General features: G+C 70.5%; 331 protein-coding genes, 4 tRNA genes and 1 pseudogene. 107 read left to right on the forward strand and 229 right to left on the reverse strand.

All coding sequences use genetic code 11. From position 1 onward, the window contains the following. Window positions 1–253: 253 nt before the first annotated feature. The 14 genes from HJG52_RS15750 to HJG52_RS15815 all read right to left on the reverse strand — a co-directional run bounded on the left by HJG52_RS15750 (window position 254) and on the right by HJG52_RS15815 (window position 19960). Window positions 254–4141 (reverse strand): DNA-directed RNA polymerase subunit beta', encoded by a 3888-nt coding sequence (locus HJG52_RS15750; RefSeq protein WP_171244593.1) that lies wholly within the window; start codon window positions 4139–4141, stop codon window positions 254–256. Window positions 4142–4266: 125 nt separating this feature from the next. After that, entirely contained in the window at window positions 4267–7743 is a 3477-nt protein-coding gene (gene rpoB, locus HJG52_RS15755; protein WP_171244594.1) for a DNA-directed RNA polymerase subunit beta, read from the reverse strand. 422 nt (window positions 7744–8165) lie between these two features. Beyond that, window positions 8166–8744 (reverse strand): hypothetical protein, encoded by a 579-nt coding sequence (locus HJG52_RS15760; RefSeq protein ID WP_171244595.1) that lies wholly within the window; start codon window positions 8742–8744, stop codon window positions 8166–8168. A 175-nt stretch (window positions 8745–8919) separates the two neighbouring features. Beyond that, complete coding sequence (locus HJG52_RS15765; RefSeq protein WP_240978115.1) at window positions 8920–9504, reverse strand: hypothetical protein; 585 nt, start codon at window positions 9502–9504, stop codon at window positions 8920–8922. After that, complete coding sequence (locus HJG52_RS15770; protein WP_171244596.1) at window positions 9501–10787, reverse strand: MlaD family protein; 1287 nt, start codon at window positions 10785–10787, stop codon at window positions 9501–9503. The genes HJG52_RS15765 and HJG52_RS15770 overlap by 4 nt, the downstream gene beginning before the upstream one ends. Continuing rightward, complete coding sequence (locus HJG52_RS15775; protein WP_171244876.1) at window positions 10784–12052, reverse strand: MCE family protein; 1269 nt, start codon at window positions 12050–12052, stop codon at window positions 10784–10786. The genes HJG52_RS15770 and HJG52_RS15775 overlap by 4 nt, the downstream gene beginning before the upstream one ends. After that, window positions 12052–13341, reverse strand: a complete 1290-nt coding sequence (locus HJG52_RS15780) for an MCE family protein (protein ID WP_171244597.1) — start codon at window positions 13339–13341, stop codon at window positions 12052–12054. The genes HJG52_RS15775 and HJG52_RS15780 overlap by 1 nt, the downstream gene beginning before the upstream one ends. 11 nt (window positions 13342–13352) lie before the next feature. Next, entirely contained in the window at window positions 13353–14327 is a 975-nt protein-coding gene (locus tag HJG52_RS15785) for an MCE family protein (protein ID WP_171244598.1), read from the reverse strand. A 2-nt stretch (window positions 14328–14329) separates the two neighbouring features. Next, the gene (locus HJG52_RS15790) at window positions 14330–15373 is read right to left on the reverse strand and encodes an MCE family protein (RefSeq protein WP_171244599.1); all 1044 of its coding nucleotides are present in this window, start codon (window positions 15371–15373) and stop codon (window positions 14330–14332) included. Next, a complete protein-coding gene (locus tag HJG52_RS15795; protein WP_171244600.1) occupies window positions 15370–16686 on the reverse strand; it encodes an MCE family protein in 1317 nt (438 codons plus the stop codon). Before HJG52_RS15795 ends, HJG52_RS15790 begins: the two co-directional genes overlap by 4 nt. Window positions 16687–16689: 3 nt before the next feature. Further along, window positions 16690–17517: an MlaE family ABC transporter permease gene (locus tag HJG52_RS15800; protein ID WP_430413355.1), complete on the reverse strand. Its 828-nt coding sequence runs from the start codon at window positions 17515–17517 to the stop codon at window positions 16690–16692. A gap of 16 nt (window positions 17518–17533) precedes the next feature. Next, window positions 17534–18304 carry an MlaE family ABC transporter permease gene (locus tag HJG52_RS15805; protein ID WP_171244601.1) on the reverse strand — a complete coding sequence of 257 codons (771 nt, stop codon included), beginning with the start codon at window positions 18302–18304 and terminating at the stop codon, window positions 17534–17536. Continuing rightward, window positions 18304–19284, reverse strand: coding sequence for an ATP-binding cassette domain-containing protein (locus HJG52_RS15810; protein ID WP_171244602.1), 981 nt, complete (start codon window positions 19282–19284; stop codon window positions 18304–18306). Before HJG52_RS15810 ends, HJG52_RS15805 begins: the two co-directional genes overlap by 1 nt. Window positions 19285–19483: 199 nt before the next feature. Further along, entirely contained in the window at window positions 19484–19960 is a 477-nt protein-coding gene (locus tag HJG52_RS15815) for a GNAT family N-acetyltransferase (RefSeq protein ID WP_171244603.1), read from the reverse strand. 109 nt (window positions 19961–20069) lie between these two features. Here HJG52_RS15815 and HJG52_RS15820 point away from each other — a divergent pair, with 109 nt between their 5' ends. After that, window positions 20070–20492 (forward strand): hypothetical protein, encoded by a 423-nt coding sequence (locus HJG52_RS15820; RefSeq protein WP_171244604.1) that lies wholly within the window; start codon window positions 20070–20072, stop codon window positions 20490–20492. 113 nt (window positions 20493–20605) lie between these two features. Here HJG52_RS15820 and rplL read toward each other — a convergent pair whose 3' ends face one another. From rplL to HJG52_RS15835, 3 genes are all read right to left on the reverse strand, one after another. Further along, the gene (rplL, locus tag HJG52_RS15825; protein ID WP_171244605.1) at window positions 20606–20998 is read right to left on the reverse strand and encodes a 50S ribosomal protein L7/L12; all 393 of its coding nucleotides are present in this window, start codon (window positions 20996–20998) and stop codon (window positions 20606–20608) included. A 74-nt stretch (window positions 20999–21072) separates the two neighbouring features. Then, on the reverse strand, window positions 21073–21702 hold the full coding sequence (rplJ, locus tag HJG52_RS15830) for a 50S ribosomal protein L10 (protein WP_171244606.1): 630 nt from the start codon (window positions 21700–21702) through the stop codon (window positions 21073–21075). 264 nt (window positions 21703–21966) lie between these two features. Next, window positions 21967–22449, reverse strand: coding sequence for an anthrone oxygenase family protein (locus HJG52_RS15835; protein ID WP_171244607.1), 483 nt, complete (start codon window positions 22447–22449; stop codon window positions 21967–21969). 105 nt (window positions 22450–22554) lie between these two features. Between HJG52_RS15835 and HJG52_RS15840 the strand changes: the two genes are divergently transcribed. Further along, window positions 22555–23508 (forward strand): AraC family transcriptional regulator, encoded by a 954-nt coding sequence (locus tag HJG52_RS15840; RefSeq protein WP_171244608.1) that lies wholly within the window; start codon window positions 22555–22557, stop codon window positions 23506–23508. 22 nt (window positions 23509–23530) lie between these two features. On the opposite strand, the gene HJG52_RS15845 is transcribed toward HJG52_RS15840, so the two are convergent. The 7 genes from HJG52_RS15845 to HJG52_RS15875 all read right to left on the reverse strand — a co-directional run bounded on the left by HJG52_RS15845 (window position 23531) and on the right by HJG52_RS15875 (window position 28149). After that, entirely contained in the window at window positions 23531–24346 is an 816-nt protein-coding gene (locus tag HJG52_RS15845; RefSeq protein WP_171244609.1) for an SCO4651 family lipoprotein, read from the reverse strand. Window positions 24347–24536: 190 nt separating this feature from the next. Further along, on the reverse strand, window positions 24537–25262 hold the full coding sequence (gene rplA / locus HJG52_RS15850) for a 50S ribosomal protein L1 (RefSeq protein WP_171244610.1): 726 nt from the start codon (window positions 25260–25262) through the stop codon (window positions 24537–24539). A gap of 97 nt (window positions 25263–25359) precedes the next feature. Then, on the reverse strand, window positions 25360–25791 hold the full coding sequence (gene rplK, locus HJG52_RS15855) for a 50S ribosomal protein L11 (RefSeq protein WP_171244611.1): 432 nt from the start codon (window positions 25789–25791) through the stop codon (window positions 25360–25362). 96 nt (window positions 25792–25887) lie between these two features. Further along, complete coding sequence (nusG, locus tag HJG52_RS21735; RefSeq protein ID WP_346767783.1) at window positions 25888–26889, reverse strand: transcription termination/antitermination protein NusG; 1002 nt, start codon at window positions 26887–26889, stop codon at window positions 25888–25890. A gap of 62 nt (window positions 26890–26951) precedes the next feature. After that, on the reverse strand, window positions 26952–27221 hold the full coding sequence (gene secE / locus HJG52_RS21740) for a preprotein translocase subunit SecE (RefSeq protein ID WP_171244612.1): 270 nt from the start codon (window positions 27219–27221) through the stop codon (window positions 26952–26954). 61 nt (window positions 27222–27282) lie between these two features. Next, window positions 27283–27355: transfer RNA gene (locus HJG52_RS15870), tRNA-Trp, on the reverse strand. Window positions 27356–27534: 179 nt separating this feature from the next. Beyond that, complete coding sequence (locus HJG52_RS15875) at window positions 27535–28149, reverse strand: maleylpyruvate isomerase family mycothiol-dependent enzyme (protein WP_171244613.1); 615 nt, start codon at window positions 28147–28149, stop codon at window positions 27535–27537. A gap of 193 nt (window positions 28150–28342) precedes the next feature. Between HJG52_RS15875 and HJG52_RS15880 the strand changes: the two genes are divergently transcribed. The 3 genes from HJG52_RS15880 to HJG52_RS15890 all read left to right on the forward strand — a co-directional run bounded on the left by HJG52_RS15880 (window position 28343) and on the right by HJG52_RS15890 (window position 31344). Next, window positions 28343–29644, forward strand: a complete 1302-nt coding sequence (locus tag HJG52_RS15880; protein WP_346767784.1) for an aspartate aminotransferase type Ic — start codon at window positions 28343–28345, stop codon at window positions 29642–29644. A gap of 166 nt (window positions 29645–29810) precedes the next feature. Next, entirely contained in the window at window positions 29811–30260 is a 450-nt protein-coding gene (locus HJG52_RS15885) for a hypothetical protein (RefSeq protein WP_171244615.1), read from the forward strand. 49 nt (window positions 30261–30309) lie between these two features. Next, window positions 30310–31344 (forward strand): adenosine deaminase, encoded by a 1035-nt coding sequence (locus HJG52_RS15890; protein WP_171244616.1) that lies wholly within the window; start codon window positions 30310–30312, stop codon window positions 31342–31344. A gap of 44 nt (window positions 31345–31388) precedes the next feature. Here the strand turns inward: HJG52_RS15890 and HJG52_RS15895 are convergent, their stop codons facing one another. The 7 genes from HJG52_RS15895 to aroQ all read right to left on the reverse strand — a co-directional run bounded on the left by HJG52_RS15895 (window position 31389) and on the right by aroQ (window position 34479). Beyond that, a complete protein-coding gene (locus tag HJG52_RS15895; RefSeq protein WP_171244617.1) occupies window positions 31389–32474 on the reverse strand; it encodes a UDP-N-acetylmuramate dehydrogenase in 1086 nt (361 codons plus the stop codon). Then, the gene (locus tag HJG52_RS15900; RefSeq protein WP_171244618.1) at window positions 32474–32896 is read right to left on the reverse strand and encodes a MaoC family dehydratase; all 423 of its coding nucleotides are present in this window, start codon (window positions 32894–32896) and stop codon (window positions 32474–32476) included. Before HJG52_RS15900 ends, HJG52_RS15895 begins: the two co-directional genes overlap by 1 nt. A 2-nt stretch (window positions 32897–32898) precedes the next feature. Further along, on the reverse strand, window positions 32899–33345 hold the full coding sequence (locus HJG52_RS15905) for an FAS1-like dehydratase domain-containing protein (RefSeq protein WP_171244619.1): 447 nt from the start codon (window positions 33343–33345) through the stop codon (window positions 32899–32901). A 120-nt stretch (window positions 33346–33465) separates the two neighbouring features. After that, on the reverse strand, window positions 33466–33636 hold the full coding sequence (gene rpmG, locus HJG52_RS21375) for a 50S ribosomal protein L33 (protein ID WP_171244620.1): 171 nt from the start codon (window positions 33634–33636) through the stop codon (window positions 33466–33468). 134 nt (window positions 33637–33770) lie between these two features. Further along, window positions 33771–33844: transfer RNA gene (locus HJG52_RS15915), tRNA-Met, on the reverse strand. A 32-nt stretch (window positions 33845–33876) separates the two neighbouring features. Further along, window positions 33877–33949, reverse strand: a tRNA-Thr gene (locus tag HJG52_RS15920). An 80-nt stretch (window positions 33950–34029) separates the two neighbouring features. Next, window positions 34030–34479: a type II 3-dehydroquinate dehydratase gene (gene aroQ, locus HJG52_RS15925; protein WP_171244621.1), complete on the reverse strand. Its 450-nt coding sequence runs from the start codon at window positions 34477–34479 to the stop codon at window positions 34030–34032. 192 nt (window positions 34480–34671) lie between these two features. On the opposite strand from aroQ, the gene HJG52_RS15930 reads away from it, so the two are divergent. Beyond that, window positions 34672–36081: an MFS transporter gene (locus HJG52_RS15930; RefSeq protein ID WP_171244622.1), complete on the forward strand. Its 1410-nt coding sequence runs from the start codon at window positions 34672–34674 to the stop codon at window positions 36079–36081. Window positions 36082–36094: 13 nt separating this feature from the next. On the opposite strand, the gene HJG52_RS15935 is transcribed toward HJG52_RS15930, so the two are convergent. From HJG52_RS15935 to HJG52_RS15975, 9 genes are all read right to left on the reverse strand, one after another. After that, a complete protein-coding gene (locus HJG52_RS15935) occupies window positions 36095–36913 on the reverse strand; it encodes an SRPBCC family protein (protein WP_171244623.1) in 819 nt (272 codons plus the stop codon). A gap of 4 nt (window positions 36914–36917) precedes the next feature. Then, window positions 36918–37772 carry an FAD binding domain-containing protein gene (locus HJG52_RS15940; RefSeq protein WP_171244624.1) on the reverse strand — a complete coding sequence of 285 codons (855 nt, stop codon included), beginning with the start codon at window positions 37770–37772 and terminating at the stop codon, window positions 36918–36920. Then, a complete protein-coding gene (locus HJG52_RS15945; protein ID WP_171244625.1) occupies window positions 37769–40285 on the reverse strand; it encodes a xanthine dehydrogenase family protein molybdopterin-binding subunit in 2517 nt (838 codons plus the stop codon). The genes HJG52_RS15940 and HJG52_RS15945 overlap by 4 nt, the downstream gene beginning before the upstream one ends. After that, a complete protein-coding gene (locus HJG52_RS15950; RefSeq protein WP_171244626.1) occupies window positions 40282–40806 on the reverse strand; it encodes a (2Fe-2S)-binding protein in 525 nt (174 codons plus the stop codon). The genes HJG52_RS15945 and HJG52_RS15950 overlap by 4 nt, the downstream gene beginning before the upstream one ends. 67 nt (window positions 40807–40873) lie before the next feature. Then, entirely contained in the window at window positions 40874–42031 is a 1158-nt protein-coding gene (locus HJG52_RS15955; RefSeq protein ID WP_171244627.1) for an XdhC family protein, read from the reverse strand. After that, entirely contained in the window at window positions 42024–43157 is a 1134-nt protein-coding gene (locus HJG52_RS15960; protein ID WP_171244628.1) for a vWA domain-containing protein, read from the reverse strand. The genes HJG52_RS15955 and HJG52_RS15960 overlap by 8 nt, the downstream gene beginning before the upstream one ends. Further along, a complete protein-coding gene (locus HJG52_RS15965) occupies window positions 43154–44056 on the reverse strand; it encodes an AAA family ATPase (protein ID WP_171244629.1) in 903 nt (300 codons plus the stop codon). The genes HJG52_RS15960 and HJG52_RS15965 overlap by 4 nt, the downstream gene beginning before the upstream one ends. A gap of 49 nt (window positions 44057–44105) precedes the next feature. Further along, window positions 44106–44666, reverse strand: a complete 561-nt coding sequence (locus HJG52_RS15970; protein ID WP_171244630.1) for an NTP transferase domain-containing protein — start codon at window positions 44664–44666, stop codon at window positions 44106–44108. Between the two features lie 67 nt (window positions 44667–44733). Further along, window positions 44734–50238, reverse strand: a complete 5505-nt coding sequence (locus HJG52_RS15975; RefSeq protein WP_171244631.1) for an ATP-binding protein — start codon at window positions 50236–50238, stop codon at window positions 44734–44736. A gap of 149 nt (window positions 50239–50387) precedes the next feature. On the opposite strand from HJG52_RS15975, the gene HJG52_RS15980 reads away from it, so the two are divergent. From HJG52_RS15980 to HJG52_RS15990, 3 genes are read left to right on the forward strand one after another with little or no spacing between them, the layout of a single operon-like run. After that, entirely contained in the window at window positions 50388–51764 is a 1377-nt protein-coding gene (locus HJG52_RS15980) for an FAD-binding domain-containing protein (RefSeq protein WP_171244632.1), read from the forward strand. Then, complete coding sequence (locus tag HJG52_RS15985; RefSeq protein ID WP_171244633.1) at window positions 51761–52486, forward strand: CPBP family glutamic-type intramembrane protease; 726 nt, start codon at window positions 51761–51763, stop codon at window positions 52484–52486. The genes HJG52_RS15980 and HJG52_RS15985 overlap by 4 nt, the downstream gene beginning before the upstream one ends. A gap of 3 nt (window positions 52487–52489) precedes the next feature. Continuing rightward, window positions 52490–53884 carry a tryptophan-rich sensory protein gene (locus HJG52_RS15990; RefSeq protein ID WP_171244634.1) on the forward strand — a complete coding sequence of 465 codons (1395 nt, stop codon included), beginning with the start codon at window positions 52490–52492 and terminating at the stop codon, window positions 53882–53884. A gap of 16 nt (window positions 53885–53900) precedes the next feature. On the opposite strand, the gene HJG52_RS15995 is transcribed toward HJG52_RS15990, so the two are convergent. Both HJG52_RS15995 and HJG52_RS16000 read right to left on the reverse strand, forming a co-directional pair. Continuing rightward, window positions 53901–55175, reverse strand: coding sequence for an FAD-binding protein (locus HJG52_RS15995; protein ID WP_171244635.1), 1275 nt, complete (start codon window positions 55173–55175; stop codon window positions 53901–53903). A 31-nt stretch (window positions 55176–55206) separates the two neighbouring features. Next, window positions 55207–57360, reverse strand: coding sequence for a DUF7507 domain-containing protein (locus HJG52_RS16000; RefSeq protein ID WP_171244636.1), 2154 nt, complete (start codon window positions 57358–57360; stop codon window positions 55207–55209). 235 nt (window positions 57361–57595) lie between these two features. Between HJG52_RS16000 and HJG52_RS16005 the strand changes: the two genes are divergently transcribed. The 4 genes from HJG52_RS16005 to HJG52_RS16020 all read left to right on the forward strand — a co-directional run bounded on the left by HJG52_RS16005 (window position 57596) and on the right by HJG52_RS16020 (window position 61828). Next, window positions 57596–58030, forward strand: a complete 435-nt coding sequence (locus HJG52_RS16005) for a hypothetical protein (RefSeq protein WP_171244637.1) — start codon at window positions 57596–57598, stop codon at window positions 58028–58030. After that, window positions 58027–59553 (forward strand): sigma-70 family RNA polymerase sigma factor, encoded by a 1527-nt coding sequence (locus HJG52_RS16010; RefSeq protein WP_171244638.1) that lies wholly within the window; start codon window positions 58027–58029, stop codon window positions 59551–59553. Before HJG52_RS16005 ends, HJG52_RS16010 begins: the two co-directional genes overlap by 4 nt. A gap of 157 nt (window positions 59554–59710) precedes the next feature. Further along, on the forward strand, window positions 59711–61024 hold the full coding sequence (locus tag HJG52_RS16015; protein ID WP_171244639.1) for an Ig-like domain-containing protein: 1314 nt from the start codon (window positions 59711–59713) through the stop codon (window positions 61022–61024). Window positions 61025–61408: 384 nt separating this feature from the next. Continuing rightward, on the forward strand, window positions 61409–61828 hold the full coding sequence (locus HJG52_RS16020) for a hypothetical protein (protein ID WP_171244640.1): 420 nt from the start codon (window positions 61409–61411) through the stop codon (window positions 61826–61828). A 95-nt stretch (window positions 61829–61923) separates the two neighbouring features. Here the strand turns inward: HJG52_RS16020 and HJG52_RS16025 are convergent, their stop codons facing one another. The 3 genes from HJG52_RS16025 to HJG52_RS16035 form a co-directional block, all read right to left on the reverse strand. Then, a complete protein-coding gene (locus HJG52_RS16025; RefSeq protein ID WP_171244641.1) occupies window positions 61924–62715 on the reverse strand; it encodes a metalloregulator ArsR/SmtB family transcription factor in 792 nt (263 codons plus the stop codon). 21 nt (window positions 62716–62736) lie between these two features. Further along, the gene (locus tag HJG52_RS16030) at window positions 62737–63204 is read right to left on the reverse strand and encodes an SRPBCC family protein (protein WP_171244642.1); all 468 of its coding nucleotides are present in this window, start codon (window positions 63202–63204) and stop codon (window positions 62737–62739) included. Window positions 63205–63460: 256 nt separating this feature from the next. Further along, a tRNA-Tyr gene (locus HJG52_RS16035) sits at window positions 63461–63541 on the reverse strand. Between the two features lie 111 nt (window positions 63542–63652). Between HJG52_RS16035 and HJG52_RS16040 the strand changes: the two genes are divergently transcribed. Then, entirely contained in the window at window positions 63653–64153 is a 501-nt protein-coding gene (locus HJG52_RS16040) for a YajQ family cyclic di-GMP-binding protein (RefSeq protein WP_171244643.1), read from the forward strand. A gap of 89 nt (window positions 64154–64242) precedes the next feature. On the opposite strand, the gene katG is transcribed toward HJG52_RS16040, so the two are convergent. From katG to pepN, 3 genes are all read right to left on the reverse strand, one after another. After that, window positions 64243–66465, reverse strand: a complete 2223-nt coding sequence (gene katG / locus HJG52_RS16045; protein ID WP_171244879.1) for a catalase/peroxidase HPI — start codon at window positions 66463–66465, stop codon at window positions 64243–64245. Window positions 66466–66584: 119 nt separating this feature from the next. Beyond that, complete coding sequence (locus HJG52_RS16050) at window positions 66585–67019, reverse strand: Fur family transcriptional regulator (RefSeq protein WP_171244644.1); 435 nt, start codon at window positions 67017–67019, stop codon at window positions 66585–66587. Between the two features lie 136 nt (window positions 67020–67155). Then, a complete protein-coding gene (gene pepN, locus HJG52_RS16055; RefSeq protein WP_171244645.1) occupies window positions 67156–69630 on the reverse strand; it encodes an aminopeptidase N in 2475 nt (824 codons plus the stop codon). Between the two features lie 113 nt (window positions 69631–69743). On the opposite strand from pepN, the gene HJG52_RS16060 reads away from it, so the two are divergent. Next, on the forward strand, window positions 69744–70622 hold the full coding sequence (locus HJG52_RS16060) for an SGNH/GDSL hydrolase family protein (RefSeq protein ID WP_171244646.1): 879 nt from the start codon (window positions 69744–69746) through the stop codon (window positions 70620–70622). A 58-nt stretch (window positions 70623–70680) separates the two neighbouring features. Here the strand turns inward: HJG52_RS16060 and htpX are convergent, their stop codons facing one another. From htpX to HJG52_RS16100, 8 genes are all read right to left on the reverse strand, one after another. After that, window positions 70681–71571 (reverse strand): zinc metalloprotease HtpX, encoded by an 891-nt coding sequence (htpX, locus tag HJG52_RS16065; protein WP_171244647.1) that lies wholly within the window; start codon window positions 71569–71571, stop codon window positions 70681–70683. Window positions 71572–71632: 61 nt separating this feature from the next. After that, the gene (locus HJG52_RS16070) at window positions 71633–73144 is read right to left on the reverse strand and encodes a tripartite tricarboxylate transporter permease (RefSeq protein ID WP_171244648.1); all 1512 of its coding nucleotides are present in this window, start codon (window positions 73142–73144) and stop codon (window positions 71633–71635) included. Next, entirely contained in the window at window positions 73144–73671 is a 528-nt protein-coding gene (locus tag HJG52_RS16075) for a tripartite tricarboxylate transporter TctB family protein (protein WP_171244649.1), read from the reverse strand. Before HJG52_RS16075 ends, HJG52_RS16070 begins: the two co-directional genes overlap by 1 nt. Next, the gene (locus HJG52_RS20975; RefSeq protein ID WP_346767787.1) at window positions 73668–74297 is read right to left on the reverse strand and encodes a tripartite tricarboxylate transporter substrate-binding protein; all 630 of its coding nucleotides are present in this window, start codon (window positions 74295–74297) and stop codon (window positions 73668–73670) included. Before HJG52_RS20975 ends, HJG52_RS16075 begins: the two co-directional genes overlap by 4 nt. Window positions 74298–74643: 346 nt before the next feature. Next, entirely contained in the window at window positions 74644–75573 is a 930-nt protein-coding gene (locus tag HJG52_RS16085) for a triose-phosphate isomerase (RefSeq protein WP_171244650.1), read from the reverse strand. After that, a complete protein-coding gene (locus tag HJG52_RS16090) occupies window positions 75570–76073 on the reverse strand; it encodes a ribose-5-phosphate isomerase (RefSeq protein WP_171244651.1) in 504 nt (167 codons plus the stop codon). Before HJG52_RS16090 ends, HJG52_RS16085 begins: the two co-directional genes overlap by 4 nt. Next, the gene (locus HJG52_RS16095) at window positions 76070–77827 is read right to left on the reverse strand and encodes a dihydroxyacetone kinase family protein (RefSeq protein WP_171244652.1); all 1758 of its coding nucleotides are present in this window, start codon (window positions 77825–77827) and stop codon (window positions 76070–76072) included. Before HJG52_RS16095 ends, HJG52_RS16090 begins: the two co-directional genes overlap by 4 nt. Further along, a complete protein-coding gene (locus HJG52_RS16100; protein ID WP_171244653.1) occupies window positions 77824–78765 on the reverse strand; it encodes a TIM barrel protein in 942 nt (313 codons plus the stop codon). Before HJG52_RS16100 ends, HJG52_RS16095 begins: the two co-directional genes overlap by 4 nt. Window positions 78766–78873: 108 nt before the next feature. Between HJG52_RS16100 and HJG52_RS16105 the strand changes: the two genes are divergently transcribed. Both HJG52_RS16105 and HJG52_RS16110 read left to right on the forward strand, forming a co-directional pair. Beyond that, on the forward strand, window positions 78874–79626 hold the full coding sequence (locus HJG52_RS16105; protein ID WP_171244654.1) for a GntR family transcriptional regulator: 753 nt from the start codon (window positions 78874–78876) through the stop codon (window positions 79624–79626). A gap of 102 nt (window positions 79627–79728) precedes the next feature. After that, window positions 79729–80733 (forward strand): 4-hydroxythreonine-4-phosphate dehydrogenase PdxA, encoded by a 1005-nt coding sequence (locus HJG52_RS16110; protein ID WP_171244655.1) that lies wholly within the window; start codon window positions 79729–79731, stop codon window positions 80731–80733. Here the strand turns inward: HJG52_RS16110 and HJG52_RS16115 are convergent. The 13 genes from HJG52_RS16115 to HJG52_RS16175 all read right to left on the reverse strand — a co-directional run bounded on the left by HJG52_RS16115 (window position 80730) and on the right by HJG52_RS16175 (window position 91655). Next, the gene (locus tag HJG52_RS16115) at window positions 80730–82223 is read right to left on the reverse strand and encodes a proton-conducting transporter transmembrane domain-containing protein (protein ID WP_171244656.1); all 1494 of its coding nucleotides are present in this window, start codon (window positions 82221–82223) and stop codon (window positions 80730–80732) included. The genes HJG52_RS16110 and HJG52_RS16115 overlap by 4 nt on opposite strands. Further along, window positions 82220–83695, reverse strand: a complete 1476-nt coding sequence (locus HJG52_RS16120) for an NADH-quinone oxidoreductase subunit M (protein ID WP_171244657.1) — start codon at window positions 83693–83695, stop codon at window positions 82220–82222. Before HJG52_RS16120 ends, HJG52_RS16115 begins: the two co-directional genes overlap by 4 nt. Then, window positions 83689–85572 (reverse strand): proton-conducting transporter transmembrane domain-containing protein, encoded by a 1884-nt coding sequence (locus HJG52_RS16125; RefSeq protein ID WP_171244658.1) that lies wholly within the window; start codon window positions 85570–85572, stop codon window positions 83689–83691. The genes HJG52_RS16120 and HJG52_RS16125 overlap by 7 nt, the downstream gene beginning before the upstream one ends. Beyond that, window positions 85569–85916 carry an NADH-quinone oxidoreductase subunit NuoK gene (nuoK, locus tag HJG52_RS16130; RefSeq protein ID WP_171244659.1) on the reverse strand — a complete coding sequence of 116 codons (348 nt, stop codon included), beginning with the start codon at window positions 85914–85916 and terminating at the stop codon, window positions 85569–85571. Before nuoK (HJG52_RS16130) ends, HJG52_RS16125 begins: the two co-directional genes overlap by 4 nt. After that, window positions 85913–86434: an NADH-quinone oxidoreductase subunit J family protein gene (locus HJG52_RS16135; protein WP_171244660.1), complete on the reverse strand. Its 522-nt coding sequence runs from the start codon at window positions 86432–86434 to the stop codon at window positions 85913–85915. Before HJG52_RS16135 ends, nuoK (HJG52_RS16130) begins: the two co-directional genes overlap by 4 nt. Further along, window positions 86431–87054 (reverse strand): NuoI/complex I 23 kDa subunit family protein, encoded by a 624-nt coding sequence (locus tag HJG52_RS16140; protein WP_171244661.1) that lies wholly within the window; start codon window positions 87052–87054, stop codon window positions 86431–86433. The genes HJG52_RS16135 and HJG52_RS16140 overlap by 4 nt, the downstream gene beginning before the upstream one ends. Then, the gene (locus HJG52_RS16145; RefSeq protein ID WP_346767788.1) at window positions 87051–88025 is read right to left on the reverse strand and encodes a complex I subunit 1/NuoH family protein; all 975 of its coding nucleotides are present in this window, start codon (window positions 88023–88025) and stop codon (window positions 87051–87053) included. The genes HJG52_RS16140 and HJG52_RS16145 overlap by 4 nt, the downstream gene beginning before the upstream one ends. Next, on the reverse strand, window positions 88022–88567 hold the full coding sequence (locus HJG52_RS16150) for an NADH-quinone oxidoreductase subunit C (RefSeq protein WP_171244662.1): 546 nt from the start codon (window positions 88565–88567) through the stop codon (window positions 88022–88024). Before HJG52_RS16150 ends, HJG52_RS16145 begins: the two co-directional genes overlap by 4 nt. Beyond that, a complete protein-coding gene (locus tag HJG52_RS16155; RefSeq protein WP_171244663.1) occupies window positions 88564–89154 on the reverse strand; it encodes an NADH-quinone oxidoreductase subunit B in 591 nt (196 codons plus the stop codon). The genes HJG52_RS16150 and HJG52_RS16155 overlap by 4 nt, the downstream gene beginning before the upstream one ends. 1 nt (window position 89155) lies before the next feature. Next, entirely contained in the window at window positions 89156–89515 is a 360-nt protein-coding gene (locus tag HJG52_RS16160; RefSeq protein WP_346767789.1) for an NADH-quinone oxidoreductase subunit A, read from the reverse strand. Window positions 89516–89559: 44 nt separating this feature from the next. Beyond that, window positions 89560–90336 (reverse strand): hypothetical protein, encoded by a 777-nt coding sequence (locus HJG52_RS16165; protein WP_171244664.1) that lies wholly within the window; start codon window positions 90334–90336, stop codon window positions 89560–89562. Beyond that, complete coding sequence (locus tag HJG52_RS16170; RefSeq protein WP_171244665.1) at window positions 90336–90881, reverse strand: GNAT family N-acetyltransferase; 546 nt, start codon at window positions 90879–90881, stop codon at window positions 90336–90338. The genes HJG52_RS16165 and HJG52_RS16170 overlap by 1 nt, the downstream gene beginning before the upstream one ends. Before the next feature lie 96 nt (window positions 90882–90977). Continuing rightward, window positions 90978–91655 carry a hypothetical protein gene (locus tag HJG52_RS16175; RefSeq protein WP_171244666.1) on the reverse strand — a complete coding sequence of 226 codons (678 nt, stop codon included), beginning with the start codon at window positions 91653–91655 and terminating at the stop codon, window positions 90978–90980. 152 nt (window positions 91656–91807) lie between these two features. Between HJG52_RS16175 and HJG52_RS21380 the strand changes: the two genes are divergently transcribed. From HJG52_RS21380 to HJG52_RS16235, 12 genes are all read left to right on the forward strand, one after another. After that, on the forward strand, window positions 91808–92647 hold the full coding sequence (locus HJG52_RS21380) for a DUF222 domain-containing protein (protein WP_171244667.1): 840 nt from the start codon (window positions 91808–91810) through the stop codon (window positions 92645–92647). A gap of 134 nt (window positions 92648–92781) precedes the next feature. Continuing rightward, window positions 92782–93330, forward strand: coding sequence for a DUF222 domain-containing protein (locus tag HJG52_RS21745; RefSeq protein WP_171244592.1), 549 nt, complete (start codon window positions 92782–92784; stop codon window positions 93328–93330). Between the two features lie 170 nt (window positions 93331–93500). Then, window positions 93501–93749 carry an SCO4226 family nickel-binding protein gene (locus tag HJG52_RS16190; protein WP_171244668.1) on the forward strand — a complete coding sequence of 83 codons (249 nt, stop codon included), beginning with the start codon at window positions 93501–93503 and terminating at the stop codon, window positions 93747–93749. Between the two features lie 158 nt (window positions 93750–93907). Beyond that, complete coding sequence (locus tag HJG52_RS16195; RefSeq protein WP_171244669.1) at window positions 93908–95812, forward strand: 2-oxoacid:acceptor oxidoreductase subunit alpha; 1905 nt, start codon at window positions 93908–93910, stop codon at window positions 95810–95812. Beyond that, on the forward strand, window positions 95809–96906 hold the full coding sequence (locus tag HJG52_RS16200; protein WP_171244670.1) for a 2-oxoacid:ferredoxin oxidoreductase subunit beta: 1098 nt from the start codon (window positions 95809–95811) through the stop codon (window positions 96904–96906). Before HJG52_RS16195 ends, HJG52_RS16200 begins: the two co-directional genes overlap by 4 nt. Beyond that, window positions 96899–97948 carry an EamA family transporter RarD gene (rarD, locus tag HJG52_RS16205; protein WP_346767790.1) on the forward strand — a complete coding sequence of 350 codons (1050 nt, stop codon included), beginning with the start codon at window positions 96899–96901 and terminating at the stop codon, window positions 97946–97948. Before HJG52_RS16200 ends, rarD begins: the two co-directional genes overlap by 8 nt. 30 nt (window positions 97949–97978) lie before the next feature. After that, entirely contained in the window at window positions 97979–99034 is a 1056-nt protein-coding gene (locus HJG52_RS16210; protein ID WP_171244671.1) for an iron-siderophore ABC transporter substrate-binding protein, read from the forward strand. A gap of 71 nt (window positions 99035–99105) precedes the next feature. Further along, window positions 99106–100116, forward strand: coding sequence for a FecCD family ABC transporter permease (locus tag HJG52_RS16215; RefSeq protein WP_171244672.1), 1011 nt, complete (start codon window positions 99106–99108; stop codon window positions 100114–100116). After that, complete coding sequence (locus HJG52_RS16220) at window positions 100113–101174, forward strand: FecCD family ABC transporter permease (protein ID WP_346767791.1); 1062 nt, start codon at window positions 100113–100115, stop codon at window positions 101172–101174. Before HJG52_RS16215 ends, HJG52_RS16220 begins: the two co-directional genes overlap by 4 nt. Beyond that, on the forward strand, window positions 101171–102064 hold the full coding sequence (locus HJG52_RS16225) for an ABC transporter ATP-binding protein (RefSeq protein WP_171244673.1): 894 nt from the start codon (window positions 101171–101173) through the stop codon (window positions 102062–102064). Before HJG52_RS16220 ends, HJG52_RS16225 begins: the two co-directional genes overlap by 4 nt. Beyond that, window positions 102061–103077 carry a siderophore-interacting protein gene (locus tag HJG52_RS16230; protein WP_171244674.1) on the forward strand — a complete coding sequence of 339 codons (1017 nt, stop codon included), beginning with the start codon at window positions 102061–102063 and terminating at the stop codon, window positions 103075–103077. Before HJG52_RS16225 ends, HJG52_RS16230 begins: the two co-directional genes overlap by 4 nt. A 174-nt stretch (window positions 103078–103251) precedes the next feature. Continuing rightward, a complete protein-coding gene (locus tag HJG52_RS16235) occupies window positions 103252–105285 on the forward strand; it encodes a PhoX family protein (protein ID WP_171244675.1) in 2034 nt (677 codons plus the stop codon). A gap of 110 nt (window positions 105286–105395) precedes the next feature. Here the strand turns inward: HJG52_RS16235 and HJG52_RS16240 are convergent, their stop codons facing one another. The 17 genes from HJG52_RS16240 to HJG52_RS16320 all read right to left on the reverse strand — a co-directional run bounded on the left by HJG52_RS16240 (window position 105396) and on the right by HJG52_RS16320 (window position 125028). Then, window positions 105396–106400 carry a polyprenyl synthetase family protein gene (locus HJG52_RS16240; RefSeq protein ID WP_171244676.1) on the reverse strand — a complete coding sequence of 335 codons (1005 nt, stop codon included), beginning with the start codon at window positions 106398–106400 and terminating at the stop codon, window positions 105396–105398. Next, complete coding sequence (gene nuoN, locus HJG52_RS16245) at window positions 106397–107986, reverse strand: NADH-quinone oxidoreductase subunit NuoN (RefSeq protein ID WP_171244884.1); 1590 nt, start codon at window positions 107984–107986, stop codon at window positions 106397–106399. The genes HJG52_RS16240 and nuoN overlap by 4 nt, the downstream gene beginning before the upstream one ends. Further along, the gene (locus HJG52_RS16250) at window positions 107986–109515 is read right to left on the reverse strand and encodes an NADH-quinone oxidoreductase subunit M (protein WP_171244677.1); all 1530 of its coding nucleotides are present in this window, start codon (window positions 109513–109515) and stop codon (window positions 107986–107988) included. Before HJG52_RS16250 ends, nuoN begins: the two co-directional genes overlap by 1 nt. After that, window positions 109515–111455 carry an NADH-quinone oxidoreductase subunit L gene (gene nuoL, locus HJG52_RS16255; protein ID WP_206071034.1) on the reverse strand — a complete coding sequence of 647 codons (1941 nt, stop codon included), beginning with the start codon at window positions 111453–111455 and terminating at the stop codon, window positions 109515–109517. The genes HJG52_RS16250 and nuoL overlap by 1 nt, the downstream gene beginning before the upstream one ends. A 22-nt stretch (window positions 111456–111477) precedes the next feature. Beyond that, complete coding sequence (gene nuoK / locus HJG52_RS16260) at window positions 111478–111777, reverse strand: NADH-quinone oxidoreductase subunit NuoK (RefSeq protein ID WP_171244679.1); 300 nt, start codon at window positions 111775–111777, stop codon at window positions 111478–111480. Further along, window positions 111774–112544 carry an NADH-quinone oxidoreductase subunit J gene (locus tag HJG52_RS16265; protein ID WP_171244680.1) on the reverse strand — a complete coding sequence of 257 codons (771 nt, stop codon included), beginning with the start codon at window positions 112542–112544 and terminating at the stop codon, window positions 111774–111776. Before HJG52_RS16265 ends, nuoK (HJG52_RS16260) begins: the two co-directional genes overlap by 4 nt. A 76-nt stretch (window positions 112545–112620) precedes the next feature. Beyond that, window positions 112621–113319, reverse strand: a complete 699-nt coding sequence (gene nuoI, locus HJG52_RS16270; protein ID WP_171244681.1) for an NADH-quinone oxidoreductase subunit NuoI — start codon at window positions 113317–113319, stop codon at window positions 112621–112623. After that, the gene (gene nuoH / locus HJG52_RS16275) at window positions 113312–114730 is read right to left on the reverse strand and encodes an NADH-quinone oxidoreductase subunit NuoH (RefSeq protein WP_171244682.1); all 1419 of its coding nucleotides are present in this window, start codon (window positions 114728–114730) and stop codon (window positions 113312–113314) included. The genes nuoI and nuoH overlap by 8 nt, the downstream gene beginning before the upstream one ends. Then, entirely contained in the window at window positions 114727–117222 is a 2496-nt protein-coding gene (locus HJG52_RS16280; RefSeq protein ID WP_171244683.1) for an NADH-quinone oxidoreductase subunit G, read from the reverse strand. The genes nuoH and HJG52_RS16280 overlap by 4 nt, the downstream gene beginning before the upstream one ends. Continuing rightward, window positions 117219–118532: an NADH-quinone oxidoreductase subunit NuoF gene (gene nuoF / locus HJG52_RS16285; RefSeq protein ID WP_171244684.1), complete on the reverse strand. Its 1314-nt coding sequence runs from the start codon at window positions 118530–118532 to the stop codon at window positions 117219–117221. The genes HJG52_RS16280 and nuoF overlap by 4 nt, the downstream gene beginning before the upstream one ends. Further along, window positions 118529–119479 (reverse strand): NADH-quinone oxidoreductase subunit NuoE, encoded by a 951-nt coding sequence (gene nuoE / locus HJG52_RS16290; protein WP_240978148.1) that lies wholly within the window; start codon window positions 119477–119479, stop codon window positions 118529–118531. Before nuoE ends, nuoF begins: the two co-directional genes overlap by 4 nt. A gap of 20 nt (window positions 119480–119499) precedes the next feature. Then, window positions 119500–120852: an NADH-quinone oxidoreductase subunit D gene (locus HJG52_RS16295; RefSeq protein ID WP_171244686.1), complete on the reverse strand. Its 1353-nt coding sequence runs from the start codon at window positions 120850–120852 to the stop codon at window positions 119500–119502. After that, on the reverse strand, window positions 120852–121727 hold the full coding sequence (locus HJG52_RS16300; RefSeq protein WP_171244687.1) for an NADH-quinone oxidoreductase subunit C: 876 nt from the start codon (window positions 121725–121727) through the stop codon (window positions 120852–120854). The genes HJG52_RS16295 and HJG52_RS16300 overlap by 1 nt, the downstream gene beginning before the upstream one ends. Further along, complete coding sequence (locus HJG52_RS16305) at window positions 121727–122371, reverse strand: NuoB/complex I 20 kDa subunit family protein (protein WP_240978116.1); 645 nt, start codon at window positions 122369–122371, stop codon at window positions 121727–121729. Before HJG52_RS16305 ends, HJG52_RS16300 begins: the two co-directional genes overlap by 1 nt. A 13-nt stretch (window positions 122372–122384) precedes the next feature. Then, on the reverse strand, window positions 122385–122750 hold the full coding sequence (locus tag HJG52_RS16310; RefSeq protein WP_171244688.1) for an NADH-quinone oxidoreductase subunit A: 366 nt from the start codon (window positions 122748–122750) through the stop codon (window positions 122385–122387). A gap of 120 nt (window positions 122751–122870) precedes the next feature. Continuing rightward, entirely contained in the window at window positions 122871–124193 is a 1323-nt protein-coding gene (locus tag HJG52_RS16315; RefSeq protein WP_171244689.1) for a geranylgeranyl reductase family protein, read from the reverse strand. A gap of 130 nt (window positions 124194–124323) precedes the next feature. Then, window positions 124324–125028, reverse strand: coding sequence for a demethylmenaquinone methyltransferase (locus HJG52_RS16320; protein WP_171244690.1), 705 nt, complete (start codon window positions 125026–125028; stop codon window positions 124324–124326). Window positions 125029–125088: 60 nt separating this feature from the next. Here HJG52_RS16320 and HJG52_RS16325 point away from each other — a divergent pair, with 60 nt between their 5' ends. Next, window positions 125089–126387 (forward strand): isochorismate synthase, encoded by a 1299-nt coding sequence (locus HJG52_RS16325; RefSeq protein ID WP_171244691.1) that lies wholly within the window; start codon window positions 125089–125091, stop codon window positions 126385–126387. Between the two features lie 155 nt (window positions 126388–126542). Here the strand turns inward: HJG52_RS16325 and HJG52_RS16330 are convergent, their stop codons facing one another. From HJG52_RS16330 to HJG52_RS16340, 3 genes are read right to left on the reverse strand one after another with little or no spacing between them, the layout of a single operon-like run. After that, window positions 126543–126776, reverse strand: coding sequence for a hypothetical protein (locus HJG52_RS16330; RefSeq protein WP_171244692.1), 234 nt, complete (start codon window positions 126774–126776; stop codon window positions 126543–126545). A gap of 31 nt (window positions 126777–126807) precedes the next feature. Next, the gene (gene menD, locus HJG52_RS16335; RefSeq protein WP_346767792.1) at window positions 126808–128556 is read right to left on the reverse strand and encodes a 2-succinyl-5-enolpyruvyl-6-hydroxy-3-cyclohexene-1-carboxylic-acid synthase; all 1749 of its coding nucleotides are present in this window, start codon (window positions 128554–128556) and stop codon (window positions 126808–126810) included. A 27-nt stretch (window positions 128557–128583) separates the two neighbouring features. Next, window positions 128584–129879 carry a DUF1479 domain-containing protein gene (locus HJG52_RS16340; RefSeq protein ID WP_171244693.1) on the reverse strand — a complete coding sequence of 432 codons (1296 nt, stop codon included), beginning with the start codon at window positions 129877–129879 and terminating at the stop codon, window positions 128584–128586. An 88-nt stretch (window positions 129880–129967) separates the two neighbouring features. Between HJG52_RS16340 and HJG52_RS16345 the strand changes: the two genes are divergently transcribed. Then, complete coding sequence (locus tag HJG52_RS16345) at window positions 129968–131116, forward strand: ROK family protein (RefSeq protein WP_171244694.1); 1149 nt, start codon at window positions 129968–129970, stop codon at window positions 131114–131116. Window positions 131117–131161: 45 nt separating this feature from the next. On the opposite strand, the gene HJG52_RS16350 is transcribed toward HJG52_RS16345, so the two are convergent. The 8 genes from HJG52_RS16350 to HJG52_RS16385 form a co-directional block, all read right to left on the reverse strand. Continuing rightward, the gene (locus HJG52_RS16350; protein WP_171244695.1) at window positions 131162–132601 is read right to left on the reverse strand and encodes a PGAP1-like alpha/beta domain-containing protein; all 1440 of its coding nucleotides are present in this window, start codon (window positions 132599–132601) and stop codon (window positions 131162–131164) included. Next, window positions 132601–133002, reverse strand: coding sequence for a hypothetical protein (locus HJG52_RS16355; protein WP_171244696.1), 402 nt, complete (start codon window positions 133000–133002; stop codon window positions 132601–132603). The genes HJG52_RS16350 and HJG52_RS16355 overlap by 1 nt, the downstream gene beginning before the upstream one ends. Window positions 133003–133096: 94 nt before the next feature. Next, window positions 133097–134506, reverse strand: a complete 1410-nt coding sequence (locus HJG52_RS16360) for a M20/M25/M40 family metallo-hydrolase (protein WP_346767793.1) — start codon at window positions 134504–134506, stop codon at window positions 133097–133099. Next, on the reverse strand, window positions 134503–135225 hold the full coding sequence (locus tag HJG52_RS16365) for an esterase family protein (protein ID WP_171244697.1): 723 nt from the start codon (window positions 135223–135225) through the stop codon (window positions 134503–134505). Before HJG52_RS16365 ends, HJG52_RS16360 begins: the two co-directional genes overlap by 4 nt. Window positions 135226–135252: 27 nt before the next feature. Continuing rightward, entirely contained in the window at window positions 135253–136401 is a 1149-nt protein-coding gene (locus tag HJG52_RS16370) for an alpha/beta hydrolase-fold protein (RefSeq protein ID WP_171244698.1), read from the reverse strand. Then, complete coding sequence (locus HJG52_RS16375; protein ID WP_240978118.1) at window positions 136398–137366, reverse strand: type 1 glutamine amidotransferase family protein; 969 nt, start codon at window positions 137364–137366, stop codon at window positions 136398–136400. The genes HJG52_RS16370 and HJG52_RS16375 overlap by 4 nt, the downstream gene beginning before the upstream one ends. Before the next feature lie 15 nt (window positions 137367–137381). Beyond that, a complete protein-coding gene (locus tag HJG52_RS20985) occupies window positions 137382–138611 on the reverse strand; it encodes an ATP-grasp domain-containing protein (RefSeq protein WP_171244699.1) in 1230 nt (409 codons plus the stop codon). Window positions 138612–138706: 95 nt separating this feature from the next. Beyond that, window positions 138707–139702, reverse strand: a complete 996-nt coding sequence (locus tag HJG52_RS16385) for an o-succinylbenzoate synthase (protein WP_171244700.1) — start codon at window positions 139700–139702, stop codon at window positions 138707–138709. 69 nt (window positions 139703–139771) lie between these two features. Between HJG52_RS16385 and HJG52_RS16390 the strand changes: the two genes are divergently transcribed. Next, complete coding sequence (locus tag HJG52_RS16390; protein WP_171244701.1) at window positions 139772–140254, forward strand: glutathione peroxidase; 483 nt, start codon at window positions 139772–139774, stop codon at window positions 140252–140254. Between the two features lie 18 nt (window positions 140255–140272). On the opposite strand, the gene HJG52_RS16395 is transcribed toward HJG52_RS16390, so the two are convergent. Beyond that, a complete protein-coding gene (locus HJG52_RS16395) occupies window positions 140273–141160 on the reverse strand; it encodes a hypothetical protein (protein ID WP_171244702.1) in 888 nt (295 codons plus the stop codon). Window positions 141161–141320: 160 nt separating this feature from the next. Here HJG52_RS16395 and HJG52_RS16400 point away from each other — a divergent pair, with 160 nt between their 5' ends. The 7 genes from HJG52_RS16400 (at window position 141321) to HJG52_RS16425 (ending at window position 144924) form a co-directional block, all read left to right on the forward strand. Continuing rightward, window positions 141321–141563: a CopG family ribbon-helix-helix protein gene (locus tag HJG52_RS16400; RefSeq protein WP_171244703.1), complete on the forward strand. Its 243-nt coding sequence runs from the start codon at window positions 141321–141323 to the stop codon at window positions 141561–141563. Continuing rightward, window positions 141560–141988, forward strand: coding sequence for a TA system VapC family ribonuclease toxin (locus tag HJG52_RS16405; RefSeq protein WP_171244704.1), 429 nt, complete (start codon window positions 141560–141562; stop codon window positions 141986–141988). Before HJG52_RS16400 ends, HJG52_RS16405 begins: the two co-directional genes overlap by 4 nt. A 93-nt stretch (window positions 141989–142081) precedes the next feature. Continuing rightward, window positions 142082–143029, forward strand: coding sequence for a 1,4-dihydroxy-2-naphthoyl-CoA synthase (locus tag HJG52_RS16410; RefSeq protein WP_171244705.1), 948 nt, complete (start codon window positions 142082–142084; stop codon window positions 143027–143029). A gap of 20 nt (window positions 143030–143049) precedes the next feature. Further along, window positions 143050–143391: a hypothetical protein gene (locus HJG52_RS16415; RefSeq protein WP_171244706.1), complete on the forward strand. Its 342-nt coding sequence runs from the start codon at window positions 143050–143052 to the stop codon at window positions 143389–143391. Between the two features lie 164 nt (window positions 143392–143555). After that, window positions 143556–144098, forward strand: coding sequence for a type IV toxin-antitoxin system AbiEi family antitoxin domain-containing protein (locus HJG52_RS16420; RefSeq protein ID WP_171244707.1), 543 nt, complete (start codon window positions 143556–143558; stop codon window positions 144096–144098). Further along, entirely contained in the window at window positions 144095–144355 is a 261-nt protein-coding gene (locus HJG52_RS20435; RefSeq protein ID WP_206070986.1) for a nucleotidyl transferase AbiEii/AbiGii toxin family protein, read from the forward strand. Before HJG52_RS16420 ends, HJG52_RS20435 begins: the two co-directional genes overlap by 4 nt. Window positions 144356–144435: 80 nt before the next feature. After that, window positions 144436–144924 carry a nucleotidyl transferase AbiEii/AbiGii toxin family protein gene (locus HJG52_RS16425; RefSeq protein WP_206070988.1) on the forward strand — a complete coding sequence of 163 codons (489 nt, stop codon included), beginning with the start codon at window positions 144436–144438 and terminating at the stop codon, window positions 144922–144924. A gap of 89 nt (window positions 144925–145013) precedes the next feature. Here the strand turns inward: HJG52_RS16425 and HJG52_RS16430 are convergent, their stop codons facing one another. Next, a complete protein-coding gene (locus HJG52_RS16430) occupies window positions 145014–145484 on the reverse strand; it encodes a hemerythrin domain-containing protein (protein WP_171244708.1) in 471 nt (156 codons plus the stop codon). A gap of 152 nt (window positions 145485–145636) precedes the next feature. Here HJG52_RS16430 and menE point away from each other — a divergent pair, with 152 nt between their 5' ends. The 3 genes from menE to HJG52_RS16445 are packed head-to-tail and all read left to right on the forward strand — an operon-like array spanning window position 145637 to window position 148028. Beyond that, window positions 145637–146827 (forward strand): o-succinylbenzoate--CoA ligase, encoded by a 1191-nt coding sequence (gene menE, locus HJG52_RS16435; protein WP_171244709.1) that lies wholly within the window; start codon window positions 145637–145639, stop codon window positions 146825–146827. Next, window positions 146824–147099, forward strand: a complete 276-nt coding sequence (locus HJG52_RS16440; protein WP_171244710.1) for a PLDc N-terminal domain-containing protein — start codon at window positions 146824–146826, stop codon at window positions 147097–147099. The genes menE and HJG52_RS16440 overlap by 4 nt, the downstream gene beginning before the upstream one ends. A 44-nt stretch (window positions 147100–147143) precedes the next feature. Next, window positions 147144–148028 carry a 1,4-dihydroxy-2-naphthoate polyprenyltransferase gene (locus tag HJG52_RS16445; RefSeq protein WP_171244711.1) on the forward strand — a complete coding sequence of 295 codons (885 nt, stop codon included), beginning with the start codon at window positions 147144–147146 and terminating at the stop codon, window positions 148026–148028. A 6-nt stretch (window positions 148029–148034) separates the two neighbouring features. Here the strand turns inward: HJG52_RS16445 and HJG52_RS16450 are convergent, their stop codons facing one another. From HJG52_RS16450 to HJG52_RS16485, 8 genes are all read right to left on the reverse strand, one after another. Further along, a complete protein-coding gene (locus HJG52_RS16450) occupies window positions 148035–148331 on the reverse strand; it encodes a DUF4229 domain-containing protein (RefSeq protein ID WP_171244712.1) in 297 nt (98 codons plus the stop codon). 3 nt (window positions 148332–148334) lie between these two features. Beyond that, window positions 148335–149333, reverse strand: a complete 999-nt coding sequence (gene ccsB, locus HJG52_RS16455; protein WP_171244713.1) for a c-type cytochrome biogenesis protein CcsB — start codon at window positions 149331–149333, stop codon at window positions 148335–148337. Then, on the reverse strand, window positions 149330–151018 hold the full coding sequence (resB, locus tag HJG52_RS16460; protein ID WP_171244714.1) for a cytochrome c biogenesis protein ResB: 1689 nt from the start codon (window positions 151016–151018) through the stop codon (window positions 149330–149332). Before resB ends, ccsB begins: the two co-directional genes overlap by 4 nt. A gap of 1 nt (window position 151019) precedes the next feature. Further along, a complete protein-coding gene (locus tag HJG52_RS16465) occupies window positions 151020–151781 on the reverse strand; it encodes a cytochrome c biogenesis CcdA family protein (protein ID WP_171244715.1) in 762 nt (253 codons plus the stop codon). 13 nt (window positions 151782–151794) lie between these two features. After that, the gene (locus tag HJG52_RS16470; protein ID WP_171244716.1) at window positions 151795–152397 is read right to left on the reverse strand and encodes a TlpA family protein disulfide reductase; all 603 of its coding nucleotides are present in this window, start codon (window positions 152395–152397) and stop codon (window positions 151795–151797) included. Then, window positions 152394–153008, reverse strand: a complete 615-nt coding sequence (locus HJG52_RS16475; protein WP_171244888.1) for a histidine phosphatase family protein — start codon at window positions 153006–153008, stop codon at window positions 152394–152396. Before HJG52_RS16475 ends, HJG52_RS16470 begins: the two co-directional genes overlap by 4 nt. Window positions 153009–153043: 35 nt before the next feature. Then, window positions 153044–154384 (reverse strand): glutamate-1-semialdehyde 2,1-aminomutase, encoded by a 1341-nt coding sequence (hemL, locus tag HJG52_RS16480; RefSeq protein WP_171244717.1) that lies wholly within the window; start codon window positions 154382–154384, stop codon window positions 153044–153046. Window positions 154385–154485: 101 nt separating this feature from the next. After that, window positions 154486–155016 carry a MarR family winged helix-turn-helix transcriptional regulator gene (locus HJG52_RS16485; RefSeq protein ID WP_171244718.1) on the reverse strand — a complete coding sequence of 177 codons (531 nt, stop codon included), beginning with the start codon at window positions 155014–155016 and terminating at the stop codon, window positions 154486–154488. A gap of 118 nt (window positions 155017–155134) precedes the next feature. Here HJG52_RS16485 and HJG52_RS16490 point away from each other — a divergent pair, with 118 nt between their 5' ends. Next, on the forward strand, window positions 155135–155665 hold the full coding sequence (locus HJG52_RS16490; protein ID WP_171244719.1) for a YceI family protein: 531 nt from the start codon (window positions 155135–155137) through the stop codon (window positions 155663–155665). 93 nt (window positions 155666–155758) lie between these two features. On the opposite strand, the gene hemB is transcribed toward HJG52_RS16490, so the two are convergent. The 6 genes from hemB to HJG52_RS16520 form a co-directional block, all read right to left on the reverse strand. Continuing rightward, entirely contained in the window at window positions 155759–156739 is a 981-nt protein-coding gene (hemB, locus tag HJG52_RS16495) for a porphobilinogen synthase (protein WP_171244720.1), read from the reverse strand. A 25-nt stretch (window positions 156740–156764) separates the two neighbouring features. Beyond that, a complete protein-coding gene (locus HJG52_RS16500; RefSeq protein ID WP_171244721.1) occupies window positions 156765–158399 on the reverse strand; it encodes a uroporphyrinogen-III synthase in 1635 nt (544 codons plus the stop codon). After that, the gene (gene hemC, locus HJG52_RS16505; protein ID WP_171244722.1) at window positions 158396–159469 is read right to left on the reverse strand and encodes a hydroxymethylbilane synthase; all 1074 of its coding nucleotides are present in this window, start codon (window positions 159467–159469) and stop codon (window positions 158396–158398) included. The genes HJG52_RS16500 and hemC overlap by 4 nt, the downstream gene beginning before the upstream one ends. Further along, the gene (locus HJG52_RS16510) at window positions 159466–160776 is read right to left on the reverse strand and encodes a glutamyl-tRNA reductase (RefSeq protein WP_171244723.1); all 1311 of its coding nucleotides are present in this window, start codon (window positions 160774–160776) and stop codon (window positions 159466–159468) included. The genes hemC and HJG52_RS16510 overlap by 4 nt, the downstream gene beginning before the upstream one ends. After that, complete coding sequence (locus HJG52_RS16515; protein WP_171244724.1) at window positions 160773–161462, reverse strand: redox-sensing transcriptional repressor Rex; 690 nt, start codon at window positions 161460–161462, stop codon at window positions 160773–160775. The genes HJG52_RS16510 and HJG52_RS16515 overlap by 4 nt, the downstream gene beginning before the upstream one ends. 160 nt (window positions 161463–161622) lie before the next feature. Continuing rightward, the gene (locus HJG52_RS16520) at window positions 161623–161868 is read right to left on the reverse strand and encodes a glutaredoxin family protein (protein WP_171244725.1); all 246 of its coding nucleotides are present in this window, start codon (window positions 161866–161868) and stop codon (window positions 161623–161625) included. 154 nt (window positions 161869–162022) lie between these two features. Between HJG52_RS16520 and HJG52_RS16525 the strand changes: the two genes are divergently transcribed. From HJG52_RS16525 to HJG52_RS16535, 3 genes are all read left to right on the forward strand, one after another. After that, window positions 162023–163000: a zinc-binding dehydrogenase gene (locus HJG52_RS16525; RefSeq protein ID WP_171244726.1), complete on the forward strand. Its 978-nt coding sequence runs from the start codon at window positions 162023–162025 to the stop codon at window positions 162998–163000. 177 nt (window positions 163001–163177) lie between these two features. Continuing rightward, a complete protein-coding gene (locus HJG52_RS16530) occupies window positions 163178–163921 on the forward strand; it encodes a sigma-70 family RNA polymerase sigma factor (protein ID WP_346767796.1) in 744 nt (247 codons plus the stop codon). A 141-nt stretch (window positions 163922–164062) separates the two neighbouring features. After that, a complete protein-coding gene (locus HJG52_RS16535; protein WP_171244727.1) occupies window positions 164063–165286 on the forward strand; it encodes a DUF5667 domain-containing protein in 1224 nt (407 codons plus the stop codon). Here HJG52_RS16535 and HJG52_RS16540 read toward each other — a convergent pair whose 3' ends face one another. From HJG52_RS16540 to HJG52_RS16550, 3 genes are all read right to left on the reverse strand, one after another. Next, window positions 165287–166723, reverse strand: coding sequence for a lysophospholipid acyltransferase family protein (locus HJG52_RS16540; RefSeq protein ID WP_171244728.1), 1437 nt, complete (start codon window positions 166721–166723; stop codon window positions 165287–165289). It lies immediately after the preceding gene. Continuing rightward, window positions 166723–167772, reverse strand: a complete 1050-nt coding sequence (locus tag HJG52_RS16545) for an NAD-dependent epimerase/dehydratase family protein (protein WP_171244729.1) — start codon at window positions 167770–167772, stop codon at window positions 166723–166725. Before HJG52_RS16545 ends, HJG52_RS16540 begins: the two co-directional genes overlap by 1 nt. 137 nt (window positions 167773–167909) lie before the next feature. After that, window positions 167910–168008: a 30S ribosomal protein bS22 gene (locus tag HJG52_RS16550; RefSeq protein ID WP_003792170.1), complete on the reverse strand. Its 99-nt coding sequence runs from the start codon at window positions 168006–168008 to the stop codon at window positions 167910–167912. A 194-nt stretch (window positions 168009–168202) separates the two neighbouring features. Here HJG52_RS16550 and HJG52_RS16555 point away from each other — a divergent pair, with 194 nt between their 5' ends. Then, window positions 168203–171436 (forward strand): M36 family metallopeptidase, encoded by a 3234-nt coding sequence (locus tag HJG52_RS16555; RefSeq protein WP_171244730.1) that lies wholly within the window; start codon window positions 168203–168205, stop codon window positions 171434–171436. Between the two features lie 118 nt (window positions 171437–171554). On the opposite strand, the gene HJG52_RS16560 is transcribed toward HJG52_RS16555, so the two are convergent. Together HJG52_RS16560 and HJG52_RS16565 are read right to left on the reverse strand one after the other, a co-directional pair. Next, a complete protein-coding gene (locus HJG52_RS16560; protein ID WP_056915613.1) occupies window positions 171555–171755 on the reverse strand; it encodes a helix-turn-helix domain-containing protein in 201 nt (66 codons plus the stop codon). A gap of 338 nt (window positions 171756–172093) precedes the next feature. After that, entirely contained in the window at window positions 172094–173290 is a 1197-nt protein-coding gene (locus HJG52_RS16565) for an acetoin utilization protein AcuC (RefSeq protein WP_171244731.1), read from the reverse strand. Window positions 173291–173364: 74 nt separating this feature from the next. On the opposite strand from HJG52_RS16565, the gene HJG52_RS16570 reads away from it, so the two are divergent. Beyond that, window positions 173365–174030, forward strand: a complete 666-nt coding sequence (locus HJG52_RS16570) for a potassium channel family protein (protein ID WP_346767797.1) — start codon at window positions 173365–173367, stop codon at window positions 174028–174030. A 19-nt stretch (window positions 174031–174049) separates the two neighbouring features. On the opposite strand, the gene HJG52_RS16575 is transcribed toward HJG52_RS16570, so the two are convergent. From HJG52_RS16575 to HJG52_RS16615, 9 genes are all read right to left on the reverse strand, one after another. Next, window positions 174050–174598, reverse strand: coding sequence for a GNAT family N-acetyltransferase (locus tag HJG52_RS16575; RefSeq protein WP_171244733.1), 549 nt, complete (start codon window positions 174596–174598; stop codon window positions 174050–174052). A 179-nt stretch (window positions 174599–174777) separates the two neighbouring features. Beyond that, the gene (locus tag HJG52_RS16580) at window positions 174778–175299 is read right to left on the reverse strand and encodes a GNAT family N-acetyltransferase (RefSeq protein ID WP_206070993.1); all 522 of its coding nucleotides are present in this window, start codon (window positions 175297–175299) and stop codon (window positions 174778–174780) included. Then, the gene (proC, locus tag HJG52_RS16585; RefSeq protein ID WP_171244734.1) at window positions 175292–176098 is read right to left on the reverse strand and encodes a pyrroline-5-carboxylate reductase; all 807 of its coding nucleotides are present in this window, start codon (window positions 176096–176098) and stop codon (window positions 175292–175294) included. The genes HJG52_RS16580 and proC overlap by 8 nt, the downstream gene beginning before the upstream one ends. 37 nt (window positions 176099–176135) lie before the next feature. Further along, window positions 176136–177086, reverse strand: coding sequence for a proline dehydrogenase family protein (locus tag HJG52_RS16590; RefSeq protein ID WP_346767798.1), 951 nt, complete (start codon window positions 177084–177086; stop codon window positions 176136–176138). A gap of 207 nt (window positions 177087–177293) precedes the next feature. Then, window positions 177294–178028 (reverse strand): ABC transporter permease, encoded by a 735-nt coding sequence (locus HJG52_RS16595; RefSeq protein WP_171244735.1) that lies wholly within the window; start codon window positions 178026–178028, stop codon window positions 177294–177296. Then, window positions 178025–178750, reverse strand: a complete 726-nt coding sequence (locus tag HJG52_RS16600) for an ABC transporter ATP-binding protein (RefSeq protein ID WP_171244736.1) — start codon at window positions 178748–178750, stop codon at window positions 178025–178027. Before HJG52_RS16600 ends, HJG52_RS16595 begins: the two co-directional genes overlap by 4 nt. Before the next feature lie 125 nt (window positions 178751–178875). Continuing rightward, entirely contained in the window at window positions 178876–179469 is a 594-nt protein-coding gene (locus HJG52_RS16605) for a TetR/AcrR family transcriptional regulator (protein WP_171244737.1), read from the reverse strand. Beyond that, window positions 179466–180290, reverse strand: a complete 825-nt coding sequence (locus tag HJG52_RS16610) for a sugar phosphate isomerase/epimerase family protein (RefSeq protein ID WP_171244738.1) — start codon at window positions 180288–180290, stop codon at window positions 179466–179468. The genes HJG52_RS16605 and HJG52_RS16610 overlap by 4 nt, the downstream gene beginning before the upstream one ends. A gap of 72 nt (window positions 180291–180362) precedes the next feature. Further along, complete coding sequence (locus HJG52_RS16615) at window positions 180363–181289, reverse strand: Ppx/GppA phosphatase family protein (protein WP_171244739.1); 927 nt, start codon at window positions 181287–181289, stop codon at window positions 180363–180365. A gap of 125 nt (window positions 181290–181414) precedes the next feature. Between HJG52_RS16615 and HJG52_RS16620 the strand changes: the two genes are divergently transcribed. The 10 genes from HJG52_RS16620 (at window position 181415) to HJG52_RS16665 (ending at window position 190875) form a co-directional block, all read left to right on the forward strand. Further along, window positions 181415–181921, forward strand: a complete 507-nt coding sequence (locus tag HJG52_RS16620) for a hypothetical protein (protein ID WP_171244740.1) — start codon at window positions 181415–181417, stop codon at window positions 181919–181921. Between the two features lies 1 nt (window position 181922). Beyond that, on the forward strand, window positions 181923–182591 hold the full coding sequence (locus HJG52_RS16625) for a matrixin family metalloprotease (RefSeq protein ID WP_171244741.1): 669 nt from the start codon (window positions 181923–181925) through the stop codon (window positions 182589–182591). Between the two features lie 8 nt (window positions 182592–182599). Further along, window positions 182600–183613, forward strand: a complete 1014-nt coding sequence (locus HJG52_RS16630; protein WP_171244742.1) for a HEAT repeat domain-containing protein — start codon at window positions 182600–182602, stop codon at window positions 183611–183613. Between the two features lie 78 nt (window positions 183614–183691). Then, window positions 183692–184186, forward strand: a complete 495-nt coding sequence (locus tag HJG52_RS16635; RefSeq protein ID WP_171244743.1) for a hypothetical protein — start codon at window positions 183692–183694, stop codon at window positions 184184–184186. A gap of 44 nt (window positions 184187–184230) precedes the next feature. After that, window positions 184231–185067 carry a DUF3109 family protein gene (locus HJG52_RS16640; protein ID WP_171244744.1) on the forward strand — a complete coding sequence of 279 codons (837 nt, stop codon included), beginning with the start codon at window positions 184231–184233 and terminating at the stop codon, window positions 185065–185067. Continuing rightward, window positions 185064–185819 (forward strand): class I SAM-dependent methyltransferase, encoded by a 756-nt coding sequence (locus HJG52_RS16645; RefSeq protein WP_346767799.1) that lies wholly within the window; start codon window positions 185064–185066, stop codon window positions 185817–185819. The genes HJG52_RS16640 and HJG52_RS16645 overlap by 4 nt, the downstream gene beginning before the upstream one ends. Window positions 185820–185960: 141 nt before the next feature. Beyond that, entirely contained in the window at window positions 185961–187358 is a 1398-nt protein-coding gene (gene radA / locus HJG52_RS16650; protein WP_171244745.1) for a DNA repair protein RadA, read from the forward strand. A gap of 45 nt (window positions 187359–187403) precedes the next feature. After that, window positions 187404–188480 carry a DNA integrity scanning diadenylate cyclase DisA gene (gene disA, locus HJG52_RS16655; RefSeq protein ID WP_171244746.1) on the forward strand — a complete coding sequence of 359 codons (1077 nt, stop codon included), beginning with the start codon at window positions 187404–187406 and terminating at the stop codon, window positions 188478–188480. Next, window positions 188477–189376 (forward strand): A/G-specific adenine glycosylase, encoded by a 900-nt coding sequence (locus tag HJG52_RS16660; protein ID WP_171244747.1) that lies wholly within the window; start codon window positions 188477–188479, stop codon window positions 189374–189376. Before disA ends, HJG52_RS16660 begins: the two co-directional genes overlap by 4 nt. Then, a complete protein-coding gene (locus HJG52_RS16665; protein WP_171244748.1) occupies window positions 189376–190875 on the forward strand; it encodes an MFS transporter in 1500 nt (499 codons plus the stop codon). Before HJG52_RS16660 ends, HJG52_RS16665 begins: the two co-directional genes overlap by 1 nt. Window positions 190876–190926: 51 nt before the next feature. On the opposite strand, the gene HJG52_RS20990 is transcribed toward HJG52_RS16665, so the two are convergent. Together HJG52_RS20990 and HJG52_RS21750 are read right to left on the reverse strand one after the other, a co-directional pair. Continuing rightward, window positions 190927–191427: an amino-acid N-acetyltransferase gene (locus tag HJG52_RS20990; RefSeq protein WP_346767800.1), complete on the reverse strand. Its 501-nt coding sequence runs from the start codon at window positions 191425–191427 to the stop codon at window positions 190927–190929. Then, window positions 191420–192592 carry an LCP family protein gene (locus HJG52_RS21750; RefSeq protein WP_346767801.1) on the reverse strand — a complete coding sequence of 391 codons (1173 nt, stop codon included), beginning with the start codon at window positions 192590–192592 and terminating at the stop codon, window positions 191420–191422. Before HJG52_RS21750 ends, HJG52_RS20990 begins: the two co-directional genes overlap by 8 nt. A gap of 159 nt (window positions 192593–192751) precedes the next feature. On the opposite strand from HJG52_RS21750, the gene HJG52_RS16680 reads away from it, so the two are divergent. Next, window positions 192752–194671 carry an N-acetylmuramoyl-L-alanine amidase gene (locus HJG52_RS16680; RefSeq protein WP_171244751.1) on the forward strand — a complete coding sequence of 640 codons (1920 nt, stop codon included), beginning with the start codon at window positions 192752–192754 and terminating at the stop codon, window positions 194669–194671. A 107-nt stretch (window positions 194672–194778) separates the two neighbouring features. Here HJG52_RS16680 and HJG52_RS16685 read toward each other — a convergent pair whose 3' ends face one another. Further along, the gene (locus tag HJG52_RS16685; RefSeq protein WP_171244752.1) at window positions 194779–196173 is read right to left on the reverse strand and encodes an LVIVD repeat-containing protein; all 1395 of its coding nucleotides are present in this window, start codon (window positions 196171–196173) and stop codon (window positions 194779–194781) included. Between the two features lie 181 nt (window positions 196174–196354). Between HJG52_RS16685 and HJG52_RS21390 the strand changes: the two genes are divergently transcribed. Further along, window positions 196355–197059, forward strand: a complete 705-nt coding sequence (locus tag HJG52_RS21390) for a DUF305 domain-containing protein (RefSeq protein ID WP_171244753.1) — start codon at window positions 196355–196357, stop codon at window positions 197057–197059. 85 nt (window positions 197060–197144) lie between these two features. Here the strand turns inward: HJG52_RS21390 and HJG52_RS16695 are convergent, their stop codons facing one another. From HJG52_RS16695 to paaK, 3 genes are all read right to left on the reverse strand, one after another. Continuing rightward, on the reverse strand, window positions 197145–199667 hold the full coding sequence (locus HJG52_RS16695) for an ATP-dependent Clp protease ATP-binding subunit (RefSeq protein ID WP_171244754.1): 2523 nt from the start codon (window positions 199665–199667) through the stop codon (window positions 197145–197147). Window positions 199668–199932: 265 nt separating this feature from the next. Beyond that, the gene (locus HJG52_RS16700; RefSeq protein WP_171244755.1) at window positions 199933–200445 is read right to left on the reverse strand and encodes a hypothetical protein; all 513 of its coding nucleotides are present in this window, start codon (window positions 200443–200445) and stop codon (window positions 199933–199935) included. A gap of 42 nt (window positions 200446–200487) precedes the next feature. Then, window positions 200488–201768: a phenylacetate--CoA ligase PaaK gene (gene paaK / locus HJG52_RS16705; protein WP_206070995.1), complete on the reverse strand. Its 1281-nt coding sequence runs from the start codon at window positions 201766–201768 to the stop codon at window positions 200488–200490. A gap of 40 nt (window positions 201769–201808) precedes the next feature. Between paaK and HJG52_RS16710 the strand changes: the two genes are divergently transcribed. Further along, a complete protein-coding gene (locus HJG52_RS16710; RefSeq protein ID WP_171244757.1) occupies window positions 201809–202321 on the forward strand; it encodes an SET domain-containing protein in 513 nt (170 codons plus the stop codon). 15 nt (window positions 202322–202336) lie between these two features. On the opposite strand, the gene HJG52_RS16715 is transcribed toward HJG52_RS16710, so the two are convergent. Beyond that, window positions 202337–202891, reverse strand: coding sequence for a gamma carbonic anhydrase family protein (locus HJG52_RS16715; RefSeq protein ID WP_171244758.1), 555 nt, complete (start codon window positions 202889–202891; stop codon window positions 202337–202339). Between the two features lie 175 nt (window positions 202892–203066). Between HJG52_RS16715 and HJG52_RS16720 the strand changes: the two genes are divergently transcribed. From HJG52_RS16720 to HJG52_RS16740, 5 genes are read left to right on the forward strand one after another with little or no spacing between them, the layout of a single operon-like run. Beyond that, complete coding sequence (locus HJG52_RS16720; protein WP_346767802.1) at window positions 203067–203927, forward strand: S1C family serine protease; 861 nt, start codon at window positions 203067–203069, stop codon at window positions 203925–203927. A gap of 19 nt (window positions 203928–203946) precedes the next feature. Further along, a complete protein-coding gene (locus tag HJG52_RS16725) occupies window positions 203947–205023 on the forward strand; it encodes an AAA family ATPase (RefSeq protein WP_171244759.1) in 1077 nt (358 codons plus the stop codon). Between the two features lie 14 nt (window positions 205024–205037). Continuing rightward, complete coding sequence (locus tag HJG52_RS16730) at window positions 205038–205916, forward strand: DUF58 domain-containing protein (RefSeq protein WP_346767803.1); 879 nt, start codon at window positions 205038–205040, stop codon at window positions 205914–205916. Then, a complete protein-coding gene (locus HJG52_RS16735) occupies window positions 205913–206890 on the forward strand; it encodes a vWA domain-containing protein (RefSeq protein ID WP_171244761.1) in 978 nt (325 codons plus the stop codon). The genes HJG52_RS16730 and HJG52_RS16735 overlap by 4 nt, the downstream gene beginning before the upstream one ends. Before the next feature lies 1 nt (window position 206891). After that, window positions 206892–208022: a VWA domain-containing protein gene (locus HJG52_RS16740; protein ID WP_171244762.1), complete on the forward strand. Its 1131-nt coding sequence runs from the start codon at window positions 206892–206894 to the stop codon at window positions 208020–208022. Window positions 208023–208104: 82 nt separating this feature from the next. Here the strand turns inward: HJG52_RS16740 and HJG52_RS16745 are convergent, their stop codons facing one another. Together HJG52_RS16745 and HJG52_RS16750 are read right to left on the reverse strand one after the other, a co-directional pair. Next, on the reverse strand, window positions 208105–208782 hold the full coding sequence (locus tag HJG52_RS16745; RefSeq protein WP_171244763.1) for an SPFH domain-containing protein: 678 nt from the start codon (window positions 208780–208782) through the stop codon (window positions 208105–208107). A 362-nt stretch (window positions 208783–209144) separates the two neighbouring features. Continuing rightward, a complete protein-coding gene (locus HJG52_RS16750; RefSeq protein ID WP_171244764.1) occupies window positions 209145–209996 on the reverse strand; it encodes an Fpg/Nei family DNA glycosylase in 852 nt (283 codons plus the stop codon). Window positions 209997–210030: 34 nt separating this feature from the next. Between HJG52_RS16750 and HJG52_RS16755 the strand changes: the two genes are divergently transcribed. From HJG52_RS16755 to HJG52_RS16765, 3 genes are all read left to right on the forward strand, one after another. After that, the gene (locus tag HJG52_RS16755) at window positions 210031–210678 is read left to right on the forward strand and encodes a PadR family transcriptional regulator (RefSeq protein ID WP_171244765.1); all 648 of its coding nucleotides are present in this window, start codon (window positions 210031–210033) and stop codon (window positions 210676–210678) included. 252 nt (window positions 210679–210930) lie between these two features. Beyond that, window positions 210931–211932, forward strand: a complete 1002-nt coding sequence (locus HJG52_RS16760; protein WP_171244766.1) for an ATP-binding cassette domain-containing protein — start codon at window positions 210931–210933, stop codon at window positions 211930–211932. Between the two features lies 1 nt (window position 211933). Beyond that, window positions 211934–212689 (forward strand): ABC transporter permease, encoded by a 756-nt coding sequence (locus HJG52_RS16765; protein ID WP_171244767.1) that lies wholly within the window; start codon window positions 211934–211936, stop codon window positions 212687–212689. A gap of 63 nt (window positions 212690–212752) precedes the next feature. Here the strand turns inward: HJG52_RS16765 and HJG52_RS16770 are convergent, their stop codons facing one another. The 3 genes from HJG52_RS16770 to HJG52_RS16780 form a co-directional block, all read right to left on the reverse strand. Then, window positions 212753–213130, reverse strand: coding sequence for a DUF4440 domain-containing protein (locus HJG52_RS16770; protein ID WP_171244768.1), 378 nt, complete (start codon window positions 213128–213130; stop codon window positions 212753–212755). Window position 213131: 1 nt separating this feature from the next. Next, window positions 213132–214031 (reverse strand): non-homologous end joining protein Ku, encoded by a 900-nt coding sequence (ku, locus tag HJG52_RS16775; RefSeq protein ID WP_171244769.1) that lies wholly within the window; start codon window positions 214029–214031, stop codon window positions 213132–213134. A 72-nt stretch (window positions 214032–214103) separates the two neighbouring features. Then, window positions 214104–214658, reverse strand: coding sequence for a Uma2 family endonuclease (locus HJG52_RS16780; RefSeq protein ID WP_206070998.1), 555 nt, complete (start codon window positions 214656–214658; stop codon window positions 214104–214106). Window positions 214659–214767: 109 nt separating this feature from the next. Between HJG52_RS16780 and ligD (HJG52_RS16785) the strand changes: the two genes are divergently transcribed. Genes ligD (HJG52_RS16785) through HJG52_RS16795 form a run of 3 tightly spaced genes read left to right on the forward strand, consistent with a single transcriptional unit; the run spans window position 214768 to window position 217362 of the window. Further along, the gene (gene ligD, locus HJG52_RS16785) at window positions 214768–215712 is read left to right on the forward strand and encodes a non-homologous end-joining DNA ligase (protein ID WP_171244771.1); all 945 of its coding nucleotides are present in this window, start codon (window positions 214768–214770) and stop codon (window positions 215710–215712) included. Continuing rightward, a complete protein-coding gene (ligD, locus tag HJG52_RS16790; RefSeq protein ID WP_171244772.1) occupies window positions 215705–216583 on the forward strand; it encodes a non-homologous end-joining DNA ligase in 879 nt (292 codons plus the stop codon). The genes ligD (HJG52_RS16785) and ligD (HJG52_RS16790) overlap by 8 nt, the downstream gene beginning before the upstream one ends. A gap of 8 nt (window positions 216584–216591) precedes the next feature. Beyond that, the gene (locus tag HJG52_RS16795) at window positions 216592–217362 is read left to right on the forward strand and encodes a thioesterase family protein (protein ID WP_346767805.1); all 771 of its coding nucleotides are present in this window, start codon (window positions 216592–216594) and stop codon (window positions 217360–217362) included. A gap of 3 nt (window positions 217363–217365) precedes the next feature. On the opposite strand, the gene HJG52_RS16800 is transcribed toward HJG52_RS16795, so the two are convergent. From HJG52_RS16800 to lysS, 4 genes are all read right to left on the reverse strand, one after another. After that, a complete protein-coding gene (locus tag HJG52_RS16800) occupies window positions 217366–217929 on the reverse strand; it encodes a (2Fe-2S)-binding protein (protein WP_171244774.1) in 564 nt (187 codons plus the stop codon). Window positions 217930–218027: 98 nt separating this feature from the next. Next, window positions 218028–218351, reverse strand: coding sequence for a histone-like nucleoid-structuring protein Lsr2 (locus HJG52_RS16805; protein WP_171244775.1), 324 nt, complete (start codon window positions 218349–218351; stop codon window positions 218028–218030). 93 nt (window positions 218352–218444) lie between these two features. Next, window positions 218445–218645: a lysyl-tRNA synthetase gene (locus HJG52_RS16810; protein ID WP_171244776.1), complete on the reverse strand. Its 201-nt coding sequence runs from the start codon at window positions 218643–218645 to the stop codon at window positions 218445–218447. Continuing rightward, the gene (gene lysS, locus HJG52_RS16815; RefSeq protein ID WP_171244777.1) at window positions 218642–220171 is read right to left on the reverse strand and encodes a lysine--tRNA ligase; all 1530 of its coding nucleotides are present in this window, start codon (window positions 220169–220171) and stop codon (window positions 218642–218644) included. The genes HJG52_RS16810 and lysS overlap by 4 nt, the downstream gene beginning before the upstream one ends. Before the next feature lie 35 nt (window positions 220172–220206). Here lysS and HJG52_RS21005 point away from each other — a divergent pair, with 35 nt between their 5' ends. Both HJG52_RS21005 and HJG52_RS16820 read left to right on the forward strand, forming a co-directional pair. Beyond that, window positions 220207–220362, forward strand: a complete 156-nt coding sequence (locus HJG52_RS21005) for a hypothetical protein (protein WP_240978119.1) — start codon at window positions 220207–220209, stop codon at window positions 220360–220362. After that, on the forward strand, window positions 220334–220633 hold the full coding sequence (locus HJG52_RS16820; RefSeq protein WP_240978120.1) for an AAA family ATPase: 300 nt from the start codon (window positions 220334–220336) through the stop codon (window positions 220631–220633). Before HJG52_RS21005 ends, HJG52_RS16820 begins: the two co-directional genes overlap by 29 nt. A gap of 26 nt (window positions 220634–220659) precedes the next feature. On the opposite strand, the gene HJG52_RS16825 is transcribed toward HJG52_RS16820, so the two are convergent. From HJG52_RS16825 to HJG52_RS16860, 8 genes are read right to left on the reverse strand one after another with little or no spacing between them, the layout of a single operon-like run. Continuing rightward, the gene (locus tag HJG52_RS16825) at window positions 220660–221058 is read right to left on the reverse strand and encodes a type II toxin-antitoxin system VapC family toxin (protein WP_171244779.1); all 399 of its coding nucleotides are present in this window, start codon (window positions 221056–221058) and stop codon (window positions 220660–220662) included. Further along, window positions 221058–221294 (reverse strand): type II toxin-antitoxin system Phd/YefM family antitoxin, encoded by a 237-nt coding sequence (locus HJG52_RS16830; protein WP_171244780.1) that lies wholly within the window; start codon window positions 221292–221294, stop codon window positions 221058–221060. Before HJG52_RS16830 ends, HJG52_RS16825 begins: the two co-directional genes overlap by 1 nt. A 14-nt stretch (window positions 221295–221308) precedes the next feature. After that, window positions 221309–222217, reverse strand: a complete 909-nt coding sequence (gene nadC / locus HJG52_RS16835) for a carboxylating nicotinate-nucleotide diphosphorylase (protein ID WP_171244781.1) — start codon at window positions 222215–222217, stop codon at window positions 221309–221311. Continuing rightward, window positions 222214–223935: an L-aspartate oxidase gene (locus HJG52_RS16840; RefSeq protein WP_171244782.1), complete on the reverse strand. Its 1722-nt coding sequence runs from the start codon at window positions 223933–223935 to the stop codon at window positions 222214–222216. Before HJG52_RS16840 ends, nadC begins: the two co-directional genes overlap by 4 nt. Beyond that, window positions 223928–224353 carry an aspartate 1-decarboxylase gene (gene panD, locus HJG52_RS16845; protein ID WP_171244783.1) on the reverse strand — a complete coding sequence of 142 codons (426 nt, stop codon included), beginning with the start codon at window positions 224351–224353 and terminating at the stop codon, window positions 223928–223930. The genes HJG52_RS16840 and panD overlap by 8 nt, the downstream gene beginning before the upstream one ends. A 37-nt stretch (window positions 224354–224390) precedes the next feature. Next, window positions 224391–225287, reverse strand: a complete 897-nt coding sequence (gene panC, locus HJG52_RS16850) for a pantoate--beta-alanine ligase (protein WP_171244894.1) — start codon at window positions 225285–225287, stop codon at window positions 224391–224393. A 32-nt stretch (window positions 225288–225319) separates the two neighbouring features. After that, window positions 225320–226222, reverse strand: coding sequence for a DUF2520 domain-containing protein (locus HJG52_RS16855; RefSeq protein ID WP_171244784.1), 903 nt, complete (start codon window positions 226220–226222; stop codon window positions 225320–225322). A gap of 54 nt (window positions 226223–226276) precedes the next feature. After that, window positions 226277–227053, reverse strand: a complete 777-nt coding sequence (locus tag HJG52_RS16860) for a PDDEXK family nuclease (RefSeq protein ID WP_171244785.1) — start codon at window positions 227051–227053, stop codon at window positions 226277–226279. Between the two features lie 258 nt (window positions 227054–227311). Here HJG52_RS16860 and HJG52_RS16865 point away from each other — a divergent pair, with 258 nt between their 5' ends. Then, window positions 227312–228271, forward strand: coding sequence for an SAM-dependent methyltransferase (locus HJG52_RS16865; protein WP_346767806.1), 960 nt, complete (start codon window positions 227312–227314; stop codon window positions 228269–228271). Here the strand turns inward: HJG52_RS16865 and HJG52_RS16870 are convergent. Next, entirely contained in the window at window positions 228255–229457 is a 1203-nt protein-coding gene (locus HJG52_RS16870) for a cytochrome P450 (RefSeq protein ID WP_346767807.1), read from the reverse strand. The genes HJG52_RS16865 and HJG52_RS16870 overlap by 17 nt on opposite strands. Before the next feature lie 92 nt (window positions 229458–229549). Here HJG52_RS16870 and HJG52_RS16875 point away from each other — a divergent pair, with 92 nt between their 5' ends. Together HJG52_RS16875 and HJG52_RS16880 are read left to right on the forward strand one after the other, a co-directional pair. Beyond that, window positions 229550–230125, forward strand: a complete 576-nt coding sequence (locus HJG52_RS16875; RefSeq protein ID WP_171244786.1) for a hypothetical protein — start codon at window positions 229550–229552, stop codon at window positions 230123–230125. Window positions 230126–230146: 21 nt separating this feature from the next. Next, window positions 230147–231319, forward strand: coding sequence for an NADH-quinone oxidoreductase subunit D (locus HJG52_RS16880; RefSeq protein WP_171244787.1), 1173 nt, complete (start codon window positions 230147–230149; stop codon window positions 231317–231319). A 3-nt stretch (window positions 231320–231322) separates the two neighbouring features. Here HJG52_RS16880 and HJG52_RS16885 read toward each other — a convergent pair whose 3' ends face one another. From HJG52_RS16885 to dacB, 20 genes are all read right to left on the reverse strand, one after another. Beyond that, on the reverse strand, window positions 231323–231811 hold the full coding sequence (locus HJG52_RS16885; protein WP_171244788.1) for a DUF3180 family protein: 489 nt from the start codon (window positions 231809–231811) through the stop codon (window positions 231323–231325). Beyond that, complete coding sequence (gene folK, locus HJG52_RS16890) at window positions 231808–232695, reverse strand: 2-amino-4-hydroxy-6-hydroxymethyldihydropteridine diphosphokinase (protein ID WP_171244789.1); 888 nt, start codon at window positions 232693–232695, stop codon at window positions 231808–231810. The genes HJG52_RS16885 and folK overlap by 4 nt, the downstream gene beginning before the upstream one ends. A gap of 9 nt (window positions 232696–232704) precedes the next feature. Further along, a complete protein-coding gene (gene folP, locus HJG52_RS16895) occupies window positions 232705–233553 on the reverse strand; it encodes a dihydropteroate synthase (RefSeq protein WP_240978121.1) in 849 nt (282 codons plus the stop codon). Further along, the gene (locus HJG52_RS16900) at window positions 233553–235292 is read right to left on the reverse strand and encodes a phosphatidylglycerol lysyltransferase domain-containing protein (protein WP_171244790.1); all 1740 of its coding nucleotides are present in this window, start codon (window positions 235290–235292) and stop codon (window positions 233553–233555) included. The genes folP and HJG52_RS16900 overlap by 1 nt, the downstream gene beginning before the upstream one ends. 22 nt (window positions 235293–235314) lie before the next feature. Beyond that, window positions 235315–235923: a GTP cyclohydrolase I FolE gene (gene folE / locus HJG52_RS16905; protein ID WP_171244791.1), complete on the reverse strand. Its 609-nt coding sequence runs from the start codon at window positions 235921–235923 to the stop codon at window positions 235315–235317. Between the two features lie 78 nt (window positions 235924–236001). Continuing rightward, complete coding sequence (ftsH, locus tag HJG52_RS16910) at window positions 236002–238113, reverse strand: ATP-dependent zinc metalloprotease FtsH (protein ID WP_171244792.1); 2112 nt, start codon at window positions 238111–238113, stop codon at window positions 236002–236004. Window positions 238114–238231: 118 nt separating this feature from the next. After that, window positions 238232–238921: an FCD domain-containing protein gene (locus HJG52_RS16915; RefSeq protein WP_346767808.1), complete on the reverse strand. Its 690-nt coding sequence runs from the start codon at window positions 238919–238921 to the stop codon at window positions 238232–238234. A 1-nt stretch (window position 238922) separates the two neighbouring features. Then, complete coding sequence (gene ppsA, locus HJG52_RS16920) at window positions 238923–241322, reverse strand: phosphoenolpyruvate synthase (protein WP_277352174.1); 2400 nt, start codon at window positions 241320–241322, stop codon at window positions 238923–238925. 15 nt (window positions 241323–241337) lie between these two features. Next, window positions 241338–242174: a pyruvate, water dikinase regulatory protein gene (locus HJG52_RS16925; RefSeq protein ID WP_171244900.1), complete on the reverse strand. Its 837-nt coding sequence runs from the start codon at window positions 242172–242174 to the stop codon at window positions 241338–241340. Window positions 242175–242233: 59 nt separating this feature from the next. After that, window positions 242234–243154, reverse strand: a complete 921-nt coding sequence (locus tag HJG52_RS16930) for a VOC family protein (RefSeq protein WP_171244793.1) — start codon at window positions 243152–243154, stop codon at window positions 242234–242236. After that, entirely contained in the window at window positions 243151–244074 is a 924-nt protein-coding gene (locus tag HJG52_RS16935) for a fumarylacetoacetate hydrolase family protein (protein WP_171244794.1), read from the reverse strand. Before HJG52_RS16935 ends, HJG52_RS16930 begins: the two co-directional genes overlap by 4 nt. A gap of 41 nt (window positions 244075–244115) precedes the next feature. Further along, window positions 244116–245864 carry an FAD-dependent monooxygenase gene (locus HJG52_RS16940; protein WP_171244795.1) on the reverse strand — a complete coding sequence of 583 codons (1749 nt, stop codon included), beginning with the start codon at window positions 245862–245864 and terminating at the stop codon, window positions 244116–244118. Continuing rightward, entirely contained in the window at window positions 245861–246319 is a 459-nt protein-coding gene (locus tag HJG52_RS16945) for a nuclear transport factor 2 family protein (protein WP_240978122.1), read from the reverse strand. Before HJG52_RS16945 ends, HJG52_RS16940 begins: the two co-directional genes overlap by 4 nt. Window positions 246320–246328: 9 nt before the next feature. After that, window positions 246329–246844, reverse strand: a complete 516-nt coding sequence (locus tag HJG52_RS16950) for a DoxX family protein (protein WP_171244796.1) — start codon at window positions 246842–246844, stop codon at window positions 246329–246331. A 2-nt stretch (window positions 246845–246846) separates the two neighbouring features. Beyond that, window positions 246847–248592, reverse strand: a complete 1746-nt coding sequence (locus HJG52_RS16955) for an FAD-dependent oxidoreductase (RefSeq protein ID WP_171244797.1) — start codon at window positions 248590–248592, stop codon at window positions 246847–246849. A gap of 15 nt (window positions 248593–248607) precedes the next feature. After that, a complete protein-coding gene (locus HJG52_RS16960; RefSeq protein ID WP_171244798.1) occupies window positions 248608–249342 on the reverse strand; it encodes an SDR family NAD(P)-dependent oxidoreductase in 735 nt (244 codons plus the stop codon). 204 nt (window positions 249343–249546) lie between these two features. Continuing rightward, window positions 249547–250098 (reverse strand): hypoxanthine phosphoribosyltransferase, encoded by a 552-nt coding sequence (gene hpt, locus HJG52_RS16965; RefSeq protein WP_171244799.1) that lies wholly within the window; start codon window positions 250096–250098, stop codon window positions 249547–249549. A 41-nt stretch (window positions 250099–250139) separates the two neighbouring features. Continuing rightward, window positions 250140–251120: a tRNA lysidine(34) synthetase TilS gene (tilS, locus tag HJG52_RS16970; protein ID WP_171244800.1), complete on the reverse strand. Its 981-nt coding sequence runs from the start codon at window positions 251118–251120 to the stop codon at window positions 250140–250142. 2 nt (window positions 251121–251122) lie between these two features. After that, a complete protein-coding gene (locus HJG52_RS16975) occupies window positions 251123–252187 on the reverse strand; it encodes a zinc-dependent metalloprotease (RefSeq protein ID WP_171244801.1) in 1065 nt (354 codons plus the stop codon). A gap of 29 nt (window positions 252188–252216) precedes the next feature. Beyond that, on the reverse strand, window positions 252217–253653 hold the full coding sequence (dacB, locus tag HJG52_RS16980) for a D-alanyl-D-alanine carboxypeptidase/D-alanyl-D-alanine endopeptidase (RefSeq protein ID WP_171244802.1): 1437 nt from the start codon (window positions 253651–253653) through the stop codon (window positions 252217–252219). Window positions 253654–253743: 90 nt separating this feature from the next. Here dacB and HJG52_RS16985 point away from each other — a divergent pair, with 90 nt between their 5' ends. Continuing rightward, window positions 253744–254295 (forward strand): inorganic diphosphatase, encoded by a 552-nt coding sequence (locus HJG52_RS16985; RefSeq protein WP_171244803.1) that lies wholly within the window; start codon window positions 253744–253746, stop codon window positions 254293–254295. Window positions 254296–254406: 111 nt separating this feature from the next. On the opposite strand, the gene HJG52_RS16990 is transcribed toward HJG52_RS16985, so the two are convergent. The 3 genes from HJG52_RS16990 to HJG52_RS17000 form a co-directional block, all read right to left on the reverse strand. Then, window positions 254407–255813 carry a C40 family peptidase gene (locus HJG52_RS16990; RefSeq protein ID WP_171244804.1) on the reverse strand — a complete coding sequence of 469 codons (1407 nt, stop codon included), beginning with the start codon at window positions 255811–255813 and terminating at the stop codon, window positions 254407–254409. Between the two features lie 281 nt (window positions 255814–256094). Further along, the gene (locus tag HJG52_RS16995) at window positions 256095–257420 is read right to left on the reverse strand and encodes an MFS transporter (protein ID WP_171244805.1); all 1326 of its coding nucleotides are present in this window, start codon (window positions 257418–257420) and stop codon (window positions 256095–256097) included. Beyond that, the gene (locus HJG52_RS17000) at window positions 257417–257857 is read right to left on the reverse strand and encodes an SRPBCC family protein (protein WP_171244806.1); all 441 of its coding nucleotides are present in this window, start codon (window positions 257855–257857) and stop codon (window positions 257417–257419) included. The genes HJG52_RS16995 and HJG52_RS17000 overlap by 4 nt, the downstream gene beginning before the upstream one ends. A gap of 48 nt (window positions 257858–257905) precedes the next feature. Between HJG52_RS17000 and HJG52_RS17005 the strand changes: the two genes are divergently transcribed. After that, window positions 257906–258787 carry an alpha/beta fold hydrolase gene (locus HJG52_RS17005; protein WP_171244807.1) on the forward strand — a complete coding sequence of 294 codons (882 nt, stop codon included), beginning with the start codon at window positions 257906–257908 and terminating at the stop codon, window positions 258785–258787. 49 nt (window positions 258788–258836) lie between these two features. Here the strand turns inward: HJG52_RS17005 and HJG52_RS17010 are convergent, their stop codons facing one another. From HJG52_RS17010 to HJG52_RS17030, 6 genes are all read right to left on the reverse strand, one after another. Continuing rightward, entirely contained in the window at window positions 258837–259421 is a 585-nt protein-coding gene (locus HJG52_RS17010) for an ATP/GTP-binding protein (RefSeq protein ID WP_171244808.1), read from the reverse strand. Beyond that, entirely contained in the window at window positions 259402–259773 is a 372-nt protein-coding gene (locus HJG52_RS17015; protein ID WP_171244809.1) for a DUF742 domain-containing protein, read from the reverse strand. Before HJG52_RS17015 ends, HJG52_RS17010 begins: the two co-directional genes overlap by 20 nt. A 3-nt stretch (window positions 259774–259776) precedes the next feature. Then, complete coding sequence (locus HJG52_RS17020; protein WP_240978123.1) at window positions 259777–260196, reverse strand: roadblock/LC7 domain-containing protein; 420 nt, start codon at window positions 260194–260196, stop codon at window positions 259777–259779. Continuing rightward, window positions 260183–263815 carry an ATP-binding protein gene (locus tag HJG52_RS17025; RefSeq protein ID WP_171244810.1) on the reverse strand — a complete coding sequence of 1211 codons (3633 nt, stop codon included), beginning with the start codon at window positions 263813–263815 and terminating at the stop codon, window positions 260183–260185. The genes HJG52_RS17020 and HJG52_RS17025 overlap by 14 nt, the downstream gene beginning before the upstream one ends. A gap of 261 nt (window positions 263816–264076) precedes the next feature. Further along, window positions 264077–264211 carry a hypothetical protein gene (locus tag HJG52_RS21400; RefSeq protein ID WP_277352175.1) on the reverse strand — a complete coding sequence of 45 codons (135 nt, stop codon included), beginning with the start codon at window positions 264209–264211 and terminating at the stop codon, window positions 264077–264079. Window positions 264212–264306: 95 nt separating this feature from the next. Beyond that, window positions 264307–264870 carry a TetR/AcrR family transcriptional regulator gene (locus HJG52_RS17030; protein ID WP_171244811.1) on the reverse strand — a complete coding sequence of 188 codons (564 nt, stop codon included), beginning with the start codon at window positions 264868–264870 and terminating at the stop codon, window positions 264307–264309. An 85-nt stretch (window positions 264871–264955) separates the two neighbouring features. Here HJG52_RS17030 and HJG52_RS17035 point away from each other — a divergent pair, with 85 nt between their 5' ends. Then, entirely contained in the window at window positions 264956–265837 is an 882-nt protein-coding gene (locus HJG52_RS17035) for an SDR family oxidoreductase (RefSeq protein ID WP_171244812.1), read from the forward strand. Window positions 265838–266610: 773 nt separating this feature from the next. Continuing rightward, window positions 266611–266763, forward strand: a pseudogene (locus HJG52_RS21910) (helix-turn-helix domain-containing protein); the annotation flags it as partial. 369 nt (window positions 266764–267132) lie between these two features. Here the strand turns inward: HJG52_RS21910 and HJG52_RS21010 are convergent. From HJG52_RS21010 to HJG52_RS17110, 15 genes are all read right to left on the reverse strand, one after another. Beyond that, the gene (locus tag HJG52_RS21010) at window positions 267133–268338 is read right to left on the reverse strand and encodes a family 10 glycosylhydrolase (RefSeq protein WP_240978124.1); all 1206 of its coding nucleotides are present in this window, start codon (window positions 268336–268338) and stop codon (window positions 267133–267135) included. Then, window positions 268335–269954 (reverse strand): N-acyl-D-amino-acid deacylase family protein, encoded by a 1620-nt coding sequence (locus tag HJG52_RS17045; RefSeq protein WP_171244814.1) that lies wholly within the window; start codon window positions 269952–269954, stop codon window positions 268335–268337. The genes HJG52_RS21010 and HJG52_RS17045 overlap by 4 nt, the downstream gene beginning before the upstream one ends. Then, window positions 269947–270327: a Rid family hydrolase gene (locus tag HJG52_RS17050; RefSeq protein ID WP_171244815.1), complete on the reverse strand. Its 381-nt coding sequence runs from the start codon at window positions 270325–270327 to the stop codon at window positions 269947–269949. The genes HJG52_RS17045 and HJG52_RS17050 overlap by 8 nt, the downstream gene beginning before the upstream one ends. A 14-nt stretch (window positions 270328–270341) precedes the next feature. After that, entirely contained in the window at window positions 270342–271619 is a 1278-nt protein-coding gene (locus HJG52_RS21755) for a type III PLP-dependent enzyme domain-containing protein (RefSeq protein WP_171244816.1), read from the reverse strand. Then, the gene (locus tag HJG52_RS17060; RefSeq protein ID WP_171244817.1) at window positions 271616–272485 is read right to left on the reverse strand and encodes a fumarylacetoacetate hydrolase family protein; all 870 of its coding nucleotides are present in this window, start codon (window positions 272483–272485) and stop codon (window positions 271616–271618) included. Before HJG52_RS17060 ends, HJG52_RS21755 begins: the two co-directional genes overlap by 4 nt. Window positions 272486–272498: 13 nt before the next feature. Beyond that, window positions 272499–273485: an NAD(P)-dependent oxidoreductase gene (locus HJG52_RS17065; protein WP_206071000.1), complete on the reverse strand. Its 987-nt coding sequence runs from the start codon at window positions 273483–273485 to the stop codon at window positions 272499–272501. After that, window positions 273482–274420, reverse strand: a complete 939-nt coding sequence (locus HJG52_RS17070; protein WP_171244818.1) for a D-2-hydroxyacid dehydrogenase — start codon at window positions 274418–274420, stop codon at window positions 273482–273484. Before HJG52_RS17070 ends, HJG52_RS17065 begins: the two co-directional genes overlap by 4 nt. 13 nt (window positions 274421–274433) lie before the next feature. Continuing rightward, window positions 274434–275339: an ABC transporter permease gene (locus HJG52_RS17075; RefSeq protein WP_171244819.1), complete on the reverse strand. Its 906-nt coding sequence runs from the start codon at window positions 275337–275339 to the stop codon at window positions 274434–274436. Next, window positions 275336–276283, reverse strand: a complete 948-nt coding sequence (locus tag HJG52_RS17080; protein WP_171244820.1) for an ABC transporter permease — start codon at window positions 276281–276283, stop codon at window positions 275336–275338. The genes HJG52_RS17075 and HJG52_RS17080 overlap by 4 nt, the downstream gene beginning before the upstream one ends. Further along, complete coding sequence (locus HJG52_RS17085; protein WP_171244821.1) at window positions 276280–277290, reverse strand: ABC transporter ATP-binding protein; 1011 nt, start codon at window positions 277288–277290, stop codon at window positions 276280–276282. Before HJG52_RS17085 ends, HJG52_RS17080 begins: the two co-directional genes overlap by 4 nt. Beyond that, complete coding sequence (locus tag HJG52_RS17090) at window positions 277290–278336, reverse strand: ABC transporter ATP-binding protein (protein WP_346767812.1); 1047 nt, start codon at window positions 278334–278336, stop codon at window positions 277290–277292. Before HJG52_RS17090 ends, HJG52_RS17085 begins: the two co-directional genes overlap by 1 nt. Before the next feature lie 81 nt (window positions 278337–278417). Continuing rightward, entirely contained in the window at window positions 278418–279950 is a 1533-nt protein-coding gene (locus HJG52_RS17095; RefSeq protein ID WP_171244822.1) for an ABC transporter substrate-binding protein, read from the reverse strand. Between the two features lie 120 nt (window positions 279951–280070). Further along, window positions 280071–280844 carry an SDR family oxidoreductase gene (locus tag HJG52_RS17100; RefSeq protein ID WP_171244823.1) on the reverse strand — a complete coding sequence of 258 codons (774 nt, stop codon included), beginning with the start codon at window positions 280842–280844 and terminating at the stop codon, window positions 280071–280073. Further along, the gene (locus HJG52_RS17105) at window positions 280844–281746 is read right to left on the reverse strand and encodes a dihydrodipicolinate synthase family protein (protein ID WP_171244824.1); all 903 of its coding nucleotides are present in this window, start codon (window positions 281744–281746) and stop codon (window positions 280844–280846) included. Before HJG52_RS17105 ends, HJG52_RS17100 begins: the two co-directional genes overlap by 1 nt. A gap of 54 nt (window positions 281747–281800) precedes the next feature. Then, on the reverse strand, window positions 281801–282478 hold the full coding sequence (locus tag HJG52_RS17110) for a GntR family transcriptional regulator (protein WP_240978174.1): 678 nt from the start codon (window positions 282476–282478) through the stop codon (window positions 281801–281803). 140 nt (window positions 282479–282618) lie between these two features. On the opposite strand from HJG52_RS17110, the gene HJG52_RS17115 reads away from it, so the two are divergent. From HJG52_RS17115 to HJG52_RS17145, 7 genes are all read left to right on the forward strand, one after another. Beyond that, entirely contained in the window at window positions 282619–283530 is a 912-nt protein-coding gene (locus tag HJG52_RS17115; protein WP_171244826.1) for an NAD-dependent epimerase/dehydratase family protein, read from the forward strand. Further along, on the forward strand, window positions 283530–284306 hold the full coding sequence (locus tag HJG52_RS17120; protein ID WP_171244827.1) for an amidohydrolase family protein: 777 nt from the start codon (window positions 283530–283532) through the stop codon (window positions 284304–284306). Before HJG52_RS17115 ends, HJG52_RS17120 begins: the two co-directional genes overlap by 1 nt. Then, window positions 284303–285109 (forward strand): amidohydrolase family protein, encoded by an 807-nt coding sequence (locus HJG52_RS17125; protein WP_171244828.1) that lies wholly within the window; start codon window positions 284303–284305, stop codon window positions 285107–285109. Before HJG52_RS17120 ends, HJG52_RS17125 begins: the two co-directional genes overlap by 4 nt. Further along, a complete protein-coding gene (locus HJG52_RS17130; protein WP_171244829.1) occupies window positions 285106–286209 on the forward strand; it encodes a mandelate racemase/muconate lactonizing enzyme family protein in 1104 nt (367 codons plus the stop codon). Before HJG52_RS17125 ends, HJG52_RS17130 begins: the two co-directional genes overlap by 4 nt. Window positions 286210–286211: 2 nt before the next feature. Beyond that, entirely contained in the window at window positions 286212–286976 is a 765-nt protein-coding gene (locus tag HJG52_RS17135) for a creatininase family protein (protein ID WP_171244830.1), read from the forward strand. Between the two features lie 97 nt (window positions 286977–287073). Next, window positions 287074–287781, forward strand: coding sequence for an FCD domain-containing protein (locus HJG52_RS17140; protein ID WP_171244831.1), 708 nt, complete (start codon window positions 287074–287076; stop codon window positions 287779–287781). 124 nt (window positions 287782–287905) lie between these two features. Then, window positions 287906–289660 carry a hypothetical protein gene (locus tag HJG52_RS17145; RefSeq protein ID WP_171244832.1) on the forward strand — a complete coding sequence of 585 codons (1755 nt, stop codon included), beginning with the start codon at window positions 287906–287908 and terminating at the stop codon, window positions 289658–289660. A gap of 456 nt (window positions 289661–290116) precedes the next feature. Here HJG52_RS17145 and HJG52_RS17150 read toward each other — a convergent pair whose 3' ends face one another. The 7 genes from HJG52_RS17150 to HJG52_RS17180 form a co-directional block, all read right to left on the reverse strand. Then, complete coding sequence (locus HJG52_RS17150) at window positions 290117–291637, reverse strand: aldehyde dehydrogenase family protein (RefSeq protein WP_171244833.1); 1521 nt, start codon at window positions 291635–291637, stop codon at window positions 290117–290119. Between the two features lie 74 nt (window positions 291638–291711). Further along, the gene (locus tag HJG52_RS17155; RefSeq protein ID WP_171244834.1) at window positions 291712–292767 is read right to left on the reverse strand and encodes a sugar ABC transporter substrate-binding protein; all 1056 of its coding nucleotides are present in this window, start codon (window positions 292765–292767) and stop codon (window positions 291712–291714) included. 60 nt (window positions 292768–292827) lie between these two features. Further along, window positions 292828–293790, reverse strand: a complete 963-nt coding sequence (locus HJG52_RS17160; RefSeq protein ID WP_171244835.1) for an ABC transporter permease — start codon at window positions 293788–293790, stop codon at window positions 292828–292830. After that, the gene (locus HJG52_RS17165; protein WP_171244836.1) at window positions 293787–295295 is read right to left on the reverse strand and encodes a sugar ABC transporter ATP-binding protein; all 1509 of its coding nucleotides are present in this window, start codon (window positions 295293–295295) and stop codon (window positions 293787–293789) included. The genes HJG52_RS17160 and HJG52_RS17165 overlap by 4 nt, the downstream gene beginning before the upstream one ends. Further along, window positions 295292–296494 (reverse strand): iron-containing alcohol dehydrogenase, encoded by a 1203-nt coding sequence (locus tag HJG52_RS17170; RefSeq protein ID WP_171244837.1) that lies wholly within the window; start codon window positions 296492–296494, stop codon window positions 295292–295294. Before HJG52_RS17170 ends, HJG52_RS17165 begins: the two co-directional genes overlap by 4 nt. After that, window positions 296487–297677, reverse strand: coding sequence for an amidohydrolase (locus tag HJG52_RS17175; protein WP_171244838.1), 1191 nt, complete (start codon window positions 297675–297677; stop codon window positions 296487–296489). The genes HJG52_RS17170 and HJG52_RS17175 overlap by 8 nt, the downstream gene beginning before the upstream one ends. Before the next feature lie 117 nt (window positions 297678–297794). Beyond that, window positions 297795–299093 carry a hypothetical protein gene (locus HJG52_RS17180; protein WP_171244839.1) on the reverse strand — a complete coding sequence of 433 codons (1299 nt, stop codon included), beginning with the start codon at window positions 299091–299093 and terminating at the stop codon, window positions 297795–297797. Window positions 299094–300331: 1238 nt separating this feature from the next. Here HJG52_RS17180 and HJG52_RS17185 point away from each other — a divergent pair. The 7 genes from HJG52_RS17185 (at window position 300332) to recD (ending at window position 314156) form a co-directional block, all read left to right on the forward strand. After that, window positions 300332–302407, forward strand: coding sequence for an AAA family ATPase (locus HJG52_RS17185; RefSeq protein ID WP_171244840.1), 2076 nt, complete (start codon window positions 300332–300334; stop codon window positions 302405–302407). Next, window positions 302400–304121: a UvrD-helicase domain-containing protein gene (locus HJG52_RS17190; protein WP_171244841.1), complete on the forward strand. Its 1722-nt coding sequence runs from the start codon at window positions 302400–302402 to the stop codon at window positions 304119–304121. The genes HJG52_RS17185 and HJG52_RS17190 overlap by 8 nt, the downstream gene beginning before the upstream one ends. Window positions 304122–304858: 737 nt before the next feature. Beyond that, on the forward strand, window positions 304859–305125 hold the full coding sequence (locus tag HJG52_RS17195; protein ID WP_171244842.1) for a hypothetical protein: 267 nt from the start codon (window positions 304859–304861) through the stop codon (window positions 305123–305125). 553 nt (window positions 305126–305678) lie between these two features. After that, complete coding sequence (recC, locus tag HJG52_RS17200; RefSeq protein WP_171244843.1) at window positions 305679–309053, forward strand: exodeoxyribonuclease V subunit gamma; 3375 nt, start codon at window positions 305679–305681, stop codon at window positions 309051–309053. Continuing rightward, complete coding sequence (locus tag HJG52_RS21020; protein ID WP_240978126.1) at window positions 309050–311050, forward strand: UvrD-helicase domain-containing protein; 2001 nt, start codon at window positions 309050–309052, stop codon at window positions 311048–311050. The genes recC and HJG52_RS21020 overlap by 4 nt, the downstream gene beginning before the upstream one ends. Beyond that, window positions 311047–312384: a PD-(D/E)XK nuclease family protein gene (locus HJG52_RS21025; RefSeq protein WP_240978128.1), complete on the forward strand. Its 1338-nt coding sequence runs from the start codon at window positions 311047–311049 to the stop codon at window positions 312382–312384. The genes HJG52_RS21020 and HJG52_RS21025 overlap by 4 nt, the downstream gene beginning before the upstream one ends. Continuing rightward, window positions 312381–314156, forward strand: coding sequence for an exodeoxyribonuclease V subunit alpha (recD, locus tag HJG52_RS17210; RefSeq protein WP_171244844.1), 1776 nt, complete (start codon window positions 312381–312383; stop codon window positions 314154–314156). The genes HJG52_RS21025 and recD overlap by 4 nt, the downstream gene beginning before the upstream one ends. A 189-nt stretch (window positions 314157–314345) precedes the next feature. Here recD and HJG52_RS17215 read toward each other — a convergent pair whose 3' ends face one another. Beyond that, complete coding sequence (locus HJG52_RS17215; RefSeq protein ID WP_171244845.1) at window positions 314346–315794, reverse strand: hypothetical protein; 1449 nt, start codon at window positions 315792–315794, stop codon at window positions 314346–314348. Then, window positions 315791–316153: a hypothetical protein gene (locus HJG52_RS17220; RefSeq protein WP_171244846.1), complete on the reverse strand. Its 363-nt coding sequence runs from the start codon at window positions 316151–316153 to the stop codon at window positions 315791–315793. The genes HJG52_RS17215 and HJG52_RS17220 overlap by 4 nt, the downstream gene beginning before the upstream one ends. A gap of 539 nt (window positions 316154–316692) precedes the next feature. On the opposite strand from HJG52_RS17220, the gene HJG52_RS17225 reads away from it, so the two are divergent. Genes HJG52_RS17225 through HJG52_RS17240 form a run of 4 tightly spaced genes read left to right on the forward strand, consistent with a single transcriptional unit; the run spans window position 316693 to window position 324005 of the window. Then, a complete protein-coding gene (locus HJG52_RS17225; RefSeq protein WP_171244847.1) occupies window positions 316693–318693 on the forward strand; it encodes a type I restriction-modification system subunit M in 2001 nt (666 codons plus the stop codon). Continuing rightward, the gene (locus tag HJG52_RS17230; protein WP_171244848.1) at window positions 318690–319880 is read left to right on the forward strand and encodes a restriction endonuclease subunit S; all 1191 of its coding nucleotides are present in this window, start codon (window positions 318690–318692) and stop codon (window positions 319878–319880) included. The genes HJG52_RS17225 and HJG52_RS17230 overlap by 4 nt, the downstream gene beginning before the upstream one ends. Window positions 319881–319887: 7 nt before the next feature. Beyond that, window positions 319888–322905: a type I restriction endonuclease subunit R gene (locus HJG52_RS17235; RefSeq protein WP_171244849.1), complete on the forward strand. Its 3018-nt coding sequence runs from the start codon at window positions 319888–319890 to the stop codon at window positions 322903–322905. After that, window positions 322902–324005, forward strand: coding sequence for a restriction endonuclease (locus HJG52_RS17240; protein ID WP_240978129.1), 1104 nt, complete (start codon window positions 322902–322904; stop codon window positions 324003–324005). Before HJG52_RS17235 ends, HJG52_RS17240 begins: the two co-directional genes overlap by 4 nt. 24 nt (window positions 324006–324029) lie before the next feature. Here HJG52_RS17240 and HJG52_RS17245 read toward each other — a convergent pair whose 3' ends face one another. Continuing rightward, a complete protein-coding gene (locus HJG52_RS17245) occupies window positions 324030–324371 on the reverse strand; it encodes a hypothetical protein (protein WP_171244850.1) in 342 nt (113 codons plus the stop codon). Window positions 324372–324567: 196 nt separating this feature from the next. Between HJG52_RS17245 and mobF the strand changes: the two genes are divergently transcribed. Further along, on the forward strand, window positions 324568–330216 hold the full coding sequence (gene mobF / locus HJG52_RS17250) for a MobF family relaxase (RefSeq protein WP_171244851.1): 5649 nt from the start codon (window positions 324568–324570) through the stop codon (window positions 330214–330216). A gap of 38 nt (window positions 330217–330254) precedes the next feature. Here mobF and HJG52_RS17255 read toward each other — a convergent pair whose 3' ends face one another. From HJG52_RS17255 to HJG52_RS17290, 8 genes are all read right to left on the reverse strand, one after another. Next, the gene (locus HJG52_RS17255; RefSeq protein ID WP_171244852.1) at window positions 330255–331373 is read right to left on the reverse strand and encodes a LacI family DNA-binding transcriptional regulator; all 1119 of its coding nucleotides are present in this window, start codon (window positions 331371–331373) and stop codon (window positions 330255–330257) included. Beyond that, complete coding sequence (locus tag HJG52_RS17260) at window positions 331327–332706, reverse strand: alpha-amylase family glycosyl hydrolase (RefSeq protein ID WP_171244853.1); 1380 nt, start codon at window positions 332704–332706, stop codon at window positions 331327–331329. Before HJG52_RS17260 ends, HJG52_RS17255 begins: the two co-directional genes overlap by 47 nt. A 6-nt stretch (window positions 332707–332712) precedes the next feature. After that, window positions 332713–333540 (reverse strand): carbohydrate ABC transporter permease, encoded by an 828-nt coding sequence (locus tag HJG52_RS17265; protein WP_171244854.1) that lies wholly within the window; start codon window positions 333538–333540, stop codon window positions 332713–332715. Continuing rightward, the gene (locus HJG52_RS17270; protein ID WP_240978130.1) at window positions 333537–334385 is read right to left on the reverse strand and encodes a carbohydrate ABC transporter permease; all 849 of its coding nucleotides are present in this window, start codon (window positions 334383–334385) and stop codon (window positions 333537–333539) included. Before HJG52_RS17270 ends, HJG52_RS17265 begins: the two co-directional genes overlap by 4 nt. 133 nt (window positions 334386–334518) lie before the next feature. Beyond that, window positions 334519–335802, reverse strand: a complete 1284-nt coding sequence (locus HJG52_RS17275; RefSeq protein WP_171244856.1) for an ABC transporter substrate-binding protein — start codon at window positions 335800–335802, stop codon at window positions 334519–334521. A 159-nt stretch (window positions 335803–335961) separates the two neighbouring features. Next, window positions 335962–336618, reverse strand: a complete 657-nt coding sequence (locus HJG52_RS17280) for a hypothetical protein (RefSeq protein ID WP_171244857.1) — start codon at window positions 336616–336618, stop codon at window positions 335962–335964. Continuing rightward, complete coding sequence (locus HJG52_RS17285) at window positions 336609–338090, reverse strand: type IV secretory system conjugative DNA transfer family protein (protein ID WP_171244858.1); 1482 nt, start codon at window positions 338088–338090, stop codon at window positions 336609–336611. The genes HJG52_RS17280 and HJG52_RS17285 overlap by 10 nt, the downstream gene beginning before the upstream one ends. Then, the gene (locus HJG52_RS17290; protein WP_171244859.1) at window positions 338087–338500 is read right to left on the reverse strand and encodes a hypothetical protein; all 414 of its coding nucleotides are present in this window, start codon (window positions 338498–338500) and stop codon (window positions 338087–338089) included. The genes HJG52_RS17285 and HJG52_RS17290 overlap by 4 nt, the downstream gene beginning before the upstream one ends. A gap of 834 nt (window positions 338501–339334) precedes the next feature. Between HJG52_RS17290 and HJG52_RS17295 the strand changes: the two genes are divergently transcribed. The 3 genes from HJG52_RS17295 to istB all read left to right on the forward strand — a co-directional run bounded on the left by HJG52_RS17295 (window position 339335) and on the right by istB (window position 341968). Continuing rightward, a complete protein-coding gene (locus HJG52_RS17295) occupies window positions 339335–339511 on the forward strand; it encodes a hypothetical protein (RefSeq protein ID WP_346767813.1) in 177 nt (58 codons plus the stop codon). Between the two features lie 370 nt (window positions 339512–339881). Continuing rightward, on the forward strand, window positions 339882–341165 hold the full coding sequence (istA, locus tag HJG52_RS17300) for an IS21 family transposase (protein ID WP_171244860.1): 1284 nt from the start codon (window positions 339882–339884) through the stop codon (window positions 341163–341165). Then, the gene (istB, locus tag HJG52_RS17305) at window positions 341165–341968 is read left to right on the forward strand and encodes an IS21-like element helper ATPase IstB (RefSeq protein ID WP_171244861.1); all 804 of its coding nucleotides are present in this window, start codon (window positions 341165–341167) and stop codon (window positions 341966–341968) included. The genes istA and istB overlap by 1 nt, the downstream gene beginning before the upstream one ends. 461 nt (window positions 341969–342429) lie before the next feature. On the opposite strand, the gene HJG52_RS17310 is transcribed toward istB, so the two are convergent. Together HJG52_RS17310 and HJG52_RS17315 are read right to left on the reverse strand one after the other, a co-directional pair. After that, a complete protein-coding gene (locus HJG52_RS17310) occupies window positions 342430–343167 on the reverse strand; it encodes a patatin-like phospholipase family protein (protein WP_171244862.1) in 738 nt (245 codons plus the stop codon). After that, on the reverse strand, window positions 343164–343784 hold the full coding sequence (locus tag HJG52_RS17315) for a TetR family transcriptional regulator (protein ID WP_171244863.1): 621 nt from the start codon (window positions 343782–343784) through the stop codon (window positions 343164–343166). Before HJG52_RS17315 ends, HJG52_RS17310 begins: the two co-directional genes overlap by 4 nt. Before the next feature lie 139 nt (window positions 343785–343923). Between HJG52_RS17315 and HJG52_RS17320 the strand changes: the two genes are divergently transcribed. Beyond that, a complete protein-coding gene (locus tag HJG52_RS17320) occupies window positions 343924–344529 on the forward strand; it encodes a TetR family transcriptional regulator (protein WP_171244864.1) in 606 nt (201 codons plus the stop codon). Between the two features lie 33 nt (window positions 344530–344562). Beyond that, window positions 344563–346884 carry an MMPL family transporter gene (locus tag HJG52_RS17325; RefSeq protein ID WP_171244865.1) on the forward strand — a complete coding sequence of 774 codons (2322 nt, stop codon included), beginning with the start codon at window positions 344563–344565 and terminating at the stop codon, window positions 346882–346884. 176 nt (window positions 346885–347060) lie between these two features. Here the strand turns inward: HJG52_RS17325 and HJG52_RS17330 are convergent, their stop codons facing one another. After that, window positions 347061–347525 (reverse strand): luciferase domain-containing protein, encoded by a 465-nt coding sequence (locus HJG52_RS17330; RefSeq protein WP_171244866.1) that lies wholly within the window; start codon window positions 347523–347525, stop codon window positions 347061–347063. Then, the gene (locus tag HJG52_RS17335) at window positions 347522–347944 is read right to left on the reverse strand and encodes a DoxX family protein (RefSeq protein ID WP_171244906.1); all 423 of its coding nucleotides are present in this window, start codon (window positions 347942–347944) and stop codon (window positions 347522–347524) included. Before HJG52_RS17335 ends, HJG52_RS17330 begins: the two co-directional genes overlap by 4 nt. A 104-nt stretch (window positions 347945–348048) precedes the next feature. Here HJG52_RS17335 and HJG52_RS17340 point away from each other — a divergent pair, with 104 nt between their 5' ends. Beyond that, a complete protein-coding gene (locus tag HJG52_RS17340; RefSeq protein ID WP_171244867.1) occupies window positions 348049–348372 on the forward strand; it encodes a winged helix-turn-helix transcriptional regulator in 324 nt (107 codons plus the stop codon). A 645-nt stretch (window positions 348373–349017) separates the two neighbouring features. Here HJG52_RS17340 and HJG52_RS17345 read toward each other — a convergent pair. The 4 genes from HJG52_RS17345 to HJG52_RS17360 all read right to left on the reverse strand — a co-directional run bounded on the left by HJG52_RS17345 (window position 349018) and on the right by HJG52_RS17360 (window position 351909). Continuing rightward, window positions 349018–349482 carry a GbsR/MarR family transcriptional regulator gene (locus HJG52_RS17345; protein WP_346767814.1) on the reverse strand — a complete coding sequence of 155 codons (465 nt, stop codon included), beginning with the start codon at window positions 349480–349482 and terminating at the stop codon, window positions 349018–349020. 537 nt (window positions 349483–350019) lie between these two features. Beyond that, window positions 350020–350511, reverse strand: a complete 492-nt coding sequence (locus HJG52_RS17350; RefSeq protein ID WP_171244868.1) for a peroxiredoxin — start codon at window positions 350509–350511, stop codon at window positions 350020–350022. 320 nt (window positions 350512–350831) lie between these two features. Then, entirely contained in the window at window positions 350832–351332 is a 501-nt protein-coding gene (locus tag HJG52_RS17355) for a PaaI family thioesterase (RefSeq protein WP_171244869.1), read from the reverse strand. Beyond that, the gene (locus HJG52_RS17360; RefSeq protein WP_206071002.1) at window positions 351325–351909 is read right to left on the reverse strand and encodes a TetR family transcriptional regulator; all 585 of its coding nucleotides are present in this window, start codon (window positions 351907–351909) and stop codon (window positions 351325–351327) included. Before HJG52_RS17360 ends, HJG52_RS17355 begins: the two co-directional genes overlap by 8 nt. A 724-nt stretch (window positions 351910–352633) precedes the next feature. Between HJG52_RS17360 and HJG52_RS17365 the strand changes: the two genes are divergently transcribed. Next, window positions 352634–353356, forward strand: coding sequence for a 1-acylglycerol-3-phosphate O-acyltransferase (locus HJG52_RS17365; protein WP_171244870.1), 723 nt, complete (start codon window positions 352634–352636; stop codon window positions 353354–353356). 938 nt (window positions 353357–354294) lie between these two features. On the opposite strand, the gene HJG52_RS17370 is transcribed toward HJG52_RS17365, so the two are convergent. The 7 genes from HJG52_RS17370 to HJG52_RS17400 form a co-directional block, all read right to left on the reverse strand. Continuing rightward, window positions 354295–355428 (reverse strand): peptidoglycan DD-metalloendopeptidase family protein, encoded by a 1134-nt coding sequence (locus HJG52_RS17370; RefSeq protein ID WP_171244871.1) that lies wholly within the window; start codon window positions 355426–355428, stop codon window positions 354295–354297. Window positions 355429–355443: 15 nt separating this feature from the next. Beyond that, window positions 355444–356925, reverse strand: coding sequence for an ATP-binding protein (locus HJG52_RS17375; RefSeq protein WP_346767815.1), 1482 nt, complete (start codon window positions 356923–356925; stop codon window positions 355444–355446). A 41-nt stretch (window positions 356926–356966) separates the two neighbouring features. Next, a complete protein-coding gene (locus HJG52_RS17380; RefSeq protein WP_171244873.1) occupies window positions 356967–358487 on the reverse strand; it encodes an SCO6880 family protein in 1521 nt (506 codons plus the stop codon). 17 nt (window positions 358488–358504) lie between these two features. After that, window positions 358505–360025 (reverse strand): hypothetical protein, encoded by a 1521-nt coding sequence (locus HJG52_RS17385; RefSeq protein ID WP_346767816.1) that lies wholly within the window; start codon window positions 360023–360025, stop codon window positions 358505–358507. Between the two features lie 3 nt (window positions 360026–360028). After that, entirely contained in the window at window positions 360029–361036 is a 1008-nt protein-coding gene (locus HJG52_RS17390; protein WP_171244874.1) for a hypothetical protein, read from the reverse strand. Beyond that, the gene (locus HJG52_RS17395) at window positions 361036–361386 is read right to left on the reverse strand and encodes a hypothetical protein (protein ID WP_206071004.1); all 351 of its coding nucleotides are present in this window, start codon (window positions 361384–361386) and stop codon (window positions 361036–361038) included. The genes HJG52_RS17390 and HJG52_RS17395 overlap by 1 nt, the downstream gene beginning before the upstream one ends. Before the next feature lie 8 nt (window positions 361387–361394). After that, window positions 361395–362089: hypothetical protein (locus HJG52_RS17400; protein WP_206071006.1), on the reverse strand; the 695-nt coding region annotated here is incomplete at its 5' end.

A 362089-nucleotide genomic window follows, 5' to 3' on the forward strand; every position in this document is an offset into this window, starting at 1 on the left:
TCGACAACGCCCGGCGTGCCCGACTTGCCACCCGCCGAGAACACCGCCAGGATCACCCATGAGCACCGCCTCCTGGCTGGGTATTTCAACCGCCAACTGGTGCATTTACTCAGACGCACCTCGGCCCCGAAACCACCCCACCATGCCGACCCACCGGCACCAGTGCCCGGGGACCAACACGAAAGGGCGGGTATGCCGCGTGGTGACCACGCGGCATACCCGCCCTTGTCGTGCGGTGCCCTCAGGCGAGCACTCAGTCGATCCGGTCGAGACCCAGCTCGGCGTCGTCGAGGCGGATCGCCTCGCCGGAGCCGGGACCGAAGACCGGGTAGTCGTACTCGTAGTTGGGCATCGAGTACATCGCGGCCTTCGCCTCCTCGGTCGGCTCGACCTTGATGTTCCGGTAGCGCGGGAGACCCGTGCCGGCCGGGATGAGCTTTCCGAGGATGACGTTCTCCTTGAGGCCCAGCAGCGGGTCGCTCTTGGCGTTCATCGCGGCCTCGGTGAGGACGCGCGTCGTCTCCTGGAAGGAGGCGGCCGACAGCCACGACTCGGTGGCCAGCGACGCCTTGGTGATGCCCATCAGCTCGGGACGACCCGAGGCCGGACGACCGCCCTCGGCGACGACGCGACGGTTCTCCTCCTCGAACCGGCCACGCTCGGCCAGCTCGCCGGGGAGCAGCTCAGCGTCACCGGACTCGATGATGGTGATCCGGCGCAGCATCTGGCGGACGATGACCTCGATGTGCTTGTCGTGGATCGACACACCCTGCTGGCGGTAGACGTTCTGGACCTCGTCGACCAGGTGCATCTGCACGGCACGCGGGCCGAGGATGCGCAGCACCTGCTTCGGGTCGATCGAACCCTGCGTCAGCTGCTGGCCGACCTCGACGTGCTCGCCGTCCTGGACGATCAGGCGCGCGCGCTTGCTCACCGGGTAGGCGTGCTCCTCGGAGCCGTCGTCCGGGGTGAGCATGATGCGACGCGTCTTGTCGGTGTCCTCGATGGTCACCCGGCCAGCGGCCTCGGCGATCGGGGCCACACCCTTGGGGGTGCGGGCCTCGAACAGCTCGACCACACGCGGCAGACCCTGCGTGATGTCGTCACCGGCCACACCACCGGTGTGGAAGGTACGCATCGTCAGCTGGGTGCCGGGCTCACCGATCGACTGGGCCGCGATGATGCCGACGGCCTCGCCGATGTCGACGAGCTTGCCGGTGGCCAGCGAACGGCCGTAGCAGGCGGCGCAGGTGCCGACGCGGGACTCACAGGTGAGCACCGACCGGACCTTGACCTCCTCGACACCGGCCGCAACCAGCGCGTCGATGACCACGTCACCCAGGTCGATGCCGGCCTCGGCCAGCACCTGCCCGTCCTTGACCACGTCAGCGGCCAGGGTGCGGGCGTAGACCGAGGTCTCCACGTCGTCGTGCTCGACCAAGGCGCCGTCGGCGGTCTTCTGCGCAATCGGCATGGTCAGGCCACGCTCGGTGCCACAGTCGTCCTCACGGATGATGACGTCCTGCGACACGTCGACGAGACGACGCGTGAGGTAACCGGAGTCGGCGGTCCGCAGCGCGGTGTCGGCCAGACCCTTGCGGGAACCGTGCGTCGAGATGAAGAACTCGAGCACGGACAGGCCCTCGCGGAAGTTCGCGCGGATCGGGCGCGGGATGATGTCACCCTTCGGGTTCGACACCAGACCACGCATACCGGCGATCTGCCGCAGCTGCATCCAGTTACCACGCGCACCCGAGGACACCATCCGGAAGATGGTGTTGTTCCGCGGGAGGTTGGACTCCATCTCCTTGGCGACCTCGTTGGTGGCCTGGGTCCAGATCTCGATGAGCTCCTGACGACGCTCGTCGTCGGTGATCAGACCACGCTCGTACTGGGTCTGGACCTTGGTCGCCTTGGTCTCGTAGCCCTCGAGGATCTCGCCCTTGCGGGGAGGCGTGACGACGTCGGAGATGGCCACCGTGGTGCCCGAGCGGGTCGCCCAGTGGAAGCCGTAGTCCTTCAGCGCGTCCAGGCTCGCCGCGACCTGCACCTTGCTGTACCGCTCGGCCAGGTCGTTGACGATCGAGGACAGCCGCTTCTTGTCGACGACCGCGTTCACGAACGGGTAGTCGACCGGGAGCGTCTGGTTGAACAGCGCGCGACCCAGCGTGGTCTCCACGACCAGCGACGGGACGGTGCCGGCCTCGGAGAGCTCGACACCCTCGGGCAGCTCGGTGCCCGGCTCGGGAGCCAGGTCGGTCAGCCGGATCTTGACCTTGCTGCCGAGCTCGAGGTCGCCGGCGTCGAACGCCATCCGCGCCTCGTCGACCGTGGCGAACGCGCGACCGGAGCCCTTGCCGTTCTCCACCTCGGAGGTGAGGTGGTAGAGGCCGATGATCATGTCCTGGGTGGGCATGGTCACGGGACGGCCGTCGGCCGGCTTGAGGATGTTGTTCGAGGACAGCATCAGGATGCGGGCCTCGGCCTGGGCCTCAGCGGACAGCGGCACGTGCACGGCCATCTGGTCACCGTCGAAGTCCGCGTTGAACGCGGTGCAGACGAGCGGGTGGATCTGGATGGCCTTGCCCTCGACCAGCTGCGGCTCGAAGGCCTGGATGCCGAGGCGGTGCAGGGTGGGCGCACGGTTGAGCAGCACGGGGTGTTCGGTGATGACCTCTTCGAGGACATCCCAGACCACCGGACGGGCACGCTCGACCATCCGCTTGGCCGACTTGATGTTCTGCGCGTGGTCGAGGTCGACCAGACGCTTCATCACGAACGGCTTGAACAGCTCCAGCGCCATCTGCTTGGGCAGGCCGCACTGGTGCAGCTTGAGCTGCGGGCCGACGACGATGACCGAACGGCCGGAGTAGTCGACGCGCTTGCCGAGCAGGTTCTGGCGGAACCGGCCCTGCTTGCCCTTGAGCATGTCGGACAGCGACTTGAGCGGACGGTTGCCGGGGCCCGTGACCGGGCGACCACGACGGCCGTTGTCGAAGAGGCTGTCGACGGCCTCCTGCAGCATCCGCTTCTCGTTGTTGACGATGATCTCGGGGGCGCCGAGGTCGAGCAGTCGCTTGAGGCGGTTGTTGCGGTTGATGACGCGACGGTAGAGGTCGTTGAGGTCCGAGGTCGCGAACCGGCCACCGTCGAGCTGCACCATCGGGCGCAGGTCCGGCGGGATGACCGGGACGGCGTCGAGCACCATGCCGGACGGCTTGTTCGACGTCTGCTGGAACGCGGTGACGACCTTGAGCCGCTTGAGGGCACGGGTCTTCTTCTGGCCCTTGCCCGTGGCGATGATCTCGCGCAGCGCCTCGGCCTCGGCGTCGAGGTCGAAGGTCTCCAGACGCTTCTGGATCGCCGCCGCGCCCATGCCGCCCTCGAAGTAGAGGCCGAACCGGTCGCGCATCTCGCGGTAGAGGATCTCGTCGCCCTCGAGGTCCTGGACCTTGAGGTTCTTGAAGCGGTCCCAGACCTGCTCGAGCCGCTCGATCTGCTGGTCGGCGCGCTTGCGGATCTGGTTCATCTCGCGCTCGGCGGACTCGCGGACCTTGCGGCGCGCGTCGGCCTTGGCACCCTCGGCCTCGAGCTCGGCCAGGTCGGCCTCGAGCTTCTTGGCGCGGGTGTCGACGTCGGCGTCGCGCTTGTTCTCGAACTCCTTCTTCTCGACCTCGATCTGGGCCTCGAGCGAGGGCAGGTCCTTGTGGCGCTGCTCCTCGTCGACCGAGGTGATCATGTAGGCCGCGAAGTAGATGACCTTCTCGAGGTCCTTCGGGGCGAGGTCGAGCAGGTACCCGAGGCGCGACGGGACGCCCTTGAAGTACCAGATGTGGGTGACGGGTGCGGCCAGCTCGATGTGGCCCATCCGCTCGCGACGCACCTTGGCGCGCGTGACCTCGACGCCACAGCGCTCACAGATGATGCCCTTGAAGCGGACGCGCTTGTACTTGCCGCAGTTGCACTCCCAGTCCCGGGTGGGGCCGAAGATCTTCTCGCAGAAGAGTCCGTCCTTCTCGGGCTTGAGGGTGCGGTAGTTGATGGTCTCCGGCTTCTTCACCTCGCCGTGGCTCCAGGCGCGGATGTCCTCCGCGGTGGCCAGGCCGATGCGCAGCTCGTCGAAGAAGTTGACGTCGAGCACGTGGTTCCTTCTCTCCGTGTCTCTAGCTAAATCTGTGTCAATCGTGGGTCTGCAAGAGGTGCGGTATGCCGGGTGGCCGGCTCGCGGGTGACGTCACCACGCGTGGTGACCACCCGGCATACCGATCAGACCTCTTCGACCGAACTGGGCTCGCGCCGGGACAGGTCGATGCCGAGCTCCTCCGCTGCGCGGAAGACGTCCTCGTCCGACTCCTTCATCTCGATGGTGGTGCCGTCCGAGGACAGGACCTCCACGTTGAGGCAGAGGGACTGCATCTCCTTGATGAGCACCTTGAAGGACTCGGGGATGCCGGGCTCGGGGATGTTGTCGCCCTTGACGATGGCCTCGTAGACCTTCACGCGGCCGGTGACGTCGTCGGACTTGATGGTGAGCAGCTCCTGCAGCGCGTAGGCCGCGCCGTAGGCCTCGAGCGCCCACACCTCCATCTCACCGAAGCGCTGGCCACCGAACTGCGCCTTACCACCCAGCGGCTGCTGCGTGATCATCGAGTACGGGCCGGTGCTGCGGGCGTGGATCTTGTCGTCCACGAGGTGGTGCAGCTTGAGGATGTACATGTAGCCCACCGACACCGGGTCGGGGAACGGCTCGCCCGAGCGGCCGTCGAACAGCCGGGACTTGCCCGAGCCGTCGATGAGCCGGACGCCGTCGCGCGTCTCCGTGGTGGAGTCGAGCAGGCCGACGATCTCGTTCTCGCGCACACCGTCGAACACCGGGGAGGCGACGCGGGTGCCCGCGGGGGCCTCGCGTGCGTCCTCGGGGATGAGGCTCGCCCAGTCCGGGTTGCCCTCGATCTTCCAGCCGCGGCTGGCAGCCCAGCCGAGGTGCAGCTCGAGGATCTGCCCGACGTTCATACGACCGGGCACACCCAGCGGGTTGAGCACGACGTCGACGGGGGTGCCGTCCTCGAGGAACGGCATGTCCTCGACCGGGAGGATCTTGGAGATGACGCCCTTGTTGCCGTGCCGGCCGGCGAGCTTGTCACCGTCGGTGATCTTGCGCTTGTTGGCGACGTAGACGCGGACGAGCTGGTTGACGCCCGGGGGCAGGTCGTCGCCCTCGTCCTTGTCGAACACCTTCACGCCGATGACCGTGCCGGTCTCGCCGTGGGGCACCTTGAGCGAGGTGTCGCGCACCTCGCGCGCCTTCTCACCGAAAATGGCGCGCAGCAGACGCTCCTCCGGGGTCAGCTCGGTCTCACCCTTGGGCGTGACCTTGCCGACGAGCAGGTCGCCGTCGCGGACCTCGGCGCCGATGCGGATGATGCCGCGCTCGTCGAGGTCGGCCAGGACCTCCTCGGAGACGTTCGGGATGTCCCGGGTGATCTCCTCGGGGCCGAGCTTGGTGTCGCGGGCGTCGACCTCGTGCTCCTCGATGTGGATCGAGGAGAGGACGTCGTCCTGCACCAGGCGCTGGCTGAGGATGATGGCGTCCTCGTAGTTGTGGCCCTCCCACGGCATGAACGCCACGAGCAGGTTGCGCCCGAGAGCCATCTCGCCACCGTCGGTCGCGGGACCGTCGGCGATGACGCCGCCGGCCTCGACCCGGTCGCCCTCGTTGACGACGACGACCTGGTTGTAGGACGTGCCCTGGTTGGAGCGCGCGAACTTGGCGATCCGGTAGGTGCGGGTCGAGCCGTCGTCACCGGCGACGGTGACGAGGTCGGCCGACACCTCGGTGACGACACCCGCGGCCTCGGCCCGGACGACGTCGCCGGAGTCGAGCGCGGCGCGGTACTCCATGCCGGTGCCGACCAGCGGCGCCTCGGACTTGACCAGCGGCACCGCCTGGCGCTGCATGTTCGAGCCCATGAGCGCGCGGTTGGCGTCGTCGTGCTCGAGGAACGGGATCAGCGCGGTGGCTGCCGAGACCATCTGGCGGGCGGAGACGTCCATGTAGTCGACGTCCTCACCCGGGATGTACTCGACCTCGCCGCCCTTGGTGCGGACGAGGACGCGCTCCTCGGCGAAGGTGCCGTCGGGGTTGAGCATGGCGTTCGCCTGCGCGATGACGTGCCGGTCCTCCTCGTCGGCGGACAGGTAGTCGACCTGGTCGGTGACCTTGCCCTTGACGACCTTGCGGTACGGCGTCTCGATGAACCCGAACGCGTTGATCCGCCCGTACGACGCGAGCGAGCCGATGAGGCCGATGTTCGGGCCTTCCGGGGTCTCGATCGGGCACATGCGGCCGTAGTGCGACGGGTGGACGTCACGGACCTCCATGCCGGCGCGGTCACGGGACAGACCACCCGGGCCGAGGGCCGACAGACGCCGCTTGTGCGTCAGGCCCGCGAGCGGGTTGTTCTGGTCCATGAACTGCGACAGCTGCGAGGTGCCGAAGAACTCCTTGATCGACGCCACCACGGGGCGGATGTTGATCAGGGTCTGCGGCGTGATGGCCTCGACGTCCTGGGTCGTCATCCGCTCGCGGACGACGCGCTCCATGCGCGACAGACCGGTGCGGACCTGGTTCTGGATGAGCTCGCCGACGTTGCGCAGGCGACGGTTGCCGAAGTGGTCGATGTCGTCGACCTCGACCGGCACCTCCTCGCCGTTCTTGCCGGTGAGGGTGGCCTCGCCGGCGTGCAGCGCCACGAGGTACTTGATCGTCGCGACGATGTCGTCGAGGGACAGCACCGACTCGGACAGGGGACCGGGCACGCCCAGCTTGCGGTCGATCTTGTAGCGACCGACCTTGGCCAGGTCGTAGCGCTTGGTGTTGAAGTAGAGGTTGTCCAGGAGGGTCTGGGCAGCCTCACGGGTCGGCGGCTCGCCCGGGCGCAGCTTGCGGTAGATGTCGAGCAGCGCATCGTCCTGGCCGGCCGTGTGGTCCTTCTCCAGGGTGAGGCGCATCGACTCGTAGTCGCCGAACTCCTCGAGGATCTCGGCCTCGCTCATGCCCAGGGCCTTGAGCAGGACAGTCACCGACTGCTTGCGCTTGCGGTCGACGCGGACGCCGACCATGTCGCGCTTGTCGATCTCGAACTCGAGCCAGGCGCCACGGCTCGGGATGACCTTGGCCGTGTAGATGTCCTTGTCGGACGTCTTGTCGGGCGTGCGCTCGAAGTAGACGCCCGGGCTGCGGACGAGCTGGGACACCACGACACGCTCGGTGCCGTTGATGATGAAGGTGCCGCGCTCGGTCATGAGCGGGAAGTCGCCCATGAACACCGTCTGGCTCTTGATCTCACCAGTGGTGGTGTTCATGAACTCAGCCGTCACGAACAGCGGGGCGGAGTAGGTCTGGTCGCGCTCCTTGCACTCCTCGATGGAGTACTTGACCTCCTCGAAGCGGTGGTCACGGAACGACAGCGACATCGAGCCGCTGAAGTCCTCGATCGGGGAGATCTCCTCGAAGATCTCCTCCAGACCGGAGCGGTCAGGGACGTCCTCGCGGCCGTCCTTCTTCGCCTCCGCGACGCGGGCCTGCCAGCGCTCGTTGCCGAGCAGCCAGTCGAAGCTCTCCGTCTGGAGCGCGAGGAGGTCGGGGACCTCGAGGGGTTCGCGAATCTTCGCGAAGGACAGACGGCCGGAAGCCGTCCGTGCGGTGGACACAGTCTGAGTCGCGTTGCGCGAGGCAGCCAAGGAGGGGTCCTTCCACGGGCCTGTATTCGTCAATCGAGAGGGCGCCAGCCGCGATCACGGCCACGTGGGGCACCGGCCGGGATCCGTGCCGGAGGGCACGACTGAGGGCTGGTGACTTGCGGGGTCGACGAAAGAGGGCAGCGCAAAGGAAGAGCATACACGAAAAGGGCAGGGCCGTCCAACCGTGTCCAGTCCGCTCGATGAGCGACCGTCGACGGGGGTCTGCCTCGGGCCTTGCGGCGCCAGTGCGAATCGACGCCCACGAGGATGACGTGCCCCGGGGCCGACGTCAAGGGCGCCGCGCCGAACGGACGATGCAGGGGCGTCCCGGGTATGCCGCGGCGACGCCCCCGTGGGGACGTCGCCGCAGGTGAGGAGGGGTGCGGCCAGGGTCCGTGGCAGATCTCGACCAAGGACCTTGGCTAGAAGGCCTCGACCTTGCTGATCAGCCAGCGGTCGCCGACCTTGCGCATCGTGGCCATCACCCGGTTCTGGTCCACCACCGGGTTCTTGGTGTCGGCACCGACCCGGGCCTGGTTGACGAACGCGAGGACCTTGACCGTGGTCGGCGATGAGCTCATCACGCCGATGTCGGACACCTTGGCCTGCACGACGGTCTGGTTCTTGACCGCCAGCGGCTTGATGTCCTTGTCCATGGCCTGGGTGAACTCGCCCTTGAACGACCCCGTCAGCAGGCCCTGGACCTGTGCCTGCTGGGCGTCGATGGTCTTGTAGTTGTAGCTGAGGAGCTGCTCGATCGAGGTGCGGGCCTGGCTGGCGGCCGCGCGGTCGGACGCGTCCTGGGCTCCCGGGTCGCGCAGGCTGACGCCCAGCACCACCCCGAGCGCGGCCAGGCTGGCCACCAGCGCCACGAGGGGTGCGATCCACCGGCGCCGACCCGTGGCCGCCCGCTCGGACCCGGGCTGCCTGGGGGTCTTCGGCGCCTTGGGCTCCTTGGCCGGCTTCGCGGTCCTGGCCTGGCGCTTGGACTCCGGCGTCACCTCGGGAACCGGGGCCGGGGCGGCGGCGCGCGGCCGTCGCTCCCCCGCGATCCGACGCCGCTGCGCGACCTTGCTGTCCCGCGCCCGAGTCTCAGCCGAGCTCGACCGGCTCAGCTCAGCAACCGCTCCGGGCCTCCCCCGCTGCGCTCCTCCGTTTCCTGCGCGAACGCTTCGCTCAGCCGACGAACTCAAGGTTCTCCACCTTCCACTGCTCGCCGACCAGACGCAGGTCGAGCCGCATCCGGTAGGTCTTGGTCTCACCGTCGGGCACGGAGGTGTTCTTGGTCGGCGCGACCACGCCCACCAGCGCCACCGCCGAGTCACGGTCCCCGCTCACCAGCGCAGCCTCGGTGCGCTGCACCGTCGAGACCGACTTGTTGGCGACGAGCACCTTCTTCAGCTGGTCCACCGACGCGGAGTAGCTCTTGAGGAACTCCCCGGTGGCACCGGCCTTGACGCGGTTCGTGTCGGCGTCGACCTTCTCGTAGTCCACGGTGACGAAGTTGACGGCCAGCTGTTTGGCCGCCGCGAGCGCGGCCGAGTTGGCCTGCTCGGTCTGCCGCGCGGCATACCACTCACGGCCCCTCGTGGCAGCGAGCGCGACCGTCGCGACCAGGGCGAGGACCACCAGGGTCCAGAGCAGCTTGGGAGTGACGTGCAACCCGATCCGTCGGGGTGCCTTCGTCGTGCTGGACCCGGCCACGCTCTCGCGGCCGGAGTCCTTCACCGCCCTCCCGGCTTGGGTGGTGATCGTGCTCATCGAGCAGCCTCCTTCATGATCCACAACCACGAGGAGTCGCTGCTCTCACCTCCCGTGGGGGGCTGGGGCACCGACACCTGTGCGGTCGGTATGCCCAACGAGGCAGCCATGCCCGGGGATACGGGTTGGTCACCGAAAGCGAGCGGGACGGACGAGCCGGGTATGCCGGTGGGTCCGGGAGCGTTCTGCGCGCCGCGCACGCTCGAGGCCGACCCGCGGGGCAGCGCGCACCGCGCGGAGGTGTTGGCCTTGGTGTTCGACGTCTCCTGCGGCGTGCGCTTGGTCGTGCCCTCGTAGCCGCGCTCGCAGACCGGGCCGTCCTGGCTGAGGGCGAGGCCGAAGTTGGCGGAGTAGCGCCCGTCCTTGGCCGACTTGTCGACCACGGTGAAGCCACCGGCGACGACGTCGGGGTAGGTCACGAGCAGCTGGCGGATGCCGGCGACGTTCGAGGTCGTCACCTGGCCGACCGTGATGAGGTTGGCGATCAGGGTGGCGAGGTTGCCCTGGTTGTCGCGGATCAGCGACTCGAGCTCCTTGGACGCCACGGCGCCGCGGTCGAGGACGAGCCGCAGGTCCGGGTCGGACGTCTTGAGCGTGGCGGTGAGGCCCTCGAAGTTGGACGCGAACGTCTTGATCTGGCCCGACGTGTCGCGCTGGGTGTCCAGCACGATTCGGCCGTCGTCGAGCAGCTTGACCGTCTCCGGCAGCGCCTCGGTGGCCGACCTCGTCAGCTTGTCGCCGCTGTCGATGAGCCGCTGGAGGTCGGTGCCGCCACCCTCGAAGGCCTGACCGAGCTCGTCGACCACGACCCGCAGGTCCTTCTTGTCGACGGAGTTGACGGTCTGGTCGAGGTCGAGCAGCAAGGTGTCGACGCGCAGGGGAAAGGCCGTGTCCTTGCGTGGGATCACGTCGCCGTTGGCGAGGACCGGGCCGCCCTCGCGGCGCGGCTGGAAGTCGAGGTACTGCTCACCGACGGCGGAGCGGTTCTCCACGACGACCTTGGTGTCCTTGGGGATCTTCACGCCGCGCTGGATCTTGGCGTCGACGAGGACACCGTCCTTGGACAGGCGCAGGCCGTCGACCCGTCCGACGGTGACGCCGCGGTAGGACACCTCGGAACCGACGAAGATCCCGCCGGACTGCTCGAAGTTGGCCGACACGTGGTACTGCCCACCGACCAACCGGTCGTACAGGCCGACGTACTTGGCCGACAGCAGGCTCACGGTCACCAGCGTGATGAGGAGGAAGGCGAACAGCTGCACCTTGACGCCGCGGCGGATCATGCGCCACCTCCCGAGCACAAGACCGGGATCGAGCAGGACGGCGGTCGCGACGTCGACGGGCTCGGCTTCGGCGTCGGCTTGGGGGTCGGGGTGGTCGACTGCTTGGGCAGGACCTGGCCGAGCGGGTTGTCCGGGACCGTGATCGGTGGCACCACCCCACCACCGTTGCCGAGACCACCGATAATCCCACCCAGGTTGTCCAGCGGGTTCCCCGAACCGCCTCCTGCGCCGCCGGCCCCACCGCCAGCACCACCAGTGCCACTGGCGGCGAGGTTCTGCAGCAGCGTGGTGAGGTTGAGGTTCATCTCGGCGGACATGTTGGTGTAGTCGCCCTTCATCGCGCCCACGGCGGAGTCGGGGAACGGGTAGGTCAACAGCAGCTGCAACGACTTGGGCAGGTTGTCCCCCGCCTTGGTGAGCTCGGTGAGGATCGGCTCCAGCGCCTTGAGGTTGGCGGCCGTGTCAGCCTTGCTCTGCTGGATCACCTGGGTGCCGACTGCCCCGAGCCGGCTGAGCGCCTGGAGCATCTGCACCAGCTGCTGGCGCTGGTCGGCGAGGATCTTCAGCCCCTTCGGCAGCGCCTCGATGGCGGCGGCGATGTCGTCCTTCTGCGCCGCGAGCTTGGCCGACAGCTTGTCGATGTTGTCGATGGCCCGCACGATCTCGGCCTTCTGCTGGTCGAGGCCGCCGACGAAGGTGTTGAGCTGCTTGATGAGGTCGCGGATCTCGGTCTGGTTGCCGTTCATCGCGTTGTTGAGCTCGGTCTCGATGGTCTTGAGCTGCGCGACGCCACCGCCGTTGAGCAGCAACGACATCGCGGACAGCACCTCCTCGACCTCCGGGTTGCGGCCGGTGCGGTCGATCGGGATGTTGTCGCCCTCACCGAGCCGGCCCTGCGGCTTGGCGGTGGTGGGTGGCTCGAGCGCGACGTACTTCTCACCGAGCAGCGACGTCTGCTTGATCTCGGCAATCGCGTTGTCGGGCAGGTCGACCGACTTCGGCAGCCGCAATGTGACCCTGGCGGTCCACCCGTTCAGCTCGATCTTCTCGACCGAGCCGACCGTGGCGTCGTTGACCTTGACCGACGACTGGGGCACGAGGTCGAGGACGTCGGCGAACTCGGCCGTCACCCGGAAGATGTCACCGCGCTGGGCCGCCCCACCGGGCAACGGCAGGTCGAACGCGCCCTGGCACCCACTGAGCGTCAGCACGGCACCCACCGCGCCGGCCACGACGAGCCGGCGACCCGGCATACCAGTCAGCATCACTTGGCCACCTCCAGCAGGCCGCCCAGGGACGGGTCGGCACCACGCACCGTCACCGCCGCACCTTCGGCGGTGGACGCCGCCGTACCCTGTGGGGCCGCGCTGCGCTGGGTCGTGCCAGCGTCGGCCGACTGCTGCACGGTGTTCGGCTGGGGAACCGCCGACAACAGGTCGATCGGCAGCTTGAGGCCCAGCCCACCGAGCTGGTCGAGCAGGGCACCGACGGGCTTGAGCAGGTCGGTGATGCTCTTGCAGACGTTCGTCACGTTGGGCAGGTTGGAGCTCTGGACCAGGCTGCACAACAGGTTGCCCAGCTTGAGGTTCTCGGCGATGTTGGCGCGGGTGTCGAGGGTGCCGGTCTTGGGGTTGTAGGCGTTCTGGAGGTTGCTGACCGCCACCGGTGCGTTGGCCAGCGTCTCGGCGAGGGCGTCGCGCTGCTTGGCGACGGTGCCGGTGACCGAGGCGAGCTGGTCGATGTTCTTGGTGAGCCCCGCGCGGTTGTCCTGCACGAACGAGCTGACCTCGCTCAGCGCCACCGCGAGGTTCTTCAGGGCCGCCGCGAGGTCGTCGCGCTCCCCGTCGAGCTGCTCGGACACCGTCGCCAGGTCGGCGTTGAGCCGCCGCACCTGCGCGTCGTTGGTGGCCAGCATCGTGGTGAAGGTCTGGAGGTTCTTGACCGTGCCGAACAGGTCGTTGCGGCCGCCGGACAGGGTCTGCAGGGCGAGGGAGAGGTCCCGGGTCGTGTCGTGCAGCTGCTTGCCCTGGCCGTCGAGGTTGGCGGCACCGGTGGCGAGTGCGTCGGCGAACGCGCCGTTCTTGTTGGCGCCCTGTGGACCCAGCGCCACGAGCAGGTCGTCGAGGCTGGAGGAGATGCGGTCGAGCTCGACGGGCACGGCCGTGCGGTCCAGCCCGATCCTCGCCCCGTCCTTCATCACCGGCCCATGCTTGTATGCCGGGAGGAGCTGGACGTAGCGGTCGCTCACCAGCGAGGGCGCGACGATGGCGGCCTTGGCGTCCGCCGGCACCTTGTACTTGCGGTCGAACTCGAAGACGACCTTGACCTTGTCACCCATCGGCGTCACCTCGTCGACCTTGCCGACCTGGACGCCCAGGATGCGCACGTCCGACCCCGGGAAGAGGCCGACCGCGCGGGTGAACTCGCCGGTGACCCGCACGACGTCCTTGCGCGGCCAGAAGGCGTAGGCGCCGGCCGCGAGGGCGACGACGAGCAGGGCCGCCACGAGCTTGCCGATCAGGCCGAACTGGGGCAGCTGCGGGAGCCGCGGCATACGAGGCGCCATCACTTGCCTCCCGGGATGCTGACCGGGCTGGTCAGGTTGGCGATGTAGGTGTCGAACCACCGGCCGTTGCCGAGCACGTTGGAGAACAGGCGGGTGAACGGCGCCATCGCGGCGATCGTGTCGTTGAGGTCCTGCTCGTGCTTCTGGAGCACCGCGAGCACCTTGGTCAGCTGGTCGAGGGCGGGCTTGAGCTCGGCCCGGTTCTCCCGCACCAGGGCGGTCAGCTGCTGGGCCATCGCTGAGGTGTTGGTGAAGAGGGTGTGGATGGCGTCGCGCCGCGCGTTGAGCTCGACGAGGAGCAGGTCGGAGTTCTTGATGATCGACTCGATCGACTTGTTCCGCTGGGCGACGGTGCCGGAGACGCTGTTGGCCGACGCCAGCAGCCGCTTGAGCTCGGCGTCGCGCGAGGCGATGGTGTTGGAGAGCCGGCTCAGCCCGTCGAGGGCCGCCTTGACGTCGGGCGGGCTGTCCCGGAACTCGGTCGCGAGCGTGGTGAGCGACTTGGCCAGCTGGGTGGTGTCGATCTGCTCGGTCGTCTCGGTGAGGTCGGAGAAGGCGTTGACGATGTCGTAGGACGAGACGGTCCGGTCGATCGGGATCTCGCTGTCGGCCTTGAGCTGGCCGGGCCCGGCGGGCTCGAGGGCGAGGTACTTCTGGCCGAGCAGGGTCTTCATCCGGATCGAGGCACCGGTCTGCGTCCCGAAGGCCGCAGGCTCGGTCACCTTGAAGTCGACGACGACGTGGTCGCCGGCGAGGTCGACGTTCTTGACCTTGCCGACCTTCACTCCGGCGATCCGGACGTCGTCACCGTCGCGCAGGCCACCGGCCTCGCTGAATGCCGCGCGGTAGCTGTCGCCGCCACCGATGATCGGCAGGCTGCCGACGTTGAACGCCAGGACCAGCAGGATGGCGATGATCGTCAGACCGGCTGCCCCGATGGGGACGGGGTTGCGCTCGCGGAACGGGATGGCCATGGCTAGTTGCACCTCGCGTCCGAGGCAGCGGCGGGCTTGCCGATGTTCTGCTTGACCGCGGGCAGGCCCGCGACCGACGGGACGATGATCGTGCCGTCGAAGCTGCACATGTAGAAGTTGAACCAGGAGCCGTAGGACCCGGTCCGGGTGATCGTGTTGATCTTGCCCGGCGAGGTCGAGAGGAACTTCTCGAAGGTCGCGGTGTTGGACGGCTTGTTGAGGTTGGTCGACAGGGCCCTCAGCTGCTTGACGTCAGCCTGGATGGAGGGCCGGGTCACCTTGAGCAGGTCGGCGGTCTCTGCGGTGAGCGAGTTGATGTTCGTCAGCGACTCACCGATGGCCTTGCGGTCGGCGGCCAGCCCCGACATGAACCGCTGGAGCTGGTCGATGAGGTCCTTGAAGGCCGCGTCGTGCTGGTCGACGGTGGACAACACCGTGTTGAGGTTGGTGATGGTGCGACCGATGACGGCGTCGCGGTCAGCGAGGGTCGAGGTGACCGAGGCCGTCTTGGCCAGCAACGAGTTGATGTCACCGCCCTCGCCCTGCAGGACGCTGATGATGTTGGCCGACAGGTCGTTGACGTCCTTGGGCGACAGGGCCGCGAACAGCGGCTTGAACCCGTTGAACAGGACGGTGAGGTCGAGCGCCGACTGGGTGTGGTCGAGCCCCAGGGTCGCGCCGTCCTTCAGCGGGGCGGCGCCACCGACCTCTTGGGTGAGGGCGATGTAGCGCTCGCCGACGAGGTTGCGGTACTTGATCGTCGCCTTCGTGCCCTGGGTCAGCACGCTGGTCTTGAGCACGTTGAACTCGACCTCGGCGTTGACGCGGTTCTTGGCGATGCCGATCTTCTTGACCTCGCCGACGCGCACACCGGCGATGCGCACCTCCTGCCCCTGGGCGAGGCCGGTGACGTCCTTGAAGACCGCCTTGTAGGTGTACTTGTCGCCGAACTGGGTGTTGGCGATGGTCGCGGCGAGGGTGCCGGTCGCGAGCAGGGTGACGGCGACGAAGACGAGGAACTTGACCAGGCTCGATCGGGTGCTCACTTCTGGTTCACCACCGATCCGCGCAGCATGGGGCCGGCCAGCAGGGTCGTGATGGCCGAGGGGCGTGCGGTGCCGTCGGTGCTGAGGAGCGCAGCGACGACCTCCTGCTCTGCCACGGTGCCGGCCAGGCCGGCGTCAGGGTCGGGTATGTCGGCTCCCTGGGTTCCCGTGAACATGGCGGGCAGCGCGCTGCCGGCCGAGCTTCCGCTCGACGAGGTGCCGTCGTTGAAGTGAAGGCCCTGTCGCGGGTTCGCCTGTCCCCCACCGGGATTGGGCAGGCCGAGACAGCTCGGTCCGCGGTTCTCGCCCCAGCGTGGCTCCTCCCCCGGCTTGTAGGCCGGGCGCTGCGCCGACGAGATCTCGATGGTGATGTGGAAGGTGTTGTCCCGGAACGCGTCGTCGATGCGCGGCAGCCACTTGACCAGGGCCTCGCTGAAGCACGGGTACTGCGGGGCGTAGCGGGCGAACACCTCGGTGGTGGGGCGGGTGACCCGACCGACCTGGATGATGCGCTGCCCGTTGGCGTCGAGGAAGTCGGCCGTGGTGTTGGCGAAACCCGCCGTCGAAGCCAGGAACCCCGCCAGCGCGTCCTGCTTCTCCACGATCGTCGTGTTCGTGGTGATGAGGTTCTTCAACGCCGACACCAGCTGAGGTGCCGCGACGGCATAAGTGCTGGCCAGGTCGGCCAGACCGCTGATGTCGGCCTGCAACACCGGCAGCTTGGGGTTGAACGCCTTGAAGTACCTGTCCACCAGCACAAGGTTCTGCCCCAGCTGGGTGCCCCGTCCCTCCAGCGCGGTCGCGAGGGCGTTGAGGGTGGTCGACAGCTTCGCCGGGTCGACCGCACGCAGTAGCGGCAACAGGTCCTCGAAGACCTGCTCCAGCTCGATCGCGACCTTGGTCCGGTCCTGCGGGATCACGTCCCCCTCACGGATCGGGCGGCTGGTGTCACCGGCCTGCGGCGTGACGAGGTCGACGTACCGCTCACCGAACAACGTCTTAGGCAGCAGCCGCGCCGACACGTCGGCCGGGATGAGCCCCACCATCTCGGGCTTGAGGGCCAGCGTCAGGTCAGCACCCGCCCGCGTGGTGCGGATGGAACGCACCTCGCCGACGATGATGCCGCGCAGCTTGACGTCGGACGCCTCCTGCAGCTGCGACCCGATCCGGTCGGTCTTGAGACCCACCGTCACCACGGGCGTGAACCGCTTCTGGAACGCCGCGATCGAGAGCCCGACGAGGAGCACGAGCACCACGAGGAAGCCCACGCCGTAGGCGTGGTTCCTGGTGCGCACGAGGGTGCCGCCTGCCATCGACTACCCCGCGATCCGCACGGTGGTGGTGGCGCCCCAGACCGCCAGGGACAGGAAGAAGTCGACGATGTTGATGGCGACGATGGAGGTCCGGACCGCCTTGCCGACGGCCACGCCCACACCGGCGGGACCGCCGGATGCGTTGTAGCCGTAGTAGCAGTGGATCAAGATGATGACGACCGCGAAGACCATCACCTTGATGAACGAGTACAGGACGTCGATGGGCGGCAGGAACAGGTGGAAGTAGTGGTCGTAGGTGCCGGCCGACTGCCCGAAGTAGTGGACGACGATGAATCTCGTCGCGGCATACGAGGAGAGCAGTCCCAACACGTAAAGGGGCACCACCGCGATGAACCCGGCGATCATCCGGGTCGTGACGAGGAACGGCAGCGACGGGATGCCCATCACCTCGAGGGCGTCGACCTCCTCGGAGATGCGCATGGCGCCGAGCTGGGCGGTGAAGCCACAGCCGACGGTCGCTGCAAGCGCCAGGCCCGCGACGAGGGGGGCGATCTCACGTGTGTTGAGGTAGGCCGACACGAAGCCGGTGAAGGCGCCCGTGCCGAGCTGGTTGAGCGAGGAGTAGCCCTGGAGGCCGACCTGGCTGCCGGTGAAGAACGCGAGGAAGGCGATGACACCGACGGTGCCGCCGATGACCGACAGCGCCCCGGAGCCGAGCGAGACCTCGGCGAGGAGGCGCACCACCTCCTTCTTATAGCGGCGGATGGTGCGCGGGCTCCAGGCGAGCGAGCGCACGTAGAAGCGCATCTGCTCGCCGAGGCTGTCGAGCGCCTGGACCGGCTTGCCGGCGACGTCCATGACCTTGCTCACGGGTGGGTGCCTCCTCTCAGATCTTCTGCGGGACGACTTGGAAGTAGATGGCGCTGACGACGAAGTTGACGACGAACAGGAACATGAACGTGATGACCACGCTCTGGTTCACGGCGTCGCCGACACCCTTCGGGCCACCGCCGGCGGTGAGGCCCTTGTAGGACGCGACGACGGCGGCGATGAACCCGAAGATGACCGCCTTGATCTCGGAGGTCCACAGGTCGGCCAGCTGCGCCAGGGCGGTGAAGGACGCGATGTACGCACCCGGTGTGCCGCCCTGGATGATGACGTTGAAGAAGTAGCCACCCGCGACACCGACGACGGACACCAGGCCGTTGAGCAGCAACGAGACCACCATCGCGGCGAGCACGCGCGGCACGACGAGGCGCTGGATCGGGCTGATGCCGAGCACCTCCATCGCGTCGATCTCCTCGCGGATCTTGCGCGATCCGAGGTCGGCGCAGATGGCCGAGCCGCCGGCGCCAGCGATGAGCAGGGCGGTCACGATCGGCGACGCCTCACGGATGACGGCCAGCACCGAGGCGGCACCGGTGAACGACTGGGCACCGAGCTGGCGGGTCAGGGTGCCGAGCTGGAGCGCGATGACCGCACCGAACGGGATCGACACCAGCGCCGTCGGCACGATCGTGACCGAGGCGATGAACCAGCACTGCTGGATGAACTCCTTGGTCTGGAACGGCCGCCGCGGCAGCGCCCGCATCGTGTCGAGGACGAGGGCGAAGAGGGAACCGGTCTGGCGCAGGGCACCGGTGACGGGGCTGGCCATCAGACCTTCTCCCCCACCGACCTGGCACCGGGGACACCGGCGGTGTGTGACTCGAACGACCCCGGCGGTGGCGTCACGCCGTTGTCGGCGCACCACTGGCCCGGCGGCCGCTCGCCGCGACGCGGCACGCCACTGCTCGTCCCCAGCTGCAACGGGATCGGCGGCAGCGGCGGGAGCTCCTGTCCCGAGGCGGCCTCGGCGGCGAGCTCGTCGGCGTCCTTCTCCTCGGACATGCCGATCGGGCCGATGGTCTGGGCGTTGAGGAACTGCCGCACCACCGGCTCCTCGGAGCTGAGCAGCATCTCGCGCGGCCCGAACATCGCGAGGTGCTTGTGGTAGAGCAGGCCGATGTTGTCGGGCACGGTGCGGGTGGAGTTGATGTCGTGCGTGACGATGAGGAAGGTCGCGTCGATCTGCGCGTTGAGGTCGATGAAGAGCTGGTTGATGAAGCTCGTGCGAACCGGGTCCAGGCCGGAGTCGGGCTCGTCGATGAGCAGGATCTCGGGGTCGAGCACCAGGGCCCGGGCGAGGCCGGCGCGCTTGCGCATGCCGCCGGAGATCTCACCGGGCAGCTTGTCCTCGGCGCCCTGGAGGCCGACGAGCTCCATCTTCTCGAGCACGATGTTCCTGATCTCGGACTCGCCCTTCTTGGTGTGCTCGCGCAGCGGGAAGGCGACGTTGTCGTAGAGGTTCATCGAGCCGAAGAGGGCGCCGTCCTGGAACAGCACACCGAACAGCTTGCGCACCTCGTAGAGGTCGTGCTCGCGCAGCTGGGTGAGGTCCTGGCCCTCGATCCAGATCGAGCCGGCGTCGGGCTTGAGCAGGCCGACGAGGGTCTTGAGGAACACCGACTTGCCGGTGCCGGACGGGCCGAGCATGACCGAGATCTCGCCGGCGGGGAGGGTGAGGGTGACGTCGTTCCAGATCAGCTGCGACCCGAACTTCTTGGTCAGCCCCTCGACCTTGATCTCAACGCCCACTGCTCACCTCGTCGTGAAAATTGCATGCTGCCCGCGAGGGCCCCGGTTCGCAGTGGCTCAACGAGGAGGTGGCGAGGAAGTTACGGCCGGGTATGCCGCGTGCGTGGGTCCGCAGGCCGGGTCGCCCTCGCTCCCCGGCCGGCTTCGGGGATGCCAGGGGCGCGGCATACTGCGCCTCTGGCAGCCCTGGAGGTGAGGGCTAGCGCGGACGGTTGCGGCGCATCGCGGGTTCGGCGCAGTCGACGAAGCCCCGGGCCTCGTAGATCGGCCGGCCGAGGTCGGTCGCGAACAGGTCGACCCGCTGCACGTCGGTCTCGGTGTCGAACCAGTGCAGGACCGCGTCGGTGCAGGCGCTGGCGAGACCGCGCCCGCGGTGGGCCCGGTCGGTCGCGACGTTGAAGAGCAACCCGACCGACCCGGACACGATGAACGGGCTGGGTGTCAGCGGGGTGCGCTGCCCACACGCACTGGCGACGACCTGCCCGTCGACCTCGGCCACGACGGCGCGAAAGTCCGGGCTGGGCAGGTGGGTCCGGAACCACGCGGCGGCCGCCTCACGCCAGGGTGCGGCATCGATCTGTTCGGGGCTGGCGCCCATGACGGCGAACATGACGGCGCGCATCCGCACGAGGGCGTCGGCATCGGCAAGGGTTGCTGGCCGCAGCTGGGTGTCCATGCCGGTCAGTCTGCTCAGTGCGTGCGCGCGTGGCTCGGGGTTTTCGCGCTCCGGGATGCCAGGGGCGCGGCATACTGCGCCTCTGGCAGCCTCCAGCCATGCTGGGTGCATGACATCGGCGACCGAGCTGCGCTATCCGCTCAGGGACGCCCAGCCGCGGTGGCTGAAGCTCGCGTTCCCGATAGGGGTGGCCCTGGTCCTGGTCACAGGCCTGGTGCGGGTGCTGGCCGGTCAGCCACTGTCGGCTCAGGCACCCCGGCTCATCGTGCTCGGCGTCCTCGTCGGCTCTTGGCTGCTGCTGCGCCGGGCCGAGGTCGTGGTCGACCAGAAGGGAATCCGCGTCCCACTACGGGGCGCCCTCGGCTGGGATGACGTCGTCGGTGTGGAGCAGGCAGGACCGTGGAGCGATGTCGTACGCGTCCGGTGCAAGGACGGCACCAGCCGCCCGGTCGCGCTGCCGCCGGGATACACGGAACAGGTCGCCGAGATCGGCGGCAAACCCGTTCTGCCGCGGCCCGATCGCACGAGGTGAGCCGCTCTGGGATGTCAGGGGCGCGGCATACTGCGCCTCCGGCATCCCGGAAGAAACGCAAAGGCGGGGGCGGACCGAAGTCCGCACCCCGCCTTTGGCGGTGAAGAGTCAGCTCACTTGAGCTCGACGGTGGCGCCGGCGCCCTCGAGGGCCTCCTTGGCCTTGTCGGCAGCGGCCTTGTCGACCTTCTCCAGGACGGGCTTGGGGGCGCCGTCCACGAGGTCCTTGGCCTCCTTCAGGCCGAGGGAGGTCAGCGCGCGGACCTCCTTGATGACCTGGATCTTCTTGTCACCAGCAGCGGTGAGGATGACGTCGAACTCGTCCTTCTCCTCGGCCGCACCGGCGTCGCCGCCAGCACCGCCGGCAGCGGGCGCACCGGCGACGGCAACGGGGGCCGCGGCGGTGACGTTGAAGGTGTCCTCGAACTGCTTCACGAACTCGGAGAGCTCGATGAGGGTCATCTCCTTGAAGGCCTCAAGGAGCTCGTCGGTGGAGAGCTTCGCCATGATGGGCGTCCTTTCTTCTACTTACTTGTATGCCGTGAGTGGCGGTTTGGTTGATGAGCCGGGTCCCTGCGGACTCAGCTCTCGTCGCCACCCTCGGCGACGTCTGCAGCAGCCTCGGCCGGAGCCTCGGCAGCGGGGGCCTCGTCCGCGGCCTCGGCGGCGGGAGCAGCGGCGTCAGCCACCGGACCCTCGGCCTCGACCTTGGCACGCAGCGCGTCGACGACCCGAGCGGTCTGCGACAGCGGCGCGGCGAAGAGGTAGACAGCCTTGCTGAGCGACGCGTTCATGGCGCCGGCCAGCTTGGCCAGGAGCACCTCGCGGGACTCGAGGTCCGCAAGCTTGCTGATCTCCTCGGTGCTCAGGGGCTTGCCGTCCATGACGCCGCCCTTGATCACCAGGAGGGGGTTCGCCTTGGCGAAGTCACGCAGACCCTTGGCGGCCTCGACCGGGTCGCCATCGACGAACGCGATGGCGGACGGTCCGACGAGCTGGCCGTCGAACGCGGTCACACCGGCGTCCTTGGCAGCGAGCTCGGTCAGCGTGTTCTTCACGACGGCGAAGGTGGCGTTCCCGCGCAGCGAGTTGCGCAGCTCGGTGATCTGCTTCACCGAAAGACCGCGGTACTCGGTCAGCACGGCCGCGCCGGAGGTGCGGAACTTGTCCGACAGCTCGGCGATGGCGGCAGCCTTGTCAGCCTTGGCCATGGGGCCTCCCTTCCGTGGTGTGCGACCGCCGGGCAGCGAGCCCCCACATGAAGAAAGCCCCGGCGCAGGGCTCGGGGCACGGCACGCAGCACGCTGGCTGGTGCGGTAACTCGGCCTGCGCTGGCGCCCACCTCAGGTGGGACCTTCGGTCACCGTGCCGGGCACGGGACAACCAAGCGGTCTCTGGTCGCCTCCAAGGGTACGGGCCGGAGGGTGCCCCGACCAAATCGAGGGTATGCCGCCCGACTGGATCCGACGCCATGGTCAGCTGCGCAGGGCCGCGACGACTGCGGCCCCGAGTGAGAGTGCCGAGGTGAGGAAGCGCAGGACGTTGAGCCGCGCCCAGGGCGCCTCGAAGGCCACCCGGACTGCGTGCAGGTCGCGGATGGAGTCGACCTGACCGGCTCGGTCGAGGGCGTTGTTGAGCGGGATGTTGCCGCCCATGGTGATGACGATCGTCGCGATGGCGAGCACCGCCGCCCCCCACGCCCACGGCCGCGCCTGGGGTGCGGCGATGGCTGCGGCCACGACCGTCAGCAGGGGTGCGCCGAGAAACGTGAGGAGGAAGGCCGGGTTCACGATGGCGATGTTCATCTGCTGCATCGCGTGGACGAAGGTGCGGTCGTCGACGCGGGCGAGCCCGGGCATGACGCCGGTCGCCCAGGTGTAGTAAGTGCCGGCCTGCAGGCCGGTGGCCAGGGCGGCGATGACCAGGACGGGTGCGCGGAGGCTTTCGAGCTGAGGCATGTCGTGAAGTCTCGCCGCCCAGGGGAAGACGATCCATCGCTTCCCGACTTGGCGGCATACGAGATCGTCTCGACAGGCCGTCACCTTCGACCTAGCGTTTCGACCATGGACGGTCTCACGGCCCTGCTCGACGGGCCCCGCGCCCGCGGCGCCTTCGTGCTGCGCTGCCTGCTTGACCAGCCGTGGGCGATCCGGCTCGAGGACGGCGCTCCCCTGTCGGTCACCGCGGTGGTGCGGGGCCAGGCCTGGGTGCACGCCGACGGCGCCGACCCCGTGCGGCTGGATCCCGGCGACGTCGTCGTGCGGTGCGACCCGGAACCGTGGTCGATGGCCGAGCCCGCCGATGCCCCGACGTTGGCGGTGATCGAGCCGGGGCAACGGTGTGTCACCCCCGACGGCCGGTCGCTCGACCTTCCGCTGCGCCAGGGCATCCGCAGCTGGGGCACGGGGCCGACCGCGAGAACGGAGCTGCTCACCGGGGTCTACGAGGTGGAGGGCGCGGTCGGCGGGAGGCTGCTGCAGTCGCTGCCGCCGACGATGGTGGTGCGCCGCGGCGAGCTCGACACCCCAGTCGTCGAGCTGCTCGCGCGCGAAGCCGCCCGCGAGGCGCCGGGTCAGGAAGCAGTGCTCGACCGGATGCTCGACCTACTGACGATCACCACGGTGCGGGCGTGGTTCGCGCGTCCGGACGTCGTGGCGCCGGGGTGGTTCCGGGCCGCAGCGGACCCCGTGGTGGGGCGGGCCCTGGAGCTGGTGCATCACCAGCCCGAGCAGCCGTGGACGGTCGAGTCGCTCGCGCGCGAGGTCGGGCTGTCGAGGGCGGCGTTCGCTCGCCGGTTCACCGAGCAGGTCGGGGAGCCGCCGATGGCGTTCCTCACCCGGTGGCGGATCGACCTCGCCGCAGACCTGCTGCTCGACCCCTCGATGACGGTGGGGGCGGCGGCACGACAGGTGGGTTACGCGACACCGTTCGCCTTGAGCGCGGCGTTCAAGCGCGAGCGCGGCATCAGCCCACGCGACCACCGCCGGCAGTCGCTGCCGACGGTGGTCGCGGGCTGACCTGGGTGGGTAGTGGTGGTGATCAGCTCTTCGGCATCTGGAGCGAGCCGACCTGGCTGGCCGGCGGGGCCGCGATCTTCACCGGCTGACCCCACTTCGACATGGTGATGGCGACCTTCTGGCCCGCCACCTCGGTCTCGACCAGCGTCGGCAGCGAGTCCTTGTCGAGGGTGATCGCGTAGCTGAGGCCGTCAGGCAGGTTCTTCAGCGTCTCGGCGTCCATGCCCGGAAGCTTTCCCGACTGGGCGGACAGCTGCTCCTTGGTGAGCTTGATGTCGTAGGTCGTCCCCGACGCGTCGGCCTTGGTGACCGTGCCCTTGACGCCCTTCATCGCGGCGAACTGCTGGGCCGGGTTGGCGACCATCTGGTCCATCTGCTCGAACATCGGCTTCAGCTGCTGGCTCAGGGGATCCGTGCCGTTCGGGTCGGCCTTGACCCACTTCTTGCCGCCGGTCATCTGGGCGAACATGTCACCGCCCATGTAGAGCGCCTTGTCGACGAGCACCATGTCGAGCGACTGCCCACCCATGTCCATCGTCATCGACATCGACGGCGACGCACCGCCGTAGTCGACATCGGCCTCCATCTTGCCGGCGCTGCCGAGGCTCATCGCCATGTGCCCGGTCTTCTTGGCCTTGACCGCCTCGGTGCTCTTGGACATCGCCTCGGAGATGTCCACGGTGTCGCCGACCTTCGCGACCGGCGCCGCGCTCGAGCTCGACGAGCTCGAGCTCGAGGACGACGCGGCCTTCGAGCCGGAGTCGCCACCCGAGCTGCCGCAGGCGCTCAGCCCGAGCGCCACCGCCAGGGCGCCGGCCGCAATCGTGGTCTTCTTCATGTCTGGGTTCCCCTCATCGTGGTTCGACCCGTGCAGCTGCCCCGGGCCCGCAGCGGAGGGCGCGGCCGTCCGTGCGTGCCGCCACCCTACGCGGCGACCCTGGACGCGTTCCCAATCACGCGGCATACGCGGGTATGCCGCGAGCCCGCCACCCACGGGGGTGACGGGCTCGCGGTGTGGTCGGCGAGGCTCAGGCCTCCGCGCTGCCACCGTCCTCGGCCAGGAGGTTGCGGGTGCGCGAGGCGTCCAGCGGGACGCCCGGACCCATGGTGGTGCTCATCGTGGCCTTGGTGATGTAGCGGCCCTTGGAGGCCGACGGCTTGAGCCGCAGCACCTCCTCGAGAGCAGCCGCGTAGTTCTCCACGAGCGCCTTCTCGTCGAAGGACGCCTTGCCGATGATGAAGTGGAGGTTCGCGTGCTTGTCGATGCGGAACTCGATCTTGCCGCCCTTGATGTCCGACACGGCCTTGGCGGTGTCCATCGTGACGGTGCCGGTCTTCGGGTTCGGCATGAGACCGCGCGGGCCGAGCACCTTGCCCAGACGACCGACCTTGCCCATCATGTCCGGCGTCGCGACGACGGCGTCGAAGTCGAGCCAGCCGCCGGCGACCTTCTCGAGCAGCTCGTCCGAGCCGACGTAGTCGGCGCCGGCCTCACGAGCGGCCTCGGCCTTGTCACCGTTGGCGAACACCAGGACCTTGGCGGTCTTGCCGGTGCCGTGCGGCAGGTTGACCGTGCCGCGGACCATCTGGTCGGCCTTGCGCGGGTCGACACCGAGGCGCATGGCGACCTCGACGGTCTCGTCGTACTTGGCCTTCGCACCCTCCTTGGCGAGGCGGACGGCCTCCAGCGGGGCGTAGACCTTGGCGGGGTCGATCTTCTCTGCGGCGGCCTTGTAGGCCTTGCTGCGCTTCATTTCTTCTCCTTGAGTGGATGTGGAGTTGTGGTGCGGGCCAGCGCTGGCCCTCCCACGTCCTCGGTATGCCGCGTGGGCGGCATACCGAGCCAGCTCATCAGAGCTGAGTGTCGATGCCCATCGAGCGGGCGGTGCCGGCGATGATCTTCATCGCCTGGTCGACGTCGTTGGCGTTGAGGTCTTCCATCTTCTGCTCGGCGATGGCGCGGACCTGGTCGGCCGACAGCTTGGCGACCTTGGTCTTGTGCGGCTCGCCGGAGCCCTTCTGCACACCAGCGGCCTTCTTGATCAGCTCGGCAGCCGGCGGCGTCTTGGTGATGAAGGTGAAGGAACGGTCCTCGTAGACCGTGATCTCCACCGGGATGACGTTGCCGCGCTGGGACTCCGTCGCAGCGTTGTACGCCTTGACGAACTCCATGATGTTGACGCCGTGCTGACCGAGGGCGGGACCCACGGGCGGAGCCGGGGTGGCCGCACCGGCCTGGATCTGCAGCTTGATGAAGCCGGAGACCTTCTTCTTGGGAGGCATTGCTTTGTCCTTCTTGGGTTTTGGGCCGACGCCGTGGGCGATGACCCGGTTGCAGTCCCGGTATGCCGTGTGGTCACCCGGGGGCTGTCACTCGCCTCAGATCTTGGCGACCTGGTTGAACGACAGCTCGACCGGGGTCTCCCGGCCGAAGATCGAGACCAGCACCTTGAGCTTCTGGGTGTCGGCGTTGATCTCGGAGATCGTGGCGGGAAGGGTCTCGAACGGCCCCTCCATGACGGTGACGGACTCGCCGACCTCGAAGTCGACGACCGCGACCTCCTTGGGCTTGCCCGCGGCGCCGGTGCCGGTACCGGCGGCGGCACCGGTGGTGGCCTCCTCGGCGCCCAGGTCGGCGGGGGCCAGCATGGTGAAGACCTCGTCCAGGCTGAGCGGAACCGGCTGGTGGGCGTTGCCGACGAAGCCGGTCACGCCGGGCGTGTGGCGCACGGCGCCCCACGACTCGTCGGTGAGGTCCATGCGGACCAGCACGTATCCGGGCATCCGGACGCGGCGGACCAGCTTCTTCTGGCCGTTCTTGATCTCGGTGACCTCTTCCATCGGCACCTCGGCCTGGAAGATGAAGTCCTCCATGTTGAGGGACGTGGTGCGGTTCTCGAGGTTGGCCTTCACCCGGTTCTCGTAACCGGCGTAGGAGTGGACGACGTACCACTCGCCGAACTGGCTGGCGAGCATGTCCTTGAACTCCTGGACCGGGTCGCCCGCGGGGGCGTCGACGGCAGCCGCCTCGTCGGCGCCCTCGGCGTCGGTGCCATCGGCGGCCTGCTCGGCGTCGAGGTCCCGCTCGACCTCCGCCTCGGTCTCGATGTCGGCGACACCGTCGACCTGCTCGGCCTGCGCCTCGACCTCGGCGTCGTCGGCGTGGGCGGCCTCGACCTGGTCGTCGGTCGTGACCGGGGCGTCGTCCGTGGTCTCGGGGGCGACGCGCTCGCCGGCCTCGCCCTCCTCGAGCTCGGCCGTCTCACCGTCGACCGAGATGGCCTCGGTGGCGGGTTGCTGCTCGAGGTCCGGGTTCACCGTCTCGTCCGTGGACTGGGCGTCCGCGGACTCGGTGTTCTCGGTGGTCCACTGGTCGGACACGCTGAACCTACTTCCTTCTGGTGATCACCGGGCGTGGCCCGGGCGAGTGCGGCGCGGCGGGGTCAGCCGCCGAAGACCCACAGGACGAGCTTGGTGAAGCCGTAGTCGACGCTGGAGACCAGCGCCATCACGAACGACACGAAGACGATGACGACGATGGTGTACTGGATCAGCTCCTGCCGCGTCGGCCGCACGACCTTGCGCAGCTCGTCGAGGATCTGGCTGATGAACAGCGACACCGAGCGGAAGAACCGCGAGATCGGGTTGCCGCCCTTGCCGCGGTTGCGGTTGGTGCGGCCAGAGCCGCGGGTGTCCGCGCTCACGTCCGTCACGATCGTCTTCTCCCTGGAGGTATGCCGCGCCGCCGGGTCGACGTCACGGGTCCTGCTTGCGCAGGGCAGGAGGGACTCGAACCCCCAACCGCCGGTTTTGGAGACCGGTGCTCTACCAATTGAGCCACTGCCCTACGGAACTCGCCGGTGGGGCGACGGGTTCCGGGAGGTTGACCGGCCAGCACCACGAGCCCGGTTCAGGGCACGCCGGAAGTCTGGTCGAAGTCAACCGAGGAGCAAGCATACGTGAGGCCTCACCCCGGATGCGAATCACCGCCGAGACACCGGCCGGACGGCCGCAGCTCTCGTTCAGTCAGCCGAGTCGGGTGAGCCCGGGGCCAGTGAGATCGGCGAGGGCGACGTCGCGGCCCGAGGTGACGAGCAGGAGAGAGAGCGCCGGACCGCGCACCTGCGGCCCCTCACCGATGGCCAGGTCCGCGTCGGTCGCCACGAGCCGCACGCCGGCGATCCGCTGCTTGCCTCCGCCCACCTTGACCGACGTCCGCGCCTGGTAGCCCAGGGCGCGCACCACCGCTTCCGGTGCGTACTCGTGGCGCAGGCCGAGCGGTCGGCGGATGTCCTCGCCGTGGACCACCTCCTCGACAAGCCGACTGTCCAGCGGGGCGGGCGGCGTGTTCGTGGCGGCCACCACCGCATCCAGGCGCGTCAAGGTCTCGGCCGGGGTGGCGCCCTTCTCGGCCGCGACGCCGTTGGCGTTCTGCCGGTCGAAGTCGAAGCGCGCCCGTGCCATGTCGCGGATGATGCCGAGCCGCGTGACCTTGGCGTTGTTGACCAAGTGGGCCACCACGTCGTGGACCGACCACCCGGGGCAGAGCGACTGCATCTCCCACTGGTCGTCATCGAGGGTGGCGAGGTCGTCGACGAGAGCCTGACGTTCGGCGTGCACGAGCGTCCACACGGGTTTCATGGCTCTCAGCCAACCAGCCGCCACCGACGCCGCCGACCGAGGCACCCGCGAACTTTGGGCCACAGTTCGCCACTGCTGGGAACCTTCCCGGCACACGCGAACTTTGGGCCAAAGTTCGCCGGCGGGGCGCTCGGGTGACCGGCGTGCGGACGACGAGGTCGCGGCATACCGGGCCTCTGGGACGATGGGACCCGTGACCGAGCAGCAGACGCAGTCCCGCACCCCCCTCACCGACCTCTCCCCCGAGGCGCTGGCCGACTTCGCGCGCGAGCAGCGGGCGGCCTATGACGAGCTCGTGGCCAAGGGGCTGAAGCTCGACCTCACGCGCGGCAAGCCGGCCAGCAACCAGCTCGACCTGTCCAACGGGCTGCTCGCGCTGCCCGACGGTGTCACGGACGCGAGCGGCACCGACACGCGCAACTACGGTGGGCTGCAAGGGATTGCGGAGCTGCGCGAGATGTTCGCCGAGCTGCTGTGGGTCGAGCCCGAGCAGGTCATCGCGGGCGGCAACTCGAGCCTGACGATGATGAAGGACACCCTCGTCGACCTGTGGATCTGGGGCGGTGTCGACTCGCCGAGGCCGTGGTCGCAGGAGGAGTCGGTGAAGTTCATCTGCCCGGTGCCGGGGTACGACCGGCACTTCACGCTGCTCGCGGCGTTCGGGATCGAGATGGTGACCGTGCCGATGAACGACGACGGGCCGGACGCGGCAGCCGTGGCGAGGCTGGTCGCCGACGACCCGAGCATCAAGGGCATGTGGGTCGTGCCGACCTACGCCAACCCCAGCGGGGCGATCGCCTCGCACGAGGTGTCGGCGGCGTTGGCGTCGATGCCGACCGCGGCACCGGACTTCAAGATCTTCTGGGACAACGCCTACGCGTTCCACCACCTCACCGAGGACGAGGCCAAGAGCGCGGACATCCTCACGCTGGCGTCCGCCGCGGGGCACCCGCACCGACCGTTCATCTTCGCCTCGACGTCCAAGATCACCTTTGCGGGTGCCGGCGTCGGGTTCCTCGCCGCGTCGACCGAGAACGTGAAGTGGTGGCTGGGTCACCTCGGCAAGGGCTCGATCGGGCCGGACAAGGTCAACCAGCTGCGGCACGCACAGTTCTTCAAGACCGCCCAGGGCGTGCGCGACCACATGACCGGGCACCGCGACATCATCGCGCCCAAGTTCGCCGAGGTGCAGCGGGTCCTGCGCGAGCGGCTCGGCGGGCTCGGGGTGGCGACCTGGACCGACCCGACCGGCGGCTACTTCGTCAGCCTCGACGTCCTCGATGGCACCGCCGCGCGGGTGGTCGAGCTGGCCAAGGCGGCGGGGGTGGCGCTCACGCCCGCCGGCTCGTCGTTCCCCCACTGCGACGACCCGGACGACCGCAACATCCGGCTCGCCCCGACCTTCCCGCCCCTCGACCAGGTCACCGAGGCGATGGAGGCCGTGGCCACCTGCGTCCTCGTGGCCGCGGCCGAGAAGCTGGGCGCGAGCGCCTGAGGCGAGTGGGCGGCATACCTCTCCGCCTGTCCTGACCCCGCGCAAAACGGGGGTTGCGGACGTGAAACGGGGTGTTCTGATCCCCGTTTCACGCAAGCAACCCCCGTTTTGCGGCAAGCGCTGCGGGTGAGTTGCGGCGGTGCGTGCTGGGGCGTTGGGTGGTGCCATGAGCGACTTCGACCAGATGGCAGACCGGGGCAGCGCCGCCGCCGACCCCGACAGTGACGCGAACCTCGAGCTGACCGACGAGGAGCTCGGCGGGCTCGACTCCAGCGTCGACCGCGACAGCGAGGACCTCGACGAGGTAGCGGTCGACGCCGAGGAGGACCAGGCCGACGACTACCTCGACGACTCGAGCGAGAGCGAGGACGAGCCGTGGACGCCGCCGGAGTCGCAGCCGATCAACGCCGAGATCGCCTACGGCAGCCCGGACGACGACACCGAGGAGACCATCGACCAGCGGATCGAGCAGGAGGAGCCCGAGGCCGGGACCGCCTACGGCAAGCCCGAGTCCGGCGTGGACGAGCGTCGTGAGGAGTACGGCCTGGGCGACCCCGACGACGTCGACCTCGACGAGACCGCCGAGGAGTCGGCCATGCACGTCACCGACGAGTGACCGGCCGGTCCACCTGACCGGCGGGCGGTCGCCTGACAGACTGCCCCGCATGGTGCGGCCGGTCGAGGAACTCCCCAAGGCCCACCTCCACCTGCACTTCACCGGTTCGGCGCGCGTCGACACGGTGCGCGAGCTCGCCGACCAGCACGGGCTGCGGCTGCCCGACGCGCTGACCGGCGACTACCCGCCGCAGCTGAGCGCGCGCGACGAGCGCGGGTGGTTCCGGTTCCAGCGGCTCTACGACGCAGCCCGGGCCGCGGTGCGCGACGAGGACGACCTGCGGCGGATCGTGCGCGAGGCAGCCCTCGACGACGCGGCCGAGGGGTCGCGCTGGCTCGAGCTCCAGGTCGACCCCACGTCGTACGCGCCGCGCCTCGGCGGCATCACCCCGGCGCTCGAGATCGTCCTCGACGAGGCCCGGTCGGTGTCGGCCCGATCCGACGCGGCGCAGGTCGGCGTCATCGTCGCCGCGAGCCGGATCAGGCACCCGCTCGACGCGCGCACCTTGGCGCGGTTGGCTGCGAGGTATGCCGGGGACGGACCGGGTGCGGTCGTGGGCTTTGGCCTGAGCAACGACGAAAGACGTGGCGTGACAGAGGAATTCGCGCCCGCGTTCGAGATCGCCCGGCGGGCCGGGCTCGCGTTGGTGCCGCACGCCGGGGAGCTGCTGGGTCCGACGGCAGTGGAGACGACGGTCGAGTCGATCCACCCCGACCGCGTCGGCCACGGCGTGCGCTCGACCGAGGACCCGCGGGTGCTCGACCTCGTCGCCGACTCCGGCATTGCCCTCGAGGTGTGTCCCGGCAGCAACGTGTCGCTCGGGGTCTACGGCAGCCCCGAGGAGGTGCCGTTGCGCGCGATCGTCGACCGCGGCATACCCGTGGCTCTCGGCGCCGACGACCCGCTGCTGTTCGGGTCACGCCTGGCCGACCAGTACACGACCGCACGCGAGGAGCTGGGCTTCGACGACGAGGGGCTGGCCGCCCTCGCGCGCGGGTCGTTCGAGGCGTCGCGCGCCCCGGCCGAGGTCAAGGCAGCCGCGCTCAAGGACATCGACGCCTGGCTCGCCGCTCCCGCAGGTTGAGTGCCTGAGAACGACCCATGGGTAGGTCTCAGGCACTCAACTCGTCAGACAATCACTGGTTCGTTGACGAGGGTGACGCCGAACGCGTCGTGCACGCCGTCGCGGATGTGCCGCGCCAGGGCAAGCACGTCGTATGCCGTGGCGTCACCGCGGTTGGTGATGGCCAGCGTGTGCTTGGTCGAGAGAGCCGCTCCGCTGCCGGGGAGGGCGAAGCCCTTGCCGAAGCCGGCCTGGTCGATGAGCCACGCCGCCGAGGTCTTGACGTTGCCGTCGGGGTCCGCGAACCGCGGCGGCGTGGGTCCATCAGCGCCGAGCCGTTCGGCCGCACGCTGCTCGAGGGCGGCGAACCGGTCGGCCGACAGGATCGGGTTGGTGAAGAACGACCCGCACGACCAGGTGTCGTGGTCGTCGGCATCGAGCACCATGCCGCGCCGCCGCCGCTGCGCCAGCACGGCCTCGCGCGCGTCGGTCAACGGCACCCGGTCGCCCACGGCGACGTCGAGCTGACGCGCCAGGTCGGCATACCCGATCGGCGCGCTCTGCTCGCGCGGGATGAGCTGGAAGAGCACGTCGAGGACGACGTAGCGGCCGCTCGGCCCCCCGCGGAACCCCGCGCCCTTGAACAGCGAGTGGCGGTAGGTGAAGGCGCAGTCGAGGTTCGCGAAGGTGCGCACGGCGTGCTCGTGCCGGTCCCAGACGCGCACCGAGGCGATGGTCTGGGCAACCTCCTGGCCGTAGGCACCGACGTTCTGCACCGGCGTCGCGCCGGTGCCGCCGGGGATGCCGGACAGCGCCTCGATGCCCGACCAGCCCTCGGCGACGGCTCGCGCGACGAACTCGTCCCACGGCACGCCTGTGGCCACGCGCACCATGACGCCACCGCACGCGTCGGCCGACTCCACCGCCACCCCGTCGGTCGCGACCTGCAGCACCGTGCCCGGGAAGCCCTCGTCGGGGAGCACGACGTTGGAGCCACCGGTGAGGACGAGCAGCGGCTCGTCGGCGTCGTCCACCTCGCGCACGGTGTCGACGACCTCGTCGGTGGTCTGGGCGACCACGAGCCGCGCAGCCGGGCCGCCCACCCGCATCGTCGTCAACGGCGCGAGCGGGGCGTCGAAGGTCTCCTGCATCAGGCGAGCGCCACGACCGCCTGGCAGCGGCCGAGGACCTTGGTGTCGCCGGCCGTGACGCCGAGCTCGACGGTCGCGCGGCGGGTGTCCTCGTCGAGCGACTTCACCGTGCCGGTGACGACGATCTCGGTGCCCTCGCGCGGCACGACGACCATCGAGGTGAACCGGGTGCCGAACTCCACGATGCGCCCGCCGTCGCCGAGCCACTGCTCGAGCACCGACCCGGCGGCGCCCATGGTCCACATGCCGTGGGCGATGATGTCGGGCAGGCCGACCGTCTTGGCGAAGTCCTCGTCCTGGTGGATGGGGTTCTGGTCACCGGAGGCGTTCGCGTAGGCCACGAGCGTCTCGCGGCCCACCGGTACTGCCGTCGGGCCGAACGTCTCGCCGACGGAAACCTCGTCGAAGCTGCGGACCGCCATGCTCACTCCCCTCCCCGGATCACGATGGTCGACGTCGAGGTGGTGAGCGCCTCGCCGCCGTCGGTAGCGAGCTCGGCGCGGGTCGTCACCATCGTGTGGCCGCCGGCCTGGCGCACCGAGTCGACGGTGAGGGTGCCGAGCACCTGGTCGCCGGCGGTGATCGGTCGGTGGTGGACGAACTTCTGCTCGCCGTGGACCACCCGGCTGAAGTCGACCCCCGCCTCGGGGTCGGCGATGAACTGCCGGTCGACCTGCTGGGCCAGCGACACCGCGAAGGTCGGCGGCGCGATCACGTCGCGGTACCCCGCGGCCCGCGCCGCCTCGGCGTCGGTGTGCACCGGGTCGGTGCTGCTCACCGCGAGGGCGAACGCGGCGATCCCGGCCGCGTCCACGGCATACGGGCCACTGGGCGGGTAGGTGCGCCCCACGAACTCTGCGTTGACGGCCATGGCGCCCACCCTATTGCGCCCGCCCGCGCCCACGCGAAGCCGTCCGGACACGCGAAAGCCGCCCGTCGGTTCGCGTTGGACCGGGGGCGGCTGTCGTCTGGGTGCGCCGGAGCGCGAGGGTCAGCGGGTCTCGCGGTGGAGGGTGTGCCGGCCGTCGCGGGGGCAGAACTTCTTCATCTCCAGGCGGTCGGGGTTGTTCCGACGGTTCTTCTTGGTGATGTAGTTGCGCTCCTTGCACTCCACGCACGCCAAGGTGATCTTGGGGCGGACGTCTGCGCTCTTGCTAGCCACGGGGCAACCTGCTCTCGAAACTGACGGGTGGAACTGCTGAGACTGTGAGCCCGTGCTCGGGGTCGGAGCGACCCGCAGCACGCGGCGACACGTCAGGATACGCGACCGCAGGGAGATTCCTGAAATCGCTGTCGTAGCGGGAGCGGGGCTCGATCCCGCGACCTCACGATTATGAGTCGTGCGCTCTAACCAGCTGAGCTATCCCGCCGTGGGGAACGGCGCTCGGTGACGCCGACCCAGAGCCCCCTGTCGGAATCGAACCGACGACCTTTTCCTTACCATGGAAACGCTCTGCCGACTGAGCTAAGGGGGCCTGCCGCGACCGACGCGGCAGGGCCGCGCGGAAGTGCGACGGTGAGACTACAGGCTCACGTGGCCGGGAGTGAAATCGGCTCAGGGCTTGGGGTGGACGAGCTCGGAGATGCGCGCGATGGCGTATGCGTAGCCGCTCGGGCCGCACCCGACGATGACCCCGGTGGACACCGCCGACAGGTAGCTGTGGTGGCGGAACTCCTCGCGCGCGAACGTGTTCGACAGGTGCACCTCGAAGATCGGCGCCGACACCGCGGCGAGCGCGTCACGCAGTGCGACGGAGGTGTGCGAGTAGGCGCCGGCGTTGACGACGAACCCGGCCGCGTCGTGGCGACGCTCGTGGATCGCGTCGATGAGCTCGCCCTCGTGGTTGCTCTGCCGGAAGTCGACGGAGAGCCCGGCCAGGCTGGCGGCCTTGCGGCACAGCGCCTCCACGTCGGCGAGGGTGTCGTGGCCGTAGATCTCGGGCTCGCGCTCACCCAGCAGGTTGAGGTTGGGGCCGTTGAGGACGACGACGGTCGGCTCGCTCATGGGGATGCTCCTGTGCTGGCTGTATGCCGCGTGGCTGGGGTTGGTGGGGCAACGCTGCCATGCGGGTCGTTCCCCTCAGGGTAGGTCAGCGCAGGTCGGCATGACCGGATGAGCGCGGGGTCAGCCGTTCGGTGGGCGGCTGGATTCGGACCGGAGGGGCGGCGCCGTCCGCGGTCGAGCAGGATGGGCCCGGTGACCAGATCGACGGACCAGCCGGGGTTCACGGGTGCGCTCGGGCTCGTGTCGGCCAGCACGCTCGTCTCGATGGTCGCGTATGCCGCGCCGCTGGGGAACGCGGTCACCCTCACCCGTGCGTTCGCCGCGTCGACGGCGGGCACCACGTGGATCCTCAGCTCGATGAGCGTGGGGCTGGCCGTCGCGATGCTGGGCGCCGGGGTGCTGGCCGACGAGGTCGGGCGGCGGCGGATCTTCCGGGTGGGCGCGGCGGTGTTCGCGCTCGGCTCGGTCGCGTGCACCGCGGCCACGTTCGGCGGGCACGCGGCCGCGACAGCGGTCTTCGTCGGGGGCCGGGTCGTCGAGGGGCTCGGCGCCGCCGGGATGATCGCGACCGGGCTCGGCCTGGTCGCGTCGTTGGCGACCGACGACCACCACCGGACGGCTGCGTCGCGCTGGTGGGCCGTGGCGATGGGCGCCGGCATCGCGCTCGGGCCGGTGCTCGCGGGCCTCTTCGACGAGGTGGGAGCCTCGTGGTGGCCTGCGACCTACTGGCTCCTGGCCGCCGCGGGGGTGGTGGTGACGGTCGCGGGTGGACGGATGCTGCCCGAGGTGGCGGCGACCCAGCGACGGCGGCTCGACGTGCTCGGCCTGGTGCTGCTCACGGTGAGCCTGTGCCTGCTGCTCGTCGCCCTGGTAGAGACCCGGAGCGGGTCGACGACTGCGGCGTGGGCGACGGGCGCCGGTGGGCTGGTCTTGCTGGGCGCGCTGGTGGCCTCACAGCTGCGCCGCAGCACCACGCTCGTGGAGCGAGACCTGCTGCGCCGCAACGACTTTCACGCAGCCAATGTGGCCGCGCTCGTCTGTGGGCTCGGCGTGATCGCCATCATGTCGTTCTCCTGCACCTACCTGACCCGGGCCCTCGGGATCACGACCCTGCAGGCCGGGCTGCTCCTGGGCCTGTGGTCCGGGACGAGCGCGCTGGCCGCCCTCGCGGCGCGCTCGTTGCTGGCGCGGATTCCGGGCAACCGCCAGCTCGCGCTGGGCCTCGTGGGTGTGGGGGTCGGCATCGCGCTGCTGACCGGTGTCGCGCCGGGCTCGCCTGCGTGGCACGTGGTGCCGGGCATGCTGGTGGCCGGGGTCGCGTCCGGGGTACTCAACGCCGGGCTGGCGCGGCAGGCCGTGGCCTCCGTGCCGCCCGACCGCGCCGCGATGGGGACGGGCTCTAACAACACGATGCGCTACTTCGGCTCGTCGCTGGGCGTCACGCTCGTGAGCGTCATCGCGCTCGGCGCGGCCGACATCGGTGCCGGCTGGACCGTCGCGGCATGGGTCTGCGCCGCCGTGTCGGTGGCCGGCGCCGTCGGGGTGGTGCTGCTGGGCCGCACCACTCCTGGAGAGAGGCCGTCCGCGAGCGCCAACGGGTGACGGGCGGCCTGCCCTACCTCGACCGGATGAACCGGCGCACCACCGCGAAGGCCGTGACCGCGCCGAGGACGGCGGCCAGCGGCTTGGCGTAGCTGCGCAGCAGGACCGGCAGGACGGTGGCGCCCAGGTCGAGCGCGTCGTCCTGCGCCGGCGCGGACGTGGTGCGCGACGGGCTGGGTGCCGGCCTGGCCGCGGGCGAGGGAGTGGGGGTCGCGGGCGGGGTCGTCGAGGTGGCGTCACCCGACGAGCCCGTGGCCGCCGACGTGGTGGCGGCTGACGCTGCGGCCGCAGTCGCGGCAGCCGTCTTCGCGGCCGAGCCACTGGTGTCCGCGGCACCCGCGTCCGACCCGGTCAACGTGGTGGACTCGGCCGACGGCTCCTCGGCGCCTCCGCCGACCTTTCCCTCGATACAGGTGATGAACTGCTGGAGCAGCTTGTCCGACACGTCCTGCATGACGCCGCGGCCGAACTGCGCCGGCTTGCCGGTGATGGCGAGGTCGGTCGTCACGTCGGCCTTCGTCTGGTTGTCACCGGCGTCGGTGAGCTGGATCGTCACGGTGGCGCCGGCGGTGCCGTTGCCCCGCTTGTCCTTGCCCTTGGCCTCGATCACGGCCCGGTGCGCGGCGTCGTCGCGCTCGGTGAAGGCGCCGGTCCCGGCATACTGCAACGCAATCGGGCCGAGCTTGACCTTCACCGTCCCCGCGAAGCCGTCGTCGCTGACCTCGGTGACGGTCGCGCCCGGAAAGCAGCCACCGACCTTCTCGAGGTCCATGAACGTCGCCCACGTCTCCTCGACGGAGGCCGGGACGGTGAACGAGTGCTTCAGGTCCATGAGCTCACTTTCCGGCGGCCGCCAGGACCGCTCGTCGGGTCAGCACCGTGGCGAGGTGCTTGCGGTAGTCGCTGTCGCCGTTGAGGTCGGACGGCGGGTTGGTGCCGTCGGCCGCCGCCGCGCACGCCTCGCGCACGGCGTCGTCGGTGGCGGGCTTGCCGACGAGCGACTCCTCGACAGCGGTGGCGCGCAACGGGGTCGACCCCATGTTGGTCAGCGCGATGGCCGCCTCGGCGATGGTGTCGCCCTCGACCCGCACGGTCGCGGCGACTGCGACGATCGACCACTGGTGGGCGACCCGCACGAACTTCTCGTACCGGCTCCCCCAGCCCGCGTGCTTCGGGATGCGGATCGAGGTCAGCAGCTCGCCGTCGCCGACTGCGGTTTCGAAGAGGTCCTTGAAGAACTCCGCCGCCGGCACGGTCCGCTCGCTCGACGGCCCGGTCACGGTGAGCACCGCGTCGAGGGCAAGGATCGGCGCGCCCACGTCGCCGGCCGGGTCCGCGTGGACCAGCGCGCCACCGATGGTGCCGCGGTGCCGGATCTGCGGGTCGGCCACCTCGGTGACCGCGTCGTGCAGGACACCGGCGTTCTCGCGCACGAGGTCGGACGCCAGCACGTCGGCATACGTGGTCATGGCGCCGATGACGATGGAGTCACCGTCCTCGCGTATGCCGCGCAGCTCCTCGATGCGACCGAGGTCGATGATCTTCTCGGGAGCGTTGAGCCGCATGCGCAGGATTGGGAGCAGGCTCTGCCCACCGGCCAGCACCTTGGCGTCGTCCCCGGCTTCGGCGAGTGCGGCGAGCGCGTCGGCGACTGATGTGGGAGCGACGTAGTCGAACTGGGCGGGGATCACTGGCCCGCTCCTTCCGTCGGGGTGCCGGTACTGCTGGCGTCGGCCGGCGCCTGGTTGGGTGCGCCCTCGTCGAAGTGCGGCTGGGCGTCACTCGTCGTGGCGTCGGACTGGTTGGCGCCGGCCGTCTGGATGGCGCGCCAGACGCGCTCGGGCGTGGCCGGCATCTGGATGTCCGTCACGCCCATCGGGCGGAGCGCGTCGACGATCGCGTTGACCACGGCCGGGGTCGAGGCGATGGTGCCCGCCTCGCCAACTCCCTTGGTGCCCAACGTGTTCGTCGTAGACGGCGTGGACCGGTGGTGCACGTCGAAGCTGATCGTGTCGGCCGCCGTGGGGAGCGTGTAGTCGACGAACGAACCGGACACCAGGGTGCCCTGGTCGTCGTAGACGGCGTCTTCCCAGAGCGCCTGCGCGATGCCCTGGACGAGTCCGCCGTGGACCTGTCCCTCCACGATGAGGGGGTTGATGACGTTGCCGATGTCGTCGACCGCGGTGTACTTGCGCATCCGGATCTGCCCGGTCTCGGTGTCGACCTCGACGGCGCACAGGTGGGTGCCGTGCGGGTAGGAGAAGTTGACCGGGTCGTAGGTGGAGTCGGCGTCGATCGACGGCTCCATCCCGTCGGGCAGGTTGTGCGCGGCGAAGGTCGCGAGCGCGATCTCCTGGATCGTCAGGCCCTGGTCGGTGCCCTTGACGCCGAACCGCCCGCCGGAGAACTCGAGGTCGTCGGCGGAGACCTCCAACAGGTGTGCCGCAACGGGTTTCGCCTTCTCGATCACCTTGTCGGCGGCGCGCACGAGCGCCTCACCACCGACGACGAGGGACCGGGAGCCGTAGGTGTCGAGACCCTTGACCGCCACCTGGGTGTCGCCATGGAGGACCTCGACGTCCTCGAACGGCACGCCGAGACGGTCGGCGACGATCTGGCTGAATGCCGTCTCGTGGCCTTGGCCGTGGGCGCTGGCGCCGGTGACGACCTCGACCTTGCCGGTGGCGAGCATCCGGACGCTGGCGCTCTCCCAGCCGCCCGCGCCGTAGTCGAGCGAACCGAGGACGCGCGACGGCGCGAGCCCGCACATCTCGGTGAAGGTCGAGATGCCGATACCGAGCTGCACAGGGTCCTTGCGGTCGCGGCGTTCCTGCTGCTCGCGGCGCAGCTCGTCGTAGCCGAAGCTCTCCTTGGCCTCGGCCGTGGCGGCCTCGTAGTTGCCGGAGTCGTACTCGAGCCCGGCGACCGTGGTGAACGGGAACTCCTCGTGCTTGATCCAGTTCTTCTCACGCAGCTCGAACGGCTCCATGCCGAGCTCGGCCGCGAGCTCATCCATCATCCGCTCGATGCCGAACGTCGCCTCCGGGCGACCGGCGCCGCGGTAGGCGTCGGTCCAGGTCTTGTTGGTCAGGACCGTCTGGCAGGCGAAGTGGTAGGCCGGGATCTTGTAGATCGCGTTGAACATGAACGCACCCAGGACGGGCACACCACCGCCGACGACGGCGACATAGGCACCGAGGTCGGCGAGCAGCTCGACCTTGAATGCCGTGAGCTCGCCGTCCTTGGTCGCGGCGAGGGTGAGCTTCTGCCACTGGTCGCGGCCGTGGTGGGCGGACAGCAGTGACTCCGAGCGTGTCTCGGTGTACTTCACCGGCTTGCCCAGGCGGCGGGCGATGGCCCAGGCGAGCCACTCCTCCGGGGTCACCTGGAGCTTGCCACCGAAGCCACCACCGACGTCGGGGGCGATGACCCGGATCTTGGACTCGGGCACTCCGGTGGTGGCGGCGAGCGCGAAGCGCACGATGTGGGGCACCTGGGTGGCCGACCACATGACGTTCTGCTCGCCGGTCGGGTCCACCACGACCGAGCGTGGCTCCATGAACGCCGGGATCAGCCGCTGCTGGCGGAACTCGCGCTCGACGACGACACCGTCCGTGCGGGCCTTGCTGATCGCCTCCTCGACGTCGCCGCCGGTGCCGGCCTCCTTGGAGTCGAAGACCCACAGGGCCGACTTGTTGGTGCCGAGGTCGGGGTGCGCGATGGCCTTGTCCTGCGCGGCCTCCTTGAGGTCGAGGGCCGCCGGCAGCTCCTCGTAGTCGACGTCGACGAGCTCGGCGGCGTCCCGGGCCGCGGCTGCGCTGCGGGCGACCACGACGGCGACGATCTCGCCCGCGAAGGCGACCCGGTCGACCGGCATCGGGAGGTGCGTCGGGGTCTTCTGGTCCGGCGTGATGGGCCAGGCGTTGATGAGGACGCCCTGCGACTCACCGAGGTCCTTGCCGGTGAGGACCGCATGCACGCCGGGGGCGGCCTTCGCAGCCTCGGTGTCGATCGAGGTGATCTTCGCGTGGGCGAACGGGCTGCGCACCATCGCCAGGTGCAGCATGCCCGGCAGCTGGATGTTGTCGGTCCAGCGGGTGCGGCCGGTGATGAGGCGCTGGTCCTCCTTGCGCTTGCGCGCGGTGCCGATCTCGCCCTTGGCGTCGTCCTGCGCGGTCTCGGGGCGCTCGTCGACGGCGGTCATGACTGCGCACCTGCCTTCTCGCCGGCGTCGGCGGTCGCGGTGGCGCCGGCTGACGATCCGTTGCCCGAGCCCGCCGCCTGCTGCACGGCCCGCACGATGTTGTGGTAGCCGGTGCACCGGCACAGGTTGCCCTCGAGCCCGACGCGGATCTCGTCCTCGGTGGGGTTGGGGTTGTCGTTCAGCACGTCGATCGACTGCATGATCATGCCCGGGGTGCAGTAGCCGCACTGGAGGGCGTGGCAGTCGTGGAACGCCTGCTGCATCGGGTGCAGCTCGCCGTCGGTGGCGATGCCCTCGATCGTGGTGACCTCGTGCCCGTCGGCCTGGACGGCCAGCACGTTGCAGGACTTCACGCTGCGGCCGTCGAGGTGGACGGTGCAGGCCCCGCAGTTGCTCGTGTCGCAGCCGACGACGGTTCCGGTCTTGCCGAGCGTTTCTCGCAGGTAGTGGACGAGGAGCATCCGTGGCTCGACCTCGTCGGTGTAGTCGACGCCGTCGACCTTCACGTTGATGCGGGTCATTCCATCACCTCTCTGTGACGAACTGCTGCGCGGCAACAAACCCCGGTAGTCGGATCCTCTCCTGCCCTCAGCGACTCGGCAAGGGGGCGTGATGGTGGTGGATCGGGCCGTCGCGCTCGGTGAGGCGGTCGCCGCCACCGCCCCACTGGAGGGCGACGATCTCGGCGGCGATGCTCACCGCGGTCTCCTCCGGCGTACGCGCACCGAGGTCCAGTCCGATGGGGCTGGCGAGCCGCTCGAGCTCGGCCTCGGTGAGCCCTGCCTCCCGCAACCGCTGCATCCGGTCGTCGTGGGTGCGCCGTGAGCCCATGGCCCCGATGTATGCCGCCTGCGGAAGTCGCAGCGCGATCTCCAGCACCGGCACGTCGAACTTGGGGTCGTGGGTGAGGACGCAGATCACCGTGCGGGCATCGATTCGGCCGGCATCGCGCTCGGCCGCGAGGTAGCGGTGGGGCCACTCGACGACGACCTCGTCGGCCGACGGGAACCGGCTCCTGGTGGCGAACACGGGCCGGGCGTCGCAGAGGGTCACGTGGTAGCCGAGGAAGCTGCCCTGGTGGGCCACGGCCGCCGCGAAGTCGATCGCGCCGAAGACGATCATCCGTGGCTTGGGCGCGTAGGAGGACACGAAGACCCGCATCCCCTCGCCGCGGCGCTCGCCATCGGGGCCGTAGGTGAGTGTCTCGGTGCGCCCGTTTGCGAGCAGACCGCGCGTATCGTCGACGACGGCAGCGTCGGCCCGGCCGCTCCCGAGCGAACCTGAGGCCACACCGGCGCCGGACTCGTCGTCGGGGTGCACGACGAGCCGTCGACCGACCCACTGCGGGTCGGGGTGCTCGATCACCGTCGCGACCGCCACGGGACGTCCCGCCTCGATGTCGTCGGCGACGTCGCCCAACTCGGGGAACGTCTCGCGGTTCACCCGCTCGACGAACACGTCGAGGATTCCCCCACAGGTCAGCCCCACGGCATACGCGTCGTCGTCGCTCACGCCGTAGCGCTGAAGCTCTGGAACACCTTGCGCCACAACGCTTTCCGCGAGCTCGTAGACAGCACCCTCGACGCATCCGCCGGAGACCGACCCGACCGCCTCACCGCCCGGACCGACGAGCATCGCGGCACCGGCCTGGCGCGGCGCCGACTTCCAGGTGGCCACCACGGTGCCGACGCCGACCGTCGCGCCCGCGCGCCACCACCGCAACAGCTCGGGCATCACGTCACGCACGCGCCACCACCTCCACGACCTCCTCGAACGCCGCCATCGAGTGGCCGGCTACGAAGTCGTCGACGTGCGGCAGCGCCGCGACGATGCCCTGCTGCACCGGCTGGTAGCCGTCCTTGCCGCGGTGCGGGTTGACCCAGACGACGCGGTGGGCGACGGCTCTCAGCCGCCGCATCTGCTCGCCCAGCGCCTCCGGCTCGGACCTTTCCCAGCCGTCACTGAAGACCACGACGACGGCACCGCGGGCCATCCCCCGACGCCCCCACCGGTCGAGGAACGCGCCGACGCCGTGGGCCAGCCGGGTGCCACCGGACCAGTCCGGCACGGCCTCCCCGCAGGCGACGAGGGCCCGGTCGGGGTCGCGTTGGCGCAGGGCGCGGGTGACCTGGGTGAGCCGGGTGCCCATCGTGAACACCTCGACCGGCAGCCCGCTCGTCGCATAGGCGTGCGCGAGCCGCAGCAGCGCGTCCGCGTAGCCGCTCATCGAGCCGCTGACGTCGACGAGCAGGACCACCCGCCGGGCGCGGGATCCCCTGTGCCGCCACGCGATCGGGCCGGGCTCACCCATGCGGCGCAGCTGTTCGCGCAGGGTGCGGCGGGCGTCGACGAGACCACGGCGAGACGGGGTGTGCCGGTGCGCGGGCCTGCGTGGCGACCGCGGACGCAGACTCGCGAAGAGGGCGGCGAGCCTGGCGCGCTCGGCCGCGCTGAGGGCAGCGACGTCACGATGGCGCAGGACCTCCGCGTCGCTGGCCGACGCCCGCACGGGGTCGTCGTCCTCACCGTGTGAACGCTGCGCTCCCCCGCCCTCGTCGAGCGCCGCCTGCGTGACCGGGCGCGGCTCGTCTCGGCGCGGGCGGTCGACGGCGCGCTCCAGACCGAACCACGCGGCATACACCTGGTCGTAGCGCTCGAGGTCGGACGGTGAGCCGCACAGTGTCGACCGGCCGGCCCAGTAGGCACGGCGCTCGGACCCGGCACCGACAGCGGCGACGGCCTCGAGGTAGGTGCGTTCACGGTCGGCGGTGACTCCCACCCCGGCGGCGCGCAGAGCCCGGGCGAAGCCGAGGAAGACCTCGTCCGGGGCGTGCCGGGCGGGTCGGTCCGGGGCCATCGCCACGGCCGTCATCGCGCGAGGATCCGGTCGAGGGCGGCGCGGACGCGCTCGGCGTCCTCGCGGTACTTCACGGCGACACCGAGGGACGCGGCAGCGGTGTCGAGGTCGAGGTCGGACGCGCCGAGCTCGTGCAGGGCGCGGGCCCAGTCGAGGGTCTCGGCGACACCCGGCGGTTTGATGAGACCGCCGCCATTGCGCAGCTGCTGGACCGCCGAAACCACTTGTGCTGCAAGGGTTTCAGAGACCTCAGGCGCGCGGGTGCGCACGATCTGGAGCTCGCGCTCAAGGCTCGGGTGGTCGATCCAGTGGTAGAGGCAGCGGCGCTTGAGTGCGTCGTGCAGCTCGCGGGTGCGGTTCGACGTCAGGACGACGACGGGCGGCGTCGCCGCGGTGACCGTGCCGAGCTCGGGGATCGTGACCTGCCAGGTGGACAGCACCTCGAGCAGGAACGCCTCGAACTCGTCGTCGGCCCGGTCGATCTCGTCGACGAGCAGCACCGCCGGCGCCTCGCGCAGCGCCCGCAGGACCGGCCGCGACAGCAGGAACCGCTCGTCGAACAGCTCGTCCTCGACCGCGGAGACGTCGGCACCCGCACGGGCGTCGCCGGCGGCCAGCGCCTCCACGGCTCGCAGGTGCAGGATCTGGCGCGGGAAGTCCCAGTCGTACAGCGCCTGGGTGGCGTCGATGCCCTCGTAGCACTGCAACCGGATCAGCGGGAGGTCCAGCGCGGCGGCGACGGACTCGGCCAGGGCGGTCTTGCCGGTGCCCGGCTCGCCCTCGAGCAACAGGGGGCGCTGGAGCCGCAACCCGAGCCACCCGACCGTGGCCAGCGCGTCGTCGGCGAGGTAACCGGTCTCGCCCAGCGCGGCACGCAGCGCACCGGCATCGGCGAACGCCTCCCTTGGCTCCATCGGCCAAGCATCACAAACTGTGCGGCCCAGCGGTACCCCGGGGCTGACCTCAGAGGTCCTGCGGCCGGTCGACGTCGCGGCCGGTGGCGAGGTCGCCGCACTCGACGAGCAGCACGTCGTGGGACGCGAGGTAGCCCCTGGCGCCGGTGTCGCCGGAGAGGGTCTCGAGGAGGTCGGCGACGTGGTCGCGCCCGATCACGACGGGGTGACCGGGCACGCCGTCGTATGCCGCCCGCGCGAGGACCGTGGGTCCGTCCCCTGCCGCTTCCCGGACGCGTCGGACGACGTCCGCGCCCACGTCGGGGAGGTCGACGAGCAGGAGGCACACGGCATACGCGTCGAGGTCGGCCACGCCGTCGAGTCCGGCGCGCACGGACGAGCTCTGTCCCGCGGCCCAGTCGCCCGCCTCCACGATCCGGTCGGCAGCCGCCGCGAGGGGGCGCACCCGCTTAGCCTCGGCGCCGAGCACGACGACGACCGGGTGACAGCCACCGTGACGCAGGGCGGCGATGCCGCGCTCGACGAACGACACCCCGTCCGGTCCGGTCACCAGCGCCTTGGCCCGCCCCATGCGGCGGCCCGCACCCGCGGCGAGCAGCAGACCGATCACTGCGCCATTCAACCCGAGTCGTGTGGGTGACGGCGCTCGATGGCGCACCCTCACCCACACGACTCGGTCAGGTCAGGGCCTCGATGATCTTCGGCCGGATCTCGGCGGCCGAGATCACGGCGTCGACCGACCCCACCTCGACGGCGCGGTGGATGCTGTGCACCCGGTCGAACTCCGACGCGACCTCACCGAGCTTCTCCGCGCGGACGTTCTTGCGCACCTCGGCAAGCTCGGTCGTCAGCTCGGCGCGGCGCGCACCCTCGGCGGCGTTGACCGCAGCCTCGAGGTCGGCGACGCGTGGGTCGGCTGCGGTGCGGGCGTCAACGTCGCGCGCGAAGACCACGGCCGCGGCGGGCGCGCCGCCGATGACCGAGGCGAAGGAGCCCTCGACCGCCAGCACCGTCATGCGCGGGTTGAGCGCCTTGGAGAACACGACGAACGCGCCACCGTGGTAGCGGCTGACGACGCAGAACACGATCGGCCCGTCGAAGTTGACGATGGCCCGGCCGATCTCGGCGCCGTACTCGAGCTGGAGGTTGCGCATCGACTCCGGCGACCCGTCGAAGCCGGACAGGTTGGCCAGGACCACGACCGGGCGGTTGCCCGAGGCGGCGTTGATGGCGCGCGCGGTCTTCTTCGACGAGCGCGGGAACAGCGTCCCCGCGGTGTAGGTATCGGGGCCGTCGGTGGGCGGAAAACCGCGCCGCGCAACGGATTTCGACTCGATGCCGATGAGGCACACTGGCGTGCCACCCAGGTGCGCGTCGTAGACGACCGAGGTCTCGGCGTCGGCCATGCCCGCCCAGCGCTCGAGCGTCGGGTGGTCCTGGTCGGCGACCGCCGCCATCAGCGTGCGGATGTCGAACGCCTTCTTGCGGTCGGGGTTGGTCTCGAGCGAGAAGATGTCGCCGACCGTGGTGAAGCCCGAGTCGGGCAGGTCGTGCGGGTATGCCGTGATGTCGCGGTCGACGGGGTCACTCGTGGGTGCCCGGCGGGGGCCGGCCTCGCCGGGGTGGACGTAGGTGTGCTCGTAGTGCGACAGCAGGATCTGGCGGGCCGAGGCCAGGTCCGGGGCCCAGTACTGCGCCTGGCCGTTGGGGCCCATGACCCGGTCGTAGCCGCCGATGCCGTAGTTGTCCTCGGCGCTGACGCCACCGGAGAAGTCGAGCGACTGCTTGCCCGTCAGCACCATCGCACTGTCCGGCGTCATCACCAGGATTCCCTTGGTGTGCATGAGCATCGTCGCCTCGGCGTTCCAGTACGGCTGGGCGCCCACGTTGATGCCAGCGACGACGATGTTGATCTCGCCGCCGTCCTGGGTGAACTCGACGATGCGCTTGAGGGCGCGCGCCACCCAGTCCATGTTCTCGGTGCCGGAGTCCATCGAGATGCGGGCACCGGCCGACAGCGCGAACCACTCGACCGGCACCCCCATCTCCTGCGCGAGGTCGAGCGCGGCGATGATGCGCGAGCACTCGGCCTCAGACACCGCACCCAGCGCCTTGAGCGGGTCGCCGCACAGGAGCACACGCGTGACGCCCTCGGGGTACTGGTCGGTCGGGGTCGTGATGACACCGGCGATGATGCCGGCCTTGTTGAGTCCGTAGGGACGGTCGACCGGGACGAGCGCGCCCTTGTCGTCGAGGTCGTACTCGGTGGCCTTGCCGCCAGGCCCGGCGATGAGCGACACGAGCTCGTAGGGGTAGACCACACCGCGGCGCCGGGCCCGGACGACCTTCTGCGCGTAGTCGTCGAGCGGCTTCAGCCGCTCGGTGGGCGGCGCCTCCACGGAGGTCATGACACCCGAGCCGGGCTGGTAGTGGAACCGCGCGGCCAGTGGCGCGCTGGCGCCGTCGGGGGTCGCGATGCGGCCCTGGACGAGCACCTCCTCGACACCCGCACCCGCGGTGAGCGGGGCGATCTTGGCCTGCAGCGCGGTGAGCTGGTCGAGGTCGGCCTCCACCGGCGGCCAGATGTGCACCCACACGTGGTTCATGTCGAGGCGGACCCCGGCGGCGCCACGGGCGGACCGGGCGCGGCGGATCGCCTCGAGGCAGTTGGCGATCGCGCGCTCCGCGTGGGGCAGCGCCGTCACCTTGCCGTCCTCGTCGCGGACGACGGCGAGCTGGCGCACCTGGGCCAAGGCAACGAGGCGCTGGTCGGCCTCGTTGTCGGGGGCGACGCACAGGTAGAGCAGGACGTCCTCGGGCGCCTCGAGCCGGGTGACCTCGAAGTCACGCAGCCGCCACAGGTTGAGCCGGCGCCCCACCATCGGGTGCACGCCGCGGACGAGCTTGTCCTCCACCACGCCGTCGCCCTCGGGACGGAAGGTGAAGTAGCCGACGGGACGGCCGTCACCCGCGCTGACCGCGACGGCCACGCGACGCACGTCGTGCGCGAACGGCATACCCGCCACGATCTCGGCGAGCTGCGCGGACGCCTCGTCGGGCGACTCGGGCTCCTGCGGCCACGACAGGTAGAGGTCGACGACGGCCTGCTGCTCGGCCGAGCGCTCGGCCAGCTGCGCCGTGACGCCGCGGACCAGCGCGCTGTCCGGCGTCAGCTCGTCGACCCGCCCGATCGTGGTGACGAGGTGGGTGGGCCGGTCGTCGAGGACGTAGTCGGCGACGGCATAGGGCCGCCCGTCGACCTCGACCTCACGCGGTCCGCTGAGGTCGAACTCGCGGTAGTGGCGCTTGATGAGGACGGCGAGCATCGGCTCACGGCTGGGCACCCCGCCCTCGAGCCGGTCGGCGAGGAACTGCACGATCTGCTCGGGGATGGCCGCCAGCGCGTCGATCCGCTCGGCCCGCTCCGGCCCGTCGTCCATCGCCTCGAGCGCGGCCACCTCGTCGGCAACACCACCGAGCACCGAGGCGCGGTCGGCGTCGACGAGCGGCTGGTCGAACCAGCGGAACCGCACGCTGCGCGCGAGGTCACCGATGACGGGGAACCGCAGCTGCGTGGCGACGACGAGCCGATCGAGCACCTCGCGGGCCGCTGCATCGAGCGGAGCCTCGGGTCGCGGCTCGGCGATCCACCGCTGCAACAGGGCGGTGCCGAGCGCGAGGTCGGGCGCAGATCGCTGTTGTGCCAAGAAGATCCGGAAGACGGCTTCCTCGAGGTCGGGGGTGCGGTCGAGGCTGTCGACGCCGTAGTGGCGCAGCACCTGGCCGAGCTTGGCGCGGAACTGCTCGGGCAGCGCACCGCGCTCGACGTCGAGGCTCTGCAGGTAGGTGTGGAAGTGTTCGCGCGGGCTGTGCACCCGGTGCTCGACGTGCTCGTCCTCGCCGGCCGGCCGGTTGCGGCTCAGCTCGGCGAAGTCGGCCAGCACCTCGAGGACGGGCACCTCGGCGCCCACCTGCGACTCCCCTTCGCGGGTGAGCTCGTCGCGAGCGGCGAGGTATGCCGCGAGCGTGTCACCACGCGGGTCGACGTCGTAGCCCAGCAGCATCGCCGCGAGGTCGGCCCGGCAGCGGGACACGGACTTGCGGGGGTTGTCGTCTCCGTTGCCGTCGGGCAGGTCGAGCTCGACCTTCTCCTGCCCTGCGCTGTCGGCCACGGCCTCGTCCTCGTCGCCCACCGGCTCGAGCCGCACCAGCGGCGCACCGGTCTCGACCTGGCTGCCGGTGGAGACGAGCAGCTCCTTGACCCTGGCCGTGAACGGCGCGGGCAGCACCGTCTCCATCTTCATCGACTCCAGCACCAGCACGGGCGCCCCGGCGGCGACCTCGCCGCCGACCGGCACCGGCGTCGCGACGACGAGAGCCGGTGCGGGAGAACGCAGTACGCCACCCTCGTCCCGGCTCACCCGGTGGGTGACACCGTCCACCTCGACGAGCTGGACGGGCCCGTGCGTGGCGGTCGTGAGCCGGAACGTCTGCCCGCCGATGTTGAGCCGGCTGGTGTACTCACCGAGCCGGTCGAGGTCGGCGGTGACGGTCTGCTCGGTCTCGCCGCTGGCGACCGTGACGCGGAACCGGTGCGGCCCCGTGCGCCAGACGGTGACCTTGTATGCCGTGCCGCGCAGCTTGAGGTCGATGGCCACCCCGCTGCGGTGCTGCACCTGCGGCCGGCCGCCGCGCGCGGTCTCCAGGAGGCGGGTGAGCTCGACGCCCTCCTCGTCCTCGTAGGCCTCGATGCCCGCGGCGACGAGGGCGACGCCGGAGTGCCGGTGCGACACGAGCCGCCCCTCGGCGCGCACCCGGTCGATCCAGCCGGTGTCGGCGCTGCCGTCGATGACCTCGGGCTGGTCGAGCAGGTCGAGGATGAAGCTCTTGTTGGTGGCGCCGCCCTCGATGACGACGGTGGTCTCCCCCATCGCCCGTCGCAGCCGGGCCAGCGCTTCATCGCGGTCGGCGCCGAAGGCGATGATCTTGGCGATCATCGAGTCGAAGTCCGCCGGGATCGAATCCCCTTCTCCCACACCGGTGTCCACGCGGATGCCGGGACCGGCGGGCAGCTCCAGCAGCGCTATCCGGCCGGGCGACGGCGCGAAGTCGCGGTCGGGGTCCTCGGCGTTGAGCCGGGCCTCGACGGCGTGGCCGACCTCGACCGGCTTCTCTCCCTCGAGCCGGCCACCGGAGGCGACGTGGACCTGGAGCTTGACGAGGTCGGTGTCGGTGGTCGTCTCGGTGATGGGGTGCTCGACCTGGAGGCGGGTGTTGACCTCGAGGAAGGCGAAGAACTGCTCGACCGGGTGGTAGAGGAACTCGACGGTGCCGGCGCCGGCATACCCGACGGCGATGGCGAGGCGCTCGGCCGACGCCTTGAGCTCGTCGGCCTGCTCCCTGGTCATGACGGGCGAGGCGGACTCCTCGATGACCTTCTGGTTGCGGCGCTGCACCGAGCAGTCGCGCACGCCGATGGCCCACGCGGTGCCCTGCCCGTCGGCGATGACCTGGACCTCGACGTGACGGGCGCCGGTGACGAGCTTCTCGAGGAAGACGACGCCGGAGCCGAAGGCGCGCTGCGCCTCGTCACGGGTCAGCTGGTAGGCCGCCTCGAGCTCGTCGTCGCTGGTCACCTTGCGGATGCCGCGCCCGCCACCACCGGCGGTCGCCTTGAGCATCAACGGGTAACCGACGTCGGCGGCGGCCGCCTTGGCGTCCTCGAGGGTGTCGACCCCGCCGCGGCTCCACGGAGCGACCGGCACCCCGACCTCCTCGGCGATGAGCTTCGATCCGATCTTGTCACCGAGCTTGCGCATGGCCTCCGGGCTCGGCCCGATGAACGTCACGCCGATGCGCTCGCACAGCTCGGCGAAGTTCGGGTCCTCCGCGACGAACCCCCACCCCACCCAGGCCGCGTCGGCGCCCGTCTCGCGCAGCGCCTTCTCCAGGACCGCGTAGTCGAGGTAGGGCCGGTTGGCCGCGGGCCCGAGGTTGTAGGCGCGGTCGGCCTCGCGCACGAACATCGCCTGCTTCTCGCCCTCGGTGTGCAACGCGACCGTCTCGATGTAGTGGGCATCAGGGCCGCCCTCGAGCTCAGCCTGCGCATTGAGGTCGCGCACCGCGTGGATCAGCCTCATGGCGGCCTCGCCGCGGTTGACGATGGCGATGCGCGAGAACATCGAGTGGGCCTCCCAAGCGGTCGTGGCAACGGTCCGGCGACACGGCCGGCGTACCGGGTGCACCGGCCCTGAGCCTGCCACCGATGGAAGGTGACGCGCGAGTAATGCCCAGACCAGCAGGTCGGCGCCTCAGCGCCTAGGGTCGAGACGTGGGTGCAGCCGGGTCGATCGTGTGGTTGCGTCGCGACCTCAGACGGCACGACCTGCCATCGCTGGGCGCGGCGGCGGCCGCTGCCGGCGACCGTTCGGTCCTGCCGCTCTACGTCCTCGACCCCGTGCTGTGGCGGGGCGCCGGCGACGCGCGGCGCGCCTGGCTCGCAGCGACCCTGCGCGCCGCCCGCGACGCCTACGACGGCCGGCTCTGCCTGCGGTGGGGTGACCCGCGCGTAGTGGTCCCCCGGGTGGCGCGGGAGGTCGACGCCGGCTCGGTGCACGTCTCGCGCGAGACGACGCCGCTGGGGCGCAGACGCGACGCCGCGGTCTCGGCGTCGTTGGCCGAGCTCGGGGTCGACTGGGTCGAGACGGGGACGCCGTATGCCGTGGGGCCGGGTTCGGTGGTCAACCGCGAGGGCGGTGAGTACAAGGTCTTCACACCGTTCAGCCGCGCGTGGCGCGACCACGGCTGGCCCGCGCCAGCACCAGACAGCCGGGGCCTGACCCTGTCGCGAGTCGGCTCGGACGACGAGGCCTGGGCCAAGGTCAACCGCACCCTCGCCGAGACCGAGCTGCCCACGCTGCCGGACGCCGGCGAGGACGCCGCCCTCACGCGGTGGCGCACGTTCACCGATGGTGCGCTCGCGGCATACGCGACGGACCGCGACCGGGCCGACCTCGACGGCACCTCACGGATGTCCGCGCACCTCAAGCTCGGCAGCATCCACCCGCGCACCCTCCTCGCCGACCTCGCGAGGCGGCGGAGCGAGGGCGCCGCCAAGTTCGTCGACGAGCTCGCGTGGCGCGAGTTCTACGCCGATGTCCTGTGGCGGCACCCCGACTCGGCCTGGCACGACCTGCGGCCGACGCTGGAGGGTATGGCGTACGACGAGGACGACGACCTGGTCGAGGCATGGCGCACCGGCCACACGGGCTACCCCGTCGTCGACGCCGCCATGCGGCAGCTGCTCGCCGAGGGGTGGATGCACAACCGGATGCGGATGGTGACCGCGAGCTTCCTCACCAAGGACCTGCACACGTGGTGGCCCGTCGGCGCGCGGCACTTCCTCGCCCACCTCATCGACGGCGACCTCGCGTCGAACAACCATGGCTGGCAATGGGTTGCGGGCACCGGCACCGACGCGTCCCCCTACTTCCGCGTGTTCAACCCCGTCACCCAGGGGCTGAAGTACGACCCGGACGGCGACTACGTGCGGCGCTATGTCCCCGAGCTGGCGCACCTGCCGGGCAAGGCCGCGCACGAGCCGTGGAAGCACGCCGAGGGCTACCTGCGCGGCTACCCCCAGCGCATCGTCGACCACGCCGAGGAGCGCCAGGAGGCGTTGCGCCGGTATGCCGCGGTGCGCCGATGAGGGGCCCCGTCGCCGAGCTGCGGGCGTTCGCCCGCGCCGCGCTCGTCACGCCGGTGCCGCGTGACCACACCGAGTCCGACGCGGCCTTCCGGCGACGCCGCGTGGTCGCGCTGGTGACCCTCGTGATCGGTGCGGTCCTGCTGACCCTCGCGCTGCGGGTCGAGCCGGGCGACGACCTGTTCTACGTCTTGACCCTCGCGCTGGCGGTCGTGTGGGCGGTGGGCGCCTTCGCGTCGGGGCCGCTGCACCTCGGCCGGGCGCACACCCGCGCCGGCGCCGGGCTGGTGCGGCCCGTGGTGCAGTCCCTGTCGCTGGGCGCCGCGCTGCTGGTCGTGTTTCTCGTGGGCGGGTTCGTCGTGGCCCGGGTGCCGGCGCTGGGCGACCCGGTGCGCGCGCTGCTCGACCACGCCCGCCTCGGGTCGCTGGCGCTGGTCGCCGTGATCACCGCGGTCAACGGCGTCGCCGAAGAGCTGTACTTCCGCGGCGCCCTCTACGCAGCCGTCGGGCGCCGGCACGCGGTGCTCGTCACGACGGCGGTCTACGCGCTCACGACGGCCGGCGCCGGCATACCCCTGCTCGTCCTCGCCGCGGCCGCGCTCGGCCTGCTGACCGGCCTCCAACGGCGCGTCACCGGGGGCGTCCTCGGACCGATCATCACCCACCTCACCTGGTCGCTCGGCATGCTCTTCCTGCTGCCGGTCGTCCTGTCGACAGGAGCCTGAACCATGACCACCGTCCTCGTCACCGGTGCCACCGGGTACATCGGGGGCCAGCTCGTCCCCGCGCTCCTCGACCGAGGCGTCACCGTCCGGGTGCTGAGCCGGAACCCCTCGTCGGTGCGCCGCCAGCCGTGGGGCTCGCAGGTGGACGTGGCCGAGGGTGACGCGTCCGACGCAGCCGCCGTGCGCCGGGCCCTCGACGGGGTCGACGTCGCCTACTACCTGCTGCACTCGATGGACGGCGGCAGCGACTTCGCCGGCCGCGACCTCGCCATGGCACGCGGGTTCGCGAAAGCCGCTGCGGCACAAGGCGTGGAGCGCATTGTCTACCTGGGCGGGCTGCACCCCGATGGCGAGCTCTCACCCCACCTGGCGTCGCGTGTCGAGGTTGGCGAGGTCTTCCTCGAGGGGCCGGTGCCGGCGGTGGTGTTCCAGGCCGGGATCGTGCTCGGTGACGGGTCGGCGTCGTTCGACATGCTGCGCCACCTCACCGAGCGGCTGCCGGTCATGGTCGCCCCGCGGTGGGTCGACAACCTGATCCAGCCGATCGCCGTCGCCGACGTCGTGCACTACCTGGCCGGCGCACTCGACCTGCCATCGGGCACGAACCGCAGCTACGACATCGCCGGATCGGACGTCCTGACCTACGGCGACATGATGCGTCGCTATGCCGAGGTGGTCGGGCTGGGCCCGCGGCGCATCGTGTCGGTGCCGGTGCTGACGCCGCGCCTCGCCGGCCTCTGGGTCGACGTGGTGACACCGGTGCCCGCCGGCGTGGCCCGGCCGCTGGTCGGCAGCTTGGTGCACGACGCCGTGGCCGACGAGGACGACGCCCTGCGTGACATCGGCGAACCGCCCGGCGGACGCACCGGATTCGATCGCGCCGTGCGGGCGGCCGTGCGCGACGTGGACCCGCACCGCTGGCGCCGCACCCTGGCCCGCACGTCGGCGGTGGTGGCGGCCGCGGCGGTGGCCGGTTCCCTGCTCGCAGACCCCGAATCCCGCTGGTACCAGAGACTTTCCAAGCCAGCCTGGCAACCGCCCAAGGCGGCGTTCCCCGTTGTCTGGACCGGCCTGTATGCCGCGACGGCCCTCACCACCGCGCGCGCCAGTGCCGAGCTCGCCGAGGCGGGCAAGGCGGACGACGCGCGCGACCTCGAGGTCGCGCTCGGGGCCAACATGGCGCTCAACGCGGCGTGGCCAGGACTGTTCTTCCGGTCGCGCCGACCGTGGCTGGCGGCGGCCGAGTGCGCGGCTCTCACCGCCAGCTCGGCCGACCTCGCGCGCCGCACCGGCGCGGCCGGGCGCGGCAAGGGTGCCATCGTTGGCGCGTATGCCGCGTGGTCCGGCTTCGCGACCGTCCTCTCCGCCGCGATCGCGCGCCGCAACCGAGCACGCTGACCGCTGCGTCGCGCGGTCAGCCGAGGACGCGGTCGAGGAAGGCGTTGCCGAACGTGCGGTCGGGGTCGAGTCGGTCACGCAGGTCGGCGAAGTCCGTCCACCGCGGGTAGAGCGGCGCGAGCGCATCGGCCTCCGCGACGAAGCACTTGCCCCAGTGCGGCCGGCCCTGGAGCGGAAGCAACACCTCCTCGATCGCCGGCAGCACGGCATACACGGCATCGAGGTCCAGCGACCACGTGAAGTGCAATGCGACCGTGTCGCGGCCCTCGGATCCGCTGAGCCACAACGCATCCGGTGCGGTCGTGCGGATCTCGCAGACCTGGAGGACACCGGCCAGCTGCTGCGCGAGCGGGCGCATCGCGGCGAACGCGTCGCGCGCGGCCGACCGCGGCAGGAGGTACTCGCTCTGGAGCTCGGCACCCCGGCTGGGTGTGAACCCGAGCCGGAAGTGCGGGAGCCGCTCGAACCCCGGTCCGGGGACGCCGAGCTGCTGGGTGACGGCGTCCGTCTCGGCGCCACTGAGCATGTGCATCGGCGTGGTCGCCGCCACCGCCCCGGGGAAGGGCGGCACGGCGTCATCCCGCGCCCCGTCGTCGGCGTCCACCCGGCCCTTGACCCAGACCTGCTCGACGCCGTCGGCCCAGTGGGTGAACATGCTGACGCTGTAACCGCTGGTGGTGATGGCGTCGAAGTGCTCGTCGAGCAGGTCCCACGTGAGCCCGGTCCAGACGTCCTGGCGCACGGTGAAAGCCGGCTCCACATCGAGCGTCAACGACACCACCGGTCCGAGCGCCCCCAGCGAGACCACTGCGCCATCGAAGCCCTCGTCGCCGCGCGCGAGGCGGACCAGCGAGCCGTCCGGCGCGACGAGCTCGAGGGCCGCGACCGCGGCACCGAGGGCGGGTATGCCGTCACCCGAGCCGTGCGTGCCGGTCGCCACCGCGCCGGCGACGCTGATGTGCGGGAGCGAGGCCAGGTTGGCGAGCGCAAAACCCTTGGCGTGCAACGGTTCCACCAGGTCGCCATACCGGATGCCACCATCCACCGTGACCTGGCCAGCAGCCGGGTCGAGCTCGATGCGCCGTGGCAGCTGCGCGGGGCTGATGAGCGTGCCGGCCGTGTCCGTGATGTCGGTGAAGGAGTGCCGCGACCCCAGCACCTTGACCCGGTCGGCCGAGGCGACCACCTGCTGGAGCTCCTCGACCGTGGTCGGGGCCACCCACTGCGGAGCGGTGTACCGGTAGCTGCCGGCCCAGTTGGTGGCGGGGCGTTCCGCGGGGGTGCTCGTCATGGCACCACCCTTTCATCGGGTGGTGGCTTCGTCACTCGCTACGTCGCGGTCGGCGCAGCGAGGCTGCCACGGCGCTCAGGATGCCTCCGAGCACGACCAGAGCCGCACCCCACGCCAGGGCGGCCGTCGACCCGGCGCCGGTGTGGGCCAGGGCCGAAGGTCCCTGGTTCGCGGCGGCGGCCGATCCCCATGCCCCGTAGGGCGATCCGTCACCCGAACCGGCGCCGGCTCCGCGGCGCGCCCCGTCAGCGGTCGACCAGTCCGTCCGCGTGTCCAGCCGGTAGGGGCCGGACAGCACGTCGGCACCGTCCGGAGCCGTGCCGCGGGACGTCGCCACGTTGCGCACCCGTCCCCGGTCGATGTCGGCCTGCGTCACCGTGTACCAGGGAGCAACGCAGGTCATGGTCTCGCCGGGCGCCAGGACTGTGCTCGGGCAGGTGGCGGAGAGCCCCAGCAGCGCGAGGGCCGGGTCCTCGACCGAGACCTCGGTCAGGGTGACGAGACCGGTGTTGCGCACGGTGAACCGGTACTCGATGCGTTCCCCCGCGTCGGCCAGCTGGTCGCCGTCCTTCTCCTGCAGGACCACCCACTTGGTGATCGAGATCCCCTTGCGCCACACCGTTTCCGTGCGGATCTTGGAGGGCTTCGAGACCACCGTGACGTCGTTCGGGGCCACGGCTGAGGCGGTGGCGCGGTTGGCGACGACCCCGGCGTCGACGTCGGCCTGCGTCACGGCATACCGGCTCGAGGTGCACGTCATCGACGCCCCCGCCGCCAGCGTCGTCGACGGGCAGGTGACCGTCACCTCCGGCCCGGCCGGCGCGGCGAGGGCGTCGTGGACCGCCACCCCGGTGAGCCGCACCGGCCCGGTGTTGCGCACCACGTACCGGTAGGTCAGCTGGTCGCCGACGCCCGGCAACCCGTCCGCGTCGTGGTCCAGCACCAGGTCGGCTGAGGTGCCAAGGGTGACCGAGGGCGCGCCGACGGTCAGGGTCGCAGCAGCCGGCGGGACGAGTCCGGCGACGTCGTGCACCCCGCTCCCCGGGGCGTTGGTGTAGCGCCCGGACGCGGCAGCGACGACGTCGACCGAGATCGTGCACGACCGCTGCCCCTCGTCGATCGTGCCCTGCACCTGCAGCTCCTCAGAGCCGGGCCTCGCACCGATGGTGGTCGTGTCCTCACAGGTGTTCCGGAGACCGGGGTTCGGTGCCACCACCAGGCCCGGCGGCAGGGTGTCCACGAAGGACCAGCCCCGCTTCTCCGCAAGCTCGCTGGTGTTGGTGACGGTGAACGTCAGCCTCGAGGTCTCGCCGGGCGCCACGACGTCGGGGGTGAACGACGTGGTCAGCCGTGGCGTGACGTCGAGCAGCCGGAGGTTGTCGAATGCCGTGTCGTTGCCCATGCCCGAACCGTTGGCGTTGCGGACGACGAGGCCGGCCGTGGCGGCGTCGAGCAGAACCGCCGGCGTCGTGTGGCTCGCGACCCGGACGTCGGCCTCGGACGCCCCCGAACCCGGCGGCGCGGGGACCACGACGGTGCCGCCGCTCCCGCAGGAGTCGAGCGCCGGACCGAGCGGCACCTCAGCGCCACCGCCGGGCGCGACGAAGACGCGCAGCCGCGCGCCCCCGAACTCACAGTTCACCGACGCCGTGTCGACCCGCGCCGCGAGGAACCGGCTCGTGGCCGGGCCACCGAGCGCCACCGGTCGCACCGTCGCCAGCTCGACCCGCCCCGCGCCGGGGTCCTCGCCGTCGGTGTAGCTCGCGAGCGCGTGGTTGGTCCGGGCGCCCTGCCCGCCGAGCGGCGCAAGCGCGCGCGCCATCTGGCGGATCCGGCTGTAGGCGAACTCGTTGGTCGCGACCTGGCGCGTGCAGTCGGCCGCCTCGCGGGCCGTCTGCGGCGCGCTCCACGAGAGCACCACCCCGTTGCAGGCGCGCAACCAGGCCGGGTCCGCGGCATACGCCGTCCCCGTGGCGCCCCGGTAGGAGTCGAGGAGCACGGGCTGGTCACCCACACCGTTCTCGAAGTCCTCGTCGAGCACCACGCGGGGGTCACTCGGGCCGGCCACGGCAGCGAGGGCAGGCTGCGGGGACGCGGCCCGCGCGCCGGGTGCGGCGGCGAGCAGCACGGCGGTGACCAGTCCCGTCGCCAGCGCGACGCTGGCGGACAGCGCGCGACAACGCATCGTTCCCTGCAATGGATTCCTCGTCACTGACACGGCGTCCACGGTCCCGTCACCGCGGCGCCACCCGGGCGCTCGGGTCGAGCCGACGGCGCCAAGGCGTCCGGTCAGTGAACCATCGCCCGCGTCGGCGGGCAATGGGACCGGGGTCGCGTTTATCTTGTCCCGACACGCGCGTCACGGTTTGGCCGTTCACCCGTCTCACCCTCAGGACGACCAACCACGAAGGACCCACGGAATGACGATGAACGCAGCCGATGGGCACGGCGACCTGCCCGGCGACCTGCTCTACCGCTTGGAAGTTGCCGAGCTGTCACGCCCGCACATCGTCGTCACCCGCGACCGCCGCACGGGGCGCGAGTCGTTCTCCGGGCCCTACCCGAGCGCGGTGGGGGCGCTGTGCGCGGCCGAGACCGAGTACCAGGTCGACCGCGACGGCGGCGGCCTCGGCGAGCTCACCTTCCACGTGGCCGCGCTCTACCCGCCCCTCGAGGGTGCGGACTGCGGTGGCGCCAGCCAGGCGTCCGCAGCCGGTCGCCACCGTGGGCGCGCCACCGTGGCGAGCCGCTTCGCGGGCTCGGTGGCGTATGCCGCGCGGCGGCTGCGTGCGCGGGTGGCGCCCGCGGTGGGAGGCACCGTCGGCCTGGTTCGTCGTTCCCGGCGGGTGTCGTGAGGCTCAGCGACGACCGCACCGATCTGCAGCTGGTCGAGGCTGCTCGCGAAGGGCACAAGGATGCCGTCGTCGAGCTGTGGCAGCGGCACTACGCCGCGACCCTGTCCGCTGCCCGCCGCGTCGCCCGCCAGCCCCGCGACGCCGAGGAGCTCGCCTCGGACGCCTTCTCCCGCATGTTGTCGGCGATGTCGACCGGTGGAGGCCCGACGGCCTCGGTCCGCGCCTACCTCGCCACCTCGGTGCGCAACCTGGCCGTGTCACGCATCCGGCACTCGTCCGCAGGTGAGGTCCTCACCGACGACGACGGCACCCTGGAGCGGCTCGCCGCCGACGGCAGCGACCCGGTCGCCCGGCACGGTGAGCTGGGCATCATGCGCGAGGCCTTCGCCGCCCTGCCCAAGCGCTGGCAGGTGGTGCTGTGGCGCACCGCGGTCGACCAGGACAGCAACATCGCCGTCGCCGAGGAGCTGGGCCTGTCCCCCAACGCCGTCGCGGCGCTGACGCGACGCGCGCGCAAGGGGCTGCGCACGGCATACCTGCAGGCGCACGTCTCCACCCGTGGCGTCGACGCCGCCTGCGCACCGCACGTGGCGCTGCTCGCCGACCTGGCTGTGGGCCAGGCGGTGCCTGCCGCGACGAGGTCCCACGTGGACGGCTGCGCCCGCTGCCAGGCTCGAGTGGCCGAGCTGACCGAGGTCGAGACGCGGCTCGCCGGTGTGCTGGCTCCAGCCATTCTCGGGCTTGCCAAGGGCACCCCGGTGGCCGCGGCAGCGACCACGGCCGGTGCGACCAGCGGCGCCGGGCAGGTGGCCGAGACCACCGCGCGCGTGGGCGCGTGGGGCTGGCGGGGCAAGGGCCTGCTCCTGGGCGCGGCCGTGGCCGCGGTGGCCGCGACGGTGTGGGCACTCGGCCAGGGGGACGAGCCCAAGGTCGCCCCTCCGGAGGTCCTGCCCGCCACGACCACGACGAGCCAGACCTCGACACCGACCACCGCTGCCACGACCGTTCCACCGACCCGCACCACGACCACCACCCCGGCCAGGGCCACGACGACGCTGCCGGCCCCTCCCACCACGCCGAGTCTCACGCCGCCGACCAGCACCGCGGCGCGCTCCACGCGTCCGGCCCCGCCGGCGCCGAGCCCGCGCACCACTGCGCCACCCAGCACCACCTCGGTCGCGATGACACCGCTGGTGGCCGAGCTGTCGGTGACCGGTGACCGGCGGGAGACCATGATCGACCTGCGGGCCGAGGTCAGGGGAACGCGCGGCCCGCTCACCGCACAGCTGACGGTGCCGAGCGGTGTGCGGTACGGCGGGTCGTCCGGTGCGTGGGGCGGGTGCCGCCAGACCGGCACGACGGTGACCTGCACCGGCGCCCACCAAGAGTCCGGGGTGTGGTCCGGCTCGATCCGGGTCGCCTGGCCGCCCGGGACGTCCGGGCGGATCGTGGCCGAGGTCAGCGGCACGTACGCCAACGGCAGCCCGGCACGCGGCTCGGTCGGCACCACCTGGAGCGAGTGAGCCGGCTCCGGGGCTGCCTGATCCACGACGCCGGCGCTGCCGACGTTGGGAAAGTTTCAAGAAACTTCCTGCGGCGCGTCATGATCCGGTCAGCCGTGCGTCTCTCCCAGTGACAACCCACCGACGGGGGTGGGTCCGACCAGGGGGTTTCTTCCTCGTGCACCACCAGTACGCCAAGCCAACCGTCCACGAGCACGCCACGCGGCGGTCGCGACTCGTCGTCGTGCTCGCGGCGCTCATGCTGGCCGCCATCGGCGGTCTCGTCGCCGCACCAGCCGCGTCGGCGGCGGTGATCCCCGGGGCGATCACCTCCATCTCCACGAAGTCGAGCAAGGTCGCGCAGTGGGACCAGGTCGACTTCTCGTGCACCTGGGCCGTCCCGGACGGCTCCAAGCCGGGTGACACGTTCACGCTCCAGCTGCCCGACGAGCTCCGGTGGTCCGGGTCGAAGACCTTCGACCTGTTGTCACCGGACGGCGCCGTCGTCGCCAAGGCCGTCGTCAACGACTCCGGCTACGTCGTCTTCACGCTCACCGACTACGTGGCGACCCATCCACTCGACGTCCACGGCACGTGCAACTTCACGACCCAGTACGCCGCGGTCACGACCGGCGGCACCGTCAACCTGAAGTTCGAGGTCAACGGGGAGGTCGTCACCGTTCCCGTGGGCACCGCGCCGCCGTGCCCCTCGGGGTGTGCGACCGACCGGTCCTGGGCGCAGAAGTGGATGTGGTGGTCCAACCCCGAGCAGACGGCCACGCGCTCGCTGCTGATGGCGCCGGCCACGACGACCGACGACGCCACCGTGGTCATCACGGACACCCCCGGACCGGGCCTCGACCTCGACTGCACCACCGTCGAGGCCACCGTCGGCAAGAACCTCGACGGCAGCGGCATGATCACCGACCCGCGCGACGACGCGGCATACCCGGCCACGATCAGCTGCACCCCCGACAAGGTGACCGTCACGTGGAAGGGCCTGCCGAAGGGCGAGTACACCGAGGTGCGGGTCAAGTCGGTCGTGACCGACCCCACGCAGGCCAGCTACGAGAACGCCGGCACCATCTCGATCGCCGGCAAGGAGAGCCCGGTCTCGGCCGGGACCAAGCGCACCAACGCCGGCGGCACCGGCGTCGGCACCACCCCGGCTCCCACGACGAGCAGCCCCAGCTCGACCACGTCACCGTCGAAGACCTCGACCAGCAGCCCGTCCAGCACGACGTCGGAGACGACCGCGGTCGTGGGCGGCTCCGGCGATGAGAGCGGCGCCGCCACGGTCGAGGGGCGGTCGACGGCGGCGGCCGGGTCCTACGAGCAGGGGGCGTATGCCGAGAGCGCGCCTGCCGAGCAGAGCGGCCCGCTCGCGTACACCGGCGCCGCGGTGTGGCCCACCGTCGCGGCCGGGGTGGCCCTGCTGCTCGTGGGCGGCCTGCTGTTGCTGAGCCGTCGCCGAGTCGCACGCCGCCACTGAGGCCAGGCTGCCCGCCTCGGGCGTGAGGCGGGCAGCCAACTCCGGTGACGCTCGGCGCCACCGGAGGAAAACAACTGAATACTCGCGGGCCGGCGCCCGGGGCGGTGACCCATCAGGGAAGGTCACGAGCGCCGCGCCGGTCCGCGCAGGACGCCTGGTGGGACGCCGGAGGATTCCCGCGGAAAAAGTGTCATGGTGCCGTCACATTTCGCGGGTTCGCGCGTCTCACCAGGTGCAGGGGGCAATGCGGCGGCCGGCTGCGCGCCGGGGGGGCGCGAGCCGGCCGCCGCGGTCCGTGTGGAGACACCACAGGACCGGGGCACCACACACGACGGACGAGACGGGACCATGGTCAAGCGCAGACGCAGGTGGCAGGTGGCGCCGGTGACCGCCACTGGCGACTCCGTGCCCGGAGGTGCGGGCCCGAGCTCGACAACGGCCGGCGACGACCGGACCCCGGCGGCTGCGCATCCCAGCGGCCCGGTGCAGCGCCTGTGGCTGCTGCTGGTGCAGCTCGACCGTGCGGTCTGGCGTTCGACGCCGTCCTTCCGTGAGGGGCGTGCAGCGGCGCGGTCCTGGGAGGACGCGGCCAAGCTGGTGCTGCAGGCGCAGATGGCGATCGGCGGGCTCACCCGCGACCTGCCCGCGCTGCCGGACGAGGAGGACCTGGCCGCGTCGCACCTGGTCGACAGCGCCCGTGACACCCTCGCCGAGGTCGACGAGCTCGAACCGCGCGGGTGGCCGCAGGCGCGCGAGCTCGTCGTCGAGGCGCTCGATGCCAGCGAGGTGGTGACGACCGCGTGACGGGGCGCGGTTGCAGGCCGTGACCGAAGGGGAGTTCGCTGCCTGCAGGGGGAAGGGCGAGGGCCTCGGCCGGACGGGTTCCGGTCGAGGCCCTCTCACTCGGCCAGGAAGTCGGTGAGGGCGTCGAGCAGCTGGCTCCAGCCGGGCTCGAGGCCTGCGACGGCTGCTGCCGCGCCGGGCTGCACGTCGGTCACCTCGATGGACAACGACAGCCGGGTCGACCCGCGACCGGTCATCGTGACGACGTGGCGGGCGCTGAACAACGGCCGGCCAGCCGGGTCGAGCGGGGCGAGGGTGAACACCAGCCGGCCCACGCGGGCAGACTCCACCCGCCCCCGCGACTCGTGCTCGGCACCGTCGCCCTCACGCAGGACGACACGAATCTGCGCACCAGCCTTGGGTTCCAGCTCGAAGGTCGTCACGTCGAAGTGCCGCGGGGCCCACCACTGCGCCGCCTTGGCTGGGTCGGTCCAGGCACTCCAGACCGCGCGCCGTTCGGCCGGCAGCTCGCGCTCGAACCGCAGGGTGCGGCCCGCGTTGCCGGCGGCGACGAGCGCCTCGTCACGGTCGACGGCGCGGCCGTAGTCGGCCAGGGCGATGTCGTCGGGCGAGGCCTCGGCCAGGGCGGCGAGGTGCGCCGCGACTCCGCCCAGGACGCCGCGGTCGAGCTGGGCGACACGGCGCCGCCCCAGCCGATGGACCGTGACCACCCCGGCGGCCTCGAGGGCCTGGAGGTGCTTGGTCGTCTGCGGCTGTAACGCGCCCAACGCCTCGGCGACCTCTCCGACGGCATACGGCCGCTCGGCCAGCAGGGTGATGATCCGGAACCGGGTCGGCTCCCCCATCGCGCTGAGCGCCTGCTGCACGTCGTCGGCCACGTCCGCCATCGAAGCAGGTTTCGCCGTGACCTACTTGCCCGCCACGAGGGCGACGAGGTTGTCGAGCTCGTTGGCCCGGCCGGCGACGAGCCGCTCGGTCCAGACCTGGTCGTGCAGCGGCTCCATGGTCATGACCACGCGCGTGCCGCCGTCGGCCGGTTCGAGGTCGACGACGGTGAGCTGCTCGTACGCCTCGTGGTCGGGGACGAAGTCGATGAGCGACCGGTAGGCGAGTCGGGACGGCTCGTCGACCTCGGTGAAGCGCTTGCGCGACTCGGTCGCGAGGGGCATGCCGTTCTGCTCCATGAAGGCGACCTGGGCCGGGGCGACGGCGGTCATCGTGTAGACGAGCTCGCAGTCCGGGCGCAGGTCGAGGGTCGACACGTCGGTGCGGAACCCCTCCGGCGCCCACCACTGGGCGATGCCGTCGGAGGTGGTCCAGAGCTCCCAGACGCGGGCTGGCGGGGCGGGGACGATGCGTTCGATGGTGGTGTTCATGAGAGCAATATATTCGTCCTTACGAATATGTCAATAGTCGTTGCGGGTATGCCGCATGGCCGGCTGGGCGGCATACGTCCCCTCTCGTGGCGTCCGTGGCGCCGGACCAGCTTCGCCTTGGGGCCCAAGGTGATTCGCCGCGGGGGGCGGAAGAGTCGGACGCGCAGTCAGGGCCGCGGCCACTCGTGAGACCGGCCACACGGCGAAGGGCCCTCGACCGGCATACCTGCTGGTCGAGGGCCCTTCGTGCACGGGGTGGCGGGTGAAGGATTCGAACCTTCGTAGCTTTCGCGACGGATTTACAGTCCGCTCCCATTGGCCGCTCGGGCAACCCGCCTGGTGCGCGTGGAAGGATAGCAAGGACACCAACGAATGCCGAAACCGGCGTCCTCGCCCAGCCCCGCAGCACCACCCGGGCCGACGCGCGGACGCCCCAGGAAGGACCCCCATGGCCGACAGCTCGTTCGACATCGTCAGCAAGATCGACCGGCAGGAGGTCGCCAACGCGATCAACAGCGCCGGGCGCGAGGTCTCCCAGCGCTACGACTTCAAGAACGTCGGCGCCTCGATCGAGGCCAGCGGTGAGGACGCCGTCGTCATCAAGGCCAACACCGAGGAGCGTGCCAACGCCGTGCTCGACGTGTTCCAGACCTGGCTGGTCAAGCGCAAGGTGAGCCTCAAGCACCTCGACGTGCCCGAGCGCGGCCCGCAGCTGTCCGGCAAGGAGTACCGCCTCGAGGTCAGGCTCAAGGAGGGCATCAGCCAGGAGAACGCCAAGAAGATCAACAAGATCATCCGCGACGAGGGCCCCAAGTCGGTCAAGTCGCAGATCCAGGGCGATGAGCTGCGCGTCACGAGCAAGTCGCGCGACGACCTCCAGGCCGTGCAGGCGCTGCTCAAGGGCAAGAGCGACCTCGACGTGGCGCTCACCTTCACCAACTACCGCTGACGCTCCCCCAGACGCAGGTATGCCGCGTGGTCGAGAGGCGACCACGCGGCATACCTTTGCGTTTTGCTGGGCGTGAAAACCCTTGCGGGTCAGGCCTTCTGGGCCTTCTTCACGTCGAAGCGGTCGTTGTCCATGACCTTGGTCCAGGCAGCGGCGAAGTCCTTGACGAACTTCTCCTTGGCGTCATCGCTGGCGTAGACCTCGGCGACCGCGCGCAGCTCGGAGTTCGAGCCGAAGACGAGGTCGGCCCGGCTGCCGGTCCACTTGACGTTGCCGCTGGCGTCACGCGCCTCGAACGTCTCCGCGTCCGAGCCGCTGCCGTCGGTGGGCGCCCACTGGGTGTCCATGTCGAGCAGGTTGACGAAGAAGTCGTTCGTCAGCTGGCCGGGGCGGTCGGTGAGCACCCCGAGCTGCGACTGCTGGTAGTTGGCGCCCAGCACCCGCAGGCCACCGACGAGGACGGTCAGCTCCGGTGCGGTGAGGTTCAGCAGGTTGGCCTTGTCGACGAGCTGGAACTCGGTCGGCAGGGACAGCGGTCCGGCGTCCTTGCCGCGGTAGTTGCGGAACCCGTCGGCTGCCGGCTCGAGCGGTGCGAACGAGTCGATGTCGGTCTGCTCCTGGGTCGCGTCGCCGCGGCCCGGTGTGAAGCCGACCTGCACGTCGACGCCGGCAGCCTTGGCCGCCGCCTCGACCGCGGCGGTGCCGCCGAGGACGATGAGGTCGGCCAGGGAGACCTGCTTGCCGCCGGACTGGGCGTCGTTGAACTCGCCCTGGATGCGCTCCAGCGTGCCGAGAACCTGCTCGAGCTGCTGCGGCTCGTTGACCGCCCAGCCACGCTGCGGCTCGAGGCGGATGCGGGCACCGTTGGCGCCGCCGCGCTTGTCGCTGCCGCGGAAGGTCGAGGCGGACGCCCACGCGGTCGAGACCAGCTGGGCCGGCGTGAGGCCGGAGTCGAGGATCTTCGCCTTGAGGTCCGCGATGTCGGCGTCGTCGACCAGGGGGTGGTCCGGCACCGGCACGGGGTCCTGCCAGATGAGCTCCTCCTGCGGGACCAGGGGGCCGAGGTAGCGCTGGATCGGGCCCATGTCACGGTGGGTCAGCTTGAACCACGCGCGGGCGAAGGCGTCGGCGAACTGGTCCGGGTTCTCGTGGAACCGCTTGGAGATCTCGCCGTAGACCGGGTCGAAGCGCAGCGACAGGTCGGTCGTGAGCATCGTCGGGAGGCGCTTGGGGCCGCCCTCGTCGGGCGCGGGGATGATCGCCTCGGCGTCCTTGGCGACCCACTGGCTGGCGCCGGCCGGGCTCTTGGTCAGCTCCCACTCGTGGCCGAAGAGCATGTCGAAGAAGCCGTTGCCCCACTGGGTGGGCGTCGGGGTCCAGGTGACCTCGAGGCCGCTGGTGATGGCGTCCTTGCCCTTGCCGGTGCCGTAGCTGTTCTTCCAGCCCAGGCCCATCTCCTCCAGCGGAGCGCCCTCGGGCTCGGGGCCGACGTTCTTCTCGGGGTCGGCGGCACCGTGGGTCTTGCCGAAGGTGTGGCCACCGGCGATGAGGGCGACGGTCTCCTCGTCGTTCATCGCCATGCGGGCGAAGGTCTCGCGGATGTCGATCGCGGCCTTGAGCGGGTCGGGCTCGCCGTTGGGGCCTTCGGGGTTGACGTAGATGAGGCCCATCTGGACCGCGGCGAGCGGGTTGTCGAGCTGGCGGTCGCCCTGGTAGCGCTCGTCGCCGAGCCACACGCGCTCGGGACCCCAGTAGGTGTCGTCGTCGGACTCCCACACGTCGGCGCGGCCACCGGCGAAGCCGAAGGTCTTGAAGCCCATCGTCTCCAGCGCGCGGTTGCCCGTGAAGACCATGAGGTCGGCCCACGAGATCGCCTTGCCGTACTTCTTCTTGACCGGCCACAGCAGGCGGCGGGCCTTGTCGAGGTTGCCGTTGTCGGGCCAGCTGTTCAGCGGGGCGAACCGCTGCATGCCCGCGCCCGCGCCACCGCGGCCGTCGGCGATGCGGTAGGTGCCGGCACTGTGCCACGCCATGCGGATCATGAGTCCGCCGTAGTGGCCGAAGTCGGCCGGCCACCAGTCCTTGGAGGTGGTGAGGACCGCGTCGACGTCCTTGGCCAGCTCGTCGAGGTCGAGGCCCTCGAAGGCCTGGGCGTAGTCGAAGTCGGCGTCCATCGGGTCGGACGCGTCACCGTGCTTGCGCAGGATCCCCAGGTTGAGGCGGTTGGGCCACCAGTCCTGGTTGCTGTCGCCCTGGGTCGGGTGCGGCAGGGTGTGGGCGACGGGGCAACCGGCCGCAGCCGGCTCGTTCATCTCGCCCACTTCGGCGTCTGGCTGCTGCTCCTCAGGGGTGTACTCGGTCACGGTCGTCCTCTCCGAATCATTTGATGGAAACCCTTGTGGTCAAAGGCGTTTGGTGATGGCCAAGCTGGTCAGGGAGCAGCGCTCGCGGCGCTGCAGTCGGGGCACAGGCCGTGGTAGACGACCTCGGCCTCGTCGATGGTGAACCCGTGGGAGTCGGACGCGTGCAGGCACGGGGCGTCACCGACCGCGCAGTCCACGTCGACGATCACGCCGCATCCGCGGCATACGAGGTGGTGGTGGTTGTCACCGACCCGCGCCTCATAGCGCGCCACCGACCCGGCCGGCTGGATGCGGCGCAGGAGCCCGGCCGCGGTGAGCGCGCGCAGCACGTCGTAGACGGCCTGGGTCGAGACCTGCCCGAGCTCCTCGCGCACGACGCGCACGATGGTGTCGGTGTCCGCGTGCGGGTGGGCGTGGGCGGCAGAGAGGACGGCCAGCCGCGGACGGGTGACCCGCAGCGACGCGTCGCGCAGGAGGCGCGCGGCGTCGACGTCCATCGGCATGCCGCCAGTCAAGGGCATTTTCTGGAATGAGTCAAGAAAACTGCCCCAGCTTTTCCGCGTCATGCGGGAAAGCTGGCTTCGCACGCATTGCTAGCCCGAGCGAACCTCACACTTCCCGAGTGAACCGGACCGGCGCTCAGCCGAAGGTCGCCCGCGACCGCAGCGCCTCCCCCAGCTGCGAGTCGGCGTCGACCATCGAACGCCGCACCGCCGGCGACAGGTCGTCGCGGCGCAGGGTGGCGGCGCTGAGCTCGGCGACAGCGGGCTCGACGACCACGGCCGGGTAGGCGAGTAGCGCCACCCGCGCCAGCGCGTCCTCCCCCACCCACTCACGCATCGCGGGCACGTCGGTGAAGTACCGCTGCGCGTAGGCCGGAAGGAGCTCGCGACCCGAGCCCTGCCAGAACCCCTGGGCCAGGGCGTTGAGTTCGTAGTTGGAGCGTTCGCGGCTGGTCGTCAGCTCACCCCAGGCCCACTCCTTGGCGTCCGCCGTCGGCATCGACGCCCGCGCCTGCAGCGCCGCGAGCCGACCCGGGAGGGTGTCGTCGGCCGCCCTCGCAGCCTCGAGGAAGCCTTCGTCGACCAGCCCGCGCCCGGCCAGGTTGCGCACCGCGATCCAGCCGAAGTCACTGTCCCCCGCCAGTCCCTGCGGGCGGTCGTCGCCCGCGGCCCATGCGCGCAGCATGGCTTCGTCGTCGCTGGTGCGCGCCAGGTTCCGCGCGGCGATCAGGGCGCGGGTCGAGCCCGGCTCGGAGCGTTCGAGCAACGCGGCTGCGGTGGTGGCGACGACCCGGGTGGCGTCGTCCTGCTCGTCCGGCGGCAGGAAGCTGGGGACGACCCGGCCCAGCAGGTTGAGGGCGACCCGGTTGAGGATCGAGTCGTTCTCCTCTGTGCCCCAAGAGGTTTCGAAGGTCCGGACCATGAGCCTCGGGTCGACCTGCCCCAGGGCGAGGCCGTCCACGAGGGCAACCCAGACCACCGCCCGGGCCTGTGCGTCGGGGATGCCGGCCATCCGCTCGGGAAGCGCCGTCAGGGTCGGGTCGTCCAGCGTCACCGTCGCCCACGTGAGGTCGCTGGCATTGGGGACGACCAGCACGCCGTCGTCGAGGCCCGCGAGCGCGGGCACCGTGGTGGCGTCGGCGGCCACCGCCACCGGCTCCCGGAACGTCTCGGTGCCGTCCGCGGCATACCCGGCCACGTCGAACGTGTGCGGTCGGTCGGCCGGAAAGCGTTGCGGCACTTGCCGACTCACGACGCCAGAGTCCCGGTCGACCGAGAGCACGTCGGCGCCGGCCGTGAGCAGCCAGGCCTGAACCCACTCCTGCAGGTCCGTGCCTGCAGATTTCTCCATGGCCGCGATGAAGTCGGCGAGTGTGCCGTTGCCGAAGGAGAACTCCTGCAGGTATGCCGTGACGCCGGCGATGAAGGCATCGTCACCGATGTGCTCGATCAGCTGGCGCAGAGCCGCCGCACCCTTGGCGTAGGAGATGCCGTCGAAGTTCTGCAGCGCCGTCTGGGCGTCGACCGACGGGTCACCCGCCACCGGGTGCGTCGAGGGCGACCGCTCCGCGGCATACCCCCAGATCTTGCGCGCCATCGTCGAGTCGGTCCACGCCTCGGTGAACTCCGTTGCGGCGACACAGGTTCGGTGCGCCATGTACTCCGCGAACGACTCGTTCAGCCACAGGTCGTTCCACCACTGCATCGTCACCAGGTCGCCGAACCACATGTGCGCCATCTCGTGCGTGATGGTGTTCGACCGCGACAGGACCTCGTCGCGCGTCGCCGCGCCACGGAAGACGTAGGTGTCACGGAAGGTGACGCAGCCCGGGTTCTCCATGGCGCCGGCGTTGAACTCGGGCACGAAGACCTGGTGGTACTCCCCGAACGGGTACCGGATGCCGAAGAGCCGGTGGTAGTAGTCGAACGACTGCCGCGTCACCTCGAGCATCTGCGGCGCCTCCCGCTCGAGCGCCTCCGCCAGTGACTTCCGCGCGTGGATGCCGAGGGGTATGCCGTCGTGCTCGGACCGCACGGACGCCCATGGCCCGGCGCAGACGGTGACGAAGTAGGTGGCGAGCGGCTTGGTCTCGGCGAGCTCCCAGCGCCGCGGCGACACCTCGCGCGCCGCACCGTTGCCGATTACCGACCAGCCCTCCGGGACGGTGACGGTCACGGCATACGGGGCCTTGAGATCGGGCTGGTCGAAGCAGGCGAACACCTTCGGCCCGGCGTCGAGGAACAGGTGCCCGTAGACGTAAGCCTCGCCGTCGGCCGGGTCGACCGCCCGGTGCAGACCCTGCCCGTCCCGGCTGTAGGCCATGAGCGCCTCGCACTCGAGGACGTTGTCGGCCTGCAGGCCCTCGAGGACGACGCGGCCGTCCTCGAGGGTGGTGACGTCGACCGGGACGCCGTTGAGGGTGAGGGAGATCAGCTCGGCGGGCTTGACGTCGACAAAGGTGGTTGCGCCGGGTTCGTTGCAGGAGAACGTGATCCGCGTCTTCGAGTGGAAGGTGTCGGGCCCCTGGTCGAGGTCGAGGTCGACCTCCATGCGGGTGACGGTGACGAGGTCGGAGCGGCGGCGGGCTTCGTCCCGCGTCAGCGATGGCATGTCAGCGATCCAACCACCTGCCCGCGGGACACTCCCCTTGCGGTCCGGGCATGCACCGGGCAGCATTCTTACCGCAGGTAAGTTCACGCCGGGGACGACACAGGAGTTGAACCATGCGCCGAGCCCTCGCCCGCGGACTCGCGGCCGCCGCGACCCTCGCCCTTGCCACCGCACTTCCGGCGCTCGCCTCCCCCGCGGCCTCCGCCGCCGAGACCTCACCGCTGCGGTACGTCGCCCTCGGTGACAGCTACTCCGCCGGCTCGGGTATCTGGCCGCCCGACCCGCAGGCAGCACCCCAGTGCCTGCGCACCACGAGCAACTACCCACACGTGATCGCCGCGTCGACCGGCGCGACCCTGACCGACGTCACCTGCGGTGCGGCGCAGACCAAGGACTTCTACATGCCGCAATGGCCCGGAGTCCGGCCACAGCTCGACGCCGTCACCAGCGGCGCCGACCTCGTCACGCTGACGATCGGCGGCAACGACAACAACACCTTCATCGGAGCGATCGTGGCGTGCGGCAGCGCCGGCACCGCCACCCTCGGCTACGGCCAGCCGTGCAAGGACCTCTACGGCAGCCGGTTCGAGGACGACGTGCGCACCAAGACCTACCCGGCGGTGCGCCAGGCCCTCGCCGACATCCGCGCCAAGGCGCCGAACGCCCGGGTCGCGATCCTCGGCTACCCATGGATCCTGCCCGCAGCCTTCGACCGCACCTGCTACGCCAAGATGCCGATCGCCCGCGGCGACGTCCCCTACCTGCGCTCGCTGCAGACCACGCTCAACGACGTCATCGCCCGCGCCGCCGCCGAGACGGGTGCGACCTTCGTCGACCTGTCGGCCGCCTCCGAGGGCCACGACGCGTGCGCACCGGCGACCTCACGCTGGGTCGAGCCGGTCCTGTTCGGCACCAACACGGTCCCCGTGCACCCGAACGCCTTGGGCGAGGCCGCCATGGCGACCCGCACGATGGCCGTCCTCGGCCTCTGACGAAGACAAAGGTATGCCGCGTGGGCGCGTGCCCACGCGGCATACCTTGTGTGGTCGGTCAGCGCTGGCGGTAGCCCGTGGCCATCTGCTCGAGCCGGGCGATCCGGTCGGCCATCGGCGGGTGGGTCGCGAACATTCGCGAGACGTCCTGCTTGCGGAAGGGGTTGGCGATCATCATGTGGCTGGCGTTCTGCAGCTGTGGCGTCGGGGCCAGCGGCGCCCGGGCCACACCCGACTCGAGCTTGCGCAGCGCGCTGGCGAGGGCCAGCGGGTCACCGGAGAGCTTCGACCCGTCCTCGTCGGCGTCATACTCGCGGGTGCGGCTGATGGCCATCTGGATGAACATCGCCGCGACCGGGGCGAGCAGGGCCATGGCAAGCAGGGCGAACGGGTTGGGACGGTCCTCGTCGCTGCTGCCACCGCCACCGAACATGCTCGCGAACATGAGGAACTGAGCGATCGAGGTGATGACACCGGCGACGGCGGCCGCGACCGACCCGGTGAGGATGTCGCGGTTGTAGACGTGCATCAGCTCGTGGCTGAGGACGCCGCGCAGCTCGCGCTCGTCGAGCAGTCCGAGGATGCCCTCAGTGACCGCGACGGCGGCGTGCTCGGGGTTGCGGCCCGTGGCGAAGGCGTTGGGCGCCTGGGTCGGGCTCACGTAGAGCTTGGGCATCGGCTTGCCGGCCGCGGTCGAGAGCTCGCGCACGATCCGGTAGAGCGCCGGTGCTTGGGCCTCGCTCACGGGGTAGGCGCGCATGGCGCGGATCGCGAGCTTGTCGGAGTTCCAGTAGCCGTAGAAGCTGGTGCCGACACCGATCAGGGCGAAGATCCAGATGAACGCGGAGTTGCCGGTGCCGCCCGCGATGAGGCCACCGATGGCCAGAAGCAGGGCGAAGATTCCGCCCAGCAGGGCGGCCGTCTTCAGCCCGTTGAAATGGTTGTGCATGCCCGGTCCAACGCCGCCCGGGGCCGCGGCGTTCCCGCGGCCCCGGGCGGCCCGGTCCACGTCAGGACGTCGGGAGGTGCTCCTTGTCCCGCTGCGGCTGGGTGCGCCGCCGCAGCCTCGACAGCAGGCCGGGGCCGGCGGCGAGCACGACGGCGAGCAGCAGCACCACGACCGCGATGAGGTGGGTGAAGACGACCAGCAGGTTGCCGTCGCCGAGGGCCGAGGTCTGGGTGAGGGCCTTCTCGAACAGCGGCCCGATCACCAGGCCCAGCACCAGCGGCGCCATGGGGATGTCGTAGAGCTTCATGAGGTAGCCCGCGATGCCCGAGAAGAACACCACCCAGACGCTGAACATGTTGTTGTCGATCGAGTACGCCCCGACGAAGCTCGTGAAGAGGATCAGCGGGTAGAGGTAGACGTACGGGATCCGCAGCATCTGCGCGAACAGCGGGGCCATCGGCAGGTTGAGCACGAGCAGCATGACATTGCCGATGAAGAACGACACGAGCAGTCCCCACACCAGGGCGGGCTGCTTCTCGAACAGCAGCGGCCCGGGCTGCAGGCCGTAGATGGTGAACGCACCGAGCAGCACCGCGGTCGTGCCACCGCCGGGGATGCCGAGGGTCAGCGTCGGCACGAAGTTGGCATTGGCGGCGGCGTTGTTGGCGCTCTCCGGCGCTGCCACGCCCTCGATCGCGCCCTTGCCGAACTCGTCCTTGTGGGGCGAGACCCGCTTCTCCACGCCGTAAGCGATGAACGACGCGAGCGTGGAGCCGGCGCCGGGAAGGCAGCCCAGGAGGAAGCCGATGATGCTGCCACGACCGATGGGGCCGGCGCTGCGGCGCAGCTCCTGCCGGTTGATGACGAGGTCGCGGAACCGCGCCCGGATCGGCTTGGCCGCGCCGATCCGCAGCTGGTACATCACCTCGCCGACCGCGAAGAGGCCGATCATGACCTCGACGAACGGTATGCCGCTGAAGAGGTTGACGTTGCCACCGGTGAACCGTGCCGTCCCGGTCGCGGCATCGAGCCCGACCGTGGCGATCAGCAGGCCCAGCACCGCCATCGCGAAGCCGCGGATCTTGCTGTCACCGGAGAAGCTCACGATGGTCGCCAGACCGAGGATCATGATGGCGAGGTTCTCGATCGGCCCGAACTTCAACGCGAACTGCGCGAACGGTGGCGCGACCACCATGAGGACGATGAGCGAGAAGATCGCCGCGACGAAGGAGCCGATGGCCGCGATCGCCAGGGCCGCACCGGCCCTGCCCTTTCGCGCCATCTGGTAGCCGTCGAGGGTCGTCACGACGCTCGACGCCTCCCCCGGTGTCGAGATGAGCACCGAGGTGATGGTGCCGCCGTACTGCGCGCCGTAGTAGATGCCGGCGAGCATGATGAGCGCCGTCACCGGCTCGAAGTTGAGCGTCAGGGGCAGGAGCACGGCCACACCGGTGGTGGACCCGAGCCCCGGAAGCAGCCCGATGATGGTGCCGGCGAGCACACCGACGAAGCACCACAACAGGTTCTGCGGCGTCAGCGCCGTCGAGAACCCCAGGATCAGGTTGTCGATCATCAGCCCTCCGTTCCCAGGCCGAGTAGGCCGCCGGGCAGCGGCACCCCGAGGAAGAGGCCGAACAGCAGGTAGACCACCGCGACCGCGACCACCGTGATCGCGAGCGACCGCAGCACGGGCTGTCGCTCCACAACCGCGCTGACGACCAGCACCAGCAGTCCGAACGCCACCAGGAACCCGACGAGCTGCACGAGCAGGATCGCCACGAAGGTCAGCCCGAAGACGACCCACAGGTTGACGACGCGTTGCCGCTCGGACCGCCCGGTGATGTCGATGTCCGGCACCTGCTCGATGGAGGGCTCGGGCTCGTGGTGCACCGCGCGGCGCACGATGCCGAAAGCGACTGCGCCACAAAGGATCGCGGTGAGGATGCCGGTGACCACGGGCAGGAACCCGGGCCCGATCCGCCCGCCCTCACCGAACATGCCGTACCCGGCCCCCACGACCGCGGCGATGACACCGAGGACGGCCACGACGGCATACACCGTCGCCTCGCCGCTGCGCCGCAGGGTGTCGAGGTGGGTCACTTGCCCAGCGCCTTCTTCAGGTCCTCGCTGTTGGACTTGAGGTATGCCGTGAAGTCGTCACCGAAGAGCGCGTTGGGCTGCAGGTAGTTGTCCTCGATGTATTTCTTCGCCTCGGGCGAGTTCACGAACTTCTTCGACGCGTCGACCCAGTACGCCTTCTCCGCGTCGCTGATGCCGCCGGTCGCGATCAGCCCGCGGAACTGCGCGTACGACACGTCGACGCCCTGCTCCTTGGCGGTCGGGATGTCCTTCAGCTCGGGGTACTCGTAGCGCTTGTCGGCGAACGCGCACAGGGCACGCAGCTTGCCCGCCTTGAGCTGCTCGACGACCTCGCCGGGGTTGAGGGAGGCGATCTGGATCTGCTTGCCCAGCAACGCCGCCAGCACCTCGTCACCCGACTCGAACGGCACCTGGTCGAACTTCACGCCGGTCGCCTGCTCGGTGAGGCTGAAGACGACCTTGTCGAGGCTGGTGGCACCCGAGACGGCCGCGACGACCTTGCCCGTCTTGGCGGCGTTGACGGCGTCGGCGCACGTCTTCCACGGCGAACCGGCCTCGACGACGGCGAGCGTGTAGTCGTCGCCGACCTTCATGATCGGCGTGAACGACGTGTAGTCGAAGGACACCTTGGTGCTGATCGGCAGGGCGAGCAGTGCCGTCTCCGCGGGCAGCAGGTAGTTCGGGTTGCCCTTCTTGGAGAGGAAGAGTACCCGACGGCGCCCGAGCCGCCTTCACGGTTCTCGGTGTTGATCTTGAGGCCCGGCTCGGCCTTCTCCAGGCCGGCCGCGATGGACCGGCCGGAGACGTCGCTGCCACCGCCGGCACCGAACGGCACAACCATGGTCACGTTGCCCTTGGGCTTGAACGAGCCACCGCCGCCGGAGCCGGAGTTGCCGCTGCCCGAGCCGCAGGCGGTCAGCGCGAGCAGACCCGCGACCGAGACCGCGGCGAGGATCGACGTCCTTGTCGAGTTCATGACGTGCCTTCCAGATTGGTGGAACTCATTGTTCCGTGGGGGTTTTCAGTGGGTGTGGGGGTGTATGCCGCGTGCTCACCCGCGGTGACCGGCGGGCCTGGCTGGATGGTTTCGGTCGTCGGTGTGGTGGTGGCGGCGCGGACCGCGGCGTCGAGGATGGCGACGAGGCCGTCCACCGACCAGGCGCCGCGACCGACGAACAGCCCCTGGACGCCGGGCAGGTCGAGCAGCTGGGACGCGTTGCCGGTGTTGACCGAGCCGCCGTAGAGGAGGGCCGTCACGACACCGGCGCCGCGCTCACGCAGCCCCGGCATGACCTCAGCGAGCTCGTCCGGCAAGGGTTCTCTGCCCGATTCGCCGATGGCCCACACCGGTTCGTACGCCACGAGGACCGGTGCTCCGGTCCGGCCGCGGTCGCGGGCACCGTCGCCGTAGCCGGCCAGGGCGGCGTCGAGCTGTCGGGTCGTGACCTCGACCGCCCGGCCGGCCGCACGCTCTGCCTGGGTCTCGCCGACGCACACCAGCGGCACGAGCCCGTGCCGCACGGCGGCCGCCGTCTTGGCGCGCACGGTCTCGTCGGTCTCGCCGAAGTGCGCTCGTCGTTCGGAGTGCCCGATCTCGACCAGGCGTGCGCCGAGCTCGGCCACCTGCGGCACGGACACCTCACCGGTCCAGGCACCCGCGTCGTCCCAGTGGGCGTTCTGGACGCCGAGCAGCACGTCGTCGTCCGCGACGGCGCCGGCCAGGACGTCGCGCACAGCCGTGAACGCCGTCAGCGGTGGCAGGACGAAGGGCTGGACGCCGGGCCACGGGTGCTCGCCCCCAGCGGCACGCGAGCCGACCGCGGTGGCGAACTCCGCGGCATACTCGCGCGCCTCGGCGAGGCCCTTGGTCATCTTCCAGCTCGTGCCGACCCACAGCGTCATGGCGCGTCCTCGTAGGACTCGATGGCGGCGACCTTCTCCGCCGACGCCGAGGCAGGGTCGAAGGTGTAGCCCAGCCACTCACGGGCCAGTCGGCGGGCGAGCTCGAGGCCGATGACCCGCTGGCCGAAGGTGAGCACCTGGGCGTTGTTGGACAGCACCGCCCGCTCGACCGAGAACGAGTCGTGGGCCGTTACGGCGCGCACGCCGGGCACCTTGTTGGCGGAGATGGCGACGCCGAGACCGGTGCCGCAGACCAGGAGGGCGCGGTCGGCCGTCCCGTCGGCGACCATGCGGGCGGCCCGCACCGCCACGTGGGGGTATGCCGTCTTCTCGTCGTCGCCGCCGAGAGTCACCCCGACGTCGACCACCTCGGCCACGCGCGGGTCGGCCTCGAGGTCGGCCTTGAGCGCGTCCTTGTAGGCCGCGCCCGCGTCGTCGGCGCCAACGACGATGCGCAGCGGGCGGGTCTGGTCGACGGTCGGTTCGGCGTGCTGGCTCATGACGTGCTCTCCTGCGCAACGGCTTGCGGGGTAACGGTGTTCGTCGTGGTCGGCCACGCCCGTGCTGCCGTGGCAGCGACGAGCGCGAACGAGACGGCACCTGCGTCGGGGGTGCCCAGGCTGTGGTCGCCGTGGGTCTTCGCCCGGCCGAGCCGGGCGACCAGGTCGGCGGTCGCATCGGCTGCGCGACCTGCCGCCGCGACGGCGGCGGCGAGCGCCTCGGCTGCCGTGTCACCGGCCGCCACTCGGTCGGCCAGGGTGTCGGCGAAGGGGCGGGCCGCGTCGAGCATCGTCTTGTCGCCGACTCTCGCACCGCCGAGCCGGGCGAGCGCGGCCACAGCCGCCTCGACGGCCGCCACCAGCTCCTGCGGCCCCGGGGCGCGCTCGTCGCCGAGCGAAGCAGCCGCTGCGGCGAGCGCCCCACCCCACAGGGCCCCGGAGGTGCCGCCGGCGGCCTCGGACCATCCCAGTCCGGCAGCCGAGAGGGCACCACCGAGGCCGGTCCCTGACTCCACGGCCCCGGTGGCACGATCCGCGGCCGCGGCAGTTCCGCGGCTCATCCCGATGCCGTGGTCCCCGTCACCCGCGACGGCGTCGATGTCGCCGAGTCGCCCGGCCTCCCGCCCGATGGCGTCACGCACGGCGGCGAGGGCAACGACGAGCTGCTGGGCGGCATACCGGGACTCGGGCGACCCGTGGCCGGAGGCGACGGCGGCACCGCTGTCCTCGCGCACCTCGCGGCGCGGCGCCTGAGCAGGTGACCCGCGACGGAAGGCGGGCGTGTCGGCGGGCGCCAGCCAGAGTCGCTCGAGCTCGTCGTCGAGGACCGTCAGCGTGAGCGAGACCCCGGCCATGTCGAGGCTCGTGACCAGCTCGCCGACCTCCGGTCCCACCGGGGTGAGTCCCTTCTCGGCCAGGTGGGCGGCGAGCCGGCGGTAGAGGACGAAGAGCTCCTCGTGGGTGGTCGAGCCGAGCCCGTTGACCAGGACCGCGACCCGGTCGCCGGGGCGGTCCGGGCCGAAGTCGACCAGGATGCGGTCGAGCAGCAGGTCGGCCAGCTCATCGGCCGTGACGAGGTCACCCTCCCCCAGACCGGGCTCGCCGTGGATGCCGAGGCCGAGCCCGAGTCGCCCGGTCGCGACGGTGAACAGCGGCTCACCGGCCCCGGGGAGCGTGCATCCGGTGAAGGCCACGCCGAACGAGCGGGTGCGGGAGTCGGCGAGGCGACCGACGCGCTCGACGTCGTCGAGGCCCATGCCCTCGGCCGCCGCGGCGGCTAGGCACTTGAAGACCACGAGGTCACCGGCGACCCCGCGCCGCGTCGACGCCTGGTCGGTCGGGGCGGAGGCGACGTCGTCGGCGACCGCGACGATGCGCACGTCGTGCCCCTCGGCGCGCAGGATCTCGGCGGCCTGGCCGAAGTGCAGGACGTCGCCCGCGTAGTTGCCGAAGCCGAGGACGACACCGCCACCCTGCTGCGCGGTGCGGGCGACGTTCGCGATGTGGGTGGCGGGCGGCGAGGCGAACGTGTTGCCGCACGCGGCCGCGTGGGCGAAGCCACGGCCGACCCAGCCCGCGAAGGCCGGGTAGTGGCCGGAGCCGCCGCCGAGGACCACACACACCTCACCGTCGGGCGACGAGGTCGCGCGCACCGCGCCTCCGGTGACCGCCACCAGGTGCTCCGGGTATGCCGCGGCGAGGCCTTCGACCGCCTCGCGGGCGAAGTCGTCGGGGGCGTTGTGCACGAACGTCATTCGGACACCTCGAGCTTGATGCGCAGCAGGTCGCGCAGGTAACGGCGGTTGGTCGCGGAGACCCCGAGGCCGTCGCCGCCGTAGTGCTCCGTGCAGATCGGGCCCTGGAAGCCTGCGGCGAGGGCCATCTCGACGGCCCGCCGGTAGTCGACGACGCCGAGCTCGAGTGGCGCCGGGATGGAGATGTAGGCACCGGAGGCCGGGTCGTGGGCGCGGAAGTAGTTCTTGACGTGCCAATAGTTGGCGCGGGGCAGGGTCTTGGCGAGGATCTCCTGCCACGCCTCGACCGGTCGGTGCAGGCGGACGATGTTGCCGACGTCGGGGTTGAGGCCGACGTTGTCGAGGTCGATGGCGTCGACCATCCGCAGGCACGAGTCGGCGGTGCCGAGGAAGGTGTCCTCGTAGAGCTCGAGCGAGACATCGACCCCTAGCTCGGCAGCGGCTCGGCCGACCTCGCGAAACCGGGAGGCGGCGAGCATGAAGGCGTCGCCGTCCTGCAACGGGTCGGCGTCGCTGGCGGCAGTCCAGAACCACTCGGCCTGCTGCTGCTCGGGCAGGAGCGGGCGGTGCAGCCCGAGACAGACGACGGGTGCTCCGATCTCGGCGGCGGCCTCGACGGTGCGCAGGGCGTAGGCGAGGTTGTCCTGCCCGTCGCGCGGATCAATGACGCTGCGGCGGACCACGGAGATCGCGGTCAGGCCGAGGCCGGCGTCCTTGAGGGCCCGCACCAGGTCGGCGCGTCCGGCGGGGTCGAGGTCCCCGGGACGCAGCCAGGAGTCGGTGAGGTCGACGTGGTCAAAGCCGGCGGCCCGCACCTCCGCGAAGATCCGCGACCAGTGCTGGGGGCCGGCGTCCTGCACGCTCATCCCGGCCCGGGTCGTCCCCGGGAACTGGATGAGCGCCGCCCCGATGGGCCAGTCGTCCGCCGTCGGCGCCACCTGTCGACTCCTTCGTCCGTGGCCCGGCACCGGGTCGGTGCTCGGTTCGAATACTATAGGATCTATGCCACAGGGTTTGTCCAGCCCTCCCGCTAGGATTTCTCCGCGATGACCCAGACCCCCGACTCCTCGAGCACCCGCGCCACCGCCCTGCGAGGCCGGCTGGACGAGGCGCCCATCGAGCGCCGAGCCCTGCGCGACGGCGTCTACGACAAGCTGCTGGAACTACTGCTCGAGGGTGGTGTGCAGCCCGGCCAGAGCCTGTCCATCGACGGGCTGGCGCGTGACCTCGGGGTCTCCCCCACGCCCGTGCGCGAGGCCATGGTGCAGCTCGAGCACACGGGGCTGGTGACCCGGGCGGCGCTCAAGGGGTATCGCGTCGCCCCGCCCCTGACCAGGGAGCGGATGGCCGAGCTGGTCGACGCCCGGTCGCTGCTGGAGCTGGCCGCCGTTCGGGGCGCGATTCCGTTGACTGACAACGGACTTCTACACCTGAAGGCAGCCCATGCCGACCACGTGGTGGCTGCCGCCGAGGTCAAGGAGAGCCAGTCGCAGGACGACGGCACCGAGTGGCCCGCCCTGCGCCGCTACTACGACGCCGACTGGGCGTTCCACCGCACCCTGTTCGAGCACTGCCACAACAGCTACCTGCTCCAGCTGGCCCAGTCGCTGTCGCCACAGGTGCACCGGATGCGCCAGTCCGCGGGCCACGGCGTGACCGACGTCGACCTGGCCGTGGCCGAGCACGCAGCCATCCTCCGGGCGGCGACCACGGGTGACGTCGAGGCCACCGTGGAGCAGATGCGCAGCCACCTCGAGGGTGTGCGCCAGCGCTCGCTCGCCGACTCCGCCGACGCCTGACGGCGACGCCCACCCCCGCGCCCGCCCGGACGAGACGGGGTTGACAGCGCACGCGCCGCGCTGAATCCTATAGGAAACTCACCGGCATACCTCTGGAGAACCATGTCCGCCACCCCTGTGCCCCGCCTCGCCCTCACCCTCGGTGACCCCGCCGGGATCGGCCCGGAGCTGGCGGTCCGCCTGCTCGCCGACCCGGCCAACCGCGAGCGCGCTCAGGTGCTCGTGCTCGCCGAGCCCGAGGAGTTCGCAGCCCACTGCGCCGAGGCCGGCGTCGAGGTGCCGCTGTCGGACACCCCCGGCCCCGGGCTGGTCACCCTCGTCGGTGCCGGCGCACCGGTGCAGCAGGTCGAGCGCCGGAAGGTGAGCACGGCGGCCGGCGAGCGGGTCATGACCGACCTCACCAAGGCCCTGCGGCTGTACGAGGAGGGCACGGTCGACGCGATCATGTTCACGCCGCTCAACAAGGCGTCCCTGCACCTGGCCGGCATGCACGAGGAGGACGAGCTGCGCTGGTTCGCCAAGCAGCTCGGGTTTGACGGCGTGACGTCCGAGCTCAACTTCGTGCCCGATCTGGTGACCTCACGGGTCACGTCCCACATCCCCCTGTCAGGTGTCGCCCAGCGGATCAACGCCACCTCGGTGCTCGACGCGATCCGCCTGCTCGACGACGTCCTCAAGGGCTCCGGCATCGAGGCGCCGCGCCTCGCGGTGTGCGCGCTCAACCCGCACGCAGGCGAGAACGGCCAGTTCGGGCGGGAGGAGATCGAGCACATCTCCCCCGGCGTGAAGCTCGCACAGGTCGAGGGCATCGACGCCAGCGGCCCGTTCCCCTGCGACACGATCTTCATCAGCGCCAAGGCCGGCAACTACGACGGTGTCGTGACGATGTACCACGACCAGGGCCAGATCGCGATGAAGCTCATGGGCTTCGACCGCGGCGTCACCGTGCAGGGCGGCCTGCCCGTGCCGATCTGCACGCCCGCGCACGGCACGGCCTTCGAGCTGGTCGGCACCGGCAAGGCGAACCTCGGCCCGAGCCAGCACGCCTTCGACCTCGCCGTCGCGCTCGGCACCCGTCTGCGCCGCGACGCCGCTCCGGCCGCCTAGTCGACGAGGCCCAGCAGCAGCTGTGGCATGAGGCTGGTCGCCGCCAGCAACAGGGTGGCGACGGCGAGGCCGGCGACCGCGCTGCGCGGCACGCGTCGCACGACCGCCGCGGTGGGGCCGCGGTCCGGGTCGCGCAACGTCACCGCGAACCACCGCAGGTAGACGGCGACACCGACCACCGCGTTGACGAGGGCGACCGCGGCCAGCGTCCACTGGCCGGCGTCGACCACCGGACGCAGCGCGAGGACCTTCGCGACCAGGCCGATGATGCCCGGCGGCAGACCGGCGAGTGAGAGGAGCGCGAGCCCGAGGGCGCCGCCGAGCAGCGGGTGCGAGCGCAACAACCCCGTGTATGCCGCGAGCGTGCGTCGGTCTGCCCCGACCCCTCTCGCGGCCGGCGCCGTCGAGACCACGTGGACCACGGCGAACGCGGTGAGCGTGGCCAGCACGTAGGCCGCGAGGTATCCGGACGACGCGGCGACGGACAGGGCGGAGGCCGCCGACAGCGGCAGCACCACCCACCCGGCCTGGGCGACGGTCGACCAGGCGAGCAGGCGCACCGGGTCGTCCTGCACGAGGGCCAGGACGTTGCCCACGGTCATGCTCAGCGCGGCGACGATGCCGATGGCGACCAGCACCGGCCCCTGCGCGGCGACCAGCGGCCCGAGGACGACGAGCAGGGCTGCGAGCGCGGCGACCTTGGAGGTTGCCGCGAGGAAGGCCGCGACCGGTTCGGACCCACCGGCATACGCCTGCGGTGTCCACGCGTGGAACGGCACGAGCGAGAGCTTGAAGCCGAGCCCCGCGAGCAGCAACAGGACCGACAGCACCAGCACAGGGCGGCGCTGTGCGTCGGCGAGGGCCGAGGCCACGGCGCCACCGGCGAACACGGCCTGCCCCGTGGCGAGCACCCACAGCGCGGCCCCCAGCACGACCATCGCGAACGACACGAGCGAGGTGGTCAGCAGCGCGAGTGCTCCACGCCCCGCCGCAGCCGTGCCGCGCAGGGCCACAAGGGCGATGACCGGCAGCGTCGCGAGCTCGAGGCAGACGAGCCACGAGCCCAGGTCGTGGGCTGCCGCGACCCCTGCCGCCCCGGCGCTGGCCGTCAGGATGAGACAGGCCTCGACCGCGGGGCCACCGCGCAGCCGCAGCGTCTCCGGCGCGGCGCCGGGCCAGGCGAGCAGCAACACCACCGCGGCCGCGACCAGGGCGACCAGCTGGAGAGCACTCGCCGCGGGACCGGCCTCGTAGAGGCACGCACCCTCCGGGGCGGGCAGGCACAGGGTGCGCACGGGCCGGTCGGCTGGCTGCACCGTGCCGGGCACGCTCAACGCGGCACCGGCCAGCAGTGCCAGGAGCGCGACGACGAAGTGCAGCCGTGCCAGCCGGGGCGCGAGGGCGTCCAGGACCAGCACGAGGACGGCACCCGCGGCCGGCGCGAGCACCGGCCCGAGGGCAAGCCAGTCGATGGTCACGAGCGAGTTCACGGGCCACCCCCGACCAGTGCCGCGACACTGCCGCTGGTCAGTGCCAGCAGCGGCCCGGGCAGCACCCCGAGGACGAGCGTGGCCAGGACGAGGACCGAGGCGACGTCCCACTCGCTGTCGCGGCTGTCCTCGATCAGCGGTTCACGTCGCTCCCCCGCCCAGACGACGCGCGCCACGCGCAGGGCGTATGCCGCCGCGAGCACCGTCCCGAGCGCGGCCACGACCGCGATGGTGCGGAACAGCGCGAGGGGACGGTCGTCGGCCGGTGACCACGCGGCATACACGGCGAGGAACTCACCCCAGAACCCCGCGAGCCCGGGCAGACCCAGCGACGCGGCGAGGCCCACCACGAGCGCGAACCCGAGGCGCGGCGCGACCTCGCGCACGGCGGCCCGGGCGGTGCGCAGGTCCGTGCCGCCCCAGCGGTCCTTGAGGCCGCCGACGACGACGAACAACAGGGCCGAGATGACGCCGTGCGCGACGTTCGCGAACAGCGCGGCTTGCAGCCCGGTCTGGGTGCCGCTGGCGATGCCGATGACGACGAAACCCATGTGCGCCACCGAGGAGTAGGCGATGAGGCGCTTGAGATCGCGCTCGGCGAGGCAGGCCAGGCCACCCCAGATGATGCTCACCGCGCCGAGCACGGCGAGGTAGGGCGCGACCCGCTGGAACCCGTCGGGCACGGTGGCGAGCGGCAGCCGGACCAGGCCGTAGGTGCCCATCTTGAGCAGCACCGCGGCCAGCAGCACCGAGCCGGCGGTCGGTGCGGTCGTGTGCGCCGGCGGCAGCCACGTGTGGAGCGGGAAGACCGGGACCTTGACCGCGAGCCCGGCGACGAGGAGCGCCGCGATGAGCACCTGCGTGCCGACGGGTATGCCGTGGCCGGCGGCTCGCGCGAGGACGTCGAGGTCGGCGGTCCCCGCCTTGACGACGAGGGCGAGGATGCCGAGCAGCATCAGGGTCGAGCCGAAGACCGTGTAGAGGACGAATCGCCCTGCGGCGTCAGCCCTTTGGCGTCGGTCGTGTGGGTCGCCGAACCGGCTGATGAGCACCCACATCGGCACCAGCACGACCTCGAATGCGACGAAGAACAGCACGGCGTCGCGGGCGTAGAAGGTGGCGAGGGCGCCGAACTCGACGAGCAGCAGGCAGGCGTGGAAGGCGCCGGGTGTGCCGCCGCTGGGCTGGCGGTCCATCGAGTGCACCACGACACCGACCCCGAGGATCGCGGTGAGCAGCAGGAGCGGCGCGCTGATCCCGTCGACGGCGAGGTGCCAGCGCAGGCCGAGCGCCGGCACCCACGGCCGGTCGACCTCCGGTCGGGTGATGACCGCGACGATGACCGCCGCGAGGGTGAGCACGGTCGCGGTGACGGTGATGCGGTTGTCCCACTTGTGCGAGACGACCCGGCCGGCGCTCAGCAGCCACACCGCCACGGCGGCGGGCAGCACCAGGCTCACGAGGATCACCACAGCGCCACCCCCGCAAGGGCCACCGCGACGACTCCGGCGACGACCCAGGCCAGGCCGCTCGCGGCGCGCTCGCGCTGGTGCGCGCGGTTGCCGCCCTTTCCGGCCCAGTAGGCCGTCACGGCTGTGCCGCGCACGTAGGCATCGACGACCTCACGGTCGAGGAAGGTGACCAGGTCGGCGAGCTTGAGTACTGGCCTGGCGACGAGGGTCACGTAGAGCCGGTCGACACCGAACCCCTTGTCGAACAAGGCCATTCGCGCCGAACCGAACAGACGGGTGGCAGGGTCGGGTTGGTCGTCGACGGGGACGGTGCGCACGGCGAGCCCCGCGCCGACGACGAGCAGCAGGCTGACCAGGGCGAGCAGCCAACCGAAGTGGGTCTCGAGGTCGAGCAGCGGCGTGAACACGACCACGCCGCCAACCACCGACAGGACGGTGAGGACCGTGACGGCGGTGCGCACGGGGACGCCGGCGGAGTCGGAGTCGTGCCGGGTGACGTCGGCACTGCCCACGTGGTCGAGCACGAGCCAGGCGCGCATGCAGTAGGCGGCGGTGAGGGGGACGGTGACGATGCCGGCGAGCAGCACCAGCCAGCCGCGGCCACCCTCGGAGGCGCCGGCCTCGGCTGCACTGAGGACGTACTCTTTGGAGACGAACCCGACCAGCGGCGGCACCCCGGCGAGGGCCAGCAGCCCGACGAACATGGCCGGGCGGATGAACAGGTGGCCGCGCAGACCGCCCTGCATGCGGGCGGCCGCGGTGCTGCCGACGGCGATGCTGAGCCACCCGATCGCGAGGAACAGCAACGCCTTGAAGAACGCGTGCGAGTAGAGGTGGAGCACGCCGGCTCCCGGCCCCTCGTCGGCAGGCGCGACCGCGAGCGCGGACAGCATGAGGGCGACCTGGCTCAACGTCGAGTAGGCGAGCAGCCGCTTGAGGTCGCTCTGCCCGAAGGCGAGCACCGCGGCATACACCATCGTCACGGCCGTGCTCACCGCCAGCAGCCACCGCGCCCCGTCGGCCGCGACGAGGACGTCGAAGAGCTGGGCGAGGACGAACGTCCCGGCGGCGACCATGGTGGCGGCGTGGATGAGCGCGGAGGCCGGGGTCGGGCCCTCCATCGCGTCGGGGAGCCAGTCGTGGAACGGCACCATGCCCGACTTGCCGAGGACCCCGATCACGAGCAGTGCCATGGCGACCGTGCGCAGGGTCCCGCTCGGCGCCGCGCAGGCCCCGGCGTCGGCGCACCCGGCGGTGCCACCCCAGAAACCGACGACCTCCCGGTATGCCGTCGAGCCGGGTCCGGCGGCCAGGATCACCACGCCCAGGACGAAGCCGACGTCGGCGAGCCGGGTGACCAGGAACGCCTTGAGCGCCGCCCGGCGGGCCGATTCCTTGCGCGACCAGTGGCCGATGAGCAGGTAGGAGCACCAGCCCATGACCTCCCAGCCGACGAGGGTCAGGACGAGGTCGGCGGACTGGACGGTGAGGAGCATGCCCGCGGTGAAGAGCGAGACGGTGGCGGCGAAGGTGCCGTAGCGGTCGTCGTCGCGCAGGTACCAGCCGGCGAACGCCTGCACGGCCCAGCCGACGACGGCCACCACGAGCGCGATGAGTGCCGGTGCGGTGGTCGCCTGCAGCAGCAACGGGATTCGCAGCTCACCGGCGTCGAGGGCCGGCGCGACCTGGAGCGCCCGCACGGGTCCGGTGGAGTGGACGCCGATGACCTCGACGAGGGCGACGATGACCGTGGCGAGCGAGCCCACGGTGGCGACGAGCCGGGCGGCCCGCGGGTCGATCCGGCGGGCGACGAGCAGCCCGAGGACGGCCGCGACGGCGGGAAGCAGGACGACGAGGCGGGCGGCGGTGGCGGTCACCGTGCCCCCTCGCGCTCGTCGGCCGGTGGCAGCGCACCGTCACTCGAGCGTTCGACGGTGAGGTCGACGTCACCGCGTAGCCGGAAGACCGCGAGCACCACGGCCAGCGCGATGACCACCTCGGCGGCGGCGATCGTGATGACGAAGAGTGTGAGCACGTTGCCGGCGCTCCACCGGTCCCCGCCGGAGGCACCGATGGTGACGAGCAGGAGGTTGGCCGCGTTGAGGACGAGCTCGACGCCGATGAGGACGAGGACGGCGTTGCGGCGGGCGAGGATGCCGTACGTGCCGAGGCCCGCGAGGAGGGCCACGAGCAGGTAGGGACCGGTGAGGTGCAGCGTCATCGGCGCCCCTCCCGTCCCGGTGCTCCCCCGACGAGGCGTGAGACCGCCAGGGCACCGACCAGAGAGACGAGGAGCAGCAGCGACAACAGCTCGAACGGCCACACCCAGATGCCGAAGATGTCTTGCGCCAGTGAGGCGTTCGGGATCTCGTGCCGGCGGACGACGCCGTCGGCCAGCGGGAGCAGGGTGGCGGCGAGCAGGGCCGCGACGGCGGCGCCGAGGACAGCGGCGAGCAGCCGGTGGATCCGCCCGGTCGAGAGCTCGCGGTTGGGACCGATCGGCGCGCGCGTGAGCATGAGGGCGAAGAGCACGAGCACGACGATCGCCCCGACGTAGACGAGCAGCTGCACCAGCGCCACGAACTCGGCACCGAGGACGAGGTAGCACCCCGCGACGGCGCCGAGGCAGACGACCAGCCAGAGCGCCGCGTGGACGACGTGCCGGGTCGTGACGGCGAGCAGTCCGCTGCCGGCGGCGATGGCACCCACGGCGGCGAACGCGACGTCGAGGGTGGTCATGCGTCGGGTTCCGTCGGCTTCGCGTCGTCGGCCGCGGGCCGCTGGGGCCGGACGCGGGCGGGCCGGTCCTTGGCGACGAGCCGCGACGCGCCGCGGGCGGGCTTGTGCGTCGCGGCGATCTCGGCTGGCTCGGCGGACCGCTCGTCGAGGGCGGGGGGCGGTGGCACCGTGGGCATCCACTCCGCGAGTCGCTGCTTCTCGTGCAGGAGGTCGCGGATGTCGAGCTCGGCGTACTCGAACTCGGGGCTCCAGTGCAGCGCGTCGAACGGGCACACCTCGATGCAGATGCCGCAGTACATGCACAGCGAGAAGTCGATGGCGAACCGGTCGAGCACGTTGCGCTGCCGCTCTCGCCCGCCGGGGGTCGTCGCCGGGATCGTCTCCTTGTGCGAGTCGATGTAGATGCACCAGTCGGGGCACTCGCGGGCGCACAGCATGCAGGAGGTGCAGTTCTCCTCGAGCAGCGCGATGACGCCGCGCGACCTCGGAGGGAGGGTCGGCGAGACGTCGGGATACTCGGCCGTGTGGCTGGGGGTGGCGAGGGTGCGGGCCGTCGTGGCGAGCCCCTTGAGCAGACCGGGTATGCCGGTGCCGCCAGTTCCCTTGTCGCGCTTAGTCATTCGAACATCACCACCCCAACCGCGGTGACGGCCAGCTGGGCCAGGGCCATCGGGACGAGCACCAACCAGGCGAGCCGCTGGAGCTGGTCCTCGCGCAGACGCGGCCAGGCCACGCGCAGCCAGATGATGAGGACTGCGACGGCAAAACCCTTGAGCAGCGTCCAGATCCACCCGACCTGCTCACCCCAGGGTCCCTGCCAACCCCCGAGGTAGAGGACCGCGAACAGCAGTGACATGACGACGATCCCGGCGTACTCGGACAGCAGGAAGAACGCGAACCGCAGCCCGGTGTACTCGGTGTAGGGGCCGAACACGATCTCGGAGTCGGCGACCGGCATGTCGAAAGGCGGCCGCTGGAGCTCGGCGACCGCGGCGACGAGGAAGACGATCGCGCCGGGCAGCTGCCAGAGGAGCCACCACGGCTGCCAGTCGAGGGCGATCACGCGCAGCGACAAGGTGCCGGCCGCGAGGCAGACACTTGCGACGGCCAGGACGAGGGGGAGCTCGTAGGCGAGCAGCTGGGCGGCGGACCGCATGGCACCGAGCAGGGAGTACTTGTTGGCGCTGGCCCAGCCCGCCATGAGGGTGCCCAGGATGCCGACCGCGGTGGCCGCGAGGACGAACACGGCCGAGGCGTTGGTGGGGGCCGCGACGACGCTCGGCGACAGCGGAATCACTGCGAGGGCAACGAGATACGGCACGAGCGCGACCGCCGGTGCGAACCGGAAGACCGACCGGTCGGCAGCGGCCGGGGTGATGTCCTCCTTCTGCACGAACTTGACCCCGTCGGCGACCAGCTGCGCCCACCCGTGGAACCCGCCGGCATACATCGGGCCGAGCCGGCCCTGCATGTGCGCCATGACCTTGTGCTCGGTCTGGCCGACGAGGAGGGGCAGCACGAGGAAGGCGGCGAGCACTCCGACCGCGCGCAGGACGACCTCGAGGGGCTGGGTGATGACGACCTCGTTCACCGCGGCCCCCACTGCGGGTCGGGTATGCCGGGTGCGCTGACGCGGCGTCGGCCGGTCGGCTTGGCGTGGACGTCACCGGACTCGCCCGGCTCCTTGGCTCCGGGCCACGGCTTGGAGGCGCGCGCGGCGAGGACGAACGACTTGCGCAGGGGTGTGCCCTCGAAGCCGTCCGGCAGGAGGAGCGGCCGCAGACCCAGGCCCGTGCCGTCGTCGAAGCCGGTGAACTCGATGCCGAACATCTCGTGCGTCTCGCGCTCGTGCCAGGCCGCGCCCGGGAAGAGCTCGGTGAGGCTGTCGACCGAGGCGCCCTCGGGGATACGGGCGCGAACCAGCCTGTGGCGCAACGCCTTCGGCGTGCGGATGTCGATGAGGTGGCAGACGAGGTCGAAGCCGGGGTCGTCGTCACGGTCGGTCTCGTCGACCGCCGTCAGCCAGTCGAAGAAGGTGAAGCCCTCCTCGCGCAGGGCCTCGACCGCGCCGCGCCACTCCCCCGGCGCGACCTCGAGCCGCTCGTCGACGGATGCCTGGGGGATGTCGGTCATGAAACGCCACCCCCGGACGGGGGCGCGATGAGGTCGCGGGTGAGCTCCGCAGAGGCGGCGGTGCGGTGCCCGGCATACTTGGCACGAATCCCCTTGGTGCTCAACGACTCCGTGGCGATCTTCTCCTGGAGGCGGATGATGCCCTGGAGCAGGGACTCGGGTCGGGGCGGGCATCCGGGCACGTAGACATCGACGGGGATGATCGAGTCGACGCCCTTGGTGACGCAGTAGGAGTCCCAGTAGGGGCCCCCGGAGTTGGAGCAGGCGCCGAAGGAGATGACGTACTTCGGCTCGGGCATCTGGTCGTAGAGGCGACGCACGGCCGGCGCCATCTTGTCGGTCACCGTGCCGCTGACGACCATGAGGTCGGCCTGGCGTGGACCGGGGGCGAACGGGATGACGCCGAGCCGGATGAAGTCGTGGCGGGCCATCGAGGCTGCGATGAACTCGATGGCGCAGCAGGCCAGCCCGAAGTTGAAGACCCACAACGAGTACCGGCGTCCCCAGTTGAGGACCACCTTGACGGGCGTGGGCGCGATGTCCTGGCCCAGCCCCACCCGGGGCAGCGGAAGGTCGACCTGGGCCATGTCAGAGCCACCTCAGCAGGCCGCGGCGACCGGCGTGGACCAGCCCGACCAGCAACACCCCGACGAACACGGCGATCTCGACCAGCGAGACGGCGCCGAGATGGGCGTTGCGGACGACCAGCGCCCAGGGGAACAGGTAGACCGCGTCGACCGCGAAGATCACGTAGAGGAAGGCGTAGACGAAGTAGCGCACCTGCGTCTGCGCCCAGTCGACGCCCACGGGGTCGACGCCGGACTCGTACGTCGTCAGCTTCGCGTGGGTCGGCGCCCTGGGCGCGAGCACCGCCCTCGCGCCCATCGCAGCCACGAACAGCAGCAGGCCGACCACGACCACTGCGGCGATGACGACGTAGGGCGACACGTCCGGCAGCCTAGTAGCGATGGGCGTTGCGTGGCCCGACCGGCTCAGTGGGGCTTGCCACTCGCGAGCGCAGCCGGGTCGGGTTGGGACGGGCGTCCGCCGATGAAGTCGTCCCACCGCTGCCGCACGGGCCCCCAACGCTTCTCGAACTCGGCGTCCCGGCGCGCAGCGTGGGCCACCCGGGCCGGCGAGTAGAACCAGCGCGCCCACGGCGAGCGCGGTCGCGCGAGCCGCGCCGCGGCATACCAGGCAATCGGTGCCGCGAACGTCCCGATCACGGCCGTCGGGAACTTGCCCTTCAGCGCGACCACGGCGACGAGCAGGAAGTGCACGACCAGCGCCCCAGTGACCCCGAGGCGCACGAACCGAGTGGTGTCACTGAGCCCCGGCACCTCGGTGGGTGAGACGCCCACGACCGCCAGACCGACGCACGCCGCGACGAGGGTGACGACGTTGACCGACAGCTGACCCTCCTGGCTCCAGTAGACGTCCTGGAGGTGGAAGATCATCGCGAACTCGTCGAGCACCAGCGACGCCCCGATGCCGATCAGGGCGGCCGCGACGTAGTCGAGCGGTCCCCGCCCGTCGGCGCCCACGGCCGTGAAGGCGCCGGTGACGAGGAGGACCGTGCCCGGCGTCGAGTGGTGCAGGTGGGTGCCACCACTGCTCAGGTTGTGGAACGGCCCGCGCCCCGCGCGGATCAGGCGCGTGACCGTGCGCGTCGCGAGGAAGGTCACCACGAACGCCACGAACGCCAGCAGCAGCGGACCCTTGTGGCCACCGACGACCTCGTGGTCCCACCAGTCGCCGAGCCAGCCCATCAGCTGAGCCGGTCGAAGGCGGGGGCGTAGCGGAACGCGCCTCCGGGGCAGCCCACCCAGGCATCGAGGCGGCGGAGCAGGAAGTTGTCGCGGCCCCAGTCCTGCGGCGGGGTGACGTGGTGGTCGACGGCCGGCTCGAACCCGAACCGTGGGTAGTAGTCGGCGTGCCCGAGCAGGACGATGCCGCGCAGGCCCATCGCGTCGGCGGCGGCGACGGTGGCGTGCATCAGCGCCGACCCGATGCCCTCGCGCTGGAGGTCCGGCTTCACGCCGATCGGGCCGAGCGCCACGACCTCGCCGGTGCGCCCGTCGAGGGTGGCCGCGCTCATGGCGACGTGGCCGACGACCCGCCCGGTCTCGTCCTCGGCGACCAGGGTCAGCTCGGGCACGAGGTCGCCGTCGGCGCGCAGCTCGTCGACGAGGGTCGCCTCGAGGAGGCCGTCGGACGCGGGGCGGCCGTCATCTGTCGGTCCGTGGGTGAAGGCCGCGCGGTGGAGTGCGCGGATGGTGTCGTGGTCGGCGGCGGCTTCGCGTCGGATGAGCACGACCCGAGGGTATGCCGCGTGACTGGGTCGGTGTCCCCGCTTTCCGGGGTGCGGGCGCTTGCTTGCGTCTGCGTGAGGGGTGGCCACAGCCGCCGTTCACGCAGACGCAAGCACGTCGGCGGCGAGGTCGACGGCGGCCCGAGCCACACTCCCGGGGTCGCGCAAGTACTCGAGGTGACCGCCACCCACCTGCTCGACGACCCAGCCGGCCTGGGTCGCGAAAGCCAGCTCCGCGGCATACGTGTCGTCGAACGCAAGATAGGCGCGGCGACCAGCCGCCCAGCCGACCGGCACGGGGAGTCGGCCCTCGAAGTAGGAAGGACGGAGGCGCGGTGCCTCGGCGAGGACCCGCTCGAACCAGTCCGACGTCGGGAAGAGCGGCTCGACGTCGGCGCGCGGCCACCACGCCGGCCAGGGCGGAAGCCGGTCCTCGGACAGCGGCAGGCCAGTCACGAAGTCGGCGAACTGCGTTGGGGCGAGTGGGGTTTCGCGTCCCTGGTCCATGGGGAGGGCGGCGTCCATGGCGATGAGCGTGGCGTCCGTGTGGGCACTGAGAACGGGCAGGTAGTAGCCGGCGTTGCTGTGTGCCACGACGAGGTCCGTCCGTTCGGTCGCCCGGGCGAAGGCGGCGAGGACGTCGCGTGGGTCGGAGGGATCGTCCGGAAGGGCGGCGAGCCCTGCTCGCCAGCCGCCCAGGGCGGCCAGCTCCGCGACGAATGGCTCGTACGTCGCCGGCCCGAGCAGCGGGCTCGGCAGGACCACGGCGACAACCACCACGTGAGCGTATGCCGCGGGCCGGCTCAGGGCGCGCTCGACCGGTCGGCCTCGGCGGGGCCGTTCGGCTTGTGGGTCACGTAAAAGGAACCCGGGGGAAATGACTGTGGACGAAGGTTGTTGTTCGAACTGATGTTCTGATAAGGTGAGGCATGGCCATCGCAGCAGCGCTCCCGACGACGCCACAGTCGACGTCGCAGCGGCTGCTGCCTGCCGCGGGGATCCGGTCGGTGCACGAGGTGCTCGACCGGCTCGACGCAGGTCCGCTGGATGCGCCGGGTGGGGTGTCGCCCAAGCTGGCGGCGCGGCTGCTGGGCGAGCTGGACCGGGCAGTGGGACGGCTGCAGGGGCTGCGGTTGTCGGTCGTGGCAGCTGCCGACCGGGCGCAGGCGGGTGCGCCCGACGGGTTCAGTGGTACCGGCGCCTGGCTGGCGGCGACCACCCACACAGACTCCGGCCAGGCGGCACGGGAAGTCACCTTGGCGTCCGACCTGTCCGATGGCGGGTTGGACGTCACCCGTGACGCGGTGACAGCCGGCCATGTGTCACAGGACAAGGCGGGCATCATCGCCCACGCGATCAAGCAGCTGCCCACGGGTCTCAGCCCGGCATCGAGGCAAAAGGCCGAAGCCGAACTGGTACAGGTCGCCAGGTCCGCCGACCAGCGAGTGCTGCGCAAGGCGGGACGGCAGGTCCTGCGGCTGGCGCAGGACGAGGTCGACGAGCGGGCTGCGCGCGACCACGAGGCGACGGTGCTCGGCCAGGAGGAGCGGTCGGCGTACGCACGGTGCGGTTCACGATGTTCGACCACGGCGACGGCACGACGAGCGGTTCGTTCACGCTGCCGACACCGACGGCCGCGATTCTCGCGCACGCAGTGCAGCAGATGGCCTCACCCCGGAGGCGCACGCAACGCGTCGGCGACGGGTCACCCGCAGTCTCAGCCGTGCGTGGCACGGTGGGCGCGGGCACGATCGGCACGGGCACGGTAGGCGCGGGCACGGTAGGCACGGAAACCGCCCCCGCTGGTGGGGCGCCATGCGCGATCGTGGCCCCGGGCGAAGTGGTGGACGACAGTCGGGGTCGCGACGGGTCGCCTTTGAATCGGGATGACCTGGATGGGTTGGTGTCGCTGCCTCGAGGTGGCGACTGGGCGCGTCGGCACGGGAAGGCGCTGGCGGAGCTGGTCGAGCACCTGCCGACGGACCACCTGCACGGCAAGGTTGCCGCCACCGTCGTGGTCACGATCGACCGTGACGACCTGTTCCGCGACCTCGGGGTGGCTCACCAGGACACCGGAGAGGACCTCACCGCAGGCGAGGCGCGGCGGCTGGCCTGCAACGCTGGGGTCCTTCCCGTGGTGCTGGCCGGCGCGTCCCTGCCACTGGACCTCGGGCGGCAGGCCAGGTTCTTCACCGAGCACCAGCGGGTCGCGGTCGCCACCCGTTACGACACCTGCGCTGCCCACGGGTGCGACCGGCCCGCCGCGTGGAGCGAGCTTCATCACGAGGACCCCTGGGCCACGGGAGGACGCAGCGACCTCGACCGATGCGTGCCGCTGTGCGGGTTCCACCATCGCCGGGTCCACGACCCCACCTACGAAGCCACGATCACCACCGACGCCCACGGCATCAAGACCGTGAGGTTGCGGCAACGAGAAGGACCGCCGGGATGACCAGGGGGGCCTCCGCCCGGGGGGCGGGAGGGCGCTTGGGTGGTTTCGGGTGACCTTGGGTGGATGCTGCGCCACCTGTTTGACGGATCCGGCGGGCGGGCGGCGCGCGTAGCGTCGAATGCTGCAGAGGGGCCACCTGTACGACGAGCCTGTACGAGAAGGAGACCGTCATGGCCCAGTTCATGGACGTGCACACGAGCATGCAAGGCGTCACGCCGGAGGCGTTGCTCGAGGCGCATCGCGCCGACCTCGAGATCCAGGGCGAGGAGGGTGTGGACTTCCAGCAGGCGTGGGGCGACCCGGTGACCGGCCACGTGTTCTGCCTGTCGGAGGGTCCGAGCGCCGAGGCTGTCCAGCGGATCCACGAACGCGCCGGGCACCCCTACGACGAGATCCACGAGATCACCGTCACCGCCTGACCCGCGCAGCGGAGGCGCGCTGCGCAGCGGGGACCTGAGGCGCGGACCACGGTGTCCGATGGATGGGTGGTCGCCTGTTCCCTGCCACACCCGGCATACCATGGAAGAACGCCCGCGCGAGCGGGACCTGACATGGAGAACAGGTGGCGGGAACGCAGATGAGCAGCAAGTCCGTCCAGCAGCTCGATCGAGTGGTGATCCGGTTCGCTGGAGACTCGGGCGACGGGATGCAGCTGACGGGAGACCGGTTCACGAGCGAGACGGCAGCGCTCGGCAACGACCTGTCGACGCTGCCCAACTTCCCGGCCGAGATCCGCGCTCCGCAGGGCACGCTCCCCGGCGTGAGCAGCTTCCAGCTGCACTTCGCCGACCACGACGTCCTCACGCCGGGCGACGCCCCCGACGTGCTCGTCGCCATGAACCCGGCCGCACTCAAGGCCAACCTCGGTGACCTGCCGCGTGGCGCGACGATCATCGCCAACACCGACGAGTTCACCAAGCGCAACCTCGGCAAGGTCGGCTACGACGCCAACCCGCTCGAGGACGGCAGCCTCGAGTCGTGGCACGTCCACCCGGTCGCGCTGACCAGCATCACCGTCGAGGCGCTCGCCGAGTTCGACACCCTGTCCCGCAAGGACAAGGAGCGCGCCAAGAACATGTTCGCGCTCGGGCTGCTGTCGTGGATGTACCACCGGCCCACGAACGGCACCGAGTCGTTCCTGCGCAAGAAGTTCGGCAGCAAGCCCGACATCCTCGCCGCCAACCTCGCCGCCCTCACGGCGGGCCTCAACTACGGCGAGACCACCGAGGACTTCGCCGTCTCCTACGAGATCGCACCCGCGAAGATGGCGCCGGGCACCTACCGGAACATCACCGGCAACCTCGCCCTCGCGATCGGGCTCACCACGGCCGCGCACCGCGCCGGCATACCGCTCGTGCTCGGGTCCTACCCGATCACGCCCGCCTCCGACATCCTGCACACCCTGAGCGGGTTCAAGCGTTACGGCGTGACGACGATGCAGTGCGAGGACGAGATCGCCGGTGTCGGCGCCGCTCTCGGGGCGAGCTTCGGCGGCGCCATCGGCGTCACCACCACCAGCGGCCCCGGTGTCGCGCTCAAGTCCGAGACGATCGGCCTCGGCGTCAGCCTCGAGCTCCCGCTCGTCATCGTCGACGTGCAGCGCGGTGGCCCGTCGACCGGGCTGCCCACCAAGACCGAGCAGTCCGACCTGCTCCAGGCGATGTTCGGCCGCAACGGCGAGTCACCCGTGCCGATCGTCGCCCCGCGCTCCCCCGCCGACTGCTTCGACGCCGCGCTGGAGGCGGTGCGGATCGCCACGACCTACCGCACCCCGGTGTTCATCCTCTCCGACGGCTACCTCGCCAACGGCTCCGAGCCGTGGGCCGTGCCGAAGGTGGCCGAACTCCCTGCAATGACAGTGGAGTTCGCCACCGAGCCCAACGACACCGACGCCGATGGCAAGCCGGTCTTCCACCCGTTCAAGCGGGACGAGAAGACCCTCGCCCGCCCGTGGGCGGTGCCGGGCACGAGCGGTCTCGAGCACCGCGTCGGCGGCATCGAGAAGGCCAACATCACCGGCAACATCTCCTACGACCCCGACAACCACGACCTGATGACGCGGCTGCGCGCCGGCAAGGTCGAGCGGATCGCCGAGTCGATTGGTGACCTCGAGGTCGACGACCCGAGCGGTGAGGCCAACGTCCTCGTCCTCGGCTGGGGATCGACCTACGGCCCGATCGCGGCGGCCGTCCGCAGCGTGCGCAACAGCGGAGCCAAGGTCGCCCAGGCGCACCTGCGCCACCTCAACCCGTTCCCCGCCAACACCGGCGAGGTGCTGCGCCGCTACGACCGCGTGCTCGTGCCCGAGATGAACATGGGGCAGCTCGCGCTGCTGTTGCGCGCCAAGTACCTCGTCGACGTCCACTCGTTCACCCAGGTGCGCGGGCTGCCGTTCACGACCGTCGAGCTCGCCGACGCGATCGTGTCGTTACTCGAGGACGACGCCGCCACCGACCCCACCAGTGAAGAGGTCCGAGCATGAGCACAGACCTGGGTATGCCGGGTACGTCGCCTACCGCGGGCACGGCCGGTGTGCCGCGCCTCGCCGAGGACGCACCGAAGCAGACCAAGAAGGAGTTCACCTCCGACCAGGAGGTCCGCTGGTGCCCCGGCTGTGGCGACTACGCGATCCTGGCCGCCGTCCAGGGGTTCCTGCCCGACCTCGGGCTCAAGCGCGAGAACATCGTCTTCGTCTCGGGCATCGGGTGCTCATCGCGGTTCCCCTACTACCTCGACACTTACGGCATGCACTCGATCCACGGGCGTGCGCCGGCCATCGCGACCGGCCTCGCGACGAGCCGTGGCGACCTGTCGGTGTGGGTCGTGACCGGCGACGGCGACGCGCTGTCGATCGGCGGCAACCACCTGATCCACGCGCTGCGCCGCAACGTCAACCTCACGATCCTGTTGTTCAACAACCAGATCTACGGCCTCACCAAGGGCCAGTACTCGCCCACGTCGGAGGTCGGCAAGATCGCCAAGTCGACGCCGATGGGTTCGGTCGACCACCCGTTCAACCCGGTGTCGCTCGCACTGGGCGCCGAGGGCACGTTCGTGGCGCGCACCATGGACTCCGACCGCAAGCACCTCACCGAGGTGCTGCGCCAGGCCGCCGAGCACCGCGGAACCTCACTCGTGGAGATCTACCAGAACTGCCCGATCTTCAACGACGGCGCGTTCGACCTCATCAAGGACCGCACCCAGCAGGAGGCACGCATCGTGCACCTCGTCGACGGCGAGCCGGTGGCCGTCGGACCGGAGGGCGACCGGAAGGTCCTGGTGCGCACCGACGGTGGCGGCATGGAGTTCGTGCCCGAGTCCGAGGTCGGCGAGCGTGAGGTCGTCGTCCACGACGTCGCCGCACCCGAGCCGACGCAGGCGTTCGCGCTCTCCCGGCTGGACACCCCGGAGATGACGCACGTGCCGATGGGCATCTTCCGCAACGTCGACCGACCCACCTACGACGACCAGGTGCGCCACCAGGTCGAGGCCGCCGTCGGCACCGCCGGTGGCCCGCCCACCGACAGCGACCTCGACGAGCTGATCCGCGGCCGCGACACCTGGACTGTTGCCTGAGGCGCCGGCCGCGGGGAAGGCGGGCGCGGCTGGCGCGGGCGCGACCGGCCTGACCGCGGCAGGCGACGGGAGTGACGCGCGTCGCGGCGCGGCATACGGATTTCTCGCGTATGCCGTGTGGGGCGCCTTCCCCCTGTACTTCCACGCGCTCAAGCCGGCCGGGGCGTGGGAGATCCTCAGCCACCGGATCCTGTGGACGCTGGTCCTGTGCGCGCTGGTGCTGCTCGTGCGGCGCGACCTCGCCTGGGCGGCGCAGCTGTGGCGCCGCCCGCGGCTCGGTCTGGGGGTGGTCGCCGCCGCGCTGCTGATCGCCCTGAACTGGGTGGTCTACGTGCAGGCGGTCATCACGGGACACACGACCGAGGCGGCGCTCGGCTACTTCCTCAACCCGATCGTGACGGTCTTCCTCGGGGTCGTGGTGCTGCGGGAGCGGCTGCGGCTGCTGCAGTGGGTCGCGGTCGGGATCGGCGCGGTGGCGGGGCTCTACCTGTCGTTCGCCGCAGGGTCGGTACCGGTCATCGCGCTCACGCTGGCCGCGACCTTCGGCTCGTACGGACTGGTCAAGAAGAAGGTCGGGGCGAGCCTGCAGGCCATGCAGTCGCTCGCTGCGGAGACGGCAGTCCTCGCGCCAATTGCGTTGGCGCTGTTGGTGATCCTGACGGCCCGTGGGGAGACGACCTTCACGACGGATGGCGGCTGGCACACGAGCCTGCTCGTGCTGTCGGGCGCCGCGACGGCCCTGCCGCTCCTGCTGTTCGCGGCCGCTGCCCGGCGCGTCCCGCTCGTCACGATCGGGCTGCTCCAGTTCGTCACGCCGGTCCTGCAGCTGCTGTGCGGCGTGCTGCTGCTCGGCGAGCACATGTCGCCGCAGCGGTGGGTCGGGTTCGCGATCGTGTGGGTCGCCCTCGCCGTGCTGACCGTCGACTCGCTGCGCCAGCGGGCCAGCCGGTCGGCCCGGCTGCGCCCCGGGCGGGGCGACCCGACAGGCTCAGCCGCGGCCGACGGCTCCGTCTCGATTAACGACACAGCCGACTTGCGTTAATCACCGGCAGTAAGGTTAGGCTTCCCTAATATGAAGCCTTCTCGACTCCTCGCCACCGCCGCCGCGACGGTGGCCGCCCTGTCCCTCGCCCTCGCCGGGTGCAGCACCGGCAGCACCACCGGCTCCCGCGCCCGCACCGGCGGAGGTGACGCGGCAGCGGCCGCCGACAACGCGGCATACCCCGTCACCATCAAGCACGTCTATGGCGAGACGACGATCGAGAAGGCACCCACGCGGGTCGCCACGCTCGGCTGGTCGGACCAGGACGTCGTGCTCTCGCTCGGGGTCGTGCCGGTCGCGTCGACCAAGATCACCTACGGCGGCAATGCGGCCGGCTCGACGCAGTGGTTCGACGCGAAGCTCAAGGAGCTCGGCGGGAAGCAGCCCGCGCGCTACAGCGACGCCGACGGCATCCCGGTCGAGGAGGTCGCCAAGGCGACGCCCGACCTGATCGTCGCGACCAACTCCGGCATCACCAAGGACGAGTACGCCAAGCTCTCGAAGATCGCCCCCACCATCGCCTACCCCGGTGACGCCTGGGGCACCTCGTGGCAGACCTCGCTCGACCTGATCGGCAAGGCCTTGGGCCGCAGCACCGAGGCCGCGAAGGTCAAGGCCGAGACCGAGGCCGTGCTGAAGAAGGCACAGGCCGACAACCCGCAGATCGTCGGCAAGACCGTCATCTTCGGCATGCTCAGCGCCACCGACACCTCGCAGGTGCAGTTCTACACGCCGCTGGACAACCGGCCGCGCGTCCTGACCGACCTGGGCATGAAGACCGCACCAGTGGTCGAGGAGCTGAGCAAGGGCACCAAGGACTTCTCCAAGAGCATCTCCGCCGAGCAGGCGTCGACCCTGAAGTCGGACGTGTTCATCACGTACACCGAGAAGCCGGGCGAGATGCGCAAGTTCCTGACCGACCCGCTGCTGAAGCAGATCCCGGCGTTCAAGACCGGTGGGTACGTCGAGGCCGCGAATCCCGTTGACGTGACTGGGATGTCGTCCCCCTCCCCGCTGTCGCTGCCGTACGTCGTAGACAAGTTCGTGCCGTCGATCGCCCAAGCCGTCGACCGCGCCGACGGCTGACCGCGCCGACTGCTGACCGCGCCGACTGCTGACCGCCCCGACTGCTGACCGCAAGGAACGCCACCGGCCTCATGACGCTGACAAACCGCACGACCCGACCGGCCCTGGCCGTGACCATCGCCCTGGCGGTGCTCGCGGCCGGGGTCGTCGCGTCGCTGCACGTGGGGTCGCGGATGCTGTCCCCCGAGGTCGTCTGGGCGGCCCTCACCGACCCGCGGGCGGATGACGCCGACCACGCCGTCGTGACCGCACGCGTGGCGCGGACCGTGCTCGCACTCCTGGCCGGTGGGGCACTGGGGTTGGCGGGCGCCGCCATGCAGGGGCTCACCCGCAACCCGCTCGGTGATCCCGGCATCCTCGGCATCAACGCGGGGGCGGCGCTCGGCATGGTCACCGCCGTCGCGCTGCTGGGGGTGACTTCGCTGCCGGTGCAGATCTGGTTCGCGCTGGCGGGTGCGGCCGTTGCCGGCGTGCTGGTGCACGCCATCGCCGGTCTGGGCCGTGACGGCGCCACCCCGATCAAGCTCGCCGTCGCCGGGGCGGCGGCCACCGCCGGCTTCACCAGCTGGACCTCGGCACTGCTGATCACCGACCTCCAGACGCTCGAGACGTTCCGGTTCTGGCAGGTTGGCACGGTCGGCGGACGCGGCGTCGAGGTGGTCGGCCCCGTCCTCCCGTTCCTTCTCACCGGCGCCGTGCTCGCGCTCACGGGGGCGCGCCTGCTCGACGTGCTCGCCCTCGGCGACGACCTCGCCCGGGGACTGGGACGGCGGGCCGGGCTCGACCGCCTGGTCGTCGGGCTGTCGGTCATCCTGCTGGCCGGTGCGGCGACAGCGCTGGCCGGACCGATCGCCTTCGTGGGCCTGGTTGCACCCCACGCTGCGCGAATCCTGTTGGGCCCCAGCTACTTTCGGATCCTCCCGATGAGTGTCGTGATCGGCGCGGCACTCGTCACCTGGGCCGATGTCGTCGGCCGCGTCATCCTCCCGCCGACCGAGGTGCAGGTGGGCATCATGACCGCGGTCATCGGCGTGCCCGTGTTCTTCGCACTCGTGCGCCGCGGACGGATGGGGTCGCTGTGAGCGCCGCGACCGACTCACGGGTCGGCACACCGGGTATGCCGGCCGGCGTCGACATGGTGCGCGCGGCTCGTTCGCGGGTCAGCCGCCGGCACCGGCTGCTCGTCGGCGCACTCGTCGTGGCGCTGCTCGGGGTGTTCCTCGTGCGGGTGCTGCTGGGTGACTTCACCGTCACCATCCCGGACTTCGTGCGCATCCTCGCCGGTGAGCAGATTCCCGGTGCGACGTTCGTGGTGATGGAGTCCAAGCTGCCGCGGGCGGTGCTCGGCGTCCTCGTGGGCGCAGCCTTCGGCCTCGGCGGGTCGGTCTTCCAGACGACACTGCGCAACGCACTGGCCTCCCCCGACATCATCGGCGTCGGCATGGGTGCGAGCGCCGCAGCGGTGTTCGCGATCGTGGTGCTCGGCCTCCAGGGCGTCGCCGTGTCCGGCTTCGCGATCGCCGGGGCGGTCGCGGTGGCCGTGCTGGTGCGGACGCTTGCCGGAGCAGCGGGCGGCTACCGGGTGGTCGTGGTCGGCGTGGGGGCGTCGGCGTTCCTCGTGGCCGTGGTGCAGTACCTCTTCACCCGGGCCAGCATCTACGACGCGCAGGCGGCACTGGTGTGGCTCACCGGGAGCCTCAACTCGGCGAGCTGGCCTGCCATCGCACGCACTGCTGGCTGCCTGCTCGTGCTGCTGCCCGTGGTCGCCCTGCTGGCCGGGAGCCTGCGCCTCACCGAGCTCGGCGACGACACGGCCGCCGGGCTGGGCTCGTCGCCCCGGCGCACCGACGCGCTGCTGCTCGTGGCCGTGCTGCTCGTCAGCGTCGGGGTGGCGGCCGCGGGCCCCGTGGCGTTCGCTGCGTTCCTCGCCGGCCCGATCGCCCGCGCCCTGAACGGTGGCCGCACCAGCCTCGTCGCGTCGGCCCTGGTCGGCTCCATCCTCGTCGTCGGCGCCGACCACCTCGGCGCCTACCTCGTCCCCGACGTCAACCTGCCGGTCGGCGTCGTCACCGGCGCCCTCGGCGCCCCGTTCCTGCTGTGGCTCGTCGCGACCGGCCGCACCTCGAGGAGGAGCTCATGAGCATCGACCCAGCCACCGACGCATCCACCGACCGCATCACCGACCGCGTCACCGGCCGCGTCACCGGCACCCGGCTGGCCACCCACGACCTCTCGCTGGGCTACGACGACCGCACGGTCGTCGACCACGTCACGACCCGCGTGCCCGACGGCGCGGTGACCGTCGTCGTCGGCGCCAACGCCTGTGGCAAGTCCACCCTGCTGCGCGGTCTCGCCCGGCTCCTGCGCCCGGGAACCGGGCAGGTGCTGCTCGACGGGAAGTCCATCCACGGCATACCCACCAAGGAGGTGGCGCGCACGCTCGGGCTCCTCCCCCAGAACCCGGTCGCCCCCAAAGGCGTCACCGTCGTCGACCTCGTGGGCCGCGGACGCGCACCGCACCAGGGGCGGTTCCAGCGCTGGGGCGCGGCGGACGAGGCGGCGGTCGCCCGCGCGCTGGAGGTGACCGGCACGCTCGACCTCGCCGACCGGGTCGTCGACGAGCTGTCCGGCGGGCAGCGCCAGCGCGTCTGGATCGCGATGGCGCTCGCGCAGGAGACAGACCTGCTCCTGCTCGACGAGCCGACGACCTACCTCGACGTGGCGCACCAGGTCGAGGTGCTCGACCTGCTGCACGATCTCAACGCCACCCGCGGCACGACCGTGGTGATGGTGCTGCACGAGCTCAACCTGGCTGCCCGCTACGCCGACCACCTGGTCGCCATGGCGGACGGCCGGATCGTGGCCGAGGGCCCGCCGCGCGAGGTGATCACCCAGGAACGCGTGTCGGAGGTGTTCGGGATGCAGTGCCTCGTCGTCGAGGACCCCGTCTCGGGCACCCCTCTGGTCGTGCCGATCGGCCGCCACCACAGCCGCCGCCCCACCCTCGTCGCGAACGGAGCCACCGCATGACCGCCGCACCCACCGACACCAGGGCCACCACGACCGAGGCCGCTCCCGCGGGGTTCGTGACGCCAGTGGAGGTCACGGCCGTCCAGCGCATCAGCCCTGCCTTCGTGCGCATCACCCTCGGCGCGCCCGCGCTGGCCGACCTCGCCGCGCTGGGCCACGACACACGTTTCAAGCTGGTGCTGCCCGGCCCGACCGGGCGGCTGCCGGAGCCGGCCGGGACACAGGAGGAGTGGTACGCGAGCTGGATGGCGATGCCCGACGACGAGCGGGCCTTCATGCGCACCTACACCGTGCGCGACGTGGTCGGCGAGGGTGTGTCGCGCCGCCTGGTGGTCGACTTCGTCGTCCACGACGAGGACGGGGACCATGAGCTCGACGGCGACACGCGCCCGGGCATCGGACCCGCCTGCCGGTGGGCGCTGTCGGCCGTGCCGGGCGACCGCGCCGTGGTCGTCGTTCCGCACCGTCACGGATCTGACTGGGGCGGAACGGAGTTCGCTGCGGGCGCAGCACGTGACCTGCTGCTGATCGGAGACGAGACCGCCGTGCCCGCCATCGCCCGCATCCTCGCCGACGCCGACCCGATGCTGGCCGGCCGGGCCTTCCTCGAGGTGCCCTGCGCTGCGGACCAGGTGCCGCTGCCCACGCACCCCGGCATCGAGGTGACGTGGGTGACCCGGGACGACGACCGCCCGGGTCGGCGTCTGGTCGGACTCGTGCGCTCGGAGCTCGGGCTGCCCGCGGTCGACCTCGACGCACCGCAACCGCCCGTGCGCACCAGCATGGACGTCGAGGTGTGGGAGACGGCACGGTTCTCCTCGGCCGGCGAGGACCTCCAGGCCCAGCTGGCGTCCGGCACCGGCCGCGACCTCGCCGGCACCTACGCCTGGATCGCCGGTGAGTCGTGGCTCGTGAAGACGCTCCGGCGGGCGCTGGTGTCCGAGCTCCAGGTGGACCGCGCGCGGGTGGCGTTCATGGGCTACTGGCGCGAGGGCGTCGCGATGCGCTCCTGACCTTGCCCGCACGGCACCGGTCGGTATGCCGCGGGCTCGCCGCGCGGCATACCCGTTCGTTCATCTGTCGTCACCTGCTGGTCACCTCACGGTTGCCCGGCAGGGCCTCCTGCGTTCCTAGATTTGGCGGCGGTCCGCACGCCACATCTCGCACGCCCCAACCGGAGGAAACGCATGTCCGCACCTGCCCCCGAGCGTCGCCTGCTGCCGCTCGCCGTCTCTCCCAGCCACCCCGGTGGCCGCAGCGCCATGACCTGTCACTACCGCTGCGACGACGCCTGCTCCAAGCCTGTGCCGAACACCACCGACAACGGCTACTTCGGCGACATCGCCGCAGCGTCCGCCTCGCGCCGCACCATCCTCAAGGGAGCCGGCCTCGCGGCTGCGTTCGTCGGGTTCGGTGCCGCCAGCGCGATGCCCGCCGCCGCTGCCCCCGCGACGGCGCCGGCCGCCGGCGCGCCCAGGACGCGCGGCCGTGGCACCTCACCGTTCGGCTTCACCCCGATCGAGCCCGTGCCCGCCGGCACCGACAAGGTCGTCGTGCCCGAGGGCTTCACCTGGTCGACGATCATCGCCTGGGGCGACCCGATCCTGCCCGGCGCGCCTGAGTTCGACTTCGACCGGCAGAGCGCGGCCGCGCAGGCTGGGCAGTTCGGCTACAACAACGACTACACCACGCTGATCCGTGGCAAGAGCCAGAACGACGCCACGCTGGTGTGCAACAACGAGTACACCAACGACGAGCTGATGTTCCGCGGCTACACCGGGTCGGCCTCACTGACGCCCGAGCAGATTCGCATCACCATGGCCGCCCACGGCATGTCCGTCGTCGCGGTCGAGCGCAAGAGCGCCAAGGCCGAGTGGTCGTATGTGAGGGGAGCCACGGTCAACCGCCGCGTCACCGCGACGACCCCGTTCGTCGTCGACGGACCCGCCGCCGGGTCGCGCCTCCTGCGCACCAGCGCCGACCCGTCCGGGACCCGCGTCCTGGGCACCTTCGGCAACTGCGCCGGTGGCACCACCCCGTGGGGCACGGTCATCTCCGGTGAGGAGAACTTCAACGGCTACTTCTCCGCGGCGACCGCCCCGGCCGACCAGGCCGCGGCATACCAGCGTTATGGCCTGACCGGCTCCAAGGGCCGCGGCTGGGAGCGCGTGGACGGCCGCTTCGACGCCACGCAGGAGCCCAACGAGGTCAACCGGTTCGGCTGGGTCGTCGAGCTCGACCCGTCCGACCCCACCTCGACCCCGGTCAAGCACACGGCGATGGGCCGCATGAAGCACGAGGGCGCCAACGTCACCATCGCCCCCGACGGCCGCGTGGTCGCGTACATGGGCGACGACGAGCGGTTCGACTACCTCTACAAGTTCGTCTCGCGCGACACCTTCCGCAAGGGCAACTCCCCCAAGGCGCGCAAGCACAACCTGGGGCTGCTGTCCGAGGGCGACCTCTACGTCGCGAAGTTCACCGGTGACGGCTTCGAGGACGGCATCAGCGACGGCTCCGGCGAGTGGCTCGCCATCACCAAGGACGGCAAGAGCCAAGTGCCCGGCATGTCGCTGGAGGAGGTGCTGGTCTGGACGCGCCTCGCCGCCGACAAGCTCGGCGCCACCAAGATGGACCGCCCCGAGGACGTCGAGCCCAACCTCGTCAACGGCCGCACCTATGTCGTGTGCACCAACAACACGCGGCGCACGCCGAGCCAGATCGACGAGGCCAACCCGCGCGCCAACAACAAGCACGGCCACATCATCGAGATCACGCCGACCCGCGGCGACGACACCCAGCCGACGTTCGCGTGGAAGATCGTCCTCATCGCAGGCGACCCGAACGACCCGACGACCTACTGGAACGGCTACGACCGCTCCGAGGTGTCGCCCATCTCGTGCCCTGACAACATCGCCTTCGACGAGGCCGGCAACATGTGGATCGCCACGGACGGCAACGCCCTCGGCGCCTGCGACGGCATGTACCTCTACCCGCTCGAGGGCCCGCACAAGGGTCACCTCCAGCAGTTCCTGTCGGTGCCGGCGTACGCCGAGACCTGCGGCCCGCTCGTCACGTGGGACCAGCGCACGGTGCTCGCGGCGGTGCAGCACCCGGGTGAGGAGACCGGGGGCTCGCCGGAGACCCCGCTCAGCCAGTTCCCCTACCAGGGTGACGGCCAGCCGCGACCGGCCGTGATCCAGATCCGCCCGACCCGCTGACGAGGGTCACCCACGACGAACGGGAGGTATGCCGCGGACGCGAGTCCGCGGCATACCTCCCATCGCGTCTGCGTAGCGCGAGGACGAGCGACGTTTCAGCAGAAGGGAACTCAGCCGACGCGGTTGACGACGCTGGTCGCCAGGGCGCGCAGTGCGTCCTTGGCCTCCGACGGCGGCAGCGGGTCCAGCAGGTCCTGTGCATCGCGTGCCACGGCGGCGGTCTGCTCGCGGGCGCGCTCCATCGCGGGGTGCGCGCGCAGCAGCTCGAGCGCCTCGGCCAGGCCGGCCGCGTCGTCCCGCAGGTCGCTGCGCAGCAGCTCCTGCAGGCGCGCGTCGGCGGGGTCGGTCGAGGCCAGTGCGTGCAGCACCGGCAGGGTGCGCTTGCCCTCGCGCAGGTCGGTGCCGGGCGTCTTGCCCAGGTCGGCCGCCTCCGACGACACGTCGATGAGGTCGTCGGCGAGCTGGAACGCCATGCCGAGCCGTTCGCCGTACTGCCGCAACACCTCCACGGTCTGCGCGTCACAGCCGGAGAACATCGCGCCGTAACGGGCGGCGGTGGCGATGAGGACACCGGTCTTGTCCTCGAGCACACCGAGGTAGTAGTCGCGCGCGTCGACGCCCTCGGGTGCCGGGCGTGCGTCGCGGATCTGTCCGGCGCACAGGCGCACGAACGTCTGCGCCTGGATCTTCACGGCCTCGGCGCCGAGGTCGGCGATGATCGAGGAGGCCGTGCCGAAGAGCAGGTCACCGATGAGGATGGCGCCCGAGTTGCCGTATGCCGCGTTGGCGCTGGGGACGCCCCGCCGCAGCTGCGCCTCGTCCATCACGTCGTCGTGGCACAGCGACGCCACGTGAGTGAGCTCGACACCGGCGGCGGCCGCCACCACCTGCTCGTTGCGACCCGACCCCACCTCCGCGGCCAGCAGGGTCAGCATCGGCCGGAACCGCTTGCCGCCCGCATCCACCAGGTGGGTGTTCGCCTCGGCGATGAACGGGTCGTCGTGGTCGATCTCCTTGCGCAGCAACGCATCGACGTCGGCGATGCCCTGCTGCAGCTGTGCGGCGAGCTCGTCGGAGACCGACGGCAGCGCCAGCACGGGTGGGGTCGAGCTCACTTCGCGATGAACTGCGACGACTGCTCGGCGAGGTCGAGGACCTGCGCGGGCAGCACGCCGAGGACGAGCGTGACGAGCGCGCCGACGGTGATCGCCGCGGTCGTGAACGGGGACGCCACCTCGGCCACCACGGGCTCACCGACCGGCGGGTCGGTGAAGTACATGAGGACGATGAGACGCACGTAGACGAACGCGGTCACCACACTGGCGATCACGCCGATGACGACCATCCAGACGCCCGCCCGGCCGCCGAAGGAGATGGCCGGCGCGAACGCGGCATACTTTGCGGCGAAGCCGGACGTGAGGGGGATGCCCGCGAACGCCAGCAGCAGGAACGAGAAGACGCCCGCCACGACGGGGTGGGTGCGCCCGAGACCGGCCCACTGCGACAGGTGCGAGGCCTCCGAACCGCCCTGACGCACCATCGACACGACGGCGAACGCCGCGATCGTGGTGAAGCCGTAGGCCGCCAGGTAGAACATGGTGCCGGCGACACCGGTGCGGTCGAAGGACATCACCGCGACGAGGATGAAGCCCGCGTGCGCGATCGAGGAGTAGGCGAGGAGCCGCTTCACGTCGGTCTGGGTGACGGACAGGATCGCGCCAACCACCATGGTGAGGACCGCGACGGCGATGACGCCAAGGCGCCAGTCCCAGCGGTTGGCCTCGGCGCCGACGTAGACGAAGCGCAGGATCGCACCGAACGCGGCGACCTTGGTGCATGCCGCCATGAAGCCGGTGACCGGGGTGGGCGCGCCCTGGTAGACGTCCGGTGTCCACGAGTGGAACGGGACGGCGCCGACCTTGAAGAGCAGACCCACCAGCACGAGCACGACACCCGGGATGAGCAGGCCCTCCAGCTGGCCGTTGGCCGTGGTGACGGCGGCAGCGATGTCGGGCAGGTAGATCGACCCGGCATACCCGTAGAGCAGGGCCGCACCGAAGAGGAAGAACGCCGAGCTGAACGCCCCGAGCAGGAAGTACTTGAGCGACGCCTCCTGCGACAGCAGGCGACGACGGCGGGCCAGGCCCGACATGAGGTAGAGCGGCAGCGAGAGGACCTCGAGTGCCACGAACATGATCAGCAGGTCGTTCGCGGCCGGGAAGAGCATCATGCCCAGCACCGAGAACAGGGCCAGCGGGAAGACGTCGCTCGTGCTCAGGCCGGCGCGCAGTGCCGCCGCCTCGTGGGCCGAACCAGGGATGGCGGCACCCATCGGCGTGAACGCGTCGGCGCCCTTGCCGCCGAACTTCTCGGCCATGGTGAGTATGCCGAGGATGGACATCGCGAGGATCGTCCCCTGGAGGAACAGGGCAGGCCCGTCGATGGCCACGGCGCGGGCGAGCGTGAAGCCGCGGTGCGACTCCTGTGCCGACACCGTGACCAGCACGACGAATGCCGCGACGAGGGTCACCAGCGACAGTGCCGTCTGCGCGGTGTGCCGCAGGCGGCGCGGCAGGAACGCCTCGAACAGGACCCCGATCACCGCACCACCGGCGACGATCAGCATGGGCGCGATGGCGCCGTAGTCGAAGTCGGCGGCCTTGAACGCAGCGGGAAGCGCGGCAGGCAGCGCGGCGGTCATCACTTGGAGCTCCCCTCGGCAACGGAGGTCGGTGCCGGGTCGGTGACGCCCACGTGCTGCAGGGTCGCCTTCACGGCCGGGTTGAGCAGGTCGAGCGCGGGCTTCGGGTAGAAGCCGAAGACGAGGAAGGCGGCGATGAGCGGGGCCACCACGATCTTCTCGCGCAGGGTGATGTCACGGACCGGCCGGTCGAGCTGCGGCTTGGGCCCGGTCATCATCCGCTTGTACATGAGCAGGATGTAGAGCGCGGCGAGGATGATGCCGGTGGTCGCGATGACCGCGGGCAGCTTGTACCGCTGGAACGTCCCGACCAGCACCATGATCTCGGAGACGAACGGGCTCAGGCCGGGCAGCGCGAGACCGGCGAGGCCCGCGACGAGGAAGACGCCCGCGAGCCCGGGCGTGACCCGCTGCCAGCCACCGAAGTCGGGGATCCGCTTGCTGCCGCGGCGCGCCACGAGCATCGCGGCGACCAGGAACAGCGCCGCGGTCGTGAACCCGTGGTTGAGCATGTAGAGCGTCGAGCCCGCGCCACCGGTGGTGGTGAAGGCGAAGATGCCCAGCACGATGAAGCCGAAGTGGCTCACCGAGGTGTAGGCGATCAGGCGCATCACGTCGGTCTGGCCGATCGCGAGCAGCGCGCCGTAGATGATCGAGATGACCGCCAGCGCGAGCACCACCGGCGTGGCCCACTGCGAGGCCTCCGGGAAGAGCTGGAGGCAGAACCGGATCATGCCGTAGGTGCCGACCTTGTCGAGCACGCCGACGAGCAGCACCGCGGTGGCGGGACGCGCCTCGGTGGCGGCGTCCGGCAGCCAGGTGTGCACCGGCCACATGGGGGCCTTCACGGCGAACGCGATGAAGAAGGCGAGGAAGATCCAGCGCCCTGCGGCGACCGGCAGGTCGAGCCCGGTCAGCTTGGTGACGAGGAAGCCGTCGGCACCGCCGGGGCCGTACTTGTAGAGCGCGATCACGCCGATGAGCATGACCAGACCACCGGCGAGGGAGAACAGGAGGAACTTCACCGCGGCATACTGCCGACGCGGGCCGCCGTAGGACCCGATCAGGAAGTAGACCGGGATCAGCATGGCCTCGAAGAAGACGTAGAACAGGAACACGTCGGTGGCGGCGAAGACGCCCACCATGAACGTGGCCAGGACCAGCGTGAGGGCGAAGTAGTTCTTCTCCCGCTTGCCGCCCTCGGGGACGTCGTCCCACGCGGCGAGGATGCAGATCGGCAGCAGCACCAGGGCCATGAGGATCATGACGAGCGCGAGGCCGTCGACACCGAGGGCGTAGGACACCCCGAACTGCGGGATCCACTCGTGCTGCTCGACCAGCTGGAACTGCTGGGTCGACCCGGTCTTGAACTGCAGGGCGGCGGCGACGCCGAAGACCAGCGTCAGCAGGGAGAAGCCCAGCGCGACCTTCTTGGCCTGGTCGGCCATGCTCGCGGGGAGCGCGGCGACGACGATGGCACCGATGAGCGGGATGAGCCCGATCACCGTCAGCCAGGGGAAGTTCGACATCACTGGATCACCCACACAGCACCGAGGATGGCGACGACGCCGGCGAGCATCGTCAGGGCATAGGACCGCGCAAAACCGTTCTGCAGCTTGCGCAGACGGCTCGACGTGCCACCGATGAGGGCGGCGAGCCCACCGACACCGCCGTCGATGCCGCGGTTGTCGGCGAAGACGAGCGCACGCGTCAGGTGGATGCCGGGGCGCATGAACACGGCCTCGTTGACGTCGTCCTGGTAGAGGTCACGCCGCGCAGCGCGGGTGAGCAGCGAGCCGGTCGGCGCCGTCTCCGGCACCGAGTCGCGCCAGTAGCGCAGCCAGGCCAGCGCGACACCGCCTGCGACGAGCAGCAGGGTCAGCGTGATGAGGACGGGGACCGGCAGCACCGGGTGCTCGCCCTCCGCGTGTCCGCCGACGACCGGCTCGAGCCAGCTGCTGAAGGTGCCACCGATCGACAGCACGAGACCCAGCAGCGCCGAGCCGACGGCGAGCACCATCATGGGCACGGTCATGAGCAGCGGCGACTCGTGCGGGTGCACGTCGTCCGTCCAGCGCTTCTTGCCGTGGAAGGTCATGAAGAACAGGCGCGACATGTAGAACGCGGTGATGCCGGCACCGATGAGCGCGGCGCCACCGAAGACCCACGGCCGCCAGCCCTCGCCGATGAACGCCGCCTCGATGATCTTGTCCTTGGACCAGAAGCCCGAGAACGGCGGGACGCCGAGGATCGCGAGCCAGCCGAGGCCGAACGTCGCCCAGGTGATCTTCATGGCGCCGGACAGCCCGCCGAAGCGGCGCATGTCGACCTGGTCGTTCATGCCGTGCATGACCGACCCGGCGCCGAGGAACATCCCGGCCTTGAAGAAGCCGTGCGTGACGAGGTGGAAGATCGCGAAGGCGTACCCGACCGGGCCGAGGCCCGCGGCGAGCATCATGTAGCCGATCTGCGACATGGTCGAGGCCGCCAGCGCCTTCTTGATGTCGTCCTTGGCGCAGCCGACGATCGCACCGAACAGCAGCGTGATCGCGCCGACGATGACGACGACCAGCTGGGCGTTGGGTGCGCCCTCGAAGATGAAGTTGCTGCGCACGATGAGGTAGACGCCGGCGGTCACCATGGTCGCCGCGTGGATGAGCGCGGACACCGGGGTGGGACCGGCCATCGCGTCACCGAGCCAGCTCTGCAACGGGAACTGCGCGGACTTTCCGCAGGCACCGAGCAGCAGCATCAGCCCGATCGCGGTGAGGACGCCGGAGCCGGCGCCGCCGGAGGCCTCCTGCACACCGGCGAAGGTGACGGTGCCGAACGCCGCGAACATGATCATGATCGCGACCGACAGCCCGAAGTCACCGACGCGGTTGACGACGAACGCCTTGTTGGCGGCGGTGGCGTAGGCCGGGTTGTAGTTCCAGAACCCGATGAGCAGGTAGGACGCGAGACCCACGCCTTCCCAGCCGACGTAGAGCAGCAGGTAGGAGTCGGCGAGGACGAGCAGCAGCATCGCCGCGACGAACAGGTTGAGGTAGGCGAAGAACCGGCGCTTGTCCGGGTCGTGCTCCATGTACCCCAGCGAGTAGACGTGGATGAGCGACCCGACGAACGTGATGAGCAGGACGAACGTCACGGACAGCTGGTCGACGAGCATCCCGGCGTTGAGCTGGAACGACCCGGCCGGGACCCAGTTGTAGAGGTCGAGGTGCATGGCGCGGGACTCGCCGTCGCGGCCGAGCATGGCGATCCACACGATGAAGCCGACGACGAAGGCCGACCACGACATGGCGACCGCGAACAGCGGGCCCCACTTGTCGGTGCGGCGTCCGCCGAGGAGGAGGACCGCGGCGCCGAGCGCGGGGAGCGCGACGAGGAGCCAGGCGTATGCCGTGATGCCGGTTGCCGCGTGCGCGGCCGCGGGTTCGGAGGTCACCGCGGCGGCGAGAGGTTGCAGGGTGGTCACTGTGGCGGGCCCCTTACAGCTTCAGCAGGTTGGCGTCGTCGACCGAGGCCGACCGGCGGGCACGGAAGATGGCCACGATGATGGCCAGACCGACGACAACCTCGGCGGCGGCGACGACCATGACGAACAGGGCGATGACCTGCCCGTCGAGGTTGCCGTGCATCCGGGCGAACGTCACGAACACGAGGTTGGTCGCGTTCAGCATCAGCTCGACGCCCATGAACACGACGATGGCGTTGCGGCGCATCAGCACCGTGGCCCCACCGATCGCGAACAGGATGGTCGCGAGGTAGATGTAGTTGACGAGGTTCACCGGCTCTCGCCCTCCTCGATCTCGTGCTCGATGGCCTCCTCGGCCTCGACGTGCCTCGTGGGCACCGTGATCTGCTCACGGGCCTCGAGCACACGCGACACGGACAGCTCGCTGGGCGTGCCGTCCGGGAGGAGGGCCGGCGTGTCGACCGCGTTGTGGCGGGCGTAGACACCGGGTGCCGGCAGGCCGGCGACGTTCTCGTTCGACTTCACGCGACGCTGGGACTGCAGCTTCTGGCTGGGCTTGGCGCCGAGCCGTTCGCGGTGGGCCAGGACCATGGCGCCGAGCGCGGCGGTGATCAGCAGCGCCGAGGTGATCTCGAAGGTCCAGACGTACTGGCCGAAGATCAGCTCCGCGACGCCGGTGACGTTGCCGGGGTTGGAGTTGGGTCCGTCGAGCCCCTTCATCGGGCCGAACTGGGCGCGGCCGATGGCGGCGAACAGCAGCGAGCCGAGGCCGAGCGCGAGCAGCAGGGTCGCGATCTTCTGTCCCTTGAGCGTCTCGACGAGGGAGTCGGCGGAGTCGACACCGACGAGCATCAGGACGAAGAGGAACAGCATCATGACCGCGCCGGTGTAGACGAAGATCTGGATGATGCCGAGGAAGTCGGCGTCCTGGGCGATGTAGAAGATGCCGAGGTTGACCATGACCAGCGCCATGCCGATGGCGGCGTGGACGGCCTTCTTGGCAAAGAGCAGGCCCAGGGCGGCGATCACGCAGATCGGGCCGAGGATCCAGAACAGGATCTGTTCTCCGAGGCCGGTCATGCGAGGACCTCCCGAGGACACGAGTGAGGCACGAGCGAGGCCCGCAGGGCCGACGAGCAGGGCCAGTTCAGCGCAGTCACCGGCGCACCGCCTCGGTGGTGTCGCGGGTGGCCTGGCGGCCGTCGGCGACGGTGTCCACGCCCTCGACGGGGTCACCGCTGGGGGCGGTGCCGTCCTCGGGCTGGGCGTCGTGCTCGCGCACCCACTCCTCCTGCTCCGGCGTGGCCCGGGTGACCTTGCCGAGGTAGTAGTCGCGCTCGTCCGTGCCGGCGACCATGGGGTGCGGCGGCGCGACCATGCCCTCCTGGAGCGGCGCGAGCAGCTGGTCCTTGGTGAAGATCAGGTCGGCGCGCGAGTGGTCGGCGAGCTCGTAGAAGTTGGTCATCGTGAGGGCCCGGGTCGGGCACGCCTCGATGCACAGCCCGCAGAAGATGCAGCGCAGGTAGTTGATCTGGTAGACGCGGCCGTACCGCTCCCCCGGGCTGAACCGTCCGACGCCGTCGGCGTCGTTGGGGGCACCCTCGACGAGGATCGCGTCGGCCGGGCAGGCCCACGCGCACAGCTCGCAGCCGACGCACTTCTCGAGCCCGTCGGGGTGGCGGTTGAGCTGGTGGCGGCCGTGGTAGCGCGGCTGGGTGGGCCGCTTCTCCTCGGGGTACTGCTCCGTCTCGAGCTTGCGGAACATGGTCGCGAAGGTGACGCCGAAGCCGGCGACCGGCGCGAACAGCTCGGAGAGGAACCCGCCCTTCTTGTCCTGCTCGGGGCGGTCAGGCATGGGTGGCCTCCTCCGTCGATGCGGATGGGTCGGTGCCGCGCTCGGTCAGCGCGGGTGCGGGCTCGCGCAGCCGCTGCCCGGGCAGCGGCGGCACGGGGTAGCCGCCTGCGAAGGGGTCGATCTCCTCCGGCGGCGGCGCGTCCTTCTCGGCCTCGCGCTCGATCTTCTTGTTGTCCCAGATCCACGAGGCGAGCAGCACGCCGCCACCGACGAGGACGATGAACGCGATCATGACGAGCGGGAACGTGCGGTTGCCGATGGTGAGGGCGGGCCCGCCGATCCAGTTGTTCTGGGCGGCGCGCAGGAAGGCCACGACGACGACCCAGGCCAGGGTGAACGGGATGAGGAACTTCCACCCGAACCGCATGAACTGGTCGTAGCGGACGCGGGGCAGTGAGCCGCGCAGCCAGACGAAGAAGAACATGAACGCCCAGAGCTTGATGACGAACCAGAGCAGGCCCCACCAGCCCTCGTTGAACATGCCGTCGTTGATGGCGGCGATGCCGGGAGGCGCCTGCCAGCCGCCGAGGAACATCGTCGTCGCGAGCGCGGAGACGGTGAACATGTTGACGTACTCACCGAGGAAGAACATCGCGAACTTCAGCGAGGAGTACTCGGTGTGGAAGCCACCGGTGAGCTCGCCCTCACCCTCGGCGAGGTCGAACGGCAACCGGTTGGTCTCGCCGACCATCGTCACGACGTACACGAGGAAGCTCGGGATGAGCACGATGTACCAGAAGTTGTTCTGGGCCGCGACGATCTGCGAGGTCGACATCGACCCGGCAAAGAGGAACACCGCCACCAGCGACAGACCCATCGCGATCTCGTAGGAGATGACCTGGGCGGTGGAGCGCAGGCCACCGAGCAGCGGGTAGGTCGAGCCCGAGGACCAGCCGGCGAGCACGATGCCGTAGACGCCGACACCGGCGACGGCCAGCACGAGCAGCACGGAGACGGGGACGTCGGTGAGCTGCAGCGGGGTGCGGTGCCCGAACATCGACACCATCGGGCCCATCGGGATGATCGCGAACGACACGAACGCCATGGCGCCGGCGATGGCGGGGGCCAGAGCGAAGACGACCTTGTCGGCGTGCTTCGGCGTCAGGTCCTCCTTGAGCGCCAGCTTGATGCCGTCGGCGAGGGTCTGGAGCAGGCCGAACGGGCCGGTGCGGTTGGGGCCGGGACGCTGCTGCATCCGGCCGATCACGCGCCGCTCGAACCAGATCATGATGAGCGTGTTGACGAGCAGGAACACGAAGATGAGCAGGGCCTTGACGAGGCTGAGCCACCAGGGCGTGTCGCTGAAGTCGGCCACGGGGTTGTCCGTGGGGTCGGTCGTCGCGGCCAGCGCCCCACCCGCGAGGTGAGGTATGCCGGTCACGACGTCCGCGGCATACGTGAAAGTGCTCATTGCGTCACCTCCGCGACGTCGGCGGCCTTGGCGAGGGCGACCACCGCACCGGCGTCGACACCGAGGTCACGGTGCACGTAGCTGCCGGGCGACTTCGTCGGGAGCCAGACCACGTGGTCGACCATGTCAGGAACGACCTCGGCGGGCACCGTCACCGCGCCGTGGTCGGTCGAGATGCGCACGGAGTCACCGTCGGTGAGGCCGAAGGCGGCAGCGGTCGCGGGCGACACGCGCGCGCTCGGGTCGTGGCGCGTGCCGGCGAGGAACGGCTCGCCCCGCTGGAGCGTGCCGTCGTCGAGCAGCAGGTGCCAGGTGGCGAGGACGACCTCGCCCTCCCCGAACGTCGGTACGTCGGTGGCGCCCACAGCCGGGGCCGAGGCGCGGGTGCCGGTCCACGGGCCGAGCGTCCGCATCTCGGCGCGCACCTCGGCCAGCGTGCGCGCGCCGAGGAAGGCGCCCATCTCCGAGGCGAGCATGTCGAGCACGCGGTAGTCGGACTGGGCGTTGGTATCGAGCGCCGCCTCGAAGGGGCGCACCCGGCCCTCCCAGTCGACGAACGTGCCGCCCTTCTCGGCGTGCGGCGCGACCGGCAGCACGACGTCGGCGACCGCAGTCACCGTCGACGGGATGAAGTCGAGCGAGACGACGAAGGTCTTGGCGAGCGCCTCCTCGGCGCGGTCGTCACCGAGGTCGTCGGTGTCGACACCGCCGACGACGAGCGCGTCGATCGCGCCGGTCGTCGCGGCCTCGATGATGCCCGCGGTGTCGCGTCCGGCTGCGTCGGGCAGCCCGACGACGTCCCAGGCGTCAGCGACCTGCTCGCGCGCGGTGGCGTCCGACACGGGACGACCACCGGGCAGCAGCGTGGCCAGCGCACCGGCCTCGAGCGCGCCGCGCTCACCGGCCCGACGCGGCACCCAGGCGAGCCGGGCACCGGTCGACGACGCGAGTGCGGCGGCTGCGGACAGCGCACCCGGCACGGTCGCGAGCCGCGACCCGGCGAGGACCACGACGCCCTCGCCCTGCAACGCCTGCGCGGCCTTGGCCGCGGCACCGTCACCGGTGACACCGTCGCCGAGGGCACGCAGCACCTCGGCCTCGGTGCCCGGGGCGGACGGGATCAACGTCCCGTTCAGCTTGTCGAGCCCGCGCGTGGCGAAGGGCGCCACGGCATACACGGCCGTCTTGTTCCTGCGGACCGCCTTGCGCAGCCGCAGGAAGACGATGGGGCTCTCCTCCTCGGGCTCGAACCCGACGAGGACGACGGTCTTGGCCTGCTCGAGGTCGGAATAGGAAACCGAACCCCCGGCCCCATCCTCCGAGATCCCGGTGGCCACGACCGTGGACGCGAGGAACTCCGCCTCCTCGACCGAGTGCGGACGCGCGCGGAAGTCGATGTCGTTGGTGGCCAACACGGTTCGCGCGAACTTGCCGTAGGCGTAGGCGTCCTCGGCGGACACCCGGCCACCCGTCAGGACACCGGTGGCCTTGGCGGCCTGGAGGCCGGCGGCCGCGGCGGCCAGCGCCTCGGGCCAGGTCGCGACGTGCAGCTCGCCGTCCTCGCCGCGCACCATGGGGTACTCGAACCGGTCACCCATGGTGGCGTACTGGAAGGCCCAGCGGCCCTTGTCGCAGTTCCACTCCTCGTTGACCTCGGGGTCGTTGATCGCCATGCGGCGCAGCACGACACCGCGCCGGTGGTCGGTGCGCACCGCACAGCCGGACGCGCAGTGCTCACACACCGACGGCGTCGACATGAGGTCGAACGGGCGGCTGCGGAAGCGGTAGGCCGCACCGGTCAGGGCACCCACCGGGCAGATCTGCACGGTGTTGCCGGAGAAGTAGGACTTGAACGGCTGCTCCTCATAGATGCCGACCTGCTGCAGCGCGCCACGCTCGACGAGCGCGATGAACGGGTCACCGGCGATCTGCTCGGAGAAACGGGTGCAGCGGGCACACAGGACGCAGCGCTCCCGGTCGAGCAGCACCTCGGAGGAGATGTTGATCGGCTTGGGGTAGGTGCGCTTGACGTCCTCGAAGCGGCTCTTGGGGCGGCCGTTGCTCATCGCCTGGTTCTGCAGGGGGCACTCGCCGCCCTTGTCGCAGACCGGGCAGTCCAGCGGGTGGTTGATGAGCAGCAGCTCCATCACGCCCTGCTGCGCCTTGTCGGCGACCTTGGACGTGTGCTGGGTCTTGACCTCCATGCCCTCGGACACGGTGATGGTGCACGACGCCTGCGGCTTGGGCATCGGGCGCAGGGCGCCGTCGGGGCCGGGCGTCGCGATGTCGACGAGGCACTGGCGGCAGGCGCCGACCGGGTCGAGCAGCGGGTGGTCGCAGAACCGCGGCACCTCGACGCCGATCTGCTCGGCGGCGCGGATGACGAGGGTGTTCTTGGGCACCGACACCGGCACCCCGTCGATGGTGAGGTTCACCATCTCGACGGGGGGCTGGCCGGCGCCCGCGGCCTTCTTGTCTTCGGTCACAGTCATGCTGTTACACGGTCCTTGTGGAAGAGCGTCGACTCACGAACGTCGAACGGGCAGTGGCCCAGCTCGAGGTGCTTCAGGTACTCGTCACGGAAGTACTGGATGCTGCTCGTGATCGGGCTGGTCGCGCCGTCGCCGAGGGCGCAGAACGACCGGCCGAGGATGTTGTCGCACACGTCGAGCAGCTTCTCGAGGTCCTCCTCGTCGCCCTGCCCGTGCTCGAGCCGGCCGAGGATCTGCTTGAGCCACCAGGTGCCCTCACGGCACGGGGTGCACTTGCCGCAGGACTCGTGCTTGTAGAAGTCGGTCCATCGGTCGACGGCGCGCACCACGCAGGTGGTCTCGTCGAAGATCTGCAGCGCCCGGGTGCCGAGCATCGACCCGGCCGCGGCCACCGACTCGAAGTCGAGCGGGATGTCGAGGTGCTCGTCGGTGAACAGCGGCGTGGACGAGCCACCCGGGGTCCAGAACTTGAGCTTCTTGTTGGGGTCGCGCATGCCGCCGGCCATGTCGAGCAGCTCGCGCAGCGTGATGCCGAGCGGCGCCTCGTACTGGCCGGGGTTCTTGACGTGGCCCGAGAGGCTGAAGATGCCGAAGCCCTGGGACTTCTCGGTGCCCATCTCGGTGAACCAGTCCGCACCGTGCAGCAGGATCGGCGGCACCGACGCGATCGACTCGACGTTGTTGACGACGGTCGGGCGCGCGTAGAGGCCGGCGACCGCCGGGAACGGCGGCTTGAGCCGCGGCTGGCCGCGGCGGCCCTCGAGGCTGTCGAGCAGCGCCGTCTCCTCACCGCAGATGTAGGCGCCGGCACCGGCGTGCACCGTCACGTCCAGGTCGAAACCGGAGCCGAGGATGTTCTTGCCGAGGTAGCCCGCGGCATACGCCTCCTCCACCGCGCGCAGCAGGCGACGGTAGACGTGCACGACCTCGCCGCGCAGGTAGATGAAGGCGTGGTTGCAGCCGATCGCGAACGACGTGATTGCCACGCCCTCGATGAGGAACTGTGGCGCCGCCATCATCAGCGGGATGTCCTTGCAGGTGCCCGGCTCGGACTCGTCGGCGTTGACGACGAGGTAGCGGGGGCCGCCGTCCGGCGGGGGCAGGAAGCCCCACTTCATGCCGGTGGGGAAGCCGGCGCCACCACGACCCCGCAGGCCGGAGTCCTTGGTCATCTGGACGAGGTCCTCGGGCTTCATGCCCAGCGCCTTCTTCAGGCCCTGGTATCCCTCGTGCTTCTCGTAGGTCGCGAGGGTCCACGACTGCGGGTCGTCCCAGAAGTCGGTGAGGATCGGGGTCAGCTGGGTGCTCATGCCTTGCCCTCCTTGCCCTTGCCCTCGGCCCCGTCGTCGAAGAGGGTGCCCTGGGCGGTCGGCTTCTCGTCGGGGTCGTTGGCCGCGGCATTGCCGGAGGTATGCCGTCCCGGCGCCTTCGCGTCGCCGGTCGCCTTCGCCTCGGTCTTGGCGTCGGCCTTGGCGTCGGTCTTGGCGTCGGCGCTCTTGTTGTCGGAGCTCTTGTTGTCGGCGCTCTCGTCGTCTGCCTTCGTGCTGTCGGCCTTCGGCGCCTTCGGGGCGGTCCAGCCGTGCTCGTGCGCGACCTCGAGACCGGCCAGGGAGGCCGGGCCCGCGCCCACACCCTCGTCGGCGAGGCCGTCGTTGAACCCGGCGAGCACCCGCGAGACCTGCTTGAAGGTGCAGACCTTGTTCGGTCCACGCGAGGGTTTGACGTCCTTGCCGGCGCGCAGGTCGTCGACGAGCGCCTTGGTCGACTCGGGCGTCTGGTTGTCGAAGAACTCCCAGTTGGCCATCACCACGGGGGCGTAGTCGCAGGCCGCGTTGCACTCGATCCGCTCGAGCGTGACCTTGCCGTCGGGCGTGGTCTCGTCGTGGCCGATCCCGAGGTGCTCGGAGACCTCGTCGAAGATCTGGTCGCCGCCCATGATCGCGCACAGCGTGTTGGTGCAGACGCCGACGGTGTACTCGCCGTTGGGGTGACGCTTGTACTGCGTGTAGAAGGTCGCCACACCCGACACCTCGGCGGTGCTGAGGTCGAGCTTGTCGGCGCACCAGTCGATACCGCGGCCCGTGACGTAGCCGTCGACGCTCTGCACCAGGTGCAGCAGCGGCAGCAGCGCCGAGCGCTTCTGCGGGTAGCGCGCGATGACCTGGGCAGCGTCGGCGTCGAGACCGGCGAGCTGCTCGGCGGTGTAGGGCTCCTTGGACTCGGCGGCCACCGTCAGGTGCCCGGCCGCAGTCTGCATACCGAAGTTGTCACCAGCCATCAGCGGTCAACTCCTCCCATCACCGGGTCGATCGAGGCGACCGCCACGATGACGTCGGCAACCTGGCCGCCCTCGCACATCGCGGCCGTGGCCTGGAGGTTGTTGAAGGACGGGTCACGGAAGTGCGCGCGGTAGGGGCGCGTTCCCCCGTCGGACACCGTGTGGCAGCCGAGCTCACCCTTGGGACTCTCCACCGCGGCATACGCCTGACCCGGCGGCACGCGGAAGCCCTCGGTGACCAGCTTGAAGTGGTGGATGAGCGACTCCATCGAGGTGCCCATGATCTCGCGGATGTGGTCCAGGCTGTTGCCCATACCGTCGCCGCCGATGGCGAGCTGCGCCGGCCACGCGATCTTCTTGTCCTCGACCATGACCGGGCCCGGGTTGGACTGGAGCCGGTCGATGCACTGCTCGGCGATCTTGAGCGACTCGTACATCTCGTCGATGCGAATCCGCAGTCGCGCGTAGGCGTCGGCCTCGGTGCGGGTGATGACGTCGAAGTCGTAGGTCTCGTAGCCGCAGTAGGGCTCGAGCTTGCGCAGGTCGTGCGGCAGGCCGGTCGAGCGCAGCACCGGGCCGGTGATGCCGAGCGCCATGCAGCCGGTCAGGTCGAGGTAGCCCACGTCGACCATGCGGCCCTTGAGGATGGGGTTCTCGTTGAGCAGCATCTCGAGCTCGCCAAGCCCCTTGCGCACCAACGGAATCGTGTCGCGCACCTTGTCGATGGCGCCGGGCGGCAGGTCCTGGGCCACACCGCCGGGGCGGATGTAGGCGTTGTTCATGCGCAGGCCCGTGACCATCTCGAAGATCGACAGGATGCGCTCGCGCTCGCGGAAGCCGACCGTCATGACGGTGGTCGCACCCATCTCCATGCCACCGGTGGCCAGCGCCACGAGGTGGGAGGTGATGCGGTTGAGCTCCATCATGAGCACGCGGATCACGTTGGCCCGCTCGGGCACCTGGTCGGTGATGCCGAGCAGCTTCTCCACGGACAGGCAGAACGCTGCCTCGTTGAAGAACGGCGTGAGGTAGTCCATGCGGGTGCAGAAGGTCACGCCCTGGGTCCAGGTGCGGAACTCCATGTTCTTCTCGATGCCGGTGTGCAGGTAGCCGATCCCCGCGCGGGTCTCGGTCACCGTCTCGCCGTCGAGCTCGAGGATGAGGCGGAGCACGCCGTGCGTCGACGGGTGCTGCGGGCCCATGTTGACGACGATGCGTTCCTCGTGCAGGGCAGCTGCCTCGTCGACGAGCTGGTCCCAGTCACCGCCGGTGGCGTTGAAGACGTGGGCCTCCTCGTCGGCGAGGGTGTTGTCGCCCGAGGTGGCGTAGATGTCGTCGTGGTACGTCGTCATCAGTTGTAAGACCTCCGCTGGTCCGGCGGCGGGACGGTGGCGCCCTTGTACTCGACCGGGATGCCGCCGAGGGGGTAGTCCTTGCGCTGCGGGTGGCCCGGCCAGTCGTCGGGCATGAGGATGCGCGTGAGCGCGGGGTGCCCGTCGAACTCGATGCCGAACATGTCCCACGTCTCGCGCTCGTGCCAGTCGTTGGCGGGGTAGATCGAGACGATCGACGGGATGTGCGGGTCGCTGTCGGGGCAGGTCACCTCGAGGCGCACGCGGCGGCCACCGTGAGTGATCGACAGCAGGTGGTAGACCGCGTGCAGCTCGCGGCCCTCCTCGTGCGGGTAGTGCACGCCGCTGACGCCGGTGCACAGCTCGAAGCGCAGCGCCGGGTCGTCACGCATCGCCCGCGCGACCGTGGGCAGGTGCTCGCGGCGGACGAACAGAGTCAGCTCACCGCGGTCGACCACGACCCGCTCGATCGCCTCGCCGTATGCCGCGTCGCCGGCACCGCTGTCGAGGGCGCCCTCGAGCCGGTCGGCGATCTCGTCGAAGTAGCTGCCGTAGGGCCGAACTGCCGTGCCGGGGAACAGGATCGGGCTGCGCAGGCCGCCGTAGCCGGAGGTGTCGCCACCCTCGACCGCGCCGAACATGCCGCGCCGCTCACCCACGACGACCGGGTCGGGTGCCGTGCCCGGCTGGGCCGGCAGCCGCTCGCCGCTCTCCCGGTCGACGACGGTGCCCGGCTGGTTCGGAGCCGTGGAGGTCGCGGCCTGGGAGGCCGGCTGGTCGGGGCCGGCCGTCTTGTCCTGCGCCGACGCCTTGCTCTGGGTGCCGTCGATGTTGCTGTTCGCGGTCGCCTGCTTCGGGTCCTTCTCCTCGGCCATCAGGCGGCACCTCCGTGCGTGTGGCCGGCGTCGTGCGTGTGGCCCACCGGGGAGATCGGCAGCTGGTTGGGGCTGGCGCTCCCGGCGCCGGCGGCCAGCAGGCCGGTCATCTCGTGGGTCGGGGTCGCGCGCAGCGCGGCCTCCTCGGCGGCGCGGGCCGCGGCCACGCGGTTGACGCCCAGCTTGGAGTTCTGGATCTGCTCGTGCAGCGTGAGGATCGCGTTGAGGAGCATCTGCGGGCGGGGCGGACAGCCCGGCAGGTAGACGTCGACCGGGATGATGTGGTCGACCCCCTGGACGATCGCGTAGTTGTTGAACATGCCGCCGGAGCTGGCGCAGACACCCATCGAGATGACCCACTTGGGCTCGGGCATCTGGTCGTAGACCTGGCGCACGACCGGGGCCATCTTCTGGCTCACGCGGCCGGCGACGATCATCAGGTCGGCCTGCCGGGGCGTGGCCGAGAACCGCTCCATGCCGAAGCGGGCGATGTCGTAGTCGGGCGTGCCGACCGCCATCATCTCGATGGCGCAGCAGGCCAGGCCGAACGTCGCCGGCCAGACCGAGCTCTTGCGCATGTAGCCCGCGACCTGCTCGACCGTCGTCAGCAGGAAGCCGGCAGGCAGCTTCTCCTCAACACCCATTGCCTCTTGCCTCTCAGTCCCAGTCCAGGCCGCCGCGGCGCCATACATAGGCGTAGGCGACGAACACGGTCAGGATGAACAGCACCATCTCCACCAGCGCGAACAGGCCCAGCTGGTCGAAGGCCACCGCGAACGGGTAGAGGAACACCGACTCGATGTCGAAGATGATGAACAGCATCGCGGTCAGGTAGTACTTGATCGGCACGCGCAGCCCGCCACCCGCGGCCTGCGGGGTGGGCTCGATGCCGCACTCGTAGGCGTCGAGCTTGGCGCGGTTGTAGCGCTTGGGGCCCGAGATCGCGGCCGCGAAGACCGAGAAGACGGCGAAACCGCCACCGATCGCCAGCAGGAACAACAGCGGGACGTAGGGGTCCGTCATCGCCGTGTCACTTCCCTTCCGTCGTAACTGCCTGCCGCAGGCTCAGGCCGTGCGGCCCAATCCTAGGGGCGGGCTCGCAGAATGCACGCGCGGCCTCGGTGCTGGTCGAGTGCGGGCCGCTCATGCGTCCGGGGCCATCTTGGAGAGGGCCACGATCAGCCGGTCGCTCGCGTCGCCGCCGTGCGGCTCGGCGAGGTTGGCCATGACCTTGAGGAGGAACTTCATGAGGGTCGTGCGCGGCAGGCCGTACTTGGTGGCGAGCCGCATCACCTCTGGGTTGCCGATCATCTTCGCGAAGTACCGGCCCAGCGTGTAGTAACCGCCGAGCGCGTCGCCCATGACCTTCGGGTAGGACTGGAGGACCCGCTCGCGCTGGGCGTCGGTGCCGCGGGCGAAGGCCTGCGCGACGACCTCGGCCGCGAGCCGGCCGGACTCCATGGCGTAGGCGATGCCCTCGCCGTTGAACGGGTTGACCATGCCGCCGGCGTCACCGACGAGCAGCAGGCCCTTGTCGTAGTGCGGCTGGCGGTTGAAGCCCATCGGCAGCGCGGCACCGCGGATCGGACCGACCATGGTCTCGTCGTTGTAGGTCCAGTCCTGCGGCATCGTCGCGACCCAGCGCCGCATGACGTCCTTGTAGTCGGTCTTGCCGAACGCGCTGGAGGTGTTGAGGATGCCGAGGCCGACGTTCGAGGTGCCGTCACCGACACCGAAGATCCAGCCGTAGCCGGGCAGCAGGACCTTCTTGCCGTTCTCGTCGGTCGACCACAGCTCGAGCCAGGACTCGAGGTAGTCGTCGTCGTGGCGTGGGCTCGTGTAGTAGGTGCGCACGGCGACGCCCATCGGGCGGTCCTCACGCTTCTCGCGCCCCACCGACAGCGACAACCTCGAGGAGTTGCCGTCGGCCGCGATGACCAGCGGCGCGGCATACCGAAGCTCTGGGCCAGTCGACCGGCCCTTCTCGTCGACCGCCTTGGCGGTCACGCCGACGACCGCACCCCGGTCGTCGAGGATCGGCCCGGTGACGTTGGTCGACTCGCGGAGCCGCGCACCGTGCTTGACGGCGTGCTTGGCGAGGATGTCGTCGAAGTCCTGGCGGGTGCGCACCAGGCCGTAGGGCGGGAAGCTCGCGAGGTCTGGCCACGGCAGCTGCAGGCGCATGCCGCCGCCGATGATGCGCAGGCCGTGGTTGCGGATCCAGCCGTCCTCCTCGGGCGTGGGGACGCCGAGGGTGATGAGCTCCTTGACCGCGCGGGGGGTGAGGCCGTCGCCGCAGACCTTCTCGCGCGGGAACGCGGTCTTCTCCAGGACGAGGACGTCCAGCCCGCTCATGGCGAGGTATGCCGCGGTGGCCGACCCGGCAGGGCCGGCGCCGACGACGATGACGTCGGCTGACTCCGTCGCCGGGGCGCTGCCCGACGCGGCGGGAATCGGTGTTGTCACGCTGTGCCTCACGCTTGTGAACGTCTTCACGAACTGCTCCGGGCGAGACTACTCCGCTCCCGGCCCCGTCACACCACTTAGGCGACCCTTACCCCGAGTTGAGTGCCTGAGCACTACCCAGGGGTCGTTCTCAGGCACTCGACTCGGGCTTGACCGCTCGGTGCAGCGCCACGATGCCGCCGGTCAGGTTCCGCCACGCCACGTCCGACCACCCCGCGTCGCGGATCGTCAGCGCCAGCTCGCGCTGCGCCGGCCAGGCCTGGATCGACTCCGCCAGGTAGACATAGGAGTCCGGGTTCGACGACACCCGGCGCGCAACCGGCGGCAGGGCACCCATGAGGTACTCGGCATACACCTTGCGAAACGCCCGGTTCGTCGGCTGGCTGAACTCGCACACCACGAGCCGCCCACCCGGCCGCGTCACGCGCAGGAACTCCGTGAGCGCCGTCGGCACCGACGCCACGTTGCGCAGCCCGAACGACATGGTCACCACGTCGAAGCTGTCGTCCGCGAACGGCAGCCGCATCGCATCCGCCGCGGTGAACCCCAGGTCCGGGCGGCGCCGGTTGCCCACGTGCAGCATCCCGAGGGAGAAGTCTGCCGGCACCGTGTGCACGCCGGCATCGGCGAACGGCTCGCTGCTCGTGCCCGTGCCCGCCGCGATGTCGAGGACCGACTCCCCCGGCTTCGCGCCGACCGCCTTGACCACGGCCCGCCGCCACAGCCGGTCCTGGCCGAGCGAGAGGACGTCGTTGGTCACGTCGTACTTGCCCGCGACGTCGTCGAACATCGCGGCGACGTCACGCGGGTCCTTGTCCAGGCTGGCGCGGCTCATGCGGTCATCCTCGCACCCGGCACGCGACGCCCGTCGCCCGGTCGTAGGCTGACCGGTGCCATGACCAGCCTTCCGTCCGCCGCCGGCTCACCCGACCCCAGCGGCCCGCCGCTCGTCGCGCGCACCGTCCCCCTCGCCGACGCCGGCCCCCTGCTGCGCCTGCTGCCCGAGGTCGGCGACCCGCGCGCGCTGTCCAGCTGGGTGCGGCGCGGCGAGGGCCTCGTCGGTTGGGGCCGCACGCTCGAGTTCACGACGACCGGCCCCGACCGGTTCGCGCGGGCGCAGGAGTGGTGGCGCGACGTCGTCGCGAGCGCCGTCGTGCGTGACGAGGTCGGCTTGCCAGGCACCGGGCCGGTCACCTTTGGGTCGATCGCGTATGCCGCGGACTCACCTGCGGGCGCGACTCTCGTCGTCCCCGAGGTCGTCGTCGGCGCGCGCGACGGCAAGTGGTGGGTCACGACGACAGGCACCGGCGCTGACCTTCCCGCGCCGGGTGCTGTTGTGCCGCAACAGCCTTCGCCCCACTCCCCTGTTGGGGTGGCCTACGCGGATGGCGCCCTGTCGCCTGCGGAGTGGGCCGGTGCGGTGAGCGAGGCGGTACACCGCATCACCGCCGGTGAGCTCGACAAGGTGGTGCTGGCGCGCGACCTTCGGGTCGAGGCCTCCGAGCCGATCGACGCGCGGTGGCTGCTCGAGCGGCTGGCCGAGCGCTACGACACGACTTGGGTGTTCGCGGTCGACGGGCTCGTCGGTGCGACGCCGGAGATGTTGGTGCGGCTCGAGCGTGGCCTCGTGACGTCGCGGGTGCTCGCCGGCACGATCCGCCGCACCGGTGACGACGAGCACGACTTGGCGTTGGCGGCGTCGCTGGCCCGGTCGAGCAAGGACCTCGAGGAGCACGAGTACGCCGTGCGCTCGGTGGCCGACGCGCTGCGCCCGCACTGCTCGTCGATGAACGTGCCCGAGTCGCCGTTCGTCCTGCACCTCGCCAACGTCATGCACCTCGCGACCGACGTGGCCGGGGTCCTCGCCGACGACGCGACCTCGTTGGCGCTGGCGGCGTCGCTGCACCCGTCGGCGGCGGTGTGCGGCACCCCGTCGGCGGTGGCTGACGCGGTCATCAGCGCGCTCGAGCACATGGACCGTGGCCGGTATGCCGGGCCGGTCGGCTGGATGGACGCCAGCGGCGACGGCGAGTGGGCGATCGCGTTGCGCAGCGGCGCGTTCGAGCCGGGGTCGGCGTCGGCCATGCGGATCTTCGCCGGCTGCGGCATCGTCGCCGGGTCCGTGCCCGAGGCCGAGGTGGCCGAGTCCGACGCCAAGCTCGTCCCCATGCGCGACGCTCTGTCCGGCGGCTGAGGTCGCAGCGGCGCGGGTCTCGGCTACTCGCCGACCGGCCAGTGCTCGACGCTGATCATCGGGAAGTCCTTGGGGTTACCCGCGCACAACCGGCCCCCCCCGGAGGTGATCGTTGAGAACCGTGGTGTCGAGCAGGACCACCATCAGCCGGCGCGTCAAACCTCGTCGCGACGTTGTTCCCTGACCCACGCGGCGGGATCCGCGTCCCACTCATGCCGCGTGTCGCGCAACGAGCCGGCGACCGCCAGCAACGACTCCGCACGCTCGTCCGCCCCGAGCGCTCGCACGATGGCTGCCCGAACGTACGCACTGCGATGACGCGGGCCAGAGACCTGGTCAACCCGGCGCGCCAGGTCGTCGTCGAGCTCAAGGTGCAGTCGCACGTCCATAGTTTCGCACATTGGACCACCTCTCGATCTGCTACTGCCGCAACGCTTTCGTCGCGACCGCGCGGAGGCGGTCGCGCTCGGTGCGGTGGGTCGAGCGGTCTACCGGCACCTCGACGACGGTGAGGCCGTGCGGCTGCTCGGTTACGGCTGTGGTGAGCTGGTCGGGCGACTCGGCCAGCACATGGCGCACGTGGTGAGCCGCGCACAGGGCAGCCAGGTCGGTGCCCGTGGGGGTGCCGAAGACGCGCTCGAAGTCCTCTGCCAGCTCGGGCGCGCCCGGCTCCAGGGTGGTGAAGATGCCGCCCCCGTCGTCGTTGACGACGACGATCGTGAGGTCGGGCTGGTGTTCGAGCGGACCCACGAGGAGCCCGTTCGCATCGTGGAGGAACGTCAGGTCACCCATGAGGGCGTATGCCGGCCCGTCGCCAGCGAGCGCTATGCCCGCGGCTGTCGAGACGCAGCCGTCGATCCCGGCGAGGCCGCGGTTGGCGACGACGGTCAGCGGCCGGGTCCGCCCACCCGCCAGGTAGTCGACGTCGCGGACACCGTTGGACGACCCGAGGAAGAGCACCGCGTTGTCGGGCAGCGCGCCGAGAACCGTTGCGGCCACAGCTGTTCCGGTCGGCCAGGCTGGCGGCTGCTCGGCGAGCGCCGCGGCCACGCGATGCCCCACTGTGCGCCACTCGTCGGCCCACGACGTGTCTCGAGGCCTTCGCGGTCGCTGGTCGAGCAGCGACGCCGGGTGGGTACGAATCTCCTTGGGGCGGTTGACGATCCACTGGTGCGCGGCGACCGCCTCGACGATGACACCGGGTCGCCGCAGGAGCGCTGAGACGGGACGGGACAACGTCAGCCGACCCACGGTCACGACCCGGTCGGGTGCATGTGCGTCGAGCCAGCCAGGGTCCGACAGCACCAGCGGTCCACCGGGTATGACGCCCGGCCGCGGGTGGTCGCCGAACGGCTCGGCCACCGCAGGCCACCCGTGGGCGCTCGCCCAGGCGACGGCCTGCTCGAACTGTCCCGGCTCCGGCAGGTCGCCGACCACGACGAGGGTGCGCTCGATGGTCGGGTCGAACTCGTCGAGCTGCTGGACGCCATCACCGGCGCCCGTGGCTGCGGGGAATGCGCTCGGACGCGAGCCCCCTTGCTGTCCAAGGCTTTCCGCCCCTCCGAGCGTTCCCGCCTTTCCAACGGTATCCGCCGGGCCAGCCTCGTCGGCATCAGGCACGAGCGGCTCGCGCAGCTGGACGTTGAGGTGCACCGGGCCGGGCTCGCTGCCGACCCCACGGCTCGCCGCGACCGCGGAGCCCACCACCGCCCGCCACGAACCCGCCTCCGCACCGACGAGATCGTCGCTCGTGGGCGCCTCGACGTCGAACTCCGCACGCGCGGCGTCGCCGAACATGCCAGGCTGCACGGTCGTCTGGTTGGCACCGGTCCTCCGCAGCTCGACCGGCCGGTCGGCCGACAGCACCAGCAGCGGCACGACGCCGTGGTGCGCCTCGAGCACCGCGGGGTGCAGGTTGGCGACGGCGGTGCCAGACGTCGTGACGACCACCGCCGGCACCCGCGTCAGCTTGGCGAGCCCCAGCCCCAGGAACGCGGCCGAGCGCTCGTCGACACGCACGTGCATCGTGAGGCGACCTGCGCGCTCGGCCGCCTGGACGGCATACGCGAACGGCGCGGAGCGCGACCCGGGGCACACGACCACGTGCCGCACGCCCTGACGCACGAGCTCGTCGACCATCGTGGTGGCGAGCGCGGTGGACGGGTTCACCCGCGCGATTCTGTCAGGCGGCGCGGATCACTCCATGCCGAGGCCGCGGCGCCCGGTCTCGTTGAGGTCCTCTGGCTGGAAGCGGTTCGGCCACTCGCGCTCGTAGTGCTCCTCGGGGAAGTCGCTCGGGCTGGACCCGGTGAGGAACGCCTCGCGGACGCTCGCGGCATACGCCTCGTTGCGCGGGCACCACGGGGCGGCCGGGATGTACATGACGTTGCCCCAGCCCTTCTGGTCCTGGACCGGCGCAACGCTGTGGATCATGTCGCAGTGCCACCAGACCGAGTCGCCGGCCTGGACGTCGGGGATGCCGGCGAGGCCCTCCATGAGCAGCGAGTGCCACTTCCAGTCGGCCGGGAAGACCTGGTTGACCGTGACGCCGCACATCTCGTCGTCGGGCACGTCGTCGAGCAGGGGGCGGAGCATGAGGTAGGCCATGGCCTCGGGGATCGGCACCGTGTGCAGGACGCCCTGGTCGTGGTCCATGTCGGAGAGCGCGGTCCAGCCCTGGAAGGTGCGGAAGGCCGAGCACATCGTCGAGCCGGGGTACTGCGGTCCGGCCGTGCGGTGGCTGGCGTCCCACGGGTCGTACTGCTCGACGCTGCCGTCGAAGAGGTGGCGGAACGCCTGCTGGTAGGCCTGCGTCATCCACAGGTCGAGCGTGCCGGGGTCGAGGTGCGTGCCGAGACCGGCGGAGTCGGCGCCCTCGGGGCGGCGGCGGATGCGGTCGGGGTAGAGGGAGTCGCGCTCGGGATCGAACCACTGCTCGCCATCGGACTCGGAGGTCCACAGGCGGTTGAGGAACCCCTGGACCGTCGCCATCCGCTCGCTCTGACGCGCCTGCATCTGCGCGGGCGACCAGTAGATCGGGTAGATCTCCGGCTTGGAGCCGACGGTCCCGAAGAAGTCGTCGCCGGGGCCGCGGTAGTTGTCGAAGAAGTGGTTGCTCTCGACGTAGTCGACGATGTCCTGGTCCCACTGCAGAGCCTGCTCGCGGGAGAAGTGGCCACGGACGACGAGGCAGCCGCGGCGCTTGAGGTGCTCGAGCTGCTCGGGCGTGACGGCACCGGACTCGATGTCGGCGTACTCGATGACGGGCCAGACCTGCTCGCCCCGCTCCTTGGCGGCGGTGATCTCGGCGACCCGGTCGGCCACCTTGCGCTCGACCACCTCGAAGACCTCGTCGACGGTGCGACCGGACGCCTCGATCCTTGCGCGCAGCGCGGTCTTGATCTCGCGGATCGCGCCGGAGAGGTCCGCGGGCGGCTCCTCCCAGTGCGGGAGCTCAGGGCGGGTGATGTCGTATGCCGTGGCCTGGGTCATCGTCGACTCCTCTAGTCAGGACTCCTTACCAAAAGAGAGTGTGGCAGGTTCGTAGGATTTGGGCAAGGGTCCTTACTAGAGTGCCTGCGTGGCCACCTCCACCAAGCCGTCACTCGACCTGCTGCGCCAGCTGAGTGACACCACCGTCCTCACCGCCCTCATCGAGCACGGGCCCTCCACCCGCGCCGAGCTGGCCAGCGCGACGGGCCTGTCGAAGCCAACCGTCACCGAGAGCATGCGACGGCTCGAGGCGGCGGGTGCGGTTCTCGACACGGGCGACCGGAGCACCGGTCGGGGTCGCGCCGGTGTCTATTACGACCTGTCCCCTGCAACCGGTCTGGCGCTCGCCGTGTCGGTGGCTCCGGAGGGCATCGTCGCCGAGGCCCTGGACGTCCGCGGAAAGGTGCTCGCACGTGAGACGGCCGGCGTGACCCGGCCCGCCAAACCCACGGCCGTTGCGCGGGCGCTGAGTTCCACCGCGAAGTCAGCGCTGCACGCTGCCGGTGCCGACCGGGCGCGCCTGGCCGTCGTGTCCGTGGCCGACCCGGTCGACCGTCACACGGGGCGACTGGTGCAGCTGCCGGACTCCCCCTTCCTCGTCGGCACCCTCGACCCCGCGGGGGCACTCGCGCCGGTGGTGGGTGGCTCGGTCGTCGTCGACAACGACGTGAACTGGTCCGCGCTCGCCGAACGGTCAGCCGGTGACGGCGACCTCGACGACTTCGCGTTCCTCCACCTCGGCGAAGGCCTCGGCTGTGCCCTCGTGGCGGACGGCTCGGTGGTGCGCGGCGCCACCGGTCTCGCCGGAGAGGTGGCACACGTCGTCGTGCCGGGTCCCCGGGGTCTGGCCATGGCCTGCACCGAGGTGTTCGAGCGGCTCGGGCTCCACCACGAGGGCAGCACGGCCATCGACGTGGCCGAGGTGGTTCGGTCCGTGACCGGAAGAGGTGCTCGGGCGACGGCGCGGCTGCACGTCATCGCCGATGCCGTGGCCGGAGTCGTCGCGGCGGTCGTCGCGGTGAGCGATCCCTCGGTCGTGGTCCTCGGCGGGTCGTGGGGGACCGAGCCCGCCGTGCTGGCCGCCGTCCGCGAGCGCATCGACAGCTCACCGCGCCCCGTACCGCTGCGCCCCGCGGACGTGCCCGATGCCGCCCTCGCCGGCGCCCGCGCGGATGCCGTCGCTCGCCTCCGCGCCCTCGTCACCCAGTCGCCGCCGGCGGCCGAGACCCTGCGCTAGCAAGCGACAGGGGCATCCTCAGCGGGACCTGCGCGACGGCGTCTGTCATGGCCCGTCCTTCAGGCGCTCGATGCGGTAGTCGCGGATCGTCGGTTCGCGGCCCGGCGCTGGCTCGAAGAACTGCTGGTGCGACTCGCGCCAGTCGCGCAGCGAAGGGTCTACGGAGCGGTCCGCCTCCTGCGCGGTCTGGACGTACTCACGGCTGTCGTGGGCACCTCTGACCGTGCGAGACACGTCGGCGTCCCCGCGCAGGTCACGGGTGACCGTCACCCACGAGCGCCGGTCCGGGTCGGCTCGCCCGTCGAGCCGGGGCACGACGTCCTGGGTGTGCTGGAGGGCGAGCACGGACACCTCGGCCGGCACCGGCATACGCGACACCGGCGACCCCATCGTCACCACGCTCACCCGCCCGTGCCGCGTGCGGAACGCCGGTGACGACGCCAGCCCAGCCGCAACCATCCCACCGAGGCTGTGGCCCGCGAGCAGCACCGGCTCGGCCGTGGTGTCCCGGCCCGACGCCGCCTGCGCCTCGGCCAGGGCCTGCTGCACCCCGTCGGCAAGCACGGTCGACTCCTGCGCCATGAGCCGCACGTCGGTCGTCACGTCGTGGGCCGACTCGCCGGCGCGCGGGTCCCACACCTGCGTACCCGAGATCTCGACCAGCCACGCGGACCCACGCTCCTGCGGCACCTCGACCACGCGCACCCGTCCCGGGTAGTCCTCGGCGTCGCTGAGCCTCGCCTGGTCGCGGGCCAACGAGGCAAGATCCACCGGAGCCCGGGCGCCAGGTCCCGGCGCCGGCTCCGGCTCGACGACGGCCCGGCCCGAGTCGTCGAGCAGGCCCCAAGCACCTGCCGAGTCGGCCAGCACGCGCAGCCCGAGCTCGTCCGGGCCCGCCGGCCCACCGTCGAGCCCGCGGTCCGCATCGTCCCTCCCGGCGAGCCCCGGCCGCAGCAACGGCGCGGTCAGCGGGTTGGTCGCAAGACCCAGCGCCAGCCCAGCCGTGCTGCCGCCGAGGTCGGCCACCTGTGGAGCCTCGAAGAGAGCCCGGTCAGTCACCGCCGCCACGTCGACTCCCTTGGCCTCCAACACCATCGACGCGACGACGAGACCGGCCACCTGCTGCCCCACGAGCACCATGAGGCCCTCACGGGCCGTTTGCAGGCCGGCCGTGACCGTTGCCTCCGACGCGCGGTATGCCGCGACCGCGCCTCGCGTGAGCTCGGCGAGGCCCTCGAGGGCCGCGACGTCGGACACCAACCCGGTCGGCCCGGTGGCGCGGGCGATGGCCGTCTCTGCCCACGCGGCGGTGGCCGGGCTGAGCGGGTGGCTCTGCGCCAGATCACTCGCCACGACGCCAGCGACGACGCGGGCCAGAGCCTCACCCAGCTCGCCACCCGCCGAGTGCAGGCTCGCTGCCGCCGCCAGCAAGTCCTCGAGCCCGACGCTGGTGCCGCCAGACCCACCGGAGACGTCGATCCCCATCAGTCCGGTGACCTCCAGCCGCCCGCAACCACGTCACCCGCGTGCCGGGCAGCCCACCGGGCGGCGTCATCGGCACCGGTGGCCACCGCACGCGGCACAGCCGTCCCCACCTCCTGTGCCGCGGCGGCGGCGTCGTGGGCCACCTCGGCGAGGGCGGTGATGGCCCGCTCCACCGCAAGGGCGTGCGCCCGGGTGAGATCGGCCGCTTCGTCGAGACGAGTCGCGGTGTGCCGCAACCGGATCGCCGCCTCGGCAACCCTTTCGCGGAAGGCCTCCGCCGCGGCCGACTGCCAGGCGACCCCGCTGACTGCATCGACCCGACGCGCAAGTGCACGCGCCTGCTCGGCCTCGGCGTCGAGGCGCTGCGCCAGGTCTCGCAGCCGCAGGGGATCAGCACTCATGCCACCCACTCTGGTGAGGCGACGGCGTCACGGGCAGGCGCGGCAAACCCGCCTGTGGACGACGCCGCCTGCAGGCGTCACCTGTGGATGACGGTCAGGCGTCGAGCAGGCCCCCGAGGTCGGCCATGAAGAGGGCCTGGGCGAGAGCGGTGCGACGCAGCTCGTCGGGGCTGACCGACTCGTCCGTCGCGTGGATGCGCGACGCTGGCTCCTCGACCCCCAGCAGCATGATCTCGGCGTCCGGCACCAGCTCGGCCAGCGTGGTCGCCAGCGGGATGGACCCGCCCTGGCCCGTCGTCACCGGTGGGCGGTCGAAGGCACGTTCCATGGCGCGCCCCATCGCCCGGTATGCCGGTCCGTCGGTTCGGGCGGTGAAGCCGTGTCCCAGAGACACGGGTTTGGCCTCGACGTGGGCCCCGAACGGCGTGTGGCGCTCGAGGTGCTCGATCAGAAGTCGTTGTGCCACAGCGGCATCCGTGCTGGGCGGGACGCGCAGGTTGACGACCGCCCGGGCTTCCGCGTGGACGGCGGCGGTGACCTGCGAGACCGGCGTCGCGTCGATCGCGATGACGGTGGCGGCGGGCCGCGCCCAGAGCAGGTCGCCGATGGTGCCGTCACCCGTCAAGGGAGCGACGCCGTCGAGCAGAGCGGTGTCGTGCCGAAATCGCCTGGCGTCGAACGGGTTTCCGTCCCAGACCCCGGAGTGGTCGAGGCCGTCGATGGTGGTCTCCCCCGACGCGTCGCGCAGCTTGGCCAAGGCCATCAGCAGCGCTTGGAGGGCGTCCGGCGCGGCGCCGCCGAACATGCCCGAGTGCGCCGCCCGCTCCATGGTTCTCACCGTCACCAGCACGCTGCCCGTACCGCGCAACGACGTGGTGAGGGTCGGGAGGCCGGCCTCGACGTTGCCGGTGTCGGCGATGAGGATGGTGTCGGCCTGCACGAGGTCGGGTCGGGCGCGCACCAGCGCCTCCAGTCCGCCGCTGCTCTGTTCCTCCGAGCCCTCGCAGACCACTGCGACCTCAACCGGCCACTCCCCCAGCACCTCACGCAGCGCCCGCAAGGCCAGCACCGACGCCAGGAAGTTGCCCTTGCAGTCGGCGGAACCCCTTGCATACCAGCGCCCTTCGCGCTCGGTCAGCTCCCACGGCGGGACAGTCCACAGGGACGGGTCGCCCACCGGCACGACGTCGTAGTGCGAGTAGAGCAGCACGCTGAGCACCCGGCGTCTACCAGCGACCGCGGTGCGCCCGACGACGGCCAGCGACTCGTCCGCGGTCGGGATGGCCTCGACGCCTGCGACGCCGACCTCCGTCAACAGCTCCGCCACGGCCTCGGCCGCACGCCGGCACTCCTCCACCGGCTCGATCGCCGCGTTGGCCACCGACCGGAAGGAGACGAGACGCGCGAGGTCGTCCCGCACCCGCGGCATACCCGCCTCGACGGCGGCGGACAGACGCGCGGCGAGGTCGGCCCCCGGGGCGCCCTCGCCCTGCACGGGGGTCACGGGACGAGGTCGTCGAGGTAGAGCGGCAGCATCTCCCACCAGGTCGGCCAGTCGTGGTCGTAGGCATCGCCCCAGTCATCGACACGGTTCGGAATGCCTTTGGCACCAAGGGCATCCGCGACCCGCCACGACTCGCCCACGTCCTCCCAGCGTCCCGAGCCAGAGGCCAGCACGACGTAGCGCTGGCGCAGCACGTCGAGCCCCGGCCCCTCGAGCCCCGGGAGGAAGTGCAGCGGCGAGGCGAAGTAGAAGTCGTCGGTGAACCGGCCGCCGATGAAGCGTTCGATGTCGTAGGTGCCGCTCATCCCGACAGCCGCGCCGAACAGGTGTGGGTAGCGGCAGATCATGGCGAGGGAGTTGAAGGCCCCGATGGAAGCGCCCGCGACGATCACCGGCCCCGGTGAGGAGTCGGCGTGGATCGCCGGCACGACCTCCTCGGCGATCGCCTGGTGGTACTGGTTGAACAGCCACCGCCGGTAGTCGGTCGACCCCTCGTGCTGCGCCATGGCCCGACCGGCCGCGCTGTCACACGAGTAGACCTTGACCCGTCCGGCGTCGATCAGTGGAGCGAGGTGGCCGACCAGGTGGTGCCGCTCGACCTCCTCGGCGTCACCGCCAGCCGTGGGGAAGAGCAGCACGGGTGTGCCGTAGTGGCCCCACCGCACCAGCGTGATGTCGCGGTCCATGCGGTCGGAACGCCACCGCTCGGTCACCTTCATGCATGCCTCCTCATGGGTCCACCCGACTCACTCGTACACGAACTTCTGCGGTCCGGGGAAGAGCCACGACAGGCCGTCGCGCAGCCGGTCACGCCAGTCGGCCCAGTTGTGGCCGTCCCTCGCCTCGACGTACTTCACCGTCATGCCCGTGCCGCGGAACACCGGCACCATCGACCGGTTGGGGGTGATGAGGGGCTCGTAGGTGCCGCACGACATGAAGATGCGCTCCACCGGGGCCGTCGGCTTGGCGCGGTAGCGGTTCATGAACTTCACGACCGGGTCGAAGGCCGGGCCCCCACCGTGGTCGGTGCCGATGTCGGTGAACACCATCGACGCCGACTGGAGGAACAGCGACCCGAAGTCACCGGGGTATCGCACCGCGGTCGACAGCGACGCGATCCCGCCGAAGCTGCTGCCCATGAGGCACCGCCCGGTGGGTTCGTCGAGCAGTGACAGGCGTCCCTCGAGCATCGGCACCAGCTCACGCGCGACGAAGCGCGCATGCGGCGCATGGTTCGGGTACTCCACCAGCCGGTCGCGGGGCGGGATGAACGCCGCGACCAGCGGCGCCACGTCGAGGCGGTGGATGAGGTTGTCGAGCACCGTCTTCATGGCGGCGTAGTCGAGGTAGTCCTGTCCGTCGTGGACGACCAGCAGCGGGTACCGCTGGGCCCTCGTGTAGCGCGCCGGCAGGTAGAGCTTGACGGGCTGCTCGCGCCGTAATGCCTTGGACTGCAACGAGTCCTCGACGATCTCACCCTTGCGCGCCTCCGGGTCCTCGTGCACCCACGACGGCTCCTCGTAGCCCGTCGCGACGCACACCGAGCTCGACCCGACCGGCGAGTGGGCGACGATCGGGTTGAGTGGGTCGTTGAACCGCTCGTAGTGCTCGCCGCGCCGCGTCTCCAGCTGGTACTCCACCCGCGACCCACTCGGCAGGTCGGTGGTGACGGCCCACAGCTCGGTGCCCGGCAGGCGCCGCATCGCGAGCGGGTCGGGCAGCCCCACGACCCGGTGCCGCACCCACACCTCGTCGGCGGCGCCACGGAAGAGGAACGTCGCCCGCTCCCCCTCGATGATCGGGGCGCCGTGTCGCGCGATGAACCGGTCGATCACCGCGCCGTCGGCGGGCAGCCGTTCGCGCAACCGGTTGATCGCCAGGCGTCGCGTGTTCATGACAGTGCCCTCTGGGTGTCGTGGACGGCTCCATCGGTGCCGAGGATGCGCGCACCGACGGGCAGTGCACCGTCCGCGCCGACCTCGATGGCGGTGCCGTCGTCGAGCAGCAGGCAGTGCTCGTCGGTGAACCGTCGCGCCATCACCGCCATCCGCGGGTGGTCGTCGAGCCGCAGCCGTCGCCGTGCGTGCGGCAGGGCAACCACTCCCGGCACCCGTCCGAGCCCGCGGTCGAACACCTCGGCCTCCTGCGCCCCCTCCGGTCCGTAGTCGTGGAACAGCACCACCCGGTCGGTCAGCGCCATCGCACCGGCCGACCAGGCGATGACCGGCAGCTCGTCGGGGATGCGAATCGCGAACAGCCGCAACACTCGCAACAGTGTCCCGACGTTGCCTCCGGGCATGACGAGCGCCGCCGCACCGTCCAGGAGCGCGCCGATCTCCCCGCGGTGCCATCCGATCACGCCGCTCGCCACCAACGGCGCCCGCTCGTCGAGCTCGCGGTAGAGCTCCTTGAGCTGCGCGGCATACCAGGCGTCGACGTGCCTCACCTCCGCGACCGCGTCGTCGAGGGCCCCGTATGCCGCGAGCTCACCGTCTGCGGACCCGTCGCCCGGCGCTCGGCGCGCGGCGTCGCGTACGCGGCGCTGCACGGCATACGCGGCGTCGAGGGCGAACCCGAGGCGCAGCCGGTAGAGAGCGAGGAGCGCGTCGTGCCGGTCGCGGAAGGTGAGGGCGGCCGCAGCGAACGCCGCGTCCTTGGCGAGCACGTCGAGCAGCCGGTGGTGCAGCCGCAGATGGCTGGTGTTGCCGCCGAGCACCTGGTCGAGCTCGGCGACGTCGTCCTCGCGCTCCTCCCACCCGGCGTTGATGGTGGCGACGGGGCCATCGACGCCGAGCGAGCGGAGGGCGGTGCCGGCGGTCGTCATGAAGCGCTGCGGGCCGAGCAGGACGGTTCGCATCATTGGGGCCTGGGCGCCTCAGCCGGCGACCGCGTGGACCTGGACCGTGCGGCCCACGTCGTCGAGCATGGCGCGCAGGGTGTCGTAGTCGGGGTGGCGCATCCGCACGTAGGCGTTGGCCATGTAGCCCGCCTCGACCGGCTGGGTGAGGTGGCCGTCCGGCGGGAAGTAGGCGTCGATCACCCACTCGTTGTAGCGGTCGCGGATCTCGTGCAGGCCGCTGTGGCCGACGATGCGACCGTCGCGGTCGGGGCGCAGGGCCACGATGCCGGCGGAGTAGGGACGCGTCATGGCGTGCTCGGGAGTGCCGTGGACGATGACGTGCGCCCACTCGCGGTAGACGTCGACGTCGTTGCTGGCCGAGTAGAGGTCCCAACAACCCACGCCCGGGGGACGCGCCCCAATCTCGGAGAACCGCAGCCCCTTGGGCCCGTAGAACCACTCCATGTGGGTGGCACTGGTGCCGATGTCGAGTGCCTCGATGACGCGCTGGCCCATCTCGGCGACCTCCCCGTAGAAGGGTGAGTCGGCCATCCGGTTGGTGGTGACGAACTGGGGTGAGATCCAGCGGGTTCGCATGGCCTCCAACACATTTGGGTAGTAGTGGGTCGTCCAGTCATGGACCACCCGGCCGCTCTCGGCGATGGTGTCGTAGAACCCCTCGTGGCCCTCGACGAACTCCTCGATGGCGATCGACGTCGAGCCGTGCGCCCCGAACTCGGTGAGCGCGTGGGCCAGCTCGGTGTCGTTGTCGACACGCATCGTGTCCTTGGCGCCGGCACCGTCGCGCGGCTTCAGGATGAGGGGGTAGCCGATCCGCTCGGCGAACTCCCAGGCCTCGTGGGCGTGGTCGACCGCCGCCGACGCCGCCGTCGGGACTCCCGCCTCACGCAGGGCCGCCTTCATCGACGGCTTGTCGCGGCACAGCCACGTCGTCTTGACCGACGTGCCGGGTATGCCGGTCGCCTCGCGCACCTGCGCGGCCGTCATGGTGTGCGCCTCGACGGTCGCCTCGAGCTTGTCGACCCAGACCTTGGACTGGATGTAGCGGGTCGCCTCGAGCATCTCGCGCAGGTTCGTGACCGACCCGACCTTGTAGTAGCCGCCCATCGCCCCGCGCAGCTCGTCGTCGAGCGCCCACTCGTCGGACTCGCCGATGCCGATGACGTTCGCCCCCACCGAGGCGAGGGCGAGGGCGAACCGGCGCTGGTTGGCCGGGAAACCCGGCTCGACGAAGACGATGTTCACAGGCCCGACTGTATTGCCGCCGCCTGCCCGTGTCCTGTGCGCTCCCGTGCGCTCCCTGTGCTTGCGTCTGCGTGAACGGCGGCTATGGCCGCCGTTCACGCAGACGCAAGCACGTCGTATGCCGCGGTGACCCGTTCGCGCCACCACCGCACCCGCGCCGGTGGCGCGGCCCAGCGTTCGAGCAGCTCGTCGTCGACCTGCACAGTTCCCACGGGCAGCCGCCCACCGTGGGGCTCGAGCGGCTCGGCACTGACGTCACCGGCCAGCAGCGCCACCGTGCCGAGACCACAGTCGTGCGGGAGGTAAGGCAGCGCTGCAGCCAGCGCGACACCGGCGCTGATGCCGACGGAGGTGTCCAGTGCCGACGACACCACGGCCGGCAGTCCGGACTCGGCCACGATGTCGAGCGCCCGAGCCACGCCACCGAGCGGCGCGACCTTGACGACCACGATGTCGGCCGCTTCCTCGCGCGCCACCCGCAACGGGTCCTCAGCCTTGCGGATGGACTCATCGGCAGCAATGGGCACATCGATTCCGTTGCGTGCCAACACCTTTCGCAGGGTTGCCAGCTCTTCCACGCTCGAGCACGGCTGCTCGGCATACTCCAGGTCGTATGCCGCGAGCGTCGCGAGCGCGTCCCTCGCCTGGGCGACCGACCAGCCGCCGTTGGCGTCGATGCGAATCCGTGCGTCACGCCCCATCACCCGGCGCACCTCGGCCACCCTCGCGACGTCGTCGCGCAGCGTCTGGCCGGCCTCGGCGACCTTGACCTTGGCCGTGCGGCACCCGTCGAACCGGGCGATGACGTCCAGGACCCGCTCCGGCGGCACCGCCGGCACCGTCGCGTTGACGGGGACGACGTCGCGCACGGGCACCGGCCACCCGGCATACCCGGCCTCGATGGCGGCGGCGAGCCAGCGCGACGCCTCCGGCGGCGCGTACTCGAGGAAGGGCGAGAACTCACCCCACCCGGCCGGGCCGAACAGCAACGCGGCCTCGCGGGCCTCGACCCCCCGGAAGCGGACCCGCATCGGGATGGCCACCACCCGCAGGCCGTCGAACAGGTCGTCGAGGGCGGGCAGCGCGGGCACCCCCCAACCGTATGCCGGTCGGTTCCGAATACCGTGAGCAGGACCACCGACCTCCGGCGAAGGAGCCCCATGACCACGCTGTCCGACTTCACTGCTGCTCGGCTCGACGGCACCGACGAGAGCCTCGCCGACTACGCCGGCAAGGTCGTGCTCGTCGTCAACACCGCCAGCGAGTGCGGTTTCACGCCGCAGTTCGAAGGCCTGGAGAAGCTGTACGAGCAGTACGCCGACCAGGGGCTGGTGGTGCTGGGCTTCCCGTGCAACCAGTTCGGCGGCCAGGAGCCGGGCGACTCCGAGCAGATCGGCGCCTTCTGCCAGAAGAACTACGGCGTGACGTTCCCGATGTTCGCCAAGATCGACGTCAACGGCCCGGACACCCACCCGCTCTACGAGTGGCTCAAGTCCGAGAAGGGCGGCCTGCTCGGCGACAAGATCAAGTGGAACTTCACCAAGTTCCTCCTCGGCCGCGACGGCCAGGTCATCAAGCGCTACGGCTCGACCACCAAGCCCGACGCCATCTCCGGCGACATCGAGAAGGCCCTCGCCGCCTGAGCGGTCGCCGGCCGGGGCTCAGCCCGTGGCCGATGCGGTCGCCGACGCTCCGGCCTCGGCGTCGGCGAGGTCCCGAGCCCGCAGCAGGTGCCGCCGGAACGTGCCCGTGAGGAAGTCGGCAGAGCCGAGGTTCCACACGTCCGGCGTCGAGCTCTTCGTGCCCAGACGCGAATGCCAGGCGGTCACCGGCTCCACCCCGGCGACCGCGTGCGCGAAGCGGCGGGCCCGCTCCTGGGGCGACGACTTCAGACCGACCCAGCGGTAGAAGACGGTGGCCGACAGGGCCCGGCCGGCGCCCACGAGGTCGTTGCCCTTCGCGACGGCGTAGAGCAAGGCCGCGGCGGCGCTGTCGTCGCGGTCGCTGCCGGTCAGCAGCGCGGGCTCCGCGACCACGGCACGCACCCCGAGACGCCGGCAGGCCGTGCGCACCTCGGCGCCGAAGAGGTCCAGAGCCCACGTGTCGGTGCGCTCGAGGATGGCCCCGAGCCGCTCGCGCAGCTCGGCCCGCACGTCGTCGAGGGTGGCCGGCTCGTCCTCGGGCAGCGGCGTGCTGTCGAGGCGCTCGAGCGCCTCGGCGCCGCCCACGAGCATGCGCAGCCAGGTCCGTTGCAGCTCGTGCCGTGGCTGGGCGGGCACCTCCACGATGCGTTCGCGCGGCGGTGCTGCGGGTGACCCTCGGCCCAGCTCCCGCGCCACCCGCTCGTAACCGCTCCCCTTCACCGGCTTGCGCACGGTGTCGACCAACTCGTCGTTGATCAGGACCAGCATCGTGAGCGAGCCGAGGTCCCGGTGCTCGTCGTAGTGGTCGTAGCTCGCATAGCTGTCGTACCAGCCATCGCGTTCGGGGAAGTCCACGACCCGGTCGTCGTATCCCCAGCCGTCCCCGCCGTACCCCTGCCCATCCATACCTGTCCCCGTCCGTCGTGACGCCCACCCGGGCATCGCCTCCCTCGAGGCTGGCATGCGCAGCGAGGCTGTTCGGAGTTGTCCACAGGATTCTTTTCCGCACACCGCATCATGATGCACATGGCTGATGCAGTGATGCGGTCGCCGTAGACTGTCAGGCATGCGCACCACGATCACGATCGACGACGAGCTCCTGGCTGAGGCCAAGCAGCTCGCCGCGCGCACCCACCGCACCGTCAGCTCGGTTCTCGAGGACGCCCTGCGCGAGCAGCTTGCTCGGCGCGAAGAGGCCGCGACCGAGCGCTGGGTGATGCCCAGCTTCGACGGTGGCGGCTTGTTGGTCGACATCCTCGACAAGGAGGCGCTCGCCGACGCCTTGGGCGACAACGACCGCTTGCCGTGATCATCTTCGACGTCAACGTCTTCGTCTACGCCCTCGACCCCGAGGGCGCGTTCCATGATCGCGCCCTCGCGGCCCTCGAGGAGGGCCTGAACGGTGGCGAGCCGGTGGGCTTGGTCGAGACGACCTTGATCTCGACCGCCCGCATCGTCACGCACCGTCGGCTCATGCGCAGGCCGCTCAACACCGACCAGGCCCTGCAGTTCTGCGCGAGCCTGCGCGACGCGCCCAGGTCAGTGCGGCTCGACTCGACCACGGATTCGTGGTCACGGTTCGCCACCCTGGTGACCAACCTCGGGTTGCGCGGCCCAGACCTCAGCGACGCGTGGCTGGCCGCGGTGGCGATCGCTCACCGCGCGCGATTCGTCACTTTCAACCGCGGCTTCCGCCGCTTCCCCGGGCTCGACGTCGAGGTGCTGGACGCCTGACCTGCGCCGGTCGCGGCCAGGACGCACGGCGAGGTATGCCGCGTGGGCGACCACGCGGCATACCTCGCCCTGGGCGCGGTTAGGCTCGCGCAGGTGAGCGCACTCCCCCAGGTCAGTGACACCTTCGACGCGTCGGCGTGGGACGAGGTGCCCGGGTTCGACTTCACCGACATCACCTACCACCGCGCCAAGGACGTCGGGGCGGTGCGGATCGCGTTCGACCGGCCCGAGGTGCTCAACGCGTTCCGGCCGCACACGGTCGACGAGCTCTACACCGCGCTCGACCACGCGCGACGCACCCCCGACGTGGGCTGTGTGCTCGTCACGGGCAACGGTCCCGGGCCGGAAGGCACTGGCAGCCAAGGGAAGTGGGCGTTCTGCACCGGCGGCGACCAGCGCATCCGCGGGCGCTCGGGCTACCAGTACTCCAAGGACCTCACCGACGACACGGCCGGCAACATCGACGAGCGGCGGGTCAAGGCCGAGGGCGGGCGGTTGCACATCCTGGAGGTGCAGCGGCTGATCCGCACCATGCCCAAGGTCGTCGTCGCGGTCGTGCCGGGGTGGGCGGCCGGCGGCGGGCACTCGCTGCACGTCGTGTGCGACCTCACCATCGCGAGCCGCGAGCACGCGCAGTTCAAGCAGACGGATGCTGACGTGGGCTCGTTCGACGGCGGGTACGGATCGGCTTACCTGGCAAGGATGGTCGGCCAGAAGTTCGCCCGCGAGATCTTCTTCCTCGGGCGCACCTACTCCGCCGACGACATGCACCGGATGGGCGCGGTCAACCTCGTTGCTTCCCATGGCGAGTTGGAGTCGACGGCGCTCGAGGTGGCGCGCGAGGTCCTGGGCAAGAGCCCGCAGGCCCAGCGGATGCTGAAGTTCGCGTTCAACCTCGTCGACGACGGGCTCATGGGCCAGCAGGTGTTCGCCGGCGAGGCGACGCGGCTCGCCTACATGACCGACGAGGCCGTCGAGGGGCGCGACCAGTTCCTCGAGAAGCGCGACGCCGACTGGTCGCCGTTCCCCTGGTACTTCTGACCCGACGGCATACTGCGCCCATGGAGACGGTCACCCTGTGGCGTCCAACCGGGCCTGAGGAGCTCGCACTGGTGGAGGCCTCCGGCTGGCGCGCCTGGCCGCCCAGGTTGCCGGACCAGCCGATCTTCTACCCAGTACTGAACGAGGACTACGCCGTGAGGATCGCCCGCGACTGGAACGTCAAGGCGAGCGGTGTCGGCTACGTGACGCGCTTTGAGGTCGAGAAGGACTTCCTCGACAGGTACGACGTCCAGCAGGCGGGCGGCCAGACGATCCTGGAGTACTGGATCCCTGCTGAGGATCTGGTGGAGTTCAACCGGCACATCGTTGGCTTGATCGAACTCGTTCGCGAGTTCCGATGACTGACTCGATGGGACCTCCCGAACGGGCGCTCGCGGGACCGCGATCCCTCGGATTGCTTTCCCTACCCGCGCCGATCAGGTGATGCGCCTTCGGAAGAGCACCGCATTTGCTCCAGCCAAGGCAGATCATGTCACAACACTACTGCTTTCGGTATAGTTGTGACATGGTCGTCGGGGTGAAGTACCGAAATGTCGTGCGCGAAATCGCGCTCGATCACTACGGCTACGTCACCACGAAGCAGGCGGCCGAGGCGGGTGTCCCAGCCGTCGAGCTCCCGAAGCTTGCTGCTCGCGGTGGTCTGGAGAACGTTGCCTATGGGCTCTATCGACTGCCGGATGCGCCTGCCACCCCCTTCGCGCAGTTCGCCGAGGCGCTACTGCGTGCGGGCGAGGGGTCGTATCTCCACGGCGACTCGGTACTGGCGTTGTTCGGGCTCGCAGACGTGAACCCTCGACGGATCAGGGTCGCGGTCCGGAAGCGAGCCAGGCCGAAGCTGCCGCCGTTCATCGACCTGACGCTGGTGAAGGGCGATGTCGTCACGACGCAGTACGAGGGACTGGAGTCGCAACGCGTTGCGGATGCGATCCTCGAGTGCCGTGGGCGGATCGAGCGGAGCCGCCTGATGGAGGCTGCCGAGGAAGCGCGGAAGGAAGGCTTGGTGACCACCAAGGAGTGGCAGCGGGTCAGGAAGGAACTCCGGTCGTGAGCTACGCCGATTTACCGAACAGTGTCCGGTCGTTGGAGCAGCGGATCCGCAACCTCGAGGGCAGCGATGATCTCGCCATTCGACGACGCGTCGGCATGGCTCTCGTCGTGGTCGGCCAGATGCTCCCGGAGGGAGCGATCAAGGGCGGCAGCGCGATGGCGCTTCGCTATGGCCGAGGGACGCGGTTCACCCAGGATCTCGACGCGCTCGTGTTCAGCCATTGGCCCGGTTTCGAAGTGACTTTGAGGACTCGCTGACTGTCGGCTGGGCGGGCTTCACCGGCAGGCTGATCGAGAAGGCTGCACCCCGGCCACCCGGAGTGCCAACGGCGTACGTCATGCAGCCGTTCGACGTGAAGCTCGACTACCGTGGACGACCTTGGTGCACAGTGAGGTTCGAGCTCGGCCACAACGAGATTGGCGATGCGGACGAGCCGGAGTACCAGCTCGCTGACGACCTCGCGCAGTTGTTTACCGAGGTCGGGCTCGAAGCACCGAAGCCCGTGCCCGTGATGCGCGTGGATCACCAGGTCGCGCAGAAGCTCCACGCCGTGTCGGGACCCGGGAGCGAGCGTGTGCGCGACCTTGTCGACCTTCAATTGTTGGAACAAGGGGAGGATCTTGACCTCGCGCAGGTCGGGACCAAGTGTGTCCGACTTTTCGAGTACCGGCGCCAGCAGCCATGGCCGCCGACCGTCGTCAGCGGCGATGGCTGGGCCACGCTCTATGAGGCGGCAGTTGAGGACATCGACGTGCTCCCCGACGTCGACGATGCCGTCGCTTGGGTAAATGAGTTCGTTCAGCGCATCGCTAACGGCGGTGACTGACGGCGGTCAGCCGCATAGTGCCGTCATCGTCACCAACAGCCCCTGAGCGTGCCGCGGTTTCCCCTGGTGCCTCTGAGCCTTGCCGACAGCTAGCCCGAGCCGCCGAGGTCGACCTGGAACGCCTCGTAGACGAGGTCCGCACCGGTCTGCCGGTGCCGCACCAGCTGGCCCATCAGCGTGGTGACCTCCTCGCGGAACGCCGGCAGGTCGCCCATCGTGCCGCCGTGCTCGAGCACCGCGAGATAGCCGGCGATGTCCTCGGCGTACTGCGCGTGCTCCCCCGTCAGCCGGTCGACGGCCGCGATGAGCCGCGGGGCGCTGCGCCGCACCGAGTCGTAGATGCCGCCCTCGCGTTCGGTCAGGTCGACGTGGTCGCGGAAGTCATGGCTCAGCTCGGCCAGCGCCGCCCGCACGCGCTCGCGCCACGCCCCGCCCTTGGCGATCGGCGAGGCCAGCGCCTCGTCCACGGCCGCGACCGAGTCGCGCAGCTCGGCGCGGTGTGCACGCACGCGTTCGATGTATGCCGCGAAGTCCGTCTTCGTCGTCGTGTCGCCGCCCATGACCAACCGCCTTCCGACCTCCCCATGGTCGCGCGGCGCGGGGGATGCGTCCAGAGATGCGAACCTGGGTTGGGCAAATGCGCAACCCAGGTTCGCATCCGCGCGCACCACACCCTCGCTCCCCGCCCACCACGACGTCGTAGCCTCGGACCGTGACCGAGCTCCTGCCCCTCGCCATCGCGCCCGGCGAGCAGGCACGTGAGGCGCTCCCGGCCCTTCGCGCCGCGCTCACCGGCACCGGCCCGGCCGTGCTCCCGTATGCCGCGGGCTCACCTCCCCCCGAAGCTCCCGCGGGCGCCGTGCCCGACACCGGCACCGCCCTGGTGGTCGGCACCTCGGGCTCGACGGGCACCCCCAAGCTCGCCATGCTCCCCGCCAGCTCCCTCGCCGCCAGCGCCGCCGCCACCCACGAACGGCTCGGCGGCCCGGGCGACTGGCTCCTGGCCATGCCGCCGCACCACATCGCCGGCGTGCAGGTGCTGCTGCGCTGCCTCGCGGCGGGCACCGAGCCGCACTTCACCGACCTGCGCGACGGCTTCACACCGACGGCCCTGACCCGTGCCGTCACCGCCATGGCCCGTCAGGCCGCCGACCGCGGCTCCCACCGCCGCTACACCGCCGTGGTCCCCACCCAGCTGGTGCGCTGCCTCGCCGACCCGGCGGCCACGGCAGCCCTCGCCGAGCTCGACGCCGTGCTCGTCGGCGGCGCCGCCACCGCACCGAGCGTCCTCACCCGCGCCCGCGACGCGGGCATCCGGGCGGTCACGACCTACGGCATGAGCGAGACCTGTGGTGGCTGCGTCTACGACGGGATCGCGTTGCGTGGCAGCAGTGTTCGCACGGACGGCGACGGCCGCATCAGCCTCGGCGGGGCCACCTTGGCGACGGGCTACCTCGGTCGCCCCGACCTCACCGGGCAAGCCTTCACCACCGACCCCGACGGGACGCGGTGGTTCCGCACCGACGACGTCGGCCACCTCGACGACGCCGGCCACTGGCACGTCGACGGGCGCATCGACGACCTCGTCAACACCGGCGGGCTCAAGGTCGCGCCACGAGTCGTCGAGGAGGCCCTGACCGCGCACCTGCCGGTGGTGACCGAGGCCGTCGTCGTCGGCGTCCCCGACCCCGAGTGGGGCCAGGCCGTGGCCGCGGCCCTCACCCTCACCGACGGCGCCCCGGCACCGGCGGTGACCGACGTCCGCGCCGCGCTGCGCGGCATACTCCCCGACCACGCCCTGCCGCGGCACCTGCTGGTGCTCGACACGATCCCCGGCCGCGGCCCCGGAAAGCCCGACCGGGCCGCGATCGCAGCAGCCTTCCGTGCGACCATGGAGCCATGATCCGGCTGCTGCCCTGGCTGCTGTCGATCGCGCTCACCATCTACGCGCTCGTCGACTGCATCCAGACCGATGACGCACGGATTCGCAACCTGCCCAAGCTGATCTGGCTCCTGCTCGTGCTGCTGTTCCCCATCGTCGGACCGATCGCGTGGTTCATCGCCGGCCGCCCGCAACGCGGTGAGGGCGGCAGCCGGCCTGGTCGTGGCACAACTCACCCCCCACCGCCCCCGCGTGGCCCCGACGACGACCCGGACTTCCTCCGTAGGCTCTGAGCCGACAGGTCCCCCGCCCAGCGAAGAGAACGCCACCACAGTCCATGGCCACGCTTTCCCAGTGGGTCGCCGGCGCCCGCCCCCGCACCCTGCCCGCCGCGATCGCGCCGGTCATCGCCGGCACCGCAGCCGCCGCCCCCCTCGACCGCGTCAACCTCGGGTTCGCGCTGCTCGCGCTGATCGTCTCGGTGTCGCTGCAGATCGGCGTCAACTACGCCAACGACTACTCCGACGGCATCCGCGGCACGGACGCCGACCGCGTCGGCCCCGTCCGGCTCGTCGGCCAGCACAAGGCCGACCCGCGCAACGTCAAGCTGATGGCGTTCGCGTTCTTCGGGTTCGCCGCGCTCGTCGGGCTCGCGCTGGTGGCGTTCAGCAACGCGTGGATCATGGTGCCGCTCGGGGCGCTCGCGGTCCTCGCGGCCTGGCGCTACACCGGCGGCGACAACCCCTACGGCTACCGCGGTCTCGGCGAGGTCTACGTCTTCGTCTTCTTCGGCCTCATGGCGACACTGGGCACCCTCTACACCCAAGCCGGGCGGCTCACCTGGGTCGGCCTGGCCGCAGCGGTGGCCATCGGGGCGCTCGCCTCGGCCATCCTCGTCGCCAACAACCTGCGCGACATCCCCACCGACCGCGAGAGCGGCAAGCTCACCCTGGCGGTGCGGCTCGGTGACACCGGCACCCGCTGGCTCTACGCTCTGCTCGTCGTGGTCGCCATCCTCATGACGGTCGCGATCGCGCTCCGGCACTGGCCGGCATACCTGGCCCTGCTCGCCTTTGGCCTGGCCATCAAGCCGCTGCGCACGCTGCGCAGCGGCGCCACCGGCCGCGCCCTGGTGCCCGTCCTCGCCGCGACCGGGATGCTCGAGCTGGCGTATGCCGTGCTGCTCGCCATCGGCCTCGCGGTCGGCGCCGCGATCGCCTGAGCAGCCTCAGCGGTACTCGGTGCGCCCGTCGTCGGCGCGCTCGTCCTCGGCGTCCTCGACGGCCTCGTCGGACTCGGCGGCGCGCGCCTGCTTGGCCTGTGCCCGCTGCTCGAACCGCTCCTGGATCTGGCGCGTCGACTCCTCCCGGAACCGGCCCAGGACGAAGAACGACAGCACCATCGAGATGAGCGCCGACAGCACGAGCAGCATCCACTGCTGGTCGCGGTCACGCAGGCCGAGCAGCCACAGCAGGGACAGCACGCCGAAGAAGACCAGCAGCCGCAGGACGGTGTATCGCAGCATGGCTCAGAGCCCCGAGTAGGAGTGCTGGCCGACGAAGAACACGTTCACGACGGTGAAGTTCAGGATCAGGCAGACATACCCGGCCAGGGCGATCCAGTTCGCCACCTGGCGGCTGATTCCGCTGGTCGCGCGCGAGTGCAGGTATGCCGCGTAGACGACCCAGATGACGAAGGTCCAGACCTCCTTGGGGTCCCAGTTCCAGTAGGACGCCCAGGCCTGGCGGGCCCAGATGGCACCGGCGATGAGGGTGAAGGTCCACAGCGGGAAGGCCACGATGTGCAGGCCGTAGGAGGTGCGCTCCATCGACTCCGCGGAGGGGAAGCGGTCCAGGATGCTGGCGCGACCGGACCGCTGGAAGGCGTCCTTGACGAGGTAGAGGACGCTCGCCACGGCCCCGAGGGTGAAGATCGCCATGGCGATGACGGCGACCGTCACGTGGATCACGAGCCAGTAGGACTTCAGCGACGGCAGCAGCTCCGCGGCCTGGGTGTACCAGACGGTGACTGCCATGCCGAGCACCAGCAGCAGCGGCCCGGTGATGAACAGCCCCAGCCAGCGCAGGTCACGCCGGGTCGACCACACGCAGTAGGCGAGCGAGGTGAACATCGAGGCCATCACGGCGAACTCGAACATGTTGCCCAGGGGCCAGCGGTCGACCGACAGGCCGCGCAGCGCCACCGACACGACGAGCAGCAGCGCGCCGAGCCAGGTCATGGTCGAGGCGATCCCGGCGGCCTTGCGCGCCTTGGCCGGCACGTCCACGTCCGGTCCGTCGTCGGCTCGCGCGGCCGTCCGGGCGCCGGCCGCGGCCGGTGCGCTGCCCGTGCCCCCGGCGGAGCCCGCTGCCACCAGCTCGCGCTCGGCGCCGGCGTCGCGGCGCCGGTCGCGGCTCGGCACGAGGCCGGCGAGGTAGACCGCGTTGCAGATCATGGCGACCAGGAACACGGCCATGGCCGAGTAGAGGGCGAGGTTGGAGTAACCCGCGAAGGTCTCGTTCGTCATGGGCGTGGGTCCCTGTCGGTGCTGGTCGAGGTTTCAGTGCTGGTGTCGGGTGTCCCCGGGAGGGCCGAGGTGATGTCGGTGAGTGCGCGCTCCACCACGCGGCCGAGGCCGTCGTCGTCACCCTTGGTGAGGCCGCCCACCGTGACCACGGTACGGCCCGCGTCGCCCGCGGGGGAAACGCGGACGAACACCCGGCGCCGCCGCACGGTGAGGGTGACGATCAGTCCGGCCAGGGCCAGCAGCGCGGCGACGAGGGTGAGCCAGCGGCCGGGGTCGTGCCGCACGGACAGCCCGGCGAACCGGTCGACCCGGTCGAAGGTGATCGACCCACGGCCCCCGGGCAGGTCGAAGGTCTGCCCCGGCTCGAGCCAGATGCGCAGCGGCTCGGTCTGGCCGGTCTTGTCGTTCTTGCTGGTCACCTGCGTCATCTGCGCGGTGTCGAGCAGGTAGACCGACTGGGGACGGCCGCCGGGGAAGAGCTCACCCTCGTAGAGCGTGAGGGCGAGGGCCGGGTTCTTCAGGTCGGGGAAGATCGAGATGGGGCCCTGGTCCTTGTTGACGACAGCCGTCGGCAGGAAGAGTCCGCTGAAGCCGAGCGGCTTGGGGTCGGCGCCGGTGACCTTGATGGCGCCGACCGACCGGTAGTTGTTGTCCTGGGCCAGGAACGGCACCGGGCCGCTGAAGGTCTCGTTGCCCTTGGCGTCGCGCACGGTGACCACGGGCGCGTAGCCGTTGCCGAGCAGGAAGACGCCGGCGCCGTCCATCTCCAGGGGGTGGTTGACCTGGATCGTCGAGTCCTTCGGCGCGGCCCCCGGTGCGTCCTTGGTCGTGACGTATGCCGTGAAGTTGCGTGGCTGCCCGAACTGGCCGCGCCCGGTCACGTTCTCCTCGAAGGTCGCGTCGAATCGGTCGACCTTGATGGTGAAGGGGGCCAGCTTCTCGGGGTTGACCCACGGGCCGGGGCTGAAGGTGTCGTACTGCGACAGCTGGTTCGACATCGTCTTGCCGACGGGCACGATGACGTCGCCCTTCCAGCCGAAGAGGTAACCGATGGCGACGCCGACGATGACCAGGATCAACGCGAAGTGGAAGACGAGGTTGCCCGTCTCCTTGACGTAGCCGTTCTCCGCGCTCACCGTCACGTCGTCGTGGCTGTGGACCCGGAACCGCCTGCGCCGCAAGGCTTCCCGCGCCACCTGGACCACCTGCTCGGGAGTCGCGTCGACCTCGGCACTCGCGTGGTGCTCGAGGCGGGACAGCCGGGCGGGGGTGCGCGGCGGGGTGGAGCGCATGGCCTTCCAGTGCACCTTGGTGCGCGGGACGACACAGCCGACGAGCGAGATGAACAGCAGCAGGTAGATGGCCGAGAACCACGGCGTCGCGTAGACCTCGAAGAACCCGAGCCGGTCCAGGAACGGTCCAGCCGTCGGGTGGTCCGCGATCCACTGGGCGGTGCGTGCGGCATCGATGCCACGCTGCGGGAAGTACGACCCGGGCAGGGCGGCGATGCCGAGCAACAGCAACAGGAACAGCGCCGTGCGCATGCTCGTGAGGTTGCGCCACATCCAGCGCAGCCAGCCGACGAGACCCAGCTTGGGCTGGGTGATGGGCTCGCGGGGACCGGAACCCTTCCCGCCCGGCTCGGGGGTCGGCGCCTGCGGCCTGGTCGTGGTCTGCTCGGCCATGTCAGATCACCGTCCGGAAGGTGCCGACGAGGGCGGTCTGCACGTAGCGCGTCCAGCTCTCCCACACACCGGTCACCAACATGAGGCCGATCGCGAGCAGCAGCACGCCACCGAACACCTGGATGCCGCGCTGGTGCCGGCGCAGGAAGCGCGAGACCGCACCGAAGCGCTCGTAGCCCGCAGCGATCAACAGGAACGGCACGCCCAGCCCCAGCGAGTAGGCCACGGCAAGGACGATCCCGCGGGTCACCGCGGACTGGTCCCCAGTCGTCGTGGCGAGGATCTGCACCGCCGCCAGGGTGGGTCCGGTGCACGGGGCCCACCCGAGCGCGAAGACCACGCCGAGCAGCGGTGCGCCGGCCAGCCCGGAGGCAGGCCGCCAGTGCAGCTTCAGCTCGCGCTGGGTGCCGGCTCCGAGGAAGACGACGGCCATGAGGATGACGAGCACGCCGCCGACCCGCATCAGCAGGCCACGGTGCTCGACCAGGGTCGCGCCGACCCCGGCGAGGAACGCCGTCAGCACGATGAACACCACGGTGAACCCGAGCACGAACAGCAAGGCCCCCAGGACCAGCCGGTGCCGGCGACGCTGCTCCAGCGACTCGTCGGACAGCCCGGTCACGTAGCCCAGGAAGCCCGGCACCAAGGGCAGGACGCACGGCGACGCGAACGACACCGCCCCCGCGAGGAGGGCGATGGCCAGGGCGATGGGCAGCGCGCCGGAGGAGACGGTGTCGCCGACGTCGGCGGTGATTGCGGTCATGGAGGGCAGTCGCCTACGTCTCGGTGAGGACGTCGTCGACCAGCCCGGTCAGGGTCGAGGCCTTGACCTCGCCGTTGACCCGGGCCGCGATCCGGCCCGACTGGTCGAGCACGAGCGTCGTGGGAGGGGACGTGACCTTGCCCTGGAGGCCGAGGATCAGCTCGCCGGAGGGGTCGTCGAGGGAGGGGTAGTTCGTGCCCCACTTCTTGGCCGAGGCGATGCCGGAGGCCTTGTTGTCGCGGGTGTTGATGCCCATGAAGACGACCGGCTTGCCGCTGCCCTGGTAGGACTCCCACACCTTCGCCAGCTCGGGCGCCTCGGTCCGGCAGGGACCGCACCACGAGGCCCACACGTTGACCACGACGACCTTGCCGCTGGCCTCGCTGAGCTTCCACGCGTCACCGTCGAGGGTGGTCCCGGCCAGGGTGACCGGCTTGTTCCGCTTGGCGGCCGGGATGATCTCCACTGCGCCGTCGCCGGAGATGTAACCCTTCTGGCTGCCGTCCTTGGCTTGTGCCGCAATGGAGTTCGGGTCGTCGCTGCACCCCGCAAGCGCGAACGCGAGCACTGGCACGGCGAGCGCGGCGAGCGCACGCGGCATACGTCGGCGGTTCATCCCGTCCCTCCCTGGGACTCGGCTAGCAGGGCACCCGCCGGCTCGGAGTACTCGATCGACTCGAGCTGCCCGCCGGCATAGGTCAGCGTGGTCAGCGAGGCGAGTCGGCACTCGCGCTTGCGCGGGTCGTGCCACAGGCGCGCGCCGACGAGGGCGTTGCGGGCGGTCCAGATGGGCAGCTGGTGGGAGACGATGACCGCCTCGTGCCCGGCCGCCGCGGACCGCGCCTCGGCGATCGTCGCGAGCATCCGTGCCGCGATCTCGGCGTACGGCTCGCCCCACGACGGCTTGAGCGGGTTGCTCATCCGCTTCCAGTAGCGCGGGTGCACGAAGTCGATGGGGCGCATGGTGCCGACCCGGGTGCCCTCGAAGGTGTTGCCCGCCTCGATCACCCGGTCGTCGGTGGTGACGGGTATGCCGTGTGAGGCGGCGATGGGGGACGCCGTCTCCTGGGCGCGCAGCAGCGACGACGCGACGACCAGCGTGATGTCACGGTCCACGAGGTGGTCGGCCACCTGCTGCGCCATGCGGGCCCCGAGCTCGGACAGGTGGTAGCCGTCGAGCCGGCCGTAGAGGACGCCGTCGGGGTTGTGGACCTCTCCGTGGCGCATCAGGTGCACGACGGTGCGCTCGGGCGCGACGGGACTCACCGGTCGATTGTCGCAAACGCTGCGGCTGCGGCCGACGCCGCCGTCGGCAGCGCGGCCAGCACCCGGTCCACCGCTGCGTCGTCGTGGGACGCGCTGACGAACCACGACTCGAACGCGCTGGGCGGCAGGTGCACGCCCTGGTCGAGCATCGAGTGGAAGAACGCCGCGAACGCGGGCACGTCCTGCGCCCGCGCGGTGTCGTAGTCGGTGACCGCGCCGTCGCGGAAGAAGACGCTGAACATGCTGCCCGCACGCTGGATCACGTGCGGGACACCGGCTGCGTCCAGCGCCTCGCCGACCCCCGTCGTCAGGGCGTCGGACACCTCGCCGAGCCGGGTGTAGACGTCGTCGGTGCAGTGCTGGAGCGTGGCGAGGCCTGCGGCGGTGGCCACCGGGTTACCCGACAGCGTTCCCGCCTGGTAGACCGGCCCGGTCGGCGCGAGCATCGCCATGACGTCGGCGCGACCGCCGAAGGCGGCCGCCGGAAAACCGCCGCCCATGACCTTGCCGAACGTGAAGAGGTCAGGTGCGCCCGCGGCATACCCCGCATCGCCCTCGAGCCCGAACCAGCCGGCGCGGCTGCACCGGAAGCCCGTCATCACCTCGTCGGAGATCAACAGTGCACCGTGCTCGGCCGTGACACGGCGCAGCGCGGCGGTGAACCCGGGCAGCGGCGGGACGACGCCCATGTTGCCCGGTGACGCCTCGGTGATGACCGCTGCGATGTCGGCTCCGCGCTCGGCGAAGACCTCCTCGAGCGCGGGAATGTCGTTGTAGGGCAACACGATCGTCTCGGCCGCCATCTCCTTCGGCACCCCGGCGGAGTCCGGCAGCGCGAAGGTGGCGACGCCCGACCCGGCCTGGGCGAGCAGCGAGTCGACGTGGCCGTGGTAGCAACCGGCGAACTTCACGATGAGCGATCGGCCGGTGAACCCGCGCGCCAGCCGGATCGCGCTCATCGTCGCCTCGGTGCCGCTGGAGACCAGCCGCACCTGCTCGACCGGCTCGACCCGCGCCACGATCTCCTCGGCGAGCGCCACCTCGTTCTCGCTCGGGGTGCCGAACGAGAAGCCGCGGGTGGCGGCCTGCTGCACGGCCTCGAGCACCGCCGGGTGGGAGTGGCCGAGGATCATCGGCCCCCACGAGCAGACGAGGTCGACGTACTCACGACCGTCGGCGTCGGTGAGGTAGGGCCCTTGGCCCGACACCATGAAGCGAGGTGTCCCGCCGACCGCGCGGAAGGCCCGGACGGGCGAGTTCACGCCTCCGGGGGTCACCGCGAGAGCCCGGTCGAGCAGCGCCTGGGAGGCGGGGGCGTCGGAGGGGTATGCCGTCATGGCGCCATTGTCCCAGCCACCCCTGTGCGTTCTGTGAAGGGGCCGGGAAGGCGCCGCGAAGACAGCCGCGGGGTGGCGCGGCCACGTGGGGACCGGCCCGGTCAGGCCTCGGCGGCGATCGGCCCCTGGTCCTCCGCCTCGGCCATGACCGCGGGGTGCGGCAGGTCCGGCGCGAGGGCGAGCCGGATGGCCTCCATGGCGCGACCCAGCTCGAGGAACAGCTCGGGTGGCACGGGGTCGAGCACGGCTCGGCGGACGCTCTCCACGTGGACCCGGGCCATCTCCTCGACGGCGGCCTGGCCCTGGTCGGTGAGCACCAGCTCGACGCCGCGCTTGTCCTCCAGGCAGGCCTCCCGGCGCACCCAGCCGCGGTTCTCCAGGCGGGTGGCGGTGTGGGTCAGCCGGCTGCGGGACTGGACGACCAGGTCCGCGAGGGTCGACATGCGCAGGCGCTGGCGGGGAGTTTCCGAGAGCATGGAGATGATCTCGTACTCGGTGAGCTGCACCCCGTGGGACTGCAGGTCCTTGTCGAGGGCCTCCTCGATGAGCCTGCTGCCACGCAGGTAGGCACGCCAAGCCCGCTGCTCGTCGGTCGTGAGCCAGCGCGGCTCGCCGGCGGAACTGGTGCCCATGGGGCAGCAGTATGGCACTCGTGCACTGTGGTTGAAATATCAAGCACCTCTGCTATGTTGAGGGTGAAGTCCGCCGGAGTCCCCCGGCCACCCCTCACCCTCACCACAGGAGCTCACCATGGCCAGCATCAACGACCTGCCCGCCGGTCCCTGGACCGTCGACGCCTCGCACAGCGTGATCGGCTTCACCGCCCGTCACCTCATGGTCACCAAGGTCCGCGGCCAGTTCACCGACTACACGGCCGACATCAACGTGGCCGACCCCGCGACCGAGTCGACCGTCAACGTCGTCGTCCAGCTGGCCTCGATCGAGACCGGCGCCGCGGACCGCGACACCCACCTGCGCTCGGCCGACTTCTTCGACACCGAGAACAACCCGACGATGACCTTCACCTCCACGAAGATCACCGAGGACTCGATGACCGGCGACCTCACCATCAAGGGCGTCACCAAGCCGGTGACCTTCGACCTGGAGTTCAACGGCGTGCAGACCGACCCGTGGGGCGGCCAGCGCGCGGGCTTCGAGGCCACCGCTGACGTCAACCGCAAGGACTGGGGCCTGGAGTGGAACGTCGCCCTCGAGGGTGGCGGCGTGCTCGTCTCCGACAAGATCAAGCTCGCGCTCGACGTGGAGCTCGTCAAGGCCTGACCGCCTCAGGGCGCTTCCCGCAAAACGGGGGTTGCGTGCACGAAACGGGAGCTACTACGCCCCGTTTTGTGTCAGCAACCCCCGTTTTGCGTGTCAGCGCAGCAGCGCGGCGGCCTCGAGGGCGTAGTAGGTCAGGATGACCTGCGCCCCGGCCCGCCGGATGTTCAGCAGCGACTCCATGACCGCCCGCTCGCGCTCGATCCAGCCGTTCGCGGCGGCGGCCTCGATCATCGAGTACTCACCCGAGATCTGGTATGCCGCAACGGGGACCGGCGACATCGCGGCCGCAGCGGCGACGATGTCAAGGTGCGGCATGGCCGGCTTGACCATGACCATGTCGGCCCCTTCGGCGATGTCGAGCTCGAGCTCGCGCAGCGCCTCGGTCCCGTTGGCCGGGTCCTGCTGGTAGGTCGCCCGGTCGCCCTGCAGGGACGACTGGACGGCCTCGCGGAACGGCCCGTAGAGCCCTGAGGTGTACTTGGCGGAGTACGCGAGGATCACGGTGTCGGTGAAGCCCTCGGCGTCGAGCGCCTCGCGCACGTACGCCACCTGTCCGTCCATCATCCCCGACAGGCCGAGCACCTCGGCGCCGGCGCGGGCCTGCGCGAGGCCCATCGCGGCATACCGCTCGAGCGTGGCGTCGTTGTCGACCCGGCCGCGCTCGTCGAGGACGCCGCAGTGCCCGTGGTCGGTGAACTCGTCGAGGCACAGGTCGGCCATGACGACGATGTCGTCGCCGACCTCGTCGGCGAGCCGGCGCAGGGCGACGTTGAGTATGCCGTCGGGGTCGTCGGCGCCCGACCCGCGGCCGTCCTTGTCGACGGGGACGCCGAACACCATGAGCCCGCCGATGCCGGCCGCGACCGCCTCGCGGGCGACCTCGAGCAGTGACTCGAGAGTGTGCTGCACGACGCCCGGCATGGCCGAGATCGCTTGCGGCGCATCGATTCCCTCACGCACGAAGACGGGGAGCACGAGCTCGGCGGGGTGTAGCCGCGTCTCGGCCACCAGCCGTCGCAGCGGCACGGACTGGCGCAGCCGCCGGGGCCGGATCACCGGCACCGGCGGCTGCACACCGCTCGTGGTCTGGTCGCCCAACTCAGCGGGCCCGGCGCCGCGACGACGCCTTCTTCTGCGACGGGCGCACGACCGCCTCGCCGGCCTCGGCCGCGGCGGTGACCAGGCCCAGGCCGTAGTCGGCCAGGGCGTCGACGAGCGCGTCCGACGAGGCCTCCGGCGCGAGGACGTCGACCCGCAGGCCGTGCTCCTCGGCCGTCTTGGCGGTGGCCGGGCCGATGCAGGCGATCACGGTCGAGGGGTGCGGCTTGCCGGCGATGCCGACCAGGTTGCGCACCGTGCTCGAGGACGTGAACACCGCGGCGTCGAACTGGCCGCCCTTGATGGCCTCGCGGATCTCCGCGGCCGGCGGGGCCGCACGGACCGTGCGGTATGCCGTCACGTCGTCGACCTCCCAGCCCATCTCCTCCAAGCCCGCGACGAGGGTCTCGGTGGCGATGTCGGCCCGGGGCAGGAAGACCCGGTTGATCGGGTCGAGCACCTCGTCGAACGGCGGCCAGTCGGCGAGCAGCCCGTTCGCGGAGTTCTCACCGGACGGCACGAGGTCGGGCACGATGCCCCACTCGCGCAGCGCCTCGGCGGTGACCCCACCGACGGCGGCGATCTTCAGGCCGGCGAAGGCACGGGCGTCGAGCCCGAACTCCTCGAACCGCTCACGGACCGCCTTGACCGCGTTGACCGAGGTGAACCCGATCCACTCGTAGCGACCGGTGACCAGGCCCTTGACCGCGCGCTCCATCTGCTGCGGGGTGCGGGGCGGCTCGACGGAGATCGTCGGGACGACCTCGGCGGTCGCACCGAACGACTCAAGCCGGCTGATGGTCGAGCCGGACTGCTCCTTGGTACGGGGCACCAGGACGTTCCAGCCGAACAGCGGCTTGGTCTCGAACCACGACAGCTGCTCGCGCAGCGCCACGGTGGAGCCGACGACAGCCAGCGCAGGGAACTGCACGGTCTTCATCACCTTGGCGACCTCGCCGAGGGTGGTCACCCGGGTGGCCTGGCGGATCGTGGTGCCGCGCTCGGTCAGCGCGACCGGGCTGTCGGCGGTGCGACCCGCGTCGAGCAGCTTGGCGAGCGCGCCGGCGAGGTCCTCGGGCGGGCCGAGCAGGACGACGGTCACCGACTCGGCGACCGAGGCGTTCCAGTCGACGTGCCGGTCGTTGGCGGAGATGACGTGCACCGCGGGCGACTGGCTCGAGGTGAGCGGGATGCCTGCGTATGCCGGGACGGCCGAGACCGCGCTCACGCCGGGCACGACGTCGAAGCCGATGGCCGCCTTGTGGCAGGCCAGCGCCTCCTCGGCGAGCCCGTTGAAGGTGCCGGGGTCGCCGTCCATGAGGCGGACGACGAGGCCGCCGGGGACGGACTTGGCGGCCTTGACGACGAGCTTGGCCCGCATCGCGTGGGTCAGCGGCTGGCCGTGGTCGCCGTGGCTGGCGTCGACGACCTCGACGTCGTCACGGCAGTAGCGCCGTACGACGTCCTCGCGGGCGACCTGGTCGATGACGACGACGTCGGCGGCTGCGAGCAGCTCGACCGAACGCACGGTCATCAGCGCGTGGTCGCCGGGGCCGGCGCCGACGAAGGCGACGCGACCGGGCACGCGGGGGGCGCGGGTCTTGGTGGTGGTCTGGGTCGAGCGCGTGGGGCTCACTGGGCACGCTCCGTGCGGTGTTGTTCCGGGCGGGGTTCTTCGGTGGGGCTGGTGCGGGGGTCGGCGGCGGCGAACGGATCGGCTCCGGTCGCCCCGGCTGGGTCGGGAACCGGTGGTCGGGGGTCGGGTGCGGCGACGTCGGTGCCGGTGATGTCGGCGGCGCCGTCCTCGAGCAGGACGGCTGCGAGCCGCTGGCCGAGCGCCTCGGCGTCGTCGACCGGGCCGACGATGGATCGGCGCAGGTCGAATGCCCCGTCCACCGTTCCTGCAAACGCCCGCAGGGACAGCTCGATTCCGTGCTCGCCCTCGACGACCTCGGCCAAGGCGCCGACGGGCGCGGAACAGCCGGCCTCGAGGGCGGCCAGGACAGCACGTTCGGCGGTGACGCAGGCGCGGGTGTCGGCGTCGTCGAGCGCCGCGAGCAGCTCACGGGTCGCGAGGTCGTCCGCGCGGCACTCGACGGCCAGCGCACCTTGGCCGGGGGCCGGCAGGACCTGCAGCGGGTCGAGCGTCTCGGCGACCTCGTCGAGGCGGCCGAGCCGGGACAGCCCGGCCCGCGCCAGCACGACGGCGTCGAGCGCGCCATCGCGCACCATGGCGATGCGGGTGTCGACGTTGCCGCGAATGTCCTTGAACTCCAAGCCCATTCCGAGCGCAGCCAGCTGGGCGACGCGGCGCGGGGAGCCGGTGCCGACGACTGCGCCCGCGCCGAGCTCACCGAGGGTGAGCCCGTCAAGGGCCACGAGCACGTCGCGGGGGTCCTCGCGCACCGGGATGGCGGCGACGACCAGCCCCGGCTCGGGCGCGGTGGGCAGGTCCTTGAGCGAGTGCACGGCGAGGTCGACCTCACCGTCGAGCAGCGCGCGACGCAGGGCGGCTGCGAAGACCCCGGTGCCACCGAGGGAGGAGAGCGAGGCCGTCGAGGTGTCGCCCTCGGTCACCACCTCGACGAGCTCGACCTCGTGGCCGAGCGCGCGCAGCCGGTCGGCCACCAGCCCCGACTGGGTGGTGGCGAGGGCACTGCGACGGGTACCGAGCCGCAGGGGACGGCAGACGGAAGGTGCGCTCACGGCATACCTCCCTGTCGCGGGGGCACGGCGCTGCTCGTGGCGGCCTCGCCCGGTCCCAGGTCGAACAGCTCGCGCAGCGCGCGCGCGTAGTCGTCGCCCTGGCCGCCGACAGCCAGCTCCTTGACGCGCACGGTCGGGCGGTGCAGCAGCTTCTCGACGATGCGGTGGGCAGCGAGCTGCACCTCGGCGCGGGTGGCCTCGTCGAGGTCGGGCAGCCGCTGGTCGAGGCGCGCGAGCTCGCTCGCGACGACCTCGGCCGCGGCCGAGCGCAGCGCGGCCACCGTCGGCGCGACCGACTCGGCCGCGCGGGAGGTGAGGTAGGCCGCGACCTCACCGATGACGAGGTCTGCCACCTCCTGCACCTGGGCCGAGGCCTGCCCGGCGGAGAGATCGTCTCCGAGGACGTCGAGCCCGGCCACGCGGACACCGGTGAGCGAGGCGACCTCGGGGGCCACGTCCCGCGGCAGCGCGAGGTCGAGGTAGGACTGCGGGCGGCCGGAGCGGGCGACCTGGGCGTCGGCGGCGGTGGGCAGGTCGACCACCAGACCGGTCGAGCCGGTGCAGGAGATCACGAGGTCGGCGTCGGCGAGGGCCGCGTCGAGCTCGCCCAGGGGGCGCGCGACGCCGCCGGTGCGCTCGGCCAGGCGGCGACCGCGCGACAGGGTGCGGTTGACGATGGTGAGGCGCGCGGCACCGCGACGGGCCACGGTGGTCGCCGCCAGGGACGACATGCCGCCCGCCCCGACCACGAGCACCGACAGCTCCGCGAGCGGGCCCAGCTCGGCCTCGGCGCGGGCCAGCCCGGCCTCGACGAGCGAGACGCTCACGGCGTCGATGCCGGTCTCGGCGTGGGCCCGTTTGCCCACGCGCAGCGCCTGCTGGAACAACGCGTTGAGCGCCGGGCCCGCCTGGCCACCGCGCTGGGCCTCGCGCAGCGACGTGCGCATCTGGCCGAGGATCTGGGCCTCGCCGACCGCCATCGAGTCGAGCCCACAGGCGACCGTGAACGCGTGCGCCACGGCGCGGTCCTCGTAGTGCACGTAGAGGTGCTCGCGCAGCTCGTCGGGGTCGACGCCGGTCTGGGCGGTCAGGGACTCGACGATCTCGGTGACGGCTCCGTGGAAGGTGAGCGCGTCGGCATACACCTCGGTGCGGTTGCAGGTGGAGACGACGACGCTCTCGGCGACGTTCTCACCGGCGGTGAGGCGGCTGGCGAGGGCGCTGCGGTGGTCGCCGTCGAGCGACATGGCCTCGAGCAGCGGCAGCGGCGCGGTGTGGTGGGACAGGCCCAGGACGACGAGGCTCACTTGGCGACCCCCTTGGCCACCGGGCCGAGGGCCGCGCTGGCGAGGGCCTTGCGCTGCTCGTGGAAGGCGAGGATCTGCAGCTCGGTCGACAGGTCGACCTTGCGCACGTCGACCCCGTCGGGCACCACGAGCACGCACGGAGCGAAGTTGAGGATCGAGGAGACCCCGGCGGCGACGAGCTGGTCGCAGACGTCCTGGGCGGAGCCGGCGGGAGTCGCGATGACCCCGATGGCCAGGCCCTCCTCGGCGACGAGCGCGTCGAGGGTGTCCATGGGCCGCACCGGCAGGCCCGCGATCTGCTGCCCGTGCAGCGCCTCGTCCTGGTCGAGCAGCGCCACGACGCGGAAGCCGCGGGTCGCGAACCCGCTGTAGGCAGCGAGCGCGTGACCCAGGTTGCCCATCCCGACGATGGCCACGGGCCAGTCCTGAGTGAGGCCGAGCTCGCGCGAGATCTGGTAGGCGAGGTGGTCGACCTCGTAGCCGACACCGCGCACGCCGTAGGAGCCGAGGTGCGAGAGGTCCTTGCGGAGCTTGGCGCTGCGCACGCCCGAGGCGGCAGCCAGCTCCTCGGAGGAGACCGACGTGATCCCGCGCTCGGCGAAGCCGGTGAGTGCCCGCAGGTACTCGGGAAGCCGAGCGACGGTGGCGTCGGGGATGCCCCGACGGGCGCTCGGGTCGGCGGTCACGGTGCTACGGCTCCTTCTCTACAACAGGCGGCCCGCACCTGGCTGGAGCGGACGGGAGCCCTTGCAGATTACGCTTTTGTGAACGAATGCACAAAGTCACAAGCAGCCGTTCGCCGTGGGCGTGAGACGGGTGTGGCGCAGGCCACTGCGGCGGCCCCGGTCAGCCGCCGAGCGCGGCCCGGAGCCGGGCCTCGTCCACGCGCCAGTAGTCGTGCTGGCGGCCGTCGACGAGCGTGACCGGGATCTGCTCCGCGTACAGCTCGGCCAGCTCGCGGTTCTGCAGGATCGACCGCTCCTCCCAGCCGACGTCGAGGTCGGCGGCCACCCGCTGGATCACGGCGCGGGCGTCGTCACACAGGTGGCAGCCGGGCTTGCCGATGAGGGTGATGCGTGGGGTCGCGGACACCGGATCAGGGTATGCCGCGTGGCCGGGTTCGCGAGACCGTCACCGACGTGCGTCGGGCATACCGGTGCCTGCCGGGGTGTTGCGGGAGTGCGGGTGAGCCGACGCAGGTGGGCACCCACACGGCATACCCATCACAGCCCCCGAGGAGACCTCCATGCGCGCACTCGTCCACACCCAGTTCGGCAACCCGGCGACCGTCCTGACCGTGCAGGACGTGCCGGTCCCCGAGCCAGGCCCCGGTCAGGTGCTGGTGCGCACGCTGCTGTCCCCCATCCACAACCACGACCTGCTCACCGTCTCCGGCGACTACGGGTTCAAGCCCGAGCTGCCCGCGCGCTCTGGCACCGAGGCGGTCGGCGTCGTCGAGGCCCTCGGCCCCGGTGTGGAGGGTCTGGAGGTGGGCCAGCGGGTCGCCACTGGCGGGACCTTCGGGGTGTGGGCCGAGTACTTCGTGGCACCGGCGGCCGGGCTGGTGCCCGTGCCGGACGGCATCGGCGACGAGGCTGCGGCGCAGCTCGTGTCGATGCCGTTCAGCGCGATCGCGCTGCTGGACTTCCTGCAGGTCTCCCCCGGCGACTGGGTCGTGCAGAACGCGGCCAACGGCGCCGTCGGACGGCTCTTCGCCCAGCTCGCGACGGCTCGCGGGGTGAACGTGCTCGGGCTCGTGCGCCGCGCCGAGGGCGTGCTGGAGCTGGCCGCCCAGGGCATCGACCGGGTGGTCGCCACCGACGACGAGGGCTGGCGCGAGCGCGCCCGGGAGGTCGTCGGCGACAGCCCGGTCGTGGCCGGTGTCGACTCGGTCGGCGGCGCGGCGAGCGGCGAGGTCCTGTCGCTGCTCGCGCCGGACGGCGTGCTGGTCGTCTTCGGGGCGATGGCCTCACCGACGATGCAGCTGAGCTCGGGCGAGCTCATCTTCAAGCAGGCCGTGGTCAAGGGCTTCTGGGGGAGCAAGGTCTTCGGTGCCATGGACGCCGCCAAGCGGGGCGCACTCATGACCGAGCTCGTGCAGGGCATCGCCGCGGGCACCCTGACCCTGCCGGTCGCCGCGACCCACCCGTTCGAGGAGATCGCGGACGCTGCCCGGGCCAGCCGGGTGCCGGGGCGCGTCGGCAAGGTCCTGCTGCGCCCCTGACCGCCTGGCGCACGGGCGGAGTGGGCCGGTTGGTCGCTCGCGGCCGCCCAACGTCCGTGCGGGGGTTTTGTGGTCGGTTCCTCCTGACAAATGAGCCCACATCGGCGAAACTGTCTCTCGGTCAGGAGGTCTCGCATCCGGTTCAGCATCCGTCGCGACGCCGCGCACCGAGGCGCGGTGCTGCGTCCTGCCCTCGCGCCGGTGGCCGTCGGCGGCCCCGACCACGGGATGGGCGCAGCGACCGAGCAGTTCCTCCGGTCGCTGCGGGTCGCGCTCAGCCTCGCCGAGGGCGCCGGCTCGATCCCGGGTGGTCCGCGCGGGGGCGGGTCCGCGGCGAACGCCGGGTTTGCCCCGGGCGAGGCGCCACAGGACTTCGAACGCGTCTCGGCGCTCGTCGAGCTCGCGCAGAAGGGTGACTCCGAGGCGTTCGGCCTGCTCTACGAGCGCTACGTCGACACCGTCTACCGCTACGTCTACGTGCGGGTGGGCACCAAGCAGCTCGCCGAGGACATCACGTCCGAGACGTTCCTGCGGGCGCTGCGCCGCATGGACTCGTTCTCGTGGCAGGGCCGCGACATCGCCGCGTGGTTCATCACCATCGCCCGCAACCTCATCACCGACAACGCCAAGTCGGCGCGGTTCCGTATGGAGGTCAGCACCGCCGACATGCTCGACGCCGACCCGCGGGTCGAGGCCGCGCCCGAGGGCGAGGTGCTCGAGCGGCTGCGTGACGAGCGGCTGCTCCAGGCGGTCAAGTCGCTCAAGCCCGAGCAGGCCGAGTGCGTCGTGCTGCGCTTCCTCCAGGGGCTCTCGCTCGCCGAGACCGCGAAGGTGCTCGGCAAGTCCGAGGGTGCGGTCAAGCAGCTCCAGCTGCGGGCGGTGCGCTCCCTCCACCGGGAGCTCGCCGATGTCGAGCTGTGAGGCGTCGTATGCCGCGTGCGGCCGTTCGCGTGGCCCGCACAAGTTACCCGCCGGTCACGTGCGGCCACGCCGTGACTTCGGCGTGGCCGCGTCGTTTGTCACGGTGGAGGACCACGATCGAGCCGGGGAGGAGGTGTCGGTGTGCCAGTGCTGAACCGCGCGGCTGACCGTTTCCAGCGCGCGCTCGACGGCCAGCCCGTCTCCGACGCCGCCATCGCCGAGCTCGTCGAGACGAGTCGGCACCTGGTCGACCTCGGCGCCGCCGGCGGCCCGAGCCCGGACCCGGCCTTCGTCGCCACCCTGCGCGAGCGGCTGATGGCCGAGGCCGCCGCCATGCCCGCGCCCTCACCCGTCGCCACGAAGACCGCCGCCGCACGCCGCGCGGCGGGTCGTTCGGCGCCGGTCGTCGTGGTCGTCGGCCGCGGCCTGCCCCGGCTCGTCGCCGGTGCCGCCGCCTCGGCTCTGCTCGTCGGCGGTGTCGTCGGCGCCGCCTCCCGTTCCACCGTTCCCGGTCAGGCGCTGTACCCCGTCAAGGGCTGGCTGGACGGCGTCCAGGTCCGCCTTGCCACCAGCGACCTCGACCGTGGCCAGACCTACCTCTCGCAGGCGCAGGAGCACATCTCCGACGCCCGCGACCTCGCCGAGCACGACGGGTCGGCCGACAACGTCGACATCGCGCTGCGCTCGGCCATCGCCTCGGTCCGCGACGGGCAGCGTTCCCTCGACACGGCATACGCCACGACCGGCAACCCGCAGGCGCTCATCGCCATGCGCGACTTCACCGCCCGCGCCCTGCCCCAGATCGACGTGCTGCGCACCGACGTCCCGGCCCAGTCGCTGCCGCTCGTGGTGCAGCTCGAGGCGCTCCTGCGCCAGGGCCAGGAGGTCACCGCTCGGCGGATCGCGACCTGTGGCCCGGCCTGCTCGGAGCTCACCGGCGCCTTCGGCCCGGCGTCACTGCCCTCGGTGCCGACCACCGCAGTCAGCAGCACGGGCTCATCGCAGTCGCCCGCCCAGCAGTCGAGGCAGGCGACCAAGACGTCGGCCAAGCCGCGCGCCACGAGTCCTCGCGTCACGGTCCCCAAGGGCCCCGTCGGCACCGGCGGCGGCGCACCGCTGCCGTCCGCGTCCACCGGGACCGGTGGCCTCGGTGCCGGCGTCGGGGGTGGAGGCGTGACCGCGGGCACCGGCGGCGCCTCGGTCGGCCTGCCCACCATCAGTGCGACCGTGCCCGTGGTGCCGTCCGTGACGGCCTCGGTGCCGCTTCCGTCGGTCACCGTGGGCACTGGTGGCGTCGGCGCCACCGTGCCGGGCTCGACCGTCGGGCCGGTCACGTTGCCCGGCGTGACGATCACGCTCCCCTGATCAGAAGAAGACCGAGCGGCGCTGCATCAGCAGGGAGTAGAGCGTCTGCTGGATCGTCTCGCGCACCTGGTCGGTGAGGTCGAAGACGAGCATCGGGTCGTCGGCCGCACCGGGCCCGAGGTCGGCCGTCTCGACCGGGGCGCCGAACTCGATGATCCACTTGCTGGGCAACGGAATCCACCCCAGGGGACCGAGCAGCGGCCACGTCGGGGTGATCGGCGCATAGGGCACCCCGAGCAACCGCGCCACGGTCTTCATGTTGCCGAGGATGGGGTAGATCTCCTCCGCGCCGACGATGGAGCACGGGATGATCGGCACACCGGTCTTGAGGGCCGCCGACACGAACCCGCCACGGCCGAACCGCTGGAGCTTGTACCGCTCGCTGAACGGCTTGCCCACGCCCTTGAACCCCTCGGGCCACACGCCGCAGAGCTCGCCGCTCGACAGCAGCCGCTCGGCGTCGGGATTGGCCGCGAGCGTCGACCCGGACTTGCGGGCCACCGTGCCCATGACGGGGGTCTGGAAGACGAGGTCGGCGCCGAGCATCCGCAGGTGCCGGTGGGCCGGGTGCTCGTCGTGTACCGCGACCTGGGTCATCAGGGAGTCCATGGCGACGGTGCCGGAGTGGTTGGCGACGACGAGGCCGCCGCCCGTGGCTGGGATGTTCTCGATGCCGCGTACCTCGACCCGGAACCAGTGCCGGTAGAGGGGGCGCAGCACCGGCAGATAGAAGCTCTCGGTGAAGTCCTCGTCGAACCCGAAGTCGTCGACGGTGAAGTCTCCGGTGAGCCGGCGCCGCACGAACGCCAGGAGCGAGGCGAGGTGCCGCTCGACGTCGTCGGGTGAGACCCCGGCGGCCTCGGCAGCGGTGCGCACGGCGGCGATGCCCGCACCGAGCAGCTCCTCCAGACCCGGGGTCACCGAGGTGCGCGGCGGGACACCCCGCGGCGCACCCTGCTCGTCCGACGACGTCTCGGGCAGCTCGACGACCGGTGGCACGGCCTTGAGGGCCCGCACCGGACGCTCCGCGCTCGCCTTGGTGCGAGGACTCGGCCGCCGGGTGCGGGATGCCTTGGGCGCTCGGGTGCCGGAGCGGGCGACCGTCTTCCTGGTCGGGACCGCCTTGGCCACGGGGCGGGGGCGGTGCTCGGGGCGGGGCGCCTTCGCGGACTCTTCCTCGTCGACCACCTCCGCTTCGGTATGCCGGCCGGTCGCCGCCGCGGCTGCCGTCGCCTCCGCGACCGGCGGAGTGGGCTCGGCGGCCTCGGCAGCCGGCGCGGAGTCAGTGGCCTCGGTGGACTCCGCGGGCTCGGCGATCAGCGGAGTGCGGCGCCGCTTGGCCCGCTCCCCCGAGGCCCGTGCGGCGCCGGCGGCCAGCGCGCCCTTGCGGGCAGCGGCCTTCTTGGCGGGGCGCGACGCCCCGGTCGATGCGGGCATCAGCGGTTCCTTCCGGCTGCGGCGAGGGCGCCGCCGATGACGTGCGCTGCGTTGCCGGCCAGCCCCGACAGTGCGCTGCCCACGAACGGGGCACCGGGCACGGCCGGCCCGATGGCCCGGGTGAAGTCCTCGAACGCCGCCCGGGTCGTGTACGACGGCTCGAACCCGAGGTGCTCGCGCATGCGGGTGGTGTCGAGCCCCCGCCCGAAGGCCAGGAACTGCATCTGGTCGGAGCTGAAGTCGGCCAGTCCCGATCGCTTGATGAAGCCGCCGAACACACCGGCCGCCTGCAGCGGCACCGGCACGACCGGCCGCCCCGCGAGGGCAGCCGCCTGGGTCACGGTGATGACCCCGTCGCCGGCGATGTTGGTGATGCCCGACGGGCCGCTGGTGCTGGCGAGCAGGGCTCCGATCGCGTCGGACTCGTGCACGAGCTGGAGCCTCGCGTCGAAGCCGAGCGGCACCGGCACCACCGGCAGCGTGAAGTAGTCGGTGAGCGAGGTGCGGATGCCCGGGCCGATGATGTTGGCGAACCGCAGCATGGCGATCTCGACGTCCGGGCGCCGCCGCGAGAACCCACGCACGTAGCCCTCGACCTCGACCGAGTCCTTGCCAAACCCCGCTCGGGGCAACGACTTTGGCCCCATGTCCTCGGTGAACATCGCCGGGTCACGCGGGCTCGAGCCGTAGACGGCGGCCGAGGACTTCACCACCAGCCGACGGATCGACGGGGCCTTCTGGCAGGCCGCCAGCAGCTGCATGGTGCCGATGACGTTGATCTCCTTCTGGGAGACCCGGCCACCGGCGTGGGTCGGCGTCGCGATGACGTTCATGTGCACGACGGTGTCGACCTCGGACTGCGCGATGATCTTGCCGATCATCGGGTTGCGGATGTCGGCCCGCACGAACTCCGTGCGCCCGATGTCGTGGGGTGGCGGGATCACGTCGACACCGATCACCCGGCTGATCGACGGGTCCTTCGTGAGGGCTCGCGCGAACTGCCCGCCGAGGTAGCGGGAGACCCCGGTCACCAGGACGACGTCAGCCACGGGCAAACCCTACCGAGCGCCGGGCCGCTCGAGGCGGTGACGTCCATCGCACCCTGCGACCACGCGGCATACCCTCGCCTCCCCCGGCTCGAGACCACTTCGAACGACAAAGCCCCCGCGTGGGCGGGGGCTCTTCGTCACTTCTTGTTGCGGCGCTGGTGGCGCGTCTTGCGAAGCAGCTTGCGGTGCTTCTTCTTCGCCATGCGCTTGCGGCGCTTCTTGATGACAGAGCCCATGATGTCCTCTCGTCGTGGTCGGGTTGCCGGACGGGGCAACCAACGCACCACGCCGAACAGGGCGTCACTCTACCGGCCGCACGCGCACGGCCCAAACCCGCGGCCTACCTGCCAGTAACCGAGGGGACCGCCATTCGTTGTCAGGCTGCCGCCGGGGAAGTTTCGCCCACGCTTCACCCACTCAGGAGACGACGATGTCCCACCTTCGCACCACCACCGTGGGGGTGTGCCTGCTGACCGCAGCCGCCACCGCGCTCCCCCTCTCCATCGCGTCCGCCGCCCAGAGCACCCCGTCCCTCTCGACGGTGCTGGGCGACACGGTCGACCAGCTCACCAAGACCCTCGACACCCGCGGCGTCACCGCAGCCGTCGTGCCGACGACCGCGACGCGGGACGCCGCCAAGGGCCTCCTCGCGAGCGCGGGCGCAGGCGCGCGGGCCACCTGGGACGAGCGGTTCGGCACGCTGCGCTCGGTCCGGTCGGACCGCGGCTACCTCACCGCGCCGCAGTCGGGCGCGGCCGTCGACGTGGCCCGTGGCTGGCTGCGCGAGCACGCGGCCGCCTTCGGCCTCACCACGGCCCAGGTCGACAAGCTGGCCGTCGTCCGCGACCACGAGCTGCCCGGCACCGGCACGCACACGGTCAGCTTCGTGCAGACGTATGCCGGCGTGGCCGCCGTCCGGGGCAGTCGCCTCAACGTCGCCGTCACCAAGGACGGCCGGGTGCTCTCGTATGCCGGTGACCCCACCCCTGGTGCCGCCCTCACCGGCGGCTGGGTGCTCGGTGACGCCGGGGCGCTGGTCAAGGTGGCCGGCAGCCTCGCGGCCGGCACGACCTACGTGCCCAAGGCCACGGGGACGCAGGCCGGCTACACGACCTACGACAAGGGCCCCTTCGGTGGGCCGTCGTACGTGAAGAAGGCCGTCTTCGGCACCCGTGACGGCGCCGTCGCGGCCTACAAGGTCTACTTCGTCAAGAGCACCACCGAGGCGTGGGAGGTCGTCGTCGACGCGACGACCGGTCGCACGCTCTACCGCACCACCGTCGTGAACTTCGACGGCGACCCGCAGGGCACCGTCTACGACAACTACCCGGGCGCCGCCCGCGGCGGCCAGCCGCGACAGCAGTCCTTCGGGCCCACCACCGCCTCACCCAAGGGCTGGGTCGACCCGACCGGGCTCGTGGGCACCGGCGTGACCACCTACGGCAACAACGCCGACAGCTACGCCAACTGGTCCAACTACATCGGGCCGGTCGACAACGCGCCGCGCCCGGTCTCCCCCACGGGCAACTTCAGCTACACCTACACGAACCAGTGGGCGGCCACGAAGGGCCAGACGGTCCCGCCGTCGTACGCCGAGGACCTCAACCCCGCGGCGACGAACCTGTTCTTCCAGCACAACCGGATCCACGACGACTACTACAAGTGGGGCTTCACCGAGACGGCCGGCAACTTCCAGCTCGACAACGGCGGCAAGGGCGGCCTCGGCGGTGACGCCATCCGCGGGCTGGTCCAGGCGGGCGCCGCATCCGGCGGTGCGCCGACCTACACCGGGCGCGACAACGCGTACATGCTCACCCTCGACGACGGCATACCCCCGTGGAGTGGCATGTTCCTGTGGGAGCCGATCGACGACGCGTTCGAGGGCCCCTACCGCGACGGCTCGATGGACATGACCGTCATCCAGCACGAGTACAGCCACGGCCTGTCGAACCGGTACGTCGCCGGCGGCTCGGCGCTCGGCTCGCAGCAGGCGGGGTCGATGGGTGAGGGCTGGGGCGACTGGTACGCCCTCAACCACGCCCAGAGCACCGGTCTCGAGCCGACCCGCGCGGTCGTGGGCGCCTACGCCACGGGCAACGAGGTCCGCGGCATCCGCAACTACGACTACAACGCCAACCCGACGACCTTCGGCGACATCGGCTACGACCTCACCGGTCCGGAGGTGCACGCCGACGGCGAGATCTGGACCGCGACCCTGTGGGACCTCCAGAAGGCCCTCGTGGCGAAGTACGGGCTCGCCAAGGGCAGCGACGTCGCCGCCCGACTCGTGACCGACGGTATGCCGCTGACCGCGCCCGACCCGAGCTTCCTCGACGCCCGCGACGGCATCCTCGCCGCCGACGTCGACCGCAACCACGGTGAGAACACCGACCTCATCTGGTCGGTGTTCGCGCGGCGCGGCGCAGGCGCGTCGGCTGTCACCCAGACCGGCGACGACACGGACCCGCAGCCCGGGTTCGACCACCCGGCGGCCGCGAAGAACGGCACCGTCGCCATCACCGTCGTCAACGCCACGACCGGACAGCCGGTCAAGAACGCCAAGGTGATCCTCGGCGTCTACGAGGCCCGGGTCACCCCGCTCACGCGCACCGGCAGCACCGGCGGCGCCAGCATCAAGGCAGTCGCCGGCAGCTACCCGCTGACGATCCAGGCGCCCGGGTTCGGCGTCCAGACCATCCCCGGCCTGGCGATCGCGGCCGGCAAGAACACCGCCCGGACGATCAAGCTCGCGCCGAACCTCGCCTCGACGTCAGCCGGCGCAACGGTGGTCAGCGCGTCCAGCCAGGACGACGGCGCCCCCGCCAAGTTCGCGTTCGACGACACCGCCGCGTCGGTGTGGGCCACCAAGGACACCGGTGGCACGCCCTACAACGACGGCCCGGACCAGCGCGTCACCGTCAAGCTGGCCGCCCCGGCCACTGTGAGCAGCGTGCGGGTCAGCGCGTACAAGGCCACCAACGCCTCGCGGTTCACGGCGCTGAAGGGCTTCACCGTGCAGACCTCGAACGACGGCGTCTCGTGGACGACCGCGCGCACCGGCGCGTTCGGCTACCAGGCACCGCGGCCGACGGCACCCGACCTCAACTTCGCCAGCTTCGCGCTCGCCAAGCCGGTCAAGGCGGCATACGTGCGGTTCTTCATCGACTCGGTGCAGGGCAACACCAGCACCCAGGCGCAGGTCGCCGACATCGAGGTGTTCGGGTCGGGCGCGGTCGTCCAGAACGGCACCGTCACCCCGGACCCGGCGTACACCGACCACGGCACGATCACCGCACCCAACCCGGCCGCGGGTGACCCGACCGGGCTGCAGAACGTGTTCGGCGTGACCGGCACCGAGATGAACACCGCATGCACGTTCCCGCCGGCCAGCCAGGGCGCGGACGCGTGGGTGACCAAGTTCCCCGCCGGCTTCTCCGACGGCCTGCACTCGGTCTCGGTGAAGGGCACCAGCGACGCCGACGCGACCCTGGGCCACGACCTCGACCTGTACTTCCTCGACAGCACGTGCCAGCTCACCGGCTCGGTGGCGACGTCGGCGGCGGACGAGTCGGCGGTCATCCCGCCGGGGTCGGTCTACCTCGTGACCCAGCTCTACACCGGAGCCAACGTCACCGTGGACGTCACCGCGGTCGACAACCGCTAGCGGTATGCCGCGGGGTGCCGGTCGCAGCGGCCGGCACCCCCGTGCAGTGGGCGGGCAACGCAAAGGGCGGACCGGGCCAGCTGGCCCGGTCCGCCCTTCGTCTGCGGTCAGCGATTCATCATGCGGTGTCGACGTAGGACGTCCGGAGGTACTTGTGCACTGCGTCCTCCGGCACCCGGAAGGATCGACCCACACGGATGGCTGGGAGCTCCCCGGCGTGCACCATGCGGTACACGGTCATCTTCGACACGCGCATGATCGAGGCCACCTCGGCGACGGTCAGGAACCGCACCTCGGCGAGCTGTCGCTCGTTGGACATGATCACCTCGATCTCCTGCACGCGCGCATCGCCGGCTTCCCCTCCGGCGGACCACTACGCTCGTGCAGACTGAACTGTAGGGGCAGATGTGACTCGTGGGGAAGCCCATGGAGAAAGTTCCCAGCAAAAGTCCAGACGACACGCCGATCGGCCTACGCAAATCAGCCGAGAAATCACACCGCTGTCACCCGCGACGCCGTCGGTAAGTCACCCAATTGGAAGATCGTTGACGTCAACCATCGTCCAATTGGGTGGGTTACCGACGGTCGGGATCCCCCGACTCCTCCGCGCTGCGGTCCTCGCTCGCTGGCGCTCGCTGCGACCTCCCGCTGTCGTCGTCAGTCGAAGAACGGGTCGAGTCCGTGCAACGGGAAGACCGCCTCGCGGGTCGCCATGATCGCCCGGTCGGACTCGCTGTGCGGGTTGTACCCCAGGTCCCACGGCTGCACCCAGATGCCACCGTCCTTCGGGTCGAGGTCACCCATCCGCCGCGGACCCTCACGCCCGAACACCCGCCGCACGTGCTCCAGCCAGCTCTCCGGCACCTCCGCCGTCAGGGGCACCGGGGCATGCGCCGCGATCGCCGTCAGGTGGGTCCAGGTGCGCGGCACCACGTCGACCAGCTCGTAGCCCCCGCCACCCAGAGCGACCCAGCGGCCCCCGGCGACCTCGTGCGCCAGCTTGTGCAGCGTCTCGGCTGCCGCGCGCTGGGCGTCCACGGACAGCGCCATGTGCGCCAGCGGGTCCTGCATGTGGGTGTCGCAGCCGTGCTGGGTCACGAGCACCTCGGGCCGGAACGCCCGCACCAGCGGCAGCGCCGTCGAGTTCAGCGCACGCAGCCACGCCGAGTCACCCAACCCCGGCGGGAGGGCGACGTTCACGGCGTACCCCTGCGCGTCCGGCCCACCCACCTCGGCGGGAAAACCGGTGCCGGGGAACAACATCCGTCCCGACTCGTGCACCGAGATGGTGAGCACCCGGGGGTCGTCCCAGAAGACCCGCTCGACCCCGTCGCCGTGGTGGACGTCGACGTCGACGTAGGCGACGCGCTCGGCGCCCTGGTCGAGCAGCCACTGGATGCCGACCGCGATGTCGTTGTAGATGCAGAAGCCGGCGGCCCGGTCGCGCATCGCGTGGTGCAGCCCGCCGCAGAAGTTCACCCCGTGCTCGGCGCGCCCCTCCCACACGTCCTGGCACACCTGCCGGGTGCCTTCGACGATGCGGGCGCTCGCCTCGTGCATCCCCTTGAACGCCGGGTCGTCCTCGGTGCCGAGCCCGCGGGCCGGGTCGGCGACGCCGGGGTCGTCGCTGGCCGCCTTCACCGCCTCGATGTATGCCGTGTCGTGCACCGTCGCGAGCAGCTCGTCACCGGGGACGGGCGGCGAGAACACCTCGACACCTGGGGCGTCGAACACGCCGAGGTCCTGGCACAGCCGGGCGGTCAGGTCGAGCCGGACCGGGTTCATGGGGTGACCCGGCCCGAAGTCGTATGCCGTGAAGTCCGGGTCCCAGACCACGCGCGCCTGTGCGGGCATGCTGGAACGCTACCCGGCGCCCACCTGTGCGGCACCCGCCGCCCTCGAGACCCACAGCATGTAGCGTGCCCACCGTGGCGAAGAAGCTCTATGAGGACGACGTCCTGGTCATCGGACTGGGCCGCTTCGGCGGCGCCGTGGCGCTGGAACTGCAGCGACTCGGGCACAACGTCGTCGCCGTCGAGCGCGACCCGGTGCTGGCCGAGACGTTCCTCGGCAAGGTGACCAAGGTCGTGCAGGCCGACGCGAGCGTGCCGTCCTCGATGAACTCGCTCAAGGCGCGCAACTTCCGGCTGGCGGTCCTCGGGATCGGCTCGTCCGTCGAGGCCAGCGTGCTGTCCGCGATGAACCTCGTGGACGTCGGCATCCCGACCATCTGGGCCAAGGCCCTCAGCCCGGAGCACAAGCGGATCCTCGAGCGGATCGGCGTGCACCACGTGATCCTGCCCGAGGCGGAGACCGGCCGGCGGGTGGCCCACCTCGTCAACGGCAAGCTGAAGGACTACATCGAGTTCGACGACGGGTTCGCCATCGTCAAGATGAAGCCGCCGCAGGAGGCGATCGGTTTCACGTTGGCGCAGAGTGCAATTCGCAGCAAGTACGGCGTGACGATCGTGGGCGTCAAGGCGCCGGGCCAGGACTTCACGTATGCCGTGCCGGAGACGAAGGTGACCGCGCACGACACCCTGATCGTCAGCGGCCCGACCGAGCTGATCGAGCGGTTGGCCCAGCGGCCGTAACGCCTTGCAGCAGTAGGGGTCAGACGCGCAGCGTCGGGACCGCGCGGTCCTCGCCGAGCGGGAGGATCATCGCGATCTCCTCCTCGCTGTCGTCGGCCTTGACCCGCATCGGGCGGCGGTAGTCGGTCGGCCGGAAGCCGAACCCGCTGGCGAACGCCACGGCGCGGCCGTTGTCGCTGCCGACCCAGTAGACGAGGTGTCTGCGGCCCTGGCCCTTGGCGGCCTCGGCTCCCGCGCGCACGAGCCGGGTCGCGACACCGGTGCCCCGAGCCGCCGGGGTGACCCACAGGCCGAACAGCTCCCCCACGAGACCGTCGGCGTTGTCCTCGTCCTCGACGGGACGGGCCGTGCCGACGCTGGCCACACCCACGACACCGTTGCCGTTCTCAGCCAGCAACCGCTCCGAGCGCTGCATCCGCTTGCGCCAGAGGTCCTCGTCGTAGTCCTTCTCCTCGTCGTAGGTGGCGACGAAGGCTTCCGGCGATTCCTCCAGGGCGTTCAGGCGGACTGCCTTGTACTGCTCCCAGTCGTCGACGCCCAGCGGGCGCACCGTGATCTCGTCGCTCATGGGACCACTGTGACACGAACCTGCCCGGTCGAGTCAGGGGGGTTTGCCCAGTGTTCACGCAGGGCGAAAGCGGCGTCGAGAAGTGGCGAAACCGCCTGCAATGCACCGAATGCCGTCTGACCTGCGGGGATTCCCGCCGCTTCCGTCAGAAATGCACCTCCGGCCCGACCCAGCGGGTCTCAGCGCGCCAGGACGAGCTCCATCTCGAACTCTGGTGTCCCCTGGTGCGGGACTGTGCTGGTCCGCCCGGTCCGCACAAAGCCATACCGCTCGTAGAACCCGATCGCCCGGGCGTTGCCGGCCTCGACGTCGAGCGTCACCCGCCGCAGCCCGAGCGCCCGGGCCTCGGCCACGACGGCATCGACCAGCGCATCGGCCACCCCGCGCCCACGCGCGTGCGCCGCCACCCACATGCCGACCAGGTTGTGCGTGTCCACCTCACCGCCGGAGCCGTCGCCCCGCGCCGGCATCAGTTTCGCAGCTCCCACGGGCAGCGAGCCGTCCATCGCGAGCCACGCAGCACCGATCGCGAGCCGCTCCCGCCAGTCCTTCTCGCTCATCGCCAGCTCGCGTTCGAACGTCGACCCGTATGCCGCGGGCACGTCGAGGAGCATCGCCAGCCGAACCGCTCGCTGGACCTCCCAGTCGGACTGGGCCACGCGGCATACCGTCACGGCCTCGGCGACCACCCGCTCAGTCATGCCCGGACGCCAGTTCGTGCGACCGCTGCGCCGCGGCCTCCATCGCCGAGATGAAGGCGGCGCGCACCTTGTGGTCGTCGAGGGTGCGCAACGCGGCAGCGGTCGTGCCGCCGGGCGAGGTGACCTGCTCGCGCAGGACCGTGGGGTGCTGTCCGGTCTCGCGCATCATCGTGGCCGCGCCGAAGAGCGTCTGGACGACGAGCTCGGTCGACGTGGGGCGCGGCAGGCCCAGCACGACGCCTGCCTCGATCATCGCCTCGACGACGTAGAAGATGTACGCCGGGCCGGAGCCGCTGATCGCGGTGACGGCGTCCTGGTGCTTCTCGGCGACCTGGACCACCCGGCCGCACGAGCGCAGCAGCTCGGCCGCCTCCTCGAGGTGCGCCGCGTCCGCGGACCGGCCGGGGCTGACCGCGGACATTCCCTGGTCCACGAGGGCGGGCGTGTTGGGCATGACCCGCACGACCGCGACCCCTTCGGAGAGGCGGCTCTCGAGAAAGCCGGTCGGTATGCCGGCGGCGAGGCTCACGACGAGGTTGCCGGGCCGTACGTGGTCACGGATCTCGGTGACGAGCCCGCCCATGTCCTGCGGCTTCACGCCGAGGACGAGGGTGTCGGCCGCCTTCGCCGCCTCGACGTTGCCCATCGCGCGGACGCCGTAGCGCTCGGCGAGCTCGGCCGCCCGCTCGGGTCGGCGCGCGGTCACGACGATGTCAGCGGCACTGCGGCCGGAACGGATCAGGCCGGACAGCAGGGTTTCCCCCATCGTGCCGGCGCCGAGGATCGCGAGCGTTGCCATGGCCCAAGTCTGGCAGCCGGGCCGGGCCGGACGCCCCTCAGTTCTTGCTGGCGAGACCGCGCAGGAAGAACATCGTGTTGGCGGGGCGCTCGGCCATGCGGCGCATGAGGTAGCCGTACCACTCCTCGCCATAGGGGATGTAGACGCGCATCTGGTCGCCGCGGTCGGCGATGCGCTTCTGCTCCTCGGGGCGGATGCCGTAGAGCATCTGGTACTCGAAGCTCGTCGCCTCGCGCTCGTGGTGGGCAGCGAGCGCGCCGGCGATCTCGATGAGCCGCGGGTCGTGGCTGGCGACCATCGGGTAGCAGGCGCCGGCCATCAGCACCTTGAGGCACCGCACGTAGCTCTGGTCGACCTCGCCGCCGGACTGGAACGCGACCGACTCCGGCTCCTTGTAGGCGCCCTTGCACAACCGGACCCGGCTGCCCTCGTGGGCGAGGTCCTCGCAGTCGGCGACGCTGCGGCGCAGGTAGGACTGGATCACCGCGCCCACCCACGGGAAGTCCTTGCGCAGCTCGCGCAGGGCCTCGAGCGTCGCGTCGGTGGTGGTGTGGTCCTCCATGTCGAGGGTGACCGTGGTGCCGGCCTCCTGGGCGGCGACGCAGATCTCGCGGGCGTGCTCGAGGGCGATCTTGTCGCCGTCGCCGGGCAGGTACTGGCCCAGGGCCGAGAGCTTGAGGCTGACCTCGCCCATGCCGTGCTGCGACAGGTCGGCGTCGGCGAGTGCCTTGAGCAGCTCGAGGTAGTGGTCCCGGGTGCGGATCGCCTGGGTGAGGTCGGTGGTGTCCTCGCCGAGGTAGTCGATCGTGGCGAACCGGTTGGTGGCGCGCAGCTCGGCCGTGGCGCGCACGGCGTCCTCGGTCGAGTCGCCCGGCACGAACCGGTGGACGACCTGGCTGCTCACCGGCGCCTTCTCGATGGTCCGGCGGACGCCGTCGCTCTTGGAGAGCTGGAGCAGGGCGTTGCGCAGCAGGTCACTGGCGTCCACGGGCGGCGGCCTTTCTGGGGGCGGTTCTGGGCCGCGGACAAATCTAACGGTGCCGTCGGTATGCCGTGGAGTCAGGTCTCGCAGGCAAGGGCACCGTTGGGCGGTGGTCACCGACACTTTCGGCCACTCGGCCGAGTTTCGCGGACCCAGCAGCACCCGACACCGACACTTTCGGCCACTCGGCCGAGTTTTGCGGCGCGCAGCGGCTCAGGCGGTGCGGCGGCGCAGGGTGAGGCTGCCGAACACCAGGGCGACGACCACCCACAGCGCGATGACACCGGCGTCCTGCGCCACGTCGGCGCCGGGAGCGGTGCTGGCGGTGACCGACTTCATGGCGTCCACGGCATACGACAGGGGCAGGACGTCGCTCAGCCAGCGCAGCACGTCGGGCAGCCGGTCGCGCGCCACGAGCAACCCGCAGAGCAGGAACTGCGGCAGGACGAAGGCCGGCATGAACTGCACCGCCTGGAACTCGGTGCGCGCGAACCCGCTCGCGAGCAGCCCGATCGCGGTGCCGAGCACCGCGTCGAGCACGGCCACGCAGACCAGCTGCCACAGCGGCCCCGCGACGTCGAGCCCGCACACCCAGACGGCGAAACCCGTTGCCACGAGGGCCTGCACGACCGCCATGACGCCGAATGCCAGGGCGTAGCCGAACATGAAGTCGCCCTTGGCCATCGGGGTCGTGAGCAGGCGTTCGAGCGTTCCGCTGGTGCGCTCGCGCAGGGTGGCGACGCTGGTGACGATGAACATCACGACGAACGGGAAGACACCGAGCAGCGAGGCGCCGATGCCGTCGAAGACCGGGGTGTCCTGGAAGATCCACGCGAGTAGGCCGAGCAGCACGCACGGCACGACGAGCATGAGTCCGATGGTGCGGTGGTCGGAACGCAGCTGGGCCAGCACGCGGCCGGCGGTGACGAGGGTGCGGCGCAGGCTCATCGCAGCACCTCCTGTCCGCGGTCGATGAGGGCGAGGAAGGCGGACTCGGCGTCGACCGCTCCCGTCGCCTCGAGCAGCTCGGGCAGCGTGGCGTCGGCCAGCACCTCTCCCTCACGCAACAGGAGCAGCCGGTCGCAGCGCACCGCCTCATCCATGACGTGGCTTGACACGAGAAGCGAACGCCCTTGTGCAGCAAGGGATCTGAACAGCTCCCACAGGTCGCGACGGAGCACCGGGTCGAGCCCGACGGTGGGCTCGTCGAGGACGAGCAGGTCCGGATCGCCGACCAGGGCACAGGCCAACGAGACCCGTGACCGTTGCCCACCACTCAACCGGCCCACCGCCGTGTCGGCGTGCGAAGTGAGGTCCACGGCGGCGACGGCCTCGTCGACCTTCGCGGCCGGCATACCGAGGATGTCGGCGAAGTAGCGGACGTTGGCGCGCACGCTGAGGTCGTCGTAGACGCTCGGCGCCTGGGTGACGTACCCGACCCGGCGACGCAGGCCCGCCGACCCGGCCGGCTCCCCCAGCACCCGGACCTCGCCCGACTCGACCAGCTGGACGCCCACGACCGCGCGGATCAGCGTGGACTTGCCGCTGCCGCTGGGGCCGAGCAGACCCACGACCTGGCCCGCGGGGATGCGCACCGACAGGTCGGGCAGCACCACCCGCCCGCCGCGCACGACCCGCAGCCGCTCGATCTCGACCGCGTAATTCATCATGTGATGAATGTACGCGCACAGGCAGGCACCACGCAATGGCCGCGGGTGCCGACGAGGGGTCACGGCGCGCTGACGAACGCCCTCGGCCTCAGCGCGCCGCGACCCCTCGACTGCGGCCCTGCGCCTCAGCCGTCGACGAGGTAGCGCTGCAACGTCGGCCCGAGGCAGCGCACGAGGTCCTCCTGCGACGCCTGCACCACCGCAGGCACCTCGATGACGTACCGCATGAGGGCCATGCCGGCCATCTGCCCGGCGGCCAGCCCGGCGCGCAGCTCGATCTCGTCCGGCGACGCCTCACCGGCGAACTCCCGGGCGATCCGCCCGAACACCTCGCGGGTGAGGAACTCGCGCATCATCCGGCGGGCCGTCTCCTGCGTCATCGCCGAACGCAGGATCGCCATGAGCCGGGGCTGGCCCTCGGCCGAGTCCCAGAGGGTGAGGAAGGTGCGCACGAGGTTCTCGCCGACGTCCTCGCGCGGGCCGCTGATCACCTGGCCGATGAGGGCCGACGGGTCGGCGGGCGCGCCGATGACCGCGGCGAACAGCGCCGGCTTGCCGTCGAAGTAGTGGTGCACCAGCGAGGGGTCGACGCCGGCCCGGCGCGCCACCGCCCGCAGCGACGTGGTGTCGTAGCCGCCCTCGGCGAACTCGTCCCGGGCCGCCTCGATGATGTCGGCACGGGTGTCACCGCCGCCGGGCCGGCGCCCGCGCGGGCTCATCGCGCGTCCGCCCCGGTCGCGGCCGCGGTGGCGAGGTGGAGGCGGGCGAACGCGAGCGCCTCGGCCAGGTCGAGGTCACGCTGCTCGGGCGTCACCTTGCGGGTGCCGACCTCGACCACGACCGAGCCAGCGAAGTCCCGGGCCGCCAGCAGCTCGAGGAACTCCGCGCAGGGCTGGCTCCCGCGGCCGGGCACGAGGTGCTCGTCCTTGGATGAGCCGCTGCCGTCGGCGAGGTGCACGTGGGTCAGCCGCGGACCGAGTGCCGCCGCCATCGCCATCGCGTCGGACCCGGCCGTCGCGGTGTGCGACAGGTCGAGCGTCACGTGGTCGTAGGGCTGGGGAACCGGGTCCCAGTGCGGCAGGTACGCCTCGAACTCCCGCTGCCGGGCGCGCCACGGAAACATGTTCTCCACCGCCAGCCGGACGCCGCTGTCGTGCTCGCGCACCGCCACCCCCTCGGCGAAGTCGCGTGCGTAGTCCTTCTGCCACCGAAACGGCGGGTGCAGCACGACCGTCGGCGCGCCGACCTCGTGGGCGAGCTCGATCGACTTGTCGACCTTGGTCCACGCATCGGGTCCCCAGACGCGCTGGGTCAGCAGGAGCGTGGGTGCATGGACCGAGACGACGGGTATGCCGTGGTGCTCGCTGAGCGCCTTGACGGCGCCGGGCTCCTGGGTGACGGGGTCGGTCCACACCATGACCTCGATGCCGTCGTAGCCGAGCCGGTCGGCCGTGGCGAAGGCGGCGGCGCAGTTGTCGGGGTAGACCGAGGCGGTCGAGAGCGCGACGGTGGCACGGGGAACCGTCACCGCCGAAGCCATGGAGCCAGCCTAACCAGCGAAGTCGAGTGCCTGAGCCCGACCCATGGGGAGTTCTCAGGCACTCGACTCGGGTCAGCGAAGCTGGTCGAGGCGGTCGAGGATGATTCCTTCGCGCAGGGCCCAGGGGCAGATGTCGAGCCGCTCGAACCCCAGCAGGTCCATCGCGGCTTCTGCGACGAGGGCCCCGGCCAGCAGCTGGCGCGACCGGCCGGCCGAGACGCCGGGCAGCTCGGCGCGCTCCTGCGCGCTCATGGTCGTGAGGCGACCGACGATCGCGGTGACGTCGGCGAGCTCGAGGTACCGCGCGGCATACGGGCCCTCGCTCGACGGCGCGGCCCCCGCGACCCGCGCCAGCGAGCGCATCGTCTTGGAGGTGCCGACGGCCCGGTCGACCGGCCCCACCTTGCTGATCGGGCGCACGGCGGCGGCGAGGCGCTTGCGGATCTCGCGCCGCGCCTCGCCCACCACGTCGGCCGCGGGCGGGTCACCGGGGAGGAGGTCACGGGTGAGGCGACCGGCGCCGAGCTCGAGGCTGACCGCGGCGTCCGGCTCCTCGTCCATGCCGGCGGCGAGCTCGAGCGAACCGCCGCCGATGTCGACGACCGCGAGGGTGCCACTGGACCACCCGAACCAGCGCCGCGCCGCGAGGAACGTCAGCCGGGCCTCGTCCTCGCCGGACAGCACCTCGAGCGACACCCCGGTCTGCTCGCGCACGAGGTCGAGGACGTCCTGGCCGTTGGGGGCCTCACGCACCGCACTGGTCGCGAACGCCATGACGTCCTCGACGCCCTGGTCCTCGGCCAGCGTCAGGCACTCGCGCACGAACCGGGCCAGCGCCTTGGCCCCGCTGTCGGCGATCGACCCGTCGTCGGTGACGTGCTCGGACAGGCGCAGCTCGATCTTGTGTGACGTGGCCGGGATCGGCTGGGCGCCCCGGTGCGCGTCGACGACGAGGAGGTGGACGGTGTTGGAGCCGACGTCGATGACTCCGAGGCGCATGGGGCAACGCTATCCGGCGCGGACGTATCAGGGGCGGCAGCCGCGCCTCTTGGTCGTCGGGGGGAGGGCCGGAACGGCTCACCATTTCACGCCGCACAGCGCGGCACGGGGGAAGGAAACACGCAATGGATGCTGACCTGCGTCTCGACGGCAACACCACGACTGCCGAGGGAGACATCTTCAGGACGACCGCGAACGACGTCGTCATCGACGCGCCCGCGCGGCGCTCGACGCCGGCCGGGCAGCGGCGCGCGCTCGTCCACGACTTCACCGATGGGCTGACGCTCAACTGGGACTCGGACTACCCGGGCGGCGTCACCATCGAGGGCTTCCGGCTGGCCTGCCACCAGGCCGACCTCGTCCTCGACTACGCGAGCCGGCGCAAGTCGGCGACGCCGTGGCGGCGGGCGCTCGTGCACGACTTCGACGACGGCCTGACCATCAACTGGGCGCACGACTACCCGGGCGGCGTGACCATCAACGGGCCGGTCAAGATCAACGGCTCGGTCACGGTCAACGGCACCATGACGGTGAAGAGCCCCTTCGGCCACCTGAGCATCGAGGACACGCTGGCGCGGTACACCGCGCAGATCCAGGACCTGCAGGACCGGCTCAAGAAGTTCGAGGGCTGACATGCCCAGCCTCAAGCAGCGGGCCGCGTGCATCGGCATCGCCACCTCGCCGCTGTCGGTGCGGCGCGACTTCATGGGCCAGCTGACGAACTCGGTGCCGGTGTCGGTGCGCCAGCAGGTCGACCGGCTCGGCAGCAAGTTCGTCCACGTCAACTGCATCCAGGTCGGCTCGGACCAGTTCACGTCGGCAGACTTCGTGGAGATCGACCGAGCCGTCGCCAGGACGCGGGACCTGTATGCCGCGGCCGGCCGCTCCATGGGCGTGGGCCGGGTGCAGCACTTCGTCATCTCGACCGCCGACGCCCGCGGACGCGACGTCATCAACTCCGACGGCGAGGCCGAGAGCCTCACGGACGAGTGGACCGTGCCGAACGACGCGCTCGACCTGTTCCTCGTGCGCATGTACGTCGGCTCGACCGCGGGCCTGTCGCGTGTCGACGGCCCGTGCGACAAGGACGCCAAGGGCATGGACGGCAGCGTCGTGGAGATGAACGCCGGTGGCGGGCTCTCCGACTTCGCCACCGCCCACGAGCTCGGCCACTACCTGGGTCTCAGCCACCGCAACAACAGCACCGCGCTGATGAACCCGACGATCCCCAACGGCGGGGTCATCACCACGTCCGAAGCCGACAACATGCGCGACCACTGCCGCATGAAGAACCCCTGCTAGGAGGGGCCATGTCAGTACTCATCGGTTCGAGGAAGGACCGCACCGTCAGCGGCGCCATCGCCGCGCTGGACGGCAAGCCCACGACCCTCACGACCGGCACCGCCATCGGCATACTCGTCGAGGCGGCCGCCGCCAGCCCGGGCAGCCAGGCCGGCAAGCGCGCCACCACCGCGCTCACCAAGGCGCTCACCGGCCACGAGGAACCCCAGGTGCGGGTGGCCGCGGCCAAGGCGCTGGGTCGCATCGACGCACCCGCGGCGGTGCGCGCACTGCGTCGCGTCGCCGACGACGAGGTCGACGGGCAGCTCGTCGCCGCGGCCAGCGAGGGGCTGGCCCGGCTCGGCACGCGAGCCGACACGCGCCGGCTCACGGGCGCCGCCGACCGCGCGACGTGGGAGCACGCGGTCACGGCGGCCGGGGTCTCGACCCGGCTGCTGGCCCACCGGCTGGGCCTGCGCCTCGACCCGGCCGACGTCGCGCTGCGCCTGCCGGGCGAGGACGCGCCGACGCTTCCGGTCACCGGACGCATCAAGGCGCGCATCCACGACGTCGAGCTGCCGGTGCCGCGCAAGGCCGCGGTGCCCGACCCGCAGTGGGCGGCGCTGGTGCCGTCCGACGCCGCGCCGGTGGGGGCCTTCGACTGCGGCGGACGCACCCACGTGGTGCTCGCGACCGGTGACCCGGCGCGGCTCCGGGAGGCGCCCGGTGTCGCCGGCGCGCTGCTGGGCACCAACGAGTCGATGGGCACCACCTACGTGCGGTGGGTCGTGCTCACCCGGCCCGAGGGCGACGGCGTCGCGGTCACCGTGGCGCGGCCCACCGGTGAGGTCGGTTTCGTCGGCACCGGCTCGTGGGGCGACGACGGGTCGCTCACGGTGACGGTGGAAGCCGTGGACGCGCCGGGTGCGACCGCGGCGCGTGCGACGGCGACGCTGCGCGGGCGGACGTTCACCATCGACGGGCGGGCCGAACGCGCGCTCACCGTGCCGCGCCTGGTGCCTGCAGCCTTCGCGCCCCGCTGACCACAGGCTGACCGGCGGCCGGTCGCGTGAGCACCGGTGCTCATGCGACCGGCCGCAGTTGCGTCGAGACTGGGGCGTATGCCGCCTGCTCACCTGACCTCCGAGCGCGCCCCTACCTCCGCCGTGGGGCCGCGACGGGTGTGGCCCGCGACCGCGCTGGTCGTCCTGCTCGGGTGGCTCCTGCTGGCCTGGGACGTCCTCGCCGCCGGGATCAACACGGCGCCGTTTTTCGGCGACCAACCCTCCCGCGCGCGCTACCTCGAGTCTGGTGCGACCCTGCTCACGGCGCTGTTGCCCGTGCTGCTGCTGTGCCTGCTCGGCTTGGTGCTGGGCTCGCGGTTCGGATTGCTGCTCCTGGCGGTCCCGGCCCTCTTCGCGGTGGTGGCAGGTGTCAGCCTCCTGGGCTCCGACGGCGACCCCAGCGACCCCGACCCCACCCGCGCCGTCCGCGCAGGTGACTTCGTCGCCGACCTGACCCGACCGAACTGGCTCGCCAGCGGCATACTCCTCGCGATCCTCGTCGTGGTCTGGGTGGTGCGCCGCCGGCGCGAGGCCGGCACGTCCGCAACCTGAGCGCCCGTGCGGGAATGCGGTCGGCAAGAACGTAGGGTGGCCCGGTGCCCGACCGCCCCACCCACCCCACCGGTGACCACCCGCCCGAGACACCGCTGGACATCCCGCGCATCTGGGTCGAGTTCGACGACCCGGACGACTCCGACCAGCGCTTCCGCTGCGACCTGACCTGGCTCACGTCGAGCTACACGTGCATCTTCGGCAGCGGCTGCCACGGCATCTACGCCGACCGGCCCGACGACGGGTGCTGCACCCTCGGCGCCCATTTCACCGACGACGACGACGTCAAGCGGGTCAAGAAGGTCGTCAAGGAGCTCGGTGAGGACGAGTGGCAGCTGCACCCCGGCTCGACCAGGACGAGCGCTTGGACCGAGGTCGAGGACGACGCCCTCAAGACCAAGGTCGTCGACGGCGCCTGCATCTTCCTCAACCGGCCGGGCTTCCCCGCCGGCGCTGGCTGCGCGCTGCACCAACACGCGGTGCTGACCGGTCAGGAGCCGCACACGGTCAAGCCCGACGTCTGCTGGCAGCTGCCGATCCGGCGCACCTACCGCAAGGTCGAGCTGCCCGACGGGTCGTCGTGGCAGGAGGTCACGATCACCGAGTACGACCGGCGTGGCTGGGGGCCGGGCGGTCACGACCTCGACTGGTACTGCTCGGGCAACCCAGAGGCGCACGTCGGTCGCGAGCCGGTCTACCGCAGCAACAAGGCCGAGCTGGTCGAGCTCATGGGTACGGCCGCATATGCCGAGCTCGAGGTGCGCTGCGAAGCCCACCTGGCGAGTGTGAAGGCTGCACGAAACGCCTACTCCCGCAAGATGTTGCCGCTCATGGTGCACCCAGCGACCCTGGCCGCCCAAGAGGCGAAGAAGCGCCGGTGAGCTCGAGCGCGCGGCGCGCGGCCGGTGCGGCGTGGAAGGCCGCGCGCGAGGACGCGCAGGCGGCGCACGAGCCCACCCGCAGCCCGAACATCTGGGACTCCCCCGACGTCTACGAGGTGGAGAACCTCGCCGTCGACCGGGCCGGGGTGATCGAAGCGGCCATGGCGCGGATCCACCCGTTCGAGGGCGCGGACCTGGTCGACGTGGGGTGCGGCAGCGGGTTCCACCTGCCGCGCTTCGCCTCGCTCGGGTGCGCGTCGGTGACAGGCGTCGAGCCACACCCACCGTTGGTTTCCCTTGCGCGACAACGCATTTCGGGTATGCCGCGAGTGCGTGTCCTCGATGGTGTCGCCCAGTCGCTGCCCCTCCCGGACTCCTCGGCGGACATCACCCACGCCCGGTGGGCATACTTCTTCGGCGCCGGCAGCGAACCCGGCCTGCGCGAGCTGGAGCGGGTCCTGCGACCCGGCGGCACGGCATACGTCATCGACAACGACGCGACCCGATCGACCTTCGGGCACTGGTTCTCACGCGCCTACCCCACCTACGATCCCGTTGCGGTGCAACGGTTCTGGGCCCGGCGAGGGTGGGAGCGCGAGCCGCTGACGATCGAGTGGACCTTTGACTCGCGCGAGGACCTCGAGGCGGTCGTGCGGATCGAGTTCCCCGAGACCGCGGCGGAGGGCATCCTCGCCGAGCACCAGGGCACGTCGGTCGACTACGCCGTCAACCTCTGGTGGCGCACCTTCTGAGCCACCTACCCCTTACGCGCCTTTCGCAAAACGGGGGTTGCTGACATGAAACGGGGGTCAGAAACACCCGTTTCGCGCACGCAACCGCCGTTTTGCCCTGGGCACCCGGGCCTGTCGGTGCGGCGACATAGGTTGTCCCACATGGCAGCGAAGGCGAAGGCGGCACCGGGGTACCGCTGTTCGGAGTGCGGGTGGACCACCGTCAAGTGGGTGGGCCGCTGCGGCGAGTGCCAGGCGTGGGGCACGGTCAGCGAGGTCGGGGCCGTCTCCGTGCGCACCACCGCGGCAGCCGCGGTCGAGCGCCCGGCCGTCCCGATCGGGCAGGTCGACGCGCGTCGCGCCGAGGCGGTGCCGACCGGTGTCGGCGAGTTCGACCGGGTCCTCGGCGGCGGACTGGTGCCCGGGTCGGTGGTCCTCGTCGCCGGCGAGCCCGGCATCGGCAAGTCCACCCTGCTGCTCGACGTCGCAGCCCGCGCTGCCCGCCAGGGCGGAGCCGGTGGCCAGGAGACCCGCACCGTCCTCTACGTCACGGGCGAGGAGTCGGCCGCACAGGTGCGCATGCGCGCCGAGCGGATCGAGGCCATGGCGGCGAGCCTGTTCCTGGCGTCCGAGACCGACCTCGCCACCGTGCTCGGCCAGGTCGACTCCACCCAGCCCGACCTGCTCGTCATCGACTCCGTGCAGACCATCGCCAGCGGCGAGGTCGAGGGCGCGGCCGGCAACGTCAGCCAGGTGCGCGAGGTCGCCGCCTCGCTCATCCAGGTCGCCAAGTCGCGCGGCATCGCCACCCTGCTCGTCGGGCACGTCACCAAGGACGGCTCGATCGCCGGGCCACGCGTGCTCGAGCACCTCGTCGACGTCGTGGTGCAGTTCGAGGGCGACCGTCACTCACGGCTACGGCTCGTGCGCGCGGTCAAGAACCGCTACGGCCCCACCGACGAGGTCGGCTGTTTCGACCTGTCCGACGTCGGCATCGTCGGGCTCGCCGACCCCAGCGGGCTGTTCCTCTCGCGCAACACCCTCACCGTGCCGGGCACGTGCGTCACGGTGACGCTCGAGGGACGGCGACCGCTGATGACCGAGGTGCAGGCCCTGGTGAGCAAGTCCGAGATCCCCACCCCGCGGCGCGCCACGAGCGGGCTCGACTCTGCCCGGGTCGCGATGATCGTGGCGGTGCTCGCCAAGCGGGCCGGTGCGCCCATCGGCGGGTCGGACGTCTACCTCTCGACGGTCGGGGGTGTCCGCGTCACCGAGCCCGCCTCCGACCTGGCCGTCGCGCTTGCCATGGCCAGCGCCGTGAAGGACCAGCCGCTCGCGCAGGACGCCGTCGCCTTCGGCGAACTCGGCTTGGCCGGCGAGCTGCGTCCCGTGACCGGCATCCCCCGCCGGCTCGCGGAGGCAGCCCGCCTGGGCTTCCGCACGGCATACGTGCCCACGGGGACCGCGGGCAGCGGCCCGGTGCCCGACGGGCTCCAGGTCGTGGAGTGTCCCGACATCCGCAGCGCGGTGGTCGCGGCACTACAGCCCGCGCCCCGTTAGACTCGCCGGGACCTAGCAGCTTGAGGCACCGAGGGGCCAGTGGACGTGGACAACCGCGAGGACGACGCGCTGCGCGCGACCCTCGCCGCCGTGGCTCCGGGCACCGAGCTGCGTGACGGCCTCGAGCGAATCCTGCGTGGGCGCACGGGTGCGCTCATCGTGCTCGGCCACGACAAGATGGTCGAGTCCCTGAGCACCGGCGGCTTCCCGCTCGACATCGAGTTCTCCGCGACCCGGCTGCGCGAGCTGGCCAAGATGGACGGCGGCATCGTGCTCGACCGCGAGGCCTCCCGCATCCTGCGCGCCGCCACCCAGCTCGTGCCCGACCCCGGCATCGAGACCAGCGAGTCCGGCACCCGGCACCGCACGGCCGAGCGCGTCGCCAAGCAGACCGGCTACCCCGTCATCTCGGTGAGCCAGTCCATGCGCATCGTCGCGCTCTACGTCGACGGCCGCCGCCACGTGCTCGAGGACTCCAGCGCGATCCTGTCCCGGGCCAACCAGGCGCTGCAGACCCTCGAGCGCTACAAATCGCGCCTCGACGAGGTCACCGGCACCCTGTCCGCGCTCGAGATCGAGGACCTCGTCACGGTGCGCGACGTCGCCAGCGTGCTCCAGCGCCTGGAGATGGTGCGCCGCATCAGCGACGAGATCTCCGGCTACGTCGTCGAGCTCGGCACCGACGGCCGCCTGCTCACCCTCCAGCTCGAGGAGCTCACCGGCGGGCTCGGCAACGACCGCGAGCTCGTCATCCGCGACTACCTCCCCGAGGCCAAGGGCAACCTCACCCTCGGGGAGGCAATGCTCGCGCTCGAGGAGCTCACCTCCACCGAGCTGCTCGACCTGTCCGCCGGCGCCAAGGCCCTCGGGTTCGCTGTCGGCGGCGATGCGCTCGACGCGGCCGTGAGCCCGCGCGGCTACCGGCTGCTCACCAAGGTGCCCCGGCTGCCCGGCGCCATCGTCGAGCGGCTCGTAGACCACTTCGGGAGCCTGCAGAAGCTGCTCGCCGCCAACCTCGAGGAGCTCATGGACGTCGAGGGTGTCGGCGAGGGCCGCGCCCGCGCCGTCCGCGAGGGCCTGTCGCGCCTCGCCGAGTCGAGCATCCTCGAACGCTACGTGTGACGGCCGGCGCCGCCCCCGAGCGGCTGCACCGCCCGATCCTGCGTTGGTATGCCGGCGCCGCCCGCGACCTGCCCTGGCGCCGTGACGACGCCAGGCCGTGGGGCGTCTTCGTCTCCGAGGTGATGCTCCAGCAGACACCCGTGGCCCGGGTGCTGCCGGTCTGGCAGGAGTGGTTGCGCCGCTGGCCCGCGCCGGCCGACCTGGCCGCCGAGCCGCCCGGCGAGGCCGTACACGCCTGGGGCCGGCTGGGCTACCCGCGCCGGGCCCTGCGGCTGCACGCCGCGGCCGTCGCCATCGTCGCCGACCACGAAGGCGCGGTGCCGTCCACCGAGGCGGAGCTGCTGACCCTGCCCGGCGTCGGCACCTACACCGCTGCGGCGGTGGCAACCTTCGCGTTCGGCGAGCGCACCACCGTGGTCGACACCAACGTGCGCCGCGTCCTGGCGCGCGTGGTCGAGGGCCGTGAGTATGCCGCGCCGTCGCCGACCCGGGCCGAGCTCGACGTCGCAGCCGGGCTGGTGCCGGAGCACCCGGCCTCGGCCCGCACCTGGAGCGTGGCCGTCATGGAGCTCGGTGCGCTGGTGTGCACGGCGCGGGCGCCGCGGTGCGAGGACTGTCCGGTCGCGTCGCTGTGTGCCTGGCGGCTCGCCGGCCGGCCCGCGCACGACGGGCCGCCGCGCCGCGGGCAGGCGTGGGAGGGCACCGACCGGCAGCTGCGCGGCATACTGCTCGCGGCGTTGCGTGACGCCAACTCACCCGTCTCACGTGGCACGCTGGAAGCGTTGTCGGACAACGAGATCCAGCGCGAGCGCTGCCTTGACTCCCTGGTCGCCGACGGGCTCGTGGAGCCACTCGACGGTGACCGGTTCGCACTGCCCGGGCGACGGGCCGGCTGATGGCCCCCGCCACCGACGGCGCGTCCCGGCCCCACGACACGGGGCCGCACCAGGTGCGCCCGGAGGCTCACGGTGAGGAGGAGCCCCGTCGGGCCGGGCTGCGCCGGGGCGCGTCGCGGGTGGGACGGGCCATCGGGCGAGGCACCGTCGCGGGCGCCCGGTTCGCCGGACGCGGCTCGCGCGCGGGGGTGCGCCGGGCACGCGCGTACACGAACTCCGCCGGCGCCGACGAGAGCGGGCTGGCGCGGCTGGTCGAGCTGCACTTCGTCAACATCTGCGGTGACGCGGCCCTCACGGTGAGCCTGGCCGGCACGATCTTCGCGATCCCGACCGACGAGGCCCGCGGCCAGGTGGCGCAGTTCCTCGCCCTGACGATGGCGCCGTTCGCGCTGCTGGCGCCGTTCATCGGTCCGCTGCTCGACCGGTTCCGGCACGGACGTCGGTGGGCCATCGGCACCACGCTCGCGCTGCGCGCCTTCCTGTGCTGGGTGCTCGCCGGAGCCGTGGCAACCGGGTCGCCCTGGCTCTTCCCGGCTGCCCTGGGGTGTCTCGTCGCGGCCAAGGCCTACGGCGTGACCCGGTCGGCCGCCGTCCCCCGCCTCCTCCCACCGGGCTTCACGCTGGTCAACGCCAACTCGCGCATCTCCCTGGCCGGGGTCGCCGGCATGGCCGTCGGCGGCGGCGTCGCCGGTGCCCTGGCGAAGTTCGGTCCGGAGTGGTCGCTGCGGCTGGCGTTCGTCATCTACGTGGTCGGCACGGTCCTGGCCATCCGCCTGCCCCAGCGCGTCGACAGCAGTGTCGGTGAGCAGGACATCGAGGACACCGGCCCGATCCGGGTGCCCCGGCAGGACGTAGTGGTGGCGCCGTCCCGCAACCCGTTCGCGCGGCTGCGGGCCCGGGTGGCGGCCCTGCCACCGGCGGTGCTGACCGCCCTCACCAGCGCCATGGGTGCACGGCTGCTCACCGGTTTCCTCACGATGTTCATGGCGTTCCTGATGCGGGAGCATCCGATCGAGGGCTACAGCGGCACGCTCGTGCTGGGCCTGGTCGTCGGCGCGGCGGGCGCCGGCAACGCGCTCGGCACCGTCATCGGCAACGCCCTGCGACGGCTGCGGCCCGAGGCCATCATCTCCGTCACCCTGTTGGTCGAGGTCGTGGTCGCCCTGTGCGCCGCCGTCTTCTACTCGTTGGTCCCGCTCCTCGTGCTCGGCCTCACTGCCGGACTCGGCGCCCAGCTCATCAAGCTGAGCACCGACGCCATCGTCCAGCGCGACATCGCGGAGTCCGTGCGCACCAGTGTGTTCGCGTGGTCGGAGACGGTGCTGCAGATCGCGTGGGTGGTGGGTGGCGGCATCGGCATCGCCCTGCCCCTGGTCCCGCGGCTGGGGTTCGGCGTCATCTCCGGGCTGCTGCTGGTCGTCCTCGCACTGTCGATCCGGCTGCGCATGGTCGCGCGCCGGCGGTCGACGCCGCCCCCGGCCCCCGCCGGTTCGAGGTAGTCCCCTACCGAACCAGGCTCGCCGGATACCCCGACCCGGAGGCCACCGCGGTCAGAGGGTGCGGAGCATCCTGGTGTTGCCGAGGGTGTTGGGCTTGACGCGTTCGAGGTCGAGGAACTCGGCCACACCTTCGTCGTAGGACCGCACCAGCTCGGCATACACCTCCGGCTCGACGGCCTGCCCGTCGATCGGCACGAACCCGTGCCGGGCGAAGAAGTCGACCTCGAAGGTGAGGCAGAACAACCGGCTCACCCCGATCGCCCGGGCATCGTCGACGAGCGCCTCGAGCAGCCGCGACCCGACACCGGACCCCTTGGCGACGTCACGCACTGCCAGCGTCCGGATCTCGGCCAGGTCCTCCCACATCACGTGCAGCGCGCCGCAGCCGACGACCTCGCCGTCGACCTCCGCGACCCGGAACTGCTGGAGTGACTCGTAGTAGGTGACCGCGTCCTTGGACACCAGCACCCGGGCCTCGGCCAGGGGGCGCACGATCTCCCGAATCGCCCTGACGTCGGCCGTGTGCGCCGACCGGATGACCGCCTCAGGCACCGAGCCGACCGTTCCGCATGTCGGCGAAGAGCGAGCGCGCCCCGCCACCCAGCAGCACCACGGACTGGCCCGCGCGGGTGCCCACTCCTCCCGGAGCCACCTTGTTCGCGATCTTCGCCACCGGCGACAGGTAGAGGCTGGCCGAGAGGTTGAGGACCTCGGTGACCGACAGGTCGGTCGCGAGGTACGGCCCCATCTTCGACAGCAGCCGGGCCAGCTGACCCGGGCCCAGCCGCTGGGCCATCGCCACACCGGAGCGGATGAGGACACCCTGGTTGGCGGAGCGGCCGAAGTCGCCGTTGGACAGGTGCTTGCGCTCCCGGGCGAAGGCCAGCGCGTGCTTGGCATCCAGCCGGTTGGTGCCCGGCTTGACGATGCGGAACCCGTCCACGCTCTGCAGCGACGACTTGGAAACCACCACGATGCCGCCGAGCGCCCCGATCATGCCGCGGAAGCCCTTGAACCCGGTGATGACGTACCCGTCGATGGGCACGCCGGTCGCGCGGCTCACGGTGTGGACCATGCCGGTCACGCCGCCGAAGACCAGCGCGGAGTTGACCTTGCCGCTGCCGCCGCTGGACAGGGCGACCCATGAGTCGCGCGGGATGCCGACGATCCCGCCCACTCCCTTGGTGGGGTCGACGCCGATGATGTGCAGGGCGTCGGCGCGACACTTCGTCACCGGTTGGCCGGACCTCGCGTCCGAGCCGATGGCCAGCACGCGCATCGGCTTCATCGCGGGCCGGCCGACCTTCAGCCCGGGCCACCACCCGCCCACGACCGTCCACCCGTTGCTGCCCTTGACCAGCAGGGTGAGGTCCTTGCCCGTCGCCACCGAGGCCACGGGCGTCCCCTTCCACGACCCGGTGCTGCCGACGACCTTCGGTGGTGCCTTGACCGGTGTGCGCTTCGCCAGGGCGGCCGCCACGGCACCCGACGCCGGCACCTTGCCCCCGAGGTAGAGCGCCGTCATGGTGCCCAGCAGGTCGGCCGGCAGGCCCGCACCCGTGACCCGCGGCTTCGGCGGGGGCGCCGTGGTCGTGCTCGTGGTGTGCGGCGGCGCCGGTGCGACGGGCTTGTCCTGCTGGGAGCAGGCGGCGACGCCGAACGGAGCCAGCACGACTCCGAGCAGCACGGAACGACGAGGAAGGTGGGGGAAACGCACGGACTCCAGAGTACGGCGCGCCCCCAACCCCTCATGCACGACCGGCCGCACCGCACCTTCGCGGGGCAACGCAATTAACCTGCGGTATGCCGCGTGGTTGCGGAAGAAATTTACGTCCCCTTGACCCGCACGCGCGTCCGGTCTTGGTAGACCGAACAGATGCGACCCAAGGCTCTCTTCTGCGCAGCACTCGGTGCGACCAGCGTGATTGCCGGCCTGGCGGGCACCGCCGCCCAGGCCTCGACGGGGCCGGACCCCACGGCCTGCCTCTCGGGAAGCCGCGACAGACAGGCGGTGTTCACCCGCGCCGCCGACATGTCCAAGGTGCCCGTCGACGTGCTGCTGGCCGTGTCCTACCTGGAGTCCCGCTGGGACGACCACGGCGGCTCCCCCAGCACCAGTGGCGGCTACGGCCCCATGCACCTCACCGCCGGCGCTGCCCCCGACGTCGCCGCGGCCAAGGGCGACGGCGCATCCCCCACCGGCGCCGACCACGACGACACCGGCACGCTCGCCACGGCGGCCAGACTCAGCGGCATACCCGAGGAGCAGGCGCGCACCGACGACGTGGCCAACGTCTGTGCCGGCGCCGCGCTGCTGGCCTCCTACCGCCCAGCGGATGCGACCGGGTGGACCGAGGCCGTGGCGCGGTACAGCGGATCCGCCGACGAGGCCACGGCGAGCCGGTTCGCGCAGGAGGTCTTCGACACCTTGCGCACCGGTCAGAGCCGCCAGACCAACGACGGGTATCGCGTTGTCCTGACTGCGAATCCGGGCGCACGGCTCGACCCGGCCGCCATCCAGAAGATGGGTCTGTCGAAGCGTCCCTCCAGCGCGCCCGACTGTCCGCCAGAGCTCGCGTGCGACTGGCTGCCCGCCCCCTACGAGCAGTACGGCGCCACGCCGGGCGCCTACGGCAACCACGACCTCGCGGACCGCCCGCACGACATGAAGATCGACTACATCGTCATCCACGACACCGAGGCGAACTGGAAGACGACGCTCGACCTCGTGACCCGTCCGACCTACCTCGCCTGGCAGTACTCCATCCGGTCCAGCGACGGCCTGGTCACGAATCACATGAGCGCCAAGGACGTCGGCTGGCAGGCGGGTAACTGGTACGTGAACATGCACTCGATCGGGATCGAGCACGAGGGCTTCGCGGCCTCCGGGGCCACCTGGTTCACCGAGTCGATGTACCGGTCGTCCGCGACGCTGGTGCGGTACCTGTCGAGCCGCTACCACGTGCCGCTCGACCGGGCGCACGTCATCGGCCACGACCAGGTGCCGGGCGTCCTGCCCGCCAACGTGCGCGGCATGCACTGGGACCCGGGCCCCTACTGGGACTGGGAGCACTACTTCGACCTGCTCGGCGCGCCGATCGGCGAGGGCGGCACGGGTGGCGCACACGCACGTGGCGACGTCGTGACGGTGGCGCCCGGCTTCGCGGACAACACCCAGCCCGTGACCGGCTGCACGACCGCCGGGACGCCGTGCCCCACCCAGGGCACCAACTTCGTCTACCTGCACACCCAGCCCTCCGCCGACTCGCCGCTGGTCAGCGACATCGGCCTGCGCCCCGACGGTAAGCCGTCGACGACGGCCGTCTCCGACATCGGCGCCCGGGTAGCCGCGGGCCAGCAGCTGGTCGTGGCCGAGCGTCGCGGCGACTGGCTCGGCGTCTGGTACCTCGGGGAGCTCGCCTGGCTCCACAACCCGGCCGAGGCGCCCACCGTGGTCGCCCAGCGCGCGATGGTGCTCGAGTCCCGCACTGGCGCCGCGGTCCCCGTCTACGGCCGCGCCTATCCGGAGCAGGCGGCCTACCCCGCCGAGATCCCGTACCAGACGGTCGCCCCGTTGCAGTACACGATCAAGCCCGGCCAGTCCTACGTCGTGGCCGACCGGAACCTGCAGACCGACTACTACTACGCCAAGACGTTCAACTGCGCGAGCGTGCCGCTGGACTGCACCCAGGTCGTCGGCCAGGACCGTTACTACGAGATCTGGTTCGGCCACCGGATGGCGTTCGTCCGCGCCGACGACGTCGTGGTCCGGCCCGCCACCGCGCAGGCCCCCTGAGGCCCCAACTGGGTGGGTCACTCACCGAAACCCGTTGCAAACAAAAGGTATGCCGCCCGGCTGAGCCGGGCGGCATACCTCTGCTTGGTCTCAGGTGAGCTGCGACCTCACTTGAGCTGGTAGACCGGCTGCGACTGGACGTTGAGCTCGCCCATCTTCACGTCCGCGGCCTTCTTGAGGTTGGGCTCGGTGATCTTCAGGACGTCGAAGCCCTTGCCCAGGTCCGAGGAGTAGATGGTGCCGTTGTAGTAGTAGGACGACCAGGTGCCGCCGCCACCACCGCCGGCGCCGCCGTTCGGGCCCCGTTCGAAGTAGCCGATCTCACGCGGGTTCTCCGGGTCGGTGAAGTCCCAGACGTTGGTGCCGCCCATGTACCAGGACTGCACCATGACGTCGCGGCCCTGCACCGGGATGATCGAGCCGTTGTGGGCCACGCAGTTCTCGCTGTCGAACTGGTAGCGCTTGATCTTGAAGTACGACTTGAACGTCAGCTTGCGGTCCGCGGACAGCGTGTAGATGCCGTTCGCGCCGCGGTTCGGGCCGATCGCCGCGTTGCAGGTGGCCGCGCCACCGCCGCCGAGCTCGTCGGTGAAGACGACCTTGGTCGCCTTCTGGTTGAAGGTCGCCGAGTGCCAGAACGCGAAGTTCGGGTCGGTCACCCGCTCGATCACCTTCGGATTCACCGGGTCGGCGATGTCCATGATGATGCCGTCACCCATGCAGGCACCGGCCGCGATCTTCTTGGCCGGGTATGCCGTGATGTCGTGGCAGCCGCTCGTGCCTCCGGCCAGCAGGTCCGGGCCCTCGGTTCCGCCGTCGGGGAAGAGGTTCGGCTCGGCGACGACCTTGGCCGCGGTGGGGTTGGCCTTGGGCACCTCGATGATGGAGATGGAGTCGTGCGGCGGCTGGCAGTCCGGGTAGGTCTCACGCGGGCTGTAGCTGGACACGTAGATGTAGTCCTTGTCGGCTCCACCCGGCACGAGGGTGTGGGTGTGCGAGCCACATGCGGTCTCGACCGACTTGATGTACTTCGGGTTGCGCACGTCGGAGATGTCGAAGATCTTCATCCCCTCCCACGACTCCTTGATCGTGGCGGGCTGACCAATCGACGCGCACGAGTCGTCGCTGCGCGAGGAGTCGGTGGAAAGGTAGAGCAGGTTGCCCGAGACGCTGACATCGTTCTGCGAGCCGGGGCAGCTGACCTGGGCCAGCATCTGCGGCGAGGACGGGTTGGTCACGTCGTAGATGACGAACCCGTTGTAGTTGCCGACGAACGCCTTGCCGTCCTGGAAGGCGATGTCGGTGCCGGTGGAGCCGGCGAGCGGCCCGCTGTGGGGCAGGTTGGCGAGGTGCTGCATGTTGGCGCTGCGGCCGATCTCGTCGGGGGCGAGCTGCGTGCCCGACTTGCCGACGCCGTCGTCACCTGCGGCCATCGCGGCCGAGGCCGGCAGGACGAGCGCTGCCGCGGCGACCGCCACGGTCAGGACTCTGGGGAGTCTCATGGGGGCTTCTCCTTCAGTGCGGATGAGGGATGGGCGGGAGAGGCGGAGTTCACCTGCGCCGGAGCGTCACCCCTTCAGTGACGGACCGGTCGATCCGTCCAGCCAAGCGCTTTGCGCGTCACGGGTGGCAGATCGAAGTTTCAGGATCAGGTAAAGATTTTCCGGTGGTTAGGGTGGCGGCGTGAAGGAAACCCAGATGCACCCCGACCGGTTCCGCACCCGGTCGGCCGGACTGGCCCTCGTGGCCACCCTGGGCGTCGGCCTGCTGGCCGGCTGCTCGGGCGACGACGGCACGCCGGTCCCCGGCGCCACCTCCCCCACCGCACCCGTGCTCCAGCCCGGCAAGCCGGGCGAGCCCAACGCCTCCCTCACCGGGACCGACGCCATCGCCACCCGCACGGGATCACCCGACCGGGCGGACACCCAGTTCATGCAGGACATGATCGTCCACCACGCCCAAGCCATCGTCATGGTCGACCTGGTGGTCGACCGCCTCACCGACCCGAAGGTCAAGGGGCTGGCCGAGCGGATGCGCGACGAGCAGCGGCCCGAGATCGACGGCATGGCGCGCTGGCTCAAGGACAAGGGCCAGTCGGTGCCGGTGCAGGCCACCAACGTCGAGGCGCCCGGCAGCGGCCACCACTCCTCGATGCCGGGCATGGCCACGGCGGCCCAGCTCGAGGAGCTGAAACAGGCCACCGGTGTGCAGGCCGACCGGCTGTTCCTGCAGCGGATGATCACCCACCACGAGGGTGCGCTGACCATGGCTGCGACCCAGCAGCGCGACGGCAAGGACGAGTACGTCGGCGACCTGTCGACCGAGGTCTACGCCACCCAGTCGGTGCAGATCGGCGCCATGAAGGAGATGCTCGCGCGCCTGTCCTGACCCAGCCTGGCCGTCACGGACGACAAAGGGCGGGTATGCCGCGTGGTGACCACGCGGCATACCCGCCCTTGCGTCGTGGCTGGGATCAGCCCTCGGCTGCGTCCCCGACCGTCTCGACCACGGGGAGCTCGAGGCTGCCCGGGTGCGGCGTGCCGGCGAAGGTGAAGGCCTCGTTCTTGCCCTCGCCCTCGGTCTTGACGAGCACCAGCTCGCCCGACTTCAGCTCGCCGTAGAGGATCTTCTCGGACAGGACGTCCTCGATCTCGCGCTGGATCGTCCGGCGCAGCGGCCGGGCGCCGAGCACGGGGTCGTAGCCCTTCTTGGCCAGGAGGTTCTTGGCCTCGATGGTGAGCTCGATGCCCATGTCCTTGTCCTTGAGCCGCTTGTCGAGCTTGGCGATCTCGAGGTCGACGATGGCGACGATCTCCTCCTGCGTGAGCTGGGGGAAGACGATCGTGTCGTCGACGCGGTTGAGGAACTCGGGCCGGAAGTGCTGCTTGAGCTCGTCCTGGACCTTGGCCTTCATCCGGTCGTAGTCGCTACGGGAGTCGGGCCCGGCCGAGAAGCCGAGCGAGACGCCCTTGGCGATGTCCCGCGTGCCGAGGTTGGTCGTCATGATGATGACGGTGTTCTTGAAGTCGACCATCCGACCCTGGGAGTCGGTGAGGCGGCCGTCCTCGAGCACCTGCAGCAGCGAGTTGAAGATGTCCGGGTGGGCCTTCTCGACCTCGTCGAACAGCACGACCGAGAACGGCTTGCGGCGCACCTTCTCGGTGAGCTGGCCGCCCTCTTCGTAGCCGACGTAGCCGGGAGGCGAACCGAACAGCCGCGACACGGTGTGCTTCTCGGAGAACTCGCTCATGTCGAGCTGGATCAGGCTGTCCTCGTCGCCGAAGAGGAACTCCGCGAGCGTCTTGGCCAGCTCGGTCTTACCGACACCGGTCGGGCCGGCGAAGATGAACGAGCCACCGGGACGACGCGGGTCCTTCAGGCCGGCGCGGGTGCGGCGGATCGCCTGCGAGAGCGCCTTGATGGCGTCGTCCATGCCGACGATGCGCTTGTGCAGCTCGTCCTCCATGTGGAGCAGCCGGCTCGACTCCTCCTCGGTGAGCTTGAACACGGGGATGCCGGTCGAGGCGGCCAGCACCTCGGCGATGAGCTCCTCGTCGACCTCAGCCACGACGTCCATGTCGCCGGACTTCCACTGCGACTCACGCTCGGCCTTGGCGGCGAGCAGCTTCTTCTCGTCGTCGCGAAGACCGGCGGCCTTCTCGAAGTCCTGCCCGTCGATGGCCGACTCCTTCTCGAGCCGCACCGCCGCGATCTTCTCGTCGAACTCGCGCAGGTCCGGCGGAGCCGTCATCCGGCGGATGCGCAACCGCGCGCCCGCCTCGTCGATGAGGTCGATCGCCTTGTCGGGCAGGAACCGGTCGTTGATGTAGCGGTCGGCCAGGTTGGCCGCGCTCACCAGCGCGCTGTCGGTGATGGACACCCGGTGGTGTGCCTCGTAGCGGTCACGCAGGCCCTTGAGGATCTCGATCGCGTGGCTGAGCGTGGGCTCGGCCACCTGGATCGGCTGGAAGCGGCGCTCGAGTGCCGAGTCCTTCTCGATGTGCTTGCGGTACTCGTCGAGCGTGGTGGCACCGATGGTCTGGAGCTCACCGCGGGCCAGCATCGGCTTGAGGATGCTGGCGGCGTCGATCGCGCCCTCGGCGGCACCCGCACCCACGAGGGTGTGGATCTCGTCGATGAACAGGATGATGTCGCCGCGGGTGCGGATCTCCTTGAGGACCTTCTTCAGCCGCTCCTCGAAGTCACCGCGGTAGCGGCTGCCGGCGACGAGCGCGCCGAGGTCGAGGGTGTAGAGCTGCTTGTCCTTGAGGGTCTCGGGCACCTCGCCCTTGACGATGTCCTGGGCCAGGCCCTCGACGACGGCGGTCTTGCCGACGCCGGGCTCGCCGATGAGGACGGGGTTGTTCTTGGTGCGGCGGGACAGCACCTGCATGACCCGCTCGATCTCCTTCTCGCGCCCGATGACCGGGTCGAGCTTGCCCTCGCGGGCGGCCATGGTGAGGTTGCGACCGAACTGGTCGAGCACCAGCGAGCCCGCCGGGGTGCCCTCCGCCTGCTGGCCGGCGCCGACGCCCGCAGGCGCGCCACCCTCCTTGCCCTGGTAGCCGGAGATGAGCTGGATGACCTGCTGGCGCACGCGGTTGAGGTCGGCGCCCAGCTTGACGAGGACCTGGGCGGCGACGCCCTCGCCCTCGCGGATGAGCCCGAGCAGGATGTGCTCGGTCCCGATGTAGTTGTGGCCGAGCTGGAGCGCCTCGCGCAGGCTCAGCTCGAGGACCTTCTTCGCCCGCGGCGTGAAGGGAATGTGGCCGCTCGGGGCCTGCTGCCCCTGGCCGATGATCTCCTGGACCTGCTCGCGGACCGACTCCAGCGAAATGCCAAGACTCTCCAGGGCCTTGGAGGCGACACCTTCACCCTCGTGGATGAGGCCGAGCAGGATGTGCTCGGTCCCGATGTAGTTGTGGTTGAGCATGCGCGCCTCTTCCTGCGCGAGCACGACCACCCTTCGGGCCCGATCGGTGAACCGTTCAAACATCTCTTCTGCTCCTGCCTATCGAGATCACCTCGATGCTATCCGTGCTCCCTGACCGCGGCGCTGCCTTTCACCGACCGATACCCGATCGAGGCTTGGGTCATGCCCGCCAGAGGACTCATGGGGGGAACGTGACCCACCCGCTGCCTGTTCCCCGCAGGTGAGCCCGGCTCACTCATGTTCGCCGTGGGCGAACCCTGGGAGGGCGACGGTATGCCGCGGGGCCGGCCCCGCGGCATACTTCGCCGTGTTTGCCCACCCCGTCGGCTCAGGCGTCGGGGCCCTTGGCGCGGACCTTCTCGACCTGTTCCATCGCCTCGCGCAGCTCACCGAGCCAGGTGTCGGACTTCTCGCCGACGAGCTTGACGCACCAGGCGAGGGCGTCGGCGCGGGAGCGGGCGACCCCGGCGTCGACGAGGGTGTCGAGGACCTTGCGCTCGGGCTGGCGCAGGCGGGTCATGACGGGGGCCGCGAGGTGGGTGAACAGCACCTGCTCGTCCCCGACCCGAACGCCCCAACTGACCTTGCGGCCGGAGAGGTGCTCGAGCTCGCGGGCGATCTCGATGCGCTGCTCGCGGGTGTCCTCGCGGAAGGTCTTGACCGCGCCGCGGGCGGCGACGGCGCGCTCTGCGTCGTCGGCGTCCTTGGGCAGGTCGGGGGCGGCGAGGTCACCCCAGATGACGAGCTCGTCGCGGTCGCGGTCGACCTCGACCGGGCCGGTGAACCAGTCCTTCGGGATGCGGCCGGCCAGCCACGCCTCCGCGGTCGTTCGTGTTGCCATGTAATGATGATTACACGATTGCAACAGCAGGGGAAGAGGGGGTCACTTCGGTCGCTGGTCGCTGATCCGCTTGGCCTTCCCGAGCGAGCGCTCGAGGGCGTGCGGCTCGACCACGTCGACGGCGACCGTGACGCCGACCCGGTCCTTGACCCGCGAGCGCAGCTGCGCCGCCATCGCCTCGCGCTCGGCCGGCGTGGACTGGGCCGAGGCGGCCTCGACCTGCACGGTCAGCTCGTCCATCCGCCCCGGTCGCGTCAGGACGCACAGGTAGTGCGGCGTCAGCCCATCGATCGTGAGCAGGTGCTCCTCGATCTGGGAGGGGAAGACGTTGACGCCACGGACGATCATCATGTCGTCGGTGCGCCCCGTGATCTTGGCCATGCGACGGAACTGCGGGTATGCCGTGCCGGGGCTGAGCGTGGTGAGATCCCTGGTGCGGTAACGGATCACGGGCATCGCCTGCTTGGTGAGGGAGGTGAAGACCAGCTCGCCCTCCTCGCCGTCGGGCAGCACCTCACCGGTGACGGGGTCGACCACCTCGGGGTAGAAGTGGTCCTCCCAGATGTGCAGCCCGTCCTGGGTCTCCCCCGACTCCTGTGACACACCCGGCCCGATGACCTCCGACAGTCCGTAGATGTCGACGGCCTTGATGCCCGAGCGCTGTTCGACCTCCTCGCGCAGCTGCTCGGTCCACGGCTCGGCCCCGAAGATGCCTATTTCCAAGGAGGTCGATGCTGGGTCCACTCCTTGCGCCTCCATCTCGTCGAGGATCGCGAGGAAGTAGCTCGGCGTCACCATGATGACCCGCGGCTGGAAGTCCGAGATGAGCTGCACCTGGCGCTCGGTCATGCCGCCGCTGACGGGCACGACGGTGCAGCCGAGCCGCTCGGCGCCGTAGTGCGCGCCGAGACCGCCGGTGAACAGGCCGTAGCCGTAGACGACGTGGAGCACGTCGCCCGGGCGGCCCCCGGCGGCCTCGATCGAGCGCGCCATCACCTCGGCCCACATGTCGACGTCGTCGCGGGTGTAGCCGACGACGGTCGGGCGGCCGGTCGTGCCACTCGACGCGTGCACCCGCACCACCTGCTCGCGCGGCACCGCGAACATCCCGAACGGGTAGTTCTCCCGCAGGTCCGCCTTGGCGGTGAAGGGGAACCGCGCCAGGTCGCCGAGCTCGCGCAGGTCGTCAGGCTTGACCCCGACGTCGCCGAAGGCCTTGCGGTAGTGCGGCACGTTGTCGTACGCGTGCCGCAGGGTGGCGCGCATGCGCTCCAGCTGGAGGGCCCGCAGCTCGTCGACGGTGGAGGGAACGCCGTTGTCCATGGGGCCGATCCTTGCACCACCGGGTGGTTGGATGGCCGGCATGCACCCGCACCGGCCGGATCACTGGCTGCACGCCGCGGTGGAGGTGCGCCCGTCGCCGATTGCGGGCCGCGGGCTGTTCGCTCGCGCGCCGATCGCGGCTGGCACCGTCGTGGCCCGGCTCGGCGGTCGGCTCGTCGACGACGCCGGCCTCCGTGCGGCATTCGCGGACGCCGACGGCTACGTCGACACCATCGTGGTCGACGCCGGCCGGCACCTGCTGCTCGCGCCCGGTGGCGACATCCGGTTCGCCAACCACGCGTGCGACCCGAACCTCGGGTGGGCCGACGAGTACACCCTCGTCGCCACGTCCGGCATCGCCGGCGGTGACGAGCTCACCAGTGACTACTCGACGAGCACCGTCGACGCCGATTGGGTGCTGCGCTGCCACTGCCCCTCGACGCGGTGCCGCCAGATGGTGACCGGCGAGGACTGGCGGATCCCCCAGCTGCAGCAGCGGTATGCCGGGTGGTGGCCCCCGTACCTCCAGCGGCTCATCGACGGCAGCGCCTGACCCGGCACCCCGCGCTCAGCCGCCGCGCGGCGCGTAGACCTCGCTCTGGCGACGCATGACCTCGCGCATCGGCGTGCCTCGCGGCACCCCGTAGACGGTGCCGGGGAAGTCGAGCGGCTCCTGGACCTGCCACAGCTCCTCGTGCCGGTCCGCGGAGAAGAGCTGCGCCGGGTCACCCGCAGCCACCCAGCCGATCGGCACGACGGTGCCCGGCTCGAGCCGGGAGTTGACGTGCAGGACGCTACCGATCCGCAGCTCGGCGCCGGAGCCGGCGAGCGACCCCGGGAAGAGGGAGGCGCCGGTGGCCACGAACACCTCGTCCTCGACGGTCGTGCCGTTCAGGTGGGTGTGCGGCCCGACCAGGACCGCGTCGCCGATGGTGAGCGGGTGGTTCGCGCGGCCGCGCAGCACCGCGTGCTCCATCACCACCACATCCGAGCCGATGCGCACCGTCCCGCGCTCGCCGTCGATGACGGCCAGCGGCAGGATGCGCGACCCGGCGCCGATGACGACGTCGCCGCTGACCACTGCGGAGGGAGCGACGGAGGCTGTCTCGTGGATCGTGACCATCGACCCATCGTCGGCCAGCTCGCCACGCGGGACCAGCGCAGCTACGCGATGCCAGAGGCGCGGCATACGCCTCCGGCATCCCGGTAGGCCACCCCCCGACGGCCGAACCTGAGAAGTTGCCGTGAATCGGCCGCCCCGATGTCGTGCGGCACGCACGCGACGTAGGCTCGCAGACGTGGACCGGCAGGGAGCGACGCTGCTCGACCGGGGGCAGGACGAACCCGCGCCCGAGGCTGCTCCGCGCCGCCGTTGGCGACCGAGCCGGGCCATGCTTCTCGTCGCAGCAGCCCTGGCGGTCATGCTCGTCGGGGTCCTCGCGTTCGCCCTCACCCGCGGCCCGGAGACCCCACCCATCACCAGGGCCGACGTCGACAAGGCGGTCCAGAACGGCATCGCCGATGCCCAGAAGAAGGCGCGCCAGGCACCCCCAGACGCGGCCGCGGCATACCGGGTCATCGCCCCTTCGATCGTCGTGATCAGCACGACCGGCAGCGGGGCCAAGGGAGCCGAGCGCGGCACGGGCGCCGGGGTGGTGGTGAGCAAGGACGGCACGATCCTCACTGCCCTGCACGTCGTCGAGGACGCCGACACGATCACGGTGCGGTTTGCCGACGGCACCCAGTCCTCGGCCGAGGTCAAGGAGGCCACGAAGGCCAACGACACCGCGTCCCTCACCCCGGACCGGCTCCCTCAGGTCGTTGTGCCCGCGGTCCTCGGCGGCGGGACCCAGGTCGGTGACGACGTGTTCGCGGTGGGCCACCCGCTCGGGCTGGCCGACTCGCTGTCGGCTGGCGTCGTGTCGGCACTGGACCGGTCGATCAAGGTCAGCGCGAGCCGCACCCTCGAGGGGCTCATCCAGTTCGACGCCGCCGTCAACCCGGGCAACTCCGGCGGTCCGCTGCTCAACCGCGACGGGCAGGTGGTCGGCATCGTGACCGGCCTCGCCAACCCGTCGGAGCAGAACTTCTTCGTCGGCATCGGTTTCGCCGTCCCCATCGCGAGCGCCGGTGGGTCCGCCGGCGCACCGGAACAGTAGTCACGCCAGAGGAGCACGCATGGAACCCACCCGACCCGATCTGGCCGCCCCACGCCCGGCGCAGGGCCCGCTCGAGCAGGCGCTCTACGAGGTGAAGAAGACCATCGTCGGCCAGGACGTGCTGCTCGAGCGGATGCTCGTGGCGTTGCTGGCGCGCGGCCACCTGCTCGTCGAGGGCGTGCCGGGACTGGCCAAGACGATGGCGATCAAGACTTTGGCCGAAGCGATGGGCGGTCAGTTCCAACGGATCCAGTTCACGCCCGACCTGGTGCCGGCCGACGTCATCGGCACCCGCATCTGGAACCAGAAGGAGGGCGACTTCCAGGTCTCGCTCGGCCCGGTCTTCGCCAACCTCGTCCTCGCCGACGAGATCAACCGCGCGCCGGCGAAGGTGCAGAGCGCGCTGCTCGAGGTGATGCAGGAACGCCAGGTCACGATCGGCCGTGAGACCTTCGCCGCGCCCGACCCCTTCCTCGTCATGGCGACGCAGAACCCCATCGAGTCCGAGGGCACCTACGCGCTGCCGGAGGCGCAGGTCGACCGGTTCATGCTCAAGACGCTGATCGGATATCCCTCTCCCGCAGAGGAGTTCGTCGTCGTCGAGCGGATGACCACAAGGTTCGAGCGCGCGCAGCAGGTGCTCACCATCGACCAGCTCGTGGACTACCAGCGCAGGACCGACGAGGTCTACGTCGACCCGGCACTGATCGAGTATGCCGTCCGGCTGGCGTCCGCGACCCGCTCGCCCGGGCAGGTGGGGCTGCCGGACCTCGCGCGCTACCTGTCGTTCGGGGCGAGCCCGCGCGCGTCGATCAACCTCGTGCTGGCGGGCAAGGCGCTGGCGTTCCTGCGCGGTCGCGACTTCGCGCGGCCGCAGGACATCCGCGACCTCGCCCGCGACGTGATGCGGCACCGGTTGGTGCTGTCCTACGAGGCCCTGGCCGAGGGCATGAGCGCCGACGACGTCCTCACCCCGATCCTCGAGGCCGTCAGCGTGCCCGACGTGCCGTTGCGCGAGCGTCGCCAGCAGGCCGCCTCCGGCGTGAGCCCAGCCGGCGGCCACCAGTCGAGCGGGACGCAGTGGCACGGCCGGTAGCCGCTCCCCCTGCGGTGGCCCCCGAAGCACTGCTGCGGCGCCTGCAGTGGCGGGTGGTGCGCCGCCTCGACGGGCGCGTGCAGGGTGACTACCGCACGCTCTTTCGCGGCAGCGGGCTCGACTTCACCGACCTGCGCGAGTACGAGGCGGGTGACGACCTGCGCCACATCGACTGGAACGTCACGGCGCGGATGGACACGCCGTACGTGCGCGAGTACGTCGAGGACCGCGAGGTGACCGCGTGGCTGCTGCTGGACCGGTCCGCGTCCATGGGCTTCGGACCCGTCGACCGGCAGAAGTCGTTGGTGCTCACCGAGATCGCGATGACCATCGGCCACCTTCTCTCCCGCGGCGGCAACCGGCTCGCCGCGGTGCTGCTCGACGACGGGCTGCACACTATTCCGCCCGGCCAGGGGCGCAACCAGGTCCTGCGCATCGCCCGCGCCCTGCTCGATCCCCCGGCCGAGCCCTCCGGCCACACCACCACCGACCTGGGCACGTTGCTGCGGGCCGGGCTCGGGGTGGCCCGGCGCCGCTCCCTCGTCATCGTGGTGTCCGACTTCATCAGCACGCCCGGCTGGGAGCAGCCGTTGTCGCTGCTGGCCCGTCGCCACGACGTGGTGGCGCTGCAGGTCGTCGACCCGCGCGAGTCCGAGCTCCCCGACGTGGGCGCGGTCTACGTCGAGGACGCCGAGACCGGCGAGCAGATCTTCGTGGACACCAGCGACCCGGTCTTCCGCGCCCGCCTCACCGAGGCCGCCGAGCAGCGGCAGGAGGAGCTCGTCGGCGCCGCGCGCCGCGCGGGCACCGACCTGTTCCAGGTCTCCACCGACGACGACCTCGTGCGCGCGCTGGCCCGCATCAGCGAGCTGAGGCGGCAGCGGCGGCGATGACCTTCCAGTGGCCCGCAGCCCTCCTGCTGCTCCTGTTCGTACCCGTCCTCGTCGTCGGGTACCGCCTCCAGCTGCGCCGTCGCGCCCAGCGCCGGGAGGCGTTGGCACAGCAGGGAATGGTGGCACCGGAGGCTGCCCACGACCGCTGGCGCCACCTCGTGCCGGCGCTCCTGCTCGGCGCCCTGGCCCTGCTGCTCGTCTCGGTCGCGCGGCCGACCGCGACGATCGCCGAGCCGCACCGGGAGGGCACCGTCATCCTCGCCTTCGACGTGTCGAACAGCATGGCGGCCAAGGACGTCGCGCCCACGCGGCTCGAGGCCGCCAAGACCGCCGCGCGGAAGTTCGTCGAGCGGCAGCCCTCGACCATCCGGCTCGGCGTCGTGGCGTTCGGCAACAGCGCCGTCGTCACGCAGCAGCCGACCGAGGACCGCGGCCTGGTCACCGCGGCGATCGACCGGCTCAGGACCGACGGCGGCACCGCCCTCGGGGCGGGCATCATCACCGGGCTGGGCGCCATCGCCGGCAAGCCGATCCCGGTCGACCCGCAGGCGCAGAACCTCGACGACGTCCCGATCGGCTACTACGGGTCGGCCGCGATGATCCTGCTGTCCGACGGCGAGAACACCACCAAGCCGGACCCCCTCCAGGTCGCCGAGCTCGCCTCCGCCGCGGGTGTGAAGGTCTACCCGATCGGCCTGGGCAGCCCGCAGGGCACGGTGCTCGACATCGACGGCTTCCAGGTGTCGACGGCGCTCGACGAGGCGACCCTGCAGGGCATCGCCGACCTCACCGATGGCCAGTACCACGCGGCCGCCGACGCCGCGTCGCTCACCAAGGTCTACGACTCGATCGACCTCGCGTGGACCACCCGCAGCGAGGAGCGCGAGGTCACGTCGTGGTTCGCGGCCGCGGCCGCTCTCCTGCTCCTGGTCGGTGCTGCCCTGGCGGTGCTGCGCTCGGGACGGGTGGTGTGACATGAGGTTCAACCTCCCCTACGTCCTGCTCGGCCTGCTGACCGTCCCGGTCCTCGTCGCGGCATACCTGTGGCAGCTGCGCCGACGACGCCGCGCCGCCATCCGGTTCTCGCACGTCGCGTTGCTGCGCAAGGCGGTTCCGCGCCAACGCAGCTGGCGCCGTCACGTGCCCATCGCCATGGTGCTGGCCGCCCTCGGGCTGCTGGCGCTGGCTGGGGCCCGGCCGCAGGTGCGTGCCCAGGTGCCGGTGTCCAGCTCGGCGGTGATCCTCGCGATCGACGTGTCCGGCTCGATGTGCTCGACCGACGTGTCACCCAACCGCATGTCGGCGGCGCAGGACGCGGTGCGCAAGTTCGTCGACGACCAGAACGCCAAGACGCGGATCGGCCTGGTGGTGTTCTCGGGGTTTGCGCAGCTGTCGGTGGCGCCGACCACGGACCACGAGGAGCTGCTCACGGCAGTAGACGGGCTCACGACGGGGCGCGGCACCGCGATCGGTGCGGCCATCCTCAAGTCGATCGACGCGGTCTCCGAGATCAACCCGCAGGTGGCGCCGTCGGACCCGAACTCTGGTGAGGTGCAAGGCGATCCGGGCGTCCCCGACGGCCCCGACCAGCGCCCCACTCCGACGCCGAGCCCGTCCGCACCCAGCACCCCCGGCACCCCCTCCGGCCAGAAGGCGCCCGAGATCGTGGTCCTGCTGACCGATGGCGCGAACACTCGCGGCGTCACCCCCGAGTCGGCCGCCGAGCAGGCGGCGCAGCGGGGTGTGCGCGTCTACCCGATCGGCTTCGGCACCAGTGAGCCGACGCAGATGGTCTGCACGAGCGAGCAGCTCGGCGGCGGGATGTTCGACGGACCGCCACAGGGCCTCGGCGGGCTCGGGTTCGGCGCCCGCAACTTCCTCGTCGTCGACGAGGACTCGTTGCGCCAGGTCGCCTCGACCACCGGTGGCGAGTACTTCAAGGCCGAGGACGCCGAGCAGCTCAACACGGTCTTCAAGGACCTGCCGCAGCGCGCCGACACCCAGGAACGCGACGTCGACGTCAGTGTCGCCTTCGCCGGGCTGGCCGCCCTGGTGCTGTTGCTGGCGTTGTGGCTCGGCCTGCGGTGGGCGCCCCACCCCCAGTGACGTCGCGTATGCCGCGTGGCCGCGCGCGCTCGACCGCGCGTCGTGCGCGACCCGGGCGGTCACGAACGACGCGCGGTGCGGCTCACCCCTGCTCGCCGCCGTGGTCGGGCTGACCGACGCGCAGCACCACCTGCGTGCCGTGCGGTGCCGACTGCACGAGACGAAGCTGCGCCAGCGCCGGGTGTGCGTCGAGCAGCTTGGCACCGTTGGCGAGCGAACGCAGCGCTGCGGTCTCTGCGCGTGCCCCTTCGAGGAGCGCCAGGCCGCGCTGCCGGGCGGTGACCAGCTCGGCAGCAGCGTGACGCACCTCGACCGGCAGGATCACGTCACGGACGACGACCTCCCCGACCCGCACACCCACCGTCCCGGCCACCGCCGCCGTAGCCGCAGTGATCTCGTCGGCCGGCACCCGGGCACCGCGACGGGTCAGGTCGTCGAGGTCGAGGCCGGCCAGCGCGTCGCGGAGCGCGACCTGGGCCGCAAGGTAGACCAGCGCACCCGGGTCGCCCGCCTGCTCGAGCCACGCCACGGCGTCGTCGACGGCCCACCGCACGACGGCGGACACCTTCACCACCACGCCGTCAGCAGTCATCACCTCCTGGGGTGCCACCACGGTCATGGTGTCGCGCAGGTCGACCGTGACGTAGCGCGCACGCCAGGTCCGGCGGTGCCGACCGGGGGCCAGCACCCGCTCGTGCTTGCCGTTCAGGTACTCCACGGCGCAGTGTCGCGCGGGCACGGTGATGGTGAACAGGGACATCAGGATCGACCTCCTCCGGTTGGGTCGGCTGGGTTGCGGATTCTGTTGTGAGACAGCTGGATCACGCACCGGACGACGCCGCCGGGCGACGGCCAGAGCGGGACAGGCACCGCACGGGCGCTGTCGCAGAGCAGGGGCCGACGGGTGCCCGGCGGCGGCGCCCGTCGAGGAGTCGAACCTCATGGTGTGCGAGCACCTGTGCCTGGTGGATCCATCGAGCGAGGTCGACGCGCAGGACCGCCTGTGGCACGCCACGGTGGCTGCTGACCTCGCCTTGTCCGTCGACAAGGGTGCGGCACGGCGCCGACACGACGCCACCCATTTACCGTTCGACAGCTACTCGCCCGGCTGTTCCGATGCCGTCAACGGCGGCGTTGGCAGCGGCCGCACCAGTAGAGCGTGCGGCCTGCCACCTGCCGGCTCCGGATGCGCGAGCCACACACCCGGCACGGCTCACCAGTTCGCTTGTAGACGTAGGAGATTCGCTCGTCCAGTCGCTCGACGGTGCCGTCGGCCATCGCCGCCCGGACCTCCTCGACCTGTTCGGCCACCGTCACGATGCGACCCGTCGCCACCCCGAGCGGCAGCAGGTCGACGAGGTCGAGCCAGATCGCGTCCCACGTCGAGCGGCGCAGCTCCAGACCCGGCCGGAACGGGTCGACCCGCAGCCGGAACAGCACCTCGCACCGGTAGACGTTCCCGACTCCCGCCAGCACCGCCTGGTCCATGAGCAGCTCGCCAATCCCCTTGCTGCTGCGGCTGATCCGACGCCACGCGACCTCCGGCTCGGGGTCGGGTCGCAGCGGGTCGGCAGCATCGACGCGCAAGGGGTCAGGACCGAGTCGCGAGCGGACCGCCTCGACCTGCTCCGGCGTGATGACGGCACACAGGTTCGGCCCGCGCAGGTCGGCGACGTGCGCGTCCGTCTCCAACCGCAGACGCACCTGGCCCACGACGGGCAACTCACCGGCATACCCCCGCTCGTCGACCGAGAACTTGCCGATCAGCCCGAGGTGCACGTGCAGCCAGGCGTCGCCCTCGAACTCGACGAACAGGTGCTTGCCCCAGGAGGTGGCGTGCAGCAGCTCGCGCCCGGACAGCAGCGCTGCGCCGGCGGCGAAGCGCCCCTGCGGGCTCGTCACCACCGGTCGGGTGCCCGCGAAGGCGGCGTCGAGGTCGCGGGCGAGGGCGAACAGCGTGTGACCTTCGGGCATGGGGCAATCCTCCCCCGCGCCTACACTGCGGGGCATGGCGGCCACCGAGACGCGACTCCTGCTCCTCGGCACCGTCATGCTCTTCGAACCGGTCAACGGCTACCAGCTGCGGCGTGAGCTGCTCTCCTGGGAGGTCGACGACTGGGCGCACGTCAACCCCGGGTCGATCTACTCCGGCCTCGCCACCCTCGCCAAGCAGGGGGCGCTGGAACGGCACGACGTCGTCGACGGCACCCGTGAGGTGGCGGTCTACACGAGCACGACCCACGGCCGTCGGGAGTTCGAGCGGCTGTGGGAGCACGCGGTCGAGTCGGTGGGCCTCACGTCCTCGCTCGCGTTCCACACGGCGATGGCGCTGCTGCCCCTCATGCCTCGCGACCGGGTGCTGGCAGCCCTGACCGCCCGCATCGCCGCGCTCGACGTGATGACGCGACGTCAGCTCGACCAGAACACCTCCGGCGCCGCCAGCGTCCCGCCCCACGTGCGGTCGCTCGCGGACCTGTGGATGGGCATGAGCCAGACCGAGCGGGAGTGGCTCGTCGACCTGCGCGCCCGCATCGAGCGCGGCGAGCTGGCGCTGCGTGGGGAGCCGGTCGACTGGGAGGTCCCCGCGGACGACCCCGGCTGGCAGATGGCCGGTGACCGCGAGCGCTACGTGAAGCTCATCGGCAAGCGCCGCTGAGGCACGCCCCGCCCCTTCCGCCTGGACGACCCCCGCTGAGGTATGCCGCCGGCCCAGCTCCGCGGCATACCTCTCCGTCCTGCCCGGCCGACCCGTGAAAGTGCGCGGAAACGCGATGGATTCGTGTCGGTGGCCGGGTCTACCGTCGCGAGCCCGAAGCCGGGTGGGCGCAGAGCTGCTTGACGAGAAGGTGTTCAATGTTGAACACTGATCGTATTCAAGTTTGAACACGACGGTTGAGAAGGAGCCGTGATGATCGAGGCACGAGGACTCGTGCAGACCTTCCAGAGTCGGGAAGGCAAGGCCAAGAAGGAAGTTCGCGCCGTCGACGGGGTCGACCTGGACGTCGCCGAGGGCGAGGTCGTCGGGTTCCTCGGACCCAACGGCGCCGGCAAGACCACGACGCTGCGGATGCTGACCACCCTGCTCAAGCCGACCGAGGGCACCGCGCGCGTGGCTGGCTACGACGTGGTCAAGGACTCCGTGCAGGTGCGGCGGCGCATCGGGTACGTGTCACAGAGCGGCTCGACCGGCAGCTTGGCCCGCGGCGGGGACGAGGTCGTCGACCACGGGATGCTCTACGGCATGTCGCAGCGTGAGGCGACCGAGCGCGGCAAACAGCTCTTCGACCAGCTCGACCTGCCGGGGCTGTGGACCCGTCAGCCCAAGGCGATGTCAGGTGGCCAGCGGCGCCGGCTCGACATCGCGATGGGCCTCATCCACGAGCCGACCCTCGTCTTCCTCGACGAGCCGACCACCGGCCTCGACCCGCAGGCGCGGGCCAACCTGTGGGAGCACATCGCCGACCTGCGCCGACGCCGCGGGGCCACGGTGTTCCTGACGACCCACTACCTCGACGAGGCCGACGCTCTCTCCGACCGGATCATCATCATCGACCACGGCAAGATCGTCGCCGCCGACACCAGCGACAACCTCAAGGCGCAGGTGTCCGGTGACCTGGTCGTGCTCGAGGTCAGTGACCCGGACCGCGTGGCCGACGCCGCGACCCGGCTCGAGTCCGTGGCCGAGCAGGTCACCGTCGACGGCTCGCACGCGAGCGGTCGCGTCCGCCGGGCCGCCAAGGCCGTGCCCGGGCTGCTGCGCGACCTGCAGGCCGCCGACATCGACCTCGAGTCGATCGAGGTCAAGCGACCCACCCTCGACGATGTGTTCCTCACCCTGACCGGCCGCTCGCTGCGGGACGCCGAGGCGTCCACCGAGAAGGCCGACCCCGAGACCAGCAAGGAGAAGTGAGATGCGGTTCCTGCGCGAGTCCTTCATCATCTTCCGCCGCCAGCTGCGGATGAACCTGCGCAACCCCGCGTGGGTGCTCATCGGGCTGATGCAGCCCGTGCTCTACCTCTTCCTCTTCGGCCCCCTGCTGAAGCCGATGGCGAAGCAGTTCGGCTACGACAACGCGTGGACCTTCTTCGTGCCGGGCATGCTGGTGCAGCTCGGCATGTTCGGGGCGTTCTTCGCCGGGTTCGGGCTCATCTCCGAGTGGCGTGACGGTGTCGTCGAGGCCGAGCGGGTCACGCCTGCGAGCCGGACCGCGCTGCTCATGGGGCGCCTGTGGCGCGACCTGCTGCAGCTGTTCGTCCAGGCCATGGTGCTCGTCGGCCTCGGGTATGCCGTGGGCATGGAGGCACCGGCGCGCGGTGTCGTCGCGGGCGTCGTGCTGACCCTGCTCGTCGGCGGGGCCTGCGCCGCGGCGTCCAACGCGCTCGCGCTCACCACCAAGTCCGAGGACTCGATGGCGCCGATCATCAACGTCGTGATGATGCCGGTACTGCTGCTCTCCGGCATCCTGCTGCCGATGACGCTCGGCCCGAAGTGGCTCGAGAGGACCAGCGACTTCATGCCGTTCCGGTGGATCGTCGACGCCGTCCGCAGCTCGTTCCTCGGCGACTTCGGCAACGACAAGCTGCTGTGGGGCACCGGCTGGGCGGTCCTGCTGTTCGCCCTCGCCATGTGGTGGGGCACGGCGACCTTCCGCAAGGAGAACGCCTGACGCCCTCCCGGCCCGTCGCCAGAGGTGAGGGGTATGCCGCGTGGTCACCACGCGGCATACCCCTCACGCCGTCGGGTCCTGCGGCGCCGGCGTGCCCTGGTGGGCCCGCAGCTGCCAGCGACCGCGGTCGCGCACCCACACCGAGCTGCGGCGGGCGCGCCCGTCCTTGGTCACCGAGTCATAGGTGACGAGCACGACGTCCGGCGCAAGGCCGGTGGCGACGAGGTCCTCGGCGCGCGCGGCATCCGTGCCGCCCTCGGACTCCATGAGGTCCAGGACGCAGTCACGGTCCCACACCCGCCCCGACTGCCCAACCTCGCGGAAGTCCTGGTGCAGCAACAGCCGCGCGCTGTCGCGGTCACCGCGCACGGCACCGGTGAGCAGGGCGCGCTCGCAGTCGGCGACGACCTCGAGGTCCTCGTCGGTCGGCAGCTCCGCCACGTCAGCTGGCCTTCTTGGCGGCCTTCTTCGCCGTCTTCTTCGCAGTGGTCTTCTTGGCAGCCGTCTTCTTGGTGGTGGACTTGCTGCTCGACTTCGCGGGCGCGGAGTCGCTCGGCGCCTCTCCACGACCGGCCTTGGCCTTGTCGACCGACTTCTTGAGCGCCGCCAGCAGGTCGACGACCTCACCGGAGTCGTCCTTGGACTCGGGCGCGTGCTGCACCTCGCCGCCCTCGACCTTGGCCTTGACCAGGGCCTGCACGGCAGCGGCGTAGTCGTCTTCATACTCGTCCGGCTCGTAGTCGCCCGCGAGCTGCTCGATGAGCAGGTCGGCCATCGCGAGCTCCTGCTTGGTGGCCTTGCCCTCGTCGTCGAGCGTGGCGAAGTCGGGCTTGCGGATCTCGTCGGGCCACAGCAGCGTCTGCATGACGATGACACCGTCGTGGACACGCAGCACCGCCATGGTCATGCGGGTGCGGATCGAGACGGTGACGACGGCGACGCGGTTCTCCTTCTCGAGGGCGTCGCGCAGCAGGACGTAGGGCTTGGTCGAGTCCTTGTCGGGCTCGAGGTAGTAGGACTTGTCGTAGAGCATCGGGTCGATCTGGTCGGCCGGCACGAACTTCTCGACCGAGATCTCCTTGCTGCTCGTGGCAGGCAGCTCCTTGAAGTCCTCGTCGGTGAGGACGACCATCTCGCCGTCCTCGGTCTCGTAGCCCTTGGCGATGTCGTCGTAGGACACGACCTCGCCGTCGATGCTGCACGTCCGCTGGTACTTGATCCGGCCGCCATCCTCCCGGTGGACCTGCCGGAACTGCACGTCGTGGTTCTCGGTCGCGGAGTAGAGACGGATCGGTACGTTGACCAGGCCGAAGGAGACCGCGCCCTTCCAGATCGCTCGCATACCCCCGATCCTCCCGCATGCCGGGGACAGGCGCCACGCCCGTGGGCCCGGCGGCGCCGCCGTGGCGCCGGGTCAGCGGTCGGCGACCAGCGCGCTCGGGGTGACCTCGACTGCGAACGGCTCGCTCGCGGCATACGTCTCGTCACCGCTGACCGAGGCGACCTCGACGTAGGCGCCGTCGCGCAGTGCCCACGCGGTGAGGCTGGGCGCCTGCGGGTCGACGACCCAGTAGTGCGGGCAGCCCGCGAGCTCGTAACGCGCCTTCTTGAGGTTGAGGTCGATGAGCCGGGTGCTGGGCGAGAGGATCTCCACCGCCAGGAGTGGCGCCACTGGAAGGTCCTTGTCCGAGAAGGCGTCACCGCGCGCCACCAGGAGGTCCGGCTGTACCACGGTGTCGTCAGCCAGCACCACGTCCAGCGGAGCGGTCAGGACCTCGAACCCGGGGGTCGCCGTGTCGTAGAGCAGAGCCGACAAACGCATCGACACGCGCTGGTGCCGCGGCGTCGGTGCGGGCGTCACCAGGAGGGTCCCGTCGATGAGTTCATGGCGGCGACCGTCATCGGGCATCGCCTCGAGATCCGCCCGCGTGAACGGCTCGCCCACGAACACGAGCCCAGTGCTCTCCATGGCAGTCATCGTGCCCCCTTCCCTCCATGCGGCCAAGCCTCCCGCGAGTTGTCGACGGGCCTCGGCCGTTGTCCACAGGTCCTCAGCGATGGTGCGACAGGATGGGGTCATGCGTCCCATGCTGGCCAGCCCGGCCGACACCACCCCCCGGGGCGAGGACTGGGTGCACGAGGTCAAGTGGGACGGCATGCGCGTGCTCGTCGACGTGCACGACGGCAAGCTCACCATCAGCTCGCGGACCGGCAACGACGTGACCGCGAGCTACCCCGAGCTGGCGACCCTGGCCGACCAGTACGACGACATGCTGCTCGACGGCGAGGTGGTGGCCCTCGACGGCGGACGCCCATCGTTCGCCGCGCTCGCCGACCGCATGCACGTCAAGGACCGGCGACGTGCCGAGCGCCTCGCCGCCGCGCGGCCCGTCACCTTGATGGTGTTCGACCTGCTCCGCCTGTATGCCGCGGACCTCACCTCCCAGCCCTGGTCGGCCCGGCGCGAGCTGCTCGAGCGGCTCGACCTCGACGGGCGGCACTGGCAGGTGCCCCCGGTCTACGACGATGGTGACGAGCTCTTCGAGGCCACCCGTGAGCAGGGGCTCGAGGGAATCGTGAGCAAGCGGCGGTCGGCGCCGTACCTCGCCGGTCGCCGCTCCAAGGACTGGCTCAAACGCCCACACCGCACCAGCGTCTCGGCGGTCGTCGGTGGCTGGCGGCCGGAGAAGACCAACGACTCGGGCCGGCTCGGCGCGGTGCTGCTCGGTGTGCCCGACGGGGCGGGCGGCTGGCGGTTCGCCGGGCGGATGGGCAGTGGCATCGCCGGGGCCGCGGCCGTCCGGCTGGCCGAGGCACTCGCCCCGCTGACGCGTCCGACGTCGCCGTTCAGCGACCCGGTTCCACGCATCGACGCCGTGGGCGCCACCTGGGTGGAACCGCGCGTCGTCGTGGAGGCGCGCACGCTGGAGGTGACGCGCGACGGGCGGCTGCGCCAGCCGGCATACCTCGGCATCCGCACTGACGTGACCCCCGACGACCTGCAGGAGGTGGACGGTGCCTGACCCCGAGGTGACCCGCGTCGAGGTGGCCGGGCGCAAACTCAAGCTGACCAGCCTCGACAAGCTGCTCTACCCCGCGACGGAGACGACCAAGGGCGAAGTGCTGAACTACTACGCCCGCGTCGCCGAGGTGCTGCTCCCCCATCTGGCCGACCGCGCGGTGACACGGGTGCGCTGGCCGCACGGCGTCGAGGGACCGTCGTTCTTCGAGAAGAACCTGCCCTCGGGTGCACCGTCGTGGCTGGAGTCGGTCGTGGTCGACGGAGTGCGGTTCCCCCTCGTCAGCGACCTCGCCGACCTGACCTACCTCGTCAACCTCAACTCGATCGAGCTGCACGTGCACCAGTGGACCGTCGTCGACGACGAGCCGCAGCCGCCGAACCGCATGGTGGTCGACCTCGACCCGGGCCAGGGCGCCGGGTTGCACGAGTGCGCGCGCGTGGCGCTCATGGTGCGGGACCGGCTGTCCGGGCTGGGGCTCGACACATTTCCGGTCACCAGTGGCAGCAAGGGAATGCAGCTGTATGCCGGCCTGCCTGGAGACCTCGACAGCGAGACCGTCAAGGACATGGCGATGCAGCTCGCGCAGGAGCTGACCAAGCGCCACCCCGACCTCGTCGTGTGGAAGATGACGAAGTCGCTGCGACCGGGGAAGGTGTTCATCGACTGGAGCCAGAACACCTTCCACAAGACCACGGTGTGCCCGTACTCGCTGCGGGGCAAGGAGATTCCCACGGTGGCAGCGCCCCGGACGTGGGACGAGGTGGAGGCCGGTGCCGCGGGGGCGAAGTTCGAGCAGCTCGGATTCGAGGAGGTTCTCGAGCGGGTCGAACGAGACGGGGACCTGCTGGCACCGCTCTTCGGTGGGGAATGATCGAGGGCGTGAGCGGCTACTTCGAACGCACGGGCGAGACGACGTTCCGGGCGACGGATCACGTCGGCGGGGCCTGGCGGCTCGACGAGCAGCACATCGCCCCGGCACTCGGCCTCCTGGCCCACGTCGTCGAGCTCGACCGTGACCGGCGTGGCCGTGGGGACCTCGTCGTCGCGCGGTTGTCGTTCGACATCCTCGGGACAGTGCCGGTCGCAGAGGTCGAGACGTCGGTGTCCGTGCTGCGGCCCGGCCGAACGATCGAGCTCGTGGAGGCGACGCTGGTGCACGCCGCTCGCCGTGCGGTGGTGCTGCGCGCGTGGCTGATGGCGCCGGGCGACACCGCCGCCCTGGCGGGCACTCCCCTCCCGCCGATCCCCGGCCCCGACGAGACCGAGCCGTGGGATGCCACGACGGTCTGGGACGGCGGGTTCATCGCGTCGGCGCAGGTGCGACGCACGCTGGTCGAGCCCGGGCGTGGGCACTTCTGGGTCACCACCGACGTCCCGCTCGTGGCGGCTGAGCCGGTGAGCGCCTTCGCCCGTGCCGTCGGCCTGCTCGACATCGCCAACGGCATGGTGGTGCGCGCCGACCCGCGTCAGGTCGCCTTCCCCAACGTCGACCTGACGGTCCACTTCTTCCGGCAGCCGGCCGGCCTCTGGCTGGGCTTCGACACGTCGGTGTCGTTCGGGCCCCACGGGCTGGGCCTGACCAGCACGGTCCTGCACGACGAGCAGGGCCCGGTGGGCACGATGGCGCAGCTGCTCACCGTGCGCCCGTGATTGTCAGGCCCCGGACGCAGGCTGGCGCCGGCGCAGCCTCGGGCAGCCGGTGCACTCGTGCACCCCGGGCAGGGCGTAGATGAAGCAGCACGACACCCGACCGGGCGGGCCCTGACCGCGGGCGCGGGCATCCGCCATGGCCCACACGTCGTCGACCATGCCAAGCCGGGTGCGCTCGCCGAGGTTTGCCTCCGAGCGATAAGTCCGCGCGAATTCTGTTGCGGCACTTCGGTATGCCGCGTGGGCAAGTTCCAGCCGCTCGTCCAGGAGCGCTGGGGTCGCCGCTGCCGAACGCAGCTGCACCGTGACCGGGTAGAGCTGGCGGGGTTCGAGCTCGAAGCTCAACCCGGCACGCAACGGGTCGAGGACGACGGCGCTGTGCCACGCGGCATACACTGCGGGCACGGCCGCGACCTCGAGGAACCACTGCAGGACGAACGCGGCCGGCATCGCGACCGGTGCGGGCTGGCGGTACTGGCGCTGGGTGCCGGCGGCGAGCTCGGCACGCCACGGCGCGGTCGGGTCCTCGCCGCCACGCACCTGCGCCTGCCAGACCTGCGCCCACACCCACGGCTGGTCGGGGTCGTCAGGACCGGCCGCGACGAGCCGCGGGTAGGGCAGGACCGACGCGAGTCGCGCCGTCAGCGAATGCGCGTCGATGGGGCTCAGTGAGCCTTGTCGTAGGCGGCCTGCACCTCGGCCGAGATGCGGCCGCGGTCACTGACCTTGTGGCCGTTGGCGCGGGCCCACTCGCGGACCTCGGTGACGTCGCGCTTGGAGCCGGAGCGAGCGGTCGACCGGCCACCGGCGCGGCGCCCGGCCTTGCGGGCGTGGCCGACATAGGGGGCGAGGGCGTCGCGCAGCTTGCCGGCGTTCTTGGCGTTGAGGTCGATCTCGTAGGTCGTGCCGTCGAGGGCGAACGTCACCGTCTCGTCGGCGGAGCTGCCGTCCAGGTCGTCCTCGAGGACGATGGTCACGCGCTGGGCCATGGAAATCCTTTCCGGAAAATCTCGCTGATGATTTCGGTGCGAGAACAAAGTATCCCGAGAAAGGGCGCGTGGAAAGTCAGGCGTTGATAGCCGTCATTTCCGGTCGACCGGCGAGGAATTCGGCTCGTCGTTTCGGGTGACAGGAACGTCCTCGGGGTGGTCGCGCTCCCACTGGGAATGCGCGAGCCTTTCCTTTCGGTCGCCCTCGATCATGTTCTTGATGACCAGCCAGAAAAGGAATCCCACTCCCACTGAGGGAATGAGCGCCGCCAGGTAGGGCCAGGTGGAATTCATCGGGAGACCTCCGGCTTGAGGTGGGGAAACAGGATCGTCTCGCGAATGTTGGCGCCGGTGAAGAGCATGATCATGCGGTCGACACCGAACCCGAGGCCACCCATGGGCGGGGCGCCGTACTCCAGCGCGCGCAGGAAGTCCTCGTCGAGCTGCATCGCCTCGGGGTCACCGCCGGCCGCCTTGACCGACTGCGCGGTGAGCACGTCGCGCTGGATGACCGGGTCGACCAGCTCGGAGAAACCGGTGCCGCGCTCGACGCCGGCGATGATGAGGTCCCACGCCTCGATGAGCCCGGGCTTGCTGCGGTGCGGGCGGGCCAGGGGCTGGGCAGCCGCGGGGTAGTCGCACAGGAACGTCGGCTGCAGAAGCCCCGGCTCGACGAGCTCACCGAGCAGCTCGAGGAAGACCTTGTCCTTGTCCCACGCCGGGTCGACCTCGACGTCGTGCTTCGCGGCATACCCGCGCAGCGTCTCCACATCGGTCTCGACCGTGACGGTCTCGCCGACCGCCTCGCTCACCGCGTCGTAGACCGGCAGCCAACGCCACTCGCCGCCCAGGTCGACGGTGCCACGCTCGGTCTCGATGGTCCGCGACCCGAGGGCGTCGGCGACCCCGAGGTAGATGTCGCGCAAGAGCATCGCGATCGAGGTCTGGTCGCCGTAGGCCTGGTAGGCCTCGAGCATCGTGAACTCGGGGCTGTGGGTCGCGTCGACACCCTCGTTGCGGAAGATGCGGCCCATCTCGTAGACCTTGTCGACGCCGCCGACGACGGCCTTCTTGAGGTTGAGCTCCAACGCGATCCGCAGGGTCATGTCCTGGTCGAACGCGTTCATGTGGGTGCGGAACGGGCGGGCCGCCGCGCCACCGTGGATCAGCTGGATGATCGGCGTCTCGACCTCGAGGTAACCCTGCGCCTCGAGGACCCCACGCACGGCCGTGAGCGCGGCGGCCTTGGTGCGCACCATGTCTCGCGACTCCTGTCGCACGATGAGGTCGGCGTAGCGCTGGCGCACCCGCGACTCCTCCGACAGGTCCTTGTGCAGGACGGGCAGCGGGCGCAGCGCCTTGGACGCCATCTCCCACCGCGTCGCCATCACCGACAGCTCGCCACGCTTGGACGAGATGACCCGCCCCTGCACGAACACGTGGTCACCGAGGTCGACGTCGGCCTTCCACGCGTCGAGCGCCTCCTGCCCGACCTCGGCGAGGCTGAGCATGACCTGCAGCCGCGTGCCGATGCCCTCCTGGAGCGTGGCGAAAGCGAGCTTGCCGGTGTTGCGGATGAACATCACCCGGCCGGCGACCCCGACGACGTCCTGCGTCTCCTCGCCCGCCTCGAGGTGGCCCCACTTCTCGCGCACCTCGGCGAGGGTGTGGGTGCGTTCCACCGACACGGGGTAGGCCTGGCCGCCTTCGGCGATGAGCCGGTCCCGCTTCTCGCGGCGCACCTTCAGCTGCTCGGGCAGGTCGCTCTCGGGTGCGCTGTCCGGCGTGGAAGTGGCGGCGGGGTCGGGGGTCTGGCTCACCCGCCAAGGGTACCCAGCGGCATACAGTGCCTCGCATGGCGGGGAAGGACGCGTGGACGGTGCCGCTGCCGGTGCGCCGCGTCGAGCGCAGCCCGTATGCCGCCCTCCCGGACGACGAGTGGCCGCTCACCATCCCCGCGGTCGCCCGAGTCGTTCATCGCGATGTTGCGGACGCGGCGGTTCGCCGGTGACGGCTTCTTCGTCATGGACGAGCCGGAGGCGGGGCTGTCGTTCACGGCCCAGCTCGCGCTCGTCGGTGCGCTGATCGAGGCACTCTCCGAGCCTGGTCGTCAGGTGCTCATCGCCACCCATTCACCGGTCGTCGCGAGCCTGCCCGGCGCGACGATCCTCCAGCTCGACGACACCGGCATCCACGAGGTCGCCTGGGACGACCTCGACGTGGTCGACCACTACCGCCGCTTCCTCGACGGCCCCGGCCGCTACCTGCGCCACCTCGGCTGACCGTCCGGCCATCTCCTGATGCGACGTCAGGCGAGCTCCACCCCAGCAGCAGTCGCGGCGTCGTGCAGGTCGGCATCCAGTGTCGCCAAGGCTGCTGCGTTTCGTTCGGCCAGAGCGAGGTATGCCGCGTCGTAGGCCGTGAGGCCATGGCGGGCCGCCACCGCAAGCAACTCAAGGAGAGGCGTCCCGGCTGGATCACTGATCATGGGAAGTTGGTGGAGGAGGGCAAGGAACCGTGCAGACTGTGCTTCGGTGATCCGCCCCTTGCGCTGCGCTACGAGCAACACGTTGCACACCTCGAGTCCCCACAACTGCGGCACCACCGCCCCTTCCGTCGCGACCCTGTCCAGGAGAGCGTCGGTGGCCCTAGTGGCCTCGTCCTCGAAACACCAGGCCATCGTGACCGATGTGTCCACCACCAGCATCAGCGGCGGCCCTCGGCAGCCATGCGGCGTATCGAGAGCCCGCGAAGACGGACCCCCTTGCGCTCGGCCTTGATCGCCTCGACCACCTGTGCAGGCGTTCCGTCGCCCCCGGAGACCGGCACGAGCCGGGCCACCTCGCGACCGTGCTTCGTGATCGTCACGGTTGCACCAGCCGCGACCTCATCGAGCAGGCGGGGCAGGTGGGTCTTGGCTTCATAGGAACCGATCGTGCTCATGACTCCATACTAGTCTACGACTGGTCTGAATCCACCAGGTCGAGGGCGAGATCGAGGATCGGGCTGGAATGCGTGAGCCCGCCGACGGAGAGGTAGTCGACGCCGGTGAGCGCGTAGTCGCGGGCGACATCGAGCGTGAGCCCGCCGGTCGCCTCGAGCTCGACGGCCTCACCCAGCTGGCCCTGCCCAGCCCGCACGGCTTCGACGGTCGCCCTCAACAGGTCCACGGACATGTTGTCGCACAACAGGAATCGCGCCCCGACGCCCACCGACTCCAGAGCCTCCTCGGTCGTGGTGACCTCCACCTGCACCGGCACGTCCGGGAACTTCGTCCGCACCGCGGCATACGCCGCGGACAGCGAGCCGGCGGCGAGCTTGTGGTTGTCCTTGATCATCGCGACGTCGTAGAGGCCCATCCGCTTGTTGGTGCCTCCCCCGGCGCGCACGGCGTACTTCTCCAGCGCTCGCAGCCCGGGCGTCGTCTTGCGGGTGTCGAGCACGGTCGCGCCGGTGCCGTCGAGCGCATCGGCCCACCGCCGCGTGTGGGTGGCAACGCCGGAGAGCCGGCAGACGATGTTGAGCATGGTGCGTTCGCCGACGAGCGTGACCTGGGTGGAGCCGCGCAACGTAGCGATGACGTCGCCCTTGCGCACCTCGTCGCCATCCGCACGCACGGTCTCGACCTCGAGTGCCTCCGCGCCGAGCCGACGCGCGACCGCGTCGAAGACGAGCTCGATGACAGGTATGCCGGCCACGACGCCGTCCGCGCGCGCCACCACCTCCGCGGTGCTCACCTGGTCGGCGGGGATGGTCGCGTCGGTCGTGACGTCGACGCCTCCAGGACCACCGAGGTCCTCGTCGAGTGCCGTCTCGACGACCCGTCGAGCGTCGTCGAGCGGGAAACGCAGGTCTGCTTCGGTCATGAGATGTCCTGTGCTGCAACGGGATGGAAGGTGGTGGTGACGGAGCCGTCGCGGCTACGGGTGGCGCGCTGGTTGCCCCGCCAGTGCTCGTCGTCGAGGTCACGGAAGTCGTCGCGCACATGGCCACCGCGCGTCTCCTCGCGTCGCGCGGCCAGGTGCGTGAGGAGCTGGCCGACCTGCAGGAGGTTGGTCGTCTCCCAGGCCTGGGGTCCGGGCTCGGCGGCCGACTCGTCGAGTGACCGCTCGGCCAGGGCCGCGAGCGCCAGCGCGGTGGCGGCGGTTGACTCGGCAGTGCGAACCGCACCGGAGCCGCGCGTCATCGCGGCCTGCACCTCGACCCGGGCAGTCTCCGGCAACAGGGTCGCCGGGCCCTTGGGCCGCCCGGCCTCTCCGGCCGGCACCGGCGGCAGCTCACCGGCTGCGAGGCGTGCGGTGATGTCATCGGCGATGCGGTGCGCGAAGACGAGCCCCTCGAGCAGGGAGTTGGAGGCCAGCCGGTTGGCGCCGTGGACGCCGGTGCACGACACCTCACCACAGGCGTAGAGGCCCTCGACGGTGGTGCGACCATGCAGGTCGGTGCGGACACCACCGGAGGCGTAGTGCTGGGCTGGCGCCACAGGGAGCAGCTCGGTGGCCGGGTCGAAACCCAGCTCCCGGCACCGCGCCACGATCGAGGGGAACCGCTCCTCGAGGAATGCAGCGCCGAGGTGCCGCGCGTCGAGGTAGACGTGGTCCTCGCCCGTCTCGCGCATCCGCTCGACGATGGCCCGGGCCACGACATCCCGTGGCGCGAGGTCGGCCAGCGGGTGCCTCCCCTCCATGAACCGCGCCCCGTCCTTGTCGACGAGGAAGGCGCCCTCGCCTCGGACAGCCTCCGAGATCAGCGGCTGCTGCCCGCTCGACCCGGGACCCAGCCACAACACGGTGGGGTGGAACTGCACGAACTCGACGTCCGCGATCTCGGCGCCCGCGCGCAGCGCGGCGGCGAGGCCGTCGCCGGTCGCCACGGAAGGGTTCGTCGTCGCGGCATACACCTGTCCCAGCCCACCCGTCGCGAGGACGACGGCCCGCGCTCGCGCGGCACCCACTCCGTCGCGCTGTCCTTCCCCGATGACGTGGAGGGTGACGCCGCAGGCGCGTCCGGTGTCGTCGAGCAGCAGGTCGAGGACCAGCGCGTGCTCGATGACCTCGATGCCCGGGTCGTCCTGCACCCGGCGCAGCGCGGCGATGAGGGCGCGCGAGATCTCGCGGCCCGTCGCATCGCCGCCGGCGTGGGCAATGCGGTCGCGGTGGTGGCCGCCCTCGCGGGTCAGCTTGATCTCGCCATCGGCGTCGCGGTCGAACTCCGCGCCGAGCGCGACGAGCTCGCGCACGCGGCCCGGCCCCTCGGTCACCAGCGCCCGCACCGCCTCCACGTCACAGACGCCCACGCCCGCGACGAGGGTGTCGCGCAGGTGGTCCTCCGGGGAGTCGGCCGGGTCGAGCGCCGCTGCGATGCCACCCTGCGCCCACATCGTGGAGCCCTCGTTGAGCACCGTCTTGGTGACGAGCAGTACCCGGTCCACCCGCTGGCGCAGCTGGAGCGCCGTCGTGAGTCCGGCGATGCCCGAGCCGACGACGATGACGTCAGCGTGCGCGGTCCACCCCGGTTGGGGGGCGCGCAGCCGACCGGGGATCGCGAGGTATGCCGTGTGGTCGGCTGCCGTGGGTTCAGCCATGGTCGCGGCGGGTCACGGCCGAGGTCTTGAGGCCGAACCCGTCCGGCACGTCACCGCCGTCGTGACCGACCTCGACGATCTTGTTGTCCTTGTCGACGAAGACGACCTGGGGCTCGAAGGTGCGTGCCTCACTGTCGTCCATCGCGGCATACGCGATGATGATCACGGTGTCGCCCGGGGAGATGAGCCGCGCCGCGGCGCCGTTGATGCAGACGATGCCGGAGCCGCGCTCCCCCTCGATGGCGTAGGTCGTGAGGCGGCTGCCGTTGTCCACGTCGACGACGTCGACCTGCTCACCCGGCAGCAGGCCGGCCGCGTCCATGAGGTCACGGTCGATCGTGAGCGAGCCGACGTAGTGCAGGTCGGCCTGAGTGACGGTGGCGCGGTGGATCTTGGCGTAGAGCATGAAGCGCTGCATGACGAACTCCGTTGCTGTGCTTGCTGTTTCGTGTCGATCAGGTGGCGACGGCAGTCGCGTCGATGTCGGAGAAGACCTCGATGGCTCCCCCACCGGGTCCCACGTTGACGGGCTGGTTGTCGATGAGCCGCGTGGTGCCGACCCGGCCGGCGACCGCGAGGAGCGCCTCGCCGCGGTACCACTCCGGCACGTCCTCGAGCGTCGTCGGGTGGACCAGCACGAGGTAGTCGACGAGGGCCAGGGGCTCACGCACCAGCACCGCGCGCGCCGCCCGGCGGATGGCCGACGGGCCTTCGGTGGCGGCGTCCGCGCCAGCCTTGAGCGCCCGCGACAGGGCGAGCGCCACCTCGCGGTCGGAGTCGGTGAGGTACATGTTGCGGCTGCTCATCGCCAGGCCGTCGGGCTCGCGCACCGTCGGCACCGACACCACCCGCACGGGGAAGTCGAGGTCGCGCACCATGCGCCGGATGAGCAGCAGCTGCTGGGCGTCCTTCTGCCCGAAGTAGGCGCTGTGCGCACCGGTGAGGTGGAAGAGCTTGGCCACGACCGTGAGCACCCCGTCGAAGTGTCCCGGCCGGGAGTGGCCCTCGAGCACGGTGCCGAGCGGGCCGGCGGAGATGCGCACCCCGGGGTCACCGTCCTGGTAGATGACGTCCGGGGTGGGCGCGAACACGAGGTCCACGCCGGCGTCGCGACAGATCTCCATGTCGGCGTCGAAGGTGCGGGGATAGCGCGACAGGTCCTCCTTCGGCCCGAACTGCAACGGGTTGAGGAAGATCGTCACGATGACGTGCTCGGCCACCTCGCGTGCCCTGCGGATCAGGGTCGCGTGGCCCTCGTGCAGGGCGCCCATCGTCATCACGACGGCGACGTCGCCGGTGAGGTGACCGCGCTCGCGCCGCAGCTCGTCGCGCGTGTGGGCCACGGCCGGCATACCCCTCACGTCACTGGCGCCGGTCGGATCGCTCACGGGTCACTCCTGGGGTCGGTGCCGAGGATCTCCAACAGGGGCTCCGCGGCGTGGGGGCGCAGCCGACCGCTGGCCAGCGCCCGCTCGGCGGTGGCGCGGGCGAGCGCGAGGTAGGTCGGTCGGACGTCGGGGGTGAGGCTGTGCAGCTGTCTCAGGTGCTCGGCCACCGTACCGGCATCGCCGCGCGCGACCGGGCCGGTGAGTGCGGCGTCACCCGCGCGCAGGGTGTTGTCGAGCGCCGCGCCCACCAGTGGGCCGAGCATGCGGTCGGGCGCCTCGACCCCGGCCGCCCGCAGCGCCTGCATCGCCTGGGCGATGAGCGTGACGAGGTGGTTGGCGCCGTGCGCGAGCGCCGCGTGGTAGAGCGGGCGCGCCTCCTCGGAGATCCACACCGGTTCGGCGCCGAGCTCGATGACGAGCGCCTCGGCGACCGGGCGCAGGGGCTCGGGCGCGGTGATGCCGAAGCAGCACTCGACAAGGCGGTCGAGGTCCATCGCCGTGCCGGTGAAGGTCATCGCCGGGTGCAGCGCCATCCCGAGGATGCCGGCCTCGGCCGCCGGGGCGAACACCTCGGTGCCGTGCCGCCCGGACGTGTGCAGGACGAGCTGCCCCGGCCGCCAGGCGTCGGTGGCCGCGAGCCCCGACACGAGGTCGGCGAGGGCGTCGTCGGGGACGGCCAGCACGACCAGCTCGGCCCGCCCGACGACCTCGGCCGGGTCGACCAACGGCACGTCCGGCAGCAGCGCCGCGGCCCGCTCACGCGACTCCTCGCTCACCCCGGAGACGGCGACGACGTGGTGGCCGGCGCGGGCCAGCGCGGCTCCGAGCACCGCACCGACGCGTCCGGCGCCGACGACCCCGACCGTGAGCCGGGCCGGCCGCTCGTCGCTGAAGTCCACCCGCCCAACCTATCCACCGCAGTCGAGTGCCTGAGAACGCCCTACTGGTAGGTCTCAGGCACTCAAGCCGGGCACACCGAGCGCCAACAGGTCGGCAGCAACCGCGTCAGCCTCGTCGCGCAGCTCACGAGCCGTGCAGCGCACCACGGTTCGCTTGTCCGTCGTGAGACGCCTCTGACGCTGCAGGTCGTCCTCCCAGTGCTCCACCTCCATGTGGAACCCGCCGTCGACCTCCAGCACCAGCGTCCGACCATCCGGCAGGTCCCACTCGCAGTCGGTGAACCGTCGCTGTCCGCGACTGTCCATGCGCTGTACCTGCCGGTTCGGTGGCCGCAGTCCAGCGCGAACACACAGCCGCCTGACGTCCATCTCGGACAGGGACTGGGCTCCTCCGCTGATGTCGTGAAGCGCGGTGCGAAGCATCCGTGACCGACGCAGGGTCGAGAGTTCTTCGAGCTCCTCCAGCAGGCGTTCCGGAGTCGTCAATCGCTGCTGAACCACCGCCGCGAGAAGGCCCTTTGCCGTCCTCGACGACCGGTCGTAGGCCGCGAACAGCAACGCCGCCGGCTCCACCCGCGACACGGGCATCGCCTTCGTCGGGTGCCTGAGCCGATCAAGGTCGCGGCGCGTGCGAAAGAACACGACACCCTCGACTGGCTCGTAGCTCAGTGGGTTCTGCACCACAACGGTGATCTCGTCGCGCACCCAGTTCTTGAGCCCCCACCAGGCCAAGGCCGACAATCCCCCCAGCATGGCCCGATCACCCGCATGCAGCACAGCTATCCATTGCCGCTGCTGGAGCGTGGGCTCACCGGTGAACGTCGTGACCACGCGAGGAGTCCGGATGGCCCAGCGTCCTGAGGCCACCCGGTGGTCGACGAGGTCCCAGCGCGCGCCCAGCTTGGTCAGCTGGCGCCGTGCCAGGACCCCAGCCTGCGCATCTGCCAAGTCGTCCCACGGCGATCCCATCGGCTCAGAGTGGCGCACCGGGGCACCCCGACTCGGCCGTCATCCACAGGACCCGAAGTTGAGTGCCTGAGAACGCCCTATTGGTAGGTCTCAGGCACTCAACTTCGTAAGGATGGGGGGGTGGAGACTTGGGCGACCGCGTGGCAGGACGCGCTGTATGGCGACGACGGCTTCTACCGCTCCCCCACCGGGCCGGCCGGGCACTTCACGACCGCCACGCACGGACCCACCGGGCGCGTGCTGGCCGAGGCGCTGCTGCGCCTCGCCACCGAGAACGGCCTGACCCACGTCGTCGACGTCGGCGCCGGACGCGGTGAGCTGCTGACGCATCTGTATGCCGCGCAGCGGGCTTCCGGGGGCGGGTCACCGACCGTGGCGCTCACCGGCGTCGACGTGGTGGCCCGACCCGACGGACTCCCCGACGACGTGCGGTGGCTCCACTCCCCCGGCGGCGCCGCCCTGCCGGACGGGCTCAACGGTCTCACCGACGCACTGGTCGTCGCCCACGAGTGGCTCGACGTGGTGCCCTGCACGATCGCCGAGGTGGACGACGACGGCAGCCTGCGCGAGCGTCTGGTCGACCCCACCACCGGGACCGAGGCCTGGGGCGACCCAGTACGCGGCGACGAGCTCACCTGGGCCGAAAAGCACTGGCCCACAACGCAAGCCGAAACCCGGGTCGAGATCGGCCTCGCGCGCGACCTCGCCTGGCTCGACCTCCTCTCCCGCATCGACAACGGACTGGCGCTCGCCATCGACTACGGCCACACGGCAGCGATGCGACCGCCGCTCGGCTCGCTCACGGCATACCGTGACGGCCACCAGGTCGCGCCCGTCCCCGACGGCAGCAGCGACATCACCGCGCACGTCGCGATGGACTCCCTCGAGCACGACGACGTCGTCGACCAGCGAACAGCGTTGCGTCGCTTGGGAATCCAGACCCGGACGCCACCCGTGACGCTCGCACGGACCGACCCCGCGGCATACCTCTCCGCTCTCGAGCAGGCCAGCGCGGCGACGGCCCTCACGGCCGAGGGCGGTTTCGGCGACTTCCTCTGGGCGTTCAGCCGGCGGGGCTGACGACGAGCCGCTCGAAGCCGCGCAGGACGAACGTCGGCCGCTGCACCGCCTCCACCACCTCGAGCCGCGGGTGCCGCCCGAGCAGCGTCCGCAGTGAGATGGCGAGCTCGAGCCGGGCCAGCGGAGCGCCGATGCAGAAGTGGATGCCGGCGCCGAACGCGAGGTGCGGGTTGGGGTCGCGCGTCGGGTCGAACCGGTTCGGGTCGGCGAAGACGGCCGGGTCGCGGTTGGCCGCGCCGAGCAGGGCCGCAACCTTGTCGCCGGGCGCAAGCTCGACCCCCGCCACCGACGTCGGTTCCTTGGCCGTGCGCTCGAAGAGGTGCAGCGGCGAGTCGTGGCGCAGGAACTCCTCCACGAGCCGGTCGACCGCGGCCGGGTCCGTGGCGTCGACCGCGGGCCGTGCGGGCGCGGTGAGCCACGAGTGCAGCCCGTTGCCGAACCCGTTGACGCTCGCCTCGTGCCCGGCGTTGAGCAGCAGCACTGCCGTCGCGACCAGCTCGTGGGCCGAGAGCCGGTCCGAGCCGTCGCGCGCCTGGACGAGGTCGGTGAGCAGGTCCTCGCCGGGCGCCTTCGCGCGGTGTGCCGCAAGCTCCTCCACGTATGCCGCGAACTCACCTGCCGCGGTCCGCGCGGCCGCCTCTTCGGCCGGGGTCCGGTCGACCTCGTACATGCGCACGATGGCCTGGGACCACGGGCGCAACAGGTGCCGGTCGGCCTCGGGCACCCCGAGCAGCTCGGCGATGACGAGCACGGGCAACGGCTCGGCATACTGCTCGATCACGTCGAACGACCCGTCGGGCAGCTGGGCGAGCAGGCCCTGGGCGAGCTCCTCGATGCGCGGCGCGAGGCGCTGGACGTGACCGCGGCCGAACGCGCCGGCGACGAGGCGCCGCAGCCGGGTGTGCTTGGGCGGTTCGCTGTCGAGGATCGAGTCGGCGTGCAGCCAGTTGAAGGTGTCCCACTCGGCCTCGGGCGTGCGCGGGCCGAAGATGCGACCGAGACGACGGTCCCGCAGGACGGCACCGGCCTCGGCGTGGCCGGTGGCCAGCCACGTGCGCATTCCCGAGTGCCAGGCGAAGGGCGCCGCGGCACGCAGCTCGGCCAGGTGCGGGTAGGGGTCGGCGACCACTGCGGGGTCGGTCAGGTCGAGGAAGTCAGCGGCGTCGACGGCGGTGGTGGCGGGCACGGCAGCAGCCTGCCGCAGGCCGGCGAGTTTTGTCAGGCGGCCCCTCCCCGGCACACTGGATGGCTGCTGTTCCTCGAAAGGACCCCGTCCCCATGACCCAGCGCACCAACCGCGCGCGTGCGTGCGCACTCGCTGCCGGCGCCCTCGTCACCGCCACCGCCCTCGCCGGCTGCGGCGGCGACACCCAGCCAGGCGGCAACGTGACCGTGACGGTGACCCCCACCGTCACGGCGAGCTCGGCCTCCAAGCCCAAGCCCGCACCCAAGCCGGCGGCGCCGACCAGCGACGACAAGGGACGCGCCTTCGAGTACGGCACCGTCACCAAGAGCAGCAAGGTCGGCGACACGACGGTGCTGGAGATCGACCGGTGGACCTGGAAGGGCCTCGACGACACCAAGCTCGCCCGCAGCGGAGTGCCCACGACGCCGTTCAAGGGCAAGGAGCCCTACACGAACCAGAACGCCAAGCTGACCTACACCGTGCCGGTCGCCGACGGGGCCCGGGTGCTCGTCCACCACTGCGTCGCGGCCGACGAGCCGCTGCAGACCAAGTCGGTCGATGCGGCGGCTCTGGCCGACCTGCCCGCGCGGGAGAACACCGTCCTGTTCAAGCTCGACGACAAGGGCTGGCTGGTCTCGGCCGACAACATCCCCGGCTGCCCCAAGTGAGCATGGCCTAGCCTGAGGCGCATGTCCTCCGAGCCGAGCCAGCGTGAGCTGAGCGTCGGCATGGGCGCGGGTGGCCTGGCCACCGCCGACATGGTGCTCAACATCGGGCCGCAGCACCCGGCCACGCACGGCGTGCTCCGGCTGCGCATCGTCGTGGACGGTGAGCGCATCGTCCGCGCCGACCCGGTCGTGGGCTACATGCACCGGGGCGCGGAGAAGCTGTTCGAGGTCCGCGACTACCGGCAGATCGTGGTCCTCGCCAACCGGCACGACTGGTTGTCGGCGTTCTCCTCCGAGCTCGGTGTGGTGCTCGGTGTCGAGTCGATGCTGGGCATGGAGGTGCCCGAGCGGGCGGTGTGGGCGCGCACCCTGCTCGCCGAGCTCAACCGGGTGCTCAACCACCTGATGTTCCTCGGCTCCTACCCCCTCGAGCTGGGCGCGATCACCCCGATCTTCTACGCCTTCCGCGAGCGGGAGGAGCTGCAGGCCGTCATGGAGGAGGCCGCGGGAGGTCGGCTCCACTACATGTTCAACCGGGTCGGGGGCCTCAAGGAGGACCTGCCCGCGGGCTGGCTGGACCGGGCTGCTGCCGCCGTCACCAGCGTGCGGCGCCGCCTGCCCGACCTCGAGGCCATGATCGTCGGCAACGAGATCCTCGAGGCCCGCACCCGCGGGGTGGGCGTCCTCACGCCGGAAACCATTGCGGCGTATGGGGTTTCAGGACCGATTGCCCGCGCCTCTGGCGTCGACGTCGACCTCCGGCGGGACGAGCCCTACCTGGCGTATGCCGAGCTGTTCGCCGACGGCGGCCCCGGCCGTGTCGTGACCCGCACCGACGGGGACTGCCTGGCGCGGCTGGAGGTGCTGCTCGAGCAGGTGCACGTGAGCCTCGACCTCGCCGACGCGTGCATCGACCGGATGCGCTCGCTGGGGCGCGGACCGGTCAACGTCCGGCTGCCCAAGGTGCTCAAGGTCCCCGAGGGCGACCAGTACACCGCGACGGAGAACCCCTTGGGGTTCAACGGCTACTACCTCGTGTCGCGTGGCGAGAAGACCCCGTGGCGGCTGAAGCTGCGGTCGGCGTCGTTCAACAACGTGTCGGTGCTCGGCGAGGTGCTGCCGGGCAACCTCATCGCCGACATGGTCGCGATCCTGGGGTCGATGTTCTTCGTCGTCGGCGACATCGACAAGTAGGAGTCAGGCCGGCGCGCCTCCCTGGTCATCCCCGGCGGCCGGGCCGTCGCCGTCGACGCGGCACCACGCCTGGGTGACCATGCCCGCCACGGCCAGCACGACCGCACCGACGCACAGCGCGAGCAGCCGCCACAGCACCGAGCGGTATCCCGGCAGGTCGATCTCGGCCACCGCGTGGGCGACCTGCGCGGCATACCAGCCGAGCACGGCCGACCCGGTGAGGGCGGCCGCCTGGGCGAGCACGAGCGTCCGCGCGGCCCGGATCGGGCTGAGCGGCTTCGTGGCGCGCCCGCGCAGGAACCGCCGCACGGGCAGCCCCGCGCCGATGACGAGCGCCGCCATGACGACCAGCAGGACCGCCGACACCCACGATGCGCCGCCGAGCAGGTGGCCGGACGCCAGCCAGAACCGCCACCCGACCCACGACACCACCCCGACGACGAGGGCGACCATGGCGAGCAGCGACCAGCGCACGCCGCGTCCGTCGTTCACCATGGCCCCTCCAGGAGGTCGACGTCGGGTCCGGGTCGGATGCCTGACACGTCGACGTCGTGCACGAGGTCGGCCACGCGTCGAACCTCGCCGTCGACGCGCAGCACCGCCTCGGGGTCCACCTGCACCCACGGCACGAGGACGAACCCGCGTTCGTGGGCTCGCGGGTGCGGCAGGGTCAGGGTGGGGGTGTCCATGACGACGTCGGTGTCGAAGACGGGGTCGCCGTACTGCACCAGGTCAAGATCGAGAGTCCTTGGGCCCCAACGGATCTCGCGGGTGCGGCCATGTGCCTGCTCGATGTCGTGAAGCTCCGCAAGCAGCGACGACGGTGCCAGGTGCGTGCTCCCCACGACCACCGCGTTGAGGTATGCCGGCTGGTCGGGTCCGCCGACCGCATCCGTCTCGTAGAGCCCGGACACCTGGACGTCACCGCCGAGCAGAGTGAACAGGGCTATGGCCGCGTCGTGCAGGGTCTCCAGCGACTCACCGAGATTGGAGCCCATGGCGATGACGACCTCGGCGCTGCGCTCGCGGGTCACCACCACCTGCACGTCGGTGAACGGGTGGCCGACTGGCGCCTCGGGCTTGTGGACCACCACCTCCACCGCCTCGACCAGGGGCCGGGTCAGCACCTTGTCGGCGATCCGCGACGCGAGTGCCTCGATGAGGTCCAACGGCTCGCCGGTGATCAGGGCGACGACGTCGCCGGCGACCTCGGCGTAGTTGACCGTGTCGGCGAGGTCGTCGCTGGTGCCGGCCGGGGTGAGGTCGACGGTCATGGTGACGTCGACAACGAAGGTCTGGCCGTCGCGCTTCTCGAAGTCGAGCACGCCGTGGAAGCCCTTGGCGGAGATGCCCTTGAGGACGATCTGGTCACTCATGGTGGAAACCTACCGAGCCGCCCTGATGGCCTGGTCGACGCGTAGCGCGTCGAGCGTGGACGGGACGTGGTGGACCCGGACGCCCCAGGCCCCGGCTCGGGCGGCGTGCACCGACGTGGCGGCGGTGGCGACGTCGCGCTCGAGCGGGTCACGGGGCATGCCGCCGTCGGCCACCCCGAGTCGCCCGAGGAACGTCTTGCGCGAGGTGCCGACCAGCACGGGACGACCGAGCGCCATGATGCGGTCGAGGTGGGCCAGCAGCCGCCAGTTGTGCTCGGCGAGCTTGGCGAACCCGAACCCCGGGTCGAGCACGACCTGCTCGGGGGCCACCCCGGCGTCGACGAGCTCGTGCAACCGCTGGCGCAGCTCGCGCGCCACGTCGCTGACGACGTCGTCGTAGGTCGCCCGCTGCTGCATGTCGGCGCTGTGGCCGCGCCAGTGCATGACGACGAAAGGCGCCCGGGCCGCAGCGACGACCGAGGCCATGTCCGGGTCGGCGAGGCCACCGCTGACGTCGTTGACGACCGCGGCCCCGGCGTCGAGGGCGGCCTGTGCGACGTGCGCCCGCATGGTGTCGATCGACACCACCGCCCCCTCGGCAGCGAGGGCACCGACGACCGGCACCACCCGGCGCAGCTCCTCCTGGACCGTCGGACGCTCGGCACCCGGCCGCGTCGACTCGCCTCCCACGTCGAGGATGTCGGCGCCCTGCAGCAGCAGCTCGCGGCCGTGGGCCACTGCGGCCTCCGGTTCGAACCACTCACCGCCGTCGCTGAACGAGTCGGGTGTCACGTTGACCACGCCCATCACGACGGGAAGCCCGTCCTCGCGACGCATCGGCCACTCGGTCACTGCCATCAGCCCTCACTCCTCTCCCCGGTCAGCATGCCCTCCAGCCAGCGCAGCCGCGGCCAGGTGAGGAACGCCTCCGCCTCCAGCGCGGCGAGCGCGACCCGCGGCAGGTCCGACGCGGTCGGATAGACGAGGAACCGCGGCTGCCACTGCGGCCCGAACTTGGCGTTGAACCGGTAGAGGCTCTCGATCTGCAGCCACCGCGACGCGAAGAGCAGGGCCTTGCGCCACAGCTTCAGCACCGGACCGGCGCCCAGCCGTTCACCACGTTCCAAGGCGGACCGGAAGGCGGCGAAGTTCAGCGACACCCACCGCACGCCCAGTTCGGGGGCCTCCCGCAGCGCCGTCGCGATCATCAGCTCGTTGACGCCCGGGTCGGCGCTGGAGTCCCGGCGCATGACGTCCAGGGACATCCCGTCGGCACCCCACGGGACGAACTGCAGGAACGCCCGCACCTGCCCGTCCTGGCGCGCGGTCACGAAGACGCAGTCCGGGTCGGCCTCGTCGAGCAGTCGCCCCAGCGCCATCGAGAACCCGCGCTCGGTGTCCGACGAGCGCCACGACGCGGCGTCCCGGAGGGCCTGGCTGCGGCCGTCGGGTGGCACGTCGCGCACCCGGGTGACCTCCACGGCATACCCGGCCCGCGCGACGCGCGCCACCATCTGGCGCACGTTGCGCATGGGCCTGCCCTCGAGAGTGAACGTCGAGGTGTCGATGACCGCCTCGTCACCCAGCTCGAGCGCGGAGAAGCCGGTCTCGCGGACCCAGACCTTCCCGGCCTGTTCGGTGCAGCCGAGCACGGCCGGGGTCCAGGCGTGCCGCCGCGCCTCCTCGACGAAGACGGTCATGGCGCCCGGCCATGCCTCGGGGTCCCCGACGGGGTCACCGCTGGCGAGCATGACGCCCGACACGACGCGGTAGGCGACCGCTGCCTTCCCGGTCGGTGACCAGACCACCGACTTGTCGCGCCGGGTGTTGAAGTAGGCGAGGGAGTCGGCGTGCCGACCCATGAGTGCACGCAGCGCGACGTCGTCGGCGTCGGTGAGGTGCGGGCGCGGCTCGGCCGGCCGCAGCGCGAGGTAGATCGTCGTGAGCGTGGTCATGAGGCCCAGGCCCAGCAGCACCGACCCGACCGTGTCGGCCGTGCGGTCGCGGGTGAACTGGACCGGCCCGTCGAGGCCCACCGCACCCAGCACCACTTCGAGGAAGAAGTCGACCGGCCCCGGGAAGCCGCCCACGAGCTCGCGCCGGTTGAGCGCGAACAGCACCGCCGCGACGGCGAACGACACCAGTGTCAGCACCACGAACGCCCGCACGGCGGCCCAGCGCGAGCGCGGGTCCCCGATGGCGAAGAACTCCTCGCGGTTGCGCACCAGCAGGACCAGGCCCACGGTCGAGACCAGCGCCGCCACCGGCTCGACCTTGACCGCGTGCAGCAGCACCGAGATCGACAGGAGTCCCACCGCCGCCCGCCAGGCGCGACGCTTGCGCCGCTTGAGCGAGTGGCCGAGCAGGATGAGGAACAGGCCGGACACGACCGTCGCGGCCGCCGCCGCGGCCGACAGCGCACCGGGCAGGACCTCGGTCACCTCGGCGAGCCGGACTCGCAAACCGTGCAGCAGGCCGGTGACGAGGTCGATCGTCCCCACGGCGTACGTGAGGTTGCCCAGCAGCCGCGGGGCCCGCGAGGGCGCGAGTATGCCGGGAAGCCGGGCGGGCGTCCGCGTGTGCTCGCCTTCGGTCACCGTCTGACACCCCGGCTGTTGCTCACCGGTTGCCGCCCAGCAGCAGGGACATGGCCTCGGCGCGGGTCGCCGCGTCACGCAGCTGCCCGCGCACGGCGGAGGTGATGGTGCGCGAGCCCGGCTTGCGGACCCCGCGCATCGACATGCACAGGTGCTCGCACTCGACGACGACGATGACGCCCTGGGCGCCGAGGTGGTTGACGAGGGCGTCGGCGATCTGGGTGGTGAGTCGCTCCTGCACCTGCGGCCGGCGGGCGTAGAGGTCGACGAGGCGCGCGAGCTTGGACAGCCCGGTGACGCGACCGTCCTTGGTGGGGATGTAGCCGACGTGCGCGACCCCGTGGAACGGCACGAGGTGGTGCTCGCACATCGAGTAGACCTCGATGTCACGCACCACGATCATCTCCTCGTGGTCGATCTCGAAGGTCTTCGAGAGCACATCGGCCGCGTCCATGCCGAGGCCGGCGAAGATCTCGGCATACGCACGCGCGACCCGCGCGGGCGTCTCGCGCAGCCCCTCACGGTCCGGGTCCTCGCCGATGGCCAGCAGCAGCTCGCGGACGGCCGCCTCGGCCCGCTCGTGGTCGATGTCGAGCCGGCCCTCGACGGTCGTGTGCGTGTCGTCGGTCATGGGCACAGTCAACCGGATGGGCGATCGTCCGCCGAACGCCGGTCCGGGCGTGGCCCGGCCGACCCCCTCAGCGAGCGCTCATGTCTGGTCGGGGTTGTTCGAGGGGTCGACGCGGCCGCCCTCGGGCACCTCGATGACCTCGGTCGGCGGGTGCTCCTCGGGGATCTTGGTGGCACCGGCCTCGGCGGCCCGGTCGATCGCCTCGGCGGTCTCGCGGTTGGTGCCGGCCGACTCGAGGCTGTTGCCGTTGCTGCCGTTCTGCGCGGCCTTCTCGGCCGGGGTGAGGACCGGCGGCTGGTCGGACAGGAACCGCGTCTCGCTCGACAGCCAGGTCGGGCGCAACGGACGCTTGCGCACGTCCTTGAAGATCTCGGCGAGCTCCTTGGCGTTGAGCGTCTCGTGCTCGAGCAGGTCGAGGACGAGCCGGTCGAGGATGTCGCGGTTGTCGTTGATGACGTGCCACGCCTCGTCGTGCGCGTTCTCGATGAGCTTGCGCACCTCCTCGTCGACGACGCTCGCGATCTCCTCGGAGTAGTCGCGCTCGTGCCCCATGTCGCGGCCGAGGAACACCTCACCCTGGCTCTGGCCGAGCTTGATCGCGCCGATCCGCTCGCTCATGCCGTACTCGGTGACCATCTTGCGGGCCATGCCGGTGGCCTTCTCGATGTCGTTGGCGGCACCGGTGGTGGGGTCGTGGAAGACGACCTCCTCGGCGACGCGGCCACCGAGGGCGTACGACAGCTGGTCGAGGATCTCGTTGCGGGTCGTGGAGTACTTGTCGTCGGTCGGCATCACCATCGTGTAGCCGAGTGCGCGACCGCGCGGCAGGATCGTCACCTTGGTGACGGGGTCGAGGTGGTTCATCGCCGCGGCGACGAGGGCGTGGCCTCCCTCGTGGTATGCCGTGATCTTGCGTTCCTTGGCCGACATGATGCGCGTGCGCTTCTGGGGGCCGGCGATGACGCGGTCGATCGCCTCGTCGAGCGAGGCGTCGTCGATGAGCTTCTTGTCGCTGCGCGCGGTGAGCAGCGCCGCCTCGTTGAGGACGTTGGCCAGGTCGGCACCGGTGAACCCGGGCGTGCGGCGCGCGACGGCGAGCAGGTCGACGCCGGTGGCCATCGGCTTGCCCTGCGCGTGCACCTCGAGGATGCGGTGGCGGCCGATCATGTCGGGGTTCTCGACCGCGATCTGCCGGTCGAAGCGGCCGGGGCGCAGCAGCGCCGGGTCGAGGATGTCGGGCCGGTTGGTGGCCGCGATGAGGATGACGTTGGTCTTGACGTCGAAGCCGTCCATCTCGACGAGCAGCTGGTTGAGGGTCTGCTCGCGCTCGTCGTGACCGCCGCCGAGGCCGGCGCCACGGTGGCGGCCGACGGCGTCGATCTCGTCAACGAAGACGATGGCGGGCGCGTTGGCCTTGGCCTGCTCGAACAGGTCACGGACCCGCGAGGCACCGACACCGACGAACATCTCGACGAAGTCCGAACCGGAGATCGAGTAGAACGGCACACCCGCCTCACCGGCGACGGCGCGGGCGAGCAGCGTCTTGCCGGTACCCGGCTGGCCGTAGAGCAGGACCCCCTTGGGGATCTTGGCGCCGACGGCGAGGAACTTGGCCGGCTCGCGCAGGAACTCGACGATCTCGTGGAGCTCCTCGACCGCCTCGTCGGCACCCGCGACGTCGGCGAAGGTGACCTTCGGGGTGTCCTTGGTCGCGAGCTTGGCGCGGGACTTGCCGAACTGCATGACCCGCGACCCACCGCCCTGCATCTGGCTCATGAGGAACCAGAACAGGCCCAGCAGGATGATGATCGGCAGCAGCGACCCGAGCATCGCCAGCAGCGGGTTGGTGTCCTTGTTGTCCTGGTTCACGCCACCGGGCGGCGGGTTGTCCTTGAGCAGCTGGATGAACCCGGGTCCGGCCGCCTCGACGTACTCGGTGCGGACCTTGGTGGCGTTCTTGACGTTCTCGCCGTCGGAGTACGTCTGGCCCTTCTTGAGGTCGAGGTCGACGATCTCGTTGTTCGTGATCGTGACCTTCTCGACCTTCTTGTCACTGATGAGGGTCTGGGCCGCCGAGGTGTCGATGCGGGTGTAGCCCCCGCTGTCGCTGAACCCGAACACGATGAGCGTGATCGCGACGACGGCCACGACCCAGAACAACGGGGCTCGAAGGATGCGCTTGAAATCCATGTGTGTGGCGGGGATGGCGTCCCCGTTCCTCCTGCTCGATCACGCTCGGTGCCGCCACCCTGCCTGGGCGCGGCGTCCCCACGACGGTACTACGCGGCATACCTGGGGTCCGTGCTGGTCAACGAGCCGGGACACGCAGGTGTTCCGCACCTCCGAGGGCACTCTCCAGGATGTCGGCGGTGTGCTGGAAGTGGGCCCGCAACGCCTCGGTCGCGGCGTCCGCGTCGCGGGCCAGGGTCGCGTCGAGAATGCGGCGGTGCTCGCCGGCCACGTCACGGTCGGGCTCGCGCGGCTGGGACCAGCGCCGGTAGAGCCCGGCGGCGTCGCGCAGCCCGCAGGCGATGCTGAGCAGCCGCGGGCTCTCGCAGCCGGCGATGAGGGCCGAGTGGTATGCCGCGTGGGCGGCTTCCCAGTCGTCGCTGATCCGCACGGGGGCGTCGTCGGTGAGCATCGGGGTGCGCTCGAGCCGGTGGTGGCAGGCGACGAGGTCGGACTCCCACTCGACCCCGCCCCGCTCGATGGAGTAGCGCAGGGCGAGCGACTCGATGTCGATGCGGGTGGCGGTGAGGTCGCGCAGGTCCTCGATCGAGACCGGCATGACCCGGAAGCCGACATTGGTCTCGGCGGTGACCAGGCCCTGCTCGACGAGCCGGGTCAGCGCCTCGCGCAGGACGCTGACGCTGGCTCCGTAGCGTTCGGCCAGCGCCGCGAACTTGAGCCGCTCGCCGGGCTCGAAGATCCCACCGAGCACCTCCGCGCGCAGCTGCGCGTGGATGGCGTCGGTGTTGGCGCGAGCCCGAGCGGCCACGTCACGATCCCTTGGCGTGCTTGGCCAGCGACAGCCAGGTCTCGACCACGGTGTCGGGGTTGAGCGACATGGTCTCGATGCCCTGGTCCATCAGCCACTCCGCGAGGTCCGGGTGGTCCGACGGGCCCTGGCCGCAGATGCCGACGTACTTGCCCCGCTCCAGGCACGCCTCGATGGCGAGGGTGAGCATGCGCTTGACCGCCGGGTCGCGCTCGTCGAAGGAGCCCGCGACGAGGGAGGAGTCGCGGTCGAGGCCCAAGGTGAGCTGGGTGAGGTCGTTGGACCCGATCGAGAAGCCGTCGAAGTGCTCGAGGAAGTCGGCGGCGTTGACCGCGTTCGAGGGCACCTCGCACATCATCACGACCTGGAGGCCGTTCTCTCCGCGGACGAGGCCGTGCGCGGCGAGCAGGTCGATGACGCCCTGCGCCTCGGCGGTCGTGCGCACGAACGGGATCATCACCTTGACGTTGGTGAGGCCCATCTCGTCACGGACGTACTTCAGCGCCTCGCACTCCATCGCGAAGCACTCGGCAAAGTCCTCCGAGAGGTACCGCGAGGCGCCGCGGTACCCGATCATCGGATTCTCCTCGTCCGGCTCGTAGCGAGCGCCACCCAGCATCCCGGCATACTCGTTGCTCTTGAAGTCGGACATGCGCACGATGACCGGCTCGGGCGCGAACGCCGCCGCGAGCATCGAGACGCCCTCCGCCACGCGCTGCACGAAGAACTCGCGCGGACCGGGGTAGGCCTCGATGAGGGCCTCGATCTCGGCCTTGAGCTCGGGCTCCTGGTCGTCGAGCTCGAGCAGGGCCCGCGGGTGGATCCCGATCTGGCGGTTGATGATGAACTCCAGGCGCGCCAGGCCGATGCCGGCGTTGGGCAGCCGCGAGTACTCGAAGGCTTGGTCGGGCGTGCCGATGTTCATCATGATCTTGACCGGGATGTCGGGCATGTCGTCGAGCGCGGTCTCGGTGACGGTGAAGTCGCGCAGGCCGTCGTAGACGTAGCCGGTGTCGCCCTCGGCGCAGGAGACGGTGACCTCCTGGCCCTCGGTGAGGTCGCGGGTCGCCGTGCCGGTGCCGACGACCGCGGGGATGCCGAGCTCGCGGGAGATGATCGCGGCGTGCGCCGTGCGGCCGCCGCGGTTGGTGACGATCGCGCTGGCGCGCTTCATGATCGGCTCCCAGTCGGGGTCGGTCATGTCGGCGACGAGGACGTCGCCCTTCTCGAAGTCGTGCATCTCCTCGGCGGACTTCAGGATGCGGACCTTGCCGGCACCTATCTTCTGGCCGATGGCGCGGCCCTCGACGATGACGGCGGACTCGTCGCGCTTGCCGTCCATGCGGAACCGCTGCAGCGTCGAGCCGGTCTCGCGCGACTTCACCGTCTCGGGGCGCGCCTGGAGGATGTAGAGCTTGCCGTCGACGCCGTCCTTGCCCCACTCGATGTCCATGGGGCGGCCGTAGTGCTCCTCGATCGCCAGGGCGTGCTGGGCCAGCTCGGTCACCTCGGCGTCGGTGAGGCTGAGCTTGCCGCGCTCGGCCTCGTCGACGTCGACGAACTCGGTGGAGCGGCCCACCTCGGAGTCCTCGGTGTAGACCATCTTGGTGGCCTTGCCGCCGACGCCGCGCTTGAGCACCGCGGGCCGGCCGGCGCGCAGGGCCGGCTTGTAGACGTAGAACTCGTCGGGGTTGACCGCGCCCTGGACGACGGCCTCACCGAGGCCGTAGCTGCTCGTGACGAACACGGCGTCGGGGAAGCCGGACTCGGTGTCGATGGTGAACATCACGCCGGACGCGCCGATGTCGGAGCGGACCATGCGCTGCACGCCCGCCGACAGCGCGACGGCCTCGTGGTCGAAGTTGCTGTGCACGCGGTAGGAGATGGCGCGGTCGTTGTAGAGCGAGGCGAAGACCAGCCGGATCGCCTGGAGGACCGCGTCGATGCCGCGCACGTTGAGGAACGTCTCCTGCTGCCCGGCGAAGGACGCGTCGGGCAGGTCCTCGGCGGTGGCGCTCGAGCGGACGGCGAAGCTGGCCTCGTCGCCCTGCTCACCGACGAGAGTGTCGTATGCCGCGCGGATGTCGGCTTCGAGGTCGGGCGGGAAGGGCTGCTCCTCGACGGCTTGCCGGATCTCGGAGCCGGCTTGGGCGAGCGCCCGGGTGTCCTCGACGTCGAGCCCGCCGAGGATGCCGTTGATGCGGTCAGCGAGGCCCTCGTGGGCGAGGAACCGGCGGTAGGCGTCGGCCGTGGTCGCGAACCCGTTGGGCACCGAGACGCCCGCCTTGGACAGGTGCTGCACCATCTCGCCGAGCGAGGCGTTCTTGCCGCCGACGCGCTCGACGTCGCCCATGCCGAGGTCCTTGAACCAGGCGATGTTCTCGGTTTCGTTGGTGCTCAAGGGTGTTCCTTCCGGTTAGCTCGACAGGCTCGACAGGTGCGCGCTCTGCATGATGACCGCGGCCATCTCCTCGACCGACATCTTGGCCGAGTTGATCGAGGGGATGCGGTGGGCCCGGTAGAGGGCCTCGGCCCGCCGCAGCTCGTAGCTGCACTGCGCGAGGCTGGCGTACTTCGAGCCCGGCCGACGCTCGCCCCGGACCTGGCTGAGCCGGGCGGGCGTCGACAGCAGCCCGAAGCACCGGTCGCCCAGGTCCTTGATCGGGCGCGGCAGGTCGCCGGTGTCGAAGTCCTCGTCGACCAGCGGGTAGTTCGCCACCTTGAGGCCGTGCTGGAGCGCGAGGTACATCGACGTGGGTGTCTTCCCGCACCGCGACGGCGCGACGAGGATGAGGTCGGCTGACTCGAGGTTGCGCAGGCTCGCCCCGTCGTCGTGCTCCATGGCGTACTCGATCGCCTTCATCCGCGCGTCGTAGCGGCGGGTGTCTCCGAGCCCGTGCAGGGCGGCCGTGCCGTGGGTCGCGTTGACGTGCAGGACGCGCTCGACGTCGTCCAGCGGTGGGCCGAACAGGTCGATCACGGCGCACTTGGTGCGCAGCAGCTCCTGGCGGATCTCCTCGTCCGAGACGGTCGAGAAGACCAGTGGAGTCACCTGCTCGGTCATCGAGCTGTCGAGCTCGACCACCACGTCGCGCATCTGCTCGACGGTGCGGATGAACGGGATCTTGCGCCGCGAGAACGACAGCGACGGGAACTGCTGGAGCATGAGGTTGCCGAGCGTCTCGGCGGAGATGCCCGTGCCCCCGGCCACGAAGAAGACGGGGGTGGGGGCGGTGGCGGAACCGGACGGCATACCCTCCCCCACCGCGCTCACCTCGTGCTCCGTCGCCACGGCCGCGAGTCTAGGAGACCCTAGGCCTTGCTGTGCGCGCCGGTCATGAGCGCCGCGAGATCCTCGGGGTGGAGAAACGACGGCGGGGGCGGCGGACCCCAGCTGTAGAGGCCCTGGGCGCCCTCGAGGACGGAGGGCTCCCAGATCTCCTCCTCGGGGATCACGTCGAGGTCGGAGTAGTACTCGGAGAAGTTGCCGGCCGGGTCCTTGAGGTACCAGAAGAAGTTGGACCCGGCGAAGTGCCGGCCCAGGCCCCAGATGTGGCGCTCCGGGTTGCCCTCGAGCATGCTCGTCGCGCCGCGGCCCACGTCGTCGATGTCCTGCACCTGCCAGCTGGTGTGGTGCAGGTAGTTGATCGGCGACTGGAGCGCGAGGAAGTTGTGGTGGTCGCTGGAGCACCGCAGGAACGCACCCTTGTCGCCGATGTAGTCGGACACCTTGAAGCCCAGGCCGTCGACGAAGAACCGCATCGTCGCCTGGACGTCGACCGTGCCGGCGACGGCGTGGCCGAGCTTGCGCGGGCGCACCGGCTCCTCGCGCACGATGCCGGGCGCGCGGCCGTGGCGGTCGACGCGGCCCGGCCCGTTGTAGGGCGTCGGGGGCAGCTCCTGCTGCACGAGCCGCGGGCGCACCGACACCCGGACGTCGAAGTCGGCGACCGGCTCGGTGGCCACCAGCGAGTCGCCCTCGAGCCTCGGGGTGACACCCATGGCCCGCAGGTTGGCCGCGATGCGGGCGAGGTCGTCGGTGTCGTCGGCGCGGACGCCCAGCTCGACGAGGCGGCGGCGCGGCGTCTGCACGACCCGCAGCTGCTCACCGCCCTCGACCGTCGAGAAGCGGCCCTGCTCCCCCTGGGCGAGACCGAAGTCGGTGTAGTAGGCGGACGTCTCCGCGACGTTGGGGACACCCATGATCACGTGGCTCAGACCGTGCAGGCTCATGACGCACTTCCTTCCGTGGTTGCATTCTGCGCCGAATCGGCGACGAACGTCTGGCGGAGCTCGCCGATCCCCTCGGCCCGGCTGACGAGCACCTGGCCGGGCTGGATGTACTTGGGGGGCTTGCGGCCCAGGCCCACGCCCTCCGGGGTTCCGGTGAAGAGCAGGTCACCCGGGTAGAGCGTGATGACCTTGGAGAGCTCGGCGACGAGCCGGGCGACGGGCACGATCAGCTTGGCGGTGGTGCCGTCCTGGACCACCTCGTCGTCGAGCTGCGCGGTGAGCTTGACGTCGTCGCGGTCGGCGAGCTCGTCGACGGTGACGAGCCACGGCCCGGTCGGGGTGAAGCCCGGGAAGGACTTGCCGAGACCGAACTGCGGCACCGGACCGGCGAGCTGGCTGACGCGCTCGGAGAGGTCCTGACCGAGGGTGACACCGGCAATGTGGTCCCAGGCCTCGTCCTCGGTGACGCCCGTGGTTTGGGTGCCGATCACCGCGACCAGCTCGACCTCCCAGTCGGTGTTGCCGCCCTCGGGCAGCGTCACCGTCGTGACCGGGCCGCTGAGGCTGCTGACGAACTTCGGGAAGACCGGGGGCAGCCCGTCCGGGGCCTCGAAGCCGGACTCCGCGGCGTGCTCGGTGTAGTTGAGCCCGATCGCGACGATCTGCCGCGGCTCGGGTGACGGGGCACCGAGCCGCTCGGGGTCGATGGGCTCGGCGTCGACGGGCGCGGAGCCAGCCGCCGACAGCTGGTCGGCCGCGGAGGTGGCCCAGTCCCGGAAAGCCGGCCACGCGGCATACACCGGGGCAAGCTCGGGGCCGAAGCGGCCGTCGCTGGCCTTGTGGACGTCGACGGCGACGTCGGCACCGCCCTCGTCGCGGACGACGAGCACTGCACGGCCGTCGAGGTTTGCGAGTCTCATGTCGAATCTCCTTGCTGTGCTTGGTCTTTGGGGTCTGTCGGTCAGCGACCGTCGAGGGCGAGCACCTGGCGCAGGGCCGCCTCGAGGTCTCCGGCCGGGTTGTCGGTGAGCCGCGGCGCGCGGTAGGCGATGTGGTGGTCGGGTCGCACCAGCAGGACGCCGGTGTCCTCGACCTCGCGCAGCGTCGCCCAGCGGCCGAGGACGTCGGCCCACTCCTCGTGGCCGACGACGTGCGCGGTCAGCGGCACGTCGAGCTGCTCGGCGAGCTTGGTGGCGGCGTCGACCCAGGGCTGTCCGCCCGTCCCGGTGAGGACGGTGAAGCCGCCCCTGCCGGTGAGGTCGAGGGTGGAGGCCGCCCGGCCGTCCTTCTCGAGCCACGCGTGGGGAAGGCGGGCGCCCGGGTGGGTCGTGGGGTGGTGGTGCAGCTCGGGGTCGCGGTCGGGCTCGGGCCACGGGGTGCCGTCGTCGACGACTGCGCCCGCGGCATACCGCTGGTCGATCTCCACGCCGAGAGCGTTGAACTGGTAGTTCTGGAGCTCGACGGCGGTGGCGAGCTCCCGGCGTCGGGCCTCGCCCTTCGGGCCGGGCTCGAAGAGGCCACGCAGGGCGGCCGCCCCCTCCTCGTTGCTCTGGCCGGGGCCGAAACCGAAGGCCTGGCTGATCGGCAGCATGTCCTGCACCGACTTCATGGCGCGGTCGACGACCTGCTTGCCGACGGGCTGCCGCTCGGCGTCGTAGCTGTCGAGCAGCGCCTCACCGGCCTTGCCCTGCAACACATAGGCGAGCTTCCACGCGAGGTTGAACGAGTCCTGGATCGAGGTGTTGGTGCCCAGGCCGTTGGCCGGCGGGTGCCGGTGTGCGGCGTCGCCGACGAGGAAGGCGCGGCCCTCGCGGTAGCGGTCGGCGACGACGTGGTTGATCTGCCACGTGCTGACCGACTTGATGCGGATGTCGACGTCGGGGTCCCCGATCGTCGTCCGCGCGCGCTCGGTGACGGCCGCCTCGGAGAGGTCCGGCTCCCCCTGGCTCGGGTCGTACATGAACAGCAGCACCCACTCGGTCCACGGCTTGACGCAGATCCAGGTGCCGGAGCCGACCCAGTAGTCGTTGCCGGGCTGGCTCATCCAGTAGAGGGTGCCGGGGCGGTGGGCGGTGTACTTCGTGAGGTCGGCTTCGAGCCAGACGTTGACCGCCGCGCCGAGACCGGACTCGCCGGTGAAGTCGAAGCCGAGCCCCTGGGCGACGAGGGAGCGACCACCGTCGGCGCCCACGACGTACTTCGCACGGATCTGGTGCGTCTCGCCGGTGTCGCGCTCCTTGACGGTGGCGGTGACGCCGTCGGTGTCCTGGGTGATGTGCACCAGCTCGGTGGAGAACCGGATGTCGGCGCCGAATCCCGTTGCGGCGCGCAGCAGCTCGGGCTCGAGGATGTGTTGCGGGATGTTGCACATCTTCGACGGGCTGGCCAGCTGGTACTCGCTGTGGCGCTCGGGCCCGCTGCCCCACGTGAGCAGGCGGGCGAGCTCCTCACCGGCGAAGCTCGTGGCCCAGACGTTGTTGCCCATGAGGTCGTTGTCGGTCGCGACCGCCTTGACCTGGTCCTCGATGCCGAGGTCACGAAACACCTCGACCGTGCGCTGGTTGGTGATGTGCGCGCGGGGCGAGTGGGCGGTGCCGGGGTACTTGGTGACGGTGACCGCGTCGATGCCCTCCCGGGCCAGCAGGGCGGCCATGGTCAGACCGGCCGGGCCTGCCCCGACGACGAGGACGTCGGTCGTGATGTCGCTCATGACGCGGATTCCTTTGCCAGCCACGGGTATCGGTCGGTGTCGGCGCCCGCGTAGTCGGGGTCGAGGTAGACGAAAAGCCGCTGGATGCGGCCGTCGCGGATCTCGAGGACGTCGCACCAGCGACCGGCGTGGGTGACGCCGGCGCGGAACTCGACGCCGTCGACGGTGGTGCCCGAGGACGTTCCTTCCACGACGACGGTGTCACCGTTCACGACGTAGTTGAAGTAGGCGTAGTCGTGGGTGATGCCCTTGAGCAGGGAGGCGACCTGGCCGAACGCCTCCTTGGTGGCGTCGATCCCGTTCACCAGGCCGACCTTGGGGAAGTAGAACTGGATGTGGTCGTCGAAGAGCTCGAAGAAGTCCTCGCCGCGGTCGAGCCGCTTGAGGTACTCCAGGGCGACGGCCTTACGAGCCTCGTCGGTCATGGGGGCGCTGGTGGTGACGTCGGTGCTCATGGGGACTCCTTATGCGGGCTGGGTCCGGCGGGCGCGCCGGGACGAGGCGATGAAGACGTATGCCGCCAGGGCGGCGACGAGGACGGCGACCACACCGGTGAGCGGCGAGTAGGACTCGGTGAGCCCGATTGCGTGGTCGACGGAGATGCGACCCGGCCCGGTGAAGGCGAGGGCCGCGGCGACGAGGGCGTAGAGCAGGGGTAGCTCGTAGCCACCCTTGACCGCCCAGAGTCCCTTGTCGGCGTTGACCGACGCGGCGACGACCAGGGTGCCGGCGACCATGGCGGCGCCGAGTGGCGTGAGCAGCCCGAGGATGAGCAGGGCCGAACCGGCGATCTCCACCGTCGCCGCGAGCAGGACGCGGCTGCGGCCGGGCCGGAAGCCCCAGGTCTCGAAGATCGGCGCCGTGCCGTCCGGTCCCAGGCCGCCGAAGGCGCCGAACGCCTTCTGGCTGCCGTGGGCCAGGATCAGCCCGCCGATGACGAGCCGCAGGATGAGCAGGCCGAGGTCGGTGCTGGTCTGCATGGTCACTCCTTCGTGGACAGGATCGATCGGAGGGCGGAGCGCAGGTCTCCCGTCGGGTCGTCACCCAGGGTCTGGGCACGCCAGCCGACGTAGCGGTCGGGACGGACCAGGACGGCTCCGTCCTCGGCGACCTCACGGGCACCGGCCCACGCGGCATACGCGTCGTCGACGTCGCGGCCGCGACCCACGAGGTGCGCCCGGATGGGGACGCCTAGCTCGTCGCCGACCTTCGCCGCCGCGGCTGCCCACTCCTCGCCACCGATGCCGGTGAGGAGGGTGAACTCGCCCTGACCGGCGAGGTCGAGGGTCGAGACCCGCTTGCCGTCGCGGACGACCCACACGTGGGGCAGGTAGGCGCCGGGCCAGGTGGTCGGCTGGTAGTAGAGCTGTGGGTCCTTGGTGTACTCGGGCATCGGCCCGTCCGGCACGGCGGCCGTCGACGAGTAGCGCTGGCCGAGCTCGACACCGTGGGCGTTGAAGTGGAACTCATTGGCCTCCAAGGCTTCCTGGAGCTTGGCGCGACGGTCGCGACCCTCGTCGTTGTCGCCGAAGAACCGCTCGAGGGCCGCCTCGCCCTCCTCGTCGGACTGGCCTGCCTCGACGCCGAAGATGGACGGGATCCGGCCGAACACCCCCACGCTCTCCAGCGCCCGGTCGACGACCTGGCGGCCCACCGGTTGGCGCTCGTCGTGGTAGCTGTCGAGGAGGGCGTCGCCGGCGAGGCCGCGGACGACGTGCGACAGCTTCCACGCGAGGTTGTAGCCGTCCTGCACGGAGGTGTTGCTGCCCAGGCCGTTGGCCGGCGGGTGGCGGTGCGCCGCGTCGCCGGCGAGGAAGACACGACCGTTGCGGTAGCGAGTCGCCACCACGTGGTTGAGCTGCCACTGCGAGACGTTCTTGATCCGGATCGGCACGTCGGGGTCGCCGATGACCTTGCGGGCGCGGGCGGTCAGCCCCTCCTCGGTGAGGTCGATCGTCTCCTTCTCGGGGTCGTAGACCACGATGAGGACCCATTCGTTCCAGGGGCGGACGGTGATGAACGTGCCTGCGCCGAGCCAGAAGTCACGACCCGGCTGGATCGTGAGGAACAGCGCGCCCGGGCGGTCCGCTCGGTACTTCTCGAGGTCGGCCTCGAGCCAGATGTTGACGGCGGTGCCGAGGCCGGTCTCCCCCTCGAACGGGAAGCCCAGCGATTCCGCGACGAGACTGCGCCCGCCGTCGGCCCCCACGGCATACCGTGCCCTTATGACGTAGCGCTCGTCCGTGACGCGGTCGAGAACCGTTGCGGTGACAGCGGTTTCGTCCTGGGTGATCTCGACCAACTCGGTGTTGAACCGCAGGTCCGCCCCGAGCTCGAGGGCCCGGTCACGCAGCACCGGCTCGAGGTCGTGCTGCCCGATGTTGACCATCGTGCAGGGGCTCGCGTTCTCGTAGTCGCCCTTGCGCTGCGGCCCGCTCCCCCAGGCGTACATGCGGGCGAGCTCACGCCCCGCGACGCTGGTGGCCCAGACGTTGTGGCCCATCTGGTCGCCGGGGAGGGCGCGGGCGAGCACCTGCTCCTCGACGCCGAGGTCGCGGAACACCTCCATGGCGCGCTGGTTGGTGATGTGTGCACGGGGCGTGTGCGCACAGTCGGGATACTTGTTGACGGCGATGACGGGTATGCCGTCGCGCGCCAGGAGGGCGGTCGTCGTCAGGCCCGCGGGGCCCGCGCCGACAACGAGGACGTCGGTCTCGACAGTTCGCATCGTGTCGATTCCCTTTCAGCTCAGGTGCATTCCGGCGTCGACCACGAGGTTCGACGCGTTGATGCCGGGGTTGTCGAGGAGGGCAAAGGCCGCGTTGACGATGTCGTCGGTTACCGGGAGCCGCTTTCCCGGCGTGCGCTGGCGCAGGCGCTCGTACTGCTCGGCGCGCACCGGGTCGGCGTGGTCGACGGCCTCGGTGCCCATGACGACACCAGGCGTGATGACGTTGACCCGCACCGGGGCGATCTGCACGGCAAGGGAGTTCGCGAGACCCACGACTCCGGCGTTGGCCATCGAGATGGTCGTCGAGCCGGGCATCGGCCGCCACATGGACAGGCCGCTGAACATCAGCACCGAGCCGGTGTCGGCGAGCTTCGGCAACGCGTAGTGGACGCTCGCGGCATACCCGACGTTCTTCATCAGCGACGTCTTCGCGGCGTCGTCGGGACGGAAGTCCTTGATGTCGTTCTGGTCGCGGTCGAGGGCCGCGAGGACGAGGTGGTCGATGGGGCCCAGGCCGGAGAAGAACTCCTCCAGCGAGGCCCAGTCGGTGAGGTCGCAGATGCCCGCGACGGCCAAGGTCCCGATCTCGGCGGCGGCCTTCTCGGCCTTCTCCGGGTCACGGCCCGCGACGGTCACCCGCCGGCCACGCTGCGCCGCGGCCTTGGCGATCTCGAAGCCGAGGCCCTGCGTGCCACCCACGACGACTACGTGCTCGGCCCTGTCTGTGCCACGTCCTTGTGACGACATCTCGACCCTCCTTTGGGTGCTGAGCGATACCTCATGGTCCGCTCCGATTGACGAAAAAACAAGAGATTTTCGAAAATCATTCCCGAAGCAGGAATCGCCAAGCACTTGGGGGCGCCAGAGGTGCCCCTGGGCGCACCCCTGCGCCCCCAAACGTCAGCGCCCCGGCCGACCCGGCCGGGGCGCTGCAGTGGGGTCAGGCCGAGGTCAGCTGTAGACGTGCGGCGCGAGGGTGCCGACGTCGCGCAGGTTGCGATACTGCTCGGCGTAGTCGAGGCCGTAGCCGACGACGAACTCGTTGGGGATGTCGAAGCCGACCCACTTGACGTCGATCTCGACCTTGGCGGCCTCGGGCTTGCGCAGCAGAGTGCAGATCTCGACCGAGGCGGGGTTGCGCGACTCGAGGTTGGACTTGATCCACGACAGCGTCAGCCCGGAGTCGACGATGTCCTCGACGATGAGCACGTGCTTGCCGGTGATGTCGGTGTCGAGGTCCTTGAGGATGCGCACGACGCCGGAGCTCTTGGTGCCGGACCCGTACGACGACACCGCCATCCAGTCCATCGGCGCGGTGCCGGGCAGCGCCCGCGAGAGGTCGGCCATCACCATGACCGCGCCCTTGAGGACGCCGACGAGCAACAGGTCCTTGCCGTCGTACTCGGCCCAGATCTCGGCGGCCAGCTCCTGCAGCCGCGCGCGGATCTCGTCCTCGGTGATGAGGACCTTCTCCAGGTCTGCTCCCATGTGGGCAGCGTCCACGGCTGTGCTCCTCGGTGTCGTCGCGGTGGTGGAGTGCGGTGCTATTCAACCGGAGACGGGCGGGTGATGGACACCCGGCCGTCGCTGCGGGTCGCCGTGAGAGGGCCGGGCAGGCTCACCGGCCCCTGCCCGTGCCAGCGGGTGAGGAGTGCGTCGCAGGCGTCGGTATGCCGCGTGCTCACCTGACCGGCCGGCGCACCGGCCGCGACCACGAGCCGTCGCCACACGCGGGTCCGCACGGGCCGCGCCAGTGCGAGCAGGTCATCGACTGCCCACGGCCCGGGCCCGAGCGCGGTGACCGCGTCATCAGCGAGCGCGTCGAGGAAGTCGGCGTCCTCACGCAGCTGGGTCGCCGTGCGCGCCAAGGCCTGCGCCACGCCGGGTCCGAGTGCCCGTTCGAGGTCGGCCAGCCCGTACCGGGCGCGCACCCGGGCGTAGGCGGTGTCCTCGTTCATCGGGTCGTCCCACCACTCCAGCTCCTCGTCGGCCAGCAGCTGTCGACACTGCCGTTTCGTCACCCCGAGCAGGGGACGGCGGAAGCGGCCGCGCGTCTGCGGCATACCGGACAGGGACCGGGCGCCGGCACCACGCACCAGCCCGAGCAGCACCTGCTCGGCCTGGTCGTCGAGGGTGTGGCCGAGGAGCACGAGTGCCGCACCGTAGCGGTCCGCCGCCACGTCGAGCGCCTCGTAACGGGCGTCGCGCGCGGCGGCCTCGAGCCCGTGACCGTCCTGCACGACCCGCACGGGCGTGATGTGGACCAGGTCGAAACCCAGGGTGCGACACCAGTCGGCGACGCGGCGCGCGATGCTGTCCGAACCGGTCTGGAGCCCATGGTCGACGACGACGACCCCGGCCCGCACCCCCAGCTTGGGTGCCTCGAAGGCCGTGGCCGCGGCCAAAGCCGAGGAGTCGGCGCCACCGCTGCAGGCGACGAGCACCACGTCCCCCGGTGAGACCTCCTCCAGTGCCGCCCGGACCGCGCGCCGGATCGTCGCGGTCGCCGGGTGCGGGCCCGCCACCGCTACCCCCCGTGCACGCGGGCGACCCAGGCCGCCGGATTCTCGATCTCGGCGGGCTTCGGGAGCGTCTGCGGCGACTCCCACACCCGGTTGAAGCCGTCGACACCGACGGTGTCGACGACGTGCCGGACGAACGCGGCTCCGTCGCGGTACTGGCGCATCTTGGCCTCCAGCCCGAGCAGGCGGCGCAGCACCCGGTCGATCGCGCCGACCCCCTTGCGCCGCTCGTTGAACCGGCTGCGGATCGTGGCCACCGTCGGGATCACCTGCGGCCCGACCTCGTCCATGACGACGTCGGCGTGGCCCTCCAGCAACGACATGACGGCCGTGACCTCGGCCAGCTCGGCCCGCTGCTCGGGGGTGGAGATGACGTCGACGAGCCCGGTGCCGCCGCTGCGGAAGGCCTCCGGAAGCTGCGACGTCAGGCGGGACAGCGTGTCCTGCAACGACTCCGGGTCGGGCACGAGGTCGGTGGCCAGGGTGCGGACGCGCTCGATGAGGTGGTCGCGCAGCCACGGCACGGCAGTGAACTGCACGCGGTGGGTCTCCTCGTGCATGCACACCCAGAGCCGGAAGTCCGTGGGGTCGACACCGAGCTCCCGCTCGACCTGCACGAGGTTGGGCGCGACGAGCATGAGCCGGGGCGTGCCCTGGGGCGCGAGGTCGTACTGGCCCAGCACCTTCCCGGCCATGAACGCGAGCAGCGCACCGGCCTCACCGCCGGTGACCTTGCCGCCGACGGCGCGGGCGGCGGCACCGGGGGCGCGCTTCTGGGCGTCCGCGATCTTCCCGAGCACCGGGTCCATGAGGGACGCCATCGAGTCGGCGTTGAGCGCGATCCAGGTGGGCCGGTCAACGACGATCGGCGCGGGTGCGTCACCCGGTGCGTGGAGGCGGGCCGTGTCGGCGACGGGCTGCTGGGCGCGGCCGGCCGCGGCCCGGATGTCGGCCACGACCTCGGCGGCCTCACCGGCCGAGACCTTCGGCCCGGCAGGTACCAGCCGCCCGCCGGTCGCCTTGGCGAACTCCCAGTCGACGAACTTCGTCCCCGCAGTCTGCACGCTCATTGCCTCCACCGTAGTGACTTCGGACCGCATCAGCGGCAGCCGCAGGTGGCGAGGGTCGCCACGAACCGGTCCAACGCCGCCCGGGCATTGAGGGTTCCGACACCCGCGGGCACACCGTCGGCGAGCACGACGTAGGACAGGACCCGTCCGTCGGCGTCGACCACGGTGCCGGCGATCGAGCTGATCCCGGTGAGCGTGCCCGTCTTGGCGCGGGCGTTGCCGGCGACGACGTGCGTGCCCTTGGTGTTGAACCGGTCGGCGAGCGTGCCGCTCAGCCCGGCCACCGGCAGCTGCGCGACGACGTCCTGCATGCCGGGCACGCTGCCGTCGGCACCACGCTGGAGCGCGTCGGAGATGACCCGCGGCGGCACCTTCTGCCCGGCCGACAACCCGCTCGTGTCCTTGAGCACCACCCCGGTGGTGTCGATCCCGTTGGCCTGGGCCTGTTTCAGCACGAAGCTCACGGCGGCGGCGAACGACGTGCCACCGCCCTTCTTCACGGCGGCCTGGCGGGCCAGTCCGTCGGTGAGGGCGTTGTCGCTTTCGGCCAGCGCCAGGGCGAGCACGTCACCGATCGGCGCCGACTCGACCCGCCCCAGCTCGGTTGCCCCGGCCGGGGTCCTGGTGTCCCACGTGGAGGCCGGCGCGAGGGTGGCGGTGATGCCGACCTTGGCGAGCGCGGCCACGAACGCCGCCGCCGTCGCGGCCTCCGGGTTGCGCGGTGCCGGGTGGTAGGGCACCGCCCGCTGGCCGGCGAGGCCGAGCATGCTGACGCCGCCGGTGAAGCCCTGGTCGATGTCCGCCTTGACCCACGTCGGCGCGTACCGCGGCCCCGCGGCATACGTCGTGTCGAGCCGCAGGGTGACGTTCGTCGTGCCCGACGGCGCCAAGGCGGTCGCGACCTGCTGGGCGAGGTCGCCCAGGCCGGCGCGCCCCTCCACGGCGGCCGGGTTGCCGGCGCCCTTGGCGAGCATGCTGTCGCCGCCGGCGACCAGGACGAGCTGCGACGGCGAGGAGCCCTGCACCACCGTGGTCGGCAGGGTCGCGGTCGGGTCGAGGGTCGTGGAGACGGCGAGCGCGGTGAGCAGCTTGACGGTCGAGGCCGGGCGGCGGGCGGTGTCGGCGTTCTGCCGGAAGAGGTTCTGCCCGGTGAAGGCGTCACGGACGACGACGCCCGGGCTGGCACCGAGGGCGGGGTCCTTGGCGGCCCGCCCGATCACCTGGGCCAGCGACGTCGCCGCCGGGATGGGCGCGCCCGCCGAGGCCGCCTCCAGCGGCACCGCCGCCTCGTCCACGGTGGGCAGGACCACGGCCGGCGTGGTGGCTCCCGCACTCGGGGTCACCGTGGGTGCCGGGGCAGGCACGTCGCGGGTGAGTATGCCGGGCACGACGTCGTAGACATCGAAGGCGCCGTACCCGGCGACCAGCAGCACGGCGACCCCGGTGCCGGCGAGGATGCGGCGCACGTGACCCCCTGTCGGCTGGACTTGCGCAGTACGTAAGACTGTCGCGAGCCTAGGTCATCAGTCCGGGCATGCGAGGAAAGGGGCAGCGTCGTGGAGTTCGACGTCACCATCGAGATCCCCCAGGGAGCTCGGAACAAGTACGAGGTCGACCACGAGACCGGCCGCATCCGGCTGGACCGGCTCCTGTTCACGTCCACCCGCTACCCGGCGGACTACGGCTACGTCGAGGACACCCTCGGCGAGGACGGCGACCCGCTCGACGCGCTCGTCCTGCTCGAGGAGCCGACGTGGCCCGGGTGCCTCGTGCGGGCCCGCCCGATCGGCATGTTCCACATGCGCGACGAGGCCGGCGGCGACGACAAGATCCTGTGCGTCCCGGCCGGCGACCCGCGCCAGGACCACATCACCGAGCTCGAGCACATCAACGAGTTCGACCGCCTCGAGATCCAGCACTTCTTCGAGACCTACAAGGACCTCGAGCCAGGTAAGTCGGTCGAGGGCGCCCACTGGGCCGGCCGCGAGGACGCCGAGCGCGTCGTGCGCGAGGCGATCCAGCGCGCCAACGAGGCCAGCTTCACCACCGCCCGCTGGACCCTCCCCGGCCACACCGCGCAGTCCGAGGCCAAGCCGCCGACAGACTGACGCGCGCACGCCGCGGGTGAGCCCGCGGCATACCCACCACGCATCCGGACCCCCGGCCGACGAGACGTCTGGCCGGGGGTCCGGTGGTATGCCGGGGGGTCGCCGCCCCGGTCAGGGGCGCCCGCCGTAGGGCAGGAGGTCGGAGCGGTAGATCGAGGCGTAGCGGACGTTGAGCCCGGTGCGCGGTGCCTCGATCATCTGGCCGCCGCCGACGTACAGGCCCATGTGGTGGCTGCTCGGACCGGAGCTGCCGTAGAACACGAGGTCGCCCGGGCGCAGGTCGCTGATCGGCACGCGCGCGGTCTCGGCCCACTGGGCGCCGGTGTAGTGCGACAGGTAGACGCCGGCCTGGCGCCACGCCATGAGGGTGAGGCCGGAGCAGTCGAAGCCGTCCGGGCCGGTGCCACCCCACACGTAGGGCTTGCCGAGCTGGGCCTCGGCGTAGGCGATGACCGCGGACACGCCACCGCTGCTCGGCGGGGGCGGCGGCGGGTCGGCGGGCTTGGGCTTGGAGGGCGTGGGCTGCGACGGCCGCGGCTGGGAGGGACGGGGCTGGGTCGGCCGCGACGTGGACGGGCGGTTCTGGGCGGCCTGGGCGGCAGCCCGCTCGGCAGCCTCGGCTGCCGCCTTCTGGCGCGCGGCCTCCGCGGCGGCGCGCTTGGCCGCTGCCTCGGCCTCCTTGCGGGCGGCGGCGTCGCGGGCGGCGCGGGCGCGCTCCTCGGCGAGCCGGGCCTGCTTGGCAGCAGCCGCTGCGGCCTCACGGGCCGCGGCCGCTGCGGCGAGGCCGTCCTGACGCTGCTTCTCGAGCTCGACCGAGGTCTTGCGCAGGCTCGCGAGCTGGGTGGTGAGCTGGTCCTGCTCCTTCTGGATGCGGACCGCCTCGGCCTGGGCGGCATCGGCCTTCTGCTGCGCCGCGTCGCGCTTCTGCTGGGCGACTGCGGCCGCCTTGGCCTGTGCCTCGCTGGCGGCCTGCGCCTGGGCGCCCATGGTGCGCGCGACGGCGGAGGTGGCCGCCGCCTTCTGCAGCGTCCGGGCCCGGGCGTCGCTCACGGCGTCGAGCGCCGTGGCGCGGTCGACGAGGTCCTGCGGCCCCTTGCTCGACAGGTAGGCGTCGAGCTCACCGAGGTTGCCACCGGCCTGGTAGACGGTGGCGGCGTACCGGCGGACCTCCAGGCCCGCGGCGTCGGCGGTGGCCTGGGCTGCCTTGGCCCGGGCCGCGGCGGCCTTCGCCTCGTCCTTGGCCTTGTCGAGGGCGAGCTGCGCGCCGTTGAACTCCTCGGCCGCGGCCGAGGCCTGGTCCTGCACCTGGCTGAGCCGGGCGCTCGAGGCGGCGTACTGGGCGTCGAGCTGGGAGACCTTGCCGGCGGTGGTGGTGACCGCCTCCTTGGCCTTCGCCACCTTCTCCTTGGACGGGTAGACGGGGCCGGGGTCGGCCGAGGCCGACATCGCCGCGGAGAGGCACAGGAGGCCGACGACGGACACGGCGGCGCCGGCTCGCAGGGCACGGCGGGGGGTCATGGTGCCTGGCACGGGGGGATGCCTCTCTGGTCACGGTCGGGTTTCGCTCTCGCGCCGTACGAGGCTAGGGCCGGTTTTTCACACAGAACCCATTCGTCACACAAATCCCACGCATTTCAGCGCTCGAACAAAATGACATTCATGTAATTCGCCGACTTACACGAATGTTTTTCAGCAGGTCCTCGAATTGTTGGCACAGGTGTCCACCAATGGTCACGAAATCATCACGAAATCGGCATTGGTGCAGGTGGGAACCGCTGACCGAGGGTCAGCGAGCAGCGTCAGCGGGCGCGGTGGCCGGCACGCAGTGCCTCGTATGCCGTGGGGTCCTCGGCGCGCAGCGTGCGGCGCGCGAGCCGGCGGTACCGCAGGATCTGCACGATCCCCAGCCCCCACACGAGGTACTGCACCGCCATGGCCAGCCGGAAGTCGTCGACCGTGTAGGTGTCCGGACCGCCGGGGGCGACGCGGTCGAGGATGACGCCGATGAGGATCACCGTCGACAGCGACGCGAGGAACCCGCCGACGTTGACGATGCCGGTGGCGCTCCCGAGCCGGGTGGGCGGGTTGAAGGTGCGCGCCAGGTCGAAGCCGACGAGCGAGCCGGGACCGCCCACCGCGGTGACGACCACGAGGACCACGAGCAGCGGCAACGGCGCGCGCCCGGGCCACAGCAGGACCACCGCCCACACCGCCATGATCGAGGTGACGATGCCGAGGATCAGGGTGGAGCGCGAGAACGGGTAGCGGGTGACGAAGCTGCCGATGAGCGGGCTCGTGACCGCCGTGGTGATCGTCATGAGCACCAGCAGGTTGCCGGCGGTGCTCGGCGAAAGTCCTTGTCCCGCAACGAGGAACGGGAACCCCCACAGCAGCGCGAAGACCGTCGCGCCGAACTGTGCGGAGAAGTGTGACCAGAGGCCGAGCCGGGTGCCGGGCGTCCGCCAGGCCGCCCGGATGGTGCGGGCCAGGGCGCGGATCTTGATCTGGTCGAGCTCGTGGTCGGGGTTCGGCGAGTCCCGCACGACGACGAGGGCAAGGATCGCCAACGCCACACCGACAGCCGCTGACGCGGCATACGAGGGCTCCCAACCCCACTCGTGCAACGCGTAGACGAGGGGGCTCGCGGCCGCGAGGGCGCCGAGCTGGCCGAGGAGACCGGTGACCTGCGTGATGAGCGGGATCCGTAGGGGCGGGAACCACAGCGCGACGATCCGCAGCAGCGGTACGAACACCATCGAGTCACCCATGCCGAGCAGCACGCGGGCGGCGATCCCCGCCGCGAAGGAGTCGACGAACGCGAAGCCGAACTGGGCCACGGTCATCAACGTGACGCCGGCGAGCAGGAGCCGCTTGGGCCCGAACCGGTCGAGCAGCGCACCCACGGGGATCTGCATCGCCGCGTAGACGAACAGCTGCACCATCGTGAACACCGACAGCTGCGTCGCGGCGATGTGGAACCGGTCGGCCGCCATGAGCCCGGCCACGCCGAGGGAGCTGCGATGGAAGACCGCGAGGACGTAGATCGCCACGGACGAGGCGTAGACCAGCCAGGCGCGGCGCCCTCCCAACGGATACTGGGCGTCGCGGGAGGTCACGTGCTTCATTCTCTCCCAAGGTGTCTGGCGAGCCCGACCTGCCCCGCGCGCATCATCCAGGCGTGGTTGGCGCGCAACAACGGAGCGGTGAGCGAAGCGGTCCGCGCGAGCAGGGCCGGGGTGACCACGGCCTCCTGGTCGAAGACCGCCACGGTGTCGTCGCCGTCACCCCTGACCTGCCACTGGCACCAGCCGTCGAGGTCGCCGGCGACCCCCACCCGCAGCAGCCCGCTGCCTTCGTCCTCGGCCTCCCGGGTCAGCACGAGGTGCAGCGTGTAGGGCAGCACCGAGCGAATGGTGACCCGTCCGGACACGTCGTCGATCCGCTCGAGGCTGCGCACCTGCGGCCACCAGCGGTCGTAGCGCTCGACGTCGGCCAGCGCGGCATACGTGCGCTCGAACGGGGCGGGCAGGTGCCACTCGTGGTGGAAGCGGAAGACGGGCACGGCTCCATCCTTGCGCCCCGGTCGGCTGACTACGCGTAGGTTCGGGCCATGCGCGAGTTCACGCGGGACGGCTTGGTCTTCGACGTCACCGAGGTCGGGCCGCCCGACGGCGAGGTGGCGCTGCTGCTGCACGGGTGGCCGCAGGACCGCACGGCGTGGACCGCGGTCGCAACCGAGCTGGCCGCCGCGGGGATGCGGGCCGTCGCCTTCGACCAGCGCGGCTACTCCCCTCGCGCGCGACCCCAGGGCCGGGCGGCCTACCGCATGCGCGAGCTCGTCGCGGACGTGGCAGCGGCCGTGGCGGCGACGGGTGCCGAGCGCGTGCACCTCGTCGGGCACGACTGGGGCGGGTCGGTGGCGTGGGCCTTCGCCGAACGCCATCCCGAGCTGCTGCGTTCGCTGACCGTGCTGTCGACACCGCACCACCGCGCGTTGGCCGCGGCGCTGCGTCACCCCGACCAGGCGCGCAAGAGCTGGTACATCGCCGCGTTCCAGCTGCCGTGGCTGCCCGAGGCGGTGCTGCGTCGCCGGTTGCCCGCCGTGCTGCGCGACATCGGCCTGCCCGAGCCGGACGTGCAGCGGTATGCCGCCCGCTTCCGTGAGCCGGGCGCTGCGGCGGGCGGGCTGGCGTGGTACCGCGCACTCCCTCTAGGCGGTGACGTCCTCCCGGATCCGCGGAAACTGTTGCGGCGCAAGGGAAGCCGTGCCACCCCCGCGGAGCGGTCAAGCCGTTCGATCACCGTCCCCACGACGTACCTCTGGGGCTCCCGGGACCCTGCCCTCGGCCGCGAGGCGGCGGAGGCGAGCGGTCGGTGGGTCAGCGCGGCATACGACTTCGTCGAGCTCGACGCGGGCCACTGGCTACCGGAGACCGAGCCACACGCGGTTGCGAAGGCCGTTGTGTCCCAACGGGATCAGGGCAAAGACTGAGGGCCGGCCCTCTGCTGGACCGGCCCTCAGGCCAAGGGGTGACGCGGCGTCAGGCGGTGGCCGGGACGCTCGTCAGCTGGGTGAGCGCGAACTCGGTGATGCGCACCAGTGCGTGCTTGGCCGACTCGCGGTCACGGGCATCGACGGTGATGACCGGGATGTGGCTCGGGATGGCGAGCGCCTCACGGATCTCGTCGGGCCCGAACTGGCCGGCGTCGTCGAACTGGTTGATGGCCACGATGAAGGGCAGACCCTTGGCCTCGAAGTAGTCGACGGCGGCGAAGCTGTCGTCGAGGCGGCGGGTGTCGACGAGGACGACGGCACCGATGGCGCCCTTGACCAGGTCGTCCCACATGAACCAGAAGCGGCGCTGGCCGGGGGTGCCGAAGAGGTAGAGCACGAGGTTCTCGGCGAGGGTGATGCGACCGAAGTCCATGGCCACCGTGGTGGTGTGCTTCGACTGCACCTTGGAGATGTCGTCCTGCCCCTCGGACTCCTGGGTGACCAGGGCCTCGGTGCGCAGCGGGTCGATCTCGGAGACGGCACCAACGAAGGTGGTCTTGCCGACGCCGAACCCGCCGGCCACGACGATCTTCGTCGAGGCGCTGTTGCGGTTAGAGGGCGCGTAGTCCACTGAGTGTCCTTTCGATCAGATCACGTCGCTCGTCGGTCGTCGTGTTCTCGGAGATGGTGGCTCGGGTCTTGAGGTGCCCGGCGGAGATGAGGTCCCCCAGGAGCACCCGGGCGACCCCCAGCGGGATGTGGAGCTTGGCCGAGACCTCCGCGACCGACTGGCTGGCCGCGCAGAGCTCGATGATGCGTCCGGACAGGTCACCCTCCGGCCAGGTGGCGGTCTTCGCGGACGGCTGCACCTCGAGGGTTGCCTCGATCGGCAGGTCGACCGCGGACTCGGTGCGTCCGGACGTGAGGGCGTAGGGCCGCACCAGTCGCGGTGCCGCCGCCTCCTCACGCTCCTCGGTCGCCATCCCTTACCCCGACATCGGGGTCCGGGCAGCCGCGTCGATCATCTGGCCGACGCGGTCGACGAGGACCGCCATCTCGTAACCGACCTGACCGATGTCGGAGTCGGTACCGGTGAGGGCGGCGAGGTGCGAACCGTCACCGACGCTCATCAGCAGGAGGTACCCGAGCTCCATCTCGATCACGGACTGCAGGACGGTGCCACCCTGGAACAGGCGGGCCGCACCCGAGGCGAGGCTCGCCATGCCGGAGGCCACGGCGGCCATCTGCTCGGCGCGCTCCGGGGGGAGCTGCTCGCTGGAGGCCATGGGCAGTCCGTCGGCGGAGACCAGGATGGCGTGCGAAACGCCGGGGGTCTCGGTCGCGAACTTGGCCACGAGCCAGTCGTACTCGCCCTTGGGCTGGGCCATGGCGTCAGTGGTGAACATCGGCTTCCTCTCGGTGGTTTCCGTCTTGTGCCTCGGTGCGAGCGTCGCTCACACCCTTCTGGTGGCGGTTCAGGTTGCGGCGGATGGTTTCGGGGTCACGCCGCGAGGTCGCGGGTGCTGCCGGGGTGGGCGTCGGCTCCTCGGCCGCGCCGGGGATGAGCCGGTTGCCGGGACGGCGCATGGGGAGACCGGCCGAGCTTTCCTCCAACGGTTGCGTCTCCTCGACTCGTGCGGCGGCCGACCAGGCCTGGTCGATCTCGGTGGGGGCCCAGTCCTCCGTCTCGGTCTGGACCGGCTCGTCGGTGAGCCAGCGCGACATCATGGCCCGGAAGATCGGGGTGTCGTTCTCGTTGCCCGACGGTGCGGGCTCGAGGTCCGCGACAGGCGTCTCGACCACGGGGGCCTCAGCCACGGGGGTCTCAGGGACAGGGGCCTCGACCACGGGGGCCTCGACCACAGGGGCTTCGACCACAGGGAGCTCCGCGGCGGGGATGACCTCGGTCGGCTCCGGCGACGGGGTGGCCTCCGCCGGTCCGCGGCGACGGGCGCCGAAGAACGAGGAGTTGTGGGCCCGAACGGCCGGACGACCGGTGGGCGTCGGCGCCGCGGGCTCCTGCGCTCGGGCCGCCTCGGGAGCGCCGGTGGCCCCGGGGACCCGCGTCGGCAGCGCGCCGTCGGCGACAGTCTCCTGCGAGTGCGCCTGCGGCGCCTCGGCCGGTATGCCTTCCTGCTCGGCCGCAGCCTCGCTCACCTGCTCGGTGACGCCGGCCTCGGCCACCCACTCGTCCGGGACGTGCACCGCGGCGTCGGGCTCGATGACCTCGACCTCAGCTTGCGCCTCGGTCTCGGTCTCGGTCTCGGTCTCGGTCTCGGTCTCGGTGACCTCGACGTCCTCGGTCGCGGCGCCCTCCTCGCGGGCCTTGGCGGCCTCGACCATCTTGGCCCGGTGGTCGAGCCAGGCCGAGAGGTTCGACGGCATCTGCCGCGGCTCGTTGGCCTCGGCCTCGAGGCGGGCGGCCTCGGCGGCCTTGGCGGCGCGACCGGGCAGCCAGTTCATGAGGCGGCTGCCCTTGGCGACCGGAGCGTCCGCCCGCGAGCTGCGGGTGGCGGTCTCGTCGGCCTTCGGCTCCTGCGCGACCGGGGCCGGGGCGTCCTCGAACTCGCGGTACTCGGTGATCTGGCTGGCGCGCGGCTTGCGCACCGGCAGACCGGCCTTGGAGACGACCGGGGCGTCGTCTGCCTTGACCTCGTCGACCTGCGTGTCGTCGCCCTTGGCCTCGGCGGCCGCGTGTCCGTTGGTCTCTGCGCCGTTGGTGGCCTTGGCCCCGTTGGTGTCGTGGGCCCCGTCGCTGCCATTGGTCCCAACGCCGTTCGTGCCCTTGGCGTCGTGGGTGTCAGTGCCGTTGGTGCCGTTGGTGTCAACGCCGTTGGTGTCGGTGCCGTTGGTGTCGGTGCCGTTGGTGCCGGCGGCCTTGGCAGCCGGCTCGGCACCTTCGATGACGGGCTTGACCGGCGCCGGCAGCGCGGCCGGCGCGGTGGGCGCACCGGGACCGTGCGCACCCGGGGTGCGGGTGGGCAGGAGCTTCTTGGCGGCGCCCGGCACCGGGCTGGGTCCGGCCGTGGTCGGCGCACCGCTCGCACCGCGCACGCGGGTGGGCAGACCGGACTTGGTCGTGCCACCGACGGCGGAGGTGGGCGGCGTCGCCGGGGCCAGACCCGCGTCCGGTGCGACCGGCGCAGCGGCGGCAGCGGCAGCGGCCGGACGCGGTCGGTCGGCCGTGGTGTCGGCGTCGGCCAGCAGACCGGCCGGCAGGTGCACGGACACGGTGATGCCCTGCTTGTCGTCGCCGTTGCGGCGCAGCCGCACGGCGATGCCGTGCCGCTTCGCCAGACTGCCGACCACGAACAGGCCCATGCGCCGCGCGGTGTCGGCGGTGATGTCGCCGCCGTTCGCGAGACGGTCGTTGAGACCCGCAAGCTCCTTGGGCGGCATACCCAGGCCACGGTCGGTGACCTCGATGAGAAGGCCACCTTCGGGCGTGCGGGCGCCACGGATCGCGACGCGCGTGGTGGGCGGGGAGTAGGCGAGAGCGTTGTCGACGACCTCGGCCACCAGGTGGATCAAGTCGGAGCCGACCGCGCCGAGGACCTTGTCGTTGGAGGTGTCGCCGATGTCGATGCGCTCGTAGTTCTCGACCTCGGACACCGCGGCACGGACCGCGTCGGAGACCGCGATGGCGCCGGAGACACCGCGGCGGGTGGAGGTGCCGGCGAGCACGAGCAGCGAGTCGGAGTTGCGGCGCATACGAGCGGCGAGGTGGTCGAGCCGGAACAGGCTCTGGAGCCGCTTCGGGTCCTCCTCGTCGGACTCGAGGCGCTCGATGAGCGACAGCTGCTGGTCGATGAGCGAGGTGCTGCGCCGCGACAGGGTCTCGAACATGTGCCCGACCTGCACCCGCAGGCGGGCCTGCTCACCGGCGAGGGTGAGGGCCTGGGTGTGGAGGTCGTCCACGGCGCGGGCCAGCTGGCCCATCTCCTCGTGCGTGGTGACGGGGATCGGCTCGAACTCGGGGGCGTCGCCACCGTCACGCATCGCGGCCACGGCGTCGGGCAGGCGCCGGTTGGCGATGTCGAGGGCGCCGGCACGCACCGCACGGATCGGGCCGAGCAGCGAGCGGACGAGGCCGATGACGATGCCGAGGGCGAGCAACAGGGCGACCGCCATGAGGCCCGCGGTGAGCAGTGCCTTGGAGCGGTACTGGGCCGCCTGGGCGCCCAGGTAGTCCTGCAGCGAGGACAGCTCCTGCGAGGTCACCTTCTGGTACGACTGGATCGAGGCGCGGTAGGAGTCGCCGAGGAACTTCTGGTCGGGGACCTCGCCACCTTGCAACGAGACGTCGCGACGGAAGTTGTCGTAGATGAGGCGCTGGGCCTCACCGGCGTTCTCGGGCTGCACCTCGACCTTGAGCCGGGTCAGGAACGACGCCTCGGCACCGACCGCACCGAGTGCCGCCTGGCGTGAACCGCTGTTGTCGGTGTTGGAGAGGTTGAGCTGCTGGGCCAGCATGGCGCGCTGGGCGGCGATCGAGTCCTGGATCGCGCCCTGGCCACGAGTGGCGCGTGGGTCGAGACCGATGCCGAGACCGGCGACGGCGTCCGACGCCGACTGGGCGGTGCCGTTGGCCTTGTCGATGAGAACCGACATGGCGCCGGCCTGGCCGACGGAGGTGCGCACACCGCGACCGTTGGTCAGTGCGGAGCCGACGGCGCGCTTGGCGGCGGCGCTGATGTTGCCCTTCGCGGCGTCCTCGAGCTTCTTGGCCGCGGCGTCGTAGGCGACGACCGACGGGTTACGGGCCGGGCCGCCGGGCACCGACGACGACGCCAGCGTCTGCGTGGCGGCGTTGAACTCCAGCAGCGGGGTCAGCACCTTCGCGGCGTCGGTCGCCCTGGTCAGCTCGCGGTATTGGTTGTAGTCGCTGCTGACGCGCAACCCACCGAAGATGAAGGCCAGGAGGACGGGAAGGGCAAGCGCCGCAGCGAGCTTGCGCCGCAACGGCCAATGGCCGAAGGACCAGCTTCGCGGGCCACGGCCAGCCGCCGACTGCAGTCTGGACACGCAAGTCACCTTCCTCGGGACGAACACTTCGGGCGAACCGAAACCTAGGGCCGGGAAAGGGCGGGCGGGACGGGCAATCAGCGCCAGTGGCACCTTCGGACTCCGCACTACTGGCCAAACGGACTAGCCGCTCCCGGCGCGGCGTCGACCCCTCGGACCAGCGACCCAGTATGGCCGCGATGACGGCCCGTGGGGAGGGGCAATCGGGTGAATTCGGGCGCCACTACGCGGCATACGACATCGGTATGCCGCCGGGTGCGGTCAGTCGTCGCGGTTGTCGCTCGTTTGGCGTCCAGACAGACGCCACGTGCCCCGGGCAATGAGGTCGACCAGCTCGCGACGCTCCTCGGGCGTCAGCGTGCGCACACGTTCGGCGCGCTCGGTCGACTCGGTCATGTCATCACGGTACGTACCGTTCGCCCGCTTCGCCCGACGTGATCCGGCGCACGGGCGCGAACCCACCCGAACAGACGAGCCGACTCCGGCCGAACCTACTTGTCTCGTACGAGGCCGACGAGCAGGTCGAGGTTCTCCTCGACCAGTCGCCGCAGATTGGCCCCGGGCTCCCTGGCCCACTGGTCGAAGGCGACTCCGAATGCCGCGACAGCCGCCTGGGCTGCCATGGCTGCGGGCCGCTGCCCCACCCCCCGCTCGTGCAGTGCCGTCGCGAGCGCCGTGGACAATCGCGCCAGCTTCATCGTCTCGCGCTCGAGCAGTGCCGGGTTCGCGGCGATGACGTGGTGCCGGCGTCGGGCGAAGTCGGCCCGTTCGGACAGCAAGGCGACGGCGACGTCCAGGGCGTCGTCCAGTGCCCTGCGGGGAGACGCCTCCAGTGGGGCCGCGCGCAGCGCCGCGACCATCTTCTGCTCGAGGGTGTCGGAGCCGGCGAACAGGACCTCGGGCTTGTCCGGGAAGTGGCGGAAGAAGGTGCGGGACGTGAGCCCGGCCCGCGCGGCGATCTGGGCCACCGTCGTCGCTTCATAGCCGGTGGTCGCGAAGAGCTCGAGGGCCGCCTCGCGCAGACGGCCGCCGGCATCGGGCTCCCAACGACTCATGCCGCGATCCTAAGCGATGACACAGTGTGTCATCGCCTCTGTTACGCTGGCATGACACATTGTGACATCACGAGGAGTGGTTGGTATGCGCGTATTCATCACCGGCGGCACGGGCCTGATCGGGTCGGCAGTCGTTCGCGAGCTGCTCGGGCACGGCCACGCGGTCACCGCACTGGCCCGCTCGGAGCAGTCGGCAGACGCGGTCCGGTCGGCTGGCGCCGAGCCTGTTCGAGGTGCGTTGGCCGACGTGGACGTGGTCCGTGAGGCGGCCGGGCGAGCGGACGGGGTCATCCACCTCGCCTTCCGGAACGACTTCAGCAGCGCGGAGGCGCTCGCCGCGGGCATCACCGAGGAGGCCGGGGCGGTCAGGGCGATCGGCGAGGCGCTGGTCGGCACCGACCGCCCGTTCGTCGTCTGCTCCGGGACACCGGCGGTCCCCGGGCGCAGCGCGACGGAGACCGACCCCCTCGTCATCGAGGGCCCGGTCGCCGCACGCGGCCGATCGGTCATGGCGGCGCTCGACCTGGCGCACCAAGGCGTGCGCGTGTCGGCGGTGCGCCTCCCCCGGACCGTCCACAACCACGGCACCGGCGGGTTCGCGGGCCTGCTGACCAACCTGGCCCGTGAGTCCGGTGTCGCCGGCTACCCGGGCGATGGTCAGCAGCGGTGGCCCGCGGTCCACGCGGCCGACGCGGCCGCGCTCTTCCGCCTCGCGCTCGAGTCGGCGCCCGCCGGGTCGACCTGGCACGCCGTGGCCGACGAGGGCGTCGCAGTCCGCGACATCGCGGCCGTGATCGGCCGTCGACTCGGCCTGCCCGTCCGGGAACTGCCAGCGGATGGCTACGGCCCCCTGGGCCCGGTGTTCGCCGCGGACCAGCCGGCGTCGAGCGCGATGACTCGCGAAGGCCTCGGCTGGAACCCGACGCACCCGAGCCTGCTCGACGACCTGGAGAACATCGAGCGCTGAGGTCGGTCAGAGGCGTCGACCCGGTCGTGGGAAGCCGAAACGCCCTCGACCGGAGTCGAGGGCGTTCGCTGAGCCGCCTAAGGGAATCGAACCCTTGACCTATTCCTTTCGGTTCGCGACGAAAGCACTGCCCCGAACGCCGTGGGTCCCGCCGCGAACATCGACGCTGACCTGCACAAACACTGGTTCGACGTTCACCGCGACCCCCGAATGTCGTCGGCTCAATCACGGACATTCTCGGTTCAATCATGGCATCGAACATGTACTTCTATGGATGCCCCGGCCATTCCCAGGCTGCCCCGGCGGCAGCCGAAGAGGATCCACCCGCGGGCTATCGTGCGTCAAGATGCTGGCCCCAACGCCGACTCAGGCTGTGAGTGGGTGAGGGTTTCGCGGGCCAGCGTGGACCAGTGAATCCGGGCGTGGCGCACGGGTGGGTTCACTGCTGCCCTCGGCCCGGCATGTCAAGCCGTCCACTCCGGCGGCTGAGAATGACAAGCTATTTTGGCCCCACTGTGATGACTTGGATTCCAGCGAACGACGCAACACTCAGGTGAGTGAAGGGCGTCATGGAGGAGCAGTCCTCACGTCGCAGGGTGCCGGGACCGGCGCCGATGTCGAGGCAGCGGGAGGAGTATGCCAGGCTCGTCGCGCGGGGGGTGAGCAATGCGGAAGCCTGCCGGATCGTGGGGGTCAACCGGCGGACTGGGACACGGTGGCGGTACGGGCACACCGTCCCAGACAGGGACGGGAGCGTGCGGCAGTATCCGGCCATGGTCACTGTGACTTTGGAGGGGCCAGCACGCTCGGCGAGGTACCTGTCCGAGCAGGAGCGGGGGGTGATCGCGGACCGTCGGCGCGCCGGGGAGTCGATGCGCTCGATCGCCCGTGAGCTCGGCCGTGACGTGTCGACGGTCAGTCGTGAGCTGGGCCGCAACGGGGATGAGCAGGGACGCTACCGCCCGTCGGCGGCGCACCGGTTGGCGAGCGCGCGGCTCGCCCGGCCGAGGTACCGGCAGATCGCCGTGGACCGGTCGCTGGCCCACCCTCCGAGAGACTCAGGACGGTTCACACATCGTTACGGAACCGCATCCCCGCCCATGTCAGCCCACCTTTGGGCCCACCAACCCCGTTGCGAACAGGCGTGGCACCCGGTTGAACGCCAACGAGCCCCCAGCGGGCCGCCGTGTACGCCAGCGAGATCATGCCCCCGTCTGCCCTGCCCGAACGGCTCGAAGGTAAGCGGTGGAGCGGTCCTGGGGTCATGCCGGAAAGTCCAGACTCACTCCCGCCTGTCACGTCTTGACGCGGTCGAGCGCTTGAGCGATCCAGTCCAGCCGATTGAGCGGTGCGAGAGCGTAGTGGTAGAAGTCCACTCGGCTCAGTCCCGCTTCCGCCGCGACTGCGACCTTCTCGGCCAGGTTCCCGGGGTCAGTGCAGTCCGGCGCCATCGGCCGTAGCGCCATGGACGTGGGGTGATCACCGAGAAGAGGCCGGTAGGCGTCGACGACGTCCCGGAGCTCCTGGGCCGTGCCTCGGTAGCCGAGGATCCCGAACTCGTCCACCTTCTTGGCTGTGGCGGCTGGATCGATTCCCAGTCGGCTCGACAGCAGCCTCGGTGACTCGTCCGCCCCAAGACCCTTCATCACGTGCGGCATCGCCCCGCCGTGGTCGATGAAGGTCATCGAGACGTCCTGGCTGCTCGCGACGTCCTGAACCCGGGCCGCGATGTCGGTGACGACCGACTCACGGTGCCGGGTGTAGGCGTTCAAGGTCTCGACGAAGGTGCGGTCCCCCGGGCCGTCGGGGCGCTCGTCGGTGAACGCCCGGTGCAGGACGGTCCTCACGCCCTGGCTCAGGCTCTCGACATCGATCCCTGCCTCCGCCGCCCCACTCGTGCAGTGCGCGCAGAAGCACAGGCCGAGCAGCGCACGCTCGGCGGCGTCGAGCTCGACGAAGCACCGCTCGTGGTGGTCGCCGTGCTCGAACGGGCGATAGTGGAGCGCCTCGACCAACAGGCGTTGGATGGGATAGCGGCATACGTCCGCGGTGAGCGCCAGGAAGTAGTCCTGGACCTGAGGGTTCGCCGGGCACAGATCACCGAAGATCCGGTCGCCGAACGCGTTCTGGGTCGTCGACGTCGGGTTCGCGAAGCTGATCCGCGAGTTGTGGGTGTAGATCGTCCACGCCTGCACGTCCAGGCCGATGTGCTCGGCGCGGGAGCAGAGCTCCGCGAGCAGGTCCCGGCCGCCCGCGTCCGTCGCGACCGGGGGCACGTGACCCTCCGGATACAGCGACGGCCGCGGCTGGAACCACGCCACGTCACCCTCGTGCCGGTAGACCGTGCGCCGGGGGTTGTGCGGCAAGACGTCCCGCGCATCGTGGTAGGTCGCCGACAGCGACACCGCGTCGACACCGGCGCGGTCCCGCAGGTTGCCCAGGACGGTGTCGATCCCCTCGTCGACCAGGTCGACACCGAAGACGAACATCGAGGACTTCACGCCGCACCGCCCTTCCTGTGGCGCAGCACCCGTCCGGCGACCGCTCCCGTGTCCTCGCCTCCGTCGATGACGACCTTGCCGTTGACGACGACGAGCTCGACGCCGGCGCTGAAGCGGTGAGGCGTGTCGAAGGTCGCGTTGTCAATCACGCGGTTCGGGTCGAAGAGGACCAGGTCGGCGGCGTAACCGGGCTTGAGGAGTCCACGGTCCGACAGGCCCAGGCGGCGAGCAGGGAGGCTCGTCATCTTGCGGATCGCCTCAGGTAGGTCGAGGACGTGCTCCTCACGGACGTACTCGCCAAGCACCCTCGCGAAGGTCCCGTAGCTGCGCGGATGCGGTCGGCCGCCCGCCTCCGGGCTGAGGGTCCAGCCGTCACTCGCGATCGCCGTCTCGGGGTGGCGCATGATCCGGCGGAGGTTCTCCTCCGACTGCCCGTGCACGATGGTGAGCACGTCGCCGCCAGCCGCGTGCAGCATGTCGAGGGCGGTGTCGACCGCCGCCTGCCGCCGGTCGATCGCAACGTCGCTGAGCTTCCACCCGACGTACTTGGCGAACGGGCCGGGCGGCGTCTCCGCGATGACGATCGTGTCCGGCTCGAAGACCCGCAGCCCGCGCAGCAGGTCCGCGGGCCCCTGCGCCGCGATGGTCTCGCGGATCCGTGCGCGCTCCTCGGGGTGCGACAGCCTGGCCTGCATCGCCGCGACACCACCTTCGAGGGCCCAGCGCGGCAGCACGACGGCCAGCCCGGTGCTCCCGGCGGTGTAGGGATACTGGTCGAGCGCGACGTCCTGGCCTGCGTCGAGGGCCGCGTCGATCAAGGCCAGGGTGTCCGACACCTTGGGCCAGTTGTCCTTGCCCATGATCTTGTGGTGGCTGATCTGGACCGGCAGGCCGGCAGCCAGGCCGATCTGGAGCGCCTCAGCAACCGCCTCGACCACCGTTGTGGCCTCGCTGCGGATGTGCGTCGAGTAGAAGCCGCCCTCCTCCGCGACCACCGACGCCAGCGCGATCAGCTCGTCGGTCGACGCAGCGCTCGCCGGGGCGTACGTCAGGCCGCTCGACATTCCGAACGCGCCGGCGCGCATCGCATCCCGGACGTCGTCCTGCATGCGCGCGAGCTGGCTCTCGTCGGGCTTCGACCCGTCGAAACCCATCGTGGCGATCCGGACGCTGCCGTGGCCCACCTGTACGGCCACGTTGCTCGACAGGGGCAGCGCCTCGAGAAGGTCGAGGTACTCCTCGGCTGTATGCCAGGAACCCCACGGCAGTCCGGCGTCGAGGAACCCGACGTACTCCTCGAGGAGGTCCTGGTGCTCCCGGTTGACCGGAAACGGCGAGAACCCGCAGTTGCCCGTCAGCTGGGTCGTCACGCCCTGCCTGACCATGGAGTGCGCGCGGGGGTACCGGGGCAGCGTGAAGTCCGAGTGCGTGTGCAGGTCGATGAAGCCGGGGCTGACCACCAGTCCCTCCGCTTCCACGACGCGGCGGGCCGGCCGGCCGGACGGCTCCCCCACGCTCCGGATGCGCCCCTCGGAGACCGTGATGTCACCCTCGTATGCCGCTGAGCCAGTTCCGTCGACGATGAGCGCTCCGCGGATCCACAGGTCGTCAGTCATCGTCGACCACGGCCGTGGCGCTCACCTCGACGAGCACTCCGGGCCGCAACCCGCAGTAGATCGTCGTACGCGCGGGGAACGGCTCGTCGAAGTATTCGGCGTAGGCCGCATTGAACTCCCCAAAGTGGTCGAGCTCCGTGAGGTAGGCGTTCACGGCGATGACGTCGCCCAGCCCTGAGCCCACGGACTCGAGGGCACCCCGAAGGTTGTCGAGGGCCAGCCGCGTCTGCGCCGTGACGCCCTCCACCAGGGAGCGGTCGGGCAGGTAGCCGCACTGGCCGGCGATGGCCACGGTCGATCCGATGCGGACGGCGTGGGAGTAGGGGCCGCCCGGAGCGGGCCCCTCGACCGGTGTGCCCGAACGTCGCGACACGAGCGTCTCCTTCTCTAGAAGTACGTGAGGACGCCACCGGTGACGGTCAGGTCCTCGTCGATGAGTGGAATGAGCGGCGCTCGGTCGAACGCGGCGCACGGGTGGGACAGCCCGAAGGCGACGATGTCGCCCGGTTCCAGCGACACCGACTCGGGAACGGTGAGGAAGGCATGCTGGTCCATCAGCTTCGTGACCGACGCTCCGGTGAGGTCGAAAACCTCGCCGTCTGCTCGGTGCACGCGCAGGGGGATCGGCAGTTCGACGTCGTAGGGAAGGTCCCGCTTGCCCGAGCCGACGATCACCTGGGTCGGCTCCGGGCGAGAGAGCACGACGCCCCACGCCTCGAGGGCGTTCTCGAGGCACAGGTCCTCGGAGGGGGCTCGCCTTCCATCCAGAGGTGACAGCCGCTGGTAGCGGCCGTGGTCGTGGGAGACGTAGCAGCCGCTGCGCAGCACGACGCGCACCTGCGGCTGGTCCGGCCAGGATCCGAGGATCTCCACGACCCGGTCGAAAAAGACGCTGCCGCCCGCGGTCACGAGGAACTCCTCGGTCGGGCTGGGGGCGCGCTGCTCGAGGATCTGCTGCACGACGTCCCTCACCGAGCCCAGGAGCCGGTCGACAGCGGCGATGTCGTCGGGTGAGGCCGAGGAGGCCGCGAGCCCCTCAAAGGTCTCCACTCCCGCGAGGCGAAGCGTCGACGCGTCGACGACCGCGCCCGAGACGGCGAGCGCCTCGGAGACCGAGCGCGTCCCGGTGCGGCCGCCCGCCAGGCCGAGCTCGACGAGGACGTTGAGGCGGCGCGACCCCAGCCGGTCGTGCAGGACCTCGTCCATCGCTGCGACGGTGTCGACGCTGTCAACGAGGCAGTAGAAGTCGAAGTCCTCGTCCTGCGAGAGCTCCGCAGCAACCCACTCCAGGGCTTGGCGCTCGACGAGCTCGTTGGCCAGGAACACTCGTTGCACGCCGAAGCGGCGCATCACCTGCACCTGGCCCGGCGTCCCGGCCGTAATCCCCCAGGCTCCGGCGTCGAGCTGCCGCTGGAAGAGCTGCGGGCTCATCGTCGTCTTGCCGTGCGGGGCCAGGGACACACCGCGCCGCCGGCAGTACTCCGCCATGGTCTCGATGTTGTGCGTCAGCGCCTCCGCCCGAAGGGTCGTCACGGGAAGCGACAGGTCGCCCCTGGCAACGTTCCAGCCGCGGCTGCCCAACTCCCGCAGCGGCAGGGACTCGCCGAGCGGGACTCCCTTATAGCGGAAGTCGAGGACCTCCGACTCGATGTCGTCGAGATTCACTCCGCCCCCTCCCCGGCGCCAGCCCGCCGGACCGGGTTGCCGAGCGTCCCGATGCCTGCGATGCGGCACTCCACCTCGTCGCCGTGGTTGATGACGACGGCGCCCGGGGTGCCGGTGGAGATGATGTCTCCCGGGAAGAGCGGCATCACCTGGCTGTGGAAGCTGACGAGCATCTCCGGGGAGAAGGTCATGTTCGCGACGTGGTTGCTGCGGTGGACGCGGCCGTTGTGCACCGTCTCCACCTCGATGTCGGCGAGCGAGTTGAAGGTCGTCAGGACCTCGTCGAGCGGGACGAGCTGCGGGCCGAACGAGAAGAAGCCGGGGAAGTTCTTCGAGCGGGTCAGGAACCTCGGGTTGCGCTGGAGGATGTCCTCGGCGGTTTGGTCGAGGATCGGGACGACGCCCCAGACGTAGTCGAGGGCCTCCGCCTCCGACACGTTCCGGCAGTAGCGGCCGATGACGACGCCGACCTCCGCCTCGGCGGTCACGCGCTCGCTCTGGGCCGGGAGCGGGATGGGATCGCCTGGGCCAATGATCGTGTGGCTGCCCTTGACGAAGGAGGCCGGCTCGTCCGGGACGTTCTCGGACAAGTCCCCGGCGTGGTCGACGTAGTTCAGGCCGATGCCCCAGAGCTTCGGTGGCGCGAGGTACGGCGCCGCATACGTCACCGAGTCGAGATCGATGAATGCGCTCGCGGGTCCGGAGCGGGCGGCCTCACAGGCCTGCGCGTAGACGTCCTGGTTCAGCACGGCCATGAGGTCGCCGGCGAAGCCCGGGACCAGCAGGTCCACCGGGATCGCGCCGCGGTCGGGGTCGATCAGGCAGGGCCGACGCGTCGAGTTGTGGATGATCGTGGCGAGTCGCATGAATCTCCTGTTCCTAGAACCAGAGGGCTTTGTTGACGACGTTGACCAGGGGTTCCCCTGCGACGAACCGCTCCGCGTTGCCGCGCAGCACGGCGAGGCGCCGCTCGACGATGTGCGGTCCCACGACGGCGACGTGGGGCGTGAGCATCGCCTTCGGGTGGCGCCACAGTGGGTGGTCGGGCGGCAGGGGCTCCGTCTCGAAGACGTCGAGACCGACCGCTCCGAGACGACCGGCCTCGAGTGCGTCGACGACTGCCGACAGCGACACGGTCGCGCCGCGCCCGATGTTGACGAGAATGCAGTGCGAGCGCAGCTTGGCGAGTCGCCGCTCGTTGATCAGGCCCTCGCTCTCCGGAGTGTGCGGCAGGGTGAGGACGATGATGTCGGCGTCGGGCAGGACGGCATCGAGGTCTTCGGCCGCGTGCATCTCCGCGAAGCCGCTCGGGAGGTCACGTCGCAGCGCATCGACGCCGACCACCGTCACTCCGAACGTGTGCAGCATCCTGCCGATTTCGGAGCCGATTCCCCCCACGCCGACGACAACAGCCCGTGCGCTGGGGAGGTCAAGGACGTCGGAGTCGTCGAGGTGGCGGACCCACTGCGCGTCCAGCTGCTGGCGGCAGTAGGTGTGCAGCTCCCGTGCGAGACCCAGGACCATCGCCACGGCGTGGATCGCGACGTGGTCGTTGTAGATCCCCCGGAAGTTGGTCACCTCCACCGGGTGCTCGACGAGCTCGTCGAAGAAGTACCCGGCCGGCGGTGCCGCCATGGGCGCCTGGAGCCACCTGAGCCGCGAGGCCGACGCGAGGAGCTCCGGGTCGAGGGTGCCGTATGCCGCGTCCGCCGCCGGAAGCAGGCGGAGGGCGTCCTCCCGGGACTCGGCCACCTCGACGACCAGGCCGTCGATGGTGGCGAGCTCGGCCGCCCAGGCTCGCGTGGTCTCGTCGTTCGGCGGGAGCATCACGATCCGGGCGGGGGACTCCACGGTCGGCTGACTCACTTCGCCCCTCCCAGGTCGAAGCGGTTGGTCCACTGCGACGACGAGCCGCGGAAGGCCTCGAGATTGGACTCGAAGATCTTCGCCCAGCGAGGTCCGAACGACGGGCTGTTGCCGGCCATGTGCGCCGACAGCACGACCTGGGGAAGATCCCAGAGCGGGGAGTCGGTGGGCAGCGGCTCGGGCCAGGTGACGTCGAGGCCGGCACCCCGCAGGCGCCCGTCGGTGAGGGCCTCGAGCAAAGCGCCGGTGTCGACGAGGTCCCCTCGACCGACGTTGACCAGCCAGCCGCTGCCGAGCAGCTCGAGCTCCTTGGCGCCGATGACCCCTCGGGTCTGCGGGGTCGAGGGTGCGGCGACAACCACCACGTCGGCCCACTCGAGCATCGGGTGGAGCTCGTCGGGACCCACCACGTGGGCGACCGGCCCTGAGTAGCCGACTGGCTGCCGCTTGACCCCGCGGACCTCCATGTCCCAGGCGCTCGCCCGACGGGCCACCTCCTCGCCGATGAGACCGAGCCCCACGACGAGCATGTTCTTGCCCGCGAGCTCCTCCCCGACACGCGGCGTCCACTCGTGCTGCACCATGTCACGGACCGCCGCGCCGATGTGGCGCACCGTTCCGAGCAGGAGGGCGAAGGCGTGTTCCGCCACGCAGCTCGCGTGGACGCCGTGTGCCGTGGTCAGGACGACGGACTGCTCCGCGAGGAGGTCCTTCGGGTACTGCTCGGTGCCGGCGCCTGTGCCCGCGATCCACTTCAACGAGGGTGTCAGGTAGTCGTCGCGCCAGAAGGACGTCACGAGGACCTCGGCACCGTCCTGCATCGCGGCGGCGACGTCGTCCTGATCGGCGGCGACGTGCAGGGAGATGCCGGGCACGGCTTTCAGCGCCGTGTCCACCTCGGGTGGGAACCAGGGATGGAGGACGACTCGGGTCATTGGACCAGTCCTTTCAGGCGGCAATCGGGGCACCCTTGGAGTGCTCGCCCCGGGGGTCCATGACGTCGCGGACGGCGTCGCCGACGACGTTGAAGGCGACCATGAGAAGCACGAGGGCGGCGGCGGGGGCGATGACCATCCACGGCGCGACCGTGACGAAGTTGCGCCCTTCCGAGAGCATGCTGCCCCAGTCCGCCTGCGGCGGACTGACGCCGAGCCCCAGGAAGGCGAGAGACGCGTAAGCCAGCTGCGCTGTGGAGACGCTGAGGGCCGCGAGCACGAGGACCGACGGCATGACGTTCGGGACGACGTGGCGAAGAAGCATCCGCACCACTGGCACGCCGGCAAGCCGTGCCGCGTCGAGGAACTCGCTGTGCTTGACCTGAAGCGTCGCGGAGCGCGCGATCCGGCCGAAGCGAGGGATGTACACCAGGGCGATGGCGAGGGAGGCGTTGATCAGGCCGGGGCCGAGCACGGCGCTCACGATGACGGCGAGCAGCAGGGTCGGGAAGGCGAACAGCACGTCCTGTGCGCGGGTGATCAGCAGGTCGAGGAACCCGCCGGCATAGCCGGCGATGACACCGATGATCAAGCCGATGATGGCCGCGACACCGACGGAGACGGTGGCCACGATGAGGGCGATCTTCGCTCCGTCCATGACCCTGCTCAGCACGTCGCGACCGAGGTCGTCCGTGCCGAGCCAGTGCTCGGCGGAGGGCGGCGAGAAGCTCGCCACGACGTTTCCGGCGATCGGGTCGAAGGGCTGGATCAGCGACCCGAGGGCGGCGACGACACCGAAGATGAGGATCACCGCCAGGGATGCGGCGCCGGACTTGTGGCGCAACAGCCGCGACGCGAGCTTGGGGCGGCGGCTCGTCTGGCTCGCGGGCGCCGCCACGGTTGCGGGAGTCTCGTTCATCGGGACCTCTGTCGTGGGTCGAGGACGGGGTAGAGCAGGTCGATGGCGGCGTTGACCACGACGAAGACCGCGGCGAACACCATGGTGATCGCGGTGACGGAGGGGTAGTCGCGGTTGTTGATCGCATCGAGCATCCCCCGGCCGAGGCCGGGCAGGCTGAAGATCTGCTCGACGACGAGCAGGCCGCCCATCATCACGCCGAACTGGAAGCCGAGGAATGTGACGACGGGAGGCAGTGCGTTGCGCAATGCGTGGACGTAGTGGACCCTGCGCCGCTTCACGCCCACGGCGCGGGCCGTGGTGATGTACGGGTCGCTGAGGACCTCTAGGGTCGCCGAGCGGGTCATCTGCATGGTCATAGCCGCAAAAGGCAGCGTGATCGTCGCGACCGGCAGCGCCATCGAGCGCAGGTTGCCGACGAGGTCCTGCTGCCACGGCACGTAGGTGACGTTGAACAGGTCCGGGGCGAACGCCGACGCGAACAGGAGCAGCAGGATCCCGACGACGAAGACCGGCACCGAGAACATCACGAGGAGGCTGGCGCGCATCGCCGCGTCCACCCAGCCCTTGTTACTGACCGCGGCCTTGATCCCCACGGGCACACCGATCACGGTCGAGGTCACCAGGCAGAGCAGAGCGAGCTCCAAGGACACCGGGAACTGCTGCGCGATGTCCGCCGACACCTCACGGGCGGTGATGGGCGACGTGCCGAAGTCGCCGGTCACCGCGTTACCCAGCCAGTTCAGGTACTGGACGATGAGCGGCTGGTCGAGGCCGAGCTCCCGGCGCACGCGCTCGAACTGCTCGGGGGTGGCACCCTCGTGGCCAACGATCACGCTGGCGAGGTCTCCGGGGATCAGCGAGCCCAAGAAGAAGACCAACATGGACACGACCAGCAGGACGCCGAAGAGGCTGGCCAGCCGGGTCAGGGCAGGCCGGATCATGAGGCTCCCTCCAATGCTGTTGTGGCAGTCGCGATCCCGGCGAAGTGGCAAGCGACGTAGTGCCCATCCTGTGCGGGACGCAGGGCCGGCTTCTCGTCAGCGCACTTCTGCTCGGCGTACGGACACCTGGTCCGGAAACGACAACCGCTGGGCGGGTTCAGGGGACTTGGGACGTCCCCTGTCAGCCCGACCTCGACCCTGGACTGCTCGATCTCCGGATCGGGCAGGAGGGCCGCTCGACGCAACGCCACGGAGTAGGGGTGAAGCGGCCTCGCGGCGAACTCCACGGCCGTCGCGGACTCGACCACCTCGCCGAGGTACATGACGACAACCCGGTGGCTGATGGCCTGGACGGCCGCGAGGTCGTGACTGATGAAGAGGTAGGCCGTACCGAGCCGGTCCTGCAGATCGACGAGCAGGTTGAGGATCTGGGCCTGGAGCGAGATGTCCAGCGAGGCCACCGACTCGTCGTGCACGACCAGCGCCGGGTTGGAGATCATCGCCCTCGCAATGGCCGCCCGCTGCTGCTGCCCGCCTGACATCTCGTGCGGCATACGATCGGCCATCTCAGGCTTCAGGCCCACGAGGGATAGCGTCTCCTCGACCTTCGCGCGGATGCCAGGGGCGCGCAGCACCTGGAGCGGCTCCGCCACGGCGTCGCCCACGGTGCGGCGGGGATTCATGGATCCGGTCGGGTTCTGAAAGACCATCTGCATGCGACGCCGGCGCTCGGCGCCTTCCTTGCCCCTGGCCCAGATGTCCCCGCCCTCCACGAGCACGGAACCGCTGGTGGGTTTGGTCAGGCCCACGACTAGCCGGGCCACCGTGGACTTGCCGCAGCCGGACTCCCCAACGACACCGACGGTCTCGCCGGCGTTGACGGTAAAAGAGACCCCGTCCACGGCGCGGAGCATCTGGGCCGGCCCTCGACCGCGGACCGGAAAGTGCTTGACGAGGTCGTTGACCTGTAGGAGGGGGGTGGGCGTGGCGCCCCGGTCCGGTGTCATCAGGCCACTCCTCGGACGGTGAGGTCGGCAACGCTGCCCCCCAGCTCCTGCACCCGCAGGCAGCGGGTCTTGTGGGCGCTCTCGACCTCCACCAAGGCGGGCCGGTCGCTCAAGCAGGCGTCCACGACATAGGGGCACCGGTCGGCAAAGCGGCAGCCAGAGGGAGGTGCAGCCATGTCGGGCGGGAATCCCGTCATCGTGGGAACCTTCCCCCGTCCGTGGTCTGCTCTCGGGATGGATCGCAGCAGGCCGGAGGTGTAGGGATGTTTCGGGGCGCTGAAGAGCGTGCGCACCAGCGCCTCCTCGACGATCTCGCCCGCATACATGACCGCGACGCGGTCGCACATTCTCGCGATGACGCCCATGTTGTGGGTGATGAGGAGAAGGGCCGTGCCGTGTTCGCGGGTGAGGCGCTTCATCAGGTTGAGGACCTGGGCCTGGATGGTGACGTCCAGCGCGGTCGTGGGCTCGTCCGCGATCAGCAGGCGGGGCTCGTTGATCATGCCCATGGCGATGACGACGCGTTGGCGCATCCCGCCCGACATCTGGTGCGGGTAGGTGTCGAGCTGACGTGCTGGGTCGGGCATGCCCACGGCGGCGAGCGCCTGCTCGACCCTGCGCTGGAGCTCCTCTGGGTCGCGGACCCCGTGCGCTCGCAGCGCCTCCATCAGCTGCCAGCCGACCGTGAACGAGGGGTTCAGTGCGGTCATCGGGTTCTGGAAGACCATCCCGGCGATGGATCCGCGTACGCGCCGGAGCTCTTCGCCCTCCAGGGCGAGAACGTCCTGGCCGGCAAGCTCGATCCGGCCCGACTCGATCCGCCCCGGAGCAGCGACGAGCCGGAGGATCGACATGGCGGTGACGCTCTTGCCGGAGCCGGACTCGCCGACCAGACCCAGCGTCTCGCCCTCGCGCACGTCGAAGGACACACCGTCCACGGCCCTGACGGTCCCGCGGCGCGTCGGGAAGGCGGTTTGCAGGTCAGTCACCGTGAGGACGTTCGCCCTGGTCTCGGGTCCGGCGTCGGCCGGGTTCAACCGCTCCACGGTTGCACCTCCTTGTGGCAGTGGAATGGCGGCGAGGGCGGTGGCTCCGCGCGGGGTGCGCGCGGAGCCACCGCGACTCGGTTACTTGACCGTCACGTCCGCCAGGAACTGGCGAGCCAGCGTCGGGTCGGGCTCGGCGCCGCTGACGCGCTCACCGAAGGCGATCATCGACATCGGGGCGGCCACCGCGATGTCCGGGAAGACCAGGTCGTTTTCCAGTTTCATCAGGGCCTGGAGGTTCGACCTGTAGTCCTCGGGCGATCCAGCGGTCGCCTTCGCCATCGCCGCGGTCACTTCCGCGGGCGTGGGGCCCTGTCGGCCCGGACGCGGCGAGAGCAGCGTCATCGGGTCTCCGTTGAAGGAGTAGACGTTGTCCATGATGTCGTACTTGGCGTTGTTCTGGTGATCGAGCCAGACGGAGTTCTGGTTGGCCTCGATCACGACCTCGATGCCTGCTTCAGCCAGCTGCGACTTCACGAGCTGGGCGAAGCGGTCGAGGTAGGTCGCGTAGCCGGCCAGGTGGTCCAGCGTGATCTTCAGGCCGTTGGCGTAGCCGGCCTTCGCCAGCAGCTCCTTGGCCTTGGCGACGTCCCGCGTCTGATGGGGAAGCTCGCTCAGCGGAAGCGCTCCGGGGAGGCTCGGCGGGATCTGCGCGCTGGGCTCCGCCTTTCCGAGGAAGGCGCCCTGCACGATCTCGTCCCGGTCGAGGGACAACGAGATCGCACGCCGGACGTCGGGGTTGTCGAACGGCTTGCGGCCACTGTTGATGTTCAGCCTCATGGTGTTGGTGCCTTTGACGCTCTCCACCTTGATCTTCGCGTTCTTCTCGAGCTGCACCGCGTTCTCCGCACTCGGGAAGATCAGGTCGACCTGGCCAGAGCTCAGCGCGGCGACCTGGGCCGACTGGTCCGGCATGTACTTGATCCGGAGCGTTCCGTAGTCGGGCAGTGCGTCCTTGTTCCAGTGCTTGTCGTTGCGGACCAGGACGAGCTCCTGGTTCGGCGTGTAGGACTGGACCTTGAACGGCCCGGTGCCGAGGACGGTCGTCTTGGGGTCGTTGCTCGAGGCGAACTTCTTGCTCAGGATGGCCGACCCGATGAAGAAGGGGCTGCCGACGTTGAGCAAGAAGCCGGCGTTGGGCTTCTTGAGCTTGAACTGCACGTGCGTCGCGTCGACGGCCTTGACCGACTCGAGGTCCGCGAACCTCGACTGCGAGTAGGGCAGACCCTTGGTGAGGAGCCGCTCGAAAGAGAACACGACGTCGTCTGCGGTGAGCGGGCTGCCGTCGGAGAACGTCACGCCGTCACGCAGGGTGAAGTCGTACGTCAGGCCGTCGTCGGAGGCCTTCCACTCGGTGGCCAGATCCGGCTGGAGCTCGCCTTGCGCGTCGACGCGGGCGAGACCGTTGTAGAGGTGCTGCCACGCGTACATCGTCGCGATCTGCGAGGACTGGATGGGGTCGAACGTCTGGGGTGGGTTCGTCTCTGCGATGGTGAGGGTCTTGTCTGCCGCGCCTCCGGTCGAACCGGGGGTCGACGGCTGGTTGCTGCATGATGCGAGCACCAGCATCGCTGCGGCGACGCCCACCACCACGCTCTTACGCAATGGGTTCATCTGCTGATTCCTCTCGTGCCTGGGCTGCCAGGGTTGGGTCGTCTTGAGGCGGGTGTGGTCACCTGAGGTGCTGGTCGCAGCCTCGGGTCGTGCCGGGACCGTTGGCGGCCACCGGTTGGTTTAGAGCGCACGGATGAGACCTCCGTCGACTCTGATCTGGGCTCCCACGACGTAGGAGGCCCGGTCGCTGCACAAGAACGCGGCCACGTCCGCGAACTCCGCGGCCCTGCCGTATCGGCCTGCCGGAATGCTCCTCTCTGACTGGGACTGGATTTCCTGGACGGACACCCCGGCGGACTCGGCGTTCCGGGCGTCCAACCCGGCTACCCGGTCGGTCGCGATCCGACCGGGGAGGATCATGTTGACGGTCACTCCGTCGGCGGCCACCTCGTTCGCCAGCGTCTTGAGGTAGCCCGCGAGGCCGGCCCGGGCGATGTTCGAGCTGGCGAGGTTGGGGATGGGCTGCTGGACCCCGCTGGAACCGATCGCGAGGATGCGACCCCAGCTGGCGGCCCGCATGGCGGGAAGCACCGCGTTGGCCAGCCTGACCTGCGCGGTGAGCAGGGTTCGAGTGGCCTGCTCGAGACGCTCGGGCGTCAGCTCACTGGCCGGTCCGGGAACCGGACCGCCACCGTTGAGCACGAGGACGTCGATCTCGCCGAAGGACTCTCGAGCCGTCATCAGGGCCGCATCGACGGTCTCCGGTCGCTCGAGGTCGAGCTCGACGCCGATCGCGCTCGGAAGGGAGCGGGCCTCCTCCTCGGCGACCCCGGCACGTCGACCGGTCAGGACGACGTTGGCTCCCTCGGACCCGAGTGCCTTGGCGATGGCAAGCCCGAGCCCGGCCGTGGATCCGACGACGAACGCCGTGCGCCCCTTCAGTCGGAGGTCCATCACATCACCCCCCGGTCGCGGAGCGGCTCGAGGTGACTGCGCAGCAGCGGGCGCAGGGCGTCGTCGATCGGGGACGCCGGCGGGCGAACCGCCGAGCTCGCGAAGATGCCACGCTCGACGAGGCTCGCCTTGCGGATGCCCAGGCCGATCTTGAGCTGCGCCTCGAAGTTCACCAGGGGAAGCCAAGGCAGGTAGGCCTCCCGGGCCGCGGCATACCCCCCGGACTCGAAGGCCTGGAGGACGTGGGCAAGCGCCTCCGGGTAGGAGAACCCAGTCATCGCACCGGCAGCCCCGGCCATCAGCTCGTCGAGGAGACCGAGCCCTCCGAGTCCGCCGAAGACCGGCACGTCGCCGACGTGGGGCACGACCTGGGCGATCGCCAGCGAGGTCGGCGGCGCCTCGGACTTGACCGCGACGACGAACGGGCAATCGCGCACTGTGGCGACCAGCTCGGTGGACGAGATCTGCACGCCGCTGGCGACGGGGTAGTCCTGCAAGACCACTCCGGCGCCGGTGGCCTCGTGTATGGCGCTGAGGTGCGGGATCAGCGAGGCGGACTCGGCCGTGTTCGCCTGCACCATGAACGAGGCCTCACGCCCAGCCGGCAGCTTCGTCTGGAGTCGGTTCGCCGTGGCGATCGCCGACTCAGTCGACAGGTCTGGCAGTCCGATGACGAGCGGTGCGCTCGAGCGTGAGCCGACGAGCTCGACCAGGCGGTCCTGTTCCTCGGTGGTCAGCCTGGACGCTTCGCCGAAGACGCCGAGCGCCACGAGCCCGACGGAGCCCGCGAGGCGATGCAGCTCCAGCTGTCGCTCCATCGAGGGTTCGTCGAGCTGTCCCTCGTCGGTGAAGGGCGTGGCGAGGACGCCCCACAATCCCTTGGCGAGTCTTTCGCGCCGCATCGGGCTCTCCTGCCTACTGATGACGAATGATGGTGTTCTGGACGGGGTTCGCACTCAGGCCGTGGGCTGCGCCTGCGCGAGGGTGTCGAGCACGGTCTGCATGACGTGCTCGACGTGGGACTCCATGGCCTGCGCAGCGCGGGGGGCGTCACCGGCCTCGATCGCCTTGGCGACATAGACGTGTTCGATGGCGCATCCGCCGGAGCCACCCGTGTCCGGGACGTCGCGCAGCCGCAGCGCCGAGGTCAGCAGCCTGAGGTCGCCGATCGCTGACTCGAGGGCCGGGTTGCCACAGCACCGCGCCACGAGCCTGTGGAACCGGGCGTCCGCCTCGCGGAAGTCCGCCGGGGTTCCCACCTCCGCGGACGTCACCGAGGTGTGAGCCAGCTCGATCAGCGTCTTCGCGTCGGCATCGGCGCGGCGGAGGGCGGCATACACAGCGGCTGAGCGCTCGAGGGCCGCTCGGAGCTCGTAGGCGTTGCGAATGGTCTCGGCAGAGGGCTCGACGACGCGCAGGCCACCCGTGGCGGCAGTGACCAGACCGACGTGGCGAAGCCGAAGCAGGGCCTCCCGCACGGGGGTCTTGCTCACCCCAAGGAGATCGGCCAGCAGGGCCTCGGACACCCGAGTGCCGGGAGCGATCTGCTTGGAGACGATCGCTTCCTGAAGCCGCTCGAGCACGAGCTCGGTGAGGCTCTCGGGCTTGGCGTTCAGGGGAGTCAGGGACGACATCGCCACGGGAAACCTCCTTGTTTCTGCGGCTCCGATATCTGATATACGGCGCACCGTACACGGTGTATGGTGCCGTCACAAGAGGTTGTTTACGACCGGTTCCACGCAGTTGCCAACGGCGGCAACGGACGGGAGAGCACATGTCAGACACCGAGCATCTGGTCCTTGTTACGGGGGCGCGGGGCCACATGGCGGCCCAGATCATCCCCGGGCTCGAGGGCAGTTACCGGCTTCGGCTCACGGATCTCCATGGGAACGGTGAGGTCCTTGCCGCCGACCTCGGGACCACCGAGCGGTCGGAGCTCATGCCGCTCTTCGAAGGGGTCGACACCGTCGTCCACCTGGGCTACAAGCACTCCGCGCCCGGGGCCAATTACGACGCCACCGTCCCGCACGTGGAGAAGTTCGAGGTCGAGTTCCTCAACATCCGCATGGTCCAGAACGTCCTCCGGTGCGCGCTCGACGCCGGCGTCCGGCGGGTCGTCGTCGCCAGCTCCAACCACGCGGCCGACTGGTACGAGAACAACCTGGTTCAGAAGGGGCTGAAGGACGTCGTCACGCCCGAGGAGTTGCCCCTCGCGGACAACTTCTACGGCTGGTCCAAGGCCAGCTACGAACACCTCGGCTTCCTCTACGCCTGCGGCTCCCTGGGCCGACCGCTCGAGGTGGTCATGGTTCGGATCGGCGCCCCGCGCGACCTCGACCCCGACATGTACTCGGCGTCCGAGCCCCCTGCGCCACAACCCGGCCCGAACTTTCCGATCGGCCTCGCCCGCTACAAGCGCGACCTCGGCGCGTGGATCTCCGAGGACGACGTGCGCCAGCTCTTCGCCCGCTGCGTCGACGCCCCGGACATCCGGAACGAGCACGGCGTTCCGTGGCAGGTGGTCTACGGCATCAGCGACAACACCCGGGCGTTCTGGTCGCTGGGCTCTGCCCGTCGCGTCCTCGGGTACGCACCGCAGGACGACTCAGAGGTCCGCTACCAAGAGGACATCCGGCGCCTGCTCGGAGACTCTGGCAAGCCCCGGGCCGGGAAGCTGGGCGTCTGATGCCCGATCTCGAGCTGTTCGACTGCAACAGCTTCATCGGTCAGGTCTCTGTCCCACGGTTCTACCCGCAGCGGGTCACCGCCTCGGCGCTCCGCTCCGAGTTCGACCGCATCGGCGTCGCGGGCGGCCTCGTCACCCACGTCGCCGCTCGCGAGTACTCCCCCATCCTCGGCAACGACCTGCTTCGCGACGAGCTCTCCGACGACCCTGGGCTGACTCCCTGCCTAACCCTGCTGCCCACGGGCACCGGGGAGCTCTGGGCGGCCGAGAACCTGCTGGACGAGCTGCGCCAGCGAGGAGCACGAGCCGTCCGACTCTTTCCCTCGGCGACCATCCATCGGTATCCGTTGGACCGCCGCGTGATCGGCGATTTGCTCGGCGTCCTCGAAACCACCCGGGTGCCGGTCCTGGTCGACTTCGACCTCGGCCGCCGAGACGAGGCCGACTGGCGAGCCCTCTACGACCTCGCCGAGGCGTTCCCCGAGCTGCCGCTCGTCGTCGTGCGACCCGGAGGCCGCAGCGACCGCGGCCTCTACCCATTCCTCCGAAACTACCCCAACACGCACATCGAAACCGGCGGGTACTGGGTGCACCACGGACTGGAGCGAATCAGCGACACCTTCGGGGCCGACCGGCTCGTCTTCGGCTCGGGCTTCCCCTACTGGAGCCTCTCCGGCGCGGCGTACCACGTGGCGACCGCAGGCGTCTCCCCGGAGGAGAAGCAGCTGATCGGCTCCGGAAACCTGCGACGACTGCTGGAAGGCGCACACGTATGACGCTCTACCGGTCCTTCGAGAAGACCACGCCCATCATCGACGGGCACGCCCACATGGGCGCCTTTCGCAACTTCCATGTCCCCCGAAACGACGCGCAGGGAATGGTCGAGAGGTTCGACGAGGTCGGGATCGACGTCGCCTGCGTCAGCCACCACGCCGGCATCTCCGCCGACTTCCGCTACGGCAACACCCAGGTCCTCGAGGCCGTCCAGCGGTTTCCCGACCGGCTCATCGGCTTCTGCGTCGTCAACCCGAACTACCCGGACGAGTCCGCCGCCGAGATCGAGCGGTGTTTCGCCTCAGGCGGATTCCGAGGCTTCAAGGTCCATCCCGAGCTGCACGGCGACTATCCCCTCGACGGTCCCGGCTACGAGGAGATGTGGCGCTACGCCGACGCGAACCGGCTGCCTGTCCTCTCCCACAGCTATGCGGGGGGTGACTCTCTCAAGACGTTCGAGGACGTGGCGAAGCGCTATCCCGGGGCCTCGGTCATGCTCGGCCACGCCGGCCTCGACCTCGGACTGGACAACGCGGCACGCCTCGTCGAGAGGACCGAGAACATCTACCTCGACATGACGGCCATGCAACGACACTGCGGGGCGGTCGAGCTCCTTGCCTCGCGAGTCGATCCCGCCCGTCTGACCTGGGGCTCCGACAGCCCCTTCATCGACCCCGGCCCCATCCTCGGCGCGGTGGCCCTGGCCGACATCCCCGCCGACGTCCGCTCCGCGATCCTCTACGACAACCTCGCCCGGCTGCTCCGGATCACCGTCCGGGACGGCCGCATCGAGGATTCGGCATGAGGATCCTCCGTGTCCATGCCGTCCCTGTCCGGGTCCCCCGGGCTCGCGTGTCCCGGAGTGCCTTCGGGGTCCGCGACGCGACCGAGGCGGGCATCGTCTTCGTGGAGACCGATGAGGGAGTCACCGGTTTCGGCGAGATCAGCCTCATCTGGTGGCGGCAGGGAAGCGGACTCTGCGCAGACGTCAACCGCCTCCTGGCGCCCCTGCTCGAAGGCCAGGACCCGGCGCGGGTCGCGGCCCTCATGCGCCGCCTGCGCGAGGCGTTGCCGTCGTCCCACGACGCGCCGGCGATCGCGGCCGTCGAGATGGCGCTGTACGACGTGCTCGGCAGGTCGCTCGGCGTGCCGGTCCACCTGCTCCTCGGTGGCGCCGTCCGGGACTCGATCGAGCTCAGCATCTCCTTGCACATGGCCGACCCGGCCGTGATGGCCTCGGAGGCCGCCGAGTGGGCCGAACGCGGCTTCCGGACCATGAAGGTCAAGATGGGACGCGACTGGGCAACCGACCTCAAGGCGCTCGCTGCGGTCCGCGACGGGGCCGGGGACGAGGTGACCCTTCGGATCGACGTCAACGAGGGATGGACCTCCGTCCCGCTGGCGGTGCGGCGCCTGCGGGAGGTGGCGGACATCGGCGTCGACCTCGTCGAACAGCCGCTGCCGGCCAACGACCTCGAAGGACTCGCGGAGCTGCGCTCGAGGTCGGACGTCCCCGTGGCCGTCGACGAGTCCGTTTGGGGCCCGGAGGACGCCCTGCGCGTGGTGAAGGCCCGCGCCGCCGACACGATCAACCTCTATGTGAGCGAGGCCGGCGGTCTGCAGCGGGCACGCCAGGTCGCGGAGCTCGCCGAGACCGCGGGTCTGACGTACTGGATCGGCAGCATGCCGGAGCTCGGCCTCGGCACCGCGGCCATCGCCCACCTCGCTGCCGCCCTGCCCGGCCTCTCCCTCGCCAGCGACGCCTGCGGCTTCATCTACCACGCCGCCGACGTCCTGACCGAGCCCCTGGCGGTGGCAGACGGACGAATCCGCGTCCCCACCGGCCCCGGCCTCGGTGTCGAGCTCGATCGGGCGGCCGTCGAACACTTCCGAATCAAGGAGTGACCGTGCAGATCAGAGAAAACAGCCTGGCCGGCTGGACCCGCGAGGACGGGGCCCAGCGGGCCGCCCAGACCATCGCCGTACTCCCCGTGGGAGCTCTCGAGCAGCACGGTCCCCACCTACCCCTGGCGACGGACGCACTCCTCGCCGAGCACATTGCGTACGCGGCGACGGCCGAGCTCCCGGGCTTCGTCGTGGCCCCCACGGTGTCCTATGGCTGCAGCCACCACCACCTCCCCTACGGGGCCACGGCCTCGCTCCAGACATCCTCCCTGCTCGCTGCCCTGGTCGACCTCACAGAGACCCTCCTCGCCAGCGCCTTCGCCGGAGTCTTCATCCTCAACGGCCACGGCGGCAACGCCGAGGTCGTGCAACTGACTGCGCGCGACGTGTCCCTCACCAGACAGGCCTTTGTGGCTGGAGGGTCCTACTTCCAGATCGCTGCGAAGGACCTGCGCAAGGTCGGGGCACTCGACGTCGGCGAGATGCCCGGTCACGCCGGGGCGTTCGAGACCTCCCTCATGCTGGCCGCATTCCCCGAACTCGTGAGACCGCTGTCCGGGGAACCGGCCTCCCCACCCCCCGGAGGGTGGCCCACCGGCCGCTCGTACCGGCTCGGCAGCCCGGGCCCGTTCCGCCCGCCGCGCGGGTACAGCGACAGTCCCCAAGGAGCCTCAGCAGAAGCGGGCCAGGCCTTCCTGGAGGTCTGCATCGAAGCCGTCCGCGAGGCGCTGCTCGACTTCGGAACGGTCGCCCGTGACCGCGATTGAGTTGGCGCTCGAGGATGGCCGAGTCGGCTGGCGACCGAGGCCGGTGAGGCCTTCGGATGGAGGAGGCGGAGCCACTGCGTTGGGGTACATTTCAGCGGTGACACCACAGGGACTCGCGCCGATCGGCGACAAGCCGGACAGCCTCACCGACATCGTCTTCCAGGCCATCCGCGACGCAGTCGTCACGAAGGCGCTGCCCCCGGGCGGGGCCGTCAGTGAGGCCAAGCTCGCCGCCCAGCTCAATGTCAGCAAGACACCCGTCCGCGAGGCCCTGCTCCGCCTCCGCCACGTCGGTCTTGTCGAGCGCGACGGCCGCGGCCTGCGCGTCGCACGGCTCTCACCCGACGCCATCCGGAACGCCTACGAGCTGCGCAGCAGCCTGGAGCAGGCCAGCGCGCGGTACGCGACCATCCGAGCGACCAAGGCGGAGCGCGCCAAGATCCTCGAGCTCGCGCAGGCCTCGCTCTCCGCAGCCGACCAAGGCGACGGGCACGGTTTCCGGACCCGCGACGACGAGTTCCATCGCGCGGTCGCCACGGCCTGCGGCAACGCGCTCCTGCGCGAGTCTGTCGAGGACGCCCTCATGCTGACAGCGGCCCTGAGGGCCCGCGACGTTCCCCCGAGTGGCGACTCGATCGAGTGCGCCTGGGAGCACGTCCGAATCGCGGAGGCGCTGCGGGATGGCGACGCCGCCCTGGCCGCTCGCGGCATGGCCGAGCACGTCGAGCACGTGCTGCAGATTGTGCTGAGGCAGCTGAACTCGGCGACCACTGCGGCGGAACAAATGACCCCCCAGCCCAGCTGACCGTCCCCGCTTCCAGCCATACGATCGCCAAGCGACCTAGCAGATGCAGGTGGACGCGGCCGTGGACGAAGCACTCGCCGGAAGAACGCGACCGCGTCGGGAGGGATGGGGGACCCGGCTCGCGGTGAGCGCGAGTGCGGCGCTCGCGGCATACGTCATCGCGGTGAATCTCTTCGTCGCCTCCCGCGGGCTCGACCGCACGGACGAGGGGATGTACCTCAACGCCATCCGCCACCCCGGGGACGACGTGGCCACCGTGCTGCTGTTCGGCTACGTCTATCACCCTGCGTATGCCGCGCTCGGCGGGGACATTGTCCGGCTGCGCTGGTTCGGCATGCTCCTGACCGTCGTCGTGGGCGCGGTCTCGGCGTGGGCGCTGCTCGGCCTACCGCGGCTCGTCGGGCGCCTGATGTCGCGCGGGGCGCGGGTCGTGCTGGCAGGGGTGATCGGCGCGACGGGCCTGTTCGTCTACCTGTCGATGCCGCTCAGCCCGGGCTACAACTCGCTCGCGCTCCAAGCTCTCCTCGTCGTGGCGACCGGGCTGGGTCTGGCGATGTTCGGCGGCGGCTGGCGCGCTGGGGTCGGGTGGGGGCTCATCGGTGTTGGCGGCTGGCTGGTCTTCCTGGCCAAGCCGACCTCGGCGGCCGCCGTCGCCGGGCTGCTCGTCGTCGTGGCGCTCGTGAACGTCGGGCGGTGGCTTCACGGACTGCCCTGGGCGGTGCTCGGGCTGGGTCTGGCCGCAGCGCCCCTGCTGCTGACGACGTCGGTCGGCAGTCTCTACGAGCGGATCGTGGCCGGCGCGGAGGTCTCGCGCGCGAACGGGAGCCACGACGAGCTGATCCGGTGGGACGCCTTCCTCGACGACCGCGCGTTCGCCTTCCCGGCGGTGGCGGTCGTCGGGCTCGTCGCTCTCGGCATCTCGTTCGCGCACCTGCGGCTGCCGGCGTGGCTGGCCTGGCCGCCTCTTCTGCTGGCTGTCGCGGTCGCGGGCTTCGCGAGCTGGTGGTGGATCCGCACCGACCAGACGCCGCTGGTCATCGCGCACGCCCCCACGATGTCGCTGGCCCTGCTCGCCCTGCCCGTCCTGGCTGTCCTCCCCAGGTGGGCGGCGCCCGTCAGGGGTGTCGCCGGTGGGCGTTCGCGGGAGCGCGTCGCCGTCGGCTCGTTCGTCGTCTTCCTCGTGCTCCTGCCGCTGACCGCCGCGTTCGGGTCGAACAACAACCTGTGGGTTGCCCAGGGGCGCATGACGGTCTTCTGGGTCCTCGCGACAACGCTGCTGTTGGTCCGTCGCTCGACCCTGCTCGGCACGATCCCCGCGCTGGCCACCCAACTGCTGCTCGCGGCATACATGGTCGGGGCCGTGCTCAGCCCCTATCGCTACCCGTCGGCGCTGGCGGCCGAGACCCCGGCGCAGCTGACGGCGTCTGGCGCGACCGGTCGATTGACGGCCGAAGACACTCGACACCTGGGCGAGCTGCTCGCGCTCGGGTCACGCCTGGGGATCGACGACGACACGTGGATCCTCGACCTGACCGGGGAGAACCCCGGACTCATCCACTCCCTTGGCGCTCGCGCAGTGGGGCAGGCGTGGATCCTCGGCGGTTACCCGCGCAGCGCGGCCGGTGCCGAGCTCGTGCTGCGGCTCGACGCGTGCCGGCTGCGGACCGCCCTGGTGATGGACGCGCCCGAGGGGCCTCGGCGGCTCGACCCGTCGGTGCTCGAGGCGGTCGGGCTCTCGCTCGAGCGGGACTACGAGGAGGTCGGGACGTTCCAGTGGATGCGCTGGGAAGGCTCGACGCAGTCGGCGCGCTTCATCCCGGGAAGGATCCTGCAACCCAAGGAGGAGCTGCGGGTGGTCGGGTGTTCGGAGCAGCACTAGCCACGACGACGAGGTCGCGGACTACTCAGACGTCGCCTGGCACCGCGCCCTACATGCCGCTGTTCGCGCCGCACAGGTCTCAGGTGGAAGCCGATGGTATAGGCCGATCAACTCTCGGTGGGTTTGGGCCAGTCCTCAATCGAGCTCGCGGAGGCGCGCCCGGGTCGTTCGTAACGATCCACCGCTTGGCGACGCGCTCGTCGGGCAACACGTCGGCCAGATTCTCCAACTCGACCGGGTCGTGGACCCCCTGCTTCCGCTCCGCGGTGAGCGACAGCAGCGCCCAGAAGCGGCAGTCGGTCCGGGCCCGCTCCTGGTCCCGGTCGTACTAGAGCTTGATCTCGATCATCCGGTCGATGTCCTCGCGCGTCCGGCCGGACCTCGCCAGGCCTTCGTCGACGGCGGGAAGGAGCTAGTCCTCACAGAGCTCGCGGCCCTCGCCGAAAGTGCTGATACCTAGCCACTCCAAGGCGATGCCCACGGCTCGGTGGCCGTCCAGATGCTCTTCACCTTCATGAGCTGCGTGATGGCTTCGAGTCCCATCTCGAGTCCCACGCCGCTCTGCTTGTAGCCGCCGTAGGGTGAGCCGGCGTTCAAGACGTTGACTGCGTTCACCCAGACCAGGCCTGCCTGCAGGCGCTGGGAGAGGCGAGTGGCGCGGGTCAGGCTGTCGGTCCAGACGCTGGCGGAGAGGCCGTAGGCGGAGTCGTTGGCTGCGGTGAGTGCTTCGTCTTCGGTGTCGAAGGCGAACAGGGACAGGACCGGCCCGAAGATCTCTTCGCGCGCGAGGGCGTCGTTGGGGTCCAGGTGTGCGAATACGGTGGGCGTGAGGAAGTACCCGCCGAGTTGGTGGCCGTTGTTGGCCTCGGTGGTGAGCGTGATCTGTTCGGCACCGTGGTCGGCGCCCAGGTCGAGGTACCTCTGGACACGGGCTCGTTGCTGGTCGGAGATGAGCGGGCCCAGGTGGGTGGTTGGGTCGAGGGGGTCGCCGACGCGCAGGCGTGTCACTTCTTCTTGAAGGGCCTCGATGAAGGCGTCGAGGGCAGGTCGTTGGATGTAGAGACGTGTGCCGGCGGTACACGTCTGACCTTGGTTGTTGAAGCCGCTGAAGGCGACGGCACGGGCGGCCCGTGCGACATCGGCGTCTGCGAACACGATGACTGGGCTCTTCCCGCCGAGCTCGAGGCTGACGGACTTGAGCATGGCTCCCGCGGTGCCAGCGATGGCGCGTCCGACGGTGGTCGATCCGGTGAAGACGATCTTCTCTATGTCGGGGTGGCGCACGATGTGGTCTCCGGTGATCTCGCCGGGGCCGTTAAGCACGTTGAGCAGGCCTGGGGGTAGACCTGTTTCGGCGGAGATCGAGGCGAGCAGCAGCGCGGAGACGGGTGACTCCTCCGCGGGCTTGAGCACGACGCCGTTGCCGGTCCCGATTGCGGGGGCGATCTTGGTGACGGCGTTGGTCAGGGGGTAGTTCCAGGGGGTGATGGCGCCGACGACGCCGTAGGGCTCGTACCGGGTGACGTTGGTGTACCCGGGCTGGACGGGGATGTTCGCGCCGCGGAGACGGTCGGTGACACCCGCCCAGTACTCGAGGAGGCGGGCGGCCCGCTCGACGTCACGGGTTCGGGTGTCTCGGATCGGGCGGCCCGCATCGAGGGTGTCAGCGAGGCCAAGGTCGGGGCCGTGGCGTCTGATGGCGTCGGCGAATGCTCGCATGATTCGCGCGCGGTCCTGCCCGTCCATGGCCCACCAACTGGTGGAGGCGCCGGCGGCCGCTTCTGCTGCTTGGTCGACGTCTGCTTCGTCCGCGACGGTCAGCTCCATGAGGACCTGCCCGGTGGTGGGGTCGATGGATTCGAAGGTGTCGCCGGTCTTCGTGGACCACTGGCCTGCGACCCAGTTGGGGACGGGGCCTTGCCCGGGGAAGAGGGAGCGCAGGTGTCGGGCGGCCTCGGGGTGCGATGCGTGGGTCACGGCTGCTCCAGTGATCGGGGTCGGGTGGCGGTGGTGGGTGGCCGGCGGTTGGGTCCGCCGGCCACCCGTGCGGCTCAGGAGCCGTTCGGCGGGTAGAGGATCGACCGGTCGAAGGTGTTGAGGGTGTCCTTGGTGATGACCTGGGGGACGAGGTAGGCCTCCTGCTCGACGTCCTTTCCGTTGAGCTTCTCGACGATGGTGTCGACGACGACGCGCCCGAGCAGGACGGAGCCACCCACGCTCGTCTCCTGGACCCAGCCCTGCTTCATCATGGACTCGAGGTCGGGGTCGAGGTCGACGGTCGCGACCTGGACGTCGCCGGCCTTCTTGCCAGCGGACTTCAGGGACTGAACGACCGCTTGGGCGACGACGCTGTTGAAGGCGTAGAAGCCCTTGACGTTCGGGTCGGCCTGCAGCACGTTCTCGGCAGCTTGAAGCGAAGCGGGCAGGTCGCTGAGGTTGTTCAGCGCCTTTGCCACCTTGACGCTGGGGCACTCGGCGAGGGCCTTCTGCACGCCGACCTGACGAAGCCGGATGAGGTCGATACCGGGAGGACCAAGCAGGAGGCCGACGCTGCCGTCCTTGACGGACGAGCACAGGTACTTCCCGGCCTGGTAGCCCGCGAGCTCGCTGTCCTCGCCGCGCTTGATGACGGCCTTGGACTCCGGGAACACGCCGTCGCCGACAACGAGGACCCCGGCCTTCTGGGCTGCCTCGAGCGCAGGGACGGTGGCGGTGCTGCTCGTCACCGCGATGGCGATGGCGTCGAACTTCTGCTGCGTCGCGTTCTCGATCTGGGAGATCTGCTTGTCGATGTTCGCGTAGCCGCCCGCATCGAAGAACTCGACCTTGACGCCGGTCTTCGTGGCCTCGTCCTTGTAGCCGTACGCCTTCTGCTGGAAGTACGGGTCACCGGCGTTGGGGAACAGGACGGCGATGCGGTACTCGCGGTTCGCCTTCAGACCGTCAACGGTCTTGGCGGTCGGTAGTGCGGTGGGCGTGCCGGTGACGGCGGGAACCGTCGCGTCGGCCGTGCCGGTCTTGGGGCTGGCGCAGGCGGCCAGACCGAGGCTCAGGGCGAGGACGCCCACGACTGCGGACGTGGCGCGCCCGGTCAGGACTGGGGACATGGGAGCTAGACCTTTCGAGTGATCCGAATTCGGGAGGCGGGGAGTGGGAGGCGATCTGGGTTACCGTCGGCCTCCTCCCTCGCGCAGCACCGTGAAGAGGACCGCGATGATGGTCGCCGCCCCGATGACGATGCGCTGGATGAAGGTGGACACGCCCAGCAGGTCGAGCCCGTTCTGGACGATGCCGACCAGGGCCACTCCGAAGAGCGTGCCGATCAGCCGGCCACGCCCGCCGAAGAGTGAGGTGCCGCCGATGACGACGGTGGCGACGGAGGACAGCTCGAGTCCCTGACCGAGCAGGGGCTGCCCGGAGTGGACGCGGGCCGTGAGGATGATCCCGCCGAGGGCGGCGAACACGCCGCTGAGCATGTAGACGAGGACCTTGGTTCGCGCGACCGCAATCCCAGCGAGGGTGGCCGCCTGTTCGTTCCCGCCGATGGCGTAGACGTGGGTGCCGAACCGTGTCCGGTAGAGCAGGAGCCAGACGACGACGAACGCGATGGCGGCCACGATGACGGGGATGGGGACGGGCCCGACGTAGCCGGTGCCCAGTTCGAAGAAGCTGGACTCCGGCAGCTGGAAGATCGGGTCGCCGTTGGTGATCGTCAGTGCGAGACCGCTGACGATGGACAGCATGCCCAGAGTGACGATGAAGGGTGTGATCCGGGTCAGTCCGATGATCAGACCGTTGACCAGGCCCACCAGTGCGCCCGCTCCGAGGGCCAGCGCTGCACCCAGCCAGACATTGCCCTGTTGCAGGCCTGTGGCCATGAAGACGCTCGACAGCGCGATGACCGAGCCGACCGACAGGTCGATGCCGGCCGAGAGGATGACGACCGTCTGCGCGATCCCTATGAGAGCAAGGACCGCGCCCTGCCTGGCGACGTTCGACATGTTGCTCACCTCTGCGAAGTGAGGGGCGCGCAACGCGAAGAACACGACGAGCAGAATGAGGACTGCGGGCAGTCCGACGACCTCCCAGTCGACGCTGCGGAACCCCTTTGTCGTGGTGGCTGTGCTCATGCCGCTCCCTCCCCCACGGGAAGCGCCGCTTGAAGCAGCGTCTCCTGGTCGGCAGCCTCGCGGTCGTGCACCACGGACACGCGGCCCTGGCGCATGACCACGATCCGGTCCGACAGACCCAGGATCTCGGGAAGTTCAGAAGACACGACGACGACGGCCTTTCCTTCGCTGGCGAGCTTGTTGATCAGTTCGTAGATCTCGACCTTCGCTCCCACGTCCACGCCGCGGGTGGGCTCGTCGAGGAGCAGGATGCGTGACCCGGCAGCCAACGCTCGCGCGATGACGACCTTCTGCTGGTTTCCCCCGGAGAGAGCCGCGACCCGCACGTCGCGGTCGGGCACTTTGACGCGCAGGCGCTCGATCTGCGCATCGGCCATCTGGGCGGTGCGATCCTTGGACAGTGCCCCGAGGCGGCTGCACTCGTCGAGAGTGGACAGGCAGATGTTCTCTCGCACGCTCATTCCCAGGACCAGACCCTGCGCGTGCCGTTCCTCGGGAACGAGGGCAAGGCCGTGGCGGATGGCCTGACGGGGGCTCCGGATCTGGACCTGGTGTCCATCTACCGCGGTCGTGCCGCTTGATGCCTTCTCCAGGCCGAAGATGGCTCGGAGCAGCTCGGTCCGGCCAGCCCCGACCAGACCGAAGATGCCCAGGACCTCACCGGCTCGGACCGTCAACGACACGTCGGTGACGCTGCCGGGCACGGTGAGGTGCTCCACCTCGAGCAGGGGGTCACCGAGTTCCACGGAACGGGGTGGGAACTCGCTCTCGATGCTGCGCCCGACCATGAGCCGGACGAGCTCAGCAAGGGGGGTGGTGGCGGGCAGGTCGCTGGCGACGACTTGACCGTCACGCATGACGGTGACTCGATCCCCGATGCGTTCGATCTCCTCGAGACGGTGCGAGATGTAACAGATGGCGACGCCATCGGCCCGGATCTGGTCGATCCGCGCGAAGAGCTCCTGGGTCTCCTGCTGGGACAGAGAGGACGTCGGTTCATCGAGGATGAGCACCTTGGCGTCCCGCGCGAGCGCGCGGATGATCTCCACGACCTGACGCATGGCGATGCTCAGTTCACGCACGGGCGTGGTCGGGTCGACATCGACTCCGAGCAGCTGCAGCTTCTCGCGTGCCTGCCGCTCCATCTGGTTCCGACGAAGCAGCTTCGCGGGGCCAGCGACGGTCTCCCTCCCGAGGAAGATGTTCTGGGCGATGGTGAGGTCAGGGACCAGGGACAACTCCTGGTAGACCGTGCTGATGCCGGCCACCTGCGCGTCGTGGGGCGTGGCGAGCGCGCTCTCCTGCCCGTCGATCGAGATCTGACCCTCGTCCGGTTGCACCGCACCGGACATGATCTTGACGAGCGTCGACTTCCCGGCGCCGTTTTCCCCGAGCAGGACGTGGACCTCACCGGGACGCAGGGCCAGGTCCACGCTTCGCAGGGCCCGCACCCCGGGATAGGTCTTCGAGACCCCGCGCACCTCGATCGCGGGCGCCACGCTCATGCCGCGGCCTCCAGAATCTCGACGACCTGCGCGTGGTTGACCGGACGTGGGCTGCCGGCCACGACGAGGTCACCGAGCACGGCCTGCGCCAAGGAGGGGAAGTCGTCACGCGAGACGCCCACCTGGTGCAGACGGCTGGGCAGGCCGAGTTCGCTCACGAGCTGCTCCACGGCGCCGGCGGCGGCCTCAGCGGGACCAGCAGCGGACACCGCGGCGGCATCCACGCCCAGAGCACCCGCCACCAAGGCCAGCCGCTCCTCGACGACCGGCGCGAGGAACCGCATCACTTGGGGCAGGACGATGCACGACGTCACCCCGTGCTGCATGCCGAACCGGGCGCCGAGTTGGTGGCCGATCGCGTGGGAAAGTCCGAGGGTGAGGTTCATCTCGCCGAAGTAGGACATCCATGCTGCGACCTGTCCCTGCTCGCGAGCCTCGACGGAGGTCGGGTGGGCCTGGGCCAGGCGGAGCGCGGCGGCCATCCGGCGGATGGCGTCGAGGCTGAGGACGTCGATGACGGGTCCACCCTTGGGTGAGTACACCGACTCGATGGCGTGGTCCAGTGCCCGCATGCCCGTCGAGAACCAGAGGGAGGCCGGTGTCTGCACCGCCAGTTCGGGGTCGAGGATCACCGCCCGAGGCGTGAGCTCGTCGGCGATGAGCAGATCCTTCGACCGGCGCTCCTCGCTCGTGACAGCTCCGGCGTTGGCGAACTCGGCCGCGGACAGCGTCGTCGGGATGGCAATGTGGGGCAGTGCCCGCCCGCTCGTCGAAGGGATCGTCGTGGTGTTCGGCGGGACGAACTCGGCGCGGAATCGTTCGAGCTCGGCGACGTTCTCGATCCCCTCGCCGAGGGACAGGGCGAGTGCGCGGGCGGCGTCGACAGAGCTGCCCCCGCCGACGCTGACGACGACGTCGGCGCCGGAGGCACGCAGCGCGTCCAGGCCAGGCTGGAGGCAGGAGTACGGGACGTGCGGACGGACCCCGTCGAAGACCTGAACCAGCTGGTCACCAAGATGGTTTGAGAGACGCTCGAGCGCGTCGGTCGACTTGGTCACGCTGGGGCTGGTGACGACGAACGCGCGGCTCGTGCCGATCTCCTGCATCGCATCGCTGATGCGGGCGATGGCGCCCTGGCCGTGGTGGACCACGTCCATCGGCAGGTAGCGGAAGGTGCGGATGGACTGGGACTCAGTCATGGGTCGCCTCCAGAGGGTTTTCCAGCAGGTCTGTGGTCAGCGCGGCCAAGGCGGCGACTCCGACAGCGATCGCACGCTCATCGACGTCGAAGCGGCTGTCGTGCAGGGGGCGGGCCCCGACCGTGCCGTCCGGGGAGGCGACACCGAGCTTGATGTAGAGCCCGGGGCGTTGCTCGGCGTAGAGGGCGAAGTCGTCAGCAGTCATCGGGGGGTCGTTCACGAGGAGGGGCTCGATCGAGGGTGTCTGCGCGAGAACGTCAAGGGCTCGCCGGACGAGGCGCCCGTCGTTGATGACGGGAGGCATGTCGTTCTTCCAGTCGACCGTGGCCTCGACATCCGACACGGTGCTCACGCCGGCCACCACACGCTCGACCGCCGAGCGCAGGGTGGCTCCGAGCTCCGGCTCGGCGCTGCGGATCGTGCCGGTGAGCTCGGCAGTCGGTGGCACGATGCTCTGCGAACGTCCGCCGATGATCGTGCCGACGTTGATCGTGGCGCGCTGTCCGGGCCGTGTCTCTCGCGACTGGAGCTGGTGGAGGCTGGTCACGATGTGGCTCGCCGCGACGATCGCGTCCCTGCCCTGATCTGGCGCAGCGGCGTGGGCGCCGAGGCCGTGGACGGAGATCTTGAACGCGCTCTTCGAGGCCATTGCGACGCGCTCATCGACGCCAACCGTGCCGGCCGGCAGCCAGGGCCAGCAGTGCAGTCCCAGGACGAGGTCGACGTCGGCGAGCACCCCGGTGTCGACGACGGCGCGTCCGCCGCTCTCCTCGCCGAACGGGATCTCCTCGGCCGGCTGGAAGACGACGGTGACCCGGCCGGGGAGATCGGGGGTCTTTGCGAGCTGCTCGGCGACTCCCAGGACCACGGCGACGTGGACGTCGTGGCCGCAGGCGTGACAGACCCCGTCGGTCTGCGAGCGGTACTCCACGTCCTTCAGGTCCGACGTCGGCAGGGCATCCATGTCCGCCCGGATCAGGACGTGCGGATGTCCCGCACCCAGCGTCGCGACCACGCCGGTTCCAGCCACGCCTTCGGTCACCTCGAGCCCTGCCGCACCAAGCCGAGCGGCGACGAGCCCGGCCGTGCGGAACTCCTGGAAGCGCAGCTCGGGGTGGCGATGGAGGTCTCGCCGGAGCTCGACGAGGTCCCAGAAGGCTTGCTCGGAGAGGGACTCGGACACACTTGCCGCCTTACGTCCTAAATAGGGCTGAAACTCTGTGTCCCGACGATCCCCCCGAGACCCGACGCTGTCAAGGGTTTCGGCGCGGCTTCTCGCCCGCTGAACAGGGTCCCGGACTCATGCCGGGGGGATCAGCTTCTCCACGTCGATGCGGTAGACGGTCTGAGGGCGACCGGCCCCTGGGCCACCTTGCTGTCCGGCCTCGCTGGCGACGCCGGACTCGATCAGCGTGGTGAGAAGCCGCCGCGCCGAGCGAGTCTCGACGCCGTAGACGTCCGCGAGCTCCCTCGCTGTGAACCCGGTGACGTCGAGATTCCGAAGGGCCGCCGCCAACCGGGCCAGCGTCACCGCAGTCAAACCCACCTGTCTGGCATGAGTGAGCACCCGATCGTCGGTGTGCCGCAGACGCGCGAGCCGCCCGCGCGAACCCGAGGACGTCGAGGCGTTCACGATCGTTCCGTCCGCCAGGACGAGGTGGATGTCCTCACCGATCCCAGCGAGCTGGAGGGACCGTCGGGCGTTCGACTCCGCGTCGGCGACCGTGGCTCCGACGCCGAAACCGAAGCGGGTGCCCACCGGGGCGGAGAGTTCGCCGCCCAGCCGCCACCACTGCCAGCGGCTGCGAGCCAACAGTCGCTCAACCGAGCCTCGAGTCGTGTGGATCAGTTGGGTGCCGTCCTCAGCCTCTGCTGCCGTCCCATGGACAGCGGCGGCCAGGGCTGTCGCGGCGGAACGCAGCTTGCGCTTGTTGCCGCGGGCCGCCGAATCTGCGGTGAGGGCGGCGACCGCGGTCTGCGCGTCCTCGCCGCGGACCACGCGGTCCGTGAGGGCAGCCGTGAGCAGACTGTCGCGCAGCGCGGACCTCGTGTGCTGGACGCGCACAACCGGTATGCCGCGGGACTCGAGCTCCCGAGCGACCGAGCCGAGGCAGGTGAGGCAGAGCTCCACCTCCCCCCTTCGGTAGAGCTGCTCATGGAACTCCATGACGTCTGCGGTCGAACGCGTCGAGCGCGTTCCCGGGGACTGGATCGACAGCACATGCTCCGGCGGGTCGAAGCCGAGGTCTTCGAAGCCTTCCCGGGCAAGATCCTCCGGGATCGTGTCGAGACTCAACCGTGGCAGCGTCCCTTGGCGCTCCGAGAGCAGGAGCGCCAAGGTTCGGTACAGGTCAATCCCGCCGTGAGGCACGTACTGCGCCCGGCTGTGAAGTCCAGGACGTCGTTCCCGCGTCAGTTCGTAGGGCACAAGGCCCGTGAAGAGAAGCACGTTGCAGACCGCATCGAGCTCTGCCGCGAGATCCGCCGCCTGCTCGAGGACGTCATAAGAGCGCACCAAGATCTGCCCCGACATGGACAGGTCGGCCGCGACCTGCTGCAGACGCGCCGTCGAGTCCGCCGACCCCACCACACCGATCATGAGCGACACATCCCCTCGAACGTCAATTACGTCCGAAATTATGCACGCTCCTGCAGCCAGGCTCATGCAAGCGGCCCTTATCGCGCCGGAGCAGATCCCACTCGTGGACCAAACCGAAGAGTTTCGGCTCGCAGGCCACAGCTGCTGGGTGACCTCGTGCCAGACCTGAAGAGGCGTGGGGACTCGGCGGGCCACGCCAAAGGGGGATCGGGCAAGCGGCGCACGCTCACTCAGCTCGGCGCCGACCCACCGTTCACGGGAGGGCAGCGGACGCGGAGTGATCGACACGATATTGATGTCGTCGCGGTGACCGTGTAGGCGAGTCTCGTCGCCCTTTGGTGATCGTGACGCGCGTTCGCTCCCGACCTCCAACGGCCCCTGCGGGGCACACTTGGCCAAGCAGACTCCCAATCTTGTCTGGACGATCCGCCCGCGAAGTTCTCTTGGACTGCGGAGACGGGCCTGAGGGGTCCTCCCCCGCTGTGGGTCGGTTCGCGCTCAAGCTGGCTCTGGCCCGCGGAGGCGTCCTCATGCGGACGCTCCAGCAAGCCGCCGTCGGGGACAACTGGGGTGGTGCCGCTGGGTAGCCGCGACGAGTTACGCGGCGCTGGACAGGCCCTCAGCCGCGACACCAAAACGATGACGGCCCCGGTGATTGACCTCCAGGCCCACGAACCGGCGTGGGTCGCCCTCGGTGCGGGCGTGCGCACACCTGCCGAGGGTCAGCGGACAGCCTGCTCTCCCTACGAGGGCGGGCTCGACGGCGTGGGCTGGAATCGACGCGAGGTCGGCTCTTTGGGGGGGATTCCCACCTTCATGTCTGTTGTCTGCGGCACGGCGGAACGCGCTGGCGCACAGTGTGCGTCGACCGAAACCTCTGGCACGTGTCCCAAAGTGGAAGGCGAAGGTGAGCACGGCGTCGTACCGCCCAGTTGGACGCATGCGTCATGGGGTCCGTGCGTGGAGCCGGGACCAAGAGAAGCCATGGTCGGGGCGACCTCATCCGAACAGGCAGCGCTCTTCAGTCCCTGTCATCGGGTGTCATGTACCCAAACCATCACTCAGTGGCTGCCGAGTTCCGAGGAGGTCACGAGCGTGGGGATCAGGAGGCCGGTGATGTCCCTGACGCGGTGACCGCGCGCCTCCTCGTCGACGACACCCGGATGGGGAAGTCTTTTGCTGGTCCTAGGAAACTGAGACGGCCTCGGTGCAGCCCGTCGAGTGGAGAGGTGTGAGCGGTGGGCTCAGCAGTGGCAGAGAACCGTCCCAATGCGACAGATGCGGACGGCCCGAGCATGGGTGTCTCCACGATGTACCTGAAGGAACTCACCATCCGCGGGTTCCGATCCTGCGCGGACGTGAGGGTCCCGCTCTCGCCCGGTGTGACGTTATTGGTTGGCGAGAATAACTCGGGCAAGTCGAATGTGATTGAGGCGCTTCGACTCTCAACGGCGCCGCTGAATGGGCGACGCACGCGCTACTTCGACGTCGACGACGTGACACGTGGACACGTCGGACCTGTGACGGTGACCGCCAGATTTGCCGGGCTGACCGCCTTTCAGCGCGCGCACTTCATCGGCGCGCTCGAGCTCGACACCAACGAAGCCGTCCATTGCACGATTTACCGGCCACCTACGGACAGCATCTCTCGCGGGCGCGTCGACTATCTAGTTGGCGCGACGGCCGCGCCCGATCCTGAGCCCGAGAAGCGCGATCACATCAACCACGTTTACCTCACACCCCTACGTGACGCGCAACGTGAACTCGACTCCTACTCAGGGACGAGACTCGCTCGCATCATCCAGTACCTAGCGACCCCGGAGGAGCAGGACGACTTCGTCAGCACGGCCACCGCCTCCATGAACGAGCTGGCCGGCCACCCGGTGGTGAGGGGCGTACAGGCAGCGATCCAGAGCCATTTGACCGGGCTGACTGCTCCTGGGCGCGAGCAGTCCATGGATGCCGCGTACGACCCGCCCGAGCTCGTACGTCTCGCTAGGAATCTGCGCCTGAAGATGGCGGAGGCTGGGCTCAGCGCTGCGAACCTCAGCGAGTCCGGTCTGGGCTACGCCAACTTGCTGTTCATGGCGACCGTCATACTCGAGCTCCAGAAGTCCAAAGAGTCCGAACTCACCTTGTTCCTGGTCGAGGAGCCGGAGGCTCATCTCCATCCGCAGCTGCAGTCGGTTCTTCTTCAGTTTCTCGTCGACCAGGCCGCGCAATCCGCGAGTGGTGACGCCCTCGCACCAGCCGGCCGAATTCAGGTGATCGCCACTACTCACTCGCCTAACTTGGCTAGCGCTGTGGGAATCGAAGACATTGTCGTGTTGCGTCCTCGCTCCGTCGACACAGGTACCGGTGCCGCGGGTTCCACGGCCGTCATCCCACTTGCCGTATTGCCTCTGACCACCGACGAGCAGCGCAAGGTTAACCAGTACCTCGACGCCAGCCGCTCCGAGCTCCTCTTTGCACGACGAGCCGTCCTTGTCGAAGGCATTGCCGAAGCGGTCTTGCTTCCGGTCCTGGCACGCAAGTGCGTCTTCGCCGGCACCTCAGACAATGAGATCGCCGCAAGGCGTGCGTTCGCCGGCGTCTCCCTCATCACCGTTGGTTCGGTGGATTTCAAGCCCTACATGAAGGTCCTCCTCTCGGCAGTCGATGGGCACCGACTCGTCGATTCGCTGTGCGTCGTCACCGACGCCGATCCGGCGCTGCCCGAGACGCAGACTTCGGCACCTGAAGTCTCCGACCAGTTCCAGCAGGAGAACGGGGCGGACGACGACGATCGCCGCGGGAGCGACCAACAACCCGATACAAATCGCGAACGAACCGAGGAGCCGGCGGCGACCCCGGGCCACGAGCCGTCTGGACAGTTCCCGAGCGACGAGGGCGCGGACGGCGACGAGTACGGCAACGAAGAAGCGGTCGAGGACGAGGAGACCGCGTACAACCGGGCAGCGGACCTCCAGGCGCTCGTCGAGGATCTGGACGCGGCGGATATCGTTCACATCGCCGAGGCTCCCCACACGCTCGAGGCAGACCTGCTGCAGCCAGGTGAGGACAACCGGACTCTCCTCGGACAGGCATATGTGCGCCAGAAGCCCCGATCAATAAAGGTGTGGAAGGCGATCGCCGCCGCCGATGACCCGCCGCAGGCGTTCTACGAGAAACTCCGCGCGAACAAGCGCCTGATCAGCAAGGGCGAGTTTGCGCATGACGTCGCGCAACTCATCGCGGCAGGCGACCCATTCACTTGCCCGGAATACCTTGAGCAAGCCATCACCTTCATCACGACACCCTCCGCGAATGCCTGACGTCACTTTCACCGACGCGCAGTTGGCGTTGATCCGGGCGGAGACAGCGACGTACGTAGAAGCCTGCCCTGGGGCTGGCAAGACCCAAGCCATCGTCCAGCGATTCATCGATCGGCCCCTCACACACCCACGCAAGGGCATCGGATTGATCTCGTTTACGAACGCCGCCATAGACGAAGCCCGGGCTCGCTGTACGACCGAGCCCGCGCTTAAGGAGGCGCCGAACTTCGTCGGAACCATCGACGGCTTCATCAACCGCTTCTTGGTCGGTCCCACCTTCCTTGCGCGCCGGGGCTTCGCTCCCCGGTTTCACGAGTCATGGTCCGCGGTCCCCCACAGCTTGGTCAAGGTGAGCGGAGTTCAGTTGAGCGCCAGCCTCGACTGGTTCGCCGTCCGCGATGGCGCCGCGCACCTCAGCCCAGAACGAGTGCCGATCGAACGCCGCAGGGCGGCCGCCAGTCTCCCGTCACCGGACCTGGCAAGGCTCGAGGGGGAGGCGATGAGGATCTGGAACCGGTTCGTCGAACGTGGAACGCTGAGTGCCTCGGCTGCCAGAGTCGCGATGCGGTCCTACCTCACCGACCCCAAGCGCCGAGAGAAGCTGGGAGCTTTGCTCTCGGACAGGTTCGTGGAAGTCATCGTCGACGAGGTCCAGGACTGCAGTGCGGACGACATCCTCGTTCTCGACTTCCTACACGAGTTCGGCGTGACGATCATTGCCGTCGGTGACCCTGACCAGTCGATCTACGGGTTCAGATCCGATGCGCCGGCCGACATCACCACCTTCGTGAGCAAGCTCGCGGAAGGGGAGCGTCTCAACGGGAACTTTCGCTCGTCGCCGGCCATTTGTGCCGCCGTCGATAGCCTGCGTACGGGATCCGAACGGGACGATCCCATCGGCCGCCATGCCGAGGTCAAATCCCCTGTGGTCTTGCTGTCGTACAACCGCCGCCAGAGCCTTCCCCAGTTGATCGCCAGCGTCATCGAAGCGCATGACATCTCCCGGAAAGACCTCATCGTGCTCGCTCACAGTGCTGATCACGCACGGGTCGCAGCCGGTGCGCCTGGTAGCGGATCAGACTCCACGAGCAAGCTCATTGTCTTGGCGCGAGCCCACCACCTGATCAGCGATCCCCATCGGTCCGGAGCAGAACGGGTCGCAGCCATGAGGTCGCTCGAGCGAACCATTCGGGAGCTCGGTGTCTCCGAAGTTGTCGAGCTGGACCATCCTGACTACCTCGATGCGTGCGGACTCTCCGAACGTACCTTCCGAGAGGGATGCCTCCGACTCGCCGCGGCTCTACCCCGGCCATTTGAGATGAAGCCGTCCGAGTTCCGGGCCGCTTTGGCAGCACTCACGGACTCTCATGCGCAACTGCGGTGGACGTCGCAGCCTCTCAGATCCCCGCCGGGCGATACCTGGCCAAGCCCGCCCGCGGTTCAACCGGAAGGTGCTACCTCGTTTGCACATTCAACGATCCACGGCCTCAAAGGGCGACAGTCGCCAGCAGTGGCCTTGGTCATCCCCGAGAGCCGAGCCGAGGGTGACGGTGTGCAGCAGTGGTGTGGGGGGCTGAGTGGGGAGGAACGACGCGTGCTGTACGTCGGGGCGTCGCGTGCCGAGCGGCTGTTGATCGTTGCAGCCCATGAGTCGACCTTTGACGCTGTGAAGGCGCGGCTGGAAGCCGACGGAGTTCCGACGGAAGTCCCGTGACGATCATGGCGATCTGATCGGGCTCTGAGGGGAGATCCCACGCCCACGCGCCTCGCTGCCCGCCGATACCTGCTCACGCTGCTGTCCCGCGAACGCTAGGTCGACGGTGGGACTCGCTGGCGGACGTTGACCCTGCCTCCGTGCCGGCCAGCCTGGTGTCGGGTGACCAGCCGTCGGGGCTGGCGCGACTGTGAGAAGGTCTAGGCAGTGAGGCGCCACCGGCTTGGTCGGCCATCGCCCTTAGGTCCCGCGTCGGTCAGGCTCGAGTCGTCTGCGGCCGCGGACACCCGCCTTTGGGCGCGGCGGCCAGATCATCCTCAACAAGCGCGCCCTCGTCGACGACATCGTCGACAGCCTCCTGACGCGCATCATCGGCGAGCGCAGGTCCGCCATCGTCATCGTCATCATGCTCAACCAAACTCGCCCCGTGCAGAGGGAAGGAAATCACCGACCTGTCTCACACGATCCTGACGCACAGGGCGCCGCCAACCATCGCGGCTTTCTCTGCAACCTCCGCTCCCGCCCTCTTGAGTTGCTGGCAGAGCTCAGCTCAGAGCGCAGAACTCAGGTGTTGGTGTAAGCGACCACCACCCTGAATACCGACAATCCGCTTGTTCCTGAACCGCAGAATGGATCGCTAACTCGACATCTACAACGACAAGACCACACGGCCTCTGGGGGCGCTTCGAGGGGGTCGTGCTCGCGGAGATGCCTTGAACGCTCAGCCGCTGTTTCTCGTGGACCTCGCGACCGCGCGCATGTATACCTGTCCCAAGGTGCTCGGCCTCGTCCTGCAACACCGGAACAGTCGCGATAACCGACGGCTCACTCAACACGTCGTGGATGAAGTCCTCCGCAGAGTCGACGCCCCGGTATCGATGTCTCAGGCGACTGAACTCGTGGCCGAGACCATCAAGATCGCCGGCCATCGCAGCGACAAGGGACCTACGGCCGCCAAGACTGTGTCGGGCGCCGAGGCCGACGAACCTTACGGCCCTAACTGAACTCTGCCAAAGTCACCAGACGAAGAACTGGACTGCAACCGAAGTGGGAGGGACGTCAATCCGCCGCTTGAGCGGCCCAGATCACCCGACTGCGAACTCAAAGACGAGTTTCTGAACCCGCCTGAGATCAGTCCTCCGGTGTCGGCGCCCGCGGCTACATTGCCTACATTCGCGAAGATGGCGACGATAGGACAGAGATGACGCAGCACGTTGATGGCTCATGGTCTGGATGGGACGGCGACACCATCGTCCAGCTCACAGACGGATCTGTATGGCGTCAGGATGAGTATCACTACGAGTATCGGTACGCTTACCGACCCAAGGCGACGGTGTCGAACGGCAAGATGCTGGTGGAGGGCATGAGCCGCGCCATCCGGGTCCGCAGACTGGCATAGGATCCGAACGGATTCGCTTCCCCTCGCTGTGAAGGCTTGGCGTCGCCCGCAGGAATCCGTTTCGATGGCGTGGCCGCGGAGCGGCCTTTGCCACACTGACACGGTCGGGGCAGACCGCATCTTCGGTATTTGTCTGTGCCGCCCCCTAGATTTGCGGTGTGCCGATCGTCGTCCACCGCCGCGACCGCCCGGAGGCCCTCGCCGATGGGCTCGCCGCGATGCTGCGCGAGAACCCCGGCGACGTCTTCGACCCTGAGTGGGTCGTCGTTCCGGCGCAAGGCGTCCAGCGCTGGCTGATCCAGCGGCTCTCGCACGTCCTTGGCGCTGGCGGCGGGGACGACGGGGTGTGCGCGGGACTCGACCTTCGCACCCCCGCGTCACTGGTGAGCATGCTTCTCGGACGCGATCGCGATGACCCGTGGATTGCGGACCGTCTCGTATGGCCGACGCTCGCCGCGGTCGATGAATGCATGGGCGCGCATGGGTTCGACGCGTTGACTCGGCATCTCGGCGGTGGTCCCCGGGCGGGCGATCCCCAGCTCGAGTGGCTCCGCCAGGCTCGGCAAACGCGGCGGTATGCCGTGGCACGACGTCTTGCTGGGCTTTTCTCCGCGTACGCGTGGCAGCGCCCGAGCATGCTAGCCGACTGGGAGGACGGCGGCGCGGGTGATGGGTGCGGGGGGACGATCGACCCCGACCTGGCCTGGCAGCCGGAGCTATGGCGGCGTGTCCTAGCCCAAGCCGCCCGCCGGACCGGAGCCACCGAGTCGCCATCGGCGCGTCACGCCCGAGTTGTCAACGAACTGCGCAATGGCAGTGTGCAGTTCCCCGTACCCGGACGCATCAGCCTATTCGGGCACACGCAGCTTCCGGCGTCCGAGATCGAGCTGCTCGCCGCGCTCGGCGTCTCCCGCGAGGTCCACCTCTGGCTGCCCCATCCCTCCCCTGCCCTGTGGGAATCCGTGGCAGAGCACATCGCGGACGCTCACACCTTGCCCGGCCGCAGAGCGCGCGCCAACGACGACAGTGCAACCTACGCACAGCACCCACTTCTGGCGACCCTCGGCCGCGATATCCGCGAGCTCGAGCAAGGCCTGTTGGCGGCCGGCACGACAGTGGCGGACGTTTTGCTATCCCCCAACAGCGCGGACAACCCCTCGACACGCCTTGCCCTCCTTCAGGCAGACATCCGCGCCAACCGCGCCCCCGACCCGGCCCGCCCACTCGCTGCCGGCGACCTGTCAGTGCAGGTCCACTCCTGCCACGGGCTCTCCCACCAGGTCGAGGTCCTGCGCGAAGTGCTGACCCAACTTTTCCAGGACGACCCGACCCTCGAGCCGCGCGACGTCCTGGTCCTGTGCCCGGACGTAGAGCAGTTCGCGCCGCTCGTGCGCGCGGCATTCGGAAGCACCCTCTCGGCCCCTGCGGGCACCGCGCGCCACCCCGGCCACGGCCTGCGTGTCCAGCTTGCCGACCGGGAACTCGCCGCGACGAACCCGCTCGTCGAGCTCGCCCAGATCGTCGTCGGCCTCGTCGCCGGACGGGTCACCGCATCAGAGGTGCTGGGTCTCGCAGCGCACGAGGCGGTCGCCCGCCGCTTCGGGTTCGACGAGGACGACCTGGCAACGCTCGGCCACTGGGTCGCCGAGTCCGGCGCCCGCTGGGGCCTTGATGCCGCCCACCGGGGCGAGTACGGCCTGCGCGACCTCGCGGACAACACGTGGGCGAACGCGTTGGACCGGCTCGCGCTCGGCGTCGCCGTGGCTGCCGACTCAGACGCGGACGCCGCCGCGAACGCCCCCGTCGACGACATAGGCAGCAACGACATCGGCCGCGTCGGGCGCTTCCTCGAGCTCTTGGACCTGGTACGTGCCGCTGCCGAACACGTCCGCCAGCCTTCCCTACAGGAGGGCACGCTCGGCCGGCTCAGCGCTGGCGAGTGGACCGACTGGCTCCGGGAGACGGTCACCTCCCTGGGTGAGGTCGCACGGGAAGACCGCTGGCAGCGCGCGCAGTTCCTGTCCGAGCTCGCGACGATAGCCGCGGGAGGCGAGGGTCTGCCGCTACGCATCAACGACATCGTGGTCCTGCTCGGGCAGCGTTGGGGAGCCCGGCCGACCCGGGCCAACTTCCGCACTGGCGCGATGACGGTCTGCACGATGGTTCCGATGCGAACCATCCCGCACCGGGTCGTCGCCATCCTCGGCCTCGACGACGGCGCGTTCCCCCGCTCGCCGGTCGTCGACGGCGACGACGTTCTGGCCCGTCGGGCCCTGGTCGGTCAGCGCGACCCCCGCAGCGAGGACCGGCAGCTGCTCCTCGACGCGCTCATGTCAGCCTCCGACCACTTCGTGGCCCTCTACGCCGGGCACGACGAGCACACGGGGGCACGGCGGCCCCCGGCCGTCCCGCTCCAAGAGCTCATCTCCGCAGCCAACCGGACCGGCCAGGCACCCGCGACGTCGGCCGACGCCAACGGGGTCGTCCGCGCTCATCCCCTCCAAGCCTTCGACGCACGCAACTTCGGACCCCAGCCCCCGATCCCTGGCGGCTCCTTCGACCGGGCCGCCCTCGAAGGGGCAGTCGCGTTGGGCGCGCACCGGCGCAGCGGGGACACGACCCGGCCGCTCATGGTCTCTGAGCCCCTCCCCGTCCAGCCAGTCAGCGCGCTCACCCTCGACGAGCTGACCCGGTTCTACGAGAACCCCGCCAGAGAGTTCTGCCGCCAACGGCTCGGCATCGCCGTCCCGCGCGAGGACGACGAACCGACAGACCACATCCCGATCGGCCTCGACGGGCTGGAGACGTGGCAGATCGGTGACCGAGTCCTGCGAGCGGTCCTCGACGGCGGCGACCCCACAACTGCCCTAGAGCGCGAGCAGCTGGCCGGGACTCTACCACCGGTCGCGCTCGGCGGGAGGCTCCGGCAGGAGATCGCTGGCACGGTCGCTGCCATCGCGCGCGGCGTCGACACCGGGGCTCGGCGCTCCGTCGAGGTTCGGATCGACCTGCCCTCCGGCCTCCGCGTCACCGGTGTCGTGAGCGGCGTCGAGGACCATCGACTCACCCTGACGACCTACTCGACCATCTCCGCCAAGCACGAGATCGTTGCCTGGGTGCGCCTGCTCGCGCTCGCCGTCGCCGAACCCCAGATCCACTGGGTTGCTGAGCTCACCGGCAAGCGAGGTAAGACGCAGCTCACTGCTCCCCTGGCCGAGCAGGCCACCACCCTGCTCGAAGGGCTCGTGGACGTTCGCACGCGAGGTATGCGCTACCCCCTTGGGCTACCGCCGAAGACGGCCCGAGCCTTCGCGGTGCAGGCAGTTCGCGGAGACAGCCCGGCTATTCAGCAGTCGGCGTTTCGGGCCGCCAACTCCGAGTGGGCAGGACGCTTCCCCGAACGCGACGACCGCTGGTGGGCCGTCGTCCTGGGGCCTGAAGCCCCGCTCGAGCGTCTGAATCACTTGGGCACACTCAGCTTCTGGGCGCCGCGTGTTTGGGGTCCGCTCCTGCAAGCAAGGGGCCGCTCATGAGCGCAGCACTTCGGCCATTCGACATCTGCGGACCGCTACCGAACGGGACGACGCTCGTCGAGGCGAGCGCTGGAACGGGCAAGACATGGACCCTCGCTGCGCTCGTGACCCGATACGTCGCCGACGAGGCTGTCCCGCTGGAGCAGCTGCTTGTCGTCACCTTCTCCCGGCTGGCGAGCCAAGAGCTGCGCGAACGGGTCCGGCAGCACCTTGAGGGGACCGTCGAACGGCTCGAAGCCCCGCCACGCCGGGATGACGACGAGCTCGTCCGGCATCTGCGTCGCGGCCCCGATGTCGACGTCGTATCGCGCGTCAGCCGCCTGCGGGCGGCACTAGCCGACTTCGACTCGGCAACGATCGCCACCATCCACCAGTTCTGCCACCTCGTCCTTCGCGGCCTCGGCGTCGCCGGCGACTCCGACCCGCACGCGACGCTCGTTGAGGACATGACCGAGCTGCGCCGTGATGTCGTCGACGACCTCTTCCTTGCCCGCGCCGCCCGCGGAGGCAATGCGCCCGACTACGCGACGAGCAGCTCCGATGCCCGGATAGCGCTGGACCAGGCCCGCGCGCCACTCCGGCCACAGGACGCGTCCCCACTAGTCGCGGCGCGGCAGGACTTCATGCGTGACGTGCGCGTCGAGTTCGCCCGGCGCAAACGTCGAGCGGCCTTCCTGGGCTACGACGACCTTCTCGCCGAGCTCGCCGACGCGCTCGAGGACGAGGACGGCCCCGCGCGGGTTCGCATGCGGCAGCGGTGGTCCGTCGTGCTCGTCGACGAGTTCCAGGACACTGACCCGGTCCAGTGGGACGTCTTCTCCCGGGCGTTCGCAACGCCCGGCAAGACCCTCGTTCTCATCGGTGACCCGAAGCAGGCCATCTACGGCTTCCGCGGCGGCGACATCCACACCTACCTCGCGGCCGCGCAGACTGCGACGACCGCATGCAGCCTGCCGACCAATCGGCGCTCCGACCCCGCCCTCGTCGACGCCCTGCAGGTGCTCACCTGCGGCGCCGAGCTGTCGCCGGAAATTGAGGTCCACCCGATCCGGGCGGCCCTGACCGGGCGGCGCCTGACCGGTGCCCCGGACAACAGCCCGGTCCGGTTGCGATTCGTTCGCGGCGAGGACCGCATTGTGATGCCGGAAGCTCGGCCCCTCATCGCCGCTGATGCGGCATCGGACATCGTCGCCCTGCTCGATTCAGGTGCCGAGTTCGACGGGCGTCCACTCGTTGCCCGCGACGTCGCTGTGCTCGCCAAGACGAACATGGACCTGCAAGCCGTTCGCGCCGCCCTGCGCGAGCGCGGGGTGCCGTCGGTCCTCGTGACGAACGAGTCCGTCCTGCGCAGTGAGGCCGCGACGTGGTGGCTCGTCCTGCTGACCGCCCTCGAGCAGCCGCACCGGCCCGAACGCGTCCGAGCCGCATGCCTGACGCCCCTCATCGGCTGGTCGGTCCCGCACCTCGACGGGCTCGGGGACGCCGCGACCGACCAAGCCGTCGAAGGGGCCCGCGCGCTCCTGACGGCGTTCCACCGCGGCGGGCTGCCGGGAGTCCTCGACGTCCTGCGGAGCGACGGGCTCAGTGCCCGGATCCTCGGGCGCGTCGGCGGTGAGCGCGACCTCACCGACATCGAACACTGCGCGCAGGTTCTGCAAGAGCAGGTGAGCGCCGGCCGCCCGAGCCTGACCGCGCTCGTGACCTGGCTGCTGCGCCAAACGACCGAGGAGTCGGATGGCGGGTCGGGCACCCGTGTCATTCGTCTGGACTCCGACGCCCACGCGGTCACCCTGTCGACGATTCACGCGAGCAAAGGCCTGCAGTATCCAATCGTCTACACGCCCTTCCTCTTCAGCAACTTCACAGGGTCGAGGACCCGGTCGTCGTCCACCAAGGAGGCGAGCGGGTCATCGCGTTCTCCGAGGACCGCGGCGCCCGGGCGGCGGCCCGCCTCGAGGTCCAGGACGAGGACCTGCGCCTGGCCTACGTCGCGATGACGCGCGCCCAGTCCCAACTCGTCCTCTGGTGGGCGGCCACGGCGAACACCCCCGACAGTGGGCTGCACCGGCTCCTGTTCGGCCGTGCACCGAACCTGGACGCGCTGGCCTCCTACCTGGCCGCTCCGCCAGCGCAGCGGCCAGTGGCCGCGCTCGCCCGCGCGGACAGGGAGCCGCGCGGCCCGGCGGCAGAGGCGATGCTCACAGCGTGGGCTGACGCCGGCGCCTTCAGCCTCGCAGCTGTCCCGGACGAGATCCCCTTGGTGCAGGCGCACCCGCCCCAGGAGCAGGCCGAAGCCCTCACCGCACGAGACTTCACCCGCACCATCGACCGGAACTGGCGACGCACCTCCTACAGCGCACTCGCAGCTGCTGGCGAGGCGAATCCCGCCGCCGGCGTCCGCTCTTCCGGCGACACCGAACCGGAATCCGACACGGTCGGCAACAGCGACGAGCAGGAAGTCGTCGTCGCCGACCTCGCAGGTACCGGAATCCGCTCGCCGATGGCCGGCCTGCCCGTAGGTGCGACCTTCGGCTCGCTCGTCCACGCCGTTCTCGAGACGGCCGACCTGCAGGCCGAAGACCTGCGCGCCGAGCTTCTCGAACGCATCAGCGACGAACGCGTCCGATGGCCGGTCGACCTCGACACCGACGAGCTTGCCGCAGCCCTCGAGTTGGTCTGCGCGACCCCGCTCGGGACAATCGCCGACGACGTCTCACTGCGTGATCTCGCCCCCAGCGACCGGCTCGCCGAGATGGACTTCGAGCTGCCGCTAGGGGGTGGGGACCTGCCCGGGACGGGCTCCCTACTGCGCGAGCTCGGCGCCCTTATGTGTCGCCACCTCCCAGCCGAGGACCCGCTCCTGCCCTACGCGGAAAAGCTCGAGACGCCCGACTTCGGCAACCAGGTGCTCCGCGGCTACCTCACCGGGTCCGTCGACCTGCTCTTCCGGCGCGGCGGACGCTACTTCGTCGTCGACCACAAGACGAACTGGCTGGGCCCCCCCGAGTCCGAATCTACCGTCGACGACTATGCACCGGACCGGCTCGCAGCCGCGATGACGCACACCAGCTACCCGCTCCAGGCGCTCCTCTACGCGGTCGTCCTCCACCGTTACCTACGCTGGCGGCTGCCCGGCTACGACCCGGAAACGCACCTCGGCGGCGTGCTTTACCTGTACCTGCGCGGCATGGCCGGGCCGGAGACCCCACGAGTAGACGGGTGCCCGCACGGGGTCTTCGCGTGGCGCCCACCCGCCGCGCTCATCGAAGAGCTGTCGGCGCTACTCGACGGCTCCCACGCAACCGCGAACTCCTCCGGAGACGACCCATGACCGCCCCCGCGAACACAAGAGGCACCGACTCGAAGACCGGGCCGCTCGCCCAGTTCACCGCTGCAGGCGTCCTCGACGACGGTGACTGCCTCGTCGCCACACGGATCGCCCGGCTCGTCGGCGAGGAAGACGACGCAGCGGTCCTCGCACTCGCACTCGCCGTCCGCGCCGCCCGCGAGGGTAGCGGCGCGCTACACCTCGACAGCGTAGCCCGGCTCACACCACACCCGACCGGACACGACCCTGACGACAACGGGCAGCAGGACGCAGACCCTGCCGCCGAGCCGGCAACCCTGGCAGACGTCATCGAGCTGCCGGAACCGCAGGCATGGCTCCAAGCCGTCGCCGCCAGCCGCCTCGCCGCCCGCGGAGTGCTTCACATCGAGTTCGACCTCGTCCAGCTCGACCGGTACCGGGCCGACGAACGGCTCATCGCAGGCTGGCTCGACTCACGCTCACCCGACCAGCTCAAGAGCATCGAGGCCACCGTGCTCGAGGACGCGATCTCGGCCGGCTGGCTCAACGACGCACAGGTCACCGCCGTACGCGCTGTGGCCGCGCGCCCGACCACCGTCCTCACAGGCGGCCCCGGCACTGGCAAAACATGGACCGTGGCCGCAATCCTGCGCGCCCTTCGTTTTCAAGACGGGCGAGCACCTCGCGTCGCTCTCGCCGCGCCAACGGGCAAGGCCGCCGCCCGCATGAACGAGACGCTGGAGGCCGAGCTCGCCGATGGAAGCTTCGACCCGGCGACCACAATCCACCGGCTTCTCGGGTCGATCCCACGATCTGGCACACGTTTTCGCCACGACGCGAGGAACCCGCTGCCCCACGACGTCGTCATCGTCGATGAGGCGTCGATGGTCGGCCTCGGCCTCATGGCTCGACTGCTCGACGCGCTCTCACCCGCGACGCGTCTCCTCCTCGTCGGTGACCCCGACCAGCTCGCCTCGGTCGAAGCCGGCACAGTCCTTGCCGACCTCGTCCGCGGTCTCGGGCCGCGCGGTGACGTCGTCGAGCTCTCAGAGAACCGTCGCTCCGTACCTGCCATCCAGGACCTCGCCGGAGCGATCCGATCGGGCGACCCCGATGCGGTACTCGACATTCTCGAAGCCGGCCATCCCGAAATCGGCTTCACCGAGACCGACGAGCCCGCCCTCGGGCACATGGCAACAGTCACTGACCAGGCCCGCCACCTACGTGCGCTCGCTCTGGAAGGAGACATAGACGGCGCCATCGTCCGCCTCGGCCGGGCGCGGTTGCTCTGCGGCCGGCGGTCGGGACCGCACGGAATCCGCCGATGGAACCGGCTCGTGGAGCAGTCCCTCGCCGAGGACGCGCCCGAGGTCGCCTACCAGCCGTACTACCTGGGCCGCCCGATCATCATCACTCGCAACGACCACGGCCTGGGCTTGGCAAACGGCGACACCGGAGTCCTCGTCCGTGGCCCCCAGGGCCCGCTCGCCGCGATCCAGACGGGCCAGGGCGTCCGCACCCTCTCCCCCTGGCGTCTGGCCGACGTCGAGACCATGCACGCGATGACGGTCCACAAGGCACAGGGCAGCGAGGCCGACGATGTAACCGTCGTCGCGCCCGCGATCGGCTCCCGGCTCTTGACCCGTGAACTGCTGTACACGGCGACGACCCGCGCCCGCCGGCGGCTGACGATCATCGGGAGCCGGGACGCGATCCGCGTTGCGGTCATGACACCAATCGAACGCTCGTCGGCGCTGACGGAGCGGCTCCTGGAGCGGTGCAGTTCGGGGCCATGAACGTCCGGAACTGCCGCTGCTCGCGAGCGACTTTGCCTTCATCGGCCAACACGACGATCCCGACTATCAAAGTGCGTCTATTCGCCGCCAGTCGACCGGCCCAGGGACAGGCAGACGTTCGGGGGAACACGCCATCGAGAGCCAACACGCGAATTGATGGCTCTCGATGGCCGCGATGGGGATTGCGCGTCAGATGCGCAGGCCTCTGGGCGCTGTCACTGCCACGGGTGGAGCCGGGTCCTTGGGGCGGGCGCGGCCCGCGGCGGGGGCGTGTGCGAGGAGTTCACGCGAGCTCCACATGAGAAGGACGGAGTGCGAGGCGCCGGCTTGTCGCCCTGACGCTTCGTTGATGTCCCGCGCGAGAATGTCCCGGACGGGCTCAATGAGGGGACGGACCCGGTTGTGCTGCAGGTCGTTCGGGTGCAGGCTGTCACCGAGTGAGTCGTCGTCGCCGGGCCCTAGAGTGCGCGTGTCGTTGCGGGCGACCTCAAGCATGGCTTTAGCGGGTGCGGTGATCGAGGTGCCGTGGGCGGTGAGCTCGTGGATGTCGCGGGAGAGGATGAACCCGCCGACGATCGCGCGCTTGATGACCGGGGGCAGGTCACGAAGGTCCGCGCGCTGCGCGATGAGGGTCGGTTCGGCCAGGGCCGTCTTGTCGTGGATCAGCTCGCGCGTGGCCGCCTGCAGCTGCTCGGCCACCGACCCGAGGTTCGGGTCGACCCTGCGTGTCGTGGGGTTGGTGAGCGATGCCCACTGACCGGCCAGGTGGCTCTGCGCCCGGATGGCCTGCTCGAACGTCGGGGCGATCTCCTGCTCGTAGACCACGGGATCCGCCACACCGGTGTGGGCTGCGGCGCGCACCAGGATCAAGGCGGCCCGGTTGATCGTGGCCTGGGTCCGCGCGACCGCGGACAGATTCGCCGGCGTCGCCTCCGCGGCCAGCGTCCGGCGGGCCTGCAGGTCCCACCGGGCGATGGCGTCGCCGAGCCGAGCCAGCCCGGCATACCCCTCCCGATGTTCACCCTCGAGAGCGCGGACGAGGCGCCCGCCGAGGAAGCTGCCTGCGAGCTCTTCGAACGCGGTGAGGCGGTCCAGCGCGTCCTGCCCTCGCGGGATGCCGCGCGTGGCACGGGTCGACTGCTGCTCCACTCGCGGCATCTGCTGCAGGTCGCGGATGTGCTCGCGGACTGCGACGGACACCGAGTGCGCGCTCACGTAGAGCGTGTGCATGATCCGGGTTCGGGCCGCCTGCACGTCGCGGGCCTGCTCGAGCGACTGCACTCCTGCCCGGGAGCTCGCGTGCGCGGCCACCAGGTCACGGGCCGCGTCGAAGGCCTCCGCGATCCCCAGGAGGCGCTGGTCCGGGTCCCCGTCACCGGGCCAGCCCTGACGGAGGCGGGTGCGGTGCATGCCCTGGGAGATAGCCTCCAGCTGGGCCATGAGCTGCCCGTCTTCGGTGGCACCTCTGGGGCGCACGAGCAGGGCCTGCCAGAGCTCGGAGGCGCTCTGAACGACCTCGCCCCAGGTGCGCAGCATCGCGAGCGCGTCGTCGCCCGAGACGTCGAAGAGCAGCCCCCGGCTCGCCGTGTCGGCCTGCAGGAGCAGCTCCCCGACGCTACGCCCGTCTCGGGGGCTCATCCGCGAGCCTGCCGTGCCAGATCGGCGAGGCGCACCACTAGCTGCGACGACCCGGGAGGCAGCGCCTCGATCGGGACCGAGCGCAGCAGCGACTCGGCCTCGGTCACCACGGTCAGGAGATCCCCGGCCGCAGCGACGGGTTCGACCTGCGGCTGGTGCTCCGCTTCGGGCGGGATCAGTCCGGCAGCGTAGTCGGCGGTCAGGTGGAGGTCCTGCGCGAACGTGTAGGTCGCGCACAGCGGCCCCTCCGCCTCCGCGCGCGCCCACAGCTTCCGGGCGGTCGCCTCCAACTCGGCGGCCACTCGGGTCAGGATCGCCGCGCCATCCGTGGCGTGCGTGGTTGGTGTCGTCTCGGGCATGGTCGCTCCTTCACGGGTCGGGAGCCCTGCCAGATGCGGCAGGCCTCAACCGACCGAAGGCGCTCAACCCGCGCGGGCGATCACCGCCAAGACCAGAAGCACCTCGCCAATCCATCCACGTCCGGGCGTCCGCCGATCCCGGCGAGAGACCGGGCGTCAAGGCGATGCGGAGCAGCTCGCGAGGGCATGCCGCAGCCCGTCGTGTCCCCCTGTCGCGACGGGCTGCCGCGCGGGGTCCGCTCTCCATCCCCCTGTCAGGCTGGGCCCCGCGTTCCGGAGCAGGCCCAGAACCGTTCGACTTCCGCGGACCGAGTGGGGATCGCCGCAGCTGCTGGCTCGCGTCGAGTCGTATGCCGCTGGGCCGGGTGAGCGCCCGGAAGACCCACGTCGCAATCGAGGGTGAGCGGCGCGAACTGCCTGCTGCCGGCGCGGTGGCGAACCACCTTCAGGCAGCTGTGCCATCCCCGGCTCGCGTCCCATCGAGAGTCCACTACGTTGGCTTCAATCCCCCATGGCGAACTGACTGGAGACCCCCACTGATGACACCGATCGGCTTCGAGGACAAGGTCGCCTTCGTCTGGAAGGTCGCGGACAAGCTGCGCGGCACGTTCAAGCAGCACGAGTACGGCTCGGTCATGCTGCCGCTGCTCGTCCTGCGCCGCATGGACGCGGTCCTCGCCCCCACGAAGCAGGCAGTCCTCGACGCCGCGGCGGGCATGACGAACATCGGTGAGGGCCAGGCTGCCCTGCTGAAGAAGAAGGCCGGTCACCGCTTCTACAACACCTCACCGCTGACGTTCCCGACGCTGCTCAGCGACGACAAGGCCCTGGCCGACAACCTCCGCTCCTACATCCGCAAGCTCTCCCCCGAGGCGTACGCGGTCATGGAGGCCTACGACTTCGACCCGAAGCTCGAACGCCTCGACCGCGCCGGCCTCCTGTATGCCGTGGTGGCCGACTTCGCGGATCTCGACCTGCGCCCGTCGGTGGTGAGCAACGAGGCGATGGGCTACATCTTCGAGGAGCTGCTGCGGAAGTTCTCCGAAATGAGCAACGAGACCGCCGGTGAGCACTACACCCCGCGCGAGGTCATCCGCCTCATCGTCAACCTGCTCGTCTCCGGCAAGACCGCCCAGGAGCTCACCGACAACCCGAAGCCGGTGCGCACCGTCTACGACCCGGCCGCCGGCACTGGCGGCATGCTCATGACCGCGCTGCACCACATCAAGGCGCTCAACCCGGCGGCGATCGTCAACGTCTACGGCCAAGAGCTCAACGACGAAACCTGGGCGATCGCCCAGTCCGACCTGATGATGCAGGACACCGCGCCCGAGCGGATGCGCAACGGCAACACCCTCACGGGCGACGCCTTCCCCCTCGAACGGTTCGACTACATCCTCGCCAACCCGCCCTACGGCGTCGACTGGAAGGCCTACGCCGCGCCGATCAAGGACGAGCCCTCCAAGCAGGGCTTCCACGGCCGCTTCGGCGCCGGCCTGCCCCGCATCTCTGACGGCTCGTTCCTGTTCCTGCAGCACATGCTCTCGCACATGAAGCCGACCGGCTCCCGCGTCGGGATCGTGCTGTCCGGGTCGCCGCTTTTCTCAGGGCAGGCCGGCTCCGGGGAGTCGCAGATCCGCCAGTGGATCCTCGAGAACGACTGGCTCGAAGGCATCGTCGCCCTGCCGGACCAGATGTTCTACAACACCGGCATCTCCACCTACGTGTGGATCCTCACCAACGACAAGGCCGACGAGGACCGCGGCACCGTCAAGCTCATCGACGCGCGCGAGCTCGGGACCAAGATGCGCAAGTCCCTCGGCGACAAACGCAAAGAACTCACGTCTGCCGCGATCGAGACGATCGCGCATCTCTACGGCGGGGCACGGGGCGAGTTTGCCGACGACCCGCGTGTGAAGGTCCTCACCAACGAGACGTTCGGCTTCCAGCGGATCACCGTCGAACGCCCCATGCGCCGCCGGTGGGAAGTCACCGCTGCCGCCCTCGAGGCGTTGGCTTCCTCAAAAGCTTGGGAGAAGTGGGGGTATGTCGACTCGCCTGGGCACATCTATGGGGGCTGGGTCGGGCGCACGTATGCCTCCGAGAAGGACCTGCTCGCTGAGCTCACCGAGAACATGGGCGGGGGCGTGCCCATGGCAGTCATCAAAGAACTCCTGAAGGCGTGCGCCATCGCCGACCCTGAGGCGCCCACCGTGAAGGGACGCGGCGGGAAGGTCGAACCCGACCCGGACCTGCGCGACCAGGAGAGCATCCCGCTCCCCGAGGGATGGTTCGCCCTCGGCGAGGAGGAACGTGCGAAGGCGCTCGTCGAGACAGCAGAGGCCCACTTGGAGAACGAGATCCGGCCCTTCGTAACCGACGCGTGGATCGACCACACCAAGACCAAGGTCGGCTTCGAGATCCCCTTCACCCGCCAGTTCTACGTCTACACGCCACCACGCCCCGTCGACGAGATCGCCACCGAGATCAAAGCTCTGGAGGCCCAGATCCAGCAGTGGATGAGCGGCCTGGGCCTGTGACGATGATCGCCCTGCGGCACCTGGCCGAAGTTAACCCGTCAAGCCCAGAGTTTGACGCGCTTCCCGCCGATGCGGACGTGCTCTTCCTACCTCTCGAGACCGTGTGGAGCGACGACCGCGCCGACCAATCACGGCGCGTTCCAAAGAGCACCGTCGACTCGGGCTATACGCGATTCCAAGCTGGCGACACCGTGTGCCCCAAGGTCACCCCTACCTTCCAGGCCGGTAGGGCTATGAGGGCCCGCTCGGTCGGAGCAGGAACGACCGAACTGCACATCCTGCGCCCCAGACCCGGCGTCGACCCCCGCTGGGTTACCTACGCAGTCAGGTCAAAGCATTTCCTAGAGGAAGGCGTCACCGCGTTTCAGGGCGTTGCGGGCCTTCAACGAGTTCCACAGGAGTTCGTCGCGAACTTCCGCGTCGCCGACGCGCCCTTGGAGGAGCAGCGGCGGATCGCGGACTTCCTCGACGACCGCGTCGCCCGCATCGACCAGATCATCGCCGCCCGCCGCCGCCAAAGTGAGGCATTGGCCTCTGTCTACCCGGCGCGTCTCGGCTCGGAGGACTTCGGCTCGGGAAGCGGCACTCGTTTGCGATACATCTGCTCCCCCGTTGACATGCGCGGAGGAGACGATTTGCCCCTGCTGTCAGTCTCCATCCACCATGGCGTGACGCGGCGCGACGAGGTCTCCGACCGCCCGGGACGCGCGGAGGACCTCTCGAAATACAAGCGGGTTCAGCCCAGCGACATCGTGCTGAATCGAATGCGAGCCTTTCAGGGCGCGGTGGGTATAGCTCGGGAATCTGGCGTCGTGAGCCCGGACTACTTGGTACTTCGCCCGGCTGAAGTCGACCCCGAATGGCTTGAATGCGTGCTTCGTTCACCGTGGTTTGTGGGTCAGATGATCGAGCGCTTACGTGGCATCGGGTCGATCGATCTGGGCACCGTGAGGACACCACGAATCAACTGGGCGGATCTGGCGGATATTCAAGTAGCGGTACCCCCGCACGTGGCGCAACTGCAACTGGCTGAGGAAGTCCGATCTCTTCAGGCGCGCCTGTCGACAGCGCGTCGGTCTGTTGCCCGGATGGCCGACCTGTTTGAGGAGTTCAAGCGGTCGTTGATTACGGCGGCGGTGACTGGTGAGATCGATGTGACGACGGCGGGTAGTGGCATACAGGGGTGATTCGGGGATGAGTATCACGAAGGAGTCGGCGTTCGAGTCGAACATCGAGGCGCACTTGCTGGGGCACGGCTGGCAGCGACTGAGCCCGGCGGCATACGACCGGAAGGCCGGGGTCGTGGGCGATGAGGTCATCGCTTTCGTGCAGGCGTCGCAGCCGAAGGCGTGGCAGCAGCTCGTGACGCGCCATGGTGGCGAGTCGACGGCGCGGGAGAAGTTCCTCAGGGTCGTCGTCGACGCGCTCGACCACCGGGGAACGATCAGCGTGCTGCGGTCTCCGGTGAAGGACTCCGGCGTCAGTCTGCGGCTGTGCTACTTCAGGCCGGCGAGCGGGCTGAATGTCGAGCAGGGTGAGCGGTACGCGGCGAACCGGCTCGGGGTGGTGCGGCAGCTGCATCACTCGGAGTCCAACCCGGCGGACTCGGTTGACGTGGCCCTGGTCGTGAACGGGATCCCGGTGGCGACGGCGGAGCTGAAGAACCCGCTCACGCACCAGAACATCGAGCACGCGATGGGGCAGTACCGGACGGACCGGAACCCGCACGACTTGATCTTCCGGGCTCGGACGGTCGTGCACTTCGCGGTCGACCCGCACCGGGTGGCGATGACGACCCGGCTGGCGGGGCAGGACACGGTGTTCCTGCCGTTCGACCAGGGCAGCGGCGGCGCGGGCAACACGGGGACGGCGGGGAACCCGCCGACTGCCGATGGCTATCAGACGGCGTACCTGTGGGAGCAGGTGTGGCAGCACGACGCGTGGCTGGACCTGCTGGGGTCGTTCGTCCACTCCGAGGGTGGGAGGGTGCTGTTCCCGCGGTTCCACCAGTGGCACGCGGTGCGCTCGATCCTCGAGGCCACCCGCCGCGACGGAGCGGGGGTGGACCGACTGATCCAGCACTCGGCCGGGTCGGGCAAGTCGAACACGATCGCGTGGACGGCGCACGCCCTGTCGCGGTTGCATGGCGCCGATGACGCACCGATCTTCGACAAGGTCGTCGTGATCACCGACCGAAAGGTGCTCGACCGGCAGCTGCAGGACACCGTTTCCGGGCTGGAGCACACGCCCGGCACGATCGTGCGAATCGACGAGAAGTCCGACCAACTCAAGGCGGCGCTCGAGGGGCACGCGGCGCGGGTCATCATCACCACGCTGCAGAAGTTCCCGGTCGTGGCCGAGCTCGCCGCCAAGGACGCGGCGGCCGGTGAGGCCAAGGGCGTGGTGGGGCGACGGTTCGCCGTGATCGTCGACGAGGCGCACTCCTCATCCAGTGGTGACTCGGTCGCCAAGTTGAAGAAGGTCCTCGGTTCCGGCGAGGGGGGCGAAGCGGCGCTGGAGGCGGCCGAGGAAGCCGAGTCAGCGGCATACGACGAGTCGGTGGATGCTGCTGACGAGGCGCTGCTGGCCAGTGCGCGGAACCGGGGCAAGCAGAAGAATCTGTCGTTCTTCGCGTTCACGGCGACACCGAAGCCGAAGACACTCGACACGTTCGGGCAGGTCGGCCCGGACGGGAGCAAGCGACCGTTCCACACGTACTCGATGCGCCAGGCGATCGCGGAGGGTTTCATCCTCGACGTGCTCTCGGGGTACACGACGTATGGCGTCTACTACAAGCTCGCGAATAGCCACCCGCGCAACGACCCGGAGATGGAGTCGCGCAAGGGCCGTGCAGTGCTCGCGCGGTTCGCGTCGCTGCACCCCTATGCCCTCGAGGCGAAGGCGGAGGTGATCATCGAGCACTTCCGGAATAAGACCGCCGGGAAGATCGACGGGCACGCCAAGGCGATGGTCGTGACCCGGTCGCGGCTGCACGCGGTGCGCACCCACGCCGCGTTGGCGGCGTACATCGCGAAGAAGGGCTACGACAAGGGTGAGCGTCCGCTGCGGACGCTGGTCGCGTTCTCCGGGGCCGTGGTCGACCCGGACGCCCCCGATGCGTCGGGAGTGACCGAGGCGCAGATCAACGGTTTCTCCGACTCGCAACTGCCCAAGCAGTTCCACGGCGACGATTACCAGGTGCTCGTGGTGGCGGAGAAGTACCAGACCGGGTTCGACGAGCCGCTGCTGCACACGATGTACGTGGACAAGAAGCTCTCCGGGGTGGCCGCCGTGCAAACCCTGTCGCGGCTCAACCGCACCCATCCGGGCAAGCAGGACACGTTCGTCCTGGACTTCGCGAACACCGCCGAGGAGATCAAGGCGGCGTTCGAGCCATTCTACGAGGAGTCGTTCGCGACGCCGACCGAACCGAACGTGCTCTACACGATGGAGCACGACCTCATGGCCGCCCGCGTGCTCTCCCGGGTGGAGATGGACGCCGCCGTCGGTGCACTGCTGTCGGAGGATCCGGCGCAGCAGTCGGTCATCTACGCCAACCTCGACCCCGCGGTCGGACGGTTCGCAGCCCTCGACGAGGACGCGGCGGAGTCCTTCCGGAAGACGTTGGAGCACTTCTGCCGAGCGTATGCGTTCGTCGCCCAAGTCATGCCGTGGGCCGACGCCGACCTCGAGCGGCTCTTCCTCTACGGACGGCTGCTGCTGCTCGAGCTTCCCACCGGCGACAACGACCCGATGCCGCAGCTCAGCAAATCCGTGCAGCTGACCCACCTGCGGATCGCGGTCGCCTCCGACGAGGCCATCACCCTCGCGGGTGCCGATGAGCCCGGCTCGGCACTGCCAGGTGAAGGCAAGGGGCCCAAAGCCGAACCCATCATGGACAAGCTCTCGGCGCTCATATCGGCGATGAACGACAAGTACGGCGCGGACCTCGGCGAGGCCGACAAGGTCTGGGTTGACCAGCAGTGGGTCGTCGTTAAGGAGGACGACGAGATGCGCGAGGTCGCCCTGAACAACGACCGCGGCCAGTTCGAAATGGTCCTCGAGCAGAAGGTCAAGGACCTGCTCATCGACCGACACGACAAGAACGGCGTCTTGTTCGACCTCTTCTTCGCCAACCCCGACTTCCAGGCCTCTCTCGTCCGTTACCTTGCCGGCACCTACGACGAGTTCCGGCAAGAAGTCGCAACATGAGCCTGTCACCGCTGTCGAGAGATCTCGAACGCGTCCGTAAAGGTGATCGAAGGGACCAAGGGATGAAGAGAATGTGGGGCATCCACAACGATGCGCTGGGTTCGGAGCTCGTGGACGAGGGCTTCATCTCCATCGGCTGGGAGGAGATGCCTGACCTGAGGTCCATCGGCGACGAGATGGCGCGGATGAAGGCTGCGGTGCACGCCACGTACCCGGCAGCGAAACCCGCAGCCATCCCGGTTTGGGCTGGCGTGCTGCGCAGGTTCGCCTTCGAGATGGCCGAGGGTGATCTGGTTGTCGCGCCCTACAAAGCAGACAGCACGCTCAACTTCGGTGTTGTCTCCGGCCCGTACGAGCACCACCCGAACGCGCCCAGGCATCCGCATCGTCGACGCGTCAAATGGTTAAAGACGGGAGTGGCGCGGAGCCTGTTCCCGCAGGCCGCCCTGTACGAGATCGGATCGGCGGTCACCCTCTTCCAAGTGCGTAAGCACGACACGGTGTTCCGCAACTACTTGGATGCGGCGACCGACGAGACCTTCGAGGCCGAGAGCCAGAAACAGCCAAACGCGACCACCCACGCGACGACTGATGACGCGGTCGCCGACGAGCCGAACGCCGAGCGGATCGATCAGCACACGAGGGACTTCATCGCGCGCGTTCTCTTGACCGACCTCTCGGATCGTGAGTTCGAGGAGTTCACCGCAGACCTGCTACGGGCCATGGGATACCAGGCCCGCGTCACCCCGTACTCCCAGGACGGCGGCATCGACGTGATCGCACACACGGATCCTTTGGGGATCGAGCCGCCCATCATCAAGGTGCAGTGCAAGCACACCACCGGGACTCGAGGACGTCCGGACGTGCAGCAGCTCATCGGTACGCTCTCGCAGAACGAGGCCGGGCTCTACGTCACGCTGGGTGCGTTCAGCGCGGACGCCATCGCCCTCGAGCGGGAACGGCAGAACCTGCGCCTGTTCTCTGGTGCGGACCTCACCAGCCTCACCCTGGAGCACTACGACGCACTCCCCTCGCGCTGGCGGAGTCGCATGCCCCTGCGTCGGGTCCTCGTCGTCGAGCGCGACCCGGAGGCCGGCTGAGCCTGAGTCGAGCACGCTCACCACCTACGTCGGGTTCTCGACGGCAGGGTCAGGATCGCTCGCCTCCCGGACATCAGCCCTCAGCTGACCGATCAGCCGCTTCACCTCACGGCTGGTCAGTTCCCCACCGCACCAGTCGGCGATGTGGCTGACCGAGAGGCCCTCGTCCTCGGTGAGCTGCTGCAGTGCAAGGCCGGCGCGCCTTTCGCAGTCGGCGATGGCGGCCTTGCGCTCCTCGAGGGCGGTGAGGACGTCGACGGCGAGGGCTTCGATTCGCTTGTCCCGCTCGGCCCGTTGCCGCCTGCGCTGGGCTTGAGCATCGAGAGCTGCTCGACGTGCCGCCTGCCGCGCTGATTGCTGTCCCATTTCGGATCTCCTTTCGAGGCTTCTCCCCCTCCCGAAGGCTGACGCCGCCCCCACACGGTCATCGCGAGAGACCCGCGTCTGCGTACCCCGCCGCGAACCGACCGACCTCATGCGCCACACACCTCTTGCATGGTCGGATTCAGGTCCGCTTCGGTGACCGCAGCGAGGCTGCGGGCCCCTTAGGGCGGGTGTGACGATGTCGATCCACAAGCTGACCGCGGGGTCGGGGTATGACTACCTGACCCGGCAGGTGGCTGCCCTGGATGCGACCGAGCGGGGTCACACGGGGTTGGCGAGCTACTACACGGCCAAGGGCGAATCGCCGGGGGTGTGGGTGGGCTCCGGCCTGGCCGGGATCGAGGGGCTGGCCGCCGGGGATCTCGTCACGGCGGAGCAGGTGCAGGCGCTGTTCGGGTCTGGCCACCACCCGTTGGCGCACGAGCGCCGCGCCCGGCTGGCCGGGGACGCGACCGACGAGCAGGTGCAGGCGGTCACCCGACTGGGCCAGCCGTACAAGGTCTACGCCGGGGACGTCAGCGCGTTCCGGCTCGAGGTCGCCAAGCGGATCGCCGCCTTGAACACAGAAGCCGGCCTCCCGCAGGACTCGCCTGTCGCCCTCGAGGAGCGGGCTCGGGTCCGCACCGAGTTCGCCACCGAGCTCTTCCGCGCCGATCACGGCCGGGACCCCGAGGACGCCCGGGAGGTCGCCGCGACGATCGCGAAGCACTCCCGGCCGCGGACGAACGCGGTGGCCGGCTACGACCTGACCTTCTCCCCGGTGAAGTCCGTCAGCACGCTGTGGGCGATCGCCTCCCCCGACGTCGCCGCGCGGATCGAGCGGGCCCATCAGGCCGCGGTCAAGGACGCCCTGACCTTCATCGAGGAGCACGCCCTGTTCACCCGGACCGGCACGAACGGGGTCCGTCAGGTCGACGTCCAAGGCTTGGTGGCGACGGCGTTCACGCACCGTGACTCCCGCGCCGGCGACCCCGACCTGCACACGCACGTCGCGGTCGCGAACAAGGTGCAGACCCTCGACGGGCGGTGGCTGAGCATCGACGGTCGGGTGCTGTTCAAGGCGACCGTGGCCGCGTCGGAGACGTACAACACCGCCCTTGAGCAGCACCTGCGCGCCGACCTCGGCGTGACGTTCGCCGAGCGCCCGAACGAGGATGCGCGGAAGCGGCCGGTCCGCGAGGTGGTCGGTGTCGACCCGCGGCTGAACGAGCGGTGGTCCTCCCGAAGGGTGAGCATCGAGGCTCGCCGCAGCGAGCTCGCGGCCGACTTCCAGGCCACCCACGGGCGGCCGCCGACGCCGGTCGAGTCGATCCAGTTGGCGCAGCAGGCCACCCTCGAGACGCGTGAGGCGAAGCACGAGCCGCGCAGCCTCACGGAGCAGCGGCAGGCGTGGCGGGCGCAGGCTATCGAGGTCCTCGGTGGCGCCGACGCGGTCGACGTCATGGCCCTCGGTGCCCTGTCCCGCGAGCCCGAGCGCGCCGTGCGGGTGGACGACGCGTGGATCCAGGGCACGGCGGAGCAGGTCGTGAAGGCCGTCGAGTCCCGGCGGGCGACGTGGCAGGTGTGGCACGTTCGGGCGGAGGCGCAGCGCCGGGTCCGCGCCGCCGGCCTGGCCGCGGGTGAGTCGGAGCAGGCCGTGGACCGGGTCGTGAAGCAGGCCCTGACCGGGGGCTCGGTGTCCCTCGCCCGCCCTGATGACGGCCTCGTCGAGCCACCTGTCTTGCGGCGTCGCGACGGGTCGAGCGTGTACACGGTGGCCGGCGCCGACCAGTACACCTCGGCGCGGGTGCTGGCCGCCGAGCAGCGGCTGGTCGCCACGGCCGGGCTCGCGGACGGGTATACGGCCGGGCCGGCGAGCGTGGACCTGGCGCTGCTCGAGGCGACCGCGAACGGCACGGCTCTCAACGCCGGGCAGGCGGCGCTGGTGCGCTCGATGGCGGCCTCCGGCGCGCGGCTGCAGCTGGCGATCGCGCCCGCCGGGGCTGGGAAGACCACCGCGATGCGGGTCCTCGCCGGGGCGTGGTCCGACGCCGGCGGCGAGGTCATCGGGCTGGCGCCGTCGGCGGCCGCGGCCGCGGCGCTGCGTGAGCACACCGGTGCCAGCACGGACACCCTCGCGAAGCTCGTCTGGTCCATCGAGCACGACGACCTGCCCGACTGGGCCGCCCGGATCGGCCCGCGGACGCTGGTCGTCATCGACGAGGCCGGCATGGCCGACACCCTCTCCCTGGACGCGGCGGTCGCGTTCGTCGTCGGCCGCGGCGGCAGCGTCCGCCTGATCGGCGATGACCAGCAGCTCGCCGCGATCGGCGCCGGCGGGGTGCTGCGCGACATCGAAGCGAGCCACGGCGCGGCCCGGCTGACCGAGCTGATGCGGTTCGCCGACCCCGCCGAGGGCGCCGCCTCCCTCGCGCTGCGCGACGGGCGACCGGAGGCGCTCGGGTTCTACCTCGACCACGGCCGCGTCCACGTCGGCGACCTCGCGACGATGACCGAGGACGTGTTCACCGCCTGGCAGAACGACCGCGCCGCCGGTCACGACGCGATCATGCTGGCCCCCACCCGTGAGCTCGTCGCCGGGCTGAACCAGCGCGCCCGCGCCCACCGCCTCACCCAGGAAGCCAGCCCCGCACAACGACCCGGTCCAGTTCGGGCGCCCGGCGGGCGGGGCCACGAGAGCGAGGCCAGGGGCATACGCGACACCATCCATGAAAACCGGGCGGCGCGTCTGGCGGACGGGAACGAGGCCTCGGTCGGGGACCTGATCATCACCCGCTCCAACGACCGGCGGCTGCGGATCTCGGCCACCGACTGGGTCAAGAACGGCGACCGGTGGGCCGTCCGCGCGGTCGGCGCGGACGGCGGGCTGTCGGTGCAGCACACCCGTAACGGGCGGCTCGTCACGCTGCCCGCACCGTACGTGACCGCCTCGACCGAGCTCGGCTACGCGACCACGGTCCACGGCGCACAGGGCGTGTCCGCCGACGTCATGCACGGCCTGGCCACCGGCGCCGAGTCCCGGCAGCAGCTCTACACGATGCTCACCCGCGGCCGGCACGCCAACCACGTCTACCTGCAGGTCGTCGGCGACGGCGACCCGCACACCGTCATCCGCCCCGAGACCATCAGCCCGCCGACCCCGACCGACCTGCTCGAGACCGTCCTCGCCCGTGACGACTCCCCCACCTCCGCCAGCACCCTGCTGCGCGAGGCCGCCGACCCCGCCGTGCTGCTCGGACAGGCCACCTGCCGGTACGTCGACGCGCTGTATGCCGCCGCCGAGGACACGCTCGGACCCGAGGCCGTCGCGTCGCTCGAGTCGACCGCGGACGCCCTGGTTCCCGGGGTGCGCGAGGAGGCGGCGTGGCCGACGCTGCGCGCGCACCTGCTGCTGTTGGCCGCGTCCGGGACGGACCCGGGCGGGGCGCTGCGGGCCGCGGCCGAGGGCCGCGAGCTCGACACCGCGGGCGACCGGGCGGCCGTGCTCGACTGGCGCCTGGACGACTCCGGGCTGCGCAACGCGGGCCCGATGACAGGACTGGCGCCGCTGCCCTGGGTCCCGGCTGTCCCCGCTCGGCTGGCGGCGGATCCGGTGTGGGGCGAGTACCTCACGCGCCGCGCCGGGCTCGTCGGCGACCTCGCCGCGCAGGTCCGGGCCGCGGCCAGCCACGGTGAGACGCCGGCGTGGGCGACCGCGCTGGGACGGCGCGTCGACGCCGCCTTGGTGGCGGAGGTTGACGTGTGGCGGGCTGCGATGCAGGTCCCCGAGGCGGACCGCCGGCCGACTGGGCCGCGGCAGCTCGCGAAGGCCGCGGCGCTCTGGCAGCGCGACCTCGACGCGCACCTGGCGGCCGGACACGCGCCCGCCATGGACGAGTGGGCACCCCTCCTGCGGCGGGTCGCGCCCGCAGTGACAGGCGACGAGTTCGCCGCGATCCTCGCCGAACGGCTCGCCGCGCTGTCCCGCGCCGGCGTCAACGCCGGCGGCCTGGTGAGGACAGCGGCGGCGCAGGGGCCGCTGCCGGACGACCATGCCGCGGCCGCGCTGTGGTGGCGGATCAGCCACCACGTCGAGCCCGCAGTCGCCACCACCACTGACCCCTCTGGCGGGCTGAGCACGCCCTGGGTCGACCGGCTCACCGCTCGCGTCGGAGCCGACCGCGCCGCCGCCATCCAGACCAGCGCATGGTGGCCGGCCCTCGTCACGGCCGTCGACCACGCCCTGGCTCGCGGCAACCGGATCGACGACCTGCTCGACACCGCCGGACGCCACCTGGACGGCGTCGACGTCGACGAGTGCCACGCCATGGTCTGGCGCATCTCCGTCCTGGCCGAACCGACCAGCCCCGAGCACCAGGACCAGAGCGACGACGAGGGGATCCCACCGGAGGACCTGCTCGTCGACGTCGAACCGCCCGCCGACGCGCCGACGGCCGCGGAGTGGGAGGACTACCTCACCGGCCGCGACGCAGGACAGGAACCGCTGGCCGAGGACGGCTCGCCGCCGCTGGCAGTGGAGGCGGTGGAGGCGCAGCTGCAGCTCGCGGCGCTGGTGCGCGACACGATGGGACCGCTCGACCCGTCCGAGGCCGAGATCCAGCACCTGCTCGAGCGGGCTCACGAGTGGGACCACTGCCCCGTCCCCCACGAGCGGATGGTCGAGGTCAACGAGCTGAGCCTCGCGTTCTTCCAGACGCGGTTCGAGCGCAGCTGGGCCCGTGACTACCTGACCGCGCGCTTCCACCAGGACCTGGCCGGGCACTCCGGCTTCGGGAGCGACTACCGGCCCGGCTACGCCCCCGCCGGGTGGACCGGCCTCGTCGAGCACCTGCGTTCCCTCGGGGTCACCGACGAGGAGATGACCCTCACCGGTGTGGCCACGCTCGCCCGGACCGGGCGGCTGATCGACCGGTTCCGCGACCGGGCCGTGCTCCCGATCATCGACCGCGGGCAGGTGCTCGGCTTCGTCGGCCGGCGCCACCCCCGCCTGACCGACGCCGACAACGCGGGCCCGAAGTACCTCAACACGGCCGACACGCCCCTGTTCCACAAGGGTGCGCAGCTCTTCGGGGTCCTGCCCCGGCTCCGCGATGCGGGGGCGGTGCCGGTGCTCGTCGAGGGCCCGATGGACGCCATCGCGGTCACCCTCGCCACCGGCGGCAGCCACGTCGGGGTCGCACCGCTCGGCACCGCCCTGACCGAGGCGCAGGCCAGGCAGCTGGCCGGCCTGAGCAGCGCAGCGGGCACCGGGCCGGTCGTCGCGACCGACGGTGATCTGGCCGGCTGGATGGCGGCCGAGCGGGCCTACTGGCTGCTCGCCCAGCACGGGACGGAGCTGCTGACGGTGCGCCTCGACGACGGAACCGATCCGGCGCAGCTGCTCGCAGCGGAGGGCCCGGCAGGCCTGTCCGCGCTGCTGCGGATGCCGCAGCCGCTCGGCCACGTCCTCGTCCACGAGCGGCTCGCGAACCTGCCCGGGCAGCAGGCCGTCGACGCGGCCGCGGCGATCGTCGCGGCACGACCGGGTGCCGTGTGGGAGCCGGCGATGGGCGACATCGCCGCGGCGACCGGCGCCCCTCCGAGCGAGGTCCGGCGGGCTCTGCTCGCCGCCGCCCGGGCGTGGAACGCCGACCCCCGCCCGGTCGCGCAGCAGCAGCTGGCCGGCCTGCACGAGGTCCGGACCCGGATGGGACAGGGACCCGGGGAGCCAGCCCAGCGGCATACGCAACGACGGACGCCGCGGGAGAGCCCCGCCGAAGAGGCACTGCGGCCCCGCCCGGTTGTCTACGGGGCGGACGCCCAGGCCCCCGCGGCACCGCGACGCTGAGGCTCGAGAGGGTGGATCGAGTCGTGCGTGAAGCGAAATCAGGCCATGGCGATGGCTTCGGGGGATGGTTCCGCAGACCGCGGCGGCGGAGCGGTGGACTCGCGAACGATCACAGCGGTGTGCAGCTTCTGGTGCGGGTGGCGTGCGTTGCCGTGGATGGTCGAGACCAAGAAGTCCGCGGCGACGCGCCCCTTGGCTTCGGTTGGCTGGCGGACCGTGCTCAGTCGGGGACGGACCCACATGGCCTCGGGCTGGTCGTCGAAGCCTGCGACGGACACCTCAGCCGGGACGGCCACACCCAGTTCGTAGGCCGCGTCGAGGACGCCTGCTGCGAGGATGTCTGAGAGGGCGAAGACTGCGGTCGGACGGTTGGTCCTCCGAAGCAGCTCGAGTCCCGCCTTGTAGCCCTCAGCCCTGGTGCATGGCACCTCCGTCAGGGTCACGTCGTTGTCGCGGCTGAGCCCGACGGCGGCGAGTGCCTGGTCGATGCCGGCGATGCGTCGTCGCAGCGGCCCTCGATACTCCCCGTCTCCGCTCTCCGGACCGGACTCGAACGCAAGGATGGCGATGCGCCGGTGGCCCAAGTCGAGCAGGTGGGTCATCATCGCCGCCGCGCCGGCCGTGTCATCGACCTCGACGCTGGGCGAGGTGTGGTCGCCGTCGCTGTCGACGAGGACGTAGGGGATGCCGCGTCGCTCGAGCTCCGCCACTTCGCCGCGGTCCCTCTCGAGCCCAGAGACGATGAAGCCGTCGACGGCCGCGTAGGGAATGGCCTCGAGCATGGAGTTGCGCAGAGGGGGCACGATAAGCAGCGTGTAGCCCTCCTGGTGGCACACCTGGCCCACACCGATGATGAACTGGGTGTAGTACGGGTTCTCCATGGCTTGGGGAATGTCCTGTGGCAGAAGGATGCCCAGCGAATTCGTGCGGCCGTGCACGAGCATTCTTGCGACAGGGTCCGGCCGGTAACCTAGTTCTTCGGCCGCCTTCAGAATGCGTTGACGTGTGGCGTCGCCGAGGCGCGCGGGGTCGTTGAAGGCGAAGGACACGGACGTTCGCGACACGCCTGCGGCCTTGGCGACGTCCTTGGCCGTAGCTCTTCGCGCGCCGTCACTCAAGCTTGACAATGGAAACCCCCATCCCTGGCACAGCGACATCGTCGCACCTGACCTGTTGTCCGGTGAGCAGATCGGTCCCGAGGCGGCCAGCGAAACCTGCGACCGCAACATGCACGCCAGCCCGGGCTCGGTTTGCCAGGATGAGCAGTTCCTCCTCGGGGTGGACGCGGGCTCGGACGATGGTGTTCTCGGTGGCTTGGATGGTGCGCTCGCTGCCGCGGCGGAGGGCGACGTGCGCCTGCCTCAAGTGCGCGAGTTGACGCACCCAGGCGAGCAGTTCATGGTTCCACCGGGCCTCGTCCCAGATCATGGCGCCACGACAGTCCGGGTCGTTGAACCCGGTCATGCCGATCTCGTCGCCGTAATAGACCATGGGGGCTCCCTCTGCGGTGAACAGCAGCGCGAAGGCGAGCTTCGTGGCCTCGACGTCGCCGCCGCAGTGGGTCAGGACGCGTTCGGTGTCGTGGCTGCCGAGCAGGTTCATCATGAGTCCCTTCGCGTCGGGCGGGATCTCCTTGTCGATCTCTTCGAGCTCGGCGGCGAACGACTCACCGCCGCCTCTCCACTCCGAGACGAAGTTCAAGATGGCGTCACGCAGGCGGTAGTTCATGGCCGCATCGGACGTGGCTCCGGTGGTCCAGTCGGTGGCCTTCTCCCAGACCTCGGCGACGATGTACTGCTCCGGGTCGTGCCCCTTGACCACGGCGCGGAACTGTGCCCAGAATCGTGGGTTCTCGAGCATGTAGGGCACGTCGAGGCGCCAGCCGTCGATTCCGGCGTTCATCCATTTCTGCGCAGCGCCGAAGAGGTGGTCGCGCACGTGGGGGTTGTGCACGTTGAGCTTGGGCAGGTACCAGCAGCCCGAGCAGGTGAGGTAGTTCGGCTGCGGGTGCGCGGTGACGGGGAACTGGGCCACCGAGAACCAGTTGACGTACTCCGACTGGTCGCCGCGGGCGATGACGTCCTGGAAGAAGGGGTGGTCGTAGCCGCAGTGATGGAACACGGCGTCGAGCAGAACGCGGAGCCCCATGTCGTGGGCCGAGTCGAGGAATGTCGCGAAGGCGGTGTCGCCGCCCAGTCGCGGGTCGATCGTGTAGTAGTCGGTGGCGTCGTAGCGATGGTTCGTCGTGGCGCTGAAGACCGGGGTCAGGTACAGGGCGTTGGCCCCGAGCGCTCGGAGGTGTTCCAGCCGTCGGGTGATCCCGGGCAGGTCCCCGCCCATGAGGTTGTCGCGGGTGGGTGGCGTTCCCCACGGCTCGACGCCGGGAGGGTCGGTCGCGGGGTCCGCGTTGTCGAACCGCTCCGGGAAGATCTGGTAGAAGATCGCGTCACGTACCCAGTCGGGTCCACGCCTGTTGAGGCTGTCGTTCACGAGGTTTCACTCCTTGACTGCGGTGGCGGCGAGGCCGCGCACCAGGCTGCGCTGCAGGTACATGAAGATGGCGATGGCGGGCACGGCCGCGATGACGGTGCCAGCCATCAGGTAGTGCGGATACGGCCCGTACTTGCTGGTGAAGGCGGCCAGGCCCAGCTGGATCGTCCGGTACTGGTCGTCGCTGGTGACCAGCAGCGGCCAGAGGAAGTCGTTCCAGGCGAAGAGGAACGAGAAGACGGCGACGCTGACCAGTGCCGGCTTGCTCAAGGGCAGGAGGATCCGGAACAGGATCTGCATCCGGTTGGCCCCATCGATCCTGGCCGCCTCGTCGAGCTCCATGGGAAGAGATAGCAGGTACCCGCGGATCACGACGATCCCGAAGACGTCCGCGAGCCGGGGCACGATGAGCGCGGTGTAGCTGTTGAACCAGCCGAAGCGGATGACCAGGTCGAACGCGGGCAGCACCGTAAGGAACGTCGGTACCAGCATGGTAGCGACCAGCCCCAGGAAGATCGCGTTCCGACCCGGGAACCGCAGGCGGGCAAGCGCGTAGGCGGCCAGCGTGTCGAGCAGCAGGTGGCCGGCCACGATGCCCGCCGCCATGACCACCGAGTTCAGGTAGTAGCCGGCGAAGGGGGCCGCGGCCAAGGCCTGCGGGTAGTTGGACCACTCGAACTGCTCCGGGACCAGATAGGGCGGCTGGTGCACCTTGTCGAAGGACTTGAGGCTGGTGGTGATCATCCATGCGAATGGCGCCACGATCAGGACGGAGAGGCCGAGCAGGAGCAGGTGACGGCCAAGAGCGCGTGCGGCGGCATACGGCCTGCTCATGTCTGGTCCTTCCCACCCAGGCGCCACTGGATCCAAGTCAGCGCGAAGACCAGCGCGAAGCCGGCATAGGCGATGGTGGCTCCGTAACCGAACTGCCCGGTGACGAACGCCGTCCGGTAGACGAGGAATCCGACGACCTCGGTGCCGCCCATCGGGCCGCCCGCGGTGAGCTGGTAGACCAGATCGAAGGACTGGAACGTCACGACGAGTGCTTGGACGACGACGAAGAAGGTCATCGGTGCAAGCAGGGGAAGCGTGATGTGCCTCATCCGCTGCCACGGCCCGGCGCCGTCGAGGGCCGCCGCCTCGTACACCTGGGCGGGGAGGGCCTGCATGGCCGTGAGGTAGAGAACCGTGTTCAGGCCGAGCTGCTTCCAGACCGTCAGCAAGGTCAGGCTCACCAGGGCCAGGTGCGGATCACCGAGCCAGTTGGTTTCGCCCAGCCCGACCCGTTGGAGGGCGGAGTTGACCGGACCGCTGACATCGAAGAGGTAGCGCCAGACCGCGGCTGCGGCGATCGAGGAAGTGACGACAGGTAGGAAGAACGCGGTGCGGTAGACGGCGCGGCCCCGGAAGGCGCTGTTGAGCAGTGCTGCCGCGCCCACTCCCGTGATGACGCTGAGGGCGCTGACTCCGAGCCCGTAAAGGACCGTGACGACCATCGAGTTGCGGAAGGCCGGATCCGCGATGAGCTTGCCGTAGTTGTCCAGTCCCACGAAGGGCCGGTCCGGGCTGATGCCGTCCCAGCTTGTCAGTGACAGCAGTCCCGTGGCCACCAATGGGTACACCACGAACAGCCCGATGACCAGCAGTGCCGGGGCCAGGCACAAGGCCGCGGTGATCAAGTCGCCACGGCGATAGCTCCGGCGGGCGCGGAGGGGGGCGGTCCCGGCTCGTTGCACGGCCGGGTGCGTGATGGGCGTGCCTAGCCTGCGGCCAACCTCGGCCGTTCGGTCACGCACGCCCATCACGACCGTCTCACTTGCCGCTGAGGATCGCGTTGACCTGGGTCTCCGCGTCCGCCAGTGCCTGGTCAACAGCCTTGCCATGCAGGGCCTCCTCTACCTGCTTGGCGAAGGCGAGGGAGACCTGCGGGTAGAGCGGGGTTGCCGGACGGGCCTTCGCCGTCGGGAGGGCGTCGACGAACGGCTGCAGCTCGGGAAGGGTGTTCTTGACGAAGTCCTTGTACTCGGCCGACTCGGCGACTGACTTGCGGACAGGCAGGAATCCGGTCTTCTCGCTCCAGGAGGTGTTCTGGGCCGGATCGACGAACCAGGTCAGGAACTCGCCGGCGGCCTTCTGCTCTGCCTTGTCCTGCGTGAACACGACCGCCTGCTCGCCACCCATGTTGGTGGCGGGCTGCCCGTCTGCCGGGTGGGGGATCTGTGCCACGCCGAAGTCGAACGGCGGCTTCGGCTTCCAGATACCAGCCATCCACGAGCCCTCTTGGGCCGAGGCGGCCTTGCCCTTCTCGAACTCGCCCCAAGGAGCCAGCGGGCTGTCCTTCGCCTTGACCAGGTCGACCCAGAACTGGAGGGCCTTCTTCCCTGCCTCCGAGTTGAACGCGGCCTTGGAGTTGTCCCCGTTGAGGAACTCGCCGCCGGCCTGCCACAGGGACACCTGGAAGTTCCAGGTCACGCCTTCGCCGTCGGTGCCGGGCGTCGTGAAGAGCTCGAAGCCGGGCTTGCCCGTCGCCTTTCGGATCTTGGCCGAGGCCGCCTTGAGCTCGTCCCATGTCTGGGGCGGGTTGGCCGGGTCCAGGCCGGCCTTGGTGAAGTCTGTCTTGTTGAACATCCACGCCAGCGTGTTGGAGGAGACGGGGATGGAGATCTGCTTTCCGCCCTGGTCGCCGAACTTCAGCATCTCGGGGTAGATGTCGGACCACGTGTTCTCGCCGACCAGGGGCTTGAGGTCGACGGCCTGCCCGGTCTTGGCCATGCGCGGCACGGTCACCAGGTCGCCGATGACGATGTCGGGAAGGGTGCGTGACTGGGCCGCAGCCTGCAGCTTGGTCAGCAGATCCGACCCGGGAACGTTGACCAGCTTCAGCGTCGTGGTCGGGTGCGAGCCCTCGAAGTCCTTGGCCATGGAGGCGAACGTGTCACCGTTGTTGCCGTCCCAGTAGTGCCAGATGGTCAGCTCGGCCTTGCCATCTCCGGCAGACCCGGAAGCGGGGGCAGAACCGCCGCTGCACCCAGCCGCGAGCATCACTCCGAGAGCGCCCGCCGCGGCGACCGCTACCCGTACAGACTTCCTTGTCATGCGGGGACCTCCTTGGTTAGTAACTCGGTTTACTAACCGAGACTCTTGACCACGTGGAGCGGCCTGTCAAGACCCTGTGAGTGGGCATTTCGTTGCCCGGGCCGCCAAGGCGACACGATCCGTCACCCAGGAGGCACGGTGGCACCACCTGCTGTTCGCTCACAGCGTCCGTTCATCATGGATTTCGCCAGTCGCCAGGTCGACGACCGAGAAGGCTCGGTGCGGCGCGTCCGGGGACTGCTCGTCGAGGGTGTTGACGTCGGCGGTGAACGCCTCTGCTCGTTCAGCCCGGCAGGCTCGCTCGGTGTGCCGGATGTGGCGGCCCTTGGCCGGCCAGGCCTGGTGGCCCTCGTCGCAGTGGTTCCGCAGGCGGGCGCGCATCCGGTCGAGGAAGCCGGGCAGTGTCGAGCGGTGCCAGTCCTCGAGCAGGTCGCTGGTCAGGGCTGCGCCGGCGCGGCGGCGCTGGTCGGCCAGGACGGCGAGCTCGCGGACCAAGTGCGGGTGGTGGGGCCAGCACGGCGGGATGACCGCGGCGGCGTCCCAGACGTGCTCGTGGTTGACCCATTCGACGACGGCCTCGAGCCAGGCCCACACCTCGGCGCGGAGGTCGGGATGGCGGCAGGTGGCCGGGTCCCAGGGTCGCGGCAGCCGCGCCGGATCACCGAGGGCACGGATCTGCTGCTCGCTGCCATTGGCGAGGATGCCGAGCTCGCGGTAGGCGACCCGCATCAGCGGACCGACCTCAGGGAAGGGCCGGACGAGGGAGCGGCCGGGGTCGCCGGTGCCGTCGGTTGGGGTCGGCGGGTTCAGCGCCATGTCTCGGTGCTCTCGGGGGCGAGGCCTCGCCGGCGTGCCTCGGCCAGCGCGTCGGCAGCTCGAGCGGCCGGGGCGTGGGCGGTGCGGCGGGCGGTGGCCAGCTGCTCGCGGGCGCGGGCTTGGTCGCGCAGGAGGCGCCGGCCGTCCTTGCCGTCGATGCAGCGGCTCAGGCGGGCGATGATCGGTCGGCCGTTCTCGGCGACGACCAGGGCGTGACGGTCGGGGATCTGGCGGATCTCCTCCGGACGCAGGATCGGGATGTCCTCGCCGGAGGTGGACCGCCCGCCCCGGCTGCCGCCGCTGCCGCTCTGCCAGGTGGTGCGCCTGACGCGGGTGGTGCCGACGAGGTCGGAGACCTCCTGGTTGAACGCGACGTCCTTGGAGCCGCCGAAGATGACCAGCACGTTGCTCAGGCCGAACAGGGCCCTGGCTTCCTGCTCGCCGAAGATCGCGGCCAGCTGCCGCCACGTCTGCGCGGCGTAGATGAAAGAGATGCCGAGCGCGCGCTCGTTCGCCATCCGGGTGCGCAGCGTCGGCAGCGGCGCGGTCGAGGGCAGCTCGTCCAGACAGGCGAGCATCGGCGGGCAGAGCCGCCCCCACGGGGACCGGTTCGCCAGGGCGAGGGCGGTGTCGAGGACGTGCTCCGCCAGCGCCGTCATCAGCGGGGACGCGGACGCGTAGGGGTCCTCCCGGCCGAGCAGGTAGATCGTGCCGCGGGCCTCGATCAGCTTCGCGATGTCGGTGGCCGGGAGACCCGGCCGGGGCACGCAGCGGCGGCGGATGTCCTCCTGGAAGAACAGGCTCATCGCCTGCTGGACGGTGGTGATCGTGTTCCCGGCGGTCCGGTCGTCGCCGTGCAGGGCGCCGTGGAGCAGGCCGTGCCAGAACGGTGCCGCGTGTGGGTGCGCGCGCAGGATCTCCGACGGCTGCGCGGCGGCGTGCGGGTTGGCGACCCAGCGCAGCACGTCCTCGAGGGTGCGGCCGGTCAGGGCTGCGGCGTGGAAGTAGGCCTGCAGCACCTTCGCGGCCTCGGCCGCGTAGAAGCGGGCCGCGTCGTCGCCCTGGCCGACCTGCACGGCGCCCTTGACCGTGCCGGCGGTGAACGCCTTCGCGCGCCGCTCGGCGACCATCGGATCCACGCACCCGTCGATCGGGTCCCACACCAGCTCCGGCACCCCGGGCGCGAGGCCGAACGGGTCGAGCACCACGCACGGCCGGCCGTCACCGGAGCGGTCAGCGAGGGTCAGGAGCAGGTCGTCGAGCTTCGTGAGGGTGACCAGCGCAGCGCCGGGCGCGGCGAGCAGCGCGGGGGTGAGCAGGTCGAGAGTCTTGCCCGAGCCCTGCGGTCCAATCACGCCTGCGGTGCGATCCCACGGCACCCACAGGTCACCACCGCGCGGCTCGTGAGCCCGACCAAGCGGCCAGCCGATCGCGGCCGGGTCGACGCGCCGGACCAGGGTGACGGTCTTCATGCCTGCCCCCGACCCTTGCCGTACAGGTCGGGGCGCACGATCGCCGCGTGACGGCGCAGCCGGGACCAGCCGAGCAGACGCTCAGCCTCCACTCGGGTCGCCACGCCCTGCACCCTCGAGGGGCCCCAGAGTCGAAGGCCGGCCCTGATCCCGGCGACGACCAGCCCGAGGATGGCCAGCTCGACGGCGGCGATGCACACCCACAGCACGATGGCCGGCGCGACCATTGGGTGCGTCGCCGTCAAGCCAGCACCGGCGTCACCCTCAAGGAGACCGGGGAGGCTCGTGAACAAGTCCGCCCGGTCCGGGAACTCCCACCAGCCGACGCTGAGCAGGTTGGCGATCCCGCGGCCGACGTGGGCGCCCACCACGAAGAGGAGAAGCGATCCGACCACGATCGCGAGCGGCACCTCCCACGGGGTGGGGTGAGGATCGTGTCGACGAGCGCGCTGCATGGCCAAACTCCCTTCCATTCTTCTCCCCCGAAGGGGCGGCAGGCGCGGCCACGGTCACCCGATGAGCGAGCAAAGCAGGCCTGTCACCGGCAGGGCCACACTCAGCGATGCGCTCGATACGAGGTGCCGGAGGGCGAAGCGGGGCCTACCGTGCGGGTCGCAGCAGCGCTCCATCCAGCCACTGCGTCACGACCACGGGGCTGCCCTGGTCGTCCACGACATACGTCACGAGAGCCGACCACCCCGCGCTCCGCCTACGCCACTCGATCACCAGCCCGGCATGAACGGCCTCATCGCCGGTGGCGCTGTCCACCCAGCAGTGCCTGGCACGCTGGACTTGGCCCGGGGCCTTGGGCAGGGCTCCGGGCCCAGCAACGGGCCGATCCTTCAGGGGCATCCCTCCCCCGGACGGAGGTGTCATGCCGCCGGTCATCCCTCCATGGTGCCACGGACCAGAACACCTGTTCGAACTCACCGTGGACGCCGGCGACACGCGCTCCGTCGCGCCATCAGGTCGCGGGTCGCCCCGTAGGCTAACCGCAGCGCCGCAACGACACCCCCCTGAGTCCAGCGGCGCATGACCGGCCCTCGTCGCCCCCCCCCGATACGAGGGCCGGTCCCACTTCCCCGCCTGTGCAAAGGGAACCGGGCCGACAGGCCGCGTAGTCCAGGACGTCGCCGTGCCCATCGAACCCGAGCCCTTCGAAGAGGGCCTGCCCCACCGCTTCTTCACCCTCAAGCAGGTCGCGGCGATGCTCGCCACCAGCGAAGCGCAGGTGTACGCATTTGGTGCGGGCCGGCGACCTTCCCGCCATCAAGATCGGCGGCCGTGGCCAGTGGCGCGTCGAGAACCGGGAGCTCGACCAGTGGCTCCAGGCGCACTACCGCAAGACGCGCTCCGTCGACGAGGACGCCTTTGTCCCCGACGATGACCCCGATACAAGCCGCGACCATCACAGGCGTTGAACAGGGAGAACTGACGCAGACGGTCCCTTTCGAAACCTTGGGGCTGTCACGACGAGGTGAGATCCCGCGCGATCGAAGCGCGGAACTGAGCCACGATCCACCGGTGGGAGGCTGGAGAGCAGCCCGACCGGCTTGGTGGCCGACGCTCGGGTAGAGCGTGGGTGATCGCCGGCCTCGCTGCCGGGTGACCGCGGTGGGTGTCGTTCGTGCGGTCGCTAGCAGGTGTGGGTGAGCAGGGCCTGGCGGGCGCTGCCGTTTTGAGCCCGCAGTCGAGCGTGTCGACGACGCCTGAAAACTGACCCCGTATCGACGGTCGAAAACTGACCCCCTGCAGAGACCCTGTCCTCAGCTTCGAGGCAGGGAGGCAGGAGTGTTGTCAGTGGAGGACTGGGCAGAGATCCGTAGGTTGCACCGGGCTGAGGGGATGCCGATCAAGGTGATCGCCAGGACGTTGGGCATCGCCCGGAACACGGTGCGTGCCGCGCTTGCGGCGGACGGGCCGCCGAGGTACGAGCGGACCCCGACGGGGTCGGCGGTGGACGCGTTCGAGCCGCGGATCCGTGAGCAGCTGCGGGCGGTGCCGACGATGCCGGCCACGGTGATCGCCGAACGGGTCGGCTGGACCCGGGGGTTGACGGTGTTCACGGAGCGGGTCCGGGAGCTGCGCCCGGCCTACCTGCCGCCGGACCCGGCCTCACGCACCATGTATGAGGCGGGTGAGCTGGCCCAGTTCGACTTCTGGTTCCCGCCGATCGAGCTGCCGGTCGGCTACGGGCAGTCCCGCCCGCCGAAGCAGCTGCCGGTGATGACGACGGTGTCCGGGTACTCCCGGTTCGCCGGCGCGACACTGATCCCGTCACGGGAAGCGCCGGACCTGTACGCCGGCTGGTGGCGGCTGCTGTCCGAGCAGCTGCTCGCGGTTCCGAGGACGCTGGTGTGGGACGGGGAGGGCGCGGTCGGGCGGTGGCGGGCGCGGGCGCCGGAGCTGACCGGGGCCTGCCAGGGGTTCCGCGGGGTGCTCGGGGCGGCGGTGTACATCTGCAAGCCGGCCGACCCGGAGGCCAAGGGCATGCTGGAGCGGTTCCACGACTACCTCGAGCGCTCCTTCCTGCCCGGCCGGACCTTCACCGGCCCGACCGACTTCAACACCCAGCTCGCGGGGTTCCTGCTCAAGGCCAACGCGCGCCGGATGCGGGTGCTCGGCTGCCGCCCGGACGACCGGGTCGGCGCGGACCGGGCGGCGATGCTGGCGCTGCCGCCGGTTCCTCCCGAGGTCGGCTGGCGGGCCACGACCCGGCTGCCGCGGGACCACTACATCCGGCTCGACTCGAACGACTACTCGGTCCACCCGTCGGTGATCGGGCGCCGGGTGGAGGTCCACGCCGACCTGCAGCGGGTGTGGGTCACCTGCGAGGGGACGGTGGTGGCCGACCACGCCCGGGTGTGGGCCTGGCACCAGACGATCACCGACTTCGAGCACGCCGTCGCCGCGAAGCTGCTGCGCCGAGGACGCGCGGACCTGCTGCGCCCCATCCCCGAGCTCCCCACCGGGCAGCAGGTCGAGGTCCGCTCCCTCGACACGTACGACGCCGCGTTCGGCCTCGACGACCAGCTGGACGAGCTCGACGGGCAGCTGGATGGGACGGTCGGCTGATGGCCACCACGACGACGAGCCCCCGGCAGGGCCGGGACGTGTCCTCGGAGCTGGAGTTCCTGACCCGCGCGTTGAAGGCGCCCACGCTGCGCGAGTCGATCGACCGGCTCGCCCAACGCGCCCGCGACGAGGCGTGGACCCACGAGGAGTTCCTCGCCGCGTGCCTGCAACGCGAGGTCGCCGCCCGCGAGGCCCACGGCGGCGAGGGACGGATCCGGGCCGCCCGGTTCCCGGCCCGCAAGTCCCTCGAGGACTTCGACTACGACCACGCCCGCGGCCTGAAACGAGAGACCATCGCCCACCTGGGCACCCTCGACTTCGTCGCCGCCAAGGAGAACGTCGTCCTGCTCGGACCGCCCGGCACCGGCAAGACCCACCTCGCGACCGGCCTGGCGGTGCGGGCCTGCCAGGCCGGGCACCGGGTCCAGTTCGCCACCGCCTCCCAATGGATCGACCGACTCGCCGACGCCCACCACGCCGGGAAGCTCCAGGACGAGCTGCGCCGCCTCGTCAGATACCCCGTGCTGGTCATCGACGAGGTCGGCTACATCCCCTTCGAACCCGAAGCCGCCAACCTGTTCTTCCAGCTCGTCTCCTCCCGCTACGAACGAGCCAGCCTGATCGTCACCAGCAACAAGACCTTCGCCCGCTGGGGCGAGGTCTTCGGCGACGACACCGTCGCCGCCGCCATGATCGACCGCCTCGTCCACCACGCCGAAGTCATCGCCCTCAAGGGCGACTCCTACCGGCTCAAGAACCGAGACCTCGGCCGCGTCCCCGCGGCCGTCACCGAAGAGAACTAGAACCCCAGGGGGTCAACTTTCAACCGACGACTGGGGGTCAGTTTTCAGCCGCCGTTGACAGAGCGTGAACCGTGAGTCCACGCGCTCTGCGGGGCCAGCCCTGGGCAGGCGCAAGGTGATGACGCGCACGGAGGACGCGACTCGGCCAAGAACCGCGATCCACTTGCGGCGGATCGTCGCGGTCGCTCGACGGGTGGGTCCGGGCGGTCTCCCGGTGTCGTGGCTGGCTGAGCACGTGGAAGCCACGCAGCGTGTCGTCACTGGACCTCCTCGACCCTGTGCTCGAAGAAGATGTGGGCGACGGAAGGGGTGCGGTTTCCGCGCCGCCTTGAAGCGCTCTGGGCGGCCCAACCGCAGGACGCTGGAGGGGTTGGACTTCCTCCAATCCGACATCTACAGCTGGGTGCGCGAACCGTGATCGTCTTACTCAGTGCTGGTCATGGGATTGGTTCATGTCGTTGTCATCCCATTTGGATGGCGGCCAGGGCGGCATCGGCGGCACGTCGCCCTTCGTCGATGATCCTGGGGACGTCGCTGCGTGACCATTTCGAGAGCTGCCCCAGCTGTGGCTCGATGATCAGAGTCTCGACATCGGGTGGCGGCGCGACTTCCGGGGCCGCGGCGGGGCGTCTCGTGGCTGCCCGCTTGGGACCACCGTACAGGCGAACGGCGATCACGACGTCGGCGCCTAGGTCGCGGGCGGGTCTGATGGGTAGGTTGTCGGTCAAGCCGCCGTCGACCAGGAGGCGACCCTCCCAGGCGACCGGTGGGAACAGCCCAGGGACGGCGATGCTTGCTCGTAGGGCCAGGTCGAGTGGGCCGTGGGAGAGCACCACGGATGCCCGGGTGCGCAGGTCGGTGGCGACAGCCGCGAACCGGCGGGGCAGGTCCTCGATCCTCGGCTCGTGGCCCAGCAGGGCCACCGAGGAGGAAAGCACGGAGCTGTCAAGGAGCGCCAAGCGGGGTGCGACGGTGAACTGACCGAAGGTGGCCCATGTGGCCGTGCGGATCTTCTCCTCGATGAGGTCCAGGGGCAGGCCGGCCGCGAATGCGGCGCCGACGAGAGCACCGGCGCTCGTCCCTGTGATGATCTCCGGTCGGATGTCGTGGTCGGCGAGGGCATGCAGGACACCGATGTGGGCAGCGCCGAGCGCGGCACCCCCACCGAGGGCGAGACCGAATCGCGGGCTGGATGTCATGCAGGAGACTCCGTGCTGGTCGGGCACCCTCGGCGGGCGGCTGTCGGAACGATGTGGCTCGGGCTGAGCGCGTCGAGCAGCAGCCCGAGGTAGCGGCGGCGTGCTGGTGGGTCGAGGCGCGTGCTTCCGAAGGCGGTGGCGACCAAGGCGATGAGAACGGGGAGGTCTTCAGGGGTGATGTCTTCGCGGATGTTGCCCGCTTCCTGGCTGGCGCGCAGGATCGGGGCCATCGTCTCCATTCGCGGGCGAAGCAGGTCCCCGGTCACCTCGGTCATCCGGCTCATGGCGGCGACGAGACCTGGTTCGTGCGCCACCACGTCGCTGATCCGTTCGGCGACGTCGAGTAGCGCCTCCCGTGATACGCCGTTGCGCCCGAGGGTCGATAGTGCCGGTTCAATCTCGGTGGCGAACACGTGCGCGTACACAGCGGAGGCCAAGGACTCTCGGCTCGGAAAGTGCCGATAGAGCGTCGCGACCCCGACGCCAGCCTCTCGGGCGATGCGGCTGAGCGGTCCAGTGCCGTCGCCGGTGGCGAACAGGCGGCGTGCCGCCTCCACGATCCGTGCGACGTTCGACACGGCGTCCGAGCGCCTGGACGCCAGCTTCGGGGTGGCCACACGCATCCTCCCATCGCAGACATGACATCTAACCGAGAGAATACTCTCACTTGTGTCCGAAGTGGCCTCTTCGGCGACCGAGCCCTGTTGCCCGTTGGGTCATTTTGCCTTTAGGGCATTGAACCGCCAGACTGCTGGTGTGACGCGATCCGGGTTGCGGGACATCAAGCGTGAGGCGACCGCACAGGCGCTCGCCGAGGCCGCGTTCGACCTGGCAAGGGCGCGCGGTCTGGACGGTTTCGTGATCGACGATGTCGCAGAGCGGGCTGGGTACTCACGGCGCACGTTCGCCAACCACTACTCCTGCAAGGAGGCGGCGATCGCCTGGGTGGCGTACTCGGGCATCGAGGCCGCGGGGGACGCCCTGGAGGACGTCTCGGGTGATGTCCCGTTGCTCGACGCGATCCTTGCCGTGCTGCAGCTGCAGCTGACGACGGAGACTCTCTCGCGGATGCGGGAGGTCATCAGGCTCTCCCGAGAGTTCCCGTCACTCGAGCCGTATGTCCACCACGTCCAGCACCGGATGCGGCTGGAGGCTGAGCAGCGGCTGCGCACGGTCGCGGCCGATCGATACCCGACGACCTACGTCTCACTGCTCTTCGGCGCGCTCTACGGCATGGTCTCGTCGGCGCTCGAGGGGTTGGTCGACGTCCGTCTCCCTGGGGACACGTCATCGAGCAACGGGTCGATGGAGTTCGACCAGTTCCTCGAGGTCGCCTTCCAGCATCTTCGTACCGGCTTCTGACCCGCGCACACTTCACCTTCTGAGGAGAACCGCATGTCCACGTTCCTGTACCGCCTCGGCCGAGCGGCCTTCGGCAGGCCCTGGCCGTTCATCGTCGGCTGGGTGCTGGTGCTTGCCGCGGTGGTGAGCGTCTTGGTGGTCAACGGGGTCAAGGTCACCTCCGAGATGAAGATCGACAACACCGAGGCCCAGCAGGTCCTGGACCGGGTCATCGAGGAGCTGCCCGCGGCCTCGGGCGGTCAGGCCAGCGTGGTCTTCACCGTGCCCGACGGCCAGCGGTTGGATACGCCGGAGCGGATGGCCGCCATCGCGGGGACGGTACAGGAGGTCTACGCCTTGGAGCAGGTCGTCAACCCCGCCGACCTGATCGATGCCCAGGGGCAGCCGGGTGCGGACGCTCAGCAGACGCCCACCGAGCCGGGCGCGGAGCCGCCGCCGTACCAGCCGCTGGTCGTCGACGGCAATCCGGTGCCGGGCGTGCTGGTCTCCACCCGGGCGCCGGTGGCACTGTTCCAGTTCCAGTTCAAAGTGCCATCGACGTCGCTGACCGACGAGGAGGTCTCCGCGGTGCTCGACGTGGTCGAGGGCGCCGAGGCGGATGGCACCGGTCTGCGGGTGCTGCCCAGCGAGTCACTGAAGGCCATCGAGATCCCGGTCGGCCCTGCAGAGGTCGTCGGTCTCGGGGTCGCCGCGGTGGTGCTGATACTGACCCTCGGGTCGTTGGTCGCCGCAGGACTTCCGCTGGTCACCGCGCTCGTCGGCGTCGGGATCGGCGTCGGCACGGCGTTCGCGCTGTCGAAGTTGGTGGAGATGAACAGCGCCACCCCGGTGCTGGCGCTGATGATCGGCCTGGCCGTGGGCATCGACTACGCGCTGTTCGTGGTCAACCGGCAGCGGCGGCTGATCATCGACCGCGGCCTGGAGGCCCGTGAGGCCGCCGGAAGGGCGGTCGGGACCGCTGGCAGCGCGGTGTTCTTCGCCGGCCTGACCGTGCTCGTGGCGCTGGTCGCGCTCACCGTCATCGGGATCTCCCTGCTCACCACGATGGCGCTGGTGGCGGCGAGCACAGTGCTGCTGGCGGTCCTTATCGCTCTGACTCTGCTGCCGGCCCTGCTCGGACTCATCGGCGAGCGGATCGTCTCGGCCAAGGCCCGCCAGAAGGGGCACACCAGGCGCGAGGAGGAGACCCACAGTGTCGCGGACCACTGGGTCAAGGCCGTGGTGCGGTTCCGCTGGCCGGTGGTCGTCGGCGTCGTCGCGGTACTCGGCTTGGGTGCCATCCCCGCGGCGAGCTTGGACCTCGGCCTGCCGACCGGCGCGACCGCCAACACCGACACCGCAGCCCGGCAGAGCTACGAGGCCGTCACCCGAGGGTTCGGCGAGGGCTTCAACGGCCCGCTGCTGGTGACCGTCGAGTCCGCCGAGGGCGCCGCGGTTGACCCTCAGACCCTCGGCGCCGTCACCCAGCAGCTGCAGCAGCGCAACGACATCGTGGCCGCGATGCCGGTCGGCGCCAGCCAGGACGGCGCGATCGCCGTGCTCAGCGTCATCCCCACCTCCGGACCCGACGACGACGCCACCGCGGACCTGGTTCATGCGCTCCGGGCCCCGACCTCTGCCATCGCGCTGGAGCACGACGTCGTGGTGGGTGTCACCGGCTTCACCGCGATCGGCATCGACATGTCCGACCGGCTCGCCGAGGTCGTCCCGGTCTACCTGGCCATCATCGTCGGCCTGTCGCTGCTGATCCTGCTGGTGGTCTTCCGGTCCATCGTCGTGCCCATCCAGGCGACCGTCGGGTTCCTGCTCAGCATCCTTGCCACCTTCGGGGTGACCACGGCGGTGTTCTCCTGGGGTTGGCTCGGCTGGCTGGTGGGCATCGACACGGGCGGGCCGTTGATGAGCTTCATCCCCGTCATCGTCACCGGCATCCTGTACGGCCTGGCGATGGACTACCAGGTGTTCCTGGTCTCATCGATGCGAGAGTCCCACGTGCACGGCTACCACGGCCAGGCCAGCGTGGTGCACGGCTTCGACCAGGCCAGCCGGGTGGTCGTCGCGGCCGCGGTGATCATGGTGTCGGTCTTCGCCGGCTTCATCTTCACCCACGACGTGATGATCAAGCAGATCGGCTTTGCGCTCGCGATCGGCATCCTCATTGACGCGTTCCTGGTGCGGATCACCCTGACCCCGGCGCTGATGGCGCTCTTCGGCGACAAGGCCTGGTGGCTGCCGCGCTGGCTGGACCGGATCCTGCCCGACCTCGACGTCGAGGGCGACCGTCTCCTCCAGATGCTCGCCCGGCGTGAGGACAGTCAGGAGTCGCCGCGTCCCGACGCCGTTGGGACGCGGTAGGCGCGGTCACCCACGGCTCCGGCGCGGCGCCCTGTGGCCGACGCCTGGCTGGGGGTTGAGGACGCGGTGTCTTCGGCGGTCTGCGGAGACACCCTCGGAGTCCGCCCTGTGACTGTCTCGCGCCTGGTTCGGGACGGGTGCCGGGGTCGGCGCGTACCGACCCGGCAGAATGCAGGTCAGGGAACGAGGAGGGCCTGGGTCGCGGTGACCAGGCCGGCCACCACGTCGAGTTCGTTCTCGTCCCGTGGCGCGTAGAGCATGACGATGGTCTCCGGGATCAGACCGAGCCGGGCGATCGGATGCGGCTCCGCCCAGCCTGCTTCGATCGCCTCGACCATCAGTTCGCGCGGCAGCGCGGCGTGCAGGCTGAAGTCCGGCGCCGGATGCAGGTGCGCGAACTCCTTGCCGACCATGAACATCGGCGATCGCGGACCCGGCTGCCGGAGGGTCAGGGCCCGCGCCCCCGGCACGGAGATCGCGCTGGGGCGTTCCACGACACCCGGGAGGGCGAACAGCCTGGCCGCCAGCTGCTCCCGGATGCTCGGGTCGGCGGGCTGCTGGTCGAGCTGCGTGTGTGGATTGGACGGGGTGGTGCGCGGGCGTGGCCCGGACCGCGTCGGCAGCGGCGTGGCGAGAGTCATTCGAACAGGCCGTCGAACAGCGGGTCGGTGAGGGTCAGCCCGAGGTCTGGGGTGGTGGCGAAGAAGGCGAACAGCATCAGCGCCGCACCGGCCAGAGCGAGGTCCTTGAGGAACTGCGTCTGCTCCATCTGCTTGCTCTGTGGGTCGGTGACGTTCCAGAAGCCGTGCATCAGGACCGCGGTCGGAACTAGAAAGACCACCAGGAGAAGCGCGCCGAGGTCGGCCCAGACGCCCAGCAGCACCATCAGCGCACCGACCAAAATCAGCACGCCGGTGCCGAGGACCGACGCGCGGGCCCACGGCACGCCCTTGCTCTGGGCGTATCCGGCCATCATCTGGGACTGGGTGAGGTGACCCGCCCCGCTACCCACGAACAGCGCGGCGAACAACAGCCGCCCCACCAGCACCAACCACTCCATCACGACACCCCTTCACTGCGGGATTACTGAAGGTAGTTACGATACATAACTTACCCTCGTGTCGGTGCTGGTGCAATCCTGTGATGGTGGTGGGGAGAAAAGAGTTGGACGCCGAGCACTGCCCGCGGTTCCAGGAATCCATCGAGTTCCTGGGGCGTCGCTGGACGGCCTCGATCCTGCGGCCGATGTTCGACGGTCCGGTCCGCTTCACCGACCTGCTCGACACGGTCCCGCACCTGTCCTCGCGTCTACTCAGCCAGCGGCTCGAGGAGCTGTGCCGCGCCGGCGTGGTCACCCACCGGCTCAAGGAGGGCTGCCCGCGCTATGAGCTGACCGACATGGGGCGCGACCTCGAGCACGTCTTCCTCGCCATCGACCGCTGGAACCGCCGCTGGACCGACACCGAGCCCGAGGAGTCACCAGCCTGACGCACTCGTCTCGGCCGGGCGCCGGGGACGCGGCCCCGGGTGTCGATCAGCTGGGGACCGCCCGCCCTATCCGCGTGACGGGCGTCGGCGGTGGCCTCGGTATCCACGGGACGGCTTGGCGCCGTCGGAGCCCTCCGTCCGTGCCGGAGTCTGCTGCTGCAGGAACTCCTCGACCTGGCGCAGGCCGCGGGCGACTTCTCGGTCGATCCGACGTTGCCCGCGACGCCGGAGCCAGTCACGATCCCATTCCTGCCAAACGCCGTAAGCCCCGCACCCGAAGCACCAGCAGCTTCCGAACGCGACCAGACCGCCGTAGAGGAACCACATCGCGTGCCAAGCCGCGTCGGCGAGCCGGTCCGCCAGTGCCTGCCAGGCGCAATCTGAATCCATGGGCCACCTCCATCGGACGCGGTCAGTGCACCGAGTGACGTCCGACATGCCCAGACTACATGCCGTCATGCACGTATGTAAGTCGTCGGAATGCACAAGTTGCGGCCGCCCAGGCGGCTCGGTGAGCCCCGGGATGGGACGACGGCGGACCGGGGCGTGGACGAGCGGGGGGAAGTGCGAACGCGCACATCGCAGCGAGAATCCCCCCAATCGGGACAAGGGCCAGAGCGTCAGTGTCACACTGCCGGAAGGTGGCTACCTCGTGTGGGCGTCGTGGTGCCGTGCCCAGCGCTCGGCAAGGTCGGCCGTGGCCTCCCGGGCAAGGGCGAAGCAGTCGCGAGTCTCCTCGAACCTGGCCCGGCCGGGGCTGCCGGGTTCCAGGAGGGCGACGGCCTTGTCCAGCGATTCGAGGTAGTGGTCCATCTGCGGAAGCCGCGCCGTGATCATCGCGCCCCAGACATCCCCGTCGACGAGCCGGTACAAGTCCCCACGGGCCGAGGGCCGGCGGTCCTTGATGATCAGCCCGTTGTGGATGAGGTAGCGGACTGCGCCGGAGATCGCGGCAGGTGAGACCTGCAGTGCGGCGGCAAGCTCGGCGGCGGTGCAGTGGTCACGGTCCTCGGCCAGGAGATAGGCGAACACCCGAGCCGGCATGCGCGGGATGCCGCCGTCCTCGAGGGTGCGGCCGAGGCGTTCGACGGCCTGTTGGACATTACCCACGTGACAAGGGTAGTTCGGCACGTTCACGATGTCATGAATCCGGCCCGAGGTGGATTCTGGACCAGGGCGCGGGCCCCGACCTCGCGTGGCCGGCCGTCAGTTGTCCAGGGGCCAACCAGGCAGCGGGCCTGGCGCTCAGCTGGTGGAGGGTCAAGCGCGGCCTGGGGCTGCTCCTTGGCTTGCCGAGGCCGAACTTCCCGGCCGGCGGCGTCGTGAGCCAAGGAGATCCCCGGGAGTGCGACGTTCCGGGTCGCTCCCACGGCCCCGGGGCGGACGGCGCAAGACCCGGTCGCTCGGCAGACACGTCCTCATTCTGCTTGGGTCGAACCGGGTGTGGGGGGGTCGGCTCGCCCTTCACTATCGCGCGGCCGTCCCGCGCCTTCCACATCCGTAGGAGCCGCATGCCGGGCAGCATGTGATGCGCCGCTCGTGCCCGTCGCGCTGGGCGACAGCTGGGTGATGGATGCGATACAAGAACGTGGCGCTCCGGCCCACGGTCGGCGACTCTCCGGCGGGGAGTTCAGGACGTGCGTGCGTTCACGTTGCCGACGTGGCGCGTCGGCGGAGGATGTCGAGCGCCTTGTCCGCGTGGACATCCATCCGGAGCTCGCTGCGGATGACAGCCGCAATGTGTCGGTCAGGGGCAACCACGAAAGTCGAGCGGCGCAAGGGCAGAAGTCGGGTGCGCGACCGCGTCCGGGCCACCCCGTAGGCCCGGCAGACGTCACCCGAGACATCGGCCAGGACTGGATAACCAAGATGGTTGGCCTCATCGAAGCGGCGCTGGCGATCCACGGAATCCGGGCTGATGCCCACGACTCTGGCTCCCAACTCGGCGAACTCCGCCGCCAGGTCCCGGAAGTGGCAGCTCTGTGCGGTGCAGCCAGGACTCATGGCCGCCGGGTAGAAGAACACCACGACGGAACCCTGAGTGAGGAGCTCGGACAGTCGGACGAGATCACCGGCCTGGTCGCGCAGCTCAAACTCCGGCGCTATCGCGCCCACCGAAAGCAGTCCGGTTCCGGCCATTTCGTCCCTCCGCGGCCTTGGCCCTACGAGCACTTACCAATGGTAAGTCCCGTGGTGCAGAATGCAAGGTCAGCCCTCGGCTCGCCGGATTGACGACGGTCGCGCCAGGTGCCTGGTGGACGCGACGCCGGTGCGGCGGCCTGCGACCTGCCCCATGCGCACCCCTCGGGCATCTCCCGTTCGGGCCGGCGGGAGGAGCGAGCTGTTCCTGCCGCGATGACCCGGTCCGCCGGCACCTGGGCACTCTCGATGCGCTGGCGCCAGCACGACTGAACGCCCGCCGGCGTCCGACCCCCCCACCGCTATCGCGCCCGGCTGAGCTACGCGTCGAGGGAAGGGACGCCTCTTCGGCCGAAGTGGTCGACGCCGACGGTGACGAACACGGCTGTCGATGTCGCCACCGACCGTCCGTCCGGCGCGGTGAGGGTGGCAGCGACGAACAGCTTCCGTCCCTCACGGCCGGTCACGCTCGCCTCCAGATGGTACGTCGCACCGATCAGCGCCGGGGCGAGGTAGTCAACGGTCAACTGCCGGGTGACCGCGGGTGTGCCGACCAGGTAGAGCAGGAACCCGTAGAGATCATCGATGACGGTCGCCACCGCGCCGCCGTGCACGATGCCGGGTGCGCCCACATGGCGCTCGTCAAAGGCGTGCGAGGCGGCCACGCCGTCGCCCTGACGACGGGCCTGCAGGCGATGACCGTGTGGGTTATCCGGACCGCAACCCAGGCAGTGGTCGTGGTGAGCCGGCAACTCGGCTCCGTCCGGGTGCGGCCGGAATTTCTGCTCCCACGTTGCCAGCAGGGCTGGCATGTCAGCCATTGGATCCCCCCTTCAGGCGCCGAGCCCAGGCAGCCAGCACCTCCGCCTGGCGCTGGTCGGGGTGCGGGGTCAGCAGGCCGCTGACCCCGCGCCCGAGGAGGAGGTCCAAGGTTAGTCGAATCTCGATCGGATCATCGGTGACATAGGTGCGGCAGATCCCGGCGAGCTCGGCGTTAACACGGTCTTCGGCGGGAACCAGCTCCGTCCGCAGTGAGGGATGTGAGCGGGCCGCAACCCACAGCTCCAAAGTGGCGGCATACAGCGGACCGGAGAGGGCCTCAGCCAGCAGCCCCAACGCCGCCTCGGAGTTGTCCCGGAACGGCGGGCCCTCGCGCTCGGGCCGCCACAGTGCCAGCCGAGACATCTGCTCTCGCACCTGCCGCAGGCGCTTCTGCGCCAAGTGCTCGACAGCCGCGACCACCAGCTGGTCGCGGGTCCCGAAGTGGTGCAGCTGCGCACCTCGCGACAGGCCGGCCCGCTCCGCCACCGCAGCGCTCGTGGTGCCCGCGTAGCCGAGCTCGGCCAGGCAGGTCACCGTGGCGTCCAGCAGGGCCCGGCGCGTGGTGGCCGAACGCACCTCTTGTCGTCTTGCTTGCACAGGCACAATGAGAAGACTACATGCGTGCACGAATGCATGTACGGTAGGCGCTGAGACTGGATGAGGGTTACCCCGAGAGTGGGCCCGCACTAAGAAGGGCCTCTTGACGCCGGTTCGCTTGACCCACGCGCACGCCGCGTCTGCCAAGGAAGGTTCAAAGTCATGGAGGTGGCTTGCAGCGGCACGCCGAGCACCACGCCAACGTCACGCCGTTACCAGACGCTGCGCGGCGAAGCTGGGAGCCCCGGCGCTATCCACCGGCTGCTCCGGAACGACCCTGGTTGCGCTCCTCCCGCCAATCTGGCGACGCGTAACGGGCCTCCGGGAACTAGCTCACCTCGGCGGCAACATCAGCCGCACCAATGGATCTGCGCGCAAGCGGGCCAACGTCCTTGCCCGGTGCCGACGGTCGACGAAGCGACCATCGACGAGGTGGCGGCCGGTGAGAGACGCGCAGCGTTCACCCCGGGGCACTGCAATTGCCGACACTCCCGAGGATGTGCGAAGCCAGCGCGCTCGAGTGCTTGCCGCCGGCGAAGGCACTGTCCCCGTGCTCGACGAGCGGCCAGCAGCCGAGCACCGCACCGAGCTGGAGGCCTCAGTGGACTCCGCTCCCGTCCCGGCGCTCACCCCGCTGCGCTGAAAGCTCCATAGAGCCGTGGGAACCGCCAGCCTCCCGAGGTACCAACCATCGCCCCGCACCGTGCCAGCGCTCGTCGCCGGCAGCCTGTGGACGCTCGCCCTCGCCACGGCCATCACGCTGTGCCCGCGAGGCTGGCGCTCAGCCGACCTCACCAACCGCCTACTTAGCCTGTGGAGTCAGGGCTGGCTGTTCGCGACCGGCGCGAACGTCGTAATTGAGGGCGCCCAGCACCTCCACGGAATTGGCGCCTGCGTCGTCGTCTCCAACCACCAGTCGAACCTGGACCCGATCGTGCTCACCTCGACCTTCGGCGGGCGTATCCGCATCCTCACCAAACGAGAACTCTTCAGGGTACCGCTGCTGGGTTCGGCGCTGCGGACGATGGGCATGGTCGAGGTCAACCGCGACTCTCCAGATCGGGCAACCATTGCCGCTGGCGCGGCACACGCACTCGACCAAGGCCTACCGCTCCTCGTGTTCCCCGAAGGCACCACCTCCAGAACCGGCGACCTATTGCCGTTCAAGCCCGGTGCCTTCCAGATCGCGATCAGGCACGGTGTTCCCATCATTCCGGTGCTAGTGACTGACAGTCGCGAGGTGTGGCCCGCCAAGCGATTGAAGGTCAAAGCTGCGACGGTGCGCGTGGTGGTGACAGCGCCGCTGGCAACTGAGGGCTTGGCCGAGTCCCGCGTGGTGGATCTGAGCGCGATGGTTCGCGGACGGCTCGAGAATGCCTGGCGCGTCCGGTCCGAAGGCCAACACCCGCGGGGAATCGCCACATGAACAGATGCCAGTCCGGTTACGCACCCCGAATGGGCACCTCAGCCGAGACGAACAGCGAGGGACACCATCACACCGCGACCATCCGCGGCGGCAGGGCGGAACCTGCCAAGGCGGATGAGAAAGCGGCTCTGTTAGTCGCTCTGTATGAGGGCCTCTCGTGAGGGCTGGTTGATCCAGGCCTCGGTGGGCAGTTTCGGGGGTTCGGGTCCGCGATGAGAATGACAAGCCGTCTTGGGCCCACTGTGATGACCTGGAATCCAAGTCGCCTTACCTGACCACGTTCTGCCGCGTCGGGGAGCACGGTCCCGAGCGTCACCGGCCGACAACTCGCGCCCGTTAGCGCCGTGCTGGCCTGCCAGGTGGGCGACCGGAACCAGTCGGTGTCGCCGCCGTTGATGCAGTGCCTTGCTTGTGACACCGTCGTGCGGCGGTGTCACAAGCAGCTCGGCTAGCGCCCGAGGACGCCGGAGGTCACGTGCGCCGCCACTGGTGCACCGTGTGCGGTGACGTGTGGCGCCTCAACATGACGCGGACGGCCACGCCACCGGCGAAGGTCTTGCGCCGCGGGCTGGGGTGGGCGCTGGAAGGCATCGTCTGCCAGGACCTGACCGGCTCGCGGGCCGCCGAGGGCCTCGGCGTGTCAGGTACACCGCCAACGACGCGGTCCTGGCCGAGGGCGATCGCTGCTGGTCAACAACCCCGCCTTGTTCGCCGACGTGGGGTTGACGGGGTGAACGAGGACGTCTAGTGGCACACGAGGCGGGGACATGTACCTGAGGTAGTGACGTGACCGGAATCCGTGACGGGACCGGCCAGGCGCCGTGCTCGACATGGTCGAGGCCGCCCAAGCAGGCGTTTCTTCCGGCACGACACAGTGTGTCCTTCTGCGGGTTCTGACGGTGCCCAACAGTGGGCAGTGACGCACCACCTACAGCGGATTACGAAGCGGACATCGGCGTCTCACGATCACCGAGCGCCGGGCATCTGGCTGATGCCGCCGGGAGCCGACCGGACCCGTAGGCTTCCGCGTAGTACAGGACGTCGTTGACGTACCAGTCGGCGTGGTTGTAGGCGAGCAGCGCCCGGCGGACTCCGTCGGCGCCGGTTCGGGCGCCGGTGTGGTCGAGGTAGTTGGCGGCGGAGTGGATGCTGTCGGCCTTGTTGTTGATGTCGGCTCGTCGGTCGCCGTCTCCGTCGACGCCGAAGCTGGCCCAGGTGGCGGGCATGAACTGCATGACCCCTCTGGCGCCGGCCGACGATACCCCGGTGATGCGGCCGTGGGCGGTCTCTTCCATGCCGATCCCGGCGAGCAGCTGCCAGGGGATCCCGTACTTCCATCCGGCCTCGATGTAGAGCCGGAGGATGTCCTCGGGGATCGGCTGGGGCGGGTTGTGCAGGGAGTTCCGCCTCGGCTGCCCGGGTGGTGGCAGCGGCGCGTTCGATTCGTCCGACGGAACCGCCTCGCGTGGTCCCGCCGCCACCGCGCCGGAGGGTCCGACGGCCCGCCCGTCGAGGGGTGCGCCGTGGCTGCGCATGAACCCGATCGGGTCGACGCGTTCGCCGTCGGCGATGACCTCGAAATGGAGGTGGTTGCCGGTGCTGGCGCCGGTGGAGCCCTCGACGCCGAGCTGCTGTCCGACGGCGACGGTGGCGCCGGCAGCGATGGCGGGGTCGATGGTGGCGAGGTGGGCGTAGCGGGTCTGGATGCCTCCGGCGTGCTGGAGGTCGACGACGTTGCCGTAGCCGGTGGTGTCCCAGCCGGCCCGGACGACTCGGCCGGTCGCGACGGCGACGATGGGGCCGGGTCCGGGCTGGGAGGACATGTCCTGTCCGCCGTGGAAGTTCATCCGTTTGAAGACGGGGTGGTAGCGCCAGCCGATGCCGCGGGGGGACAGGGTGTAGGCCTGGACGAACGGCGGTCGCCACGTGCCGGTCGCGGGCACCGCTCCCCCACACACGCTCGAGGCGTTCCCTGCGGCTGACCCCGCGGCACCGGCGACCATGAGCGCGACGAGCAGCGGCGCGCACACGACCGCGAGGACGAGCGCCGCGACGGCGAGGACCTTGCCCACGACGAAGCCCTTGGCTCAGGCCGCGCCGGTGAGGGCGTCGTTGGTGAAGGCGATCTCGAGCTCGGCGGGGTGTAGGACCGTTTGGACCTTGTAGGCCTGTTCGCCGACGCACCAGAGGGCGCGGCCTTTGCCGTTCATGGCCCACCCGGTGACCAGGTCGCGGGCGATCGGCCCGAGGCCGAGGAGGGTCTCGAGCTCAGCGGCGACGGCGGCGTCCTGGCCGTGCAGGATCTTGATGTCGGCCAAGTGGAGCAGGTCCTTGGCGATGGTGACCGCTTGGGAGCCGGTGTCACCGGCGGACAGCAGGTCGGAGGGTTTGTGGGCGACGGCGAACTGGATGTCGCCGTCGCGGCGGGACAGGCGCAGGTCGGCGTCGAAGCTCTTGACCGCCTCCGGGCCGAGGCGCAGCTGCTTCCACGACTCGTCCCGTACGACGATCCGCAGGTCACCCGGGGTGGCGGTCTCGCGCATGGCGCGGCCCCAGGAGTTGAGGCAGGTCAGGGCGATGCCGACGGCGTCGTCACCGAGGGGCTCGAGCCGGGACAGGCTCAGGGACTGGATGGGCGCGTGCCAGTCGACGTCGACGGTGGTGTGGTCATCGAACAGGCCAGCCAAGGCCCCGGTGACGAGCTGGCCGAGGGCGTCGCGCAGCAGCCGGGTGCCGTCGAGGAACTGCTGCCGGCTGGCGTACCGGCATTCGGTGACGAGGGCGTCGGTGGGCGTGTCGAGGGCCTGCCACAGCTGGGGGATGGTGACCTCCCGCAGCCGGCTCTGCCCGTGGGCGTAGCCGGTGAGGTCGGCCAGGGCGGTCTTGACGACGACCTCGTCACTGGGACCGAACGGGACCCGGGTGTCGCCGATGCGCTGACTGCCGACGAGGCCGCGGATGAGGGTGAGCCAGCGGGCGAAGACGACCGCGGCCCGGGCCTGCGCGGCCGCGGCGTCGAGGTGCTCCCAGCCTGCGCCGAGGGGCCCGAACGCGAGCGGGTTGATCCGGGCGGGCAGGCCGTGGCCGATCGCGAAGGGCTGCACTTCGAGGGCGTGGCAGAGCTTCTCGTACTCGTCCTTGGGGTCGCCGACGATGAGGGTGCGGTAGCCGAAGTCCATCATCCGCAGCACGAACGCCTTGACGGTCGCACTCTTGCCGCGGCCGGGTTTGCCGAACGCGAAGACGTTCGGGTTGGTAACGGGCACGTCGTCGCGCAGCACCCACCCGAGCGGGTCGGCGTAGAAGCTGCCGCCGGAGAGCTGGTCGATGCCCATCTGCGCGCCGGTCGGCGGCAGCCCGGGCGCGGAGATGAACGGCCACAGGACCGGCGCCTGGTCGGAGGTCATCCGCCACGCCGCCACGGGGGCGGTCGCGGCGGCCCACCCGCGTCCGGTATGCCGCTGACCGCGCTTGGGCGCGTAGCGGAACAGTCGCGGTTCGCGCCCGTTGCGGACCGGCTGCGGTGAGGCGGGCAGGTCGTGGCCGAAGTCGGCGAGCAGACGGGCCACTCCCCTACCCCGTCGCCCCGCGCCGCGGGCTCCCCGGGGGGTCATGCGTCGCCCTTGCGGGTCAGGCTGACCCCCAGCGGGACGCAGCTGGCGGCGAAGCCGACGTCATGGGCGAGATCAAGCCGCAGCGGTGCGTAGCCGGCGCGGCGGATGGACGCGTCGAGCCGGCGCCCGTACTCGGCGACGCGGCACGTCTTGGGGACGGTGACGGTGGCGACGGCGTACGGGCGGGTCATGGCGTGGCCCCGGGCGAGCTTGGCGTCCATGCCGCGGGTCCGGTCGGCCTCGGCGCGGGCCTTGGCGCGCTGCTTGACCTTGGCTTTGGCGCGCAGCTCGTCGCCGAGGTCGGCGGCCCACTCGCTGGTGGCGGAGCGCCGGTCGGCGGAGCTCTGTCGCAGGATCGGGTAGGCGACGAGCAGGCTGCGCCGTTCGCCGGGCTCGGTGGGGGTCAGCACCGGGGCGAGGGCCCCCATGGCGGCGCCGCGGGCGGGCAGCTTGAGGGTGGCGCTGACGGAGTTCCACGCGTCGTGGCTGTAGTGCCGCAGGACGGGGTCGGCGCCGGAGGGGCCGGCCAGCGCCCACGGCACCTCCGCGTTGACGCCTGGATCGGTGTCGCGGGCGGCGAGGGCCTCGATGACGCCGGCCCGGTCGCCGGGGGCGAACCCGGTCCGGCACGCGAGGGCGAGCTCGGGTGAGGTGAGCCAGTGGACGGCCGTCATGGCCATCGCACCGCGCAGGTGCGCCTCGACCTCGGCCATGAGGCCGTGCAGGACGCGGGCGCGTCCGTCGATGCCGCCGCCGGACTCTCTGGCGTCGCGGCTGATCCGGGCCTCGGGGGCGACGAGGGTGATGAAGGCCTCGGTGCGCACCGAGGCCCGGGTGAGGCCGGCCTGCAGGTCGTCGTTGACCCGGCGGGCCAGCGCGGGCCCGGGGTTTGAGTGGTGGGGGTGGCGGTGGCGGGCGGTCCACAGGTCGCGTTCGGCGCCGTCCTCGGGGACGGTGCGGAGGGTGAAGAGGATCTCGTCGACGAGCTCGGTGCGGGAGGCGAGGTCGAGCAGCTCGGCCAGGCCCGCGCCCTGCCGGGCCCGGTCGGTCGTCTCGGTGAGGCCGATGCCGGGGTGGACGATGGCGGCGGTGACGGCCCAGGTGCGGGCGGCGTGGTCCTGGATGATCGCGACCCGCTCCTGGGCGGGACCGGTCGGTGGGCCGTCGTGGATCTGGATGCCCTGCAGGATCCCGGGCAGGTCCGGGACTTTCAGGTCGCCGGCGCGGCCGGTGGCGGCGCGGGCGGCGAACCGGGTCCAGCCGGTCAGGCCCCCGATGGTGTGGGCGAGGGTGGCGAGCAGCCAGCCGGTCGCGGAGCGGCCGCGGATCGGGGTGACGGTCACGACGAGGACGAGCACCCACAGGACGAGCAACGCCAGGGCGGTCCGCCACTGGCCCTGCTGGATGGACCAGAAGACGGGCAGGCTCGCGGCGGCGATGGTGGCGAGCTGCCGGCCGGACAGGCCGAAGAACCAGCCGATCCGGTCGCGGCTGTAGTCGTGGTAGATGACGGCCATGCGCTTTGCTCACCTTCCTAGACGGGGATGATCGGTGTCGCGGCTGCGGCGCCACCGGCTGCCCCGGCACCACCGGTCGAGGCGGCCGCCGGGGAGGCGGCGCGTGACCCGCCGGCCGGGCCGCTGTTCGGGGCGCCGCCGGGGCCGTGGCCGGTGCGGGCCGCGGCGGGCAGGTCCTGCCCCGTGCCGGTCGGGGACGGCGCAGTGGGTGGAGTCGTCGGGAGCGTGGACGGGGCGGGGCCACCCGAGGGTCCGCCGGCGTCGTCGGTGCCGCCGGCATCATCGCCGCCGCCGTCGGGCCGCCCCGAGCTGCCGGAGTCGGTTCGGCGGCTGGCGGGCATGCCGCCGAAGTCGGGGTGCCAGGACTGGTGCCCGGCGCCGGTCTGGTTGGTGACGTCGGCTCCGACCGCGGCGCCCTTGGCTCCGACGGCCTGCATCAGCCCGAGCCCCGCTGCTGCCACCGCCCCGACGGGGCCGGCCAGGCCGAGCAGGCCCCGCTCGGCCTGCCCGAACCGGGCCCCGGTCGAGGCCTCCCCCGCGCTCTCGGCGTGGGATCGGCCCTGCCCGTCGGTGCTCGACGCCGCCGACGACGTCGACGCGGTGCCGGCGCCAGGGCGTCCGGCGAGCAGGCCCTGGATCCCGCCTTGGGCGGACAGGCCGGCGCGCAGGGCGGCGCCGGAGGGGGTGCCGGGGTCGACGAACGCGAGGAGCTTGAACAGCGCGAGCGGGGAGACGGCGCCGATGAGGATGAGGATCACCCCGGGCAGGGCGGTGCCGACCGCGGCCATGGCCTTGTCAGAGAGGCCATTGGCGACGCCGGTGGTCATCTGCACGCCGAGGCCGAGGACCAGGACCATCAGGACCGGGGTGAACGCGGCGGCGTGGAACCAGCGCAGGCTCTTCCAGAACCACGACCTGCCGGCCTCGGAGACGAGCCCGGCCGCGGAGATCGGGGTCGTGGCGACGAGGACCATGAGCGCGCCGGCGCGGGTGAGCATGACCAGCAGGTGCCCGATCGCGGCGAGCCACAGCAGCAGCCCCATCAGCCCCAGGACGGTGGCGACGGTGGCGTCGACGAGGTCGCCGACCTGCAGCGGCTGCCACGGCTGCCACGCCGACCAGGACTGCACCGACAGCAGCGTGTCCATCAGCGCCCGGGTCAGCCCGCCGCAGGCGGCGACGACCGCGACCCCGTAGACGATCCACCCGGCCCAGACGATGACGAACTGGCCGGCGCCGACCACCACGGTCGCCAGCGACTTGCCGTCGCGGCGCAGCGCGGCGACGCCGAGCTGGACCATCGCCATCGTGGTCACGAGGGTGGCGGCGGCCCAGAACGTCACCCGGTACACCTGCCCGCCGGGCCCGTCCTCACTCAGGTCCGGGGAGAGGAAGGCGTCCATCAGGTTCAGGACGAGGCGCATCATCCACAGGCCGGCGTTCCACAGGCCGAGCATCGCGACGGTCCATGCGTCGGCGACGGCCTTGCCGGCCGCGCCAGCCAGGCCAGCGAACAGGTCGACGATCCCGGGACCCACGGCTCACCCCCGGTCCTCGGCCGCACCCGCGCCGGCGGTGGGGGCGGTAGCGGCGGGATCGTGGCTGCCGGCGGCTGCTGCGGGCTCGGCGTCGACCCACGTCTTCCACCCGGCCGCGATCGCCGGCTCGCTGCCCGGCCACGTCGACGGCGCCACGGCGGGCGGGTCGCCGGGGGCGATCATCCACCGCCCCCCAGCCGTGCCAGTCTGGTTGGGGTCGTCAGTGTCGATTGGCTGCCATCGCATCCGTTCGCAGTGGCCGTAGCCGATCCGCGCCTCGGACTCGATCACGGCGCGGACCTCGAGCAGCACGCAGGCGAGCACCCAGTCGGGACCGTCGGTGCCCTTGACCTGCGCCGCGGCCGGGGTGGCCATCACGACGGTGCGCAGGTCCTTCTCAGCGCCCATTCGCGCGGCGCCGAGGAACGAGCGGACGTGGCCGGTCAGCGACCACTCCCCCGGCCCGACACCGCCGGGCAGGGCCCACTGCTCGTGGACGGCGTGCACGACGGGGATGGACATCGCCTGCAGCACCGTGGTCTCGATCGCGGCCAGCTGGGCGACCGCGCCTTCCGGGGTCCGTGGGAACCCGGACGGGACCATCGCCGGCCCCGCCGTCGTGGCGGGCGGGATGGTGATCGGGTCCGCGAGCTGGGTCGCCGGTGGGGCCGGCTGTGCGTCCGCCGGAGGAGCCGGGGGCATCGGGGCCGCGGCGATCCGGTCGCGCCGCTCGTCTCTGGTGAGCCCAGCAGCGGGTGAGCCGTCGGGGCGTATGCCGCTGGGCGGATTCCCGTGCGTGAGCTCGGCGGGCACCGGTGTGGCCTGCTCGGCCGGGGTGAGGGCGAAGTGGATGGCGTAGCCGAGGCCGGTCAGCAACAGCACGGCCGAGATCGTGGCGGCGGCGAGGACGGCGAGCAGCCTCCTGCGCCCCCAGCCGGGGTCACGCTCGGCGGCCGGGGCGAACGACTGCGCTGGGGCGATCCGCAGGTCCGAGGTCGGGCGGGGCGTCATCAGATGCACCCCTGGCCGGTGATGGCCGCGACCATGCCGGGCAGCACCATGTAGGCGACCGCGGCGAGGAAGACGACCACGACGGCGACGACGCCGGCCTTGGAGGCGTGCGGCATCGAGAAGACGCGGCCGGCGACGATGGCGCCGATGCCGACGATGATGCCGACCCCGAAGAGGACGAGGACGCCCCAGAGCACGTAGCCGGTGATCTGGTCGGCATACAGCTGGGCGTCGCCGGGGGCCTTGGGGCAGATCCGGGCGGCCACGTCAGCGCGCCAGGCTGCAGACGCGGCGGTGAAGGTGGCGGTGGCGGTGGTGGCGGTGGTGGCGGTGGTGGCGGTGGTGGTCATCAGGCTGGTCATCGTGGTGTTGATCCCTTCCGGGCAGAGAACGGAGCGGCGGGGCTTTTCAGGTCGGCGGCGGGCATGAGCTCGAGAGCGGTGGTGGCCGCCGCCACGACCGCGGAGGGCAGCGGGGCCGTGTCGGGGCCGGTGACGGCTAGTCGGCGGTCGCATGGAATGGCCACAAGCCGGCCCGTTTCCTCGAGGGCGCTGGTGCGCGGGCCGGTGGAGTGACGGACCTGCCCGGGCCAGCGCGCCAGCCGCGGCCCGAGAACGGCGACGACCGCGGAGCTGACGTTCCGGTGGTCGGCGAGCAGGGCCAGGGTGGTCTCGAGTCGGCGCAGGCCGGGCATCGTGGCCGTCGTCACGAGCAGCAGCGGCTCGCCGCCCACGAGCAGCTCGCGCAGCCAGGACTCCGTGGCCAGTACGGCCCCGGCCGGCCGGGCGACGTCGACGACGCTCAGGTTGAGGTCGCTTTCGGGTGGGATGGGCAGGTCGGCAGGTGTGAGCGCGCCGTGGCTGGGCCGTTCGATCAGGACTCGGTCGCGGGTGCCGCGGCGCCATCCGTGGCCGGTGTTGCCGAGCTCGGTGAAGCGGCACGGGTTTCCCGCCGCATCGATTCCGATCAGGAAGGATGCGGGACATGGGAAGGCACTACACGGCTGAGGAGAAGAGCCGGGCGTTGCGGTTGGTCCGCGAGGAGCTGCAGGAG

The sequence above is a fragment of the Knoellia koreensis genome (assembly GCF_013041615.1).
Taxonomy (GTDB): Bacteria; Actinomycetota; Actinomycetes; order Actinomycetales; family Dermatophilaceae; genus Pedococcus; species Pedococcus koreensis.

Coding starts and splice junctions, on each gene's coding strand:
- HJG52_RS16050 (WP_171244644.1), bottom strand. CDS start 67,019: ATGCCGATGGACGTCGACGCCGCGCGCCTCCTGCGCGACGCGTCGCTG.
- HJG52_RS16610 (WP_171244738.1), bottom strand. CDS start 180,290: ATGGCTTCGGCGGTGACGGTTCCCCGTGCCACCGTCGCGCTCTCGACC.
- istB (WP_171244861.1), top strand. CDS start 341,165: ATGGCCACCACGACGACGAGCCCCCGGCAGGGCCGGGACGTGTCCTCG.
- HJG52_RS15765 (WP_240978115.1), bottom strand. CDS start 9,504: ATGAGCACGATCACCACCCAAGCCGGGAGGGCGGTGAAGGACTCCGGC.
- HJG52_RS15960 (WP_171244628.1), bottom strand. CDS start 43,157: ATGACGGCCGTGGCGATGGCCCCGGACCGACCCGCCCGGCACGCCCCG.
- HJG52_RS17085 (WP_171244821.1), bottom strand. CDS start 277,290: ATGACACCGGACCGGGGCGCCACGCCCACCCCCCTCCTACAGGTCAAC.
- HJG52_RS16280 (WP_171244683.1), bottom strand. CDS start 117,222: ATGACTGTGACCGAAGACAAGAAGGCCGCGGGCGCCGGCCAGCCCCCC.
- HJG52_RS16995 (WP_171244805.1), bottom strand. CDS start 257,420: ATGAAGCACGTGACCTCCCGCGACGCCCAGTATCCGTTGGGAGGGCGC.
- HJG52_RS16765 (WP_171244767.1), top strand. CDS start 211,934: ATGCGGTTCCTGCGCGAGTCCTTCATCATCTTCCGCCGCCAGCTGCGG.
- HJG52_RS16830 (WP_171244780.1), bottom strand. CDS start 221,294: ATGAGCACGATCGGTTCCTATGAAGCCAAGACCCACCTGCCCCGCCTG.
- HJG52_RS15895 (WP_171244617.1), bottom strand. CDS start 32,474: ATGCAGGAGACCTTCGACGCCCCGCTCGCGCCGTTGACGACGATGCGG.
- HJG52_RS16760 (WP_171244766.1), top strand. CDS start 210,931: ATGATCGAGGCACGAGGACTCGTGCAGACCTTCCAGAGTCGGGAAGGC.
- HJG52_RS16300 (WP_171244687.1), bottom strand. CDS start 121,727: ATGGCCGAGGAGAAGGACCCGAAGCAGGCGACCGCGAACAGCAACATC.
- HJG52_RS17060 (WP_171244817.1), bottom strand. CDS start 272,485: ATGCGACTCGCCACGATCATCCACAACTCGACGCGTCGGCCCTGCCTG.
- HJG52_RS16525 (WP_171244726.1), top strand. CDS start 162,023: ATGCGCGCACTCGTCCACACCCAGTTCGGCAACCCGGCGACCGTCCTG.
- katG (WP_171244879.1), bottom strand. CDS start 66,465: ATGAACGAGCCGGCTGCGGCCGGTTGCCCCGTCGCCCACACCCTGCCG.
- aroQ (WP_171244621.1), bottom strand. CDS start 34,479: ATGAGCGAGCCGACCGTCGTCGTCCTCAACGGCCCCAACCTCAACCTG.
- HJG52_RS16140 (WP_171244661.1), bottom strand. CDS start 87,054: ATGACTAAGCGCGACAAGGGAACTGGCGGCACCGGCATACCCGGTCTG.
- HJG52_RS16880 (WP_171244787.1), top strand. CDS start 230,147: ATGTCCTCCGAGCCGAGCCAGCGTGAGCTGAGCGTCGGCATGGGCGCG.
- HJG52_RS16000 (WP_171244636.1), bottom strand. CDS start 57,360: ATGCGTTGTCGCGCGCTGTCCGCCAGCGTCGCGCTGGCGACGGGACTG.
- HJG52_RS16575 (WP_171244733.1), bottom strand. CDS start 174,598: ATGAGCGACGAGATCACGGTGCGCCCGCTGGGCGTCGACGACTGGGAG.
- HJG52_RS17180 (WP_171244839.1), bottom strand. CDS start 299,093: ATGATCGGTGTGGTGGGGTCGGCGGACTCGACGGCGCGTCTGCAGCAG.
- HJG52_RS17245 (WP_171244850.1), bottom strand. CDS start 324,371: ATGGGACAGCAATCAGCGCGGCAGGCGGCACGTCGAGCAGCTCTCGAT.
- HJG52_RS17160 (WP_171244835.1), bottom strand. CDS start 293,790: ATGAGCACAGCCACCACGACAAAGGGGTTCCGCAGCGTCGACTGGGAG.
- HJG52_RS17390 (WP_171244874.1), bottom strand. CDS start 361,036: ATGACGCCCCGCCCGACCTCGGACCTGCGGATCGCCCCAGCGCAGTCG.
- HJG52_RS16605 (WP_171244737.1), bottom strand. CDS start 179,469: ATGAGCCCGCGCGGGCGCCGGCCCGGCGGCGGTGACACCCGTGCCGAC.
- HJG52_RS16310 (WP_171244688.1), bottom strand. CDS start 122,750: ATGACGGACCCCTACGTCCCGCTGTTGTTCCTGCTGGCGATCGGTGGC.
- HJG52_RS15935 (WP_171244623.1), bottom strand. CDS start 36,913: ATGGACCTGAAGCACTCGTTCACCGTCCCGGCCTCCGTCGAGGAGACG.
- HJG52_RS16375 (WP_240978118.1), bottom strand. CDS start 137,366: ATGATGCGAACCGTCCTGCTCGGCCCGCAGCGCTTCATGACGACCGCC.
- panC (WP_171244894.1), bottom strand. CDS start 225,287: ATGCCGGCCGTGGCCCACACGCGCGACGAGCTGCGGCGCGAGCGCGGT.
- HJG52_RS16555 (WP_171244730.1), top strand. CDS start 168,203: ATGTCCCACCTTCGCACCACCACCGTGGGGGTGTGCCTGCTGACCGCA.
- HJG52_RS17005 (WP_171244807.1), top strand. CDS start 257,906: ATGCGCGAGTTCACGCGGGACGGCTTGGTCTTCGACGTCACCGAGGTC.
- HJG52_RS16550 (WP_003792170.1), bottom strand. CDS start 168,008: ATGGGCTCTGTCATCAAGAAGCGCCGCAAGCGCATGGCGAAGAAGAAG.
- HJG52_RS16070 (WP_171244648.1), bottom strand. CDS start 73,144: ATGATCGACAACCTGATCCTGGGGTTCTCGACGGCGCTGACGCCGCAG.
- HJG52_RS16025 (WP_171244641.1), bottom strand. CDS start 62,715: ATGGCGGACGTGGCCGACGACGTGCAGCAGGCGCTCAGCGCGATGGGG.
- HJG52_RS16950 (WP_171244796.1), bottom strand. CDS start 246,844: ATGCAGACCAGCACCGACCTCGGCCTGCTCATCCTGCGGCTCGTCATC.
- HJG52_RS15835 (WP_171244607.1), bottom strand. CDS start 22,449: ATGCCTCAGCTCGAAAGCCTCCGCGCACCCGTCCTGGTCATCGCCGCC.
- HJG52_RS16040 (WP_171244643.1), top strand. CDS start 63,653: ATGGCCGACAGCTCGTTCGACATCGTCAGCAAGATCGACCGGCAGGAG.
- HJG52_RS15995 (WP_171244635.1), bottom strand. CDS start 55,175: ATGACGAGCACCCCCGCGGAACGCCCCGCCACCAACTGGGCCGGCAGC.
- HJG52_RS16470 (WP_171244716.1), bottom strand. CDS start 152,397: ATGAACCGCCGACGTATGCCGCGTGCGCTCGCCGCGCTCGCCGTGCCA.
- HJG52_RS16105 (WP_171244654.1), top strand. CDS start 78,874: ATGACCCAGACCCCCGACTCCTCGAGCACCCGCGCCACCGCCCTGCGA.
- HJG52_RS17225 (WP_171244847.1), top strand. CDS start 316,693: ATGACACCGATCGGCTTCGAGGACAAGGTCGCCTTCGTCTGGAAGGTC.
- proC (WP_171244734.1), bottom strand. CDS start 176,098: ATGGCAACGCTCGCGATCCTCGGCGCCGGCACGATGGGGGAAACCCTG.
- HJG52_RS16465 (WP_171244715.1), bottom strand. CDS start 151,781: ATGACCGCAATCACCGCCGACGTCGGCGACACCGTCTCCTCCGGCGCG.
- HJG52_RS16940 (WP_171244795.1), bottom strand. CDS start 245,864: ATGAGCGACATCACGACCGACGTCCTCGTCGTCGGGGCAGGCCCGGCC.
- HJG52_RS16665 (WP_171244748.1), top strand. CDS start 189,376: ATGGCCCCCGCCACCGACGGCGCGTCCCGGCCCCACGACACGGGGCCG.
- HJG52_RS15965 (WP_171244629.1), bottom strand. CDS start 44,056: ATGGAGCCAAGGGAGGCGTTCGCCGATGCCGGTGCGCTGCGTGCCGCG.
- HJG52_RS16875 (WP_171244786.1), top strand. CDS start 229,550: ATGACCCAGCGCACCAACCGCGCGCGTGCGTGCGCACTCGCTGCCGGC.
- HJG52_RS17165 (WP_171244836.1), bottom strand. CDS start 295,295: ATGAGCGTGGCGCCCGCGATCGAGGTGCGCGGGGTCTCGAAGACCTAT.
- mobF (WP_171244851.1), top strand. CDS start 324,568: ATGTCGATCCACAAGCTGACCGCGGGGTCGGGGTATGACTACCTGACC.
- HJG52_RS17115 (WP_171244826.1), top strand. CDS start 282,619: ATGTCAGACACCGAGCATCTGGTCCTTGTTACGGGGGCGCGGGGCCAC.
- HJG52_RS21005 (WP_240978119.1), top strand. CDS start 220,207: ATGGCGGGGAAGGACGCGTGGACGGTGCCGCTGCCGGTGCGCCGCGTC.
- HJG52_RS16305 (WP_240978116.1), bottom strand. CDS start 122,371: ATGGGTGTTGAGGAGAAGCTGCCTGCCGGCTTCCTGCTGACGACGGTC.
- HJG52_RS16090 (WP_171244651.1), bottom strand. CDS start 76,073: ATGAGCCAGCACGCCGAACCGACCGTCGACCAGACCCGCCCGCTGCGC.
- nuoF (WP_171244684.1), bottom strand. CDS start 118,532: ATGAGCACCCAGCTGACCCCGATCCTCACCGACTTCTGGGACGACCCG.
- nuoH (WP_171244682.1), bottom strand. CDS start 114,730: ATGAGCACTTTCACGTATGCCGCGGACGTCGTGACCGGCATACCTCAC.
- HJG52_RS16355 (WP_171244696.1), bottom strand. CDS start 133,002: ATGAGTGCTGATCCCCTGCGGCTGCGAGACCTGGCGCAGCGCCTCGAC.
- HJG52_RS16710 (WP_171244757.1), top strand. CDS start 201,809: ATGCACCCGCACCGGCCGGATCACTGGCTGCACGCCGCGGTGGAGGTG.
- HJG52_RS16200 (WP_171244670.1), top strand. CDS start 95,809: ATGAGCACAGACCTGGGTATGCCGGGTACGTCGCCTACCGCGGGCACG.
- HJG52_RS16005 (WP_171244637.1), top strand. CDS start 57,596: ATGACGATGAACGCAGCCGATGGGCACGGCGACCTGCCCGGCGACCTG.
- HJG52_RS16330 (WP_171244692.1), bottom strand. CDS start 126,776: ATGGACGTGCGACTGCACCTTGAGCTCGACGACGACCTGGCGCGCCGG.
- HJG52_RS16700 (WP_171244755.1), bottom strand. CDS start 200,445: ATGGCAACACGAACGACCGCGGAGGCGTGGCTGGCCGGCCGCATCCCG.
- HJG52_RS15875 (WP_171244613.1), bottom strand. CDS start 28,149: ATGAAACCCGTGTGGACGCTCGTGCACGCCGAACGTCAGGCTCTCGTC.
- HJG52_RS16750 (WP_171244764.1), bottom strand. CDS start 209,996: ATGCCCGAAGGTCACACGCTGTTCGCCCTCGCCCGCGACCTCGACGCC.
- HJG52_RS16210 (WP_171244671.1), top strand. CDS start 97,979: ATGAAGCCTTCTCGACTCCTCGCCACCGCCGCCGCGACGGTGGCCGCC.
- HJG52_RS16095 (WP_171244652.1), bottom strand. CDS start 77,827: ATGACGTTCGTGCACAACGCCCCCGACGACTTCGCCCGCGAGGCGGTC.
- HJG52_RS16340 (WP_171244693.1), bottom strand. CDS start 129,879: ATGACCCAGGCCACGGCATACGACATCACCCGCCCTGAGCTCCCGCAC.
- HJG52_RS17355 (WP_171244869.1), bottom strand. CDS start 351,332: ATGGCTGACATGCCAGCCCTGCTGGCAACGTGGGAGCAGAAATTCCGG.
- HJG52_RS16395 (WP_171244702.1), bottom strand. CDS start 141,160: ATGGATGGGCAGGGGTACGGCGGGGACGGCTGGGGATACGACGACCGG.
- HJG52_RS16685 (WP_171244752.1), bottom strand. CDS start 196,173: ATGAGACTCCCCAGAGTCCTGACCGTGGCGGTCGCCGCGGCAGCGCTC.
- HJG52_RS16595 (WP_171244735.1), bottom strand. CDS start 178,028: ATGAGCCTGCGCCGCACCCTCGTCACCGCCGGCCGCGTGCTGGCCCAG.
- HJG52_RS16490 (WP_171244719.1), top strand. CDS start 155,135: ATGGCCAGCATCAACGACCTGCCCGCCGGTCCCTGGACCGTCGACGCC.
- folE (WP_171244791.1), bottom strand. CDS start 235,923: ATGACCGACGACACGCACACGACCGTCGAGGGCCGGCTCGACATCGAC.
- HJG52_RS17325 (WP_171244865.1), top strand. CDS start 344,563: ATGTCCACGTTCCTGTACCGCCTCGGCCGAGCGGCCTTCGGCAGGCCC.
- nuoI (WP_171244681.1), bottom strand. CDS start 113,319: ATGCCTGACCGCCCCGAGCAGGACAAGAAGGGCGGGTTCCTCTCCGAG.
- HJG52_RS17035 (WP_171244812.1), top strand. CDS start 264,956: ATGCGCGTATTCATCACCGGCGGCACGGGCCTGATCGGGTCGGCAGTC.
- HJG52_RS17095 (WP_171244822.1), bottom strand. CDS start 279,950: ATGAACCCATTGCGTAAGAGCGTGGTGGTGGGCGTCGCCGCAGCGATG.
- HJG52_RS16425 (WP_206070988.1), top strand. CDS start 144,436: ATGCAGCCGTTCGACGTGAAGCTCGACTACCGTGGACGACCTTGGTGC.
- HJG52_RS17105 (WP_171244824.1), bottom strand. CDS start 281,746: ATGCGGCGCGAAAGACTCGCCAAGGGATTGTGGGGCGTCCTCGCCACG.
- HJG52_RS21025 (WP_240978128.1), top strand. CDS start 311,047: ATGACGCGCGCCCAGTCCCAACTCGTCCTCTGGTGGGCGGCCACGGCG.
- resB (WP_171244714.1), bottom strand. CDS start 151,018: ATGGCCGAGCAGACCACGACCAGGCCGCAGGCGCCGACCCCCGAGCCG.
- HJG52_RS16615 (WP_171244739.1), bottom strand. CDS start 181,289: ATGCGCCTCGGAGTCATCGACGTCGGCTCCAACACCGTCCACCTCCTC.
- ftsH (WP_171244792.1), bottom strand. CDS start 238,113: ATGGATTTCAAGCGCATCCTTCGAGCCCCGTTGTTCTGGGTCGTGGCC.
- HJG52_RS16935 (WP_171244794.1), bottom strand. CDS start 244,074: ATGAGACTCGCAAACCTCGACGGCCGTGCAGTGCTCGTCGTCCGCGAC.
- HJG52_RS16625 (WP_171244741.1), top strand. CDS start 181,923: ATGCCCAGCCTCAAGCAGCGGGCCGCGTGCATCGGCATCGCCACCTCG.
- HJG52_RS16930 (WP_171244793.1), bottom strand. CDS start 243,154: ATGAGCCTGCACGGTCTGAGCCACGTGATCATGGGTGTCCCCAACGTC.
- HJG52_RS15950 (WP_171244626.1), bottom strand. CDS start 40,806: ATGACCCGCATCAACGTGAAGGTCGACGGCGTCGACTACACCGACGAG.
- HJG52_RS15820 (WP_171244604.1), top strand. CDS start 20,070: ATGACATCGGCGACCGAGCTGCGCTATCCGCTCAGGGACGCCCAGCCG.
- HJG52_RS16565 (WP_171244731.1), bottom strand. CDS start 173,290: ATGCCCGCACAGGCGCGCGTGGTCTGGGACCCGGACTTCACGGCATAC.
- HJG52_RS15990 (WP_171244634.1), top strand. CDS start 52,490: ATGACCACCGTCCTCGTCACCGGTGCCACCGGGTACATCGGGGGCCAG.
- rplA (WP_171244610.1), bottom strand. CDS start 25,262: ATGAAGCGCAGCAAGGCCTACAAGGCCGCCGCAGAGAAGATCGACCCC.
- rplK (WP_171244611.1), bottom strand. CDS start 25,791: ATGCCTCCCAAGAAGAAGGTCTCCGGCTTCATCAAGCTGCAGATCCAG.
- HJG52_RS17080 (WP_171244820.1), bottom strand. CDS start 276,283: ATGATCCGGCCTGCCCTGACCCGGCTGGCCAGCCTCTTCGGCGTCCTG.
- HJG52_RS16060 (WP_171244646.1), top strand. CDS start 69,744: ATGCGCCGAGCCCTCGCCCGCGGACTCGCGGCCGCCGCGACCCTCGCC.
- HJG52_RS16430 (WP_171244708.1), bottom strand. CDS start 145,484: ATGGGCGGCGACACGACGACGAAGACGGACTTCGCGGCATACATCGAA.
- HJG52_RS16600 (WP_171244736.1), bottom strand. CDS start 178,750: ATGATGAATTACGCGGTCGAGATCGAGCGGCTGCGGGTCGTGCGCGGC.
- HJG52_RS16630 (WP_171244742.1), top strand. CDS start 182,600: ATGTCAGTACTCATCGGTTCGAGGAAGGACCGCACCGTCAGCGGCGCC.
- HJG52_RS16945 (WP_240978122.1), bottom strand. CDS start 246,319: ATGAGCACCGACGTCACCACCAGCGCCCCCATGACCGACGAGGCTCGT.
- HJG52_RS17310 (WP_171244862.1), bottom strand. CDS start 343,167: ATGACATCCAGCCCGCGATTCGGTCTCGCCCTCGGTGGGGGTGCCGCG.
- HJG52_RS16805 (WP_171244775.1), bottom strand. CDS start 218,351: ATGGCCCAGCGCGTGACCATCGTCCTCGAGGACGACCTGGACGGCAGC.
- HJG52_RS16085 (WP_171244650.1), bottom strand. CDS start 75,573: ATGACGCTGTGGGTCGGCACGAGCTGGAAGATGACCAAGGGCCTCGCC.
- HJG52_RS17170 (WP_171244837.1), bottom strand. CDS start 296,494: ATGACTGAGTCCCAGTCCATCCGCACCTTCCGCTACCTGCCGATGGAC.
- HJG52_RS17220 (WP_171244846.1), bottom strand. CDS start 316,153: ATGCCCGAGACGACACCAACCACGCACGCCACGGATGGCGCGGCGATC.
- HJG52_RS16440 (WP_171244710.1), top strand. CDS start 146,824: ATGATCCGGCTGCTGCCCTGGCTGCTGTCGATCGCGCTCACCATCTAC.
- HJG52_RS17015 (WP_171244809.1), bottom strand. CDS start 259,773: ATGGCGACCGAGGAGCGTGAGGAGGCGGCGGCACCGCGACTGGTGCGG.
- HJG52_RS17120 (WP_171244827.1), top strand. CDS start 283,530: ATGCCCGATCTCGAGCTGTTCGACTGCAACAGCTTCATCGGTCAGGTC.
- HJG52_RS16450 (WP_171244712.1), bottom strand. CDS start 148,331: ATGCTGCGATACACCGTCCTGCGGCTGCTGGTCTTCTTCGGCGTGCTG.
- HJG52_RS17110 (WP_240978174.1), bottom strand. CDS start 282,478: ATGTCGTCCCTGACTCCCCTGAACGCCAAGCCCGAGAGCCTCACCGAG.
- HJG52_RS16715 (WP_171244758.1), bottom strand. CDS start 202,891: ATGGTCACGATCCACGAGACAGCCTCCGTCGCTCCCTCCGCAGTGGTC.
- HJG52_RS16485 (WP_171244718.1), bottom strand. CDS start 155,016: ATGGGCACCAGTTCCGCCGGCGAGCCGCGCTGGCTCACGACCGACGAG.
- HJG52_RS15905 (WP_171244619.1), bottom strand. CDS start 33,345: ATGGCCGTCAACGCAGAGTTCGTGGGGCGCACCTACCCGCCCAGTGGC.
- nuoE (WP_240978148.1), bottom strand. CDS start 119,479: ATGCAGACTGCGGCCGGGCACCTGACGGTGGCCGCCGAGTCCAAGGAG.
- HJG52_RS16755 (WP_171244765.1), top strand. CDS start 210,031: ATGGCGGCCACCGAGACGCGACTCCTGCTCCTCGGCACCGTCATGCTC.
- HJG52_RS15815 (WP_171244603.1), bottom strand. CDS start 19,960: ATGGACACCCAGCTGCGGCCAGCAACCCTTGCCGATGCCGACGCCCTC.
- HJG52_RS16165 (WP_171244664.1), bottom strand. CDS start 90,336: ATGGGCTGGCTCGGCGACTGGTGGGACCACGAGGTCGTCGGTGGCCAC.
- HJG52_RS17045 (WP_171244814.1), bottom strand. CDS start 269,954: ATGACTGACGACCTGTGGATCCGCGGAGCGCTCATCGTCGACGGAACT.
- HJG52_RS17240 (WP_240978129.1), top strand. CDS start 322,902: ATGAGCCTGTCACCGCTGTCGAGAGATCTCGAACGCGTCCGTAAAGGT.
- HJG52_RS16540 (WP_171244728.1), bottom strand. CDS start 166,723: ATGCCCGCATCGACCGGGGCGTCGCGCCCCGCCAAGAAGGCCGCTGCC.
- HJG52_RS16195 (WP_171244669.1), top strand. CDS start 93,908: ATGAGCAGCAAGTCCGTCCAGCAGCTCGATCGAGTGGTGATCCGGTTC.
- HJG52_RS17255 (WP_171244852.1), bottom strand. CDS start 331,373: ATGTCGCTGTGCCAGGGATGGGGGTTTCCATTGTCAAGCTTGAGTGAC.
- HJG52_RS17130 (WP_171244829.1), top strand. CDS start 285,106: ATGAGGATCCTCCGTGTCCATGCCGTCCCTGTCCGGGTCCCCCGGGCT.
- folP (WP_240978121.1), bottom strand. CDS start 233,553: ATGGCAGTGACCGAGTGGCCGATGCGTCGCGAGGACGGGCTTCCCGTC.
- HJG52_RS16680 (WP_171244751.1), top strand. CDS start 192,752: ATGCGACCCAAGGCTCTCTTCTGCGCAGCACTCGGTGCGACCAGCGTG.
- HJG52_RS15775 (WP_171244876.1), bottom strand. CDS start 12,052: ATGCTGACTGGTATGCCGGGTCGCCGGCTCGTCGTGGCCGGCGCGGTG.
- HJG52_RS15780 (WP_171244597.1), bottom strand. CDS start 13,341: ATGCCGCGGCTCCCGCAGCTGCCCCAGTTCGGCCTGATCGGCAAGCTC.
- HJG52_RS16635 (WP_171244743.1), top strand. CDS start 183,692: ATGCCGCCTGCTCACCTGACCTCCGAGCGCGCCCCTACCTCCGCCGTG.
- HJG52_RS16725 (WP_171244759.1), top strand. CDS start 203,947: ATGGAACCCACCCGACCCGATCTGGCCGCCCCACGCCCGGCGCAGGGC.
- HJG52_RS15975 (WP_171244631.1), bottom strand. CDS start 50,238: ATGTTCTCGCGCATCGCCATCGTCAACCGCGGCGAGGCCGCCATGAGG.
- HJG52_RS16990 (WP_171244804.1), bottom strand. CDS start 255,813: ATGACCCCCCGCCGTGCCCTGCGAGCCGGCGCCGCCGTGTCCGTCGTC.
- HJG52_RS17335 (WP_171244906.1), bottom strand. CDS start 347,944: ATGGAGTGGTTGGTGCTGGTGGGGCGGCTGTTGTTCGCCGCGCTGTTC.
- HJG52_RS16745 (WP_171244763.1), bottom strand. CDS start 208,782: ATGTCCCTGTTCACCATCACCGTGCCCGCGCGACACTGCGCCGTGGAG.
- HJG52_RS16370 (WP_171244698.1), bottom strand. CDS start 136,401: ATGAACACGCGACGCCTGGCGATCAACCGGTTGCGCGAACGGCTGCCC.
- HJG52_RS16390 (WP_171244701.1), top strand. CDS start 139,772: ATGACCACGCTGTCCGACTTCACTGCTGCTCGGCTCGACGGCACCGAC.
- nadC (WP_171244781.1), bottom strand. CDS start 222,217: ATGACCGAAGCAGACCTGCGTTTCCCGCTCGACGACGCTCGACGGGTC.
- HJG52_RS16320 (WP_171244690.1), bottom strand. CDS start 125,028: ATGAGCCGCGCCAGCCTGGACAAGGACCCGCGTGACGTCGCCGCGATG.
- HJG52_RS21380 (WP_171244667.1), top strand. CDS start 91,808: ATGGCCATCGCAGCAGCGCTCCCGACGACGCCACAGTCGACGTCGCAG.
- HJG52_RS17030 (WP_171244811.1), bottom strand. CDS start 264,870: ATGAGTCGTTGGGAGCCCGATGCCGGCGGCCGTCTGCGCGAGGCGGCC.
- HJG52_RS16365 (WP_171244697.1), bottom strand. CDS start 135,225: ATGAAGGTGACCGAGCGGTGGCGTTCCGACCGCATGGACCGCGACATC.
- HJG52_RS16325 (WP_171244691.1), top strand. CDS start 125,089: ATGACCAGCCTTCCGTCCGCCGCCGGCTCACCCGACCCCAGCGGCCCG.
- HJG52_RS15805 (WP_171244601.1), bottom strand. CDS start 18,304: ATGGCCAGCCCCGTCACCGGTGCCCTGCGCCAGACCGGTTCCCTCTTC.
- HJG52_RS16225 (WP_171244673.1), top strand. CDS start 101,171: ATGAGCATCGACCCAGCCACCGACGCATCCACCGACCGCATCACCGAC.
- radA (WP_171244745.1), top strand. CDS start 185,961: ATGGCAGCGAAGGCGAAGGCGGCACCGGGGTACCGCTGTTCGGAGTGC.
- HJG52_RS17265 (WP_171244854.1), bottom strand. CDS start 333,540: ATGAGCAGGCCGTATGCCGCCGCACGCGCTCTTGGCCGTCACCTGCTC.
- HJG52_RS16840 (WP_171244782.1), bottom strand. CDS start 223,935: ATGGCTGAACCCACGGCAGCCGACCACACGGCATACCTCGCGATCCCC.
- HJG52_RS16960 (WP_171244798.1), bottom strand. CDS start 249,342: ATGTCGTCACAAGGACGTGGCACAGACAGGGCCGAGCACGTAGTCGTC.
- HJG52_RS15885 (WP_171244615.1), top strand. CDS start 29,811: ATGAGCGACTTCGACCAGATGGCAGACCGGGGCAGCGCCGCCGCCGAC.
- HJG52_RS17125 (WP_171244828.1), top strand. CDS start 284,303: ATGACGCTCTACCGGTCCTTCGAGAAGACCACGCCCATCATCGACGGG.
- HJG52_RS17395 (WP_206071004.1), bottom strand. CDS start 361,386: ATGACCACCACCGCCACCACCGCCACCACCGCCACCACCGCCACCGCC.
- HJG52_RS15985 (WP_171244633.1), top strand. CDS start 51,761: ATGAGGGGCCCCGTCGCCGAGCTGCGGGCGTTCGCCCGCGCCGCGCTC.
- folK (WP_171244789.1), bottom strand. CDS start 232,695: ATGAGTGACCAGATCGTCCTCAAGGGCATCTCCGCCAAGGGCTTCCAC.
- HJG52_RS17070 (WP_171244818.1), bottom strand. CDS start 274,420: ATGACCCGAGTCGTCCTCCATCCCTGGTTCCCACCCGAGGTGGACACG.
- HJG52_RS17280 (WP_171244857.1), bottom strand. CDS start 336,618: ATGGCGCTGAACCCGCCGACCCCAACCGACGGCACCGGCGACCCCGGC.
- HJG52_RS16740 (WP_171244762.1), top strand. CDS start 206,892: ATGAGGTTCAACCTCCCCTACGTCCTGCTCGGCCTGCTGACCGTCCCG.
- ligD (WP_171244771.1), top strand. CDS start 214,768: ATGCGTCCCATGCTGGCCAGCCCGGCCGACACCACCCCCCGGGGCGAG.
- HJG52_RS15840 (WP_171244608.1), top strand. CDS start 22,555: ATGGACGGTCTCACGGCCCTGCTCGACGGGCCCCGCGCCCGCGGCGCC.
- HJG52_RS16620 (WP_171244740.1), top strand. CDS start 181,415: ATGGATGCTGACCTGCGTCTCGACGGCAACACCACGACTGCCGAGGGA.
- HJG52_RS16735 (WP_171244761.1), top strand. CDS start 205,913: ATGACCTTCCAGTGGCCCGCAGCCCTCCTGCTGCTCCTGTTCGTACCC.
- HJG52_RS16235 (WP_171244675.1), top strand. CDS start 103,252: ATGTCCGCACCTGCCCCCGAGCGTCGCCTGCTGCCGCTCGCCGTCTCT.
- HJG52_RS16350 (WP_171244695.1), bottom strand. CDS start 132,601: ATGGGGATCGACGTCTCCGGTGGGTCTGGCGGCACCAGCGTCGGGCTC.
- HJG52_RS15845 (WP_171244609.1), bottom strand. CDS start 24,346: ATGAAGAAGACCACGATTGCGGCCGGCGCCCTGGCGGTGGCGCTCGGG.
- HJG52_RS17075 (WP_171244819.1), bottom strand. CDS start 275,339: ATGAACGAGACTCCCGCAACCGTGGCGGCGCCCGCGAGCCAGACGAGC.
- HJG52_RS16825 (WP_171244779.1), bottom strand. CDS start 221,058: ATGCTGGTGGTGGACACATCGGTCACGATGGCCTGGTGTTTCGAGGAC.
- HJG52_RS16150 (WP_171244662.1), bottom strand. CDS start 88,567: ATGACCGACATCCCCCAGGCATCCGTCGACGAGCGGCTCGAGGTCGCG.
- HJG52_RS16580 (WP_206070993.1), bottom strand. CDS start 175,299: ATGACTGAGCGGGTGGTCGCCGAGGCCGTGACGGTATGCCGCGTGGCC.
- HJG52_RS16030 (WP_171244642.1), bottom strand. CDS start 63,204: ATGAACACCACCATCGAACGCATCGTCCCCGCCCCGCCAGCCCGCGTC.
- HJG52_RS16695 (WP_171244754.1), bottom strand. CDS start 199,667: ATGTTTGAACGGTTCACCGATCGGGCCCGAAGGGTGGTCGTGCTCGCG.
- HJG52_RS16925 (WP_171244900.1), bottom strand. CDS start 242,174: ATGCCGTCCGGTTCCGCCACCGCCCCCACCCCCGTCTTCTTCGTGGCC.
- ku (WP_171244769.1), bottom strand. CDS start 214,031: ATGCGAGCGATCTGGAAGGGCGCGGTCTCCTTCGGCCTGGTCAACGTA.
- HJG52_RS16445 (WP_171244711.1), top strand. CDS start 147,144: ATGGCCACGCTTTCCCAGTGGGTCGCCGGCGCCCGCCCCCGCACCCTG.
- HJG52_RS16135 (WP_171244660.1), bottom strand. CDS start 86,434: ATGACCACCCTCGACGTCGCGTTCGCCGCCGTGGGTGCCATCGCCGCC.
- nuoK (WP_171244659.1), bottom strand. CDS start 85,916: ATGACGCTGCACCTCACCGGTCCCTACCTGCTCGTGGCCCTCCTCGCG.
- HJG52_RS21020 (WP_240978126.1), top strand. CDS start 309,050: ATGAGCGCAGCACTTCGGCCATTCGACATCTGCGGACCGCTACCGAAC.
- HJG52_RS15785 (WP_171244598.1), bottom strand. CDS start 14,327: ATGGCCATCCCGTTCCGCGAGCGCAACCCCGTCCCCATCGGGGCAGCC.
- HJG52_RS17380 (WP_171244873.1), bottom strand. CDS start 358,487: ATGGCCGTCATCTACCACGACTACAGCCGCGACCGGATCGGCTGGTTC.
- HJG52_RS17215 (WP_171244845.1), bottom strand. CDS start 315,794: ATGAGCCCCCGAGACGGGCGTAGCGTCGGGGAGCTGCTCCTGCAGGCC.
- HJG52_RS16215 (WP_171244672.1), top strand. CDS start 99,106: ATGACGCTGACAAACCGCACGACCCGACCGGCCCTGGCCGTGACCATC.
- HJG52_RS16400 (WP_171244703.1), top strand. CDS start 141,321: ATGCGCACCACGATCACGATCGACGACGAGCTCCTGGCTGAGGCCAAG.
- pepN (WP_171244645.1), bottom strand. CDS start 69,630: ATGCCATCGCTGACGCGGGACGAAGCCCGCCGCCGCTCCGACCTCGTC.
- HJG52_RS16230 (WP_171244674.1), top strand. CDS start 102,061: ATGACCGCCGCACCCACCGACACCAGGGCCACCACGACCGAGGCCGCT.
- HJG52_RS15770 (WP_171244596.1), bottom strand. CDS start 10,787: ATGATCCGCCGCGGCGTCAAGGTGCAGCTGTTCGCCTTCCTCCTCATC.
- HJG52_RS16810 (WP_171244776.1), bottom strand. CDS start 218,645: ATGAATTCCACCTGGCCCTACCTGGCGGCGCTCATTCCCTCAGTGGGA.
- HJG52_RS16295 (WP_171244686.1), bottom strand. CDS start 120,852: ATGACGACGTACCACGACGACATCTACGCCACCTCGGGCGACAACACC.
- paaK (WP_206070995.1), bottom strand. CDS start 201,768: ATGGACAACGGCGTTCCCTCCACCGTCGACGAGCTGCGGGCCCTCCAG.
- HJG52_RS16415 (WP_171244706.1), top strand. CDS start 143,050: ATGGAGACGGTCACCCTGTGGCGTCCAACCGGGCCTGAGGAGCTCGCA.
- HJG52_RS16155 (WP_171244663.1), bottom strand. CDS start 89,154: ATGGCCCAGGTCGACCTTCCGCTGCCCCGGGTGGGGCTGGGCCAGGAC.
- HJG52_RS17235 (WP_171244849.1), top strand. CDS start 319,888: ATGAGTATCACGAAGGAGTCGGCGTTCGAGTCGAACATCGAGGCGCAC.
- hemL (WP_171244717.1), bottom strand. CDS start 154,384: ATGACGGCATACCCCTCCGACGCCCCCGCCTCCCAGGCGCTGCTCGAC.
- HJG52_RS16190 (WP_171244668.1), top strand. CDS start 93,501: ATGGCCCAGTTCATGGACGTGCACACGAGCATGCAAGGCGTCACGCCG.
- HJG52_RS16820 (WP_240978120.1), top strand. CDS start 220,334: ATGTTGCGGACGCGGCGGTTCGCCGGTGACGGCTTCTTCGTCATGGAC.
- HJG52_RS15795 (WP_171244600.1), bottom strand. CDS start 16,686: ATGGCAGGCGGCACCCTCGTGCGCACCAGGAACCACGCCTACGGCGTG.
- HJG52_RS17020 (WP_240978123.1), bottom strand. CDS start 260,196: ATGTTCACCACTGACGCCATGGCCCAGCCCAAGGGCGAGTACGACTGG.
- HJG52_RS17285 (WP_171244858.1), bottom strand. CDS start 338,090: ATGAAGACCGTCACCCTGGTCCGGCGCGTCGACCCGGCCGCGATCGGC.
- panD (WP_171244783.1), bottom strand. CDS start 224,353: ATGCAGCGCTTCATGCTCTACGCCAAGATCCACCGCGCCACCGTCACT.
- HJG52_RS15945 (WP_171244625.1), bottom strand. CDS start 40,285: ATGACCGCCGTCGACGAGCGCCCCGAGACCGCGCAGGACGACGCCAAG.
- HJG52_RS21400 (WP_277352175.1), bottom strand. CDS start 264,211: ATGACCGAGTCGACCGAGCGCGCCGAACGTGTGCGCACGCTGACGCCC.
- HJG52_RS16780 (WP_206070998.1), bottom strand. CDS start 214,658: ATGGAGAGCACTGGGCTCGTGTTCGTGGGCGAGCCGTTCACGCGGGCG.
- HJG52_RS17350 (WP_171244868.1), bottom strand. CDS start 350,511: ATGGCCGGAACCGGACTGCTTTCGGTGGGCGCGATAGCGCCGGAGTTT.
- HJG52_RS15890 (WP_171244616.1), top strand. CDS start 30,310: ATGGTGCGGCCGGTCGAGGAACTCCCCAAGGCCCACCTCCACCTGCAC.
- recD (WP_171244844.1), top strand. CDS start 312,381: ATGACCGCCCCCGCGAACACAAGAGGCACCGACTCGAAGACCGGGCCG.
- rplL (WP_171244605.1), bottom strand. CDS start 20,998: ATGGCGAAGCTCTCCACCGACGAGCTCCTTGAGGCCTTCAAGGAGATG.
- HJG52_RS17190 (WP_171244841.1), top strand. CDS start 302,400: ATGCCTGACGTCACTTTCACCGACGCGCAGTTGGCGTTGATCCGGGCG.
- HJG52_RS16110 (WP_171244655.1), top strand. CDS start 79,729: ATGTCCGCCACCCCTGTGCCCCGCCTCGCCCTCACCCTCGGTGACCCC.
- ccsB (WP_171244713.1), bottom strand. CDS start 149,333: ATGACGAACGAGACCTTCGCGGGTTACTCCAACCTCGCCCTCTACTCG.
- htpX (WP_171244647.1), bottom strand. CDS start 71,571: ATGCACAACCATTTCAACGGGCTGAAGACGGCCGCCCTGCTGGGCGGA.
- HJG52_RS16420 (WP_171244707.1), top strand. CDS start 143,556: ATGGTCGTCGGGGTGAAGTACCGAAATGTCGTGCGCGAAATCGCGCTC.
- HJG52_RS16475 (WP_171244888.1), bottom strand. CDS start 153,008: ATGCGCCACGGAGAGGTCCACAACCCCGACGGCGTCCTCTACGGCCGG.
- HJG52_RS15900 (WP_171244618.1), bottom strand. CDS start 32,896: ATGGCGGTCCGCAGCTTCGACGAGGTTTCCGTCGGCGAGACGTTCGGC.
- HJG52_RS16975 (WP_171244801.1), bottom strand. CDS start 252,187: ATGAGCGTGCAGACTGCGGGGACGAAGTTCGTCGACTGGGAGTTCGCC.
- HJG52_RS17330 (WP_171244866.1), bottom strand. CDS start 347,525: ATGACTCTCGCCACGCCGCTGCCGACGCGGTCCGGGCCACGCCCGCGC.
- nuoN (WP_171244884.1), bottom strand. CDS start 107,986: ATGACCGCCGCGCTGCCTGCCGCGCTTCCCGCTGCGTTCAAGGCCGCC.
- HJG52_RS16560 (WP_056915613.1), bottom strand. CDS start 171,755: ATGTCCAACGAGCGACAGCTCGCCGAGGTGCGGTTCCTGACCGTCGCC.
- HJG52_RS17100 (WP_171244823.1), bottom strand. CDS start 280,844: ATGGACCTCCGACTGAAGGGGCGCACGGCGTTCGTCGTCGGATCCACG.
- HJG52_RS16250 (WP_171244677.1), bottom strand. CDS start 109,515: ATGTCGAACTTCCCCTGGCTGACGGTGATCGGGCTCATCCCGCTCATC.
- rplJ (WP_171244606.1), bottom strand. CDS start 21,702: ATGGCCAAGGCTGACAAGGCTGCCGCCATCGCCGAGCTGTCGGACAAG.
- HJG52_RS16955 (WP_171244797.1), bottom strand. CDS start 248,592: ATGCGAACTGTCGAGACCGACGTCCTCGTTGTCGGCGCGGGCCCCGCG.
- HJG52_RS16265 (WP_171244680.1), bottom strand. CDS start 112,544: ATGACCGGCCTCGGAGAACAGATCCTGTTCTGGATCCTCGGCCCGATC.
- HJG52_RS17155 (WP_171244834.1), bottom strand. CDS start 292,767: ATGTCCCCAGTCCTGACCGGGCGCGCCACGTCCGCAGTCGTGGGCGTC.
- HJG52_RS17275 (WP_171244856.1), bottom strand. CDS start 335,802: ATGACAAGGAAGTCTGTACGGGTAGCGGTCGCCGCGGCGGGCGCTCTC.